Source organism: Actinomadura sp. 3N508 (assembly GCF_044326375.1).
Classification (GTDB): Bacteria; Actinomycetota; Actinomycetes; order Streptosporangiales; family Streptosporangiaceae; genus Spirillospora.
The window spans coordinates 1-409,619 of record NZ_JBIRAX010000010.1; the positions used below are offsets into that span (position 1 = coordinate 1).

Annotated in this window: 385 protein-coding genes, 9 tRNA genes, 1 other RNA gene, 7 pseudogenes and 2 riboswitches; of the genes and pseudogenes, 212 read left to right on the forward strand and 190 right to left on the reverse strand. The window is 70.4% G+C overall.

The genetic code is table 11. The features are described from left to right. Positions 1-117 precede the first annotated feature (117 nt). A tRNA-Leu gene (locus ACH34S_RS30265) sits at positions 118-200 on the reverse strand. 128 nt (positions 201-328) lie between these two features. Between ACH34S_RS30265 and ACH34S_RS30270 the strand changes: the two genes are divergently transcribed. The 7 genes from ACH34S_RS30270 to pknB are packed head-to-tail and all read left to right on the forward strand — an operon-like array spanning position 329 to position 9,498. Beyond that, a complete protein-coding gene (locus tag ACH34S_RS30270; protein WP_395956244.1) occupies positions 329-1,084 on the forward strand; it encodes an FhaA domain-containing protein in 756 nt (251 codons plus the stop codon). An 11-nt stretch (positions 1,085-1,095) separates the two neighbouring features. After that, complete coding sequence (locus ACH34S_RS30275; protein WP_395956245.1) at positions 1,096-1,599, forward strand: FHA domain-containing protein; 504 nt, start codon at positions 1,096-1,098, stop codon at positions 1,597-1,599. After that, positions 1,596-3,176 (forward strand): Stp1/IreP family PP2C-type Ser/Thr phosphatase, encoded by a 1,581-nt coding sequence (locus ACH34S_RS30280; protein WP_395956246.1) that lies wholly within the window; start codon positions 1,596-1,598, stop codon positions 3,174-3,176. The genes ACH34S_RS30275 and ACH34S_RS30280 overlap by 4 nt, the downstream gene beginning before the upstream one ends. Beyond that, positions 3,177-4,763, forward strand: coding sequence for an FtsW/RodA/SpoVE family cell cycle protein (locus ACH34S_RS30285; protein ID WP_395956247.1), 1,587 nt, complete (start codon positions 3,177-3,179; stop codon positions 4,761-4,763). Between the two features lie 10 nt (positions 4,764-4,773). Then, positions 4,774-6,267 (forward strand): peptidoglycan D,D-transpeptidase FtsI family protein, encoded by a 1,494-nt coding sequence (locus ACH34S_RS30290; RefSeq protein WP_395956249.1) that lies wholly within the window; start codon positions 4,774-4,776, stop codon positions 6,265-6,267. Next, positions 6,264-7,679 (forward strand): serine/threonine-protein kinase, encoded by a 1,416-nt coding sequence (locus tag ACH34S_RS30295; RefSeq protein ID WP_395956250.1) that lies wholly within the window; start codon positions 6,264-6,266, stop codon positions 7,677-7,679. Before ACH34S_RS30290 ends, ACH34S_RS30295 begins: the two co-directional genes overlap by 4 nt. 22 nt (positions 7,680-7,701) lie before the next feature. After that, entirely contained in the window at positions 7,702-9,498 is a 1,797-nt protein-coding gene (pknB, locus tag ACH34S_RS30300; protein ID WP_395956251.1) for a Stk1 family PASTA domain-containing Ser/Thr kinase, read from the forward strand. A 479-nt stretch (positions 9,499-9,977) separates the two neighbouring features. Here pknB and ACH34S_RS30305 read toward each other — a convergent pair whose 3' ends face one another. The 3 genes from ACH34S_RS30305 to ACH34S_RS30315 are packed head-to-tail and all read right to left on the reverse strand — an operon-like array spanning position 9,978 to position 11,569. Continuing rightward, the gene (locus ACH34S_RS30305; protein ID WP_395956252.1) at positions 9,978-10,169 is read right to left on the reverse strand and encodes a hypothetical protein; all 192 of its coding nucleotides are present in this window, start codon (positions 10,167-10,169) and stop codon (positions 9,978-9,980) included. A 10-nt stretch (positions 10,170-10,179) separates the two neighbouring features. Beyond that, complete coding sequence (locus ACH34S_RS30310; protein ID WP_395956253.1) at positions 10,180-10,812, reverse strand: class E sortase; 633 nt, start codon at positions 10,810-10,812, stop codon at positions 10,180-10,182. Positions 10,813-10,831: 19 nt separating this feature from the next. Next, on the reverse strand, positions 10,832-11,569 hold the full coding sequence (locus tag ACH34S_RS30315) for a DUF881 domain-containing protein (RefSeq protein ID WP_395956254.1): 738 nt from the start codon (positions 11,567-11,569) through the stop codon (positions 10,832-10,834). A gap of 81 nt (positions 11,570-11,650) precedes the next feature. Between ACH34S_RS30315 and ACH34S_RS30320 the strand changes: the two genes are divergently transcribed. Continuing rightward, positions 11,651-11,908, forward strand: coding sequence for a cell division protein CrgA (locus ACH34S_RS30320; protein WP_395956255.1), 258 nt, complete (start codon positions 11,651-11,653; stop codon positions 11,906-11,908). A 212-nt stretch (positions 11,909-12,120) separates the two neighbouring features. Here the strand turns inward: ACH34S_RS30320 and ACH34S_RS30325 are convergent, their stop codons facing one another. After that, positions 12,121-13,014 (reverse strand): rhomboid family intramembrane serine protease, encoded by an 894-nt coding sequence (locus tag ACH34S_RS30325; RefSeq protein WP_395956256.1) that lies wholly within the window; start codon positions 13,012-13,014, stop codon positions 12,121-12,123. A 46-nt stretch (positions 13,015-13,060) separates the two neighbouring features. Further along, positions 13,061-13,585: a peptidylprolyl isomerase gene (locus tag ACH34S_RS30330; protein WP_395956257.1), complete on the reverse strand. Its 525-nt coding sequence runs from the start codon at positions 13,583-13,585 to the stop codon at positions 13,061-13,063. Positions 13,586-13,748: 163 nt separating this feature from the next. Between ACH34S_RS30330 and ACH34S_RS30335 the strand changes: the two genes are divergently transcribed. Continuing rightward, positions 13,749-14,231, forward strand: a complete 483-nt coding sequence (locus ACH34S_RS30335) for a hypothetical protein (protein WP_395956258.1) — start codon at positions 13,749-13,751, stop codon at positions 14,229-14,231. Between the two features lie 168 nt (positions 14,232-14,399). Then, positions 14,400-15,209: an acyltransferase gene (locus ACH34S_RS30340; protein WP_395956259.1), complete on the forward strand. Its 810-nt coding sequence runs from the start codon at positions 14,400-14,402 to the stop codon at positions 15,207-15,209. 72 nt (positions 15,210-15,281) lie between these two features. Here ACH34S_RS30340 and ACH34S_RS30345 read toward each other — a convergent pair whose 3' ends face one another. Continuing rightward, positions 15,282-16,886, reverse strand: a complete 1,605-nt coding sequence (locus ACH34S_RS30345; protein ID WP_395956260.1) for a DEAD/DEAH box helicase — start codon at positions 16,884-16,886, stop codon at positions 15,282-15,284. 211 nt (positions 16,887-17,097) lie between these two features. Continuing rightward, positions 17,098-17,547 (reverse strand): rhodanese-like domain-containing protein, encoded by a 450-nt coding sequence (locus ACH34S_RS30350; RefSeq protein WP_395956261.1) that lies wholly within the window; start codon positions 17,545-17,547, stop codon positions 17,098-17,100. A 101-nt stretch (positions 17,548-17,648) separates the two neighbouring features. On the opposite strand from ACH34S_RS30350, the gene ACH34S_RS30355 reads away from it, so the two are divergent. After that, positions 17,649-18,641 carry a GlxA family transcriptional regulator gene (locus ACH34S_RS30355; protein WP_395956262.1) on the forward strand — a complete coding sequence of 331 codons (993 nt, stop codon included), beginning with the start codon at positions 17,649-17,651 and terminating at the stop codon, positions 18,639-18,641. On the opposite strand, the gene ACH34S_RS30360 is transcribed toward ACH34S_RS30355, so the two are convergent. Together ACH34S_RS30360 and ACH34S_RS30365 are read right to left on the reverse strand one after the other, a co-directional pair. After that, on the reverse strand, positions 18,635-19,087 hold the full coding sequence (locus ACH34S_RS30360; RefSeq protein WP_395956263.1) for a hypothetical protein: 453 nt from the start codon (positions 19,085-19,087) through the stop codon (positions 18,635-18,637). The genes ACH34S_RS30355 and ACH34S_RS30360 overlap by 7 nt on opposite strands. Positions 19,088-19,165: 78 nt before the next feature. Further along, positions 19,166-19,435, reverse strand: a complete 270-nt coding sequence (locus ACH34S_RS30365) for a hypothetical protein (protein ID WP_395956264.1) — start codon at positions 19,433-19,435, stop codon at positions 19,166-19,168. Between the two features lie 274 nt (positions 19,436-19,709). On the opposite strand from ACH34S_RS30365, the gene ACH34S_RS30370 reads away from it, so the two are divergent. The 6 genes and pseudogenes from ACH34S_RS30370 to ACH34S_RS30395 all read left to right on the forward strand — a co-directional run bounded on the left by ACH34S_RS30370 (position 19,710) and on the right by ACH34S_RS30395 (position 28,489). Next, the gene (locus tag ACH34S_RS30370; RefSeq protein ID WP_395956265.1) at positions 19,710-20,585 is read left to right on the forward strand and encodes a serine protease; all 876 of its coding nucleotides are present in this window, start codon (positions 19,710-19,712) and stop codon (positions 20,583-20,585) included. Positions 20,586-21,099: 514 nt separating this feature from the next. Continuing rightward, positions 21,100-22,515 carry a cytochrome ubiquinol oxidase subunit I gene (locus tag ACH34S_RS30375; RefSeq protein ID WP_395956267.1) on the forward strand — a complete coding sequence of 472 codons (1,416 nt, stop codon included), beginning with the start codon at positions 21,100-21,102 and terminating at the stop codon, positions 22,513-22,515. A gap of 12 nt (positions 22,516-22,527) precedes the next feature. Next, positions 22,528-23,526, forward strand: a pseudogene (gene cydB / locus ACH34S_RS30380) (cytochrome d ubiquinol oxidase subunit II); the annotation flags it as partial. Positions 23,527-23,849: 323 nt separating this feature from the next. Continuing rightward, positions 23,850-25,511 (forward strand): thiol reductant ABC exporter subunit CydD, encoded by a 1,662-nt coding sequence (gene cydD, locus ACH34S_RS30385; protein ID WP_395956268.1) that lies wholly within the window; start codon positions 23,850-23,852, stop codon positions 25,509-25,511. 469 nt (positions 25,512-25,980) lie between these two features. Continuing rightward, positions 25,981-27,741, forward strand: a complete 1,761-nt coding sequence (gene cydC / locus ACH34S_RS30390; protein ID WP_395956269.1) for a thiol reductant ABC exporter subunit CydC — start codon at positions 25,981-25,983, stop codon at positions 27,739-27,741. Between the two features lie 151 nt (positions 27,742-27,892). Continuing rightward, complete coding sequence (locus ACH34S_RS30395; RefSeq protein ID WP_395956270.1) at positions 27,893-28,489, forward strand: peptidoglycan-binding protein; 597 nt, start codon at positions 27,893-27,895, stop codon at positions 28,487-28,489. A gap of 807 nt (positions 28,490-29,296) precedes the next feature. On the opposite strand, the gene ACH34S_RS30400 is transcribed toward ACH34S_RS30395, so the two are convergent. Beyond that, a complete protein-coding gene (locus ACH34S_RS30400; protein ID WP_395956271.1) occupies positions 29,297-29,674 on the reverse strand; it encodes a VOC family protein in 378 nt (125 codons plus the stop codon). Between the two features lie 138 nt (positions 29,675-29,812). Between ACH34S_RS30400 and ACH34S_RS30405 the strand changes: the two genes are divergently transcribed. Next, complete coding sequence (locus tag ACH34S_RS30405) at positions 29,813-30,019, forward strand: hypothetical protein (RefSeq protein WP_395956272.1); 207 nt, start codon at positions 29,813-29,815, stop codon at positions 30,017-30,019. Positions 30,020-30,183: 164 nt separating this feature from the next. Here ACH34S_RS30405 and ACH34S_RS30410 read toward each other — a convergent pair whose 3' ends face one another. Then, on the reverse strand, positions 30,184-30,342 hold the full coding sequence (locus ACH34S_RS30410) for a hypothetical protein (protein WP_395956273.1): 159 nt from the start codon (positions 30,340-30,342) through the stop codon (positions 30,184-30,186). Between the two features lie 86 nt (positions 30,343-30,428). Between ACH34S_RS30410 and ACH34S_RS30415 the strand changes: the two genes are divergently transcribed. Next, entirely contained in the window at positions 30,429-30,800 is a 372-nt protein-coding gene (locus ACH34S_RS30415) for a hypothetical protein (protein ID WP_395956274.1), read from the forward strand. Between the two features lie 680 nt (positions 30,801-31,480). Here the strand turns inward: ACH34S_RS30415 and ACH34S_RS30420 are convergent. From ACH34S_RS30420 to ACH34S_RS30430, 3 genes are all read right to left on the reverse strand, one after another. Beyond that, positions 31,481-31,553: transfer RNA gene (locus tag ACH34S_RS30420), tRNA-Ala, on the reverse strand. A gap of 16 nt (positions 31,554-31,569) precedes the next feature. Continuing rightward, complete coding sequence (locus ACH34S_RS30425) at positions 31,570-32,286, reverse strand: HAD family hydrolase (RefSeq protein ID WP_395956275.1); 717 nt, start codon at positions 32,284-32,286, stop codon at positions 31,570-31,572. 89 nt (positions 32,287-32,375) lie between these two features. Continuing rightward, complete coding sequence (locus ACH34S_RS30430) at positions 32,376-32,495, reverse strand: DLW-39 family protein (protein WP_211342807.1); 120 nt, start codon at positions 32,493-32,495, stop codon at positions 32,376-32,378. A gap of 231 nt (positions 32,496-32,726) precedes the next feature. Between ACH34S_RS30430 and ACH34S_RS30435 the strand changes: the two genes are divergently transcribed. The 3 genes from ACH34S_RS30435 (at position 32,727) to ACH34S_RS30445 (ending at position 36,313) form a co-directional block, all read left to right on the forward strand. Then, positions 32,727-32,936 carry a hypothetical protein gene (locus ACH34S_RS30435; RefSeq protein ID WP_395956276.1) on the forward strand — a complete coding sequence of 70 codons (210 nt, stop codon included), beginning with the start codon at positions 32,727-32,729 and terminating at the stop codon, positions 32,934-32,936. A 605-nt stretch (positions 32,937-33,541) separates the two neighbouring features. Next, a complete protein-coding gene (locus ACH34S_RS30440; protein ID WP_395956277.1) occupies positions 33,542-34,339 on the forward strand; it encodes an SDR family NAD(P)-dependent oxidoreductase in 798 nt (265 codons plus the stop codon). A gap of 168 nt (positions 34,340-34,507) precedes the next feature. Next, positions 34,508-36,313, forward strand: coding sequence for a M64 family metallopeptidase (locus ACH34S_RS30445; protein ID WP_395956279.1), 1,806 nt, complete (start codon positions 34,508-34,510; stop codon positions 36,311-36,313). A gap of 1,059 nt (positions 36,314-37,372) precedes the next feature. Here ACH34S_RS30445 and ACH34S_RS30450 read toward each other — a convergent pair. The 3 genes from ACH34S_RS30450 to ACH34S_RS30460 form a co-directional block, all read right to left on the reverse strand. Beyond that, on the reverse strand, positions 37,373-38,302 hold the full coding sequence (locus ACH34S_RS30450; RefSeq protein WP_395956280.1) for a DMT family transporter: 930 nt from the start codon (positions 38,300-38,302) through the stop codon (positions 37,373-37,375). A 42-nt stretch (positions 38,303-38,344) separates the two neighbouring features. Next, positions 38,345-39,184: an AraC family transcriptional regulator gene (locus ACH34S_RS30455; protein ID WP_395956281.1), complete on the reverse strand. Its 840-nt coding sequence runs from the start codon at positions 39,182-39,184 to the stop codon at positions 38,345-38,347. Positions 39,185-40,002: 818 nt separating this feature from the next. Then, positions 40,003-40,236: a hypothetical protein gene (locus ACH34S_RS30460; RefSeq protein WP_395956282.1), complete on the reverse strand. Its 234-nt coding sequence runs from the start codon at positions 40,234-40,236 to the stop codon at positions 40,003-40,005. A 274-nt stretch (positions 40,237-40,510) separates the two neighbouring features. On the opposite strand from ACH34S_RS30460, the gene ACH34S_RS30465 reads away from it, so the two are divergent. The 3 genes from ACH34S_RS30465 to ACH34S_RS30475 all read left to right on the forward strand — a co-directional run bounded on the left by ACH34S_RS30465 (position 40,511) and on the right by ACH34S_RS30475 (position 45,111). Further along, positions 40,511-40,861, forward strand: coding sequence for a VOC family protein (locus tag ACH34S_RS30465; RefSeq protein ID WP_395956283.1), 351 nt, complete (start codon positions 40,511-40,513; stop codon positions 40,859-40,861). 1,588 nt (positions 40,862-42,449) lie between these two features. After that, the gene (locus ACH34S_RS30470) at positions 42,450-42,623 is read left to right on the forward strand and encodes a hypothetical protein (protein WP_395956285.1); all 174 of its coding nucleotides are present in this window, start codon (positions 42,450-42,452) and stop codon (positions 42,621-42,623) included. A 1,687-nt stretch (positions 42,624-44,310) separates the two neighbouring features. Next, entirely contained in the window at positions 44,311-45,111 is an 801-nt protein-coding gene (locus ACH34S_RS30475) for a tyrosine-type recombinase/integrase (RefSeq protein ID WP_395956286.1), read from the forward strand. 66 nt (positions 45,112-45,177) lie between these two features. Here ACH34S_RS30475 and ACH34S_RS30480 read toward each other — a convergent pair. From ACH34S_RS30480 to dnaA, 9 genes are all read right to left on the reverse strand, one after another. Then, positions 45,178-45,251, reverse strand: a tRNA-Ile gene (locus ACH34S_RS30480). Between the two features lie 67 nt (positions 45,252-45,318). After that, complete coding sequence (locus ACH34S_RS30485; RefSeq protein ID WP_395956288.1) at positions 45,319-46,743, reverse strand: DUF3566 domain-containing protein; 1,425 nt, start codon at positions 46,741-46,743, stop codon at positions 45,319-45,321. A gap of 69 nt (positions 46,744-46,812) precedes the next feature. Further along, complete coding sequence (gene gyrA, locus ACH34S_RS30490; protein WP_395956289.1) at positions 46,813-49,320, reverse strand: DNA gyrase subunit A; 2,508 nt, start codon at positions 49,318-49,320, stop codon at positions 46,813-46,815. Between the two features lie 462 nt (positions 49,321-49,782). Then, positions 49,783-51,720 carry a DNA topoisomerase (ATP-hydrolyzing) subunit B gene (gene gyrB / locus ACH34S_RS30495; protein ID WP_395956291.1) on the reverse strand — a complete coding sequence of 646 codons (1,938 nt, stop codon included), beginning with the start codon at positions 51,718-51,720 and terminating at the stop codon, positions 49,783-49,785. 499 nt (positions 51,721-52,219) lie between these two features. Then, positions 52,220-52,807: a DUF721 domain-containing protein gene (locus ACH34S_RS30500; protein WP_395956292.1), complete on the reverse strand. Its 588-nt coding sequence runs from the start codon at positions 52,805-52,807 to the stop codon at positions 52,220-52,222. Between the two features lie 18 nt (positions 52,808-52,825). Continuing rightward, positions 52,826-53,950 (reverse strand): DNA replication/repair protein RecF, encoded by a 1,125-nt coding sequence (gene recF, locus ACH34S_RS30505; RefSeq protein WP_395956293.1) that lies wholly within the window; start codon positions 53,948-53,950, stop codon positions 52,826-52,828. Between the two features lie 290 nt (positions 53,951-54,240). Continuing rightward, positions 54,241-55,161, reverse strand: coding sequence for a phosphogluconate dehydrogenase (NAD(+)-dependent, decarboxylating) (gene gnd / locus ACH34S_RS30510; protein WP_395956294.1), 921 nt, complete (start codon positions 55,159-55,161; stop codon positions 54,241-54,243). Positions 55,162-55,270: 109 nt separating this feature from the next. Beyond that, positions 55,271-56,413, reverse strand: a complete 1,143-nt coding sequence (gene dnaN / locus ACH34S_RS30515; RefSeq protein WP_132177952.1) for a DNA polymerase III subunit beta — start codon at positions 56,411-56,413, stop codon at positions 55,271-55,273. Between the two features lie 673 nt (positions 56,414-57,086). Beyond that, positions 57,087-59,420 carry a chromosomal replication initiator protein DnaA gene (gene dnaA, locus ACH34S_RS30520; RefSeq protein WP_395956296.1) on the reverse strand — a complete coding sequence of 778 codons (2,334 nt, stop codon included), beginning with the start codon at positions 59,418-59,420 and terminating at the stop codon, positions 57,087-57,089. A 582-nt stretch (positions 59,421-60,002) separates the two neighbouring features. On the opposite strand from dnaA, the gene rpmH reads away from it, so the two are divergent. From rpmH to ACH34S_RS30545, 5 genes are read left to right on the forward strand one after another with little or no spacing between them, the layout of a single operon-like run. Further along, on the forward strand, positions 60,003-60,140 hold the full coding sequence (gene rpmH / locus ACH34S_RS30525) for a 50S ribosomal protein L34 (RefSeq protein WP_132177956.1): 138 nt from the start codon (positions 60,003-60,005) through the stop codon (positions 60,138-60,140). 34 nt (positions 60,141-60,174) lie between these two features. Further along, positions 60,175-60,537 (forward strand): ribonuclease P protein component, encoded by a 363-nt coding sequence (rnpA, locus tag ACH34S_RS30530; protein ID WP_395956625.1) that lies wholly within the window; start codon positions 60,175-60,177, stop codon positions 60,535-60,537. 14 nt (positions 60,538-60,551) lie between these two features. After that, positions 60,552-60,953 carry a membrane protein insertion efficiency factor YidD gene (yidD, locus tag ACH34S_RS30535; RefSeq protein ID WP_395956297.1) on the forward strand — a complete coding sequence of 134 codons (402 nt, stop codon included), beginning with the start codon at positions 60,552-60,554 and terminating at the stop codon, positions 60,951-60,953. Beyond that, the gene (gene yidC / locus ACH34S_RS30540) at positions 60,946-61,977 is read left to right on the forward strand and encodes a membrane protein insertase YidC (protein WP_395956298.1); all 1,032 of its coding nucleotides are present in this window, start codon (positions 60,946-60,948) and stop codon (positions 61,975-61,977) included. The genes yidD and yidC overlap by 8 nt, the downstream gene beginning before the upstream one ends. Before the next feature lie 38 nt (positions 61,978-62,015). After that, the gene (locus ACH34S_RS30545; protein WP_395956299.1) at positions 62,016-62,501 is read left to right on the forward strand and encodes a protein jag; all 486 of its coding nucleotides are present in this window, start codon (positions 62,016-62,018) and stop codon (positions 62,499-62,501) included. 538 nt (positions 62,502-63,039) lie between these two features. On the opposite strand, the gene ACH34S_RS30550 is transcribed toward ACH34S_RS30545, so the two are convergent. Next, positions 63,040-63,504, reverse strand: coding sequence for a DUF6458 family protein (locus ACH34S_RS30550; protein ID WP_395956300.1), 465 nt, complete (start codon positions 63,502-63,504; stop codon positions 63,040-63,042). An 861-nt stretch (positions 63,505-64,365) separates the two neighbouring features. Between ACH34S_RS30550 and rsmG the strand changes: the two genes are divergently transcribed. The 4 genes from rsmG (at position 64,366) to ACH34S_RS30570 (ending at position 69,058) form a co-directional block, all read left to right on the forward strand. Then, positions 64,366-65,046 carry a 16S rRNA (guanine(527)-N(7))-methyltransferase RsmG gene (gene rsmG / locus ACH34S_RS30555; RefSeq protein WP_395956301.1) on the forward strand — a complete coding sequence of 227 codons (681 nt, stop codon included), beginning with the start codon at positions 64,366-64,368 and terminating at the stop codon, positions 65,044-65,046. Between the two features lie 284 nt (positions 65,047-65,330). Then, positions 65,331-66,209 carry a ParA family protein gene (locus tag ACH34S_RS30560; RefSeq protein WP_395956302.1) on the forward strand — a complete coding sequence of 293 codons (879 nt, stop codon included), beginning with the start codon at positions 65,331-65,333 and terminating at the stop codon, positions 66,207-66,209. Further along, positions 66,206-67,219 (forward strand): ParB/RepB/Spo0J family partition protein, encoded by a 1,014-nt coding sequence (locus ACH34S_RS30565; RefSeq protein ID WP_395956303.1) that lies wholly within the window; start codon positions 66,206-66,208, stop codon positions 67,217-67,219. Before ACH34S_RS30560 ends, ACH34S_RS30565 begins: the two co-directional genes overlap by 4 nt. A 1,551-nt stretch (positions 67,220-68,770) precedes the next feature. Then, positions 68,771-69,058 (forward strand): hypothetical protein, encoded by a 288-nt coding sequence (locus ACH34S_RS30570; RefSeq protein WP_395956304.1) that lies wholly within the window; start codon positions 68,771-68,773, stop codon positions 69,056-69,058. A 509-nt stretch (positions 69,059-69,567) separates the two neighbouring features. Here ACH34S_RS30570 and ACH34S_RS30575 read toward each other — a convergent pair. Next, the gene (locus ACH34S_RS30575; protein ID WP_395956305.1) at positions 69,568-70,509 is read right to left on the reverse strand and encodes a D-alanine--D-alanine ligase; all 942 of its coding nucleotides are present in this window, start codon (positions 70,507-70,509) and stop codon (positions 69,568-69,570) included. Between the two features lie 142 nt (positions 70,510-70,651). Then, positions 70,652-71,884 carry a PLP-dependent aminotransferase family protein gene (locus tag ACH34S_RS30580; RefSeq protein ID WP_395956626.1) on the reverse strand — a complete coding sequence of 411 codons (1,233 nt, stop codon included), beginning with the start codon at positions 71,882-71,884 and terminating at the stop codon, positions 70,652-70,654. A 759-nt stretch (positions 71,885-72,643) separates the two neighbouring features. On the opposite strand from ACH34S_RS30580, the gene ACH34S_RS30585 reads away from it, so the two are divergent. After that, positions 72,644-73,261 carry a GNAT family N-acetyltransferase gene (locus ACH34S_RS30585; RefSeq protein ID WP_395956306.1) on the forward strand — a complete coding sequence of 206 codons (618 nt, stop codon included), beginning with the start codon at positions 72,644-72,646 and terminating at the stop codon, positions 73,259-73,261. 137 nt (positions 73,262-73,398) lie between these two features. Here ACH34S_RS30585 and trxA read toward each other — a convergent pair whose 3' ends face one another. Both trxA and trxB read right to left on the reverse strand, forming a co-directional pair. Continuing rightward, positions 73,399-73,713, reverse strand: a complete 315-nt coding sequence (gene trxA / locus ACH34S_RS30590) for a thioredoxin (RefSeq protein WP_395956307.1) — start codon at positions 73,711-73,713, stop codon at positions 73,399-73,401. Positions 73,714-74,188: 475 nt separating this feature from the next. After that, a complete protein-coding gene (gene trxB, locus ACH34S_RS30595; protein WP_395956308.1) occupies positions 74,189-75,142 on the reverse strand; it encodes a thioredoxin-disulfide reductase in 954 nt (317 codons plus the stop codon). 609 nt (positions 75,143-75,751) lie between these two features. Between trxB and ACH34S_RS30600 the strand changes: the two genes are divergently transcribed. Beyond that, positions 75,752-76,324, forward strand: coding sequence for a dienelactone hydrolase family protein (locus ACH34S_RS30600; RefSeq protein WP_395956309.1), 573 nt, complete (start codon positions 75,752-75,754; stop codon positions 76,322-76,324). A 316-nt stretch (positions 76,325-76,640) separates the two neighbouring features. Here the strand turns inward: ACH34S_RS30600 and ACH34S_RS30605 are convergent, their stop codons facing one another. Next, complete coding sequence (locus ACH34S_RS30605; RefSeq protein WP_395956310.1) at positions 76,641-77,420, reverse strand: zf-HC2 domain-containing protein; 780 nt, start codon at positions 77,418-77,420, stop codon at positions 76,641-76,643. Beyond that, on the reverse strand, positions 77,417-78,040 hold the full coding sequence (sigM, locus tag ACH34S_RS30610) for an RNA polymerase sigma factor SigM (RefSeq protein WP_207936938.1): 624 nt from the start codon (positions 78,038-78,040) through the stop codon (positions 77,417-77,419). The genes ACH34S_RS30605 and sigM overlap by 4 nt, the downstream gene beginning before the upstream one ends. A gap of 405 nt (positions 78,041-78,445) precedes the next feature. Here sigM and ACH34S_RS30615 point away from each other — a divergent pair, with 405 nt between their 5' ends. After that, entirely contained in the window at positions 78,446-78,892 is a 447-nt protein-coding gene (locus ACH34S_RS30615) for a hypothetical protein (protein WP_395956311.1), read from the forward strand. A gap of 200 nt (positions 78,893-79,092) precedes the next feature. On the opposite strand, the gene ACH34S_RS30620 is transcribed toward ACH34S_RS30615, so the two are convergent. The 4 genes from ACH34S_RS30620 to ACH34S_RS30635 form a co-directional block, all read right to left on the reverse strand. Continuing rightward, positions 79,093-80,772: an AMP-binding protein gene (locus ACH34S_RS30620; RefSeq protein ID WP_395956312.1), complete on the reverse strand. Its 1,680-nt coding sequence runs from the start codon at positions 80,770-80,772 to the stop codon at positions 79,093-79,095. A 315-nt stretch (positions 80,773-81,087) separates the two neighbouring features. Further along, positions 81,088-82,782: a murein biosynthesis integral membrane protein MurJ gene (murJ, locus tag ACH34S_RS30625; RefSeq protein WP_395956313.1), complete on the reverse strand. Its 1,695-nt coding sequence runs from the start codon at positions 82,780-82,782 to the stop codon at positions 81,088-81,090. A 73-nt stretch (positions 82,783-82,855) separates the two neighbouring features. After that, a complete protein-coding gene (locus ACH34S_RS30630; protein WP_395956314.1) occupies positions 82,856-85,615 on the reverse strand; it encodes a DUF6049 family protein in 2,760 nt (919 codons plus the stop codon). A 230-nt stretch (positions 85,616-85,845) separates the two neighbouring features. Then, positions 85,846-86,379: an aminoacyl-tRNA deacylase gene (locus ACH34S_RS30635; protein ID WP_395956315.1), complete on the reverse strand. Its 534-nt coding sequence runs from the start codon at positions 86,377-86,379 to the stop codon at positions 85,846-85,848. 387 nt (positions 86,380-86,766) lie between these two features. Here ACH34S_RS30635 and ACH34S_RS30640 point away from each other — a divergent pair, with 387 nt between their 5' ends. Then, a complete protein-coding gene (locus tag ACH34S_RS30640) occupies positions 86,767-88,380 on the forward strand; it encodes a CCA tRNA nucleotidyltransferase (protein WP_395956316.1) in 1,614 nt (537 codons plus the stop codon). After that, a complete protein-coding gene (locus ACH34S_RS30645) occupies positions 88,380-89,693 on the forward strand; it encodes an adenosylmethionine--8-amino-7-oxononanoate transaminase (protein WP_395956317.1) in 1,314 nt (437 codons plus the stop codon). Before ACH34S_RS30640 ends, ACH34S_RS30645 begins: the two co-directional genes overlap by 1 nt. A 40-nt stretch (positions 89,694-89,733) precedes the next feature. On the opposite strand, the gene ACH34S_RS30650 is transcribed toward ACH34S_RS30645, so the two are convergent. The 4 genes from ACH34S_RS30650 to ACH34S_RS30665 all read right to left on the reverse strand — a co-directional run bounded on the left by ACH34S_RS30650 (position 89,734) and on the right by ACH34S_RS30665 (position 94,984). Continuing rightward, positions 89,734-91,047, reverse strand: coding sequence for an MFS transporter (locus ACH34S_RS30650; RefSeq protein WP_395956319.1), 1,314 nt, complete (start codon positions 91,045-91,047; stop codon positions 89,734-89,736). 43 nt (positions 91,048-91,090) lie between these two features. Further along, entirely contained in the window at positions 91,091-92,869 is a 1,779-nt protein-coding gene (locus ACH34S_RS30655) for an ABC transporter substrate-binding protein (RefSeq protein WP_395956320.1), read from the reverse strand. Positions 92,870-93,159: 290 nt separating this feature from the next. Beyond that, positions 93,160-94,239, reverse strand: a complete 1,080-nt coding sequence (locus ACH34S_RS30660; protein WP_395956321.1) for an inositol-3-phosphate synthase — start codon at positions 94,237-94,239, stop codon at positions 93,160-93,162. Between the two features lie 109 nt (positions 94,240-94,348). Next, entirely contained in the window at positions 94,349-94,984 is a 636-nt protein-coding gene (locus ACH34S_RS30665; protein WP_395956322.1) for a helix-turn-helix transcriptional regulator, read from the reverse strand. A 1,326-nt stretch (positions 94,985-96,310) separates the two neighbouring features. Here ACH34S_RS30665 and ACH34S_RS30670 point away from each other — a divergent pair. The 4 genes from ACH34S_RS30670 to ACH34S_RS30685 all read left to right on the forward strand — a co-directional run bounded on the left by ACH34S_RS30670 (position 96,311) and on the right by ACH34S_RS30685 (position 103,996). Next, the gene (locus ACH34S_RS30670; protein WP_395956323.1) at positions 96,311-96,490 is read left to right on the forward strand and encodes a hypothetical protein; all 180 of its coding nucleotides are present in this window, start codon (positions 96,311-96,313) and stop codon (positions 96,488-96,490) included. Positions 96,491-96,570: 80 nt separating this feature from the next. Beyond that, on the forward strand, positions 96,571-99,177 hold the full coding sequence (locus ACH34S_RS30675; protein WP_395956324.1) for a transglycosylase domain-containing protein: 2,607 nt from the start codon (positions 96,571-96,573) through the stop codon (positions 99,175-99,177). A gap of 439 nt (positions 99,178-99,616) precedes the next feature. Next, positions 99,617-102,148 (forward strand): transglycosylase domain-containing protein, encoded by a 2,532-nt coding sequence (locus tag ACH34S_RS30680; RefSeq protein ID WP_395956325.1) that lies wholly within the window; start codon positions 99,617-99,619, stop codon positions 102,146-102,148. A 357-nt stretch (positions 102,149-102,505) separates the two neighbouring features. Further along, positions 102,506-103,996, forward strand: coding sequence for a glycosyltransferase family 87 protein (locus ACH34S_RS30685; RefSeq protein WP_395956326.1), 1,491 nt, complete (start codon positions 102,506-102,508; stop codon positions 103,994-103,996). A 32-nt stretch (positions 103,997-104,028) separates the two neighbouring features. Here ACH34S_RS30685 and ACH34S_RS30690 read toward each other — a convergent pair whose 3' ends face one another. Both ACH34S_RS30690 and ACH34S_RS30695 read right to left on the reverse strand, forming a co-directional pair. Continuing rightward, the gene (locus tag ACH34S_RS30690; protein WP_395956327.1) at positions 104,029-104,973 is read right to left on the reverse strand and encodes a MerR family transcriptional regulator; all 945 of its coding nucleotides are present in this window, start codon (positions 104,971-104,973) and stop codon (positions 104,029-104,031) included. Between the two features lie 177 nt (positions 104,974-105,150). Beyond that, positions 105,151-105,645 (reverse strand): hypothetical protein, encoded by a 495-nt coding sequence (locus ACH34S_RS30695; RefSeq protein ID WP_395956328.1) that lies wholly within the window; start codon positions 105,643-105,645, stop codon positions 105,151-105,153. 353 nt (positions 105,646-105,998) lie between these two features. Here ACH34S_RS30695 and ACH34S_RS30700 point away from each other — a divergent pair, with 353 nt between their 5' ends. Further along, positions 105,999-106,466, forward strand: coding sequence for a barstar family protein (locus ACH34S_RS30700; protein ID WP_395956329.1), 468 nt, complete (start codon positions 105,999-106,001; stop codon positions 106,464-106,466). 175 nt (positions 106,467-106,641) lie between these two features. Here the strand turns inward: ACH34S_RS30700 and ACH34S_RS30705 are convergent, their stop codons facing one another. From ACH34S_RS30705 to ACH34S_RS30715, 3 genes are all read right to left on the reverse strand, one after another. Then, positions 106,642-107,031, reverse strand: a complete 390-nt coding sequence (locus ACH34S_RS30705; RefSeq protein ID WP_395956330.1) for a DUF4190 domain-containing protein — start codon at positions 107,029-107,031, stop codon at positions 106,642-106,644. Between the two features lie 244 nt (positions 107,032-107,275). Beyond that, on the reverse strand, positions 107,276-108,043 hold the full coding sequence (locus ACH34S_RS30710) for a deoxyribonuclease IV (RefSeq protein WP_395956331.1): 768 nt from the start codon (positions 108,041-108,043) through the stop codon (positions 107,276-107,278). A 375-nt stretch (positions 108,044-108,418) separates the two neighbouring features. Next, entirely contained in the window at positions 108,419-108,742 is a 324-nt protein-coding gene (locus ACH34S_RS30715) for a hypothetical protein (RefSeq protein WP_395956332.1), read from the reverse strand. A 220-nt stretch (positions 108,743-108,962) separates the two neighbouring features. Between ACH34S_RS30715 and ACH34S_RS30720 the strand changes: the two genes are divergently transcribed. From ACH34S_RS30720 to ACH34S_RS30745, 6 genes are all read left to right on the forward strand, one after another. Beyond that, the gene (locus tag ACH34S_RS30720) at positions 108,963-109,127 is read left to right on the forward strand and encodes a hypothetical protein (protein ID WP_395956333.1); all 165 of its coding nucleotides are present in this window, start codon (positions 108,963-108,965) and stop codon (positions 109,125-109,127) included. A gap of 295 nt (positions 109,128-109,422) precedes the next feature. Continuing rightward, positions 109,423-109,713: a 30S ribosomal protein S6 gene (gene rpsF, locus ACH34S_RS30725; protein ID WP_132177587.1), complete on the forward strand. Its 291-nt coding sequence runs from the start codon at positions 109,423-109,425 to the stop codon at positions 109,711-109,713. A 53-nt stretch (positions 109,714-109,766) separates the two neighbouring features. Further along, a complete protein-coding gene (locus tag ACH34S_RS30730; protein ID WP_395956334.1) occupies positions 109,767-110,342 on the forward strand; it encodes a single-stranded DNA-binding protein in 576 nt (191 codons plus the stop codon). 224 nt (positions 110,343-110,566) lie between these two features. Continuing rightward, positions 110,567-110,803 carry a 30S ribosomal protein S18 gene (gene rpsR / locus ACH34S_RS30735; protein WP_019631633.1) on the forward strand — a complete coding sequence of 79 codons (237 nt, stop codon included), beginning with the start codon at positions 110,567-110,569 and terminating at the stop codon, positions 110,801-110,803. Positions 110,804-110,819: 16 nt separating this feature from the next. Beyond that, the gene (rplI, locus tag ACH34S_RS30740) at positions 110,820-111,266 is read left to right on the forward strand and encodes a 50S ribosomal protein L9 (RefSeq protein ID WP_395956335.1); all 447 of its coding nucleotides are present in this window, start codon (positions 110,820-110,822) and stop codon (positions 111,264-111,266) included. Between the two features lie 185 nt (positions 111,267-111,451). Then, on the forward strand, positions 111,452-112,348 hold the full coding sequence (locus ACH34S_RS30745) for a peptidoglycan recognition family protein (RefSeq protein WP_395956336.1): 897 nt from the start codon (positions 111,452-111,454) through the stop codon (positions 112,346-112,348). Between the two features lie 308 nt (positions 112,349-112,656). Here the strand turns inward: ACH34S_RS30745 and ACH34S_RS30750 are convergent, their stop codons facing one another. Together ACH34S_RS30750 and ACH34S_RS30755 are read right to left on the reverse strand one after the other, a co-directional pair. Beyond that, positions 112,657-112,845: a hypothetical protein gene (locus ACH34S_RS30750; RefSeq protein WP_052357975.1), complete on the reverse strand. Its 189-nt coding sequence runs from the start codon at positions 112,843-112,845 to the stop codon at positions 112,657-112,659. Positions 112,846-112,907: 62 nt separating this feature from the next. After that, complete coding sequence (locus ACH34S_RS30755) at positions 112,908-114,233, reverse strand: MATE family efflux transporter (RefSeq protein WP_395956337.1); 1,326 nt, start codon at positions 114,231-114,233, stop codon at positions 112,908-112,910. Positions 114,234-114,562: 329 nt separating this feature from the next. Between ACH34S_RS30755 and dnaB the strand changes: the two genes are divergently transcribed. Continuing rightward, positions 114,563-117,184 (forward strand): replicative DNA helicase, encoded by a 2,622-nt coding sequence (gene dnaB / locus ACH34S_RS30760; RefSeq protein WP_395956338.1) that lies wholly within the window; start codon positions 114,563-114,565, stop codon positions 117,182-117,184. A 7-nt stretch (positions 117,185-117,191) separates the two neighbouring features. Here dnaB and ACH34S_RS30765 read toward each other — a convergent pair whose 3' ends face one another. After that, complete coding sequence (locus ACH34S_RS30765; RefSeq protein WP_395956339.1) at positions 117,192-118,046, reverse strand: ABC transporter permease; 855 nt, start codon at positions 118,044-118,046, stop codon at positions 117,192-117,194. After that, positions 118,043-119,131 carry an ATP-binding cassette domain-containing protein gene (locus ACH34S_RS30770; protein WP_395956340.1) on the reverse strand — a complete coding sequence of 363 codons (1,089 nt, stop codon included), beginning with the start codon at positions 119,129-119,131 and terminating at the stop codon, positions 118,043-118,045. Before ACH34S_RS30770 ends, ACH34S_RS30765 begins: the two co-directional genes overlap by 4 nt. Positions 119,132-119,204: 73 nt before the next feature. On the opposite strand from ACH34S_RS30770, the gene ACH34S_RS30775 reads away from it, so the two are divergent. Then, positions 119,205-119,822 (forward strand): TetR/AcrR family transcriptional regulator, encoded by a 618-nt coding sequence (locus ACH34S_RS30775; protein WP_395956341.1) that lies wholly within the window; start codon positions 119,205-119,207, stop codon positions 119,820-119,822. 10 nt (positions 119,823-119,832) lie between these two features. On the opposite strand, the gene ACH34S_RS30780 is transcribed toward ACH34S_RS30775, so the two are convergent. After that, entirely contained in the window at positions 119,833-120,192 is a 360-nt protein-coding gene (locus ACH34S_RS30780) for a hypothetical protein (protein ID WP_395956342.1), read from the reverse strand. Positions 120,193-120,265: 73 nt separating this feature from the next. Here ACH34S_RS30780 and ACH34S_RS30785 point away from each other — a divergent pair, with 73 nt between their 5' ends. From ACH34S_RS30785 to ACH34S_RS30795, 3 genes are all read left to right on the forward strand, one after another. Further along, positions 120,266-120,688, forward strand: a complete 423-nt coding sequence (locus ACH34S_RS30785) for an MmcQ/YjbR family DNA-binding protein (RefSeq protein ID WP_395956344.1) — start codon at positions 120,266-120,268, stop codon at positions 120,686-120,688. 152 nt (positions 120,689-120,840) lie between these two features. Then, positions 120,841-121,725, forward strand: a complete 885-nt coding sequence (locus tag ACH34S_RS30790) for an NAD(P)H-binding protein (RefSeq protein WP_395956345.1) — start codon at positions 120,841-120,843, stop codon at positions 121,723-121,725. A 115-nt stretch (positions 121,726-121,840) separates the two neighbouring features. Next, complete coding sequence (locus ACH34S_RS30795; protein ID WP_395956346.1) at positions 121,841-122,410, forward strand: SMI1/KNR4 family protein; 570 nt, start codon at positions 121,841-121,843, stop codon at positions 122,408-122,410. Between the two features lie 57 nt (positions 122,411-122,467). On the opposite strand, the gene ACH34S_RS30800 is transcribed toward ACH34S_RS30795, so the two are convergent. Beyond that, the gene (locus ACH34S_RS30800; protein WP_395956347.1) at positions 122,468-122,899 is read right to left on the reverse strand and encodes a hypothetical protein; all 432 of its coding nucleotides are present in this window, start codon (positions 122,897-122,899) and stop codon (positions 122,468-122,470) included. A 155-nt stretch (positions 122,900-123,054) separates the two neighbouring features. Here ACH34S_RS30800 and ACH34S_RS30805 point away from each other — a divergent pair, with 155 nt between their 5' ends. Further along, positions 123,055-124,608, forward strand: a complete 1,554-nt coding sequence (locus tag ACH34S_RS30805; protein WP_395956348.1) for an LCCL domain-containing protein — start codon at positions 123,055-123,057, stop codon at positions 124,606-124,608. A 52-nt stretch (positions 124,609-124,660) separates the two neighbouring features. Here ACH34S_RS30805 and ACH34S_RS30810 read toward each other — a convergent pair whose 3' ends face one another. Genes ACH34S_RS30810 through ACH34S_RS30820 form a run of 3 tightly spaced genes read right to left on the reverse strand, consistent with a single transcriptional unit; the run spans position 124,661 to position 125,871 of the window. Next, positions 124,661-124,834 carry a DUF397 domain-containing protein gene (locus ACH34S_RS30810; RefSeq protein ID WP_395956349.1) on the reverse strand — a complete coding sequence of 58 codons (174 nt, stop codon included), beginning with the start codon at positions 124,832-124,834 and terminating at the stop codon, positions 124,661-124,663. Between the two features lie 45 nt (positions 124,835-124,879). Next, the gene (locus tag ACH34S_RS30815; protein WP_395956350.1) at positions 124,880-125,068 is read right to left on the reverse strand and encodes a DUF397 domain-containing protein; all 189 of its coding nucleotides are present in this window, start codon (positions 125,066-125,068) and stop codon (positions 124,880-124,882) included. Continuing rightward, positions 125,056-125,871 carry a Scr1 family TA system antitoxin-like transcriptional regulator gene (locus ACH34S_RS30820; RefSeq protein ID WP_395956352.1) on the reverse strand — a complete coding sequence of 272 codons (816 nt, stop codon included), beginning with the start codon at positions 125,869-125,871 and terminating at the stop codon, positions 125,056-125,058. Before ACH34S_RS30820 ends, ACH34S_RS30815 begins: the two co-directional genes overlap by 13 nt. A 153-nt stretch (positions 125,872-126,024) precedes the next feature. On the opposite strand from ACH34S_RS30820, the gene ACH34S_RS30825 reads away from it, so the two are divergent. Genes ACH34S_RS30825 through ACH34S_RS30835 form a run of 3 tightly spaced genes read left to right on the forward strand, consistent with a single transcriptional unit; the run spans position 126,025 to position 126,967 of the window. After that, positions 126,025-126,414, forward strand: a complete 390-nt coding sequence (locus ACH34S_RS30825) for an ATP-binding protein (protein ID WP_395956353.1) — start codon at positions 126,025-126,027, stop codon at positions 126,412-126,414. Beyond that, positions 126,396-126,764: a hypothetical protein gene (locus tag ACH34S_RS30830; RefSeq protein ID WP_395956354.1), complete on the forward strand. Its 369-nt coding sequence runs from the start codon at positions 126,396-126,398 to the stop codon at positions 126,762-126,764. The genes ACH34S_RS30825 and ACH34S_RS30830 overlap by 19 nt, the downstream gene beginning before the upstream one ends. 5 nt (positions 126,765-126,769) lie before the next feature. Further along, complete coding sequence (locus ACH34S_RS30835) at positions 126,770-126,967, forward strand: hypothetical protein (protein WP_395956355.1); 198 nt, start codon at positions 126,770-126,772, stop codon at positions 126,965-126,967. Here the strand turns inward: ACH34S_RS30835 and ACH34S_RS30840 are convergent. Continuing rightward, positions 126,964-127,476 carry a GNAT family N-acetyltransferase gene (locus ACH34S_RS30840; protein ID WP_395956356.1) on the reverse strand — a complete coding sequence of 171 codons (513 nt, stop codon included), beginning with the start codon at positions 127,474-127,476 and terminating at the stop codon, positions 126,964-126,966. The two genes, ACH34S_RS30835 and ACH34S_RS30840, sit on opposite strands and share 4 nt — an antisense overlap. A gap of 317 nt (positions 127,477-127,793) precedes the next feature. On the opposite strand from ACH34S_RS30840, the gene ACH34S_RS30845 reads away from it, so the two are divergent. Then, positions 127,794-128,135: a hypothetical protein gene (locus tag ACH34S_RS30845; protein ID WP_395956357.1), complete on the forward strand. Its 342-nt coding sequence runs from the start codon at positions 127,794-127,796 to the stop codon at positions 128,133-128,135. A gap of 225 nt (positions 128,136-128,360) precedes the next feature. Beyond that, a complete protein-coding gene (locus ACH34S_RS30850; RefSeq protein ID WP_395956358.1) occupies positions 128,361-129,761 on the forward strand; it encodes a pentapeptide repeat-containing protein in 1,401 nt (466 codons plus the stop codon). A 34-nt stretch (positions 129,762-129,795) separates the two neighbouring features. Here ACH34S_RS30850 and ACH34S_RS30855 read toward each other — a convergent pair whose 3' ends face one another. Further along, complete coding sequence (locus tag ACH34S_RS30855; protein WP_395956359.1) at positions 129,796-130,572, reverse strand: alpha/beta fold hydrolase; 777 nt, start codon at positions 130,570-130,572, stop codon at positions 129,796-129,798. Positions 130,573-130,675: 103 nt separating this feature from the next. Between ACH34S_RS30855 and ACH34S_RS30860 the strand changes: the two genes are divergently transcribed. Then, complete coding sequence (locus ACH34S_RS30860; protein ID WP_395956360.1) at positions 130,676-131,530, forward strand: helix-turn-helix transcriptional regulator; 855 nt, start codon at positions 130,676-130,678, stop codon at positions 131,528-131,530. On the opposite strand, the gene ACH34S_RS30865 is transcribed toward ACH34S_RS30860, so the two are convergent. Beyond that, positions 131,493-132,659, reverse strand: coding sequence for a methyltransferase (locus tag ACH34S_RS30865; RefSeq protein WP_395956361.1), 1,167 nt, complete (start codon positions 132,657-132,659; stop codon positions 131,493-131,495). The genes ACH34S_RS30860 and ACH34S_RS30865 overlap by 38 nt on opposite strands. Before the next feature lie 81 nt (positions 132,660-132,740). Then, the gene (locus ACH34S_RS30870; protein WP_395956362.1) at positions 132,741-133,400 is read right to left on the reverse strand and encodes a DUF4097 family beta strand repeat-containing protein; all 660 of its coding nucleotides are present in this window, start codon (positions 133,398-133,400) and stop codon (positions 132,741-132,743) included. Between the two features lie 318 nt (positions 133,401-133,718). Here ACH34S_RS30870 and ACH34S_RS30875 point away from each other — a divergent pair, with 318 nt between their 5' ends. The 4 genes from ACH34S_RS30875 to dnaN (ACH34S_RS30890) all read left to right on the forward strand — a co-directional run bounded on the left by ACH34S_RS30875 (position 133,719) and on the right by dnaN (ACH34S_RS30890) (position 137,425). Continuing rightward, positions 133,719-134,096, forward strand: coding sequence for a YrdB family protein (locus tag ACH34S_RS30875; protein ID WP_395956363.1), 378 nt, complete (start codon positions 133,719-133,721; stop codon positions 134,094-134,096). A 65-nt stretch (positions 134,097-134,161) separates the two neighbouring features. Further along, positions 134,162-135,634, forward strand: a complete 1,473-nt coding sequence (locus tag ACH34S_RS30880; protein WP_395956364.1) for an AlkA N-terminal domain-containing protein — start codon at positions 134,162-134,164, stop codon at positions 135,632-135,634. A gap of 28 nt (positions 135,635-135,662) precedes the next feature. Continuing rightward, positions 135,663-136,175 carry a methylated-DNA--[protein]-cysteine S-methyltransferase gene (locus tag ACH34S_RS30885; RefSeq protein WP_395956365.1) on the forward strand — a complete coding sequence of 171 codons (513 nt, stop codon included), beginning with the start codon at positions 135,663-135,665 and terminating at the stop codon, positions 136,173-136,175. A 77-nt stretch (positions 136,176-136,252) separates the two neighbouring features. Next, positions 136,253-137,425: a DNA polymerase III subunit beta gene (gene dnaN / locus ACH34S_RS30890; RefSeq protein ID WP_395956366.1), complete on the forward strand. Its 1,173-nt coding sequence runs from the start codon at positions 136,253-136,255 to the stop codon at positions 137,423-137,425. A 394-nt stretch (positions 137,426-137,819) separates the two neighbouring features. Here the strand turns inward: dnaN (ACH34S_RS30890) and ACH34S_RS30895 are convergent, their stop codons facing one another. Beyond that, the gene (locus ACH34S_RS30895; protein ID WP_395956367.1) at positions 137,820-138,383 is read right to left on the reverse strand and encodes a helix-turn-helix domain-containing protein; all 564 of its coding nucleotides are present in this window, start codon (positions 138,381-138,383) and stop codon (positions 137,820-137,822) included. 168 nt (positions 138,384-138,551) lie between these two features. On the opposite strand from ACH34S_RS30895, the gene ACH34S_RS30900 reads away from it, so the two are divergent. After that, positions 138,552-139,217, forward strand: a complete 666-nt coding sequence (locus tag ACH34S_RS30900) for a B3/4 domain-containing protein (RefSeq protein WP_395956368.1) — start codon at positions 138,552-138,554, stop codon at positions 139,215-139,217. Continuing rightward, positions 139,217-140,107, forward strand: a complete 891-nt coding sequence (locus ACH34S_RS30905; protein ID WP_395956627.1) for an EamA family transporter — start codon at positions 139,217-139,219, stop codon at positions 140,105-140,107. The genes ACH34S_RS30900 and ACH34S_RS30905 overlap by 1 nt, the downstream gene beginning before the upstream one ends. Positions 140,108-140,174: 67 nt before the next feature. On the opposite strand, the gene ACH34S_RS30910 is transcribed toward ACH34S_RS30905, so the two are convergent. From ACH34S_RS30910 to ACH34S_RS30920, 3 genes are all read right to left on the reverse strand, one after another. Next, positions 140,175-140,259: transfer RNA gene (locus ACH34S_RS30910), tRNA-Ser, on the reverse strand. Between the two features lie 10 nt (positions 140,260-140,269). After that, positions 140,270-140,707 carry a tRNA adenosine(34) deaminase TadA gene (gene tadA, locus ACH34S_RS30915; RefSeq protein ID WP_395956628.1) on the reverse strand — a complete coding sequence of 146 codons (438 nt, stop codon included), beginning with the start codon at positions 140,705-140,707 and terminating at the stop codon, positions 140,270-140,272. 241 nt (positions 140,708-140,948) lie between these two features. After that, positions 140,949-141,386 (reverse strand): hypothetical protein, encoded by a 438-nt coding sequence (locus tag ACH34S_RS30920; RefSeq protein WP_395956369.1) that lies wholly within the window; start codon positions 141,384-141,386, stop codon positions 140,949-140,951. A 126-nt stretch (positions 141,387-141,512) separates the two neighbouring features. Here ACH34S_RS30920 and ACH34S_RS30925 point away from each other — a divergent pair, with 126 nt between their 5' ends. Next, complete coding sequence (locus ACH34S_RS30925) at positions 141,513-142,190, forward strand: Crp/Fnr family transcriptional regulator (RefSeq protein WP_395956370.1); 678 nt, start codon at positions 141,513-141,515, stop codon at positions 142,188-142,190. Positions 142,191-142,260: 70 nt separating this feature from the next. Here ACH34S_RS30925 and ACH34S_RS30930 read toward each other — a convergent pair whose 3' ends face one another. Then, positions 142,261-142,746, reverse strand: coding sequence for a tRNA adenosine deaminase-associated protein (locus ACH34S_RS30930; protein ID WP_395956371.1), 486 nt, complete (start codon positions 142,744-142,746; stop codon positions 142,261-142,263). A 172-nt stretch (positions 142,747-142,918) separates the two neighbouring features. After that, positions 142,919-143,422, reverse strand: coding sequence for a hypothetical protein (locus tag ACH34S_RS30935; RefSeq protein WP_395956372.1), 504 nt, complete (start codon positions 143,420-143,422; stop codon positions 142,919-142,921). 83 nt (positions 143,423-143,505) lie between these two features. Here ACH34S_RS30935 and upp point away from each other — a divergent pair, with 83 nt between their 5' ends. From upp to ACH34S_RS30970, 7 genes and pseudogenes are all read left to right on the forward strand, one after another. Continuing rightward, positions 143,506-144,144: a uracil phosphoribosyltransferase gene (gene upp, locus ACH34S_RS30940; RefSeq protein WP_395956373.1), complete on the forward strand. Its 639-nt coding sequence runs from the start codon at positions 143,506-143,508 to the stop codon at positions 144,142-144,144. A 299-nt stretch (positions 144,145-144,443) separates the two neighbouring features. Then, the gene (locus tag ACH34S_RS30945) at positions 144,444-144,704 is read left to right on the forward strand and encodes a hypothetical protein (RefSeq protein WP_395956374.1); all 261 of its coding nucleotides are present in this window, start codon (positions 144,444-144,446) and stop codon (positions 144,702-144,704) included. 93 nt (positions 144,705-144,797) lie between these two features. Further along, positions 144,798-144,956 carry a hypothetical protein gene (locus ACH34S_RS30950; RefSeq protein ID WP_395956375.1) on the forward strand — a complete coding sequence of 53 codons (159 nt, stop codon included), beginning with the start codon at positions 144,798-144,800 and terminating at the stop codon, positions 144,954-144,956. 10 nt (positions 144,957-144,966) lie between these two features. Further along, a pseudogene (locus tag ACH34S_RS30955) lies at positions 144,967-145,464 on the forward strand (PH domain-containing protein); the annotation flags it as partial. A 612-nt stretch (positions 145,465-146,076) separates the two neighbouring features. Beyond that, entirely contained in the window at positions 146,077-147,528 is a 1,452-nt protein-coding gene (locus ACH34S_RS30960) for a helix-turn-helix domain-containing protein (protein WP_395956377.1), read from the forward strand. A 147-nt stretch (positions 147,529-147,675) separates the two neighbouring features. Then, entirely contained in the window at positions 147,676-148,362 is a 687-nt protein-coding gene (locus ACH34S_RS30965; RefSeq protein ID WP_395956378.1) for a FadR/GntR family transcriptional regulator, read from the forward strand. A gap of 311 nt (positions 148,363-148,673) precedes the next feature. After that, entirely contained in the window at positions 148,674-149,936 is a 1,263-nt protein-coding gene (locus ACH34S_RS30970; RefSeq protein ID WP_395956379.1) for a CynX/NimT family MFS transporter, read from the forward strand. Here ACH34S_RS30970 and ACH34S_RS30975 read toward each other — a convergent pair whose 3' ends face one another. From ACH34S_RS30975 to ACH34S_RS30995, 5 genes are all read right to left on the reverse strand, one after another. Beyond that, positions 149,937-150,245: a type II toxin-antitoxin system VapB family antitoxin gene (locus ACH34S_RS30975; RefSeq protein ID WP_395956380.1), complete on the reverse strand. Its 309-nt coding sequence runs from the start codon at positions 150,243-150,245 to the stop codon at positions 149,937-149,939. A gap of 552 nt (positions 150,246-150,797) precedes the next feature. Next, positions 150,798-151,274, reverse strand: coding sequence for a hypothetical protein (locus ACH34S_RS30980; RefSeq protein ID WP_395956381.1), 477 nt, complete (start codon positions 151,272-151,274; stop codon positions 150,798-150,800). Positions 151,275-151,352: 78 nt separating this feature from the next. After that, a complete protein-coding gene (locus ACH34S_RS30985; RefSeq protein ID WP_395956382.1) occupies positions 151,353-151,697 on the reverse strand; it encodes a hypothetical protein in 345 nt (114 codons plus the stop codon). A gap of 1,392 nt (positions 151,698-153,089) precedes the next feature. Then, positions 153,090-153,177 (reverse strand) — tRNA-Ser (locus tag ACH34S_RS30990). A 10-nt stretch (positions 153,178-153,187) separates the two neighbouring features. After that, a complete protein-coding gene (locus ACH34S_RS30995) occupies positions 153,188-153,532 on the reverse strand; it encodes a DUF952 domain-containing protein (protein WP_395956383.1) in 345 nt (114 codons plus the stop codon). 58 nt (positions 153,533-153,590) lie between these two features. Between ACH34S_RS30995 and ffs the strand changes: the two genes are divergently transcribed. From ffs to ACH34S_RS31030, 7 genes and pseudogenes are all read left to right on the forward strand, one after another. Continuing rightward, an RNA gene (ffs, locus tag ACH34S_RS31000) (signal recognition particle sRNA small type) lies at positions 153,591-153,686 on the forward strand. 57 nt (positions 153,687-153,743) lie between these two features. Then, positions 153,744-155,825, forward strand: a complete 2,082-nt coding sequence (locus tag ACH34S_RS31005) for a DNA polymerase III subunit gamma and tau (RefSeq protein ID WP_395956384.1) — start codon at positions 153,744-153,746, stop codon at positions 155,823-155,825. Between the two features lie 288 nt (positions 155,826-156,113). Further along, positions 156,114-156,440, forward strand: a pseudogene (locus tag ACH34S_RS31010) (YbaB/EbfC family nucleoid-associated protein); the annotation flags it as partial. A 163-nt stretch (positions 156,441-156,603) separates the two neighbouring features. Continuing rightward, positions 156,604-157,203: a recombination mediator RecR gene (gene recR, locus ACH34S_RS31015; RefSeq protein WP_395956385.1), complete on the forward strand. Its 600-nt coding sequence runs from the start codon at positions 156,604-156,606 to the stop codon at positions 157,201-157,203. Beyond that, positions 157,196-157,753: a DUF5063 domain-containing protein gene (locus ACH34S_RS31020; RefSeq protein ID WP_132183268.1), complete on the forward strand. Its 558-nt coding sequence runs from the start codon at positions 157,196-157,198 to the stop codon at positions 157,751-157,753. Before recR ends, ACH34S_RS31020 begins: the two co-directional genes overlap by 8 nt. Positions 157,754-157,919: 166 nt before the next feature. Continuing rightward, the gene (locus ACH34S_RS31025; RefSeq protein WP_395956386.1) at positions 157,920-158,732 is read left to right on the forward strand and encodes a transporter substrate-binding domain-containing protein; all 813 of its coding nucleotides are present in this window, start codon (positions 157,920-157,922) and stop codon (positions 158,730-158,732) included. Positions 158,733-158,797: 65 nt separating this feature from the next. Continuing rightward, entirely contained in the window at positions 158,798-159,760 is a 963-nt protein-coding gene (locus ACH34S_RS31030) for a DUF5996 family protein (RefSeq protein ID WP_395956387.1), read from the forward strand. Positions 159,761-159,796: 36 nt separating this feature from the next. Here ACH34S_RS31030 and ACH34S_RS31035 read toward each other — a convergent pair whose 3' ends face one another. Next, positions 159,797-160,498 carry a hypothetical protein gene (locus ACH34S_RS31035; RefSeq protein ID WP_395956388.1) on the reverse strand — a complete coding sequence of 234 codons (702 nt, stop codon included), beginning with the start codon at positions 160,496-160,498 and terminating at the stop codon, positions 159,797-159,799. Continuing rightward, positions 160,495-161,259 carry an RNA polymerase sigma factor gene (locus ACH34S_RS31040; RefSeq protein WP_395956389.1) on the reverse strand — a complete coding sequence of 255 codons (765 nt, stop codon included), beginning with the start codon at positions 161,257-161,259 and terminating at the stop codon, positions 160,495-160,497. Before ACH34S_RS31040 ends, ACH34S_RS31035 begins: the two co-directional genes overlap by 4 nt. Positions 161,260-161,386: 127 nt before the next feature. Between ACH34S_RS31040 and ACH34S_RS31045 the strand changes: the two genes are divergently transcribed. From ACH34S_RS31045 to ACH34S_RS31055, 3 genes are all read left to right on the forward strand, one after another. Continuing rightward, positions 161,387-161,971 (forward strand): hypothetical protein, encoded by a 585-nt coding sequence (locus tag ACH34S_RS31045; protein WP_395956390.1) that lies wholly within the window; start codon positions 161,387-161,389, stop codon positions 161,969-161,971. After that, complete coding sequence (locus ACH34S_RS31050) at positions 161,968-164,193, forward strand: bifunctional polysaccharide deacetylase/glycosyltransferase family 2 protein (RefSeq protein ID WP_395956391.1); 2,226 nt, start codon at positions 161,968-161,970, stop codon at positions 164,191-164,193. The genes ACH34S_RS31045 and ACH34S_RS31050 overlap by 4 nt, the downstream gene beginning before the upstream one ends. 188 nt (positions 164,194-164,381) lie before the next feature. Next, positions 164,382-164,993: a TenA family protein gene (locus ACH34S_RS31055; protein WP_395956392.1), complete on the forward strand. Its 612-nt coding sequence runs from the start codon at positions 164,382-164,384 to the stop codon at positions 164,991-164,993. A gap of 40 nt (positions 164,994-165,033) precedes the next feature. Here ACH34S_RS31055 and ACH34S_RS31060 read toward each other — a convergent pair whose 3' ends face one another. After that, positions 165,034-166,221 (reverse strand): alkene reductase, encoded by a 1,188-nt coding sequence (locus ACH34S_RS31060; RefSeq protein ID WP_395956393.1) that lies wholly within the window; start codon positions 166,219-166,221, stop codon positions 165,034-165,036. 26 nt (positions 166,222-166,247) lie between these two features. Further along, positions 166,248-166,631, reverse strand: a complete 384-nt coding sequence (locus tag ACH34S_RS31065; RefSeq protein ID WP_395956394.1) for a RidA family protein — start codon at positions 166,629-166,631, stop codon at positions 166,248-166,250. 96 nt (positions 166,632-166,727) lie between these two features. On the opposite strand from ACH34S_RS31065, the gene ACH34S_RS31070 reads away from it, so the two are divergent. Then, a complete protein-coding gene (locus tag ACH34S_RS31070) occupies positions 166,728-167,165 on the forward strand; it encodes a MarR family winged helix-turn-helix transcriptional regulator (RefSeq protein WP_395956395.1) in 438 nt (145 codons plus the stop codon). A gap of 88 nt (positions 167,166-167,253) precedes the next feature. On the opposite strand, the gene ACH34S_RS31075 is transcribed toward ACH34S_RS31070, so the two are convergent. From ACH34S_RS31075 to ACH34S_RS31085, 3 genes are all read right to left on the reverse strand, one after another. Continuing rightward, positions 167,254-169,500 carry a heavy metal translocating P-type ATPase gene (locus ACH34S_RS31075; RefSeq protein WP_395956396.1) on the reverse strand — a complete coding sequence of 749 codons (2,247 nt, stop codon included), beginning with the start codon at positions 169,498-169,500 and terminating at the stop codon, positions 167,254-167,256. A 33-nt stretch (positions 169,501-169,533) separates the two neighbouring features. Next, positions 169,534-170,499 (reverse strand): hypothetical protein, encoded by a 966-nt coding sequence (locus ACH34S_RS31080; protein WP_395956397.1) that lies wholly within the window; start codon positions 170,497-170,499, stop codon positions 169,534-169,536. Positions 170,500-170,576: 77 nt separating this feature from the next. Beyond that, positions 170,577-170,783, reverse strand: coding sequence for a heavy-metal-associated domain-containing protein (locus tag ACH34S_RS31085; RefSeq protein WP_132173339.1), 207 nt, complete (start codon positions 170,781-170,783; stop codon positions 170,577-170,579). Between the two features lie 386 nt (positions 170,784-171,169). On the opposite strand from ACH34S_RS31085, the gene ACH34S_RS31090 reads away from it, so the two are divergent. Together ACH34S_RS31090 and ACH34S_RS31095 are read left to right on the forward strand one after the other, a co-directional pair. Next, complete coding sequence (locus tag ACH34S_RS31090) at positions 171,170-171,595, forward strand: VOC family protein (RefSeq protein WP_395956629.1); 426 nt, start codon at positions 171,170-171,172, stop codon at positions 171,593-171,595. A gap of 75 nt (positions 171,596-171,670) precedes the next feature. After that, positions 171,671-172,534, forward strand: a complete 864-nt coding sequence (locus ACH34S_RS31095) for an Fpg/Nei family DNA glycosylase (RefSeq protein WP_395956398.1) — start codon at positions 171,671-171,673, stop codon at positions 172,532-172,534. Positions 172,535-172,556: 22 nt separating this feature from the next. Here ACH34S_RS31095 and ACH34S_RS31100 read toward each other — a convergent pair whose 3' ends face one another. From ACH34S_RS31100 to ACH34S_RS31110, 3 genes are all read right to left on the reverse strand, one after another. Then, entirely contained in the window at positions 172,557-172,742 is a 186-nt protein-coding gene (locus ACH34S_RS31100; protein WP_395956400.1) for a DUF1737 domain-containing protein, read from the reverse strand. A gap of 39 nt (positions 172,743-172,781) precedes the next feature. After that, a complete protein-coding gene (locus ACH34S_RS31105; protein ID WP_395956402.1) occupies positions 172,782-173,099 on the reverse strand; it encodes a hypothetical protein in 318 nt (105 codons plus the stop codon). 155 nt (positions 173,100-173,254) lie between these two features. Further along, a complete protein-coding gene (locus tag ACH34S_RS31110) occupies positions 173,255-173,722 on the reverse strand; it encodes an SSI family serine proteinase inhibitor (RefSeq protein WP_395956403.1) in 468 nt (155 codons plus the stop codon). A gap of 46 nt (positions 173,723-173,768) precedes the next feature. Between ACH34S_RS31110 and ACH34S_RS31115 the strand changes: the two genes are divergently transcribed. The 4 genes from ACH34S_RS31115 (at position 173,769) to ACH34S_RS31130 (ending at position 178,787) form a co-directional block, all read left to right on the forward strand. Then, positions 173,769-174,104, forward strand: coding sequence for a rhodanese-like domain-containing protein (locus tag ACH34S_RS31115; RefSeq protein WP_395956630.1), 336 nt, complete (start codon positions 173,769-173,771; stop codon positions 174,102-174,104). A 124-nt stretch (positions 174,105-174,228) separates the two neighbouring features. Next, a riboswitch (TPP riboswitch) is annotated at positions 174,229-174,360 on the forward strand. Next, a complete protein-coding gene (locus ACH34S_RS31120) occupies positions 174,353-175,699 on the forward strand; it encodes a purine-cytosine permease family protein (protein ID WP_395956405.1) in 1,347 nt (448 codons plus the stop codon). Its footprint overlaps the riboswitch before it by 8 nt. 77 nt (positions 175,700-175,776) lie before the next feature. Continuing rightward, positions 175,777-177,819 carry a PAS domain-containing protein gene (locus ACH34S_RS31125; protein ID WP_395956407.1) on the forward strand — a complete coding sequence of 681 codons (2,043 nt, stop codon included), beginning with the start codon at positions 175,777-175,779 and terminating at the stop codon, positions 177,817-177,819. A gap of 422 nt (positions 177,820-178,241) precedes the next feature. Then, positions 178,242-178,787, forward strand: a complete 546-nt coding sequence (locus ACH34S_RS31130) for an ATP-binding protein (RefSeq protein WP_395956408.1) — start codon at positions 178,242-178,244, stop codon at positions 178,785-178,787. A 394-nt stretch (positions 178,788-179,181) separates the two neighbouring features. Here ACH34S_RS31130 and ACH34S_RS31135 read toward each other — a convergent pair whose 3' ends face one another. Beyond that, positions 179,182-180,387 carry an arginine deiminase gene (locus tag ACH34S_RS31135; RefSeq protein WP_395956409.1) on the reverse strand — a complete coding sequence of 402 codons (1,206 nt, stop codon included), beginning with the start codon at positions 180,385-180,387 and terminating at the stop codon, positions 179,182-179,184. A gap of 58 nt (positions 180,388-180,445) precedes the next feature. Between ACH34S_RS31135 and ACH34S_RS31140 the strand changes: the two genes are divergently transcribed. The 4 genes from ACH34S_RS31140 to ACH34S_RS31155 all read left to right on the forward strand — a co-directional run bounded on the left by ACH34S_RS31140 (position 180,446) and on the right by ACH34S_RS31155 (position 184,137). Then, positions 180,446-181,660 carry an MFS transporter gene (locus tag ACH34S_RS31140; protein WP_395956410.1) on the forward strand — a complete coding sequence of 405 codons (1,215 nt, stop codon included), beginning with the start codon at positions 180,446-180,448 and terminating at the stop codon, positions 181,658-181,660. 10 nt (positions 181,661-181,670) lie between these two features. After that, positions 181,671-181,838 (forward strand): hypothetical protein, encoded by a 168-nt coding sequence (locus ACH34S_RS31145; RefSeq protein WP_395956411.1) that lies wholly within the window; start codon positions 181,671-181,673, stop codon positions 181,836-181,838. A gap of 86 nt (positions 181,839-181,924) precedes the next feature. Continuing rightward, on the forward strand, positions 181,925-183,109 hold the full coding sequence (tuf, locus tag ACH34S_RS31150) for an elongation factor Tu (RefSeq protein ID WP_395956412.1): 1,185 nt from the start codon (positions 181,925-181,927) through the stop codon (positions 183,107-183,109). 134 nt (positions 183,110-183,243) lie between these two features. Further along, a complete protein-coding gene (locus tag ACH34S_RS31155) occupies positions 183,244-184,137 on the forward strand; it encodes an endonuclease/exonuclease/phosphatase family protein (RefSeq protein WP_395956413.1) in 894 nt (297 codons plus the stop codon). On the opposite strand, the gene ACH34S_RS31160 is transcribed toward ACH34S_RS31155, so the two are convergent. The 3 genes from ACH34S_RS31160 to ACH34S_RS31170 form a co-directional block, all read right to left on the reverse strand. Next, positions 184,134-185,696, reverse strand: coding sequence for a long-chain-fatty-acid--CoA ligase (locus ACH34S_RS31160; protein ID WP_395956414.1), 1,563 nt, complete (start codon positions 185,694-185,696; stop codon positions 184,134-184,136). The genes ACH34S_RS31155 and ACH34S_RS31160 overlap by 4 nt on opposite strands. A 78-nt stretch (positions 185,697-185,774) precedes the next feature. Continuing rightward, a complete protein-coding gene (locus ACH34S_RS31165; RefSeq protein WP_395956415.1) occupies positions 185,775-185,945 on the reverse strand; it encodes a hypothetical protein in 171 nt (56 codons plus the stop codon). A gap of 62 nt (positions 185,946-186,007) precedes the next feature. Then, complete coding sequence (locus tag ACH34S_RS31170; protein ID WP_395956416.1) at positions 186,008-186,715, reverse strand: hypothetical protein; 708 nt, start codon at positions 186,713-186,715, stop codon at positions 186,008-186,010. A 128-nt stretch (positions 186,716-186,843) separates the two neighbouring features. Here ACH34S_RS31170 and ACH34S_RS31175 point away from each other — a divergent pair, with 128 nt between their 5' ends. Further along, the gene (locus ACH34S_RS31175; RefSeq protein ID WP_395956631.1) at positions 186,844-187,554 is read left to right on the forward strand and encodes a winged helix-turn-helix domain-containing protein; all 711 of its coding nucleotides are present in this window, start codon (positions 186,844-186,846) and stop codon (positions 187,552-187,554) included. Further along, a complete protein-coding gene (locus ACH34S_RS31180) occupies positions 187,551-188,666 on the forward strand; it encodes a sensor histidine kinase (protein WP_395956418.1) in 1,116 nt (371 codons plus the stop codon). The genes ACH34S_RS31175 and ACH34S_RS31180 overlap by 4 nt, the downstream gene beginning before the upstream one ends. Positions 188,667-188,683: 17 nt before the next feature. Here ACH34S_RS31180 and ACH34S_RS31185 read toward each other — a convergent pair whose 3' ends face one another. Then, positions 188,684-190,516 carry an asparagine synthase-related protein gene (locus ACH34S_RS31185; protein ID WP_395956419.1) on the reverse strand — a complete coding sequence of 611 codons (1,833 nt, stop codon included), beginning with the start codon at positions 190,514-190,516 and terminating at the stop codon, positions 188,684-188,686. A 156-nt stretch (positions 190,517-190,672) separates the two neighbouring features. Then, positions 190,673-191,032 carry a hypothetical protein gene (locus ACH34S_RS31190; RefSeq protein WP_395956420.1) on the reverse strand — a complete coding sequence of 120 codons (360 nt, stop codon included), beginning with the start codon at positions 191,030-191,032 and terminating at the stop codon, positions 190,673-190,675. Between the two features lie 324 nt (positions 191,033-191,356). Here ACH34S_RS31190 and ACH34S_RS31195 point away from each other — a divergent pair, with 324 nt between their 5' ends. From ACH34S_RS31195 to mptB, 3 genes and pseudogenes are all read left to right on the forward strand, one after another. After that, positions 191,357-191,692 carry an STAS domain-containing protein gene (locus tag ACH34S_RS31195; RefSeq protein ID WP_395956421.1) on the forward strand — a complete coding sequence of 112 codons (336 nt, stop codon included), beginning with the start codon at positions 191,357-191,359 and terminating at the stop codon, positions 191,690-191,692. A gap of 196 nt (positions 191,693-191,888) precedes the next feature. After that, positions 191,889-192,629, forward strand: a complete 741-nt coding sequence (locus ACH34S_RS31200; RefSeq protein WP_395956422.1) for a glycosyltransferase family 2 protein — start codon at positions 191,889-191,891, stop codon at positions 192,627-192,629. 305 nt (positions 192,630-192,934) lie between these two features. Then, positions 192,935-193,348, forward strand: a pseudogene (gene mptB, locus ACH34S_RS31205) (polyprenol phosphomannose-dependent alpha 1,6 mannosyltransferase MptB); the annotation flags it as partial. Positions 193,349-194,012: 664 nt separating this feature from the next. Here the strand turns inward: mptB and ACH34S_RS31210 are convergent. Further along, the gene (locus tag ACH34S_RS31210; RefSeq protein WP_395956423.1) at positions 194,013-196,265 is read right to left on the reverse strand and encodes a hypothetical protein; all 2,253 of its coding nucleotides are present in this window, start codon (positions 196,263-196,265) and stop codon (positions 194,013-194,015) included. Between the two features lie 116 nt (positions 196,266-196,381). Between ACH34S_RS31210 and ACH34S_RS31215 the strand changes: the two are divergent. From ACH34S_RS31215 to ACH34S_RS31250, 8 genes and pseudogenes are all read left to right on the forward strand, one after another. Next, positions 196,382-197,635, forward strand: a pseudogene (locus ACH34S_RS31215) (RNA-guided endonuclease InsQ/TnpB family protein). 27 nt (positions 197,636-197,662) lie between these two features. Continuing rightward, a complete protein-coding gene (locus ACH34S_RS31220) occupies positions 197,663-199,039 on the forward strand; it encodes a glycosyltransferase 87 family protein (RefSeq protein WP_395956424.1) in 1,377 nt (458 codons plus the stop codon). Beyond that, positions 199,039-199,506 carry a DUF4446 family protein gene (locus ACH34S_RS31225; protein ID WP_395956632.1) on the forward strand — a complete coding sequence of 156 codons (468 nt, stop codon included), beginning with the start codon at positions 199,039-199,041 and terminating at the stop codon, positions 199,504-199,506. The genes ACH34S_RS31220 and ACH34S_RS31225 overlap by 1 nt, the downstream gene beginning before the upstream one ends. A gap of 142 nt (positions 199,507-199,648) precedes the next feature. Continuing rightward, on the forward strand, positions 199,649-200,581 hold the full coding sequence (pheA, locus tag ACH34S_RS31230) for a prephenate dehydratase (protein ID WP_395956425.1): 933 nt from the start codon (positions 199,649-199,651) through the stop codon (positions 200,579-200,581). A 114-nt stretch (positions 200,582-200,695) separates the two neighbouring features. Next, positions 200,696-202,318, forward strand: a complete 1,623-nt coding sequence (locus tag ACH34S_RS31235; protein WP_395956426.1) for a hypothetical protein — start codon at positions 200,696-200,698, stop codon at positions 202,316-202,318. A gap of 14 nt (positions 202,319-202,332) precedes the next feature. Continuing rightward, a complete protein-coding gene (locus tag ACH34S_RS31240) occupies positions 202,333-203,139 on the forward strand; it encodes a class I SAM-dependent methyltransferase (protein ID WP_395956427.1) in 807 nt (268 codons plus the stop codon). 67 nt (positions 203,140-203,206) lie between these two features. Next, positions 203,207-204,466 carry a serine--tRNA ligase gene (gene serS / locus ACH34S_RS31245; protein ID WP_395956428.1) on the forward strand — a complete coding sequence of 420 codons (1,260 nt, stop codon included), beginning with the start codon at positions 203,207-203,209 and terminating at the stop codon, positions 204,464-204,466. 62 nt (positions 204,467-204,528) lie between these two features. Continuing rightward, positions 204,529-205,341, forward strand: coding sequence for a Cof-type HAD-IIB family hydrolase (locus ACH34S_RS31250; protein ID WP_395956429.1), 813 nt, complete (start codon positions 204,529-204,531; stop codon positions 205,339-205,341). Positions 205,342-205,463: 122 nt separating this feature from the next. Here ACH34S_RS31250 and ACH34S_RS31255 read toward each other — a convergent pair whose 3' ends face one another. Together ACH34S_RS31255 and ACH34S_RS31260 are read right to left on the reverse strand one after the other, a co-directional pair. Continuing rightward, positions 205,464-206,003, reverse strand: coding sequence for a bacterial proteasome activator family protein (locus tag ACH34S_RS31255; RefSeq protein ID WP_395956430.1), 540 nt, complete (start codon positions 206,001-206,003; stop codon positions 205,464-205,466). A gap of 13 nt (positions 206,004-206,016) precedes the next feature. Further along, positions 206,017-206,973: an NAD(P)H-quinone oxidoreductase gene (locus tag ACH34S_RS31260; protein WP_395956431.1), complete on the reverse strand. Its 957-nt coding sequence runs from the start codon at positions 206,971-206,973 to the stop codon at positions 206,017-206,019. Between the two features lie 225 nt (positions 206,974-207,198). Between ACH34S_RS31260 and ACH34S_RS31265 the strand changes: the two genes are divergently transcribed. From ACH34S_RS31265 to ACH34S_RS31290, 6 genes are all read left to right on the forward strand, one after another. Continuing rightward, the gene (locus ACH34S_RS31265; RefSeq protein ID WP_395956432.1) at positions 207,199-209,379 is read left to right on the forward strand and encodes an AAA family ATPase; all 2,181 of its coding nucleotides are present in this window, start codon (positions 207,199-207,201) and stop codon (positions 209,377-209,379) included. A gap of 98 nt (positions 209,380-209,477) precedes the next feature. Then, the gene (locus ACH34S_RS31270) at positions 209,478-209,741 is read left to right on the forward strand and encodes a hypothetical protein (RefSeq protein WP_395956433.1); all 264 of its coding nucleotides are present in this window, start codon (positions 209,478-209,480) and stop codon (positions 209,739-209,741) included. Between the two features lie 11 nt (positions 209,742-209,752). Next, the gene (locus ACH34S_RS31275) at positions 209,753-210,169 is read left to right on the forward strand and encodes a signal peptidase I (RefSeq protein WP_395956434.1); all 417 of its coding nucleotides are present in this window, start codon (positions 209,753-209,755) and stop codon (positions 210,167-210,169) included. Positions 210,170-210,194: 25 nt separating this feature from the next. Continuing rightward, entirely contained in the window at positions 210,195-210,635 is a 441-nt protein-coding gene (locus tag ACH34S_RS31280; protein ID WP_395956435.1) for a hypothetical protein, read from the forward strand. Between the two features lie 60 nt (positions 210,636-210,695). Continuing rightward, positions 210,696-210,784: transfer RNA gene (locus tag ACH34S_RS31285), tRNA-Ser, on the forward strand. A 92-nt stretch (positions 210,785-210,876) separates the two neighbouring features. Continuing rightward, the gene (locus tag ACH34S_RS31290) at positions 210,877-211,044 is read left to right on the forward strand and encodes a hypothetical protein (protein WP_395956436.1); all 168 of its coding nucleotides are present in this window, start codon (positions 210,877-210,879) and stop codon (positions 211,042-211,044) included. A gap of 22 nt (positions 211,045-211,066) precedes the next feature. Here ACH34S_RS31290 and ACH34S_RS31295 read toward each other — a convergent pair whose 3' ends face one another. Beyond that, complete coding sequence (locus tag ACH34S_RS31295) at positions 211,067-211,804, reverse strand: M15 family metallopeptidase (protein WP_395956437.1); 738 nt, start codon at positions 211,802-211,804, stop codon at positions 211,067-211,069. Between the two features lie 164 nt (positions 211,805-211,968). On the opposite strand from ACH34S_RS31295, the gene ACH34S_RS31300 reads away from it, so the two are divergent. Further along, the gene (locus tag ACH34S_RS31300; protein WP_395956438.1) at positions 211,969-212,385 is read left to right on the forward strand and encodes a hypothetical protein; all 417 of its coding nucleotides are present in this window, start codon (positions 211,969-211,971) and stop codon (positions 212,383-212,385) included. Positions 212,386-212,409: 24 nt separating this feature from the next. On the opposite strand, the gene ACH34S_RS31305 is transcribed toward ACH34S_RS31300, so the two are convergent. After that, positions 212,410-212,871 (reverse strand): MarR family winged helix-turn-helix transcriptional regulator, encoded by a 462-nt coding sequence (locus tag ACH34S_RS31305; protein WP_395956439.1) that lies wholly within the window; start codon positions 212,869-212,871, stop codon positions 212,410-212,412. Positions 212,872-213,037: 166 nt separating this feature from the next. Between ACH34S_RS31305 and ACH34S_RS31310 the strand changes: the two genes are divergently transcribed. The 3 genes from ACH34S_RS31310 (at position 213,038) to ACH34S_RS31320 (ending at position 216,174) form a co-directional block, all read left to right on the forward strand. Further along, positions 213,038-214,048 carry a pirin family protein gene (locus tag ACH34S_RS31310; RefSeq protein WP_395956440.1) on the forward strand — a complete coding sequence of 337 codons (1,011 nt, stop codon included), beginning with the start codon at positions 213,038-213,040 and terminating at the stop codon, positions 214,046-214,048. 340 nt (positions 214,049-214,388) lie between these two features. Continuing rightward, a complete protein-coding gene (locus ACH34S_RS31315) occupies positions 214,389-215,582 on the forward strand; it encodes an ATP-binding protein (protein ID WP_395956441.1) in 1,194 nt (397 codons plus the stop codon). A gap of 325 nt (positions 215,583-215,907) precedes the next feature. After that, complete coding sequence (locus tag ACH34S_RS31320; protein WP_395956442.1) at positions 215,908-216,174, forward strand: hypothetical protein; 267 nt, start codon at positions 215,908-215,910, stop codon at positions 216,172-216,174. Here ACH34S_RS31320 and ACH34S_RS31325 read toward each other — a convergent pair. Together ACH34S_RS31325 and ACH34S_RS31330 are read right to left on the reverse strand one after the other, a co-directional pair. After that, positions 216,129-217,046, reverse strand: coding sequence for a MauE/DoxX family redox-associated membrane protein (locus tag ACH34S_RS31325; RefSeq protein WP_395956443.1), 918 nt, complete (start codon positions 217,044-217,046; stop codon positions 216,129-216,131). The genes ACH34S_RS31320 and ACH34S_RS31325 overlap by 46 nt on opposite strands. Continuing rightward, on the reverse strand, positions 217,040-218,182 hold the full coding sequence (locus ACH34S_RS31330) for a hypothetical protein (RefSeq protein WP_395956444.1): 1,143 nt from the start codon (positions 218,180-218,182) through the stop codon (positions 217,040-217,042). Before ACH34S_RS31330 ends, ACH34S_RS31325 begins: the two co-directional genes overlap by 7 nt. Positions 218,183-218,450: 268 nt before the next feature. On the opposite strand from ACH34S_RS31330, the gene ACH34S_RS31335 reads away from it, so the two are divergent. Both ACH34S_RS31335 and ACH34S_RS31340 read left to right on the forward strand, forming a co-directional pair. Continuing rightward, on the forward strand, positions 218,451-218,942 hold the full coding sequence (locus tag ACH34S_RS31335) for a SigE family RNA polymerase sigma factor (RefSeq protein ID WP_395956445.1): 492 nt from the start codon (positions 218,451-218,453) through the stop codon (positions 218,940-218,942). Between the two features lie 257 nt (positions 218,943-219,199). Further along, positions 219,200-220,813 carry an RNA polymerase sigma factor gene (locus ACH34S_RS31340; protein ID WP_395956446.1) on the forward strand — a complete coding sequence of 538 codons (1,614 nt, stop codon included), beginning with the start codon at positions 219,200-219,202 and terminating at the stop codon, positions 220,811-220,813. On the opposite strand, the gene ACH34S_RS31345 is transcribed toward ACH34S_RS31340, so the two are convergent. Next, positions 220,810-221,583: a MerR family transcriptional regulator gene (locus ACH34S_RS31345; RefSeq protein ID WP_395956447.1), complete on the reverse strand. Its 774-nt coding sequence runs from the start codon at positions 221,581-221,583 to the stop codon at positions 220,810-220,812. The genes ACH34S_RS31340 and ACH34S_RS31345 overlap by 4 nt on opposite strands. 67 nt (positions 221,584-221,650) lie before the next feature. Between ACH34S_RS31345 and ACH34S_RS31350 the strand changes: the two genes are divergently transcribed. Further along, positions 221,651-222,631, forward strand: a complete 981-nt coding sequence (locus ACH34S_RS31350; protein WP_395956448.1) for an adenylate/guanylate cyclase domain-containing protein — start codon at positions 221,651-221,653, stop codon at positions 222,629-222,631. A 17-nt stretch (positions 222,632-222,648) separates the two neighbouring features. Here ACH34S_RS31350 and ACH34S_RS31355 read toward each other — a convergent pair whose 3' ends face one another. Continuing rightward, positions 222,649-223,227, reverse strand: a complete 579-nt coding sequence (locus ACH34S_RS31355) for an XRE family transcriptional regulator (protein WP_395956449.1) — start codon at positions 223,225-223,227, stop codon at positions 222,649-222,651. 368 nt (positions 223,228-223,595) lie between these two features. Here ACH34S_RS31355 and ACH34S_RS31360 point away from each other — a divergent pair, with 368 nt between their 5' ends. Then, complete coding sequence (locus ACH34S_RS31360) at positions 223,596-224,060, forward strand: ATP-binding protein (RefSeq protein ID WP_395956450.1); 465 nt, start codon at positions 223,596-223,598, stop codon at positions 224,058-224,060. 16 nt (positions 224,061-224,076) lie between these two features. Here the strand turns inward: ACH34S_RS31360 and ACH34S_RS31365 are convergent, their stop codons facing one another. After that, positions 224,077-224,643, reverse strand: coding sequence for a CGNR zinc finger domain-containing protein (locus tag ACH34S_RS31365; RefSeq protein WP_395956451.1), 567 nt, complete (start codon positions 224,641-224,643; stop codon positions 224,077-224,079). 69 nt (positions 224,644-224,712) lie between these two features. Between ACH34S_RS31365 and ACH34S_RS31370 the strand changes: the two genes are divergently transcribed. The 14 genes from ACH34S_RS31370 to ACH34S_RS31435 all read left to right on the forward strand — a co-directional run bounded on the left by ACH34S_RS31370 (position 224,713) and on the right by ACH34S_RS31435 (position 239,035). Further along, complete coding sequence (locus ACH34S_RS31370) at positions 224,713-225,585, forward strand: alpha/beta fold hydrolase (RefSeq protein WP_395956452.1); 873 nt, start codon at positions 224,713-224,715, stop codon at positions 225,583-225,585. Between the two features lie 395 nt (positions 225,586-225,980). Further along, on the forward strand, positions 225,981-227,036 hold the full coding sequence (locus ACH34S_RS31375) for an ABC transporter substrate-binding protein (RefSeq protein ID WP_395956453.1): 1,056 nt from the start codon (positions 225,981-225,983) through the stop codon (positions 227,034-227,036). After that, a complete protein-coding gene (locus tag ACH34S_RS31380) occupies positions 227,033-228,646 on the forward strand; it encodes a sugar ABC transporter ATP-binding protein (RefSeq protein WP_395956454.1) in 1,614 nt (537 codons plus the stop codon). The genes ACH34S_RS31375 and ACH34S_RS31380 overlap by 4 nt, the downstream gene beginning before the upstream one ends. Continuing rightward, the gene (locus ACH34S_RS31385; RefSeq protein WP_395956455.1) at positions 228,639-229,631 is read left to right on the forward strand and encodes an ABC transporter permease; all 993 of its coding nucleotides are present in this window, start codon (positions 228,639-228,641) and stop codon (positions 229,629-229,631) included. Before ACH34S_RS31380 ends, ACH34S_RS31385 begins: the two co-directional genes overlap by 8 nt. After that, positions 229,631-230,593, forward strand: coding sequence for an ABC transporter permease (locus ACH34S_RS31390; RefSeq protein WP_395956456.1), 963 nt, complete (start codon positions 229,631-229,633; stop codon positions 230,591-230,593). The genes ACH34S_RS31385 and ACH34S_RS31390 overlap by 1 nt, the downstream gene beginning before the upstream one ends. Further along, complete coding sequence (locus ACH34S_RS31395) at positions 230,594-231,757, forward strand: M20 family metallopeptidase (RefSeq protein ID WP_395956457.1); 1,164 nt, start codon at positions 230,594-230,596, stop codon at positions 231,755-231,757. Next, positions 231,754-232,497, forward strand: coding sequence for an MBL fold metallo-hydrolase (locus tag ACH34S_RS31400; protein ID WP_395956458.1), 744 nt, complete (start codon positions 231,754-231,756; stop codon positions 232,495-232,497). Before ACH34S_RS31395 ends, ACH34S_RS31400 begins: the two co-directional genes overlap by 4 nt. After that, positions 232,494-233,513, forward strand: coding sequence for an IclR family transcriptional regulator (locus ACH34S_RS31405; RefSeq protein WP_395956459.1), 1,020 nt, complete (start codon positions 232,494-232,496; stop codon positions 233,511-233,513). Before ACH34S_RS31400 ends, ACH34S_RS31405 begins: the two co-directional genes overlap by 4 nt. After that, positions 233,510-234,733, forward strand: a complete 1,224-nt coding sequence (locus ACH34S_RS31410) for an alanine racemase (protein ID WP_395956460.1) — start codon at positions 233,510-233,512, stop codon at positions 234,731-234,733. Before ACH34S_RS31405 ends, ACH34S_RS31410 begins: the two co-directional genes overlap by 4 nt. Positions 234,734-234,809: 76 nt before the next feature. Next, entirely contained in the window at positions 234,810-235,451 is a 642-nt protein-coding gene (locus ACH34S_RS31415; protein ID WP_395956461.1) for a bifunctional 4-hydroxy-2-oxoglutarate aldolase/2-dehydro-3-deoxy-phosphogluconate aldolase, read from the forward strand. Further along, a complete protein-coding gene (locus ACH34S_RS31420) occupies positions 235,448-236,545 on the forward strand; it encodes a sugar kinase (protein ID WP_395956463.1) in 1,098 nt (365 codons plus the stop codon). Before ACH34S_RS31415 ends, ACH34S_RS31420 begins: the two co-directional genes overlap by 4 nt. A gap of 36 nt (positions 236,546-236,581) precedes the next feature. Next, the gene (locus ACH34S_RS31425; protein WP_395956464.1) at positions 236,582-236,965 is read left to right on the forward strand and encodes a RidA family protein; all 384 of its coding nucleotides are present in this window, start codon (positions 236,582-236,584) and stop codon (positions 236,963-236,965) included. Then, positions 236,965-238,152, forward strand: coding sequence for a hypothetical protein (locus ACH34S_RS31430; RefSeq protein ID WP_395956465.1), 1,188 nt, complete (start codon positions 236,965-236,967; stop codon positions 238,150-238,152). Before ACH34S_RS31425 ends, ACH34S_RS31430 begins: the two co-directional genes overlap by 1 nt. Before the next feature lie 49 nt (positions 238,153-238,201). Then, the gene (locus tag ACH34S_RS31435; protein WP_395956466.1) at positions 238,202-239,035 is read left to right on the forward strand and encodes an SAM-dependent methyltransferase; all 834 of its coding nucleotides are present in this window, start codon (positions 238,202-238,204) and stop codon (positions 239,033-239,035) included. A 20-nt stretch (positions 239,036-239,055) separates the two neighbouring features. On the opposite strand, the gene ACH34S_RS31440 is transcribed toward ACH34S_RS31435, so the two are convergent. Continuing rightward, positions 239,056-239,676, reverse strand: coding sequence for a hypothetical protein (locus tag ACH34S_RS31440; protein ID WP_395956467.1), 621 nt, complete (start codon positions 239,674-239,676; stop codon positions 239,056-239,058). A gap of 292 nt (positions 239,677-239,968) precedes the next feature. On the opposite strand from ACH34S_RS31440, the gene ACH34S_RS31445 reads away from it, so the two are divergent. Then, positions 239,969-240,517 carry an SUKH-4 family immunity protein gene (locus tag ACH34S_RS31445; RefSeq protein WP_395956468.1) on the forward strand — a complete coding sequence of 183 codons (549 nt, stop codon included), beginning with the start codon at positions 239,969-239,971 and terminating at the stop codon, positions 240,515-240,517. Positions 240,518-240,566: 49 nt separating this feature from the next. Here the strand turns inward: ACH34S_RS31445 and ACH34S_RS31450 are convergent, their stop codons facing one another. Next, a complete protein-coding gene (locus ACH34S_RS31450; protein WP_395956633.1) occupies positions 240,567-240,902 on the reverse strand; it encodes a winged helix-turn-helix transcriptional regulator in 336 nt (111 codons plus the stop codon). An 84-nt stretch (positions 240,903-240,986) separates the two neighbouring features. On the opposite strand from ACH34S_RS31450, the gene ACH34S_RS31455 reads away from it, so the two are divergent. After that, positions 240,987-241,808: an MBL fold metallo-hydrolase gene (locus ACH34S_RS31455; RefSeq protein WP_395956469.1), complete on the forward strand. Its 822-nt coding sequence runs from the start codon at positions 240,987-240,989 to the stop codon at positions 241,806-241,808. A 26-nt stretch (positions 241,809-241,834) separates the two neighbouring features. Then, on the forward strand, positions 241,835-242,716 hold the full coding sequence (locus ACH34S_RS31460; protein ID WP_395956470.1) for an alpha/beta hydrolase: 882 nt from the start codon (positions 241,835-241,837) through the stop codon (positions 242,714-242,716). A 119-nt stretch (positions 242,717-242,835) separates the two neighbouring features. Here ACH34S_RS31460 and ACH34S_RS31465 read toward each other — a convergent pair whose 3' ends face one another. Next, positions 242,836-243,414 carry a dihydrofolate reductase family protein gene (locus ACH34S_RS31465; protein WP_395956471.1) on the reverse strand — a complete coding sequence of 193 codons (579 nt, stop codon included), beginning with the start codon at positions 243,412-243,414 and terminating at the stop codon, positions 242,836-242,838. On the opposite strand from ACH34S_RS31465, the gene ACH34S_RS31470 reads away from it, so the two are divergent. Then, positions 243,413-243,967 (forward strand): DUF6985 domain-containing protein, encoded by a 555-nt coding sequence (locus ACH34S_RS31470; protein WP_395956472.1) that lies wholly within the window; start codon positions 243,413-243,415, stop codon positions 243,965-243,967. The two genes, ACH34S_RS31465 and ACH34S_RS31470, sit on opposite strands and share 2 nt — an antisense overlap. Positions 243,968-243,969: 2 nt before the next feature. Here the strand turns inward: ACH34S_RS31470 and ACH34S_RS31475 are convergent, their stop codons facing one another. The 6 genes and pseudogenes from ACH34S_RS31475 to ACH34S_RS31500 form a co-directional block, all read right to left on the reverse strand. Further along, positions 243,970-244,488, reverse strand: coding sequence for a hypothetical protein (locus ACH34S_RS31475; RefSeq protein WP_395956473.1), 519 nt, complete (start codon positions 244,486-244,488; stop codon positions 243,970-243,972). 20 nt (positions 244,489-244,508) lie between these two features. Further along, positions 244,509-245,174 carry a hypothetical protein gene (locus tag ACH34S_RS31480; protein ID WP_395956474.1) on the reverse strand — a complete coding sequence of 222 codons (666 nt, stop codon included), beginning with the start codon at positions 245,172-245,174 and terminating at the stop codon, positions 244,509-244,511. After that, on the reverse strand, positions 245,171-246,517 hold the full coding sequence (locus tag ACH34S_RS31485; RefSeq protein ID WP_395956634.1) for an McrB family protein: 1,347 nt from the start codon (positions 246,515-246,517) through the stop codon (positions 245,171-245,173). The genes ACH34S_RS31480 and ACH34S_RS31485 overlap by 4 nt, the downstream gene beginning before the upstream one ends. A 120-nt stretch (positions 246,518-246,637) precedes the next feature. Then, a pseudogene (locus ACH34S_RS31490) lies at positions 246,638-246,979 on the reverse strand (DUF4357 domain-containing protein); the annotation flags it as partial. A gap of 77 nt (positions 246,980-247,056) precedes the next feature. Then, the gene (thiL, locus tag ACH34S_RS31495) at positions 247,057-248,133 is read right to left on the reverse strand and encodes a thiamine-phosphate kinase (protein WP_395956475.1); all 1,077 of its coding nucleotides are present in this window, start codon (positions 248,131-248,133) and stop codon (positions 247,057-247,059) included. 56 nt (positions 248,134-248,189) lie between these two features. Then, complete coding sequence (locus tag ACH34S_RS31500; RefSeq protein ID WP_395956476.1) at positions 248,190-248,861, reverse strand: hypothetical protein; 672 nt, start codon at positions 248,859-248,861, stop codon at positions 248,190-248,192. A 158-nt stretch (positions 248,862-249,019) separates the two neighbouring features. Between ACH34S_RS31500 and ACH34S_RS31505 the strand changes: the two genes are divergently transcribed. Continuing rightward, positions 249,020-249,787, forward strand: coding sequence for a hypothetical protein (locus tag ACH34S_RS31505; protein ID WP_395956477.1), 768 nt, complete (start codon positions 249,020-249,022; stop codon positions 249,785-249,787). Continuing rightward, a complete protein-coding gene (locus ACH34S_RS31510) occupies positions 249,780-250,409 on the forward strand; it encodes a class I SAM-dependent methyltransferase (RefSeq protein WP_395956478.1) in 630 nt (209 codons plus the stop codon). Before ACH34S_RS31505 ends, ACH34S_RS31510 begins: the two co-directional genes overlap by 8 nt. An 18-nt stretch (positions 250,410-250,427) precedes the next feature. On the opposite strand, the gene ACH34S_RS31515 is transcribed toward ACH34S_RS31510, so the two are convergent. The 5 genes from ACH34S_RS31515 to ACH34S_RS31535 form a co-directional block, all read right to left on the reverse strand. Continuing rightward, positions 250,428-250,940 (reverse strand): HIT family protein, encoded by a 513-nt coding sequence (locus ACH34S_RS31515; protein WP_395956479.1) that lies wholly within the window; start codon positions 250,938-250,940, stop codon positions 250,428-250,430. A gap of 900 nt (positions 250,941-251,840) precedes the next feature. Next, positions 251,841-252,758: an intradiol ring-cleavage dioxygenase gene (locus tag ACH34S_RS31520; protein ID WP_395956481.1), complete on the reverse strand. Its 918-nt coding sequence runs from the start codon at positions 252,756-252,758 to the stop codon at positions 251,841-251,843. 130 nt (positions 252,759-252,888) lie between these two features. Beyond that, positions 252,889-253,080, reverse strand: coding sequence for a DUF397 domain-containing protein (locus tag ACH34S_RS31525; protein WP_395956635.1), 192 nt, complete (start codon positions 253,078-253,080; stop codon positions 252,889-252,891). Beyond that, positions 253,077-253,544 (reverse strand): PH domain-containing protein, encoded by a 468-nt coding sequence (locus ACH34S_RS31530; RefSeq protein ID WP_395956482.1) that lies wholly within the window; start codon positions 253,542-253,544, stop codon positions 253,077-253,079. The genes ACH34S_RS31525 and ACH34S_RS31530 overlap by 4 nt, the downstream gene beginning before the upstream one ends. 186 nt (positions 253,545-253,730) lie before the next feature. Next, positions 253,731-254,570: a helix-turn-helix transcriptional regulator gene (locus tag ACH34S_RS31535; protein WP_395956483.1), complete on the reverse strand. Its 840-nt coding sequence runs from the start codon at positions 254,568-254,570 to the stop codon at positions 253,731-253,733. 115 nt (positions 254,571-254,685) lie between these two features. Between ACH34S_RS31535 and ACH34S_RS31540 the strand changes: the two genes are divergently transcribed. The 6 genes from ACH34S_RS31540 to ACH34S_RS31565 all read left to right on the forward strand — a co-directional run bounded on the left by ACH34S_RS31540 (position 254,686) and on the right by ACH34S_RS31565 (position 259,853). Beyond that, positions 254,686-255,747 carry an aldo/keto reductase gene (locus tag ACH34S_RS31540; RefSeq protein WP_395956484.1) on the forward strand — a complete coding sequence of 354 codons (1,062 nt, stop codon included), beginning with the start codon at positions 254,686-254,688 and terminating at the stop codon, positions 255,745-255,747. A 381-nt stretch (positions 255,748-256,128) separates the two neighbouring features. Continuing rightward, on the forward strand, positions 256,129-256,302 hold the full coding sequence (locus ACH34S_RS31545) for a hypothetical protein (protein WP_395956485.1): 174 nt from the start codon (positions 256,129-256,131) through the stop codon (positions 256,300-256,302). Beyond that, positions 256,299-256,577, forward strand: a complete 279-nt coding sequence (locus tag ACH34S_RS31550) for a hypothetical protein (RefSeq protein ID WP_395956486.1) — start codon at positions 256,299-256,301, stop codon at positions 256,575-256,577. The genes ACH34S_RS31545 and ACH34S_RS31550 overlap by 4 nt, the downstream gene beginning before the upstream one ends. A gap of 181 nt (positions 256,578-256,758) precedes the next feature. Then, a complete protein-coding gene (locus tag ACH34S_RS31555; RefSeq protein ID WP_395956487.1) occupies positions 256,759-257,931 on the forward strand; it encodes a hypothetical protein in 1,173 nt (390 codons plus the stop codon). Positions 257,932-258,427: 496 nt separating this feature from the next. Then, complete coding sequence (locus tag ACH34S_RS31560; RefSeq protein WP_395956488.1) at positions 258,428-258,763, forward strand: hypothetical protein; 336 nt, start codon at positions 258,428-258,430, stop codon at positions 258,761-258,763. A 265-nt stretch (positions 258,764-259,028) separates the two neighbouring features. Then, complete coding sequence (locus ACH34S_RS31565) at positions 259,029-259,853, forward strand: hypothetical protein (protein ID WP_395956489.1); 825 nt, start codon at positions 259,029-259,031, stop codon at positions 259,851-259,853. Positions 259,854-260,246: 393 nt separating this feature from the next. Here the strand turns inward: ACH34S_RS31565 and ACH34S_RS31570 are convergent, their stop codons facing one another. Further along, positions 260,247-260,495 carry a GNAT family N-acetyltransferase gene (locus ACH34S_RS31570; protein WP_395956491.1) on the reverse strand — a complete coding sequence of 83 codons (249 nt, stop codon included), beginning with the start codon at positions 260,493-260,495 and terminating at the stop codon, positions 260,247-260,249. 184 nt (positions 260,496-260,679) lie between these two features. Here ACH34S_RS31570 and ACH34S_RS31575 point away from each other — a divergent pair. Next, positions 260,680-260,847, forward strand: a pseudogene (locus ACH34S_RS31575) (hypothetical protein); the annotation flags it as partial. Positions 260,848-260,998: 151 nt separating this feature from the next. On the opposite strand, the gene ACH34S_RS31580 reads toward ACH34S_RS31575, so the two are convergent. Together ACH34S_RS31580 and ACH34S_RS31585 are read right to left on the reverse strand one after the other, a co-directional pair. After that, positions 260,999-261,090, reverse strand: a tRNA-Ser gene (locus tag ACH34S_RS31580). Positions 261,091-261,245: 155 nt separating this feature from the next. After that, positions 261,246-261,674, reverse strand: a complete 429-nt coding sequence (locus ACH34S_RS31585) for a hypothetical protein (RefSeq protein ID WP_395956492.1) — start codon at positions 261,672-261,674, stop codon at positions 261,246-261,248. A gap of 189 nt (positions 261,675-261,863) precedes the next feature. Here ACH34S_RS31585 and ACH34S_RS31590 point away from each other — a divergent pair. After that, a tRNA-Arg gene (locus ACH34S_RS31590) sits at positions 261,864-261,936 on the forward strand. A gap of 161 nt (positions 261,937-262,097) precedes the next feature. On the opposite strand, the gene ACH34S_RS31595 is transcribed toward ACH34S_RS31590, so the two are convergent. The 5 genes from ACH34S_RS31595 to ACH34S_RS31615 form a co-directional block, all read right to left on the reverse strand. After that, positions 262,098-263,462: a sensor histidine kinase gene (locus tag ACH34S_RS31595; protein WP_395956493.1), complete on the reverse strand. Its 1,365-nt coding sequence runs from the start codon at positions 263,460-263,462 to the stop codon at positions 262,098-262,100. Next, on the reverse strand, positions 263,459-264,148 hold the full coding sequence (locus ACH34S_RS31600) for a response regulator transcription factor (RefSeq protein ID WP_395956494.1): 690 nt from the start codon (positions 264,146-264,148) through the stop codon (positions 263,459-263,461). Before ACH34S_RS31600 ends, ACH34S_RS31595 begins: the two co-directional genes overlap by 4 nt. 54 nt (positions 264,149-264,202) lie before the next feature. Further along, positions 264,203-264,700: a DUF5666 domain-containing protein gene (locus ACH34S_RS31605; protein WP_395956495.1), complete on the reverse strand. Its 498-nt coding sequence runs from the start codon at positions 264,698-264,700 to the stop codon at positions 264,203-264,205. Positions 264,701-264,790: 90 nt separating this feature from the next. Next, on the reverse strand, positions 264,791-266,638 hold the full coding sequence (gene recQ, locus ACH34S_RS31610; RefSeq protein WP_395956497.1) for a DNA helicase RecQ: 1,848 nt from the start codon (positions 266,636-266,638) through the stop codon (positions 264,791-264,793). 43 nt (positions 266,639-266,681) lie between these two features. Next, positions 266,682-267,443, reverse strand: coding sequence for an HAD family hydrolase (locus ACH34S_RS31615; RefSeq protein WP_395956498.1), 762 nt, complete (start codon positions 267,441-267,443; stop codon positions 266,682-266,684). A gap of 97 nt (positions 267,444-267,540) precedes the next feature. Between ACH34S_RS31615 and ACH34S_RS31620 the strand changes: the two genes are divergently transcribed. Together ACH34S_RS31620 and ACH34S_RS31625 are read left to right on the forward strand one after the other, a co-directional pair. After that, a complete protein-coding gene (locus ACH34S_RS31620) occupies positions 267,541-268,068 on the forward strand; it encodes a hypothetical protein (protein WP_395956499.1) in 528 nt (175 codons plus the stop codon). Positions 268,069-268,199: 131 nt separating this feature from the next. Then, positions 268,200-268,616 (forward strand): phage holin family protein, encoded by a 417-nt coding sequence (locus tag ACH34S_RS31625; protein WP_395956500.1) that lies wholly within the window; start codon positions 268,200-268,202, stop codon positions 268,614-268,616. Positions 268,617-268,619: 3 nt separating this feature from the next. Here ACH34S_RS31625 and ACH34S_RS31630 read toward each other — a convergent pair whose 3' ends face one another. From ACH34S_RS31630 to ACH34S_RS31645, 4 genes are all read right to left on the reverse strand, one after another. Further along, positions 268,620-271,649 carry a hypothetical protein gene (locus ACH34S_RS31630; RefSeq protein ID WP_395956501.1) on the reverse strand — a complete coding sequence of 1,010 codons (3,030 nt, stop codon included), beginning with the start codon at positions 271,647-271,649 and terminating at the stop codon, positions 268,620-268,622. A 32-nt stretch (positions 271,650-271,681) separates the two neighbouring features. After that, on the reverse strand, positions 271,682-272,806 hold the full coding sequence (locus ACH34S_RS31635) for a cation diffusion facilitator family transporter (protein WP_395956502.1): 1,125 nt from the start codon (positions 272,804-272,806) through the stop codon (positions 271,682-271,684). Between the two features lie 74 nt (positions 272,807-272,880). Beyond that, a complete protein-coding gene (locus ACH34S_RS31640; protein ID WP_395956503.1) occupies positions 272,881-273,894 on the reverse strand; it encodes a hemolysin family protein in 1,014 nt (337 codons plus the stop codon). Continuing rightward, positions 273,882-275,405 (reverse strand): hemolysin family protein, encoded by a 1,524-nt coding sequence (locus ACH34S_RS31645; RefSeq protein WP_395956504.1) that lies wholly within the window; start codon positions 275,403-275,405, stop codon positions 273,882-273,884. The genes ACH34S_RS31640 and ACH34S_RS31645 overlap by 13 nt, the downstream gene beginning before the upstream one ends. 340 nt (positions 275,406-275,745) lie before the next feature. On the opposite strand from ACH34S_RS31645, the gene ACH34S_RS31650 reads away from it, so the two are divergent. The 7 genes from ACH34S_RS31650 (at position 275,746) to ACH34S_RS31680 (ending at position 285,008) form a co-directional block, all read left to right on the forward strand. Beyond that, positions 275,746-277,020 (forward strand): hypothetical protein, encoded by a 1,275-nt coding sequence (locus tag ACH34S_RS31650; RefSeq protein ID WP_395956505.1) that lies wholly within the window; start codon positions 275,746-275,748, stop codon positions 277,018-277,020. Between the two features lie 551 nt (positions 277,021-277,571). Then, on the forward strand, positions 277,572-279,635 hold the full coding sequence (locus ACH34S_RS31655; RefSeq protein ID WP_395956636.1) for a tetratricopeptide repeat protein: 2,064 nt from the start codon (positions 277,572-277,574) through the stop codon (positions 279,633-279,635). Positions 279,636-279,637: 2 nt separating this feature from the next. Then, positions 279,638-280,633 (forward strand): protein phosphatase 2C domain-containing protein, encoded by a 996-nt coding sequence (locus tag ACH34S_RS31660; RefSeq protein WP_395956506.1) that lies wholly within the window; start codon positions 279,638-279,640, stop codon positions 280,631-280,633. Next, a complete protein-coding gene (locus tag ACH34S_RS31665; protein ID WP_395956507.1) occupies positions 280,630-281,961 on the forward strand; it encodes a VWA domain-containing protein in 1,332 nt (443 codons plus the stop codon). The genes ACH34S_RS31660 and ACH34S_RS31665 overlap by 4 nt, the downstream gene beginning before the upstream one ends. 4 nt (positions 281,962-281,965) lie before the next feature. Then, positions 281,966-282,607: an FHA domain-containing protein gene (locus ACH34S_RS31670; protein ID WP_395956508.1), complete on the forward strand. Its 642-nt coding sequence runs from the start codon at positions 281,966-281,968 to the stop codon at positions 282,605-282,607. A gap of 92 nt (positions 282,608-282,699) precedes the next feature. After that, the gene (locus tag ACH34S_RS31675) at positions 282,700-284,169 is read left to right on the forward strand and encodes a hypothetical protein (RefSeq protein WP_395956509.1); all 1,470 of its coding nucleotides are present in this window, start codon (positions 282,700-282,702) and stop codon (positions 284,167-284,169) included. An 11-nt stretch (positions 284,170-284,180) separates the two neighbouring features. Further along, positions 284,181-285,008 (forward strand): glutamate ABC transporter substrate-binding protein, encoded by an 828-nt coding sequence (locus tag ACH34S_RS31680; RefSeq protein ID WP_395956510.1) that lies wholly within the window; start codon positions 284,181-284,183, stop codon positions 285,006-285,008. A gap of 7 nt (positions 285,009-285,015) precedes the next feature. Here the strand turns inward: ACH34S_RS31680 and ACH34S_RS31685 are convergent, their stop codons facing one another. Further along, complete coding sequence (locus ACH34S_RS31685) at positions 285,016-285,372, reverse strand: STAS domain-containing protein (RefSeq protein ID WP_395956511.1); 357 nt, start codon at positions 285,370-285,372, stop codon at positions 285,016-285,018. 409 nt (positions 285,373-285,781) lie between these two features. On the opposite strand from ACH34S_RS31685, the gene ACH34S_RS31690 reads away from it, so the two are divergent. Further along, positions 285,782-286,453 (forward strand): lysophospholipid acyltransferase family protein, encoded by a 672-nt coding sequence (locus ACH34S_RS31690; protein WP_395956512.1) that lies wholly within the window; start codon positions 285,782-285,784, stop codon positions 286,451-286,453. A gap of 65 nt (positions 286,454-286,518) precedes the next feature. Continuing rightward, positions 286,519-287,211 (forward strand): hypothetical protein, encoded by a 693-nt coding sequence (locus ACH34S_RS31695; RefSeq protein ID WP_395956513.1) that lies wholly within the window; start codon positions 286,519-286,521, stop codon positions 287,209-287,211. Between the two features lie 17 nt (positions 287,212-287,228). On the opposite strand, the gene ACH34S_RS31700 is transcribed toward ACH34S_RS31695, so the two are convergent. Next, entirely contained in the window at positions 287,229-287,411 is a 183-nt protein-coding gene (locus ACH34S_RS31700) for a hypothetical protein (RefSeq protein ID WP_395956514.1), read from the reverse strand. Positions 287,412-287,871: 460 nt separating this feature from the next. On the opposite strand from ACH34S_RS31700, the gene ACH34S_RS31705 reads away from it, so the two are divergent. The 4 genes from ACH34S_RS31705 to hisC all read left to right on the forward strand — a co-directional run bounded on the left by ACH34S_RS31705 (position 287,872) and on the right by hisC (position 291,472). Then, complete coding sequence (locus ACH34S_RS31705; protein WP_395956515.1) at positions 287,872-289,227, forward strand: flotillin family protein; 1,356 nt, start codon at positions 287,872-287,874, stop codon at positions 289,225-289,227. A gap of 86 nt (positions 289,228-289,313) precedes the next feature. After that, a complete protein-coding gene (locus ACH34S_RS31710) occupies positions 289,314-290,003 on the forward strand; it encodes an NrtR DNA-binding winged helix domain-containing protein (protein WP_395956516.1) in 690 nt (229 codons plus the stop codon). Positions 290,004-290,053: 50 nt separating this feature from the next. Further along, positions 290,054-290,347 carry a DUF6401 family natural product biosynthesis protein gene (locus ACH34S_RS31715; RefSeq protein WP_132173029.1) on the forward strand — a complete coding sequence of 98 codons (294 nt, stop codon included), beginning with the start codon at positions 290,054-290,056 and terminating at the stop codon, positions 290,345-290,347. A 45-nt stretch (positions 290,348-290,392) separates the two neighbouring features. Next, on the forward strand, positions 290,393-291,472 hold the full coding sequence (hisC, locus tag ACH34S_RS31720) for a histidinol-phosphate transaminase (RefSeq protein ID WP_395956517.1): 1,080 nt from the start codon (positions 290,393-290,395) through the stop codon (positions 291,470-291,472). Positions 291,473-291,559: 87 nt separating this feature from the next. Here the strand turns inward: hisC and ACH34S_RS31725 are convergent, their stop codons facing one another. From ACH34S_RS31725 to purD, 5 genes are all read right to left on the reverse strand, one after another. Further along, positions 291,560-292,891: a transcriptional regulator gene (locus tag ACH34S_RS31725; RefSeq protein ID WP_132173025.1), complete on the reverse strand. Its 1,332-nt coding sequence runs from the start codon at positions 292,889-292,891 to the stop codon at positions 291,560-291,562. Positions 292,892-293,687: 796 nt separating this feature from the next. Then, positions 293,688-294,974 (reverse strand): UDP-N-acetylglucosamine 1-carboxyvinyltransferase, encoded by a 1,287-nt coding sequence (gene murA / locus ACH34S_RS31730; RefSeq protein ID WP_395956637.1) that lies wholly within the window; start codon positions 294,972-294,974, stop codon positions 293,688-293,690. A 298-nt stretch (positions 294,975-295,272) separates the two neighbouring features. Next, positions 295,273-296,091, reverse strand: coding sequence for an MOSC domain-containing protein (locus tag ACH34S_RS31735; protein WP_395956518.1), 819 nt, complete (start codon positions 296,089-296,091; stop codon positions 295,273-295,275). Positions 296,092-296,118: 27 nt separating this feature from the next. Beyond that, complete coding sequence (gene purB / locus ACH34S_RS31740) at positions 296,119-297,429, reverse strand: adenylosuccinate lyase (protein WP_395956519.1); 1,311 nt, start codon at positions 297,427-297,429, stop codon at positions 296,119-296,121. 52 nt (positions 297,430-297,481) lie between these two features. Continuing rightward, positions 297,482-298,735: a phosphoribosylamine--glycine ligase gene (gene purD / locus ACH34S_RS31745; RefSeq protein WP_395956520.1), complete on the reverse strand. Its 1,254-nt coding sequence runs from the start codon at positions 298,733-298,735 to the stop codon at positions 297,482-297,484. Positions 298,736-299,055: 320 nt separating this feature from the next. Here purD and ACH34S_RS31750 point away from each other — a divergent pair, with 320 nt between their 5' ends. Further along, entirely contained in the window at positions 299,056-300,141 is a 1,086-nt protein-coding gene (locus ACH34S_RS31750; protein WP_395956521.1) for a magnesium and cobalt transport protein CorA, read from the forward strand. Positions 300,142-300,358: 217 nt separating this feature from the next. On the opposite strand, the gene ACH34S_RS31755 is transcribed toward ACH34S_RS31750, so the two are convergent. Then, positions 300,359-300,790 carry a hypothetical protein gene (locus tag ACH34S_RS31755; protein WP_395956522.1) on the reverse strand — a complete coding sequence of 144 codons (432 nt, stop codon included), beginning with the start codon at positions 300,788-300,790 and terminating at the stop codon, positions 300,359-300,361. A gap of 530 nt (positions 300,791-301,320) precedes the next feature. Between ACH34S_RS31755 and ACH34S_RS31760 the strand changes: the two genes are divergently transcribed. Continuing rightward, positions 301,321-302,151, forward strand: coding sequence for a hypothetical protein (locus tag ACH34S_RS31760; protein WP_395956523.1), 831 nt, complete (start codon positions 301,321-301,323; stop codon positions 302,149-302,151). Then, positions 302,148-303,185: a glycoside hydrolase family 43 protein gene (locus ACH34S_RS31765; RefSeq protein ID WP_395956524.1), complete on the forward strand. Its 1,038-nt coding sequence runs from the start codon at positions 302,148-302,150 to the stop codon at positions 303,183-303,185. Before ACH34S_RS31760 ends, ACH34S_RS31765 begins: the two co-directional genes overlap by 4 nt. A 108-nt stretch (positions 303,186-303,293) precedes the next feature. Here the strand turns inward: ACH34S_RS31765 and ACH34S_RS31770 are convergent, their stop codons facing one another. The 3 genes from ACH34S_RS31770 to ACH34S_RS31780 all read right to left on the reverse strand — a co-directional run bounded on the left by ACH34S_RS31770 (position 303,294) and on the right by ACH34S_RS31780 (position 306,630). Next, positions 303,294-304,130 carry a glycerophosphodiester phosphodiesterase family protein gene (locus ACH34S_RS31770; protein ID WP_395956525.1) on the reverse strand — a complete coding sequence of 279 codons (837 nt, stop codon included), beginning with the start codon at positions 304,128-304,130 and terminating at the stop codon, positions 303,294-303,296. Position 304,131: 1 nt separating this feature from the next. After that, positions 304,132-305,415, reverse strand: coding sequence for an adenylosuccinate synthase (locus tag ACH34S_RS31775; RefSeq protein ID WP_395956526.1), 1,284 nt, complete (start codon positions 305,413-305,415; stop codon positions 304,132-304,134). A gap of 120 nt (positions 305,416-305,535) precedes the next feature. After that, a complete protein-coding gene (locus tag ACH34S_RS31780; RefSeq protein WP_395956527.1) occupies positions 305,536-306,630 on the reverse strand; it encodes a response regulator transcription factor in 1,095 nt (364 codons plus the stop codon). 58 nt (positions 306,631-306,688) lie between these two features. On the opposite strand from ACH34S_RS31780, the gene ACH34S_RS31785 reads away from it, so the two are divergent. Then, positions 306,689-308,185 carry an FAD/NAD(P)-binding protein gene (locus tag ACH34S_RS31785; protein WP_395956528.1) on the forward strand — a complete coding sequence of 499 codons (1,497 nt, stop codon included), beginning with the start codon at positions 306,689-306,691 and terminating at the stop codon, positions 308,183-308,185. Positions 308,186-308,191: 6 nt separating this feature from the next. Here the strand turns inward: ACH34S_RS31785 and ACH34S_RS31790 are convergent, their stop codons facing one another. The 5 genes from ACH34S_RS31790 to fbaA all read right to left on the reverse strand — a co-directional run bounded on the left by ACH34S_RS31790 (position 308,192) and on the right by fbaA (position 311,251). Continuing rightward, the gene (locus ACH34S_RS31790; protein ID WP_395956530.1) at positions 308,192-308,452 is read right to left on the reverse strand and encodes a hypothetical protein; all 261 of its coding nucleotides are present in this window, start codon (positions 308,450-308,452) and stop codon (positions 308,192-308,194) included. A gap of 121 nt (positions 308,453-308,573) precedes the next feature. Further along, positions 308,574-308,996 carry a DUF3151 domain-containing protein gene (locus ACH34S_RS31795; protein WP_395956638.1) on the reverse strand — a complete coding sequence of 141 codons (423 nt, stop codon included), beginning with the start codon at positions 308,994-308,996 and terminating at the stop codon, positions 308,574-308,576. A gap of 58 nt (positions 308,997-309,054) precedes the next feature. Then, complete coding sequence (locus ACH34S_RS31800; protein ID WP_395956531.1) at positions 309,055-309,564, reverse strand: GNAT family N-acetyltransferase; 510 nt, start codon at positions 309,562-309,564, stop codon at positions 309,055-309,057. A gap of 46 nt (positions 309,565-309,610) precedes the next feature. Further along, the gene (locus ACH34S_RS31805) at positions 309,611-310,060 is read right to left on the reverse strand and encodes a winged helix-turn-helix transcriptional regulator (protein WP_395956532.1); all 450 of its coding nucleotides are present in this window, start codon (positions 310,058-310,060) and stop codon (positions 309,611-309,613) included. Positions 310,061-310,228: 168 nt separating this feature from the next. Continuing rightward, positions 310,229-311,251 carry a class II fructose-bisphosphate aldolase gene (gene fbaA / locus ACH34S_RS31810; protein ID WP_395956533.1) on the reverse strand — a complete coding sequence of 341 codons (1,023 nt, stop codon included), beginning with the start codon at positions 311,249-311,251 and terminating at the stop codon, positions 310,229-310,231. A 240-nt stretch (positions 311,252-311,491) separates the two neighbouring features. Between fbaA and ACH34S_RS31815 the strand changes: the two genes are divergently transcribed. Together ACH34S_RS31815 and ACH34S_RS31820 are read left to right on the forward strand one after the other, a co-directional pair. Beyond that, positions 311,492-312,217, forward strand: a complete 726-nt coding sequence (locus ACH34S_RS31815; RefSeq protein ID WP_395956535.1) for a DedA family protein — start codon at positions 311,492-311,494, stop codon at positions 312,215-312,217. A gap of 111 nt (positions 312,218-312,328) precedes the next feature. Further along, positions 312,329-312,709: a RodZ domain-containing protein gene (locus ACH34S_RS31820; RefSeq protein ID WP_395956537.1), complete on the forward strand. Its 381-nt coding sequence runs from the start codon at positions 312,329-312,331 to the stop codon at positions 312,707-312,709. A gap of 60 nt (positions 312,710-312,769) precedes the next feature. Here ACH34S_RS31820 and pyrE read toward each other — a convergent pair whose 3' ends face one another. Then, on the reverse strand, positions 312,770-313,306 hold the full coding sequence (pyrE, locus tag ACH34S_RS31825; protein ID WP_395956538.1) for an orotate phosphoribosyltransferase: 537 nt from the start codon (positions 313,304-313,306) through the stop codon (positions 312,770-312,772). A gap of 37 nt (positions 313,307-313,343) precedes the next feature. Between pyrE and ACH34S_RS31830 the strand changes: the two genes are divergently transcribed. Continuing rightward, a complete protein-coding gene (locus ACH34S_RS31830) occupies positions 313,344-313,868 on the forward strand; it encodes a hypothetical protein (protein WP_395956539.1) in 525 nt (174 codons plus the stop codon). Between the two features lie 410 nt (positions 313,869-314,278). Here ACH34S_RS31830 and ACH34S_RS31835 read toward each other — a convergent pair whose 3' ends face one another. The 6 genes from ACH34S_RS31835 to ACH34S_RS31860 all read right to left on the reverse strand — a co-directional run bounded on the left by ACH34S_RS31835 (position 314,279) and on the right by ACH34S_RS31860 (position 321,572). Continuing rightward, positions 314,279-314,494: a hypothetical protein gene (locus tag ACH34S_RS31835; protein ID WP_395956540.1), complete on the reverse strand. Its 216-nt coding sequence runs from the start codon at positions 314,492-314,494 to the stop codon at positions 314,279-314,281. Positions 314,495-314,918: 424 nt separating this feature from the next. Beyond that, positions 314,919-315,566 (reverse strand): tol-pal system YbgF family protein, encoded by a 648-nt coding sequence (locus ACH34S_RS31840; RefSeq protein WP_395956541.1) that lies wholly within the window; start codon positions 315,564-315,566, stop codon positions 314,919-314,921. Between the two features lie 81 nt (positions 315,567-315,647). Continuing rightward, entirely contained in the window at positions 315,648-317,021 is a 1,374-nt protein-coding gene (locus ACH34S_RS31845) for an NYN domain-containing protein (RefSeq protein WP_395956542.1), read from the reverse strand. A gap of 250 nt (positions 317,022-317,271) precedes the next feature. Then, a complete protein-coding gene (locus tag ACH34S_RS31850) occupies positions 317,272-318,588 on the reverse strand; it encodes a sigma-70 family RNA polymerase sigma factor (protein WP_395956543.1) in 1,317 nt (438 codons plus the stop codon). A 279-nt stretch (positions 318,589-318,867) separates the two neighbouring features. Then, positions 318,868-320,469 (reverse strand): alkaline phosphatase D family protein, encoded by a 1,602-nt coding sequence (locus tag ACH34S_RS31855; protein WP_395956544.1) that lies wholly within the window; start codon positions 320,467-320,469, stop codon positions 318,868-318,870. A 113-nt stretch (positions 320,470-320,582) separates the two neighbouring features. Further along, positions 320,583-321,572 carry an SDR family oxidoreductase gene (locus ACH34S_RS31860; protein WP_395956545.1) on the reverse strand — a complete coding sequence of 330 codons (990 nt, stop codon included), beginning with the start codon at positions 321,570-321,572 and terminating at the stop codon, positions 320,583-320,585. A gap of 90 nt (positions 321,573-321,662) precedes the next feature. Here ACH34S_RS31860 and ACH34S_RS31865 point away from each other — a divergent pair, with 90 nt between their 5' ends. The 4 genes from ACH34S_RS31865 to ACH34S_RS31880 all read left to right on the forward strand — a co-directional run bounded on the left by ACH34S_RS31865 (position 321,663) and on the right by ACH34S_RS31880 (position 325,480). Next, entirely contained in the window at positions 321,663-322,373 is a 711-nt protein-coding gene (locus tag ACH34S_RS31865) for a hypothetical protein (protein WP_395956546.1), read from the forward strand. Between the two features lie 100 nt (positions 322,374-322,473). Further along, positions 322,474-323,895, forward strand: coding sequence for an MFS transporter (locus ACH34S_RS31870; RefSeq protein ID WP_395956547.1), 1,422 nt, complete (start codon positions 322,474-322,476; stop codon positions 323,893-323,895). A gap of 20 nt (positions 323,896-323,915) precedes the next feature. Then, positions 323,916-324,248 (forward strand): YciI family protein, encoded by a 333-nt coding sequence (locus ACH34S_RS31875; RefSeq protein ID WP_395956639.1) that lies wholly within the window; start codon positions 323,916-323,918, stop codon positions 324,246-324,248. Continuing rightward, a complete protein-coding gene (locus tag ACH34S_RS31880; RefSeq protein WP_395956548.1) occupies positions 324,245-325,480 on the forward strand; it encodes an RNA polymerase sigma factor in 1,236 nt (411 codons plus the stop codon). The genes ACH34S_RS31875 and ACH34S_RS31880 overlap by 4 nt, the downstream gene beginning before the upstream one ends. A gap of 15 nt (positions 325,481-325,495) precedes the next feature. On the opposite strand, the gene clpB is transcribed toward ACH34S_RS31880, so the two are convergent. The 5 genes from clpB to dnaK form a co-directional block, all read right to left on the reverse strand. After that, positions 325,496-328,093, reverse strand: a complete 2,598-nt coding sequence (gene clpB, locus ACH34S_RS31885) for an ATP-dependent chaperone ClpB (RefSeq protein WP_395956549.1) — start codon at positions 328,091-328,093, stop codon at positions 325,496-325,498. Positions 328,094-328,103: 10 nt separating this feature from the next. Beyond that, on the reverse strand, positions 328,104-328,550 hold the full coding sequence (locus tag ACH34S_RS31890) for a heat shock protein transcriptional repressor HspR (RefSeq protein ID WP_395956550.1): 447 nt from the start codon (positions 328,548-328,550) through the stop codon (positions 328,104-328,106). A 4-nt stretch (positions 328,551-328,554) separates the two neighbouring features. Continuing rightward, a complete protein-coding gene (dnaJ, locus tag ACH34S_RS31895; RefSeq protein ID WP_395956551.1) occupies positions 328,555-329,736 on the reverse strand; it encodes a molecular chaperone DnaJ in 1,182 nt (393 codons plus the stop codon). A gap of 132 nt (positions 329,737-329,868) precedes the next feature. After that, positions 329,869-330,561, reverse strand: coding sequence for a nucleotide exchange factor GrpE (gene grpE / locus ACH34S_RS31900; RefSeq protein WP_395956552.1), 693 nt, complete (start codon positions 330,559-330,561; stop codon positions 329,869-329,871). Then, a complete protein-coding gene (gene dnaK / locus ACH34S_RS31905) occupies positions 330,558-332,423 on the reverse strand; it encodes a molecular chaperone DnaK (protein ID WP_395956553.1) in 1,866 nt (621 codons plus the stop codon). Before dnaK ends, grpE begins: the two co-directional genes overlap by 4 nt. A gap of 376 nt (positions 332,424-332,799) precedes the next feature. Between dnaK and ACH34S_RS31910 the strand changes: the two genes are divergently transcribed. The 6 genes from ACH34S_RS31910 to ACH34S_RS31935 all read left to right on the forward strand — a co-directional run bounded on the left by ACH34S_RS31910 (position 332,800) and on the right by ACH34S_RS31935 (position 337,857). Then, positions 332,800-333,249, forward strand: a complete 450-nt coding sequence (locus ACH34S_RS31910; RefSeq protein ID WP_395956554.1) for a DoxX family protein — start codon at positions 332,800-332,802, stop codon at positions 333,247-333,249. A gap of 586 nt (positions 333,250-333,835) precedes the next feature. Continuing rightward, entirely contained in the window at positions 333,836-334,405 is a 570-nt protein-coding gene (locus ACH34S_RS31915) for a hypothetical protein (RefSeq protein WP_395956555.1), read from the forward strand. Beyond that, positions 334,406-335,056: a class F sortase gene (locus ACH34S_RS31920; RefSeq protein WP_395956556.1), complete on the forward strand. Its 651-nt coding sequence runs from the start codon at positions 334,406-334,408 to the stop codon at positions 335,054-335,056. 184 nt (positions 335,057-335,240) lie between these two features. After that, positions 335,241-335,774, forward strand: coding sequence for a hypothetical protein (locus ACH34S_RS31925; RefSeq protein ID WP_395956557.1), 534 nt, complete (start codon positions 335,241-335,243; stop codon positions 335,772-335,774). Positions 335,775-336,050: 276 nt separating this feature from the next. After that, the gene (locus ACH34S_RS31930; RefSeq protein WP_395956558.1) at positions 336,051-336,659 is read left to right on the forward strand and encodes an RNA polymerase sigma factor; all 609 of its coding nucleotides are present in this window, start codon (positions 336,051-336,053) and stop codon (positions 336,657-336,659) included. Continuing rightward, positions 336,652-337,857: a CU044_5270 family protein gene (locus ACH34S_RS31935; protein ID WP_395956559.1), complete on the forward strand. Its 1,206-nt coding sequence runs from the start codon at positions 336,652-336,654 to the stop codon at positions 337,855-337,857. The genes ACH34S_RS31930 and ACH34S_RS31935 overlap by 8 nt, the downstream gene beginning before the upstream one ends. 29 nt (positions 337,858-337,886) lie before the next feature. On the opposite strand, the gene ACH34S_RS31940 is transcribed toward ACH34S_RS31935, so the two are convergent. Then, complete coding sequence (locus tag ACH34S_RS31940) at positions 337,887-338,624, reverse strand: TetR/AcrR family transcriptional regulator (RefSeq protein WP_395956560.1); 738 nt, start codon at positions 338,622-338,624, stop codon at positions 337,887-337,889. A 118-nt stretch (positions 338,625-338,742) separates the two neighbouring features. Here ACH34S_RS31940 and ACH34S_RS31945 point away from each other — a divergent pair, with 118 nt between their 5' ends. Then, complete coding sequence (locus tag ACH34S_RS31945) at positions 338,743-340,248, forward strand: MFS transporter (protein ID WP_395956561.1); 1,506 nt, start codon at positions 338,743-338,745, stop codon at positions 340,246-340,248. Here ACH34S_RS31945 and ACH34S_RS31950 read toward each other — a convergent pair. Beyond that, positions 340,238-341,806, reverse strand: a complete 1,569-nt coding sequence (locus tag ACH34S_RS31950) for a 3-hydroxyacyl-CoA dehydrogenase (RefSeq protein WP_395956562.1) — start codon at positions 341,804-341,806, stop codon at positions 340,238-340,240. The genes ACH34S_RS31945 and ACH34S_RS31950 overlap by 11 nt on opposite strands. A 142-nt stretch (positions 341,807-341,948) precedes the next feature. On the opposite strand from ACH34S_RS31950, the gene ACH34S_RS31955 reads away from it, so the two are divergent. Then, complete coding sequence (locus ACH34S_RS31955) at positions 341,949-343,157, forward strand: acetyl-CoA C-acetyltransferase (RefSeq protein WP_395956563.1); 1,209 nt, start codon at positions 341,949-341,951, stop codon at positions 343,155-343,157. Between the two features lie 107 nt (positions 343,158-343,264). Here the strand turns inward: ACH34S_RS31955 and ACH34S_RS31960 are convergent, their stop codons facing one another. Next, on the reverse strand, positions 343,265-343,855 hold the full coding sequence (locus tag ACH34S_RS31960) for a TIGR03086 family metal-binding protein (protein WP_395956564.1): 591 nt from the start codon (positions 343,853-343,855) through the stop codon (positions 343,265-343,267). A gap of 178 nt (positions 343,856-344,033) precedes the next feature. Between ACH34S_RS31960 and ACH34S_RS31965 the strand changes: the two genes are divergently transcribed. Next, entirely contained in the window at positions 344,034-346,184 is a 2,151-nt protein-coding gene (locus ACH34S_RS31965) for a heterodisulfide reductase-related iron-sulfur binding cluster (RefSeq protein ID WP_395956565.1), read from the forward strand. A gap of 13 nt (positions 346,185-346,197) precedes the next feature. Here ACH34S_RS31965 and ACH34S_RS31970 read toward each other — a convergent pair whose 3' ends face one another. After that, positions 346,198-348,228: a BTAD domain-containing putative transcriptional regulator gene (locus ACH34S_RS31970; protein WP_395956566.1), complete on the reverse strand. Its 2,031-nt coding sequence runs from the start codon at positions 348,226-348,228 to the stop codon at positions 346,198-346,200. Positions 348,229-348,497: 269 nt separating this feature from the next. On the opposite strand from ACH34S_RS31970, the gene ACH34S_RS31975 reads away from it, so the two are divergent. Both ACH34S_RS31975 and ACH34S_RS31980 read left to right on the forward strand, forming a co-directional pair. After that, entirely contained in the window at positions 348,498-349,202 is a 705-nt protein-coding gene (locus ACH34S_RS31975) for a hypothetical protein (RefSeq protein ID WP_395956567.1), read from the forward strand. Between the two features lie 124 nt (positions 349,203-349,326). Then, positions 349,327-350,151 carry a ZIP family metal transporter gene (locus ACH34S_RS31980; RefSeq protein ID WP_395956568.1) on the forward strand — a complete coding sequence of 275 codons (825 nt, stop codon included), beginning with the start codon at positions 349,327-349,329 and terminating at the stop codon, positions 350,149-350,151. Between the two features lie 67 nt (positions 350,152-350,218). Here the strand turns inward: ACH34S_RS31980 and ACH34S_RS31985 are convergent, their stop codons facing one another. The 4 genes from ACH34S_RS31985 to dcd form a co-directional block, all read right to left on the reverse strand. Continuing rightward, positions 350,219-351,106, reverse strand: a complete 888-nt coding sequence (locus tag ACH34S_RS31985) for a glycine betaine ABC transporter substrate-binding protein (RefSeq protein ID WP_395956569.1) — start codon at positions 351,104-351,106, stop codon at positions 350,219-350,221. A 147-nt stretch (positions 351,107-351,253) separates the two neighbouring features. Then, the gene (locus ACH34S_RS31990) at positions 351,254-352,240 is read right to left on the reverse strand and encodes an ABC transporter permease (RefSeq protein WP_395956570.1); all 987 of its coding nucleotides are present in this window, start codon (positions 352,238-352,240) and stop codon (positions 351,254-351,256) included. Then, positions 352,224-353,474, reverse strand: coding sequence for a glycine betaine/L-proline ABC transporter ATP-binding protein (locus ACH34S_RS31995; protein ID WP_395956571.1), 1,251 nt, complete (start codon positions 353,472-353,474; stop codon positions 352,224-352,226). Before ACH34S_RS31995 ends, ACH34S_RS31990 begins: the two co-directional genes overlap by 17 nt. A gap of 174 nt (positions 353,475-353,648) precedes the next feature. Then, the gene (dcd, locus tag ACH34S_RS32000) at positions 353,649-354,224 is read right to left on the reverse strand and encodes a dCTP deaminase (protein WP_395956572.1); all 576 of its coding nucleotides are present in this window, start codon (positions 354,222-354,224) and stop codon (positions 353,649-353,651) included. Between the two features lie 79 nt (positions 354,225-354,303). On the opposite strand from dcd, the gene ACH34S_RS32005 reads away from it, so the two are divergent. Next, positions 354,304-354,377 (forward strand) — tRNA-Gly (locus tag ACH34S_RS32005). 111 nt (positions 354,378-354,488) lie between these two features. Further along, positions 354,489-354,836 (forward strand): hypothetical protein, encoded by a 348-nt coding sequence (locus tag ACH34S_RS32010; protein WP_395956573.1) that lies wholly within the window; start codon positions 354,489-354,491, stop codon positions 354,834-354,836. Between the two features lie 960 nt (positions 354,837-355,796). Here ACH34S_RS32010 and ACH34S_RS32015 read toward each other — a convergent pair. Continuing rightward, positions 355,797-356,579, reverse strand: coding sequence for a Clp protease N-terminal domain-containing protein (locus ACH34S_RS32015; protein WP_395956574.1), 783 nt, complete (start codon positions 356,577-356,579; stop codon positions 355,797-355,799). 39 nt (positions 356,580-356,618) lie between these two features. Then, the gene (locus ACH34S_RS32020; RefSeq protein ID WP_395956575.1) at positions 356,619-356,924 is read right to left on the reverse strand and encodes a hypothetical protein; all 306 of its coding nucleotides are present in this window, start codon (positions 356,922-356,924) and stop codon (positions 356,619-356,621) included. A gap of 229 nt (positions 356,925-357,153) precedes the next feature. Here ACH34S_RS32020 and ACH34S_RS32025 point away from each other — a divergent pair, with 229 nt between their 5' ends. Together ACH34S_RS32025 and ACH34S_RS32030 are read left to right on the forward strand one after the other, a co-directional pair. Further along, positions 357,154-357,477 (forward strand): hypothetical protein, encoded by a 324-nt coding sequence (locus tag ACH34S_RS32025; RefSeq protein ID WP_395956640.1) that lies wholly within the window; start codon positions 357,154-357,156, stop codon positions 357,475-357,477. Positions 357,478-357,513: 36 nt separating this feature from the next. Continuing rightward, a complete protein-coding gene (locus ACH34S_RS32030) occupies positions 357,514-358,263 on the forward strand; it encodes a hypothetical protein (protein ID WP_395956576.1) in 750 nt (249 codons plus the stop codon). On the opposite strand, the gene ACH34S_RS32035 is transcribed toward ACH34S_RS32030, so the two are convergent. Further along, entirely contained in the window at positions 358,264-359,052 is a 789-nt protein-coding gene (locus ACH34S_RS32035) for a helix-turn-helix domain-containing protein (RefSeq protein ID WP_395956577.1), read from the reverse strand. 80 nt (positions 359,053-359,132) lie between these two features. Between ACH34S_RS32035 and ACH34S_RS32040 the strand changes: the two genes are divergently transcribed. After that, positions 359,133-359,528 carry a nuclear transport factor 2 family protein gene (locus ACH34S_RS32040; protein ID WP_395956578.1) on the forward strand — a complete coding sequence of 132 codons (396 nt, stop codon included), beginning with the start codon at positions 359,133-359,135 and terminating at the stop codon, positions 359,526-359,528. Here ACH34S_RS32040 and ACH34S_RS32045 read toward each other — a convergent pair. After that, positions 359,525-360,235, reverse strand: coding sequence for a TetR/AcrR family transcriptional regulator (locus ACH34S_RS32045; RefSeq protein WP_395956579.1), 711 nt, complete (start codon positions 360,233-360,235; stop codon positions 359,525-359,527). The two genes, ACH34S_RS32040 and ACH34S_RS32045, sit on opposite strands and share 4 nt — an antisense overlap. A gap of 57 nt (positions 360,236-360,292) precedes the next feature. Here ACH34S_RS32045 and ACH34S_RS32050 point away from each other — a divergent pair, with 57 nt between their 5' ends. Both ACH34S_RS32050 and ACH34S_RS32055 read left to right on the forward strand, forming a co-directional pair. Then, positions 360,293-362,056: an ABC transporter ATP-binding protein gene (locus ACH34S_RS32050; RefSeq protein ID WP_395956580.1), complete on the forward strand. Its 1,764-nt coding sequence runs from the start codon at positions 360,293-360,295 to the stop codon at positions 362,054-362,056. Beyond that, entirely contained in the window at positions 362,056-363,759 is a 1,704-nt protein-coding gene (locus ACH34S_RS32055) for an ABC transporter ATP-binding protein (RefSeq protein WP_395956581.1), read from the forward strand. The genes ACH34S_RS32050 and ACH34S_RS32055 overlap by 1 nt, the downstream gene beginning before the upstream one ends. Here the strand turns inward: ACH34S_RS32055 and ACH34S_RS32060 are convergent. After that, positions 363,723-364,712 (reverse strand): TIGR01777 family oxidoreductase, encoded by a 990-nt coding sequence (locus tag ACH34S_RS32060; protein WP_395956582.1) that lies wholly within the window; start codon positions 364,710-364,712, stop codon positions 363,723-363,725. The two genes, ACH34S_RS32055 and ACH34S_RS32060, sit on opposite strands and share 37 nt — an antisense overlap. 377 nt (positions 364,713-365,089) lie before the next feature. Here ACH34S_RS32060 and ACH34S_RS32065 point away from each other — a divergent pair, with 377 nt between their 5' ends. Further along, positions 365,090-365,995: a helix-turn-helix domain-containing protein gene (locus ACH34S_RS32065; RefSeq protein WP_395956583.1), complete on the forward strand. Its 906-nt coding sequence runs from the start codon at positions 365,090-365,092 to the stop codon at positions 365,993-365,995. Positions 365,996-366,149: 154 nt separating this feature from the next. Beyond that, on the forward strand, positions 366,150-366,965 hold the full coding sequence (locus tag ACH34S_RS32070; RefSeq protein ID WP_395956584.1) for an SAM-dependent methyltransferase: 816 nt from the start codon (positions 366,150-366,152) through the stop codon (positions 366,963-366,965). Here ACH34S_RS32070 and ACH34S_RS32075 read toward each other — a convergent pair. From ACH34S_RS32075 to ACH34S_RS32105, 7 genes are all read right to left on the reverse strand, one after another. Then, positions 366,938-369,487, reverse strand: a complete 2,550-nt coding sequence (locus ACH34S_RS32075; RefSeq protein ID WP_395956585.1) for a CehA/McbA family metallohydrolase — start codon at positions 369,485-369,487, stop codon at positions 366,938-366,940. The genes ACH34S_RS32070 and ACH34S_RS32075 overlap by 28 nt on opposite strands. Then, a complete protein-coding gene (locus ACH34S_RS32080; protein ID WP_395956586.1) occupies positions 369,484-370,947 on the reverse strand; it encodes an APC family permease in 1,464 nt (487 codons plus the stop codon). Before ACH34S_RS32080 ends, ACH34S_RS32075 begins: the two co-directional genes overlap by 4 nt. A gap of 184 nt (positions 370,948-371,131) precedes the next feature. After that, on the reverse strand, positions 371,132-372,610 hold the full coding sequence (locus ACH34S_RS32085; protein ID WP_395956587.1) for a PucR family transcriptional regulator: 1,479 nt from the start codon (positions 372,608-372,610) through the stop codon (positions 371,132-371,134). 63 nt (positions 372,611-372,673) lie between these two features. Further along, on the reverse strand, positions 372,674-373,033 hold the full coding sequence (locus ACH34S_RS32090; protein ID WP_395956588.1) for a cupin domain-containing protein: 360 nt from the start codon (positions 373,031-373,033) through the stop codon (positions 372,674-372,676). Then, positions 373,030-374,679 (reverse strand): N,N-dimethylformamidase beta subunit family domain-containing protein, encoded by a 1,650-nt coding sequence (locus tag ACH34S_RS32095; RefSeq protein ID WP_395956589.1) that lies wholly within the window; start codon positions 374,677-374,679, stop codon positions 373,030-373,032. Before ACH34S_RS32095 ends, ACH34S_RS32090 begins: the two co-directional genes overlap by 4 nt. Before the next feature lie 7 nt (positions 374,680-374,686). Further along, positions 374,687-375,646, reverse strand: a complete 960-nt coding sequence (speB, locus tag ACH34S_RS32100; protein WP_395956590.1) for an agmatinase — start codon at positions 375,644-375,646, stop codon at positions 374,687-374,689. Beyond that, positions 375,643-377,091, reverse strand: coding sequence for an aminobutyraldehyde dehydrogenase (locus tag ACH34S_RS32105; RefSeq protein ID WP_395956591.1), 1,449 nt, complete (start codon positions 377,089-377,091; stop codon positions 375,643-375,645). The genes speB and ACH34S_RS32105 overlap by 4 nt, the downstream gene beginning before the upstream one ends. Positions 377,092-377,347: 256 nt before the next feature. On the opposite strand from ACH34S_RS32105, the gene ACH34S_RS32110 reads away from it, so the two are divergent. From ACH34S_RS32110 to ACH34S_RS32130, 5 genes are all read left to right on the forward strand, one after another. After that, positions 377,348-378,178 carry an SAM-dependent methyltransferase gene (locus ACH34S_RS32110; RefSeq protein ID WP_395956592.1) on the forward strand — a complete coding sequence of 277 codons (831 nt, stop codon included), beginning with the start codon at positions 377,348-377,350 and terminating at the stop codon, positions 378,176-378,178. Further along, entirely contained in the window at positions 378,175-378,393 is a 219-nt protein-coding gene (locus tag ACH34S_RS32115) for a DUF397 domain-containing protein (protein ID WP_395956593.1), read from the forward strand. The genes ACH34S_RS32110 and ACH34S_RS32115 overlap by 4 nt, the downstream gene beginning before the upstream one ends. Before the next feature lie 118 nt (positions 378,394-378,511). Next, positions 378,512-379,354 carry a helix-turn-helix domain-containing protein gene (locus ACH34S_RS32120; protein WP_395956594.1) on the forward strand — a complete coding sequence of 281 codons (843 nt, stop codon included), beginning with the start codon at positions 378,512-378,514 and terminating at the stop codon, positions 379,352-379,354. A gap of 49 nt (positions 379,355-379,403) precedes the next feature. Further along, positions 379,404-379,601: a DUF397 domain-containing protein gene (locus tag ACH34S_RS32125; RefSeq protein WP_395956595.1), complete on the forward strand. Its 198-nt coding sequence runs from the start codon at positions 379,404-379,406 to the stop codon at positions 379,599-379,601. A 612-nt stretch (positions 379,602-380,213) separates the two neighbouring features. Next, positions 380,214-380,978, forward strand: coding sequence for an ATP-binding protein (locus ACH34S_RS32130; RefSeq protein WP_395956596.1), 765 nt, complete (start codon positions 380,214-380,216; stop codon positions 380,976-380,978). A 65-nt stretch (positions 380,979-381,043) separates the two neighbouring features. Here the strand turns inward: ACH34S_RS32130 and ACH34S_RS32135 are convergent, their stop codons facing one another. After that, the gene (locus ACH34S_RS32135) at positions 381,044-382,003 is read right to left on the reverse strand and encodes a superoxide dismutase (protein ID WP_395956597.1); all 960 of its coding nucleotides are present in this window, start codon (positions 382,001-382,003) and stop codon (positions 381,044-381,046) included. A 122-nt stretch (positions 382,004-382,125) separates the two neighbouring features. Here ACH34S_RS32135 and ACH34S_RS32140 point away from each other — a divergent pair, with 122 nt between their 5' ends. Beyond that, complete coding sequence (locus ACH34S_RS32140; protein WP_395956598.1) at positions 382,126-382,680, forward strand: MarR family winged helix-turn-helix transcriptional regulator; 555 nt, start codon at positions 382,126-382,128, stop codon at positions 382,678-382,680. A 63-nt stretch (positions 382,681-382,743) separates the two neighbouring features. Here ACH34S_RS32140 and metE read toward each other — a convergent pair whose 3' ends face one another. The 8 genes from metE to ACH34S_RS32180 form a co-directional block, all read right to left on the reverse strand. Next, positions 382,744-385,005 carry a 5-methyltetrahydropteroyltriglutamate--homocysteine S-methyltransferase gene (gene metE, locus ACH34S_RS32145; RefSeq protein WP_395956599.1) on the reverse strand — a complete coding sequence of 754 codons (2,262 nt, stop codon included), beginning with the start codon at positions 385,003-385,005 and terminating at the stop codon, positions 382,744-382,746. Between the two features lie 101 nt (positions 385,006-385,106). Continuing rightward, positions 385,107-385,319: riboswitch (cobalamin riboswitch) on the reverse strand. After that, positions 385,318-385,830 carry a hypothetical protein gene (locus ACH34S_RS32150; protein ID WP_395956600.1) on the reverse strand — a complete coding sequence of 171 codons (513 nt, stop codon included), beginning with the start codon at positions 385,828-385,830 and terminating at the stop codon, positions 385,318-385,320. Its footprint overlaps the riboswitch before it by 2 nt. Before the next feature lie 118 nt (positions 385,831-385,948). Then, a complete protein-coding gene (locus tag ACH34S_RS32155; RefSeq protein WP_395956601.1) occupies positions 385,949-386,428 on the reverse strand; it encodes a hypothetical protein in 480 nt (159 codons plus the stop codon). After that, positions 386,425-386,622, reverse strand: coding sequence for a hypothetical protein (locus tag ACH34S_RS32160; protein WP_395956602.1), 198 nt, complete (start codon positions 386,620-386,622; stop codon positions 386,425-386,427). Before ACH34S_RS32160 ends, ACH34S_RS32155 begins: the two co-directional genes overlap by 4 nt. A 123-nt stretch (positions 386,623-386,745) precedes the next feature. Beyond that, positions 386,746-387,192, reverse strand: coding sequence for a hypothetical protein (locus tag ACH34S_RS32165; protein ID WP_395956603.1), 447 nt, complete (start codon positions 387,190-387,192; stop codon positions 386,746-386,748). A 134-nt stretch (positions 387,193-387,326) separates the two neighbouring features. After that, a complete protein-coding gene (locus tag ACH34S_RS32170) occupies positions 387,327-387,512 on the reverse strand; it encodes a DUF397 domain-containing protein (protein ID WP_395956604.1) in 186 nt (61 codons plus the stop codon). 33 nt (positions 387,513-387,545) lie between these two features. Beyond that, positions 387,546-387,731 carry a DUF397 domain-containing protein gene (locus tag ACH34S_RS32175; RefSeq protein WP_395956605.1) on the reverse strand — a complete coding sequence of 62 codons (186 nt, stop codon included), beginning with the start codon at positions 387,729-387,731 and terminating at the stop codon, positions 387,546-387,548. Continuing rightward, complete coding sequence (locus ACH34S_RS32180; RefSeq protein ID WP_395956606.1) at positions 387,722-388,540, reverse strand: helix-turn-helix domain-containing protein; 819 nt, start codon at positions 388,538-388,540, stop codon at positions 387,722-387,724. Before ACH34S_RS32180 ends, ACH34S_RS32175 begins: the two co-directional genes overlap by 10 nt. 148 nt (positions 388,541-388,688) lie before the next feature. Between ACH34S_RS32180 and ACH34S_RS32185 the strand changes: the two genes are divergently transcribed. Together ACH34S_RS32185 and ACH34S_RS32190 are read left to right on the forward strand one after the other, a co-directional pair. Further along, positions 388,689-389,087, forward strand: a complete 399-nt coding sequence (locus tag ACH34S_RS32185; RefSeq protein WP_395956607.1) for an ATP-binding protein — start codon at positions 388,689-388,691, stop codon at positions 389,085-389,087. Further along, a complete protein-coding gene (locus ACH34S_RS32190) occupies positions 389,066-389,443 on the forward strand; it encodes a hypothetical protein (RefSeq protein ID WP_395956608.1) in 378 nt (125 codons plus the stop codon). Before ACH34S_RS32185 ends, ACH34S_RS32190 begins: the two co-directional genes overlap by 22 nt. Positions 389,444-389,454: 11 nt before the next feature. Here ACH34S_RS32190 and ACH34S_RS32195 read toward each other — a convergent pair whose 3' ends face one another. From ACH34S_RS32195 to ACH34S_RS32215, 5 genes are all read right to left on the reverse strand, one after another. Beyond that, on the reverse strand, positions 389,455-389,712 hold the full coding sequence (locus ACH34S_RS32195; RefSeq protein WP_395956609.1) for a hypothetical protein: 258 nt from the start codon (positions 389,710-389,712) through the stop codon (positions 389,455-389,457). Beyond that, complete coding sequence (locus ACH34S_RS32200; protein WP_395956610.1) at positions 389,702-391,030, reverse strand: hypothetical protein; 1,329 nt, start codon at positions 391,028-391,030, stop codon at positions 389,702-389,704. The genes ACH34S_RS32195 and ACH34S_RS32200 overlap by 11 nt, the downstream gene beginning before the upstream one ends. Positions 391,031-391,103: 73 nt before the next feature. Further along, positions 391,104-392,090, reverse strand: a complete 987-nt coding sequence (locus tag ACH34S_RS32205) for an SRPBCC family protein (protein WP_395956611.1) — start codon at positions 392,088-392,090, stop codon at positions 391,104-391,106. A 135-nt stretch (positions 392,091-392,225) separates the two neighbouring features. Then, positions 392,226-393,059, reverse strand: coding sequence for a phosphoribosylaminoimidazolesuccinocarboxamide synthase (locus ACH34S_RS32210; RefSeq protein ID WP_395956612.1), 834 nt, complete (start codon positions 393,057-393,059; stop codon positions 392,226-392,228). 69 nt (positions 393,060-393,128) lie between these two features. Next, complete coding sequence (locus ACH34S_RS32215; protein WP_395956613.1) at positions 393,129-394,586, reverse strand: aminotransferase class I/II-fold pyridoxal phosphate-dependent enzyme; 1,458 nt, start codon at positions 394,584-394,586, stop codon at positions 393,129-393,131. 170 nt (positions 394,587-394,756) lie between these two features. Between ACH34S_RS32215 and ACH34S_RS32220 the strand changes: the two genes are divergently transcribed. Next, complete coding sequence (locus ACH34S_RS32220) at positions 394,757-395,113, forward strand: DUF3140 domain-containing protein (protein ID WP_395956614.1); 357 nt, start codon at positions 394,757-394,759, stop codon at positions 395,111-395,113. Between the two features lie 22 nt (positions 395,114-395,135). After that, positions 395,136-395,336 carry a hypothetical protein gene (locus tag ACH34S_RS32225; RefSeq protein WP_395956615.1) on the forward strand — a complete coding sequence of 67 codons (201 nt, stop codon included), beginning with the start codon at positions 395,136-395,138 and terminating at the stop codon, positions 395,334-395,336. Positions 395,337-395,417: 81 nt separating this feature from the next. Here ACH34S_RS32225 and ACH34S_RS32230 read toward each other — a convergent pair whose 3' ends face one another. The 3 genes from ACH34S_RS32230 to ACH34S_RS32240 all read right to left on the reverse strand — a co-directional run bounded on the left by ACH34S_RS32230 (position 395,418) and on the right by ACH34S_RS32240 (position 399,749). After that, the gene (locus ACH34S_RS32230; RefSeq protein WP_395956616.1) at positions 395,418-395,606 is read right to left on the reverse strand and encodes a hypothetical protein; all 189 of its coding nucleotides are present in this window, start codon (positions 395,604-395,606) and stop codon (positions 395,418-395,420) included. Between the two features lie 142 nt (positions 395,607-395,748). Continuing rightward, complete coding sequence (locus ACH34S_RS32235) at positions 395,749-396,636, reverse strand: arylamine N-acetyltransferase (protein ID WP_395956617.1); 888 nt, start codon at positions 396,634-396,636, stop codon at positions 395,749-395,751. Continuing rightward, positions 396,633-399,749, reverse strand: a complete 3,117-nt coding sequence (locus ACH34S_RS32240; RefSeq protein WP_395956618.1) for a BTAD domain-containing putative transcriptional regulator — start codon at positions 399,747-399,749, stop codon at positions 396,633-396,635. The genes ACH34S_RS32235 and ACH34S_RS32240 overlap by 4 nt, the downstream gene beginning before the upstream one ends. 148 nt (positions 399,750-399,897) lie before the next feature. Here ACH34S_RS32240 and ACH34S_RS32245 point away from each other — a divergent pair, with 148 nt between their 5' ends. Continuing rightward, positions 399,898-400,923: an NAD(P)-binding domain-containing protein gene (locus ACH34S_RS32245; RefSeq protein ID WP_395956619.1), complete on the forward strand. Its 1,026-nt coding sequence runs from the start codon at positions 399,898-399,900 to the stop codon at positions 400,921-400,923. On the opposite strand, the gene ACH34S_RS32250 is transcribed toward ACH34S_RS32245, so the two are convergent. Next, complete coding sequence (locus tag ACH34S_RS32250) at positions 400,901-402,400, reverse strand: sensor histidine kinase (protein WP_395956620.1); 1,500 nt, start codon at positions 402,398-402,400, stop codon at positions 400,901-400,903. The genes ACH34S_RS32245 and ACH34S_RS32250 overlap by 23 nt on opposite strands. Positions 402,401-402,523: 123 nt before the next feature. Between ACH34S_RS32250 and ACH34S_RS32255 the strand changes: the two genes are divergently transcribed. After that, a complete protein-coding gene (locus ACH34S_RS32255; RefSeq protein ID WP_395956621.1) occupies positions 402,524-403,360 on the forward strand; it encodes a DUF2332 domain-containing protein in 837 nt (278 codons plus the stop codon). A 41-nt stretch (positions 403,361-403,401) separates the two neighbouring features. Here the strand turns inward: ACH34S_RS32255 and ACH34S_RS32260 are convergent, their stop codons facing one another. After that, the gene (locus tag ACH34S_RS32260) at positions 403,402-404,220 is read right to left on the reverse strand and encodes a class I SAM-dependent methyltransferase (protein WP_395956622.1); all 819 of its coding nucleotides are present in this window, start codon (positions 404,218-404,220) and stop codon (positions 403,402-403,404) included. Positions 404,221-404,272: 52 nt separating this feature from the next. On the opposite strand from ACH34S_RS32260, the gene ACH34S_RS32265 reads away from it, so the two are divergent. Both ACH34S_RS32265 and ACH34S_RS32270 read left to right on the forward strand, forming a co-directional pair. Further along, the gene (locus ACH34S_RS32265) at positions 404,273-407,638 is read left to right on the forward strand and encodes an ATP-binding protein (RefSeq protein WP_395956623.1); all 3,366 of its coding nucleotides are present in this window, start codon (positions 404,273-404,275) and stop codon (positions 407,636-407,638) included. 356 nt (positions 407,639-407,994) lie between these two features. After that, complete coding sequence (locus ACH34S_RS32270; RefSeq protein WP_395956624.1) at positions 407,995-409,392, forward strand: FAD-binding oxidoreductase; 1,398 nt, start codon at positions 407,995-407,997, stop codon at positions 409,390-409,392. Positions 409,393-409,619 lie beyond the last annotated feature (227 nt).

A 409,619-nucleotide genomic window follows, 5' to 3' on the forward strand; every position in this document is an offset into this window, starting at 1 on the left:
AGGGGGGCGTGGGGGGCGGAGCCCCCCACATCGGGGGTCCGGGGGTCGCCCCCCGGGCAAAACGACGAAGGAGTGGCGCCCCGCGCTCTCCGCGGGCACACCACTCCCAACTCCGAGTGGGCGAGGAGGGATTTGAACCCTCACATCCTTTCGGACACACGGACCTGAACCGTGCGCGTCTGCCGTTCCGCCACCCGCCCAAGGGTGAGGACCCGGTTTCCGGGTGCCTGAAAAGGCTAGCACGCGGCCGGCAGTGGTTAGGTACCAGATACGGCAGGCGAACCTTCGCACCGATACGATCGTCTACCAGTGGGGAAGGGAGGTGCCCGTGGGCGTCATTCAGCGCTTCGAGCGACGGCTCGAGGGCATGGTCGAAGGGGCCTTCGCCCGTGCCTTCAAGTCCGAGCTGCAGCCGGTCGAGGTTGCCAGTGCTGTGCAGCGCGAGATGGACGATCGGGCGGCGATCGTGGCGCAGGGCAGGACGCTCGTTCCGAACGACTTCGTCGTCGAGATTTCTCAGCAGGACGGGCAGCGGCTCCAGGTGTACGCCGACAGCCTGAGCCAGGAGCTGGCGAACCTCGCGCGCGAGTACGCGAAGGAGCAGGGGTACTCCTTCGTGGGGCCGGTGCGCGTGCGGTTCGAGAACACCGCGAATCTCGCCACGGGCATGTTCCGCATCCAGTCCGGGGTGATCCGGGGGTCGACGGTGGAGGGCGGTGAGATCCGCCAGCCGGTGAGCGACGTCCCGCAGGGGGCGCGCGGGGGGGTGTTCGGGGGGCATCCGCGGCTGCTGGTGACGACGGCCGTCGAGGGGTCGGACACGACCCAGCGCACCTATGAGATCAATACGCCGGTGACCCTGCTGGGTCGCGGCACGGACTGCGACCTGCGCCTTGTCGATCCCGGAGTGTCCCGGCACCATGCCGAGATACGCGTAGAAGGTCCCGAAATCGCTCTCGTGGATCTAGGGTCGACCAACGGCTCGTTCGTGAACGGGCAGCCGATCCGGCGGGTCACGCTGGTCGACGGCTCCCGGGTGACGATGGGCCGGACCACTCTTGTGTTCCGCCGCGATAGGGAGTAACCCCGACTCCGATGTCCCCTTTCACCCTCACGCTGATCAAGCTGGCGTTCCTCGCGGTCCTCTGGCTGTTCGTCATCGCGGCCGTCGGCGTGATCAGGGCCGACCTGTTCGGCTCGAAGGCCGCGACGAGAGCGGCCCAACGCGCGTCCCAGCCGCGGCCTCCCCGGGAGCGGGAGCAGCGGCAGCCGAAGCCGCCGCGGCAGCCGCGCAGCGCCCAGCAGGGCGCCCCGACGAAGCTGGTGGTCGTGCAGGGCGAACGGGCCGGCACGGTCATCGACCTCACGGGGGTGCCCATCACCATCGGTCGGGCCAATGACGCCACACTCGTAGTGACCGACGACTACGCTTCGAGCCGGCATGCCCGACTTTATGCGCAGGACGGTCAGTGGATCGTGGAAGATCTCGGTTCGACCAATGGCACATATCTCGGACGCACGAAGGTGAGCCGGCCGATGCCGGTTCCGCCCGGCGTACCGGTCCGTATCGGCAAGACCGTGATCGAGCTGCGCAAATGACTCTGGGAATCCGCTACGCCGCGCGCTCCGACGTCGGCATGCTGCGCGAGGGCAACGAAGACTCGGCGTACGCGGGCGCGCACCTGCTCGCGGTCGCCGACGGGATGGGCGGGCACGTCGGCGGCGAGATCGCCAGCGCGGCGGCGATCGAGGCGCTGCGGGCGCTCGACAAGGACCTGCCCGCGACGGAGCTGCTGGCCGCGCTGGAGCACACGGTCCGGGCGGCGAACGACAACCTGCACCGCATCGTGGAGTCCGATCCGGCGCTGCAGGGCATGGGCACGACGCTGACGGCGATGCTGTGGGCGGGCAACCAGGTCGCGCTCGTCCATATCGGCGACTCCCGCGCCTACCTGCTGCGGGACGGCAGCCTCTTCCAGATCACGCACGACCACACGCTGGTCCAGTCGCTGGTGGACGAGGGCCGTATCAGCCCCGACGAGGCCGCGTCCCACCCCCAGCGTTCGCTGCTGCTGCGGGCGCTGGACGGGCGCGGCGAAGTCGACCCCGACCTGTCCCTCCGGGAGGCGCAGGTCGGCGACCGGTACCTGCTGTGCTCGGACGGCCTTTCGGGCGTCGTCACCGCCGAGACGATCTTCCAGGTGCTGACCGACGTGGACGACCCGGAGCAGGCCGTCCGGCAGCTCATCGACCTGGCGAACCGCGGCGGCGGCCCCGACAACATCACCTGCGTGGTCGCGGACGTCGTCAACCTGGAGCGCCAGCCGCCGACGGGCGGGCCGGGGCACGCGGTCGGCGCGGCGGCCAACGCCTCGCCGCCGGAGCCGCCGGGCGGGGGGCCGGGCGCGAACACGACCGCCGCCGACACGCCCGCCGGGCGGGCCGCGCAGCTCCGCGACACCAGGCCGCAGCCGCCGGTCGCCGTCGACGAGATGCCCCCGCCGCCGGCCCCCGCGCAGGCGCCGATGGGCGACCCGATGGGCGGTCCGCCGATGGCGGGCGGCGCGATGCAGCCGGCACCGGCGCGGGCGCGCCGGGGCGGCCTGCGCCGCTGGACGTGGCTCTTCGTCGTCGCGGGCGTGGTCGTCGTGTGCGTCGTGACGGGCGGGGTCGTGCTGGTGCAGCTCGTCCGGAGCGGCCACTACATCGGTGCGGAGAACGGCCAGGCCGTCCTGTACCGGGGGTCGCCGCAGCCGCTGCTGGGCATCAGCATGTCCCGCAAGGCGAACGTGCCGAACCTCCAGCCCATCATGATCGAAGACCTCCCCCAGGACCTCCAGCAGGAAGTGAAGGCCACCTACTCGGTCGACGGCCCCGACGAGTGGCAGCTGCTGGTCGACCGGGTCTGCAAGTACAGCCTCCTGGAGCAGGACGGCACCGTCATCGTCGTGCGCGGCCGCAGCCAGCAGAGCTGCAAGGAGGACGTGAAGCCCACGAACGTCCAGCTCACCACGCTGACCACGCCCGACGTCAAGGCGATCAAGGACGGCACGGTCAAGAACATCATCGGCCGGGCCGGCGCGCAGGCCCGGCTGAAGGAGATGACGGACCGCCGCGACAAGTGCGCCCAGGGCGGCGCCGGCAAGCCCGCCGGGTGTCCCGGAGGGAAGCCGTAGATGCAGTCGATCGGGGAGCAGATCAGGGCGCGGCTGCCGTACCAGCGGCGCAACGCGGCCTCGTTCGCGCTGCTGATCTTCGCGATGGTGCTGACGCTGTCGGCGTTCGCGGAGGTCGGCCTGGCCCGTGACGGCTACATCCCCGGCGGCCTGTTCGTCTACGGCGGCGGGCTCGCCGTGCTGGCGCTCGCCGCCTACTTCGCCCAGATGAAGTTCACCCCGTACGCCGACCCGCTGCTGCTGCCGCTGGCGGTGGCGCTGAACGGCGTCGGGCTCGCGATGATCTACCGGCTGGATCTGGACACCAGCGACGACCGCAAGGCCGCCGCGGCCGCGGGCAAGAAGATCCTGGCGGACGCCGCCGATGCGCCCAGCCAGCTGATGTGGTCGTTCGTCGGCATCGGCCTGTTCGTCGCCGCCGTCCTGATCATGCGGGACACCGACAAGCCCGACGCTCCGCTGTCGTTCACGCCGAAGACCGCGCAGCGCTACACGTACCTGATCGGCCTCAGCGCCGTCATCCTGCTGCTGCTGCCGATCGTCCCCGGCATCGGCGCGGAGATCAACGGCGCCCGGGTGTGGATCAACCTCGGCCCGTTCTCGGTGCAGCCGGGCGAGTTCGCCAAGCTGCTGCTCGTCGTGTTCTTCGCCGGCTACCTGGTGAACAAGCGGCAGGCGATGTCGCTGATCGGCAAGAAGATCGGCCCGCTGAGCGTGCCCCGGGCCCGCGACCTCGGCCCGATCATGGTGCTCTGGTTCTTCTCGCTCGGCGTCCTGTTCATCCAGAAGGACCTCGGTACCGCGCTGCTGTTCTTCGGCCTGTTCATCTCGATGCTGTACATCGCGACGCAGCGGGTGTCGTGGGTCGTGATCGGTGTCGGGCTGCTGGCGGCGGGCGTGTTCGTCGCGACGCTGCTGCCGTTCATGGGTCACGTGAACCAGCGCATCGACATCTGGCAGAACCCGAAGCCGTACTTCGACGGCGGCTGCCTGCTGGAGAGCGGCAAGGTCGTCCCCGTCAACCCCAACACCGAGATCTACAAGCGGTTCGACAAGCCGGGCGTGATCTCGCCGGGCTTCAGCGCGTGCGCCGAGCTCGGCGGGGAGTACTCCGACAGCGCGCAGCTGATGAAGGGCCTGTACGCGCTCGCGGAGGGCGACGTCCTCGGCACCGGGCTCGGGCAGGGCGAGCCGTGGCGGACGCCGCTGTCGTTCAGCGACTTCATCTTCGACTCGATCGGCGAGGAGCTCGGGCTGACCGGGCTGATGGCGCTGCTGCTGATCTACTCGCTGATCGTGCAGCGCGGGATGAAGACCGCGGTGGCGGCGCGCGACCCGTTCCTGAAACTGTTCGCGGGAGGTGTCTCGTTCGTCCTCGCGCTCCAGGTCTTCGTGATCGTCGGCGGCGTGACCAAGCTGATCCCGCTCACCGGCCTGACGACGCCGTTCCTGTCCCAGGGCGGCTCGTCGCTGATGGCCAACTGGATCCTGATCGCGATCCTGGTGCGGATGAGCCATGACGCGCGCAAGCCGGCCCCGCAGGCGATCCAGGACGAGGGCATGACCCAGATCGTGAGCACGAGGTGATTTCCGTCCCATGAATATGGACAAGCCGGTTCGACGGGTGGCGATCTTCGCCTTGCTGCTGTTCTTCGGGCTGATGGCGCAGGTCAACTATGTCCAGGGCAGCCAGGCGGAAGATCTGCGGACCGACTCCAACAACGCCCGGCAGTACGCCGACCCGCTCAAGTCGCCGCGCGGGCAGATCAGCGCGGGCGGCGAGGTCCTGGTGGCGTCGGAGAAGTTCAAGACCGACAGCGAGAAGTACTCCCGGGTCTACAAGGACGGCCCGATCTTCTCGCCGATCACCGGGGCCTTCACGACGAGCGGCACCGCCTCGCAGGTCGAGCGGGCCTACAACTCGCTGCTGGGCGGCAACGACAAGCGGATCACGCAGCAGCGCTGGTTCGACACGTTCATCGGCAAGAAGGCGGAGGGCGCGAACGTCGAGCTGACGATCGACCCGGACGCGCAGCGGACGGCGTACGCGCAGCTGAAGGCGAAGACGCAGCAGGGCCGCCGCGGCGGCGCCGTCGTGCTGGACATCAAGACCGGCGCGATCAAGGTGGCGGCGTCGTGGCCGTCCTACGACCCGAACGAGGTCGCGCCGCAGACGGGCGACAAGGGCGCGAAGCGGCTGGAGCAGCTGGAGAAGGGCAACGGCGTCATCCGGCCGCTGGTCGACAACGCGCTGAGCCAGACGTTCCCGCCGGGCTCGTCGTTCAAGACGGTCACGTCGGCGGTGGCGATGGAGCGGCTCAACCTCAGCATCTCCTCCAGCGTCCTCACCGGCCAGCTGATCCTGCCGGAGTCGGGGAAACCGCTGCCGAACTCGCACGACAGCGGCAGCTGCGCCGGCACCGCCCCGCTGAAGGGCGCGTTCGCCGAGTCGTGCAACACCTCGTTCGCGAAGATGGCGCTCGACATGGGCATCCAGCAGCTCCACGACGGCTCGGCGAAGTTCGGGTTCGGGGAGCGGATCAAGATGGAGCCGGACATGTTCTCGGCGGAGAGCGCGGTCCCGGTGTCGGTCACCGACTCCAAGGGCAAGACGGTCGAGACCGGCAAGGACGGGACGGCGCGCTCCGGCATCGGCCAGGAGAACGTGCGGGCCACGCCGCTGCAGATGGCGATGGTCGGCGCCGCGGTCGCTCACGACGGCAAGATCATGAACCCGTACGTGGTGCAGAAGGTGCGGGCCAAGGACCAGAGCGAGCTGTACAACGCCTCCCCGAAGGAGTTCGGGGAGGCGATGAGCGGCGACCACGCCGACCAGCTCGCCCAGATGATGCGGGCCGTGATCACGGAGGGCACCGCGAAGAACCTCCAGGGCATGCGGATCGCCGGTAAGACCGGTACCGCCGAGCAGGACCCGAGGTCCGGCATCCCGAACTCCCGCTGGTTCGTCGGGTTCAGCCCGATCGAGAACCCGCGCTACGCCTTCGCCGTGGTGACCGAGGGGTCCGGCGACGGCGCGACCAACGCCGGTCCGATCGCAGGGGCGATCATGGCCAAGGTCTTGAAGAAGTGAGCACGGGCCTCGTCCTGAACGGGCGGTACCGGCTGCTGGAGCGGCTGGCCGTCGGCGGGATGGGCGAGGTCTGGCGGGCGGACGACGAGGTGGCCCGGCATCCGGTCGCGGTGAAGCTGCTGCGCCGGGAGTTCGTGTCGGACCTGTCGGCGCGGACCCGGTTCGAGTCGGAGGCCCGGTTCGCGGCCGAGCTGCGGCATCCGGGGATCGCGCAGGCCTACGACTTCGGCGAGCAGAACGGCCGGACGTACCTGGTGATGGAGCTGGTGGCGGGCGAGCCGCTGGACGGGATCCTCGCGCGGGACGGCGGGCTGCCGCTGGAGGCCGTCCTCGACCTGCTGGTCCAGGCGGGGCGGGCGCTGACCGTCGCGCACCGGGCGGGGGTCGTGCACCGGGACGTCAAGCCCGCGAACCTGATGGTGTCGCCGGAGGGCGTCCTGAAGATCACCGACTTCGGGATCGCGCGGCAGCTGGCGGCGGCGTCGCAGACCGCGACCGGCATGGTCATGGGGACGGCGCACTACATCTCCCCGGAGCAGGCGCAGGGGCTGAAGCTGACGCCGTCCGCCGATCTTTACTCGCTGGGCGTGGTGGCCTACGAGTGCCTGACGGGGGCGCCGCCGTTCGACGGTTCCACGCCGGTGGAGGTCGCGCTGCGGCACGTCCGGGAGGCGCCGGCGGAGCTGCCGCCGCGGTTCCCGGCGGCGGCCCGCGACCTGATCATGGAGATGCTGGCGAAGCATCCCGCGGAGCGTCCGGTGGACGCGGCGACCGTCGCCGGCCGGGCCCTGGCGATCCGCACGGCGCTCAGCACGGGCCGCCCGCTCCCGGTGAACGCCGCCGCCCGTCCCCCGGCACGACCCGAGATTGTTACCCAATCGTCTGTTTTGTCTGGATTTGACGGGTCTGTGGCGGCGGATAACCTCACCAGGGGATCGGTGCGCGGGCACGAGCGCCCCGGCAGGCGCACGGCACGGACGTACACCTCCGCCGCGGCGGTGCTGCTGGTCGTCACGGCCATCGTGATCGGGTCCCTGTGGAAGGGCTTCGCCTTCGCCGCCTCCGGCGAGGACGAGCGGGACCCGCCCGGCGCCCCCGCCACACGGCCCGTCGGGGACGGCAGCGTCGACGTCCCAGGCGCCTCGCCGGGCGAGTCCGAGACGTACCGGGCCCGTGTCACACCCAGGCGGACTGTCCCGCAGGGGCCGCGGACGCATAGGATCCGTCCGTCAACGCCGGGGACCCGCCAGGCGTCCCCAACACAGAAGTCATCCATGAATCCGCACAGGGCGACGCGCACCGCCCCAGACCAAACACCGACACCGGCGGAGAGCGCCACGACTCCGTCAACTCCGAGCCCGGATCCCTCTCCCACACAGAGCGGGAAGCTAGGTTCGGAGGACAAGGTGTAGACGTACGAGGGAAAGTGCACATATGAGTCAACCTCGGCTGCTCGGCGGCCGCTACGAGCTCGATACGGTGATCGGGCGGGGCGGCATGGCCGAGGTCTACCGTGCCCGAGACCTGCGCCTAGACCGCGTCGTCGCGGTCAAGACCCTGCGGTCCGACCTGGCCCGCGACCCCACGTTCCAGGCCCGGTTCCGGCGCGAGGCCCAGTCGGCCGCGTCGCTGAACCACCCCTCGGTCATCGCCGTGTACGACACCGGCGAAGACATGATCGGCGACAACTCCATCCCGTACATCGTGATGGAGTACGTGGACGGCAGCACGCTGCGCGACCTGCTACGGGAGAACCGCGCGCTGCTGCCCGAGAAGGCGCTCGAGGTCACCGACGGGATCCTGCGCGCCCTCGACTACAGCCACCGCGGCGGGATCGTCCACCGCGACATCAAACCGGCCAACGTGATGCTGACCCGGCAGCACGAGGTCAAGGTCATGGACTTCGGCATCGCCCGCGCGATGGCCGACACCGCCGCCACGATGACGCAGACCGCGCAGGTCATCGGCACCGCGCAGTACCTGTCGCCGGAGCAGGCGCGCGGCGAGCGCGTCGACGCCCGCAGCGACATCTACTCGACGGGCTGCGTCCTGTACGAGCTGCTCACCGGCAAGCCGCCGTTCACCGGCGACTCCCCGGTCGCGATCGCGTACCAGCACGTCCGGGAGGAGCCGATCCCGCCGTCCGGGGTCGACCCGCAGATCCCGCAGTGGGCGGACGCGATCGTGCTGAAGGCCATGGCGAAGGAGCCAGACAACCGTTACCAGAACGCCACGGAGTTCCGGCAGGAGATCCAGCGCGTCCTGCAGGGGCAGCCGGTGGCGTCCACGGCCGCGTCCACCATGCTCATGGGCGGGCAGCCGCAGGGCACCCAGGTCATGGGCGGCTACCCGGGCGGCCCCCGCACCCAGGTGCGGCGCCCGCCGGACGATTACGGCCTCCCGCCCGCCCGCTACGACGACATGGACGACCGCGGCGGCGCCGGCAAGAAGGCCGCCCTGTGGATCGGGCTCGCCGTGCTGTTCATCGGCGGCGCCGCGCTCATCGGCTGGATGATGAGCGGCGGTGGCGGCGGGGCCGAGCAGGTCGCGATCCCGCAGAGCATCGTCAACACCAGCCAGAGCGACGCCACCGCCGAGCTCACCAAGCTCGGATTCCAGGTCGGCGAGCCGAAGCAGGAGTACAGCGACAAGATCGGGCGCGGCAACGTCATCAGCTCCGACCCGAAGCCCGGCACCCAGGCGGCCAAGGGCGCAACGATCACGTTGGTGGTCTCCAGGGGCAAGAAGCCGCCCTCGGAGGTCGAGATCCCGGACGTGACCGGCAAGCCCTACAGCTCGGCCAAGAGCCTCCTGGAGGAACAGGGGTTCGACGTCGAGAAGAAGGTGGAGTCGAGCGACTCCGTCCCACGCCTCGACGTCATCAGCACCGACCCGCCCGGCGGCTCGAAGGCGCCGAAGGGCTCGACGGTCACGGTCGTCGTCTCCAACGGCCCGGCGAACCTCAAGGTCCCGAACCTGTTCAACAGCAGCCAGCGCGCCGCCTGCGCCAAGCTGGAGGGCCTCGGCCTGCGCTGCAACGTGCAGAAGGGCCCGGCGCCGGTGGACAGGCCCGTCGCCCCCGGCTTCGTCTACGACCAGTCCCCGACCCCGGACGCGACAGTCGCCCCAGGTGACACCGTCACGATCCACGTGGCGCAGAAGCAGGCACCCCAGCCGACCCCGCCCAGCCAGAGCCCAGGCATCCCCTGGCCTCCCGGCGGGGACGGCTAGCCGGACGAACACCCATCAAGGGCCCTGAACCTCCCACAAGGGAAGGTTCAGGGCCCTTGATCTTTCTGAACCGGGGGACGCGGACGAACCGCGCTGACCTGGGGGTTCGGCGGGAGGCCCGGAAGATATGCGAGTGATCTGAAAATTTCGGTTGAAATCCGTAACGTCGCAAGGCCCCGTGACGAAGACCATATCGAGGGCTTCCGCCATTGCCCCCGAGTGGCGGAAGCCCTCTTGTTTGTTTGCATTGCTCTCCTCCTTCGGGCCTTGGCGGCCCTCCATCGTCGAGCAACGCGTGCGATCGCTGCATCGCTCCGGCTCGCCTGGCGGCTCGCTGCGCGATCAGGTTCTCGCAAGCTCGAACCTGCCTTCGGACGCGATCGCGACGGGTTTGGTTGTTGCGTGGTTGCGGTGCCGGTTGCGGTCGTTGCGTCCGGAGGTGCTGGTTCCGGCGGGGTGGGCTGCGGCCGTGCGGGTGGTCAGCGTCGGGGGGTTGGGGTGGCTGTTGGGGGTGGGCGGTCTACTACGCCCTGGTCGAACTGGACCTTGGGTTCTACCCACGGGAAGACCGCGTACCAGAAGATGGCGGCTATGGCGATGATCAAGCCCAGTGCCGTGGCGGTCTTGGTCTGCCATTCGCCCGGCAGGTGGCGCCAGATCCAGGCGTACACGGGGTGCCTCCTAGGTTCCGGCGGCGGGCTGGTTCACGCGAGGTAGCGCGGACGCCAGCTCGCCGAAGATGATCATTCGTTCGGCGGCGGAGTACTTGGGGTGGCAGGTGGTGAGGGTGATCAGCGGCTTGGTCGGCTTGCGCTTCGGGTGTTGGGGGACGGGCGCGGTCACCTCTGTCGCGGAGGGTTTCACTATGTCGCGGCCGGTGACCGTGTAGACGTACTGCTTGTCCCGGGTGTCTATGAGGATCTTGTCGCCGCGCTTCAGCTCGCCCAGGCGGTTGAACGGCGCGGAGTAGGTCGTCCGGTGGCCGGAGATCACGAAGTTGCCGATCTGGCCGGGGAGTGCGGTGCCGGGGTAGTGGCCGGGGCCCTTGCGGAGGTCCTTGCGCTCCACGCCCTCGATGATCACGAAGCGGTAGTCCGGGCCGAAGCGGGGGATGCGGATCATCGCCAGGCCCTTGCCGAGCTTTACGCGCTCGGTGGTGACCTTGCCCCAGTCCTTCAGGAGCTGGTCGCCGAGGCGGTTCTGTTGATCCTGGGTGTAGCGGCCGGTTCCCCACAGCGAGTACGTGACGAAGAGCATGAGGATCAGTCCGGCGGTGATGCACAGCTCGCCCATGCCACGGATGACCGTCCGCACCGAGCGTCCTCCTCCGGGGCTAGCCGCCTGTGGGCACCGTAGCGTGCTTCATGGTCACGTTGCCGGTGTAGGGCGGCAACGTGGCGCGTTCCACGGTCCGTACCGAGTAGCCGAGCCCGTACGCGTGGACGTACTTCCGGTAGATCGCGATCTCGCGGGACGCGCCGAGCGCCGCGTGGAGCCGTTCCGGGTCGCCGGTCGCGGTGATCCGGAACGGTGGGGAGTACACGACGCCCTGGAGGATCAGCGTATTGCCCACGCAGCGCACCGCGCTCGTCGAGATCACCCGCTGGTCCATTATCTGCATCCCGGTGGCGCCGCCGGCCCACAGCGCGTTGACGACGGCCTGCACGTCCGCCTGGTGGACGACGAGGTCGTCGGGACGGACGTCGCGGGGCATGTCGGCCGGCTGCGGGGCGTCGTCCAGAGAAACCTGGACGGCCGCGCCTGTGAGTGGGGTGAATCCTGCGCGGGACGCCAATTGGTCCGCTTCGGATTGGGCGTGTTTCACGCGGGCGTCGTGACGTCCGGCCTCCCGGGAGATACCGTCGACCTCGTGGCGGAGGCGCCGGTACTCGGCGCGCTCCTGACGGCTCCGGTGCTGCTCGGCGGCGATCAGCTCGGTGACACGGGTGCGGCCCTGCTCGCGCAGGCTCGTGCCGCGGGCCGTGCTCGCGCTCGCCGCGAACAGGGTTCCCGCGAGGAGCGTGAGAACTGGGATGATGCTTCCCCACGCTGGAAGCCGTACTCTGCACACCAGCGACTACGCTAACCGACAAAACACCCATGCGCGGTCCGGCGCTCCGGCCGCCGGACGCCCGAGGAGATCGAATCCACCGTGGCCAAGTCCAAAGTGCGCAAGAAGGCCGTTTACACGCCCCCGCAGAAGTCCAAGGCCCCGGAGGTCAGCCCGCGCTGGCTGGTGCCCACGATGGTCGGTCTGTGGCTCATCGGCCTGATCTGGATCGCGGTCTTCTACGTGACCGCCAGCACCGGCACCGACGTGCCGTACATGACCGACCTGCACAACTGGAATCTCGGCATCGGCTTCGCCGCGATCATCCTCGGCGTGATCCTGTCGACCAAGTGGCGCTGACCGTTAGTTATCCACAGGCCGGGCATCTCCCACCCCGGCTATCCCCAGGTTTTCCACAGCCGGACACCGGCCGCGCCGCGCCCTGAGGGGCCCGGTGCGGCTGGTGTCGGCCGTGTGCACGGTCGTGATTTGGTCGTTTTGGTAGAGTGGCACGTTCCAATGAGGTGGAAGTGCCCGGACGCCGCCGCCGGTGGGCCGCGGCGCCCGCGCCTTTAGGTCGCGGAGGTGAGATCCGCCGTCCTGACCAGGACCAGAACCGCCAGCAGGGCGAAGATGAGCACCGGCGCCGCGATGTGGATCACGCGCTGGCGCGCCGCCGGCGCGTAGGCGTAGGCGGCGGCGAGCGCCGCGCCGACCACGAGCCCGCCGATGTGCCCCTGCCAGGAGATGCTCGGCACCCCGAACGTGATCACCAGGTTGATCACCAGCAGGAACACGATCGGCCCGACCGGGCTGCCGAGCCGGCGGCCGATCACGAAGAACGCCCCGAAGAGGCCGAAGATCGCGCCCGACGCGCCGACGGCCGCGTCGTTCGGGGCACCGACCAGGTACAGCAGCACCGAGCCGCCCAGGCCCGACAGCACGTACAGGGCGAGGAAGCGCCACCGTCCGAGCACCTGCTCCAGGGAGGGGCCGACCGCCCACAGCGCCCACATGTTGAACAGGATGTGGGCGATGCCGAACGTCCCGCCGCGCTGGTGCAGGAACATCGTGGTGAACAGCCGGTACCACTCGCCCTCTGCGACGCCCCCGACGGTGCCGTCCGGCAGCACGGCGCGGCCGAGCATCATGAAATCCCACACGACTTGCCACGACGCCAGCTCGGCCAGGTAAGCCGCCAGGCACGCGCCGATGAGCGTGTAGGAGACGACCGGCACGGCCGACGAAGACCCCCGCGCGCCGAGCACCGTCCGCGCCTTGCGCATGCCACGGTTGCCCTCGGCGACGCACTCGACGCACTGATGCCCGACCGCCGCGTCCCGCATGCAATCGGGGCAGATGAAGCGGTCGCACCGGGTGCAGCGCACGTACGTCTCCCGCCCCGGATGCCGGTAGCAGGTCGGCACCGAGGTCTCGGGAGCGGGCGTCTGGTCGTCTGTGCTCATCTAGGGCTCCGTAGGGGCCGTTACCAGGTCTCACCCTATGGAACGACTAACGGCGTTCGATCGTCACCGACTTGAGCACGACGTCCTCGGTCGGGCGGTCGCCGCGTCCGGTCTCGACCTTGCCGATGCGGTCGACGACGTCCGTGCCCTCGATGACCTTGCCGAAGATGGTGTGCCGGCCGGTCAGGTGCTGGGTGTGCCCGACGCTGAGCGTGATGAAGAACTGCGAGCCGTTGGTGCCGGGCCCGGCGTTGGCCATCGCCAGCAGGTAGGGCTTGTTGAACTTCAGGTCGGGGTGGAACTCGTCCTTGAACTCGTAGCCGGGGCCGCCGGTGCCGGTGCCGAGCGGGTCGCCGCCCTGGATCATGAACTTGTCGATGATCCGGTGGAAGACGGTGCCGTCGTAGAGCGGCGCGTCCGACTTCTGGCCGGTCCGGGGATCGTGCCAGGTCCGGTTCCCCTCCGCCAGGTCGACGAAGTTCGCCACCGTCTCCGGCGCCTGCTCCGGGTACAGCTGGGCGACGATCGTGCCGAGCGAGGTGTTCAGCTTCGCGAAGATCTCGTTGGCCACTCTGGCCTCCTCCTCGTTGAGTGGGTTATGTGACGTCCGATGGCGTGGTCACGATCATGCCCGAATATGTCACGCTCGGTGACCTGATGGTCGCGTGTTCAGGGTTTACCCCCCGGTTCCTGGGAAGGCTGCACGACAGGACCTCGCAAACAGGGAGGTTAGCGTGTCCCTAATGATCAATATCCGCCGGAAGCCGCAGGAGGACGGTCTGACACGGTTCGGACGCGTCCAGGAGACGGCCCGCCAAGGCGCCGACATGTGCCGGCAGGGCGCGTCCTCGGCGGCCGAGCGGATCGTGCCCGTCGCGGGCGAGCGCGTCATGGTCGTCCGCGAATGGAGCGCACCGAGGCTCCGGCAGGCCGCCCGGTACGTGGAGACCGGGCTGGCCCCGCGGGTGAGCACGTTTCTGAGCGATGTGGCGCACCGGATGGAACCGCCGAAGCGGACCAGGCCGGGGCGCGGCGCGCTCATGGCGATGATGGGGGTGGTCGCCGCCGTCGGCGTGGCCGGCGCGGTCGCGACGCGGCGCGGCGTCATCCGCGACCTGACCAAGGGTTCCGGTGACCATGCGGGGGACGCCACGTCCGCCGACTCCATGACGGTCAGCGGCGCCGACGTCGACGGTCAGGTGAACTCGCCGCACTGATCCACCCCTCCGCTCTCTAGGGCGGATAGAGGGCCCGGTCATCCGTGACCGGGCCCTTCGCCGTGCGCGGGTCGTGTGCGCGGGTCGTTCGTTGCGTGCTTCGGTGGGTGGTGGTCCGTTGCGTCCCCTCTGTCCCCGGGGTTGCTACCAACCGGTACGGTGAACGCCATGTCGCGGAAACGCTCGATCCGGCAGGCGGTGGCGGACGGGGCCAGGCAGCGCGCCCGCCAGGGCGTTCACATCGCCCTGCACCGCGCGATGGAGTGGGTCCAGCGGCGCGGTGAGATCACCCCGCAGACGCCCGGCCGCCGCAGGTTCGCGTATCTGGGCGAGGGCGTGTGCATCGGCTTCCCGGTCGGCGCCGTCTACGGCGAGCCGTGGATCTCGATCGGCGACCACACGCTCGTCGGGACGCACGTCACCATCTCGGCGGGTTTCGTCCCCGGCCTCGACCTCGGCCCGGACGTCGTCGTCCGCATCGGCGGGAGCTGCTCGATCGGGCGCGGCACGCACATCGTCGGCCACCAGTCCATCGTCATCGGCGACGACGTGTTCACCGGCCCGAACGTCTACATCACCGACCAGAACCACTCCTACGGCGACCTGGACACGCCGATCGGGCGGCAGTGGCCGGAGAACAACCCCGTCGTGATCGGCGACGGCTGCTGGATCGGGACCGGCGCGATCATCCTGCCGGGCACCCGGCTGGGCCGGAACGTCGCGGTCGCGGGCGGCGCCGTCGTCCGGGGGGAGTTCCCCGACCATGCGGTGATCGGCGGCGTCCCGGCCAAGATCCTGCGCTCCCACGACGAGGAGAACGGCTGGCAGCCGCCGTTGCGTACCCCTCCGCTCATGTCGCTGGACGAGCTCGCGGCGCTGTCCGTGAACGGTCTTGAGGGTCTCCAGGTCCTTCAGGACAAGCTGCGGGAGGAGTCCGGCCAGCGCGATGACGGCGCCCTCCGGGAGGAAGCCGGCTGACGCTGGCGGGCGGGGCGGCACCGGCAAGCGAAGAGCCCCGCCTTGTGGGGCGGGGCTCCAGCGTGGTGCTTGTCAGTTGTAGCGCGCGGTGCGGCGGTCGGCGCTGTCGCGGCGGTCGGAGGTGTAGGAGCCGCCTCGGCGGTTCCCGTGCGAGCCGCCACCCGAGCGCGGACCGCCTCCGGTGCGCGGAGCGCCGCTCGTCCGGGGGCCGCCGCCGGTGCGGGGGCCGCCTCCGCGACGGTCGCCGCCGGGGTGCGAGCCGCGGTGCTCGCCGTCACGGGACTCGAACGAACCACCACGGGACTCGTAGGAGCCGCCGCGCGACTCGTACGAACCGCTGCGCGGCTCGAAGGAACCGCTGCGGCGGCGTCCGCCCTCGCGGTCGAAGGAGCGCGGGCCGCGTCCGCCGCGGCGTCCGCCCGGACGGCCCCGGCCACCGCCCTCGCCGCGGCGCGGGCGCTCGGGGATGATCGGCCCCTCGATCGGGATGCCGGACGGCGGCCGTGCCCCGGTCAGCTTGACGAGCTCGTCGTCGCCCATCGTCACCCGGACGCGGGGCGCTTCGATGCCCGCGCGGCGTGTCATCGCGGACGTCGCGCGCACCTGGTGCGGCAGCACGAGCGTCACGACGGTGCCGCGCTCACCGGCGCGGGCGGTACGGCCCGCGCGGTGCATGTAGTCCTTGTGGTCGGCGGGCGGGTCGACGTGCATGACGAGCGTCACGTCGTCCACGTGGATGCCGCGGGCGGCGACGTCGGTCGCGACGAGCACGCTGATCGAGCCCTCGCGGAACTCGGCGAGCGTGCGGGTGCGCAGCCCCTGGCTCTTGCCGCCGTGCAGGCCCGCCGCGCGGACGCCGACCTGGGCGAGCTGCTTGGCGAGCCGGTCGACGCCGTGCTTGGTGCGGGCGAACAGGATCGTCCGGCCCTCGCGGTTGGCGATCTCGGCGGTGATCGCGGACTTCTCCTTCGGCGCGACCAGGAGCAGGTGGTGGTCCATCGTGTCGACGGACTCGTCCACCGGGCCGATCGCGTGCGTCACCGGGTTGCTCAGGTACCGCCTGACCAGGACGTCCACGTCCTTGTCGAGGGTGGCGGAGAACAGCAGCCGCTGCCCGCCGAGCTTGGCGGCGTCGAGGATGTCGGTGACGTCGGGCAGGAAGCCCATGTCGGCCATGTGGTCGGCCTCGTCCAGCACGGCGATCTCGATGTCGGACAGGTCGCAGGCGCCCTGCCGCATCAGGTCCTTGAGCCGGCCGGGCGTGGCGACCAGGACCTCGACGCCGCGGCGCAGCGCGTCGATCTGCTTGAACATCGAGGTCTGGCCGATGACGGTCTTGAAGCGCAGCCCGAGGCCGCGGCCGAGCGGCTCCAGGTTCGTCTGGACCTGCTGGGCCAGCTCGCGGGTCGGGACGAGGATCAGCGCCAGCGGGCGCTTCGGCGCGGCCTTGCGGCCGGAGAGGCGGGCGAGCAGCGGCAGCCCGAAGGCCAGGGTCTTGCCGGAGCCGGTCTTGCCGCGTCCGAGGACGTCGTGTCCGGCCATGATGTCGGGAATCGCGGCGGCCTGGATCGGGAACGGCGCGTCGATGCCCTGACGGGCGAGGGAGCTCACCAGCGCGGCCGGGAGGCCGAGCTCGGCGAACGTGGGAACCCGCTCATCGCCCGCGCTTTCGGGCATGGACGGGTTCTGTGCAGCAGCAGCTGTGGTCACGCATTACCTTCCGAGAGGGGGGCACGTCTCGGGAGGCACCACGGTCCGCGTGGGCTGCAAGGACGAGCCTGACGCCATAGGGGCGTCGAAGAATGATTCCTAGAGTCTAACGTCGGCGGGGCACCTCGTTATGCCCCGCCTCTGCCGGAACATTCAAGCTCACTCGTCCGACGGGCTGTCAGCAGTCGCAGGAGACGGCCCTGATGGGCGCGGTGAGCGGGTCGGGCGCGCGGCGCGTGACGGTCCCCGGGACGGCCTCCACGGGGAACCCTTCGCGGGCCCAGTACTCGAATCCGCCGATCATCTCCTTGACCGGATAGCCGAGCTTCGCGAACTCCAGCGCGGCCCTCGTGGCGCCGTTGCAGGCGGGGCCCCAGCAGTAGACGACCACGGTCCTGCCGTCCGGGATCAGCGACGCGGCGCGTCCGGCGATCTCCGGGGTCGGCAGATGGAGCGCGCCGGGGATGTGCCCCTGCTGCCAGCTCTGCGTGCCGCGCGAATCGACGACCACGATCGTGTCACCGCCGATGTCGTCGGCGACGTCGGACACGTCCGTCTCGAACGACAGGCGGGCGGCGAAATGCCGGACGGCCTCCTCGCTGGACGCCGCAGACAGGAAGTCGATCATTTGACACTCCTTGAGCCGGAAATCGCGTACGGCCCCATCCTGCGCGGCGGTCACCCCGTCCCGGCAGTGGCCTGATCGCCGACTATCGCTAAGATTTCGCCATGGTGGCCCTCGCTCCGCCGGCTCGCCGGCACACGGTGTCGGTGCTGACGTTCGACGGGATGGCGCCGTTCGAGCTCGGCTCGGTCGTCGAGGTGTTCGGGCTGCCCCGTCCGGAGCTGGACGTCCCCTGGTACGACCTGCGGGTCTGCTCGCCGGAGCGCGGCCCGATCCGGGCGGTGGGCGGCTTCACGATGACCACCCAGCACGGCCTGGCGGAGTTCGCGGCCGCGGACACGGTGATCGTCGTCGCCGTCCCCGACGTCCGGGACGAGCCCCCGCCCGACGTCGTCGCGGCACTCCGGCACGCCCACACCCGCGGCGCCCGCGTCGTGTCGATCTGCTCGGGCGCGTTCGCCCTCGCCGCCACCGGCCTCCTGGACGGACGCGAGGCCACCACACACTGGCGATACGCCGACCTGCTGCGCCGCCGCTACCCGAAGGTGCGCGTGAACCCGGACGTCCTCTACGTGGACGGCGACGACGTCCTCACCGGGGCGGGCAGCGCCGCCGGGCTCGACATGTGCCTGCACCTCGTCCGCAAGGACCACGGCGCCCGGATCGCGAACGCGGTGGCGCGGCGGCTGGTCGTCCCGCCACACCGGGAGGGCGGCCAGGCGCAGTTCGTGGAGGCCGCCGTAACGCCTCCGGCGGACGACGACGCGGTCGCGCGCAGCATGGCGTGGGCACTCGCCCATCTCACGGAGCCGATAACTGTCGCGCGCCTGGCCCAGGAAGCGCACCTCGCGCCGCGCACCTACATCCGGCATTTCCGCCGGCAGACGGGGACGAGCCCGCTCCGCTGGGTCATCGCCCAGCGGATCATGGCGGCGCTGCCGCTGCTGGAGGAGGGCCGCACGCCGATCGAGGAGATCGGCGCGGCGGTCGGCTTCGAGAGCCCGGTGACGTTCCGGCACCATTTCGTCCGGGCGATGAAAACGTCACCGTCCGCCTACCGCCGCACCTTCCACGCGACGGCCGCCGCCGTTCAGTGATCGCCGTCCTGGGCGAGGTCGTCGAGCCCGGTGAGCAGGCGCGCGACGTCCAGCCCGGTGCTTAGGTAGTCGACGAAGACATGGTTGTTCAGCGCCCATTTCGACCGGCGGTACCGGACGAGGAACACCGCGTCGTCCGCTGAATACCCCATTCCGACGAGCCCCTGCGCGACGACGAGCCCCGACCGGTTATAACCCGAATGGCACCGGACGAGGACACGCTTCCCCTGCCGGAGCGCGTCAACGGCGGTGTCTGCCAGCCGGCACACGGCCTCCAGCTGCTCGGCCGTCAACGGAGCGTCGGGCATCTCGGCGCAGTGGTGCTCGACATTCGGCGGCGGCCCATGGCCGTCCTGCTGGTAGAGGCTGATGACGGTGTCGAACTGGTCCGTCACGACCGCCGGTATGCGTTCTCCGGACGCCGCGGCGTAATGGTGCCCGCCCATCCACAGACCAGGGACGATCTCATTCCACGGATGCTCCGCATCCGGCGGCCCCTTGCCCTTGACGCGCACCTTCCCGGATCACCCGCGCTGAACGGCGACCGGGGCCTGGCGGTCGATCTCGCGGCACAGCACGGTGACCATCTCGTCGAAGGCCGCGACGCCGTAACGCGAGTGGAGGCCGGGGTAGACGTTCTTACGCGCGGCTTCCCTGAGCATCCAGCTCAGATCGGAGTGCGCCACCTGGTGCCCGAGAGCCAGCCGGTCGTGCGCCTGCCGGGTCACCCGGAGCAGCTCCGGATGGGCCGCGGACTCAGAAAGGATCATGCGCGTCGCGTCCCTGAGGTCCATGCCGGGGAGTCTAACGATGCGATCATGAATCGGGAGATTCTGCGGATTGTCACCGCCGGGTGGGCATGTCCCTTTGCAATCCCTGCCGAGTTCACGGCGGTGTGCCAGATCAGACAAATCACCCCTTCCCGGACGCCGCGCCCATGGTTAGCATCACGCTGCCGGGACGTCCGCCCCCGGCGGGTTCTCCATGGCCGCCCGCCGCCTGTCCCGGCAGCTCCCTCGCCAGCGGCGCCCGCCCGCCGCACACGACCCTCCCGGAGGACCCCCCGCCATGCAAAGACGCATTCTCGGCGTACTCTCCGCCGCGCTCCTTACGCTCACAACCCTGATCGCCATGGCGTCCGTCTCGTACGCCGCCCCCCAGGCCGCCGCCCCCCAGGCCGCCGCCCCGCAGGCCGCCGCCCCGCAGGTCAAGGCCGCCGACTTCGCCGGCATCGTCGCCCTGAGCAACTGCTCGGGCTCGGTCGTCCGCACCCCCAACTCCGCCGACAGCGACCCGGCGATGGTGCTCACCAACGGCCACTGCCTGGAGACGGGCATGCCGTCCGCGGGCCAGGTGATCACGAACCGGGCGTCCAGCCGGACGTTCACCCTCCTGAACTCCAGCGGCGGGGACCTGGGCACCCTGCGCGCGACGTCCGTGCTGTACGGCACCATGACCGACACGGATGCCGCCCTGTACAAGCTCAGCAGCACCTACGCCCAGATCCAGCAGCAGTACAACACCCGCGCGCTGGAGATGGTCCTCCAGCGCCCGGCGTCCGGCGGCACGCTGCACGTCGTCTCCGGCTACTGGAAGCGCATCTACACGTGCCAGCTCGACGGGTTCGCCTACCGCGTCCGTGAGTCCGAGTGGACGTGGAAGGACTCGCTGCGTTACACGTCCCAGTGCAACGTCATCGGCGGCACCTCGGGCTCCCCGGCCATCGACGGCGCGTCCGGCAAGGTCATCGGCGTCAACAACACCATCAACGAGAGCGGCGGCCGCTGCACCCTGAACAACCCCTGCGAGGTCGACGAGCAGGGCAACGTCACCGTCCGCCGCCAGATCGGCTACGCCCAGCAGACCTACACGCTGGCCAACTGCATAGCCCCCGGAACCACCCTCGACTTCAACCGCTCAGGCTGCACCGTCCCCCGCGGCTAGCCCCAAGGCAAGACGCCTCGCATCTCTCCGCACCGAGAGCTGCGAGGCGTCTTCCTGTCTCACATGGCTCGGCCGTCTAACCAGCCTTGATCCGCCGCAGCTGCTGGGTATCGGGGACGGGCAACGCCTAGCCCCTGAGCTCATCGTCGTCCAAGAGGACGTCCACATCGGCGTCGACGTGCCAGTTGCCGGGAGCGGCGTCCTCGATGCGGGTCGCCAGGCGGCGCATGATGCGCTGATGCATCGTACGAGGCCGCGCGCTCCGGACGAGTTCTCCGTGGACGAGGGTGACACGCACCGGGAGGTTGTCGGGCAGCGCCTCGAATTCTGCGCGTGTCCAGGTGTCGCCGGAGGCAGCGGGAGGGTCAGCGCGTCCATGGGCCTCGGGCCAGCGTAGGCGCCTGCGGTGTGCTGTGAGGGAGTTAACGACGACCGATAGTACTACAGGCCGTAGTATGTCCCACAGGACGTAGTACTACAGCTTGTAGTAGATAGCCGGAAGGCGGCCCGGGGCATGGATACGGTCGATATCGCGCGGTGGCAGTTCGGGATCACCACCGTGTACCACTTCCTGTTCGTGCCGCTGACGATCGGGCTGTCCGCGCTGGTCGCGGGGCTGGAGACGGCCTGGGTCCGGACGGGGAAGACCGCCTACCTGCGCGCCACCAAGTTCTGGGGCAAGCTCTTCCTGATCAACTTCGCGATGGGGATCGTCACCGGCATCGTGCAGGAGTTCCAGTTCGGCATGAACTGGAGTGACTACTCCCGGTTCGTCGGCGATGTCTTCGGCGCGCCGCTCGCGATCGAGGGGCTGCTCGCGTTCTTCGTCGAGTCGACGTTCCTCGGGCTGTGGATCTTCGGCTGGGACAGGCTGCCGAAGAGGGTCCACCTGGCCTGCATCTGGCTGGTGGCCATCGGGACGCAACTGTCGGCGTTCTTCATCCTGTCCGCGAACTCCTGGATGCAGCACCCGGTCGGCTACCGGATCGACGAGGAGACCGGACGGGCCGTCCTCACCGACTTCTGGGCCGTCCTGACCAACCCGACGCATCTCGTCGCGTTCCCGCACACGATCACGGCGGCGTTCGTCACCGGCGGCATGTTCATGGCGGGCGTCAGCGCGTGGCATCTCGCGAGGCGGAAGAACGTGGAGGTGTTCCGGCCATCGCTGCGGCTGGCGCTGGCCGTCACGGCGGTGGCGTCGATCGGCGTCGCGATCAGCGGCGACCAGCAGGGCAAGGTCATGACCGAGCAGCAGCCCATGAAGATGGCCGCCGCCGAGGCGCTCTACGAGACCGAGCAGCCCGCCTCGTTCTCGGTCTTCACGCTCGGTACGCCGGACGGCGACGAGGAGGTCTTCGGGATCAAGGTGCCGCGCGTCCTGTCGTTCCTGGCCACCGGCACCTTCGACGGCGAGGTCAAGGGGATCAACGACCTCCAGGCGGCCGAGGAGGCACGGCACGGGCCCGGTGATTACCGGCCGTTCGTTCCCGCCATCTACTGGAACTTCCGGCTCATGGTCGGGGTCGGGATGGTCACCGCGCTCGTCTCCTTCGCCGGGCTGTGGCTGCTGCGGCGCGGGCGCCTGCCGTCCAACCGGTGGGTGTACCGGATCGGGATGCTGTCGCTGACGCTCCCGTTCATCGGCAACTCCGCCGGATGGATCTTCACCGAGATGGGACGTCAGCCCTGGTCGGTGTACGGCGTGATGAAGACGTCGGCCAGCGTGTCGCCGGGTGTGACGGCGTCGTCGATGCTCATCTCGGTCGCCTCGCTGACCGCGCTCTACGCCGTCCTCGCGGTGATCGAGGCCGGGCTGATGCTCAAGTACGCCAAGGCCGGACCGCCGTCCGAGGACGAGGCGCTGCCGCCACCTCCCGATGACGAATCCGACGACGAATCCGAGCGCTCGCTCGCGTTCGCCTACTGAGGGACGCCGATCATGGAACTCACCACCGTCTGGTTCATCATCATCGCCTTCCTGTGGACGAGCTACTTCTTCCTGGAGGGATTCGATTTCGGCGTCGGCATGCTGCTGCCCGTCCTGGGGCGGAACGACGTCGAGCGGCGCGTCGTCATCAACACCATCGGGCCCGTCTGGGACGCCAACGAGGTGTGGTTCATCGTCGCCGGCGCCGCCATGTTCGCCGCGTTCCCCGAGTGGTACGCGACGCTGTTCAGCGGCTTCTACCTGCCGCTTCTCGCCATCCTCCTGTCGCTGATCATCCGCGGGGTCGCGTTCGAGTACCGCGGCAAGCGGGACGACGCGCGGTGGCGGGCCCGCTGGGACAAGGCGATCTTCTGGGGCAGCCTCGTCCCCGCGTTCCTGTGGGGTGTGGCGTTCGCGAACATCGTCCGCGGCGTGCCGCTCGACGCCGACCACGAGTTCGTCGGGACGCTCGCCGACCTGCTCAACCCGTACGCGCTGCTCGGCGGGCTCACCACGATGATCCTGTTCGTCCTGCACGGGGCGGTGTTCCTGGCGCTGAAGACGTCCGGCGACATCCGGGTGCGGGCCCGTTTCATCGCGAGCGTCGCCGCGGTCGCGGCCATCGCCGCAGGCGGCAGCTTTCTGCTGATCACGCAGCTCGACCACGGCAAGCCGGTGACCTGGCTGACCGCCGGGGGCGCCGCGATCGGGCTGGCCGTCGCCGCCGTCGCCAACCGGAGGGGCCGCGAAGGGTGGGCGTTCATCGGCACCGGCACGGCCATCGTCCTCGCCGTCGCAACGCTGTTCACCTCGCTCTTCCCGGACGTCATGCCGTCCACCCTCAACGCAGCTGGGACCCTGACCACAGAGAACGCATCCTCGACGCCCTACACCCTCAAGATCATGACCTGGGTGGCGGCCGTGTTCACCCCGATCGTGATGATCTACCAGGGCTGGACGTACTGGGTCTTCCGCAAGCGCATCGGCCCGTCCCACATCCCACCGACGCCACGGACCGCCCGGAAACCGCCAAATCCGCAGGAACCACGCAACCAGCAGGAACCCGCGCACCCTGGGGGACCCCTGAACTCGGAGGAACCCCCGGACCCGCAGGGACAGCGAAGCCTGCAGGGACCGCTGAACCGGCAAGGGCCGCCCGGCCTGCAGGAACCGTCCAATCCGCAGGAGCCGCCCATACAGGAACCGCCGACCCGCCAGGGACCCCCGAGCCCGCAGGAACCGCTCAGCCAGCAGGGGCCTCCGAACCAGCAGGGGCCGTCCAACCCGCCGGACGTGCCGGACGTGCCGGACGTGCGGTCGGGTAGGTCGGCGCGATGAAGCCTCTTGATCCTCGGCTGCTCAAGCATGCTCGGACGACCCGTGCGTTTCTTGTCGCGTCCGTCGTGCTCGGTGCCGCTACCGCAGGGCTGATCATCGCGCAGGCGACGCTGCTCGCCGGGATGCTCACCCGCGCGTTCCTCGGCGACGCCACGCTCGGCGAGCTGCGCGCGCCGCTGTTGCTCCTGCTCGCCGTCGTCCTCGGACGGGCCCTCGTCGCATGGTTGCAGGAGGTCGCCGCGCACCGCTCGTCCGCCGCCGTGAAGTCGCAGCTGCGCGCCCGGCTGCTCGCGCACGCGCTGCGGCTCGGCCCGCGCTGGCTGTCCGGCGAGCGCAGCGGCGAGCTGGCCACCCTCGCCACCCGCGGGATCGACGCGCTGGACGACTACTTCTCCCGCTACCTGCCCCAGCTCGTCCTCTCGGTGATCGTCCCGGTGGCGGTGGGCGCGCGGATCCTGCTGGGCGACTGGCTGTCCGCCGTGACGATCGCCGTGACGCTGCCGCTCATCCCGGTCTTCGCGATCCTCGTCGGCCTCACCACGCAGCGGAAGATGGACCGGCAGTGGCGCACGCTCTCCGTCCTGTCCGCGCACTTCCTGGACGTCGTCGCCGGCCTCCCCACCCTCAAGATCTTCGGACGCGCCCGCGCCCAGGCGGACAAGATCCGCGAGGTCACCGACCGGCACCGCCGCGCCACGATGTCGACGCTCCGGATCGCGTTCCTGTCAGCGCTCGTCCTCGAACTCCTCTCGACGATCTCCGTCGCGCTCGTCGCCGTCTCCATCGGGCTCCGGCTGGTCGAGGGCGGGCTGGGCCTGGAGACGGCACTGCTCGTCCTGATCCTGGCGCCGGAGGCGTACCTGCCGCTGCGGCAGGTCGGCGCGCAGTACCACGCGAGCGTCGAGGGCCTCACCGCCGCCGGACGGATCTTCGAGGTCCTCGAAACTCCCGCCCCCGCCACGGGAACCCGCACCGAAGTCCCCGACCTGACCCGCGCCACGATCCGCTTGGACAACGTAACGGTCACCTACGACAGTCGTGAGGCCCCCGCCCTCGACGGGCTCTCCCTCACCGTCCACCCTGGCGAAACGGTCGCCCTCACCGGCCCGAGCGGGGCCGGGAAATCCACAGCGCTCGCCGTGCTGCTCGGCTTCGTCCGGCCCGACTCGGGCCGCGTCCTGGTCGACTGGGCCGACCTCGCCGACCTCGATCCGGACGCCTGGCGCGCCCGCATCGCATGGGTCCCGCAGCGCCCGCACCTGTTCACCGGGACGATCGCCGCCAACATCCGGCTGGGCCGTCCAGACGCGTCCGACGCCGACGTCCGCGCCGCCGCGCAGGCCGCGAACGCCCTGCCGTTTATCGACGCCCTCCCGGACGGACTCGACACGCGGCTCGGCGAGCAGGGCCTCGGCCTCTCCGCCGGACAACGCCAGCGCATCGCCCTCGCCCGCGCCTTCCTGCGCGACGCCCCGCTCCTCCTCCTGGACGAGCCGACCTCGAACCTCGACATGGAGAGCGAGGCGGCCGTGCTCGACGCCGTCCGCCGCCTCGCCGCGTCGCGCACCGTGATCCTGGTCGCCCACCGCCCCGCCCTGGCCGCCCTCGCCGACCGGACGATCCCCGTCCCCCTCCACCCAGAGCCGGTGACGACGTGACCCCCACCCACGGACGCCCAACACCCGCGACTCTTCACCCGGCCGTGGGCGCCCCCAGGCAACACATCCCCACTCGCCCACCGCTCGGCACCCTCCCCCAACCCGCCGGACGGCGAGGCAGTACGTCGTCCGGCGGGGTTGCCCAATGGCGGCGCATCCCCACGCTCGTCCAGCTCAACACCTCAGCCCGCCTAGGGCGTGTCTCGAAGTCGGTCTCACCCGCGTACAGGCGTCCGCCGCGGACGGCTCGGCGATGCCGACGCGGACCTGAGCGGACATCTTGTGGAGCGATGCGACGCTCGATCACGGCCGACCTCGAGCCCAAACCGCCAGGCGAGCTGCGCAACGAAACCGTGAGTCGCGCCCTGGCGCAGCCTGCGCACCTGGCCCGGACGGTGCGGCTATGGCTGCACGTTTCCACCCACCAGCGTCCGGCCAACGCAGAACTTCCAGCATTGGTGAGGGTGGCATGATCATTAGGCTGCTCGGTTTCGCCCGTCCCGCCCGGTGGCGGCTCGGGCTCGCCGTCCTGTTCGGCGTGCTGGCGCTGGGCAGCGGTGTCGGGCTCATGGCCACCTCGGCGTGGCTCATCTCGCGCGCCGCGCAGCATCCGCCGGTGCTGATGCTGATGGTCGCGATCGTCGCCGTCCGCGCCTTCGGGCTGGGACGCGGCGTGTTCCGCTACGTCGAACGCCTCATCGGCCACGACGCGACCTTCCGGATCCTCGCGGACCTGCGCGCCCGCGTGTACGAACGGCTGGAGCGGCTCGCGCCCGGCGGCCTCCCCGCCTTCCGCCGCGGCGACCTGCTCAACCGGCTCGTCGCGGACGTCGACGCCGTCCAGGACCTCTTCCTGCGCGTGCTCCTGCCCTGCACGGTCGCCGCTGTCGTTGGCGGCGCGTCCGTTGGTCTCGCCTGGGCGCTGCTTCCGTCGGCTGGGGCCGTCCTACTGTGCGCGCTTCTGCTCGCAGGCGTCGTCGCCCCCTGGCTTTCGGCCGCCATGGCGCGCCGCGCCGAACACCGCACGACCGACCTGCGCGCCGACCTCACCACCCACGTAGTGGACACCCTCCAGGGCGCACCCGAACTCATCGCCTACGGCGCCGCCCCTGGGCACCTCGCCACAGCACGCCAACTCGACCGCGACTTCACCCGCGCGTCGGCTCGTTCCGCCGCCACCGCTGGTCTGGGTGCGGCGATTTCCGCTCTCGCGGGCGGTCTGGCCGTCTGGGGCAGTCTCGCCGTCGGCGTCCCGGCCGTCCGCTCTGGGACGCTCGACGGGGTGCTTCTCGCAGTGGTCGTCCTACTGCCGTTGGCCGCTTTCGAGGTCGTCGCCGGGCTGCCGCTAGCCGCGCAATATCTGGAGCGTGTCCGCCGCTCTGCCTCGCGCATCTTCGCCGTCTTGGACACCCCTGAGCCAACACACGACCCAGCCACCGCCACACCGCTCCCTGCGGCGCCCTACACCCTCAGGGTCGAAAACCTCCGCGCCCGGTGGACGCCTAACGGCCCCTACGTCCTGGACGGCATTTCCCTAGACCTGGCCCCCGGCCGCCGTTGCGCAATCGTCGGCCCGAGTGGCTCAGGCAAGACGACACTCACCGCCGTCCTTCTCCGGTTCCTAGAGCCCACCACCGGCAGGACGACACTCAACGATGTAGACATGCGATCCCTCAGGGGCGACGACGTCCGCCGCATCATCGGCCTCTGCGCACAGGACGCCCACCTATTCGATTCGACCATCGGCGAGAACGTCCGCCTAGCGCGTCCCACCGCGACCGACACCGAGATCCGCGACGCCCTACGCCGCGCCCGCCTCCTCGACTGGATCGACGCGCTTCCCCAGGGACTCGACACGCGGGTCGGTGAGCACGGCGCGCAGGTGTCCGGCGGCCAGCGCCAGCGCATCGCCCTCGCCCGTGCACTCCTCGCCGACTTCCCGATCCTCCTGCTGGACGAGCCCGCCGAGCACCTCGACATCGCGACCGCCGACGCCCTCACCGCCGACCTGCTGACCGCCACCGAAGGCCGGACGACACTGCTCGTCACCCACCGCCTCACCGGCCTGGACGCCGTCGACGAGATCGTCGTCCTGGACGGCGGCCGCGTCACCGACCGCGGGACGCACGCCGACCTGGTGTCCCGCCCCGGCCTCTACCGGTCCCTGTGGCAGCGGGAGCACGCCGCTGCCACAGCCGCCACCGCCGCTGCCGGGCCAACGCCAATTTGAGTAAATTATGCGAGACCATGTAAACCCGTCCCGTTCTCTATTCGTCAGCAGGGGCTGCGCAAATAGTCCGGGATTACCGAGAACAATTCGCCACCGGTCGGCATCACACCGAAGTACAGGATCCAATCGACCGGAACGGGGGATTCCACAGATGAAGATCTTGCTACGCGTGGTGCTCGGCGTCGCGATGACACTGCTGGCGATCGGCGCCAGCTTCGGCGCGATGCGAACGGCCAACGCGGACGGCCCGAAGACCGATCCCGCGGTCGTCCGGGCCATCGAGTCGCAGCCGTGGGTGGAGCTCGGCCCCGGCGACAGCGACTACCGCATCGCGTCCGCCCGCTGCTACCTGGTGCAGTTCAAGTTCTACGACGACTGCACCCCGACGTCCGCCGGCGAGGGCTGGCCGGCGAACCTCGGACCGGCGCTGCAGAAGTACCAGAAGTCGCACGACCTGCCCCAGACGGGCAAGCTCGACATCGAGACCTGGAGCGCGCTCCGTGACGACGGCGGCGAGGTCGGTGCGGGTAGCGGCCTGACGGCCCAGGTCAAGGGCATCCAGTACGCGATGAGGGTCCTGCAGGACTCGGCGCTCGTCGTGGACGGCCAGTACGGCCCGTCAACGACCGCGGCGGTCAAGCGCTTCCAGGAGCGCAAGGAGATCGACGCCGACGGGATCTTCGGCGAGATCACCTTCCGCGCCGCCTTCGCCCAGGGTGCAGAGTCACAGCGCACCCCCGGCCGCTAAGGGCCCCAAACGGCGGCCGCCCCGCGTGCAGCGAGGCGGCCGCCTCACACATCCGACCGCGCGCCAACAGCTCGCCTGAAATCCGTTTTCCGGCAGAGTCTTTCACCCGAGGCCAGAGCCGGTCATCCCGGCTTCTGCCGCCATCTGATCGAACTTGGCGACCTCAGAGATCACCCCAGCAACACAATTTCCCCACCAGCGATCATCACCTCGAACTTTGTGATCAAATGCCAATCGAGATGACCACGGGTTCCCGAACCTCCTTGCAGATTGGGCCTACGTCCGTAGCGTCGCCCTGACGTAACCCCCCAGGAACCCCGACAGTGGAGGAATCATGCGAAGGCCCACATCATCCCTCGTCGCCAGCATCACCATTCTCATGGCAGCGTTCGTCATGCCCGGTAGCGCGTCCGCGCCGGCCTCAACAGTGGTCTGAAGGTCTGGGACCCCCCACAACTGCTACGACGGGGGAAGCGTGAAGATCAACAACAAATTCACCATCACCCCGCCCCAAAAAAAATCCGCCCGAGCGAATAGTCCGCAGAGACGGAGCCTGGCCCGTCGCCGCCGCACACGAAAACGTCCTCGGCCAAACCCGCTCCCGCTCGCCCACATGCCGGACGATTCGTCCACCATCGGCTAATGCCCGCACCGCATGGCAGACGCAGACAGAAAGCGTGACACCGCCGTCCACCCCGACCTGCGCCGTCGTGCGCAGCACACCGCAAGCGACGGCGCGAGGGTGGGGTGTGGCAAGGGCGAGCGCGGGGCGAGGGCGGCGGGATTTGGTAGCCTCCGCGTCTCTCGTCAGGCAGTTAGGTAGTCGGCCCGCCCTTCGTCGTCGAGCTCGAACGAGCCTTTGGGGATGATACAGAACTCGTTTCCGTCGGGATCGGCCATGACGAGGAAGCCGCCGGGGTCGTACTCGGTCAGCCGGCGTCCGCCCAGCGCCTCCACCGTGGCCTGTTCGGCAGCCGGATCGTCCGACTCCAGGTCCAGGTGAAGCCGGTTCTTTCCGGCTTTGGAGCCGTCCGTGCGCTGGAAGCCCATGCCGAACCCGTTTCTGCGCTCGAGCCATACATAAGGCCCGGAACGCGCGGCCACCGGCCGGTCCAGCAGTTTGCTCCAGAAGGCGGCCAGCCGATCCGGATCAGCGGAGTCGACGATCACGCTGTTGATGTCCATGCCTCCAAACTTGCCCAGCACGTGACCAACACACCAACGAAGGGACGCGCAGCCGACAGAACGTCCGCCCCCAAGGCATCGGCTTCCCACCTGGGCATGGTTTGTGGACGATGACCGCCGCTGGCTACCGTCCTGAACGTGAACGCCTTGAGCGCGGAGATGTGGTTCGTCTTCAGTGGTCTCTGCCTTGTCGCCGCCTGCCTGGCCTGGCTCCGCGCGCTTAACCTGCTGACCGGCCGCATCGTGCGGAGTGTTCCGCGCCGGGTGGCTGCACTGGCGGTGGTCCCCCTGACGTTGCCGGGCATGGTCGGACTCTGGTTCGCCGTCGGCACCCTCGCAGACTGACCGTCCAGCCTCGCGCTGGCCAAGCCGTCAACCGCCAGCACACCCCAGGACGACGACGAGTCCGACCGCATCATCGCGCCGATCGAAAGTTATGAGCCGGCATACGTCCGCCTGTGGATAACCAGGCTGGTCTGGTGCCTCCAGGGCGTCTCGGGTCGGTCCCCCTACCAGCGGTCCCACATGATGACGAATGCCGTCACGATCGAGCCCAAGGTGGCGACGTCGGCGATGCTGAGCAGCAGGTCGCGGAACCGTTGTGGCGCCGGGGCGTCCTCGTATTCGTAGTAAATGAGGAAGCGGGGTCGGGGTGATCGTCGGCGCATGTTCGTTCGACGGCCGACCCGCGGGCTGAGGTGTCAGCCGCGCCGAATGTGGCCACGATCAACCGACGGGCGGCTGGAGCCTAGGGGTGCTCTACCAGCTGATGCGGCCCTCGGTGGTGGCGCTGCCGACCTTCCGGTGGTGCGTTGATCTGGTCGGACGTGTCCGTCCAGTCATGATCGCCGTCAGCCTGTCGGCTGGCTCTACAGTGCGGTGCATGAGCGATGGGAAACCAGCTTCCGACTGGCGTTATCAGGAGTTGCAGCGACTCGGCGAACGAGAGCGTTCGATGGCGAAAGAGCTGCACGACGTTCGGGAGACCATCGCGCGAATCGTCAAGGAGCTTGCGCCACACCACGCCCCGAAGGACCGCATCAACGACGTGGTCATGGCGAGCGGCTACAGCCGAGCCCTGATCGAGGCGATGCGCGGTGGCGAGAACGTGTGGACGCGACTATGAAGCATCTGCGTCACGGTCGAGCTGCTCTGCCGCTGAGTTCTCGGATCGTTCGGCGGTAACTCCACGCCCTCGCGTGACCTGAGTTTCCTCCACTTGCGAGACGCTATGGGGCATTAAGACCGAGCGCCCGGGGCGACGGGGAGCGGCGGAAATGGACAGGCCTGATTACGTGCTCATGCTGGGACGCAGCCGACCGATCGCCCTGCTACAGGAGATCGAGCGTGATCAACCCACAGTGTGCTGCGAGCTTCTTGCCTTTGCGTCGTTCGACGCCGTCCGGCCGCTGCTCCGCGCCGATCGGGGAGAGGACACGTGGACGGCGTTCCTCCGCACTCGGCTGCTGCGGCTATGGCTGCATCCAACCGACGGATCCCCGACCATTGGGCGGCTTCGGCTCACCGTGGACGGGAACAGGGCGAGTTTCCGGTTCGCGGCCGGGCCGATGTATCGCTGGAGATTTCGCAGATGGGCCGCCAAGCGACGAGAGACCATGGGGCCTGTCTGATCGCCACCTCTGAGGCACCCGCATACCTCGCGGCGCTCGACCGGAGGGATGGGCTGGTGAACGTGTCGCTATACACACATATGACACATACAACAGGCACGGAAGCGGAAGAAGTGATCATGACAGCCGAGAGCCCAGGTCGGAATCTTGATACAGACCTGGGCTTTCTGGTGGGTGGAGCCTAGGGGATTCGAACCCCTGACACCCGGCTTGCAAAGCCGGTGCTCTACCAACTGAGCTAAGGCCCCTCGAGCGGGGACCAGCCTACCTGTGGTCGGCGGTCACCGTGTCATCGACGCTGGCCGGGAGGATCAGCCCGGGGAGGGCGGCGACGCTGGGGAGGATGTGGGTGGCGCCGGCGGCGAGCAGGCGGTCGCGATCATGGGCGCCGGTGAGGACGCCCGCGACGATGGACGCGCCGGATCGGCGGCCGGTGAGCATGTCGTTGGCGGTGTCGCCGCAGACGGCGATGTGGCGGACGTCGTCCACGCCGAGGCGGAGGGCGGCGGTGAGGACGAGGTCGGGCCACGGGCGGCCGCGGGGGACGTCCGCCGGGCAGAGGGTCAGGTCGACGCGGTCCCACCAGCCGAGGGTGTCGATGATGCGCGCCTGCGTGCTGCGGCCGAAGCCGGTGAGGAGGCAGACGCGAATTCCTGCGGTGCGGAGGCACAGAAGGGCGTCGTCGGCGCCGGGGACGGGCTCCAGGCCGCGACGGTCGACGAGGTCGTCGTAGGAGCGTTCGAACGCCAGGTTCGCCGCCTGGGCGCGGTCCTCGTCGAAGAGGGAACGGAAGATGTCGAGTTTCGGGCCGCCGCGCGATTCGTGGAACCGGGCCAGGGCACGGTCGTACGCCGCCGTGCCGGAGACGATCCCCAGAGTGGCGATCGCCTCGGCGAAGGCGGTGCGGACGGTGTCGCCGTCCGCGACAGTGGTCCCGGCGAGATCGAGGCAGGCGACGGTGATCGGGGCTGCTTCGTTCACGCCGGGGACCTTATCGCCTGCGTCGGTGAACACCTCTCATCCCCGCCCGCGCCGACCTTGGCTCCGCGGACGGGCGGGATGAGAAACGCTCAGTTGTCGGACGACGTGGCCTCGGTCCACAGGTCCAGCTCGGCACGGTCCTGCTGCAGCCGGCGCCAGACAGCAAAACCACCGAGTGCGACGACGGCCAGAATGAGCAGCTTCTTCACGGTGGGACCCCTTCACCTCGACTATTCAGTCAAACCCTGGGGGACCTCACATCAGCGACTGCTGCCCCCAGGCTCTCCGCAGCCTAGCAACCGTTCCCGGGCGATCCGCACCCCCTCACCGGTATCGGACCCGGCGTCCAAATCCTGGTGCGGATGCCCTCACCCCCGCGCCATCTCGCCGGGCCGCCCGGACCGCCGCATAATCCGGGGTGACGACCTTCGGGAGAGCCGATGGCAGAGGACGACTTCCGCCGCTGGGAACGCGAGTTCGATTCGGGCGCGCCGGACGACGAGCCGTCCGGGGCCCGGGGGCTGGTGCTGGCGGCCGGGATGACCGCGACGGGATGCGCCGCGATGATCGCGCTGGGCGAGGTCGTCATCGGCTCGGCCGGACTGGTGCTGTCGTCGGTCATCTTGCTGCTGTGGCGAATCGGCCTCTGACCCAACAACTCCGCCCCCGTGCACAAGTCCAGGCACCCTTCCCCACACACGCGGCCCCCAGCCACACACACCCGACCCACCCACACACACCCAGGCCACCCACCCGCCTGAGCCGCTCTCCACGAGCACAGTTGGCACAGCACCGGCTTTGCAAGCCGGGTGACCAGGGTTCGAATCCCCCATATAGGCCCTTCACCCGCACATCCGCACATCCGGCCCGTCCGTCCGCCCACAGATTCAGGCAGGCCCGCCTACAGATCCAGGGACCGCCCGGCCACACATATGGGCCGTGTCCCGCGTCTCAAGGCCACCCGCCCCGCGCACATGGGCCGTCCTCCCACCACATTCAGACCTGCCGCGCATCCGAGCCGCCCAATCGCACCTTGGGCTCGTCCGGCCGCACGTTCAGGCGGTCCGGCCGCGCAGCTCAGTAGCCCGTCCGCCCAGCTGGCCCGTTTGTCCGTGCATCTGCGCCGTCCGCCTGCGGATCGGCCCGGTCGCGGATCGCACGAGTGGTCGCCGTGGTGGTGCCCAGGGTGAGCATGGTGGCGGCTCAGGGATGTGACAAGGATGAGAAGTGTTCACCTATGCGGGATCATCGCGAGATGGAACTGCGCGGAGCGAACGTCCTACTGACCGGTGCCAGTGGCGGGATCGGGCGGGCGATCGCGGTGGCGCTGGCGGGGCGCGGTGCGCGGCTCGTCCTGACGGGGCGGCGGGTGGACGTCCTGGAACCGCTGGCCGAGCAACTCGGCGGCGACGCTCGGGCCATCGCCGCCGATCTGGCGGACCGCGCGGCGGCCGAGCGGTTGCTGGACGCGGCGGGCCCGGTGGACGTGCTCGTCGCGAACGCGGCGCTGCCTGCATCCGGGCTGCTGGCCGACTACTCGATCACCGACATCGACCGGGCGCTCGACGTGAACCTGCGGGCGCCGATCGTGATGGCGAAGCTCGCGAGCGCGCGGATGGCCGAGAGTGGCCGCGGTCATCTGGTGTTCGTGTCGTCGCTGTCCGGGAAGACGGCGTCCGGGAACGCGTCCCTCTATAACGCGACGAAGTTCGGTATGCGCGGGTTCGCTCTGGCGCTGCGCGAGGACCTGCGACCACACCACGTCGGCGTGTCGACGATCTTCCCGGGGTTCATCCGGGACGCGGGCATGTTCGCCGAAACCGGCGTCACGCTGCCGCGCGGCGTCGGCACCCGGTCGCCGGAGGACGTGGCGCGGGCGACCGTCCGGGCCATCGCGCGGAACGTCGCCGAGATCGACGTGGCGCCGCTCGGGCTGCGGCTCGGGGCCAGGATCGGCGGGCTCGCGCCCGTCCTGTCCGCGGCGGTGCAGCGGCGGGTGGGCGGGACGCGGGTGACGCGGGCCATGGCGGACGGACAGCGCGCAAAGCGGTAGCGACAAATCCGGATCTTCAGGCGATAATCCGGAAAAGTCCTGCTTGATCAGCGATCGGCGATCAACAGCCGGCGATCCACGGTCGCCGCGGTCAGCGGGATGTGTCGGGCGCAGCGACCCCCGGGCGGCCCTCGCCTGCCGCGTGCGCCGCCGCGAGGAGGTCTGCGCATGTGGACGGGTAGGACGACGGCGATCGGGGCGGCGGTCGTGACCGTCCTGTCCATGTCCGTGGCCACCGCGCGGGCTGCCGACCGGGCGGCCGACCCTGCGGACGCGACAGTGGTTCCGGTCCAGGTCACCGGTAACCCCGCCACCCGCTTCAACCTCGTGATACTCGGGGACGGTTACACGTCGACGGACATGCCCAAGTTCCGCGCCCACTACGCCGAGCACCTCAACGACCTGTGGACGATCGAGCCGTTCAAGTCGTATCGCAGCTACATCAACGTGTACGCGGTCGAGATCCCGTCCGGTGAGTCTGGGGTGAGCTGTGACCCGTCGCTGTCGTCCCCACGCCGCACCACTCCGCTGAGCATGGCGTTCTGGAGTGGCTGCAGGGAGGACGGCGTCCAGCGGCTTCTCGTCATGAACTCTGCGGCCGCCAAGACCTTCGCCGACCTCGTCCCAGGGACGACCCAAGCGAATCGGCAGATTCTCGCGCTCGCCAACAGCGACACCTACGGCGGTGCAGGCGGCGCCTATGCGACGGCCTCGGGCGGCAACGCGATGTCGGCTCTCATCGCACCGCACGAGCTCGGCCACTCGCTCGGTGGACTGCACGACGAGTACGACTACTACCAGCGGGGTGTTCCTGGCGGGACGTACAGCGGTCCGGAGCCCGACTCCCTCCACCACACGCTCATGACCGAGCAGGAGATGGAGGCGCAGAAGAAGAAATGGTGGCGGTGGCTCGGCGAACGAAGCGAGTCCGGAGGAACCATAGGACGGTACGAGGGCGGCATCTACTTCAGTAAGGGCGTGTGGAGGCCGAGCCAGCACTCGATGATGAAGACGCTGGGCTACTACTTCGACCAGGTGTCGCGCGAACGGATGACGCAGCAGATCTCAGCCAAGGTCAACCTCGTCCAAGCCCACACTCCAACGACCGTGCCAGTGGGGGATGACCGTGTGCTGTGGGTCGAGACGATGCATCCGTCCGGACACCAGCTGTCCGTCACATGGACGGTCGACGGTAAGACAGTGCAGAAGGGCCCCAATCTCGATCTGTCGCGGTTGCACCTGAAGGAGGGCACGCACACCGTCCAGGCGAGAGTCACCGACCCCACCGACTTCGTCCGTGACCCGGTCGTACGCTCATCGCCCGCACTCACCCAGGTGCGCACGTGGACGGTCGACACCGGTCTGACGACCCCGCCGGACAACATTCCTGTCGATTTCAGCTCGTCCACGCCGACCGACAAGCCTGTCGGGAGCGAATCGGTCGTGTATGCGGAGACGACCCATCCGGTGCAGAGCATCCCGACCGTCCGCTGGGAGCTGGACGGGCGCCGCGTACGCGGCGGCGACCGGGACATCGATCTCGCACGGTTCCGCTTGTCCAAGGGCACGCATCAGCTGGTCGCACGCGTCGGTTCCAAGAGCCGGACCTGGACGATCGACGCGCAGGGCCCAACAGTGAAGTACGAACTGTCGAAGGCGACGCACAGCCGGACCCGTCCAGGCCGCACACCCGAGTACGTCTTCGACGGACCGTTCACTATGCGCCTGACCGGCGCGGACGACCGCCCGGGTGTCGTGGTCTCCGAGTTCCGCGTCGACGGGGACGGCTGGTTCAACTACTTCGGCTGGCCGACCGACTCGTCCGCCCCCTGGCTGTTCACGGAGAACGGCACCGTCATCGACAGCCTCACCTACGGCAAGGTAGGCAAAGGCCGACACACCATCGAATACCGAGCCATCGACCCAGCCGGCAACATCGGCAAGCCAGGCAAGTTCATCGTCACCCTCCGCTGACCCCCACCAATTACCGAGGACGAACAGAGTCCACAATCTTCCGATCCACACCACTTCTCCGCGCTCCCACACCACTGCCAAGCACCTCGAGACCCAACCCCCCAACACCCCGGCCCCATCCCACCACCCAAGCGCCCAGCGCCTGACGCCCTAACACTCAGTGCCCGACACCTGACGCCCGGCGTCCAACGCCCGGCACTCGACGGCTAATGTGCGACGCTCCGGCACCAGACGCCCGATGTGTGGCACCCGACGCCCAACGCCTGATGGGCGACGCCCAGAACCCTGCACCGTGGCCATGCCCGACGCCCGATCAGCGGCACGACGCCCTGCGCGCCCGATGCCTAATCGGTAGCCCGCCGTCCGACGTCCGATGGGCGCAACCCGGCGCCCGACGCCCAGCAACCCGACATCCACCGCCCGACGCCCGGCGCGCCCGATGCGTACCCAGTGACCGGCAACCAACACATGACGCCCCGGCGGCGCCCAAGGTCCGGCACCCGATACCCGACGCCCGGTGACCGACACCCGAGGTCCGACGCCTCATGGGCGGCGCTCGGTGGCTCGCACCAGACGTCCAGCACCAGACGCCCGATGCTGGCACCCGATGGCCGAGCCTGACGCCCGATCGGCGAACCCGAGGTCCGACGCCTGGCGCGCCCAATGCTTGATGGGCCGGGCCCGACGCCCGACGGGCGCAGCCGACACCCGAAGCCGGCACCCGGCCCGCCCGACGCCTGATGACAGCACCCGACGTCCGGCGCCGACGTCCGGCACGCGGCACCCGATGCCCGACGCGGCAACCCGACGTCCAACGGCCCGACGTTCGGTGCCCAGCGCGCCCGACGCCTGATGGGCGACACCCAGCGCCTGACGTCCGCGGTCCGGTGCACCCGGTGGCGCGGTCGATGCGCCAGAGCGGGGGCGGCTGCTGATGTCGGTACGGCAGCGCTGACGCCAGTATGGGTGCCTTGGCACCGGTACCTGTGCATTGTGGGCGGCTGTGGATAACCAGGGACGGTCCTGGTCATGCTCGTTGCGCGCGCTCGTTCCGGCAGGTCAGCAGGCCGAGGTTTCTTCGGGCTCGACAACGGCGTCCCGGGCCGGAGGCTCGGCTTTGGTGGGCGCCGGGCTGCGAGGGGCGGCGGTCGCGAGGATGGAGCCGCCGAGGATCAGCGCGAAGGAGGCGATGATCGTCCCGCTGAGGGGCTCGCCGAGGAACACGACCCCGGCGACGACCGCGACGGCCGGGTTCACATAGGTGAACACCATGCCCCTGGACGTGCCGACCTCCCGGATCAGCTCGAAGAACACGATGAACGCCAGCGCCGTGCACAGCAGTCCGAGCCCGATGAGCGCGGCGAGGACGCGTCCGCTAGGCATCGAGTCCGGCCAGGTGGCGGCGGCCGGGCCGGTGTAGACGAGCGCGGCGACGGCCAGCGAGAACGCGGCCATCTGCAGGCTCGGCAGGTCCCGCATCCGCCGGGTCGCGATCATCGGGGCGATGGAGTAGCCGAGTGCCACCAGCATGACCTCGCCGATAGCCCATGTGCTGCCACCGCCGAGATGCGGTCCGGCGAGGACGCCGACGCCGGCCAGCCCGACCAGCAGCCCCGCCCAGCGCACCGGCCCGAGCCGCTCTCCATCACCGGTGAGCCTGGCCAGCACCACCCCGACGATCGGGACGGCGGCGATCAGCAGCCCGGTCATGGAGCTGGTCAGCCGGTTCTCGGCGTCCGAGAGCAGGGCCCAGGGTCCCAGGATCTCCACCGCCGTGAACACCAGGAGCGGGCGCCAATGCCGGCGGACCACGTCGAGCTGGCCCGCCCGGAGCGCCAGCGGCAGCAGGACGGCGGCGCCGAGGGCGGTCCTGGTGAATACGATCATCGGGACCGAGACGTCGTCCTCGACCGCCACCTTGATCATCAGATAGGGGATGCCCCACAAGACGCCCATCAGCGCGAACAACACCCAGCCACGGCGACTCAACGCGACCTCCGTTCCCGTCCGTCCGCCGACGAACGGACGAGTTCAGGATGCGGGACGGCGCGCCGCACTGTCTTGAACGCTGTTGCGGTACGCGCCAGGCGTGACGCCCACCACGCGCCGAAACCAGCGCGTGAGGTGCGCCTGGTCGGCGAACCCGACGAGCGTCGCGGCCTCCGCCGGGCGGTGTCCCGCGTCCAGCAGCGCACGGGCTCGGCTGACCCGGTGCTGGGCCAGCCACGCGTACGGCGGCATGCCCATGGCGTCACGGAAGGCGCGCAGCAGCTGGTACCGCGAGAGCTGCAGATCGCCCGCGACCTCGGCGAGTGTCGGCGGGGCGAGCATCTCGTCCGACAGGCGCGCCGCGACGACGCGGGCGATCCGGCCGACGTCGGTGCCGCGACGTCGCGGAGCCTCCTCCAGGTTCGGACCCGCATGCCGCCGGACGAGCGCGCCCAGCACTCCGAGCAGCCGGGACTCGCCCTCCAACTGGTCCTGTCCCAGACGCAGCGCGCGATGCGCGAGCCGCAACGCCTCGCCGAGCTGTGCATCGTCGATGATCGGCTCCCGGAAGTGCGGCCACGCGGGCTCCTCGTCCGAGTTCACCGCAGCGCCCAGCAACTCGGCACCCGGATACACGCACAGATAGGCGAACCCTTCCGGACGAGCCGGGCCGCCCGTGTGCGCCTCCCCCGGCTCGACCACGACGAGGCTCCCCGCCCCCGAGTAGACCTTCTCGCCCCGGTAACGCATCGTCTCCAGACCAGCGACGGTCACCCCGATGGCGTACTCGTCATGGATATGCGGCGCATAGTGCCGCCGTCCGATCCGCGCCGTCAGGAGGTCGAGCGGCGCGCCTTGAACCCCGTCAACGCGCGTCCACAACGTCCGATCCCCAGACCACCCCTCACCGGGGACCCCACTCCCAACAGCGCCACCACCTGGCCACACCTCTGCAATCCGCTCAGACCGAGGCACACTACGCCGTCCGACCGGCCCACCGACTAGTTGCTGAGCTCCGAGGCCACCCGGCTGCCCACGCCCAAGTTCACCCGACCGTCCAGACAAAGAATCCCCAGACCACCCAGCCCCAGCCACGACGGCCCCGTCAGGGCCATCCGGGCCATCCGGCCAGGTGTCAGCTAGGTCGTCGAACCGCATCTCAACAGCCCCCTGACAAACCGCCTTATCCGATCGCCCACGCACAAGCTCACCAGTCCGCCTGACGCCTGGCCACTGCTGCGCCAGCAAGAAGCCACATGCCGCGCAGACGGCGAAGCCCCAGGCTCGACCGGCACATCCTCCCAACGGTTACCTGGCCCGCTAGACCACACCTCGGCGTCCCACTCAGGCCGAGGAGTGTTTCCCCACTTGGAATGCGCGTTGGCCAGGTGCCGGACGCCGATACCCGCAGGCCGCTCACCCCCGGGGTCAACCGACGGCCCGAGCCGAGTAGCCGGGCGCGGCGCTGTGACTGCCGCCGCAAGCGGTTCTGGCACAGGCCCAGAATCCTCGTCGGATCGACAGGCGGCTTGTTGGTGGTCTGGCCTACGGAGATGGTGACGCGCACGAGTCGCGGGTAGATGGGCCGTTCGGAATCTACCTCGGCAGGCCGCTCGGGGAGGGGGGCGGTGGGCTGCTGATCGGTTGGCCGTTCTGTCTGAGGCTCGGTCTGCCGGGCGGGTCGGGCTCTCGTGAGGCGCTCAAGCGGAGAAGACGTGGCGGAGCCGCCACCGGTCGGCGTCACGGCCAAGCTCCGCGACGGCCACTCCCTCGGCCCCCGTGACCCGAACCCGATAGACCCGGCCCTCCTGGGCTGTGCCGTACGTTTTCAAGACCTCGTCCACGGCGTACCGCACCCCGCGCCATTCGTACGCGGTGAGCCGTCCTGCCAGGTCGTGCTCGGCGCGGACCGGCTCGTTCAACAAGTGCCCCATGCGGCGAGCGTAGCACGCATTCGAACTGATGTTCGCAGGTCGGGCGGGGGTTCCCATGCCGCGTGACGCCGTTGTCGGGCCATCGCACGGATGCGTGTCCCCACCCCGCCGGGCGTGGCGCAGCGCTCGACATCATCCGGACGTTGAACCGGGACGTGCGGTCCATACACAGGCCAACGAAGGACGCCGCCACCCTCATCCCGCGATCGGCGAGACCTTCTCGCGATTCGGCCCGTACCCGGGGGAAAGACCAGACGAGAACCGAGGGGGAGTCATGATCAACGGGGCGCACGTCATCATCTACAGCCGCGACGCCGAGGCGGACCGCGCATTCATCCGGGACGTCCTCGGATTTCCGGACGTCGACGCGGGGCATGGCTGGCTGATCTTCAAGCTGCCGCCGGCCGAACTCGCGGCGCATCCCACCGAGGGCGAGCCGCGGCACGAGTTCTACCTCATGTGTGACGACATCCAGACCACGCTCGAAGGGCTGGGTGCCCGCGGCGTCCAAGTCGACGTCCCCGTCACCGAGCAGAGCTGGGGGCTACTCGCCGCGATCAGGCTACCGAGCGGTGGAGAACTGCCGATCTACGAGCCTCGTCACCCCCTGGCGAAGGACCTCTAGGCGCTGTTATCCACAGGTTGGGGACAGCGTCTGCACACACCTCCCTCGTCGTGCCGACAGGCGCTCTGGAGCTCGCGTCCACAGGCAGATCCCCAGAACGGCCAGGCTTTCCACGGTCCTTGTGGCCCCACCACGCGCCACCCCTCCATCATCCACATGGCCGGGGCGTCATACACGGAATCCACAACCTGTGGATAACTATGGTTCACATCCTGGGTACGGACGCCGGGTGCCGCGTCCACCATTCTTCCCCAGCTCGTCCCCAACCAGTGGGACCACTTATCCACGTCGTGGATAAGCCGCTGACCAGCGACTAAGCCGGGTCCGGCGCGTCCTTGCCCACACCGCTTTCACACGCTGTGGACGAGCGGCCTCCCCAACCCCGTGTGCCCGGTGGACAACGTTGCCCACCGAGAATCCCCAACCACGTCCCCAACCACCGTCGCTCCAGTGCACTGGGGACAACCACCACCAGCACAACGCCCCGAACCGACCATGACCACGCATCCCACAAGCGGCCCCAAGGCGGCACCTTGGTCCCGACTCAGGAACCGGACGGTGGATAGTCCGATGCCTGGTGCCGGGCTCGACTGCCAGGCCGGTGGGACGGTGCAGGCCCCGTCCGCGAACGGCGACATTCGGCATGCAGTCCGGGCGTCCACACGAGAGATGGCGACTGCCCGGTGCGGTGGCCCGAGCTCGCCACCGCACCGGTTAGCAGGTATGGGAAGCCCAGCTGCTGGTCCGTGTGCGCGCCCGCGATTCATCAGATGGCCCAGCGTGCAGCGCTCGTTACTCCCACGGCAGGGGATCGGACGAGCGTGGCCGGACACCGTCCTCAGACGACGTCCGTCCCGTGGCCGGAGAGACCAGCTTCTCCAGATGAACGACGCCTTCCTACTCGCCTGGGCGCTGCAAGTCATTGACGAGCGAGGAAGGTCTCAGGGTGATGACGTTGGGCGTCTCCGCCCAATCTTCACGTGGACGGCTGCAGCCAACAGACTTGCGAACTGTCGGTGGTCGGCCGAGTTCAACGCCCGCATCGTCCGCCGTGTAGAACAGATCGATCCACGATCTCCACGTGCGGCACCCGGCGCGTTTCGATCTCGACGAACCGCGTTATCCACAGTCTGTGGAGAAAGCGCCGCGCGGCCCACATCCCGCAGACTGCATAAGCTCGCCGAGCTGCAACGCTTGCTTCCACAGCTCAGCCCAACCCAAATCCAGACTGTACTGATCGCACAGTGAGCTTTCTCGGACAGAGGGACAAGACCGATGGTGTGCTCAGCGAGCGGCATCGAGGATCTCTTCGCCGAAGCTACGGCGATCTTTCCGAGGCGAGCCGAAGGTGATCCGCGATAGTGGGGAACGTCCGCGCCCGGTACCGCTGGACTACACCCCGGACCTTCACGCAGTACGCGATCGCGGTCTACGACGTGCTGACGGATCTGTGGTGGTGCCGTGTCGGCGGAAGGCGCAACCCTTGAAAGCTCGGGGCGAGATCAGCGCCCCGAGCCCGCTCCAGGCTCAAGGCCCCACAGCACCAGAGCACACAACCGCCCCGATCAGCGGGCAGGAAGGGTGAACCATGTCCGACGCGCGCATGGGCGCGGCCCGGCTCGCCGTGTGCACCACGGCCAGCCTCGTCGCTGTCATCGCCTACAGCGCCACTGCCAGCGCCATGTGGTGGCTGTGGGCCATCTGGGCTCTGCTAGCCATCACGACGACCGCGGTCGGCGCCACGGCATACCGCGCAGGCTGACCCGACAGCCGACACACCGAGAACGGCCCGCCGCTGCAGGAGAAGGGCGGCGGCGGGCCGCTCGCGTGGAGCGGAGTCCCTCATGCCGCAGTAGCCGCGGACCGACGGGTCCTCGATCTTCGTTGGGGATGCGCCAGACACCGAGCGCTACGAGCAACGCACCGTCGATCGTGATCAGTTGGAGATGCAGAGAACCTGGTCGTCGACGGCGGCCACGACAGTCACTGGGACTGTTGCCAGAGACGCGATGACGGTCTTCCAATACATGCTGACCCGCAGCCTGGTCACGCCTTCTTCGGTGGCTGCTTGGCCTGGCGGCGGGGAACGGCGCAGTGCGGCTGCGGCAGGCCGTCCTTGTCGGACTGGTCGCCGGAGCCCCTGCAGCATGTCCGCGATGCGAGTCGAGTTGTGCGGGGCGACACAGCCCTGTGGATAAATGGTGTGGTCGTCCGCCTCGCCCTGTCCATGCGCTCGCCGGTGGCCGTCCTGGACGAGATCCTGCGGGCCCGCGCGGCAACGAAACGGAAGACGATTCCTTGATCGTCTTCCTGGGCTCTCCCATAGCGCCGGATTCTTCCAGCTCATCGTTGTTCGAGGGATGCCGACTACGTGGGCTGACCTTGGGGTGTGGGGGTGGGCCCAGGAGGACTTGAACCTCCGGCCTCATCCCTATCAGTTCGATCGGGACCGAGGTCGCTGGTTCGCCTCCCCACGCTGACCTCGTGTTGACGGCTGATCATGTGCGGCGGCGGCTGCTGCTGTTGCTGTCACGGCTGCTGTCACCTGCTACCCCCGGCTCTGTGGGGAAAGACGTGAGCCCCGCCATGGTTCAGCGGGGCTCACGCAAGCACCTAAAGGCGATGCCAGTCGCGGAAGATCTGGTAGATCAGCCGTGCCAGCGAAACCACGGCGCTAAAGACCCAGGGAGATCGCCACCCACGGTGCTTGTCTCTGGGTTTCTGTTCCAAGGACATAGTTCTTCTCTCCCAGCCCAAGAGAAGCCACTTGGTACCCGACTTGAGACCACGTGCCCTCCCGCCCAAGGAGGGTCTTGAGCTGGCAGTCAAGCAAGGGCTACGACGCGGCCCCGCCGGGTGTGTCTCGCTCCGGGGCTCTAGGGGAGCAAAGCTCCTGTCCTCGCCAGCTAGGCTACGCCAGCTTCTTCCGGGAAATGGCGTTACCGGCATCTTTCCCCACCTTCCTCCCCCCGGCCCCGACGAGCCCTGCACTGAGCGGCGGACGGGTTCTGTCAAGGGTGGCGAAGCCATCATGTAGTGACGCCCGAAGGGCGCCCTTGACAGGTTCCGGCCGTCGCCATCCTCGACGCATCGGGGTCGGGGGGAGCCCCGTGCGTTTCCAGCTCAGCTTGCAACGTCCCTGAACTGGCGGAGCTGGTCGCCAGCTCGGAGACGTAGGGCGGCGGCGCGACCCCGTGGCGGCCGGTCGGGGCGGGGCCGGCGGGCGTGGCGCGATGCGCGGCCCGGCGCGGCCGTCCGGTGACCGGCGCCCACGCCGCACGCTCCGGGCGGCTAGGCGCGGGGCCGCGCCAGCGGCCCAAGCGCCGCCGCCCCTTGAGGAGATCGTCCGGCCGTCCAAGCGGTGGAACACCTACAAGAAGTACGAGCAGACGGTTCGGCTGTACCTCAAGCTAGGTCTCGGCAATCAGCTGGTCGAACGGCTGCTGCGGGTGGCCAAGGTGCAGACGTTCCTCAACGAGCAGATCAAGGCCGGTCACTCGGTGGCCAAGGTGCACATCATGGGCATGGTCCTGGGCGCGGCGCTGACGCGCGCCATGCGGGAAGAGCTGATCACGATGAACGTCGCTCGTCTGACGACCTTTCCTCCGGCCCCGTCACGGAAGAACAAGCCATGGACGGCGGACGAGGCGCGGGCCTTCCTCACCGCTGCGCGGACCGAACCCCTCTACCCGGCCTTCGTGCTGCTGATGGTCTATGGCCTGCGGCGGGGTGAGGTCCTCGGCCTGGGCTGGGACGAGTTGGACTTGGACGAACTGTCCATGTCGGTGTGCTGGCAGTTGCAGCGCATCGACGGGAAGCTCACCCGGACCCCGGTGAAGACGGACGCCGGTGACCGTGGGCTTCCGGTCCTCCCGATCATCTACGAGGGGTTCATTGAGCTGGCCGAACGGCAGATGTTCGCCCAGCGCCGGGCTGGGGACTCCTGGCTGGAAACCGGCCTCGTCTTCACGACGCGGAACGGCGGGCCGATCGAACCTCGGAATCTCTCGCGAGCGTTCGAACGCATCTCCGAACGGGCGAATCTGCGTCGCATCCGGCTTCACGACCTGCGTCACCTGACGGCGACGCTCCTCAAGAAGCTGGGTGTTCCACCGAGAGACGCGGCCGCCATTCTCGGACACGCGAAGATCTCCACGACGCTGGAGATCTACACCGACAGCGACATGGAAGACCACAGGAAAGGACTCGCAAAGCTAGCCAAGGAGCTGTTCGGAGAAGCGGACGAGTAGCCGCGTTGCTGTCTCCACTGCTGTCAAGGGCCCCCGCCGAGATCTCGTCGGGGGCTCTGAACTGGGTGGGCCTAGGAGGACTTGAACCTCCGGCCTCATCCTTATCAGGGATGCGCTCTAACCGACTGAGCTATAGGCCCGGGTTGTGCCGCTGTTCTGGCGGCGCAACGTGAGGTTACCCCATCTGGAGGGGCAACCGGAAATCGATTACTCGGCCTCCTTGAGGGTCACTTCGACCCCGCCGACGAGGTCTGCGGCGAGGTTGTAGATGACGGAGCCGACCGTGGACAGAGCGGTGATGAGCAGGACGTTCAGGGCGCCCACCAGGACCGTGTAGCCGAAGACGCGGAAGAAGGAGAACCAGTTGCCGGCGTCGACGCTGCCGGTGGTCTCGCCCTGCTCCTTGGTGAGGCTGTTGATGGTGTCGCTGATGGCGTCGAACACGCCCAGGCCGGACAGGATCGTGTAGAGAACGATCACGGCGACGAGGAGGATGACGAAGCAGACCAGCGACATGACGAAGCTGAACTTCATCACCGACCACGGTTCGAGCCGGGCGAGTTGAAGCTGGGCCTTGCGCGCCGGTTTACCGCCCGTGGCGGGCTTGGACGGGCGTTTCACCGGCGCGGGCGACGTGGACGGGCGGTCCTTGAGGACGGTCCCCGCGAAGCTCGGACGCTTCGAGCGACCAGAGCCGGGCTTCCCAGACGGGCTAGAAGCAGCGGGCGTCCCGGACGGCCCCGACCCCTGACCCGAGCCGGAGCCCGGACTCGGGGTGGACGAGTTACCCGACGCCGGCGCGTTGAACGGCTGGTTCGGCTTCTCTGTACGTCCTGTGGAAACCGAACCGGACGGCTCAGCGGGCTTGGCCCAGCCCGCCGAGCCAGAGGCCGAACCCGATGCCGCGCTGCTGGACGCCGGACCCGGCTGCGGCGAGGCGGCAGGGCCGGACGTCGAGCCCGAAGGACGGGCGGACGACGGACGAGACGCTGATCCCGATGGGCCGGACGAGCGCCCAGAAGCCGATGCGGGCGGTGGGGTGCTGGGCCTCGGGACGGGGTCGATCATGGTCGGGGAATCGGCGGGCTTGTCGCTCTTGGGCGGCTCGGTGGTGTCCTCAACGGGGGCGATCTCCGGCGAGTCGGACTTGTCCGACGCTTCGGGCATCGGTACCTGGGGGACGTCGGTCCTGGTCTCGTCCGAGCGCGAGTCGATCTCGACGGTCGTCTCGTCCCGGCCGGGCTTGGAGGCCGCGGCGGACACCACCTTGCCCGACGCACCAGACCTGCCCGACGCACCAGACCTACTAGCCGCGGCAGACCTGCCCGACGTACCGGACCTGCCCGACGTACCGGACTTGCCCGACGTACCGGACTTGCCGGACTTGGCGTCCGAGCTGTTCGGGGCGTCCGGCTTGGCCGACACCTCGGACGTGCCCGGCTCGCTCGCGGCGCCGTCCGACTCGCCCGGGTTGTTCGGCTTTGCCGATGTGTCGGGCTTGGCCGTGCGGCCCGGCTTGGCTTCGGACTCGCCGGCGGCCTTCGCGCCGGGGTCGGCCCCGGGCGTCTCGCCGGAGCCGCCCGGCGCAGCCGCGCCGGGCCCGTCCTTGCTCTTGCCGGGCTCGGTGCTCACGTGTCCTCCTGGCCTAGCGGTCGGGCGACGAAGGCGACGAACGCGCGGGACGCGATGATGTCCCGTACGTCATTCACCGTCGTCGCCTCCCTCGGCGTCCTCTGAGTCCTCCATGGACTCTACGTTCCTCGCGATGGCCACCACGCTGTCCCCGTCCGCGAGGTTCATCAGGCGGACGCCCATGGTCTGCCTGCCGGACTGCTTGATCTCCGCGGCCGTGGTCCGGATGACTCCGCCATTGGAGGTCATCGCGAACACACCGTCTTCCGGGCCCACCATCAGGGCCCCTACCAACATCCCGCGGGATTGCACGATCTTAGCCGTGAGGACGCCCTTACCCCCACGACCTTGCAGCGGGTACTGGTCGACGGGCGTCCGCTTGGCGTATCCGCCCTCGGTCGCGACGAGGACGTCGTGGGCCGTGTCCTGCACGACCAGCATGTTGAGAACTTCCTGGTCCTCGTCGAAACGCATGCCGATGACGCCGGAGGTGGCGCGTCCCATCGGGCGCAGCGAGTCGTCGTCGGCGCGGAAGCGGATCGCCTGGGCGCCGGTGGACACCATCAGCAGGTCGTCGTCGGTCGAGACGAGCCGCGCGGCGATGACCTCGTCGTCATCGACCAGGTTGATCGCGATGATGCCGCCGGTGCGCGGCGAGTCGAAGTCGCCCAGCGCGGTCTTCTTGACGCGGCCCTTCTTCGTCCCGAGGACGAGGTAGGGCGCGACCTCGTAGTCGCGCAGGTCCATGACCTGGGCGATGTGCTCGTCCGGCTGGAACGCCAGCAGGTTCGCGACGTGCTGGCCGCGCGAGTCGCGTCCAGAATCGGGCAGTTCGTACGCCTTCGCCCGGTACACCCGCCCCTTGTTGGTGAAGAACAGGATCCAGTGGTGCGTCGTGGTGACGAAGAACTGGTCGACGATGTCGTCCTGCTTGAGCTGCGCGCCACGCACGCCCTTGCCGCCTCGCCGCTGCGCGCGGTACAGGTCGGTGCGGGTGCGCTTGGCGTAGCCGCCGCGGGTGATCGTGACGACGACGTCCTCTTCGGCGATGAGGTCCTCGTACGAGACGTCCCCGTCGAACGGGATGATCTGCGTGCGCCGCTCGTCGCCGAACTTCTCGACGATCGGGGCCAGCTCGTCGCTGACGATCTGACGCTGCCGCTCGGGCGAGGCCAGGATGTCGTTGTAGTCGGCGATCTCCGCCATCAGCTTGTCGTACTCGTCGGTGATCTGCTGCCGCTCCAGGGCGGCGAGCTTGCGCAGCTGCATGTCGAGGATCGCCTGCGCCTGGATCTCGTCGATCTCCAGCATCTGCATCAGGCCCCGCTGCGCCTCCGACGCCGACGGCGACCGGCGGATCAGCGCGATGACCTCGTCGATCCGGTCGAGGGCCTTCAGCAGTGCGCGCAGGATGTGGGCGCGCTCCTCGGCCTTGCGGAGCAGGAACCGGGTGCGGCGGACGATGACTTCCACCTGGTGCGAGACCCAGTGCCGCACGAACTGGTCGATGCGCAGGGTGCGCGGCACGCCGTCGACCAGCGCGAGCATGTTCGCGCCGAACGTCTCCTGCAGCTGCGTGTGCTTGTACAGGTTGTTCAGGACGACCTTGGCGACCGCGTCCCGCTTGAGGACGATCACCAGGCGCTGGCCCGTCCGGCCGGACGTCTCGTCGCGGACGTCGGCGATGCCGTCGAGCTTGCCCTCCTTCACCCCGTCGGCAATCTTGAGGGCGAGGTTGTCCGGGTTGACCTGGTACGGCAGCTCGGTGACGACGAGGCAGGTGCGGCCCTGGATCTCCTCGACCTCGACGACGGCGCGCATGGTGATGGAGCCGCGGCCGGTGCGGTAGGCGTCCTCGATGCCCTTGCGGCCGACGATCAGCCCGGCGGTCGGGAAGTCGGGGCCCTTGACCCGCTCGATCAGCGCTTCGAGAAGTTCCTCGTCGGACGTGCCGAAGTTGTCGAGGTACCACCTGACACCCTCGGCGACCTCCCGCAGGTTGTGCGGCGGGATGTTCGTCGCCATCCCCACCGCGATGCCGGCGGACCCGTTGACCAGCAGGTTCGGGTACCGCGACGGCAGGACGTCCGGCTCCTGCGAACGGCCGTCGTAGTTGGGGGAGAAGTCGACGGTCTCCTTGTCGATGTCGCGCAGCAGCTCCATCGCAAGGGGCGCCATGCGGCATTCGGTGTACCGCATGGCCGCGGCCGGGTCGTTGCCGCGCGAGCCGAAGTTGCCGTTACCGTCGACCAGCGGATACCGCATCGACCACGGCTGCGCGAGCCTGACCAGCGCGTCGTAGATGGCGGAGTCGCCGTGGGGGTGGTAGTTCCCCATGACGTCGCCGACGACGCGGGCGCACTTGAAGTAACCGCGGTCGGGGCGGTAGCCGCCGTCGTACATCGCGTACAGGACGCGGCGGTGCACGGGTTTGAGGCCGTCGCGGACCTCGGGCAGAGCACGCGCGACGATGACCGACATCGCGTAGTCGAGATAGCTCTTCTGCATCTCGACCTGGATGTCGACCGGTTCGATCCGTTCGCCCGGGTATCCGCTCTCGGTGGTCACGTCCGTCACTCTCAAGACCTCTTCTGCTCGTTGGGATGCAAGTACGGTCGGCTGCCGGAATCAGCCCGCGGACGCCTCAGCCGTCCGCCGCGCCCTTGCTCGCCTGGAAGGAGCCGCCCGGCCTGCGCCACCGGAAGCTCACCCGCCCAGGCGCACGCCACAGGACCCCCGCCCCGGACCAACCGGACCGCCGCGCCTATCGCCGTCGCCGCTGCCTCTGCCGCTGCCGTTGCCGCCGGATGCTCAATCCGAGGCGCCATGATCACGGCTGCCTGCGGAAAACCTGCCATCACACGACGGCGAGCCGGGCCAACGGGCCGGGAACCGGGGCCTGGACGGCGGGAACCGGAGCCAATGCGGCTGGTGGGGGCCGGGCCAGGGCGGCTGGGAGCGGGGCCGGCGGCCGTGGGGCCGTCGACCGGTGGGAGCTGGGCCATCAAGCCAATGGGAGCTCGGCATGGGCCGCCGTACTCAGATGTCAAGGAAGCGCACGTCCTTGGCGTTGCGCTGGATGAACTCGCGGCGGGGTTCGACCTCCTCGCCCATGAGCACGCTGAACAGCTCGTCCGCCTGGGCGGCGTCGTCGAGCTGCACCTGCAGCAGCACACGGTTGTCGGGGTCCATCGTGGTGTCCCACAGCTCGTTGGCGTTCATCTCGCCGAGGCCCTTGAAGCGCTGGACCAGGTCGCGGGGACGCGGGTCGCGCTTGCCGGCGGCGACCCCGGCCTCGATGATCGCGTCCCGCTCGGAGTCGGAGTAGGCGTAGTCGGCCTCCGAGCCGCGCGCGTCCCACTTGATCTTGTAGAGCGGGGGCTGGGACAGGTAGACGTGCCCGGCCTCGATCAGCGGCTTCATGAACCGGAACAGCAGCGTCAGCAGCAGCGTGTTGATGTGGTGGCCGTCGACGTCCGCGTCCGACATCAGGATGATCTTGTGATACCGGAGCTTGGTGATGTCGAACTCGTCATGCACGCCGGTGCCGAGCGCCGTGATGATCGCCTGCACCTCGTTGTTCTTCAGGATCTTGTCGATCCTGGCCTTCTCCACGTTCAGGATCTTGCCGCGGATCGGCAGGATCGCCTGGAAGTGCGGGTTGCGGCCGCCCTTCGCGGAGCCGCCCGCCGAGTCGCCCTCGACGATGTACAGCTCGGACTTGCCGGGGTCGGTGGACTGGCAGTCCGACAGCTTGCCGGGCAGGGACGTCGACTCCAGCAGGCTCTTGCGACGGGTCAGATCGCGCGCCTGCCGCGCCGCCACCCGGGCCCGCGCCGCCTGCGACGCCTTGTTGATGATCTCCTTGGCCTCGCCGGGGTTCTCCTCGAACCAGTCGCGCAGATGCTCGTTGCAGGTCTTCTGCACGAACGACTTGGCCTCGGTGTTGCCGAGCTTGGTCTTGGTCTGGCCCTCGAACTGCGGGTCGGCCAGCTTGATCGAGATGATCGCGGTGAGGCCCTCGCGGACGTCCTCGCCGGTGAGGTTGTCGTCCTTGTCGCGGAGCAGCCCCTTGTCGCGGGCGTACCGGTTGACGATCGTGGTCAGCGCCGCGCGGAACCCCTCCTCGTGGGTGCCGCCCTCCGCCGTGTTGATCGTGTTCGCGAACGTGTGGACGGACTCGGCGTAGGACGAGTTCCACTGCATGGCGATCTCGATCGACATGCCCTTGGTCTCGTCGCCGAAGTACACGACCGACTCGTGGGCGGCGTCCTTACGCGCGTTGATGTAGCGGACGAAGTCCTCGATGCCGCCCTCATAGTAATAGCGGACGACGCGCGGCTCCCCGTTCACGTGATCGGGACGCTCGTCCCGCAGCGTGATGGCGAGGCTGCGGTTGAGGAACGCCATCTCCTGGATGCGGCGGGAGAGGGTCTCGAAGTTCCACTCGGTGGTCTCGAAGATCTCCGGGTCCGGCCAGAACCTGATGAGGGTGCCGGTCTCGTCGGTCTCCTCACCCTGGCTGAGCTCGGTCTCAGGCCCCTGCCACGTGTACGACTGGCGCCACACATGGCCGTTCTGACGGACCTCGGCCTCCATCCGGGTGGACAGCGCGTTCACAACCGCCGAACCCACCCCGTGCAGGCCACCCGACACGGCATAGGACTTGCCGTCGAATTTGCCGCCCGCGTGCAAAGTGGTCAGCACCAGCTCAATGGCCGGCCGCTTCTCGACGGGATGCTCGCCAACGGGGATGCCGCGCCCGTTGTCGAGGACGCTCACCCCTCCGTCGGCCATCAACGTCACCACGATGTCGTCGGCGTAGCCGGCCAGGGCCTCGTCGACCGCGTTGTCCACGATCTCGTAGACGAGATGGTGCAGGCCACGCTCACCGGTCGAGCCGATGTACATGCCCGGGCGTTTGCGAACCGCCTCAAGCCCTTCAAGGACAGTGATCGAACTAGCGTCGTACGCCAAAGGAGATCCTCCTGCCGGGGATGTCTGCCGCTCCGCGCCCGCGGGAGGGCACGGTGTGCCCCGTAACACACATGACAGGGCGCCCTTGTGCTCTGTTCAACGTTCGGTCAGAGCTTTGGGCACCCCTTGGCGGCGCAGCATCCTGAACCGATTTCATTCTACCGGGTCATGCGACAGAAAGTGGCACTGCCGAGCGCTGTATGCGCGTGTGGCGGCCGAGCGGGCCTGGAGATGCATCCCCCCACAGGACCGGGGGTGTTCTCTGGCCTACGTGGCGCTCGCTGCTGAACTCAGCACCCCCGATCCCGAACACATGTTCCCACCACCCCCCGACAGTCCCCCTCACTCAAGCCCAGCAGCCACCCACCCGACACGGACCCGCTCCCCATACCTGGAGACGGTCACTCCCGCCCCTCGTCCAACATCACCACCACCCCACCCACATCCTCCAGCACACAGCACCCCCACCCGCGGGAGTGGGTGGGTGCATGGGTCGGGGTTAGCGGGTGCGCCAGGCGCCGGGGCGGCGGGGGGCGGTGGGGCCTACGACCTTTACCCGGCGGACGGTGCCGTGGCCGAGTTCCTCGTTCAGGCGCCGGACGAGGTTGGACGACAGCAAGCGAAGTTGGGTCGCCCAGGTCGTCGAGTCGGCCACGACGGTGAGTTCGCCGTCCTCGAAGCGTTCCGGGTGGGTGTGCTCGGCCAGCTCCGCGCCGACGATGCCGGCCCAGTTGCCGAAGACGCCGCCGACGGCGGCTCGTTGCTCCCAGCCACGGGACGCCATCAGGTCGCGGATCGCCGCGCCGAACAGTTTGGGGTCGCCGCCCCGCCCGGGATCGCGCACGCGGACGAGGCGTCCCGACCCCTTGCGCTTGCCGTTCTGCCCGGGCATGGTGCCGCGCTTAATCGCGTCCGCCTTCGCCTGGGCGAGGGCCTCACGGGCCAGTTCGATGCCCGACTTGGGCGGCGGGACGTCGGCGCCCGGCGCACCCGGCGCGCCGGACTCGGGGGACTCGGGGGACTCGGGGGACTCGGGGGACTCGGGGGACTCGGGGAAGTTGTGCACATCCTGTGGATCGTCGTTCACGCGCTCGCCCTTTCCCGGTCAGTCGCGGACGATCTGGCCGTCGGAGACGGTATACGAAGCCCCTGTCAGTTCGGCCGGGACATCGGCGGGGACGGCGGCCGTGATGAGGACCTGCTCGGCGGCCGCGACCGTCTCCGCCAGCCTGCTGCGACGCCCCGTGTCGAGCTCGGCGAACACGTCGTCCAGGATCAGGACGGGGTCGTCGCCGTCCGCCCTCAGCAGGTCGAACGCGGCGAGCCGCAGCCCGAGCGCGAACGACCACGACTCGCCGTGGCTGGCGTAGCCGCGCGCCGGGAGCTCCCCCAACTGCAGGACGAGCTCGTCCCGGTGCGGCCCAACGAGGCTCACTCCCCGGACCAGCTCCTGTTTGCGCGACTCGCCGACGGCCGCCAGCAGCTGGTCGGCGAGTTTTCCACGGTCTGTGGACAACTCGCCGTCCCCCAGCGAACTCTTGTAGTGCAGATCGGCCGCGTCGCTGCTCGGCGCGAGCGTCGCATAGGCGCGGACGACGAGCGGACGGAGCGCCTCTACGAGATCCAGCCGTGCCGCCAGGAGCTCGGCTCCGGTGCTGGCCAGATGCGAGTCCCAGACGTCGAGCGTCGCGAGCACCTCTGGGCCAGGTGAACGCCGGTGCGCGGCCGCTGACTTCAGTAGGGCGTTGCGTTGCTTGAGGACGCGGTCGTAGTCGGAACGGACACCGGCGAAGCGGGGAGCCCGGGCGGTGAGCAGCTCGTCCATGAAACGGCGGCGCTCCCCCGGGTCGCCCTTCACGAGCGAAAGGTCTTCTGGGGCGAACAGCACCGTGCGGAGCATCCCCAGGATCTCGCGGGGCCTGGGGACGGGGGACCGGTTGAGCCGCGCCCGGTTCGCCTTCCCGGGGTTGATCTCGAGTTCGATCAGCGCCTTGCGGTCGTCCTTCACCAGGCCTGCCCGCACGATCGCACGCGGCGCGCCATGCCGGACGAGCGGCGCGTCCGTCGCGGCCCGGTGGCTGCCGTGCGAGGCGACGTAACCGATGGCCTCGACCAGGTTCGTCTTGCCTTGCCCGTTCGGGCCCACGAACGCCGTAACCCCCGGTTCGAGCGCGACCTCGGCGGCCGGATACGAACGGAAGTCCTGCAAGGAGAGGTGGGCGACGTGCACGAGACACGAGCGTAGAGCCTTCGCCGCGACACCGGGCACGAGCCTGCCACCCATCCGCCGTAGCCGCGTCCACAGGCGCCGGAGCGTCGTGCGGGTAGCGGGAGGTGCTGGTCTGCGTTCTGGTGGGGTCGGCATGCGCACCTCCTTCGGGACGTTGCGGGGACATGCGAGCGCCCCGCAGGTTCGTCGTCTGCGGGGCGTTCTCAGCCCCCGCGGCCGACTCAGTTCAGGGTCGGGCATCGCGGGGGGAGCGCGGAACCGAAAGCGAAACTGTGGATAACTCTCCGGGCTCAGACGGGCGGGGGAGTCACGTCGGCGCCGGGGGAGTCGCCGGCGGTGGCGGTCTCGACGGTGTGGCCGCCGAACTGGTTGCGGAGGGCGGCGACGACGCGCATCGCCGGTGAGTCCTCCTGGCGGGAGGCGAAGCGGGCGAACAGGGAGGCGCTGATCGCGGGCAGCGGGACGGCGTGATCGACGGCGGCCTGGACCGTCCAGCGGCCCTCTCCGGAGTCGTTGGCGTAGCCGCGCAGGTCGTCCAGCTCCGGATCGTCGGCGAGGGCCCTGTTCAGCAGTTCCAGCAGCCAGGACCGGATGACCGTGCCCTCCTGCCAGCTCAGGAACGTCTCCGGGACCTTGGTCACGATGCCGCTGGCCTCGATGAGCTCGTAGCCTTCGCCGAAGGCCTGCATCATCGCGTACTCGATGCCGTTGTGGACCATCTTCACGAAGTGCCCTGCGCCGACCTCGCCGGAGTGGACGAATCCGTACTCGCCCTCTGGCTTGAGCGTCTCGAAGATGGGCATCAGGCGCTTCACGTTGTCGTCGTCCCCGCCGACCATGAGCGCGTAGCCGTTCTGCAGGCCCCACACGCCGCCGCTCACACCGCAGTCAACGAAGCCGATGCCGGCCGCAGCGAGCTGCTCACCGTGCTTCTGGTCGTCCACATAGTGTGAATTACCGCCGTCGACGACGATGTCGCCCGCTTGAAGAACTTCCCCCAGCTTGTGGATGGTGTCCTCGGTGGGCTTGCCTGCGGGCACCATCACCCACACGGCGCGCGGCGGGGACAGCCGTTCGACCAGTTCCTCCACCGAGCCGACGTCGCTGACGTCCGGATCGTGGTCATAGCCGACGACCGTGTGACCGCCCCGGCGCAGCCGCTCGGCCATGTTGCCGCCCATCTTGCCCAGGCCGATGATCCCAAGCTCCATGAAAACTCCCCTGTGCGTAGCTGTCCCTGATGTGCCCTGGGGCGAGCCTTTCATCCGGTTCGACTCGTCCGGTCCGACCGGCCGCCCTGTGGACGAAAGGCCCCCGGCCTCACCCGGACAGCCGGACGGGCATGATCAGGTAACGGTAGTTCGGGTTCTCGCCGTCCTGCGGGGGCTTGCCGGTGAGGACGGCCGGCTTCGTCGGGGTGGTGAAGGACAGCCGCGCGACGTCGGAGCCGATCGCGGAGAGCCCGTCGAGGAGGAACGCGGGGTTGAACGCGATGTCGATGTCCTCGCCCTCCAGGGACGCCTCCAGAGCCTCCACGGCCTGCGCCTCGTCCCCGGTCCCCGCCTCCAGGACGACCTCGCCCTGGCTGAACGAGAGCCGCACGGGGGTGTTGCGCTCGGCGACGAGGGAGACGCGCTTGACGGCCTCGATGAACTGGGCCGTCTGGATCTCGGCGAGGCCCGCGTACTCGCTGGGCAGCAGCGACCGGTACTTGACGAAGTCGCCGTCGAGGAGGCGGGACGTCGTCCGGCGGCCGCCGCCCTCGAAGCCGATCATGCCTTCGCCGGTGCCGCCCGTCCCGCCGAGCGCGATCGACACCTCAGCGCCCGCTGTGAGCGACTTGGCGGTGTCGGCGAGCGTCCTGGCCGGGACGAGCGCGACGGCGGAGAAGTCCGGGCGCTCCGGCTTCCAGTGCAGCTCGCGGACGGCCAGGCGGTAGCGGTCCGTGGACGCCAGCGTCACGGTCTCGCCCTCGATTTCCACACGGACGCCGGTCAGCATGGGGATCGTGTCGTCCTTGCCTGCGGCGATCGCCACCTGGCCGACGGCCGCGGCGAACTCGTCACTGCCCACCGACCCTGCGGCCGGTGGCATCTCCGGGAGGGTCGGGTAGTCCTCCACAGGCATGGTGAGAAGTGTGAACTTCGCGCTGCCACAGCGGAGCATCACCTTCGCGCCGTCCGTCGTCACCTCCACAGGGTGGGGAGGAAGGCTGCGCGAGATCTCGGCGAGGAGCCGCCCCGATACCAGGGCGGTGCCCGCCTCCTCCACATCGATGTCCGTGGAGACCTGGGCGGAGACCTCGTAGTCGAACGCGGACAGCTTCAGCCGGTCGCTGTTCTCCTCGCCTCCGGCGACGATGTGCATGCCCGCGAGGACCGGCACCGGCGGCCGGACGGGGAGCGTACGCGCGGTCCAGGCGACGGCGTCGGCTAGGGCGTCTCTGTCGATGCGGAACTTCAAGTGGACCCGCCTCCTGCAGGTGTCGGACAAGGGTGAGGTGATCCTGGCACGGCCGGGGCGCTCGGGTCGGGTTGTCCCCAGGCCCTGACTTGAGATGGATCTTTTCTTGAGTAGAGAAGTAGTGCAGTACCAGTAATAGGGGCCGTGGATAGTGTGGACAGACCGCGTCTGCCCAGGTGAGACCGCGTTTCTCTGTCCACCGGTGCTGTGCATGGGGAGTGGACGGCGCGGCGGCGCCTGGGGACGGCGAAATCGTCCCCACACGTCATCCTCATGTCATCCCCCGGTTTTCCACGAGTTCTCCACGGGTATGCCGTGGGTTTTGGCGCCCTGTGTACACCGGACGGGTGATCGCCGGGTTGGCCACAAGCCCGTCCCCAGCCTCTCCCCAGCTCCTCCCCAAGTCGTCCACGGGTTTTCCCCAGGACATGGTGGGCCGGTGCGGCGCGGATCCACATCCGTCCACCCTTCATCCTCAGGTTCTCCAACGGTTGCCCACCGGGTTATCCACGAAAATCCCCAGAGTTTTCCACAACTTGTGAGTAGCGACTCCGGTTCTCGGGCGAGACGTGCCTTTCGTCGCTTCCGTCTGGCCAGCGGGGTGTGGACGGGGCGGGCGCGGCCCGTCCACAAGCGTCGCGCAGGTCTGTCCACAGTGTGCACAAGGCACCGTTCAGCGCTTGCGGGCCTGGTGCTTGATGCGCCCGGTCAGCTCCGTGACCTGGTTGTAGATGGCGCGTCGCTCGGCCATCAGCGATCGGATCTTGCGCTCGGCGTGCATGACCGTGGTGTGGTCGCGGCCGCCGAACTGCTGGCCGATCTTGGGCAGGGACAGCTCCGTCAGCTCCCGGCACAGGTACATCGCGATCTGCCGGGCCGTGACGAGCATCCGGGAGCGGGACGGGCCGCAGAGGTCTTCGATCGTCGTCCCGAAATACTCCACCGTCTGCGCCATGATCATCGCGGCGGTGATCTCCGGGCCCGAGTCGTTCGGGATGAGGTCCTTCAGGACGATCTCGGCGAGCTTCATGTCCACCGACTGCCGGTTCAGGCTCGCGAACGCCGTCACCCGGATCAGCGCGCCCTCCAGCTCGCGGATGTTCGTCGCGATCTGCGAGGCGATGAACTCCAGCACGTCCGGCGGCGCGGCGAGGCCCTCCTGGCGCGCCTTCTTCTGCAGGATCGCGATCCGCGTCTCCAGCTCGGGCGGCTGCACGTCGGTCGTCAGCCCCCACTCGAACCGGTTGCGCAGCCGGTCCTCCAGCGTGACCAGTTCCTTGGGCGGACGGTCGCTGGAGATCACGATCTGCTTGCTGGCGTTGTGGAGCGTGTTGAACGTGTGGAAGAACTCCTCCTGCGTCTGCTCCTTGCCCTCAAGGAACTGGATGTCGTCGACGAGGAGGATGTCGACGTCCCGGTAGCGGCGGCGGAACCCGTCCGCCTTTCCGTCGCGGATCGAGTTGATGAAGTCGTTCGTGAACTCTTCAGAACTCACATACCGGACGCGCGCGCCATTAAAGAGGCTCTGCGCGTAATGCCCGATCGCATGAAGAAGGTGTGTCTTGCCCAGGCCGGAGTCGCCGTAGATGAACAACGGGTTGTACGCCTTGGCCGGCTGCTCGGCGACGGCGACGGCGGCCGCATGAGCGAACCTGTTGGACGAGCCGATGACGAACGTCTCGAACGTGTACTTGGGGTTCAGACGGGCGTGCTCGGACGCACCAGTCCCCGCGGTGCCCGCAGGCGCCGGACCACCGCCGCCGGGGCCTGGGCCAGGCGCGGGGCCAGGACCAGGGCCAGGGCCAGGGCCAGGGCCGTTGGGGCCGCGGGCGTCGGGGGCATCCTCGTCGCGGAACGAGCTCTCGCGGTAAGGCTCCTCGCCGCGATACTGCTCACCGCCACCACCGCCGTACTGCTCGGTGCCCACGCCACCGCCGTACTGGTCGCCGCTCGTGGGTGCGCCGCCGTACTGGTCGGCACCTCCGCCACCGCCGTATTGGTCGGTGCCAGCGCCGCCGTACTGCTCCGGCCCTCCGTACGGCTGCTCTCCGCCAGCAAACGACGATGGATCTCCACCCTGGAAGGTGTTCTCTGGGTGCCCGCCGAGCGATGGTTCGTTCCCGCCGTGTTGGGGTTCGCGCCCCTGCGGCTCTGCACGTCCGCCGCCGCCCGAACGCAGAGGGCCGAGCGTGCGATCGTTCAGATGCGAATGCGAGGGGCGGCCAGGAGGCTCCCCACTGAAACCCTCCGGCGCGCCATGCCCGGGATAACCGCCCTGCGTGCCTCGTCCATCGAACGGGCCTGGGCCGCGTCCACCTGGACCAGGACCCGGGCCCGCCCCGGCCGGCCCGTACCCGGGTGGGCGGGGAGCGGGCGGATAGTTTCCCCGCTCATCGTCCGGAGCCTGTGGATAACCTCCGGGCGCGTTGGGGTTGTGGGTAGCTCCCGACTGCGGCGACCGGTACCCCGGCTCGCCGCCATACGGCTGCTCAGAGTAGGAACGATCTGACGATTCGCTGTAGGGCTGGCCTGTGTGCGGGCGCTCCCGGTCCCTCTCACGCTCGCGATCCCTGTCGCGTTCGTCGTGGGGGCGGTCTGAGTAGGAGTCGCCATAGGAAGGGCCAGCGTCGTGCATGCCGAGCCCTGCCCCCGGCGCGGGGATCGGTGCACCAAGCGGCTCACCGCCCCCTGGCCTGGACGACGCGCCAGGACCGGGGCCCGGGCCTGGGCCGCCGCCGGGCATCGCGGGCGGCTCCGGCTGGACGGTCACCGCGACCCGGATTTCCCTGCCCAGCTCATGTGAAAGGGCCTGCGTGATGAGGTTGCGTAGGCGCGTTTCCAGCGCGTCCTTGGCGAACTCGTTCGGCGCGGCCAGCAGCGCCGTCCCCTCCACGAGCGCTAGGGGCCGGACCATCGGGAGCCATGCGCGGTAGCTAGGAGACAGATCGCTCTCGGCCAGTGCGGTGAGGGTGCGGGCCCAGACTGATCCGAGATCCTGGCCGTCCATGCGCAAGGTCCCCTCCCCCTCCGTTCGACGGAGTACCTGACTGCCCCGCCTGTCCCACGGGATGCGATCGGCCCCACAGGGCACGGCCGCGACGCGGAAGACTTACTCTCTCACGAGTTGTCCACAGAGTTGTCCACATGCTGTGCATAGGCATGGAGCACCCTGTGTAAAACCCGTCACGCGGGTTCTAGCGAGCGAGGTCGGGGAGCCTCCGGCCTGCACGGCGGGCCGGTCCGGGTGTGGTTCTCGAACGGGGGTGGTGTGAGGGGCAGAACACCGACATGGTTCGTCGAATTCATCGAGTCGAAAGAGCGTCGGTTCGCCCGGACGACCTTAACCGCTGCGGCCCACACCCGCAACAGGATCGGGCCCGCGACCCGGGCGTCATCGCTCCCGTTTGACCGGCTGCGCTGGAGCCCGTAACGTGCTGAGGTCGAGTCGCATCGACGGAGATGACGCGTGCCCGCCGGCAGCCCCTCCAGGCAGGCTCGGGTGGGCCCCCGCTGCGGGGGACCGGACGCGCCCCTCGATGCGAGTTGCCGAGCCCTTGCATACGAACCGACCGCAGCACTGGAGCCTCAAGTGAGCAAGCGTACTTTCCAGCCGAACAACCGTCGTCGCCACAAGAAGCACGGCTTCCGGCTGCGCATGCGCACGCGCGCGGGCCGCGCGATCCTGTCCAGCCGGCGCGGCAAGGGCCGCTCACGCATCGCGGTCTGATCCACCGCTCACTGTGCTGCCGTCCGGAAACCGGATGCGGCGGCGGGACGACTTCACGTTGGCCGTCCGGCGTGGTCGCCGCGCCGGACGGCCAACTGTCGTGGCCCACCTGCTTCAGCCGGCCGAGCCAGCCGACCAGGGCACGGGCCGCTCCGCCGCTCCGCCGCTGGTCGGGTTCATCGTGGCCCGCACCGTGGGGAACGCGGTCGTCCGCAACACCACGCGACGCCGCCTCCGCCATCTGATGCGCCCGCAACTTGACCGGCTCCCAGCGGGTAGCCTGCTCGTAGTGCGCGCCAACCCCTCGGCGGGGACGGCGCGTCCTGACGAACTGGCCGCAGATCTGGAGTCGGCGCTCGACCGGCTGCTGCGGCCCGCGTCCAAGGGGCGGAGATGAGGAGTCAGCAGGGGATGACCTTTCCCCCGCACCACCCGGCGGGGTCCCCGGGCCCCGTCGCTGGGCTGCTGATCCTTCTCGTCCGCGCCTACCGCCGCTTCTTGAGTCCCCTGCTCGGGCAGCAGTGCCGCTTCCACCCCAGTTGCAGCGCTTACGGCCTGGAGGCACTCCAGGTGCACGGGGCATTGCGCGGCACATGGCTCACGGCCCGCCGGATCGTGCGGTGCCAGCCCTTCCACCCCGGCGGTCACGACCCGGTGCCGCCGAAGAAGCCGTCCGAGAGGTGCTTCTCCGGGGGAACTGGGGGGACGTCCCCGACGTCCGCCCAGGAGCGATCCATGGCGGCTACCCCGGACCCCGGCCGCGAGGAGAGCGGCCCCGCCCTAGCAGAGCCCAAGGAGCAGCCCGGTGCTTGACTGGTTGTACGAGATCGTCGCTCAGCTCATCGTGTGGATTCACACGGGGCTGAGCACCGTCGTCCCCAAGGACAGTGGATGGGCCTGGGGCGGCTCGATCATCCTTCTCACCGTCCTGCTGCGCGTGATCCTTGTCCCTCTGTTCGTGAAGCAGATCCACGCTTCACGGAAGATGCAGGAACTGAACCCCAAGGTTCAGGCGCTGCGCAAGAAGTACAAGAACGACAAGCAGCGCCTCAACCAGGAGGTAATGAAGCTCTACCAGGAGAACGGCGCCAACCCGCTGTCGGGCTGCCTCCCCCTCCTGGTGCAGATGCCGATCTTCATCGGCCTCTTCCAGACGCTGAAGAAGGTCTCGGACGCCAAGCCCGGCGAGAGCGTCTTCTCCATGTCGGCCGACCTGGTGGCGAGCGCCCAGCACGCCAGCATCTTCGGCGCCCACATCCCGGACACCTTCCTCAACGCCTGGGGCTCGGACCCCAAGAGCTGGACCGCCATCATCATCACCGGCATCGCCGTGGTGATCAGCTCCTGCACGACGTTCTTCACCGTCCGGGCGAGCATGAAGCGCCAGCCCGTCACCGACGACGCCAACCCGATGATGCAGGCGCAGAAGATGATGGTCTTCCTCGCGCCGCTGTTCGGACTCTTCGGGCTCGGGTTCCCGCTCGGTGTCCTCATGTACTGGGTCACGTCCAACAGCTGGACGCTGGCGCAGCAGCACTACATCTACAAGAAGTACCCGCCGCCCGGTAAGGACGGCGAGCCCGCGACGACCACCACCGGCAAGTCCGGCACCGCCAAGTCCGGCACGAAGACCGGTGCCAAGACGGGCACGAAGACCGGCGCCAAGACCGGCGCGAAGGCTGCCGGCTCGAAGAACGGGCAGTCGTCGGCGAGCACGAAGGCCAAGCTGAGGAAGGACGCGGAGCCGGAGTCCGATGTGGACGACAAGCCGAAGGTCGTCCGCAACCAGCCGACCCGCAAGTCGCGCAGCAAGCGCAGTGGCACCCAGAAGCGCTAGTTTGATCCCCGAGTACGTGCCCGAGAAGGAGACCCCCGTTGAGCCAGACCGACACCACCGAGGTCGACGTTCAGGCACTCGAGCAAGAAGGCGAGATCGCCGCCGACTACATCGAGGGCCTGCTGGACATCGGTGACTATGACGGCGACATCGACATGGACGTCGAAGGCGAACGCGCGATCGTCGCCGTCGTCGGCGGTTCCCTGGACGAGCTGGTCGGCAAACGCGGCGAGGTCCTGGAGGCGTTGCAGGAGCTGACCCGCCTGGCCGTGCACCGCCAGACGGGCAACCGCACCCGGCTCATGCTCGACATCGGCGGCTACCGCGAGCGCCGCCGCGCCGAACTGACCAAGCTCGGCACCGATGTCGCCGACGAGGTCAAGCAGGCGGGCGAGCCGAAGCCGCTCGCCCCGATGACCCCGTTCGAGCGCAAGGTCGTCCACGACGCGGTCGCCGCCGCGGGCCTGCGCAGCGAATCCGAGGGCGAGGAACCCGACCGCTACGTCGTCGTCTACCCCGCCTGACGAAGACCAGGGTCAGCCCCGCTGACCGCCGGCCGCTCCCGGAGGACCTACCACCTTCGACCACCCGGCCGGATTGACCCGCTTGACCTCCTTTCACAGGGGACAAACCTAAGAACGAACGGCTCACCCCTTTTGCACGGCCCTGGTGCCCCCACCGCACCGGGGCCGTCCGCATATCTGCACCATGACCGGGACCTCATCCGCTCGCGCGGGAGGCTGGTCTGGGACAGGCGGAAGTTGGTGATCCGCCGTATCGCCAGGTCGGGCACGCAGGTGGCGTGCGTCCGGTGACTTGTGCCATGGCTGTGGGCCGAACGTGGTGACCAGCCCTCCGTCGAGGACGGCCTCGCAGCCTCGGGTCGATGTGGACGTAACGCTGTCATTCTCATGCCCTGCACGCGTGGGGGACGGCGCACGGCGGAATGTGGATAACTTCCGGACACAGGAGGACCTCGCGCCCTGGTCGGCGCGAGGTCCTCAGATGCCCGGCGTGCCACCGCCGCCCAAGCACACCGGGCGGGACCGGGCCGGCCCCGAATCAGCGGGTCGGTCGGCGCCACCTGCGCCGCGGCGGGACGGGCCGCGCGGTCGAGTCGACGATGGGCGGACTGTTCTCCTGGGCCGGATCTTGCGCGTGCGCCGGGTCCTGGGAGAAGGCCGGGTCCTGGGCGACGTGACCGCGCGGGGCTCTCTCGTCCGCCCGATGTTCGATCACACGTTCGACTCGCTCGCCCGGACGGCCGACGGGCGCGGGGTCCTCGATGATGTGCTCCTCGCGGACCACGGTGCCCGGCTCGTCCCCATAGGCGGGGTCCGCACCGACCACGCGGCCAGCCTGGCGGCGTGGCCGGGTGTACTTCATGGTGAAGCCCATGCTGATCAGCCCCACCAGGATGAGGATCCAGCCGACCAGGTGAATGTCAATGCCGCTGAGATCGACGCGGAGGGCGAACGCGAGGATCGCGCCCATGGCGATGAATGCGAGACTGACTCCGATTCCCATCTGTCGGGGGCTCCCTTCCGGGGGACATCGGGCGACAAAGCCAGCCCCTACCCGAGGAGCCCGAGATATGCAGCGGGTCATGTGGTTCTCGCTTTAACGCAAGGGTCGTCCAACCCTCCGGTCTCCGAACTCTTGGCAGAGACATTGCGCCGCGACTTTGCGCCGGGCCGGATGGCAGAAGGCACTGTGCTGCGCGTTGCAGGGGGACGTCGAGGTGAGGAACCGCCCAGAACGACCTCCAGGCTGACCCAGAGCCGGGTGCCGTGGAGCAGCCCGCCTTAGGTGACAGGCCCGGGCGGCGGCGGCAGTTCGATGTTCCCGAACGTGGCAGTCGTCCTCTGTGCAGGTTTTGAGGACCTCGCGCCGACCAGGGCGCGAGGTCCTCCTGTGTCGGGAAGTTATCCACATTCCACAGTCCGCCGTCTCGCCCGCGCACGGGGCATGAGAATGACACCGTCAGATCCACATTGAACCGAGGCTGCGAGGTCGTCCTCAACGGGGAGGGCTGGTCACCATCTTCGGCTCGCAGCCGTGGCACGAGGCACCGGGCGAATGGCCATCTGCGTGGGCGGCCTGGCCAGTCGTGTGCTGGCTGGCTGATCGGTCGGAACAGCGACCATGTCGGCTGTCTGGTGCGACCCGTTGCCGAGGCGGTCTCCGCCGACCTACGCAGAGAACGCCAAGGTCGGTTGCTGTCGGTGGTCGCGCCGCCATGCCGGTCCGGAGGTCGATCGCGTCCGGAGCGCGAGCGGTGGGCTGGCGGATAGGGGGTGGGGGTGGCGCCGGAATGTCGGGTTGAGGTGGTGCGCGAGGACGTTGCGCATGCACGGCTTCGTTGGTTTCTGTGGAACGATTCGTCTGGTGGGGATTGGACGTGAGGTCGTCTTCGGTGACGCGCTACCGGTCGCGGAGCGTTACGCGGCGTTCCTTGAGACGGCCGGGGTCGAGCGCGGGCTCATCGGTCCGCGCGAGGTCGACCGGCTCTGGGAGCGGCACTTGATCAACTGCGCGGTGGTCTCGGAGGTGATTCCGGCGGACGCGCAGGTCGTGGACGTCGGGTCCGGGGCGGGGCTGCCGGGCATCGTGCTGGCGATCGTCCGGCCCGATCTGCGGATCATCCTGTTGGAGCCGCTGCTGCGACGCACCGCGTTCCTGGACGAATGCGTCGAAATGCTCGACCTGAGCAACGTCGAGGTGCGGCGCGGACGGGCCGAGGACGTGGTCGGTGAGATCACGGTCGATGTGGCCACCGCACGTGCCGTCGCACCGCTCAAACGCCTCGTGACATGGGCGCTTCCGCTGCTGCGTCCGGGCGGCGAGTTGCTCGCGCTCAAGGGCGAACGGGCCGGGGCCGAGCTGGACGAGGCGGAGGTCGTCCTGAAGCGGCTCGGGGCGCGGAGCACGGAACTGCTTCAAGTCGGGCGCGGTATGGTCGATTCTCCGACAACACTCGTCCGCGTGGTCGCAGGCCGGGGCGAGGCCGTCGGGCGACGACAGCGCGCACCCCGGCGTGCTAAAGGGTCGAGGAAGAGGTCTTCATGAGCACGGGACCAGGACTTGGCAAGCCTGACCGCGCCGACGAATCCCCCGACGCACAGCCGTCCGGCCTGGGCGGACTCGGCGAGGAGGCCGCTCGCGCCGCGGCCACCGCCGGGACGTGGGGGGAGGCGGACCCGGGCGGCACGCCGGGGACCGCGCCCTCCGGACACGCAATGTGGGGTACCACGACGTCCGGAACCGCGGAGAACGTCGGCTATGTACCGACGAACGCCGGTGCGCAGCCGGCGGGTCCGCGCAAGGGACCAACTCAGGGGGAGTCAGAACTCGTGCGCGAGGCGCTCAAGGACGCCAAGGTTTCACATGAAACAACGGCCACCGCGGTCAAGCCGATGCCGGGCCGCCGGGGCAAGGAGTGGCCGCGGCCCGACAGTTGCCGCATCATCACCATCGCCAACCAGAAGGGCGGCGTCGGCAAGACCACCAGCTCGGTGAATCTCGCCGCGTCACTCGCCATGCATGGCGCCCAGGTCCTCGTGGTCGACCTCGACCCTCAGGGCAACGCCTCCACCGCCCTCGGTGTCGAGCACCATGCGGAGGTCCCGTCGATCTACGACGTGCTGATCGAGGACATGGCGCTCGCCGACATCGTCGTCCCCGCCCCTGAGATCCCCAACCTCTACTGCGCGCCCGCGACGCTCAACCTCGCCGGTGCCGAGATCGAGCTCGTGTCCAAGGTGGCGCGCGAGTCGCGGCTGCGGCGGGCGCTGGACGCCTACGACACCGACAAGTTCGACTACGTCCTGATCGATTGTCCGCCGTCCCTCGGCCTGCTCACCGTGAACGCCCTTGTCGGCGGGGACGAGCTGCTCATCCCCATCCAGTGCGAGTACTACGCGCTGGAGGGACTCGGGCAGCTGATCAGGACCGTCGATCTCGTCAAGGCGCACCTCAACCAGAAGCTGAAGGTGTCCACGATCCTGCTCACGATGTACGACGCCCGGACGCGGCTTGCCGCGCAGGTGGCCGAGGACGTCCGCAACCACTTCGGCGACGTCGTCCTCAACACCGTCATCCCCCGCAGCGTCCGGGTCTCCGAGGCCCCGAGCTACGGGCAGTCCGTCATGACCTATGACCCCGGTTCGAGCGGCGCGCTCGCCTACAGCGAGGCCGCCTCCGAAATGGCCCATGGAGGAACCGTCCAGTGAGCCAGCAGCGACGCGGCCTCGGCAAGGGACTCGGCGCCCTCATTCCCACCGCCCCGCCTCCGCCGACGTCCACCGAACCGGGCAGCGCGAGCGAGCCGGGGTTCCCGGGTGGGCCCGGCCCGTCCGGGACGACCGGCTCGAATGGCGTCGCCTCATCCGACTTCGGTCTGGAGCCGGTCGCGGGCGCGCATTTCGCCGAGCTTCCCGTCCGCTCCATCACCGCCAACCCGCGCCAGCCGCGCGACCATTTCGACGACGAGGCCCTGGAGGAACTGGCCGAGTCGATCCGCATCGTCGGGCTCCTGCAGCCGATCGTGGTGCGCAAGGCCCCGCTGGGCGAGCGCGACTATGAGCTCATCATGGGCGAGCGCCGGCTGCGGGCGTCCAAACTGGCCGGGCTGGATGTCATTCCGGCGATCGTCCGCGACACCGGCGACAACGAGCTGCTCCGTGACGCACTCATGGAGAACCTCCACCGCCAGCAACTCAACCCGCTGGAGGAGGCCGCCGCGTACCAGCAGCTGCTGCAGGACTTCGGCGCCACCCACGAGCAGCTCGCCGGACGCATCGGACGGTCACGCCCGCACATCACCAACACGCTCCGCCTGCTGAACCTGCCGCCGGCCGTCCAGCGCCGTGTCGCCGCGGGCGTCCTGTCGGCCGGACACGCGCGTGCTCTCCTCTCACTCGACAGCGTCGAGGCCCAGGAGCATCTGGCGCAGCGGATCGTGCAGGAGGGCCTCTCCGTCCGCGCCCTTGAAGAGCTCATCGCGCTCCGCGAGGTCGATGAGCCGAAGGCCCCGCGCCAGGGACGCCGCAACAAGCCCGTCGCCCCTGGACTCAAGGAGATCGCCGACCGCCTCTCCGACCGCTACGAGACCAAGGTCCGCGTCGACATGGGCCGCAACAAGGGCAAGATCGTGGTCGAGTTCGCCACCCTGGAGGACCTGGATCGCATCATCAAGTCCATGGCTCCCGACGATGACGGCGGCAGCGTCACCGACGTCTGACGTCCCCGCCTCCGAGCGCCCCGGCAACCCCCCGAGAAGGGCTCCCGGGGCGCTTTGCTTTCCGAAGCGCCGCCGACGTTTCCCGTGAAACATCGGCTCCCCAGCTCCCCCAGCTGCGCGCCGCCGCGACACCGCGAGAGCACGACCGCGCTATTCCGGACGGACCGGTGCCCAGCAGCACACGATCTCGAACCGCCTGGCCCAGATCACCGAGCACGCCCAGGCTCATGGCGATTGGCTGAGACTCCTCCCGACACTCAACGTCGACTATCGCCACGGCCGGTCGCACGCCGCCACGAAGGACTGCGCAGGGAGGGGCTCCCTCATCACGCACGATCCGGGACCCGACCGCGAAGGCCGGTAATACTGCGGCACCATCGCGGCGCCTGCCAACCAGGATCAGTACCAACTGCGACTGAGGCGGTCGGCGTCCCCGACCCAGTTGCTTACGCGCTGCGGCCCATGCTTCAGAGCGCGACATCCACCCGCGTCCCTGTCGGACGGCGCCGAGCTTGGGACGCCATACTGGGCAGTCGCCAACTCTCGTGTGGATGCACGGACTGCATGTCGGAAGCTCCGCTCGTGGATGGGGGTGTGGCTGTACCGCCGCACTGGCCTGGCGGTCGAGCCCGGCTTCAGGCATCGGACGTCCACCGTCCGGCTCTTGAGTCGAGGATCGGGGGTCCGTCCTTAGGCGCTGGTTTGATGCGTGGTCGTGGTCGTGGTCGGCTTGGCGGCCTTGTGTTCGTCGTGGTGTCCACAGTGCACGGGGCGAGGGTGATTCACGTGAAACCGTGGGCCGCCTGATGCTTGTGTACTCGCCCAATGGCCTCCCGTCTCGCGGTAGCGACCAGCGAATCCCTCGGTGCCGGGCGGGGGGACTGGGTTGGCGCATGGTCGTTGGCCGGTTTGGTGGCGTGGTGGTCGTCCACATTGCAACAGGCGACGCCCACTGGCACTCCCCTCGCGGTTCCGATCTCCGGCTTCTTCGGTCGCCGGTCGGGAACTGGGTTGATGCGTGGTCACGGGTGCTCGTGGTGGTGGTGGTCTTCAGTACACCGGCGACGGTGTTTCACGTGAAACCGTGCGCCGCTCTGATGCATGTGCGACCCGCCCAGCGGCACTCCCCTTCGTGGTAGCGATCTCCGGCCTTTCCGGTGCCGCGTGGGAGTGGTTGTCGATCCTCCCGGAGGGCGCAGCGGGCGCGTGTGAATAGGGGCGCTCGCCCTTCAGATGCCCGAGCGAACCGATGGGCGTCCTCCGTGCTGTGGCGGTTCGGTGTTGGCGCAGTCGGTCGGCGGGAGTCTTGGGTGTCGGATCGACCATGGGTGGTGGGGTGCTGCGGGGCGTGGAGCGTCCAGGAGTCCCCGGCGTTGGAGGAACCGGGCGTACGGGTGTTGTGGCGGAAGTCTGTGGTTGGCGCCGGATCTCCGGTAGTGGGGTGAGCGGCGGTCGGCGCGTCAGGTTGGCGTTGTCCGGACACTGGGCGCTTGGCGGCGACGTGTCGCGGTTGTGGATGTCGCGGACGTCCGGAGGACGGGGAGTCGGGAGTTGTCGCGGGGGCGAGGTCGTTGGTTTCCGGAACAGCATTGGCGGACCCTGTCGGCCGCCGCCGCCGCCACCGCCACTGTCGCGGTCGCCACCGCCACCGCCACCGTCGCGGTCGCCGCCGCCACCACCCCGGTCGCCACTGTCGTCATCGCCGTCGTCATCGTCGTCATCGTCATCGCCGTCGCCACCGCCGCTGTCGTCATCGCCGTCGCCACCGCCGCCACCGCCACCGTCATCGCCGCCATCGCCACCGCCACCGTCACCCGTCGCCGTCACCCGCCACCGTGACCGTGGTCGTGCTTGGCGGCAGGGAGGCGGTCGGGATGGTGGCCCTGGAGGGCACCGGCGGCGACCACGGTGGCCGGGCGTCTTGGGCGAGGCGTGCCTGCGGGGTGGTGACGCTCGTGTTTCCGTGTGTCGCGGTCCTCGTTGATGTCGCGTTCGGGGTATCGAGGAACTGTGAATTGGTGGTGGTGCGTCCAGGGAGTGCTCAGCGCCCGGCGTCGTCCGGCGTCGTCTGGTGCTCGGTGCGGGGGGCGCGTGCCGAGAGAGTGCCGGACATCCGTCACTGCTGGCTTGTGACCGCGACACTCGACGGTTCCGACGTCCGGACATCGGTGAGCCCCCGTGTCGCGGTTGGCGGGCGTCCGGTGTGGCTCGGCCTTCGGTGGATCGGATTCTTCGGAGCGCGACTGGGAGAGGGGGGCTCGGTGTTCGACGGGTGGCGTCGGTCGTTTGGTGAGCCGCGGGGGATTTGGTGGCGCTGCGTTGGGGACGGCTTGGGTCGGCGGTTGGGCTTAGGGGAAGTGGGCGAGGATCAGGTCTCGGCAGACTTCGCCTAGGTCCAGGCCGGCGACGCTGATGGCGCGTGGGAAGAGGCTGGTTTCCGTCATGCCGGGGGCCACGTTGACTTCGAGGAAATGGACTTCGCCGTCGGGGGAGACGATGAGGTCGGTGCGGGAGAGGTCGCGGAGGCCGAGGGCGCGGTGGGCGGTGACGGCAGCGGTGGTGGCGCGGGCGGTGGCGTCCGCGTCCAGGCGGGCCGGGGTGATGAATTCGGTGTCGCCGGCGTCGTAGCGGGCGGTGTAGTCGTAAAGGCCGCCGGGGGCGACGATCTCGACCGCGGGCATGGCGGTCGGGGTGCCGTCGCGCTCGACGACGCTGACGGAGATCTCGGTGCCGGCGACATAGCGCTCTACGAGGGCGGCGTCGCCGTAGGCGAAGCAGCCGACCATGGCGGCGGAGAGATCCGCGGCCTGGTGGACGACGGACGCGCCGAGCGCCGAGCCGCCTCGCGTGGGCTTGACGAACAGGGGGAGGCCGAGGCTGCGGATGATGTGGTCGAGGACGGACGAGGCGCCGAGGTCGTGGAAGACCTCTTTGGGGAGGGCGACGGAGTCCGGTGTGCGGAGGCCCGCCTGGCGGACGACGGCCTTGGCGGTCGGCTTGTCCCACGCGACCCGGCAGGCGTCCGGGCGGGCGCCGACGTAGCGGACGTCCAGGAGTTCGAGGACGTCCCGGATCGAGCCGTCCTCGCCCGCCGCGCCGTGCAGGACGGGGAACACGGCGTCCGGGGGATCGTCGGAGAGGGAGTCCAGGAGCGTCGCGTCCGCGTCGCGGAGTTCGACGGGGATGTCGAGGGCGCGCAGCGCCTCCGTGACGCGCCGGCCGGAGCGAAGCGAGACCTCACGCTCGTAGGAGAGTCCGCCAGCCAGGACGACGACATGCCCGAGTTCCACTGCTGCCCCTCTGGATGGTGCCGTGACGGCGGAACGTACCGGCTCCCCCGCCGGACGAGCTCCATGTGGTGCCGTCCGACGCGATCATGCCCTAGGCCCGGTGTCGAGGACCCGGCGACCCGGTGCGTTTCACGTGAAACATTCAGACGACGTCCGGCCCCGGCGTCTGAACGCCGGTGGAGCCGCCCGTGACCGCCCTGCCGAAAGTGTCGCGGAGGCGGACCTCCTGCTCCACCACCGCGGCGAGACGCCGGACGCCCTCGCGGATCCGGTGCGGCTCGGGGAAGCAGTAGGAGAGACGCATGTGGCGGTGGCCGGTTCCGTCGGCATAGAAGCCGGTGCCGGGGACGTAGGCGACGCGTTCGGCGATGGCGCGGGGTGCCATGGCCTTGGCGTCGAGGCCCTCGGGGAGCGTGAGCCAGACGAAGAAGCCGCCTGCGGGACGGGTCCAGGTGCAGCCGTCCGGCATGAGCTGTTCGAGGGATTCGAGCATCGCGTCTCGGCGTGCCCGGTAGAGCTCGCGGAAGTCCTTGATCTGCTCTCGCCACGGCTGGGTGGCGAGGTACTCGCGAACGGCGAGCTGCGAGAAGTTCGACGGGCAAAGGATCGCTGACTCGGCGGCCAGGACGAGCTTGGCCCGCACCGCATGCGGCGCGAGCACCCAGCCGACCCGGAGACCGGACGCGATCGTCTTGGAGAACGAGCCGAGGTAGATGACCCGCTGGGCGTCGTCGGCGCGGAGGGCGCGCATGGGCTCGTCCTCGAAGCCGAGGAGCCCGTACGGGTTGTCCTCGATGACCAGGACGTCGTACTCGGCGCAGATTTCGAGGATCTGCGCGCGGCGGGCGGTGGTGAGGGTGACTCCCGCGGGGTTCTGGAACGTCGGGACGGTGTAGAGGAACTTGACCCGGCGCCCCTGCGCCCGGAGGTTCGCGAGGGTCTCGCGGAGCGCGGCTGGAATGAGCCCCGCCTCGTCGAGCGGTACGTGGACAACGTCGGCCTGGTAGGCGGCGAACGTACCGAGCGCGCCGACGTAGGACGGGGCCTCGGCGAGGACGACGTCCCCCGGATCCACGAAGATCTTGGTGATGAGGTCGAGCGCCTGCTGGGCGCCGACCGTGACGACGATGTCGTCCGCGGACGCGTGGATGCCCTCCAGCGCCATCACGTCGCAGATGTGCTCACGGAGCTGTTCGTCGCCCTGCGCGGAGCCGTACTGCAGCACCTCGGCGCCCTTGCCCGCGACGAGGTCGCCGATCAGCCGGCCAACGGCGTCCAGCGGAAGTGCCGAGACGTACGGCGCCCCGCCCGCGAGCGAGACCACCTCGGGACGGGCGACCATCGCGAACAGAGCCCGGATCTCGGAGGGCACCATGCCGGCGGCACGGGCGGCGTAGCGATCGGTGTAGGCATCCGTGCGCGAGTGCTGTTCCACGTGGCACCTCCGAGGTGGACTGGCTTGCCTGCAAACTACGGCATCTGGCAGGGGCGCTTCCTGCGAACCCCTGGGCGAGGCGTCCGGATCGGGCGTCCCGCTTCGTCTGTGAGGGCGTGGCGTCGTCGTCTGGCTGGTCGGCTTCGGCTGTGCGGCTCGCATTGGGGAACAGACGTGGCGTTGCGAGCGATGATCCGATCGGAGAGGTCGTGCCGGTTCGCTGGAGCGTGTGTCGGTTGGGTGGGCGGTGCTGCGTCGTCGTCCGTGCGAATACAGGCATGTCTGTCGGCCGCTCCGGCGCGCACCGGCTGCGAGGGTGTGTCGCCTCGTTCGAGTGAGTGGCCATTGGGCTGCTCCTGTCCGCCTTGCCGGAGAGTTCCGCCACCCGATCGGCGCTTCGCTGTATTGGCCGTGGACGTGTGGCGTCCTGGTCGGCGTCCTGTCCGGATGGTCGTGCGACCTCCGTGTCGTCCGGGCGTCCCCCGTTCGCCGGCCGATGGGGGAGTGTGCAGGTCGGCCGGACGGCGGTTGGTGCGAAGGTGTGCCGAGCCGGGTATTGCTCCCCTGTCCGATACGATGCCCAAGGATCCCGGAATGTTGCCGGGAACTTCAGCGGAGCGGCGTTCCGCCCCGGAACCGACGGCCCGGCCAGAGGTTCCAGGTCGGCGGGGCGAGGATCGCAACAGGGGGTGCCGCCCAGTGTCGCGTCGTCTCGTCAACATCACGCTGGACAATCTGAACGATCTGCCGCACCGCTGTCGCGGCTGCGTGTTCTGGGAGCTGGACCCGGTGAGCCGGGACAGGGCGTTCGAGAGTGGCGATTCGGGCCTGGAGAAAGAGGCCTGGATCTCCTCGACGCTGCTGGAGTGGGGCAGCTGCGGCAAGATCGTGTACGTCGACAACGTGCCTGCGGGCTTCGTGCTGTACGCGCCGCCGCTGTACGTGCCGCGCTCGGTGGCGTTCCCGACGAGCCCGGTCAGCGCGGACGCGGTACTGCTGATGACCGCGCACATCCTCCCGGAGTTCGCGGGCGGTGGGCTCGGCCGGATGCTCGTCCAGGGCGTCGCGAAGGACCTCACCCGGCGGACGGTGAAGGCGATCGAGGCGTTCGGCGACCTGAAGGGTGAGGACGGCGGATGCATGGTGCCCGCCGACTACCTGCTGTCGGTCGGGTTCAAGACCGTCCGGCCGCATCACCGGTATCCGCGGCTGCGGCTGGAGTTGAAGTCGGCCCTGTCGTGGCGTGAGGACGTCGAGGTGGCGCTGGAACGACTCCTGGGGTCCATGACACCGGAGGGGGCACTACGCCCCGTCTGAGGCGTTCTGAGCCGGTTTATTCGTGTGGCCCGCACTCCTGACGAAGGAGGGCGGGCCACACGCTTTCGCGCTCGCCGCGGGAGACGACGAGGTCCAGAAACAGCGCAGCGCCGTCGGCTGAGTGCAGCGCAAGGCCGTCAGAGGAACTCGGCCAGGTCGCGCAGGAGGGCGGCCTTCGGCTTGGCGCCCATGATCTGCTTGACGACCTCACCGTCCTTGTAGATGTTCATCGTCGGGATCTGCAAGACGCCGTACTTCTGCGGCACCTTCGGGTTCTCGTCGATGTTGAGCTTGACGATCTCGATCTTGTCGCCGTGCTCCTTGAGGATCTCTTCGAGGATCGGTGCAACCATCCGGCACGGGCCGCACCACTCCGCCCAGAAGTCGACGAGGACGGGCTTCTCGTTCTTCAGCACCTCGGTCGCGAAGTCGGCGTCGGTCACGGCTTTCATGGTTCTCCTTCTCCTGTCGTGCGGGCGGCGGGGACACCCCCGCCCGATACTGCCGGACGAACGTGCCCGCCCAGCGAATTCATCAGCCGCCCGGCCTGTCGGGCCGGTCATCCAGCGTTCGGACCCTTGCTGCGATCCAGTTCGGGTGGCGGCACTCGTCGCGTGCTCCCCCATTCGGGCCGCCTGCCGGTCGGTGCCGCCGGCCGGTTGGCGTGCCCTGCCGGGTGGTGGGGCGTGTATCTCGGGCTCGGCCGCTCGCCTGGAGCGATCCCGGCCCCGGTCGGGGTGTTGCGCGTGCGGTGGATGGTCTGCCGACTGCCGTTTGTCCACTCGCTGTGGACAGCGCGCCGGCCTGGTGCTTGCCCGGGTCGTCGAACGCGGCCGTTCAGACACGGGCAGCACCTCAGCCAGCGAGGAACGACCGCGACCTGCGGCAGGAAGCAGCTAGTGGGACGTGGCGTGACGGAGGCGCGGTTCAGGCTTGCGGCACGGTGTCCGCGGCGTCCCGATCCTGCAGCCACCGCTCGGCGTCGATCGCGGCCGAGCAGCCGGTCCCTGCGGCGGTGATGGCCTGGCGGTAGATGTGGTCGACCACGTCACCGCAGGCGAACACGCCGGGAACCTTCGTCCTGGTGGACGGCGCGTCCACGAGCAGGTAGCCGTCGGTGTCGGTCTCGAGCTGCCCGGCGAACAGTTCGCTGCGCGGGTCGTGCCCGATCGCGATGAACAGCCCGGTGATCTCCAGCGAGGACGGCTCGCCGCTCTTGGTGCTGCGGACGGTGACGCTCGTGACCCGGTCGTCGCCGTGGATCGCGGTCACCTCGCTGTCCCAGAGGAACTTGATCTTCTCGTTGGCGAAGGCCCGGTCCTGCATGATCTTGGAGGCGCGGAGCTGGTCGCGGCGGTGGATCACGGTGACGGAGCGGGCGAACTTGGTCAGGAAGATCGCCTCCTCCATGGCGGTGTCGCCGCCGCCGACGACCGCGATGTCCTGCTCGCGGAAGAAGAAGCCGTCGCAGGTCGCGCACCAGGACACGCCGCGTCCGGAGAGGCGCTTCTCGTCCGGCAGACCCAGCTCGCGGTAGCCGGACCCGGTCGCCACGATCACGGTCCTGGCGAGGTAGGTCTCGTCACCGACCTTGACGACCTTCGGGTCGGCGGTGAGGTCGACCTCGGTGACGTCGTCGGTGATCAGCTCGGCGCCGAAGCGTTCGGCCTGCTTGCGTAGGTTGTCCATCAGGTCGGGGCCCATGATGCCGTCCGGGAACCCGGGGAAGTTCTCCACGTCGGTGGTGTTCATCAGCGCACCGCCGGCCGTCACCGACCCCTCGAACACCAGCGGCTTGAGGTCGCCGCGGGCCGCGTAGATGGCGGCCGTATAGCCCGCGGGGCCCGAGCCGATGATGATGACGTTACGGACGTCGCTCACTGTTCTGCCTCTCCTCATTGGCCGCCGTGCCGCGCGACCTGGCCTGCCAATCGCGTCAACCGATCCTAGGCCCCGAGGATTCCCGGCACGCCGCGGCCGACCCGCCCGCCCCACCGATCGCCCGGCCGGCGGTCGCCGCCTTGCCGACCCGCCCAGCGACTGGACGTCGTTTCGCGGATCATCTGGATCGGCTCGTATCCCCTCGATCGTCCAACAGAGCGGCTAGCGCCTGGCTTGTGGTCCGGAGGGAGCCCGCCCGCGCCTCGCTGTCAGTCCGGGGGCCGATCCGCATCTCATGGTCGGGGTCTAGGAACTGGTCCGCACCATGCTTGATCGTCCGGTTGCCGCTTGGCGCTTCGCAGATGGCCCGCGGGGCGGTCAGCGCATCACTTTGTTCGAGAGCCAGCCTCTGTATCTCGCTGATCGTCCGGCAGTGGGCTGGCGCCGGGAGTTGGCCTGGGCCTCGCTGATGGTCCGGAACTGGTTCCAACCACTGGCGTGCGGCTGCTCCGGGGTGGTCACAGTGGATCGTGCTACGCGCCGCGTGGTGCTCTCAGGCGCGAGTGACTGGGGCGTTGGGCGGTTCTTGGCAGTCGTAGGGTGTGGTGCATGGCGCGTGTTCTGCTTCTTCACTCGATGTACGGGCTGCGGCCCGCGGTTCTGCAGGCGGCGGGCAGGCTTCGCTCGGCGGGGCATGAGGTCCACGTTCCGGACCTGTACGACGGACGGGTCGTCGACGAGCCCGAGGCCGGCATCGAGATCAAGGAGGAGATCGGGCGGGACGAGCTGCTACGGCGCGCGGTGGCGGCCGCCGCTCCGCTGGTGGGAGACGGCGGTCTCGTCTACGCGGGGTTCTCGCTGGGCGGCTCTCTCGCGCAGAACCTGGCGTTCGGCGACGCCAAGGCGGGCGGGCTGCTGCTGATGCACGGGACGTCCGACATGGCGGATGACGCGTCCACCGAAATCCCGGTGCAGCTGCACGTCGCCGACCCGGACACCTGGGAGCCCGTCGACTGGCTGAACGCCTGGTACCTGCGGATGCAGAAGGCGGGCGCGGACGTGGAGGTCTTCCGCTACCGGGGCGTCGGGCACCTGTTCACCGACCCGGACCTGCCCGACTACGACGCCGAGGCCGCCGAACGGGCTTGGACGATCGCGCTGGAGTTCCTCGCGACCCTCTGATCCTCTGTCGCCCCGACTAACCCGTCGTCCCCGACTGACTCGCCGTTCCGTCTCGCCTGGCATCGTTCCGGCCTGGCTTGCCGTTCCGTCTGATCTGGCGTTCCGACTTGCTTGGCGTCCCGCGAAGCTTGGCGTTCCGCCTGACCTGGCGTTCCGCCTGGCCTTGCGTCACCTTGGCTTGGCGTCTTGCGGAGGCTGGCGTTCCGCCTGGGCTGGTGGGTCGGTGTCGGCGGGCTCTAGGCTTTGAGGTGGTGGATGGCGTGCAGGGGAAAGGCCATGGACGGTTGCCGGTGTCCATGGCCTTCGGGGATTGTGGTCAGGCGTTCTTTACCTTGTCCAGCACGTTCTGGTTCTGGGCTGAGCAGTCAGGGGCGACGACCCACACGTTCAGCTTGCCGGGCTTGTCGCCGGGAGTGGCGATGACGGTCGCCGGATTTCCCTCGTACCGGGCCTGGTCTACGAGGACGGGTTTCCGTTCGCCGACGAGGGCGAGGACGCAGCCGCGCAGCCGGGTGTCCGGTCCTTCGGGGGCGCTCAGCTTCTGGTTGGCCGCTGTGACCTGGCCGACCTGGGCGGCGAGCGTCCCGGCGCGGTAGTCGGTGCCGCTGCTGGAGACCGCGAAAGCGGGTGCGGGCGCCGCGTTCGGCGCCATGCCGTCGCTCTCCTTCTGGCTTCCGGTGATGCCGGTGCGTGCGTTGTCCTGCGGTGGGGCCGATGCCTGGCCCTGGTCGCCGCTGGTGTTGTCCAGGGCGACCGTCCCCACCGCCGCTCCGCCGCCGAGCACGATCACGGCCGCGGCGGCGGCCGACAGGATCCGCCAATGCCGCCTTCCGCGCCGCTCCTCCAGGCTCGCCACGGCCGTGGTGTTCAGCGACTCCGCGGCGATGGCGGTGTCGATGCGGTCGGCCAGTTCGGCGGGCATGGACGGCGCGGGAGCCTCCGCCAGGAGCCGGGACACGTCCGCAAGGTCGGCGGACAGGTCGCGGCAGTCGGCGCAGGTGTCGAGGTGCGCGCTGACGGAGGCGGCTTCGTCGTCTTCGAGCAGTCCTTCGGCCAGGTCGGCCAGGACGTCGTAGTCAAGGTGTGCGGGGTTCACTTTGGCATGCCACCTCCTTCCACACCTCCGACGTTTTTGCGTTCCCGTCGGTTCCGGTGATGGCCGAGAAGGGGGGCGAGCCTGGCGCGGCCGCGCGCGCAGCGGCTCTTGATCGTGCCGGGCGGGACCTCCATGACCTGCGCGGCGTCGTCGACGGAGTAGCCCATCATGTCGACGAGGACGAGCGCGGCACGCTGCTCGAACGGCAACTGCCCGAGCGCGCTGTGGACGTCGAGGGAAACGCCGTGCGCGTCCGTCGGGTCGGGCATCTTCGGCGCGACGGCGTCGAACGTGGCGTCGTCGCCCATCGGCGTCGCCGGGCGGACGGACTTGCGCCGGACGCGGTCCAGGCAGGCGTTCACGACGATGCGGTGCAGCCAGGTGGTGACGGCGGCGTCCCCGCGGAACCGGCCGGCGGCGCGGAACGCCGAAAGGCAGGCGTCCTGCAGCGCGTCCGCGGCCTCCTCAGGGTCGCCGAGCGTGCGCAGCGCTACGGCCCACATGCGGTCGCGGTGGCGGTGGACGAGTTCGGCGAAGGCGTGCGGGTCCCCCTGGGCATGGCGGGCGAGGAGCTCCTTGTCGGGCACCTCGTCGACGCGACGCATGCTCACCGACGTCATGAGCGACCGCTTTCTCGTTCGGGACGCCCGGATGGTGCCGGGTATCCGCGACCGGCTGCTGGGGTTGGCACCACAGGTTCCTGGGGGCGAAGGGACATCTGCTTACAGGCACGATACAGACATGCGCCGCTCCACGTCACAGCCCTTGTAGTCGCCACGGGACAGGTTCGCCCACCCAGTTCTGTAGACGGTGACCTCTCCGAGGTCACCCGGCCTCCTAGACGCCACGTCCACAGGAATCCATGGGCCGTTCGGAGGAGATGTGCGCTTTCAGCGCCGCTACTCCGCCACCGCCGTGCCAGACGGGAACGTCCGTTTGCGGAGGTCAGTTTGACTCTATGGTGACTATGCAGTCAGCATTTCTGTGGAACATGATCACGATCGAGTTGGACGGAAGGTGTTCACATGCGTACGCGTACGACGCGCGTTCTCACAGTCGCGGCCACGCTCACCCTGATCACGGGCTTAACAGCCTCCCCCGCGGCGGCGGCGGGGGATTGGGTCAAGGGCGGCATCAAGGCCAAACACTCCCGGACGGCCAACAGCAGGCACGCCGAAGGCCGAGCCTCGATGAAGATCTACTGGAACGGGACGAAGGTCGCCGTCAAGGGCACGGTGAAGAACACGTCCACCGACACGTACGCCTACATGCAGATTCGCTATCAGGTCTACATCGGTAAGAAATGGCGCTGGCACAGCCGCTCCAACCTGGGGAAGGTCACGCCGGCGCGCGGCACCGGACGGCTGTCGATCCACCGAGCCACCCACCCGACGCGGTCGGTGCAGATGCGGATCTGCGCGACGGGCCTGCCGGGCAGCGGGCTCGGCACCAAGTGCATGAACTGGGCCTGATCGTCAGGTTCTGGAGCCGGGGCGTCCCAATCGGGGCGTCCCGGCGCAGCGCTCAGCGGACGAATCCGCGAGTAACTCCAAGGCCGATGTGTCCCGAGAACGCATCTCCCGAGGGCGAACGCATCCCCAAAGGTCATGCGTACCCCCAAGAACGCGGGCAGCGCGTCTGGTGGGTGAGCGGCTAGGTCTTCGGGGGCGGGTTAGCCCGCTGAGCCGTGGACGGTGACTTCGCTGATCTCGGCGCGCAGTTGGCCGTCCGAGCCGCTGGAGAGCTTGGTGAACCAGAGCAGCACGTAGCGTGCGGTGCGCTGCCCGGGTACCGAGAACGACGTGGAGCCGGAGCCCGATGTCGTGACCGTCTGGACCTTCTGCATCGAGTTCGGGTCGGACGTGTCGCCGAGCTTCAGCTGGATCGTCGCGCCGGCGGACTCGGGGAGCTGGGCCCTGATCTCGCTGACCGTGACCTGCCGACCCATGTCGAGCAGCAGGCCGACGCCCTGCTTGAGGTTCCCGAACTCCGGCGAGGTGTAGTACGAGCTCCGCCACACGGTGCCGGCCTTGCCGTCGATGGCGAGGGCGCCCTTCTTCTTGCCCTCACCGCCGTCCTGGCCAACGGGGTCGAGGCCCTCCGCGCTGTCGACGGGGAGCTTTACGGCGGAGTCGGCCTTGGGCGTGGTGGACGTCTTCGGGTCCGCGGCGCGGTTGTTGCCGGAACCGTCGCCGGACAGTGCCCAGGCGCCGAGGCCGACGATGACGGTGAGCGCGGCCGCGGCGACGCCGAGGAGCGCGCGGTTGCCGCCCGGACGGCGGGGAGCGCCATGGCTTCCGTGTCCGCCGTGTCCGTGGGCGGGCGCCGTGCGGGTGGACGTGGACGCCGGCGGCATCTGGGCGTCGTGCCGGTTCCGCACCCTCGGCGGCGGGACGTGCGACGACGCCGGCTGCTCGCCCGCGGGCGAATGATGCGGCTGCGTGGGGCCAGGCGCCGAAGCCCTGGAACGGCGGCGGGACGTCCCGTGCGGCGCCTGCCGCGGCGGGGGCTGCGGCGTGGCCTGCTGGACGGGACGAGTAGGCGGCGCCGGCGGCTGGGGGTTGCCCAGACCGGCGAACAGCGGCAGCGGAGTGCGGGGCACGCCGCGCAGTGCCCTGGCCAGGTCGGCGGGGGACGCGAGCGGCTCGGCCTGCCCGATGCCGAGGCAGCGGCACACGATCGCGTCGATCGCGTGCGAGATCCCGGCCTGGACCTGGCGGGGCGCGTGCGGGACGCCTTCGCCGCCGGCGGTGGGCGCGGCGGGGAGGTCGGATCCGGCCTCGTCGCCGGGCCAGTGCGCGGTGAGGGCGGCGTACAGCATCCGGCCTAGGCCGCGGACGTCCTCGCCCGCGGGGTCGTCGGCGTACTTGTCGCCGAGGACGGCGTCGGTCGCGATGCCGAGGATCTTGACGGTGCCGCCGGTCGTCCAGACGAGGTCGCGGGGCGCGAGGCAGAGGTGCGCCAGCCCGGCGGCGTGCGCGGCGGCGATCGCCTCGGACGCCTCGTACAGCAGCGTCGCGGCGCGTCCGGGTTCGAGCGGCGCCTTGGCGAGCATCGCCTCCAGGGTCTCGCCGACGACCCATTCGCTGACGACGTAGGCGCTCTCGCCGCCGTCGTCGGCGTCGAAGACCTGGGTGAGCCGCGGGTCGGTCAGCCGGCTGGCGGCGCGGGCGGAGGTGACGACCTCGACGATCCGGGGGAACTCCGGGTCGAAGGTGCGGACGGCGACGGCCCGCGCGAGGATCTCGTCGATGGCCTTCCAGAGTGACGATCCACCCGAGTCGCTGATGCGCTTTTCGAGACGGTAGCGTCCGGCGAGACGGGTGCCGGGCTCGATGACTGACGTGCTCAAGGCAGCGTCCTGCACAGGTGGTCAGATCCCATGTTCGTGGCGTGGCAGCTTACGCCTCCGACCCTCCTCTTTGCGTTCCCCAGGGTGTCGCCCCGCAAGCCGTAGTCCCCCACATGGTAGTGGCTACTCCTTCCGGTGGCCCCCTTATCGCCGCGCGTCCTTTTTACTTTGTGTCTTTACTTTGCCTGGCCCACCCAGTGGGCGCACCGCCGTCGGCTTCAAGGGGGCCAGTCGAGGGGTTCGGTTGAGGGGTCCAGTTGAGGGCGTGGCGTCCGCGGGCTGCGGCGCGGGCGTCCGCGAGCCGCGGCGCAAGGGTCAGCGGCCGGGGAGTTTGCGGGCGAAGGTGGCGATCACGGCCTGGACCTCGTCCACCCGCATCAGCTTGGCGAAGACGAGGTACAGCAGGCCGCCACCGGCGGAGCCGACCGCCAGGGTGACCAGCGCGGGCAGCAGCGTGCCGCTGTCGCCGACCGCGTCCGCGACGGTGTGCGTGGCGTAGGCGAACCCGACCAGCGGCCAGATCGCGACGAGGAGCTTCAGATGCCCGCCGACGATGCGGCGGCCGTCGATGCCGCCGAGCTTGCGGCGCAGCACCAGCCAGCAGGTGAGGGCGCCGACCGTGTTCGCGACGGCGAAACCGGCCGCGATGCCGACCACGATCCACTTGACGCCGAGGACGCTGTAGGCCGTGAACGCCATGATGATGTTGGACGTGACGGACACGAGCCCGACCAGCGCTGGCGTCCGCGTGTCGCCGTGGGCGTAGAAGACCCGCAGCATCAGCTGGTAGGTGGAGAACGGCACGAGCGCGATCGCGAACATCTGCATGACGCGCGCGATGACCAGGGCGTCCTCGGACGAGGTGTTCCCGTGCGCGAACAGCACCGTCGTGATCTCCGGGCCGAGCACCAGCATCAGCGCCGCCGCCGGCATGATGATCACCGAGGAGAGCCGGAGCCCGCTGGAGAACGCGGCGCGCACGTCGGCGGTCTTGCCCTCCGCCGCGAACCGGCTCATCCGCGGCAGCAGCGCGGTGATCACCGAGACGCCGACGATCGCGTAGGGCAGCTGGAAGAGCTGGTAGGCGTTGAAGTACGGCGTGTAGCCGTAGCCCTCGCCGAGCCCCTCGTCGACGGCGAGGTTCCCGGCCCGGTTCGCGAGGGCGGTGACGACGGCGAACCCGGCCTGGGTCGCGACGACGTAGAGGAGCGTCCAGCCGGCCATCCGCCCGACCTCGCCGAGCTCGCCGCGCTGGAAGTCGAGGCGGGGCCGCCACCGGAACCCGACGCGGCGCAGCGACGGCCACAGCGCCAGCGTCTGCAGGACGATCCCGCCCGTGGTGCCGATGGACAGCAGCAGCAGCTGCCCGTCGGAGATGCTGGACGGGTCGACCCGTCCCGTCGTGATCGCCAGGAACGCGCCGCCGATCGCGATCACGACGAGGTTGTTCAGCACCGGCGCCCACATCGGCGCGGCGAAGCTGCCGCGCGTGTTGAGGATCGCCCCGGCGAACGCGCCGACGCCGTAGAAGAAGATCTGCGGCAGGAAGAACTGCGCGAAGAGGATGGCGACCCTGCGCTGGTCGCCGGTGTAGCTGCCCGCGAGGACGTCGATGAACAGCGGCGCGGCGAAGACCGCCGCGACGGTGAGCACGGCGAGGCCGATCACCGCGAGGGTGAACACGCGCTGCTCGTACCGCTCGCCGTAGGCGCGGTCGCGTTCCTTGGCGCGCACCAGCAGCGGGACGACGACGCTGGTCAGGATGCCGCCGAGCAGCAGGTCGTAGATCTGGTTCGGGATCGTGTTGGCGGTGTTGTAGGCGTTGGCGAGCAGTCCGGTGCCGAGCGCGGCGACGATGACCGCGGTGCGCAGGAAGCCGGTGATGCGGGACGCGAGCGTCCCCACCGCCATGATCGCGCCGGACCGCAGGATGCCGCCGGAGCCGCCGGACTCCCCGGAGCCGCCGTCCTTCCCGCCTGGGGTTTCGCCGGTGCCGGGGGTGGTGTCCACCACCGTCTCGGCGCCGCCGGGACCCAGCCCTCCGCCGGGGCCGCCGCCTAGCCTGCCGCCGGGGACGGGGATGTCAATCGCCGTCTCGGCTGCGACGTTCCCAGCGCCAGGCGGAATGTTCCCCGCCGGTCCCGGTCCCACCGGTCCCGGTCCCGCCGCCGTTGGCCGTCCCGTCGGGGGCCTGTTCGGATGTCCCGGCGGGTTCTGCGGTGGCTGAGGACTCTGCGCCCCCCGCCCCGGATAGCCCTGGCCCTGGTGCGGCGGGCCCTGGTGCGGGCCCTGGTGCGGGCCCTGTTGCGGGTTCTGGTGCGGCGGAGGGGGCTGGCCCGGGGGGTATCCCCTGCCCTGGGGATAGCCCTGCGCCGGGTGACCCTGGGTGCTGCCCTGCGACGGGTAGTGGCCCCGTCCCTCCGGCTGCGGATTGCGTGGGGTCGGATAGCCCTGCCCCTGGGGGTTGCCCTGTGCCGGGTAGCCCGGTGCTTGAGGAGTGCCCTGGCCCTGGGGGCGGTTCTGTGCCGGGTAGCCCTGGTTCTGGGAACCCGGATGCGGGGCTCGGGAACCCGGCGGCGGGACCTGAGGGCCCGGAGCCGGGGGCTGAGTATCCGGACGCGGGGCCTGAGAATCCGGAGCCGGACCCTGGGAACCCGGGGCCGGCGTACCCGTTCCCTTGTTGCGCCGTCCCCAGCGATCCCGTCTCGGTCGACCCGTCACCGGCTGCCTCCGCTTTCCGGCGGCGCCTTGCTCTGTTGGCCCGCACTCCGACGCCCACGAAGAGTACGGCAAGTCCGCCGCCGGTGATGAGCAGGGCGAGACGCCCATACCCGGTGGTCCGGACGGTGATGGTCTCGCCGTCCCCGAACGTCCGGCCGCCCGCGTCCGGGATCATCAGCTCCAGGCGCACATGGAAGTTGCCGTTCCCGGCCGCCTTCGCCGGAATCCAGCGCTGGGCCCGCTCCCCGGGCCTCAGGTTGATCACCGCCTCGTCGGGGTCGAGCGCCCCAAGCTGCAGCTTCGCGCGGCTCTCCGAAGTCGGGACCGCGACGAGGCGGACCTGGACGGACTGATCGTCCAGCCTGTTCTCGATGAGCACCGGCAGCTTGCCCGAACTGCCCCCCATCAGCACCCGTTTGTTCTTGGTGGTGACGATGCGGACCTTGTCCATGTCGTCGTCGAGTTCGCGCGCGAGCTCCCGGCGGGCCGCCTTGGCGCGGCCGGGCGTCGTCCGCCACGAGACCGACTGGAGGCGCAGCAGGGAACGCTCGTAGGAGATCGTGATCTTCCCGGTCATGATCGCCCGGAACCGCGCCGCCTGCTGGGCGATCTGCCGCGTCTGCCTGAGATGCGCGTCGCTGAGCTCGAATGCCTCGTAATCCTCCTTGTAGCCATTGAACAGCCGGCCCTGCGGCTTCGCGGACTCGATCTTGCTCAGCGGCACCTCGCGCAGCCAGGGCGCGTCCTTGGTGTAGGTCAGGAGTTTGTCGGCGAGGCCCGGTGCCGGGTTCCACTGCCGCTCCGGCGCGACGACGACGGTGCGCTGCAGGTTCGGCGTCTCCGCCGCGATCATCGCGGTCTCGGCGAGGAAGCGCTGCTCGGCCAGGGCGGCCCCGGCCGCGGTCGACGTCCCCTTGCTGACGATCTCGTTGAGCTTGTCGTCGTACAGGAGGGCCGTCCGCGTGCCCTCGCTCGTCTGGAGCGTCGTGGTGGCGTTCGGCGGCGTCCAGGTCGTCGCCGGGTCCTGGAACTGCGAGCTCCTCATCAGGAACGACCCGCCGTCCTTCAGGGCGTGCTTGGCGAACTGCCCGAGCGTGCCGGGGCCCGCGGCGCCGTACGCCGGCCACGCGATCTGCGCGTCCGCCGGACGTCCGAGGACCTTCGGCACGATGCCGGTGTTCCGCTCGTCGTAGGCGACACCGATGTCGCGCGGCGTCTTGTGCCGGACGAGCGCGATGACGTCCGGGTCGCCGTACGGGAGGGTGAAGTAAGGGTCGCCCTTCGAGGCGTTCTTCAACGCCGCCAGCCAGGTCGCCGCGGTCGCGCTCTTCTCCTTCTTGGCCGCCTTCCCGCCGAACGGGCGCACGGTGTACTCGCCGGACGCCATCTGCTGGACGTCGTCCAGCAGCGCCGGATCGATCGCCCAGGTGATCGGTGTCGTGCCCGCGCCGGCGGCGTTGACGAGCTTGCCGAGCCGCCCGTCGCGCGACATCTCCTTGGTGAGCTGGTCGTCGAAGAACGTCCGGTCGCTGGTGCGGTGCATCCGGTCGATCAGCGGCCAGACCCAGCTGATCGCCACCGGCTGGAACCGCCGGTCCTTCGGCATGAACGTCAGGAACGTCATCAGCCCGCCGACCACCTGCTGCGCGGAGTTCAGCACCTCGACGCCCACCGGATAGACGCCGGGCGTCGCGCCCGGGGCGCGCAGCTGCAGCGCCTTGGTGGTGGTCTTGAACGTCCAGGACTGCGTCTTGCCGGGCTGGACGATGCTCGTGAGCGGCAGCTGCTGCGGGGCGACGGCGGGCAGCAGGCCGGGATGGCCGGACGAGAACTGGTCGAGGTGGCTGCGGCTGGTGACGGGCTGCGGGCTGTAGCGCAGCCGCATGGTGAGCCCGGCGAGCTGGTCGTCGGTGCGGTTCCTGGCAAGCCCCGAGATCTCGATCCGCGAGTTCTCGCGTACCGGCTTCGGGTCGATCTTGGTGAGCGCGAGCCCCACCGGGGCCTTCTGCTGCGCCAGCGCGGGGGCCTGTCGTGCCTGCGCCGTGGCGGGGGAGGCCAGGGTGGCGGGTGCCGCCATCGCGAAGCAGGGCAGCAGAGCGGCCAGCGCGACCGCGCGCCTCATCCTCACGCCGTGCCCGACCCGGAGCCGCCCGGAACCGCGCCGCCGATCACGGAACCGGCCGCCTGGGGACGGCGGGCGTCGTTTTCCCGCACCACGGCCCCGATGGTAGTCCGCGATGCGGGCCCAACAGACCGTCCCGTCCACGTGTGGCGCGTATTCGGCCACTTGCCCGCCATCACCGCCCCACCAGAGCCCCCAAAGCCCCAACCAACGGTTGGGTGGGGGCTGGGTTAGGCGACTGGGTGGCGGGGGTCTTGAGGGGCGGCGGGTGTGAAGAGGTCGGCTGGTGTTGCCTGGCACAGGGCGTACAGGGTGCGGCCTCGGATGCCCAGTGCGGTCGACGCCTCGCCTGTCGCGGTGTAGACGACGTCGTCGGCGGGGAGGCCGTCCACGATGCGCTGGTCGATGAGGAGGGGCATGTCGTCCGGCAGCAGAAGGGGGCAGACGAGACCCGCCGCGTACTCGGTGGCGGCGTTGACGGCGTCCGCGTGGGCCGGACGGACGGTGTCCGCGCCGACCGAGCGCCGGACGGCGTCCACGGGCGGCCGCTCGCCCGCCGGGACGATCACTCCGGCCAGGAACGGGCGCCGTCCGTCCCGGCCGCCGTCGCAGGAGTAGACGCATGTCACCAGGCAGCGGTCCGCGGGCAGCCCGAGCGCCTTGGGGAGCTCGTCGGCATGGGCCAGCGCGACGGGCAGCCGGACGATCTCGTGCACGGCCTCCCCTTCGAGCAGCGCGCGGTGGATGGTGAGAGCGTCCTTCATGATCGGCTCCATCCCGCGGGGTTCTCTCCCCGCTCACCCCCGGAACTGGTTTCCCTGGCTCCCCGTGCGGTGCACTGTGCGAGGTAGCGGGGTGGTCCCACATACCCGAGACGTCCGGATTAACCCTGCGCGGGCATCGCGCAAACCTCCCGATGCGCCCCTGCCGCATGTGCGGCGGACCGTGGCCCTTGGGGATCCCGCTACCGTTGTCGTGCGGGAGGCTCACCGGCGGTCGCGCTGGCGTCATCGGGGTGCCCAGAACGTAACTCGGGGATCGCCGCATGTGAAGGGGTCTCGCCCCGCTTCGGTCCCGCAAGGACTCCGTGCCGCCCCCCGCTGATCGCCAGAAAGTCCTTTGTCAGCCCGTCAATCAAGGAAATACGCTCGATGGCCGTGCCCAACCAGAACGTGACCTCCGAGGCCTCGCGGCGCACCGCGATCGCCGAGCTGCTGCGCCGGATCGCGCCCGTCGCCGATGACCTCGGTGCCCTGTTCGCGGCGGCCGGTCACGAACTGGCGCTGGTCGGCGGTCCCGTCCGGGACGCGCTGCTGCGCCGTCCGACCAAGGACGTCGACCTCACCACCGACGCGCCGCCCGAGCGCACCCTGGAGATCATCCGCGGCTGGGCGGACGCGCACTGGACGATCGGCATCGAGTTCGGCACGGTCGGGCTCCGCAAGAACGGCGTCGAGCTGGAGATCACGACGTACCGCAGCGAGTCCTACGACCCGAAGTCGCGCAAGCCCGACGTGTCCTACGGGACGTCCCTCGTCGAAGACCTGCGCCGCCGCGACTTCGCCGTCAACGCGATGGCGGCGCGGCTGCCCGGACACGAGTTCGTCGACCCGTTCGGCGGCCTCGTCGACCTGCAGCGCAAGGTGCTGCGCACGCCCGGCCGCCCCGAGGACTCCTTCAGCGACGACCCGCTCCGCATGCTGCGCGCCGCCCGGTTCGCCTCGCAGCTCGGCTTCACGGTCGCGCCGGACGTCGTCCAGGCGATGAAGGACATGGCGGGCCGCATCGAGATCGTCTCCGCCGAGCGGGTCCGCGACGAGCTGTCCAAGCTGATCTGCGGCCGGTACCCGCGGCAGGGTCTCGCGCTGCTCGTCGACACGGGCCTCGCCGCGCAGGTCCTGCCCGAGCTGCCGAAGCTGCGGCTGGAGATCGACGAGCACCACCGGCACAAGGACGTCTACGAGCACTCGCTGATCGTCCTGGAGCAGGCCATCGCGCAGGAGAAGGAAGGACCCGACCTCGTCCTGCGCCTCGCCGCCCTCCTGCACGACATCGGCAAGCCCCGCACCCGCCGGTTCGAGCCGGGCGGACGGGTGTCGTTCCACCACCACGAGGTCGTCGGCGCGAAGATGACCCGCAAGCGGCTGACCGCGCTGCGGTACTCGAAGGACGTCATCGCGGACGTGTCCCGCCTGGTCGAGCTGCACCTGCGGTTCCACGGGTACGGCACCGGCGAGTGGACCGACTCGGCCGTCCGCCGCTACGTCCGCGACGCCGGGCCGCTGCTCACCCGCCTCCACAAGCTGACCCGCGCCGACTGCACGACCCGCAACAAGCGCAAGGCCGACCGGCTCCGCCGCACCTACGACGACCTCGAGGTCCGGATCGAGCGGCTGGCCGAGCAGGAGGAACTCGCCGCGATCCGCCCCGAGCTGGACGGCAACGAGATTCAGGACATCCTCGGCATCACCCCCGGGCCGCTCGTCGGCAAGGCATACCGGTTCCTCCTCGACGTCCGCCTGGACCGCGGCATGATCGGCAAGGACGCCGCCGCCGCCGAACTCCGCACCTGGGCAACCAGCCAAGGCATCCTCCCCGCCACCGAGCCCTCCGCACACACGCCGCAAACGCACGAACAACCCAAGGCCGACGAGCCCCAGGGAGCACCCGAGGACGCGGTCTACAAGGGCAGGGGACCCAGGACCGCTTCCCCCGAGGGTGGGGCTTCGAGGGGTGAGTCCTCTGAGGATCGGGGGCGGGGGTAATGGTCTCGTTGCAGCTTGGGCGGATGAGTCCGCAGGCGACCGAGCGGATGCTGGAGTTCGATCGTGAGCACATCTGGCATCCGTACGCGCCGATCCCCGCGTCCGCGCCGGTGCAGCCGGTGGTGTCGGCCGACGGGGTGCGGCTGACGCTCGCGGACGGCACCGAGCTGATCGACGGGATGTCGTCGTGGTGGGCGGCCGTGCACGGCTACAACCACCCGAAGCTGAACGCGGCCGTGACCGGGCAGCTCGGCAAGATGGCGCACGTGATGTTCGGCGGGCTCACCCATCCGCCGGCCGTGCGGCTCGCGGAGCGGCTCGTCGAGATCACGCCGGAGCCGCTGACGAAGGTGTTCTTCGCCGACTCCGGGTCGGTCGCGGTCGAGGTCGCGATCAAGATGGCGATGCAGTACTGGCGGTCGCAGGGACGGCCCGAGCGGCACCGGCTGCTGACCGTGCGCGGGGGCTACCACGGCGACACGTTCGGGGACATGGCCGTCTGCGACCCGGTGAACGGCATGCACCACCTCTTCAGCGACGTCCTCGCCCGGCACGTGTTCGCGCCGCCGCCACCGCTCGGCTACTCCGCCGATCCCGACGCCGAGTACCTGGACGGGCTGGCACGGCTGGCCGCCGAGCACGTGGACGAGCTCGCCGGGATCATCGTCGAGCCCGTCGTGCAGGGCGCGGGCGGCATGCGGTTCTACGCGCCCGAGTACCTGAGCGCGCTGCGGGACATCGCCGACGAGCACGGGCTGCTGCTCATCCTGGACGAGATCGCCACCGGGTTCGGCCGGACCGGTGAGCTGTGGGGCTGCGACCATGCCGAGGTCGTCCCGGACATCATGTGCCTCGGCAAGGCCCTCACCGGCGGCTACATGACCATGGCCGCCACCCTCTGCACCGACCGCGTCGCGCACGGGATCACGTCGGGGGAGGCGGGCGTCCTGATGCACGGGCCGACGTACATGGCCAACCCGCTGGCCGCCGCCGTCGCGTCCGCGTCCATCGACCTGCTGCTGGCGCGCGACTGGCATGACGAGGTCGACACCATCGAGGCGATCCTGGCGAGCGAACTGCGCGGCGCCGCCGATCTCCCTGGCGTGGCGGACGTCCGCGTGCTCGGCGCGATCGGGGTGGTGGAGGCGCGCGAGCCGGTGGACGTCCCGTCCGTCCAGGAGATCGCCATGGCGCACGGCGTCTGGCTTCGCCCGTTCGGCAAGCTGATCTACACGATGCCGCCGTACATCTGCACGGAGGACGAGGTCCAGCACATCGCCGACGCGCTCAACGCCATCACCGAGTCCCTATAGAGCGGGGTCCGCACCGAGAACGCGTACTCGTCGACACCCATCAGCGGAGGGCGTGGGCGGGGCTGCGGGTGGCGGCCGTTCGGTAGGCGACGGCGCCTGCGGCGTAGGCGGTGATGACGGCCAGGAGGGTGAGGGCTGAGCGTCCGTCCGAGGGCAGCCAGGTCGCGGCAGCGGCGGCCGCGGCGGCGAACATGGCGTTGAACAGCATGTCGTAGACGGCGAACACGCGGCCCCGGTAGGCGTCCTCGATCGTCTCCTGCAAGGTCGTGTCGACGCAGAGCTTGACGCCCTGGGACACGACGCCCAGGACGAACGCGGCCGCCGCCCAGGAGCGTTCGGCGAACGGCATGCCGAGGGCGAGGAGGCTCAGCGCGGCAGCGCCGAGCAGCCAGGCGGTCCATGCCTGCTTGCTGATCCGCCGCACCACCGGCGGTGTGATCAGCGCGGCGGCGAAGAATCCGGCGCCGGAGACCCCGAGCATGATCGCGAAGGTTTCCAGGCCCGCGTCCGGGTCGTCCGCGAATTGGTTCCGGCACAGCAGGAGCGTCATGATCAGGACGATCCCGTACAGGAATCGGTGGAAGGAGATCGCGCCGAGCGCCAGTGCCGCCTGCGGGCGGCGTGCGATGTGGCGCGCCCCATCGGCGAGGCCGCCGATCATCGTGCCGAGCGCTTCGCGGACCCGCGGCTCCGCCGGGGCGGGGTCGTCGCCGGGCAGGGCGTTCTCGGCGGGGTACGGGCCCAGCAGCTTCCTCGGCAGCGTCGTCGCGACCATCCCGGCGGCGAGGAACAGCCCGGCGGCCGTCACCAGGATCAGCGCCGTCCCGTCGTTTCCGGAGCCGAAGACGCGCCGGAGCAGGTAACCGGCGCCGCCGCCGAGGAACGCGACCACCGTCCCGGACGTGACCGAGAACGCGTTCGCCGTCACCAGATGGTCGCGCCGCACCACGTGCGGCAGCGCCGCCGACAGTGCCGCGAGGAAGAACCGGTTCACACCGAGGACGGCGAGCACGCCGATGAAGAAGATCGGGCCGTCCTGCCCGGCCGCCACCAGGCCCGCGACGGCCAGGACCATCAGGGCACGCAGGATCGGCGTCCACACCAGGATCTGCCGCCGCTGCCACCGGTCGATGAACACGCCGGCGAACGGCCCGAGCGCCGAGTACGGGAGGAGTGTCACGGCGAACGCCGCCGCCGCCTTGGCCGCGGTCGTCTGCCGCTCAGGCGAGAAGAACACGTACCCGGCGAGTGCCACCTGGAAGACGCCGTCGGTCAGCTGCGAGGCGATCCGCGTCCCGTAAAGCCGCCGGAAATCGCGTCCGCGCAGAATCTCTGGCAGTTCGGCAGCTTTCACCCGATCACTGTATTCATCGCCGCGGCTGCTCCGGGCGTACCGCCTAGCTCAGCCAGAGGCGGGTGTAGTCGTAGCCCATGGTGGTGGGGAGGAAGCGGGCGCCGTGGACGCGGGACGAGCGGAAGATCGTGTGGGCGCGGCTGAGGAGCGGGACGATCGCCGCGTCCGCCATGATCTGCCGGTCGGCCTGCTGCCAGTACCGGGCGGCGCGGGCCGGGTCGGGGGCGGTGAGTGCGGCGTCGATGAGGGTGTTGACCTGCGGGTTGTCATAGCCGCCGTAGTTGGTGGAGTTCTGCCCGTAGGCGCGTCCGTCGAACAGCGGCTGGATCATCGAGCGGCCGTTGTTGCCGTACCAGTCGGGCGTCCAGCCGGGGGCGGCGATGTCCCACTCGCCGGCGGCGGCCTTCGCGGGGGTGGCGATGGTGGCGGCGTAGAAGGAGCCGCCGGAGTCGGCGAGGAGTTCGGTCTTCACGCCGCAGGCGTCGAGGTTCCCCGCGATGGACTGGGCGATCAGCTTGTGGACGCTGTTGGTCCGGTACGGGAACTTGAGCGTGAGGGCGGGGTGGCCCGGCCGGCCGAGGAGTGCGCGGCATTTGGCCGGGTCGCCGGAATCGTCCGGTGTGGGGTAGTGGTCGGCGGGTGCGTAACCGGCGTTGCCGGGCGGGATCACCGTGTGCAGGGGCTTCGCCACCGAGGGACCGCCGACGATCTTGATGAGGGCGCTGCGGTCGATGGCGTACTCCAGGGCCTGGCGGACCTCCCGCCTGCCGAGCGCGCCGGAATTGCTCGGGCTCCGCGTGTTGAACACCAGGTAGGGGCTGTTGGACGGTGCCTCCCTGATCGCGAAGCGGGGGTCGTCACGCAGCCGCGGGATCGCGGACGTCGGGACGGGCTGATCCCATGCGAGGTCGGCGACGCCCTGCTCGATCTGCTGCTGGACGGCGTCCGGCGAGTCCTGCCCGAGGGTGATCCGGATCTTCTCCACGTGGCGTTCACGGAGCGGATCGGTGGACGGGCGCCATGCCGGGTTGCGGGTGAGCAGGTAGGTCATGCCCGGCTTGTACTCGGTGATCTGGTACGGGCCGTTCGAGATGGTGTGCTGCCGGAACTCCGGTCCGTCCGGGACAAAGCGGTCGTACTCCTGCGGCGCCGCGGCGGTGGACGGCAGCGCGAGCAGGTGAAGGAAGTCGCTGGCGGGGCGCTCTAACCTGAACACGAGGGTCTCGTCGTCCTTCGCGGTGACCCCGGCGAACCCGTGGTCGCGCTGGTAGGCGGCCATCGCGCCCGGGTCGCGCGGGTCGACGGCGGCGAAGCCGCGGCAGAAGTCGGCCATGCCCTGGAGCGTGGACGTGAAGTAGCCCTTCCCCCCGGACGGCGACGCCGGGTTGCACAGCCGCTCGAAGCCGCGGACGAAGTCGTGCGCCGTCACCGGCCGCGGCGGCGCCGTGTTCCACCGGACGTCGTCGCGCAGGCGGACGGTATAGGTGCGGCGATCCTTGCTGATGCCGCCGTTCTCGCGGGACGGTATGCGCGCGGCCACGTCGGGGCGCACGGGGATCGTCTCCTGGAAGTTGTTGGACGCTCGCGTCCCGAACAGCGTCCGCGCGAACGTCCGGACGAGCCCGTAGGCGCCCACGCTCGCGACGGACGCGGGGTCGAGGTGCTCGACGTCGGACGAGCCGACGATGCGCAGCGTGCCGCCGTCGCGGGGCTGCCCGTCCGCGGACGCGTCGTCACCGCCCCCGGCGCATCCGGTCAGCCCGACCACGAGCCCGGTCAGGCCCGCTAGCCCCGCCGTCACCTTGCCCATCTCGCGTGCCATGGCGTTCTCACCTCAAGACTCGGAACTTGGCGCGCAGTAACCGACGGTGTCACAGTAGAGCCAGACGGTGACAAAGGGCTGGTACATTACTCGTTTTCTCTAAAGAAGCTCTGCAGAAGCAGGGACGCCCTGGCAGTGAAAATCACTGCCAGGGCGTCCCCGGAGAATGCTGCGTAAATGGGCTCGGCGCGGGCTCGTTGTGCGGAGGAGAACTCCGGAACGCCGTTAAGGGCGACGCTCCAGGGCCCGTCCCGCGCGGTGACCCACGCGGCGAGTCACGTAGCGAGTGTTCAGCGGTCGATCTCGCCGCGGATGAACTGCTCGACGGCGTCGTGCGCCTGGTCGTCGTTGTACTGCTCGGGCGGCGACTTCATGAAGTAGGAGGACGCCGACAGGATCGGCCCGCCGATGCCCCGGTCCTTGGCGATCTTCGCGGCGCGCACCGCGTCGATGATCACGCCGGCGGAGTTCGGGGAGTCCCAGACCTCGAGCTTGTACTCCAGGTTGAGGGGGGTGTCGCCGAACGAGCGGCCCTCCAGCCGGACGTAGGCCCACTTGCGGTCGTCCAGCCACGGCACGTGGTCGGACGGGCCGATGTGCACGTCCGCCTTCGCCATCTCGTGCGGGATCTGCGACGTCACCGACTGCGTCTTGGAGATCTTCTTCGACTGGAGCCGCTTGCGCTCCAGCATGTTCATGAAGTCCATGTTGCCGCCGAAGTTGAGCTGGTAGGTGCGCAGCAGCTCGACACCGCGGTCCTCGAACAGCCGGGCCATGACGCGGTGCGTGATGGTCGCGCCGACCTGCGACTTGATGTCGTCGCCGACGATCGGGACGCCCGCGTCCGTGAACTTCTGGGCCCACTCGGGGTCGCTGGCGATGAACACCGGCAGCGCGTTCACGAACGCGACCTTGGCGTCGAGCGCGCACTGGGCGTAGAAGCGGTCGGCGTCCTCGGAGCCCACCGGCAGGTACGACACCAGGACGTCCACCCGCGCGTCCTTGAGCGCCTGGACGACGTCGACCGGCTCGGCGTCCGACTCCTCGACCATGTTCAGGTAGTACTCGCCGAGGCCGTCGAAGGTGTGGCCGCGCTGGACGGTCACGCCGGTCGGCGGGACGTCGGCGAACTTGATCGTGTTGTTCTCGCTGGCGTGGATGGCCTCGGACAGGTCCATCCCGACCTTCTTGGCGTCCACGTCGAACGCCGCCACGAACTCGACGTCGCCCACGTGGTACTCGCCGAACTGCACGTGCATGAGGCCGGGGACTCGCTGATCGGGGGCCGCGTCCTTATAGAACTCGACACCCTGGACGAGCGAAGAGGCGCAGTTACCCACACCCACGATGGCTACGCGCACCGAACCCATCCGGTAGCTCCTTCTCTCTTGCGGTTGCGATCCTCGCCCGCCGGAGGGCGGACGCCGCTTCCGTGCGGGGGACCTGAGGTGGGATTGACCCGTCCCAGGTGGGCCGCTGTCAGCGGCCCTTGTCCCGAGGCTTGTCGTATTTGCTTCCGTACTGTCTGGCTTGCTTTTCCTGCTCGGCCTGTTCCTGCTCGGCCCGCTCGCGCCCGATCAGCTCGTTGAGCCACCTGACCTCGCGTTCGACGGATTCCAGCCCGTGGTTCTGCAGCTCCAGGGTGTAGGAGTCGACCCGTTCGCGGGTCCGTGCCAGGGCGGCGCGGACGCTCTCCAGGCGCTCCTCCAGCCGGCTGCGGCGGCCTTCCAGGATCCGGAGCCGGACGTCGGCGCGGGTGTGCGAGAAGAAGGCGAAGTGCACGCCGAACCCCTCGTCCTCCCACGACGCCGGGCCGGCCTCGGTCAGGAGCTGCTGGAGGCGCTCCTTGCCGTCCGCGGTGAGCTTGTAGACGATCTTCGACCGGCGGCTCTGCAGGGCCAGCGCCGTGTTCGGCTCCTCCGGCCGGTCCTCGATGATCAGCCCGTTGGCGAGCAGCTGCTTGAGGCACGGGTAGAGGGACCCGTAGGAGAAGGCGCGGAACATGCCCAGCAGGGTGTTGAGCCGCTTGCGCAGCTCGTACCCGTGCATGGGGGACTCGTGCAGCAGACCGAGCACGGCGAGCTCCAGCACGCCCGCGCCCTTCCTGGCCGCCATCGTCCACCTCCGCAGAACCGGATGTCTCGAACCGATGTATCGAGTGGTTGTATCGAGTGAATGTATCGACTCGATACATCGACAAGATACGTAGTGCGGCCCGTCCTGGCAAGTGGGCTGCTGGGCTGCCGCCGGACGGGACGCGTCCGAGGCCGCCGCACACGCCCCCGTTGGACCACAAAAACGGAGAATTCTGGGTGTATGTGGTGGAAGTGTGTCAAAGTTGCGCATGGCACCAGCTGGCGATGTCCGGCGTCCACGGCCTCGGGGAGTAGCGCTCCGAGTGGCAGACAAACAAGGAGGATTCACCGGCCACCGCATCCGGCCGGGACGTTGACCAGCCAGAACGTGCCGTCGCACTGCACTCGCTCCCCCCGCTCACCAGCCCGCACAGTACGCTTCGGACGGCGCAAAGCCGCCCAGAGCCGGTGGGTGACCCCGGCCCTCGGCAGCTAACCGTTGTCCCCTGTTGATGAGGTCGCGTGAGTAATCCAAGCCAGCCCCGACCGGAACCCGGGTCGCAGAGGCCGGGCGGGCAGCAGAACCCCCGTCCCGGCGATTCCGGCGACCCCGGGCAGCCGGGCGTCCACCCTGAGTCCGCCGCGCCAGGCGCGGCCGGGACACCGGCTGGACCGCAGGACCCCCCTTCGAACTTCATGGGCGGCCCCTCCGTTCCCGGCGCCGCCGCCCCTCGGCCTTCCGGTCCTTCCGGTCTTTCCGGCTCCGGGACGCCGCCCGGCCATGGCATGCCCGGCGAGCCGGGCGCGCTCAGCGGAGGCGCCGCGTCCGCCGGCCCGAGCATGCCCGGCGGCCCCTCCCCGTTGAGTGACCCGGGCTTCCCCGGCTTGGGACCGTCCGCCGGATCCGGCACGCCTGGCGGGACGGGTGGCAGCGGTGCACCGTCGGGCGGATCGAGCTCGTACGGCGACTTCGGTTCGTCGAGCGGTATCGGGTCCGGTGATCCACTTGGTGGTTCGCGGACGTCCGGCGCCCCGAGCGGGTCCAGCGGGATGAGTGACCCGGGCGGGGCGACCGCGCCCGAAGGACTTGGCGGCTTTGGCGACGCGGGCATGCGAAGCGGCCCCGAGGCCCCCGGCGGGTCCGGGTGGCCAAGCGGCACTGGCGGCGCTGGCGGGCGCGGACCTTTGAGCGGGCCGGAGATGCCGGGCAGCAGGGCAAGCGGCCCTGGGACGCCTGGTGGAGGCGCCGCGCCCGGTGGGCCGAACGTGCCTGGTGGCATGGGCCCGTCCGGCGGCGGCTCCGCCGGGCCGGGCGCTCCGCTCAGGACTCCTATGGGCAACGCCATACCCAGCGGACGCGGCCCAGGTGGCCCTGCTCCGGGTGGCCCTGGTCCGGGTGGCCCTGGTCCGGGTGGGCCCGGTTCAGGTGGGCCTGGTCCGGGCGGACCCGCTTCAGGTGGGCCTGGTCCGGGTGGCCCTGGTCCGGGCGGCCCTGGTCCGGGCGGGCCTGGTCCGAGCGGGCCTGGTCCGAGCGGGCCCGGAATGAGTAGGCCTGGGATGGGTGGGCCTGGTGGGCCCAACACCCCTGGGGCCCCTGGTGGGCCTCGTACGCCTAACTCGTTTGGTATGGGCGGTGCGCCTCGGCCGGGCACCGGAGGCAGGCACGCGGCAGGTGCGGCCGGTGCCGGTGCCGGGATGGCCGGGTTCGGGACGGCTGGCAACGGCGTCCGGGACAAGCTCGGCGGGATCGGGAAGCTCGGGCAGGACCTCGGGTCCAAGGTCGCCGGGAGGTTCCGCGGCGGCGGGACGCGCGCGGCCCACCGCTCGGGCGGCCCCGCAGGGCCAGGCGGCCCCGGACGTCCAGGTGGCCCCGGCGGTCCAGGCGGGCCGGGAGGACCTGGTGGTCCCGGTGGCCCCGGACGGCCGCCCGGCTCGGGCAAGCAGAGCTTTATCGATCACCTGCGGTCGCGCGGGGAGGGGTGGCGCAAGTACATCCCGTCCTGGAAGGTCGTGGCAGGTGTCTGCGGCCTCGGGTTCGCCGCGTTCATCACGCTGATCTGGGTCGCGTACGCGAACACGCCGACGCCCGCGGAGCCGACCGTGGCGGGCGTCGAGGACCAGGCGTCGATCTTCTACTACACCGACGGCACCGAGATCGGCCGCATCGGCAAGAAGCGGCAGAGCGTCGAGCTGGCCAAGGTGCCGCCGACCGTCCAGGACGCGGTGCTCGCGGCGGAGAACCGCAGCTTCCGCACCGACCCCGGGTTCTCGGTCAAGGGCACGACGCGCGCGGTGTGGAAGAACCTGACCGGCGGGTCGGGCGGCGGGTCCACGATCACGCAGCAGCTGGCGAAGAACTACTACTCCGACCCGAACAACCGGACGATGAACCGGAAGTTCAAGGAGCTGTTCATCTCGCTGAAGCTCGAGGACAAGCACACCAAGGACGAGATCCTCAAGCTGTACCTGAACACCATCTACATGGGCCGCGACACCTACGGCATCCAGGCGGCGTCCCGCGAGTACTTCGGGACGGACGTGTGGAAGCTCAAGCCCGACCAGGCGGCGTTCCTCGGCGGCATCATCCAGAACCCGAACCGTGACCCGGGCGAGGAGGCCAACCGGGCCTGGGTGACGGCGCGGTACCACTACACGCTCGACGGCATGGTCAAGATGGGCAAGCTCACCCAGGCCGACGCCGACAAGTACAAGCAGCAGCTGCCCAAGATCAAAGAGGCGGGCACGGGCAACCAGCTCTACGGCGGTCAGCGCGGCTACATGCTGATGCGCGCCAAGAAGGAGCTGGCACGGCTCGGGATCGACGACAAGGAGCTGACCACCAAGGGCCTGCGCGTCTACACGACGTTCGACCGCAAGCGGATGGCGATGGCCAAGGAGGCGGCCGAGAAGACCGTCCCGCAGGTGGACCCGAAGAAGCTGGCGAAGAAGAAGATCCGCGTCGGGCTGGTGTCGGTGAACTCCGCGAACGGTGAGGTCATCGCGTTCTACGGCGGGCCCAGCTACCTGGACCAGGCGTTCGACAACGTCTGGCAGGGGTCGGCGCAGGCGGGGTCGGCGATGAAGCCGTACGTGCTGGCGACGGCGCTGAAGCAGAACTACAGCCTGAAGAGCATGGTGGAGGGCCGGTCGAAGATCCCGCTCAACGGTGAGGGCAACGTCGTGTCGCGGAACGATCCCAGCGCGGTGATGGTCCCGAACTCCCATCGGACGCCGCCGGCGGTCAACCTCGTCACGGCGACGGAGGAGTCGGTGAACACGGCGTTCCTCCAGCTGATGGGCAAGGTCGGCATCGAGGAGGTCATCGAGACCGAGACGGACGCCGGCATCGCACGCGACCTGCTGAAACCGCACGACTGCTGCCTGAACCTGGCGCTGGGCGTCAACAACATCCGGCCGATCGAGCAGGCCGCCGGGTACGCGGTGTTCGCCAACGGCGGCGTGTACCACCAGCCGCACGTGATCCGCCTGGTCAGGGCGACCGACAACAAGACGGTGCGGCTGAAGCCGAAGTACGAGAAGCGCCGCGTGTTCTCCTCGAAGGTCGCGGCGGACGCCACCTACGCGATGCGGCAGGTCGTCCTGAGCGGCACGGCGACGGCGGCGCGGCTGCCGGACGGGCGCCAGGCGGCCGGCAAGACCGGTACGACCGACCGGAACGTCTCGTCGTGGTTCGTCGGCTACGTGCCGCAGGTGTCGACCGCGGTGACGCTCTACAACGATTCGGTGGGGCCGGACAAGAAGAAGAAGTCGGTGATCCTGCCGGGGATCGGCGAGGTCGAGGGCGGTACGATCCCCGCCCGCATCTGGCAGTCCTACATGCGGAACGCGCTGCGCGGTGTGGAGGCCAAGCAGTTCCCGCCGCCGGTGTGGGGCGGGATCATCCAGCAGTGGGCGAAGCCGCCGGAGAAGAAGGACGACCGGCCGCCGTGGTGCAACAACCCGATCTTCCAGCACGACCCGCGCTGCCAGGGCAACGGCAACGGGAACGGCGGCGGTAACGGCAACGGCGGGGGCAACAAGCCGCCCTGCCAGTCGCCGATCCCCGACCCCAACTGCAACCCGGACCGGCCGCCGAGCTTCCCGCCGCCGGACTGGTGGTGCAACATGCACCAGGGCCACCCGGCCTGCCGGATCCGGGGAGGCGGCGGGCTCAACCAGCCGAACTCGGCGAGCCTCGCACCGCTGTACCCAGTGTCGAGGCCACCGGAATGAACCGGTGGGCCGTCCCGTCCGAACCGTTCCATGGAGGCGGTGATGTGACGTGAAGCATGTTCCCGAGTCACCGCACGCCAGGGGGCGTGACCGAGCGCGTCCGGATGCTCGGGGGGAGGCGAGGCTTTGCGCCTCGGCCCCCGCGGCTCCGGGGGCGCAGTACTCTCTGACGACGCACAGCCGTACCCCAGTTTGATGAGGTCGCGTGAGTAACCGAAGCCCATACGGACCGGAATTCGGAGATGGCCCCGACCGGAGGGCGACCCCCCGCTCCGGCGGCTCCGGCCCGCCCCCCGGTGCGCCGCGCGGTGGATCGTCCGGCACCCCCGGCCGGGTGCCGCGCCCCGGCGGCAGGTCGAGCGGGCGGAGCGGCGGGCCCGCGAGGATAGGCGGCGGAGGCGGAGGCGGCGGTGGTCGCCGCCGCGGTACGCCCTCATCGATGCGTTCGGGTCCGGGCGGCCGTCCCGGCCGGGCGGCCGGTGGCGCGGGCGGCGCGGCAGGTCCGGGCGCCCCGGGTGGACGCGGCGGTCCCGGCGGACGCGGCCCAGGCGGGCCGGGCGGCCCCGGTGGGCCGGGCGGTCCTGGCGGTCCTGGCGGAGGCGGCGGCTACGGCCGGCGCGGCGGCCCCGGGGACGGCGGAGACGACAGCTTCTGGGGCGACGCCGGCGGCTCCGGCGGCCGGCGCGAGGGCGTCGGCATCGGCGCCTTCTGGAAAGGCCGCGGCAAGCGCCAGGGCGGCGACGGCGACGGCACCGAACCGGAGAAGACCGGCTGGCGGCGGTACGTCCCGTCCTGGAAGGTCACGACCGCCGTCGTCAGCGTGCTGATCCTCGGCATGGCCACGCTCGTCATCGTCGCGTACATGAACACTCCGATCCCGACGGCGAAGCAGCAGGCCGCGCTCCGGCAGGAGTCGCTGATCACGTTCGCGGACGGCAAGCCGCTCGCCCGGATCGGCACCCACCGCGAGGACATCCCGCTCGACAAGGTTCCGAAGCACGTCCAGAACGCGATCCTCGCCGCGGAGGACCGCAACTTCTGGCACGAGCCGGGCATCTCCCCGACGGGCATCGCGGGCGCGATGTACCGGGCGGTCGCCGGTGGCGAGGTCGCCGGCGCCTCGACGATCACGCAGCAGATGGCGCGGAACTACTACGCCGGCCTCAGCCAGGACCGGACGGTCAGCCGCAAGCTCAAGGAGATCCTCATCTCGATCCGTCTCGGCAAGGAGATGGACAAGAAGCGGATCCTGGAGCTGTATGTCAACACCGTCGCGTTCGGGCGCCGCTCCTACGGCATCCAGGCCGCGTCCCGCGCCTACTTCCACAAGCCCGTCACCGAGATCGACGAGTCCCAGGCGGCGATGCTCGCCGCGCTGATCCAGCGTCCGGGATACTTCGCGACCTACGGCCCGGCGTCCAACCCGGCCAAGAAGGCGCTGATCGACCGCTGGAACTACGTTCTCGACGGCATGGTCGAGGAGGGCTGGCTCGACCAGACCAAGCGCGCCTCGGCGCAGTTCCCGCAGACGCAGGAGAACTGGAGCGACGTCCCGGACGACGAGAACACCGGCTACCTCCAGGACCGCGTCCTCGCGGAGCTGAAGATGCTCGGCATCGACGAGCAGATGCTGGAGACCGGCGGCCTGCGGATCAAGACGACGTTCAACCGGCAGCTGCAGGACTACACGAACAAGGTCGTCAAGCAGATCAAGAAGGAGAACGGGCTCGGCAGCGACATCCAGTTCGGGCTCGCCGCCGTCGACCCGAAGAACGGCGGGGTGGTCGCCGCCTACGGCGGTCCGGCCTACCGCCAGCAGCAGTTCGACAACTCCTTCCAGGGCAGGGTCCAGCCCGGGTCGTCGTTCAAGCCGATCGTGCTGGCCACCGCGCTCGACCAGGGCATCAGCCTGCAGACGACGATGGACGGCAGCTACAAGCGCACCATCAACGGCGCGACGTTCACCAACGACAGCAGGTCGGAGAACGGCGTCTACAACCTCAAGCAGATGACGGCGATGTCGATCAACACGTCGTACGTCGAGCTGGGGCAGAAGGTGCAGCTGACCAACGTCATCGAGATGGCCAAGAAGATGGGCGTCCCGGCGACCACCAAGGGCATGGACCCGACGTACACCTCGCTGCCGCTCGGCGTCATCGACACGACCCCCGTCACGATGGCGTCGGTGTACTCGACGTTCGCCGCCGGGGGCAAGCACCGGCCCGCGCACGTCATCTCCAAGATCACCACCAACACGGGCCACCCGGTCACGAACAAGAACGGCGACGTGCTGGAGAAGCTGCCCTGGGAGAAGCCCACGACGGTGTTCTCCGAGGGCGTCGCCGCCGACGCGACTTCGGCGATGCAGGCGGTCGTCACGTCCGGTACCGGTAAGCGCGCGAGCCTCGGCGCCCGTCCGGTGGCGGGCAAGACCGGTACGACGGACGAGAACAAGTCCGCGTGGTTCGTCGGCTACACGCCACAGCTGGTGACTTCGGCGGCGATGTGGCGGCAGGACAAGAAGGGGACCCGCAAGTCGCTGATCGGCGTCGGCAACTACAGCCAGGTCTACGGTGGTACGGTCCCGGCCGACCTGTTCAAGCGCTTCATGACTAAGGCGCTGGACGGCAAGGAGATCGCGCAGTTCCCGCCGCCGGTCAACGGCGGCGAGGTCGCCCCGTGGGCGAAGCCGAAGCCCGCCCCGACGACGACCGCGTCGCCGTCCCCGTCGGACCGGCCCACCTGCGAGCCGGGCCAGCCGACGCCGGGCTGCCAGCCGCCGACCTCGGGCCCGTCGTTCCCGACGACGCCGCCTCCGGGCGGGGTGCCCTGTAACGAGTACAACCTGCCGCTCGGCTGCAACCCGAACCTTCCGCCGGAAGGGGACAAGAGCTGGTGGTGCGAGAAGCCGGAGAACAGGAACCATCCCGCCTGCCGGCGGGAGGAACCGACTGAGCCGGGCGCCAACTAGCGCGCGGTCAGGCGAGGGCTGCCCGGCCTCTCGCTAGTGAACGGACGGAACGGCCCGGAGCCCGCAACGGCTCCGGGCCGTCCCATGTCCTGGGTTCGTGCGTCGGGTGGGTTGGTGGCGTGCGGGCGCGGGCGGGCGGGCGTGATGACCATCCGGGCCGTCCCGCGTCCTGGGTTCGCGGGTCGGGTGGACTGGTGGACGCGTGGACGGGCGCGGGTGGGAGGCCGAGCTGACCATCCGGGCCGTCGCATGTCCTGGGTTCGCGCGTCGGGTGGGCTGGCGGACGCGTGGTCGCGTGGATGCGCGGGCGGGCGCGGACGGGCGCGGACGGGCGCGATGACCAATAGTCTGCTCTCCATGGCGTCGTCTTCTGAAGGGCTCGGGATGCCCGCCGCCGGAACCGGCTACGACGAGGCGGACGGCCCCGGCGGCCGCGGCTCGGGCGGCTCGGGCGGGTCGGGTGGCCCACCCGGGCGGCTGGCGCGGCTCGCTCCCGTTCTCACCGGCCTCACCGCCTTCGTGTGCCTGCTCGGCTGGCTGCAGAAGCGGCCGTGCGCGTCGGCGAACTTCGACTTCATCAAGACGACGACGAACGCCTGCTACACCGACATCTATCCGCTCTACTACGTGCGCGGACTGAATGACGGCAAGCTCCCGTACTTCGACACGTTCACCGGCTCCGACATCAAGTACGTCGAATACCCGGTGCTGAGCGGCGGCTTCATGCAGCTCGCCGCGTGGCTCGTGAAGCCGTTCGGCCTGGACGGGCGCGGGATGGCCTTCTACAACGTCACCGTGCTGCTCCTCGCCGTCCTCGCGGTCGTCGCCGTCCTCGCCACCGCGTACGCGGCCGGACGGCGCTCGCTGCGGACCGGCCTGATGGTGGCGCTGTCCCCGGCCCTGCTGCTCACCGCGTACATCAACTGGGACCTGCTGGCGGTCGCGCTCACCGCGCTGGCCCTCGCCGCGTGGTCCGCGCGCCGCCCGGCCCTCGCGGGAACGATGCTCGGCCTCGCGATCGCCGCGAAGTTCTACCCGCTGCTCCTGCTCGGCCCGCTGGTGCTGCTGTGCGTCCGCGCCGGGCAATGGCGCGCGCTGGGACGCGTGCTCGCCGGAGCCACGGGCGCATGGCTGCTGGTCAACCTGCCCGTGATGCTCTTCGCGTGGGACGGCTGGAAGGAGTTCTACACCTTCAGCCAGAAACGCGGCGTCGACTGGGGCTCGATCTTCTTCTACCTCCAGGACCACGGGCTGGAGAAGGCGACGTCCGACACCGGCACCCTCAACCTCCTCGGCACGGGGACGTTCCTCGCCCTCGCCGCCTGCATCGCGGTCCTCGCGTTCACGGCGCCGCGCCGCCCGCGCCTGCCGCAGCTGATGTTCCTCGTCCTGGTCGCGTTCATGCTGCCGAACAAGGTCTGGTCGCCGCAGTACGTGCTGTGGCTGCTGCCGCTCGCCGTGCTGGCGCGTCCGAAGATCCCCGCGTTCGTGGTCTGGCAGGCCGGCGAGATCGCCTACTTCTTCGGCATCTGGTGGTACCTGCTGTCGGTGTCCGCGCAGACGCCGGGCGCGGACCTCTCCGACACGATGTCGGCGGTGCTCAGCTTCGACGCTCCGGCGGCCGGGATCAGCGAGGACGTCTACCACCTGGCGCTGCTCGCGCGGTTCGTGACCGTGCTGGCACTGGCGGCGCTGGTGGTGTGGGACATCCTGCGCCCGTCCGGGGACCTGGTGCGCGCGGACGGCGTGGACGACCCGGCGGGCGGTGTCCTCGACGGCGCACCGGACCTGATCTCGGTGGGACGCTGGCGCGGCGCCCGCCACACCAGCGTCCCGGTCCCGTCCTAGCCGTCCTGGCTGGTCTAGCCGTTGTAGACGTCCTAGCCGTCCTGGCCGTTCTGGTGGCGCAGGGCCTCGATGAACCACTCGAACAGCGGTGTCAGCGTAGGCGCGACGGGCCAGCCGTTGATCGTCGCGAGCAGCTGCCAGTACCGCTCGGCACGGCGGTCGGTGCCGATCTCCATGCGCGCCAGCAGGTCGCGCCTGAACTCGGCGTCGTCGGCGACCCCGGACGCGTCGGCGTAGGCGCCCGCCAGCTCGTCCACGACGGGACGGGCCGCGTCCGAATCCGGTGCGACGCCGTCCGCGATGGCCCGTTCGACCTTCTCCCGCGTCAGCTCGGCGAGCCGCGCCGGGTCGTCCGGGTACGAGCCACCAGAGATGTCGGCCGCCTGGGCCTCGGCCATCCGCCGCACCGACGCGCGGAAGCCGGGGTCGCCGACCAGCTCGGCGAGCTCCACCCACGCGTCGACCTGCTCGGGCTCGGGGTCGTCGGGCAGTTCCGGCAGGGCGGACCGCATCTTCGCCGCGAAGTCGGGGTTGAGGTCGAGCCCGGCGAACGACTCGTCGATGAAGTCGGTGATGATCCGGCGCCGTTCCTCGTCGGACAGCCGGGCGAGCTTGTGCATGAGTTCGATCTCCTCTGGAGTGGATCCGCGTTTCGCGACCGCCCGCAGCACGGCCCGGCGCAGCCGGAGCGTCCGGATCTGCACGTCCAGCGCCTCCGCGTGCGCCGCCGCGACGTCCCCGACGCCGATCTCGCGGTCCAGCAGCCGCCGGACCGTGCCGAGGTCGATGCCGAGGTCGCGCAGCGTCCGCACCAGGTCGAGGCGCGCGGCGGCCGCCGTGTCGTACAGCCGGTAGCCGGCCGCGGTACGGCCGGACGGCGGCACCACGCCCGCGTCGGAGTAGAACCGGATCGTCCGCACCGGAAGGCCGGTGCGGCGCGCCAGTTCCCCGATCGTGTACAGGGTTTCGCCGTCCATGCCGTCCACCATGAGGGCTCCAGTGACTAGAGACTCAACCCCGTCACCGTATGGATCCTGCCGGGCGGGGTGGGAGCCAAGGTGTGCGCTTCGTTTCCCGTGAAACCTGCCCGCGAGGTCGGCGTCCCGGAGGCCGATCCCCCGCGCGGTTCACCGACGGGACGGCCTGCGGCTCGGTCAGGCGCTGCGGGCGGGGTCTGCGATCGTGGGTTCGGTGCCTTCGCGGCGGGCACGGCGGGCGTCCTGGACGAACTCGCGGGAGAACATCGCCGAGAGGGTCGCGATGCCGCCCCGGTGGACGCGGATCTCACCGTGCCGGATCTCGCCGGTGATTCGGACGCGACGGCCTTCGCCGTCTTCGCCGGTCCAGTCCTTGACCCGGCCGCGGCCAGGGTAGCGCAGGTCCCAGTGGTCGATCCGGGCGTCCTGTGGGACGAGCAGCTTGACCATCGCATGGTCGAGGTCGACCTCGACGTCGATGTCGCCGTCCGGGATCTGCGGCGAGCGCAGGTCGAGGACGACCGAGCCGCGGCGGGCGCGCACCTCGAATCGGCGGTCGGCCGTCCAGTGGCCGAGCTTCTTGACGTTGCGGTAGTGGGCCTGGACGCGGGTCAGGGCATCGCTCTCATCGGCGGTCGTGGCGGTCGTGGCGGTCGTGGGCGTGGCGTTCATCTCTGTCTTCCTTTCGGAATCGGGCAACTGCCTCGCTTGGAGAGTAGCTCGTTAGATGAGTCTCTCCTATTTCGAGAGAATAGAAGACATGGGTGAAGACCGTCAAGCGTGGCCCGGGTGCTATCTCGATCGACGCAGGTCAGCGCGTCGATGAACGTCCGGCGGCGGACGCTGTGCGACGATCTCGGACGCGCACGGCGCCCGGCCACGGCCTGCCCGAGCGTCGGGACGTCGTGGCGGAAATCTGCCCATATCGGGGGGTTTCAAGGGCGCTGCCCGGGGATGATCGCGGCCGGCGGGGCGGGTCGCCCCGGTCCCGCGCACGCGGGACGCAGGAACTCCCAGGAGAGGACGTGGACGCGAACCAAGCACTGACAGAGCTGCTCGCGGGACGCATGGAGCCGGGCGTCTACCAGTGGCGGACGCCCCCGGTGCCGTCCGCGATCGGCGACACGAGCTGGGTCGAGCGCGCCGCGGAGGCCGGCTGGCGCGGATTCCATCTCGACGGCCGCCGAGCCCGCGACAGCGCCTCGTTCTTGTGGCTGTGCGCCGAGGTCTTCGAGCTGCCCGAAGGGCCAGCCGCCGACTGGGACGCGCTCGGCGACTCCCTGGCCGATCTTTCGTGGACCCCCGTGAAGCACGGCTACATGGTGCTGTACGAGTCGTGGGCCGAACTGGCCGACGCCGACCAGCCGGCGTTTCGCGCCGTCCTGGACATGTTCGCCAGGGTGGTGAAGGCCTGGCGGGACACCCCCACCCCCATGACCGTGCTGATGTCGAGCGTGGGTGTGGAAGTGGCAGGCGTCCCCCGCCTGGCCTGATAGATCATCCCCGTTGGGCTGGAGCAGCCCGTCCAAACCGGCAGGACACGCGTCCGAACTGGTTGAACGCGCGTCCGGACTGGCAAGACGCCTACCGGACCGGCTCGATGCTGTCGCGGCCTTGGCGAAACCCCCGTCCGGCCTTGGCGAGAGCGTCGTCTCGCCTGGACGGGCGTCAGTAGGTTGTCGTGCTGCCGGTCCCCACGAGCGCCGCCCACAGGCCGATGTAGAAGATCCAGAAGATGAGCCAGCCGACCGAGACGATGTAGCCGAGGATGAGCCCGGCGACAGCCATTCCGTGGCCGCCCTCGCCCGTCCGCTTCATCTGGCTCTGGGCGACGTGGCCGAAAATGATCGCGAGAACGGACGTCAGGCCGCACGCGAAGAAGCCGATGAGACCGCAGACCATCGACGCGGTGGCCATCCCGTTGGTGGGCCGGGCGACCGGTACGGGCGACCCTCCGTAGTAGTGGTGCTGGACGGACGCGGGCTGCTGCTGCTGGTACTGCTGGGCGTACGGGTCGTGCGATCCGTAACCGTAGGGGTCGTAAGGGGGCTGAGACATGTGGTTCCCGATCGGTTCGCGCGCCCGCCGCCGGAAGGTACGCGCGTGCGCTGAGGGCTGAGTTCCGAATTATGCCAGTGTGTGACCTTCGGAGCCTGTCGTGATGCCGGACTTTCGCGGTTTTAGATGCCGATCCCGGCCGTCGGGTTCCCCTGTCCGGCCGCGTCCTCGACGTTTCGCGCCGCGAATCCGGCACACCTCGTCTATGCCACCCCCGTCTCCGCCGCGATCGGCCGCCCTGCCGTCAGAGCTTTGAGCGCAGCCAGGAAATGTCGTCGGCCTGGCCTTCTGCCGGTGTTTCCACCACGACCGGTGCGTCCGCGGCCTTGACCACGGCCAGGATCAGTTCGGTGTCGATGGTGCCGCTGCCCAGGTTGGCGTGCCGGTCGGCACCCGAGCCGAAAGTGTCGCGGCTGTCGTTGCAGTGCACCAGATCGATGCGGCCGGTTATGGCCTTGATCCGGTCGACGGCGTCGATGAGTTCCTCCCCGGCGGCATGCGCGTGGCACGTGTCGAGGCAGAAACCGAGCTTGGACTCCAGCCCCGGAAGCCCGGACAGCACCTCCCACAGCCTGGAGATCCGGTCGAACTTGCGCGCCATGGCGTTGTCGCCGCCCGCGGTGTTCTCGATATAGACCGGAATCGGGCACTCGACCCTCTCGAACACCTTGCGCCAGTTCTCGAAACCCAGCTCGGGGTCGTCGTCCTTGAGCACGTGGCCGCCGTGCACGATCAGCGCCTTCGCGCCGATCGACGCCGCCGCCTCCAGTTGCTGCGTGAGGTTCTTGCGGCTCGGGATGCGGATCCTGTTGTTGGAGGTCGCCACGTTGATCGTGTAGGGAGCGTGCACGTAGACGTCCACCCCGGAGCCCGCCAGCGCCTCCACACCCTCCGGCAGGACGGGCTTCTTCCACCCCTGCGGATCGCCCAGGAAGAACTGGACGACGTCGGCGCCGATCGCGCGCGCGTTATCGAGCGGATTGGTCTGGTCGACGTGGGCTCCGATGCGCATGCCCAGAGCCTAGCCCCGCCCTACGACACCCGAAAAAACATCCCGAACCCCGATCCCCGAACCTCGATCCCCGAACCTCGATCCCCGAACCTCGATCCCCGAACCTCGATCCCCGAACCTCGATCCCCGAACCTCGATCCCCGAACCTCGATCCCCGAACCTCGATCCCCCGACCCGAATCCGGGCGCGGAACCCAGACGCGGAACCCGGGGTGGAACCCGGACCCGAATCCGGGCGCGAACCCCGGGCGCGGAACCCGGACCTGCCGAACTTCGGACCTGCCGGGCCCCAGGGCTGGCGAACTCCGGGGCTGGCGAACTCTGGACCTGCCGGGCCCCGGACTGCCGAACCCTGGGACTGCCGGGACTTGGTGCGTTAGAGGGAGAAGCCGCCGTTGCTCAGGGCGAAGGCGGTGCCCATGAATGAGGCCACCATGCCGATGACGTTCAGCCAGCGTTCGTTCGTCGTCGCGGAGATCATCTGGGAGTAGAGGGCGAGCGGCAGGCCGATCACCCCGGCGAGGGCCCCGGGGAAGTGGGTCGCCGGGATCCAGCCGAGGACGAGGGCGGCGAGTCCGATCGTGACGGCGGCGACGGAGAGCACAGCCTGGAGCCGGTGCGACTCGGGCTCGGTCCGCGCGGCGGCGGCGGACTGCGTGCCCGCGGTCTGCCGCTTCGCGCCTGCTGCCTCCTGTGGCATCGGGATCCTCCTCCAGGTCAGGTCTCCCGCGGCGGGGGCACGTGGTGCGCGCGGGACCGGACGGACCACGCCCATAGGGGTTCCCGGCACGGCCGGAGATCAACCGGCGAAGGCGGGCGGAAAATGTCGGCGGGAGGCGGTACGGTCGAACATGGATTCGAGAACACCGGCTCGATTCGGCCCCCGAGGGGAAGCGGGGGAGAGCAGGAGGTGCACCATCGTGACGAAAGCGGAGTTGGGGCTCATCGGTGACGCGGAGCTCGTGGAGGAGCTGTCGGTGCTGACGACCCAGACCGCCCGCATGCGCGCCCGGATGGCCGACATCATGGCGGAGCTGGAACGGCGGCGCTGCGCCAAGCCCGTTCAGCCGAGAGTGAGACGCTGACGCCCACCACCGCGTCCCCCGCCGGGCCCGGCGGGGGGGTGGGCCGTCCGCGCCGGCGGCCTCGCGTATGGCGCCGCCCGGTGCGCGCCGGCTCCCGGCGAGGGTGATCCCTTCGTTGTGCTGGCGTTCTGCTCCCGGAACCGGCTCGTACGCTGCCGACTGTTGGTAGCCTGTATCGGTCTCGCGGCGAGCGCGCCCGGCGATCCGGGTTCCGGCGCAGCCGCGGGAGACGCAACAGCCCTCCTGTCACGGAGAGACCGTGACCGCACCAGTCCAGAGGAGGTAGGGACACAGCATGCGTCGTTACGAACTCATGGCCATTCTCGACCCCGCCGTTGACGAGCGCACCGCTAACGCGGCGCTCGACCCGTTCCTGAAGGTCGTCAAGGACGGCGGCGGCAGCGTGGAGAAGGTCGACGTCTGGGGCCGCCGGCGCCTGGCGTACGACATCCAGAAGAAGTCCGAAGGCATCTACGCGGTGATCGACCTGTCGGCCGAGCCTGCCACGGTCAAGGAGCTCGACCGGCAGCTCAACCTGAGCGAGTCGATCCTCCGTACGAAGGTCATCCGTCCCGAGGTCCACTGAGCCAGGCGCCCCGCGTCAGGCCCCAGGCCCTCACAGCAGCCGGAGCGAGCCCCATGGCAGGCGACACCGTAATCACGATCGTCGGGAACCTCGTCGAGGACCCGAACCTGCGCTTCACCCCCAGCGGCCAGGCGGTCGCATCCTTCCGCATCGCCTCGACCCCGCGGTTCTTCGACCGCCAGGCGGGCGACTGGAAGGACGGTGAGGCGCTCTTCCTGACCTGCAACGTCTGGCGGCAGGCCGCCGAGAACTGCGCCGAGACCCTGCAGCGTGGCATGCGGGTGATCGTGCAGGGCCGCCTCAAGCAGCGGTCCTACGAGACCCGCGAGGGCGAGAAGCGCACCGTCTTCGAGATCGAGGTCGACGAGGTCGGCCCGTCGCTGCGCAACGCCACCGCAAAGGTCAACAAGACCCAGCGGCAGGGCGGCAGCGGCGGCGGCGGTTTCGGTGGCGGCGGCGGTGGCGGCCAGGGTGGCGGTGGCGGTTTCGGAGGCGGCGGCCAGGGTGGCGGCGGCTTCGGAGGCGGCGGCCAGCAGGGCGGGGGCGGTGCCCCGGCCGACGACCCTTGGGCCACCAGCGGCGGTGGCGGCGGGGGCGGCGGCGGGTACTCCGACGACCCGCCCTTCTAACCGCCGATCGCCAACTGCTCGGACCGTTCCGGCAGGCCGCCCGGCCTGCTCGTTCCGGCCGGTCGGCCGTATCAGCCGATCGACCGGAACACCGGAACGTCAGGGCCTTCGGAACAGCAGACCTTCGGGCTCCGGAGCGCAGCGCCGCGCTCCGGGCACGACCAGCAAGACCAATGACAACGTCCATTCCCGCGTGAGCGGGGCTCTCCCAAAGGAGCACCACGATGGCGAAGCCACCTCCCCGCAAGCCAAAGAAGAAGGTTTGCGTTTTCTGCCAGGAGAAGATCTCCTACGTCGACTACAAGGACACCGGGCTGCTGCGGAAGTTCATCTCCGACCGCGGCAAGATCCGCGCCCGGCGGGTGACCGGCAACTGCACTCAGCACCAGCGGGACGTCGCCACGGCGATCAAGAACGCCCGCGAGATGGCGCTGCTGCCGTACACCAGCACCGCGCGCTGAGGCAGGGGGTAAAACGATGAAGCTCATCCTGACCCAGCAGGTCTCCGGGCTCGGCGAGCCCGGTGACGTCATCGAGGTCCGCGACGGCTACGGCCGCAATTACCTCGTCCCCCGCGGGTTCGCCATCAGGTGGACCCGGGGCGCCGAGAAGGAGATCGAGTCGATCAAGAAGGCGCGTTCGGCTCGCGAGATCGCGACCGTCGAGCACGCCAAGGAGGTCGCCGGGCAGCTCAAGTCGCTGCGGGTGACGCTGCGCACCCGCACCGGCAGCGGCGGCCGCCTGTTCGGCGCCGTGACGGCAGCCGACATCGCCGAGGCGGTCCGCGCCGCCAACGGTCCCGACCTGGACCGCCGCCGCATCGAGATCGGGAACCCGATCAAGACGATCGGCACGCACCGCGTCAGCGTGCGCCTGCACAGCGACGTCAACGCCACGATCGACGTCGACGTCGTCGAGGCCTGACGCACGTCCCGGCGCACGTCCGCCGAAAGGCCACGTCAACGGCCCCCGCGTCCATCCGGGCGCGGGGGCCGTCGTGCTTCTCCGCGTTTCATGTGAAACGTCCGCGAACCGCCCTGGGCTGGTCTACTTGGAACAGTCCAACTACGTTCCGTAAGCAGGACCTTGCGGGATGAAGGGGGGCGGCCGTGAACGCATGTTCGGAGGAGGGCGCGGAGGTCGGCGAGGAGGCGCTCGGCGGGGAAGGTGATCGTTCGCGGGTGACGCGGCGTTCGCCGGTGACGCGACGCTCGCTCATCGGGGGCGTCGTGGGGGCCGGGCTGCTGGAGATGCTGTCCGCGGCGCCTTCCGTCCAGAATGAGGCCATGGCAGCCGATCTTTCCGCCGGGCGTACCGGGCCGGGATCCGCGGGGCCGGGCGAACGCCCCGGAGCTGAGGAAAGCGTGCTCTTCACGGCGGACGCCCCGCGCGTGTACACCCGCGCTCAATGGAACGCGCGTGCGCCGCGCCGTCCGGCCAAGATGACCGGCCGCCGTCCCGACCACATCGTCGTGCACCACACCGCCACGCCGAACTCCAGGGACCGTTCGCGCGCCCACGCGTTCGCCCTGTCCCGGCTCATCCAGGACATCCACATGGACCGGAACCGCTGGGACGACGCCGGTCAGCAGCTCACCATCAGTCGCGGCGGCTTCGTGATGGAGGGCCGGAACAGGAGCCTCAAAGCCATCCGGAACGGTGACCTGGCCATAGGCGCGCAGGTCCTGCACCACAACGAGCACACGATCGGGATCGAGAACGAGGGCACGTACATGACGAAGGCGGTCCCGCGCCGCCTGTGGAGTTCGCTGGTGGAGGTGTGCGCCTGGCTCTGCCGGTCGTACGACCTGGAACCGTCCAAGGCCATCGTCGGGCACCGCGACTACAACAAGACCGCCTGCCCCGGCGACGTTCTCTACGCCCGCCTGCCCGCCCTCCGCCGCGCCGTGACGAAGCGCCTCGACGGGGGTTCGGGGCCGCCCGACAACGCCACCGGAGACGAGGGCCTCCTGTCCGGCCTGCCGAACCTGGACGACCTGACCTGACCCGACCTGAGTCGCGCCGCCAGCGCCGACCGCCGCCAGCGCCGATCGTGCCGGCCGCCGACCGCGCCGCCCGCGTCGACCGTGCTGGCCGTGCCGACCGCCGACCGCGCCGCCCGTGCTGGCCGTGCCGACCGCCGACCGCGCCGCCCGTGCTGGCCGTGCCGACCGCCGACCGCGCCGCCCGTGCTGGCCGTGTCGCCCGTGCTGGCCGTGCCGCCCGCCGACCGCGTCGACCGTGCTGGCCGCCGACCGTGCTGGCCGTCGGGCGGTGGGCGCGGCTCGGCGTCGAGGTGATCGGGGGCGGGGCGTCAGGTTTCGGGGGTGGTGTAGCGCGTCCGGCGGCGGGCGATCTCGGGATCGATGCCCTCGACGAGCGACCAGATGCCCGCGACCCGCTCCACCAGGGTTTCGGGAGGCAACCCGGCCAGGCCCTCCGCTGCCAGGTCATCGATCGCCTGCGTCAGCCGGGCCATCCGCTCGCCGTGCGTGGAACACATGTTCGAATAGTAGCGAGTGTGATGGCCGTTGCGGGTGCGGTTCAAGAAATTCGCAGTCCCTGCTAGCGGACGGCGCCCGTGACCATCCAGCGGTCGCCGCGAGCGCGCAGGGCCAGCGTGAGCATCCGGGTCAGCATCCACAGGCCGATCGCCGCCCAGAGCCCGGTGAGTCCCGCGTCCACCCGGTAGAGGACGACCGCCACGGGCAGGAAGACGACCGTCGCGACAAACGTCGTCACCGCCAGGTACGCGCCGTCGCCCGCGCCGATCAGGATGCCGTCCAGGACGAACACCACGCCCGCGACCGGTTGCAGCACGGCCACGATCAGCAGCGAGGCGAGCAGCAGGTCCCGGACGTCGCCGTCCGACGTGAACAGGTCGGGCAGCCACGGCCGGACCGCGAGGATCGCCAGCCCGAAGACGACGCCGCAGACGACGCCCCACCACACCATCCGGCGCGTGACGGCCCGCGTCCCCGCCAGATCGGACGCGCCCAGGTAGCGCCCGGTGATCGCCTGCCCGGCGATCGCGATCGCGTCGAGGGCGAAGACCAGGAGCGTCCACACCTGGAATCCGACCTGGTAGGCGGCGATCTCCTCGTCGCCCATCCGCGCCGCGATCGACGTCCCGACGATCAGGACGATGCGCAGCGCCGCCGTCCGGACGAGAAGGCCGAAGCCCGCCGTCGCGGACGTCCGCAACCCGTCCATGTCCGGACGAACTGGAGCCCCATACCGCCGGGCCGCCCGCAGCACCACCACGACATAGACGGCCGCGCTGGCCGTCTGCGCGACGACGGTGCCCCACGCCGAACCCGCGATCCCCCACTCCAGGACGAGCACGAACACCACATTGAGCAGCAGGTTCAACGAGAACCCGCCGATCGCCACGATGAGCGGCGTCCGCGTGTCCTGGAGGCCGCGCAGCACGCCCGTCCCGGCCAGGACGATCAGCATTCCGGGGATCCCGAACAGGCTGACCCGAAGGTAGGTCTCGGCATACGGAGCGACATCCGGGGACGCGCCGAACGCCTCCACCACACTGGGAACCAGCGGCAAGCCGACCACGATCAGCGCCGCGCCGATGGCGAGCGCGAGCCACATCCCGTCGATGCCCTGCCGGACCGCCGCGCGCAGATCCCCGGCGCCGACCTGCCGTGCCACCCCGGCCGTCGTCCCGTAGGCGAGGAAGACGCACAGGTAGACCAGCGTGCTCAGGGCCTGACCGGCGACTCCGAGACCGCCCAGCGGCGCTGTGCCGAGATGCCCGACGATCGCCGTGTCCGACAGCAGGAAGAGGGGTTCGGCGACGAGCGCGCCGAAGGCCGGCACGGCGAGGCGCAGGATCTCGCGGTCGTGCGCGGACGCGAGCCGCCGGGGAGTGGACACCGCGTCGAGGCTACCAGCATGTAACTCACATAAAAACTTCACACCTTACATAGCGAACTTTCTTTCCCGCACACCCGGTGGATGACGTTTCCGCACTTCAGAACGCTACGACCGGCACCGTCCACGAAGAATCCACAAAGTTGTCCACAGGTCGTGCACAACGGAATCGGCGTGTCTGCACAGGCGGTCCACAGGTTTGTCCACAGGACGCTTTGCTCCCGGCCGCGTGCCCTCGCGAGAATGTCGGACGCTTCCGGTAGACGTGAGATGAACGGTCGGCGATGAGGCGGACGGGGCCGCCGTCGACCGGCGATGAAGGGGGTGCGACGGTGAGCGTGGCCGAGATTGGACCGTCCGAACCCGAGTTCGAACGCACCCCACCGCATGACATCTCCGCCGAGCAGGGCGTCCTCGGCGGAATGCTGCTCTCCCAGGACGCCATCGCAGAGGTCATCGAGCTCCTGCGCACGCCCGACTTCTACCGTCCGGCACACCAGATCGTCTACGACACCATCCTCAACCTCTACGGCCGTGGCGACCCCGCCGACGCCGTCACGGTCGCGGGCGAGCTCACCAAGAACGGCGAGATCGGCCGCATCGGCGGCGCCCCCTACCTGCACACCCTGATCTCCCTCGTGCCCACGGCGGCCAACGCCGGGTACTACGCCAAGATCGTCCACGAGCGGGCCATCCTGCGGCGGCTGGTCGAGACCGGCACCCGCATCGTCCAGATGGGCTACGCCGCCGATGGTGCGGACGCCGATGAGGTCCTCGACCGCGCCCAGGCCGAGGTCTTCGCCATCGCCGAGAAGCGCGCCGGCGAAGACTACGTCGCCCTCAGCGAGATCATGCCCGGTGCCCTGGACGAGATCGAGGCCATCGGCAGCCGCGGCGGCCAGATGGTCGGCTGCCCCACCGGCTTCGCCGACCTCGACGCCCTCACCAACGGCCTCCATGCAGGGCAGATGATCGTGGTCGCTGCAAGACCTGCCATGGGAAAGGCGACAAGTCTGGATACGCCCCTTCCTACCCCATTTGGGTGGACCACCATGGGTGAGGTATCCGTCGGCGACTACTTGATCGGAGCCGATGGCAAACCGACACGTGTCGTTGCCGCGACCGAGGTCATGCACGGCCGTCCCTGCTACGAGATCGAGTTCTCGGACGGCGAGGTGATTGTGGCCGACGCCCAGCACCAGTGGCGCACTACGACCCGCGCCAGCCGCCGTCAGGAGAGTGCGAAGAAGACGGCCTACTACTGGTCCGACGAGGCGATCAACCGAGTTCGGTGGGCGACCGCCGATGCCAACGAGCACCCCTCCAGGCTTGTCTCGCGTCGACAGGCGGTAGCCGAGGTCGGGGCGGAGTTCAGACACGCGCTGCACGCGGTCACCCGGCAACTGGGGCACCGCGGCGAGGCTGACACCAGCATCTCGAAGCGACAGCCCCGTTACGAATGCACGAGTCTCTACCGAGGACTGTTGCACCGAGCAGCGCGTCCGAAGAACTCTGCTACCACGGCGCGGCACCGGCCGATCAAGACGACCGAAGAAATCGCCGCGAGCGTACGTTGCGATGGCGACGATCGCCCGAACCATGCCGTTGAGGTGGCTGCTCCCTTCCAGCTTCCGGAGGCGGACCTTCCTATCGAGCCTTATCTGCTCGGGGCATGGCTCGGGGACGGGTGCAGCTGGGAGGGTGGCATAACGTGCTTCGACAAGGAGATTCTGGAGGAGATCGAAGCAGGTGGACAGCCCGTCAAGCGGGGCCTCACTCCGGGGCAGTTCGGTCTCCCGAGGCTCACTCGCAAGATCAAAGCAGCGGGTTTGTGGCGGAACAAGCACATCCCAGCTCCGTATTTGCGGGCGTCTGAGGAGCAGCGGCGGGCGTTGCTGGCGGGGTTGCTCGACACCGACGGATACGTGTCAGAGATCGGGCAGGTCCAGCTCGCGTTCGTCAACAAGCGGCTTGCCGAAGGCGCCCACGAGCTGATTCTCAGTCTTGGCTATCGCGCGACGATGACGACCAAGAAGGTCAAGGGGCGTTCGCCGGAGACGTCCACCTCCTACCGCATTGATTTCACGCCTGCGGAGACGGTGTTCCGGTTGCCGCGGAAGGCGGCGCGGCAGCGCGCGGTCGTCGATCCGAATGCGCGGGTGCGGTACATCGTGGACGTCCGGCCGGTCGAGAGCGTGCCGGTGCGGTGCGTCCAGGTCGACAATGCCGACCACATGTACCTGGCCGGACGGTCCTGCATCCCGACGCACAATTCCACCCTCGCGCTCGACTTCGCGCGGGCGGCTTCTATCAAGCATGGGTTGACGTCGGCGTTCTTCAGCCTGGAGATGGGGCGGAACGAGATCACGATGCGGCTGCTGTCGGCGGAGGCGCGGGTGGCGCTGCACGCGATGCGGTCCGGCACCATGCAGGACGAAGACTGGACGCGCCTCGCGCGCCGGATGAGCGAGGTCGCCGAGGCGCCGCTGTTCATCGACGATTCGCCGAACATGTCGATGATGGAGATCCGGGCCAAGTGCCGTCGGCTGAAGCAGCAGCACGACCTGCGCCTGGTGATCGTCGACTATCTGCAGCTGATGACGTCGGGGAAGCGCGTCGAGAGCCGCCAGGTCGAGGTGTCGGAGTTCTCCCGTTCGCTGAAGCTGCTGGCCAAGGAGCTGGGCGTTCCGGTCATCGCGCTGTCGCAGCTCAACCGAGGTCCCGAGCAGCGGACGGACAAGAAACCCATGGTGTCCGACCTGCGTGAATCGGGGTCGATCGAGCAGGACGCCGACATGGTGATCCTGCTGCATCGGGAGGACGCCTACGAGAAGGAGTCGCCACGGGCGGGCGAGGCCGACCTGATCGTGGCCAAGCACCGTAATGGCCCCACCGCCACCGTGACCGTCGCCTTCCAGGGCCACTACAGCCGCTTCGTCGATATGGCGCAATAGCCGCTGGTCAGCGTTGTTTGGCGTAGAGGTGGAGGGTGAGCGGGGCGCACACCGCGGTGAGTGTGGCGGTCGCCAGCAGCGTCCAGGCCAGTGATCCGCCGGTGCCGCCCGTGTCGTTCATGAGGTCCCTGGCCGTGGTCGCGGCGTGGCTGAGCGGGTTGACGTCCACGAAGGCGTGGAGCCAGCCGGGCATGGTCTCGGGTTCGACGAAGATGTTGCTGGCGAACGAGAGCGGCATGAGCACGATGTTGGCGATGCTGATGACGACGGCCGGGTCGCGCACGAGCAGCGCGACCGCCGCCCACAGCAGGGAGAGCGAGAGCCCGAAGGCGACGATCAGGGCCACTGCGGCGAGCACGCCCGGTGCGCCGCCGCCCGGCCGGTAGCCCATGGTCAGTCCGAGGCCCACCACGATGGCGGACGCGAAGAGGTAGCGGGCGGCGTCGCTGAGCAGGCCGCCGACCACGAACGCGCCGCGCCAGACCGGCAGGGAGCCGAAGCGTTCGAACGCTCCGGTCGTCACGTCCTGGGCGAGGCGGGCGCCGCCGTACATGGTGACGATGGCGATGCTCATGGTCAGCGTCCCCGGCAGGAGGACCTCAAGGTAGGCGCCGGGCGAGCCGCTGACGGCGCCGCCGAAGAGGTACGTGAACAGCACGGTGAAAAGGATCGGGATGGCCACCGAGTCCACGAGCTGCTTGGGGTCGTGCTTGATCTTGAGGAGGGCGCGGCGGAAGTAGGTCGCGGAGGCGGTGAGCGCCCCTGGGCGGCGGTGCGGGCGGGTGGCCGTGAGCAGGATGTCGATCTGGTCGGACTCCGTCCCGGCGGGGTGCGAGACGACGGTGGCGGCTGGGCTGCTCATGCGCTCATGTCCTCCCGCTCGGCGGCGGCGGCGCTGGCGGCCGTGGCGGTGGCGGTGGCCGTGGCGGTCAGGGCTAGGAAGGCTTCGTCCAGGGTGGGTTGGCCCAGGGTGACTTCTGCGACCGCTACCTGGGCGTCGGCCAGGCGGGTCATGGCGTGGCCGATCAGGCGGGCGACGTCCGTCGGGTCGGCCGGGGCGGGCAGCGGGACGGACAGGGTGAGGGAGTCGGCGCCGAGACGGACCGCCGAGCCGAGCTCATCCGGTGAATGGTGGCGGGTGGGGGCTGGAGGACGGGCCGTCCCGTCGAGGGCGGCCGTCAGTACCCGCTGCGCCCGCGGACGCTGATCGCCGTCGAGGAGCCGGACGTGCAGCGTGCCCGAGCCGACCCGGGATTTGAGCTGGGCGCTGGTGCCTTCGGCCACGACCCGGCCCCGGTCGATGACCGCGATGCGCTCGGCGAGCTGGTCGGCCTCTTCGAGGTACTGGGTGGTGAGCAGGACGGTGGTCCCCGCCGCGGCGATCCGGCGGACCAGTTCCCACACGCGGCCGCGGCTGCGCGGATCGAGTCCGGTGGTCGGCTCGTCCAGGAACAGCAGGTCGGGGGGCACGATCAGGCTGGCCGCGATGTCCAGGCGGCGGCGCATCCCGCCCGAGTAGCCGCCGACCGGGCGGGCGGCCGAGCCGGTCAGGTCGAAGGCGGTGAGCAGGTCGTCGGCGCGCTGCCGGCAGGCGGCACGGGACAGGCCGTGCAGGCGGCCGAGGACGGACAGGTTCTCGTATCCGGTCAGGTCCTCGTCCAGGGAGGCGAACTGGCCGGTCACCGCGACCCGGGCCCGGATCGCGTTCCGCTCGCGGATCACGTCGTGGCCGAGGACGCGGGCGGTGCCGTGGTCCGGCCGGGTCAGGGTGGCCAGGACGCGGATGGTCGTTGTCTTCCCCGCTCCATTCGAGCCGAGGAAGCCGAATACCTGGCCGCGCTGGACGGTGAGGTCGAGCCCGTCCAGCGCCCGGTTCTCGCCGTAGATCTTGACCAGGCCGTGCGCCTCGATCGCCGGGCTGTCTCCCACCGCGCTTTTCTTTGACATGCTGTAAGAGTTAGTCATCTCTTACAGCATGTCAAGGTTTCGGGGTGGCGGCCGGGCGGATATCGTCGTCGGGATGGGTGACACGCTCGATTCCGCCAAGGCGGCGCGGCCCCGGCGGTCCGACGCCCGGCGCAGCATCGACGCCATCCTCAACGCGGCCCGCATCGTGCTCGGCGAGCGGCTCGACGCGAGCATGGAAGAGATCGCCACCAGGGCGAACGTCACCCGCCAGACCGTCTACGCGCACTTCCCCTCGCGCGACGCCCTCATCGCCGCACTCATCGAGGGCGCGGCCGCCGAATACCTTGCCCTGCTCGACGACGCCGAACTCGACACCGCACCGCCCGCCGACGCGCTGGCCGCGTTCCTGGATGCCGGGTGGCGGTTCATCGGCCGCTATCCCCTGATCCTCAACCCCACGCTGACGGGGATTCCGCGTCCCAAGACCAACGACCCTCACGATGTCGTGCCGCCGCGGCTCGAACGGCTCATCCAGCGTGGCCAGCGTGCGGGCGACTTCGACCGGTCGGCCCCCGCCGGCTGGCTGGCCGCCGCCGTCATCGGACTCCAGCACGCCGCCGCGGCGGAGATCGCCGGCGGGCGCCTCACCGCGGATGAGGCTGCGGCCCTGTGCCTGCAAAGCACCCTGCGCCTCTGCGGCAGCGGCGGAACGTCCGCAAACCCCCGCTGACCGGCAGGCATTACGGGCGCCGCGCCCCTCCTCGGCGCCGGATCGTGCACCGCCGCACCGCCGCACCGCCGCACCGCCGCACCGCCGCACCGCCGCACCGCCGCACCGCCGCGCCGCCGCGCCGCCGGATCGCCCGCGCCGCCGGATCGCCCGCACCGCCGCGCCGCCGGATCGCCGCGCCGCCGGATCGCCGCGCCGCCGCGCCGCCGGATCGCCCGCGCCGCCGGATCGCCCGCACCGCCGCGCCGCCGGATCGCCCGCGCCGCCGGATCGCCCGCGCCGCCGGATCGCCGCGCCGCCGGATCGCCGCGCCGCCGGATCGCCGCGCCGCCGCGCTGTGGTGGCAGGCCCGTCCGCCGCGAGCCGTCACTCGGCGTCGCGCCAGGCATCGGCGTCGCGGGCCGGCGGGCGGTTTTGTCCGGAGGACGGCTTACGCTGCTGGTATGTCGGCTAGAACGCGCCGGGCCAGGGTCGAGGACGTCCATGAGCTGGCCCTGGGCATGCCTCACGTCACGGTCGAGCATGGGAAGGGCGAGAACCCCGTCTACCAGGTCGGCGGCAAGTCGTTCGTGTTCTTCCGCACTCCGCGTCCTGACGCGGTCGATCACGACACGGGCGAGCGCTACCCGGACGTGATCGTGTTCTGGGTCCCGTCCGAGTCCGACAAGCTTGCGCTGGTCCAGGACGAGGCGTCGCCGTTCTTCACCACGCCGCATTTCAACGGCCACCGGTCGGTGCTGCTGCGGGCGAGCCGGATCGGTGAGCTCACGCTGCAGGAGCTGACCGAGGTCGTCCAGGACGCCTGGCTGTCCCAAGCGTCGCGCCGCAGAGCAACGGCTTGGCTCGACGCCCACCCGGCCGAATAAGGCGAACGCGCCCATCACCCAACGGCTTCGCATGCCTTCGCGCAGATCAGCGGTCAGCCGCCAGGAGCGTGCCGGAGGCGTCGGCGATCAGGTGGAGTGTCGGTACCGGCTGGCAGGTTAGGGGGACCCGTACGGAAACAAGGGGGGGATCCATGACGATCGTAGTTACCACTCCGACCGGGCAGGTCGGGTCCCGCGTGGTCCGGTTGCTGCTGCAGGCCGGGGTCCGGCCGCGGGTGCTGGTCCGCGACCCGGCACGGCTGGACGCGGCCATCCGCGAGCGCGTCGACGTGAGGCGCGGCGACATGACCGACGCCGCGTTCGTCCGCGAGGCGACGTCGGGTGCGCGGACGGTCTTCTGGGTCGATCCGACACCGCACTCGTCCGAGGACCCGATCGAGACGTCCGACCGGACGGCCGACCCGCTGATCGAGGCGGCCCAGGCCGGGGACGTCGCACGGGTCGTCCTGCTGAGCAGCGTCGGCGCGGAGAAGCGCCACGGAGCCGGACATATCGACGGCCTCGCCCGGATCGAGGAGCGGCTGGACGCCACCGCCGCCGACACGCTGCACCTGCGCTGCGCCTACTTCTTCACCAACCTGTTCATGGACCTGGACGGCCTGGCCGCCGGGGTTCTGAGCACGCCGTTCCGTCCCGACGTGCCGATGGCGTGGGTCGACCCGCGCGACATCGGGGACGTCGTCGCCGCACGCCTGCTCAACGACGACTGGAAGGGCCACGAGGTCCAGGCCGTCCACGGGCCCGAAGACCTCAGCTTCCAGCAGGTCGCGGCCATTCTCAGCGAGGTGCTTGACCGCACGATCCGGGTCGAGGCCGTCGGCGAGGACGATCTCCGGGCGGCGCTGAGTTCGGCCGGGCTGAGTCCGAGCGCCGTGGACGGCATCGTCGGCATGTCCGCCGGGACACGCGACCTGGCCCCCGAGCAGCCCCGCGACGTGATCACCACGACGCCCACCCCGCTCGCGGCCTGGGCCTACGCCAACCTGCGCCCGGCCGTCCTCAAGGCGACGACCTAGCCCGCGCAGAGCGGATCATGGCGGGCGGCGACATCCGCCGCCCGTCGGTGCGCCTGTTGTGACGCTCGTCGGTGCGGCCTCGTAGGCTCACGGCCAGGTTGTCGAAGGGATCGCCGTGGAAGACCCGACGGGTATCGCAGCGCTGACCAAGATCCTGCCTTCGGATCTCGGTGCGGACGAGGAGATCGACTGGCCGGCGGCCGAGGCGCGATGGGGCACGCGGTTCCCGCGCGACTACATGGCCTTCATGTCCGTCTATGGCGCCGGTTCGTTCGGCGCCGCCGACGGGCGGGGTCATGGGGGCGTCATCCTCATGCCGTTGCCCAAGGAGAGCATCTATCTGGACGACGAGACCTTTGAGGAGGAGACGGAGAACGTCCGTGACACCTGGGAGATGCTGGGCGGCCAAGAAGGCCTCGACATCGACCCGAAGCACATCCTCGCCTGGGGTGTCACCTCGGGGCCCGACATCCTGTGCTGGCTGACCACCGACCCCGACCCCGACCAATGGCCCGTCCTGGTCTGCGGCCGGCACACCGACAAGGACTTCACGCTCTTCCCCTGCGGCATGGTCGAGTTCCTCCGCAGGCTGATCCTGGACGAGCACGACCCGTACCCACTCAGCATCGACCTGCGGAACATCTCCCTGCGCTACGTGCACAGGCTCGAACGACAGAAGCGTTAGTAGGCCGGGCCGCTTCGGGCGCTGTGGAGCGTCGCTGATCGCGCCGACGCCGACCGGTCACTCGACCTTCGTGTAGATGAGGTCGAAATCGTGTTCCCAGGTCTCGTTGTCGAGCGACTTCGCCCAGCTGGCCTGAATGGTGCGGCCGTCGTCGCTGATCGTCCCGGAGAATCGCTGGTCGAAGCCCGGCGCGTTCCGCCACATCTTCCACAGGCCGTCGGCGAACGTCATCTGGTAGACGCGCGACACGCCCCGCGAGTCGTAATACAGGACGGTGTAGGTGTCGGAGGAGTCGTCCCGGCTGATGAGCTGCACGGAGCTCGGGAAGGGCGGCGGCGACGGAGAGTGAATGCGCAGGAAGGCACCGCCCTCAAGCCATTCGCACGTGACCGCCGTCTCCTCCTCCCCGAACGCCGGAGCACGGATCGTCCATTCTCCGACCAGCGGCTCAAGCGGCTCCAATGCCGGATTCGGCGGCAGCGATGTCATGGCGTGCCCTCCATTTCCCGTCGCCGAGCCGCGGCCCGGCCCGGCTGGGGCTCCCACGCTACCGGGAGTTCGCCAGAGCATGATCGGGTTCTCCGGCGGCCTGTTCTAACGTGGGCGGTATCGGACGGTTCGCAGCGAGGTACGGAGGGTGGCGGATGATCAACTCGGGGCTGGTGCTGGCGGGACGGTACCGGCTGGTCCAGCCGCTAGGCGCGGGCGGCTTCGGAGAGGTCTGGCGGGGCTTGGACGAGCGCCTGGAGCGCGAGGTTGCCGTGAAGGTCCTGCTCGGCGCCGGTGCGGTGGACGCGCAGGCCAATCGGCTCTTCGAGCGCGAGGCCAAGATCGGCGCGAAGCTGGCGCATCCGGGGATCACCGTGGTGCACGACGTCGGGGTCGACTCCTCGTGCCGATTCGTGGTGATGGAGCTGCTCACCGGCCGCAACCTGGCTGCCGAGCTGGAGGCGACTCCCCAGGGGCTGGGGATCGCCGAGGTCGTGGAGTGGGGGGCACAGGTGGCGGACGCGCTGGCGGTGGCGCATGATGCCGGGATCGTGCACCGCGACATCAAACCGGCCAACCTGATGCTCCTGGACAACCGGCGCATCAAGGTCTGTGACTTCGGGATCGCCCGAGCCGCCGCCGCCACCTCCAGCGTGACCGCCCAGGGATACGCCTCCCTGGCCTACGCAGCCCCCGAGCAGCTCTCGAACGAGCCCGTGGACGGACGTGCGGACCTGTATTCGCTGGGCTGCACCCTCTACCACCTGTTGACCGGGAGGCCGCCGTTCACCGGGGACACCCCCGGCACGATTCTGGCGGGGCACCTGTCGAGGACGCCCGTCCCGCCGAGTCGGCTGCGCGCCGAGATCCCCTCCGCGTTGGAGGACGTCATCGTGGAGTTGCTGGCAAAGAGTCCCGCGCAGCGCCCGGACGATGCTACTGCGCTCGCCGACCGGCTGCGCACCACCTCATCGGGGCAGGGGCCGTCCACCGCGCGGACGCGGCGGCTGGTGACGGAGGACCCGCCATATTCGCAGACGGCGGAGCCCGTCTATCTCGGCCCTATGAGCTGGAGCGCCACAGCGTCGGCCTTCCGTGGCCGTGACTATGAAGTCTTCACTGTCGAGTTCCCGCCTGGGGGGAGCATCGATGCTGGAAGCGTTTGGGGTAACAAGACCTACACCGATGACTCCTCCATCGGCCTCGCCGCCGTCCACGCCGGAATCATCACCGTCCAACACGGAGGCCGCGTCACCTTCGAAATCCGCCCTGGGAAGGGGGCCTACGGCTCGGCAATAAGCAACGGCATCGAGTCCTCCTCCTGGGGAGACTGGCAAGGCAGCTTCGTATTTCCCGAGAACCATGTGAACGTGGGCGCGGGTCCGCAGGCGACAGGCCCGGTCTATGTCGGCCCTATGAGCTGGAGTGCCACGGCGTCGGCCTTCCGTGGCCGTGACTATGAAGTCTTCACTGTGGAGTTCCCGCCTGGGGGGAGCATCGATGCTGGAAGCGTTTGGGGTAACAAGACCTACACCGATGACTCCTCCATCGGCCTCGCCGCCGTCCACGCCGGAATCATCACCCTTCAACGCGGGGGCCTCGTCACCTTCGAGATCCGCCCTGGGAAACGGTTCTACGGCTCAGCAGAACGCAACGGCATCGAGTCATCTCGCTGGGGCCGCTGGCACGGCAGCTTCGTGTTCCACTGACGACCCGGTCGACCTGCGCCATCGTCCAAACGCCGGAAGGACTTTCCAGCGGTTACCGCTTGAGGCCCGCCATCAGGGCGCGGAAGGTGTCGGGGGTGATGAGGAGCTTGGGTCCGTGCGGGTCCTTGGAGTCTCGGACGCCGATGTCTCCGGACAAGCGGGCGAGTTCCACGCAGTGTGAGCCGTCCCCACCGGAACGGCTGGATTTTCTCCACGCGTTCGTCATTGCAGACTCCTGAGCCCTGGCCCGATGGGGCCAGGGCTTCGTAGGTTACCGCTTGAGATCCGCTATGAGAGCGCGGAAGTTGTCGGGGGTGAGCCGCAGGTCAGGGCCGTACGGATCCTTGGAGTCTCGAAGGCCTATGGCACTTCCAAGGTCGGCCAGTTCGATGCAGTGGTCTCCCTGCGAACTGCTGTAACTGCTTTTGCGCCACGCGGGGCGAGGGGTCATAGCTTCCATATCTCGTCTGCGATCTCCCTGATCAGCACCGCCGACAGTTCGGCCGGAAGCGCGTACGTGGATATGTCCGCGAACCGCTCGTGCAGTCGCTCGACGTCGGTCAGTCCGTCCAAGATCCTGCCGTACGGCTCGGAGACAGTGTAAGCGGTCCGAAGGTTGCCGGGCAGGGTCGCGAGAACGAACGCTCCCGAGTTGCCCGGATGCGGGGTGCCGTCTGGAATTACCTGGATGGACAGGCGCTGGGACACAGCGTCGGCGAGCCGGTGAAGCTGTTCGTACATCACTTGGGCAGGACCGACCCGCGAACGGAGGACTCGTTCCGGGAGGACGTAGTACAGCCTCGGTGGCGGCGGTTCGTCCCTGGTGAGGATGGACTGCCGGTCCATCCGGCCCTGAACAGCTTGCTCGTCGCCGTACAGAAGCACTTCGGCGTAGCTCGGCGTTTGCAGCAAGCCGTCGATCACGAGTGGTTGATAGGACCGCAAGGTCTCGGCCTGGGACTCGTACTCGGGCCACTGGGCGAAGTGTTCGGGGAACACGGCGGTGCGGCCGTCGAAGAGGCCGTCGTGGAGGTGGGAGAGGGCCTCGCGGGTGTTGAGGACGCGGTCGCACTCCTCGGCGAAGACGCGGTCGCAGCTGGCCTCGCCGCGCTCGATCTGCCCGATGGTGGACGCGGCGAACGGGATCTGGTCCGAGAGCTGGGCGAGGGAGAGTTCCGCGAGCTGGCGGTAGCGGCGGACCTCGGATCCGAACAGGTCGAGGGGGCCGCGCGAGGGGGTCAGGGTCTTCGGGCGTTGCGGCATGTCGTTCCTCCGATCGTCGATGACCGAACGATGAACACCGGTGAACGCTGAGTCGCGATTATGCCTGCGACCACGCGTTTTGCGTCTCCTCGAATCCTGCCGCAGGCAACGCTCTGTGACAGAGCAATCGCAGATTTCCCCGAGGTGATTCTTTTGTCTCCCGCTTTCGCTCCGGAGATTCCATCGCTCGTCCTCGAACCCGATGTCCAGGCGCCCCAGCTCGCGCGGCGGTTTCTCGCCGAGCTGTTCGCCGAGTGGGGTATCGAGGACGACTACATCGGCCGGCTCGTGGTGTGCGAGCTGGTCACGAACAGCTACAAGCACGCGAAGGGGCGGATCACCGTCCGGGTGTTCGTGGACGACGGCGACGGCCGGGTGGTCGTGGAGGTGGAGGACGGCGGCGACGGGCGGCCGGTGGTCAGGCCGGAGAGCCACACCGCGCTGGACGGTCGTGGGATGGCGCTCCTGGCGGACCTCGTGGACGGCTGGGGTGTCCGTCCGCTGGCCGGAGGCGGGAAGGTCACGTGGGCGAGACTTCGCTGACCGGATACGGCGTGCGCCGTCTCGTCCGTGACCGTTACCTGGTGTGGCGCACCGAGCGGAACCGTGACACCGCCATGCGGTACCTGGACGGGCTCGCGGCGGCGCTGGAGCGGCGCGGGTGGCGCTGCGTGCAGACCTACCGTCCGGTGGTCGTGGCGGTTCGTGTCCCGTTGCTCCGGGTGTACGGGGCGGACGTCGCCGTGACGTTGCGCGTCCTGGCGATGCCGGGGGGCGGGTGGGGCTTTCACGAGGCGCGGCAGGGGCGCGACGGGTTCCTGTGCCGGTGCGGGGACGACGTCGAACCGGCGGCGCGGATGATCGACCGGTTCCTCCGAGACCGGCCGATGTGAGGACGATGGACGAGGCCGTCGCGTTGCTGCTGATCCGGTCCCTTTTCGCCGGGTGGACGATCGTCCGGGACGAGTGCGGGGATTGGCGGGCGACCTGTTGTGTCGTGGTGTCGTCCGGTGACATTGGCGGGTTGCTTGAGGCGCTCGCCGCCGTCGACCCCGACGCGGCGCGGCGGGCCGTCTCGCTGTTGCGGGAGTGCTAGCGGGCGGGGCGTTCGAAGAGGAGTTCGCGGCCGTCTTCCTCGTCCCATTGCTCGCCGACTTCGGTGAAGCCGTGGCCTGCGATCGTGGCCAGGGACGCGGTGTTCTCCGGGCTGATCGACGCGCGGACCGTCCTGACGGACGGCTCGGACGCGGCGCGGTCGAGGAGGGCGGTGAGCATCGCCTTCGCGTAGCCACGGCGGCGGTGGGCGGGGTCGACGGAGTAGGCGATCTCGACCGTTCCGCTGGTGTTCGGGGCGCCGTGGAAGCCCGCGTGGCCGACGACGGCGCCTTCCGGTTCGGCGACGACGGCGCGGACGATCCAGCGCGCGTGTTCGGGTTCCCGGTCGAGCTGGCCGAGCCGGAATCGCCAGAGGAATTTGGCCTCGTCGGTGAGGAAATATTCGGTGAGCGGGATCCCGGCGGCGGCGCTCGCGCCCGCCAGGTCGTCGTCGAGCAACGCTTTCATGGCCGATTGCGGCAGCTCGACGAAACGGATGGCAGGCGGCATGGGCGGCTCCTCGGGTCGGGGGCCGTCCAGCTTAGGTCGTGCCTTCCGGCGGCGAGAAATGGATTTGGGTTCGGCTCGTCTCGAGTGTCGTTGGACATGGAAACGTCAGTGGGGTTGGACATCAGGCGTCAGTTGCTCGGACATGAGTCGTGGCAGTAACCGGTGGGCTCGCATGGCGAGCTGTCGCGTACTTTTCGGCGAGGTCGCTCCTGGTGTCCCGTGTGTGGTGGTCCTTGGTCGCGAGGGACTGGCGAGACGCTCGCGTAGGCATGACAATCCGGGCATGGTTACGCGACACGCAGGCGGGAGCCCTGCCGATGAGTGACTACGACGGTTGGACCATGGGCGAGATGCGCGACGGCACCCCCATCCGATGGAAAGTCCACCCCGAGCGCATCGACCGGCTTTCTGACCACCACCGGGCCATCCTCGAGGAGGAGGCCAGCGGCCGGGGGATGACGCTGATCGAGTACGCCGGCTGGGTGGGTCGGATGCCCAGGTCAGAACTGCACGTGTACCGCGACCGGGTCCGCTCGGGTGTCGGCGGGCCGCGCCTGGCCGAAGTGTATGACGCGTGGCTGTCCGCACGGGTCGCGGTGACGGAGAGGCAGACGTTGCAGCAAGGCTGGAACCCCGGAGAGCCGGACAGGTGGGTGTAGGGGACCCTCCGCAACAACTTGCGCGCTCGACCGCAGCGGCCGCCCTGCGGACTGCAGCACCTCCAAGATGTCCCGGTACGATCACCCCGATCGGCCCCGCCGCCTCCGCTGGCGCGGTCCGGTCTTCTCCTGAATGGATTTAGCGGCAGCCCTTGTGGGTGTTTCGGTGTCTCGTCCCGCCAAGGGTGCATGGACGTGCTCAACTGCCCGTGATACAGAGCGGATATGGGGCCGCCTTACCCGTTCAACACCGAGATCCACGTCAGCTCGGACTTACGGGCTCCGGAGCTGGTGAAGCTCGCCTACCGCCTGGGGCACGAGTGGCCGGGGCAGGCTCGGGCCACCGCTCCCGCCGACCGGCCCACCGCCGAAGCCGCGATCATCGGCCTGTACCGCTTGATCGGCGCGGCGGAGCCACGGCTGGTCTGGATCGACTCGCCCGCGGCCGCCTTCCCGGCGGACGGTGATCCTCGCCTGCCCTCGGAGGAGGCGATCGCGGAGGCGCATGGTGGACCGTCGCCGGGGGCGTTCCTCCTGAACGAGCTCGGTGGCCTTGTGCTCGGCGAGGATACGAGCCGAGGGCGGGGTCGACTGGGTGGGGAGCCTCGTTGGTGGCGGGCCAAAGCCCGTCGTCGGAAGCTGTGGGAGCAGCGCCTGTCCCTCTGGACGGATCTCGTCGGTTCCTGCGGCGGCTGGTGGCCGTTCGAGCGGGTGTGCGTGGTGCTGGAGCGGCCGACCGTAGTCCACATCGCGCCCTGGGGTGCGGACGGTCACGACGGCAAGCTGCTGCACCGGCGGGACGGACCGGCGATGCGCTACCGCGACGGGTGGTGCCTGTACGCCCTGCACGGGACGCTGGTCCAGGAGGACGCCGTCAAGGGCGAGCGATCCGGGACCGCCCCACCGGCCGGGCAGCGCACCGATCTCGCCAAGCTGATCGAGAGGAACGACGCCCTGGCCCTCGCCCGCCTCGTCGGCGGGGATTACCGGGGAGCCGACCTTCGCGGTGTCAGGTTTCCGCCCGGCACCGATCTCACCCGCGCCGACCTCAGCGGGGCCGATCTGCGCCACGCGGATCTGTCCGGCGCGTGCCCCGACGGCAACGGCCTGTATGTCGACTTCACCGACTCCACGTTCGCCGGAGCCGATCTGCGCGGCGCCGACCTCGGCCTCGTCCCCGACTTCAGCGGGGCGGACCTGAGCGACGCCAACCTTTCCGGACTGAACCTGGGTGGTGCGCCCGAGTGCGGCTTCTCGCAGTTCACCGATGCGAAACTCGTACGCACCACCCTCACCGGCAGCTATCTCCTGGGTGCGGGCTTCAAGGGCGCGGATCTGACCGGCGCGGATTTCACGGACGCCACCTTCTGGATCGGCATGGGGCCTGGCTCAATCGCCGACCAGAAATACCTGGCGGTGCACAACTTCGCCGGAGCCACCTGGGACAGCACCACGAGATGGCCCAACGATCGCGTCGCCGAGGTGTTCAGGCAGGTGTCCGATCCGGTCGACGACGTTACGTTCCGCGTGGGTGACAAGCCGCGGTTGCCCGTTGCCGACCCGCGCCCACCGGCCAAGCCGGACAACGTCGGTCAAGGTGACGTCTTCTTCGACTTCGGCCGCTAGTGCCATTGTTGGTACCGGGCGAGGTGCGACGGCGCTAGGGGCGGTCCAGGAAGTCTCGGACGAGTTTCGCGAAGTCGTCGGGGCGTTCCATCATCGTCACGTGGCCGGTTTCGAGTTCGGCGTACTCGGCGCCCGGGATGGCGCGGGCGAATTCGCGGTGGTTCTCGACGGGGATTAGCTGGTCGAGGGTGCAGCCGATGGCGAGGGTGGGGGCCTCGATGCGCGGGAGCAGGTCGCGGACGTCGAGGCGTTGGACGAGGTCGAGCTGGCGTAGGCGGGCGTCGGTCGGGCGCATGAAACCGTGCAGCTGCTCGGTGCCGTCGTGGCCGATCGCGTTGAGGAACCGGGGGCTGAAGGAAGTCAGCGTGCCCAGGCGTCCGAAGGCGACCGGGTCGCCGGCGAGGTCCAGCCAAGCGGTGATCAGCTGCCGGACGTACTCGTCGCCCAGATGGCTCAGGCCCGCGACCGGGACCAGCCGCCGGACGAGGTCCGGACGCAGCGCGGCGGCAGCGGCGGCCGTGGGCGCGCCGAGCGAGAAGCCGACCACGCCCGCCCGTCCGGCCCCGGAGTGTTCGATCACGGCGTTGACCTGGGCGGCGAGGGCCTCGATGGTCAGCGGTGCGCCGTCGTCCTCGGCGGGGTCGGAACCGGCGAGGTCGGGGAGGATCACGGTGTGGTCGGCGGCGAGCGCGCCGGACCAGCCGTCCCACATGGCCGAGCCGGGGCCCACGCCGTGGACCAGGACGACGGCGGGCCCGGAGCCCTCGGTGCGGTAGGTGATGCGGGCGTTTCCAACGGTCAGTTTCGTCATGCGTCCAACGCTGCCCGGGCGGGGCGGTGATGAGGAGCGGACCGCTTTGGCTAGGACAAGCGATCCCGGGCTGCGGTCCCGGACATGGCGGAACATGGACGGTATGGACATGAACCGCCGCGAACTCGCCGACTTCCTCCGCCGGTCGCGGGAACGGCTGCGCCCGCAGGAGGTCGGCCTGGCGTCCGGGCCGAGGCGCCGCACGCCGGGACTGCGGCGCGAGGAGGTGTCGCAGCTCGCGGGCATGTCCGCCGACTACTACATGCGGCTTGAGCAGGCGCGGAGCCCGCAGCCGTCGACGCAGATGCTCGGCGCGCTGGCGCGGGCGCTCCGGCTGTCGGAGGACGAGCGCGACCATCTGTACGTCCTGGCCGGGCATCGTCCGCCCGCGGGGCCGTTCGCGGGCGAGCACGTCCGGCCGGGGTTGCTGTACCTGCTCGATCGGCTGCGTGAGACGCCTGCGCAGATCGTCGGGGACCTTGGGGACGTGCTGGCGCAGAACGCGATGGCCGAGTCTCTGTTCGGGTGCGTGTGCACGGTGGAGGTCGGCGATCGGAACATCGTGTGGCGGTGGTTCACCGACCCGTTCGTCCGGGAGGCGTACCCGCCGGACGAGCACGACCACTACAGCCGCCAGCATGTCGCCGACCTGCGGGCGAGTGTGGCCCGGCGCGGCAACGACGCCGTCGCGGCGGCGCTCGTCCGGCGGCTGCACGATGCCAGCGAGGAGTTCGCGGCGCTCTGGAAGCGGCATGAGGTGGCCGTGCGCCGCACCAGCCGCATGAGGGTCCTGCACCCGGAGCTCGGGGCGATCGAGTTCGACGCGGAGACCCTGCTCACCCCGGCCGAAGATCAGCGGCTGGTCGTCTTCACGCCGCCGCCGGGGAGTCCAACGATCGAGGCCCTCGAACTGCTGCAGGTCATAGGGCCTGAGAGCGCGCACCGGAGCCATGTCTGAGGCGCCAGAGGGAGGTCGTCTCGGCGGCGCGGGCGGCGTGGAGGGGGTCGTCGGGGTCGGCGGCGCGCGGGTGCGTCGGCTTGGTGTCGAGCCGTCCGACGACCTCCAGGCCGGACGATCCGATCAGCGCGAGGAGATCGTCGCGGGTGCGGAGGCCGAGGAGTTCGGCCAGGTCGGAGAGGATCAGCCAGCCTTCGCCGCCGTCCGGTTCGAGGTGGTCGGCGAGGCCGTTGAGGAAGCCGTGCAGCATCCGGCCGCCCGGGTCGTAGACGGCGTGTTCGAGCGGTGAGCCGGGTTTCGCCGGGATCCAGGGCGGGTTGCAGATGATGAGCCCGGCTCGTCCTTCTGGGAACAGGTCGGCCTGGACGACGTCGACCTGATTGGCCACGTTCAGGCGGTTCAGGTTCTCCTGGGCGCAGGCAAGCGCGCGCGGGTCGTTGTCTGTGGCGACGACTCGTTCCATGCCGCGGCGGGCCAGGACGGCTGCCAGGACGCCTGTGCCTGTCCCGATGTCGAAGGCCGTTGTCGTTGCTGGGAGCGGCGCTTCGGCGACGAGGTCTACGTACTCTCCTCTGACCGGCGAGAACACTCCGTAGTGCGGATGTATCCGGTCATTGCCCAGCGCGGGAATGGGGACGCCCTTCTCGCGCCATTCATGGGCGCCGATCAGCCCGAGCAGTTCACGCAAGGACGCGATGTAGGGCTGGTCGTCCGGCCCGTACACCTGCGTGCAGGCGTCTTGGACGTCGGGCGCGCGGCGTAGCGGGATCACGTGTCCTGGGTCGAACGGTATGAGCAGCATGGCAAGCGTCCGCGCGCGCTGGGCACGGGCCTGGCGGTAGAGGTGGAAAGCCTGCGCCTGGGACGGTTCCGCCTTCTGCCGCTTGCGCTGTTTTGCCTTAGTCGGAGGACGGTCTATGCGGCGTGCCATCGCGTTGAGGAGCTGCCGCGCGTTCTGGAAGTCGCCGCGCCACAGCAGCGCGGTGCCCTCGCAGGCCAGCCGGTAGGCGTCGTCCGCGCGGGTCTCGTCGTCGGCGATCGTCACGCGGCGGGGCGGCGGGGCACCGCTCTCCGACCGCCAGCGGACGCGCTGGTCCCGGCCGTCCTCCCGCCAGGAGATCTCGTCCACGCACTCACGGTATCGCCGGGGACACGACACCTGGTCCCGCGAGGCCCCCGTCGATGCCCGCGGGGCCAGGTGCCGGGGAGGCTAGCCGCCGGATCGGACGTTGATGTCGCCGTTGTCGGTGGTCAGGTCGAGGCGGTGCGGGGCGGACGCGTCGTCGGGGATCCCGATCTTCCGGTCGCCGTTGTCGGTGCGCGCGGAGACGCGGTAGCGGCCCGGCGCGGGGACGGTCACGGTGACGCCGCCGTTGGACGTCACGGCGCGGATGTTCTGCGCTTTGACCAGGGCGAGGGTGATCTTCCCGTTGTCGGTGCGGGCGTCGACGCCGTCGCCCTTGAGACCGCGCCCCTCGATCTTTCCGTTGTCCGTCTTCGCCTTCACGGATCCGGTGACGTCGTCCAAGCGGATGGAGCCCGAATCGGTCGACACGTTCACCGCGCCTACTCTCGACAGCTTGATCGACCCGCTGTCCGTAACGCCGTCCACGGGGACGCGGCCAGGGAGGTCGATCGTGTAGCTCACCGAGCAGTTCTTGCCGCAGTCGCGGAGTTTCAGGACACCGTTCTCGACGCGGTGCGTCTGTCCGGTCGGTTTGCCCCCGCGGTATTCGACCTTCCGGCTCAGTGACGCCTTGGACGCGCCGCCGCGCAACGTCACGCTGCCCGAATCGATGTTGTCGAGTTGCACCGCCTTGATGTCGCCCTTGAGAGCGGCGTCGTCATCGAAGGTCGAAGCGAAGGCCATGCCGCACGCGCTCAGAGAGGTCGCGCCGACCGCGGCTAGAACGAGAACTGAAAGCTGGCGACGCACGGTTGCCTCCCGTTGACCCAAGGTCTGAATGCTGTTGAGCCTAGAAACGCGAGGGTCGAACAGCCTTCACGCCAGGGAGCGATCTTCCCTCTGGCTCCAGGTGCCTAGGGCCGGTCTCCGCCCTGCTACTGCCGGTGGACGGCGGCGCCCCCTGGCCAGGGCGCCGGGTCTCGCTGGGTTCTCGCCGGGTCTCGCTGGTCAGAGCGCCCCTCACTGCAAGGCGTCTCGCCCACGCCGGATACGCTGACCGGCGTGCGACTACCTGGGCCGATGCACGTCACGAACGAGGGTCTGGCGTTTCTGCTGGAGATGGCGACGATCGTCTGGCTCGTCTGGTGGGGGTTCGCAACCGGCGGAAACGTGCTCATCGGCATCATTCTCGGAATCGGTGCGCCGACCGCCGCGATGACGTTGTGGGGACTGTTCGCCGCGCCGAAGGCGCGTTACAAGGTCGCGCTCCCGTTCGTGCTGCTGGTGAAGGCTCTGGTGTTCGGTGCCGGGGCCCTTGCTCTCTACGGCGTTGACCGTCCCGCGTGGGCGGTCGCCTTCGCCGTGGTCGCGCTCCTCAACACCGCCTTGGCGACCGCCGACCGCGACGCCCGTTTCCACAGCGAGCCGCACCGCCTCTGAACCACCCGCACGTTGATGTCGGATTCTCGCTAGTGGACTGTCCTGACCTCGGCGATGCTGGGGGCATGCACGAGGACGCGGAAAGGTGCCTGCGAGCGGTCCAGGCCAAGGACGCCCGGTTCGACGGATGGTTCTTCATCGGGGTCGTCACCACCGGGATCTACTGCCGTCCTAGCTGCCCGGTCGTCGCCCCCAAGCCCGAGAACATGCGCTTCTACCCGAGCGCCGCCGCCGCGCAGCAGGCCGGATTCCGGGCCTGCAAGCGCTGCCGGCCCGACACCACCCCAGGCTCGCCGGAATGGAACCATCGCGCGGACGTCGTCGCCCGCGCGATGCGGCTCATCGCCGATGGCGTGGTCGACCGTGAAGGCGTCCCGGGTCTTGCACGGCGGCTCGGCTACAGCACACGCCAGATCGAACGCCAGCTCAACGCCGAATTGGGTGCGGGCCCACTCGCCCTGGCGCGGGCCCAGCGCGCTCAGACGGCACGGCTCCTCATCGAAACGACACCCCTCCCGATGGGTGATGTCGCGTTCGCCGCAGGGTTCGCCAGTATCCGGGCCTTCAACGAGACCGTCCGCGACGTGTTCGCCCTAACGCCGACCGCTCTGCGCGAGCGTGTCGCTAAGGGGCACCCACCGGCCGGCTCTGGCGCGCTGTCGTTGCGGCTGCCGTTCCGGGCGCCTCTCTGCCCGGACAACCTTTTCGGCCATCTCGCCGCTACCGCCGTCCCAGGCGTCGAGGAATGGCGGGACGGTGCGTACCGGCGCGCCATGCGGCTCCCCCGCGGGCACGGCATCGCGACCCTGCGCCCCCGGCCGGACCACATCGCCTGCACGCTCACCCTCAGCGACCTGCGCGACCTCACCATCGCGATCAGCCGCTGCCGCTGGATGCTCGACCTCGACGCCGACCCCGTCGCCGTGGACGACCTGCTCCGCACTGACCCCGTCCTGGCGCCGCTCGTCGACAAGGCTCCTGGACGGCGCGTCCCGCGAACGGTGGACGCCCCCGAATTCGCCGTGCGCGCCGTCCTGGGCCAGCAGGTCTCCACGGCCGCGGCCCGCACCCATGCAGGACGCCTAGTCACCGCCTACGGCGACCCCATAGCCGACCCAGGCGGGGGACTGACACACCTCTTCCCGACCCCGTCCGCCTTGGCGAAACTCGACCCGGAAGACCTCGCCTTCCCGAAAGCGCGCCGCACCACGCTCATGACCCTGGTCGACGCACTCGCGAGCGGTGAAATCGACCTCGGGGTTGGGAGCGACTGGGAGGAGGCCCGCGCGCGCTTGACCGTCCTCCCCGGTTTCGGCCCCTGGACGATCGAGTCGATCGCGATGCGCGCCCTAGGAGACCCGGACGCGTTCATCCCCACCGACCTGGGAATCCGCGCCGCCGCCAAGACACTCGACCTGCCCACGACGCCCGCGGCCCTGACACGACGTGCCGCGCAGTGGCGTCCGTGGCGCGCCTATGCCGTCCAATACCTGTGGGCTACAGGCGACCACGCCATCAACCTGCTTCCCGCATCCTGAGCCCTAGGAAGGAACCCAAGGAACCCATATGGAATCGACGACGCACGTCATCGTGGACAGTCCCGTAGGCCCGTTGACGTTGGTGGCTCTGGACGGTGCCCTGTCCGGCCTTTACATGGATTCGCAGCGGCATCGTCCGTTCCAGGAAACGTTCGGCGCACCCGGCGATCCCGACACCGAACCCTTCGCCACCGCCGCCGAGCAGCTCTCGGCCTACTTCGCCGGTGACCTGACCGAGTTCGACCTGCCGCTCAACCTCCAGGGCACCGAATTCCAGAAGCGCGTCTGGACGGCGCTCCAAGAGATCCCCTACGGCGAGACCACCACCTATGGGCAGCTCGCCGTCGAGCTGGGCAAACCGTCCGCGTCCCGTGCAGTCGGCCTTGCCAACGGACGCAATCCGGTGAGCGTCATCGTCCCCTGCCACCGCGTCGTCGGCTCCACCGGCGACCTCACCGGCTACGGCGGCGGCCTCGACCGCAAGCGCTACCTCCTCGACTTCGAACGCAAGACCAAGATCACGGAGGACGCCCTTTTCTGAATGTCGGTGGCCGGGGATACCGTGCGTGACACGGCCGGAAAGCGGCCCGTCCGGCAGTCGCGGAAAGGCAGGCGAAGGTGGAGTTCCGAGTCGACCGGCAGATACTCGCCGACGCCGTGGCCTGGGCGGCGCGGACGCTGCCGGCCCGCCCCGCGCTCCCCGTCCTCGCGGGCATGCTCATCGAGGTCACCGAGCAGGGCGAGCTGACCCTGGCCGGGTTCGACTACGAGGTGTCCGCCCGCGCCAGGGAGGACGCCGACGTCGCGGAGCCCGGCCGCGCCCTCGTCCCTGGGCGGCTCCTCGCCGACATCGTCCGCAACCTCCCCCCGCACCCCGTGGAGATCCACATGAAGGGCTCGGAGGTCGTCGTGCGGTGCGGCCCCGCCGAGTTCGGCCTGCAGACGCTCCCCGTCGAGGACTACCCCACCCTCCCCGAACCACCCGCCCGCGCCGGCACGCTCCCCGCCGACCTGTTCGCGACCGCCGTCGCCCAGGTCACCCCGGCCGCCGGACGCGACGACACGCTCCCGATGCTCACCGGCGTCCGGATCGACATCGAGGGCGACACGATGTGGCTCGCCTGCACCGACCGCTACCGCATCGCCGCCCGCGAGCTGACCTGGTCGCCCGCCGACCCCGGCTTCACCGCCGGTGTCGTCGTGCCCGCCCGCACCCTCGCCGACACGGCCAAGGCCATCAAGCGCGGCGCCGAGGTCGCCATCGACCTCGGCGGCGTCGCCGACACCCTCATCGGCGTGTCCGGCGGCGGCCGCAGCATGACCAGCCGCCTCCTGGACGACCAGTACATCAACTACAGATCCCGGCTCACCGGCACCTGGTCGTCCGTCGCCGAGATCCCCGTCGCGCCGTTCGTCGAGACCATCAAGCGCGCCGCCCTCGTCACCGAGCGCGGCACGCCCATCCGGCTGGCGTTCACCGCCGACGAGGTCCGCGTCCGCGCCGCCACCGGCGACTCCGCCCGCGCCAACGAGAGCCTCGCGGTCCGGCTCAGCGGCGACGACCTCGACATCGCCTTCGCGCCTCAGTACCTCCTCGACGGCCTCGCCGGGATCGACACCGAGTACGCCCGCCTCGAATGCGCGGGCCCCACCAAGGCCGCCCTCCTAACCGGAATCCCGGACAAGAAGGCCCCGTCCGACGACGAAAAAGACGCCTCGAAGGAGACCACCTCCGAAGAGACAGACACCGGCTACCGCTACTTGGCCATGCCCGTCCGCCTAACATCCTGACCCCCACCCTGGCCCCTGATCCCGGCCCCTGATCCCGGCTCACCAGCGCTGAACCGGGCGCCCCAGGGCCCCTGGATCCCCGAACTGATCACTGGCCCCGGTCACGAGGGCATGTCTCGAAGTGGGCCTCACTCACGCGCAGTCGCCCGCCCGTCCGGCCCGGCGACGCCGAGCGAGCCTGAGTGAGCATCTTGTGATGCGCTGCCGCGTTTGCCCGCGGCCTGAGTCAGGCGCGGGCCATCGGTGGAGCCCCGTGACGAGACGTTGAAGACACCCAACCCGGCCCGGTCACTCGGCCCAGCCTCGGCCTTGGTTACCGCTCCGGTCGCCGGCCCTCGCCTCGGTCGTCGCCCTCGGTCATTGGCGCTGGACGGGGTTCTGGAGGGCGGTGAGGTTAGAGGTCGAGGACGGCCAGGATGAAGTGGACCTCGTCGTCACTGGCGTTCCCGTAGGAGTGGGGCCGGTCGCCGACGAACACCGCGGCCGTGCCTTCCTCGACGAGGTCCGTCCGGCCGTCCACGCCAAGCGTCAGGGTGCCCTGCTGCACGAACACGATCTCCTTGGTGCCCGGCACATGCGGGTCGCTGTCCCGCGTCTCCCCGGGCTGGAGCTTCCAGTGCCACAGCTCCAGCGATGGCCGAGGGTCGCTGCCGGCGAGCAGCGTTCCCGTGCCGCCGTGCTCGCCCTCCCACAGCACCACGTGCCGTTCCGGCCGGAACAGCCGGACCGGCGGCTCCTCCTCGACCTGCACCAGCCGGGTCAACGGGACGCCGAGCGCGTCGGAGATGCGGATGAGCGTGCCGAGATTGGGGTTCCCGCGGCCCTGCTCCAGCCCGACCAGCACACCCTTGCTCACCCCGGCCCGTCCGGCGAGCTCGTCCAGGCTCCAGCCGTGCCCGGCCCGCAGCGCCCGCACGGTCCGCGCCACGGCCTCCCCGATGGCATCCTGCTCGCTCACTCGTCCGCCCTCCAGCCGCCGAACCCGTCCCCCAACGATCCCACCGCCGCAACGTCCGGCCACCAAGGATGACCGTCGGAGCCCGCACCGTTGAAAACGGGGTGGAGTGCTCGGTCGGTATGATGGTATCTCTGTATCATTAAAATGACCGCCGGGGAGGGGATTGGAATGCTGGATCGGGTTGTCGTGGACGACGCCGTGCGGGAACTGCGTCCCGACTTCGCCGTGCTCGTCCTGACCGCCGAAGGCCTGGCGAACGGGCCCAGCGATCAGGAGTCGGAGGGCTGGCTGGCCGAAGCGGCCGAAAAGGCCGACCCCGGCGACCCGCACGTCGAGGCCTGGCACGACGCGTACCGGGCGTTCGGCGCCAAGCCGAAGCGGACCCGCCCCTCGGTGGACGCGCTGCTCCGGCGGGCCGGCTCGCTCCCGTCCATCAACCGGGTCGTGGACGCCTACAACGCGGTGAGCGTGGAGTACGCGCTGCCCATCGGCGGCGAGGACCTCGACGCCTACCGAGGCGCGGCGCGGCTGGTGCGGGCCACCGGCGACGAGCCGTTCGACGTGATCGCGGACGGCGAGCCCGCCGTCGAGCACCCGGAGCCGGGCGAGGTCGTCTGGCGGGACGACGCGGGCGTGACCTGCCGCCGCTGGAACTGGCGGCAGTGCGTCCGCACGCGGCTGACCGAGACCACGAAGAACGGGTTCTTCCTGCTCGAACGCCTTGAGCCGTACCCGATCGAGAGGCTGGCGGAGGCGGGCGACCGGCTCACCGAGCGGCTCCGCGCGATCTCGCCGGACGTCCGGGTGGCGAGCAGGCTCATCGGCGGACCGTGATGGTCACCGTCCTCGCGCTGGGCGCCGCCCTCGCCTACGGCGTGGCCGACTTCCTCGGCGGCGCGGTCGCCCGGAAGTCGACCGCGTTGCGGGCCCTGACCTGGTGCGTTCCGGTCGGGCTGCTGATCGTCCTGGCGTCCGCGCTGCTCAGCGGCGGTAGCGCCGGGCCCGTGCCGATGACGTTGGGCTTCCTGGGCGGCCTCAGCGGCGGCGCCGGTCTGATCACCTTCTACCGGGCGCTCGCCCGCGGGCCGATGAGCGTCGTCGCCCCGGTGTCCGCGCTGGCCGCCGCGATCCTGCCGGTCGGCGTGGGCGTGCTGCGAGGCGAGCGCCTGGCCGCGTCCGTCGTCGCCGGTGTCCTGCTCTGCCTCATCGCGATCGGCCTGGTCAGCATGGAGACCGGCAGCACCACGACCGCGAGCCCCGACGCAGCGCCCAGCGCAGGCGGTTGGCGGCGCCTCCTGGATTCGGGCCCCTTCATGGCCGGGCTGTCCGGCACCCTCTTCGGGGTCTTCTTCGTCCTGCTGAAGGCCGCCGGGGACGGCACCGGCCTCTGGCCGATCGTCGGCGCGCGCGTCGGCACCCTCACCGTCATCGTGACCGCGCTGCTGGTCATGACCGTCCGCGGCGGCGGCCTCGGCCCCAAGGTGTCCGGACGGACGATGATCGGCCTAGCGCTCCTGTCCGGCACCCTCGACGCGAGTGCGAACGTGCTCTACTTCCTCGCCGCCCAGAAGGGGATGCTCAGCCTCGCCGCCATCCTCACGTCGCTCTACCCGGCGGTCACGGTTCTGCTGGCCAGGGTCGCCTACAGCGAGCGGCTCCGGGCCGTCCAGCGCGTCGGCATGGCGGTCGCCGTGGCGGGCGTGGCCCTGGTCACGGTCGGCTGAGGCCCGGTTCCCGGACGCCGCATGAGAAAGCCGCCGACCGGTACCGGATCGGCGGCTCACTGGCGAGCGGTGGTGGTGGGATTCGAACCCACGGAAGCTTGCACTTCACACGCTTTCGAGGCGTGCGCCCTCGTCCACTAGGCGACACCACCGCGGGAGAGCCTACCCGACTCTGCGGCGGGCGAAGAACTCGGTAAGGAGCGCGCCGCACTCGTCCGCCAGCACCTCCGCGATCACCTCCGGACGGTGGTTGAGGCGGCGGTCGCGGACCACGTCCCACAGCGATCCGACCGCGCCCGCCTTCGGGTCGACGGCCCCGTACACGACCCGGTCCAGCCGCGCCAGGACGGACGCTCCCGCGCACATCGTGCACGGCTCCAGCGTCACGACCAGCGTGCACCCCGACAGCCGCCACCCGCCGAGCGCCGCCGCCGCGTTCCGCATCGCGATGATCTCCGCGTGCCCGGTCGGGTCGGCGCTGCGCTCACGGTCGTTGTGCCCCGTCCCGACGACGGCGCCGGACGCGTCCAGGACGACGGCCCCGACCGGGATCTCCCCGTCCTCGAACGCCACCCGCGCCTCCCGCAACGCCAGCCGCATCGCCTCCACGAACCCGGCACCGACGTCCCCACCCGACCCGCCACCAGCCCCGGACGCGGCACCGGACGCGGCACCGGACGCGGCACCGGACGCGGCCGTCGAACCGGCCCCGCGCTCCGGGCCATCGACCGCAGCTTCGGGGCGACAAGGCTCAGCCTCAGGGCCGCTGACCTCAGCTTCAGGTCCGCCGGGCTCAGGCTTGTGGCCGCCGGGATCGGGCTCGGGGGTGGGGGGCGGCGGGTCAGTCACGGAGGCGGTCGAACTCTTCGCCGAAGCCGGCCTGTTCGGCGATCGTCAGCAGCGCGTCGCCGGGGATGGCGCGCTCGCCGAGGTCGCCGAGCTGCTTGGCGTCGAGGCCCAGGTCTTCGAGGAGGGCGGGGTCGCCGGCGGCGTCGCCGTCCGGGACCTCGCCGACGAGCTGCTGGAACAGCGAGCCGAGACCGTCCTCGCGGACGGTGGAGATGTAGGCGTGCGGCTCGTCCTCGCCGTCCAGCCGGACGACCGCGAACCAGTCGTCGTCCTGCTCGACCAGCAGGACGACGGGATCGCCGTAGGACTCGACGGCCGCCTCCCGCATCAGGTCGGCGATGTCGTCGACGTGCTCGGCCTCGGCGATCACGGCCTCCGCGCCGACCCAGCCCTGCGGGGTCCGCGCGAACACGGCGGCGAAATGGGACACGTTCTTATTGTGACCCACAGGGTTGCCCCGCTCACACCCCTAGCCACGAGGGTCACCGCTAAGGGTATTCGTACACTCAGCTACATGGGCTCAGCACAGTTTGATAAGGGTGATCCACTCCTTACCGTGAAGGAAACCCTCTGGCTGGAGGCCAATGGCCAGACGCTGCGCCGCTCGGCGGGGCACGTCTTCTTCGAAGAGGGCGAGGAGGTCGACTTCGTCCTGCTGATCCGCGAGGGCCATGTCATGGTCCGGGCGGGCAGGCCGAAGCGCATGATCGCCGTGCGCGGGCCGAACGAGGTCGTGGGGGAGATGACCGCGTTGCGCGGCGGTCCCCTGTCCGCGTCCGTCGCGGCGATCGGTGATGTGGAGGTGCTGCTGATCCCCGCCGCCCGATGGATCGAGTTCCTGCAAACCCATCCACGAGCCGCTATGGCCCAGCTGGCGGCCATGGACGCCCGGCTCGAACAGGCCACCCGCAAGATCGTCGAGTCGGAACTGGCCGTGGAGCGGCGGCTGGCGCTGGCCCTCGTCGACCTGCTGGAGAGCGGCCTAGGCCAGGACGGCGGCCGCGACGGCGAGCAGGGGATCGTGCTGCGGATCAGCCAGCAGGGCCTGGCGGAGTTCGCCGGTGTCTCGCTCGATTCCGTGAAGAAGACCGTCCGGACGCTTAAGAGCGCCTCGATCGTCGGCACGGGGCGACAGCAGATGATCATCCTCGACCGGGACGCGCTCCGCGAGATCGCCGCTGGTGAGCGAACGGCCTCGGCACGGCGGGAGCCGAACCGAGACGACCGGAGCTGACGTCCAGGACGGTCGTCCCCGGAAGGCGCCGCCGCGCGGCACGTGGGCTGCGGAGCCGGGGCGGTTGCGGTCAGGCTATGGCGTCGACGGCTCGTTCGAAGGCGAGGGCGAAGCCGATGCGGCCGGCGATGCTGAGCAGCATCTCGTCCGGGTAGAGCTCGAGGTCGCCGGAGATGGCGCCGAGCTCCATCTCGTCCAGCCCGAGATCGGCGAAGATCGACATGTCGCCGACGGGGAGGACCTGGTCGAGCTCCTCGTCCTCGGGGATCGGGATGTCCAGGTAGTCGAGGACCTGGCCGGCGAGCGGCCAGTCGACGGACGCCGTGACGTCCGACAGGAAGACCATGACGTCGTCGCCCAGCAGGCGGATCGCGACGAAGAAGTCGTCGCCGACCGACACCAGCCCGACCGTGCCACCGAGGCTCGGCTGCTGGCGCAGGGCGTGAATGAGCCCCGCGAGGTCCTCGGTCAACGCGACCGGGAGGATTTCGGCCTCCCAGCCCTCGTCTTCCCGGTACACCACGACGGCGAAGTCCGTCGCGTCCACATCCGTCATTTCCACCCCACCGGCGCGTCACTTGCCTGGGCATGGTCGCAGATGCGGCGCGCGCTCGTGCACCCGACCGCCAAACTGGCGCCGTACCCGCGCGTGAGAACCGGAGTCAGCACCACGCGGGCCGGTGCCCGGCCGCACGAATCTACCGCCTCGACGTCCCTGTTGATCAGCGTCAGTTGATCCGGAAGGTGCGGCGGCGCAGCGCCGCGTGGATCCGCGCGCGGCGGGACCGGTGCGGCGTCACCCGGCGGCGCAGCTCGCGGGCCTCCGCCAGTTCCCGCAGGAAGATCGCACGGCGACGCAGATGCTCGCGCACCTCTTCAGGGGAGATGTCGCCTTGCGGGCCGGGACGTGGCGGTACGTCCTGCTCCACTGTGACATCGGTCACCTGGACCGCGGACTCGGCCCCGTTCTCGGCGGTTTCGCCCGTCTCGGCGGTGGTCTCGGCGGTTGGGGCGGGAGCGGGATCGTCGGCGGCTTCGGGCGGAGGCGTCGCGACGGCCGATGGCGTTACGGGGGCGGCGGGCCGCGGCGCCGTGGCGTCCGGCCGGGGTGGCGCGACCTCTGGCGGGGGCGTCGCGACCTCGGAGGGAAGCGCCGCCGGCGCCGGCGGGCCGGACGCGGACTCCGACGTCCGCGCAGGCCCTCCGGGCTGCTGATCGCTTTCGCTGTTCATAACGCCATAGTGCCCAGCTCAACGGCGTCTATCCAGACTCGGTGCCCTCCGGCGGATCAGGCGAGGTGGACTACGGTGAGCGCATGCAGACCCTCGCCGTCGATCATCCCCTGGTCGCGCACAAGCTCACCACGCTTCGGGACGTCCGCACCGATTCACCCACATTTCGCCGGCTGGCCGACGAGCTGGTCACCCTGCTCGCCTACGAGGCGACCCGCGACGTGCGAGTCGCGGCGGCGACCGTGCAGACCCCGCTCGTGCCGGCCGAGGGCGTCCAGCTGGCGAGCCCGAAGCCGCTCGTCGTGCCGATCCTGCGCGCCGGGCTCGGGATGCTGGACGGCATGACCCGCCTGCTGCCCACCGCCGAGGTCGGCTTCCTCGGCATGATCCGGGACGAGGGCACCCTGCAGGCCCAGACGTACGCGACGCGGCTGCCCGACGACCTGTCCGGCCGGCAGTGCTACGTCCTCGACCCGATGCTCGCGACCGGCGGGACGCTCGCCGCCGCCATCCGGCTCCTCTTCGACCGGGGCGCCGACGACGTCACCGCGATCTGCCTGCTCGCCGCCCCGGAGGGCCTGACGTACCTGGAACAGGCGTTCGCCGACCTTTCGGCGCCGGTCCGGGTGGTGACGGCCGCGATCGACTCCCACCTCAACGAGCAGGGCTTCATCATGCCCGGCCTCGGCGACGCCGGAGACCGCCTCTACGGCGTCGTCTGACCGCTCGATCGAGGCGCCCGTCCGGTGCGTCCGCTCGGTGCGCCCGTCCGGTCCGTCCGGTCGGTGCGTTCGGGCGCTTGATCAGGGCGTTCGGGGTGCTTGATCAGGGGCATCCGGGGGGCGGTCAGGGCGGTCCGGGTGCTTGATCACGATCTGGCCGCGGTCATGATCACCAATGTTCGTTCCCGGTGGCAGAGGGTACGACAGCGCTACGGAACGCCATGTGCGTTCCCCTCCGCCGTCCCGGCACAGGGGGACCGTTACGGACCGGGCGGTGCGAGCGAGCTCGAGGACACGTGATGGCTCACCAAGGGGACGGGGACCTGCCGCGCTACGCCGCGATCGGGGAGCGGCTCGTCGAGGAGTTCGAAGGGGTGCACGGCGCCGAGACGGTGGACCGGTGCGTATCCGCCGCACGACACGGCGCCGAAGAGGTCACGGGGTCGGCGCCGCCCGATCTCGTGGAACGGATCGCGCGCCGGCACCTGGAGGTGCTCGCCACGGTCGCGGCGGAGAAGCGCCGCCGGACGCGGCGTTCGTCGCTCGACAACGCGCCATAACCTTCAACGCGCCATATAGCGCTTCCTTTGCCCGTGGTACGGGCTGTGCGAGACTTGTCCGGGGTTTGTGGGTCGATGCTCCGGGAGGCGCCCGTGCCCGCCAAGAAGTACATGACGTGGGTCGCCGTGGCCTTTGTGGCGTTCTACGTGATCAACCAGCCGGACGGTGCGGCCCAGTCGGTGGAGAACGTGGCCGGCGGCCTCGCCTCCGCCGCCGGTTCCCTGGCCACCTTCGTCAACGCGCTCGCCTGAGGCCGGTGTCATGAGACTCGTTACTCCCGGCGACTCCGCACCGGCCTCGGTCAACAAGTACCTGCTTCCGCACGAGAACCAGGTGATCACGGTGCGGCGGCATCCGGCCGTGCTGATGGTCCCGGTCGCGCTCGTCCTCGGCGGCCTGATCGTCGCGGGCGTGCTGAGCAACACCGTCACCGCCGCCATCACGTGGGTGTGGTGGGGCTGGCTGATCCTGCTGGGCTGGTTCGTCTGGCGCGTCGCGGAATGGTCCGTCGACTACTTCGTGATCACCAACCAGCGGATGCTGCTGACCACCGGCCTGATCACCCGCAAGGTCGCGATGATGCCGCTGGCCAAGGTCACCGACATGAGCTTCAAGCGGACGATCGCGGGCCGGATGCTCGGCTACGGGGAGTTCATCCTGGAGTCCGCCGGCCAGGACCAGGCGCTCACCAACGTGGACTACCTCCCCTACCCCGAGCAGCTCTACCTCGAAGTCTGCGAAATGATCTTCCCGAACAAGAACCCGGAGCCGGAGCCGCCGCTGCCCCCGCCCCCGCCGCCGCGGCGCCCCCGGGAACCGGTCGAGCCGGACGACGTCCCCGCCGGCTCGGGTCCGGACGAGCAGGCATAGCGCCGCGTGACCCTTCCCCAGACGACGGCCCGCCCCGGTCGCTTGACGCTTGCGCCCCCGCCCTCCCTGGCGATGCGGATGCGCAGGAGCGCGTCGCTGACGGACGGCCCGCTGACGGACGGCCCGCTGACGGACGGGACGCTGACGGACGGGACGCTGACGGACGGCCCGCTGACGGCCGGCCGGCCGGTTGGCGGCGCGCCAATGGACGGCGGGGCGATGGCCTGTGAGCGCGGTCGGATGGACAATATCGGCGGTTTTAGCGATCTTTTCGGGAGGGTCGGATACCGTCCGAGGGTGACGGGCGCCGCCGTCGCCGGGGCACGCACCGGCGGGAACCGGCGCGCCACGGGGGTTCTGCCGCGTGCGCACCGCGGCCCGGCGGGCCCGACCAGGGGAGCTCTTCTCTTGCCGCTTCATTACTCTCGATGTGCGATAACCCGCAATGTGCAATCATGTCGGCACCCCAGCCGCCTGTTTACTTCCGCTAAGTGAGTCCACATGCCGGGTCCAGGCAACGTCGGCGAACGTGTCCGCAACCTGCGGCTGACCAGACGCTTGTCGCAGGCACAGCTCGCCGGTCACGACCTTTCCGACAGCTACATCTCATTGATCGAATCGGGCAAGCGCACCCCGACGCCGACCGTCCTGCGAATGCTGGCCGAGCGACTCGGCTGCACGCCCGAGTACCTCGCCGAGGGCGTCGAGCCTGAGCAGCGCGCTCACCTCGAAGTACGGGAGCGCCATGCCCACCTGGCGCTGCTGCGCGGCGACCCCGTCACCGCGGAGGCCGGCTTCGAGGAGGTGATCGCGCGCAGCGACGATCCCGACCTCACCTCCCGCGCCCGCTGGGGCCGCGCCCGCGCCCTGGAGGAGCTGGGTCGCGCCGACGACGCGATCGCCCTCTTCGAGGAGCTGCGCGAACAGGCCGAGCGGGACCCCGGACGCGCCAGCTGGCTGCCGCCCGTCATCGCGCTCGCGCGCTGCTACCACGCCGTCGGCGACCTGGGCCAGGCCATCGCGCTCGGCGAGCGGGCCGTCGAACGGCTGAACCAGCTCGGGCTCGGTGTTGGCGAGGAGTACACGGAGGTCGGACGCATTCTGCTGCTCGCCTACGTGGATCGCTCCGATCCCGCGCGCGCGCACGAGCTCGGACGGCGGCTGCTGAACCCCAAGAGCGCGGCGGACGACCCGGCAAGCGTCCACTACCAGCGGGCCAGCATGCGCGCGCTCGAAGAAGGGACGATCGGCGACTCGCTGTACTTCGCCGACCAGGCCCTGGCCGCCCGTGGCGACACCGGTCCGGCGCAGTCTCACGCACGCCTCTCCCTTGCGGCGGCCAAGGCGCTGCTCAGGGGCGTCATGCCTTTCTCGGCCGTCACCCAGCCAGACACTACGCCCGCTGACGCCGGTACCGGTGAATACGGATTCGAACGTCCGCGCCCCGAGGGCTCCCCGGAGGCGGCGCAGGAGGCGCTGCGCCTTCTGGAGGGGACGGCCGACCTCAACGGAGACGAGTCCACCGAGAGCACCATCGCCAAAGCGCGCGCGCTCGTGCTGGTCGGTGACCTGGACGACGCCATAGCCACCCTGGAACAGTTCCTCGACACGGGCATGGCGCTGGCCGCTCCGGAGAACCCACATGCCATGACCCCGCCTGGGGCCGACCATGCCGCACGGACGCAGAAGACCGTTCTCGCCCGTCTCGTCTTGGCCCGTGCACGCGTCGCGCAGGGAGACCCGGCGGCCGCCCAGGTTGTGCTGCGTGCCGCGTCCGAACAGCTGGCGACGCTGTCCGCCGGACGTCCGGCCGCCCACCTGTACCGCGAACTCGGCGAACTGCACGAACTCGTCCAGGACTCCGAGAACGCCGCGATCGCCTACCGCCGCGCCCTGGAGGCCGCTGGCCTGACCGCATCCCGGTCGACGTCCAGCGCCGGAGCCCGCGTCTGACCGAGCCCGACCGCCCACCGGTGCCCTGCCGGTGCCCAATACGCATGTGCCGCCTGGCGCCGCCCCCTTGGCGGGGGGCGGAATAAAGCTGGTGTGCAGGGTGTCCTATCATCGAAACGTAGGATGACTGGATTACCGGAGGTAAGGGTGACTCTGCGGACGGCTCGGCGGTCGTCACTCGTCGATCAGGTGATCGACCAGCTCAGGGACGAGATCGCCGGGGGCGGGTGGCCGGTGGGTGAGAAGATCCCGCCGGAGCCGGTGCTGTCCGAGACCCTGGGCGTGGGCCGCAATACCGTCCGCGAAGCCGTGCGTGCGCTCACCCATGCGGGACTCCTTGAGAGCCGACAGGGCGACGGCACGTACGTGCGGGCCACGAGCGAGCTGTCCGGTGCCGTCCGGCGGCGGCTGGAGACGGCGGAACTCGTCGAGACCCTCGAAGTGCGGCGCGGACTGGAAGTCGAGGCGGCCCGGCTCGCCGCCACGCGCCGCACCGACGCCGACATCGCCGCCATCGCGGTCGCTCTCGCGCGCCGGGACGCGGCATGGGCGGCGGGCGATCACTCCACCTTCGTCGAGGCGGACCTCACATTCCATACCGCCGTCGTCGAGGCCACCCACAATCGCGTCCTGACGGACCTGTACCGCGACTTCAGCGCCGCGCTCCGGGCGAGCATCGGCGCTGCGGGGACCCTCCTCGAACACGAGGACGTCCCGCACGGCCCCATCGCCGCCGCGATCGAGGCCGGCGACGCGGAGGCGGCGACGCGGGCCACGCACGCGTGTCTGGACCAGATCCTGGCATCGACCGGCCGTCCCGAGCCCGTCGGCTAGCCGCCACCCTCCGCCCCACCCGCAGCCGATCGGACAGTGGAACCGGCCGGTTGTCCAGGGACGCACAACAACCTGAGCCGGGGCGGACAACGGGCCCGATCGGTCACTCGCGGCAACTCGGCCGCCCGGACCGGTCGGCCAACAGGGGGCCTGGTCGCTCCCAGCGGTCCGTCTGGCGTGCGCCAGCCGGACCGCACCAACGAAACCAACCGGCCGCCTCCGGGCCTGGCCGTGCAAGCGAAACCGTAAGTACCCGGTAGCTCGCGCGCCCTGTGTGACGCGTGTGCCTACCTGCGCATGACGAGGACGAGATGAGAACCCACCTGCCCCGCGTCACGGCCACCTGGTCGCTCATCGGCCTGGTGCTGCTGACGATCAACCTGCGTGCCGCCATCACCGGGATCACACCGGTGCTCGGCGAGCTGCGCGAGGTGTTCGGCCTGTCCGGCACCGAGGTCGGCGTCCTCACCACGCTTCCGGTGCTCAGCCTGGGCATCTTCGCCTCCGTCGCCCCCATGGTGGCGCGGCTGCTCGGTACCGAGATCGCCATCGCCGGCTCGCTCATCATGATCACGCTGGGGATCCTGCTGCGCGTGGTCGAGTCGCCGGTCTCGCTGTTCGTTGGAACGATCCTGGCGGGGGCGGGGATCGCGATGGGCAACGTCCTCATGCCGGCCGTCATCAAGCGCGCGTTCCCGTCCCGCGTCGGGTCGCTCACCGGCCTGGCGATGATGCTCATGGCCGCCAGCGGGGCCATCGCCGCCGGGCTCGCGGTGCCGCTGGACGAGACGGGCGGCTGGCGGCTCGCCCTCGCCATCTGGGCCGTCCCGTCGGTGATCGCGCTGCTCGTGTGGGGACCGCTCGCCGTCCGCGGCCGTCGCACCCCGCCCGCCCCCTCCACCCCGGCTGCGGCTGGGGCCGCGGCGGACGGTTCGCTGCTGCGCTCCCCGGTGGCCTGGTACGTCGCGGTCTTCATGGGCCTGGCGTCGCTGATGTTCTACGTCCTGATGTCGTGGCTGCCGGAGATCATGCGGGACGCCGGGTTCGCGCCCGCGGCCGCCGGGATGATGGTGTCCGCCATGATGATCGCCGGCATACCGCTGGGCTTCCTCATCCCGGTGTTCGCCGCTCGGCTCCGCGATCAGCGTCCGCTCGTCGCGGCCGTCGCGATCACCATGGTCGGGGGGCTCGGCGGCCTGCTGCTGGTGCCGTCCGCCGGGTGGATCTGGGTCCTCGTGCTCGGCCTCGGCACCGGAAGCGCGTTCCCGCTCGCCTACACGCTGCTCAACCTGCGCGCACCGAACCCTTCGGTCGCTGCGGGCCTGTCGGGGATGGCGCAGACCGGCGGATATCTCCTCGCCGGTTTCGGGCCGCTCGCGGTCGGCGTCCTGCACGATGCGACGGGCGGCTGGAACGTTCCGCTCGTCCTCCTGCTCGTCCTCGTGGTGCCGGAGGTGCTGTTCGGGCTGCTGGCGGCGCGTCCGGGGTTCGTCCGTCCGGCCCGTACACCGGCCGTCGCTGCACTTCCGGCTCGTCCGGAGGTGACCGCGCGGGAGCCGGTCCGCGTCCGCTGATCAGCTCATGTCGACGGCGTCGAGATCCAGGACACGGGCGTGCAGGACGAGCCGCTGGTGCAGCGCGGCCCGCAGTGCCCGGTGCAGGCCGTCCTCCAGGTAGAGCTCGCCCTGCCACTGGACGACGTGCGGGAACAGGTCCCCGTAGAACGTGGAGTCCTTCGACAGGAGCGACTGCAGGTCCATCTCGCGCTTGGTGCTCACGAGCTGGTCGAGGCGGACCTGGCGAGGCGGGATCTTGGCCCAGTCCCTGGACGAGAAACCGTGGTCGGGATAGGGCCGTCCATCACCCACCGCCTTGAAGATCACCCTCCGAGTCTACGGCGTCGCCCTGACCCGGAGAAGGCGACTCAACAACATGAGTCACTCCACTTGCCACTACTGGTAAACGGTTACCCCGCAGCTCAACACCATCGTTAGTAATTACCTTCAACCGGACATCTCATTTACCAACGGCCAACCCCACTCCCCACGTCACCACACTGACCAAGACCGGCCGCCTCACCTAGCCAGCGCACACCAAACGACCGCCATCCGACCGACCCATGGCCATACGCGGGTCCGCAGCCACGAGCACTGTCCGACCGTGACGGCCGGACAGTGCGGACGACGCTGACGCGCATGGCGCAGAGGGCGTTCTCAGCCTTGCCTAAGACGCAAACTGAGACCCTCCTCAAGGCCGGAGCGGGGCCAAGGCACGGCGCAGCCGGTCGCGCAGCTCCGCCGTAGGCACGCGCTGCTACCCACACCGACCCGCCCACCCCCTTGCATGTCGCGACGTGCGGCAGAAGAGGCTCACGTGAGCGGTTGCGCGCCTCCGTTGCCGCCCGACGGTGTTCGCCGAGGTCAGACGGTTCCTGATCAGTCGGTTACCGACCCGCGGATGATCCCTCGCTCGGCGAAGCTGGTGGCGACTTGATCGAAGATCAAGGCGGCCCGTTCTGCCGTCCAAGCCTCGGACAGGACCGCTTCCTCTACCTGCGGGTCATAGGCCTGGAGCCCCGTCCCCGCCTGGACGATCTCGCAAGCGCGGCGAATCCGTTCGGCAATGCGCCTCGCCGCGTCTCCGTCACTCCAGTAGGGCACGGAGATCGACCACTCACCTGAGAAACAGCTCACTTGGATGGCTGTCGGCTCGTGGTCGATCTCCCAACTCGGGGGATTCTCCAGCACCGATACCTCGCCCAGAAGCTCCCGCATCCCGGCGACCACCTGGTCCCAGTTCGGCGGCCGAGCAGGGATTTCGGTGGCGTCTGCCTGCTCCTCCTCAAGGGCCTCCAAGGCCTCTTCCCATGACTGGCCGGGCTCCCGCTTGAGGAAATAGATGTCGTAGCTCACTCGGGCAAATTTAGACGAGTCGGGTCCCTCTGCAACCTCATCATCGAGAAGGCCCCGGCCCACGGAGGCGGCTGCGAGTTAGATCGGCCCCCACGGCCGTGGCTCGTCGTACCAGACCTGGTGGTACTTGATGTCGATCGAGATCGCCATGATGTGGGACCTGTCGTTCAGAATCAATGTCGACAGCAGCGCAAGGTCGACGCCGCGCAGTTCGTGATGTGCGCCATCGGGCCGGTGCGGCTGGGTGTACCGCTCCTCTTGCCGGCCCGCTGGGGTGAGCGGGCGAGAACTCACGCGGATTACGAGTCCCGCACCTGCCGAAATCCCTGCCACCGCACGAGACGGCGACGGGTCGTTCAAATTCCAGCCCCTGCAACCTTTGGGAAGCGAGTTCCAGCCCAGGTTCTGGAGCGTGCGCAGCATGTTCGCGCACGAGTTGCTGTCAGCGCTGTAGTAGCGAGTGACGGTACGAACACACTTCGCCGACTCATAAGCGGGGAGGAGGAAGCCCTCGTCCCGCGTGTAGCAACCATCGTCAACGGACGTGGCGACCGTTCTACCGATCTCCCTTTCGATCCGTTCGAATTCCGCGTCGATGGCGGGGATTGCGAGTGCCCGCCCCCGCGGTGGCCTGCCGCGAGGTGACGATCGCGGGGAGGTCGGGCCGTTCGGGGATCACGAAATCGCACGCCGCCACGAACCCGACCAGGCCCATCACCACACCAAAACAGCCCAGTTCACCCCGCGTGATTCGGAACATGCCCGAATCATCGCAACGGGCGAAAGCCCGCCGCGCTGCGACAGCGCGTCCGACCCCGTCCAAGATCGGCCACCGCCGCCACCATCATCCAGCACTGCTGCCACCAAGCCCTCCGGCCCGCAGAGGCCAGGGGACACGAGCCCCTGCCTAGAAGCGCGGCGCATACGTCCGGCGCTGCCCACAAGGAACCAGACGCCTTGGCCGCCCTGCTCCTCTGCATAGGCGCCCGCCGACGATGCCATCAAAGACTTCGCCCCGCGTCGCCCTCCTGGTCGAGGCCAGCAGCGCAGTCTGGCAGCCAGCAGGAAGCGCGCTCGAACGGAGAAACGAGTGTGCCCGGACTTGTCCCTGGCTCGTAAAACTGGCCGCGACCGCCCAGCACCCGCGCAGCGGCGGCAGCAAGCCCAATCGAACCAGGGCGACGAGTGTGCTCGGCTGGCCCGCCCGGCGCCCGCGCGGCGGCGCAGCGGCTGGTAGAAGTGCGCTCAAGCTGGGGCGGCGAGCGTGCCCGATCTTGCCCGCCCGGCTTGCGGGAGCCGGGAACCGGCCGCACGGCACCCAGCGGCGCAGCGGCTGGTAGGAGGCGCGCTCGAGCTTGGGGCGGCGAGTGTGTCCGACTTTGCCCGCCTGGCTTGCGGAGTGGGGCGGGTCACCCGGCGCCCGTGCAGCGGCGCGGCGGCTGGTGGACAGTGCGTTCGAATCGAGGTGACGAGTGTGTCCGACCTTGTCGGCCTGGCTTGCGGAGTTGGGTGGGTCGCTCGGCGCCCGTGCAGTGGTGCGGCGGCTGGTGGGAAGTGTGTTCGAATCGAGGTGACGAGTGTGCTCGGCCCTGTCCGCCTGGCTTGCGGAGCCTGGCGCGGCTGCGTGGCGCACAGTGGCGCAGCGGTGGGTGGGAGGTGCGTGTGTTCGACCTTGGCCGCTGGCTCGTAGAACCGGGTGGGTCGCCCGGCGCTCGCGTGGCGGTGCGAGGGCGCGGGCTTGGGAGGGGCTGCGGGGTTGGGCAGCAGTGAGGGCGGCACCCTTGGTGGGTGTCGCCCTCTGCGTGTTCTGCCTGCTGGCGGAGGATGCGAGATTCGAACTCGCGAGCGCTTGCACGCAACACGCTTTCCAAGCGTGCGCCCTAGGCCACTAGGCGAATCCTCCGCGGGAAAGCCTACCGGGTCTCGGGCAGTGACCGGACATCTATTACTGCCGACACTGGGATCGGGCCGTGGACGTGTGGGAATAGGTCATCGTCGACTTGCTCGTACCGGACGGGGGCGTCCAGCTCGGACGTGTTGATGACCAGGAGCACCAGGTCTGAGCGCGGGACGGCGGTGTAGAAGCGGTCGAGGACGCCGTGCACCTGTGCCATGTCGGACGAGCAGTGGATGAAGCCCTCTTCGTCGAGGGTCCTGCCGAGCGTCGACATGGTGTACGACACTCCCGTGTGGCGGGCGGCGTCCCAGTGGGTGCGTTCGGCGATGTGCAAGAGCGTGTCGTGTGTCGGGGCCGGCATGCGGCGCAGACTACGTGTGAAGCGTGGCGATCCTGTGCGTGGGATGCCATAGACTGAGGACGACCCCTCGCACGGCGTCACCCTGTGAACCTCCCCAGGGCCGGAAGGCAGCAAGGATAAGCAGGCTCTGGCGGGTGTGCGGGGGGTCCCTTGGTTTGACGGCGACACTGCACATCCGACGCTCTGCTTCTCGAGGGAGGGCGGACCCCCGATGAGTCTGGCTCTGTACCGCAAGTACCGGCCAGCGACGTTCGCCGAGCTGAAAGGGCAGGAGCACGTCGCCGAGCCCCTGCAGCAGGCGCTGCGCAACGGCCGGATCAACCACGCGTACCTGTTCAGCGGCCCGCGCGGGTGCGGTAAGACCTCCAGCGCCCGGATCCTGGCCCGCTCGCTGAACTGCGAGCAGGGGCCCACGCCCGATCCGTGCGGCGAGTGCGACTCGTGTGTGGCGCTCGGCCCGGCGGGGACGGGCCACATCGATGTGATCGAGATCGACGCGGCGTCCCACGGTGGCGTTGATGATGCCCGCGACCTGCGAGAACGGGCGTTCTTCGCCCCGGTCTCGGCGCGCTTCAAGGTGTACATCATCGACGAGGCGCACATGGTCACGCGGGAGGGCTTCAACGCGCTGCTGAAGCTCGTCGAGGAGCCGCCGCCGCACCTGAAGTTCGTGTTCGCGACCACCGAGCCGGAGAAGGTCATCGGCACGATCCGGTCCCGGACGCACCATTACCCGTTCCGGCTGATCCCGCCGGGCGTCCTGCAGGAGCTTGTGGAGGAGATCCTGCAGGCGGAGGACGTGCCGTACGAGCCGTCCGCGCTGCCGCTGGCCGTCCGGGCGGGTGCCGGGTCGGCCCGCGACACCCTGTCGATCCTCGACCAGCTGCTTGCCGGGTCGGGCGAGAAGGGCATCACCTACGCGGGGGCCGTCTCGCTGCTCGGCTACACCGACTCGGCGCTGCTGGACGAGGTCATCGGCGCGTTCGCGGCCCATGACGGCGCCGCCGTCTTCGCCGCGATCGACCGGGTGATCGAGAGCGGCCAGGATCCGCGCCGCTTCACCGCCGACCTGCTGGAACGCTTCCGCGACCTGGTCATCCTGTCGAACGTCCCAGAGGCGGGCGGCTCCGGGCTGCTGAACGTCCCGCCGGATGAGCTGGAGGACATGCGGCGCCAGGCGTCGTCGCTGGGGCCGGGGGAACTGACCCGCGCCGCCGACCTCCTGCACACCGGGCTGACCGAGATGCGCGGTGCCACGTCGCCGCGGCTGCTGCTTGAGCTGATCTGCGCTCGCATCCTCCTTCCTGCGGCCTACGAGGACGAACCCTCGATGTTCGCTCGTATCGACCGTCTGGAACGCCAGGCCGCTCAAGGCGGATTCGGTGGTGGTCAGGGCGGTGGCGGCGCGGCGACGCAGGCGTTCACGCCGCCTCCCGTTCAGGAGGCGCCCGCTCAGAGCGGGGCGGGTGGTTCTCAGGTGCGTGGGGAGCAGTCATCACACAAGGGTGGCGCTCCTGCCGAAGCGGCGCCGGCAGAACCTGAACCTGTGGATAACCATCGGGGCGCGCCACGGGGTGGGGCGGCCGAAGGGGCGTCGGGGGCTTCCGCCGAAGGCGCTTCGGCGCCCTCGCCGTCTCCGGCTCCGGCTCCGCGTCCGCCGGCTCCGGCTCCGCGAACCGCGCAGGCTGCTGCGCCGGCCGGGCAGGTCGGCGGGGCGGACTTCTCGGCCGTCCAGCGGCACTGGCCGGACGTCGTCGAAGCCGTCAAGCAGAAGAGCCGTGCCACCTGGATGGTCATCATGTCCGGGGTGCAGCCGGTGTCGCTCGACGGCAAGGTTCTCACCCTCGGGTTCGACGCCGAAGGGCGCCGTCTGGGGTTCGTCAACGGCGGCCGCGACGCCGTCCTCCGCGAGGTCTTCAAGGAACGGATGGGCGTCGACTGGCGGATCGAGACCATCGTCGGCGGAGCGCCGGCGGGGTCCCCGCCCGGACGATCAGGCCCTAGCGGGGGGTTCGGTGCCGCGGCCACACCGAACCCGGCACCTTCGCCGCGGCCGCCCGTCCAGCAGCCTGCCCAGCCGGCCGCGCCGAGGGCCGACCAGGCCCAGGAGCCACCGCCTCCGCCGCCGGACGAGCCTCCGCCGCCGCCCGAGCCCCCGCCGATGGACGAGAGCGACGAGGTCGACCCGGAAGGCGACGCGGACGCCGACGGCGCCGAGGCCGAGATGAACGGGATGGCGCTCCTGCAGCGCGAGCTCGGCGGCCAGATCATCCGGGAGATCGACAACTCGTGACCCGGCTCCGGCTCGTGACCCGGCTCCGGCGCGAGTGGTGATCATTGCTGCGTGGATGACGTCCGGCTGTTCTCGGCCGGCCGGAAGCTGATCAACGCCTGCGATCCGGGAACGCGGGCGCGCCAGCGGGTGGGGCGGGATCGGCACACCCGGTGGGCGCTCTTACCGCATCCTGGTGCGAACCCGTAGTCTCGGGGGACGGACGTCCGGTGGCTGGCGGAGCGCCAGGAGATGGTCCTCACTGGGGGCCGGAGAGGGAGGTGCACCGTGGAATCCGGTGGTTTGAACATGCAAGAACTGCTCCAGCAGGCGCAGGCCATGCAGGCGCAGCTCTTCAGCGCGCAGCGCGAGCTCGCGGAGGCCGAGGTGACGGGGAGCGCCGGGGGCGGGCTCGTCACCGCGACGGTCAACGGGCAGGGCGAGATCACGGGGCTGACGATCGACCCGAAGGCCGTCGACACCGACGACCCGGCGGACACCGCGGAGACCATCGCCGACCTCGTCTTGGCCGCGATCCGCGACGCCGGACGCGAGGTGCAGGAGCTGCAGCAGGAGAAGATGGGGCCGCTCGCCCAGGGGCTCGGCGGCGGGGGCGGCATTCCCGGCCTCGGTGGCGGAGCCGGCGGCGGGTTGCCCGGCGGGTTCCCCGGCCTCGGCGGTTCCGGCGGCCAAGGCGGCCAAGGCGACCCAGGTGGGCCAGGCGGTTCTGGAGGTTCCGGCGGCTGAGCCTGCGGCGGTATCTGACGGCATATAGGACGCAGCAGAAAGGAGGGGTCCGTTGTACGAAGGGGTGGTTCAGAACCTCATCGACGAGCTGGGCAGGCTGCCCGGCGTCGGCCCCAAGAGCGCGCAGCGGATCGCCTTCCACCTTCTCGCCGCCGACCCCGCCGACGTGGAACGTCTCGGCAAGGCGCTCAAGGAGGTCAAGGACAAGGTCCGCTTCTGCAAGACGTGCGGGAACGTCGCGGAAGAAGAGGAATGCCGGATCTGCCGGGACGCGCGCCGCGACCCGCACGTGATCTGCGTCGTGGAGGAGTCCAAGGACGTCGTCGCGATCGAGAAGACCCGCGAGTTCCGGGGGCGCTACCACGTGCTCGGCGGCGCGATCAGCCCGATCGAGGGCGTCGGACCGGACGACCTGCGCATCCGTGAGCTGATGCAGCGTCTCGCGGACGGGGCGGTGACCGAGCTGATCCTCGCCACCGACCCCAACCTGGAGGGCGAGGCGACGGCGACGTATCTCGCCCGGCTCGTCAAGTCCATGGGCCTCACCGTCACCCGTCTGGCCAGCGGCCTGCCGGTGGGTGGCGACCTCGAGTACGCCGACGAGGTGACGCTGGGCCGCGCATTCGAAGGACGGAGGCTGCTCGATGTCTGACACCAACAGCCCGCAGGACTGGAACGCCCTCGCCGAGCGCGTGGCGTGCCATGTCGACAACTATCTGAACGGACTGGAAGCCGTGGCCCGCGGTGACGGCGGGGTTCATACCGTCCCGCTGCTCCTTCTCGAGGTGTCGCAGGTCATCCTGGCGGGCGCGCAGCTCGGTGCCAGCGCGGACGTGATCCTCCCGGACAACTGGGAGCCGGAGATCGGCGACGACCCCGATCTCGACGCCGTCCGGCAGGGCCTGTCCGAGCGGCTGAGCGTCATGGACGAGTACGTCGAGGTCTTCGACCCGTACAAGGACACCGAGCCCACGTCCTACCGACTGTCGGACGACCTGGTCGACGTCGCCAGTGACCTTGTCCACGGGCTGCGTCACTACAACCAGGACCGTCCGCTGGAAGCCCTCTGGTGGTGGCAGTACTCCTACTTCAACCACTGGGGCAACCACGCCGGCGCGGCTCTGCGCGCCCTGCACGCCTTCGTGGCGAACTCGCGTCTCGACGTCGCTCCCGAAGTCGCCACGGTGCCCACGGCCCCATAACCCCCGGGCGCCTGGCCCGCCCTGGCGCCCGCCCTGGCCCCCGTACTGGTCCGAATGCGGTCAGGGTGTGGTCTGGATGATCATTCCTTGGGACGTTGGTCGCGGGACCCCTCCCGCGAGGGCGGGTGGATGCTCGAAGTGGCGTGCCGAGGGTTGGGGGCTGCGGATGCGGCGACGGCTGGGGCTGGTCGCGGTGGGGCTGGTGGGTTGTCTTGCGGTGAGCGGGTGTGCGGGCGGTGAAGAGGCGTCCATCCTCGGGAAGGCGACGCTGGTCGCGGGGGTGCGGCCGGACCTGCCGGGGATCGGGTTCAGGCAGGCGGACGGACGGTTCGAGGGCCTGGACGTCGACGTGTCGCGCTACCTGGCCGACCGGATGGGGAAGAAGGTCCGGTTCGCCCCGGCGCTCGCGGCCGATCGGGAGGGGCTGCTGCGGGACGGGAAGGTCGACATGGTGCTGACCTTCTGGCTCGAACCGGAATGGGCGCAGCGGCTCGCGTTCGCCGGGCCGTACCTGCTGTCGTACCAGGACATCCTCGTCCGGAAGAGCGAGCGCGGGGTGCGCGGCGTGCGCGACCTGGAAGGACGCAGGATTTGCGCCGTCACCGGGTCGGGCGCCGCGGAGGCGGTGACGCGGGAGCGGCAGGTGGCGGCGGTGCCGGTGGCGGCGCGGTCCTACAACGAGTGCCTGACGATGCTCGGGGACGGCCGGATCGACGCGATCACGACCAACGACACGATCCTCGCCGGGCTGAAAACGCGGCGCGGTGACGCGTTCCGGCTGCTGAACGCCAGGTTCGGCGAGCGGCGGACGGGCATCGCGATCCGCAAGGGCGACCCCGACGGCTGCGAGGCGCTCAACAGGGCCATCACCCAGATGTACCAGGACGGGACGATGGCCAAGCTCATGGCGAAGTGGTTCGGCACGTCCGGGCTGGACCTGTCGGACGTCGAGGTCCCGCAGTTCGAGGGCTGCCTTTGACGCGCTCCCCGGATTCGGGCGGACGTGTACGGGAATGATCACGTTCGGCTGAAGGAGGGGTGGCCATGGAGCAGGGCGGGGACGGGTGGCCTCGGTTGCGGGTCGACGACTGGACCGACACGCGCGACACGCTGCACATGTGGACGCAGATCGTCGGGAAGGTCCGGCTCGTGAACGCGCCGCTGGTGAATCACTGGTGGCAGGTGACGCTGTACGTAAGCCCGCGCGGTCTCACGACGTCGGCGATCCCGCACCGGGACGGGGTGTTCGACATCGAGTTCGACTTCGTCGAGCACCGGCTGAGCATGCGGGCCAGCGACGGCGGGACGGGCGGGTTCGCGCTGGGGCCGATGCCGGTCTCGGAGTTCTACGACCGGACGATGCGCGCCCTCGCCGACCTCGGGATCGAGACGGCCATCCAGGGACGTCCGAACGAGGTCGACCCGTCGATCCCGTTCGCGGAGGACGATCGGCACGCCTCGTACGACGCGGCTGCGGCGCAGCTGTTCTGGCGCCAGCTGCTCCAGGCGGCGCGGGTGATGGGCGAGTTCCGGTCCCGTTTCATCGGCAAGGTCAGTCCGGTGCACTTCTTCTGGGGCGCGATGGACCTTGCCTGCACGCGGTTCTCAGGGCGGGAAGCGCCCCGGCATCCGGGTGGTGCCCCCAACTGCGGTGACTGGGTCATGGAGGAGGGGTACTCCCAGGAGCTCAGCAGTTGCGGCTTCTGGCCGGGCGGCGGCGACGAGGGCGCTTTCTACGCTTACGCCTATCCCGAGCCAGAAGGATTCGCCGACCGTCCTGTGGGGCCGTCTGGCGCGTTCTACAGCCGGGAGAACGGGCAGTTCCTGTTGCCCTACGAGGCCGTGTGCGCCGCGCCCAACCCTGACCAGGCGTTGCTCGAATTCCTGCAAGGGACCTATGAGGCGGCGGCCGATCTGGCCGGATGGGACAGGTCCGCGCTGGAAGCGGACCCGGCTCGGTGGGCGCACAAGGCGCGCGTCCGCGAACCCCACACGTTCGTCACCTGACGAGCGCGGCGCCCCAGGGGCGCGTTCCGTCGAGGGTCAGTTCCGTTGGTTCGCGCCGGATTCGGTGCTTGTGCTGGGCGACGTGCCTGATTCCGGGTAGGTGGACGGTGGAGCGCCGGTGCCCTGGGCCCCGCCGTTCGTCGTGGCGTTGCCCGAATCGGTGTCGGCCCTGGTCGGGGTGTTGCCGTTGTTGTCGCCGGGCCCGCGCGGGGGCGTCGGGGTGTGCCGCGGCGGGTCCGGCTTGGTGTCCTTGGTCTTCCGCTGCTGGCCGGGCGCGTCGCTCGACTTGCCGCGCTGCTTCCCCTTGCCTTGCGTGGACGTCGCCGGCGGGCCCGTGGACGGCGCGGGCGCCGTGGACTTGGGGGGATTCCGCTCGCCGTCGGTGTCCTTGCGGTGGTCCTGCGTCGGGCTTTGCGAGGGCGCCGGGTCACGGCCGGGGAGCTGCCCGGTGATCGTGGCGTAGGCGGCCCCTCCGGTCAGGATGAGCGAGCCGCCCACGACGGCCAGGACCTTGATCGTCAGGAAGCGGCGCAGGGCGGCCGCCCTGGACCGGGACGCGGGGCGCGGTGCGGCCATGAAGGCGGCGACGGCGGCGTCCTCGCCCGCGAGTTCCTCCGGACGGCCCGGCGCGGCGGCCGCGGCGAGGAGGGCGTGCAGCCGGGCATGGTCGTACGCGCCGTCGAGGAGGCGTTCGGCGGCCCGCTTGTCGAGGTATCCGGCCTGGTGATGGTCGCTCATGTCACCCCTTCAGCGCCGGTACCACCGCTTTTGTCACTCTGGGCGAAGGGACGAGTGCCGGATTGCGCGTCCGCGACGCCCGAATCGGCGCCCGGATCGGTGGCGGGATCGGCGGCAGGATGCGCGCCTGGCGCGCCCGCGCCCGCGCCCGCGCCCGGGTCTGCGGCTGCGGTGTCCGGGTCCGCGGCCGCGGTGTCCGGTTCGGCGGGGGCCAGGCGCTCGGCGAGGCGGCGCAGGCCGCGGTAGGCGGCGGTCCGCACGGCGCCGGGACGCTTGCCGAGGACCTTTCCGGCGGACTTGGCGTCCAGCCCGACGACGACGCGCAGCAGCACCGCCTCGGCCTGGTCGCGCGGGAGTTCGGAGATCAGCCGGAGGGCGCCCTGGGTGGCGATGCCGTCCAGCGCGTCCAGCTCGGTGTCGACGTCGGCGGCCATCGCGACCAGTTCCTCGACCGGGAGGTCGGAGCCGGGCCGCCGTGACTTGCGGCGCAGGTGGTCCAGCGCCCGGTGCCGGGTGATCGTCGCGGTCCAGCCGCGGAAGCCGTCGAGGTCGCCGCGGAAGGTGGCGAGGTCTCTGGAGATCTGCAGCCAGGCCTCCGACGTCACGTCTTCCGCGTCGGGACCGACGAGCGCGCCGGCGAACCGGATCAGCCGCGGCTGGACGTCCCGGTAGAGCATGCGAAAGGACTCCTCGTCGCCGTCCTGCGCCGCCCGCAGTGCACGGCCGAGTTCCTCCTCGTCGGCCCGATCCACCCGCGTCATTGTGCAGGGATTCTGACAGGCGTGTGACATGTACGCCGGTGTTCGGCGCTGAAGCAGTGAACGTCCGGGCCGGCACGGCGCCCGGGCGTTCGCCCCCCTCACGACGTGTGACGAAATGTGGACGGAAATGATCCGCGACCCCATATCCGGCGGTGCCCGCCATCGCCGGGACAGACTGGTCGTCACGGGCATCCCGCCGGTCGGTCCGCCCGAGGCCGAAACGCTCATCGAACCGGCCACCTGGATCGAGACGGAGTCCGAGCCCGGGACGGAGGCCGAGTACGGTGCGGAGACCGGGCTCGGTGCGGAGACCGCGGCCGCGCCGGTGTTCGTCGACTCGACCGGCGGGCGCGCGCGGCTCGGACGGCGCCTCGGGCTCGTCGCGGGTTCGGTGCTCATCGTGTTCCTGGGCGCGCTCGGCATCGGCATGGCGACCGGCCCTGACGTGCCGTTCACGCCGTGGAAGGAGCCGTCCGGCCGGCCGAGCGTGGAGCTGAGCCGTCCGGCCGGGCCGACGGAGGAGCCGGGCGACCGGCGCGCCGGCGGGCCCGGGGCCGGCGGGCGTGGCGCGGGCACGACCCCCGCGCCGCCCGGATCCTCCGCCGCCGCCCCGCCGTCATCGGCGCGGCCGGCGCCGCCCGCGTCCACGAGCCGTCCGGGCAAGTCGCAGGCGAGCCCGCCCGCGTGGGGACGCAAGAAGAAGAGCAATTGATCACGCGCCGCAGCGAACCCCGGGGGCACTGGGTCCTGCTGATGCTCGGCGGGCTCGTCCTGACCGTGCTTCTGCTGCTGGACGGTTTCGCCAACGGCATCGTCGGCGAGGCGCCCCGGGAGGAGGCGCCCGCCCCGGGAGCGGGCACCGGGACCGTTCCGGGCACGGTCGCCTCCGGCGGGCCGGTCGTCAACCTCGCGGACGGCGTCCCGCGCAGCCGCCGCATGCCCCCGAAGACGATCGCGCTGACCTTCGACGACGGGCCCGACCCGGTCTGGACGCCGCGCCTGCTGGACGTCCTGCGCCGCCACAACGCGCACGCCACGTTCTTCACGGTCGGCGCCCGCGTGGCCGAGAACCCTGGCCTGACGCGCCGGATCCTGCGCGAGAACCACGAGATCGGATCGCACACCTACACGCACGTCGATCTCGCCACCGTCCCGGCATGGCGGGCGGGCCTGGAGCTCGACCTCACGCAGCGCGCGCTGGCGGGGGCGGCGGGCGTGCACACGCGGCTGATGCGGATGCCGTACTCGTCCCGTCCGGACGGGCTGACCGGGCCGGAGTGGCGAGCGGCGCGGCGGGCGGGCGAGGACGGGTACATCGTCGTCCTCACCGACCGCGACACCGAGGACTGGGCGCGCCCCGGCACGGCGAAGATCGTCGAGGCGGCGCTGGCCGGAGAGCGGCGCGGCGAGGGGGCCGTGGTGATGCTGCACGACTCCGGCGGCGACCGGGCCGGCACCGTCGCGGCCGTCGAGCAGATCATCCAGCGGCTCCAGCCGCAGGGATACCGCTTCACCACGCTCACGGAGGCGCTGAACATGCCCTCCGCGGTCGTCGCGGTGCCCGCGGGCGAGAAGGCCGTGGGCTGGACGCTCGTCGCCGCGCAGCGCTCCGCGTCCGCCCTCACCGGGACGATGGGCGTGCTGTTCGCGGTGGCCGGGATCGCGTACGTGCTGCGGCTCGTGGCGCTGCTGCTGTTCGCGCACGTCCACATGCGGCGCGTCCGTGGCCTGTCGCGCCGCGGCCGGCACGCCGCCGCCCTCGACCCCGACGGCCCCGGCGGGCACATGGCGCCCATCCCGGACGACGACCTGCCCCCCGACCCGTTCCCGCCCGTCTCCGTGATCGTCCCGGCGTTCAACGAGGAGGCGAACATCGCGGCCACGGTCGCCTCGCTCCTCGACACCGACTATCCGGGCACCGTCGAGGTCATCGTCGTGGACGACGGCTCCACCGACCGCACACCGCTGATCGTCGAGTCGATCGCGCTGCCGACCGTCCACCTGATCCGCAAGCCCAACGGCGGCAAGCCGAGCGCGCTCAACGTGGGCATCGGCGTCGCCCGGGCCGAGATCCTCGTGCTGGTGGACGGCGACACCGTCTTCCAGCGCGACACCGTCCGCCATCTCGTCGCGCCGTTCGCCGACGCGCGGGTCGGGGCGGTCAGCGGCAACACCAAGGTCGCCAACCGGGGCGGCATCCTCGGCCGCTGGCAGCACATCGAGTACGTGATCGGGTTCAACCTCGACCGGCGGATGTTCGACGTCCTGCAGTGCATGCCGACCGTCCCCGGCGCGATCGGGGCGTTCCGCCGGTCGGTACTGGGGCGGCTGGGCGGCGTCCCGGGCGACACCCTCGCCGAGGACACCGACCTCACCATGGCGATCTGCCGCACCGGGCTGCGCGTCGTCTACGAGGAGAAGGCCCTGGCCTGGACGGAGGCGCCGGCCACGCTGCGGCAGCTGTGGCGGCAGCGCTACCGCTGGTGCTACGGCACGATGCAGGCGATGTGGAAGCACCGCCGCTCCGTCATCGAAAGCGGCGGCTCGGGACGGTTCGGCCGCCGCTGCCTCCCCTACCTGACGCTGTTCCAGATCGTGCTGCCGCTGTTCGCGCCCGCGATCGACCTGTTCGCGCTGTTCGGCCTGCTGTTCCTCGACCCGGCCGTGCCCGTCCTCACCTGGCTGGTCTTCGTCGCCGCGCAGGCCGCCGCCGGCGCCTACGCGCTCTGGCTGGACGGCGAACGGATCCGCCCGCTCTGGACCCTGCCGCTCCAGCAGTTCGTCTACCGGCAGCTGATGTACCTGGTCGTCCTGCAGTCCGTGGCGACCGCGCTGCTGGGGGCGCGGCTGGGCTGGCACACCGTCCGCCGGACGGGCACGTTCACGGATGTGCGAAGCCGGGAACAATCCCGGGGTCCCATCGGTTACACATGACAGCCGGTGTGCCTGGTGTCCCCGGGCCTCACCTTTTGCCTTCACGGAATACCGTCCGGCTGGAGCCGTGTTGTGCCTTTCGCCGAGAGGCGACCCCACACACCGGCGCAAGATCAGAGCCCCGCCGGGTCGCTCGACCCGGCGGGGTCTGATCATTTCCGGACCTCGGGGGATGCGAGACTGCGGCCATGAGTCTCGCGGCGCATCTGGAGGAGCTCGGCCGTCCGCTGGTGGACGAGCAGCTCAAGCACCCCACCGTTGAGGGCATCGCCCAAGGAACCCTGGACGAGGCGATATTCCGCTCCTGGCTGGAGCAGGACTACCTCTTCCTCCACGACTACGTCCGCGTGTTCTCCCGCCTCGCCTGGCAGGCCCCCGCCGCCCATCTCGGCGACCTCGTCGACCTCGCCCATGCGACGTTCCACGACGAACTCGACCTGCACCGCTCCCTCTCCGAGCCCTTCGCCGCCGACCTGGACGGCGCCCAGAAGGGCCCGGCCTGCGCCGCGTACACGTCGTTCCTCCTGGACAGCGCCGCCACCTACGCCAACGGCCTCGCCGCCCTCTACCCCTGCATGTGGGGATATTCCACGCTCGGCCGCCGCCTCGCCGAGAACCCGCCGTCCGACCCCCGCTACCGCCGCTGGGTCGACACCTACGCCGACCCCGGCTTCGCCGAGCTGACCGCCCGCATCGCCCAGATGATCAACGAATCCGGCGCCGACGCCGAAACCGCCGAACGCTACTTCCTAGAAGGCATGCACCACGAACTCGCCTTCTGGGACGTTCCCTGCTCCTAGCGTTTCATCGCTCCGGCTCGACTGGCGGCTCGCTGCGCGATCAGGTTCTCGCTTCGCTCGTGTCATCGCCCCCGGCCTCGCCTTCGGACGCGATCGCAGGCGTTCGGGTTGTGGCGTGGTTGCGGTGGTGGCTGGGGTGGGTGTGGGCGTCCTGGTGCGGTGGGTAGTCGGTGTAGCCCTTGGCGCCGCCTTTGTGGAGGAGGCTGCGGATGTGTGGGGTCAGGTCGGCGTCTGCGGCGAAGCGGGCGGGTAGGTCCGGGTTCGCTACGAAGAGGCGGCCGAAGGAGAAGACGTCGGCCAGGCCCGCGGCAAGTGCCTTTTCGGCGGCTTGCCGGGAGGTCGGCTCGGGGCCGTTGTAGTTTCCGATCAGGGTGCCCGACCAGCGGGGACGCAGGTCGGCCAGGGCCTCGTAGGCGCCGCGCTCGATGATGTGCAGGTAGGCGAGGCCGAGCGGGTCGAGGGAGTCCACGAGGGCGCGGTAGGTGCCCTTCGGGTCCTGTTCGGCGATCTCGTTCTCGGGGTTGTCCGGGGAGATTCGCAGGGCGACGCGTCCGGGGCCGATCTCGGCGGCCACGGCGGTCACGACGTCCAGCGCGAAGCGGAGCCGCCCGGCGCGCGAGCCGCCGTAGCGATCGGTGCGGTGGTTGGTGTTCTCGGCGAGGAACTGCTGGATGAGGTAACCGTTCGCGCCGTGCACCTCCACCCCGTCGAACCCGGCCCGGATCGCGTTGCGGGCGGCGGCCGCGAAATCGGTGACCGTCTCCTCCACCTCGGCCGTCGTCATCGGGCGCGGCGTCACATGCGGGACGCGGCCTTCAACGCTGTGGATCGTCTCCGACTCGATCCGGACGGCCGAGGGGGCGACGGGCGTCGCGCGGCCCGGCAGGGTGAGCGGGTGCGACATGCGGCCGACATGCCAGAGCTGGGCGAAGATCGTCCCGCCGGCGGCGTGCACGGCCTCGGTGACCGCGCGCCACCCGGCGACCTGCGCGTCCGTCGTGAGGCCGGGGACGCCGGGCTCGCCCTTGCCGAGCGCGGCCGGCCAGATCCCCTCGCTGACGATCAGCCCGGCCGTCGCGCGCTGCGCGTAGTACTCGGCGGTCAGCGGGTTCGGGACGCCGGTCGCGTCGTCCGCCCGGTTGCGCGTCATCGGCGCCATCGCGATCCGGTTGCGGAGCGTCAGATGCGGCCCCTCGTAGGGGAGCAGCAGGGGGCTGGTCATCGTCATGCCTCTCTCATCGTCCGGTCGGGTGCTCAGCGGGCGAGGGCCGTGGCCTCGATCTCGATGCGCCAGTCGGGCTGCGCCAGCGACGACACTTCGAGGAGGGTGTCGGCCGGGTAGGGCTCCTTGAGGAACTCCTCGCGGAGCCGGATGACGTCGTCGAGGTCGGCCGCCATGTCACGGACGAAGATCCCGATCTTGACGACGTCGCCGAGGTCGGCGCCCGCCTCCGCCAGCACCCGCTGGATGTTCCGGAACGCCTGGCGCCCCTGTTCCAGGAAGCCGCCGGGGACCGTACGCCCGGTCTCGTCGATGCCCGCCTGGCCGGAGACGTGGATGAACCCGCCCGCCCGGATGGCCTGGGAGATCCGGTACGGCTCGTACCAGTCGGGGGACGTGGCGATGCGCTCGATCATGATGCCTCCAAGGTTTGCATGTACATGCATGCTTTGTAGGTACATGCAGATATTGGCACTGCATGTATGCTGCCGTCAAGCGAAGGGAGCGCGAACATGGGCGCGATCACCGAGGACGGTCTGCTCTGGGACGGCATCGTCACCCTGCACGGACGGGTCGAGCATCAGCTGGCCAAGGCGCTGCAGCGACGGCACGGGATCGGCCTGTCGGAGTACCGGGCGCTGTGCCGGCTGTCCCGCGCCGAGGACGGCGAGCTGCGGATGCAGGAGCTCGCCGACCTGATCGGCCTCAACCAGAGCTCCGTCAGCCGCCTCGTCGCGCGGCTGGAGAGCGCCGGCCTCACCCGCCGCACCATGTGCCCCAAGGACCGCCGCGGCGTCTACACCGTCATCACCGACGAGGGACGGGCCGTCCAGGACGAGGCCGCCCCCACCTACACCGAGACCCTCACCGAGGCCCTGGACGCGGCCGCCGGCGAACCGTCCCTCGCGCCCGTGCTCACCGCGCTGCGCCGCATGCCCGAACCGGCCTGACCGCGCCGAACCATGACCGGGGTTCGCGCAACGGGCAACGTCCGTGTGATCCCCGGTGGAGATCACACGGACGTCGGGCCCCAGCGGTTCAGAGCGCCTTGAAGCGGCGCAGCCGGAGGCTGTTGCTGACCACGAAGACCGACGAGAACGCCATCGCGCCACCCGCGATCATCGGGACCAGCAGCCCGGACGCCGCCAGCGGCAGCGCCATCACGTTGTAGGCGAACGCCCAGAACAGGTTCCCCTTGATCGTGCCGAGCGTGCGGCGGGACAGCCGGATCGCGTCCGCCGCGGCCCGCAGGTCCCCCCGGACGAGGGTCAGGTCGGACGCCTCGATCGCCACGTCCGTGCCGGTGCCCATCGCGAGGCCCAGGTCGGCCTGCGCGAGCGCGGCGGCGTCGTTGACGCCGTCCCCGACCATCGCGACCGTCCGGCCCTCGGACTGGAGGCGCTTGACCACGTCCACCTTGTCCTGCGGCAGGACTTCGGCGATGACCTCGTCGATCCCGACCGCGTCCGCGACCGTCCGGGCCACGGTCTCGTTGTCGCCCGTCAGCAGGACGGGACGCAGCCCGAGCGCCCGCAGCCGGTCGACCGCCTCCCGCGAGGTCGGCTTGACCTGGTCCGCGACGGTGATGACCGCGCGGGCCTCGCCGTCCCAGCCGACCGCGACGGCCGTGTGGCCGAGCGCCTGCGCGTCCGCCATGGCCTTTTCGAGGTCGGGCGTGAGGTGCTGCGACCATTCGGCGAGGAGCTGCGGACGGCCCGCGAGCACGCCGTGCCCGTCCACCATTCCCTGGACGCCCAGGCCCTCGACGTTCGCGAAGTCCTCGACCGTGCCGAGTTCCCCGACGCGTTCCACGGCGCCCTTGGCGATGGCCTGCGCGATGGGGTGCTCGGACGCGTTCTCCAGCGCCCCCGCGAGCCGCAGGACGTCGGCCTCGTCCACGCCGCCGGCGGTGACGACGTCGACCAGGGCCATCCGGCCGGTGGTGACGGTGCCCGTCTTGTCCAGGACGACCGTGTCGATCTTCCGGGTGGACTCCAGCACCTCCGGGCCCTTGATCAGGATGCCGAGCTGCGCGCCGCGGCCCGTCCCGACCATGAGGGCGGTCGGGGTGGCGAGGCCGAGGGCGCACGGGCAGGCGATGATCAGCACGGCGACGGCGGCGGTGAAGGCTCCGGCGATGGGCTCGCCGGTGCCGAGCCAGAACCCGAGCGTGCCGAGCGCGAGCGCGATCACGATCGGGACGAACACCCCGGAGATCCGGTCGGCGAGCCGCTGGACCTGCGCCTTGCCCGTCTGCGCGTCCTCCACGAGCCGCGCCATCTGCGCGAGCTGGGTGTCGGAGCCGATCCGCGTCGCGCGGACCAGCAGGCGGCCGCCCGCGTTCACGGTCGCGCCGACGACGGTGTCGCCCGGACCGACCTCGACCGGGACCGACTCGCCGGTCAGCATGGACGCGTCCACCGCGGACGAGCCCTCCTCGACCGTCCCGTCCGTGGCGATCTTCTCGCCGGGACGGACGACGAACACGTCCCCCACGGTCAGGCGGTCGACCGGCACCCGCTCCTCGCGGCCGTCCCGGACGACCGAGACCTCCTTCGCGCCCAGTTCGAGCAGGGCGCGCAGGGCGGCCCCGGCGCGGCGCTTGGACCGCGTCTCGAAGTAGCGGCCGGCCAGGATGAACATGATCACGCCGGACGCGGCCTCGAGGTAGATGTTCATCGACCCGTCCGACCGGGTCATCGAGAACTCGAAGCCGTGCTTGATGCCCAGCTCACCGGCGGTGCCGAAGAACAGCGCCCACAGCGACCACGCGAACGCGGCCAGCGTGCCGAGCGAGATCAGCGTGTCCATGGTGGCCGCGCCGTGCCGGAGGTTGGTGTAGGCGGCCTTGTGGAACGGCCAGCCCGCGTACACGACGACCGGGGCCGCCAGCGTCAGCGACAGCCACTGCCACGCCTCGAACTGCAGCGCCGGGATCATCGCCATCGCGATGACCGGGACCGACAGGACGATCGCGGTGAGGAGCCGCTGCCGCAGGGGCCGGAGGCCGTCGTCCGGCTCCGGCGCGTCCGCGCCGCCGGCCCCCTCGGGCTTCGGCGGGGCCGGGAGCTCCGCGGTGTAGCCGGCCTTCGCGACCGTGGCGATCAGCTCGTCCGTGGACACCCCCTCGGCGTATTCGACCTTCGCCTTCTCGGTGGCGTAGTTGACCGTCGCGGTCACGCCTTCCAGCTTGTTGAGCTTGCGCTCGATGCGGTTGGCGCACGATGCGCACGTCATCCCGCCGATCGCCAGCTCGACCTGCCCGGACGCGGTGTCCGTGCTCATCGTCGCTCCTCCTCCGCGCTCTTCGTCGATCGGTCAGTGGGTGTGGGGCGTGTCGTCGTGACCGCCGCCCGTCTCCTGGACGGGCACCTGCGCGTTCCCTGCGTGCACGGTGAACTCCGCCGTCCGGACCTTGCCGGCGTGCTTGAAGTCCAGGTAGAGACGGTAGGCGCCGGAGCTCGGGGCCTCGGCGAAGAACGTGATGCCGGGGCCCGGCTTCGTCTCGCCGTCGCCCGGCTCCCCGTCCGGGTGGACGTGCAGGTAGGCGAGGTCGCCCTGGCGCAGCGCCACCAGGTGGCCGTACGCCTCCAGGTAGGGCTCCAGGTCGGTGACCGGCTTGCCGTCCTTGCTCACCGAGAGGGTGAGTTCGGTGGACTTGCCGGGAGTGAGGCCGCCGGACAGCGTCACCTCGTAGCCGTCCACCTTCGCGACGCGCTCGGGCTTCGGCAGCGGCGTCGTGCGCAGGTCGCCCTGGACGAACACGTCGGTGCCGAGCGTGAGCTGCCGCTTCGCGCCGTCCGGCTGGACGTCGGTGAAGAACCGGTACACGCCGGACTTCGGAATCGTGACCGACACCGTCCAGACACCGCCGCCCGCCTCGGACGGGTGCAGGTGCTGGAACCCCGACAGGTCACGGCTCGCGACGATCAGGTGCAGCCGCTTGCCGTGCAGGGGCTTGAACCCGGTGACGGGCTTGCCGTCGGGGCCGTTGATGGTGAACCGGAAGTCGGTCCGCTTGCCGGGGGTCAGCGTCGTCCTGCGCGGGACGAGCGTGTAGCCGTCCTCGGAGACCTGCAGCCCGCCGGGCGTGTGCGACGCCGTGGCACCGCCCTCGCCGCCGTGCCCGCCGGTGCTCTTGCCGCCGCCGTGGCCGCCGCCGTCGTGGGACGCGGTCTCGGCCGAGGCGCCCACGGGCCCGACGACCTTGCCGACCCCGGCGGCGCCGCCGAAGACGACCGCCAGCCCGGTGACGTAGGCTCCCAGCTTGATCGCGCTGTTCATTACGATCACTCCACTCGGTGCCCGAAGGCACGGAACTCGGGGGGCGTCCCCCGCCGTGGAGCGGGGGTGCGCGCCCGTTACTGCTTCAGTGCGTAACCAGCCTCTTCGACGGCGCTCTTGACCAGGGCGTCGTCGATCGGCGCGTCGCTCGTCACGGTGACCCGGCCGGTCGGCAGGTCGACCTCGACGCCGGTCACACCGGGGATCTCCTCGACCTCCTCGGTGACCGAGCTGACGCAGTGGCCGCAGGTCATCCCGGTGACGGTGTAGGTGGCGGTGCTCATCTGGCTACTCCCTCTCCCAGTACCCCCAGGGGGTATCTCGTGGCCCTCATGCTGCCATAACGGCTCAGCCATGGCAACCCGTACCCCCTAGGGGTTATTTCGAGATCCAGGTCACATGCCCGCCGAGTCCGGTCATGAGGCGCCTCGGGGCGGTTACCGGCGGGTTGTTACGCGGAAGTTATCCACACCCTCGGTGACGGCACGTCCGCACTCTCGTCCGGTGGTTTGGGGGGATTCACTGAGGTATCGACCCTGTAAACGTCGCGCGTCCCGCCGCATCGGGAGTTGTGCACAGGCTTTTCCACAGGCTTCCACAGCCCTGTGGACACCGGCGGCGCCCGCCTCGCGGCGCCTCCCGTCCCTAAGCTCTGGGCATGACCATTCGGATGGACAACGTCGCCCTCGTCGTCGACGACCTGGAAGCGGCCATCGCGTTCTTCACCGAGCTCGGCATGGAGCTGGAAGGCAGGGCCCTGAACGAGGGCCTGGTCGTGGACCAGACCGTCGGGATGGACGGCGTCCGGTGCGAGATCGCGATGATGCGGATCCCGGACGGTCCCGGCAGGCTGGAACTCACCAGATACCTCACCCCCGAGGCGTCCCCGCCGGAGCCGCCGAACACGCCGCCCAACACGCTGGGCCTGCACCGCGTCATGTTCCAGGTCGAGGACATCGACGGCACCGTCGCCCGCCTCCGCCCCCACGGCGCCGAACTCGTCGGTGAGATGGCGCAGTACGAGGACCTGTACCGTCTCTGCTACCTCCGCGGCCCCGCCGGCGCCATCGTCGCCCTTGCCGAACAGATCGGCTGACCGGATACCTTGCATATGCAGGGGGTATGCGACCTGCGCTCGTGAGGCCCGCCGGGCGGAAGGATCGATGCGGACATGCCTGAGCTACCCGAGGTGGAGGCGCTGGCGGGGTTCCTGCGGGAACGCGTCGTCGGACACGTCGTCGCGCGCGTGGACGTGCTCGCCATCTCCGCGCTGAAGACCTACGACCCGCCGGTGCAGTCGCTGGGCGGGCTGACCGTCACCGGCGCGGCCCGGCACGGCAAGTTCCTCGACCTGGACGTCGACGGCCTGCACCTGGTGATCCATCTGGCCCGCGCGGGCTGGCTGCGCTGGCGCGACGAGATCCCGGCCAGGCCCGTCCGGCCCGGTGGCAAGAACCCGCTGGCCATGCGCGTCCATCTGGACGACGGCTCCGGCTTCGACCTCACGGAGGCCGGGACGAAGAAGGGCCTCGCCGTCTATGTCGTCCGGGATGCCGCGGAGGTCCCGGGTGTCGCATCGCTCGGGCCCGACCCGCTGGACGACGCGTTCACCCCCGCGGCGCTCGGCGCGATCCTCGACGGCAAGCGGACCCAGATCAAGGGCCTGCTGCGCGACCAGAAGGTGATCGCCGGGATCGGCAACGCCTACTCCGACGAGGTGCTGCACGTCGCGAAGATGTCCCCCTTCAAGATCGCCGCCTCGCTGACCGAGGACGACGTCGCGACCTTGCACGACGCCATCGTCACCACGCTGCGCGACGCCGTGGAGCGCTCGCGCGGGCTGGAGGCGCAGGACCTCAAGGGCGAGAAGAAGACCGGGCTGCGCGTGCACGGCAAGACCGGCCAGAAATGCCCGGTGTGCGGCGACACGATCCGCGAGGTCTCGTTCGCGGACTCGTCGCTCCAGTACTGCCCGACCTGCCAGACGGGCGGCAAGCCGCTGGCCGACCGCCGGATGTCCCGCCTCCTCAAATAGCCGGGCACCGGCCAGGGCGGTGCTACGGCTGTCCGCGCCAGAGCAACGCCTGGGCGACGATGACGTGCTCGCCGTTGAAGGTGACCGCGGGGCCCTCGTGCAGCTCGTAGCCGAGGTCGATCGCTTCGCTCACACGCTTGCAGAATGCGGCGTCGTCCGGGCCGGTGATGACTCGGTAGATGGGCAGTCCGTCCGGGGGTGTGCTCATAAGGACAAGGATCTCAGCCGGTGCCGCTGACGCTCTCGCCTAGACGGGCGATGTGGCCGGGCGGCCGCGCGGGACGACCAGGGCGCCGGCGATCGCGGTGGGGATGGCGACGAGCAGCGTCCAGCCGGTGCGCTGGATGCGGGCCTGGTCGCAGGCTCCGTGGATCGCGGTCCGTTCCGTGTCCTTCAGGGGGATTTCGAGGGTCTCCTTGCCGCTCCTGGCGCTGAGGACGGACGAGCACGTCACCGTCGGGGCCTGCTCGATCGTCGCGTGGGGGGTCACGGTGATCGAGGCGTTCAGGAGGTAGAGGACGGCGATGGCGCCCGCGGCGGCGAGGGCCAGCGCGATGTAGTTCATGAGCCGCATGGTGAATCCGCGAGCCGATCTTCAAAAAAGGCGGCCCCGCCCGGCTGGCGGGCGAGGCCGATGGGTCGTGTGGGCTGTGGGTGTCGTATGGGGTGTGGGGTAGGGAGCGTGGTTGTCTGGACGGAGCCGAAACGGGGACGGCTCGGTCAGCGGACCTTGGGTACGGGGCCGAAGAGCGGGCCGACCTTCTCCCAGCGGTCCAGCTGGCAGCCGTCGTCACGGGAGAACTCGGCGTCGATCTTCTTTCCCTGCCAGGTGCCCTTGACCGTGGCGAGCTCGGGGCCGCCGTAGATCATGGTGCACATCTGGTCCTTGGGGACGGGTTTGAAGGGGTCCTGGCCCTTGGCCTTGGCGAGGGCCGCGCAGGCGTCGGCGACCTTGGGATGGTCACCGCCGGGCGGTTCGCACTTCAGGGTCCAGGTCTTGGCGGGTGCCTCCTTGGAGGCCTTGACATTGATGGTGAGGGAGTCCGCCGGCGGGCCGGAGGGCTGCACGGACGTCGTGCCCGAAGGCTGGTCGGCGGGGGTCCCCTTGGCCTGTTCGTCGCCGCAGGCGGCCAGGGACAGGACCATGGCCAGTCCGGGCGACGCGAAAAGGAGCGTCCGATACCGCATGCGTGATTCGACGCAGGGGTGCTTCGCGCGGTTCCATGGGGGTGTGATGAATTTCGGGGACGACGTGCCGGCGGTGGGAGCCGCCGACGTCCCGCAGGACGGCTACCTGCTGGACGTCCGGGAACAGGACGAATGGGACGCGGGCCACGCGCCCACGGCCGTCCACATTCCCATGGGGCAGCTGGGTGATCGTGCCGGAGAGGTCCCACGCGACCGGGAGGTCTACGTGATCTGCCGGTCCGGGTCGCGGTCCGCGCAGGTGACCGGGGCGCTCAACCAGGCGGGCTGGCTGGCCAGGAACGTCGACGGCGGGATGAAGAGCTGGGTCGAGGCGGGCCGCCCGATGGAGGGCGGCGGCGACGGGGCCCCCTACGTGGCCTGAAGCTACGTGGCCTGAAGCGGCCCGGCCGGATGTGGCCGCAGACGGGGCGCCGCGCATGATCGGTTGCCTTCGGGGTGATCTACGCCCTTTTGGGGGAAGTCGGGCGGTTGTACGATCGGGCCCGACCGATGACCGCGGGAGCTCGGGCCGCACCGCAGAGGTGTAAGCCGGGCTGAGAGGGCGGCCTTAGAGGCGTCGCCGACCGCATGAACCTGTCCGGGTAATGCCGGCGTAGGGAGTGTGAGTCCGTGACGTCCGATGTTGATGCGCGTGATGGTGCTGCGCGTCCTAACAATGAGGCTCCGTTCACGCTCGACGAGCCCGCGCCCAGGGTGCTGGGCTTCTGGGACCAGAGCGCCTTCTGGGCGAACCTCGGGGTCAGCCTTCTGGCCTTCTCCGGTGCCTACACCGTCCTGGCGCCGGACGCCGACGGCCGGCCCACCCTGTCGATCATGGCGGGCATCGCGGCGATGGCCGTTGGAACGATCCTCGGCGGGCTGATGCTGGGCCTCGCGGCGGTGCCCGGCGCGCGCACCGGGCAGCCCGCGATGGTGCTGCTCCGCGGCCTGTTCGGCGCGCGGCTGTCGTACGCGCCGACCGTGCTGAACGTCGCGCAGCTCATCGGCTGGGGGACGTTCGAGCTGATCGTCATCGCGGACGCGGCCCGCGAACTCTGGGACGGCGTGCCGCGCTGGGGCTACGTCGTCGCCGCCGGAGCGATCACGACGGTGCTGACCATCTGGCCGCTCGGCTCCGTGCGGATCCTGCGCCGTTACGTCACGGTCGCCGTGGGGATAGCGCTGGTCTACTTCTACGTCCAGCTCCTCCGCGAGCCGCTGCCCGACCTGACGCAGGGTTCGTGGGGCGGCTTCTGGCTCGGGGCGGACGCGGCGCTGGCGGTGTCGATCTCCTGGGTCCCGGTCGCCGCCGACTACACCCGCCATTCCCGGACGGAACGGGCCGCGTTCGGCGCCGCCGCCGTCGGATACTCGGTCACGCAGATCGTCGCCTATGTCCTCGGCCTGCTGGCGCTGGCGCTCGTCGCGGGCGACTCGACCAAGGTCTTCGACCCGTTCCTGAACGTCACGCTCGGCGTCGTGTTCTTCGCGGTCTTCGTGCTGCGCGAGGCGGACCAGTCGTTCGCCGACACCTACTCGACGGCCGTGTCGATCCAGAACCTCGTCCCGCGCGCCGACCGCCGCGTGCTGAGCGTCGCGCTCGGGGTGATCATCACGGTGCTCGCGCTGGCGCTGGACATCGGCGACTACGCGGGGTTCCTGTCGCTGATCGGCTCGGTGTTCGTGCCGATGCTCGGCGTGCTGGCCGCCGACTTCTTCCTCGGCCGCCGCCGGGGCAGCGGCTGGGACGCCTCGCGGACGGCGCCGTCCCGCTGGGGCATGATCGCCGCCTGGGCGGTCGGGTTCGTCGTGTACCAGCTCATCAACCCCGGCACCGTCAGCCGGTGGGCGGGCTTCTGGCAGGACGTCCAGGGCGCGCTGCACTTCGAGACGCAGAGCTGGATGAGCGCCTCGCTGCTGTCGTTCCTGGTCGCCGGGGGCGCCGCGCTCCTCATCGGCAGGCTTACCAAACGGTAAGGCTCCCGTTCGACCGGCGGGGCTGTGGCAACTTTCGGCGTAAGTTACCCCGCGCCGGACAGGAGTCCGGTGGCACGATGACAGGCGTGCATCACCACGTCCATGACCCGATCGCGCGGGCGGTCATCGAGAGCGCCGCCGACGCGATAGTGGCCGTTGACCAGCGGCATCGGGTCACGGTGTGGAACCCGGCCGCCGAGCGCATGTTCGGCTGGAGCGCCGCGGAGATGGTCGGGCGGGTGCCGCCGATCGTCCCGCACGAGCTGAAGGCCGAGCACAACGCCGTCCAGGAGCGGCTCCTCACCCGCCGCGCCGCCGACTCGCCGGACCTCGCCGAAGGCGAAGGCGAAAGCGAGGGCGAGGGCGGGCAGATCTCGATCGCGACCCGCCGGTTCCACCGGGACGGCCGCCTCATCGACGTCCGGATCGACACGAGCCTGCTGAAGGACCCGTCCGGCACCCTGCTCGGCTGGGTCGGCGTGTACCACCCGGTCGACGAGGACGAGATCGTCCAGCACCACATCACCGAGCGGGCGCGGCTCGTCCGCCGGCTGAACGACATCGTCGCCGACCTGAACGCCGAGCTGGACCTCGCCGTCGTGCTCGACCGGATCACCGCCGCGCTGATCGAGCTGACCGGCGCGGACGCGGGCGGCTTCGTGCGGATCGAGGGCGACCGGCTGCGGCTGGTGAACATGTCCGGGCTGCCCGAGCACATGCGCGGCACGTCCGCCGACCTGCGGACGAGCCTGGTCGGGGAGCTGCTGCGGTCGGGCAAGACGGTCAAGCTCGCGACGGGCGAGCAGCGCCTCGGGGACCTGATCTGGTCCGAGCTTTCCGGGCTGCACACGATCGCGCTGGGCCTGTCCTACTTGCAGAACCGGCCTTACGGCGCGCTCTACGCGCTGTTCTCCGGGCACAAGGTCGGGCACATCGAGCTGGAGCTGCTGGAGCTGCTCGCCGGGCACGCGGGCGTCGCGGTCGGCAACGCCGTCGCGTACGCGGAGGTCGTCCGGCAGCGGGCGCACGAGCGTGCCGTGATCGACTCCAGCGCGGACGGGATCGCGGTGCTCGACCACAACCTCGTCGTCCGGCAGTGGAACCCCGCCGCGCACACCCTCACCGGCATCGCGCCGGAGCACGCGCTCGGGCGGCCGCTGCCGTTCGGCATGCCCGCGCTCGGCGAGATGCTGACGTACCGGCTGGAGTCCGGGACGTGGCTGAACGTGCTCGCCGCCGAGATCGAGGAGACCGGCGAGCTCGTCGTCGACTTCCGCGACGTGTCGGAGGCGAAGGCGCTGGAGGAGGCCAAGGACCTGTTCCTCGCCACCACCAGCCACGAGCTGCGCACCCCGATCACGGTCGTGCAGGGCTTCGCCTCCACGCTGGTCAACCGGTGGGACGAGCTGCCCGACACCGACCGGCGCGCCGCCGTCGCCACCATCGCCGAACGCGCCCAGTCGCTGGGGCGGCTCGTCGAGCACCTGCTGCTCGGCTCGCGCGCGGGCGCCGACGAGCTGACCGTGACGATCGAGTCGTTCGACCTGACGCGGGTGCTGGAGGGTGTCGTCGGCGGGTTCCGGTCGCTGTCGCCGCTGCACCGCGTCGAGCTGGAGATCGAGCCCGGGCTGCCGTCCTGCCGCGGGGACGCGATGGCGACCGACATCGTCCTCGGGCAGCTGCTGGAGAACGCGTTCAAGTACTCCCCGGACGGCGGGACGGTCAGCGTCCGGGCCGTCCGCGAGGGCGGCGCCATCGTGGTGACCGTGGCCGACGAGGGCATCGGCATCCCGGCGGGCGACCATGAGCGGATCTTCGAGCGGTTCGTCCAGGGGGACGCCGGGGACCGGCGGCGGTTCGGCGGCATCGGGCTCGGCCTCTACATCGTCAAACGCCTGACCGAGGCGCAGGGCGGAACGATCTCCGCGCATCCGGCCTCGCACGGCAAAAGTGAGGGATCTCACATAGGTCCGGCGCAGCGGGACGAGGCCCTCCGATCGGACGGTTTGGCACCCCGTCCGAACGTAGTTCTGCAGGCCACAGAAGGCCATGGACCCGCAGGTGGCGCGCATGCCGGTAACGGAACGTGCATGCGGCTCGTGCTCCGCGCGGCGCCCTGACCCGCCGCCGGGGCCTAGTGTCAACGTGTCGCGTCAGTGACCGGGGAGGCCGTCCTGTGACTACTCAGCGTAATCAAATCCGAACCGTCGCGCCACGATAGGACAGCCGTGACCAGGGCATTCATGTGGTCTCGACGGTCGTCGCGGCCGCTTTCCTGCGGGAAAGTGCGGCGTCCACGGGGTGTGACGGACGAAACGAGCGGCCGAGGAGTAAATCCACCGTTGGCTGGATAGATCCTTGGATGGTTGCCGTTCGTGACGGGATTCCGATGCGGGGGTGATCACCGTGACCGGATGGCCGGTGACTCGTTGTGCAGGTGGCGAATGAACCGTTCGGGTTTCCGGTCCCGACCAACAGGGCATTTCGGTCGTACTGGAAGAGCGGTGACGGGACTCATCCGAGTACACGAAACCACGGGGAGGTGAGGGCGTCGAGCGTCGTACTGCTCCCACATGCACCGTCCAGCGTCGCGGTCGCCCGGAGGCGCCTCAGCTCGGAGCTGGTCGACTCGGGCGTTTACGAATCCGTCGTGGACGACGCCAGCGTCATCGTCAGCGAGCTTCTCAGCAACGCCCTCCGCCATGCACGTCCGCTGCCGTCCGGCCAGGTCAGGGTCTGCTGGCTGCGCCGCGGCGACGTCCTCGAACTCGAGGTCAGCGACGGCGGCGCCATGACCGAGCCGCGCCGCGGCCCCGGCACCCTGTCCTCGCTCGGCGGGCGCGGCCTCGGCATCGTCGAGGCGCTCTCCGAAGGCTGGGGCGTCCGCCACGAGGACGGCTCCACCACGGTCTGGGCCGTCCTGCGGGCGCCGAAATCATCCAGCGGGCAGAACGGGCGGGCCGCCCCCGCGGGCGAGCACGCCGCCGTCCCAGACCTCGCCGACTTCCCAGATCTCATGGACGAACCGGACGATCTACGCGACGGACGTCGAAACGGGACCGCTGCGAGCAGGGCATACCCGGCTTAACCCGGACCCCGTCTAGAGAATCCCGCGCCGACCTTGTAATGTCCTCCCCAAGCTCGGGCGTTGTCGTGCCCCCGTCGACATCGCCCGAGCTGTATTCGTTTTTTTGTATTTCTCTCCTCCTTCGGCCCTGGCGGGCCTCCATCGTCGAGAAACACGGGCGATCGCTGGCATCGCTCCGGCTCGCCTGGCGGCTCGCTGCGCGATCAGGTTCTCGCAAGCTCGAACCTGCCTTCGGACGCGATCGCAAGCATTTAGGTTGTTGCGTGGTTGCTGTGCGGGCTGGGGTTGTTGCGTCCGGTGGTTGCTCATTGCGCGTCGGGGGGTGCGCGGTGCGCGCGTCTGATGGGTTGCTCAATGCGCGTGTGTGTTTTGGTCGCTTCGCGACCCATCTTGGTTAGGTGGGTGGGGGGTCTCTGAGGATTGGGCAGGACATGCAGCGGGGGCCGCCTCTGCCGGTGCCCAGTTCGCTGCCGGTGATTCTTATGACCTCTATGCCGGACGCCTCTAGCTGGGCGTTCGTTTCTATGTTGCGTTCGTAGGCGACGCATAGGCGGGGGGCCACGGCGAGGGTGTTGTTGCCGTCGTCCCACTGTTCGCGTTCTGCGGTTACCGGGTCCAGGCCGGTGTCGATCACCTTTAGGCGGTCCAGGCCCATCGCTTCGGCGGCAGCCTCTAGGAAGGGGCGCGGCTCGCTTACGCGGAGGTCGCCGTTGTTGAGGGTGACCGTGTGGGCGGTCAGGGAGTGGGCGACCGGCGGGTACATGACGACGGTGTCCACGTCGACCATCGTGCAGACCGTGTCCAGGTGCATGGTGGCGCGCTCCTGGGCGATGGGGACGGCTAGAACTGTGTTTGCCAGTCCTGCTCCTATGACCTGGCGGGCTAGGCGTTCTACGCCTGCGGGGGTTGTTCGTTCGCCGGTTCCTACGGCGATCACGCCTGGAGTTAGGAGGAGGACGTCTCCGCCCTCTAGGTGTTCTAGGGACGGGGTGTACACCGGGTCTACGTCTGCGAAGCGTGGGTGGTGGGCGTAGATCAGGCCCGTCAGTGCGGACTCGCGGCGGCGGGCCTCCATGGCGAGGCTGGTCACCGCCGGGCGGTCGCCGATCCATGTGCTGTTGTCGCGGGTGAACAGCAGGCCGGGGAGCGGGTCGACGATGAAGTCCAGGCGGTTCATCAGGCGGTAGACGAGGCCGTGGCCCGCCTTGAGCTCCTCGTGGGCCAGGCCCGCGATCAGCGTGTGCGCGAGGTTCTCGGGGTCGAGGTCGCGCAGGTACTCCTCGACGACGCGGCGGAGCTGGTCGCCCAGGCGGAGGTCGACGATGGCGTCCGCGATGGCCTGCTCGCGGGCGGGCCCGTACTCCAGGGCGTCCTGCAGAAGCTCCGTGACGTACAGGACCTCCACGCCGCGTGAGCGGAGGGCCTCGGCGAACGCGTCGTGCTCTTCCTGGGCCCTGCCGACCCAGGGGATCGCGTCGAACAGGAGCTTGTCGCTGTTGCGTGGGGTGAGCCGCTTCAGTTCCGCGCCGGGACGGTGCAGGAGGACGGTCCGGAGCCGTCCGACCTCGCTGGTTACCCGATGCTCGTTCGCTACCGTCACACTCTGCAGTCTAGGTGGCCTGGATCTTCTGTCATTCTGCTGTGCCACCATGCGGAGGGTGATCGGCCGATCGGCGCTGCCGCTGCACCTCACGTCGGCGACGTTGCTGCGGGTGTCCGCCGAAGGGGTCGCCACGGCACTGGTCCTGACCGTGCAGGCACGCACTGGGGACGCTGCCAGCGCCGGGTATCTCCAGACCGCGATGACGTTGCCGTATGTGCTCAGCGGGCCGTTGCTCGGGATCGTCGTGGACAGGGTCGCCCGGCCGCGTGGTGTCGCCGTCGCTCTTGCGGCCGGGTACGCCGTCGCGACCGGGCTGCTGCTGGGGATGGCGGGGCGGTCGCCGCTTGTGCTCGCGTTGCTTGTGGCGGCGGTGGTCGGGTGTACCGAGCCGGTGGTTGTCGCGTTGACGAGTTTGCTGCCGCGGTTCGTGCCGCCGGGGCGGCTTTCGCGGGCCTATGGGCTTGAGGCGTCCAGCTACAACCTGGCGGGCATCGCGGGGCCGGGGCTGGCTGCTGGGCTCGCGGCCGTGGCAGGTGGGGAGTACGCCGGGGTCGCGATTGTCGTCGCTGGGGTTCTCGGGTTGTTGACGCTTCCGTTGTTGCCGTTTCCCGGGCCGGCCGCTGATTCGAAGTCCGAGGTGAGCGGCGGGTTCTCGATGATCGCGGGCGGGTTGGTGGTGCTGGTCCGGGGGCGGGTTCTGCGGGCGCTGACGGCTGCCACGACGCTTGCGTGGATGGGGTTCGGTGGGGTCGCGGTAACTGCGGTGCTGCTCGCCGAGCACATGGGCGCGTCTCCGAGTGCGGGTGGGCGGCTGCTCGTTGCCATGGCGGTTGGGTCGCTGGTCGGTTCGCTCGCGTCCAGCCGGTGGCTGACGCCCAAGCACGCGGAGCCGGTCATGCTCGTCGGGCTCGTCGCGTTCGGGGGCTCGCTCGCCTCGCTTGCCGTCACGCCGTCGGTGGCGTGGGCTACTGGTGCCTGTGTGGTCGCGGGCATTTGTGAAGGGCCGGTTTTTGCGGCGACTTTGATGCTCCGGCAGCGGGAAGCGCCGGCAGGTCGGCTCGGCCAGGTCAACACGACGGCCGGGAGCCTCAAGATCGGCGCTTCGGCGGTGGGTGCGGCGCTGACGGCGGCCTCCGCCGACGCCATCGGGGCCGTGGGGCTCGTGCTGGCCATTGCCGGGTTCCAGTTCGCGGGGGCGGGCGTGGGGTTTGTCCTGTTGCGTGTTTCCGCAGGTGGAAAATCTGTCGACGTGGCGGGTTCCGGCTCTTAATCTTCGAAGCATGTTCCTGGCAGTCGGCACCCCGACGCTCGCGGCCCTTGGCCTGCTGAGCGCGGTGTCGGCTGCCTTCTCGGCAGCGGACGCGGTCGTCGTCGTCGACGGCGCGCGCTTTGCCTGTGGGGGGACGACCCCCCACGCCCCCCGGTTCGCTGCGCTCAGGCGAAGCTGACCCCTCTCCGTCCCACCCTCCGGAGAACCAGCGGAGGGGGGTGGCCCAAGCGGGTTCTCACCGGATCCACCAGTGAGGACAGGACAATGGCCAAGCAGCTTTACGAGCGCGACAAGCCGCACGTGAACATCGGCACGATGGGGCACGTCGACCACGGCAAGACGACGCTGACCGCGGCGATCACGAAGGTGCTCGCCGAGCGCGGGATGGCGTCCGCCGTGCCGTTCGACCGGATCGACCGGGCCCCCGAGGAGCGCGACCGCGGGATCACCATCAACGTCTCGCACGTCCACTACACCACCGCGACCAGGCACTACGCCCATGTCGACCTTCCGGGGCACGCCGACTACGTGAAGAACATGATCACGGGGGCGGCGCAGGTGGACGGGGCCGTGCTCGTCGTGTCCGCGCAGGACGGGGCGATGCCGCAGACGCGGGAGCACATCGTCCTGGCCCGGCAGGTCGGGGTCGGGCACGTGGTCGTCGCGCTCAACAAGGCCGACATGGTCGAGGACACCGAGCTGCTCGACCTGGTCGAGCTGGAGGTCAGGGAGCTGCTGTCGGAGTACGGGTTCCCCGGGGACGAGATACCCGTCGTCCGGGTGTCCGGGCTGCGGGCGCTGGAGGGCGACCCGTACTGGACGGCCCGGATCGTCGACCTGCTCGACGCGATCGACGCGTACGTGCCGGTGCCGGAGCGGGTGCTCGACAAGCCGTTCCTGATGCCGGTCGAGGGCGTCCTGACGATCACCGGGCGCGGCACCGTCGTGACCGGTGTCGTGGCGCAGGGCATCCTGCGTGCCGGTGACGCCGTCGAGGTCGTTGGTCTCGGGGAGTCGTTCCGCACCGTCGCGACCGGGCTGGAGTCGTTCGGGCGGGCGATGGAGCACGCCGAGGCGGGCGACGACACCGCGATGCTGCTGCGCGGCGTCCGGCGGGACCAGGTCCGGCGCGGCCAGGTCGTCAGCGTGCCGGGCGCGATCCGGCCGCACCGGCGGTTCCGGGCGGAGGTGCGGGTCCTGACGGCGGGCGAGGGCGGCCGGAGCAGGCCGTTCTTCCACGGCTACCGGCCCCAGTTCCACTTCCGGACGACCGACGTCGTCGGCGGCGTCGACCTCGGCGGCGACGGCCGCATGGCGATGCCGGGCGACTCGGTCGAGATGACCGTGGACCTCGGCAGTCCCGTCGCGATGACCGAGGGCCTCGGCTTCGCCATCCGCGAGGGCAACCGGACGGTCGGCGCGGGCACGGTCACCGGACTGCTCGACTAGCGGCGCTCCAGGGGCCCGGCGGGAGTTCTCGCCGGGCCCTTCGGGGTGGTTCGGCGGGAATCGCTGGCGAAAGCCGATCTTGTTGTGGTGGGATTCGGGCATCGTCCCCGGCTGACCCCCCACCTGGAGCACGTGTGCGATCCCCCCGCGCCCTGATTCCCCTTCTCTCGATCTGCGCCGCCGGCGCGGTCGTCGCCGCCGCCTTGACCGGCGCGAGCATCGAGGGCCTGCAGGGCGATGGCGGTTCTTCGCCCGCCGCCCATGCCGACGGCGCGGCGCCGCCACCGGAGGAGGCCACGATCAATGCCGTGACCTGGAACGTTTGCGGGGGTGTGGAGCCCGGGTGCCCGCTCGGGGCCGATCCGGGCGCGCTCGGCGAGCAGATCTCGCAGCGGATGAAGGGCACCGAGGTCGGCGGGCGGACGGTAGCGGCGAACGCCGTGCTGCTGCAGGAGGTCTGCGAAGGGCATGTGCGGGCCTTCAAGAAGGCTGACTCCCGGTGGGCCTGGGCGTTCGGCGCTTCGTCCGGGGCGCCGTCCTGCGCTCAGGGGCAGGGGCGGCTCGGTGTCGCCATCGGTACTGCGACTCCGCTTGCGGGAGTGGAACGTACCGAACTTCCAGCGCCTGCTGGACGTGCGCCCGTCGCCCTGTGCGGAGAGGTCACGGCCTGGACCACCCGGGTGTGCGTGACGCAGCTCAGCCCGTCGGAGGACGCGGCATGGCGACGCAAGCAGGCCACCGCCCTCGCCGCCCTTGCGGGAAGCGGGCGGGTCCTGTTCGGTGGCGATCTCGGTGCCGCGCCGGAGAGCCCGGCGTTCGATCCGCTGTATCGGACGTATGAGGAATGCGACCAGTCCGGTGAGTCGCGTGCCGGTGCCATGACCCGCCAGGACTGGACGGGTGCCGCCGTGGAGAAGACCGATTACCTCTTCATCAGCCGGACCGCCGCCGTTTCGTGCAGCGTCCCGGCCGAGCGGGTGAAGGCGTCCGACCACCGGCCCCTGTCGGCGGTGGTCCGCTACCCCTAGTGGACCTGGCGCTCCTGGCCCTCCCAGTACGGGGCGCGGAGCTCGCGTTTGAGGATCTTCCCGGTCGGGTTGCGGGGGATGGCCTCGCGGCGCTCGACCGTTGTGGGGCACTTGAAGTGCGCCAGGCGGTCGCGGCAGTAGTCGATGATGTCCTTGTCGGTGATGTCGGACGTGGCGACGATGATCGCCCTGGGGGTCTCGCCCCACTTGGCGTCCGGGACGCCGATCACCGCGCAGTCGCTGATGTCGGGATGGCCCATCAGGACGTTCTCCACCTCGGCGGGATAGATGTTCTCGCCACCCGAGATGATCATGTCCTTGACGCGGTCGTGGATGTAGAGGTAACCGTCCTCGTCCAGGTAGCCGGCGTCGCCCGTGCGGAACCAGTTGTCGTCGGACAGCGCGGCCGCCGTCGCCTCGGGCTTGCGCCAGTAGCCCTTCATGTTCTGCGGCGTCCGGCAGAGGATCTCGCCGACCTGGCCCGCGGGCAGCTCCTCCTGCGTCGCCGGGTCGACGATCTTGAGGGTGCAGCCGGGGTTGGGCAGGCCCGCGCTGCGCAGCCGGTGGGCGTTCGGGCCGTCCGGGTCGTGGTCGGCGGCGGGCAGCATCACGATCGCGCCGGTGACCTCCGTCAGGCCGTACACCTGCATGAACTCGGTGGCCGGGAGCATCCGCATCGCGCCGCGCAGCACGTCCTCGCTGATCGGCGACGCGCCGTACAGCATGAGCCGGAGGCTGGACATGTCGCAGGCGGTGACGTCCGGGATCAGCGGCATGAACTGCAGCAGGACCGGGACGAGGAAGATGTGCGTGACCCGGTTCCGCTCGATGCCCTGCGCGATCAGCGTCGGGTCGGGCTCGCGGACGATCACGCCGGGGATGCCGTTGTGGATCGCGGAGAGCGCGAGCATGTTGCCCGCCACGTGGTACATCGGCATCGCGACCATCAGCACGGACGTCTCGTCGACGTTCCACGTCTCGTTGGTCGTGGTCAGCGCGGCGAAGTAGTTGTCGTGCGTCAGCATCACGCCCTTGGGCAGGCCCGTGGTGCCCGACGAGTACAGCTGGCAGAACACGTCCGAGGTGTCGGCGACATGGGCCGGCTCCGGCGGGGCGTCGGGCGCCGCGTCGATCCAGGCGGCGTAGTCCTGGTAGGGGTGGTCCGAGCCGCCGATGACCAGGAGGTGGGTCGTGTGCTCCAGCCTGTCGGCGATCGCGTCCAGGACGGGGAGGAAGTCGGCGCCGACGACGAAGACCTTCGCCTGCGCGTCGTTGACGATGTAGGCGACCTCGTCCGGCGCCAGCCGGTAGTTCACCGGGACCTGGACGGCGCCGATCCGCGGCGCGCCGAAGAGCTGCTCGACGTATTCGAGCGAGTTCTTGTCGAGGATCGCGACCCGGTCGCCGGGCCCGGCGCCGGCGGCGGCGAGCGCGGCGGCGACCCGGTCGGCGCGCCGGTCGAAGTCGCCGTAGGTGATCTCGGTGTCGCCCGCGATGTAGGCGACACGGTCCGGATGCGAGCGTGCCCGCTCGCGCAGCGTCTCCGTCAGACCCGGCACGGTAGGTCCCTTCGCCGATGACCGCCTGGTTGTCCCGGCATCATGCGGTCACCGGTGAGGGCGCGGCAAGGGGCGCCGCTAACGGTTCTTGGACATCTTGGACACGGCGGTCACGGCGAGGACCACCAGGACGGCGACGAAGCCGATGAAGAAGAAGAACTTCAGCATCGACAGGATCGCGCCGATGGCGGTCATCGCCAGCCATATCGCGAGGATGACACCGATGACGGTGAGGATCGTCTTACCCATGGCCCCACCGTATTCGCTCGCCCGGGGAAGGTCATCACCCTCGGGGACGACCCTGGACGGCCTCAGCCCCCGCCGTACGGCGGAGCGCCACCCTGAGACCCTGCCGGGGGCGGTCCCTGACCCGGACCGGGGGCGGGCGGAGCCTGGTACGGCTGCGCCGGGGCCTGGTGCGGGGGCACCGGGGGCTGGTAGGGCGGTGCCGGAGGCTGGTACTGCGAGGCCGGAGGCTGTATCGGCTGGCCCGGCATCGGCTGGCCGGGGACGCCGGGTTGGCCGAATTGCCCGCCTGGAGTTTGGCCGAACGGCGGGCCTGACGGGCGGCGTGGGGCGAGGCTGCTCGCGACCATCACGACCCGCAGCCCACCGACCGCCCCGGCCACCAGCGGCGCAAGCAGGTCCCAGGGGTCGAAGTGCGGCTTCAGCACCTCGATGACGTAGTCGCCGGAGGCCCCTCCGTGGGTGAAGGTGTAGAGGAGCAGGCCCGCCCGGATGCCGACGAAGAGGGCGACGAGCCCGGCGACCGCCGCGACGATCGGCGCGACCGGACCGCGCGGGCGGGTGAGCATGAGCCCGACCGCCGTGAAGAGGCCGACGAGGACGCACTGCAACGCGTAGTAGGCGGTGGAGTGCCGGATATGCACCAGAAAGTCCGTCTGGTAGACGGCGGCGAACGTCATGATCGTGCCGATGGCGGTCGCGACCGCGCCGCCGACGAGGATCAGGGCGATCGTCCCGCCGGCGGGGGTGGCGGTGCGGGTGGGGGCGGGCATCGGGCCATTAAAGCGAGGATCATCCCGTGATGCGACATAGGCGACGCGTGTCGTGATCAGTTCCTTACAGGGTGATGACGTGCGAACGGGAACGGCTTTGGCGGCCGTAGCGTGAGGACGTGAACTCCGTGTCCCATGCCGGCCGCGTCCTGGTGGTCGACGACGATCCGACCGTGGCGGAGGTCGTCGCCCGCTACCTGGCCCGCGACGGCCATGACGTGGTCTGCGTCGCGGACGGCCCGGCAGCGCTGCGCCGGGCCAGGTCGCTGGACGACCCGCCGGACCTCGTCGTCCTCGACCTGATGCTGCCCGGGATGGGCGGCCTGGAGGTGTGCCGGCGGCTCCGCGAGACCTCCGCCGTCCCGATCGTGATGCTGACCGCGCTCGGCTCGGAGGCCGACCGGCTCGTCGGGCTGGAGACCGGCGCGGACGACTACGTGACCAAGCCGTTCAGCCCGCGCGAGCTGGCCCTGCGGGTCCGGTCCGTGCTGCGGCGGGCGCGGGGATCGGTGGTCCCGGCCGGGCCTTCCGGCCCGCTGCACGACGGTGACCTGATCGTGGACGTCAGCGCGCACGAGGCCGGGCTGCGCGGCGAGCGCCTGTCGCTGACGTCCCGCGAGTTCGACCTGCTGGCGTTCCTGCTGCGCCATCCCCGGCAGGCGTTCACCCGCGAGGAGCTCCTCGAACAGGTCTGGGACTGGACGTTCGGGGACTCCTCCACCGTCACCGTCCACGTCCGGCGGCTCCGCGAGAAGATCGAGGACGATCCGACCACGCCCCGCCGCATCGTCACCGTCTGGGGCGTCGGCTACCGCTACGAACCGGTGGACGCGTCATGATCCCGTTCTGGGCGCTGGTGGAGGTGTTCGTCTACGCGGCCCTCGCGGCGCTCGCCGTCGCGGGTGTCGCGCTCGTTGTCCTGTACGCGCTGCGCAGCCGGTCGATCGCCGTGCAGCTGATCGTGGTGGGCGCGGCGACCGTGCTGGCGACCGTCTCCGGCATCCTCCTGATCTCGTTCCTGATGCTGATCAACGACCATGACCGGTCGGTCGTCCTGGTGGTGGTGATGTCCGCCGGGGTCGTCGCGCTGGGCGTGTCGGTCCTGCTCGGGCGCCGCCTCGTGGCCGCGAACCGGACGCTGGTGGAGGCCGTCCGCGCCGACCGGTTCCGGCCGCCGTCCGGGCCGCTGCCCGCCGAGCTGGCCGAGCTGTCGCGCGAGCTGGACGCCGCCTACGCGCGGCTCGCCGCGTCCCACGAGCGGGAACAGGCGCTGGAGGCCAGCCGCCGCGAGCTGGTCGCCTGGGTGAGCCACGACCTGCGCACCCCGCTCGCCGGGCTGCGTGCGATGGCCGAGGCGCTGGAGGACGAGGTCGTCGCCGACCAGGACACCGTCCAGCGCTACCACGAGCGCATCCGCGTCGAGGTGGAGCGGCTCGCCGAGATGGTGGACGACCTGTTCGAGCTGTCCCGCATCCACGCCGGGGCGCTGCGCCTGTCCCGGCAGCGGGTCGGCCTGGCGGACCTGGTCGCCGAGGCGGTCGCGGGCGCGGAGGCGCTGGCGCGGGCGAAGGGCGTCCGACTGCACGGCGACGTCCGCGAGGGGCTGCCCGTCCAGGTGGACGCGGGCGAGCTGGGCCGGGCGCTGCGCAACCTCGTCGTCAACGCGATCAGGCACACGCCGAGCGACGGCGCCGTCGAGGTCACCGGCGAGGTGCGCGGCGGCGAGGCCAGGGTGACGGTCGCGGACGCCTGCGGCGGCATCCCCGAGGACGACCTGCCGCGCGTGTTCGACGTCGCGTTCCGCGGCGAGGCGGCCCGGACGCCGGGCGGCGGCGCGGGGCTCGGGCTCGCCATCGCCCGCGGCATCGTCGAGGCCCACGCCGGTGAGATCGGCGTCGCCAACGAGGGGCCCGGCTGCCGCTTCGAGGTCCGGTTGCCGCTGACGGTCTGACCGCCGGACCGCCTGAATCAGGCCGCGGGGATCGGGATCCTCACCGGGGACAGCTTCGGGACGGGCTCACGCCACGCGCCCGACAGCAGCACGCTGAGCGTGTAGGCGTGCCAGATCTGCTTGGAGTAGCGGCGGCTGGTCGTGTCGGCCAGCACGTCCGCCATCGCCTGCCGGTCGACGAGCTCGAACAGGGCCGCGGGGCCGTCCATGATCTGCTCGGTGAAGATCCGGCGGAACGCCTCGTCGCCGGACAGCCGCCAGTTGAACGACGCCGTCCGGCCCCGTGCGGGGAGCGCGGCGCGGGTCCGCCACGCCCGGCGGCCGGCGAGCAGCGGGCGCCGCCGTTCCCGGTCGAACCGCCACCGCTTGCCCTCCGGCGGGATGCGCACGAGCGCGGGCGCCAGCTCCCGCAGCAGCAGGAAGAACGGCTCCTCGCTGCGCCGCCACGACGCGGGCAGGGACAGCACGTCGCGGATGACCCGGTTGTCGAAGAACGGGTGGTAGTACGGCGAGTTCATCAGGACCGCGCTGTGCGAGCCGACGATCCAGCGTCCAGTCCGGTAGTACAGGTACAGCTTGTCCAGGACGTCGAAGCCGTCCCGCTCCGCCCTGCCGGCCCAGCGGGCGTGCTCGGCGGCGGCGAGCGCGTTCGCCTCCGGCGTCATGATCGGCTCCGCCGCGCGGAAGATCAGCCGGACCCGGGCGAGCAGCCCCTCGGCGCTGATGTCGTCCTGGTCGTACAGGAAGCCGCCGCGGAACGTCTCCCCGCCCGACCCGGACGTCTGCGGCACGAGGCTGTACGGGCGGAAGGAGTTCACCCGCTCGTACGCCGAGTTCATGCCCTCGCACATGCGGACGATGTGATGGGCGCGCACGAACGGATGCTGGACGGCCACGGTGTCGCGGCTCGGCTCCGGGACCGTCAGCCGCACCTCGTGCTGGATGCCGAGCGCCGCCGCGACCCGGCCGCCGAGGATCACGTCGGGGTCGTCCGCGAACCCGTGCGTGGACGCGCTGAACCGCACCCCCGCCGCCGCCAGCGCCGCCGCCATCAGCCTGCTGTCCCGGCCGCCGGACAGCGCCAGCGTCACCGGCTCGCGGTGCCGCCCCAGCGGCGCCGCCGCGGCGATGAGCGACTCCGCGAGCGGCTGCACGGCCCTCGCGCGGCCCGCCGTGTCGCGGGGCGCCGGGCCCGTCCGCGGCACCGGCAGCCTGCGGATCACGGTCGGCTCGCCCGGCACCGCCTCGAACACGGTCGCGGCGGGAAGGGCCGTGACGCCGCGGAACGGGGTGTCGTCGTTGGTCAGGAACCCGTGCCGGACGATCGGATGCAGCGCCTCCACCGCCAGGTCGACCGGCGGGGCGGCCAGCCCCGTCTCCAGCGCCCGCGCCACCAGATGGACGAGCAGCGCACGGCTCCCGGCGATCCGCACCCCCCGCGTCTCGGTGTGGTAGACGGGGCAGACCCGCGCGATCGCGGTCGCGGCGGTGACGCCGCCTTCACCGGCCCGGAAGGCGGCGAAGACGCCGCCCAGCTCGGCGGTGACGTCGCCGAGGTCGTCCTTGGTGAGCAGGGCGTCCGCGTCGTGCTCGGGGTCGGTGAGGTAGCCGCAGTAGCCGAGGACGCGGCCGGGCCTCGCGGTGAAGATCCCGGGCAGCAGCTCGTAGTCGGGCTCGTTGGACCAGCCGAGCAGCGCCGCGCCGCCGCCGGGCGCGGTCCAGGAGTCGGCCGACACCACGTCGCCGGGAACGGGGAACGCCGCGCCGATGGCGCGGTTCGCGGCCTCGAACAGCAGCGGCGCCAGCCGTTCACGGTCACGGCGGGCGGATAAGGCGAGATAGACGCGCACGAGCACTCCCCACGCGGGCGGGACCCCACGACATCCGGTCCCCTCACCCGGCGGGACGAACTCCGGACGGCGCTCGCGCGTACGTTCGGTGAACAAACAGTGATTTCCATGACACAGAGTGATGCGACGGTTGCGCCCACCGGTCGAGCGTCGCGCCTACTGGTCGAGCGTCTCCGCCATCGCGCGGAACGTCGGGCACGGCCACCGCGACATGCAGGCGCGGCACCGCCGGATGGGGCTGCCGGGATCGCTGGTGATGCCCCCGGCCTCCTGCGGCCGGTGCAGTTCGAGCAGCCGGACGCCGAGGTCGGCGAACGCGATGACCTCCTCGCGGGCGCCGGACAGGAAGGCGATGTCCTCGCGGGACAGGCGCGTCTTGATGGGGACGAAGCCGCCCTTGTTCACGAGCCGGCTCAGATACTGGGTGGACGAGCGCCACGAGCTGGACTTCGCCGAGCGCGCCCGGATCGTCTCCAGGCGTTCGCGCAGCCGGGTCTCTCTCGGATCCGCCTTCATCGCGCGGCGTACCCCCTCACGCGTGTGCCCCTGCCGCTGTTGCACCCGTCCAGCCTCCCCTAATCCCGGGCTCCGCGGGACGGGAACCGCAGAGTTCGCCCGGACCCGCGCTCAGGCCCGCCGCGCCGCGCGCCGTGACGCGCGCCACGACGCGCTCCCGGCCGCTGTGGAACGTGCCTCTGCCCTGGTCAGGGGCGAAATCACAACATCACGGTGCGTAGTTCTCAAAGGGTACGGGACCGTCCGAGCGGCGACACGCCCGCCCCGCAGGGGACTTGGCGAACTGTCTGGCCCGCGGGCCGTTCCCGAGATAGTGTGCCGGACGTGGAGCTAAACGTCTCGACCGCGTCTCAGGAGGGTCACGCCGTCGTCACGGCGACCGGTGAACTCGACCTCTACACCGCGCCCAGGCTGCAGGCGGCCCTCGCGGGCCTCCTGCGCGAGCAGGTCGACCGCATCGTGGTCGACCTCAGCGGCGTCGAGTTCTGCGACTCGACCGGCATGAACGTGCTGCTCGCCGCCATGAAGCGGCTCAAGGAGCAGGGCGGCGAGCTCGAACTCGCGGCCCCGCGCCCGGCCGTCAGGCGCATCCTGCAGGTCACCGGGCTCGACACCGTCTTCACCGTGAACGACGCGGCACCCGCCATGGACGCCGGCTGAACCGTCCCGCAACCGCCCGCACTCGACACGCACCCCGCCCACTCACCCGCCGACCCCGCTCACTCGCACGGCCTCCCCTGGCCGGTCGTCCCTCCGGTTAACGCCGGGGGGCGTCCGTCATGCCCGGGGGTAACGGGTTGAATCGTTCCCCGCCGCGCCACCCGCCGTACCGCCAACCCCGACTACGATCGCCGATATGCAGGACCTAGCGGTGATCATCCCGGCCAAGGACGAAGCCGACCGCATCGCGGCCACCGTCAAGGCCGCGCACGAACTCCCCGGCGCGGGCCTCGTCGTCGTGGTCGACGACGGCTCGTCCGACGGCACCGGGCGCGCCGCCCGCGAGGCGGGGGCGCGGGTCGTCCGGCACACCCGCAACCGCGGCAAGGGCGCCGCGATGGAGAGCGGCGCCGAGGCCGTCCGGCTGCTCGACGACGGCCGCGACCAGCCCCGCCACCTGCTCTTCCTGGACGCCGACCTCGCCGGCACCGCCCGCGAGGCCGCCCCGCTCGCCGAACCCGTCCTGGCCGGCGACGCCGACATGACCATCGCCGTGTTCACCACCACCGTGAAGCTCGGCGGGCACGGGTTCGTCGTCCGGCTGTCCCGCGACGGGATCCGCCGCGCCACCGGCTGGGAGGCCACCGCGCCGCTCAACGGGCAGCGCTGCCTGACCCGCGCCGCGTTCGACGCCGCGCTGCCGCTCGCCGCCGGGTTCGGCGTCGAGACCGCGCTCACCATCGACCTGCTCCGCCAGGGCTTCCGCGTCAGGGAGGTCGAGGTCCCGCTCGCGCACCGCGCCACCGGCACCGACTGGCGCGCCCAGCTGCACCGCGCCCGCCAGTTCCGGGACGTGGCCAGGGCGCTCGCCGTCCGCGACCCGGCGGCCGCCACCGTGACGCGACGCCTGACCGGCCTGCGCGGCAGCCGCCCGTGACCCGACTCGGAACCAGCGGGCTGGGCCGGACCGGGCTCGGCGGTATCGGGCTCAGCCTGGCGTGCTTCCTCACCACCGCCCTGCTGGGCCCGTCGGTGTTCCAGCCCGCGCTCGGCGGGCGGCCCGCCCACCCGCCGTACTCGCTGGACGTGAACGCCTCGCCGTACCTGGTGATCGGCCTCGTCGTGGCCGGTGTCGTCGCGGGCGCGGCCGGGCTCGCCATGTGCTTCGTCGCCGTCCGGCGCGGCTGGAAGGTCGGGGCCCGGCCGCTGGTGATCGCCGGGCTGCTCGCGGCCGTCGCGTTCATGGTCATGCCGCCGGTCGGGTCCACCGACCACCTCAACTACGCCTCCTACGGGCGGATGGCGGCGACCGGGCACGACCCGTACGCCACCCGCGCCGTCGACCTGCCGGGGGACCCCGTCGCCGGGGCGCCGGAGGAATGGCGCACCACGCCCTCGGTGTACGGGCCGATCGCGACGGGCGAGCAGGCGTTCGCCGCCTGGGTCGGCAGCGGGTCGGTGCGGCTGACCGTGTTCGTCCTGTCGGTCGTGAACACGCTCGCGTTCGCGATCACCGCGCTGATCCTCTACCGGACGTCCAGGACCGAAGACCGGCGGCTCCGCACGGCCCTGCTGTGGACCTGCAACCCGCTCGTGCTGTTCCACCTGGTCTCGGGCGCGCACAACGACGTCCTCGCGATCGCGCCGATGGTCGCCGCGCTCGCCGTCTTCAGCGGGCGGGAACGTCCCGGCTGGATGCGGGCGCTCGGCGCGGGCGTTCTCGCGGGCGCGGGCGCGGCGATCAAGGTTCCGGCGGCGCTCGTCGGCGCCGGCCCCGCCTGGGCGCTGCTCCGCGAGGCCTGGACGGAACGCCGCTGGCGGCCGATCGGCGGCCTCGCCGCGCTGTTCGGCGGCGCCGGGGCCGTCACCGCTATCTCCTACGCACTCGCCGGTCCGCACGCCCTCGACCAGGTGCGGGAGGCGAGCGACATGGTCTCGTTCGCCACGCCCTGGCATCTCGTCGACGAGTTCCTCGGACGCGGCTCCCAGCGCACGATCATCAAGACCGGCGCCGTGCTGGTCGGGCTCGCGCTGTTCGTGCTGCTCGTCCGCGCCCTGCCCAAGGACGACACCCCAGGGGCGCCGCTCTCGCGGGACGCGGAGAACCGCCGGGTCGCGGCGGCGTTCGTCCTCGCGTGGCTCCTAGCCGCCCCCTACGCGCTGCCCTGGTACGACGGGTTCGGCTGGGCGGTGCTGGCGCTGCTGCCCTGGACGCGGGTCGACTGGATCCTCCTCGCCCACACCACCGCGCTCAGCCTCGCCTACCTCCCGGCCCGCGCGCCCGCCCGCATCAAGCTCCCCGACGACCTGTCCTGGCTGTTCACCGTCGTTCGGCCGACTGTTGTTCCGTGGACTCTGCTGCTGATCCTGACGGCGCTGGTGGTTCAGAGTCTTCGTTCCACAGGTCGATCTCCAGCGACCGGACGCCCGCGGCGAGCATCAGCGGAGTCGACAGGCTGAACGCCACCGACAGGATCACCACGCCCGAGTCGTTCACCAGCATCCCGATCACGCCGACCGTCAGCGCGCACAGCAGCGCGGGACGCATCGTCACGCTGTGCTCGTACGCGCGCTGTAGCAGCGACACCCGCCACCGCGTGGGCCGCGCCAGCACGAAGAACAGGAACCCGATCGCGGCGGCGAGCGGCAGCGTGAACGGCCAGTACCCGAGGCTGTTCAGCATCGCGTTGAACTTCCGGACGACCACGCCCCACGCGTCGCCGTTCGCGAGGTCCTGCCAGAACCGGCCGAGGTGCGTCGGGTTCGCGCTCCTGGAGTTCAGGTACGAGATGAACAGCACCAGCGCCGCGCCGGCCAGGCAGAACAGCGCGAGCTTGAGCGGCGAGACGCGGCGTCCGGTCACCATCAGGCCGAGCATCGCGAACGCCGGGACCATCGCCAGCACGCCGCCGAAGTCGCTGCCCCACGCCGGGAGCCCGTCCACGGCGACCGCGAACGCGCCGATCGCCGCGACGATGCCGAGCGCGAGCGTCTTGCGTCCCGCGCGCAGCGGGTACTCCGTCAGCCACGCCGCCGTCAGGATCGACGCGACGGCGAACAGCGAGAACGCCTGGTTGCCGAAGCCGTAGAACCGCCCGGCGACCAGCGCCGTGTAGCCCATCAGCGTGTTCAGCTGGAGGTTCGAGCCGGTCATCACGTCCAGCGCCAGGACGAGCGCCGTCACCAGCGTGATCACCAGCCCGGGCGCGAACGCGGACCGCCGCCACGGACCGGCGAGCGCCACCCCCGTCAGCAGTCCCGCGAAGCCGAGCACGGTGCAGATCAGGATGGCCGTCGCGTTCTCGGCCCGCCACCACGGCAGCAGCCCCGCGAGGAACGACGCGCCGGTCGCCGCGCCGCCGAGCAGCGCGATCACGCGGGTGCCGCCGAGGATCCGCGCCCGCGAAGCGCGGTCGCCGCCGAGCCGCCGCAGCGCGATCGCCGCGATCCCGTACAGGACGAGCTGCGTCGCGAACAGCACCCAGTAGAACGACGTCTGGACGGCGCGGATGGCCTGCGCGGCGACGTCCTCGTCCTCCAGCGCCTCGACCCGCTCCTGCGTCGGCACCGACGACGGCTGCGACCGCCACACCGACCCGACGGCCTCCTTCGGCTGCCGCAGCCCGAGCGTCTTCAACGTCGTGGCGGTCAGGTCGGTGAGCGTGACGAGCCCGTCCTGCCGGGTGGCGCTGGACGTCATGTACCCGGGCCTGTACTGCCCGCCGCTTCCCTTGGTCTGGGCGATGGCGACGCGCAGGTGCGGGTCGACGCTCACGTCGGACAGCCCGGCGAGCAGCACCGTCGTCCCGTCCGGGATCCCGGTCATGACCTGCCCGACCCGCCGGTCGGCGGCGGCCGCGGCGGCGGCGCGCCTGCGCTCCGTCAGCGGCTCCTGCTCGCCCTCGATGTCGACGCCCGCGTCGATGTAGGCGCGGAACAGGTCGTCGACGTCGACCGCGGCGAGCGGGCAGCGCGCCCAGTCGGCGGCGGTCACCCGGTCGGGCGTGGTGACGTAGCGGTCCACCCGCCCGCCGCCGTTCCCGACCCCGAACACCGCGCCGGGCCCGACCGCCATCGTGCATCCGCCCGCCGTCTGGACGGCGTCGCCGAGCAGCCCGATCTGGGCGTGGTAGTTCGTGTCGGCGTTGTCGCTCTTGATCGCCGGCCAGCCGGGCGCGACGGCCCCGCCCGCGGGCGGCGGGCCCGTGGGGGAGGGCTGGCCGGGCAGGATCGGCGCGGCCGGCAGCGCGCAGTTCCCGTTCGGCAGCCGCGACCGCTGCCCCGCCGACAGCGTCAGCCAGCCGTCCGTCGGGCACGTGTTCACCCGCGTCGTCCGCACGCTGAGCCCCGCGGCCGACCCTCCGGCGGTCAGCCCCCAGAGCGCAGGCGTCTTCTCCCGGTCGATGTCGCTCCACATCAACCCGGGAACGCCGATGACGACGACCCGCCCCGCCACCTCGGCGTGCGCGGTGGCCGCGTTCGGCGCGCCGGTCAACGAGCCGAAGGCCAACCCGGTAGACGCCATGACCAGGACGGCGAGAAACGTAACGATCTTGGTCCCCCGGAGCGTCATCACACGTCCCTGACGGCGGACGTCCATGCCTTCCGACCTGGGAGCAAGCGCGAGACCGTGGCGTCGATTCGAACAAGAGCGCGATCCTGAGCCGGAGGATCGGCAGAATATGAGCCATGGCGCGGCAGGTGAAGCGGGCGTTCAAGTACCGCTTCTATCCCACGGCCGAGCAGGCGGCAGAGCTGTCGCGCACGTTCGGCTGTATTCGGCTGGTCTACAACAGGGCGTTGGAAGAACGCACTCGTGCTTGGCGTACCGAACAGCGCCGCGTCACCTACACGCAGACGTCGGCTTGGCTCACCCTCTGGAAACGCGAACCGGAGCTGGGGTTCTTGTCCGAGGTGTCCAGTGTTCCGTTGCAGCAGGCGTTGCGGCACCTGCATGCGGGGTTCGCCGCGTTCTTCGTGGGGCGCGCGAAGTATCCGCGTTTCAAATCGCGCAAGAGATCCCGAAAAAGCGCGGAGTACACCCGATCGGCGTTCCGCTGGAGGGACGGCGAACTCACGTTGGCCAAGATCTCCAAGCCATTGGACGTTCGCTGGTCGAGACCTCTTCCCGAGGGCGTAGATCCGTCCACCGTCACCGTCAGCCAGGACTCGGCCGGGCGCTGGTTCGTGTCCCTGCTGTGTGAGCAAACGATCCCCCGTCTTGCGCCGTCTCCGCATCAGGTCGGCGTCGACGCCGGAATCACGTCGCTGGTGACTCTGTCGACCGGGGAGAAAATTCCCAATCCACGGCACGAGCGCCGTGACCGGAAGCGCCTTGCGAAGGCACAGCGGGACATGTCCCGCAAGCAGAGGGGCTCGAAGAACCGAGGGAAGGCCCGGCGGCGTGTGGCGCGCATCCACGCGCGGATCGCCGACCGTCGCCGTGACCACCTGCACAAGCTGTCGACTCGGCTCGTCCGTGAGAACCAAACGGTCGTGCTCGAAGACCTGAGCGTCCGCAATATGGTTCGCAACAGGGGTCTGGCCCGCGCCATCAGTGATGCGGCCTGGCGGTAGTTGCGAACGATGCTGGAGTACAAAGCGGACTGGTACGGCCGCGAGCTCATCGTGATCGACCGGTGGTTCCCCTCCTCCAAGCTCTGCCGGATGTGCGGGACCACCATCGAATCCCAGCCTCTCCACGTGAGGGAGTGGGAATGCGGCTGCGGCGCGGTCCACGACCGCGACGTCAACGCGGCCCGCAATATCCTGGCCGCCGGGCTGGCGGTTTCGGCCTGTGGAGCCGGTGTCAGACCTCAACGGGAGTCCTCCCGGACGGGGCGATCGGCGACGAAGCAGGAAACTCAGCGGGCGACCGCTGGATTCCCCCGCCTTCAGGCGGGTGGAGGAAGTCAAGGCGCTCAGGCTACAAGAGCGCTGTGACCGCTCAGTGGCCATATCCTGCGGGCTGTGGACGGTCCCAAGGCGCATGTGGTCGGTGAGGCGGATGCCGGGAGCACCCACGCCCGCGAACCGACCGGGGGCCGGACGGCCGAGCCCGCACCCGCCCCCGCGCACCGGAGGACGGCGCAGGATCTCCTGATCCTGCTGGCGGGGGTCGTCGTCGCGGTCGTCGCGGTGTCCCCGATCGTCACCCGGTGGCTCGGCAACGAGCCCGATCAGCGGCTCGTCGACCTGGAGGTCTACCGGGACGGCGGGCGGGCCATCCTGCGCGGCGCCCCGCTGTACGACGTCCTCACGCAGCCGCCGCAGCTCCTGCCGTTCACCTATCCGCCGTTCTCGGCCGTGCTCGCCGTGCCGTTCACCGTCATCTCCTGGCGGGCCGCGCAGCTCGTCTGGACGGGCCTGATCTGCGTCGCCCTGGTGATCTCCGTCTGCTACGCGTTCCGCGACCTGCTCCGCCGCGCGGGACGCTGGGCGCCGCTCGCCGCGGGCGTCCTGGTCGGGGCGATGGCGTGGCTGGACCCCGTCCGCGACCAGTTCCGGTTCGGGCAGGTCGGGCTGTTCCTGCTCGCCATGTGCCTGGCCGACTGCTGCGCCCGCACGCCCCGCTGGCCGCGCGGTCTGCTCGTCGGCCTCGCGCTGGCGATCAAGCTGGTTCCTGGCGTCTTCCTCATCTACTTCCTGCTCACCGGACGGCGGGAGGCGTTCGGGAACGCGCTGTTCACGGCGGTCGCGGCCAGTCTCGGCGCGTTCGCGCTGCTGCCGTCCGACTCGGCCGACTACTGGTTCGGGGCCCTGCTGCAGGGCGGCGACCGGACGGGCGCCGTCGACGGCACCACCAACCAGGCCGTCCACGGGATCGTCGCGCGGATGCTGGACGAGGGCCCCGCCCGCACGCTCCTGTGGCTGCTCCTCGCGGCGATCGTCGCGTGGTACGGCTTCAGATGGGCGCGCCGCGCGTCCGAAGCGGCCGATATCAACGATGGACCGGATTCGTACAGCCTGGTCCTCGCGGCGGTCGCGATCGTGGGGCTGCTGTCGGTCGTCCTGTCCCCGGTGGGGTGGATCCACCACCTTGTGTGGATGATCGCGGTATTCGGCGCTTTGGCCGGTGATGGCCGAGACACGCGAAGATGTCTTTTGGCATTCGGGCTCTGGCTGCTGTTCCTGTTCCCGATCCCCTGGTGGGGACGGGCGCTGATCGGCCCGGAACACTCCGCCGTCTCGGTTTTCACGGGCCAGGTCATCCGTGACGTGTTCGGCATCGCGGCGCTCGCGTCGATCATCATCCTCGGAACCTGGCTGGTGGAACGGGTCGAACCGCGGGTCAAGCGCGAAGATCCTTCGCGCCGGGAGGCCGGGGTGGGTACGCTCAGCCCGTGATGCTTGTCGCGGTGGCCGTCGCGGGCCTGGTCGCCGGGGTTGCGGGGCTGTCCATCGCCGTGGTCGCCCACAACCGGGTGAACCAGGTCGTCGACGAGTGCCAGGAAATGCTCCGGCGCCAGCTCCAGGTGGCCAGTGGGTCGGTGGACGAACGCGCGCTGCGCGACCTCGCCATCGTCCACTACGACGCCCTCAAGGAGATGTCGGGACACCGGTCCTTCTCGCTCGCCCTGCTCGACGCGGTCGGCGACGGGATCGTCATCAGCTCGATCAACGGCCGCACCGAGACGCGGACCTACGCCAAGGCCATCCAGGGCGGGCACCCGGTCGAGATGCTCTCCCCCGAGGAGAACCAGGCCCTCCGCGCGGCCCGCCTGGGCAAGGGCCCCATCGTGACGATGGACGACCCCCTGCCCGACTTCGGCAACGGCAACGGCGACCGCAAGGCCCCCACCGCCCGCGCCTGACCCCCTTACGACCCGGCGCGTGCCCCTACGGCCCGGCGCTTGACGGACGGGTTTGACCGGCCGCCCAGTAGACTCGGTCTTCTACCTCGCATGCCCGCGAGGCGCATCCCGCCCACCAGGAACGCACGCATCGGGAGTACCCGTGACCGCAGACAACAGGCCAGCGCGCTACGCCTACCTGGGTCCGCAGGGCACGTTTACCGAGGCCGCGCTGCTGACCCTGCCCGGCGCCGCCGAAGCCGAGCATCTCCCGCTCGCGACCGTCCCGGCCGTCCTGGACGCCCTCCGCCGTGGCGAGGCCGACACCGCCGTCGTCGCGCTGGAGAACTCCGTCGAGGGTTCCGTACCGACCACGCTGGACGAGCTCGCCACCGGCGACCCGCTCCACATCGTCGGCGAGATCCACCTGCCGGTTTCGTTCGCGCTGCTCGTCCGGCCCGGCACGGAACTCGGCGACATCAAGACCGTCGCGTCCCACCCGATCGCGCAGCCGCAGTGCCGCCGCTGGCTGCTCGGCAACGTCCCGGACGCCGAATGGCGCGCCGCGACGTCCAACGCGGAGGCCGCCCAGCACGTCGCCGACGGCCACTATGACGCCGCCCTCGCCGGCTCCTTCGCCGCCGCCCGCTACGGCCTGTCGATCCTCGCCGAGGACATCCACGACATCGCCGACGCCGTCACCCGCTTCGTCGTCCTGCACCGCCCCTGCCCGCCGCCCGCGCCCACCGGCAAGGACAAGACGACCATCGTCGCGTTCATCGGCGAAGACCACCCCGGCGCCCTGCTGGAGATCCTCACCGAGTTCTCCGTCCGCGGCATCAACCTGACCCTGATCCAGTCGCGCCCCACCGGCACCGGCCTCGGCTCCTACCTGTTCTGGATGGACTTCGAGGGCCACGTCGCCGACGCCCGTGTCGGCGAGGCCCTGATGGGCCTGCGCCGCGTCTGCGCGGACGTCCGCTTCGTCGGCTCCTACGCCCGCGCCGACCAGGTCCGCCCCGAGATCCGCCGCGGCACCCACGACAACGACTTCACCGAAGCCGCCGCCTGGGTCGAATCCATCCGCACCGGCTGACCTCGACCGGCGCCGCGGCCCCGACCGCGACCGAACCGTGATCACTCCAGGCCAACCGCCTGTGGATCTTGGACGTCTCCATTGCACAGTTTTCAGTGGAGAGGTCACCTTGCCGTGCGTCGATATTCGGCTCTGCTCGCGACGGCTGCGCTCGCAGCTTCGGTTCTGCTCGTCCCGAACGCCGCTCACGCGGACGTGAAGGACGCCTTCCTGACGGTCGACTTCGACCAGCTGGCCAGGGACAGGGTGGCCAAGCTCAGCTTGAGGGCCAAGTCGGTCAGTGGGGTCACGAGCGTCCGGGGGTTCATGCGCTATCAGGAACTCACCGCTGAGCCCTACGCCTCCTTCGACCTCACGCGGACGGAGGGGACGGACAACGACGGCGTCTGGCAGGCCGAGTACCGTCCCGACATCAAGATCCGGCCCGGCTACACCTACGTCGACGTGGTGGTCACCACAGCGGATGGCCTGACGCGGACACTGCGGCGCCTGATGGACGACTGCTACACGACCACGATCAGCGGTTTCACCAGCGCGCCGAGCGTCATCGACGCCGATCACCCGGACGTGACCATGAGCGGCCGGGTCCTCGTCCAGAAGGTTCGTGAGGACGCTCCCGAACCCGTGGCGGGCGGGACGGTCAGGACCGCGTCGGACGTCGAGACGACGACGGGCGGCGACGGCTCGTTCACGGTGAAGACCAGCGGTGTGCCGTACGCGAGCATCACCGTTCCCCGGCAGATGCAGCTCTGCCCGGCCTACAAGAGCGCCTCCCTCATCGTGAACAAGCAGGCCACGGAGATCACCGCGCAGATAAAGCCGGCGTCGACGGTGGCGCCGTACACGCGGATGGCCGTCGACGGCAAGGTCCTCCGGTACGGGGCCGCCGGGCTCGTACCCGCGGCCAACGCACAGGTCCAGGTCGAGGTGCCCAGCGCGTTGATGGATCTTGGAGGCAGCATCGGCACCTCGGTGCGGACCGCCGCGGACGGAACCTTCCACACCTACTTCACGGCCGCGCGGGAGGCGGGGAAGTCCGGCACGGTGACCGCACGGGTTCTGGACGAGGGATTCTACGTCGGCAGCCAGACGAGCGTCGGATCGCTGAACATCCGGAACATCTCCGAGATCACCGGCTTCGACGCCTTCCCCGAACCCCACGCCTACGGCGACTCCCTCAGCGTGCACGGGACGCTTCTGGTCAAGCCGGACTTCACCAACGTCAGCGACCTGCCGGTGGTCCTCGAGTTCTCGCCGGACGGCAAGGCGTGGACGACCGTCCAGAGCCAGACGATGTCCCGTCCGGGGAACTTCTACTTCAACACCCCCACACCCGTGAACAAGGACGGGTACTGGCGCGCCCGGTACGCGGGCAGCGAGCTCAACACGCCGGCCGTCGCCCCGGCCGACTACATCGACGTGAAGTACCGGACGCAGTGGTACGACTTCAACGCCTCGCCCGAGCCGGTGAAGAAGGGCGGGACGATCACGGTCAAGGGGCTGCTCTACCGCTTCCGGGACGTGGCGGGACCGGGCCCGAACGCGCCCGTGTACGTCTACTTCAAGCGCTCGGGCTCGACGACGTGGACGCAGATGGCCGCCACGACGACCGACAGCAGCGGGTGGTTCCGGAAGACGTTCAAGGCGTCCGCGGACGGTTACTGGATGGCGTCCTACAAGGGCAGCAGCAGTTACTACCCGTCGGACACGCCGGCGGACTACGTCGACGTGCGCTGACGTACGCTGCGTGGGTGGCCAAGGACTTCGATCTTTACGAGCGGGAACTGTGGGCCGGGCGGGCGTCCGCGTACGAGCGGGGGTTCGCCCGGCTCACCCGTCACATGGTCGGGCCGCTGCTGGACGCCGCGGGCGTGGTGGACGGGACGCGGTTCCTCGACGTCGGGACCGGCCCCGGGTTCGTGTCGCAGGGGGCCGCGGAGCGCGGCGCCGTGGTGTCGGCGATGGACGCCGATCCCGGCATGGCGGACATGGCGCGCCGGAACGTGCCAGGGCTGGACGTGCACGTCGCCGTCCTGCCGGAGGTGCCGTTCCCGGACGGGACGTTCGACGCCGTCGCCGGGAACTTCGTCATCAACCACGTGGGCACGCCCGACAAGGCGATCGGCGAGTTGCGGCGCGTTCTGCGGCCGGGCGGGCGGCTGGCGCTGACCTGCTGGCTGATGCCGGGCAGCGGCGCGCTCGGGGTCGTCCGGGAGGCGATCGAGGAGGCGGGCGTGCCGTGGCCGGACGACGTCCCGGAGTCGCCGTTCATGAAGTACGGCGAGCCCTCCGCGTTCCGGCGGCTGGTGGTGTCGGCCGGGATCGGTGAGGTCGCGGTCGAAGAGGTGACGTGGGAGCACGTCGTCGATCCCGAGGAGTGGTGGGCGACGGGCGCGCTGTCCAGGGTCGGGAGCAACGGCTACGTCGTCGGGCGGCAGGACGCCGAGACCGTGACGCGGATCAAGGCGGCGTACGACGAGATCGTCTCGGGCTTCGCGGTCGCGGACGGGCAGGTCGCGCTGCCCGCGCACGCGCTGCTGGCCAGCGGCGTCCGCTGACACGGGGTTATCCACAACCGGCGATACTCGTGCGCGCCGGAGGGGTTCGGCCGGTAGCCTCGGGTCTGTGATCGACCTGCGAGCTCTTCGAGAAGATCCGGAGCGGCTGCGCGTTTCGCAGCGCGCCCGCGGTGAGGATGACGGCGTCGTCGGCCGGCTGCTCGACCTGGACGGGCGGCGCCGCACGGCGCTGACGTCGTTCGAGCGGCTGCGGGCGGAGCAGAAGAGTTTCGGCAAGTCGGTGTCCAAGGCGCAGGGCGACGAGCGGCAGCAGCTGCTGAGCCGCGCGAAGGAGCTGGCGCAGCAGGTCAAGGAGGCCGAGGCGGAGGCCGACCGGCTCGGCGAGGAACTCGACGCGCTGCTGAAGGGCGTCCCCAACCTGATCGAGGAAGGCGCCCCGCCCGGCGGCGAGCAGGACTTCGTGGTTCTGGAGCACGTCGGCGAGCCGACCAAGTTCGACTTCGAGCCGAAAGACCATCTGGAGCTCGGCGAGAGCCTCGGCGCCATCGACATGGAGCGCGGCGCGAAGGTGTCCGGCGCCCGGTTCTACTACCTGACGGGCGTCGGCGCGCGGCTGCAGTACGCGCTGCTCAACCTGGCGATCGAGCAGGCGGTCGCGTCCGGGTTCGTGCCGATGTACCCGCCGGTGCTGGTGAAGCCGGAGGCGATGGAGGGCACCGGGTTCCTCGGCGCGCACGCGGCGGAGGTGTACCAGCTTCCGCAGGACGAGCTGTACCTGGTCGGGACGTCCGAGGTGCCGCTCGCCGCGTACCACATGAACGAGATCATCGACGCGCTGCCGCGGCGGTACGCGGCGTGGTCGTCCTGCTTCCGCCGCGAGGCCGGTTCCTACGGGAAGGACACGCGCGGCATCATCCGCGTCCACCAGTTCGACAAGGTGGAGATGTTCTCCTACTGCGACCCGAGCGATGCCCATGCCGAGCATCTGCGGCTGCTGGAGTGGGAGAAGGAGATGCTCGCCAAGGTCGAGATCCCGTATCGGGTGATCGACGTGGCGGCGGGCGATCTCGGGTCCAGCGCGGCGCGCAAGTACGACTGTGAGGGGTGGGTGCCGTCGCAGAACACCTACCGGGAGGTCACGTCCACGTCGAACTGCACCGAGTTCCAGGCGCGGCGCCTGGCCGTGCGGTTCAAGGACGGCGACGGCCGCAGCCGCCCGGTCGCCACGCTGAACGGGACGCTGGCGACGACCCGCTGGATGGTCGCGATCCTGGAGAACCACCAGCAGGCGGACGGGTCCGTCCGCGTGCCGGAGGCGCTGCAGAAGTTCCTCGGGCTCGACGTGCTGGAACCCGTCAAACGCTAAGGCGCCGGGAAGCACGTCCGACATGTCGCCTAGGGTGGGGCTGACCTGCCCTGGAAGGTGCCATGACCCAAGCCTCGCCACGCATGATCGCCACCGATCTGGACGGGACGATCGTGCGCTCCGACGGGACGCTCTCCGACCGGACCGTCGCCGCCCTGGCCCGCGTCGAACAGGCCGGGGCGGCGCTCGTGATGGTGACCGGGCGCCCGCCGCGCTGGATGACGGAGGTCGCCGCCGCCGTCCAACATCACGGCGTCGCGATCTGCGCGAACGGCGCCGTCGTGTACGACCTGCACACCGACACCGTCCTCAGCACGTCGGAGATGCCGCCCGAGGTGCTCGCCGAGACGATCGCGCGGCTGCGCGCCCTCGTGCCCGAACTCCGGTTCGCCGTGGAGTATCCGACCGGGTTCGTCTTCGAGGACAACTACATGCTGGAGCGCTGGGACGCCGAGGCCCTCGGCGGGCGCCCGGTCGCCGCCGACCGGCTCGCCGACCGCAGCGCCACCAAACTGCTCGCGTTCCGCGCCGACGCCGACGCCGACGAGCTCACGGAGAAGGCCGTGGCCGCCGTCGGCGACCTCGTGACGGTGACGAACTCGTCCGGGCGCGGGCTGCTGGAGATGAGCGCGCACGGCGTCACCAAGGCGAGCGCGCTGGCCGCGCTGTGCGCCGAGCAGGGCATCGCGTCCGGCGACGTCGTCGCGTTCGGCGACCAGCTGAACGACCTGCCGATGCTCACCTGGGCGGGCACCTCGTACGCGGTCGCGAACGCGCACTCGCTCGTGCTGGCCGCCGTCACGCACAAGACGTCCAGCAACGACGACGACGGCGTCGCGGAGGTCCTGGAACGCCTCTTCCCCGTCGATAACTAGAACGTTCCGGCGCGGTCGTGGCATGAGAGTGGCATGAGAACGGCCGCCTCCGCGTGGGCTTCGCGAGGGGACCTCGCGAGCCCGGTGCGGGAGGCGGCCGGTTTCGTTCGCGGCCCGGCTGCCTACAGGTAGGGGCCGGACGAGTGGGTGCCGGGCTGGTCGTCATCCGCGCCCGGGGGCATCATTCCGGCGGGGAGGGCGCGCCGCATCTGCTCGAGCTGGGCGCGGGCCGCCATCTGCTGGGCGAACAGCGTCGTCTGGATGCCATGGAACAGGCCCTCCAGCCAGCCGACGAGCTGCGCCTGCGCGATCCGCAGCTCCGCCTCGCTCGGGACCGTTCCCTCCGTGAACGGCAGCGACAGCCGCTCCAGCTCCTCGACCAGCTCGGGCGCGAGACCGTCCTCCAGCTCCTTGATGGACGACTTGTGGATCTCCCGCAGCCGGGCCCGGCTCGCCTCGTCCAGCGGGGCGGCCTTGACCTCGTCCAGGAGCTGCCGGATCATCCCGCCGATCCGCATCACCTTCGCGGGCTGCTCGACCATGTCGGTGATCGACTTGCCCTCGGAGTCGCCCTCGCCCGAGCCCTCGACGGTGATGCCGTTCGGCCCGACCACGAGCACCTGCGGTTCCTGTTCAGACTGCTTCTTGGAAGGCTCGCTCATAATCCCCTCATCCTCACACGGTCAGCAGGATCTTGCCGACGTGACCGCTCTCTTCGAGCAGCCGGTGCGCGCTCGCCGCGTCCGGCATCGGGATCCGCCGGTCGACGACCGGCCGGATCGCGCCCGACTCCAGCAGCGGCCACACATGCTTCCGGACGCCGGCCACGATGTCAGCCTTCTCCTCGATCGGACGGGCCCGCAGCGTGGTCGCGTGCACCAGGGCGCGCTTGCGCAGCAGCTTGCCGATGTCCAGCTCCGCCTTCGCGCCGCCCTGCAGCCCGATGACCATGAGCCGGCCGCCGGTGGCGAGCGCGTCCACGTTCCTGGCCAGGTACTTCGCGCCGATCAGGTCGAGGATGACGTCGTACGGGCCGGCGCCGGCGAAGTCGTCCTCGCGGTAGTTCACGGTGACGTCCGCGCCGAGCTCCCGGCAGCGGGCCGCCTTCTCGGCGCTGCCCACGGTCGTGACCACCCGCGCGCCGCGCGCCTTGGCGAGCTGGATCGCGAGGGTCCCGATGCCGCTGCCGCCGCCGTGGACGAGCAGGGTCTCCCCGTCGCGGAGCCCGGCGAGCTGGAACACGTTCGACCACACCGTGCAGGCGACTTCGGGGAGCCCGGCCGCGTCCACGAGGTCCACGCCGCGCGGTACGGGCAGGACCTGCGACGCGTCCACCGCGACGCGTTCGGCGTATCCGCCGCCGCCGAGCAGCGCGCACACCTCGTCGCCCGGCGCCAGGCCGGACACGCCAGCGCCCAGCTCGGCCACCCGTCCCGACACTTCCAGGCCCGGATACGGCGGGGCGCCCTCCGGCGGCGGGTAGAAGCCCATACGCTGCATGACGTCGGCGCGGTTGACCGCGCTCGCCGCCACGTCGATCAGGACCTCGCCCGGCTTCGGCGCCGGATCGGGGACCCGCGTCCACTCCAGGACGTCGGCGTCCCCCGGCTCGCGGATCACGATCGCATGCATACCGGCAACGCTACCGGGACCAGCCCGGCGAACTGTCCGGGATCGGATGCCGATGGACGGTGCCGGACGTGGCCGGACGCGCCACCGCGGGGCCCTCCCCGCGCGGCGCAAATGTCGATCTCCACGGTGGATGCGTGGTATTGGCACACGGGTATCCTGCGTGGGGGCCATTTTGCCCACCCGCACCGTGTTGATCATAAGAGGCGTGCCCGAGGGGGATGAACGGTGGCAAGGAACGAGCACGACGGGCGTTCCCTTGAGGAGCGGCTGGCCTCTCTGGACGCGATGAGCGGGGATCAGACCGGGAAGCTGCCGGCCCCACCCCCTCCGCCGGGCCCCGAAGGCGCCGAGAGCGGCGAGAGCGGGGAGAGCGGTGGGCAGGCCGCGCAGCAGCCGCCCGCCGAGCAGGAGAACGTGCCGCCGCCGCCGGACGAGACCGCTCAGTCCTTCCCCCCGCTCCCGCCCCCGATCGAGCAGCACGACCCCAACGCCAACCCCTGGCTCGCCGCGCCGCCGCCCACGTTCCAGCAGCCCCCCGAGAGCCTCCCGCCCGAGAACTTCGGCCCGCCGCAGCCCCCGCCCTACGACGGCGGCCAGGCGCAGCAGCCGTTCGACGCGGGAATGCTGCCGCCGTACTCCGCTCCGGGCGCCTACCAGGGCTACGACCAGCCCCAGCCTCCGCAGCCTCCGCAGCCCCCGCAGCCCCCGCAGCCCCCGCAGCCCCCGCAGCCCCCACAGCCCCCACAGGGCGCGCCGGAGCCGCCGTACCCGCCGCAGCAGCCGCAGTACGACGCCAACGGCAACTCCGCGCCTCCCCTCGAACAGCTGCCGCCGTACCCGTCCGACCAGTTCGCCCCGCAGGACCCCGCGGCGACCGCCCAGGCGTACCAGCCGATCGACCCCGCGACCGGCCGCCCCTACCCGCAGGACACCGACGGCTCCGGCCGGCCGTACGTCCCGTACGACCTCCAGACCGGCCAGGCCCTGGACCCCGCCACCGGCCAGCCGTACGCCCAGCAGATCGACCAGCCGTACGCCCAGCAGGTCGACCCGAACACCGGCCAGCCGTACGCCCCCCAGTTCGACCCCAACACCGGGCAGCCCTACCAGCAGTTCGATCCGAACACCGGCCAGCCGTACCAGCAGTTCGACCCGAATACCGGGCAGCCTTACGCCCCCCAGTTCGATCCGAACACGGGCCAGCCTTACGCGCAGGATCCGAACGCGGCCGGTCAGCAGTACCCGCCGGTCGACCCCAACACCGGGCAGCCGTACGCCCAGCAGGTCGACCCGAACACCGGCCAGTACACCCCTCAGTTCGACCCCAACACGGGCCAGCCGTACCAGCCGTACCAGCAGGTCGACCCGAACACGGGGCAGCCGTACCAGCAGGTCGACCCGAACACCGGGCAGCCGCTGCAGGGTTACGGCTATCCGCCGCAGCAGCAGATGCCGCAGGATCCGCAGAACGCCGACAGCCTCAGCTCCGAGAACCTGCTCGGCGAGCGCCGCATCGCGCCGTCGTCGGGCTGGCGCCGGGCCGTCTACAAGGCGACCGCGGGCAACATCCATCCGGGGGAGTCGCAGGGCGATCTGCGCCGCAAGGACCTCATCGCGCGGGCGCGCACCCAGGTGGCGGGCGGGCATCACCGCGTCGCCGTCATGTCGCTGAAGGGCGGCGTCGGCAAGACGACCACCACGACCGGGCTCGGCTCGATGCTCGGGTCGCTGCGCGGCGACACCGTGATCGCGGTGGACGCCAACCCCGACCGCGGGACGCTGTCGGACAAGGTCCGCCTCGAGACGGCCGCGACGGTCCGCGACCTGCTCAACAACCGGGACCGGATCCACCGGTACGCCGACGTCCGGGCGTTTACCTCGCAGAACAACGCGCGGCTCGAGGTGCTGGCGTCCGACCGCGACCCCGCGGTCAGCGAGGCGTTCAGCGCCGACGACTACGCCGCCGTGGCCGTCGTCCTGGAGCAGTACTACTCGATCTGCATCACCGACTGCGGGACCGGGCTGCTGCACTCCGCGATGGCGGGTGTGCTCAGCCTCGCCGACCAGCTCGTCCTGGTCAGCTCCCCGTCGGTGGACGGCGCCCGTTCCGCCAGCGCGACGCTGGACTGGCTGGAGGCGCACGACCACGGGCACCTCGTCCGCAACGGCGTCGTCGTGCTGTCGATGGTCCGCAACCGGACCCGCAGCCAGGTCGATCTGGACAAGCTCCAGGCGCATTTCGAGAGCCGCTGCCGCGCCGTCGTCCGGATCCCGTACGACGACCACCTGGAGGAGGGCGCGGAGGTGGAGCTGGAGCAGCTCGCTCCGGCGACGCGCGAGGCGTACCTGACCCTCGCGGCAGTGGTCGGCGACGGTTTCGCCTACCAGCGGCCCGCCCAGCCTTGACCGGCGGTCCGGCGGCGGTGTGCGAGGTCTGCGGCGCGCCTCTGAACCGGCGTAAGCCGGCCGGCCGCGAGGTCTGGAACTGCGACGGGTGCGACGCCATGTACGTCCGGCAGGCGGACGGTGCGCTGCTGCGGCGCCCGTTCCCGCCCGCTGACGAACGCTGGGCGGCCGCGTCCAAGGCCTCCGGTAAGCCGGGTGTGGAGCACGCCGTGGGGTACGCGGACACGCTGTGCGGGATCGGGCGCGACGCCGTCAGCGTGTTGCGCCATTTCTGGTCGGCCGGCCACCCCCGCGCCTGCGCCGAGTGCCGGACGGTGGCGGACGGGCGCGTCGCCCGCTGGCCCGCAGAGCCCCGGCGCTAGGGTCCCTGCCTGTGGACGGCGTGTACGTGGGAAAGGCGGGCCCGGACGCCGCCGGGGACAGCGGCTGGCTGCTCGGCCATTTCAAACCGCCGGGCGACCTGCGCCACAGCGACGAGGTCGAGATCAAATGGGGCGTGCACCCGAAGGGCGAGCGGCGCGCCCGGTGGACGAGCGGCGAGAAGCGCACCGCCCTTCTCGTGCTGATCAGCGGCCGGTTCCGGCTGGAGTTTCCGGAGGGCGACGTCGTCCTGGCCGAGCAGGGTGACTATGTGGTGTGGGGACGCGGCGTCGATCATTCGTGGTGCGCGGAGGAGGAGTCGGTCGTGATGACCGTCCGCTGGCCGTCCATCCCCGGCTACGCCGTCCGTCCCGCGGACCGTGAAGGCGACGCGGCCGGCGATGGCGAGGACGGCGCCGTGGAACCGTGAGCGCGCGGGAGGCGTCCCACCGTCCATGATCGGTGGAAGGCGGCTGCCGCTCGCCGCCGCGGTGCTGGCGCTGTGCGTGGGCTGCTCGTCGTCCGGTGGGGAGATCGTCTGCGGGCCGTGCCAGTGGCCCGTGATGGTCACCGTTTCGGGTCTCGACCGGCTGACGGTGGAGGGCGTGCGCATGCAGATCTGTGTCGAGGGGCAACCGTGCGTCGACTTCCGTGTCACGCGGCGTACGGGGACGGAGTACTTCTCGTGCGGCTCGGTGGCGTGTTCGCTGCTCGACACCGGCGCGTTCCAGGTCATGCTTCCGCAGCGGGAGGCGCGGGCGGTCGCCGACCGGCCGGTGCGGGTCACGGCGTCGACCAGGCAGGGGCAGCGGGAGGGCACGGCGACCATGCCGTTCGTGTCCGACAAGGGGCCCTGCGGGTGCGACTACTCCCACGCCGCCGTCGCGCTGGTGTGAACCCGCCTTATGCGGTCGAGGTCAGGGGCCTGTGCCCGCTATCGTGGGCGTTGGTCATCTGGAGAGTTCGCATAGTGGACTAGTGCAGGCGCCTTGAAAGCGCCCAGGGCTGGGGACAGTCCTCGTGGGTTCGAATCCCACACTCTCCGCCTGGAAGCCCGGACCGCCTGGAAGCCCGGAATGGGGAACACGCCGGAATCGCGGCCGGCTCGGTCGTATATCATCCGTTACCCTCGTCGGCATGTCTGAAGCGCCCCAAGATCCGGCAGGAACCACCCACCAGTTTCAGAGCTTCGCCAACCAGGCACCGACCCCGAAGTCCGGCCCGAACCTCGCGCTCATCGGCGGTGTCGCCGCCGTGGTGGCGCTCGTCGCGATCATCGCGGTCGCCGTCCTGATGCTGGGCTGACGCCCGTCCGCACGACCTGACCTCAGCGGCCCGACTTCGAGAAGTGCTGGTAGTCCTTGGCGCCGCTCCATTCGCCGCCCCAGCCCCAGCCGATCGAGTCGAACGCGTCGACGACCTTGTCTCCGGCGTGGATGACGCCCGGGTCGTCGTTCCGGCGGTTCTTGTACTTCTCGCAGTCCGGGTGGGCGATGTGCCCGTCGGCGTAGACGTAGGGGTTCTGGCACGGGTTGATGTCGATCGCGAGGCCGTACGCGTGCTGGGAGAACGAGCTCGACCCGGTCGCCGGACGGCAGTTGAACGCCGAGGTGTTGTTGGCCTCGATCGACTGGAAGTCGCTGCCCTTGTACTTGTCGACCGGCTCCATGCGCTCGATCGGGTAGCGCATGTCGTACAGCTTCTCGAACACCGTGACCAGGTCTTTGGCCTCTCCGGCGTTGACGACGAGCCGCCCGCCGGGGTGCGGCTTGTCGTCCATGCCCCAGTAGGTCATCTCGATCATCCGCAGGCCGGACGGCGGCACGGGGCAGCCACGGCGCCACGAGTGCGGCAGGTCTCCGGCGGTGACCTTCCCGATCTTCGCCTGGAACCCGGCCGGTGACGCGGGCTGCGAGGGCGCCGTGCCCGACACGGTGGGCCGCGTCGTGGGCGGGGACGTCTCGTCCGAGCCGCCGGAGTCGCGGCCACAACCGGCCGCGGCGGGCGTCGCCGTGAGCAGCGCGGCGAGCAGGGCGGCGCTATGAATAGGCCATCTACCTGGCATCTTTCCAGCATGGCACGTTCGCGTGGCCTGCGCGCGGCACCCCGGGTTCGCTACGGTGCGTTTGACGGCACGCCCGCCGGAAAGGGGCCGGGACGGACGGGCCGTGAACCTCATCCGTCCGCCGGGCATGTCGTCCGGTGGTGTCCGGCCCCAGGGGAGCCGGGATGGCGGAACCTCAGGAGAGGGACCTCCCAAGCCTAGAAGACGAGATCTTCGGCGTGGCGCAGGACGTGGAGGCCGAGAAGGCGGTGCCCGCACGGCTGGAGCCGGACCGGGCCCAGCTCTTCGCGGAGCGTGCCCGCGCCTTCCTCGGCCGCGACGTGAAGTCGCTGGCGTCGGGGTTCGGCGCGTTCCTGCTCGTGGACGCCGTGATGATGTACGCGCCGCTGATGACGAGCCGCCGCCCGAGCCTGCTGCCGCAGTTCGTCACGCTGCTCGTGCTGGCGTTCGGGCTCGGTGGCCTGCTGGTGTGGAAGGTCGGCGGCCGCTGGCGGACGTTCGGCCACGGCATGATGCTCGCCTGGGTGTTCCTGACCTTGGTCTCGGTGGGCTTCCTCACCGGCGTCACCGTCCCGCTGTAGAACCCGGGGCGGGGGTGCGGGCGGTCAGTTCGAGGGGCCGAGGCGCTTGAGGACCATGGCGAAGGCGCGTCCGACGGCTTCGAGGTCCTGAGGCTCGATCACGTCGATGAAGTAGGTCCGGACGGTCTCGACATGGTCGCGGGCGGCGCGCTCCAGCGCGGCGAAGCCCTTGTCGGTCAGCTGCGCGTAGACGCCGCGCTTGTCGTTGGGGCAGCTGTCCCGCTTGACCAGGCCCTTCGACTCCAGGCGGGAGCAGGTGTGCGACAGCCGGCTGCGGGACTGGCTGGCGTTGTCGGCGAGCTCCGCCATGCGCAGCTGCCGCTCCGGCGCCTCGGACAGCCGGACGAGGATCTCGTACTCCGACACCGACAGTCCGTGCCGGGACTTCAGATCGCGGTCCATGATCTCGGTGAGCCGGACGCTGCCGTCCACGAATGCCCGCCAATCGCGCTGCTGGGCGGCGTCGAGCCAGCGTGGTTCGGTCATGGTGGCGAGTATAGAACACAGGTTGAAGCTTCAACTAACGTGCACTATCTTCACGTTAGCAGCAGGCCCGGGCATCCGCCCAGGGGAATAGTTGAAGCATCAACTATGTTCCGCGGATGTGCGCCGCCCGACCGCGGACGGGGCACCCGAACGATCGGAGGACCCCATGCCCGCCGTCATGGCCGACCCGCTGACCCTGCCCCGCCTGCCGCTCCTGCCGGAGGCCGGGACCGGCTGGCGCCGCGTCGCGAAGATCGTGACCGCTGCGCACCATACGGAGGGCGAAGGCTTCCAGGTCAGGCGCCCGTTCCCGGGCATCGACCTGTCTCTGGCCGACCCGTTCCTGCTCCTCGACCACATGGGCGCCATCGAGTACGCGCCCGGCGAGGCACTGGGCACACCGTGGCACCCGCATCGCGGTTTCGAGACCGTCACCTACATCATCGACGGCGCCTTCCAGCACCAGGACACCACCGGCGGCGGTGGCCTCATCGCCGACGGCGCCACGCAGTGGATGACCGCCGCGTCCGGGATCCAGCACATCGAGCAGCCGCCGCCCGAGCTCGTCGCCAAGGGCGGGCTGTTCCACGGCGTCCAGCTCTGGGTCAACCTGCCGCGCGCCCAGAAGTGGGTCCCGCCGCGCTACCAGGACATCGAGGCGCGGGACGTGAAGCTGCTCGCCGCCGACGACGGCTCGTCCCTCGTCCGCGTCATCGCCGGGTCGCTCGCCGGACACGACGGCCCCGGCGTCACCTACACGCCGATCAACTACCTGCACGCGACCGTCGCGCCGGGCGCGCGGCTGGCGCTTCCGTGGCCGCGCGACTTCAACGCGCTGGTGTACGTCCTGTCCGGGCGCGGGACGGCAGGCGTCGAAGAGGCCGCGCTGGACGAGGGGCAGCTCGCGGTCTTCGCTGGCTCGCACCACAAGGGCACGGAGGACGGGCTCGTCGTCCGGGCCGCCGACGTCCAGCCCGCGGGCAGCGCGAACGGGTGGGAGATCCTCATCCTCGGCGGCCTCCCGATCCGGGAGCCGATCGCGCGCTACGGGCCGTTCGTGATGAACACCCGCGAGGAGATCATCCAGGCGTTCGAGGACTTCCAGGCCGGACGCATGGGGACCATCCCGGCGGAAAAGGTGCCGCACCGGTCGGCGGCCGACGAGCCCCTGGCCTGACGGCGCCGCGGACCCGCGCCGAATAGGTTGCCGGAGTTCCCGGGGTTCGGGTGACGGGGGAGGACGCATGCGCTAGTGTGTTCGAATAGTCGAACAGAGGTTCGACGCACTCGTTCGAACACGCGCTCGCCCAGGAGGCGTCATGGCGGCGACCGTAGCCCCGAGGCAGGGCCTGCACCCCGGTCCGGTCTCGGGGGCGCCCGCGGCCCGCGACGCCGAGCGGGACGGGAGTCCGGAGGCGCGCTGCGCGCGGCGGCGCCGGGCGGAGCACGCGACACGCCGTAGCGGTTTCTACGCAAATCTACGGCCGCAGCTATATCGCCTCATAGAGTCCGAGAGCGTGGACCCCGTGCGCAATCCCTATGCCCCCGGCGCCGGGCAGCGCCCCCCGGAGCTGGCCGGCCGCGACCGTGAGCTCAAGCAGTTCGAGGTGGTGCTCGAACGGGTCGCCCGCGGCCGGCCCGAGCGCAGCATGATCGTCACCGGGCTGCGCGGGGTGGGCAAGACCGTGCTGCTCAACGCGTTCCGCTCGATGGCGATCCAGCGCCTCTGGGGGACCGGGAAGATCGAGGCGCGGCCCGACCAGTCGATCCGGCGGCCGGTCGCGTCCGCGCTGCACCGGGCCGTCCGGGAGCTGGCGCCCCGGCACCGCGCCCCCGACCGCATCGAAGACTTCCTCGGCGTGCTCAAGGCGTTCGCGCAGTCGGAGCCCGAGCCGTCCGGTAAGAGCAAGGCGCGGGCGCACCGCTGGCAGCCCGGCATCGACGTGCCCGCCACCCGCGGCCGCGCCGACTCCGGTGACCTGGAGATCGACCTCACCGAGCTGTTCGTCGACGCCGCGTCCGTCGCGACCGACGTCGGCGCCGGGATCGCCCTGTTCGTCGACGAGATGCAGGACATCCCCGCCGACGACGTGTCCGCCCTGTGCGCCGCGTGCCACGAGCTGTCGCAGGTGGGCGGCCCGCTGATCGTGGTCGGCGCCGGGCTGCCGCACCTGCCCGCCGTCCTGTCGGCCAGCAAGTCCTACTCCGAGCGGCTGTTCCGCTACGCCCGCATCGACCGGCTCGACCGCGAGTCCGCCGACCACGCCCTGCTGGCCCCCGCCGAGCGGGAGCAGGTCACCTTCACCCAGGACGCGCTCGACGCGCTGTACGGCGCCGCCGACGGCTACCCGTACTTCGTCCAGGCGTACGCGAAGGTCGTCTGGGACGTCGCGCCCGACAGCCCGATCACCGCCGACGACATCAAGGTCGCCGCGCCGGAGGCGGAGAGCGAGCTCGCGGTCGGCTTCTTCGGCAGCCGCTACGAGCGCGCCACCCCGGCCGAGCGCGACTACATGCGCGCCATGGCGATGCTCGGCGACGACCCGGTGGCCACGGCCTCGGTCGCCGACGAGCTCGGCCGCAAGCCGTCCAGCCTGTCGCCCGCCCGCGACGGGCTCATCAAGAAGGGCCTCATCTACAGCGCCGAACGCGGCATGGTCGCGTTCACCGTGCCGCACTTCGGCCAGTTCCTCCGTGCCCAACCCGCCTGACGTTCGCAGCTCGCCCTGACGTTCCCAAGCTCGCCACGACTCGACCGGACGCTTCGGCCGCATATCGCTCTCTAGCGAAAAGGCTAGAGAGCGATAGAAAGCGGCATGGGGCCGTGACGTCCGATGAATATTCGGCTCTCTAGTGGCCGCCGTAGAAAGCCGTAGATTCTGCTCGCATGCCCTCTCGTTCTCTCTATTAATATCTATGGTTTTTCGTAGAAAGCTCTAGAGAGAAGAAGAGCGGCCGCGCCGGAGCATGCGCGGAGCCGGCTGGGTAGGACCGTGCATGCCATGCGTCCGGACATGACCTGACATTGGAGGGAACATGGGACACGGTGACCGGTTCCGCGGCCAGGACCCGGACAACGAGTTCGCCTACGACGACGAGTCGTCCATGCAGCAGGACCAGGGCGGGCGGCCACCCGTCCAGGACGACGGCTACCTCTACGGGCCGGACGAGACCCCGGCCGCCATGGGTGGCGGCATGCGCTCCCGCGCCCCCGACGACGACGAAATGCCCGGCCGTCAGGAAGACGAGTTCGGAACCTACGAGGACGCCCCACCCGACGACGACACCGAATCCACCTGGTGACCCGGCGACCCCGCGAAGCCGCCGCCGTCCCCGTCCTCGGCCCCGTCCGGGGGCGGGTCCGCCGGGACGAGGGCTGAGCGGACGGTTCTGTCGCGTTCGGCGGTGGAGACGGCGAACACGATCTCCACGTCCCGCTCGTGCACCCGGGCCGGGAAGACCACGAAGCGCCAGCAGCCCTCGCGCCACACGTCCAGCGGGACCGCGCTCGCCACGACGTTCTCGTGCTCCACCCATGCGGGGCTGTCGTAGAGCGTCGCGTACGTTTCCTCGATCGGGCTGCGCCGCCGCTCGCACGGCATCGCCGCGCGGCCCGTGCCGTGCGCCAGCCTGCGCCGCTCCACCACCGCCGACAGTTCCGGGGAGAGCGCCGCGAACAGCGCCAGCTCCACCGCGAGCACCAGCCCGACCTGCGCCTGGACGTCCAGCAGCACGTCCAGCCCGGGGAGCGGGGCGCCGAGCGCCGCGACCGCGGCCGCGGTGAACAGCGCCGCCCGCAGCACGCTGCGCCGATCCACCTTCCGGGCGCTCAGCCCGCCGAAGCAGCCGCACCCGGCGTCCGGGCGGCGGACCCGCAGCTCGCCGACCACCCAGGTCGCGGCGGCGAACGCCACCGTCGTCGCGAGCCGCACCCCCATATGCGACGTCACCAGCAGCGCCAGCCCGAGCACGCCCTCGGCGATCCCGAGCCCGACCGCCATCCCCCGGCTGCCGCGCAGCGCCGTCAGCCGCGCGAGCCCGGCCGGCACCGGCACGCCGTGGACATGGTGGGACGCGTGCCCCGCCGTCTCCCGGACCGTCAGCTTCGCCAGGCACGCCGCGAGCAGCACGGCCGCCAGCAGCAGAACCTGCGTGTTCTGGAACGCGGTCACCATGACGCCGTCCTCCCCGGCATCGGGGACGGCGCGCCGGGACGGACGGCGGCGGTGAAGCAGCCCGTCTCCAGGTCGCCGCCGAGCCCTGCGAACGCGGCGGGTGTCAGCTCCACGATCCGGCCGCGCGGTGATGCGCCGCAGTCCACGCAGCGGTCGCAGAAGCGGGCCGCCGTGCACCCGCACTCCACGATCGGCAGCGGGGCGGCCCGCCCGCCGCACTCGTTGTGGACGACGACGTCGCTGCCGAGCGACAGGTACGGGAACGCGACGCAGCCGGACGGGGTGGCCGCGCATCCCCCGGCGTCCCCCTCGGAGTCGACCGCCGGGTAGGCCACCCCGTCCGCCGCGCCCGCCCCGCCCGCTCCCCGGTCACCGGCTCCGCGGCCGTCCAGGTTCGGGGTGGTCACGGGCGGGTCTTCCAGGCCGCCGAACCAGGTCGCGGTGCCGCGGAGCACGCCGGGCACCGGGGCCGTGGCCGCCGGCGCGGCGAGGTCGTCCGCCCGGTAGCCCGGCTGCGACGTGCCCGGAACCACCGCACGGGGGCCGTCCGGGGACCGGATGCAGATCACGTCGATCAGGTATCCGGGCTCCAGCCGCGGATGCCGGACCAGGACCCGTTCGAGGGCGCGCGGCGGGATCACCACGCGGGTCCGGCCCCGGTGCGGGCCCATGTCCACGTCCACGGCGTCCCGGCCGCACGCCAGGATCGTGCCGCTGACCCGGCCGATGTCGACCCAGATCCGGTCGGCGACGGAGGCGCCCCGGGGCGCCCTCTCGCGGACGGTCCCGGGCGCCCCGCCGAGGACTCCGGCCCCGCCGAGGACTCCGGCCCCGCCGGCTGCGAAGCCGGCGTCCTTCGGCCGGACGACCACGGCGCGGCCCGGACGGAGCGCGGCGAGGCCCCCGTGCCCGCCGTGCCAGACCGGGGTGGACTCGCCCATCGCGAAGCGGGTCTCACCGCCGGCCGTCGCCAGCACCAGCAGGTGCGGGCTGGCGTCGAGCACGATGCCCGTCACCGCGTCCAGCGGGCGTTGCGCGCGTTCCGCGCGTTCCGGCAGACCCTCGCCTTCGGACGTCCCGAGGACGGACGCGCGGAGCCGGCGGCGGCTCGCTCCACGGCGTTGGGGTGGCGGCATCGCGGCACTCCGGCATCGAATCATCACACTGGGCCACTGGTGTTAGGGCGGTGAGTCAAGAGTCACGCGCGGTGACTCCTGCTGTCGACGGATTTGTCGCGATAAGTCAGCCGGTGGAGGACGTTTGATTTACCCGGGATGAAGATTATCCACTGGTTGACCCGGATAAGTATTTCGGGTAGGTCCGAAATTACGATCGGCGTGCGATCGTCGACCATACCGAGAGTTCGCCGTGGCGGCGGCTCGCAACCCCTGGTCCGGTGGTGACGTGAACGGGACACGGCACGAGGAGTTCCGCGAGTACGTGGCGGAGCGCGGGAACGTGCTGCTCCGCGCCGCCACCCAGCTGACCAGCGACCGCACCGAGGCCGAGGATCTCCTCCAGTCCGCGCTCACCAAGACCTACCTCGCCTGGGACCGCATCGAGAACCCCGCCGCCGTCGACGGCTACGTCCGCCGGGCCATGGTCAACACGCAGATCTCGTGGTGGCGGCGCCGGAAGCTGGACGTGTACCCGACCGACCGGCTCCCCGACCGTCCCGTCGACGACCACACCGGACGCAGCGAGCTGCGCGACGCGCTCGGCCGTGCCCTCGGCCGCCTGCCCGAACGGCAGCGCCTGGCCGTCATGCTCCGCTACTACGAGGACATGTCCGAGCGGGAGATCGCCGAAGCGCTCGGCGTCAGCGTCGGCACGGTCAAGTCCACCGTGTCCCGGGGCATGTCCAAGCTCCGCACCCTCATGGCGGAGCCGTCGTAGGACAGACGGGCTCGCCCGCTGACTCGATTCTGACGCCGAGTCATTGGTAGCGTGATCACGGAGAGAAGCGGCATCTCACCGCGCAGTCACCTTAATGGTGATTTCGGTGCATCATGTGGTGCGGATGGGGGTCACGGGTGTATGCAAGGTGGGCTGAATGTCCGGACGATCCCGATGGGGACGGACGCCTCATGCCGGTTCCGGGAGCGTGAATGCCCAGGATGTCCCCCTCCGTGCACACGGCTGACCGAACGCTGGTGAAGGGACTGAACGACGGTGACGAGGCCGCGCTCGCCGCGCTCTATGACGAGTACGGTGAGCGCGTTTATGACTACGCCCTGTCAATGTCGGGTGATGAGAAAGTCGCGGCGGACATCGTCCACGACACCTTCATCGACGCCGGGCGCCGCGCCCCCCGGATGCGCGACCACCTGCAGCTGAGCTCCTGGCTGTACGGGGCGGCCCGGCGCCGCTGCATCCGGCGCGGCCGGGCCAGGAACCTCTACTGGGACCGCGACACCGACTTCGCCGAGATCCCGTTCCTCGACCGCGGCGAGCCGGACGACCCCGTCCCCGACTGGCCGCCCCTCGACGAGCTGCACGGGCTCCTGCGCGCCTGCCTCGCCCGCCTGGCGCCCGTCGAGCAGGAGGTCATGCTGCTGGCCTACCGGCACGGGCTGCGTCCCGCCCGGCTCGGCGCGACGCTCGGCATGTCCTCGCGCCGCGCCGCCCTGCGGATGCGCAGATCGCGGGCGGACCTCGAAGCCGGGCTGCAGAAGGAGATCCACCGCGCCAACCGCGCCTGCGCCGCCGCGGCCTCCCCTGCCCAGGAGCCGTCAGAGGCCGCGGGTGCTCCGGACGAACGTGACCAGGCGCGCCCGACGGCGGTCGCCGTCCTCGCGGCCCGCAAGAACGAGCCGTCGGCCCCACCGAACCCGGCACCACCCGTCCAACCGGAGCCCGGGGCGCCCGGCCCGCAGCCGCGCACGAAGTCGCTGTGGCAGATCCTGCACCGGCGTGCCGACACCGCCCCGGTCGATCCGTCCACGGAACGGCATGCGGCGGGCTGTCCCGCGTGCCTCCGCCGCGGCCGGGTGTCCGCGATCGCGCTGCTCAAGCGGGCCCCCGCCCCGGTGCTGCCCGCGGCGCTCCGGCACCGCGTCATGCACACCGCCACCGACCCGGAACTCGCGGGCTACCGGGCCGACATCGCCGCCCGGGGCGGCGCCCTCACGCCGTCGGGCCTGCCGAGCCAGCCGGACGTGCCGTCGCCGTTCACGCGCCGCTGGCTGGTCACCGGCGGCGGGATGGCGAGCGCGCTGGCCGCCGCATTCGCCGGCATGTTCGTCATGGGTCCCGGAATCGACGGCAGCGCGCTGAACTGGCCGCCGTTCGACACGCATCCGCAGCCGTCGATCACGCACGAGTCGCCGACGGAGTCGGGCCACGGGCCGCCGCCGTCCCATGGCGGCCCCGGCGGGGCCGGCGGGGGCGGCCAGGCGCCCCTCCGCCCGCAGACGGAGGAGAAGGAGCCGGAGGGCTCGGCGCGCCCGTCGCCGCCGTCGTCCGACGCGCCCGAGCCGCGCGGGGTCCTCGTCGTCCCGGCGAAGGTCGAGCTCTACGGCACGAAGACCGCCCAGGTCAGCCTTACCGCCAAGAGCGGCCCCGTGTCGTGGACGGCGAACACGTCGACCGGCCAGCTCGTCCTGTCCAAGACGCAGGGCACCATGCCCAAGGGCGGCACGGCCCACCTGACGCTCACGCTGCGCACGACCATCATCGGGCTCCCCGGGCAGGGCACCGTCACCTTCACCGACTCCAACGGCATCCCGCACCCGGTGACGGTCGTCTGGGGTGCCACCCTCCTCTAGCCGGGGGTCTGGCCGAGCTGGTCCCTGACCGTTTCGAGGTGCTCGCCGAGCGCCGCCTGGACGCGGGTCTCCATCGCCCGCGCGATGAACGGGTCGACGACCATCTTCACCAGCGGCCGCATCCGGCGGACCACCGCGGCGACCTCGCCGTCCGGGACGGGACGCTCCTCCAGCCGGTCGAACACGTGCTCCCGGACGAGCCCGACGAAACGGTCCGCGATCACGTCGCAGTCGGCGCGGATCTGCTCGGCGATGTCGAGCACCGAGTCGAGCGGGACGCCCGCCGCGACCAGTTCGGCGCCGACGTGCAGCAGCCGCGGGCTCGGCACGCGGTACTGGGCGCCGTCCGGTTCGATGAGCCCGATCTCGACGGTCCGGTCGCGGAGCCGGGCGGTCTCGGCCTCGTCCAGGCCCGCGCCGAAGATCGCGACGAGCTCGTCGTAGCCGACGGTGCCGGGGATCTCGTCCGACCACGGGTCGGTGAGCACCTTCTCCAGCCCGAGGACCTCGCCGACGTCCTTGCCGGTCTCCCAGGCGGTCAGCAGCTCCTTGATGACGGCGAAGGTGTAGCCGCGGCCGAGGAGCTGGCCGATCAGGCGGAGCCGGGCGAGATGCGCGTCGTCGTACAGGCCGACCCGGCCTTCGAGCCGGGGCGGCGGCAGCAGGCCCCGGTCCTGGTAGGCGCGGATGTTGCGCACGGTGCTTCCGGCCTGCCGCGCCAGCTCGTCGATTCGGTACTCGGGCATGTCCCGTCCGCCGGACTCGTCCATCTTGACCGCCGTGATCCTACTCCGGCACCATTGTTACATTGATCAATGACACATAGGAGCATGGGCCATGGCGGACGACATCGAGGAGACGCTCCTCGGCGGCCCTCTTCGCTACACGCGCAAGGAGGTCGAGGCGCTCGCCGGCGTCCCCGACGACTACGCGCGCCGCATCTGGCAGGCGCTCGGCTTCCCGACCCCGCCCGACGACGAGGTCGCCTTCACCGACGGCGACGTCGCCGCGCTCCGCGAGATCAAGGACCTCCTCGGCAGCGATCTGGTCGACGAGGACATGGTCCTCCAGCTCGCCCGCGCCGTCGGCCAGACCATGGGACGCCTGGCGAGCTGGCTGGGCGACGTGTGGTTGCAGCGCCTCGGCGAGCTGCCGTCCGACGAACCTCTGACACCCGACCTGGTCGCCGCCGCCCTCGCCGCGACCGAGGAACTCCGCCCGGCGTTCGAGCGCCTCCTCCTCCACGGCTGGCGCCGCCAGCTCACCGCCGCCGGGATGCGCGCCGCCGCCACGACGGCCAGCGCCCAGGCCGACCCGGCCGCCGGTATCGCGCACCTCGCCACGGGTTTCGCGGACGTCGTCTCCTTCACCCGCCTGAGCCGCCGCCTGGACGGCGACGCCCTGGCCGCCTTCATCGAGCGCTTCGAGGTCACGACGGCCGAGATCGTCGCCGAGCAGGGCGGCCGCATCGTCAAGACCCTCGGCGACGAGGTCCTGTTCGTCGCGTCCGACCCCCGCTCCGCCGCCGAGATCGGCCTGCGCATCGCGGAGCGCTTCAACGAGGACCCGGATTTCCCAAAGGTCCGCGTGGGCCTCGCCTATGGCGAAGTGATCCAGCGCCTAGGCGACGTCTTCGGCACCCCGGTGAACCTGGCCGCCCGCCTGACGTCCACCGCCTACCCGGGGACCGTCCTCATCGACACGGCCCTGGCCTCCGCCCTCCCACCCGACGCCTTCGACACGACCTCACTCCGCCCCCGCCCCCTCCAGGGCCTGGGCCGAGTCCGCCCCACCGTCCTACGCCGCCCCGCGCACTGAAGTGGGGAAAGGTTCCGCTAGCGGGGAGTGAATTCTGTGATTGGGCGGCCGGTGTTCCAGAGTTCGGTGACGTGGTAGGCGAAACGGTCGTAGAGGCCGTCGTCCTGGTGGCGCTTCAGGTGGAGCATCGGGGAGTCGTGGCCGACCAGGTGTGCCAGGTGCGGGGTCACGAGCATCTCGTCGTCGAAGATGAAGACGCTCATGGCGATGTGGTCGTCGCCGTGGCGGGCCTCGACGCCCGGCACGTCCGCGATCTTGGAAAGCTCGTCGAGGGTGATCTTTATCCGGGTGCCGACGGTGAGCGGCACGGCCTCGAGCTGCTCGCGGCGCCGCGTGACCTCGCTGTCGGGGTCTCCGACCAGGAACCGCACGTGGCAGCCGCTTTCGGCCTTGCGGCGCAGGACGGTCCGCAGGTTGGGGATCTCCAGCCACAGGAAGTAGTTCGTGTAGCCGGCGAAGGTCAGATCCTTGGTCGCCGCTCCGATGAGGCGACGCCAGACGGACTTGGGGCAGGCGGAGCGGTAGGGGTACACCGCCGCGATCTCGCGGTCCGGTCCCGTTTTCACGTTCTTGCGGATGGCGTCAGGCCACAACATGCCCTCATCAACTCCCAAGGCCTCCGAAGCTGCCCAGCGGTGACGCGGGTGCGGTGTGCGATCTTCTTCGGCTACCCACCGGGCCACAGTCTTGACGTCCACTTGACATGCTTCGGCGAGTTCCTGCTCTGTCAGTCTCGCACTGGTCATGGCCTGTCGTAGCGCATCGTTCGGCACACCTGCACCCCCCTCGGCTGGACGGCTCGGACGTCCTCGACGCTAACTCGAAGACGTCCTGGACGTCCTGGGAACGCAGTTCAGGCGTCCGGCGCCACGTGCGCATCCTCGTTGCCTCACGACACCACGAGCTCCGGACGCGGCGACCGCCGCGCCGGCCGAGCGTTGACCGGAAGGTGGCTCCGCGGCCCATGGCGCATCGGAGGGGCGAGCCGTTGGGCGAGGACGCCGTGCCCGATGCCGGGCTGGGCCTGAGGTGCATGGCCGCGCGGACGGTGCCGGGGCGGGTCCGGACGCTGGTGGATCTGCGCCTGGTCTCGTGGGGGCTGGACGTGCTGTGCGACGACGTGACGCTGATCGCCAGCGAGCTGGTGACGAACGCGATCCGGCACACGCCCGAGCAGGAGATCCGGGTGCGGTTCACGCGCGAGGCGGACGGGGTGCTGCTGGCGGTGTGGGATGCCTCGGACGTCCTGCCGATGCGCAAACGGACGGCGGAGGCGATCGCCGGAGACATGTCCCCGGACGCTTCGGCGTTGGAGATGGGGCACGACGGCGGTCGAGGGCTTCCGATCGTGGAGATGTTGTCGTCCGAGTGCGGGGTGACCGTGACGGATCCCGAGGGGAAATGGGTCTGGGCGCGCGTGACCGCGTGACGTGTGGGTGCGCCGGTCAGGCGGGCTTGTGGCGGTGGTAGTGGCGGGATACGCGGGTGCGGTTGCCGCAGCGGGCGGGTGAGCACCAGCGGCGGCGGGGGTGGGCGGGGAGGAACAGCATCACGCAGTCGTCCGCCTCGCACTGGCGGATCCTGCTGACCGCCGGGTCGGTCAGCAGTGCGGCGGCTTCTTCGGCCAGCCACGTCGTCACCTGGGCTCCGGGTGGGCCGGGGCGGTTGCGTTCCGCGGTGAGGGCGGAGCCGTTCCAGTGCAGTTCCGTGGTGGCGGGGGCGGTGCGCTGGGCTTCGTTGAGGGCTTTCAGGTCATGCGCGGGTGGGCGTGCGCCTTGGCGGGCGTGCTCGATCAGGCGGGACGTGTGCTCGCGGAGCCGGTGGACGGCGGTCAGGTCCGGGGCGGTCAGGCGGACGTTCGCCAGGTCGGGAGCCTGCGGGTGCCGGGTGGCCTGGAGGTTCAGCCAGGTGTGCAGGTCGTCGACGGTGGCCAGGTGGTCGCCCGCGGTGGTGCGGGTGTTCACCAGGTCCAGGGCCGGTGGTTCGCCGATCAAGGGGCCGAGGTCGCTCATCTGGCTAACGGTACATCAGTTGAATGATGCATTAGGCTAATGGATCGTCTCTGGAGAAAGGCGTTAGTCATGGTTCCTCTGGTTGTTCACCGGCGGCTTGATGTGGACGGTGTGCGGGTCTTCTATCGCGAGTCCGTTCCCGAGCGGGGCGATGCGCCCGTCATGCTGTTGCTGCACGGGTTTCCGTCCGCGTCGCACCAGTTCCGGCGGCTCATCGACGCTCTTGGCGGGCGGTACCGGCTGATCGCGCCCGACTATCCCGGCTTCGGGCACACGGAGGTACCGGACGGGTTCGCGTACTCGTTCGACCGGCTCGCCGATGTCGTCGAAGGGTTCGTGCGAGGGCTCGGGCTTGGGCGCTTCGTGATGTACGTCTTCGACTTCGGGGCGCCGGTCGGGTTCCGGCTCGCGGAGCGGCATCCGGAGTGGATCGCCGGGCTGATCGTCCAGAACGGGAACGCCTATGAGGAGGGCCTTTCGGAGGCTGCCCGGGACTTCATCGCGCTGCGGCCGGAGGTGGAGGGCGCGGAGAAGGCGGTTCGTGAGCTGCTCACCTTGTCCGGGACGCGCGGGCAGTACGAGACCGGTGTCGCCGAGCCCGAGCTGATCGCGCCCGACGGGTGGACGCTCGATCAGCACTTCCTCGACCTGCCCGGACGCAAGGAAGCGCAGGTCGCCCTCGCGTTCGACTACCGCTCCAACCTCGAACGCTACGGCGCCTGGCAGGCATGGCTGCGCGAGCACACGCCACCGGCGCTCATCGTGTGGGGGGCGGGAGACCCGTTCTTCCCGGAGCCGGGCGCTCGTGCCTACCTGCGCGAGCTCCCGGACGCCGAGCTCCATCTCCTCGACACGGGCCACTTCGCCCTCGAAGAGCGGCTGCCGCAGATCGCCCCGCTCATCGCCGACTTCGTCGACCGCACCTGGACGCCCGGCGCGTGATCTTGACCGGCGGGAGTTGGGGCGTTGGTGGGGCGGTGGCGGGCGCGGGTGGGTTTCGGACAGGGGGCGCGGGGTCGATCCAGGCGAGCGGTTCGGTAACGTTGCAGGTCAGAGGGTAGTTTTGCAGTGCAAAATCATATGTTGCAAAACTGGCGCGAGGCTTGACTCAGCCCATAACCTCCGGGCTACCGGCACGGAAATCCGGTATTTGGCTCTCTGGGGGCTTGGTGAGGTCCGATGCACGATCTGCTCGGCCGCACCCCTCCCGTGAGGTGCCTGGGGCGCCGTCCGCCACCCTCCGGGACGGGCGCCGACCGCGTGAACGTCCCCTTCCGACGCCGCGCCCAGATCGCCGGGACCGCCCGGTTCCGGAATCGTCACGAGGAGTACCCCCCATGATCGGTAGATTCACGCGCGCCGTCGTGACCGTCACGGCGCTCGGCACGCTGGCCGCGACGGCCGCGTGCGGTGTCGACTCCGGCGACTCGTCCGGCGACGACAAGTCCGGTGGCAAGTCCAAGGCCCTGAAGGTCGGCTGGTCGACCATCTACCTGACGCCGTCGTGGATGCAGCAGACCGACAAGATGATCAAGGATGATGTCGCGAAGCTGAAGGGCGAGGGCAAGGTCGCCGACTACAAGGTGTTCAACGCCAACGGCGACACCTCGCAGCAGATCGCCCAGATCCGCGCGATGATCCAGCAGAAGTACGACGTGATCCTCGTGGACGCCGGGTCGTCCACGGCGCTGAACCCGGTCGTGGAGCAGGCCGTCGGCGCCGGGATCACGGTCGTGAACTTCGACAGCCTGGTCACCTCCGAGAAGGTCGTGCGCGTCGGCACCGACCAGAAGGAGTGGGGCCGGATGATGGGCCAGTGGCTCGGTGAGAAGCTCGGCGGCAAGGGCAAGATCATCGCCTTCAACGGGCCCGCGGGCGTCGCGGTCAGCGAGGAGCGCTGGCAGGGCGCCGAGGAGGCGCTGAAGAAGTTCCCGGGCATCAAGGTCGCCGCGAACGTCCACAGCGAGTACAACCTGGCGCCGGCGGCGCAGGCGTTCGCTTCGGCGTACTCCGCGAACCCGGACATCGACGGTGTGTTCTCGCAGGGTGGCGCGCTGTCGGCGGCGGCCCTCCAGACGCTGATCAAGCAGAAGAAGAAGCTCGTCCCGATCACCGGTGAGAACTACAACGGGTTCCTGAAGCTGTGGCAGCAGCACAGCAAGGACGGGTTCTCCTCGCTGTCCACGGCGCAGCCCAACTACCTGGGCGTCATCGCGCTGCGGGCGGCCGTGGCCAAGGCGGGCGGCGCCTCGGTGCCGAACCAGATCATGGTCCCGCTGCCCAAGATCACCGATGAGAACCTGGCGCAGTACGTCAAGCCGGACCAGCCGGACGACTCCTACCCGATCCAGGAGCTGCCGCAGCCCGAGATCGACAAGCTGATCGGGAAGTGACGGTGGCGCTTCTGGCCGTCGAGCAGGTCTCGAAGTCGTTCGCGGGCAACCGGGTCCTCGATCGGGTGAGCTTCGACGTCCGGGCGGGCGAGGTGCTCGCGCTGGTCGGCGAGAACGGGGCGGGGAAGAGCACCGTCCTGGGGCTGGTCACCGGGTTGCTCGCGCCCGACTCCGGGCGGATCTCCTACGACGGCGAGCCGCTGCGGTCCTGGTCGCCGCACCGCGCCCGCGAGGTCGGGATCGGCTCGGTGCACCAGGAGCTCAGCCTCAACCCGCACCAGACCGTCGCGGAGAACGTGTTCCTCGGGCAGTGGCCGGCGCGGCGCGGGCTGATCCTGCGCCGCGACCTCGCCCGGCGGGCGCGGCCGCTGCTGGAGCGGGTCGGGCTGGACGTCGATCCGCTCACCCGGGCCGGGCGGCTGCCGCTCGGGCAGCAGCAGCTCGTCGAGCTGGCCAAGGCGCTCGCTTCGCAGCCGCGGCTGCTGATCCTGGACGAGGCCACCTCCGCGCTGGACGACGACCAGGTCAGAAGCGTCTTCGCGGTCGTGGACGAGCTGCGCGCGGCCGGCTCGTCCGTGATCATCGTCAGCCATCGGATGGGCGAGCTGTTCGCGATCTCCGACCGGCTGACCGTGCTCAAGGACGGCGAGGTCATGGCGACCCGCGAGCGCGCGGAGACCGACCATGACGACATCGTCCGGCTGATGATCGGGCGGGAACTGTCCGACCTGTTCCCGCCCAAGGCCGGGGAGAGCGCGGCGGACCTGGCCCCCGAAGGGGACGAGATCGCCGCGATCCCGACCGAGAAGGAGATCGCCTCCGAGAAGGCGGCCGTCGCGGAGGACGCGGGGCCCGTCTCCGGCGGGGAGACGGTGTTGCGGGTGCGCGGGCTGTCCGTGCCGGGTGCCTGCGACGGCGTCGACCTCGATCTGGAGGCCGGCCGGATCATCGGGCTCGGCGGGCTCCAGGGGCAAGGACAGCGGGCCGTGCTGCGGGCGCTGTTCGGGCTCGTCAAGCACGCGGGGAGGATCGAGCTGGACGGGCGTCCGGCCCGGCTCGCCTCCCCGCGTGAGGCCATCCGGAACCGGATCGCCTACGTCCCGGAAGACCGGAAGGTCGAGGGGCTGCATGTGGCGCAGACCGTCCGCGCCAACCTGGCGCTCACCAACCTCGACGTGGTGACGCCGGGGCGGCGGCTGCTCACCGTCGACCGCGGTGCGGAGGCGGCGCTCGTCGACGACCTCGTCGAGCGGATGCGGATCAGGGTGACCGGTCCCGAGCAGGAGGCCCGCAGGCTGTCGGGCGGCAACCAGCAGAAGGTCGCGCTGGCCCGCTGGCTGCCGTCCAAGCCGCGGATCCTGCTGCTCGCGGAGCCGACCCGCGGCATCGACGTCGGCACCAAACGCGAGATCTACCATCTGCTCCGCCGGCTCGCCGACAGCGGCGTGGCGGTGCTGATCACTTCTGGGGACACCATGGAACTGGTCGGCCTGTGCGACGAGGTCGCCGTGATGTACGAGGGCGCCGTCGTCGATCGGCTGGCGGGGGACGCCCTCACCGAGGAACGGCTCGTCCGCGCCTCCGTCACCGGGACGGTGGCCGATGACTGAGCAGTCCGTGCCCGCGGGGCGAGTGGCACCGGGCGGCCCCGGCGCCGGGCGGTTCGGCTCGTTCCTGCGGCGGAACCTCGACGTCACCGGGCTGCTCGCGCTGCTGGTGATCCTGCTGGCCGTCTACAGCCAGTACGACTCCGAGCTGTTCACCCCGTCGTCGATCACGATCCTGTCCGCGCAGTTCCTGCCGCTGATCCTGGCGGCGATGGGGCAGAGCACCGTGATGCTGGCGGGCGGCATCGACCTGTCGCTGGGGTCCGTGCTGGCCCTCGCGATGGCGGTGTTCGCCGTCCGCGCGGAGGACGGTGTGGTGCTCGCCGCCCTGCTGGCGCTGGGGGCGGCCGTGGCGACCGGCGCGACGAACGGCGTGCTCGTCGCGTATGCGGGGCTGCCGCCGATCATCGTGACGCTGGCGGCGTCGTTCCTCTGGGGCGGCGTCACGCTGGTGGTGCTGCCGCAGCCGGGTGGGAGCGTTCCGGCCGGGCTGGTCGACGCCTACAACAACGGCTGGGGCGGGATCGCGCTGCCGTTCGTGGTGGTCGGGGTCGTCCTGCTGCTGTGGAAGACGGTCCGCACCACGAAGTTCGGGCTCTCGCTCTACGCGGTCGGCGGCAACGAGCACGGCGCGTACGCCAGCGGAATCGGCACCCGGAGAGTGAAGATCGGCGCCTACGGCCTGGCCGGGGTGTTCGTCGGCCTTGCCGGAATCGGACTCGCCATCCAAACCGGGTCCGGCGATGCGACGATCGGGACCCCTTACACGTTGAACTCCATAGCCGCCTCGGTGCTCGCCGGGGTCAGCTTCTTCGGCGGCGTGGGGCAGATGCGCGCCACCGTGCTGGCCGCGCTGCTCATCGGGCTGCTGACCAACCTGCTGCTGTTCACCGGACTGTCGCCCTTCTACCAACTGATCATGCAAGGGGCGGTGCTCATCGTGGCGATCGCCGTGAAGACGTTCGCGACCCGCGAGAGGACGGACTGATGACCGCGCTACCGCGCACCGCCGCCGCCTCGTTGCCCCGGACGCTGAAAGAGAACCGCGCCGTATGGGCGTTCGGCGTGCTGGTCCTGACGTGGCTCGCCGCGATCCTCTTCGCGAAGGGCTTCGACAGCGTCGCCAGCTTCCGGTACCTGGTGCAGACGGCCGCGTTCCTCGGCATCGTCGGGGTCGGGCAGACCCTCGTGGTCATGATGAGCGGCATCGACCTGTCGGTGTCTGGCGTCGTCGCGCTGTCGGCCGTGGTGTGCGCGCAGGTCGCGGCCGGGTCGGGCGGGACGGCGGGCATCGCCGTCGCGCTCGTCGCGAGCGTCCTGGTCGGGCTCGCCAACGCGGCCGGGGTGACCTGGCTGCGGGTGCCGCCGATGGTGATGACGCTGGCCACCGGCACGATCGTCGCCGGGGCGCTGCTCGTCTACACCGACGGGTCGCCGAAGTCGGCGAAGGTGGCGCTGCTGGGATCGCTCGCCAACGACCGCGTTCTCGGGATCCCGCTCGCGTTCGTCCTGTGGATCGGCATCACCGCGGCCGCCGCCTGGCTGCTGCACGCCTCCCGCATCGGACGGTACATCTTCGCGCTCGGCAACGGCGAGCGGGCCTCGCGGGCGTCCGGCGTGCCGCTGGCCCGGACCGCGTTCATCGCCTACGGGCTGTGCGCGCTGCTCGCCGGGGTGGCCGGGCTGGTGCTGCTCGGGTTCACCTCCACCAGCTCGCTGACCATGGGCAACCCGTACCAGCTGCTGTCGATCGCGTCGGTCGTGCTCGGCGGGACGTCCATTCTCGGCGGGCGCGGGCACGTGCTCGGCACCGTCGCCGGGGCGCTGCTGCTGACGCTGCTCACGGCGCTGCTGGCGTCGTGGAACATGTCCGAGGGCGTCCGGCAGATCGTCCTGGGCCTGCTCATCATCGGGCTGCTGCTCGCCTACGCGAGGGAACGGCGGTCATAGATGACGCGATCGGGGGAGCTGCTCAAGGATCTGGTGGGAATCGCCAGCGTCAACCCGCGGGGCGGGCCCGTCGGAGCAGGGGCCAAGCCCGACCTGGGGGAGGCCGCGGTCGCCGGATACGTCCGGAACTGGCTGGCGGCACGGGGAGTGCGGGCCGAGCTGCGGGAGGTCCTGCCGGGACGGCCCAACGTCGTCGCCACCGTGCCGGGACGCGACCCGCGCTTCGTGCTGCTGGAGTCGCACCTCGACACCGTCGAGACCGGCGGCATGACCGTCGACCCGTTCGCCGGGACGATCCGCGACGGCCGCCTCTACGGGCGCGGCGCGTGCGACGCGAAGGGGCCGCTGGCCGCGTTCATGCTGGCCACGGCCGAGCTCGCGGCGAACGGCCCGCCGCCGTTCGGGGTCGTGCTCGCCGGGGTCATGGACGAGGAGCACGCGTACCAAGGTGTTCTCGGCCTGATCTCCGATCTTGAGGGCGCGGACGTGACGGGCGCGATCGTCGGGGAGCCGACCGATCTCGTCGCCGCCGTCGCGCACAAGGGGTGCGTGCGCTACACCGTCCGGACGCTCGGGGTGGCCGGGCACAGCTCGCGGCCGGACGAGGCCGTCAACGCGGTCACCCTCATGTCCCGCGTCATCGACCACCTCGACCGCGCCGCGCCGGGCGTCCCGCCGCACCCGCTGCTGGGGCCCGCGACCCGAACCGTCACGCGGGTCCGGGGCGGGGAGGGGCCGAACACCGTCCCCGGGCGCTGCGAGATCGACATCGACCGCCGCACCCTCCCCGGCGAGGACCCCATCGACGTGTGGCGCAAGGACAGGGAGGAGCTGACCGCGCTGATCCCCGGCCGGATCGAGGTCGACGAGCCCTTCACCGTCGACTACGCGCTCGACACCCCCGCCGCGAGCCCGGTCCCGGCCGCGCTGTGCGGCGCGCTGGCGGCGGCGGGACGGGACGCGTCCGTCCACGGGATGCCGTTCGGCACCGACGCCAGCAAGCTCGCCCGCGCGGGCATCCCGTCGGTCGTGTTCGGCCCCGGCTCGGTGGCGGACGCGCACTCGGCCGACGAGTCCGTGGCCCTGGACGACGTCGACCTGGCCGCGCGCCTCGTCGTCGAGACCGTCCGGTCGATGAGCATCGGCGGGGGGCGGCACGGGTGAGGCTGACGCAGCACATCGACCTGGCCGGCAGCGGCGCGGCCGGGTTCGACCTCACCGATCCGCTGGACTGCCACGTCTACCTGGTGCGCGGCCCGCGGGGCGCGGCGCTGATCGACGCGGGCGCCGGGGCGTCCGCCGGGCTGCTCGCGCGGCGGCTCGCCACGGCCGCCGGGCCGGAGGGCGAGCGGCATCTGCTGCTGACGCACGGGCACGCCGACCACGCGGGCGGCGCCGCGGAGCTGGCCGAACGGGTGCCGGGGCTCGCCGTCCGGGCCGGGTCCCCGGCGGACGCGTGGATCGCGGCCGGCGCGGAGGAGTTGCTCAGCGTCGATCGCGGGAAGGCGTCCGGTGTGTACCCCGTGGACTACACGTTCGCGGCGTGCCGGGCGGTGCGCCCCATCGCGGACGGGGAACAGATCGACCTCGGCGGCGGGGTCGTCCTGACCGCCCTCGCCACGCCGGGGCACGCCGACGGCCACACCTGCTACCTGCTGGACGCGCCAGAGGGGCGGGCGCTGTTCTCCGGCGACTGCGTCTTCACCGGCGGGCGCATCTCCCTGCAGAACCTGCACGACGCGCGCGTCCCCGAGTACGCCGCCAGCCTGGAACGCCTCGCCGCGCTGGACGTCGACATGCTGCTCCCCGGCCACCACGAGATCTCCCTGGCCCGCGGCGCCCGCCACCTGGCGTCCGCCCGCGACGCCCTCACCCGCGGACTGCTTCCGGAGAGCACCACATGAGCCAAGACACGGGCGTTGAAGGAACGCGGCCCGCGAAGCCGGCGGGGCAGGCGGCGTCGCAGCCGTCCGCGCGGAACCAGTCGTCGTCGCTGCGGCGCGCGCTCGCCGTGCTCGACCATGTCCGCGACCACGCCGACACCCGCGGCGTGTCGCTCACCCGGATCGCCGAAGACCTCGGCATCAGCAAGAGCACCGTGCTGCGGCTCGCCGGGCCGCTCCTCGACGGCGACCTGCTCACCCGCGACCGCGAGACGGGCTGGTTCCGGCTCGGGCACGGCGCGCTGCGGCTCGGCCAGGCGTACCTGTCGTCGCTGGACATGCGGTCCGTCGCCGCCGACCCGCTGCGCCGGTTGCAGCACGTCGTCGGCGAGACCTGCCATCTCGTCGTGTACGACGCGCCGGACGTCGTCTACATCGACAAGGTGGAGAACGAGCACAACGTCCGGATGGCGTCGCGGGTCGGGATGCGGATGCCCGCCTACCGCACCGCCGTCGGCAAGGCCATCCTCGCCTGGCTGGGGGAGGACGACGTCCAGGACGTCATCGACGCGGGCATGCCGCCGCGCACCGAGCGGACCATCACCGACCCGGCCCGGCTGGCCGCCGAGCTGGAGCGGGTCCGGATGTCGGGGTACGCGGTGGACGACCGGGAGAACGAGCCCGAGGTCCGCTGCGTCGCCGCGCCGATCTTCGACCACACCGACCGGGCCGTCGGGGCGCTGAGCGTGTCGGGGCTGACGTCCCGGATGACGCCGGCGCGGGTCCGGGAGGTCGGGCCGATGGTGGAGCGGGCGGCGCTGGACGTCTCCCGCGTGCTCGGCTCGTCCCGCCCCCGCCGCCGGGCGAACCGGCTGGACATCCGTTCCGAGATCCGCCCTGAAGGCCGTCCCGACATCCGTTCCGAGTTCCGTCCCGAGAGCCGTTCCGAAGGTCGTTCCGATAGCCGGTTGGAGAGTCGTTCCGAAAGCCGAGCCGATCGCGGTACCGAGAACCATGGAGGAGGGAATCTGCCGTGACCAGCCTGACCATCCCCGCCGAGCACGTCGATTGGCGGACGAAGGGTTTCTTGCAGCCGGGCGCGCCCGTCGCGTTCGAGGAGTTCGCCGCCGCTCGCCACCAGCTGTTCGGTGGCCCGTTCACCTGGCCGGTCATGGTGGCACGGGAGTCGGCGCTCAAGCACAACATCTCCGCGCTGGCCTCGTTCTGCGCCGCGCACGACCTGGCGTTCGCGCCGCACGGCAAGACGACCATGGCCCCGACGCTGTTCCAGGCGCAGCTCGACGCGGGCGCCTGGGGCATCACCGCCGCGACCGCGAACCAGGTCCTCGCCTGCCGGGAGTTCGGCGTCCCGCGGATCCTGCTGGCCAACGAGCTCCTCGACCCGACCGCGCTGCGCTGGCTCGGCGACGAGATCGGCCGCGGCATGGAGTTCCTGCTGTACGCCGACTCCCTTGAAGGCGTCGCGGCGATCTCCGCGGCGGCCGGGGAGCGGCCGTTCCAGGTGCTCGTCGAGTTCGGCCACCGGGGCGGGCGGACCGGCTGCCGCACCGTCGAGGAGCTGACCTCGGTCGCCCGCGCGGTGACCGCCGCGCCCGGCACCGAGCTCGCCGGGGTCGCCGGATACGAGGGCGGGCTGCCGGACGTCCCCGCCGCAGGCGCCTACCTCGGCCTGCTCCGCGACGCCACCGCCGAGCTGTCCAAGGCCGGGCTGCTCCCCCGCGACGTCATCGTCACCGCGGGCGGCAGCGCCTACTTCGACCAGGTCGCCGAGCAGCTGTCCGGGGCGTGGCTGCCCGGGCACGAGCTGACCGTCATCCTGCGCAGCGGCGCCTACGTGTCCCACGACGACGGCATCTATACGCAGCGGACGCCGTTCACCCGCATCCCCGGCTCGCTGGACGCCGCGCTGGAGATCTGGGCGCAGGTCACCTCCGTCCCCGAACCCGGGCTCGCGATCGTCGGGCTGGGCAAGCGGGAGGCGCCCTACGACGCCGGGCTGCCGGTTCCGCTGCGGCTGCGCAGGCGGGACGGGTCCGTTCACCCGGCGGGCGGGCTGCGCGTCACCGACACCAACGACCACCACGCCTACGTGGTGGTCGACGGTCCTCCGCCGCGTCCCGGCGACCTGCTGTGCTTCGGCATCTCGCACCCCTGCACGGCCTTCGACAAGTGGCAGGTCATCCCGGTCGTCGACGACGACGAGACGGTGACCGACCTGATCCGCACCTACTTCTGACCCGGCCTTCCCCCGCCGGCCCTGACACGGCCCTTCTGACACGTCCCACCCGACATACGGACTTGAGAGGACCATCATGATCCCCCGCTTGGCGCCGGGCTGCGCGCTGACGTCGACCGGAGTCGTCGCGGTCGTGCGCGGCACCCGCGCCGGCCGCGTCGCCGACGTCCTGGACACCCTCGCCGACGCCGGCGTCCGCTGCCTGGAGATCACCCTCAACACGCCGGGCGCGCTCGCCGAGCTGCGCGCGGCGCGGGACCGGCTGCCCGGGGACGTCGAGCTCGGCGCCGGGACGGTGCGCACCGCCGCGGACGCGTCCGCGGCGGCCGACGCCGGCGCGTCCTTCCTCGTCGCGCCCGACACCAGCGCGGAGGTCGCCGAGACCGCGGGCGAGCGCGGCATCGCCTACTTCCCGGGCGCGCTGACCCCCGGCGAGGTCGCCCGCGCCTGGGAGCTCGGCGCCACCGCCGTCAAGGTGTTCCCGGCGAACGCGCTCGGCCCGCGCTACCTGCGCGATCTCGCCGAACCGTTCCGCGACATCCCGCTGCTGCCGACCGGCGGGATCGGTCCGGACACCGCCGGCGGGTACATCGAGGCGGGCGCCGTCGCGGTCGGCTCGGGCGGCTCCCTCATCGGCGACGCCCTCGACGGCGGCTCCCTGACCGATCTGTCGGACCGCGCCGGACGGCTCCTCGCCGCCGTGGAGGCCGCCCGATGACCACGGCGGAGCAGCGAATGCCGGACGGGTCGCACGGATCGCACGGGCCGCACGGATCGCCGGACGGTTCGTCGTCGGAACATCCGGGGGCGTCCTCGCGAGGGCGCCGCCCGGAGCCGGAAGCGGGCCTCGACCTCGTCACCTTCGGGGAGACCATGGCGCGGCTGGAGAACCCCGTCGTCGGGCCGATGCGCCATGCGCGCACCCTCGACCTCGGTGTCGGCGGCGCCGAGTCGAACACGGCGATCGGGCTGTGCCGCCTCGGCGGGACAGCCGCCTGGTTCGGCCGCGTCGGCGACGACGAGTTCGGCCGCCTGATCACCAACGTTCTGGCGGGGGAGGGCGTCCAGCTCGGGCACACGGTTGTGGACCGGTCCGCACCGACCGCGCTGCTGTTCAAGGAGCGCCGGTCGGGGACGCTCACGCGCGTCCAGTACTACCGCACGGGCAGCGCCGGCTCGCAGCTGCGCCCCTCCGACGTCCCGCACGATCTGATCCGTTCGGCGCGCGTCCTGCACGTCACCGGGATCACCGCCGCCATCAGCGCGACCGCCCGGCAGGCCCTCGACGACGCCGTGGAGACCGCGCGGGACGCGGGCGTCCCCGTCTCGCTCGACCTCAACTACCGGCAGGCCCTGTGGACGCCCGCCGAAGCCGGCGAATGCCTGCGCAACCTCACCAAACGCGCCGACCTCGTCTTCGCCACAGAGCAGGAGGCCCGGCTGGTCGTGCCCGCCGGAGAGTCCGCCGCAGAAGGGGACGACCTGGCCGGGCTCGCCGAGTCGCTCGCCGCCCTCGGCCCCCGGGACGTCCTCATCAAGCGCGGCGCCGCGGGCGTCGTCGCGCTGTGCGAGGGGCGGCTGCACGTCCAGCCCGCGCACACCGTGCCGGTCATCGACCCGGTCGGCGCGGGCGACGCGTTCGCCGCCGGATACCTCGCCGAGTTCGTCCGGGGACGTCCGGTCGGCGAGCGCCTCGAAACGGCCACGGCCGCCGGCGCGTACGCCGTCGCCGCCCGCGGCGACTGGGAGGGCCTCCCGAGCCGCGCGGAGCTGGACCTGCTGAAATCAGCCGAAGACACCGTCACCCGCTAATCCCCCAACCCGCTGATTCACTAAGGAGAGACAGATATGGGCAAGCGCGAAATCCGGAGCTCGGCCGCGCCCGCGCCGCTCGGCACGTACTCGCAGGCCCTGGTCGCCGGCGACTTCCTCTACACCTCCGGCATGGGCCCGATCCACCCGGAGACCGGCGAGGTCGTCGGCACCGACGTCGCCGAGCAGACCCGGCAGGTCCTCGCGAACCTGTCCGCGATCCTCGCCGAGCACGGCCTGGGCCTGGACGACGTCGTGAAGTCGACCGTCCACCTCCAGGACCTGCACCGCGATTTCCCCGCCTACGACAAGGTGTACCGGGAGCATTTCAACGAGCCGTACCCGGTGCGGACCACCGTCGGGTCCGACCTGATGAACATCCTCGTGGAAATCGATTTCGTCGCCTACAAGCAGAGCTGATGGACTCTTCGCTCTACGTCCTGGTGGAGGATCTGCGCGGCGGTGTCGACGCCGCGCAGATCCTCTCCCATGGCGTCTCGTCCATTACGATCGGCGCCGCCTACCACCGCGCACGCGACGTGACCCCCCACGGGCGCACCCGCGTGACGCTGCGGCACGACGGAATCCATTTCCCGCCCGGCGACCTTTTCGACGGGCTCCGCCTCGTGCCGCCCGTCCAGCGGAACGCCGACCGGGAACCCCTGCGCGCCCTCCGCGAACAGGCCCGTGAGCTGGACGTTCCGCTGCACGGCTGGGGCGTGTTCCTGCACAACACCACCCTCGGCCTCGCCTTTCCGGACGTCACGCAGGAGAACTGCTTCGGCGACCGTGCCGCGCCCGCCGACCTGTGCCCGTCCAACCCGGACGTTCGCGCATACGCCGTCGCGCTTGGCCGCGCCATCGCCCGCCAGGGAATGGACTCGGTCGTCACCGAGTCCCTGCATTTCGGGACGTTCGGGCACGGCTATCACCACGAACGCTCCTTCGTCGACCTAGGCCCGGCCGCCGAATTCGCGCTCGGCCTGTGCTTCTGCGCGCACTGCCAGGCCCGCATTCCCGCCGCCGAAAAGGCGCGGGAAGCCGCATCCCGCCTGGCCGCCTCCGTCCTTGACGGCGGCCCGCCCGCCGGCGAGATCCCCGCCGCCCTTGAGGAGTACGCCCGCGCCCGCACGCCCATCGTCACGTCCCTGGCCGCCGAGGTCGCCGAGGCCGTGGCGGGCGAAGGGTCGGCCCTCACGTTCCTCGACCTGACCGGCGCCGTGAAGGGCTACGCCGACGGACGTCCCACGGGAGCCCCGGCCGCCGGCTCCGCCTGGCAGATCGGCGTGGACCCGGCGGCCGTGAGCGAGGTCGTCCCGTCCTACGCGATCCTCTGCTACGCCCACGACGAGGCCCGCATAGCCGAGGACGTCGCCGCCTACCGGACGGCGCTCGGCCCGGCGACCACGCTCCGCGCCGTCCTGCGCCCCGGCCTCCCGGACACGGCGTCGGCCGAGCACCTCGCGGCCAAGGTCGAGATGGCGCGCGCGTCGGGCGCGGACACCGTGGACTACTACCAATATGGCCTGGTCCCAGTACCAATTCTCGCCCGCATCCCCCGCAGGGCGACCGATCTTGGACATGAGGCCCCCGCCCACCGGACGTGAGGTTACGGTGAGCCCCGGACAAGAGGACATCTCGGTACGGGAGCGCTGCGTGACCATCGACGAAATCCCGGACGACATCCCGACCTCCGCACGCGTCTACGGCTGGTATCTCGGCGGCAAGGACAACTACGAGGTCGACCGGCAGTTCGCGATCGAGCACCTGCCCGAATTCCCCGAGGGCCTGGACGTCACCAGGGCGAACCGGCTGTTCCTCTACCGCGCCGTCCGCTACCTCGTCCAGGACGCGGGGATCAAGCAGTTCATCGACATGGGCTGCGGGCTGCCGACCGACGACAACGTCCACCAGGTCGCGCAGCGCTTCGCGCCGGACGCCCGCGTCGTCTACGTCGACATCGACCCGATCGTCCTCATCCACGCCCGCGCCCTGCTCGCCGGCGACGGCTCCACGACCGTCATCACCGCCGACATGCGCGACCAGGACACGATCCTGAACCACGAGGACACGCGCCGCCTCATCGACTTCAACGAGCCGGTCGCGGTGCTGTTCCTGTCCGTCGGCCACCACCTGCCCGACGCCGACGACCCACGCCGCATCCTGAGCACCATCCTCGACCGCGCCGTCTCCGGCAGCCACCTGGCGTTCTCCCAGGCCGTCACCGAGAACGCCGCCCGCGGCGCCGACCTTCAGGCCCGCATGACCGGCGCCGGAATCCCCTGGCAGACCCGTAGCCGTGCCGAGGTCGACGCCCTCATGGACGGTCTCGTCCCCGTCGACCCGGGCCTCGTCGACGTCGAAGACTGGCGCCCCGACCCCGGTCAGCCGCCGCTGGCGCCCGCCCCTGTCGAGATCGCGCATTTCCTGGGCGCGTCCAAACTCAGCCGCGACATCCGCGAGTACGGCGGCGTCCTCCGCAAGCCATAGCCAGCCTGCGGCGGTGCGTCTCATTCTTCCGGTTCGCTCGTCAACTCGCGGAGGAACTCCTCGGCGCCATCGGGGGCCGACAGCAGTTCGTCCAGCAGTTCGTAGGCGACGAGTTCGGCCCGCAGTTGCGGCATACCGTCACGTGCCAGCCGCTCGCGCAATTGCCGATGCGCCGATTCCAGCAGCACCGCTTCCGGCGCACTGGCGGTTTCGCGCGCGGCCTCGACGGCGACGGCCCCGGCGCCAGAATCGCCGGAAATCGACTTCTCTTCGGGTCGGATGCCGTCGCCGTCCCCCTTCGTATCCGGATCATTCCCGGCATCCGTTTTCCGGTCGCCGCTCTTCTGGCCGCGCGCCGCGACGGCGAGCGAGACGATGGCGACGGCGTTTCTCAATTCCCGCGAGCCGAGCAGTTGGCGCAGGCTTTCGGCGGAGTCGGCCAGCGCCCGCAGGATGACGGGCAGTTCGCCGATCAGGGCCGTCAACGCGAACCCGCCGGGCTCGGCCCCGGGCCGGGGGAACAGCCCGGCGCGGGCCCGCCCGCCGGCCGCGTACGCCTCCCCCACCTCGGTGGCGAAGTCGGCCTCGTTCGGGGTGACCCGTGTCGCGATCTTCATCGTCCAGCCCGCGACAACGTCCATCCGAGTTCCTTTCGACGTACGGGGCCGGCCCCATCCGGCCGGACGTCTTCGAGCCCGAATCATGCCACGCGCTTTCCGTCCTCCAACGAGGCCATCTCTTTGAGGATGGGACGCAACTCATCCACAAATCGGACCGTAAACGAAGCGCCACCAGAAAAGACCCGGACACACCCATCGTCGGCGACCAAAAGAGAATTCAGAGGGCGCGCTGAAACAGCCGGTTCCGGCCATCGATTTCGACGGTTCGCTCACCACTGCGGCGATTGTGATCAGACCTGGGTAGCCTCGGGACGTGCCTGTTGGTGATCTCCCACTCCCGCCGACGTTCGAAGCGTTGACCTCCTGGGCCGGTGCCGGGCGGGTGGTGCGGGCGGCCGAGTCCGACGTGGCGGACTGGCGGCTTCCCGGACCGCAGAAGGCGGCTCTGGTCTCCTGCGGCATACCGCTGATCGATGATCTGGTGGACGCCGTGTCGTTCTACGCGGAGCCGGCGATGTACCGGCTGGCACGCATGGGCGACGAAGCGTCCGCCTTGGGATGGGCGTACAGCGCCGCGTCAGACAGCGGAGAGGTACTGGAAGCAGGGGTTCCGGACGGCGGCGCGAGGTTCGTCAACTCGACGATCAACCACTGGCTGTGCTCGCTGCACCTGGTCGGCAGCCGGCTCACCAGCTCAACCGTGATCGGCCGCTGGGACGAAGACGAACAGACCGAAGCAGAGGCACTCGCAGAGCTAGCCGACCTGGTCGAACAGATCAGGCTTCTCGACCCGCCCGCCATCGGGGACGGCGACCACGAGACTCGATTCTGGCCCGCAGTGCTGGACCGATGGCTCTTCTAATCGACCCAGGGATGACGAATGACCGACCCCGTCCCCACGGTCCCCGAACTCAACTGTCGAGTGTGACGCCAGGGTGCTCCAGCGCCCAGGCGCAGATGGCGGACAGCGGCTGCTGCAAGGTTTCGCCGAGCGTGGTCAGGGCGTACTCGACATGCTGCGGGGCGGTGTCTTTGAGCACCCGTCGCTCGACCAGCCCGTCACCTTCCATGTTCCGCAGGGTCTCGGTCAAGACCTTCTGCGAGATGCCGGGGAGCCTGCGGCGCAGTTCGGTATGCCGCTGCGGCCCGGCGAGCAGCGCATAAATCAGCAGGATCCGCCACTTGGCGGCCAATCGCTCCAGCGCCTGCCGGGTCGCGCAGCTTTCTTCCAGGACGTCGGGTATCACCGGTGTCAAGCTGGTCTCCCGTGTGGAGGGGCACCTCCAGGTGCCTTCTGGCCGGTTCAAGATCAAATCACGTACTGTCCGGTCATGACAGAGCTTAGGGTCCACACGTACACGGCGGCAGAGCCTGGGATCTTCGTCAACAGCTATCTGCTGGAGACGGCGGACGGTGTGGTCCTCGTCGATGCCGGGTTGCTGGTGTCCGATGCACGGGCACTGGCCGCGCGGGTCGCGGCGTTGCACAAGCCACTGGTGGCGGCGTTCGTGACGCATCCCCACCCGGATCACTTCAACGGGCTGCCCTACGCGGTCGGCGACGACGTGCCGGTCTATGCGACGGCATCGGTCGCCAAGGTGATCGAGGAGACCGCGGTCGCCAAGCGGGAGCAGTGGCAGCCCACCTACGGCGACGAGTGGCCGGACCGGTTCCGGGTGCCGGACCATCTACTCGACGGCGGCGGCACCGTCGACATCGCCGGACTGCGAGTCCAGGTGCACGACGTCGGAGCCGCTGAGAGCCATGCCGACTCCTACCTCCTCGTCGAGGCCGGCGAGAAGCGGAACGCCTTCATCGGCGACCTGGCCTTCGACGGCGTGCACTCCTACACGGCGGACGGGCATTCCGGTGCGTGGCTGGAGACCCTCGACCGGCTGGTGGACGAGCTGGCCGGGGTGCCGCTGTATCCGGGACACGGCGCACCCTGCGACCTCGGCCTGCTGACCCGGCAGCGGCAGTACCTGCTCATGTATCGCGAGGCGGTGGGACGGCTGGCGGCCGGTGCACCGAGCCTGAGCGAGCCGCAGAAGCTGGAGCTGACCCAGACCATGACCCGTTACCTGCCGGAGGCGCCCCTGAACTGGCTGGTCGGCCTGGGCGCGGACGCCGTCGCCGCCGAGCTCGCCGCATGATCGACGATCGACGCCCGGGAGGGCCCATGACCGCTGCCAAGGCCGAGCGAATCACCTTCGGCAGCGAAGGCGTCGAGCTGGTGGGCGGGCTTCGGTTCCCGGACACCGGCGATCCGCGACCCGCCGTCGTGCTCACCGGCCCCTTCACCGGGGTGAAGGAGCAGGTCGTCGGCACCTACGCCGAGCTGCTCGCTCAGGCCGGGCTCGTCACGCTCGCCTTCGACCACCGGGGCTTCGGGGAAAGCGGCGGACGCCGCCAGCACGAGGACGGTCAGGGAAAGCTGGCCGACCTCAGGGCCGCGGTCGGTGTGCTGGCCGGCCGGCCCGAGGTGCGTCCGGCCCAGATCGGAGTGGTCGGTGTCTGCCTCGGCGGCGGCTACGCGATGCGGGCCGCCGCCACGGACTCCCGCGTGAAGGCCGTGGTAGGAATCGCGGGGGCCTACAACAGCCCGGCCCGGTTCGCCCAGGCCATGGGTATCGACGCCTACCGGTCCGCCCTGGGCGGCTTCCTGGACCGGTACGACGAGTACATGCCCGCGGTGGCGCCCGATGACGGCGAGGCCGCGATGGCGGGCGATGAGCCGTACGCCTACTACGGCACCGCCCGCTCCGCCTCGCCGTACTGGCGCAACGAAGTCACCAGGGGATCGCTCCACTCCCTGATGACCTTCGACGCTCTCGGCGCGGCGAGCCTCCTGGCCGCCACGCCGCTGCTGATCGTCCACGGAAGGACCGACGCCTACTGCTCACCCGAGCTGGCTCGGGAGCTCTACGAACGCAAGCCGGGCGACAAGGAGATCCTCTGGCTGGACGCCGACCAGCACATCGACCTCTACGACAGAGAACCGCACGTCAGCCAGGCCGCCCAGGCGACCGCCGACTTCCTCCACCGGCACCTCGGCGCCTGACGGCCGGGAACCTCGTCGCCGAGCTCACCGGCGCCGGCCTCGACCTGACCGATTCCTCGCTAGGCAATCCCGCAGATTGGGCATGGCCGATCCGGGCCCGCGCCTCCCCCCGCACGTGATCAGGCGTGCAGGGTGGGCCGGTAGATGAGCTCCTGGACGCGGCCGTCGAGCGTCCGGGTCTCGATCAGTTCGAGGTCGAAGTCGGCCGCGTCCTCGAAGACCGGGTCCAGCCCGCTCTGACCGGTGATCACGGGAAAGAGCGTCACCTGGACCCGGTCGACCAGGCCCGCGGCCATCAGCGCCCGGTTCATCGCGAGGCTGCCGTGCGAGCGCAGCGGCACCCCGGACTCCTCCTTGAGCCGGGCGACGACGTCGACGGCGTCGCCCCGCTCAAGGGTCGCGTCCGGCCAGCCGGCGGTCGTGTCCAGGGTGCTCGACACCACCGTCGCCGGAAGGCCGACCATCCGCGTGACCCACGGGTCGCGCACGTCGGACCCCTCGGTGCCGGCGGCCAGCATCTGCGTGAACGCCCGGTAGGTGTTGGCTCCGAAGACCATCCGCTGCTCCTCGCTGTACAGCGCGAGGCGGTGATCGAGGAGTTCGGGGCCTTGCTTGCCCCAGTAGCCGGTCCAGTTGCCGCCCGCGGCGCCGAAGCCGTCGAGGCTGGAAAAGACGTCGAAGGTGTAGGTGACGGTCATGACAGACTCCTCGGCTATGCGGATCCCCGGGCTCGGCCGGCTCGTCGAAGACACCGGACTGGGTTGGTACCAGAGTGAACCTGTCCCTGTAGCGGTGTTGGGTAACGCGCCATGTCGCTTCATCGTTGACGGCTATGCCGATGACGCTGCGCCAGAGGAGTTCCACGCCGCGATCCAGACGTTCCTGGCACTGGACGCGTCAGCGTTGACCGCGGCCACGCCATCGATCTTCGCCTACTACCGCGATATCACGGACGACGTCCTGGCCTCCGGTGACGACGACTGGTACGTCGAGATCGCAGGTCCGGACGACGTCCTCGACCATGTCCGGTTGGGGAACGAGCCGATGGTCACCCGAGACCTGGGCGGCGACGATCATGTCTATGTCTCGCTTGAGTGCGAATGCGACTGGGAGGAGGAGCACGGCCTCCAGATCGTGTTCCGGGACGGCCGCACGGTGACCAAGGTCGGCCCCTACGACGGTCACCTGACCAACTCGTCCGCCTGGGCTGACGACTCCCTCGACGGAATCGTGTACCACCATCCGCGTTGACGTCACACGCCGGCTGTCCGGGGCATGAGCCGGTCGGCAAGGGCCCTGACCTCGGCGAGCAGGCCGGGCGGCGGCTGGTCCAGGTCGAGGGTGTGCTGGTGGATGGTGATCCCGGTGTGCCGGACGCGATGGGCGGCGTGCGGAGCGTTGCCCTTCGCGTAGATGAGGTGGCCGTCCGGGAGCCGGAGGGCGGTGCAGTAGGCGAGCATCTGGTACAGGTCGGCGTCGGGGAAACCCTCGGGCTTCTCGGCCTTGTACTTGGCGTCGGCGACAGCCTGCGGGGTTCCGGCATCGGTGTAGTGGACGAAGTCGGGCACGATCCGGATCGCGCTGTCCACGTCCAGGTGATGGGAAGCCTGGAGCACGCAGCGGCCGCTGCTCGCGCTGAGCGCCTCGCGTAGGGCGACCGTGACGAAGTCCTCGAAGACGCGCGCCATCTCGAGCAGGAAGCCGCTAACGACGGTGTCTCCGGGCCGATGCTCGACGGACGCGCCGCGCAGCACGAGCTCGGCGAGCCGCACCGCAGGCTGATACCGGACGTTCAACCGCGTGGGCGCCACACCGGTGGCTCGTGGCCCCGTCCGATCGGGGTGACGTCGGCCAGCCGGACGCGCAACCTCAGCAGCCTGCCGCGCAGGTCCCTCGAAAGGCCCGGCAGGCGCAGGAGCCGATCGGTGGCGGTCCGCAGCAGCCGGTTCTCGGCGATGTCCGTCGTGTACTCGTCGTGGACGATCTCGACGGCCGGGAACTCGCCGTGATGCCGCCGGATCTGGTCGGCCTCGCGTAGCCGCCCGCGCATGACCAGCGACGTCTCCTCGGTCGTCCGATACCCCTGGAGAAGCCCCTGCCGGAGCGCGCGGTCGGCCTGCCGCTCGAACAGGCGGGCGAGGGCGGGCAGGAGTTCGGGTTCCGCGTCGAGGGACACGTCGTCGTCCCGCCAGCCCTTGGCGCCGAGCGCGTAGCCGAGCAGGAACAGCAACCGGCGGATCGGCACCTTCGGCGCGATCCGGATCGTGAGGGACTCGCCGCCGGGCCCGGTCACGGTCGCGACTCCGACCTTGCCCGCGGCCTTCAGCCGCCACCGTCCCGGAACATGGGGATCCGGCGCGGCCTCGACCGTACGGGACGCGGCCACGGCCCGGCCGAGCGCCCCGGACAGGGGCAGCGACAGCGCCGCCCCGTGCTCGGTGAGCGCGACGTCCGTCATGCCGGAGGCGGCGCGATCGCGTCGCGCAGGGACGCCAGCCCGTACTGCTGCTCGATCTTCACGTCCTCCCCGTAGTGGTACTCCTCCAGCAGCGGGAGGATCTTGGTGCGCCAGGTGCGCTCCAGCCCGCCGTCCCGGTAAACGCCCGGCTTCATCAGGTAGGACGGCCCGACCTGGAAATCGGGGTCGGAGATGCGGCGGTTCAGCTCGTCCAGCAGGTCGGCGGGCTCGGGGTCGCGCCCCTTCGCGGCGAGCCAGCGGCGCAGCATGCCCTTGGTCGGCTCGGCGCGCGGGGCCAGCTCGACGAACGCGAACCGGCGGCGCATCGCCGCGTCCACCAGCGCGATCGACCGGTCGGCGGTGTTCATGGTGCCGATGACGAACAGGTTCGGCGGCAGCGCGAAGTCGTCGCCGGAGTAGGTCAGCCGCACCGACCGGTTGCGGTACTCCAGCAGGAAGTACAGCTCGCCGAACACCTTCGCCAGGTTGGCCCGGTTGATCTCGTCGATGATCAGGAAATGCGGGACGTGCCGGTTGCCCTCGCCGGAGGCGAGATCGGCGAGCTCGCGCAGCGGCCCCGCCGTCAGCCGGAACGCGACCTGCCGGGTCTCCGGATCTTCCTGCGGCCGGAACCCCTCGAAGAAGTCCTCGTAGGCGTAGGACGGGTGGAACTGCACCAGCTTGACCTGCTCGGGCCCGCCGCCGAGGAACTCCGCCAGCTTCTGCGCGAGGTAGGTCTTCCCGGTGCCGGGCGGCCCGTAGAAGATGAGCTGCCGCTCGTCCCACAGCAGATCGCGCACCTCCCGCAACCACCTCGCATCATGAACGAGCAACTCCTCCGCAAGCCCTTCACCAGGCTCAGGCAGCGCCAGTTCCCGCCGTGCGGCCAGGGCGCTGACCGCGCTTCCCACGGCGTCCTGCGCCTCATCCGCGAGTTCCTCATCGGTCAGGCCGAGCCCGTCGATGATGGCCTGGACGGACGTGAGGTCGGCGACGTCCCGCTGGATCGAGAGCTTCTGCTGGACCTCCTCGGGAAGCTCTCCGAGAAGGTATCCCGCGTTCTGCCATTCCACCGGACGTCGGAGGTCCCACAGGCCGGACTTCGCCCTGGTCTGTGAGACGGGGCCGGTGATCTTACCGACGTGAAGCCTTCCCTCGAAGATCGTGCACACACCATCGTCCGGCTTCATCCGGGATAGGAAGATGTAGAGCTCATCGACCAGTCGTCGCCTCGCGTTGTACGACATGGTCTCGTGGGCTTCTTCCACCAAGCCGCGCAGCGCGTCCTTGCTCATGCCCTGGTCGAGGCCGCCCCCCTCGGCCCACGCCGCAGCCAGAGCCACGGTTCCTTCCGGTAGCCAAGACTCCTCGAAGAAATCGGCGTGCACGTGTGTTGAGCGGACGAGCCAGGTGCGCCGCCGACCCCATCCCTCCTGTGCGAGGTAGTCTCCGAGTGGGTGACCCTCTGAGCTCTTCCAGTCCTCCAGACCGTTGGAACTGCGGCCGAGCAGGATCTCCGCAGCGGCGGATGAGGAGTTGCAGGTAATGTCCCTGGCCGCCTCTAGATGGTCGGGCCACTTCGTTGAATTCACCAGCGCACCTTCACTCAGCAGTTGCTCGCGAGTTCGGTGTGAAGACGGGGTGTGCAGGTGAAAAGACGGGGCTGGGTCACGGCGCGCCGGAGAACCTGCGAGTACCTGGAATTTCAGGCTCCCGTTCTGGCCCACCTCGTCCAGCAGCCGTCCGTGTGCCAGGGGGCCGCCGTTGGGGAGGCGGAGTTGGAACTCGGGGTACTCGTCGGCCATCGGACTCCCTCGTCCTATGGGTCGGCGGCGGGCGGCGCGGTCAACCTAACACCGGGCTCCGACAGCGACGAGCCGGGTCAGGTGGCGTGGCGCCAGGGGTTTCCGGGGAGGTCGCCTTCCTGGCCGTCCGCGCGCCTCAGCCGTACCTCGCGTTCTTCGGTCGCGTGGCCGATGTCGAAGAACTGGAGGCCCGCGTCCGCGAAGACCTTGGAGAGCCGCGACGCTTCGTCTTCCGCGACGGTGAAGACCAGCTGGAAGTCGACCGAGTCGCCCAGGATGACCGAGGTCAGGTCGCCATCGGTCAGCCGCGCGACCTCGGCCACCACACCGTCGACGGGGAGTGCGCCCTCCTCGACCACGAAGCCGACGCCACTCGCCGCCGCCAGCGACTGGACACCGGCCTTCAGCCCGTCGGAGGTGTCCTGGCAACTCGTCACCACGCCGCTCGTGCTCAGGCAACGCCCTTGCCGGACGAGCGCCTGCGGCCGCCGCCATGCGGAGATCAGCGCCTCTTCCTTGGCCCGGGTGAGTTTCGCCCCCGTGCCGGTGCCAACGCCGCCGAAATAGCGCTGGGCGGATGCCGCCAGCCCTGTCGGGCCGGTTACGCAGAGGCGGTCTCCCGCGCGGGCGCCGGTGCGCAGCAGTGATCCGCCTCGCTCGACGATGCCCACGGCGGACGCGGACAGGATGATCCGTTCCGCGCTGCCGATATCGCCGCCGACGTTGGGCGCGCCCACCTGCCGGCACGCGTCGCGGATCCCTTCCATGAGGGTCGTGAAGTCTTCGTCCGGCAGTGACCGTGGATAGCGGACGACCGTCAGGAGCGCGATCGGGAGCGCGCCCATGGCGGCGATATCGCTGAGGTTGGCCATCGCCAGGTAATAGCCGATGTCGTAATTCGACAGGTGGCCGAGCTCGTACAGCTGGAACTTCGGCCCGCGGACGTAGTCCGATCCCATGACGATCTCCATGGGGCCGTCGATTCCGAAGACCGCGCAGTCGTCTTGGGCGTCGGCGCCCGCGAGCAGTTCGGCGCGGGCTCCGCCCTGCAGCCGCTGCGACCATCCTGACTGCCCGCCGAACATTGGCGCGATGATGTCGGCCAGCCGCGTCGGCTCGTCGGAGGCGGTGCCGAAGCTCTGTGTGGAACCCATCCGATCCTCAAATTTCCGCGGGGTGTCAATGGCCTGAGGCTGCGGGGGCCAACGCCCTAAGGCAGCGAAAGCCTCCAGTGTGCGGTTTCTTTCAGCGTCGCTACCAGAACGTCTTTCCGGACGACGACCGCGTAATCCCACTCCGGGTCTTCGATGCCCAGGAGCCGCCCTGCCACTGATCGGAGATATTGCCGAGGCCTTGCCTGCACCGCAGCGTACACCCGGTGTTCGGCGGCGTCCCCGCAATAGAAATACGGGAGATCGTCATGCCCGAACTGTTCTAGATCGGCGAGACCGCGCAGGCTGGTGGGCGCCAGGCCGTCCCGCATCATAAGGGCGTTGACCTGGTCGAACGGCAGGGGAAGTAAGTGGATATGGGCGTGCGTGACGCATGCGGACCCGTCCATCCGCATTGTGGAGCCATGCTCAAGAAATACGGGCTCGCCGAAACTTGCCGCGTATGGGGGAACTATCTGTTTGAGTGCCGTTGTCACCTCTTCGGAGTGCTCGCACATCACCGCACCGAAGCTGACATAGTGGGCATTGGACACCAGGAGAAGATGCCCCCGGGTCAGCGGCGACATATCCGCGAGTAGCGCGAGGGTGCTGCCGTGTCCGATGATCCTTCCCGGCGGAGATCCTTCGTAGATGCGCTGGAAGGCGACGTCCTCGGCCCCGGCGAGCTCCTGGCAGAAGTCGGACCCGACGCAATAGGCTCGTTCGGCCACGGATCACCTCGACCGCAATTCGGACTGGCTTGTTCGCCTCTTTTGACGGACCGATATATGGCTCAAGCGAAGTCGGCAGCCTTATTGTTACTCATTCCGGGTATGGTTTGGCAAGCCCATGGCGAGATTGCGATGTGCCGAGCGGGGATGAGCCACAGATGAAGGTGTCGGCGGCGCGTGCCATAGACCGCTTAATCGTGCTGGCCGCGACGGTCACACTTGCCGGCAGGCAGTACGGCTTCCCGTCGGACGAGTTGTGGCGAGACGTCGAAATCGAATACTCGTACGCCATGGTCGCCCTGATTCTGGTCGCCGGCTTCTTCGGTGTCGTGGCCCCCTCCGAGTCGTGGTCCCAGCGGCTCCACGTCGAGCGGCGGCTGGCCATGCGCAGGCATGTCCTCACCGCGTTCGGGCAACTGGTCGAGGTTTGCGCGGCCGTCACACCCACGATCGCGGTGAGCGATCCGGGGTTGCATATCTGGCAACGCAAGCGCAATTACCGGCATCCGCTGCGCGGTGAGCTCACCCGGGTGGCCACATACCGTCTCGGCGCGTCCCCGGCGACTCGCAGGATTCGTCCGACGCTGGGTGTCGGCGTTGTGGGACTATGCTGGAAGCTCGATCAGGAAGTCAGCGTTGATGTGGCGAGCCTTGCCCGAGACCTGGTCGACGAGGACGCATTCACCTCATTCCGGGCACAAAACGGCATTGACGCCGTGATGGGGTTCAGCTGGGAGGAGTTCCAGCGTTACCGCCATCGTGGCGCGGTATTCGCCACCCCCATCAGAAACGGTCGTTCCAGGTTCGTGGGCTGCGTCAGCTTCGACGTCTCGCATGGCCATGATGCCCTCGATGTGCAGCGCATCTGGCATATCCTCAATTCGTTGAGCTTCGTGGTCGGGGAGGATGGGTTCGAAAATGTCTGAGGTGCGCGAGATCACCCGCGAGACGTGTGCCTGCTATGACGCCAATGCGAACTCTTATGGCGAAGCCTCCGAAGATTACGGCCGTTTTCCGGGCCTGCGTGCGGAGGTCGTCGAGTTCGCGCGGCTCGCACCTCGCCCCCTCCCCGTCCTGGACCTCGGATGCGGCGGCGGCCGGGACGCCCGGCTCCTGGCATCGCTCGGCCGCACGGTGGTCGCGGGTGACTATGCCGCGTCCATTCTCGAATGGGCACGCGGCCGGTCCCGGGAAGAGCGCCGCGCGCCCGGCTTCCTGCGGCTGAACGCCCTGGCGCTCCCGCTCCGGGACGCGTCGATCGCCGGAGTGTGGGCCTCGGGGAGCCTGCTCCACATCCCGTCGGCCAGGATGGAACGCGCCCTGGCCGAGATCCACCGCGTCCTGACCCCCGGGGGCATCGCGGCGATCAGCATGCGGATCGGGGACGGCGAGGGCTGGAAGAACGGCGGATCGCTGGACGGGCGGCGCTGGTTCACATTCGTCGATCCGGACACGTTCGCGGTTTGCCTGGAGGCGGCGGGTTTCGCCGAGGTCCGGATCCGCTTCGCCGGCCGTCCGGGCTGGTTCATCGCGGTCGGCACGCGGTAGCCCCGGAGGTGGCCCGCCCTATTGCCAGGCGTCCGGGTCGGAGTTGGGCGCGGCCTTGCGAATGCCCCCGCGGGGGTCATCGACATCGCCATGATGCCGGGGGATCAGGTGGATATGCAGATGATCGATGCTCCGCCCGGCCGCCTTGCCGTCGTTGATACCGATCGTGTACGCCTCGGGAAAGTACTTCTCGTCGATGAGATCCCGTGCCTCGCGCATCAAGGTATAGGCGCTGAGGACTTCGTGGCCGTCCAGCTCGAAGAACGAGACGACATGCCTTCTGGGCACTATCTCGACATGCCCGGGATTGGCGGGAAAGTTGTCGAAGCGCGCATAGAATAACTCGTTCTCGCAGAGAATCCTGTTGAGCGACCGGTCATTCGGTTGGCAGAAGATGCAGCCGGGAGCGCTTCCAGCGGGCGGAGATTGGGGCCCGCTACTCTCCCCTTGCCCACGGCGCCGAAGGAGGATATCGATCAGGAGCCGGAGTCTCTGGCCTCGTCCTCGGCTCGACATATGCCCGATGAGCATCGTATTTCGAATCTCCCCCGTCGCCCAAACGTGTGGGTCTGCGGAAAATGACGATCAAGCGCGGACCGGGTACGCGCGGTCATGACTTCGCAGATGGTAGCGGCTGGCTTCGCCGTGCGAAGGCGAATGGTCACAGGAGTCATCGCTGCCACGGTAGATCTTCACGGTTGGCTACGTCACAAATGTCGTATCCGCCCACTAGTACACGTTACGACTCTGACGTTTCAGACTGCAAGGTTTCCGCTTCGCGAGAATGAGCCGCTTTCCCAGTATCTGCCCGGTCACAGCCGGTCGGCACGACCCCTGTCCCACATGGTCAGCGACACGGAAGGACTGCCACGACTCACCGAATCGGGGGCCGCCGGGGTGGCCGACACTAAACGATCAATGCGTCCCGGCCCCGTCCGGACCCCGGACTCTCTAGCCGACGCGCGCTGCGCACCCACGAGAAGGTCTCAGCGCATATCCGCGGGGCCCTCAAGCTCGGCGCCCTGGCCCCAAAGCCCGCTGGTCAGAGCGCCCGCCCCGCCGCACGAGCAGGCCCAGGCGGCTCGGGACGGGCGTGCTCACAGCACCTCCAGGGATGCCCCGCGACCAGATGCGGCCGAGCTCGAGCGCGCCGCCTTCATCAGGGACGCCAAGAAGAACGCGATTGCCGCCGAGGCGCCCCGGGCGCGAGCGACGCAGGATGAGCCCCCAGCCCCCCGGTGTGGACGACAGCGCCGACCACGAGCTTGGTGATGGTGTCGCGTTCGGCGTCGTGGTGCAGCCGCTGGACGTCCACGCCCGATGAGGTGGTGGCCACGCCGGCAGCGTGGTCCGGCCGGTCGGAGCCGGTAGGAGTGAGGACCCGGATGCCGGGTGGCCCGGCGGGCGATTGCTCCAGGTGGACGGTGCGAGTCAGCTTCCGCCGAAGACGGGCCAGCCCCCGGTGGGTTCGGTCCGGGTGTCGACACCGACGGTGAGCGAGACGGTGTAGCCGCCGCTGACGTCGCCGGTCACGGTGGCCAGCTGGCGCGCGCCCCCGTCCTCCTTGAAGATGCCGTCGTTGTCGAGGCTGACCTCCGCCATGCTCTTGACGGACTGCTGGTAGCCCGGCTGCGCGTACGCCTTGTCGCAGGCGTCCTTCGGTAGGGCGATCTGGGAGATCGCGATCGTCTTCGTGGCGTCGGCTATGTCGGCCCTGGTGGAGTAGACCTCGAAATGGATGTGCGGCCAGCGCCCGGGATAGCAGCCGGGGAAGGTGCTGGTGAACCGCACTTTCCCGGCGGCGTCGGCGACCTGCACGCCGCGTAGGTAGTTCTCGTTCTTGATGCTTTCGGTGTACATGGAGTACGCCCCGTCGCGGTCGCAGTGCCAGACGTAGACGGCTGCTCCTGCGAACGGCGCGGCTTTCTTCGCCAGATCGGAGATCGTCAGTTCCAGCGTCATCGGCACACCATCAGCGGTGCCGCTAGCCGTACCGAAACTGGACCTGATGTCGCTGCGGACGATTCCGCTCTGCTCCAGGACGTCCGGCCCATTGGACCCGTCGCCCGGGTAGGGACCGGCCATCTCGTCCGGGATCTCGCCTGACGAGACACCCGCCGACGCCGAACCAGACGACGAACCGGAAGCGGGACGGGAAGACGAACCGGACGCGGAACCGTCTCCGCCGCCGCAGGCCGCGAGGCCGAGTCCGACCGCCCCAAGACCGAGCAGTCCCAGCATCCGCCGTCGTCCCAGAAGGGTCCCGAGATCGAAGCCGAGCCCTTGGTCGACGATCTCCTCATCAGGACGAACAAGAGCGCGACCCTCGAACTGACGGAACTCATCCATGAAAACGCAGCCTAGAGGCCCGTTGACCTGCGGCGAGTTGTTGCTTTCCACCCGTCCATGACAACAACTCGCCGCTAGTCAACAAGGCGAACACGCGCGGGCTCGGCCCGGTCACGGCGCCGCGGGCAGGTCAACGCAGCGGGTGTGCGGCGGCGGTGGACTGGATGGCCGTCCGTAGGGCCGCACGGGTCAGCAGGAGGACGGGCCCGTCCGAGTCCTTGCTGTCCCGCACCGCCACCACACCGGCCACGTCCGCCAGCTCGACACACTCAGCACCGTTGGAACCGCTGTGGGTGCTCTTGCGCCACTTGGCGTTCGTCAGGCGCGGAGTTCGGTCAGGCGTGCGTAGAGCGTCGCGAGGCCGGGTGGGGTGTAGGGCGGGGGCGTGGTGTGGCGCTCGCCGTTGGCCGGAGGCGCGAACATTCCCACCGGGTAGAAGAAGACCCGGCGTTCGGCGTCGGGCGTGCGTAGGTACACCTCCCAGTAGCGGAGCGACGCGTGCAGGGTGATCTCGGTGATGTCGTCCCAGGCGTAGTGCCAGCGGCGCCATGCGCCCACGATCGTGATGCCCTGGTCGTCGACGATCGCTCGGCCGCGCAGCGCGGCGACGGCCGTCACGAGGGACGCGGTGAGGACGGCCAGAAGGATGATCGCGCCGAGTGTCTGCAGGTACGGCAGACCTCGGAGCAGGGCTCGTCCGAGCAGGCCGGTGCTCACGGCAAGGAACACCACCAGTGCGGTCATGATCGACAGATAGCGGTAACAGCGCACGGTCCGACGTTCCATGCGGCAGTTGTCTAGCAGACTCGGGGGCCGGTCATACGAAGCCCCGTCCAGAACTACCGGACGGCTGGCGCGTAACGCCCTCGTCCCCGAAGAGTCAGTCGCCGATCTGTGCCAACAGGGCGGCGTCCGCGATGTCGATTCTCTTGCGACCTGCTCGGGACGGCTGCCGAACGAGGCCGCGCGGGGTTATGCGGTCTGCAATGTGTGCGGTTCGCTTGTGAGGGTGTCGAGGGCGGCTTGCGAGGCCGGGTCGGCGGCTCGGTAGACGACGAGCCGCTGGTGCGGGTCCTGCAGCGGGGCGAGCACTTCGAACTCGACGGTCAGTGGCCCCGCCTTCGGGTGCTGCAGGCGCTTGTGCCCCCGCCCGTTCACCCTGACGTCGCGCCGCGCCCACAGCCGGACGAACTCCTCGCTGCCCGAGGTCAGCGCCGCGACCAGGTCGCTGAGCGCGCCGTCGTCTGGGTGGGCGGCGCACGCGGCGCGCAGGTCGGCGATGCCCTCGCGGATTATCTGTTCACGGTCACGGTAGAAGCCGCGCATCGCTGGGTGGACGATGCACAGCCACATCGCGTTGCGCTGCCCGTCCGGCAGTTCACCGAAGTCGAGCATCAACGCGGCCATCTCGCGGTTCCAGGCGAGGATGTCGAAGCGGTGGTCGAGCAGCATCGCGGGCAGCGGAGACAGGTCGTCGACCAGCCGCGCGAGCGAGCCCGCCGCCCGGCCGGAGCCGACCGGCCTGCTCGCGGGCCGCTGCCCGGCCAGATCGAACAGGTAGCCGCGCTCGTCGTCGCTCAGCCGCAGCGCGCAGGCGAGCGCGTCCAGCACGCTCGGGGAAGGGCGCAGGCCCCGGCCCTGCTCCAGGCGGACCACATAGTCGACGCTGACGCCGGCGAGCTCGGCGACCTCCTCGCGGCGCAGGCCAGGGGTGCGCCGGGGCCGCTCGGACGCGGGCAGCCCGACATCGGACGGAGCGAGACGTTCCCGTCGGGCACGTAAGAACGCCGCCAGTTCCCGGGTGGTGTCCATCGCCTCGATCCTACGACCGTGGGTGGGAGAGCCCGTCCCAGGAAGAGCTTTCCCTGGCCGCCATCCCACGGCTCCCGCAGCCTGGACACGGCACCACCACACTGAGGAGAACACCGTGGAACTCGACACCTACCGGCTGCTGGGACGCTCCGGCCTGCGCGTCTCACCGCTGTCGCTCGGGACGATGACGTTCGGGACCGACTGGGGCTGGGGCGCCGACAAGGACGAGGCGCGCCGCATCTTCGACGCCTACGTCGACCGGGGCGGCAACTTCATCGACACCGCCAGCCAGTACACCGGCGGCACGGCCGAGCGCCTGCTCGGCGAATTCGCCCGCGCCAGGCGGGAACGCCTCGTGCTGGCCACGAAGTACAGCATGAACAGGCGTCCGGACGACCCGAACTCGGGCGGCAACCACCGCAAGAGCCTGGTCGCCTCGGTCGAGGAAAGCCTGCGCCGCCTGGACACCGACTTCATCGACCTTCTCTACGTGCACGTCTGGGACGGCACGACCCCGGTCGAGGAGGTGCTGCGGGGACTGGACGACCTCGTCCGGGCGGGCAAGGTCCTGTACCTCGGCATCTCCGACACCCCGGCCTGGCAGATCTCCCGCATGCAGACGATCAGCGACCTGCGCGGCTGGGCACCGCTGATCGCCCTCCAGGTCGAATACAGCCTCATCGAGCGGACCACCGAACGCGACCTCATCCCCATGGCGCGCGAGCTGGGCTTGGGCGTCGTCCCTTGGTCGCCGTTGGCGAGCGGTGTGCTGACCGGCAAGTACACCCGCGCCGACCTGGCCCACGATGGCGGCACGGACAATCCCGAAGGAACGCGCAGGAACGTCGCGGCCGCCAACGGGTCGCTGACCGAGCGCGGCCTGGACATCGCCGACGTGGTGCGGGACGTCGCCGCCGAGATGGAACGGACACCCTCCCAGGTAGCGCTCGCCTGGACACTGCTTAACCCGGCGGTCACTGCGCCGATCGTCGGCGCCCGCACGCTCGGCCAGCTCGACGACAACCTCGGCGCGCTGGACGTCCACTTCACCGACGGCCACCTCGCCGACCTGGACAAGGCCAGCACGATCGACCTCGGCTTCCCCCACGAGTTCCTGGCCCGCCCCATGCCCCGCCGCGTCATCTTCGGCGACACCCGCATCGAAAACCACGCATGAGACCCACCGCGATCACGCCGCCGCCGCGAGACCGAAACGCCCACGCCGAGAGCGCCCACCCTCGACGGAGGCCCTGGAAGGTGGCGGCGGATCGCCTCCATGACCTGCGACGCCAGACGTCACCCGACGCTTGGGACCGGCCACCATAGCCGCCTCGCTCTGCGGGCTGAGCTGCGATCGTGCCTCGCGGCCGTAGGCGGCTCGGTACTTTCGTACGAGGCAGACTAGGCCTGCCGGTCCGAGTACCGAGCGCCTACCGCTGATGCGCTGACGACGAAGCGTCTGGGACGACGCGCGGTTCCCCGTCGACCTGGCCGCCACGATTCGCAACGCAGGGCTCGTCCCTCTCGAAGCCCTGAACCCGGCTCTGGGCTGGGACTGATGGTGCCGCTGCCGATGGTGCGGATGGGCTCGCGGTCCTCGCTGGCGGCGGCGGCGTTCGGGACGATGGCGGCCTGCTCCGGCAACGGCGGTGAGTCACTTGATCTGAGCGGCGTCAAGGCGTACGACCTGCTCACCAAAGAGCAACTAACCGCCTTCGGGCTGGACATGTGAGCAGCCGGTCTCACAGCAAGGGCAGCTCCAACTGCGTATGGAAATCGCTCATCGACCGCTTCGGCGGTGGCTACGGGCTCTCTGTCGTCCTCACGGCGCACCGTCCGAACGACTTCGTCCGGGACAAGGGCGAGAAGACCGAACCGATCGCCGGGTTCGAAGCCGCCGAGTTCGGTGACGGCATCAGCATCGCGACGGGCCCGGACAAGAGCGTGATCACTGTCGACCCCGCCAACCAGATCAAGATTCCGGTCCGGGAAGGGCGCAAGCGGTAATGGACAACCTGCGACAGGAGCCATAGAGCGGGAGGCCATGGGAGTTGGCGGCGGAGCTTGTCCAAACCCGGCCGGTCCTCGGTCAAATGAGGCCGCATCTGGCCTGAACGTGGGCCTCCTCGCGTGCGGCGAATCGTGTGAATGTGCTCCTGACTCTAATCTCCCACTCTGGAGTTACCCCGTGGTAAAGATCAAGCTGCTGGCGCACGCCCTGCTGCTTCCGCTCGTGGCCGGATCGGCGTTCATGAACACGGCCGTCAGACCGGCCACGGCGGCCGAGGATCCCAAGGCGGGCGATGCTTGTACGGCCGCCGACCTGGGCAAGAGACATCCGTTCATCAAGAGCGCGGTGACCGATCCCACCATCACCCATTTCAAGGGGTACTACATCACCGACGGCTCGACCGGCACCCAGACCGTCACCATGAGCACCCAGACCGTGGTCACGGTCGACGTTGGCGGCACCACCCAGATCAGCAGCGGGTTCAGCATCGGAGCCCTGTTCAAGGTCGAAGCGTTCGTCAACCGCACGGTGCGAAAGTCCACGGCCACCACCAACGCCCAGTCCCAGACCATCACCTGGAACTTCCTCAAACCCGGCTACTACGGCCTCTACCAGGGGACGAGCAAGGTCACCGGCGTCTACGGCAGCCTCAACTGCGGCCGCGTCGACCTGGGCGGCGGCCGGTTCGCCACCCGGTGGGTCGAGCGTCCCGGGGGCACCTACACGACCTTCTCCACCATCGAGGAGGGGGCCGTCCGATGCGAGGACAAGGTGCCCGCCGGCAGCATTATGAGCAAGGCCCAGAAGGTCCTGGGCTGCACCGGCGCCCCGGCACCGGCGCCCCAGCCGCCACCCGCCCCGGTGACCGGCCACGCCCCGGCGCCCGCGGCACTCCCACCGGGTTTCACCTGCTTGGCGGGCTACTACCGCATCGCCACCCCTGATCGTCTGCTGTTCTGGTGGAACGCCGACGGCACCTCCGAGTTCCGGCTGCACGCCTGGGCGAAGTCCAACAGGGTGCAATGGCAGGTCTGCCAGGGACCGACGACCAACGGCATGGTCGAGCACGTCTTCCTCACCCGCCAGAGCAAGAAGTGCCTGACCTTGAAGGCCGCGGACGCGCCCACGGAGAACGCCCTGTTCGTCGAGGATGAATGCCGAACCGTCGACGATGGCCAGCGCTTCTACGTCTACCAGGACGTGCCTGGCACGAACCTAGTCGGCCTGCAGAACAAGATGAGCGGCTTCATGATCGGCCAGGAACGCATAACCGACAACGAAACCATGCGCCAATACAGCACGGGCAGACCAGACGGCACAGGAACCTACGTCCTGGAGCCGATCCCGTAGAAACAGCCGATACTTCCCGAACTCACGGTGAGATCGGCAAAATGCAACTGAAGACCTCCAGGAGTCAAGGGGTTCCGCATGACAGAATGCGGAACCCCTGACAGTTGGCGGAAGCTGACCCTGACCTTGGCGAAGGCGCAGGCGTGGCATCGGGGAGGTCAGGGCAGTCCAGATTGGCGTGGTCCCGATCTGAGAGACACCGCAGGTGTCCACGCAGAATATTGTTGCGCTGGTGAACCGGGCATCCACCCGATCGCGGTCGCCGCCGCGCTCGCTTCCTGTTACGAACCCTCGCCGTACAGAATAAGAACGCTGGACGGCCGTGCGGCCGAAAGAAGTAGAATATCGCAACGAAGAAGCTGAGGCGTACTGAGAAAATGGAAGTTGATCGAAATGTCCAGAAGCGAAACGGGAAGTGGGTGGGCTCCTGTGGCGCTTGATGGCAAGGCCAGCCGCTTGTTCGCCCGTGGAGCACAAGTTTGCTACCAAACGAAGAGTGTGGACGACCTTGATTGACAACAGGACAACCTGGTTCGGCATTCGTTGCGTATTCCGAGATTCGATCACCGGCACCTATGAGGAGCGAATCACCCTCTGGGAGGCGAAGGATTTCGACGATGCAATATCCATGGCAGAGTCTGAGGCGCTTGAATATGCGAGCATATTTGATGGCGTTTCATTTGCTGGCCTGACCCAGGCCTACCTTGTAGGGGATGCTCCGGGTCACGGGAGTGAAGTTTTCTCTCTTATCCGAGAGAGTGATTTGAATCAGGAGGATTATATAGCTCGATTTTTCGACACTGGAGATGAGCGTCAACGTCATGCTGATTGAGATCGTTGTTTGACCGGTGGAGCGTAACGCTCACGTATTCGCAATGCACCCTGCCAGTGCCTCATGCAAGCTAGAGGGGACGTGGACAGGCAGGGGCGGGGGGCGTACGCCGTCGCTTTGCTGACCGAGGCCTCGTGGGTGAGTTCGGCGTCCGGGCGCCAGGAGGGGTGCAGCTCCCCATCCGAGGTGTAGGCGACCACGAGTTCGAAGCAGCGTCCGAGCTGGTGCAGGCGGTCGAATCGGCGCATGAACCGCGAGCTGGCCGGTGTCCTGCACCGGCTCCCCACACCACCTCGACCAGCTTGCCGCCAACGGCCTGCGGGAGGTCGCGTTCGGGATCGAATCGGGCGGCAAACGAATGCTGGCCCACATCGACAAACGCATCACCCCCGCCATGGTCCGCTCGGTGGTGCGGCGACTCACCGAACGCGGCATCGCCGACAAGGGCTATTTCATCCTCGGCCTGCCCATCGAGACCCGCGCCGAACCCGCCCACACCGTTCCGCAGGGCAGCACCGAACGTTCGCGCCAACGACCACGAGAGAGGGCTGCGATGCCCACCGAAACGATCTTCCCCGAGTACAACCGGTTCCTCATCGGCCCGCCCGGCTGCATGCCAGGCTCAGCCGACCCACCCGCAGCCAACGGGTTGGCCGAGGCTGCGCGCGACCCCGCCGGAGCCGCCCTGATCGACACCGGCGTGAAAGACGATCCCATCACCGTCACCGCCGAACTAGCCGACCGGCAGCCCGCCGTCGACGCCGAAGCGTGGGAGGACATCGTCGTCATCGGGATCGACTGGACCGGCGGCCCCATGCAGGTCGTCGGCGCCGACGACACCGTGGCGCCATCGCTGATGACGTTCACCCCCGACCTGCCACCAGGCCGGATGATGATCCTCGTCGCTGCGCGGAACCGCGACTACGGAGAAGCACGCGGCGACGACGAGCCCACCGAGGAATACCTGCTCATCGCGTGGCCTGGGGATGAACCGGACCAGGCGATCAAACAGGAGAGCCTCCACGGGGCGGACATCCGCCAGGACCGTCAGGAGCAGGACGCCCTGGTCGCCGAAGGCAAGGGACCCTGAGTGCCCCTTCCTCACCCGGGAACGTCGCGAATCGCAGAGCACGCGAACCCGCGATAGGTCGATTCAGAAGCCCTGATCGACCGCAGCGAGGTCGAGGAGCGACCCGTCTGAGCCAGCATCTCGTAGGCGGCCTCCTCGGCGTCCGTCGACAGCTCTGGATTAGGAACGGGCGCTCAGTGGCCGTGTCCGCGGTCGCGGCGGCACTTAAGACTGAATAGGGCGGCATCCGCGTGAACGCATCCAGCGAATGGACCGGCACCTTCATGGCGATCGAGCACGAACGCCCCGCGACCTCCGCGCGCCGCCGTCCCGACTTCTACCTGGGTTGCCATCCCTATCGGGCGCAGAACGCCAATCGTCGTCCTCAAGAAGGGAGTGCACCACCGAGTCCCGTCAGGCTCCGCGCAGGCGAAGGTGGCCGCGGATCCGCCCCTCCTCGATCATGTCGAGCTTGGTCATCAGCCGCGCCGACATGGCATTGTCGGGGCTGCGAGCGCCCCATAGCCGATGCAAAACGAGGTCTTCGGAACCGAGCTGGAGCAGCAGCCGCACCGTTTCAGCGCCGAGGCCCTTGCCCCACCGGTCGGCGCGCAAAGCGAACCCGAGCTGAGCACTCGACTGGCCTGGATGCTGGGCATCCACGGCTAGGCGCGCAAAAGCCGATCACCTCGCCGCCGGTCGCCGACTCCACCATGAGGATGGCTCGGCGCTACGGCCGGAATGGATCTCCCAGCGTTTCGACGCCCTGATCGAGCGCTACAACACCGTTCGTAGGCGGCGTTCCGAGGATGGCTGGCCCGTCGACCGCATCGCTCGACGTCATCGGATCAGCACACGGACGGTGAAGGTCGCCATCGACAGCGGCCCACTGCGACCCATCCGGTTCCACGATCTCCGGCACGGAGCGGCGACGCTCGGCCTGCTCGGCAAGGTCGACATGAAGGTGATCAGCGCGACGCTCGGGCACTCGCGATCGTCATTCACGGCCGACACCTACACCTCGGTCCTGCCCGAGGTGGCCAAGGCCGCGGCCGAAGCGGTGGCCGCCGTGGTGCCGCTGCGACGTGATGGCCACACCATGGCCACACCAGACACCGAAAACGCCCCCGCCGAGAGTGCTCACCCTCAACGGAGGCGCTGGAAAGTGGCGGAGGATCGGGGATTTGAACCCCGGATGGGCTTGCACCCAAACCGCATTAGCAGTGCGGCGCCATAGACCGGACTAGGCGAATCCTCCAGTAGCCGTCAGGCCCAGACAGGTTACCGGTTCGGCGCGCCAACCGGCAAAGTCTGGCCCGTGGGTCCCAGCAGCATAGTCGGAGTCGACGGCGCTGCGCGAAGATGGCGGGTCGGCGTTCCGCTCCCGAGGCCGCGGGAGCGGATCGCCGACGGTCAGCCCAGCCGGAAGGCGCTGTACCCGCAGGCGTCGGCCAAGTCGTTGCCGTGCTGCTGCATGGCGGCGGTGTCCGGCATTCCGGCGGACATGTCGCCGGAGCTGAGCTTGCGCAGCAACTCGGCCGTCTTGTCGAGGTCGCCCGCGAACGCGGTGGCGGCGGTCTCGACGTCGCCGCCGGCGTTCTGCCCCTCGGCGCGCACCTTGGCCGCCGTGTCGGAGAACTTCTGGGCCGTCGACGAGGCGCCGCTGGGCGACGTCATCGACGAGCTACCGGTGGTGAAGGACCGGAGCTCCTTCTCGATGTTCTTGCACGCGGTCGTCTTCTTGCCGCCGGCGATGGCGTCGACCGCGCCACAGCCCGTGGAACCGAGCAACAGGCCACCGACGGCGAGAACGCCGACGAGCTTGGTGGCGGACATGCGCATGTGGATTCTCCTTCAGGGGGGTATGGGCATCGGGACGAGCGCGACCTCGCGCGTCACTCCCGTCACAGACACCACTTTGGCGTAACAAGGGCACTAGGGGTTCCGTGACTCAAGTCACGCTCGCGCAACGATGTGCCGGCCAATCGATTCGCGGTCAGGTCGGCGGAGCCGGTACAGTTGGCCCGGCAAGCACCCGTAGCTCAACGGATAGAGCATCTGACTACGGATCAGAAGGTTAGGGGTTCGAATCCCTTCGGGTGCGCACATTTTGTAGGCCCTCTCCGGTCCCGGAGGGGGCCTACGTCGTGCCGGACGGCTGTGGGCGAAGTCGCTGGTGGCCGTGCATTTCGGGCATTTGCTGCTGGGGCTGCGGCGGCGTGGCGATCGGTCGGGTTCGTGTGGCTCTGACCTTCTGATCCGTAGTCAGATGCTTTGGCCCTTGGTCTCGCGGGGGGCTTGCGAGGCGAAGGTTACGCGGACGGTTGTTCCCCTGGACGGTTCTGAGAAGAGTTCGGCTCGGCCGCCGTGGGCGGCGGCTATGGCGGCGACGATGGGGAGGCCCAGGCCGGCTCCGGGGGAGTTCTGGTCGGTGCGGTGGAAGCGTTCGAAGGCGCGGGCGGCGGCGTCGGGGGGCATGCCAGGGCCCTGGTCTGTTACCTCGATCAGTCCTGGCGCTACGTGGATCGTCGCGGGTGTTCCGGGGGGTGTGTGGGTTCGGACGTTGGCCAGGAGGTTGGCCAGGACCTGGCGAAGGCGGGGTTCGTCGACGGTCGCGATCAGAGAGTCGGGGGCGTCCAGGGTCAGGGGATGGTCGGGGGCGGACGCCGTGGCGTCTGCTATGGCGTCGCGGGCCAAGGAAACCAGGTCTGTCGGGGTTGGGTTCAGGGAAGCCTCGCGGTCTAGGCGGGCTAGCTCCAGGAGGTCGGTGACCAGTTTGTTCATGCGGCTCGCCTCGTCCTCGATGCGGCGCATGGCGTCGGGGAGCTCGTCCGGGCCGAGAGCGCCGTGCCGGTACAGCTCCGCGTAGCCCTGGATGGTCGTCAGCGGGGTGCGCAGCTCGTGCGAGGCGTCGGCGGCGAACTCGCGGACGCGGGCCTCGGAGCGGCTCCGGGCCCAGAACGCCTGCTCGATCCGCTCCAGCATCACGTTGATCGCGGCGGCGAGCCGGGCGGTCTCGGTGCGGCTGGACGAACCTGGCATGCGGGCGCGCAGGTCGCCGGCGGCGGTGATGGCGTGCGCGGTGGCGGCCATCCGGTCTAGCGGGAGGAGGCCGCGGCCGATCAGCCGGCGGCCGAGCACGATCAGGGCGGCGAGGAGGAGCGACGCCGTGGCGATCTCGGACAGGACGAGGTTGCGCACCGCCGAGTGGATCTCGTCGAGCGGGGACGCGACGACGACGATGCCGTTCCGCCAGGGGCGTGCGACGGCGCGCAGGCCGGGGAGGGAGAAGGGTTCTAGCGTGCGGGCGCGGTTTGCGAGTTCTTTCTGGCCGAGCTTCTCGACTTCGGCTACTGCGCGAGTGGGAGACGGCTGGTCGCCGCTGAGGACGTTCACCCGTCCCGCCGGGCCGACGGCCAGCACGACGAAGCGGGCCGGAGCGACGCCCTGTTCGGGGAGGCCGGGGCGCAGGAGGCGGGGGACGGCGCGGTCGCGGGTGGCCTGGAGCTGCTCGTCCACCCGGTGCATCAGGTAGCCGCGCAGGACGAGCGCGCTGACCAGGCCCATGATCGCCAGCCCGGTGAAGGTGACGGCGAGCAGGCCGGTGAGCAGCCGGGCGTTGAGCGTCATGGCCGCAGCGCGTAGCCCACGCCGCGCTGGGTGTGGATGAGCGGCGTGCCGAGCGGGTCGAGCTTGCGGCGCAGGTAGCTGATGTAGGTCTCGACGACCTGCGGGTTCCCGTGGTCCCAGCCCCAGACGCCCGCGAGGAGTTGTGTTCGCGACAGCACCATGCCCGCGTTCCGCATCAGGTAGGCGAGGAGGCGGAACTCGGTCGGTGAGAGATCCACGTCGACGCCGCCGCGGCGGACGCGCCAGTGTGCCTCGTCTAGTTCCAGGTCTGCGACGCGTAGTACGTCGGTGTTCGGGGGTTCAGTGGGGGGTGGGGTCGTGCGGCGTAGGACGGCTCGTACGCGGGCTATCAGGGCCTCGATCGAGAACGGCTTGGTGACGTAGTCGTCGCCGCCGAGCGTCAGGCCGGTGACCGTGTCGGACGGGGTGTCCCGCGCCGTCAGGAAGATCACCGGGACCTGGTCGCCGGACGCGCGGAGCCGCCGGCACACCTCGAAGCCGTCGAGATCGGGCAGCATGACGTCCAGGAGGATCAGGTCGGGACGTTCCTCGCCCGCTGTGCGCAGCGCCTCCTCGCCGGTGTCCGCGGTGACGGTCGCGAAGCCGTGGAAGCGCAACGCGACGTCGATCAGATCGCGGATGTTGGCCTCGTCCTCCACGACGAGCACCCGCCGGTTCTCGCTCATCGGCTCCCGCAGATCGTGCCGTATGCCCTGGTCGTGGCTCCGACCGTACCCGCCCTAGCGGGGCTTCGGGACGTGGACCAGCCGTGCGTTGCGGGTGTCGCCAGACCGTTCGCCCACCACGAGGACCTGGTCGCCGGACGCGAGCGCCTTGAGCGTCGACTTCTCGGCGTTCTTGCGGACGCGGGTGTTCGCGTTGGCCGTCCACGTCCAGGAGACGCCGTCGTCGCTGCGGACGGTGACGGTAGTGGCTGAGACGGCGGTGATCTTGCCGCGCTGCCATGTTGCGAGGTGGAAGCCGTCCTTGCGGCGGACGGTGGCCTCGCCGTGGACGCCGCGGAAGGGGCGGGCGTGGCGGTGGGGGTGCTGCCGCTTGCCCGGGTGGCCCTTGCGGTCGTGCCACTTGCCTCGGGGGCCGTCGCCGGGGTGTGCCGTCGTCTTTTTGGGGGACGGGGACGGGTCGGCGGCGGACGCCGGGACGGCCAGGTAGAGGCCGAGCCCGAGGACACCGGCGGCGCCTACTCCGGCCGCGATCGTCTTTCGGTTGGTTCGCATGCCGCCCATCTAAGCGGTCGTGACTGGTAGAAGTCTGTGCCGAATTCTGGGAGAAGCCTGGGAATCTCCGTCTTTGTTGGGGTGTGGGTGCTAGTCGGAACTGGTGAGGGTTTCCAGGACCTGGGTGCCGTACTTGGCTAGCTTGTTCTCGCCTACGCCGTTGATGCGGCCCAGCTCGGTGAGGGTGGTGGGGACGGCGGTCGCGATCTCGCGGAGGGTCGCGTCGTGGAAGATGACGTAGGCGGGGACGCCCTGCTCCTTCGCGGTGGCGGCGCGCCAGGCGCGGAGGCGCTCGAAGAATGGCATCGCCTCGGCGGGGAGTTCGACCGGGGCCTTGCGTTCCTTGGCCGTCTTGGCGGCCTTGGTGGCGGGGCGTTCCGGTTCGCGGCGCATCATGACCTTGCGCTCGCCGCGCAGGACCTCGGAGCTCGCGTCGGTCTGGAGCAGGGTGCCGTGGTTGCTCTCGACCGCGATGAGGCCCTGGGCGAGGAGCTGGCGGACGACGCCGCGCCATTCGGTCTCGCGGAGTTCGGTGCCGACGCCGAAGGGCTTGAGGGAGTCGTGGTCGAACTGGATGACCTTCGCGCTCTTCTTGCCGAGCAGGATGTCGATGATGTGCCCGGCGCCGAACTTCTGGCGGCGTTCGCGGTCGAGCCGGACGATGACGGAGAGGACTTTCTGCGCGGGGACGGTGGCGTCCCACGATTCGGGTGGGGTGAGGCACGTGTCGCAGTTGCCGCAGGGGTCGGCGGGCTGGCCGAAGTAGTTCAGCAGCTGGACGCGGCGGCATTCGACGGTCTCGCAGAGGGCGAGCATGGAGTCGAGGTGGGTGGCCTGGCGGCGGCGGAACGCGGCGTCGCCCTCGCCGCCGTCGATCATCTTGCGGAGGTTGACGACGTCTTGCAGGCCGTAGGCGAGCCAGGCGGTGGACGGGAGGCCGTCGCGTCCGGCGCGGCCGGTCTCCTGGTAGTAGCCCTCGACCGACTTGGGCAGGTCGAGGTGGGCGACGAAACGGACGTCGGGCTTGTCGATGCCCATGCCGAACGCGATCGTCGCGACGATGACCAGGCCGTCTTCGCGGAGGAAGCGCGACTGGTTGGCGGCTCGGGTCTGCGCGTCCAGGCCCGCGTGGTACGGGAGGGCTTCGATGCCGTTCTCGGTGAGGAACGCGGCGTGCTTCTCGACGGAGTTGCGTGAGAGGCAGTAGACGATGCCCGCGTCGCCCTTGTGCTCGGTCTGGAGGAGGCGCAGGAGCTGGCGCTTCGCGTCGGTCTTGGGTTCGATCCTGTATTGGATGTTGGGGCGGTCGAAGCTGGCGACGAAGTGGCGGGCTTGCTCGAGCTGGAGGCGGGACGCGATCTCGTTGCGGGTGGCCTCGGTGGCGGTGGCGGTGAGGGCGATGCGCGGGACGTTCGGCCAGCGTTCGTGCAGGCCGGACAGCATCAGGTAGTCGGGACGGAAGTCGTGCCCCCACTGCGACACGCAGTGCGCCTCGTCGATCGCGAACAGGGACACGTTGGCGCGGTCGAGGAGGTCGACGGTCGCGGGGAGGCGGAGGCGCTCGGGCGCCAGGTAGAGCAGGTCGAGCTCGCCAGCGACGAACTGCGCCTCGACGACCCGCCGCTCGTCGAGGTCTTGCGTGGAGTTGAGGAATCCGGCCTGGACGCCGAGCGTGCGGAGGGCGTCCACCTGGTCTTGCATGAGGGCGATGAGCGGGGAGATGACGATCCCGGTGCCCTTCCGGACGAGCGCCGGGATCTGGTAGCACAGCGACTTCCCGCCGCCCGTCGGCATGAGGACGAGCGCGTCGCCGCCGGCGACCACATGCTCGATGATCTCCCGTTGGCCGTCCCGGAACGCGTCGTACCCGAACACGCGCCGCAGGACGGCGAGGCTCTCCGTGGTCTCGGGGGTCTCCGGGCTCTCGGGGGAAGTCATCGGCCCATACTATGAGCCGCCTCCGGCACCGTCCCGGGAAAGCTCAGCTGTGGATAACCTCCGCCAGCTCGGGGGTGATTTCGTCGAGGTTGTCCGCTACGTGGGCCGCCAGGGCGAGTGCGTCGGCGGACGGCGGGTTGTCCGGGCGGGGGATCGCGATCACCGTCATCTCGGCGGCGTGGGCCGAGCGGAGGCCGTTGGTCGAGTCCTCGATCGCTATGCACGAACCGGCGGGCACCTCTAGTTGCGCGGCCACGGTCAGGTATCCGTCCGGCGCGGGCTTGCCCTGGTCGACCTCCTCGGTGGACACGGTGGCGCGGAACAGGCCGACCACCCCGATCTGTCCGAGCACCATGTCGATGAGGGCGCGCGGCGAGGAACTGGACAGCCCGAGCGGACGGTACTCCGCCATCCGCCGGACCGCGGACTCCGCTCCCGGCAGCAGCGGAAGCTCGTCCTCGTAGCGCTGGGACATCCGGTCGACGACCTCGTAGGCGACCTCATCGGCCGTGACCCCGTCGACGAGCTCGTCCGCGATGTAGGCGGCCCATTCCACGGTGCTCATGCCCATGAGGCGTTCTTGGGTGTCGGCCCGCCAGCGTCCTCCGCGCTCGGCGACGTACGCGCGCCGCACCTCCTCCCACACCGGCTCGGAGTCGATGAGGACGCCGTCCAGGTCGAACACGATGGCCTGCGCGGGCATGGTCATCTCCTCCGCGGTCTTTCCGGTGCGCGTCGTCGCGATCACTACCCGATGCGGCGGGACGGAACCGCCGTACTGGAACGGACTAACCCTGTCTGACATGGATCAATCCGGGCGAATGCGACATGATCCAGACTCGGTCTGGCATGGTGGAGTCTCTTCCGCCCCCATCCGGAGTCAACACAGAGGAGAGCTGCCCATGGTGTTCCTCGGTTTCCTGCTGGTCGCGGCCGCCATCGCCGTCGTCGTCGGGGTCGTCCTCGACAACACCGAACCCGCGAACCTGATCGTCTTCGGCCAGACCGTGCCCGGTGTGAACGAGCAATGGCAGGTCTTCTTCGCCGGCGCGGGCCTGGCCGTCATCTTCTTCGCGGGCATGATGCTGACCTTCCTCGGCGCGGGCAGGCGCGTCCGGACGCGCCGCGATCTGCGCGACCTCCGCGAGGAGCACGAGGAGTCGCTGACCACCCTGGAGATGGAGAAGCGGCGGCTGCAGCGGGAGCTCGCGCGCGTCCGGCAGAACCCCGGTGCCGGACAGGCCGCGGCACGTCCGGCCGCGGCGCGTCCGGCCGGTCCGGGCGGCCAGCCCGCCGGCCAGCCGGTCGGGCAGCCGGGCGGGCACCGGCGGACCGCGCGGCGGGAACCGGCCCCGGCCGGCCCCGGGACCCATGTCGCCGGACGGTCACAGATCCCGGCCACCTCCCCGTTCTTCGACCGACAGGACTGACCTCGTCCCGCCGATCCCCGGCGGGTGTCCGATGGTGCCGGACGGGTCGTTCTGGATGATGAGCGAAGCGTCCGGGCGGATCGCCGCGCAGAGGGATGACGGGCCTGGTCCGCGCCGGTGAGGATCGTATTGTGCGGATTCTTCTCAAGGTGGGCATCACCGCGGTCGCCCTGTGGGTCGCCACGGTGCTGATCGACGGCATCTCGGTCGGCGGCGAATCGGACGGCCGCCGCGCCCTCACGCTCGTCGCCGTGGCCGCCATCTTCGGCCTGGTCAACACCTTCATCAAACCGGTCATCAAGACGCTCGGCTGCGCCTTCTACGTCCTCACGCTCGGCCTCATCGGCCTGGTGGTGAACGCCCTGCTGCTCTGGCTCACCAGCGAGCTGGCAGGGGAACTCGACCTGCCCTTCCACGTGACCGGCTTCTGGCCGGCGTTCTGGGGCGCGATCGTCGTCGGCGTGGCCGGCTGGCTGCTTCACCTCGTCGTCCCCGAGAAGGACGACGACAGGAGGAAGAACGACAAGAAGGACAGGAAGAAGGACTGATTCTCAGCGGGCGTCCACGAGATGTGGGGCGGCGCTCGCGGCGCGCTCGAAGGGACCGGCCTCCAGCCTCCCGGCGGGCGCGTCCGCGTATTCGCGGTATTCCGGGGGATGGACGCCCGGCGCGCTCACCAGGATCCAGCGGCGGGTCCGGACGGCGCCGATGAGGAACTCCGCGTCGGTGAGCGCCCCGGCGTCCGCGACGATCAACGCGTCGAACTCCTCGTCGCGGGCGGTGAGACCGACCCCGGTCGGCGTCCCGACGACGAGGTCGGCGGTGCGGAGCAGGACCTCGCCCTCGGCGGTCCGCCGGCCGTCGGTGTAGGCGGTGAGCTGCTCGATCCGGGCCATCGCGCGGCGCTGGTGCGCCGGGACGGCCTCCGGGTTGTCGGCGGGATCCGAGCCGCAGATCTCCAGGACGTTCTGCCGCGACCGCTCCTCCGTCCGCGCCGCCGTCTCCAGATCGGCGTCCCGGGCTGACATCTCCTCGGCGGCCGCGGCGATGTGGCGGTCGAGCGCCGCCTCCGTGTCCGCCGCCCGGGACGCGGCGGTCTCCGCCTCCGACCGGGCCCGCCGCGCCGCAGCCAGGGCCTCCTCGCGGGCCGTCCGGGCGGCGGTCACCCGCTGCTCGATGGCCTGCGCGGCCTGCTGCGCGACGTGCGCGCGCCGGCCCTCCTGGTTCGCCTTCTCGACCGCCGCCGTCGCGAGCCGCGCCTGCTCCTGGTGCTCGCGGCCCGCGGTCTCCCGCTCGGTCGCGAGCCAGGCCAGCTCCGTCCCCAGCCGTTCCTGCGCCTCCTGCGCCTGCTGGAGCCGCGCCCCGCCCTCCGACACGAACGACGCCAGCCCGCGCCGCACCCGCTCCGCGTGCTCCGCCGCGTCCTTGGCCTCCCGCGCCCGCTTCACCGCCTCATCGGCCTCGCGCGTCCGGGCCCTGACCTCGTCGCGGAGGCTCCGCAGCTCCGACGGCGGCGACGCGACGTGCAGCCGCTGCCCGAGCGTCATCTTCCGGCGTATCGCCGACAGCGCCGACTCCGCCGAAACCAGGCGGTAGTAGGCGGCGTGGCCCTCGGCTGCGGCGTCCGCGTCGGCGGCCGTCAGGCGGTGCGCTTCCTCGGCCGCCCCTGGGAGCGCCTCCCGGGCCCTTGCCAGTTCGTCGGTCAACGATGCCTCTGCCTGGCGTGCGCCTTGCAATTCCGCCTGTGCGGTCTTGGCGCGCTCGTCGAGCTGGACGCAGCGTGCGTAGGACGCGTCGGCCGTCCGGGTCACCGCGTTCGCCTCGGCAGCGGCCTCTTCGGCGATCGTCCGCAGCCGCTCCGCCTCCGCGCGGGGACCGGCCAGCTCCGCCTCCGCCTCCTCCTGGACGGCGGTCAGCCGCTCCGCCTCGCCCTCCGCCGCGACCGCGGCCCGCTCCGCGTCCTCCGCCGCGTGCCGCGACTCCTCGATCGTGGCGGTCAGCGTCGCGCGCTCCGCGTCCAGCGCCTCACGGCGCCGCAGGTTCCCGGCCTGGACGGCCTGCAGCGCCGCCGCGTCCCGCGGCCACTGCTCCAGCCACATCAGCCCGCGGCGCAGCAGGCGCGTCTCGGTCTCCCACGACAGCCGCCACGCCTCCCCCACCGGCCGCAACGCCGCCGACCGCACCCGCGTCTCCGGCGCGGACGGCCCTTCCGCCGGGACGACGGGCTCCCCTGCGGGCACGGCGGGCAGCGCCTCGACCCGGGTCACTCCCGCCGCTCCGGCGTCGCTTGTCCCGGTCTCCGTCTCGGACTCGGACTCGGGCGCGGGGTCGGATTGGGGCTCGTGCTCGTGCTCGGGGCGGCCGGTCAGGGGCTTGAACTCGACCGTTCCATTGGATCCGTGCTCCCGCGCCGGTGGCGGCGGCGATTCGGGGACGTCGGCGTCGTCCACCGGCGGCAGGGCCTGCGTCTCCACCGAGCGGGCCTCCGCCGTCGCCGGCTGCGTCTCGATCATCAGGGAGAACACCTCGGGGTCGTCCTCCAAGCGCCGCAGCAGCTCGGCGGCCCGCTCCGGCGTGGGCGCGACCAGCAGGGCCCGGCCGTCGGCCGCCGCCAGCTCCTTGACGCTCTCGTGGACGATCTCGTCCCCGTTCTCCGCCTCGATGAGCCGGAGCGGCTCGGCCCTCTCCTCCAGCGATCCCGGCGCGACGAGGAACCGGGCCAGGACGTCCCAGTCGCCCGTGACGCGCTCTTCGCGCAATGCCCGCAGGGCCGCGATATGCGGCGTCCAGCCGACCGGCGGAACGTCCTCGGGCACCTCCTTCAGGCGCGCGTCGAGCTGCTCGTAGAACGCGGTCAGCGGCCCGTAGACGTCTTCGACCAGGTCGCGTCCGCCCCAGCCGTCTTCGGGGAGCTTCGTCCCGAGCTGGGGCGTGGCTCCGATCACCGGCAACGGCATCGTGCCGAATCCGGCCCTGGGGTCAAGCATCGCCTCGTCGTCCATGTCTGCGACTGCGGGCTCTTCGGCGTCCGCGGCGGCGTCGTCGTCGGAGACGGTCGGCATATCGGGCGCCGTGCCCGCGCCGGTGACGGTCTCGGGCTCCGGCTCCGGCTCCTCGACGGCTTCCGGCTCGGCGCCGGTCGCGTCTTCGCTTTCGACGTTGTCGTCAGCGGTTACGTCGTCGACGATCGGCTGGTCGGGGGCCGTGCTCGTGTCAGCGGCCGTTTCGTCGAGCTGCTCCGCGTCGGTGACCTCGGGCAGCGGTTCCCCGGCGGCTTCCGGTTCGGTGACGGGTGCGGGTTCGTCTGCCGGCTGGACGGTGTCGTCCGCCGGTTCGGTGCCGGTGGGCGTCTCGTCTTCGGGGGCAGCCTCGTCCGAGGCGTCCGGGGCGTCCGGGTGGGACGGGTCGTCGGGCAGGGGGAATGTGACGGTCGGGATTTCGGATTCGGGGACATAGACGGGCGTGGGCTGCCCGTGATCGGCGGTCTCGAGGCGCTCGTCCTCGGGCCCGCTGCTTCCTGGAGGCTGCTTCACCAACGTCATCCCGTCCCAGATCGACCGCCCGGGGCGTATTTTCCCCATCTGCCCGCGACTAACGTCTCACAGGTGAGCGGCTATCGGTGCCCCGCGAGCACGGCGTGATGATCTTCACCGTCGCGCGGCTGCGGGTCCGGATGGACGAGGGCGCCCGACAGGCGGGGCAGCGCGTGCAGCAGGCTGTGCTCGGCGTCGACCGCGATCTGGTGGGCGCGGATGACCGTGGCGGCGGGGTCGACGACCACGTCGCATTCGGCGCGCAGGCGGTGGCCGATCCAGCGGAGCCGGACGTCGCCCACCCCCAGGACGCCGGGCGTCGAGGAGAGCGCGGCCTCGGCGCGGTCGACCAGGTCGGGGTCGACGGCGTCCATGAGACGGCGCCAGACCTCGCGTGCCGTCTGCCACAGGACGGTCAGGATCGCGAAGGTGATCAGCAACCCGACCACGGGATCGGCCCACGGCGCGCCCAGCGCGACACCGCCGGCGCCCAGCAGGACGGCGAGGGACGCGAAGCCGTCCGTGCGGGCGTGCAGGCCGTCCGCGACCAGGGCGGCTGAGCCGATCCGGCGGCCGACGCGCATGCGGTACCGGGCGACCAGCTCGTTGCCCACGAACCCGACGAGCGCGGCGCCCGCCACGGCGGCCACGTGATCCACAGGCTGTGGATGGGCGAGGCGCTGGACGGCCGCGTACCCGGCGGCGGTCGCGGACGCCGCGATGGCGAGCACGATGATCACCCCGGCGAGGTCCTCGGCGCGCCCGTACCCGTAGGTGTAGCGGCGGTTCGGCGGGCGCCTGCCGAGGACGAACGCGATGCCCAGCGGGACGGCGGTGAGCGCGTCGGCGGCGTTGTGCAGCGTGTCGCCGAGTAGCGCCACCGACCCGGTGAACACGACCACCACCGCCTGGAGGACGGTGGTCGCGCCCAGCCCGGCGAGGGAGATCCAGAGTGCGCGCATGCCCTGCGCGCTCGCCTCCATCGCGGAGTCCACCTTGTCGCCCGCCTCGTGCGAATGCGGCCTCAGCACATGAAGCAACCGCCCCGCGAACGCCCGCCCAAGCCGGTGGCCGCCACCATGCCCACGGCTGTGCCCATGCCCATGGCCGTGTCCGTGGCCATGCCCATGCCCGTGCTCGTGGCCTTGAGCGCTGGCCTGCCGGTGGGGATCGCCCTGCGGGGTGTTCGGGACGTGGGTGCTCATAGCTCCACGATGACCCGAAAACCCCGTTGCAGCATCCCGACAACTGCGCTGTTGTCGCAGGTACGCGGCCTGTGTCAGTGCGGGTTGGTGGCCAGTAGCTCCGCCAGGAGGTCGTCCAGGGTGACGATGCCGGCGAACTCGTCCGCGTCGTTGACGACGGCGAGCTGGGCGCGGGCGCGGCGCATGCGGCTGACCGCGTCCAGGATCGTCGTCTCCGCCGTGAGGACGGGCGCCGGGTGGGCCAGCTCGCCCGCCCGCCGGTCGCCGCCGGGCTCGGTGATGGCGGCCCGGACGTGGACGATGCCCGTCATCGCGCCGTCCTCGTCGCGGACCAGGAGCCGGTTGTGGCCGCTGGCGGTCGCGGTCCGCCGGATCTGCGCGGCGGTCGCGTCCGCGCCGATCGTGGTGACGGACGTGGCGGGCACGACGAGCCGCCCGACGGTGGCCTCCCGGGCGGAGATCGCGCGGCGGAGCAGCTCGTGGTCGCGCCGCCCGATCAGGCCGAGGCGGCGGGACTCGCCGACCAGGTGGATGAGCCGGGCCGGGTCGGTGTGCGGGTCGAGCTCGTCCTTCGGCGTGACGCCGATGAGCCGCAGCAGCGTGTTGGTCGCCGCGTTCAGCGCCGACAGGATCGGCCTGGAAACCTTCGCGAACGCGCGGAACGGCAGCGCGAGGATCAGCGCCGAGCGTTCCGGGTGCGCGATCGCCCACGACTTCGGCGCCATCTCCCCGATGACCATGTGCAGGAACGTGATGACGGCGAGCGCGCAGCCGAGCGCGATGGCCTTCGCCCCCGCCTCCGGGACGCCGAGCGCGTGCAGCGGTGGTTCGAGGAAGTGCTCGAACGCGGGCTCGGTCACGATCGCGAGGCCCAGCGAACACATCGTGATGCCGAACTGCGCGCCCGCGAGCATCAGCGACAGCTCCCGGACGCCCGCGACGGCGGCGACCGCGGGGCGGCTGCCCTTCGCGGCGGCGCGCTCCAGCTGCGGCCGGTTGGCGGCGACGAGCGCGAACTCGGCCGCCACGAAGAACCCGTTCCCGACCAGCAGCAGGACGGTGATCAGCAGGGTGGTCAGCGGGTCCATGACGCCTCCACCGTGCCGCCCTCGGAGGCCGCCTCGGAGGCCGCCTCGGAGGCCGCCTCGGAGGCCGCCTCGGAGGCCGCCTCGGAGGAGGCCGCTCCAGCGGCCGTTTCGGTGGCTGGGGCCGGGACCTCGCAGGGCGGGTCGGAGACCTCCGGACGTTCCGCCGTGCCGGAAGCCGAATCAGCCGAAGCCGGAGCCGAATCCGACGCCGCTGCCACCGTCCGGAGCTGGATCTTCTCGGCGACGCGGCGGGCCACGCTGACGACCTCCAGCTCGACCGGGCCGCCGGCCACGTCGAGGGTGAGGCGGTCGCCGGGGCATGGCAGGCGGCGCAGCTCCGCCATGACGAGCCCGCCGAGCGTGTCGTAGGCGTCGCCCTCGGGCAGGTCGAGGCCGGTGAGGCGGACGACCTCGTCGATGCGCATGCTCGCGTCGACGAGCCACGAACCGTCGGGGCCGGACGTCGGGGCGTCCTCGCGGCGGTCGGTCTCGTCGGCGATCTCCCCGACGAGCTCCTCGGCGACGTCCTCGAAGGTGAGGATGCCGGCGAGGCCGCCGTACTCGTCCACGACGCAGGCGAACTCCTCGCCCGCGTCGCGCATGTGCTCGATGACCCCGTACAGCGGCTGGCTGCCGGGCACGAGCAGCGCCTGCCGGGTGACCTGCCCGACCGGGGTGGACGGGTCGAGCCCGTCATCGGCGACCTCGCGGACTCCCGCGACGCCGATGACGTCGTCCACCTCCTGCCCGTAGACGGGGTACGCGCTGTGCCCGGTCTCGCGGATCAGCGCGACGAGGTCGGAGAGGGGCGCGGTGGCGGGCAGGGTCCGGACGTGCGGGCGCGGCACCATGACCTCGTCCGCCGTGAGGTCGCCGAACGACACGGCCCGCTCCAGCAGCCCGGACAGGTCGGCGGGCAGATGCCCGGAGATGTGCGACTTGCCGATGATGTCGCCGAGCTCTTCGAGCGTCGCGCCGCTGTGCAGCTCATCGACGGGCTCGACGCCGACGGCGCGCAGCAGGCGGTTCGCCGAGCGGTCGAACAGCCGGATCAGCGGCCCGGCCACCGTCAGGTACACGAGCGTGGACGCGGCCAGCGCGCGCGCCAGCGACTCGGCGCGCGCGAGCGCGAGGTTCTTGGGGAACAGCTCGCCGAGCAGCATCTGGATGAGCGTCGCCAGGACGAACCCGGTGGCGAGCGCGATCGCGCCGGTCGCGCCCTCGGGCACGCCCGCGACCTCCAGCGTCGGACGGATCAGCTCGGCGAGCGCGGGTTTGGCGATGAATCCGACGACCAGGGTCGTCATCGTGATGCCGAGCTGCGCGCCCGACAGCATGAACGACAGCCTGCCGATGACCTTGACCGCGCGCCGGGCGGAGGTGTCACCGCGCTCGGCGGCCTGGTCGAGCGCCGCACGGTCGGCGGCGACGAAGGCGAATTCCTGGGCGACGAAGTATCCGGTTGCGGCGGTCAGCAGGACCACCGCGAGCACTCCCAGCACCGCGCTCACAGCACGGCACCGGGTCTATCACTGGGGTCCGACACCGCGGACTCACCACTCCTCTCATACAGGACTATCTGTCGTAACGTCACCCCGGACACCGAGGTTCCCGAAGCACAGGGTACGACCCGCGAGGTCACCGGCCTACGGACCGGAGGGACACGTCCGCGGCGGCCCCCGGCGGCGGGCGCGGGCCGTGCCGCGGGCGGGTATCGCGCGCCGCCGATCATCTGGGGCAGAATGGCGCTTGTCTCGTTCAGTGTCACGGATCACACTTGTATGAGAGGGTACGTCCGATACTGGGCAGGTCCGTGCTCCCAGACCGCCTTGTCCGGGCATGCTCAGGGGGATGGTTGGAGCGATCGCGGGGCTGACGTTGGAGCAGAGCGGGGCCGGGGCTGCCGCGCCCATGAGCCGTGAAGGCGTCGACCATGCCCTGCGGAGGCTTCGCGACGAACGCGACCGCATCTCCACCTCGCTTTTCGACCTCGACGGGCACGAGGGCAGCCGCCTTCTCGAAGGTGCCCGGCTCACCGGCGAGACCTGGCGGCGCTGGGAGGACGCGAAGACCAGGATGACGACGCTGTGGGCATTGTTCGACGCCTACCAGCGCGTCCTGGACACCGCCTCTGAGCTGCGCGGACGCTCGTCCCGTCCGGACGCGGCGACGCTCGTCGAGCTGACCGGGCTGCTCGCGGGCCGGTCGGTCGAACTCCCCGACGGCGAGATCCCGCTGCAGGACCGCACGCTCCTCGGGCCGCAGGAACAGCGCGTGACGCTGGACGAGGCCGTCGAGATGATGTCCGCCGCCTACGACTTCGTCGCGCGCGAGATCGCCGCCGCCGACGCCGCCTGGACGGCGCTGCTCCTCCCCCTCGAAGAGGTCGAGGAGAGCTGGCGGGACACGGCGCGGCTGGCGCACACCCTCGACGGCACCCGCCATCCCGAGCTGGACCGCGTCGGCCGCGAGCTGACCGCGCTGGGCCGCGTCGTCCGCTGCGATCCGCTGTCGCTCGTCCGGGACGGGCGTCCCGACACGGGGCGGCTCGACCGCGTCCGCGCCGTGCTGACGTCGCTGGGCGACGAGCTGACCGGTGTCGCCCGGATGCGCGACGACTACGCGGAGCTCGTCGCGCGGGTCACGGCGTCCATCGAGGAGGTCGAGAGCACCGAGCGGCGCGCCTGCGAGGCCCACGCGACCGCGCTCGTGAAGATCCAGTCGCCGAACCTGCCGGAGCCGGCCCGGGGGCTCGGCATCGCGCTCCGCGACCGGCTCGCCGCGCTGGAGCGGCTCCGCGAGGCCGGCCGCTGGGTCGAGCTGGCCGGACGGTTCGCCGAGCTCGAACGCGCCGCCACCGAGGCGCTGGAGCGAGCCCGCGGTGACCTGCGTCTCAGCGCCGGTCTGCTCGACCGGCGGGGCGAGCTGCGCGGGCGCCTGGAGGCGTACCGGGCCAAGGCCGCACGGCTCGGCGTCGTCGAGGACGAGCAGCTCACCGAGCTGTACGGGGAGGCCCGCGACATGCTCTGGACGGCGCCCTGCGACCTGCGGAGGGCCACCACGGTGCTCGCGGAGTACCAGCGGGCGGTCAGGGCGTGCGAAAGCGAGACGGGGACCCGCCGATGAACCGATGCTCCCAGCCCGGCTGCACCGGCGAAGTGGAGGCCGACGGCTTCTGCGACGTCTGCGGCATGGCCCCACCCTCACAACCCGTCCCGCCCATGACCCCGCCCCCTGCCCATGTCGCGTCGCCCGTTCCACCTCCGCAGCCTGCGCAAACTGTGCGAGGAGCGGTGTCGCGGCCTGGGCATGGGGCGGCTCCAGCACCCGGCGGGCGCGGGCCGGGTGCGGCGGCGGCCGGGGTGACGAGGCAGCAGACGCCGCCGGTGGCGCCTCCGACGACAAGGCAGCCGAGCGGCCCCGCGCCGAGCGGTTCCGCGCCGTCCGCGCCGTCCGCGCCGTCTGTTCCCTCCGCGCCAAACCGGTCCGTTCCGTCCGCGCCCAATCGGTCTGTGCCGTCAGCGCCCAACCGGTCCGCGCCCAGCGGGCGGTCGGGGCCGAGCGCGGCGTCGAGCGGCGGTTCGGCGAGCAGCGGGTCGCGGACGCTCGGGTCCGGCCGGACGGCCTCGCGCGGCGGATCGCGCGGGACGGGGTCCGGCGGGTCCGCGCGGCGCGGGATGCTCGGGGCCGGGCTGGTCGACGTGCCGCCCGTCCCGGCCCGCGACCCGGCTTCGGCGATCATGGAGAAGCCGGAGGTCCCGGAGAACCGGCGCTACTGCAGCCGGTGCGACGAGAAGGTCGGCCGCAGCCGGGACGGGCGTCCGGGCCGCACGGAGGGGTTCTGCGCGAACTGCGGGCATCCGTTCTCGTTCACGCCGAAGCTCCGCGCGGGGGAGCTGATCGGCGGGCAGTACGAGGTGCTCGGCTGCCTGGCGCACGGCGGGCTCGGCTGGGTGTATCTGGCCCGCGACCACAATGTCAGCGAGCGGTGGGTCGTCCTGAAGGGGCTGCTCGACACCGGCGACGCCGACTCGCTGGCCGCCGCGACGGCCGAGCGGGCGTTCCTGGCCGAGGTCGAGCACCCGAACATCGTCAAGATCTACAACTTCGTCCGGCACGACGACTCCGGCTACATCGTGATGGAGTACGTCGGCGGCCGGTCGCTGAAGGACATCCTGCTCAGCGCCCGCCGCGAGCACGGCGACGCGACGTCGCTGCCGCTCGGCCAGGTCATCGCCTACGGGCTCGAGGTGCTGAGCGCGCTCGGCTACCTGCACGGCGTCGGGCTGCTGTACTGCGACTTCAAGCCGGACAACGCCATCCAGTCGGAGGAGCAGCTCAAGCTGATCGACCTCGGCGGCGTCCGGCGGGCGTTCGACGCCGAGAGCCCGATCTTCGGGACGCCCGGCTACCAGGCCCCGGAGATCGGCTCGCGCGGCCCGTCGATCACGTCCGACCTCTACACGGTGGGCCGGACGCTCGCCGTGCTCAGCTTCCCGTTCCGCGGCTACACGGGACGGCATCTGCGCAGCCTGCCGCCCCGCGAGGAGGTGCCGCTGTTCCAGCGGCACGAGTCCTACCACCGGCTGCTGCGCCGCGCCACGCACCCGGACCCGGCCCGCCGGTTCCAGAGCGCCGCCGAGATGGCCGAGCAGCTCACCGGCGTCCTGCGGGAGGTCTTGTCGGCCGAGGACGGGCGCCCGCGTCCGGCCCCCTCGCCGCTGTTCGGGCCCGAGCAGCACACGGCCGGTACCGAAATCGTCGGCGGCCTCGGGCCGGGTGGCGGCGGCGTAGGCGGTGGCTCCGGTTCGACGGCCGCGCCGATCCTCGCCCCGCTGGAGCCGGGCGCCGCGGCGGCCGCGCTGCCCGTCCCGCTGGTGTCCGCCTCCGATCCGGCGGCCGCGTTCCTCGCCGGGCTCACCGCCCGCGACCCGGGCGACCTGGCGGCGGCGCTCAGCGCGGCGCCGGTGGGGTCCCGGGAGGTCAGGCTGGCGCTGGTCCGGGTCCGGATCGAGCTGGGCGACCTGGCCGGCGCCCACCGGCTCCTCGACGAGCTCGCGGCCCAGGACCCGGACGACTGGCGCGTCGACTGGTACCGCGGTGTCCGCGCCCTCGCAGACGGGCGCGGCCGGGACGCGTCGGCCGTCTTCAACGACCTGTACGACCTCGCGCCCGGCGAGCAGGCGCCCAAGCTGGCGCTCGCGTTCTGCTACGAGCTGATGGGCGTGCTCCCGCAGGCCGACCGCTTCTACGAGATCGTCTGGCGCACCGACCCGACCCACGTGAGCGCCGCGTTCGGCCTGGCCCGCACCCGGCTCGCGACCGGTGACCGGGCCGCCGCCGAACGCGTCCTGGACTCGGTGCCCCGCGTCTCCAGCCACTACCTCGCCGCGCAGCTCGCGGCGGTGGCCGTCGCGGTCCGCGGCCGGGGTCCGGCCGACCTGAACGCCCCGACGCTGATCGAGGCGGGGCGGCGGCTCGCGTCCCTCCGGCTCGACACCGAGCGCGCCGCCGCGTTCGCCGCCGAGGTGCTGGAGGCCGCGCTGTCCTGGGTCCGCACCGGGCGGACGCTCCCGGCCGGGGTGCGGCAGCCGATCCTCGGGACCGGGCTGGACGAGCCGTCCCTGCGCGTGAAGCTGGAGCAGACGTACCGCGTCCTCGCGAAGCTCGCCGACGGCGCGGAACACCGGCATGTGATGGTCAGGCGGGCGAACGCCGTGCGCCCGAGGACCCTGTTCTGACGATGGACGCGGACCAGCACACCCGAACCCGTACCGGCCTCTGCCGCGATTGCGGCGAACCCGTCCGGCAGCGCGACCGCTTCTGCGAAGGGTGCGGCCGCCCCGACCCGACGAACCCGGCCCATACGTGCACCGACTGCGGGAACGGCGCCATCGGGACGGACGGCTACTGCGACCAGTGCGGTTTCCGCCGGCCCGGCGAGCGAGACCACGTCGAGGCCGAGCTGGGCGGATTCGCGGCGGCGGTGAGCGACCTCGGGCTGAGGCGCCGCCGCAACGAGGACGCGTTCACGCTCGCCCCGCTGCCCGCCGGGGCATGCGCGGTCGTGTGCGACGGCGTCGCGACGGCGCCGGGCTCGGCGGAGGCGTCGCGGCTTGCGGCGGAGGCGGCGGCGTCCGTCCTGGCCGGACGGATCTCGGTGGGCATGGACCCGGAGGCCGCCACGCGCGCGGCGGCGGACCGCGCGGCCGAGGTCGTCGCGGACCTCACCGAGACCCCCGACGATCCGGACGGCGCACCCGCCTGCACCTTCGCGTCCGCCATCGTGGACGACGCGGGCATCACCGCTGGATGGGTTGGGGACAGCCGCGTCTACTGGCTGGCGTCCAGCGGCTCGTTCGTCCTGACGCGCGACGACTCCTGGGCCGCGCAGATGATCGAAAGCGGGGAGATGAGCGCGGCCGACGCCTGGGCCGACCGCCGCGCGCACCTGCTGACGGCCTGGCTCGGCGCGGACGCGGGCGTCGTCAAACCGCAGGTCGCGGCGTTCCGGCCCGAAGGCCCCGGGATGGTCCTGATCTGCAGCGACGGCCTGTGGAACCACCTCCCGGAAGCGGCGGACCTCGCAGCCGTGGCCCTCCACGGCGACGACCGGCCCCTCGACGCGGCGCGGCGGCTGCTGCGGGCGGCGCTCGACGCGGGCGGGCACGACAACGTCACGGCGGCGCTGATCGCCTGGCCACCGTCATTGTCGGCGAGCAGGGAGCCGGGCAGATGAGCGACGCCGTTCCCGAGTTCACGATCCGGGTGGACCAGAACGCCTACCTCCCGGCCGGTGGACGCGAGATGCACGCGATCGTGACCGTCGAGGCGCGCTCGTCCAGGGACGGCACCGGCGGCGACGACCAGGGCGGCCGCGCGCCCGCCGCCGAGATCATCCTCATCGACACCTCGGGCTCGATGTCGTACCGGGGCAAGATGGCCGCGGCGAAACGGGCGGCGCGGGCGGCGGTGAACGTGCTGCGCGACGGCGTCCACTTCGCCGTCGTCGCGGGCGCGAACCGGCCGCGGATGATCTACCCGCAGGGGGAGCGGCTCGTCGCGGCGGACGAGACGTCCCGGCGGAACGCGGTGCAGGCCGTCCAGCGGCTGGAGGCGGCCGGCGGGACGGCGATCGGGTCCTGGCTGCGCCTCGCCGAACGCCTGTTCACCGGCTACGACGGTGCCGACGAAGGGGCCGTCAAGCACGCCATCCTGCTGACCGACGGCAAGAACCAGCACGAGTCCGCCGCGGAGCTTGACGCCGCCCTGGCCGCCTGCTCGGGCCGCTTCCTCTGCGACGCGCGCGGCGTCGGCACCGACTGGGACGTCGCCGAACTCCGCAAGATCACCTCGGCGCTGCTGGGCGGGTTCCTCGACGTCCCCGACCCGGCCGACCTGGAGGCCGACTTCCTGGCGATGACCCGCACCGCGATGAGCAAGGAGATCGCGGACGTGTCGCTGCGCGTGTGGACGCCGAAGCAGGCGCGGCTCCGGTTCGTCAAGCAGATGGTCCCGGCCGTGGAGGATCTCACCGGCCGCCGGGTCGAGTCCGGGACGCAGACGGGCGACTACCCGCTCGGCGCGTGGGGCGAGGAGAACCGCGAGTACCACCTGTGCGTCGAGATCGGCGAGCCCGGCGAGGTGGGACGGCAGATGCGGGCCGCGTGGGTGAAGCTCCTCGCGGGCGACGGCGTGCTCGCGTCCGGGAACGTCCTCGCCGAGTGGACCGACGACGAGGCCCGCTCGACGCGGATCAGCGGGCGCGTCGCGCACCACACCGGCCAGTCCGAGCTCGCCGACGCCATCCGGCAGGGCCTGGAGGCGCGCCGGGCGGGCGACGAGGAGACCGCCACGTCCCGGCTCGGCCGCGCCGTGGTGCTGGCCCGCGAGGTCGGCAACGAGCAGATCTCCGACCTGCTGGACCGGGTGGTGGACGTCGTCGACCAGGCGAGCGGCACCGTGCGGCTGAAGCGGGAGGTGTCCAAGGCGGACGAGATGTCGCTCGACACCCGCTCCGTCCGGACGGTCCGCACCCGGCACGGCGGCGAGCAGGGGGGAGGCTGAGACCATGCCGGAACCCCAGCCGGCTCCACAGTGCCCGCACTGCGGCACGCCCCGCTCCGGCCGCTTCTGCGAGGTCGACGGGTACGACTTCGACACCGGCTCGCTCCACACCGCCCAGCTCGCCGCCATCCGCACCGCGGAGGCCATCCGCGCCGCGGTCGGCGACAGTACCCCTGGCCGTCCCCAGGTCCCGGCGCAGCGCAGCGCCAGCGGCGGCCCGCACGCCCCCGCCTCCCCCGGCTCGGTGGCGCTGATCACCGCAGACCGCGCCTACTTCGACTCCGTAGTCGCGCTGATGGGGCCTGACGCGTCCGCGCTGACGTTCCCGCCGTACTGCCCCGAGCGCCGTGTCCCGCTGACCGGCGAGCAGGTCCGGATCGGGCGGCGCAGCGCGTCCCGCGGGATCGAGCCGGAGATCGATCTGAGCGGCCCGCCCGAGGACCCCGGCGTCTCGCACCTGCACGCCGTCCTGCTCGCCCGGCCCGGCGGCTCCTGGTCCCTGGTCGATCCCGGGTCGACGAACGGCACCACGCTGAACGGCGGGACGGACCCGATCGGGGTCAACGTGCCGGTCCCGGTCACCGCCGGCGACCGCATCCATGTCGGCGCGTGGACGACCATCACGCTCCAGGAAGGCCCGCCATGACGATGACTCCGCCCCACAGATCATCGGTCCGGCCAGGCCCTCCCGCGCCCCGTCCACCCGCGCCACGGCCGCCCGCGCCATCGCCGCTGCCCGTGCCGCCCCTGCCGACCGACTCGGGTCCACCGGCGCGCAAGGGCCGCCTGGCGACGTTCGTCCGCGGACGGTGGCTCAGGACGATCCCCGGCCGTATCGGCACGCACGTCGCCCTGTGCCTGGCCGCGATCCTCGTGCTGCTGGTGGTCATGAACGTCGCGATCGGGAACGCGCGCGACTCCGTCCAGACGATCGGGCACGACGCGGGCCCGCAGGTCGTCACGACCAGCACGCTGTACTTCGCGCTCAGCGACATGGACGCGCAGATCTCCAACATCCTGCTCATCGGCCGCGAGCACGGCCTCGGCATCGGCTACGACGAGTCCCTCCGCCTCTACGAGCAGCGCCGCGCGGAGGCCGACGCCGCCGCCGTGATGGCCGCGCAGCTCGCCGGACGCGACCCGGCCCTGCGCCGCACCGTCCAGGAGGTCCTCGACGGCCTCGGCAAGTACGAGCGCCTCGTCGGGCAGGCCATGAAGCTGGACGAGCAGGCCGCCCACGCGCCGGGCCAGCTCCCGCCGGACGTCATCGACGCCTACCGCCAGGCGACCGACCTGATGAGGACGCAGCTCCTGCCCAAGGCGTACAACATCACGCTCGACACGGGCGCGCACGTCCGGCAGTCGTACGAGACGAAACGCTCGGCGGTGCTCGCGGGCCGCACCTGGGTCGCCGTCACCGGACTGATCGTCCTGCTGTTCCTGGCCGCGACGCAGCTCTACCTGACGCGGACGTTCCGCCGCGTCCTCAACCCGGCGCTGGTCCTCGCGACGCTCGCCGCGCTCGCCCTCACCTGCGCCGGCGCGGCCCTCCTGACGACGCAGGCCGGGCACATGGAGAAGGCCAAGGAGGACGGCTTCGACTCGATCCTGCAGTTGTGGAGGGCCCGAGCGATCAGCCACAGCGCGTTCGCCGACGAGAGCCGCTACCTCCTCGACCCCGGCCGCGCCGACACCTACGAGCAGACCTACCTCGACAAGTCGCTGTCGGTCATCTACCCCGACATCGGCGACAAGCCCGTGAACCTGGAGAACTACTACGCGGGCCTGGAACAGAAGCTCGGCCCTTACAAGCCCGGCCAGAAGGACGTCCCGTTCCTCGGCTTCTTCGGGGACGAGGCACGCCGCATGGAGCACGGCCGCGAGGCGGACGCGCTGAAGAAGACGCTCGACGCGTACCGGACCGTCCAGCGCAACGACGCGCAGATGCGGCGGCTCGCGGCGGCCGGGAACCGGGCGGGCGCCATCGAGATGCGGATGGGGCGCACGTCCGGCGCGATCCGCGACTTCGGCGCCTACGACAAGGCGCTGAGCGAGCTGACGGCCGTCCACCAGGACGTCTTCGACAGGGAGATCGAGGACGCGGACGGCGGCCTGCGCGGCTGGAAGGCGATCCCGGCGGGCGGCGCCGCCGTCATCGCCCTGCTGATCTTCGCGGGGGTCCGTCCCCGGCTGGCCGAGTTCCGCTGAAGGAGACGAACATGCACCCCACCCCCCGCTCCGCCGCGACCGCCGCGGCGCTGGCCGCCGTCGCCGGGCTTTCGGGCTGCGGCCTGGGCGGCTCGGAGAAGGAGAGCATGTCCCACAAGGAGTCCCTGGTCATCGGCGTGAAGGAGGACCAGCCGGCGCTCGGCGTCAAGCGCCCGGACGGGACCTACGAGGGCTTCGACGTCGACGTCGCCACCTACATCGCGGGCCGGCTGGGCATCCCGAAGAACCGCCTGACGTTCAAGACGACGAACTCCTCCGTCCGCGAGGAGGCCCTCGCCAAGGGCACCGTCGACATGATCGTCGCGACGTACTCGATCACCGCGAAGCGCAAGATGAAGGTCACCTTCGGCGGCCCGTACTACGTCGCCCACCAGGACACCTTCGTCCGCGCCGACGCCGCCGCGATCAACGACGTGCGGGACCTGAAGGGCAAGCGGATCTGCGAGGTGACCGGCTCGAACTCCTGGCGCCGCGTCATCGAGGAGCGCAAGGTCGCCGCGCAGCCGGTCACCGTGAACACCTACGGCGCCTGCATGGACGCCCTCGCCGCGGGCCGCCTCGACGCCGTCTCCACCGACGACCTGATCCTCGCCGGGTTCGCCGCCGGCCGCCCCGGACGGATGATCAACGCGCCGTTCACCGACGAGAAGTACGGCGTCGGCCTCAAGAAGGGCGACCTGAAGGGGTGCGAGGAGGTCAACCGCGCCATCACCCGCATGTACCAGGACGGCACGGCCCAGCGCCTGCTGGACAAGTGGTTCGGCAAGTCGGGCCTCAAGCTGAACACCAGCGTCCCCCAGTTCGAGGGGTGCAGCTGAGGCCGGGTCAGGATCGGGTGGTCTTCGATGGGAGCGTGCTCAACGCCTCGCGGAGCGTGTCGTAGATCGGGATGAACTTGTCGATCCCGGTGATGTGGAAGACCCGCTGGACGCGCGGCGGCAGCGCCACCAGCGCGACGACCGAGCCGTGCTCGGCGGCGCGGCGGTTGGCGGCGACGATCGCGTTCAGGCCCGTCGAGTCGCAGAACGTGACCTCGCGCATGTCGACGACCATGGGCTCACCGGAGTCCACGACCTCGAACAGCGCCTCCTCGAAGCGCGTGCGGGATACCACGTCGATGTCCCCGTGCACACGTACGAGGGTGCAGCGGTCGTCGCGCATCAGGTTGATGTCGAAGTCCATGGTCACCTCACGCCCCACTCCGGCGGTACCCGGCCATCTCAGGTGACTCCTCAGGATTGCGCACCCGTGCCCGCAATCCAAGCTCTTCCCGGGAAAAGGACCAGGTCGTCCGGTGGCGCCCCGGACCGTAACACGGCCGGACGGCACCCCCGGTACCCGCTCTAGACACTACCCGACGGGACCTTCCGGAGCGTCCCGCCGCGTCCCGGGACATCCGGGAAACGTCACAATAACTTACTCAAGCGAAACTTACTACATAGTAAGGAATGGCGGATAAGGCCCTGTGCGGCATGCTTGACCTGCGGATGGGCAATTCCTGGCCGGGCACGCACGTTGAAAGCAGGGCGCTGACTCGGGGACGGATCGGCGCAGACGTTACAGTGGCGGTGGGAGAATTCAGGAGGGCCGGGTGTTCTACACGTTCATGACGCGCGTCGTGCGTCCGATCCTCTGGCTGCTTTTCCGCCCCCGCGTCGTCGGCGGCGAGAACGTGCCGAGCTACGGGCCGCTGATCGTGGCGAGCAACCACCTGTCGTTCATCGACAGCTTCATCATCCCCCTCGCCGTCCCCCGCCCCGTCACCTACATCGCCAAGGCCGCCTACTTCGAGGGCGGCGGGCTCAAGAAGGGCTTCGTCCGCTGGTTCCTCACGAACCTCGGGCACGTGCCCGTCCGGCGCGGCGCCCGCCGCGCCGCCATGGGCGCGCTGGAGCAGGCCGCCGAGGTGCTGGAGAACGCCGGCGCGTTCGCGATCTACCCGGAGGGCACCCGCTCCCCGGACGGACGGCTCTACCGCGGCCGCACCGGCATCGGCTGGCTCGTCCTGGAGTCAGGCGCCCGCGTGCTGCCCGTCGCGCTGGAGGGCACCGAGAAGATCCAGCCGATCGGCGCGTCCCTGCCGCGCGTGTTCGGCCCGCGCCCCACCGTCCGCATCGGTCCGCCGATGGACTTCTCCCACTACCGCGACCTGGCGCCCGCCAAGGCACGCCGCGCCATCGCCGACGAGATCGTCGAGACGATCCAGAAGATGTCCGGCCAGGAGTACGCCGCCGAGTACAACGATCGCGCCGAGCAAGGCTGACCCGATTCGTCCCGAAGGCGTGTCGTCCGCGGCGACTCGCCCCTTCTGCGCTTAGGGTCGCCGCCATGGCGCACAGGCTCCTCCCGATCGCGCTGCTGTCGACGGCCGCAGCGGTCACCGCGTGCAGCGGCGGCGGCGAACGCGCTCGTCCCGTCCACGGCACCGCCCCCGCCGAGATCGCGGGCGTCGGCTACACCTCCGCCGAACTCGCCCAGGCGCTCCTCATCCACGTCCCCGGCTACCGCCGCGCGGGCGAGCCCGACTCGGGCGAGTACGGGTCGCTCAAGGCCGTCCAGAACGCCGCCAGGCTGCAGCGCGACACCGTCCTCGACAAGCCCCGCTGCGGGACGGCCGGCCCCGGCGGTGCCGTCGCCCCCGACGTCCCCGCCGCCCTCGTCACCTTCGCCAAGAAGGGCATGACCGTCACCGAGACGCTGATGGGCATGCCCGCCGCCGACGCCGAGAAGCAGGTCAACGCCCGCGTCCCCGCCGACTGCCTGACCTTCCGCACCAAGGTCGGCACCCACCGCGCCACGCACCGCGTCGTCGAGACCCCGAAGGGCGAGATCGGCGAGGGCTCCCGCACCGTGGGCGTGGCCACCACGACCGGCACCACCGGCACCCGCACCTGGTACGTCGTCTTCCGCGGCCGCCACTACCTGGCCACGATCACCCTCCACGGCCCCACAGCCACAAGAGCCGAAGCCGAACGCCTAGCCCAAGCCTCCCGCAGACAAGCCGCCAAGATCCTGCCGTAGTCCATTGGGGGGTGCGATTACCCCCCGAACGCTGGCGCCACGTACACCGTGCGCGGCGGGTGATACTCGACCACGACGACGATCGTTCCGACGCCGATCTCGTCACGCGGATCGACGGGATGCGCGTAGAACGCCTCGACCCCGCCGCGGACCGGGATCATCACCTCCCCGACCGTCCCGGGAGCGACCCTGCCGGTCACCCGGCCCTCCTTACCGATCAACGACACTCCCTGGTCCGACCCGCCCGGAGCCGCTCTCCGCGCAACGTAAAGCGAACGCTATCCGGAACCCCCGCCACATGCACCGCGAGGGCACCCGTCCGACACTGGCCCCGCCGGTTGAACTGCGACCCGGCAGGTTGAACCTCAGCCGACGGTTGCGGGCAGGCACGCGGAGCGAGCGCCAGCGAGCGCAGCGGGCATGCCCGGCGCGCCGCGTCCCCGCAGCGCAGGGAGCGCCAGCGACCGGAGCGAGGAGACCCGTGCCGCGCAGCCGGGGGGCTCGGGGGGTCGCCCCCCCCGATAGAGAGGGGTCTCTGGGGAGTTGTCCCACAATGGCCGTGTCCAGGGCGAACCGAACGATCGTCCGTTGCGTCTACTGGAAAACGCGGGCGTGCCTGATCACGGGGGCCGGCCGCGCACAACCGAAGAGGAGGCCGTCATGCCCGTGCTCGTGGTGGCGATCGCAGCCGTCGTCGCCCTCATTGTTCTGATCATCTTGTTCAAGCTGGTCTGGCGGGTCGCGGAGCCGAACGAGGCGCTGATCATCTCGGGGCTCGGTGCACGGTCCAAGCCGATCGACGGTGTGGACAGCCTCGGGTTCAAGATCGTGACGGGCAAGGGGACCGCCGTCATGCCGGGGTTCCAGACGTCCCGGCGGCTGCGCCTGGACAGCCGGGCATCCAACCTCGAAGTGAACTGCGTGACGCAGCAGGGCATCCCGGTCAAGGTCCGCGGCGTGGTCATCTACAAGGTCGGCGACGACTTCGTCTCGATCGCCAACGCGGCGCGCCGGTTCCTGGAGCAGCAGAAGTCGATGGACGGCGCCATCCACGAGCTGTTCACCGGGCACCTCCGCTCGATCATCGGCAACCTCACCGTCGAGGACCTCATCCTCAACCGGGAGCGGCTCACCTCGGAGACCCGCGGGTCGGCCGCCGACGAGATGAGCAAGCTCGGCCTGATCGTGGACTCGCTGCAGATACAGGAGATCGACGACGAGACCGGCTACATCCGCAACCTCGGGCGGCCGCACGCGGCCCGGGTCGCCGCCGCCGCCCGGATCGCCGAGGCCGAGCGCAACCAGGAGGCGACCGTCCGGGAGCAGGAGACCGAGCGGGAGAACGCGGCGGTCATCCGCGACACCAATATCAAGAAGGCCGAGTACGACGGCCAGGTGAAGCAGGCCGAGCAGCAGGCCCGCCAGGAGGTCATCACCAGGGAGACCCGCAACGCCGAGCTGGAGGCCGAGCGGACCGAGAAGCGGCTGGAGAGCGAGATCCGCAAGCCCGCGGACGCCCGCGCGTACGAGCAGGTCAAGCTGGCCGAGGCGGAGCGCGAGGAGCGCATCGCGCAGGCCCAGGCCGCGGCGACCGAGATCCAGCTGCGGGCGCAGCGGGAGGCGGAGGCGACCCGGCTGCGCGGTGAGGCCGAAGCCCACGCGACGCGCCAGAAGGGTCTCGCGGAGGCGGAGGCGATCAAGGCGCGGGCGGAGGCGCTGGCCAAGAACACCGACGCCGTCATCGCGCAGCAGCTCGCCGAGCAGTGGCCGCAGATCGTCGAGGCGGGCGCGGGCGTGTTCGGCAACGTCGACAACATGATCGTGCTGAACGGCGCCCAGGGCATCGAGGACATGCTCGCCAAGGCGCTCACGCTCGGCGGCACCGGACTCGGCGTGGCCCGCCAGCTCCTCGGCAACCTGAACGTCCCCGACGGCAATCCGCAGAACGGTCACGCCCCGGTCGTCCCCGCGACGGTGCCGGTCGAGGCCCCCCAGGAGAAGAACGACGACGAGTGACGTCGCGCGTTCCGTGAAAGGCCCGGCCTCGGGCCGGGCCTTCTCATTTCCATCGGGGGATCCGGAGGCCCCAATAGACTTCCGGCATGTCCGTCCCGCGGCTCGCCGTCTCCGTCGATCTCGTCGTGCTCACCGTGCGGGAGCAGCGGCTGTGCGCCCTGCGGTGGCGGCGTGACAGGGATCCCTACCTCGGCGCGTGGTCGCTGCCAGGCGGGTTCATCCAGCTTGACGAGGATCTTCCTGCGGCGGCGTCGCGGTTGATGGCCGAGCGGGCCGGCCTGGCGGACGTTCGCATCCATCTTGAGCAGCTGGCCACCTACGGGTATCCCGACCGTGACCCTCGGCAGCGGGTAGTGAGCGTCGCGTATCTGGGGCTGGCGCCTGATCTGCCCGCTTCGAGCCGTGCGCAGGTGCTGTGGACGGCCGTGGACGATCTCGTCCACCAGGACAGGGCCGCCTTCGACCACCGGCGGATCCTGTGCGACGGGATGGAGCGGGCGCGGGCGAAGCTGGAGTACACGTCGCTGGCCGCCGCGTTCTGCCCTCCGGAATTTACCGTCGCCGAGCTGCGCCGCGTCTACGAGATCGTCTGGGGCACCAGCCTCGACCCCCGCAACTTCCACCGGAAGGTCACCGGCGCCGACCGATTCCTCATCCCCACCGAGCAGACGACGACCCGCGACGGCGGCCGTCCCGCCCGGCTTTACCGGCGCGGCGACGCCGAGCAGCTGCGCCCGCCGATGCTCCGGCCCCGGGGCCGCGATCTTGGTGCCTGAGCTGGGGTGATGTCGCGGGCATCGGGGGAAGGTTGCTATTTTCGCTGGCTATGAACGGTGAGTCGTCCGAAATGCTCAGCCTGCTCGTGCGGGACATCGGGGACGCCGGTGTCGCCGAGATGGCCGGGTCGCCGGGACTGGCGGCGGCCGTCGATCAGCATGTGGCGGGCCTGCGGGAGGAACTCGGCGCGCCGGGCGAGCCGCCCGGCGAGGACGAGCTGATGGGCTACCTGCATGATTTCGCCGAGGACGCGTTCAACCGCGGCTGGTGGCCGGACGATACCCGCGACTGGGAGTTCGTCCGGATTGTGGCGGTCTGCTGGATGATGCGGGACGCTGCGTAGGCTGGGGATCATCACCCCTGAGCATCTGCAAACTGGAGGACAACGGTGTCCGAGGCAACCACTCCGCGCTTCCGCTCCGTCCTCGACCGGTTCGTGGCCTACAAGCCCGGCAAGGTCGTGGTGTCGCCCGAGGGCCGCTCGTTCAAGCTGTCGTCGAACGAGTCGCCGCACGGCCCGCTCCCGTCGGTCGTGGACGCGATCGGCGAGGCGGCGCGGAACGTCAACCGGTACCCGGACAACAACGCGACCGCGCTGACCGAGGAGATCGCGAAGTTCTGCGGCGTCCCCGCCGACCATGTGGCGGTCGGCTGCGGCTCGGTGGGCATGACGCAGATGCTTCTGGAGGCCGTCGCCGAGCCGGGCGCGGAGGTCGTGTACGCGTGGCGGTCGTTCGAGGCCTACCCGCTGCTGGTGTCGCTGTCGGGCGCGACGGCCGTGCAGGTGCCGCTGCGGGACGAGGCGCACGACCTGACCGCGATGGCCGCCGCGATCACCAGCCGGACGCGGCTGATCTTCCTGTGCAACCCGAACAACCCGACGGGCACGATCGTCCGGAAGGCCGAGATCGAGGCGTTCCTGGACCGCGTCCCGTCCGACTGCCTGGTCGTGCTGGACGAGGCGTACCGCGAGTACGTCCGCGACGACGGCGTCCCCGACGGCCTCACCCTCTACGGCGACCGCCCGAACCTCGCGATCCTGCGGACGTTCTCCAAGGCCTACGGGCTCGCCGGGCTCCGTATCGGCTTCCTCGTCGCGCACCCGCTGGTGGCCGGGGCGATCCGCAAGACGTTCCTGCCGTTCAGCGTGAACTCGGTCGCGCAGGCCGCGGGCATCGCGTCCCTGGCGGCCACTGACGAGCTGCTGGAGCGCGTCGAGGGGACGGTGAAGGAGCGCGACCGCGTCCGGGACGCGCTGATCGCCGACGGCTGGACGGTCCCGCAGACCGAGGCCAACTTCGTCTGGCTGCGCCTCGGCCCCCGGACGATGGAGTTCTCCGAGGCCTGCGACGCGCAGGGGATCAGCGTCCGGCCGTTCGCCGGGGAGGGCGCCCGCGTCTCGATCGGATCGCCCGAGGAGAACGACGCGTTCCTCGCGGTCGCCAAGTCCTTCCCGCACCGCAACTGAACGTCGGCACCTGAGCGCGGGCATCTGAGCGGTTGACAGGCCCCCGGACGCGCGTGTCGCGTCCGGGGGCCTGCCGCGTCGCCCTCGTCAGCTTGTCTTGGCCGTGGGGCCGAGCTTCTCGACGATCAGGCGGTAGAGCTGGCGCGGACGGCCGGGCTGCGGCGTCCGGTTCGGCGGCAGCGGCCAGGCGAGGCCCTCTTCGACCAGGGTGCGCAGGAGGCGGCGGGCGGTGCGCGGGGTGACGCCGAGCATCTTGCCGGCGTTCTCCGCGTCGACGATCAGCGGCTGCTCCTGGTCGCCGAGCTTGTCGGCCAGGCGCGCGAGGATCTCCAGCCCCTTGGGCTTGGCCTGCGGCTGCGTGCGCGGCGGGGTGCGGGGCGCCGGGACGAGGGCCCGGCCGTCGCGGTCCAGGGCGAAGCCCTGGGCGCGCTGGGAGCTCTGGGAGCGGGCGAGGGCGGCGCGGGCGTGGTTCTCGGCCTCGTGGGCGGTGCGGCCCATGCCGATGCCGACCTCGATGGCGAGGCCGAGCTCCTCGCGGACCCGTTCGACGAACGGAGGCGTGCGGAAGCCCTCGGTGGACGCGGTGACGGAGCCGCGGGTCGCGATGACGAGGTAACTGTGATCGTCCAGCGGCCACACGGACGCGTTCATCCGGTGCGCCTCCTGGAGGAGGACGCGGTGGAGGGCGAGTTTCAGCTCGTCACGCCAGTAGCGCGGGGTGACGCGGCGGGGCGTCTCGCGGAGGGTCGGGACGTCCACCAGCACGACGACGAGCTGGGACTCCTCCAGGCGGTGGTGCGCGCCGAGCAGCGCGGCGGTCTGCAGGGAGCTGCGGATCGCGGCCCCGGTGGGACGGACGCGAATGGTCGGGACGCCCGCCATCTCCATCCGTTCCGCGGTGGCGTGCACGCAGGTCATCGCGACGGTCGTCGCGCCGCGCCGCCACAGCCGCTCGTGGAACGCGGCGAGCGTGCCGGGCCCGGCGGCCTCCTCGCGCAGGTGGACCTGCTCGGTGCCGAGGCTGATCTCGGAGTACGCCTCCTCGACCTCGGCCCGGCCGAGCACGTCGATGCTCACCCTGGACGGGTCGAAGCGCTCGTCGAGGGAGGCCCGCAGTAATGCGCCCTGGAGCGCGGCGCCGTTCAGCGGGACGTAGGTGGCGGGCATGGTGAGCACGCCCGCTTTTCGTGCGAAGTCGTAGGGGACGGGACTTGCGAACAAGCACACGTCCACGCCCGATCCCAGCCGCACGACCTTGTCGGCGGCCTCCTGCTCGTCTCGGTAGGCGGCGGCCACCAGCCGGCTTGGTACCGGCGTGGGGCCGTGGCCCATCAGCATGACCCTTTCGACCAGGTCATGGGGGCCCACGACGCCGATCGTGAGGTCGGGGGTGACCGACCCCGTTCGTGCGGCCGTCATCGATGATCGCTCGCTTCCGGTCCATCCTCTCGGCGGGGGTCCGGCCCCGACCACGCGTTCGCGCACGCTCCGCCCAACCGTTGACTCATGGCATGTAGCCCCTGCCTTCTGACCCAGCACCGCTTGGCCGTCCCTCCAGCCCCACCCACCACCGTTAGGCGGAGGGGCCCTTGAGGGCAGATCGGGTCAGGGCACCGTTGTGTGACGCTCAGACCCGAAATCGAATCAAGAGTGCTGCGAAAAAGTAACCTACGCGACCCCCTAGTCAGTAATTTGTCACCATTCGGCCAGTCATGATCCTGCATCTTGGGTCGTCCGAAGTCGAAAAACAAGACCCGAAATCAGCCGCGGACGACCCTTCTGGCGCTGTTGCGCACTGTGAAGACCCGCAAGGCGCCGGTTTGGTTTACGCGGGGCCGAAACCCGTCCGTCCCGATGCCGACCGGGCCGGAAAGACGAGTGATCCGTTACGGCCGGGCCGATCAGCGGGGTCGGTGATTTTCTACCGCGTTACGGCCCGTCCGAACAGGACCGTTCCACCTTGCCTCTTCCCAGCTCAGTGAGACGCGAACCGGCGGGCCTGGGAGATGTTCCAACCGCGATACGTGATCAGATGATCACGCGCTGCTGAACAATTTCCCGGCCCGCCGTTACACGATCCGTCAGGTGCTACTCCCGAGTTGGTCAGGACGGGGCCACATTCGGCCGATTCGCCGTCCCGCGCCCAGAAGCGCCTCGGGCGCACGGCCGCCGGGGGCCGCCATGCCCGCCCCGGACCGCCGCGCCCGCCCGGCGGCTAGTCGGCCTCGCGGACGATCTCGGCGCCGAGCTGGGACAGGCGCTCGGCGGTGTGCGCGTGGCCGCGGTCGAGGTAGTAGGCGGCGGTGATCGTCGTCTCGCCCTCGGCGGCGAGCCCGGCGAGGACGAGGGCGCTGCCGCAGCGCAGGTCATGGGCCTCGACCTCGGCGCCGCGCAGGCCGCGCGGGCCGTTCACCTTGGCGCGGTTGCCGTCCACCTCGATGTCGGCGCCCATCTTGCCGAGCTCGTCGGCCAGCTTGAACCGGCCGTCGAAGATCCGCTCGTAGATGTAGGACGGCCCCTCGGCGAGGCAGGACAGCGCCATCATCGGCGACTGCAGGTCGGTGGCGAAGCCCGGGTACTCGTCGGTGATGACGTTGATCGGGCGGAGCGTCCGGTCGCGGCGGACCTGCAGCACCGCGCCCTGCTGGTGGAACTCCACGCCCATCTGCTCCAGCTTGTCGGCCGCGACGCCGAGGTGCTCCAGCGAGGCGCCGACCAGGTTCAGCTCGCCGCCGGTGATCGCGGCGGCCATCACGAACACGCCCGCGTCGATCCGGTCGGGCATCACGGTGTGCTCGACGGCGGTCAGCTCGTCCACGCCCTCGACGGTGACGAACCCGGTGCCGCCGCCGCTGATCTTGGCGCCCATCGCCTGGAGGATCGCGATGTTGTCGAGCACCTCGGGCTCCAGCGCCGCGTTCTTGATCAGCGTGGTGCCGCGGGCCAGCGCCGCCGCCATGATCAGGTTCTCGGTGCCGGTGTGCGAGGGGGTGTCGCAGTAGAGCGTCCCGCCGCGCAGGTCGCCGGCCTTGATGTGGATGATGCCGTCGCCGTTGTCGGCCACGTGCTCGGTGACCGTGGCGCCCATCCGCTTGAAGCCGTTGTAGTGGAAGTCGAGGTTGCGGCTCCCGAGGTTGCAGCCGCCGACGCCCTCGATGACCGCCTCGCCGAGCCGGTGCAGCAGCGCCGGGACGAACAGGAACGAGCCGCGGAACCGGGACGCGATGTCGGCGGGCAGCACCGGGCTGCTCAGCGACGACGCGTCGATCACCAGCGTGCGCTCGGTCTCGTGCAGCTCGGCCTTCGCCCCCACGGCCCGCGCGAGCTCCACGGCGCGCCGGACGTCCTCGATGATCGGGACGTTGCGCAGGACGGTGCGGCCCTTGGAGGCCATCAGCGAGGCGCCGATCATCGGCAGTACGGCGTTCTTGGCGCCCTGGACGAATACGGTGCCGTGCAGCCGCTGCCCACCGCGCACGCGATAACGAACCTCGTGGCCCATGCTCATGCCGCCTTACTCCTTCTCGGTGCGGATAGTGCCTGCAAGTGGGAGCACGAGGGCCGAGCGCGCCGAACGGTCCCCCCTCTGCGCCAACGCGACCCCAGTAAACCATCGGGCCGGATGTGTCGTGCCCGGCCCTGCCTCGTCGGCGTCAGGTGAACACTTTCCTCCTCGGCCGGCCCGCGTAGCTCATCCCGTTGTGCCCCGGCCGGAGGAAAGTGTTCAGTCTGTCCCTTGGGATGCCGACGAGGCTGGGAAAGTTCAGTCTTCCCCGATCGCGACGAAGCAAAAGCCGTGATCAGACTGGTGGAACGCCGGCGGTCTCCAGGTCGTCGACGGATTCCAGGACCTCGACCGGGTCGCCGAGGGTGAGGGTGCCGAGACGGCGGGGCACGCAGTTCTGGCCGAACTGGATACCGCGGTCACGGGTGCGGTAGGTGGCGAGCGTCCGCAGCGGCTCGCGGCCTCGCTCGCCGGTCTCCTGGTCGGTGGTGGTGACGAGGCAGCGGCTGCACGGCCGGACGGCCTCGATGACCGTCTCGCCGATGCGCAGCAGCCGCGCGCCGTCCTCGCCGAACGCGCCGAGCCCCTCGATGACCAGGCTCGGACGGAACCGGTTCATGGGGAGCGGCTCGTCCAGGCGCGCGTTGAGGTCGGCGAGGGACTCGGCGGAGATGAGCAGCAGCGGGTAGCCGTCGGCGAACATGACCTCGCCGCCGCCATGGCGGGTCGGCCGGTGCCCGGTGAAGCGCACCAGCCTGCACTCGTGGCCGAGGACGGAGGCGAACCATGCCGCCGCCTCCTCGCCCTGGTCGACGCCCTGGCATTCCTTCCGGTGGACGGTCACGTCCAGGACTTCGCCACTCTCCAGCGCCTTGATGGCGAGCGGCGAGGCGGCGCCCGGCGCATTCACCGTGAGGATCTCGCCGTCGAAGGACGGACGCAGCAGCGCCATCCCCGCCAGATCCCGCTGGGACAGGAAACGGCCCTCGGGCGTGACGAGCATGAACTCACGATCGAACGGCAGGCCCCTGGTGCACAGTTCCGCGGTGCGCAGCGCGGTTCCGCCGCCGCCCTTGAGCGGGTAGGCGTTCAGTTCGACGAGCGTCGCCGTCAAGGTCCCTCCCGGTGGGGCTGGGGTCGGTCAGCGGAGCGCGGCCACGCGCCGGAAGACGGGGGCGAGGCGCTCGACGAAACGTTCGGGGCGGCACACCTCGTCCAGGCGCGCCTCGTCCAGCTTCAGGCCCGCCTGGGCGGCGTGCCTGCGCAGCGTCTCGCGGAACGGGACGCCGGTCTCCCACGTCTCCATCGCGGCCCGCTGGACGAGCGGGTACGCCTCGTCGTCGCGCGACATCCCGGCCTCGACCAGCTCAAGCAGGACGGTCGAGGTGTAGATGAGCCCGCCGGTCGATTCGAGGTTCGCCTTCATCCGCGCCTCGTCCACGACGAGTCCGGACATGAGGCGGTTCGTCAGGTTCAGCATGTAGTCGAGGGCGATGGACGCGTCCGGCAGCGCGATCCGCTCCGTGGACGAGTGCGAGATGTCCCGCTCGTGCCACAGCGGGATGCCCTCCAGGACCGGGACGACCTGCGCCCGCACGATCCGCGCCATCCCGGCGAGCCGCTCGGAGATGATCGGGTTCTTCTTGTGCGGCATCGCCGACGAGCCCTTCTGGCCCTTCCCGAACGGCTCCCACAGCTCGCGGACCTCGGTGCGCTGCCCGTGCCGCACCTCCAGCGCGATCGCCTCGCACACCGTCGCCATGATCGCCAGCGTCGACACCCACTCGCCGATGCCGTCGCGCATGACGACCTGCGTCGACACGTCCGCGGACCGGAGGCCGAGCTTGCGCGAGACGTGCAGCTCGACGGCCGGGTCGATGTTGGAGTACGTCCCGACCGCGCCGGAGATCGCCATCACCCCGACGGCCTCGCGGGCGCGCCGCAGCCGGTCGCGGGAGCGGGCCATGGCGAACGCGAAGTCGGCGACGCGGTGGCCCCACACGTCGGGCTCGCCGTGGATGCCGTGCGTGCGCCCGACCCGCAGCGTCCTCATGTGCCCGACCGCGTGGTCGCGCAGGGTCACGACGAGCTTGTCGGCCTTGTCGAGCAGGATGTCGGTCGCCTCGACGAGCTGCAGCGCCAGCGCCGTGTCCAGCAGGTCGGACGACGTCATCCCGAAGTGGACGTACCGGGCCGCCTCGCGCGGCTCGGTGTTGTCCGCCCACGCCGACAGGAACGCGATCACGTCGTGCTGCGTGACCGCCTCGATCGCGTGCACCGCCTCGGGCGTCGGCGGCGGCGCGTTCCGGACCGGCTCGACCACCTCCGGCGGGATCGTGCCGGCCTCGGCGTGGGCCTCGACCACCAGGGTCTCGACCCGGCACCACAGCTCGTACTTGTGCGCGTCACTCCAGACGCGTCCCATTTCCGGAAGCGTGTACCGTTCGATCACCCGATGATTGTCCCAGGCCGGCGGGCCCGCCGCTCGCCCGGGTCGCGGGGTTTCAGGCCCTGGTCTGGATCGCCTTGAGCGCGATGTCCGAGCGGTGGTGCGAGCCGCGCAGGCTGATCTTCGAGACCGCCTCGTAGGCGGCGCCGCGGGCCGCGCCCAGGTCGGCGCCGGTACCGACCACGTTGAGGACCCGCCCGCCGGACGCGACGAGCCGCCCGTCCGCGTCGAGCTTCGTGCCCGCGTGCAGCACGTACGCGCCCTCGACCGCGGCGGCCTCGTCCAGGCCGGCGATCTCGTCGCCCTTCACCGGCGCTTCCGGATACCCCTCGGCCGCCACCACGACCGTGACCGCCGCGCCCGGATACCACTCGGGCCGGAACGCCGGGTCGAGGCCGCCGATCGCGCACGCCTGCAGCAGCTTCCCGATCGGGGTCGCCAGCCTGTCCAGGACGACCTGCGTCTCCGGATCGCCGAACCGCGCGTTGAACTCCACCACCTGGACGCCCTTCGACGTCAGCGACAACCCCGCGTACAGCACGCCCACGTACGGGGTCTCGCGGCGGCGCAGCTCGTCCACGGCGGGCTGGACGACCCGCGCCATGACCTCCTCCACGAGTTCCGGCGGCGCCCACGGAAGCGGCGTGTACGCGCCCATCCCGCCCGTGTTGGGGCCCTCGTCGCCGTCGTAGGCGCGCTTGAAGTCCTGCGCGGGCAGCAGCGGGACGGCGTGCTCCCCGTCGCACAGCGCGAACAGGGAGACCTCGGGACCGTCCAGAAACTCTTCGATGACCACGCGCTCACACCCGGCGGCATGGCGCGACGCGGCCGCGCGGTCCCCGGTGACGACGACGCCCTTGCCCGCCGCGAGCCCGTCGTCCTTCACCACGTAGGGCGGGCCGAACGCGTCGAGCGCCTCCTCCACCTGCGTGGACGTGTCGCACACCCGCGAGTCGGCGGTCGGCACGCCCGCCTCCGCCATGATCTCCTTCGCGAACGCCTTGGACGCCTCGATCCGCGCCGCGGCCCGATCCGGCCCGAAACAGGGGATCGCGGCCCTCCGCAGGGCGTCGCCGACGCCCGCCACCAGCACCGCCTCCGGCCCGACCACCACCAGATCGACCCGCAGCCGCTCCGCCAGCTCCGTCACCGCAGTCGGATCGGCCGGATCGAGCTGATGGTTGTCCGCGATCGCGGCCGTGCCCGGATTGCCCGGGGCGCAGTGGAGGGCGGTGACGACGGGGTCGCGGTGCAGGGCGCGGGCGAGCGCATGCTCGCGGCCACCCGATCCAAGGACGAGTACTCGCACGCCACGTGAGCCTACTTGCACGGGTTGAGGCCGCCGTCACACCGGGGCTTGTGAACCTCGCGGACACGGGCGGCGTCCTAAATGTCGGCTGGTAGGCTTCCACAGGCTTTACCGCATGCCGTGAGACGGGTGAAAGGAGGTGGTCGGGATGAGTCCTGGTGATCCTTGCAGTTCGCCGGAAAACCCTCACAGTCCGGGCAGGACTGTCCGACCGTCCGCCTTCATCCGGCGTCCGGCCACCGTTCCCGCGCGCTCCCCTCGCTGACCGGCCTGGGTCGAGCGCGCCAGCGCGCGTGTGGCCGGCGGGTTAGGAGCACCTCATGGCCATGACACGTGTCCGGCCGGGCCGCGCACTGTTCAAGACCCGCGGCCGCCCCACCGGCGTCCAGGCACCGCACCGCGGCTCCGCCGTCATCGACTGGGCCGCCTACATCGACGGGCACCGCGCCTCCACCGACACCGTCGCCGACGCCGTCCGCCTCATCCGCGACGGCCGCCTCACCGCCGACGGCGACAGCGCCGGCTTCGTCTGGGTCGGCCTGCACGAGCCGTCCGCCACCGAACTCACCGACCTCGCCGAGGTCTTCGGGCTGCACCCGCTCGCCGTCGAGGACGCCATCAACGCCCACCAGCGGCCCAAGCTGGAGCGCTACGACGACGTCCACTTCGTCGTCATGAAGACCGTCGGCTACGTCTCCACCGGCCCCGGTAGCGCCGAGGTCGTCGAGACCGGCGAGATCATGATCTTCTGCGGGCCCGACTTCGTCGTCACCGTCCGGCACGGCAAGCACGGCGCGCTCGGCCCCGTCCGCCGCGACCTGGAGAAGGACCCGGCCCGCCTCGCGCTCGGCCCCGCCGCCGTCCTGCACGCCGTCGCCGACCGCGTCGTGGACGGCTACGTCGGCGTCGCCGAAGCCGTCATGGAGGACATCGACGAGGTCGAAGAGGCCGTCTTCTCCCCCGAGCGCACCGACGAGTCCCGCCGCATCTACCGCCTCAAGCGCGAGGTCATCCAGCTCAAGCGCGCCGTCGGGCCGCTGGCCGGACCGCTGCGCCACCTGTCGGGACGCCGCTTCGTCCCCGCCGAGATCAAGGAGTACCTGCGCGACGTCGAGGACCACCTCACCCGCGTCCGCGAGCAGGTCGAGGCCTACGACGAGCTCCTCAACCCGATCCTGCAGGCCCACATGACCCAGGTCACCGTCGCCGACAACCGCGACATGCGGAAGATCTCCGCCTGGGGCGCCATCTTCATGGTCCCCACCGCCATAGCGGGGATCTACGGGATGAACTTCGACTTCATGCCCGAAACCCAGTGGCGCTTCGGCTACCCCATGATCCTCGCCGTGATCGCAACGGCCTGTCTCAGCCTCTACAGAGGCTTCCGCCGAAACGGCTGGTTGTAGCTCATCGGGGGGCGCCCCCCATGCCCCCGGCTGCGCGGCACGAGTCTTTCTCGCTCCGGTTGTCGGCGCTCACCGCGGAGTTCAGGTCATGCCGGAGGTTCTGGCCATCCCGCGCGCCCGCTCATCAGCCCCGACACCCGCTCATCAGCCCGACAACGGAGAGCTCCCTTGACCGCCCGGGCGGTCAAGGGAGCGAGCCCCGGACGCGGGCCTGCGCTCAGCCGTTGCCGTAGGCGCCGAACTCCGTCAAGTGACCGGCGCCCTCACAGTTGCCTCCGAACCTCCAGTAGCCGGGGCCCTGCTTCGGGCCGTAGCGCGTGCTGCCGTCGCTGCAGGTGGTGTAGGCGCCGTACTGGCCCGAGTGGATGCGCACGTTGGCGCTCCAGGACATGTTGTCGTGCCAGACACTGTCGTAGGTGTAGCCCTTCAGGACGATGCGCTTGGAGGCGCTCTGGCCCATCAGGGACTTCATGCCGGGCAGGGTCTGGCGGTCCTTGAGAACCTTGGTCGTGCCCTGGGTGGCGGCGGGCTCGGGCTTGGCGGTCGCCGTGGCGGCGGCGCCGGCCTGGGCGCCCATGGCGCTCACGGCCAGCAGGCCGGCGGCGGCGGTGGCCAGCACGGCGCCGGCTGCTTTCGCGGTGGTGTGCATGGTTCTCCCATCCGTCTCGCTGCTTCTGGCGGCGAGACTCATGTGTTCGGTTGCCTTGTTCTTGTGGTGTTCCTGTGGTGCGGGGCGGGCCTGCTCACGGTCGGTGACCGTCGCCGCGCGACGGCGGCCGACCGGTGCCCTGAGAAGAGGAAAACCCGCTGGTGAGGGTGTCCAACAGGGCGTCGGACGGGCTCGTCCGCCTTCGTCCGGGCCGTGGCTGGGCTCGGACGGCGGGCGACCACAATCGGACACGTACAGTCACTGCTCGGACACTCTCAGCCACGATCGGGGGATAATCGGCGTCAGGACAGCGGAGAACCCAACCGCGGAGGTCTGGCGTGACGATCAGTGATGATCCAGAAGCCTTCCGGGCCGTACGACGGTCCGAGTTGGACTCGGTGACGTGCGGTGAGGAACTGGCGAGGCTGCTGGCCGAGCAGTACGCGCGGGCCGATGTGTCCCTGCGGGAGCTGGAGCTACGGTCGGACAGGGCGGGCGGGACCCGGCTGGCGCGGGCCACCTGTTCGGACATGCTGGCCGGACGCAGGTTCCCCAAGAAGGCGGTGATGTTGGCGTTCCTGCGGGGATGTCAGGTCCCCGAGGAGCAACTCGCCGACTGGGCGCGGGCATGGGAACGGGTGAGAATCGCCCAGCTTCCCACCGCGCAGGTCATAGCTGCGCAACCGGCCAGCGCAGAGCCGGGCGGGCCCGTCCTCGAGAACTCGCCCGGCGAGGTTGAGGGCGGCAGCGCGATCGCCGGCCAGACCACGCTGCCCATCAAGGGCAAGCCCGTCCGCGGGCGGAAACCTGCTCGGCGTCGCATCGGATACGTTGCCGGGCTGATCGCCGCCACTGGCCTTGCCACCACCATCGGCCTTCTGACCTTCGCCGATCCAGGCTCCCCTCCCCGACACCTGACCGACGACGGTCGCGCGTTCGGTAGGGGCGGGTCGAGCCGATTCATCGTGGCCGTCGATCCCGCTCATACGGTGATAAGGCTGACTCGCCGTCTGGACGCCATGATCGCGGGGCAGACCGCCACCATCACCGTGAACGGGGCCTTGGCCGCGGTGTGGCAACCCCTGGACGGGGGACCTCGGGGCTGGAAGGACCAGAGCGTCGTCCTCCCCTCCGTGCTGACCGTGGGGCGCCGCCAGCTCACGATCACCAACACGTTCGTGTCCTCGGAATTGGACTTCAACGAGTTCACCTACTTCGTCGAGCAGAAGGTCGACGGCGACTGGTCCCGGGCCGACACCGTCAATGTCGGCACAGAGCACCCGGAGAGTGAGGCCGCACATCACTACCGCATCACCAACCAGTCCTGGGTGGGAGCGCGCGACCTCGACTACCTGAGATGAAGCTCATCAGACCACGGTCCGCGCTCGTGCCCGGTGCACCCGGCGCGGCGCGCGGACGGCATGGTGTGACCCGATCTTCTGGACGTACCGTGCTGCTGATCTGCACGCTGGCAACGGTCATGGCGCAGGTGGACCCGGTCCTCGCGGCGGCCGCGGCGCGTCCCAGGATCGTCATCGCCACCGATTTCCCGGACCCGGACGTGATCCAGGCCGGGTCGACCGTCTTCGCCTACTCCACCAGCAGTTCGGCGGGCACGGTTCCGGTCGCCACTGCGCCATCCGCCTCCGGACCGTGGACCATGCGCGGGGACGCCCTGCTCACCCGGCCTTCCTGGGCGACGGGGGAAGGCGGTTTCTGGGCGCCGGACGTCTCCCGGCGCGCGGACGGCCGATTCCTCATGTACTTCACCGCCCCGAGCGCCGCGACCACGCCCACGCGCATGTGCATCGGCGCCGCGCTCTCGTCCGGACCACTCGGCCCGTTCCGGCCCATAGGCAACGGCCCTCTCGTCTGCGACCCGAGCGAGGGCGGGGACATCGACCCGGCGAGCTTCGTCGACACCGGCGGAAAGAGATACCTGCTCTACAAGAACGACGGGAACGCGCTGAACAACGGCACCCCGTCGATCATCTGGCTGCAGGAGGTGCAGGCCGACGGGATCACCTTCGTCGGCCCCCGCAAGGAACTGATCCGCAACGATCGCGCCGACGAGCGTGGCGTGATCGAAGCGCCTGTGCTGATCAAGCGTCCCACGCGGTACGTGCTCCTCTACTCGGGCGGTCCATACTGCAGCGACGCATACTTCACCGGCTACGCCGTGTCCCCTTCGCTCGCGGAACCCTTCAGCAAGTCCGGCCGGCCGCTGATGACCACCGAAACCTTCGACGGCGCGGTGCGGGGCCCCGGCGGCGCCGACGTGCTCGGCGAGCGCGTCTTCTTTCACGGCTGGGTAGGGGAGTGCGCTGGAAACGGAGCACGCTGGACCTACACGGCCGACCTCGGCTGGACGAACGACCACCCCGTCCTGCGATGAATCCGACCGGACGCTCGATCAGGATCAAGGCCATCAGCTCTGTGACACCGGGAAGGACCCGGCCGTCAGGGTGCAGAGCAGTGGCTCTTCGGCGGCGTGACGCGCGTGCTAGGTGGCGAGAAGTCGGCGGAGGACGTCGGGGTAGTCGGTGACTATTGCGTCTACGCCGTACTTGGTGAAGCGGGTCATGTCTTCGGGGGTGTTTACCGTCCAGACGATGACCGGGAGTCCTGCGGCGTGGGCCTGGTCCACCAGGGCGGGCGTTGTCAGGACGTGTTCTGGGGAGACGGCTGTGGCGCCGATTGTCGTGGCGGCGGTGACCGGGTCGGTTGGGGGGAGGCCCGCCAGCCATTTCGTGTTCTCGGTGAGGGTCTTGCGTTCGTAGAGGGCTACTCGGCCGAACCCCGGGTGTCGGTCTCGGGCCCTTGTCAGGACGCGCCAGTCGAAGGCCAGGAGGCGGGTTCGGGCTGTTAGGTCGTGGGTTTCTAGGACGGCCACCGTGGCGTTGAGGAGGTCGTCGATCTCGGTCAGGGGCCAGGTGGGGTCGGTTTTTAGTTCTACCGAAAGGGTTATGGGTGCTGGGGCCAGGAGGTCGCAGGCCTCGGTGAGGGTGGGGATTTTCGCGCCGGGGACCGGGGTTTGCGTGAAGCGGTCGTGGCGGCGTGTGCCTGCGTCGATGGTGCGGAGTTGGGCGAGGGTCAGGTCGCGGATCTTCTTGCCTACGTAGGGGTAGGCCGGGTCGTTCTCGGTGGCCGGGGCCGTGTCGGTGAGGTTGGCCGGGGAGAGGGTCTGGTCGTGGTTGAGGACGACCACGCCGTCGGCTGAGAGGCCCACGTCCAGCTCTATGGCGTCCACGCCGAGGTCCAGGGCGTGGACGAAGCCGGGGAGGGTGTTCTCCGGGCGAAGGCCGCGGGCGCCTCGGTGGCCGTGGTTCTCGACGGGCACGTCAGACGAGGGGGCGGAGGGCGAGCGTCTGGTCTCGGCCGGGGCCGACGCCGATCGCGGAGATGCGGCAGCCGGACATCTCCTCCAGCGCGCGGACGTACGCCTGCGCGTTCTTCGGGAGGTCGTCGAAGGTCTTGGCGCCGCTGATGTCCTCGCGCCAGCCGTCCAGGTACTCAAGGACGGGCTTGGCGTGGTGGAAATCGGTCTGCGTCGTGGGCAGCTCGTCCACGCGGACGCCGTCGATCTCGTAGGCGACGCACACCGGGACGCGCTCAAGACCGGACAGGACGTCCAGCTTCGTGAGGAAGTAGTCGGTGATGCCGTTGACGCGGGTCGCGTAGCGGGCGATGACGGCGTCGAACCAGCCGCAGCGGCGGTCGCGGCCGGTGGTGACGCCGTACTCGCCGCCGGTCTTGCGCAGGTACTCGCCCTGCTCGTCCAGCAGCTCGGTGGGGAAGGGGCCGGAACCGACGCGGGTCGTGTACGCCTTGATGATGCCGATCACGCGGCTGATCTTGGTGGGGCCGATGCCGGAGCCCGCGCACGCGCCGCCCGCCGTCGGGCTGGACGACGTCACGAACGGGTACGTGCCGTGGTCGAGGTCGAGCAGCGTGCCCTGGGCGCCTTCCAGCAGGACGACCTTGTCGTCGTCGAGCGCCTTGTTGAGGACGAGCGTCGTGTCGGCGACGAACGGCTTGAGCCGCTCGCCGTACTCCACGTACTCCTGCACGATCGGGCCGGTCTCGATGCGGCGCCGGTTGTAGACCTTCGTCAGGACCTGGTTCTTCTCGCGCAGCGCCAGGTCGAGCTTCTGGGTGAGGATGTTCGGGTCGAACAGGTCCTGCACCCGGACGCCCATCCGGTTGATCTTGTCGGCGTAGGTGGGGCCGATGCCGCGTCCGGTGGTGCCGATCCGGGCCTTGCCCAGGTAGCGCTCGGTGACCTTGTCGAGGGCCCGGTGGTGGGGCATGATCAGGTGCGCGTTCGCCGAGATCAGCAGGCGTTCGCAGCTCACCCCGCGGGCGCGCAGGCCGTCGATCTCCTGGAGCAGCACGGCCGGGTCGATGACCACGCCGTTGCCGATCACCGGGACGACGTCGGGCGACAGCACCCCGGACGGCAGCAGGTGCAGCGCGTAGCTCTGGTCGCCGATGACGACGGTGTGCCCGGCGTTGTTGCCACCCTGGTAGCGGACGACGTAGTCGACGTCCCCGCCGAGCAGGTCCGTGGCCTTGCCCTTGCCCTCATCTCCCCACTGGGCCCCGACAAGAACGATGGCAGGCATGCCACATTTCCTTCCCACGACGAAGGCCCCGGTCGCCGCAAGCGCGCGAAGGGGCCTCTTGCGATCAAAGCGTACCCGCACCTGGACGGCAAGAAAACCGGAGGCGAACGTCGGGGCCGGTCAGGGGGCCGTGCGGCGGGGCCAGTAGTTCTCCGCGAACAGGCGGGCGACCAGCTCGCCGCGGCTGGAGACGCGCGTCTTGGCGAACACGGCCTTGATGTGGTCGCGGACGGTGTGCGGGGAGATGACCAGCTCGACGGCGATGTCGCCGGTGGCCAGGCCGCGCGCGATGAGCTGGGTGATCTCCAGCTCGCGGGCGGACAGCCCGTACGCGTCCGCGATGATCGGCGCCATGTCGGATCCGGCGGCGGGCTGGACGACCACGGCGGTGGGACCGGGCGTGCCGTCCGGGCCATCTGTGCAGGAGGCGTGGCAGACCAGCCATTGGCCGTCGCGGGTGCGGATCCGGATGCGGGCTGCTCCGCGGTCGTGCTCGGCGGCGACGGCGCGGGCTTGCGCGGCCGTCCCGATGAGCCAGACCGGCAGGGGCGGGCCAACCGGGGATGGGGTCGTCGGGCCTTGCGGGAGCCGGGCGAGGTGGTGGCGTGCCTCGGCGTTGATCGAGATGGGTGTTCCGGACGGGTCGAACAGGATCAGCCCCGGGTTCTGCTCCTGTGGCGCCGCAGGGGACGCTACTGGCTGGACGAGCTCCCGCAGCCGTTCTGCCAGGGGCGCTGACAAGGCCGCGACTAGGGAGATCTCGGCCGGCCCGAACGGGGCGCGGCCCTTCTCGCGGAAGAGGCTGACGACGCCCCAGGGCCGATCGCCGGTGCGCAGGACGGCGCGCAACTCGTCCCCCACGCCTTGGCGGCCTAGGAGTTTGCGGTACTGGGCGCTGCGCGCGGGCAGGCCGCCGGTGCTGGCCGCGAGCCCGGCGGCGGGGACCGCGGCGCGGGCCAGCTCGCGGTACGGGATCACGGTCTCCTCCAGGAGCGCGCACTCCCAGTAGGCGAAGCAGTCCTCGCCGCGTCCGAGGTTCTCGACGTGCATCGGCGCGGTGATCAGCCCGGTCTCCGGGTCGGTCGCCGACCAGGCGGCGGCCTGGAAGTCGACGAGGCGCCGGAGCCGGGTGGACGCGCTGCCGAACAGGTCGGACGCGGTTCGCGCGTGCGCCGCCCGGTCGAGGAGCGCGCGCCTTTCCCGCTGGTCGATCACGGATTTCAGTCTGCCCGGTGTGTTGCGCGGCCCGTACCCCCCACTTGGGGGATTCGGGGTGGGCGACGTCCCCGAGATGGAGGGGTGGGACGGGCGCTGCGGGGCGGCGAGGCTCGGTGGCATGGAGATCGCGATCATCGGGGCGGGCGCCGCGGCCGTCGGGCTGCTGGACGCTCTGGACCCCGCGACGGTGACGTCCGTGACCGTGTTCGACCCCGCGCCGGTGCCCTGGCGCGGCCGTCCCTACCAGGACGATCTGGACTCCGTCCTGGTCAACGCCCCGCCGGAGATCATGTCCATCCGGTTCGGGGACCGGGATCACTACGCGGGCTGGCTCCGCGAGCACGACGCGTCGGCCGGAGCCTATGCGGATGAGCGGCTCGGGCGTCCGATCCCGCCGCGCGCCGTCTACGGCCGGTACCTCGAAGACACGGCGGAGGCCGCGGTCGCCCGATTCGACCGGACGGCGGTGATCCAGGCGGCTGTGACCGGGGTGTTCATGGGCGAGCGCCTGGCCGTGCAGACCGCGGACGGACGGCTGCACACCGCCGATCAGGTCGTCGTGTGCGTCGGCGGCGGTACGCCCCTCGACCACTACGGGCTGGCGGGGGCGCCCGGGTTCGTCCCCGACCCCTACCCGCTGGCACGCACCCTCGCCGACATCCCGCCCGGACGGGACGTCGCCGTCATCGGCGGCGGACTGACCGCCGTCGACATCGTGGCGTCGCTGGCCGCGCGCGGGCACACCGGCAGGATCAGCCTGGTATCGCGAAGCGGGACGCTGCCCTACGTCTGGCAGCGTCCGGCCGAAACGGGCATCCGCCACCTGACGCCAGATCGCCTGCGATCACTCGGCGGCTCCGTGCCGTTGGCGGTGCTGGCCAGGCTGATCCGCAGCGAGCTGGCGGAACGCGGCGAGAGCTGGGACGACCTCGCCGCCTGGATCACCGCGACGGCGAACCGGCGCCCGGCCGAGGCACTGCGGGAACAACTCGCCCTGGTGGACGATCCCCACCTCGGACGGCGGATCCTGCAAGAGGCGGCCCACACCGCCGGGGCCGTCGCATGGCGGCTGCTGCGGGCGGCCGACCGGGAACTGCTCCGCACCCGCCACTACCGGACGATCACAGGCCTCGCCTCGCCGATGGTGCCCGGCAACGCCGCCGTCCTCCTGGAGCTGTTCGACGCGGGGACGCTGGAATCGCTCTCCGGGATCGAGAAGATCGAGCCCGGCGACGCGTTCCGGATCGTGCACGCGGCGGGCCAGCGCACCGCCGATGTCGTGATCAACGCGGTGAACCCGCCGCCGCACGCGATCCCCCGGGCGGCGGAACGGCTCGTCTCGTCCCTGCTCGGCCAGGGCGCGGCCCAGCATCCGGACGGCGGCCTCGTCACCGACCCCGGCACGGGCAGGATCGTCGTCGGCGGCCGTCCCGATCCCCGGCTGCACGTGGTCGGCGACCTGGCCGGCGGCGGCCCGTTCCTCGTGTCCGGCATCCCCGGCGTGGCCGCCCAGGCGCATCGGACGTCCCTGTCCATCGGCAGGGAAAGGTGACAACGATCAGGCGTTGCCGCCCCAGTGGGGACCGGCGTATCGGGCGAGGGCCATCTCGATCTCACTTCGGGGGCCCTTGAGGCGGCGGACGGGCACGACGACGATCCAGCCGGTCCTCTGCTCCAGATAACACGGCGGAGTTGGTGGTCCGCGCGGCTCCGGCCGGTGGGGCGCCAGCGGCCACACGCAGATCGACCATCCGGCGTCGGCGCGGCGGACCAAGACCAGGCTGGCCACCGCCAACCCGCCGATGCCGAGTGCGAGCAATAGGCGGGGTTAAGCGGACGGACACGGTCATAGGACACACAACGTTGCCGGATCACGACCGCCGCCGACCGTCGGGTCCGCGTGGCGATGGCTTGGTGGTGCGCGCGTGACCGGCCCTGGGTCAGGTGGTGGTGAGGGTGTTGGCGGCGGTTTCGCTGCTGTCGCGGAGGAACGTCCGGCAGCGTTCGGCCTCGTCGTCCTCGCCGATGGCGGCGGCGGCGCGGCCGAGGGCGTGCAGGGCGCGGAGGAAGCCGCGGTTGGCCTCGTGCTCCCACGGGATGGGGCCCTGGCCCCGCCAGCCGGCGCGGCGGAGCTGGTCGAGGCCGCGGTGGTAGCCGGTGCGGGCGAACGCGTAGGAGTCGATGACGCTGCCGTTCGCGAAGGCGCGGTCGGCCAGCTCTGCCCAGGCGCCCGGATGGTCGGGGTGGCGCGCGGCGACTTCGAACGGGTCGACGCCGTTCTCCAGGGCCGTGCGGGCCTCGATGTTGTCCGGCAGTTCGGTCGGAGGCGGGCCGCCGAGCAGGTTCTGGGTCATGCGGGTCATCGTAAGCAGGCCTGTCATGCCGGTATCAACCCAGGGGGCCCGACGATGTCCGCGCAGGCTAGGCGGGCATCGGCAGCGGGAGCAGGAAACGCGCGGCACCGCCGTCCCTGGTCGGGTGCGCCGCGGGCCAGCCGTGCCGGATGAAGAGGATGCCGCCCCGGTTGGTGAGGGTGACGTCCGCGCCGAACTCGCTGATGCCGCGGCGTTCGGCCAGCTCGGCGAGGCGGGCGACCAGCGCGCTGCCGACGCCGTGCCGCTGCCACGGGTCGGTGACGAGCACGGCGACGTCGGCGCACCAGGGGCGCTTGGGGAGGCGGACGTACTCGGCGCTGCCGATGATCTCGTCGCCGTCCAGCGCGACCAGGGCCTCGCGGTCCCAGTGGTCGAGCGCGTCCAGCAGGCGCAGGTAGTGGTCGGGGATGTACGGGGTGCCCGAGAAGAAGCGGGTGTAGAGGCTGGTGGTGGACAGCCGATCCGACATCCGCCGGACGCCGTCGCGGTCGGCGACGCCGTACGGGCGCACCAGGACACGGCAGCCCCCGGTGCCATGCTCCTTAAGTAGCTTCATGAAACTCATTGGACCGCAAAAGGTTTCGTGAAGCAACTGATAAAGGTCAGGCGGCCGGGCCCGGTTGGGGTTCGACGTCGCCCGGGCCCAGGATCGCGCCGCAGGTGTCGCAGGTGAACCGCGGGGTCAGCGTGCCGCCACAGCCGCGATGGCCGATGATCAGCGGTGGCCCGTCGGGGGCGTAGTGCCGGTCGCCCCACATCATCAGCGTCATCATGGCGGGCCAGAGCTCGACGCCCTTGCGGGTGAGGCGGTACTCGTACCGCTCCGGCCGCTCCTGGTACGGGACGCGGCGCATGATGCCCTCGTCGCACAGCCGGGCGAGCCGGTTGGCCAAGACGTTGCGCGCGACGCCGAGCTCGTCCTGGAAGTCGTCGAAGCGGCGCACGCCATGGAAGGCGCTGCGGATCACCAGCAGCGTCCAGCGGTCGCCCACGATCTCCAGCGACCGCGCGATCGAGCAGTTCTGTGACTCGTAAGTGCGGGGTAGTGCCACACCTCCGACACTACCCAAGTTTCGTCAAACAACGCGCGCCGTCCAGCCGGACGGCACCTTCCGGAACCGCCGCCTGACCTGGACGATCTCCACCACCACGCCCGCACTGCGCCGCCGTCACGCTCGCCGCATCGCCGCCCCTGCGGCGAGCGTGACGGACCTGCCGCGCTACTTCAGCTTCTGGCCCGCGGACTGGAGGCTCTCGCACGCCTCCACAACCCGCGTGGCCATCGCGGACTCGGCCGCCTTGCCCCAGGAGCGCGGGTCGTACTGCTTCTTGTTGCCGACCTCGCCGTCGACCTTCAGCACGCCGTCGTAGTTGCGGAGCATGTGGTCGGCCACCGGGCGGGTGAACGCGTACTGGGTGTCGGTGTCGATGTTCATCTTGATGACGCCGTACGACACCGCCTCGCGGATCTCCTCCAGCGTGGAGCCGGAGCCGCCGTGGAACACCAGGTCGAACGGCTTGTCCTTGCCGTGCTTGGCGGCCACCGCGTCCTGGATCTCCTTGAGTACCTCGGGACGCAGCTTCACCGCGCCCGGCTTGTACACGCCGTGCACGTTCCCGAACGTCGCCGCGAGGATGTAGCGGCCCTTCTCGCCCACACCGACGGCCTCGGCGGTCGCGAGCGCGTCGCCGGGCGTCGTGTACAGCTTCTCGTTGATCTCGTTGGCGACGCCGTCCTCCTCGCCGCCGACGACGCCGATCTCCATCTCCATGATGATCCGCGCCTTGGCGCACTCGTCGAGGAGCTCGGCCGCGATCTGCAGGTTCTCGTGCAGCTCGACCGCCGATCCGTCCCACATGTGCGACTGGAACAGCGGCTCCTCGCCGCGCGCCACCCGCTCCTGCGAGATCTTGATCAGCGGACGCATGAAGCCGTCCAGCTTGTCCTTCGGGCAGTGGTCGGTGTGCAGGGCGATGTTCACCGGGTACTTGGCGGCCACGACCCGGGCGTACTCGGCGAGCGCGCTCGCGCCGACGACCATGTCCTTCACGGTGGAGCCGGACAGGTACTCGGCCCCTCCGGTCGACACCTGCACGATCCCGTCGCTCTCGGCCTCCGCGAAGCCGCGCAGCGCGGCGTTCAGCGTCTGGCTGGACGTCACGTTGATCGCGGGGAAGGCGAAGCCGTCCCGCTTCGCTCGGTCGAGCATCTCCGCGTAGGTCTCGGGCGTTGCGATGGGCATTGGTCAGCGTCCTTTCATACGCAGTGAACGTCGTCGTCCGGCCGGTCGCCAGAGTCATCGCCGGCGCGGCGTCGCCGGATCGGGACGTTCAGATGTGCCGCCGGGCGTCCAGCGGGCGGTAGCACCCGGACGTCCGCATACCCAAGCACGAGCCAAGGTCACGCGCTTTTCCGGGTCGGGCATGCCGTCCACGCTCAGTATCCCGCCTAATCGGAGCGTGTGGAAAGGTACGCTCGCCGTGTGGATCTCTCGACCCTTCCCCTCGACATCACCGAGTGGCTGCACCCGCAAGCGTGGCTCCAGCTGTTCGGCACGTTCGCGACGATCGGCGTGCTCGTCATCATCTTCGCGGAGACCGGACTGCTGTTCGGCTGCATCCTGCCGGGTGACTCGCTGCTGTTCACGGCGGGGATCCTCACGGCGGTCTCGACCATCAACGGCGAGGAGTTCCAGAAGCTGTCGCTGCCCGTGCTGCTCGTCGGCGGCCCGATCGCGGCGATCGCCGGCGCCCAGCTCGGCCACTTCCTCGGTGCCCGGTATGGCCGAAAACTCTTTGATCGTCCCGACTCCAGAATCTTCAAGCAGGAGTGGGTGGAGAAGGCCGAGCACTACTTCGTGCGTTTCGGTCCGGCCAGAGCCGTGGTTCTGGCCAGGTTCATCCCCATCGTCCGGACGTTCCTGAACCCGCTCGCCGGGATGCTCGGCATGAGCGCCCGCCAGTTCTTCATCTGGAACTGCGTCGGCGCCATCGTCTGGACGGACGGCCTGTTCCTACTCGGTCACTTCCTCGGTTCCGAGGTCCCGCACGTCGACCGATACATCCTGCCGGGTGTCGCGGTGATCCTTGTGCTGTCGGTCATCCCGATCGTCCGAGAGGTCCTGAAAGGCCGCAAAGCGGACCAGGGTCCAAATAAGAATGACCCCGAAGAGTCACGTCCGTCGCTCAGCGGTGACAGTTATCGCTAACCTCCCCATGTGGGACGTCACCGGTCGGACCCTAGGGGTCTCGCGCGCATACTGATCGCGGCTGTCGCCGTGATGGCCGCCTTGGCCCTTCTCGTCGGCGGAGGCCTGGCTTTGGTCAATGCGCTCTCCGGCGAACCTGAACAGAAGGGCCCGTCGTCGAGTGCGAGCCGCCCTGCCGCCGAAGACACCGAGGACACCGAGAGCGGTGAACCGTCCCCGGAGACCGCGAACTCGCCGGCGGTCGCGCTGCCGCTGGTGATCCGCGTGACCGGCCCGGCGACCTTCGTGGTGGTGCGGGTCGCCGACACCGGCGGCAAGGTCCTCACCCAGGGCACCCTCAACCAGGGTGAGACGCGCAACTACCGGGAGACGCCGCTGCAGGTCGTCGCGCAGAACGGCGGCGCGCTGCAGGTCGTCATCCACGGCAAGGTGCAGCCGCAGAAGCCGGACGGCCGCCGCGCCGAATGGTTCGTCAAAGCCCGCCGCGGTTAGGCCGGGGTCCGGGTCGTTCGACGCGGCCGGTCGATGTGATCGGTCGACGCGGTCGGGCGGTCAGTTCAGGCCCAGGTCGGTGACGTCGTAGGGGTGGCGGTAGGTGAGCCCCTCCTCGGCGATGCGCCCGGCGGCGCCGCGCTCCAGGATCGTCGCGACCGCCACGACCTCCGCGCCCGCCTCGCGCAGCGCCTCCACCGCGGTGAGGACGGACCCGCCCGTCGTCGAGGTGTCCTCGACGGCGAGGACCCTGCGGCCCGCCACGTCCGGGCCCTCGATGCGGCGCTGCAGCCCGTGCGCCTTGCCCGCCTTCCGCACGACGAACGCGTCCAGCGTCCGGCCGCGGGCCGCCGCCGCGTGCAGCATCGCGGTCGCCACCGGGTCGGCGCCGAGCGTGAGGCCGCCGACGGCGTCGTAGTCCAGGTCGGCGGTCTCGTCCAGCATGACCCGCCCCACCAGCGGCGCGGCGGACCCGTCCAGCGTCACCCGCCGCAGGTCCACGTACCAGGACGCCCGCTTCCCCGAGGACAGCACGAAGTCGCCGTGCACCACGGCCTTGCCCTTGATCTGCCGCAGCAGCTCATCACGATCGCTCACGTGAAGAACCCTATTGCCGCCGTGTACGGTGCCCGGCATGACGCCGGGAACGCTGGTCCTGCTGCACGAGCCGAACTCCTCCGCCGCCGCCTGGGGCGATCTGCCGGAGATGCTCCGCTCGTACGGCCTGGACGTGATCGCTCCGGACGTCCCCGACGACACCGGCCCCCGCTACATCGCCCGCGTCTCGCTCACCATCAGCGCGACCGGCCCCGTCCCGCCGCTCGCGCTGGCCGCGCACGGCGCCGCCGGACCGCTCCTGCCCGGCATCGCCCTCGCGCAGCGCGCGGCACACCGTCCGATCGCCGGATACGTTTTCATCGACGCCGACCTGCCCCGCCCGCTGCGCCACGACCACGAGTCGCCGCAGAATGACGTCCCCATGCCCCCAGATTGGCCGGAGGCGCCCTGCGGCTACCTCCGGACCCACGCGGACCGCTCCGCCTCCTCCGGCCACGACCAGGCCATCAGAGAGGCTCGCCTCCGCGGCTGGCCGGTCACCGAACACGAGCCCCCGGCCGCGGTGGCCCAGTCGCTGAGCGAGCTCCTCATGGAGCTGTGAGAGGGAGCGTGCCGCACCCCTTGCCTCGCAAATGTCGGGCAAGGCCGATGTCGTTAAGGGGCTGTGCGGTGTGGTGAGTATCGGCGTGTGCATCGACGCCGTTCCCACGGCTCGTCGCCTCTTCGCCCTGTTGCTTAGTGCGTGCCACCGTGGAACGGCCACGTTTCGGCACGGGAATCGGGTGACGCGCCCGGGGCCGGTGAACGGACAGAGCGGTGGTGGGATCTATGGCCACGCTTCTGTCACGTCGCGAGCACCGGCCCGGGGCGCGCCCCGCTGACCTCCGGCAACGCCGGTAGGTGGGGATTGTCGTGCTTGACCGCTAGGGCGGCCACGGGCACGGCAGGCTGGGAACTGCGTGAGGCCTGCCGTGCCGAGGGGATCCGAAGACCGCCCAGGGTGCCGGCCGGTCAGCCGGCGCTGTTGCCGACGCCCGGCTGGATGTTCGGCTGGATGTTCTGCTGCACGATGGGCTGCACGTTCGCCTGGACGTTCGGCGCGACCACGGGGACCACCACGGGCGCGACCTGGGGGGCCACGATGACGTCGGCGAGCGCGGCCGAGGAGGCCAGCGTGGGCGCGGCGAACGCGGCGCCCACGACGAGGGTCTTGGCGGTCAAGGACATGAACTTCACAGTTCCTCCGGGGGGATGGGTCGGTACCGCTTTTGCGGTGACCGAGAGAAATCATGTCATCACCATCCGCAGCAGACAATCGCTTTGAGTTACGAATTGATGACTCACAGTCCAAAAAACTACGCTGTGTATATGTAAGCTTGCAATGTAGTCAATGAGGCGAAGTGATCCTTGCGGCTCGGTTCATGGGGATTGGTCCCGCGGCGAGAGTGAACGCACGCCCCGTCTCGGGGACCTTTCGAGCGTTGACCGAGCCGCCGATCACGGGGCGGCGCCGGCGGCGGCCGCACGTCCTGATGTAGGCGGGGCGCCGCAGCGGCACGCCACAGACCGGCGTGGTCACAACTGATCCGCGCCGGGACGTGAGGGTCGACCGGCTCGGTTCAGGGATTCCAGGGGGCGTCCCCCTGGGCAGCTAGGCGTTCTTCAGGAGGTCGTCCAGGAGGGCGTCGTAGTCGTCTTCGCCGCGGCCCAGGTCGATGCGGGCGCGGTAGCGGAGGCGGAGGAGGGCTTCGAGGCTGTCCTCGGCGATGGCGACGTCGTCGGGGCCCGGGGTGAGGGAGTCGGCCTCGGGGGCGGGGGGTTCGTCGGGGCCGCCGCCGATGCCGGTGCCCACGGCGCGGTCGCGCAGGGCGAGGATGACGTCGGCGCCGCTGGTGGCCCATTCGTGGGCGCCGGTCGCGTCGCCCTGGGCGTAGAGGACCTCGGCCACGGTGCGGTAGACCTCGGGGTCGCGCGGGCGGTCGGCGCGGATCTGCTCCACCAGGGTGCGCGCCTCGTCGGCGCGGCCCAGCTCGAACAGGGCGTCGGCGAGGTAGGCGCGCGGGTCGCCGTAGGTCTCGCCGCCGTCGTCCATGGCTCTGCGGTACAGCTCGGCGGCCTTGGCGTGGTCGCCCGCGTGCTGCCACTGCTCTCCGGCGCGCAGCAGCACGTTGGCGCGTGACACCCCGCCGGACACCGACTCGGCCAGCTCGGACAGCCGGCGGGCCGCCGAGATGTGATCGCCGGTGCGCAGGGTGTCGAACTCCAGGTCGTCGAGGTCGTCTTCCGTCACGTGCGTCACGCTTCAACGCTACCCGCCGTCGCGCGACCGAAGCGGGCGAATCGATGATGATCGTGCGAATAACGGGGCGTAGGTGTCAGCTCACCTGCGAGAACGCTCCAGCGCGTCCCAGAATCCGCGGCGCAGCGCGTGCCGGACCTCGTCGTGCAGGAGGAAGTCGATCGGGAGCGAGGAGCCTTGCAGGAGGCGGGCCTCCAGGTCGGACGGCATCCGCGGTTTGCGGGCGAGGACGGCCTCCAGCCACAGCGCGGGCGCGTCCCTGGCGACGGACTCGCCGAAGTCCTGGCCTTCCTGGTGCGCGGCCTTGACGGCGTCGGCCAGCGTCGGGGTGCTCTGCTGCACGGGGACGGGCGAGATCTGCTGCGGGCCGGTGTAGGGGCCGTGCGGGCGGCTCTCCGGCTGCATCGTCTGCGGCGGCGGGGGCGGGGACGGCGCCGGGATCGGCGACGAGCTGTACTGCGGGCTCGGGCCGGGCGGCTGCGCGGGCGGCGCGGCCGGAGCCGGGGCGGGCGGCGACTGCGTCGAGGACGGGCCGGACGCCGATGTCGGGGCCGGGGTCGGCTGGAGCGGGAGGTGCTGGCCGCCGGTGCTGTAGGGCGACCCGCCCGTGGCGCCGCCCGGCAGCGGCATCGGGCCGGTGGTCATGCCGGGGCCGCCGGTCGTTCCCGGGCTGCTCATCCCGGTGCCGCCGATCCCGCTCCCCATCCCGCCGCCGCCCATGGCCGGGCCGAGGTCGCGGACGGGCGGGCCGGCCGACGCCGGCGGCTGCCCGGAGATCGGGGACGCGGGCGGCGGGCCGTTGTGCGCGGCCGGCTGGAGGTGGCCGAGGCTGCCGCCGTGACCGTTGGCGCCGTGCCCATTGGACAGCGGCCCTGTGCTGAGCGGGGAACCGAGCGAGGAGCCGGACGTCCCGTCCATACCGGCGAGGAGGTTGACGTAGGGCCGCAGGTGGCCGGCGCCGATCTCGATGAGGTCGTCGCATTCCTGCCGCAGCACCCGGGAGATCGTCCAGTTGCCGTCGACGGCGACGTGCACGACGGTGACGCGGATGCCGAGGTCCTGCGCGTCGGCGACGACCTGGGCGAGGTCTTCGTCGCCGGTGACCAGGACGGCGTCGGTGAGCGCGCCGTTGCGGGCGAGGGTCATCAGGTCGCGGTGGATCTCGGTGTCGACGCCCTCGCGGCGGCCCGGCCGGATCCGGCCGAGGCGGAGTTTGAGGCCGGGCAGGTCGGCGAGCGCGTCGTGCTCGGGGGAGCGGCGGCCCTCGACGGTCGCCTCGTACCAGTAGCAGCGCAGCAGCGGCATGCCGGTGCGTTCCCTGGCGAGGTTGCCGAGGAGCTGGAGGAGCCCGCCGAAGTCCCACGAGACGGTTTCGCGGTGGCGGGTGCCGTGCACCGCCATGGAGCCGTCGGCCAGCAGGTAGCCGGCGTCTACGAACAGCGCGCAGCGATCCATGCGACACCGCCCTTCCTCAACACGGGACTTCACGGCATGCCCATCCGGCTCAGTGTCCCGGGTCGCCTATAGCGTAGTGAAGCGGGTCAACCCGGTAGGCCAATACGGCGATTCGCCACTCTTTCATGGCAAGCCGCTGGTTGGCGACTCCCCGGTAACAAGAATCGGGAGCCGCGGCGGACGCTACCAGCCGTTCGGGCCCGCCCCCGCGCTTCCTCATGATCTTTACGGGAACGGGCAGGTCACGGCTTCAGTCCCGGGGTTCCCGCGACCCGGGCTTCAACCGCCCATGGCGACCGCCCATGTTCGTGACCTGGTGCGGGACCTTGTTGCGGACATGCCGCGGCGTGGCATTCGGGCCCCGGAACGGGACACCGCGCGGCGTGTCCGCCTTGACCCGTACGCGGATATCGCTGTCAGGCCCTGAGAGGCGCACCTTGACATCGATCAGAAGACCTCCGGGCCGGCCGCTCGGAGGGTGGTGGCGGGGCGGCTGCGGCCACGGGCGCTCGGACGCCTTCTCCGCCGGTGCCTTCCACGGTGGTCGCGGTGCGGGATCCGGCGCGACGGGCCGGAGCGCCGGGGGCATCGCGGCGGGCGGTGTGGCGGGCGGGGCGGCGGGATCGGAGGCGGCGCGCGGTGGGGGCGGTGCGGGCGCGGGCCGGATCGGCTCCTCGCCGGACACCAGCATCAGCGCCAGGACGAGGATCGTCGCGGCGGCCACCCCACCGCCCGCGAGCGCCTGCTGCTGCCGCTTCGGGATGCGTTGGAACCGCAGCACCGTCCCAGCCTTGGACGCGAGGTAGGCGGACGCCGCCGCGCCCAGGACGAGCGGGCCGAGCACGTCGCGCAGCGCCCGGTTGACGTGCACCAGTTCCGCGTGGATGCCCTTGCAGCGCTTGCAGCCGTCCAGATGCAGCTTCACCTTGCGGGACTCGCGGTCGGCCAGCCCGCCGCGCACGTACGGGCCGAGGTTCTCCAGGGCGGGACGGCACGCGTCGTCGGCGGCGACGGCGTCCAGGTGCATCTGCAGGTAGGCGCGGCGCAGGCCCTCGCGGGCGCGGTAGGCGAGCGCGGCGGCGCCGTTCGCGGTGAGGCCGAGCAGCGGGGCGACGTCGGCGGGCTTGGCGCGCTCGACCTCGGTGTGCCAGAGCACCGTCCGCCAGCGGCCGGGCAGCGACCGGAACGCGCGGGCGATCATCGAGCGCTCCAGCTCCGCGACGGCCGGGTCGTCGAACGGGACGCCGGAGTCGAAGCTCTCGATCGTGTCGGTGTGCTGGACGCGCCGGTCGGCGCGCCGCCGATCGTAGAAGGACCGGCGGACGGCGGTGAGCAGGTACGGGCGGAACCCGCCGTCGGGCCCGCCGCCGGTCTTGAGGACCTTGAGGACCTTGGTGAAGGCGTCCTGGACGAGGTCGTCGGCGGCGTCCCGTCCGGCGAGGTGGTGGGCGAGGCCGCGCGCGGCGGCGACGTGCCGCTCGTAGAGGGGGCCGTAGGCGGCGACGTCACCGGCCCGGACCCGGTCGATCAGCTCCGCGTCGCCCGGCTCGTCGCTCGTCTCTTCCATGTTTGCTCATTGTGACGACTTGGCCACGAGTTGTCGCCCAATTTGGCCACAGTCGGAGTTCTTTACCTGAGTCCGCGTCATGGCGGGGGCGCCGCGCCGTGGGAGAGGCGTGGGCGGTACCGGGGCGGGCCGTCCATGCGGGGTGCGTTCGTTCCGGCGAGGGGGTGGAACGAACGCACCCCGGCGCACCGCAGACCAGAGCGGGCGCGCTTCCCCGCGTCATGCGCGCCCGCTCGCCTGCCTTGCGCCGGTGCCTATGTGGCCGGTGCCTATGTGTCGTCAACCGGTGATGTCGGCGCGGCCCATCTCGTTGAGGGTGCCGCCGTCCCTCGGGGTCTCCCAGCGCACCTCGCACTTGCGTCCTGACAGGTGGACGGTGGCGATCGCGTTGTCGAACCACGGTCCTTCCGTCATCCGCCACCGGAGCGGCGGGACGGGCACCTTCGACAGCTTGGCCAACGCGCGGAACGGTCCGCCGGACGCCCGCGAGCACGCGATGCGGTTGGCCCAGCGGAACTTGCCGATCAGCGGGTTCCGCAGCGGCGAGCAGACGATCTGCGAGATCTTCGACTGCGTGCCGGGCTCGGTGACCCGCGCCAGGTAGGAGTAGTGGATGTCGCCGGACAGGAACGAGATGCTCGCCGGGGCGGGCCCGCGCTCGCCGCGCCCGACGGCGACGACGTCGGCGGCCACGTCGCGGAACGAGCGCTCGAACGCCGCCCAGTGCTCCAGGTCGGCGGCCTGCCGGATCTTCTCGCCGAGCCTGCCCCCGGCCTTGCCCCAGGCGCCGCCCGCCATGGCCTCGTTCCACGACTCGGCGTGGTGGATCGCCATGGGCAGCAGGTAGGGCAGGGAGCTCGCGATGAGCAGATGATCCATGCCGCCCTGGCACTGCTCGTCCAGCCAGCGGAACTCGTCGTCGTCGAGCATGCCGCGGCGGTCGGCGGTGAGGAGGCGGGAGCAGCGGCTGTCCACGACGATCAGGCGGGTGGCGCCCCAGTCGTGGGCGTAGCTCCAGCGCGTGCTGGCGGGTTCCTTGTCGGCCTTCTCTGCGAACTCGTCCAGGACGGTGCCCGCGTCGCCGGTGTCGTCGGAGGCCGTCCGCACCGCCTTGTACACGGGGTCGGACGCGCGGTCCTCAGGCGAGATGTTCCCGAGGTGCTGGTAGATCCAGTACGACCCGATGCCGCCGGTGATGCGGTTCTTCCACCAGGGCTGCGACCACATCTCCTGGCGCCACGCGTAGGAGGTGTTCCAGTCGTCGCGGATGTCGTGGTCGTCGAAGATGGTGAACGTCGGGACGGTGGACAGCAGCCACCGCACCTCCGGGTCGTCGTGCCAGGCCAGCTTGTACAGGTGGGTGTAGTCCTCGAAGTCGGCGGCCTCGTCGGCGGGCGGGTCGCCGGGCGCGCGGCGCCCGCTGATGAACTCGCGCATGGCGTCGCTGAGCTCGTCGGCGTAGACCTGGTCGCCGACCATGAGCAGGATGTCCGGCCAGGTCACCGCGTCGCCGCCGCTGCTGAGCCGGCGGGCGAGGGCGGCGAGCGCGTCGTGGCCGAACTGCTCGACCGTGCCCGGTGACCGGCGGCAGGAACCGAACGAGATGCGCAGCTCGCCGTCCGGGTCGAGCGTCCTGATCTGGGACGGCGGGAGCTGCGCGCCCTCCGCGCCCTCCTCCGGCCAGACGGTCTCCCCGTCGGCGACGACCTCGTAGGGGATCCGCGCGCCCGGCGCGAGCCCCTCGATCTCGACGAGCGCGTAGTGGTGGCCGTGCGCGGTGAACGTGCGGGCGCCCGCGTCCACGCCGTGGTCGCGGTTGACGACCCGGACCTCGCATGGACGGTCGGTCTCCACCCAGATCGTCGCGGTGTGGTGACTCACGTGCCGGAGGTGGGGGCCGATTACCAAAGCGGTCATATCACGTCTCTCTAGCGGACCGAGGGGCGTCGCGTCCACTGAAGCGGCGACCCCGCACTCTCCGTTCAGCGGCCCGTTCAGCTGCGCAGCACCTTGGCTTCGGTTTCTGGATCCAGGCCGACGACCGGGCGGTCCGGGCGTTGTGGGGCTCGTCCGCCTATCGACTGGAGCCATTCCCACGTGTCGGTCACGGTTTCCTGGACGGGACGGCAACGCAGGCCTGTGGAGAGGGCCTTGTCGACGTTGCCCTGGTGCAGGGTGTCGTAATCCTCGCCGGGCGGGATCCAGATCGGGAGGTCCATCCAGGGTTCGATGCCCGCTTTGAGGATCGTCTCTGGGGGCGTCCAGACGAGTTCGGCGTTGGAGCCCGTGGTCTCCCTGCACGCTTCTAGGAGTTCGCGCATTGTGGTGTGGCCTGGTGGGCTTACCAGGTCGAAGGGGCCGCCTAGTTCTTGTTCTATGGCGTCCAGGGTCCAAGCGGCCAGGTCTCGGACGTCGATGTACTGCAAACCGGCGTCGCGCGGGCCTGGCGCCAGTACCTTGCCGCCCTGCGCGATCCGGTTCAGCCACCAGGGCAGGCGTCCGATGTTCTCGTACGGGCCGAGGATGAGCCCTGCGCGTACCAGTAGTGCTCGGTCGCCGAACACGTCCACGGCCGCCAGTTCTGCTCCGCGCTTGGCGGTGGCGTAGTCGACGTCGTCGCCGTCGTCTGGGGACGCCTCCACGACAGGGGCGTTCTCGCCGAGCGCGTCGGGTTCGGGGTACACGTAGACAGAGCGGCTGGAGATGTAGACGTAGCGTCCGACGCGCTCGCCCAGGAGGCGTGCCGTGTCGCGCACGACGGACGGGGCCGCGGACCAGGTGTCGACGACCGCGTCCCACTCCTCGTCTGTGGCGAGTGCCTTGAGACCGTCCTTGGTCGTGCGGTCGCCGTGCAACGACGCGACTCCCTGGGGCGGGTCATGGCGTCCCCTGTGGAAGACGGTCACGTCCCAGCCGCGCGCAAGAGCGCCTTCGGTGATGGCGCGTCCTACGAACTCCGTCCCGCCGAGCATCAGAATCCTCATAGGACGACTCTGCCCGCCGTACGTTCTGTACGGAACACCGCACCGCTCACAGCAGAACCGAACGTCCGGGAAGGCCGCTAGCGTCGGGGTGTGACTGAGTCATTCGACATTGTCGGAGACCTCCCTGACGCGCTCGCCGACCGCCGGGCCGCCTGGACGTACATCCGGGGCTTCGCCGCGACCTGGCATACGCCGCTGACCCCGGACGACGGCACACCCGAAGCGGAGCTGGCGGCGGCCGAGGAGAACCTCGGGTTCCGGCTGCCCGCCGCCGTCCGCGAGGCGTACGCGCTCTTCGGACGCCGCCGCGCCATGCACAGCAACCATGACCAGCTGCTGAGCCCCGCCGAGTTCTACGTCGACGACCGCAAGGAGGCCCTGGTCTTCCGCCACGAGAACCAGGGCGCCGCGTCGTGGGGAATCCTCCTCAGTGACCTCGACCAACCGGACCCGCCCGTCCGCATCCGCCCGGACCTGGCGGACAAGGACGCGGAACGCTGGGAAGGCTGGCTGGACTCCTTCTCCGTGTCCTGCATCGAGATCATCCTGTCCGAGTCGCTCCAGGCCCAGGACTCGCTCTGCGACCACGGCGACAACGAGGACGACGACGAGCTGCGGCGGCGCTTCACCCGCCTCCCCTTCCCCGCCTATCCCGCAGGCGAGGAGGGGCAGAACTTCTACGCGGGTCCGGGCCTGCTCATCTGCGACGGCGGGGGCGACTGGCTGTCCGTCCGGGCCCAGGACGAGGAGACCCTCGACAGGTTCCGCGACGACTTCCCCGCCGACTGGCTGAACGGCTAGGCGGGGCCGGCGCGCCGCCTTCCCGGAAATTCTTTCCGCCGCTGTCGAAATCGGGCGGGCCCGATGGTCGACAGGGGGAGACGTGATTCCGGGAGGGACGATGGCCGACGACGGCTTGGATCCGCGCAGGTGGGCGGCGCTGGCGCTGCTCTGCGCGGCGAACTTCATGGTGATCCTCGACGCGCACATCGTGCTGCTCGCGCTGCCGTCGATCGAGCGGGATCTCGGGTTGTCCGCCGGCGGCGCGCAGTGGGTGCTGAGCGCCTACCTGCTCGGCTTCGGGGGCCTCATGCTGCTCGGCGGCCGCGCGGCCGACCTGATGGGCGGGCGCCGGACGTTCCTCGCCGGGACGACCCTGTTCCTGGTGTCGTCCCTGCTGTGCGGGTTCGCCTGGACGGGCGGCGTCCTGATCGGCGCGCGGGTCGCGCAGGGGATCTCGGCCGCGCTGATGGCGCCGAGCGCGCTGGCGCTGGTCACCGTGATGTTCGCGGCGGGCCCCGAACGCAACAGGGCGCTGGCGATCTGGTCGAGCGTCGGCGGGTTCGGGGCCACGGCGGCGCTGCTGGTCGGCGGGACGCTGACCGGCGCGCTCGGCTGGCCCTGGGTGTTCTACCTCAACGTGCCGGTCGCGGCGCTGCTGCTCGGCCTCGGGCCCGTCCTGCTGAGCGAGGGCCGGGCGGCCGGGGCGGCGGCGCGGGCGTACGACCCGGCGGGCGCGCTGACGGTCACGCTTGCGGTGTCGGCGGCGGTGTACGGGGTCGTCCGGGCGCCGGAGAGCGGGTGGACGAGCGCAACCACGCTGGGCGCGTTGGGAGTCGCCGTTGTGGCGGGTGCGCTCTTCGTGCGGATCGAGTCGAGGTCGGCGGCGCCGCTCGTCCCGCTCCAGATCTTCCGGTCGCGGCGGCTGACCGGCGGGAACCTGGTGATGCTGCTGACCGGGGCGGGCGCGTTCGGGACGTCGTTCGCCGTGTCGCAGTACGCGCAAGGGATCCTCGACTATTCGCCGCTGAAGTTCGGGCTGGCCACGGCCTTGCTGCCCGTGATGGCCGTCGTGGGGTCGTATGCGGCGCAGGCGGCGATCGGGCGGGTGGACGTCCGTCCGGTGGCCATGACCGGCATGGCGTTCATGGCGGCGGGCTGCCTCGCACTGGGCCAGGTCTCGGAAGGCAGCGGCTACGTGTCGGGCCTGCTGCCGGGGCTGATCCTGTTCGGGCTGGGCCTCGGGTCGGCGGCGGTGTCGGCGGCCGTGGCGGCGCTGTCCGGGGCGGACGAGCGGGACTCCGGGCTCGCGTCCGGGCTCAACACGGCGGCGTTCCAGCTCGGCGGCGCGCTCGGCGTGGCCGTCGCGTCCACCGTCCTGGTCTCGCGGACGGGCGCCGTGCCGGGGTTCCGCGCCGCGTTCGACACCTCCGCCGGGATCGCGCTGGCCGGCGTCGTGATCGCCGGCCTGCTGCTCGCACGGCCGCCGCTCCGGCGACGAGTTCCGGAGCCGGCGGAAGTCACCATGTCGAAGAAGTCGTAGGAGGAGAGCACGTGCGGTACATGATGCTGATCTGCGGCGTAGAGAACGACGAGATGCCCGCGGACGAGTTCGCCAGGCTGCAGGCCGACACCGAGGAATGGATCAGGGAGATGGACGGGCGCCGTGTGCGCCTGGTCGGCAACCGGCTCCACCCCACCGACACCGCCACGACCGTCCGGACGCGCGGCGGCGAGACGCTCCTATCGGACGGCCCGTTCGCCGAGACCAAGGAGCAGATCCTCGGGTTCGACCTGATCGACTGCGCCGACCTGGAGGAGGCGCTGGAGATCGCGTCCAGGCACCCGTGCGCCGGGACCGGGGCCATCGAGGTCCGGCCGCTCTGGGAGGAGTGACGGGACGCGTCGAAGGAGCGGTCGCGGCGGCCTTCCACGAGGAGTGGGGACGGGTCGTCGCGACCCTCATCCGCATGACCGGCGACTGGGACCTCGCGGAGGAGGCGGCCCAGGAGGCGTTCGCGCGCGCCCTGGAACGGTGGCCGGACGACGGCGTCCCGCACCGTCCGGGCGCCTGGCTGACGACCACCGCCCGCAACCACGCGCTGACCCGCATGCGGCGCGGCCGCACCGAGAACGCCAAGCTCAGGGAGTTGAGCACGATGACCGGCCCGCACGAACCGCCGGTACCGCCCGACCCGAGCGGTGTCGCCGACGACCGGCTCCGGCTGGTCTTCACGTGCTGCCATCCGGCGCTGCCGATCGAGGCGCGGGTGGCGCTCACGCTGCGCACGCTGCTCGGACTCACCACCGGCGAGATCGCGCGGGCGTTCCTGGTCGCCGAGCCCGCGATGGCGCAGCGGCTCGTCCGGGCGAAACGCAAGATCCGCGACGCGCGCATCCCGTACCGCGTGCCGCCCGCCCATCTGCTCCCCGAACGCACGACGTCCGTCCTCGGAGTCGTCTACCTGCTGTTCAACGAGGGCTACGCGGCGACGGAGGGCCCCGACCCGATGCGGGTCGACCTGTGCGCGGAGGCGATCCGGCTCGGCCGCGTCCTGCACGTGCTGATGCCCGACGAGCCGGAGGCCACCGGCCTGCTCGCCCTCCTGCTCCTCCAGCACTCCCGCCGGGACGCCCGCCAGGACGCGGCGGGCGACCTCGTCCCGCTCGAAGACCAGGACCGCGACCGCTGGGACCACACCGCGATCACCGAAGGCACCGCCCTCCTGGACGACGCCCTGCGCCGCGGCGAACCCGGCCCCTACCAGGTGCAGGCCGCCATCGCCGCCTGCCACGCGACCGCCCGCACGGCCGCGGACACCGACTGGCCGCAGATCGCCGCCCTGTACGGGCGGCTGATCGAGCTGACCCCGAGCCCGGTCGTCCGGCTGAACCGGGCCGTCGCCGTCGCCATGGCCGACGGCCCGGAGGCGGGCCTGGCGCTCGTCCACGACCTGGCCGATGACCTGGACGGCTACCACCTGCTCCCCGCCACCCGAGCCGACCTGCTCCGCCGCCTGGACCGCCGCGAGGAGGCCGCCGCCGCCTACCGCGAAGCCCTGACCCTGGCCCGAACCACCCCGGACCGCCGCTACCTCACCCACCGCCTCAACACCCTCCCCCGCTGACGCGCGGGCGGGACGCTACTTGTTGAGGGTCAGGCCGCGGGTGGGGTGGACGGTCAGGCGGTCGGCGGGTTCGTCCAGGTCGACCGTCACCTCGTCGCCGTCGAGGACCTCGCCGGAGAGGAGCTCGCGGGCGAGCTGGTCGCCGATCGACGTCTGGACGAGGCGCCGCAGCGGGCGCGCCCCGTACAGCGGGTCGTAGCCGGTCAGGGCCAGCCATTCGCGGGCCGCCGGGGTGACGTTCAGCGTGAGCTGGCGGTCGGCGAGGCGGTCGGCGAGCTTGTCGACCTGGAGGTCGACGATGCGGGTCAGCTCCTTCGTGGAGAGCGCGTCGAAGAGGATGACGTCGTCGAGACGGTTGAGGAACTCCGGCTTGAAGGAGTTGCGGACGGCGTTCCAGACCGCTTCCTTCTTCGCGCCGTTCTCCAGCGTCGGGTCGACCAGGAACTGCGAGCCGATGTTGGACGTGAGGATCAGGATCGCGTTGCGGAAGTCGACCGTGCGGCCCTGGCCGTCGGTGAGGCGCCCGTCGTCCAGGACCTGGAGGAGGACGTCGAACACCTCGGGGTGCGCCTTCTCCACCTCGTCCAGCAGGACGGCCGAGTACGGGCGGCGCCGGACGGCCTCGGTGAGCTGCCCGCCCTCCTCGTAGCCGACGTAGCCGGGCGGCGCGCCGACGAGCCGGGCGACGCTGTGCTTCTCGGAGTACTCGCTCATGTCGATGCGGGTCATCGCGCGCTCGTCGTCGAAGAGGAATTCGGCGAGTGCCTTCGCCAGTTCTGTTTTTCCAACGCCGGTCGGGCCGAGGAACAGGAACGAGCCGGTCGGGCGGTCGGGGTCGGAGATGCCGGCGCGGGCGCGGCGGACGGCGTCCGACACGGTGCGGACGGCGGTCTCCTGGCCGATGAGGCGCTTGCCGAGCTCGTCCTCCATGCGCAGGAGCTTGGCGGTCTCGCCTTCGAGGAGGCGCCCGGCGGGGATGCCCGTCCAGGACGCGACCACGTCGGCGACGTCGTCCGGGCCGACCTCCTCCTTGACCATCGCGTCGCGGTTGTCGGCGGCCTCGTCGGCCTCTTCTAGCTGCTTCTCCAGCGCCGGGATCTCGCCGTAGGTGAGGCGGGCGGATGTTTCGAGATCGCCGTCGCGCTGGGCGCGTTCGGCCTCGCCGCGCAGCTGGTCGATCCGCTCCTTGATCTCGCCGACGCGGTTCAGGCCCGCCTTCTCCTTGTCCCAGCGGGCCATGAGGCCGGTGAGGTGCTCCTGCTTGTCGGCCAGGTCGGCGCGGAGCCTTTCGAGGCGCTGCCTGGACGCCTCGTCCGTCTCCTTGGAGAGGTTCATCTCCTCCATCTTGAGGCGGTCGACGGTGCGCTGGAGTTCGTCGATCTCCACCGGGCGCGAGTCGATCTCCATGCGGAGGCGTGAGGCCGCCTCGTCCACCAGGTCGATCGCCTTGTCGGGGAGGTAGCGGGAGGTGATGTAGCGGTCGGAGAGCGTGGCGGCCGAGACGAGCGCCGAGTCGTTGATCTGGACCTTGTGGTGCGCCTCGTAGCGGCCCTTGAGGCCGCGCAGGATCGCGATCGTGTCCTCGACGGTGGGCTCGCCGACCATGACCTGCTGGAAGCGGCGCTCCAGGGCGGCGTCCTTCTCGATGCGCTCGCGGTACTCGTCGAGGGTCGTCGCGCCGATCATGCGCAGTTCGCCGCGAGCCAGCATCGGCTTGAGCATGTTGCCCGCGTCCATCGCGCCCTCGGCCGCGCCCGCGCCGACCACGGTGTGCAGCTCGTCGATGAACGTGACGACCTGCCCCTCGCTCTGCCTGATCTCGTTGAGGACGGCCTTCAGCCGCTCCTCGAACTCGCCGCGGTATTTCGCGCCCGCGACCATCGCGCTGAGATCGAGGGAGATGAGCTTCTTGCCGCGCAGCGACTCGGGCACGTCGCCCGCGATGATCCGCTGCGCGAGGCCCTCCACGACGGCGGTCTTGCCGACGCCGGGCTCGCCGATCAGCACCGGGTTGTTCTTCGTCCGGCGGGACAGCACCTGGACGACGCGGCGGATCTCCGGGTCGCGGCCGATGACGGGGTCGAGGCGGCCGTCGCGCGCGGCGGCGGTCAGGTCGACGCCGTACTTCTCCAGCGACTGGTACGTGCCCTCCGGGTTCTCGCTGGTCACGCGGGCGTGGCCGCGGACCTTCTCGAACGCGTCCAGCAGGGCTTGGGGCGTGGCGCCGAATTCTTTGAGCAGGCCCGCGGCGGGGCCGCCGTCCGTGGCGAGGCCGACGAGGAGGTGTTCCGTCGAGACGTAGTCGTCCTCGAGCTGCTTCGCCCGGTTCGCCGCCGTGTTGATCGAGCGCTGGAGCTGGCCCGAGAGGCGCGGGGTCGAGACCGTCGAGCCCTGCGCCTTCGGCATCGCGGCGAGCTGCTCCTCGACCCGGCTCCTGATCGTCTTCCAGTCGGCGCCGACGGCCTCCAGCAGCGGCACCGCGGTGCCGTCGGTCAGCACGATCAGCGCGGCCAGCAGGTGCTGCGGCTCCACCTCGGGATGTCCCTCGGCCGCGGCCCGCCGGACCGCGACCGACACCGCCTCCTGGCTCTTCTGCGTGAGCTTGTAGTCCACCCCGGTCCCCCTATTCCCGGTTGCGCTCGTGCCAGACGACGACGCTGGTGTGCCTGATCGGCACCAGGTCGGCGCCGGGAGTGCCCTCCGGTTCACCGTGCCGGCGCTGCTGCGCCAGCCGCGCCGCGACGGCACGGGTCGATTCGAGTTCGTTGGCGAGCTCGTCCAGCGCGGCGTGCGCCTTCGCGAGCTCCTCGCGGAGCCGCACGTTGTCGCGCTGCAGCTCCAGGATGTGCTTGATGCCGGACAGGTTGATGCCCTCCTCCTGGGAGAGCCGCTGGATCTCGCGGAGCATCACGATGTCGCGCATCGAGTAGCGGCGCCCGCGGCCCGCCGTACGGCCGGGGGACACCAGGCCCATCCGGTCGTAGGTGCGCAGCGTCTGCGGATGCAGCCCGGACAGCTGGGCCGCCACCGAGATCACATAGACCGGCGTGTCGTCGCCAAAGGGGTTCATGGCTTCACTCCTGCCTGGCCTGCTGGACGAGGTCCGCACGCAGATCGTCGCCCGAGCCCGACTCGCGCAGCCGGACGAGGGCCTCCCGTGCCTGGTCGTCGAGCTTCTGCGGCACCTGGACGTCGACGGTGACGAGCAGGTCGCCCTTCGTGCCGTCCCGCCGGGTCGCGCCGCGGCCCTTCACGCGGAACTTGCGGCCGTTCGGGGTGCCCTCCGGCAGCTTCAGCGTGACCGGCTGCCCCTGGAACGTCGGCACCCGGATCTCCGCGCCGAGCGCCGCCTCCGGGAACGTCACCGGGACGGTCAGCGTCAGGTTGTCGCCGCTGCGGCCGAACACCGGGTGCGGCCGAACCTTGATGTTGACGTAGAGGTCGCCGTGCGGGCCGCCGTTCTCGCCCGGGGCGCCCTTGCCCTTGAGCCGGATCTTCTGGCCGTCGGCGACGCCCGCCGGGATGCGGGCCTGGATCGTGCGGGTGCCGGTCGCGCGGCCGCTGCCGTGGCAGATGGGGCACGGGTCGTCGACGACGAGGCCCCGGCCGTGGCACTCCTTGCACGGCTCCTGGAACCCGAAGCTGCCGAGGTTGCGGGTCTCGTGCCCGGTGCCCTCGCAGTTCGGGCACACCCGCGGGACGGTGCCCGCCTTCGCGCCCGTGCCGCGGCAGCCGTTGCACGCCGCCTCGCTGGTCAGCTTGATCGGGACGGTGACGCCGTTCATCGCGCGCCCGAACGAGAGCGTGACCTCGGTCTCGACGTCCGCGCCGCGGCGGGCGCGCCGCGTGCCCGTGCCGGTGGTGCGGGTGCCGCCGCTCCGGCCGAACAGGCCGCCGAACAGGTCGCCGATGCGCTCGCCCGCGCCGCCGGTCTGCGTCCCGGTGCCGCCGCCGCTGCCCTGCCCGAACAGGTCACCGAGGTCGAACGGGAACCCGCCGCCCTGCTGGCCGCGGAAACCGCCCGGCATCGACCGGACCGCGTCGTACTCCTTGCGGCGCTTGTCGTCGGACAGGACGTCGTAGGCCTCGGAGACCTCCTTGAAGCGGTCCTCGGCGTCGGTGTCGCCCTTGTTGGCGTCCGGGTGGTACTTGCGGGCCAGCTTCCGGTACGACTTCTTGATCTCCTCCTGAGAGGCCGTCTTCGCGACACCGAGGACCTTGTAGTAGTCCTTCTCCAGGTAGTCCTTGGTGCTCACGGCGCCCCGCTCTCTGCTATCGCCACTTGCCACATGTCTTCACGCGACCCCGCGGGGCCCGCCCCGGACGGGACGGGCCCGCGGTTCCCGCTGGGGAGACGATCCCCCGGAACCCCGGCGAAGGCCAGGGGCTCATTCGTCGTTGTCACCCGAGTCGGCCTTGTCCGCCTCGGCCGTGTTCTCGGCCTCGGTGCTCTCGGCGTCCTCGGCCTCGGACGGCTTCCCGTCCTCGGCGTTCGGGTCGGGCTCGGCCACCGCCACGCGCGCGGGCCGCAGGATCCGCTCGCCGATGCGGTACCCGGGCTGGAGGACGTCCACGACGCTCTCCTCGGTCACCTCCGACGAGTACGAATGCATGAGCGCCTCGTGGACGACCGGGTCGAAGGGCTCGCCCTTCTCGCCGTAGCGTTCCAGGCCGAGCTTGCCCGTGATCGCCTCCAGGCTCTCCGCGACGGACTTGAACCCGCCGGTGAGCTCGTCGTGGTCACGGGCGCGGCCGATGTCGTCCAGCACCGGGAACAGCTCGGACAGCACCTGCCCGAGCGCCTGCTCCCGGACCGCGACCCGGTCGCGCTCGACGCGCTTGCGGTAGTTGTCGTACTCGGCCTTCAGCCGCTGGAGGTCTGCGAGACGCTCCGCCAGCTGGGTCTTGAGCGAGGAGAGCTCCTCGCCGGTGACCGTGGCGCCCCCGTTGGCCGGGGCCTCCGGGGCCGGCGACGACTCCGCCGCCTGCTCCCGGAGCTTCCCCGTTTCGGGATCGATGCGCCGCTTGTCGCGGATCACCGGGCCCTCCTTCTCCTCGCCCTCATCGGGAGAGGTCGTCACGAAGCATCACCCTTCGGCTTGTCCTCGTCCACGATCTCGGCGTCGACGACCTCGTCGTCCTGCGGCTCACCGCCCTGGGCGTCGGCCGTCGGGCCGTGGTCGTCGGCGCCGGCCTGCGCGCCCTCGGGGTTCTGCGCGTACATGGCCGCGCCCATCTTCTGGCTGACCTGGGCGAGCTTCTCGGCGCTGCTCTTGATCGCCTCGACGTCGGTGCCCTCCAGCGCCTTCTTCACCTCGGCGACCGCCTCGGTGACCTCGCCCTTCAGCTCCGCGGGGACCTTCTCGTCGTTCTCCCGCAGGAACTTCTCGGTCGAGTAGGCAAGGGTGTCGGCCTGGTTGCGGACCTCGGCCTCCTCCTTGCGCCTGCGGTCCTCCTCGGCGTACTCCTCGGCCTCGCGGACCATCTTCTCGATGTCGTCCTTGGGCAGCGCGCTGCCACCGGTGATGACCATCGACTGCTCGCGCCCGGTGCCCTGGTCCTTCGCGCTGACGTTCACGATGCCGTTGGCGTCGATGTCGAAGGTGACCTCGATCTGCGGGACGCCGCGCGGCGCCGGCGGCAGGCCGGTGAGCTGGAAGGTGCCGAGCTTCTTGTTCCGCGCCGCGATCTCGCGCTCGCCCTGGTAGACCTGGATCTCCACGGACGGCTGGTTGTCGTCGGCGGTGGTGAACGTCTCGGACCGCTTGGTCGGGATCGTCGTGTTCCGCTCGATGATCTTGGTGAAGATGCCGCCCTTGGTCTCGATGCCGAGGCTCAGCGGGGTCACGTCCAGCAGCAGGACGTCCTTGACCTCGCCCTTCAGCACACCGGCCTGGAGGCTGGCGCCGATCGCGACGACCTCGTCCGGGTTGACGCCCTTGTTCGGCTCCTTGCCGCCGGTCAGCTCCTTGACCAGCTCCGACACCGCGGGCATGCGGGTCGAGCCGCCGACCAGGACGACCTGGTGGATGCCGTCGACCGAGATGTTCGCGTCCTTCAGCACCTGCTGGAACGGCGCCCTCGTCCGCTCGAGCAGGTCGGAGGTCATCCGCTGGAACTCGGAGCGGCTGAGCTTCTCGTCCAGGTGCAGCGGGCCCTCGCTGGACGCGGTGATGTAGGGCAGGTTGATCTGCGTCTCGGTGGAGCTGGACAGCTCGATCTTCGCCTTCTCCGCGGCCTCGCGCAGCCGCTGGAGCGCCATCTTGTCCTTGGCCAGGTCGACGCCGTTGGCGTTCTTGAACCGCTCCACCAGCCAGTCGACGACCTTCTGGTCCCAGTCGTCGCCGCCCAGGTGGTTGTCACCGCTGGTGGCCTTCACCTCGACGACGCCGTCGCCGACCTCCAGCAGGGACACGTCGAACGTGCCGCCGCCGAGGTCGAAGACCAGGATCGTCGCCTCGTTCTCCTTCTCCAGGTGGTAGGCCAGCGCGGCCGAGGTCGGCTCGTTGATGATCCGCAGGACGTTCAGCCCCGCGATCTGCCCGGCCTCCTTCGTGGCCTGCCGCTGGTGGTCGGAGAAGTACGCGGGCACGGTGATGACCGCGTCGGTGACCGTCTCGCCGAGGTAGGACTCCGCGTCCCGCTTCAGCTTCTGCAGCACGAACGCGCTGATCTGCTGCGGGGTGAAGTCCTTGTCGTCGATCTTGGTCTTCCAGTCGGTGCCCATCTCGCGCTTGACCGAGCGGATCGTCCGGTCCACGTTGGTCACGGCCTGGCGCTTGGCGACCTCGCCGACCAGGACTTCGCCGTTCTTCGCGAAGGCGACGACGGACGGCGTGGTCCGCGACCCCTCCGCGTTCGCGATGACGGTGGGCTCCCCGCCCTCCAGGATCGCGACGACCGAGTTGGTCGTCCCGAGGTCGATGCCGACCGCACGTGCCATGTTCTCGTCCTCCGTCGTATCCGGTGATATCGCGCCCCGGTCGCCCCAGGGTGCGGCCGGTCTGCTTGCTGTCGGCCAGCGTGCCTGGACGGCCCAGCCTTGTCAAATCACTTGAGTCGCCCAGACTCAACTTTGCTGACGACCTCTCCAACACTACGTCTGAGTGCCCTATTCCGGTTCCCGATCCACCTTCATTGGCCCAGAGATCGGCGCCAGGGAGGAGGCCGCCGTCCGCTCCATCCCCCGCCGGAGGGACGCCCTCTCCTCCGCGCCGGTCATCGACCGCTCGTGACCTGCGAACTCGGCCTGGAATGGATCATTGGAGCGTGCTAACCTCCGCGCCTAGTTCAGATTTGAACAAAGTCAGGAGCGCGCAATGAACCCCGCGACCCGAGTCCCCTATCTCTCCGACGTCGGCCTGCTCATCGGACGTGTCGCCCTGGGCGTCGTGTTCGTCGCGCACGGCTGGCAGAAGATCAACGACCTGGGCCACGGCGCCGTGGTCAAGATGTTCGAGGGCATGGACGTCCCGGTGGCGTCACTGTCCGCCTACTACTCGACCTGGGTCGAGTTCATCGCCGGCCTCGCGCTCATCGTGGGCGCCGCCGTACCGATCGCGGGCCTGCTCCTCGCGATCGACATGGCCGGGGCCTTCTGGTTCGTCCACAAGGGCAACGGCGTCTTCGTCGCCGAGAACGGCTACGAGCTCGTCCTCGCCCTGGGCGGCGCCGCGATCCTGCTCGCCTTCGCGGGCGCGGGCCGCTTCTCCGTCGACGGCCTCATCTTCAGCCGCACCGAGTCCAGGGAATCCCAGACCGCGGCGTGACCGTCCACCCCACGACCCGGGGGCGGAGCGGGGGCGGGCGGAACATCCGCCCGCCCCCGCACCGGAAGACGAAATGCGGCCGACCGCATCCACATCTGGCAAACCCTGAACCCCGGCATCTTCCTGATCTTCCTGGTGGAGGGGTGTATGCGTGATCCGGTGGATTTGGGCGGGCCTGTGTTGATCGTCACAGTGTCCGTGCGGCGGGAGTTGACGTCGCGCATCAAGAGCGGCGAGCGGTGACTCCGCTCCCCTTCATTTGAGGGCCCTCGACGTGTGTGCGGGGGCCTTTCGCTTGGTCTTCTGCACCGGCCGAGCCCGTGGCTCCGAACGGCTGCGCGTTAGACGCTCGAACCGCCGTCCAGGTTCTCACGTTGGCCCGATAAGGACGAAACCGTCCCTGATCAGGTGCGTTGCATGACAAACACCGATATGATCACGCCTCGTTGTCAACACCCTGACTTCTGCCCGCGGCTACGGGAGTGTCGCGGATGAGGTGCGAATGCTGCGCCGAACAGGGCGGCCATCACACATCGCGCCTTCGGCCGCAAGACGAACAAGCAAGCCCTCCAAGAGGAGTAGACACATGAACCTGACCCGATTTGCGGCCGCCGGTGCCGCGGCCACGGCCCTGGTACTGGGTACGGCGGGCGCCGTCCAGGCGGCGGAGCAGCCCCAGATCAACGTCAGCCCCCGCGTGTTCACCCCGGGCCAGGCCATCACGATCACGATCACCGAGTGCACGAAGAAGCCGACCATCAACGCCGCGGAGGCCATTCGCGTCTTCACCGCCGTCCCGGCGTTCACCGGGACGCCGGGCGAGACGTGGAAGGCCACCCAGGCCACCCGGTCCAGCCTCGTCCCCGGGAAGACCTACACCGTCAACCTGACCTGCACGGTCGGCGAGCAGACCGTCAAGGGCTCCATCACCGTCAACCCGGGCAAGAAGCCCTCGCCGAAGCCGACCGCCACCAACCCCACGTCGCAGCCGACCACGCCGGTGCCGGTCCCCAGCGGGCCGATCAACACCGGTGACGGCAGCACCCAGGGCGGCTCCGGCACGACGCTGCTGGCCGGCGGCGCCGCCGTCGCGCTGGCCGGAGCCGGCATGGGCGCGCTCGCGCTGCGTCGCCGGGCCGGGCGGGAGAATTCCTGAGTGGCGGACCGCACTACCGTCTCCGCCGGTCGCCGCGCCATGGGCGCGGCGGCCGGCGCGCTGCTCATAGGACTCCTGCTGGGCTCCTGCGGCGGCGAGGACTCACCGCCGACCACGGCGAGCGGCAGCAGCGGGAGTACCGCACCGGCCACGCCCGCAGCCACCCCGGCAGGGGACGCGAAGCCGATGCCCAAGTCGCCACCGAAGACGATCAGCATCGCCAAGCTCGGTGTCTCCGCCCCGGTGTCCCAGCTGGGGCTGCGTCCGGACGGACGCATCGAGGAGCCGCCGCTCAGCCGTCCCAACCTGACCGGCTGGTACAAGCTCGGCCCCACCCCGGGAGAGAACGGCCCGTCGGTGATCCTCGGCCACGTGGACGCCAACAAGAAGCAGGCCGTCTTCTACCGGCTCAAGGAGCTGACGGAGGGCGACCAGATCCAGGTCACCCGTCAGGACGGGACCACCGCGACGTTCGCGGTGACCTCCAAGCAGGACGTGGACAAGAACGCCTTCCCGCACAAGAAGGTGTTCGCCGAAGCCCTCGACTACTCGTCCCTGCGCCTGGTCACCTGCGGTGGCGCGTTCGACAGCTCGACCGGTCACTACAAGAGCAACCTCATCGTCTACGCCAAGCTGGTGCAGAGCGCCTGACCTGAGCGTGCGACCACCACGGCCGTCCTTCCTTCTGGAGGGACGGCCGTTCTGGTGCCGGCCGCTTCCCGCGGCGATCTAGGCCCGCCGAACCTCGATCCCAATCTTGTCATTGACAAGATGGACCTCGATGACGCAATCTAGACAGTGTCAGGATGCAGCCCGGTCCAGGAGGTCGGATCCCATGGAAGACTTCGTCAACGCACTCGGCGTGGAGTTCATCGTCCTCGTCATCGCCGCACCCGCACTGCGCCTGCTCGGCGCCCTGGGCGTCCGCCGCTTCGCCGACTGGCCGGCCTGCGCCGCCCACGCGATGGCGGCCATGCTCGTCCTCACCGGCATCGTGCGCTTCGTGCCGGACAGCGTGGCGTCCATGCCCAGCGCTCAGGAACTCGCCCGCATGGTGCCGCCGTTCGTGCCGTTCCCCCTGGCCATGGTCTACCTGACCGGCGTCCTGGAACTGCTCATCGCCGTCGGGCTCGTCATGACCCGCACCCGCTGGAGCGCCGCCGTCGGCCTGGCCGTCATGCTGCCGCTCCTGCTCCCGGCCAACATCTACGCGGCCCTCAACGACATCCCCCTCAACGGCGCCGAGGCGACGCCGCTGTGGCTCCGGATCCCCCAGCAGGTCGCCTTCATCGCCATCGCGGTGTGGGTGGCCAGATCCGCCGACTCCACCGGCGCGCGCCGCCTGCTCAGACTTCCCCAATACCGCTGAATCGATGTCGCCTCAGCAGGCAGGTGGCCCCTCTCGGAGGGGCCACCTGTTTCGCTTGATGCCTTTCTCTTACACGGGGCCGATCTCTTACACGGGGCCGAAGTGGACGTGGGACGCCCGACGAAGAGGATGAGCGCGTCGGAGCGCAGCGAGCTGAGGTTGATCGCGGCCACCGGTCCCTGCGCCGCCGAATCGAGATCTTCGCCGTCGTGAAAGTGGTCGAGGGGTTCGGGTGATACGTGGGTGACCGCCGTTCGTGTTACGGAAAGGCAGCGCATGACTGGGGAGCCCCTTACCGCGGACCCGCCGATGGGGCGGGTGGACGACAGCGCCGTTCTGCGGTCGTCCCTCCGCGAGCCCGAGCGGTTCGGTGAGATCTTCGATGCGTACTTCGCGGAGATCCATGGGTACGCCGCCCGGCGGCTCGGGCCGGACGCGGCGGCCGATGTCGCGTCGCAGACGTTTCTGGAGGCGTTCCGGGGGCGGGGCCGGTACGACGCGTCCCGGGCGGCCGTCCGGACGTGGCTGTACGGGATCGCGACCAACGTGATCGGCAAGCATCGGCGGGCCGAGGTGCGCGGGTTGCGGGCGCGGGAGCGGCTGGGGGGCGTGCCGGACGCCGGCCACGCGGAGCGGGTCGACGAGCAGGTCAGCGCCCAGGGGCTGCGGGGGCGCCTCGCGGGGGCCATCGCCGGGTTGTCGGGCGGTGACCGGGACGTGCTGCTGCTCGTGGCGCTCGCCGACCTCAGCCACCAGGAGGTGGCCGCCGCGCTGGACATCCCCTACGGGACGGTCGGCTCGCGGCTCAACCGGGCTCGCAGGAAGGTGCGCGAAGCGCTCGGCGGGACGAATCCGATGCGTGATCTGGAGGATGGGCATGGATGAGCTGCGGGTCGTCGAGCGGGCGTACGGGGAGCCCGCCCCGCCGACGATGGAGGAGACGGCCGAGGCCAGGGCCCGGATGTTCGGGGAGGCGCCGCGGCGGCGCGCCCGGTTCGGGTGGCGGGTCAAGGCGGCCGGAGTCGGGGTGGTGGCCGTGGGCGCTGCCGCCGCGGTCGCGGTCGCGGCCGTGGGGGCCGGCGATCCGGCCGGGGGCGGTGGCGTCGCGCGGGTCGGCCCGGAGGTGGACCTCGGGAAGGCGGCCGTTCTCGTCGCGGCGGAGAATGCGGCGAAGCAGGAGATCGGCAAGTACTGGTTCTCTGATGACGTCAGCGGCCAGTCGTACGTGGTGCCGGCCAGGACGGGCGCTTATGTGATCGTCGGTGCGCACACGGAGGCCTTCCGGTGGGCCGGCGCGGAGCCCAAGTCGGCGACGGGCAGTGCGTGGCGCATGATTCCGGCCCGGCCGCAGACGCCGGCGGACGCGGCGGCGTGGAGGAAGGCCGGGTCCCCGGTGAAGATCAGGGCGTGGTCGGGCGACAAATGGCTGACCCTGAACACGGTGGAGAAGATGGGGTGGGAGACCGACCATTCCGACCCTTCGGGCGGTGGGACGTGGTACGCCCGGATGACCACCGAGGAACTGCAGAATCTGCCGACCGATCCGAAGAAACTCGCCGAGAAGTTCCTCACCGATGAGGCCCTGCAATGGCGTGCGGTGGGAGTGCCGTCGCCTGAGAAACTGAAGGAGTTGGAGAAGGAGCGCGGGCCGCTTCCCAAGCACGAGTTCGACTCCTTCGCGAAGCTCGGCGCGGTCGGCGGGCTCATCGCCAACTCGCCGGTTCCGCCGAAGGTGCGGGCCGGGCTGATGCGCGCGGCGGCCGACGTGCCCGGTGTGGCGGCGATCGGCGAGGTCAAGGACCCGCTCGGCCGCACGGGCGTGGCGCTGGCGTCCGCCAGCAGGACCGTCGAGGTCACCGGCGAGTCCGGCACGCCGCGCGAGCGGCAGGGGACCTATCAGGCCCGCAAGGAGCTCGTGTTCGACAAGGAGACGGGTGAGGTGCTCGCCTCGCAGTACGTGCTGACCAAGCCCGGCGGCCCCTACAAGGACCGCCGGCCCGGGTTCGTCATCGACTACATGGCCGTCCGCGATATGGGGTGGACGGACACCAAGCCCAAGCCGCCCATTGAGCTGCCCTTCTGATCAGGGTGTCTTTCGGCCCTCCGCCCGGTTTATGGGGCGGGGGGCCTTCGGGCTTCCAGGCCGTCGAGGAGGCAGGCGAGGCCGAACTCGAAGCGGCCTTCGAGGATGTCGCCGGTCTCGTTCGTCCAGACGTCGCGGATGTGGGCCGAGACGGCGGGGCGGTCGTCGCCGATGCGGGCCAGGTGGGGGCCGAGGATCTCGACCCAGTCGGTCGCGGTGACACCGGCCTGGTTGCGCTGCCAGCTCGCCTCGCTCCCGGCGGCGCCGATGACGTAGTCGACCACCAGCGACCAGGCGTATTCGAGGTCGAAACCGGTGAAGCCGGCGGCGCCGAACGCGACGAGGGCCTCGTCCAGGACGCGGGTGGCGTTCGGGCCGATCATGGGACGGCTGCCGAAGAGCGTGACCGTCCACGGGTGCCGGTGGATCATCGCGCGGTAGCTGTGCGCGTAGGCGGTGGCGGACGCGCGCCAGCCGTTCGTCCTGTTCGCGCCGTTCGTGCCGTGCGGTGGTGGGGCGGTCACCTCGCCCATGACGCGGTCCAGGGCGAGCTCCAGCAGCTCGTCCTTGTTCGCGACGTGCCAGTAGACCGAGGTGGCGCCGGAGTTCAGGCGGGTGCCGAGCCGCCGCATGCTGAGCCCGGCCAGGCCCTCGGCGTCGAGGAGTTCTATGGCCGCGTCGACGATCTGGTCGCGGCTGAGCGTCGGCTGGTCGCGCCGCGGTCGTTCCGGACGCGTCCAGACGGACACCGGTGCGTTCTCCGCCATCGCCTGCCCCTCGTCATCGATTCGTCTCGTACATAGTACCGGGGGTTGAACGGTGTACGAGTCTCGTCGTACAGTGTGCGAGAAAACTCGAACAGTGTACGAGTGGTGGGAGTGGATGATGACGCAGCCTGAACCGCATCCGCGGCGGTGGCAGATCCTCGCGGTGCTGTGCCTCAGCTTGTTCGTGGTCGTGGTCGACAACACGATCCTCAACGTGGCGATCCCGTCCCTGCTCAGGGACATGGACGCCACCACCTCCGACGTCCAGTGGGTGATCGACGCCTACTCGCTCGTCTTCGCCGGGCTGCTGATCACCGCGGGCAGCCTCGGCGACCGGCACGGGCGGCGCCGCGCGATGCTGATCGGCTTCGCGGTCTTCGGCGCCGGCTCCTTGCTGGCCGCGTTCGCGCAGGACCCGGCGCAGCTCGTCGCGATGCGCGGGCTGATGGGCGTGGGCGCCGCGTTCCTCATGCCGGGGACGCTGTCGATCATGGCGCAGGTGTTCGGGCCGGACGAGCGCACCAAGGCGTTCGCCATCTGGGGCGCGACGTCCATGATCGGGATCGCCGTCGGGCCCACGCTGGGCGGGCTCCTGCTGGAGCACTTCTGGTGGGGGTCGGTGTTCCTGGTGAACGTCCCGATCACGATCGTCGCGGTGGTCGGGCTGCTTGTGCTGGTTCCCGAGTCGCGCGGCCCTCGGCGGCGGCCGGACGTGCCGGGCGCCGTCCTGTCCACGGCCGGGATGGCGACGCTGGTGTGGGCCGTCATCTCCGGGCCGGAGCACGGCTGGACCGGGGTCCGGACGCTCGGGGGCTTTGCCGCCGCCGTCGTCGCGCTCGGGCTGTTCGTGCGGTGGCAGCACCGCAACCCGGAGCCGATGCTCGACCTGCGCCTGCTGCGCCGCCGCGACTTCTCCGGTGCCGCCGTGATGATCGCGATGTTCTCGTTCGCGCTGGCCGGGGTGCTGTTCGCGCTGACGCAGCTCCTCCAACTCGGGTACGGCTACGGGCCGCTCCAGGCCGGGCTGGCGGTGCTGCCGGTCGCCGTCTCCGCCGCGGTCGGGAACGGGCTGGGGGCGTCGATGGAGGCGCGGTTCGGGGCTCGTCCGGCGCTCGTGGGCGGGTTCGTCGCCCTCGCGGCCGGGTTCGGCGCGATCGGGCTCACCGGGCCGGATGACGGATATATGGCCCTGTCGGTGGGGCTCGTCGTTCTCGGGTTCGGGGCCGGGCTCGGGACGCCGGCCGCCTACAGCACGTTGATGGCGGCCGTGCCCCGTGAAGAGGCCGGTGTCGGGTCCGCGGTGAACGATGCCGGGCAGGAGCTCGGCAGCGCGCTCGGTGTCGCTGTTCTGGGCAGCATCATTTCTGCCGCCTATGCCGGAGCCCTGCCGGACGGCGCGCCGGAGGCTGCGCGGGATTCGCTCGGTGGGGCCGTCGCGTCGGGTGACCCTGGCCTTGCGGACGCTGCTCGGGACGCGTTCGCGCACGCCGTGTCGGTCGGGTCGTTCGCCGCCGGGGGCGCGACCTTGTGCGCGGCGATCTTTGCCGCGTTCGTCCTGCGCCGGCTTCCGGGCTCCCCGGTCGCCGTCGAGCGCGCGGCGGAGACCGAGACCGTCAAGGTGTGAGGTCGGACGGGACGGTGCCGGTCTCGGTCAGCGGGAGCCCGAGCGCCGCCCGTTCGGCCAGCCAGCCGCTCGGGCGGTACCGCGGGTCGCCGGTCGCGGCGTGCAGGCCGCGCAGGATGTCCAGGACGCGGGCCGTCCCGGTGTGCTCGCCCCACTCCAGCGGCCCGCGCGGATATCCGAGCCCGAGCTTCACGGCCGTGTCGATGTCGCCGGGACTGGCCAGCCGCTGCTCCGCGATACCGCAGCCCACGTTGACGATCGAGGCCAGGAGGCGTTGGGCGACGGGGGCAGGCGCATCCCTGACGACGCTGACAGGGCGTCCTGTGGCGAGGAGGGCGGCCAGACCGGCTCGTCCAGCCTCCTTGCCGACGCCAGGGTGGACGGCCAAGGAGAGACGCGTGAAGAAGCCGCCGAACGGGTCGATTCCCAGGGTGCGCTCTAGGGGAAGGTTCTCGGCTGTGGCTGCGGTGATGGTGCTCTGGCCGAAGGGGGCGACGAACACCACGGCCTGGCTGGACGGTTCGTCCCCTGCCTCGACCTCCACTCCCGCCGTCGAAAGCAGCGCGCCCAGCTCTTCCCGGACGTCGCCGTGTACCCAGACAGGGCGCGCTTCTGCTGCGGGTGCTTTCGCTTCGGGCGGCTCTTGCTTCGCGCCATCTACGTACTTGTAGAAACCCTCGCCCGTCTTGCGGCCGTACAGGCCAGCCTCCAGCCGGGCCCGCGCGATCCTGGACGGACGCAACCGCGGCTCTGTGTAGAACCCCGTCCAGATGGACTCCATCACTGGCTGCGACACGTCCATGCCTGTGAGGTCCAGCAGCTCGCAGGGGCCCATCTTCAGGCCGAGGACGTCCCGCGCTATGCGGTCGATGTCCGCGGGCTGGGCGGCGCCCTCCGACAGGATCTGCAGAGCCTCCGTCACCAGTCCGCGCCCAGCGTGGTTGACGAGGAAGCCGGGCGCGTCTGGCGCGAGCACCGGTTCGTGACCGAGACGCCTTACGAGATCTGTGAGCGCGCCGGGAATCCATTCGGCCGTCCTAGCGCCCGGGATCACCTCGACCAGCCGCATCAGCGGGACCGGATTGAAGAAATGCAGCCCGGCCAGCCGGGACGGATCGTCCAGCGCGGCGCCGATCGCCGTCACCGGCAGCGAGCTGGTGTTGGTCACGAAGACCGTGTGCTCCGGGCAGACCTTCTCCAGGGCGGTGAACAGCTCCCGCTTCGTCGCCATGTCCTCCCGGACGGCCTCCACCACGAGATCGCAGTCCTGGAACGGCGTGAGCGGCTCGCCGACCGGACGCAGCCGCGCCTTCGCCCGCTCCGCCTCGTCCGCCGCCATGCGTCCCTTGCTCACGAGCTTGTCGAACATGCCACCGATGTGCTCGACCGCGCCGGTCACGGCCTCCAGCCGGACGTCGGCCAGCTCCACCGTCAGCCCTCCGGCCGCGGCGAGCTGCGCGATCCCGCGTCCCATCGCCCCCGCGCCGATCACCCGGACCGTCGTCACCCGCCGCGCCCACTGCTCCACCGTCGCCGCCTCCTCGCTCGTCCGCTCCACGCTCCCCGCCTCCCGTGCATTCAACCTCTCGCCAGGCGGAAGCCCGGCCGCGGCCCTCCCGATCCAGGGACGTAATCTGCGAAGTGCCTGAAAACGGCGCGGTGCCTGAAGCGGTGCCTGAAGACGACGCGAGGAGCCCACCATGCGCGACGCGGTGATCTGCGAGCCGCTGCGTACCCCGATCGGCCGGTTCGGCGGGGTGCTGAAGACCGTCCCGCCCGCCGAACTCGCCGCGACCGTGATCCGCACGCTCGTCGAGCGCACCGGCCTGCCGGGCGACGCGATCGACGAGGTGATCCTCGGGCACTGCTACCCGACCTCCGACGCCCCCGCCATCGGACGCGTCGCCGCGCTCGACGCCGGCCTTCCCGTCGAGGTCGGCGGCGTGCAGCTCGACCGGCGGTGCGGGTCGGGGCTCCAGGCCGTCGTCAACGCGGCCATGCAGATCCAGACCGGCGCCAGCGATGTGATCATCGCGGGCGGCGTGGAGAGCATGAGCAACGCGCCGTTCTACACGACTCAGGCCCGCTGGGGGATCCGCGGGCCGTCCCTCGAACTGCACGACGGGCTCGCGCAGGGCCGCGTCACCGCGGGCGGCGCCAACTATCCGGTGCCGGGCGGGATGCTGGAGACGGCCGAGAACCTCCGCCGCGAGTACGGCATCGGACGCGAGGAGCAGGACGAGCTCGCCGTCCGCTCCCACCAGCGCGCCGTCGCCGCGCAGCGGTCCGGGGTGTTCGCGGAGGAGATCGTGCCGGTGACCGTCCGGTCGCGGAAGGGCGACGCGGTCGTCGACACCGACGAGCACCCGCGCCCCGACACGACGGTCGAGTCGCTGGCGAAGCTGCGTCCCGTCCTCGGCAAGGCCGACGACCAGGCGACCGTCACCGCGGGCAACGCCAGCGGCCAGAACGACGCGGCCGCCGCCTGCGTCGTGACCACGCCCGAGCGGGCCGCCGAGCTGGGGCTGCGCCCGCTCGTCAAGCTCGTCTCGTGGGCGCGCGCGGGCGTGCCGCCGCGCACGATGGGCATCGGGCCCGTCCCCGCCACCGCCAAGGCTCTGGAGCGTGCCGGTCTCACCCTGTCCGGCGTCGACCTCATCGAGCTGAACGAGGCGTTCGCCGCGCAGGTCCTCGCCGTCACCCGCGAATGGGGCCTCAAGGACGCCGACTGGGACCGCGTCAACGTCAACGGCTCCGGCATCTCCCTCGGCCACCCCGTCGGCGCGACCGGCGCCCGCATCCTCGCGACGCTCGCCCGCGAGATGCACCGCCGCGAGGCCCGCTACGGCCTCGAGACGATGTGCATCGGCGGCGGGCAGGGCCTGGCCGCGATCTTCGAGCGCGTCTGACGTCGCCGCGAAGGCGCGCCGAGCGAGTGGCTCGGGGCTCGGACTCGGACTCGGCATGGTGGCCTCGCCGCCGCCGCCGCGCACGGCGACACGGCGGCACGGCACGGCTACGGAGCCTTCCAGTCCGGGCGGCGGCCCGTGAGAGCGATGAGGCGGTCGATGGGGGACGCGTCGTCGGGGACGTCGACGGCGGGGCCGAAGAGGCCCTCGACGCCCTGCCCGCCGCTCTGCTCGACGGTCGGCGCGACGAACGCGAGGCAGGCCTCGATCTCCGCGTCGGCCGGGTCGTAGGGCTGGCCGCTGGCGCGGGCGACGTCCCAGCCGTGCACGACCAGCTCGTTCATCGCCACATGGCCCGCCTCCGCGCCGGACAGGTCGAGGCCACCTGCCTGCGTCATGCCCTGCCAGGCTTCCGGCGAGCGCCAGGCGGCGGCGAGCGCGTCGAGCCGCTCGGGGATGCGGGCCCGCCAGTCCGGGGGCAGGTTGGAGGCGTCCGAGGACGGCGGCCGCGACGGGCCGTCCGGGAACTCCTTGCGCGCGGCCCAGGTGAACGCCAGGGACAGCCCGTTCACATGGTCGAGCAGCGTGCCGAGCGACATGTCCGCGGGAGTCGGCGCGGTGAGCTGGTAGTCGCGGACGCCCGCGAGCAGTCCGGTCATCCGGTGCGCGGCGGCCGTGAGGTCGAGCATCGATGTCATCTGGTCTCCTCATCTGGACGGTTCTCGCCCCCGTGGTATGGACTCGGGAACCGCTCAAGACTCATCGGCGCGCGGGAACGATTAAGCTACTACCGAGTAGTGTTCGGGACCCGGCTGATGCGCGGTCCGGCGCGAGTTCTACGCTGACTGCCATCGCCGTACCCAGGAGGACGGAACAGTGTTCTGGATCACGTTGGTCATCGGGCTCGCCGGAACGGCGGTCGCGCTGGCGCTCGCCGGACGGCGGGTGCTGTTCCTCTATGCCATCGCCAAGAGCGGCCAGCCCGACCCCGAGCGTGTCCTGCGGGTCAAGCGCGAACCGAAGGCCGACGTCCAGGACCAGGTCACCGAGGTCTTCGGCCAGCGCAAGCTGCTGAAATGGACGCTCGCGGGCGCCGCGCACTTCGCCGTGATGTGGGCGTTCTTCCTGCTCGCCACGGTGTACCTGGAGGCGGCGGTCCAGCTGCTGTTCGGGCTGGACGCGCACATCCCCGGCCTGCAGACGTGGGGGCCGATCGGATTCGTCCAGGACACCATCGCCCTGGCCGCCCTCGCCGGCCTGATCGTGTTCACCGCGATCCGGGTCAAGAACTCGCCGAAGCGGATCGGCCGCGAGTCCCGCTTCTCCGGCTCGCACCTGTCCGGCGCGTGGATCACGCTGTTCATGATCTTCAACGTGATCTGGACGATGTTCTTCTTCCGCGGCGTCGAGGTGGCGCGTGACAACTTCGGCTACGGCAAGGCCGCCTACTTCTCCCATCTGACCGGGAAGCTGTTCGACGGGATCGGCGACGACACCCTCCACGTGCTGGAGTCGGCCGGGCTGCTGGCCCACATCGGCGTCGCGCTGGTGTTCCTGGTCTTCGTCGTCCACTCCAAGCACCTGCACATCTTCCTGGCGCCGCTGAACGTCATGTTCAAGCGCCGCCCGGACGGCCTCGGCGCCGCGCAGCCGATGATGTCCGGCGGCAAGCCGCTCGACTTCGAGGAGGCCGACCCCGACGAGGACGTCTTCGGCCGCGGCAAGATCGAGGACTTCACCTGGAAGGGCTTCCTCGACATGGCGACCTGCACCGAGTGCGGCCGCTGCCAGTCGCAGTGCCCCGCCTGGAACACCGGCAAGCCGCTGTCGCCGAAGATGCTCGTCCTTGAGCTGCGCGACCACGCGCTCGCCAAGGCGCCCTACTTCACCGCGTCGGAGGAGGCCCGGGAGAAGTTCACCGACGAGCAGAAGCTCGCCATGGAGGTGGACAAGGCGCTGGTCGGCGACGACGGCGTCATCCACCCCGACGTCCTGTGGTCCTGCACCAACTGCGGCGCCTGCGTCGAGCAGTGCCCGGTCGACATCGAGCACATCGACCACATCCTGGACATGCGCCGCTTCCAGGTCATGATCGAGTCGTCGTTCCCGTCCGAGGCCGGCGTCATGCTGAAGAACCTGGAGAACAAGGGCAACCCGTGGGGGATGTCCGAGATGAAGCGCCTCGAATGGATCGAGGAGCTCGACTTCGAGGTCGAGGTCGTCGACGAGAAGGTCTCCGAAGACACCGAGTACCTGTTCTGGGTCGGCTGCGCCGGAGCGCTCGAAGACCGCGCGAAGAAGACCACCAAGGCCGTCGCGGAGCTGCTGCACATCGCGGGCGTGAAGTTCGCCGTCCTCGGCCCGATGGAGGCTTGCACGGGCGACCCGGCGCGGCGCCTCGGCATGGAGTTCGTCTTCCAGATGCTCGCGCAGCAGAACGTCGAGACGCTGAACGACGCGGGCGCCAAGAAGATCGTCGCGACGTGCCCGCACTGCTTCAACACCCTCGCCAACGAGTACCCGCAGCTCGGCGGGAACTACGAGGTCGTCCACCACACGCAGCTGCTGGCGCACCTGGTCGAGTCGGGCAAGCTCACCCCGGTCACCCCGATCGAGGAGAACATCACCTACCACGACCCCTGCTTCCTCGGCCGCCACAACAAGGTCTACAAGCAGCCCCGCGACATCATGGCGACCGTCCCGGGCATCAAGACGCAGGAGATGCACCGGCACAAGGACCGCGGCTTCTGCTGCGGCGCCGGCGGCGCGCGGATGTGGATGGAAGAGCGCATCGGCAAGCGCATCAACACCGAGCGCGTGGACGAGGCGCTGGAGACCAACCCCGACACCGTCTCCACCGCGTGCCCGTTCTGCCTGGTCATGCTCGGCGACGCCATCAACGAAAAGAAGAACTCGGGCGATGCGAAGGAAACCCTCGAAGTCGTCGACGTGTCCCAGCTCCTGATCCGCTCCATCAAGGGCGAGGCCACCCCGCCCGAGGAGAAGGAGCCCGTCGCCGCCGAGTAGCGCGGCGGGGCTCTCAGACCCCGGCGGCGGGCGCCGCCGGGGTACCGAGCTCCTCGGGCGCGGCGGCGGCGTTCGTGGCCGGCGGGACGGCGATCAGCGTCTCGCGGAGGGCGTGCACCGTCTGGAACGGCATGATCTGGCGGTGGACGAGGTCGTCGACGGTGGCGAGCGGGCCCTGCGCCGTCCGGGACAGCACGATCAGCTTCGCATGGGACGGCCCCAGGCCCGGCAGCGCGGCGAGCACGTGCTCGGGCGCCGCGTTGACGTCGATCAGGCCCCCGTCGTCGAAGGTGCGGGCCAGGTCGGGACGCCCGATCCGGAGAAGGCGCGCCACCGCCGGGTGATGCGCCACCAGGGAACGCGCCTGCTCCCTGCGGACCCGCTGCTCGATCATCGGGACGGCCATCACCGCGGCCGCGCGCTCGCCGTCGTCCGGCGGCGGCGACCACGGCTCCGCCGTCAGGACCACGAGGTGGACGGCACCGCCCAGCATCGTGGCCAGCAGCGAGAACATCATCGGGACGTCCCACCAGGTCGTCTGGTCGACGTCCGTGGCCAGGGCGCTGCCGAAGAAGAGAACCGTCAGGCCGAGCTGGACGGCCGACGCCACCGCGAGCCACCAGCTTTGGCGACGGGCCGCGAAGTAGGCGAGCAAGGCCCACGTCGCGAGCCCGAGGCTGAGCGGCGGGATCAACGCCAGGAGGAGCCGTAACGGCCACGCAAGCCGCTTCCTCTTGACGGGAGCCGGCCATGACCCCCAAGCGGCGGGCGCCGCCGAGTACCCGGCCGGGCCGTTGCCGAAGGCGGGCCCGCCGGAGAAGGCCGGACCGTCGTAGGCGGGCCAGGCCGGGGCCGGTGCCGGCGCGGCGGTCGCCGCCGGGTAGGCGAGGAGCATCCCAGCCGGAACATTGGGCACGGGATCGGGGCTGGGGCGCGGGTCGGGAGGAGCGAACCCGGCCGGGACAGGCGGCGACGACGACCTCGCAGCCGCCGTCACCGTCTCGGCCGCATAGCCCGCAGGACGCCCGTCGCCCGGCACCTCGGGCGCCGCACGCTGCGGCTCGGCCGCGGCAGGCTGCGCTTCGGGCACGGCACGCTGCGGTTCAGACGCGGCACGCTGCGCCTCGGCCGCTGAACGATTCGCCTCAGACGCGGAGCGATTCGCCTCGGCCGTTGAACCATTCGCCTCGGACACCTCGCTGGGGCCGGGCGGCGGCGGCGCCAGGGACGGGTCGGAGCGCAGGATGCCCACGTGCAGGCTCTGGAGCCGTTCGCCGGGCTCGGAGCCGAACTCCTCCCCGAAGAAGGCGCGCGCGTCCCGGTAGGCGGCCAGGGCCTCCGCCTGCCTGCCGCTCCGGTAGAGGGCGAGCATCAGCAGGTAGCGGAAGCCCTCCCGGAGCGGGAACTCGGCCACCAGCCGGATCAGCTCGGGCACCAGCCGCGCGTGCTCCCGCAGGTCCAGCCCGATCTCGGCGGACGCCTCCAGCGCGGCGGCCCGCTCCTCCTCCAGCCGGTCCCGGGCGGCGGTGAAGAAGCCGCCGTTCAGGCCGGCGAGTGCCGGGCCGCGCCACAGGTCCAGCGCGTCGCGCAGCAGCGCCCCGGCCCGCGCGGCGTCGCCCGTGGCCCGCACGGCGAGGGCCTCCTTCACGCGGTCGCGGAAGACGTCGGCGTCCAGCCCTCCGTGCGGGACGTGCAAGGCGTATCCCGCGCCGGACAGCGTCAGCAGCCGGCCCGGGGAGCGCGGTGAGCGGCCGGGCTCCAGCACGCGGCGCAATCCGGCCACATATTTCTGGACGACGTTCGCGCCATTGTCGGGCGGCTCGTCGCCCCACACCGCGTCCACGATCGCGGCGGTCGGCACGGGCCGGTTCGGGGTCAGCAGCAGCACGGCGAGCACGGCCTGCTGCTTGCCGGGGCCGAGGTCGAGCGGCTGTCCGTCCTGCCAGGCGGCGGTACGGCCCAGGATTTCAAAGCGCGGTGACACTTCCTCGCCCGGCAGCGTGATCACCCCCCAACGCGCCCCGTCCAGTGGCCCCGCCGTCATTCCGCAGTCGTGGCGCAGTGACGGCAGCATAGCGACAGTGATTCCGCACCGGTATCCGACAGCCTTTTCCCGGACATCGGGTGTTACCACCGATAAAGAAGTGAAAGGGGACTTGAGTGCTTCAATACCGACGGCGGCCGGGCGGGCCGGACGGCGGATTCGGCGGTCGACCGGACCGCCCGAGCCGCCCGGGCCAAGGGCGCGGCGGTCGGCCCGGCGGTCGGCTCGGCGGTCGGCCCGCGCTGGCATCGGGGGCCGGCCTCGCACTCGTGCTCGCGTTCACCACGGCGTGTGGACCGCTCGCCGGAGACGAGACCGGCACAGCGCAGACGAAGGCGTCGTCCTCCACGGCCGCGAAACCCGCCGCGACCGCGATACCGAACGGGGTGGAGAAGCTGCCGACCGCGGAGATCCTGAACCGCGCCCGCCAGGCGACGGGGTCGGCGCGGTTCCTGCGGGTGCGCGCGCAGGCCGAGGAGGACGGCGAGCGGTACAAGATCGACTTCCGTTACGCGGGGAAGACGAAGGCGACCGGATGGTTCTCGCAGGACGCCCAGCGGGTCGAGATAACCAGAATCGGGAAGGTCGTCTACCTCTCCGGAAACTGGGCGTTCTGGGTGTCGGCCGGCGGCAAGTCCGCGGCGCAGGAGTTCGCCGGCAAGCACGTCAAATCGACCGTCAAGAACCCTGATTTCAAGGAAATCGCGATTTTCGCCGACAGGTCGGCCCTGCTCACCGAGGCGCTGAAGGCCATGCACGGCTGGGAGAAGGGCGAGGAGGGCAAGGTCGGCACCATTCCGACGACCGTGCTGACCGCCTCCACCGGCGACAGGCTCCACGTCGCGACGCAAGGCCGGCCCTATGTGCTGCTGCTGGACGGCGGGCCGGGAAACAGCATCGAATACCTCGGCTACGAGCAGCCGGTGACCATCAAGGCACCGCCCGCCGGAAGCGTGGTGGATCTGCCGAATTGATCCCGCGCCCCCGTCCTGTCCGCGGCTCCCGTTCCCGGCGCCGGGGCGGGGGTTGCGGTGCTGGGGCGGGGGTTGCGGTGCTGGGGCGGGGTTGCGGTGCGGGCGTGGCTGGTAAGACCCAGGAATGGCCGTGCTCGTGTCCGTCCTCGCGTTCGCGATGACGCTCGCCGGGGGGCTCGCGGCGATGCGGGTGCACGACCATCGGCATCTCGTCCTCGGGCTCGCGGGCGGGCTGATGCTCGGCGTCGTCGCCTTCGATCTCGTGCCCGAGTCGCTGGAGATGGCGGGGCAGAGCCTGCTCGGCGTCCCCACGCCCATGATCGGCTTCGCGGCCGGGTTCCTGCTGCTGCACGTCGTGGAGCAGGCGGTGGCGATCCACCGGGCGCACGAGGACGAGTACGCGCCGCACGTCCACGCCCATGCTCATGCCCATGGCCATGCGCACGCGGGCGGGGGCGCCTCGGGCGGGTCGGCGGGGTTGCTCGCCGCGTCCGCGCTCGTCGCGCACAGCCTGGTGGACGGCCTCAGCATCGGCCTCGGCTTCCAGTCCGGGACGGAGGTGGGGATCTTCGTCGCGCTGGCCGTGGTCACCCACGACTTCGCGGACGGCTTCAACACCTTCACCGCCGCCTCCCTGTACCGGGGCGGCTCCCCGGGGCCGCAGGGAGCCGCCCCTCCCCAGGGGACTCGCACCGACCGCCGTCCGGCCGTGGCGCTGTTGCTCGCGGACGCGGTCGCGCCGATCGTGGGCGCGGCCGTGGGGACTCTCGTGTCCCTGCCGGACGCCGTCCTCGCGCCATATCTGGGGTTCTTCGCCGGCGTCCTGCTCTACCTCTCCGCCGCCGAGATCCTGCCGGAGGCGCACAGCGTCCACCCGCGCGTGCTGACGCTCTGCGCCACCGGACTCGGCCTGGCGGCCGTTCTCTTCACCGTCGGCCTCGCCCACTGACCCGCGTACCCGCAAAGGCAGAGGGCCGTCCGGAGATCCGGACGGCCCTCTGCCTCAACGACATTCGTCAGCCCGTCATGGACTTCGCGAACGCGGGGTTGCTCTGCAGCCACTCGTTCACGGCCTCGTCGGGCTTGCCCTTGTACTTGTTCTCCATCAGGTCTTCGAGGGAGCCGAGCTGCTTGTCGTCCATCCGGAACTTCTTCAGCCAGGCGGTGACGTCCGGCTGGTCCTTGCTGAAGTCCTTACGGGCGACCGTGTAGATCCCGTCCGGCTTGCCCATGGCGCCCTTCGGGTCCTTCAGGTCGCGGATGGGGAACTTCGTGTACGCCCAGTGGGGCCTCCACAGCGTGACGACGATGTCCTTCTTCGCGTCGATGGCCTTCTTCAGCTCGGTGAGCATGGCCGCCGTCGAGGACGTCGTGACCTTGTACTCGTCCTTCAGCCCGTACGCGGGGAGCATCTCCTCCTGCGACACCCGGTACAGGCCGGAGCTCTTCTCGATGCCGACGATCTTGCCGCCGTACTGGCCGCCCTTGCCCTTGAGGTCGTCCAGCGTCTGCAGCGGCGAGTAATTCGGCACCGCGATCGTCAGCGGCGCCGAGTCGTACCAGGCGCTGATCTTCTCCAGCTTGTCGCCGTACTGCTTCCAGTAGTCCTCGTGGGTGCCGGGCAGCCAGCTGTCGACGAACAGGTCGACGTCCCCCTTGGACATGCCCGCGTAGAGCGGCCCCGTGTCGAGGTTCTTGACCTCGACGGTGTAGCCCTTGTCGGTCAGGAGCTTCTTCCAGAGCGCGGTGGCAGCCTCGCCTTCGGCCCAGCCGGAGACCATGCCGATGGTGATGTTCTTGTCCTTCTCGCCGCCGGAGCCGGAGTCGTCGCCGCACGCGGCGGCGCTCAACCCCAGTGTCAGCGTCATCGCCGCGACCGTCAGGCCCTTGAGTTTGAAGCGCATTCCCGTCCTTTCGTTGCTTGCCGATGGGAGATCAGGGGGAGCGGGCTCCTCGGCCGGCCGTCCTGCGGGTCCTGCGCCGCGTCCTGCGGGACGGACGCGGGCCGCGTCAGGAGGCGCGCGGCCACGGGGAGCGAGGCCGCCCGGGAGCTAGGAACCGGCTGAGGAATCGGCCGCCGATCCCGCCGTATCGATCTGACCGGCGGTTCCGGCCATCACCGGCGCGCCGCGACCGGCCGCGCCGCGACCGGTGGCGGCCCTGCCGCGCGCGAACAGCGCCCGCAGCATGCCGGGGCCCCCGCTCAAGGCGCCGGTGAGACGGTCCAGGTAGATGGCCAGCACGACCACCGCGATCCCGCCCTCGAAGCCCTTCGCGACGTCCACCCGGTTGATGCCCTCCAGCACCTCGCCGCCGAGCCCGCCCGCGCCGACCATGCCCGCGATGACGACCATCGACAGCGACAGCATGATCAGCTGGTTGATCCCGGCCATGATGGACGGCATCGCCAGCGGGATCTGGATCCGGGTCAGGATCCGGTTCGGCGGCGTGCCGAACGCCTCGCCCGCCTCGACCATCTCCGGGTCGACGCCGCGGATGCCGAGCTCCGTCAGCCGCACCCCCGGCGGCATCGCGAAGATCACCGTCGCGACCACGCCGGGCACCGAGCCGATGCTGAAGAAGAAGATCGCCGGGATCAGGTAGACGAACGCCGGCATCGTCTGCATGAAGTCCAGGACGGGCCGGACGATCCGGCTCACCATGTCACTGCGCGCCGCCGCGATCCCGATCGGCACCGCCAGCACCGTCGACACCAACGCCGACACGATCACCAGGGCCAGCGAGTCCATGGCCGGCTCCCACAGCTCCATGCTGTCGATCAGCAGGAAGCCCAGGATCGTGAACACGCCGAGCTTCCAGCCGCTGATCGCCAGCGCCAGCACGGCCAGGACCAGCGTCAGCCCCAGCGGCGGCAGCAGGTTCAGCGCGTCCGTCAGCCCGTCGACGGACGACTCGATCGCCGACCCGATCCCGTCGAACAGCCACGAGAGGTTGTCGGTGCACCAGGTCACCAGGCTGTCGAACCATTCGCCGACCGGCACCCGGGGCAGCTTCACCGCGTTACTCGTCAACGCCACTGCCCTCCTTCATCAGCGCCGGCTGCGGGTCCTCGACGACGGGCTCCACGGTCGAATTGATCGCGCCGAGCGCCGCCAGCAGCGTCACCCGCGGGATCACGCCGACGAGCGTCCCGTCCGCGTCCGCGACGGGCACCGGAAGATCGCTCTCCGCGCACCGGAGGAACAGATCCGCCACCGGCGTGTCCGGCGCGACGGGCTCCGGGTCCTCCGGGTCGATCAGCCCGTCCAGGCTCTGCACGTTGTCCTGGACCGCGTCCGCGATCACCGTGGCGCGCACCCGCCCGACCAGCCGCCGATCGCGCCCGATCACGAACGCCGCCGAGGTCTGGTGCTCGCGCATCGTCCGCAGCGCCGTCCGCGGCCCCGTCGTCGCCAGCACCGTGACCAGCGGCTTCTCCATCACCGAGGACGCCGTCAACACTTTGGTACGGTCCACATCCGCGACGAACTGCGCCACATAGTCATTGGCCGGATCGGTCAGGATCTCCTCGGCCGTGCCGATCTGGACGATCCGGCCCTCCCGCATCACCGCGATGCGGTCACCGATGCGCATGGCCTCGTTCAGATCGTGCGTGATGAAGACGATCGTCTTGCCGAACCGCGCCTGCAGATCCAGCAGCAGATCCTGGACTTCCCTGCGGATCAGCGGGTCCAGGGCGCTGAACGCCTCGTCCATCAAAATGATGTCTGTCCCCGACGCGAGCGCCCGCGCGAGCCCGACCCGCTGCTTCATACCGCCCGACAACTCGCCGGGACGCATGTTCTCCCAGCCCTCCAGACCCACCAGCCCGAGGAACTCGCGCGCCGTCTTCTCGCGCATTTCCTTCGGCACGCCGCGCACCTCGAGCCCGTACGCCGCGTTCGCGAGAACCGTCCGATGCGGGAACAGCGCGAAGTGCTGGAAGACCATGCTGACCTTGTTCTGCCGAAGCGCCCGCAGCGCCTTCGGAGACAGCTTCGCGATGTCCTGACCGTCGATCTCGACGCGTCCGGACGTGACCTCCAGCAGCCCGTTCAGCGTCCGGATCAGGGTCGATTTGCCCGACCCCGACAGGCCCATGACCACGAATATCTCGCCCTGCCGGACCTCGAACGTGGCGTCCACCACCGCCGGTGTGACCCCGAGCTCCCGGACCGCCGCCGGCTCTGCGCCCGCCTTGAGTTTCCGCTGTGCCTCGGCCGACTTACGGCCGAAGAGCTTGGTGACGCTTTCTGCGCGGAGTACTGACACGATCTCCTTCCGGGTTCCCGCGGCGCCGCGCGGAAACGGGTCGTCCTGGTGTGTCCGACCTCAGCCAATGCGGCTGTCAACCGGACATGCATCCCATGCGTCGCCCGAAACTACCCGTTTGAAGAACATGTTTCATCTTTTGGGGTGCCTCATCACGTTCAGGTCACGATCGAACTACACCTTCGTCCGGTGGAAGTTCAGGTACGACCGCGACGGCGTCGGCCCCCGCTGATCCTGATACCGCGACCCGTACCGCGCGGACCCGTACGGGTACTCCGCCGGCGAACTCGTCCTGAACAGGCACATCTGCCCGATCTTCATCCCCGGCCACAGCTTGATCGGCAGCGTCGCCACGTTCGACAGCTCCAGCGTCACATGCCCGGAGAACCCAGGGTCGATCCACCCCGCCGTAGAGTGCGTCAGCAGCCCCAGCCTGCCCAAACTGGACTTCCCCTCCAGCCTCGCCGCGAGATCATCGGGCAACCCGAACACCTCGTACGTCGAGGCCAGCACGAACTCCCCGGGATGCAGCACGAACGCCTCCTCGGCGTCCACCACCACCATCCGCGTCAGATCCGGCTGCTCGACCGCCGGATCGATGTGCGGGTACTTGTGGTTCTCGAACACCCGGAAGTACCGGTCCAGCCTCACATCCACACTGGACGGCTGGACCATCCCCGGCTCGTACGGGTCGATCTTCACCCGCCCGGACTCGAGCTCGGCCCTGATGTCACGATCGCTGAGCAGCACCCCGAAACGCTATCCCAAGACCACGCCCCACCCGACTTCCGGTACAGTATCCACAGCATGGCGCCCACGAGCGCCACACGCGGGTGTAGTTCAATGGCAGAACTTCAGCTTCCCAAGCTGACAGCGCGGGTTCGATTCCCGTCACCCGCTCCAAACCCAAAGGCCCGAGCAGTGGCCTACTGAGGCGGTCTTGCCGGTTACGCGCGTTGACTCGGCCATGGACGCGCGGTGATGCGTCCGCCGCCCCGCCCAGGTCGGTGACCGGTGGAGGTAGTCGATCCTCTATCGGGAGACCTCGCTCTTTCGACGGTTCACGACGGCGAGAATCGGCTTATGGGAGATGCCGATGCCACAGCGGGTCTTGAGAAGGACCAGCGCGTGAGGGTACGCATACGCAGCCATCAGGTCTGGGGCTTCCTTGTGGAGATCCTTGGGCATGAGGGCTTGGGCGCGTCCATAGACGGTCTTGATATCGCAGGCTGGTCACCAGTGAACGGACGCGATGACTACCCAGTTGGTGCGGAGCTTGACGCGGTGATCTTGCATATATGGCATGCGCGTCCTTATGTCTTCCTCATGATCCCCGACGATGCCGATCCCAGCCCACGCTGACGGCGTGCAACCAATGCGGAACGGACGACCCCGGTCTTGGTGGGCGGAGCCGCCCGTTCGCTGATTAGGGGGTGGCTGCTTGTCTTCTTGGTCACTCCACCCTGCTGAGAACCTAGTCAGGAGCGTGCCCGTTGTGGCGGACGATCACGGGTGTGAACGGTCGTAGGCGGGGTTGGAGGTATGCAAGGGCAGGTCAGCGATTTCCCTGGTCACGCCGCGTCCCTGATCAAGGCCGCGAAGGACGGGCGCTGGCCCTCTTGAAAGCACGGGCCACCATCTCCTGTACCTGACGCCACAGGCCGCGATGGTTTGATGGGTCTACGCCCTCGGCTTGGAAGACGGCCTCTGCGAACGAGTCCACGGTCGTTGGTGGTGAAGCGCGAAGGGCGGCCTGGTCTGTCGGGTCGAGACAAAACCCGAGACGAACGCACAGGTCAAGGAGTAGGAAGTCGACCTCTTCAGAGGTGAGCTTGGGAGTATCCATGTCCGGTTACCACCAGTTCGGATGAGGGTCATTATCGTCGGTGACAGTAATAAGAGCTCTTACAGGGTGCTGGGGTGGGCGGGGAGCCAGTTGGGGTGTGCTGCTTTCAGTGCGTTTCTGGTTACGGTGTCGGACGTGAAAACGTCTCCGCGCGGACGGCGACTGATGTATCGGTGTGCGTAGAGAACGTCATCGGGGAATTCATCGTCGTGGACGCGGCTGCCCTAGTCTGGGCGTCCGGGTCGGCTTCTTGGAGTCGGCTCATGCGTACGACCGGTTCAGGATGCCCGTTCCACTCGTGCGTGATCACATAGAGTTGTGCGATCGCGTATTCGGCATCGGTCTCGGGGTATCGCTTGGACTTCGGGAGGGTGTGAAAGCGAATCCATCGGTCCTGACATGCGGAGTGCATCTGGACGTCCCTGGCGGAGTCGGCCATTGCCGTTCCCACAGTGCCGAGAGCGCCCTGAGGTCGTTTATGTCGATTGTCCCATGTCGGCTCCGTGGTGATGATGGAGGAGGCCGACGAGCTTGTCCACCTCCGCTTGGAGGTGCATGATCAAGTTGAGGGTGGTGGCGAGGTGGGACTTGGCCGTTTGCTCGTCGAGGTCGCCTAGAGCACGTGGCAGTAGGGCCTTCTCCTCCTCCCTGATGCCGGAGGCCTGCTCGTAATCCTGGGCGTCGATGGCGTTCGCTTTGGCGCGTCGCACTGCGGCAAGTTGTGTCGTGATCGCAGTCAACTCGGCGGGGAGTGTCGCCGGAGGGGTGCTTGTGAGCATTTCACCTCCGGCATTTTCGAGGCATCCGTAGCATGTTCGGGATCTGGCCTGCGTTCGCGCAGTTCGGACGCGTTCGGCGCTGACTCCCTGGGCCGCGAGCACCTCGGCGGCGAGTCCGCCCTCCGCCAACAGGCCCAGCAGCACGTGATCCGTCCCGATCCTGCTGGGCCCCGCAGTGGGGTTCTCCTGTAGGGCAAGGTTCAGTGCCCTGCGCGCCGCCTCAGACAGCGGCACCTCCCCTGCGGCCGGCTGGTGGCCGAGCCCCAGTCGCTGCTCGATCGCACGCTGAATCATCACAGGTTGGACGAGCATTTCGCGCAGGATCACCCTGGCCATGCCCCGCCCATTGCCAGCGACCAAGCTGACCAGCAGATGCCCTGTGTCCGCAACACCGTGGCCTAGGGCGGCGGCATGTGTGGGTGCGGACTCCACGACGTGACGTGCGGCAGGTGTGTACGGGCTGATTTCTTCATCGCTCATGCCGACACGATCTCCCAAGTCCAACGAAACTCCCAGGGATTAGTGAGTTAGGGCGACGATCTCATCTATGGTCGTGAGCGGGATCATCAGCGCGGCGTCCCACGTCTCGTCATCTTGGCCGATCAGCATCGTTGCCTGCTCGCCTCCGGCGACCGACCAGAAGACCGGCGAGCCTGCACAGATGCCCACTTGCAGGGACCGTCGCTCTTCCCAGATGGCTTCCCGGATACCGCTCAGCCGGGACAAGTCCGCTAGCGATGCCCAGATATGTACTTCCCACGTTTCGGCCTGCAGCATCAGCAATGGCGCTGGATCGGCGTCCACATCTATTGTCGCTCTGATCACCCGGAGATGGTCGCACAGGCGGGCCTTCCCGGCGCCCTTCTCAGGTCCGGGTTGAGCTTGTAGGTAGGCGTACTCGGCGGGACTTAGTAGGTGGGGCTCATGTGCCGTCGGGCGGACATGGACAGTATTGGGGCGTGGTCCGACAACCCTCTGGTGACATCACCTGCCTGCTCGTATTCGCATCGTTGGTGCTGCCCGCCGCGCGCTTTGTGAGCGTGGTGACGCCCTGCTGCGTGAATCGGGCCGCGGCGTCGCGTTCTTCACTTGGCTGGAAGCGTTCGCCGACCATGTGGGGAAGAGGCGGATGCCGGCCTTCGCCGGTGATGGTGGTGACCGGCGCACCGCGTTGTTCGAGGGCTGGCATGCGTCGCTGATCGTTGGTGTGGAGATGTTACTTTCCAAAGGTCAGCGGGCGGGCGCCGTCCGGGCGGAGCTTGTTGTTGGTGAGGTGTTGGAGCTGGCGAGTGTGGTCGCCGTTGCAGAGTCTGATGTCGATCGGGTGCGACGATTTCTCGCACGGCCTCAGCGGACCGGCTGCGCCCGGCTGGACTGATCGACGGGGCGGGAGTGGCGGTGGTTTGATCTGCGTGTGACGGACTGGAGTGGGTTGCAGGATGCGGAAGGTTCGGCTGATTCGATCCCTCGTCTCCTTGAGCGGCTCACTCCGGGCGCTTCGGATCTGTGGGAGCGGCTGTGGGCGCGGTTGTGCCCGCAGGGCGCTGTGTTTCCGGCCAGCCTGGCGGCTCTGCCGTATCTGAGTGATCTCGCGGGCCGCTGGGGGCCCGAGGAGAGAGTGGAAGCGTTGCTGCTGGTGGGCGCGATCTTGGGGTCCGAGGAGCAGTACCACCAGGTGTTCGACGTCCGGGAACGGTATTCGGCGCAGATCTCGGTGCTGCGGGGTTTGATCGATGACTCGCTTCGGGCGCAGGCGGGCTCAGAGGACTCCGGTAACTATGTTTACCTGCTTCAGGCGTTGATGGCCTTTGAAGGGGTCGATGTTTGGGATTCGCATCTGGAGAACCTGGCCTCTGAGGAGTATGAGGTCAGTTGTCCTTCTTGTGGGGTTGATCTGTTCCTTGTGCTGAGTGATCCTGAGTACTTTGCCACTCATCAGGATTATGCCATTAAGGATGATGTTATTAGTGCGCCTTTGCGGCCGGGTGATCCTGGCGAGCTTGGTGGAGCGCCGGGCCTGCTTTATCGCTTCGCTGTCCGGGACGAGTTTTATGTTGTTGGTCGCCAGTTGTTGTATTTGTTCGGGTCGGCTGGCTGTTCGCAGTGTGGGGCGGGGTTCTCGGTTGCCGAACGGGTTGCTGCTGCTTTTGGTCGCGGCTCCTAGTTATGCGGGGTCGTCGAAATGCAGGCTGGTGAAGTAGGTGGCGGTTTCGGTGTCGGCCGGGTAGTAGGACTCGATCGCCACCTCGTCCAGGGTGATGTCCATCGGGGTGCCGAAGGTGGTGATGGTCGAGAAGAGCCGCAGCTCCCGGCCCTGGAAGCGGATGATCATTGGGATCAGGACGTCGGATTCGGCGGGGCGGTTCGGGGCGTCCTCGGGGGTCGGGCCCAGCAGGTCCTCGTAGAGGGCGGTGAGTTCGGGGTCGGGGGCGGTGGCCAGCTGGCGGGTGACGCGGGAGCGGAACAGCGTGCGGACGTCGGCCAGGTTGACGACCAGGGGAGCCAGCCCGCGCGGGTCCAGGCCCAGGCGGATGAGGTTCACGGGGGGTTCCAGGAGGTCAGGGGCGACGCCTGCGAGGAACGGGTCCAGGGCACGGTTGGTCATCACGATGTTCCAGTGGCGGTCGAAGACCAGCGCCGGGAAGGGCTCGTGGGCGTGGAGCACCCTTGCGATCGCGTCCCTGGCGGCTGAGAGCGCGCCGTCCTCCAGCGGACGTTCGGGGTAGCGCGGGGCGAAGCCGGCGGCCAGCAGGAGGCGGTTGCGATCACGCAACGGGACGTCGAGCTGGTCGGCGAGGCGGAGGACCATGTCGGCGCTCGGGTTGGACTTGCCGGTCTCGACCAGGCTGACGTGGCGGGCCGAGACATCGGCGGCGATCGCTAGGTCCAGCTGGCTGAGGCGCCGATGGTGGCGCCATTGCCGCAGCAACTCCCCGACTGTGTGCACGAGCATCCAGGTTACTCATCTTGGCGGGGGACGCCATGAAGTGGGAGTTCATCGACACGCGTTGTGTTGGCGGAAAGACTGCAGTCATGAGCGAAGAGAACAAGAGCATCGTGCAAAAGGCGATGGCGGACTTGCTCCGGACGGGCGACGTCGATGCGCTCGGGACGGTGCTGAGCGACGAATTCGTCCATCACCGGCCGGATTCGTCAACCGCCAAGGAGGAATGGCTTGGCAGGGTGCGCGCGGCGTGGGGCCATATTGCCGACATGCAGGTCGATGTCCTTCAGATACTGGCGGACGGCGATTACGTGGTGCTGCGCACGCGGCGCCGGCTTCCCGGTGGAGGGCCGGAGGTCGTGATCGTCGATACCTGGCGGTTCGACGGTGGGCTGATCGCCGAGGCGTGGGAGGTCATCGAGCCGGTGGCTCAGGCGGCCGCCAATCTGAGGTGGTGGGCAACCGCTGAGCCCACGATGAATTAGGCCCGGTTCGCCCGGGCCTCGTTCAGCAGGCCGTCGACCATGATTTGGAGGACCCGGGGGTAGAGGTCGAGGGAAGCGCGTGACGGCCATTCGTCGCCTATGGCGGCCAGGTGCGGGTATCGGGACGGATCCAGAGTGCGGAGGCTGAATTCGCTGCCGACGGTCCCGGCCCGCACGGTATGCGCGCGGACCAGGATTTCGCCCACGGTGTAATACCAGATGCTGCGGAAAAGGTCGACGGCCTGCAGGCGTGTACATCCGTGATCGACCGCGCCGCCGACGATGGTCTCGACGAACCACAGCGCCGAATCGCCCAGGCGGGCGAGGAAACCGTCGGCCGTGAGGACTTCCGCGCCCCAGGGCCAGTTGGCCAGGGCGCCGTGGATCGTCGTCCACGCGACGATGATCCGGTCTCGCGGGTCGGCGGGCAGGTCGGGGCGCGCGACCTGGTCGACGTGCTCGTTGACGAGCTGGACGATCAGGTCGTCCTTGTCCCGGACGTGGTGGTACAGGGTGGTCGCCCCGACGCCGGTCTCGGCGGCGAGGCGGCGGATGGTCAGGGCCTCCCAGCCGTCGCGGTCGATGAGCCGGCGGGCGGCGGCCAGGATCTGGGCGCGGGACGTCGCCGGCGGTCTCCCGGTCCGGCCGGTCGGGGCGGGGCCGCCGGATGACGCGGCGGGCGGCCGTGGGCGTTTCTGTGCTGGCACCGTCCCATCATGCCCGGGGGGCTTCGGCCTCCGGGTTTCGTGCTGTACTTTAGGAACATGTTCCGAAAGTCGAGCATGGCGGGGGCGCTGCGTCCCCATGCATGGAGCTTCGCGGCCGTGGTGGTCCTCCAGGTGATCGGGGCCGTCGCCGGGCTGGCGCCGCTGCTCGCGGTCGTCGAGCTCGGGCGCACGCTGCTGGATCCCGGCCCGATCGACGATGGGCATGTCTGGACGGTCGTCATCGCGGGCGCCGCCGGCCTGTTCGTCCGGCTGCTGTTCACGGCCGCGTCGTCCGGCATCGGGCATGTCCTGGACGGCCAGGTGCAGCTCACCTTCCGGCGCCGGCTGGCGACGAGCCTCGGGCGCGTTCCCATCGGCTGGTTCTCCCGGCGCCGGACGGGTGAGCTGGCGAAGGTCGTCGGGGAGGACGTGGCCGCCGTCCACCCGTTCATCGCCCACACCCCGGGCGAGCTGGTCGCCGCGTTCGTCGTGCCGCTGGTGTCGCTGGTCTACCTGTTCACCGTCGACTGGCGGCTCACGCTCATCACGCTGATACCGGTGGTGCTGGCGGTGGCGCTCGTCCCGCTGATGATGACGCCGGCCCGGATGCGCGAGCAGAAGGAGTTCGACGCGGCCATGGGACGGATCTCCAGCTCGGCCGTGGAGTTCGTCCAGGGCATCGCGGTGGTCAAGGCGTTCGGCGGGTCGGGGCGCGCGCATCGACGCTTCCGCACGGCGGTGGACGAGTTCGTCGCGACGTTCTACCGGTGGGTGCGCGGCCTGTCCCCGATCGCCGCCGGGATGCAGCTGGCGCTGTCGCCGCCGTTCGTACTGCTGGTGGTGCTGATCGGCGGCGCGGCGCTGGTCACGAGCGGCGGCCTGGCCCCGGCCGATCTGCTGCCCTTCCTCCTGCTGGGGCTCGGCCTGACCGCTCCGGTGGCCGCCCTCGGCCACGGCTTCGACGAGATGCAGGCCGCCCGTCGCGCCGTTGGCCGCATCCGGGACGTGCTCGCAGTCGAGCCCCTGCCAGAGCCCGCGAATCCGGTCGAACCCCAAGGACACCGGGTGGAGTTGCGTGATGTCCGGTTCGGCTACGACGAAGGCCAGGAGGTGCTGCGCGGGATCGATCTCGTCCTCGAACCGGGGACGACGACCGCGATCGTCGGGCCGTCGGGGAGCGGGAAGTCGACGCTGGTCCAGCTCCTGCCGCGGTTCTTCGACCCGGCCCACGGCTCGGTCGTGCTGGGCGGCGCCGACCTGCGCGAGATCGCCGCCCGGGACCTCTACCGGACGGTCTCGTTCGTCTTCCAGGACGTCCGCCTCCTGCGCGCGTCCGTCGCGGACAACATCGCGCTGGCCGTGCCGGACGCCGGTCACGACGACGTGGTCCGCGCCGCGCGGCTGGCGAACGTCCATGACCGGATCCTGGAGCTGCCGCGCGGCTACGACACGGTGATCGGCGACGAGGCCGGGCTGTCGGGCGGTGAGGCGCAGCGGATCTCGATCGCCCGCGCGCTGCTCGCGGACGCGCCCGTCCTGATCCTGGACGAGGCGACCGCGTTCGCCGACCCGCAGACCGAGCAGGCGGTGCGGCGGGCCCTGGCGACGCTGGACGGCGACGGCGTCCGCCACCGGACGGTCCTGGTCATCGCCCATCGCCTGGAAACGATCGCCGACGCCGACACGGTCGTGATGCTCCGGGACGGCCGGATCGTCGAGCGCGGCACGCCGTCCGAACTGCTCGCACAGGACGGCGAGTTCGCCGCGTTCTGGCGCCGCTCCGGCGACGAGGCCAAGGTTCTGCAAGGAGACGTGTCCTGATGATTCCCATGCTGCTCCGCGTCCTGGGCCACGAGTACGCCGGGCCGGTGCGCCGCACCGTGGCCCTGATGACGGCGACCGCCGTGGTGGAGGGGTTGTCGTACGCGCTGCTGGTCCCAGTGCTGAGAGCTCTGTTCGGGGACACGCCCGAGGACGCCTGGCCGTGGCTGATCGCCTTCGGAACGGCGGTCGCCGTCTACGCGGTGCTGCGCTACGCCAGCGACCTGTCCGGTTTCCGTGTTGGGACGACGCTGCTGCGCGGCATGTACCACCGGCTCGGCGACCATCTGGCCCGGCTGCCGATCGGCTGGTACGGCGCGGGTCGGGTCGGGCAGGTGTCCGTCCTGGCCAGCCGGGGTGTGCTGGACGCGATGGCCGTGATCGCCCACCTGCTGGCGCCCTACATCTCCGCGTGCGTCACGCCGCTGACGATCGTCCTGGTGATGCTCGCCTTCAACTGGCAGATGGGGCTGGCGGCGCTGGCCGCCGTCCCGGTCGTCGCGGCCATCCAGCGCTGGACGGGACGCTCCATGGCCGCCGCCGACGCCGAGCGCGCCGAACGCGACCACGAGGCCACCGGACGGGTCATCGAGTTCCTCCAGGCCCAGCCGGTGCTGCGCGCCGGAGGCCGCACCACCGAACGCTTCCGGCTGCTGGACGACTCGCTCCGCGACCTGCAGCGCGCGTCCCGCCGTACCGCCCTTTCGGCGGTGCCCGGCGTGGTGGGCCTGACGCTCACGGTGCAGGCGATGTTCACCGTCCTGCTGGCCCTGGGCGCCTACCTCGCGCTCGGCGGCGACATCGGCGCGGCGGAGGTGCTGACCATCCTGGTGCTGGCCGCCCGCTGCGCCGACCCGCTGCTGTCGCTGTCGGACATCGGCGGCAAGCTCCGTGGCGCCCGCGCCGAGCTGGCCAGGCTGGACGCGGTGCTGAGCACCGAACCGCTCCCCGAACCCCGCGAACCGATCCGCCCGGAACGGCACGACCTGGAATTCGACTCCGTCACCTTCCGGCACGGCGACCGCACCGTGTTCGATGACGTGTCGCTGTCCATTCCGGCGGGCTCGCGGCTGGCCGTCGTCGGGCCGTCCGGCGCGGGCAAAAGCACCTTGCTGCAATTGCTGGCCCGGTTCTACGACGTCGACGCGGGCGCGGTACGCATCGGAGGCGTGGACGTTCGCGCCATCGACACCGAGACGCTCATGAGCCAGATATCCATCGTGTTCCAGGACGTCTATCTCTTCGACGGCACCATCGAGGAGAACGTGCGTCTCGGCCGTCCCGGCGCGAGTGACGCCGAGGTGCGGGCGGCGGCGACCGCGGCGCGGCTGGACGAGGTCATCGAGCGGCTGCCCGGCGGATGGGCGGCGAGCGTCGGCGAGGGCGGCGCGCTGCTGTCGGGCGGCGAGCGCCAGCGCGTCTCGATCGCGCGGGCGCTGCTCAAGGACGCGCCCATTGTGCTGCTGGACGAGGTCACCTCGGCGCTCGACCCGGTGAACGAGGCGGCCGTCCACGAGGGCATCGAACGTCTCATGGCGGGCCGGACGGTGGTCATGGTGGCCCACCGGATGCGCACCGTTCAACGCGCCGACCACATCGTCTTCCTGGACGGCGGGCGGATCGTCGAAAAGGGCGACCACGACGAGCTGATTCGCCGCAGCGGCCGTTACGCCGACTTCTGGAACATCTCCCTGACCCCTTGAATGGAAGAGGTGCGGCTAGCGCGCACCCGGCGGGCCAGGTCGGCGGCGGCCTCCGGCCAATGCGGATGGTCGAAGGTGAATCCGGCGTCGAGCAGGCGGCCTGGGACGACGCGGCGGCTCTTCAGCAGGAGTTCGGTGTCGGAACGGATGGCGAGCGCCCCGATCTCCGCCATCCAGGCCGTCGCGGGCAGGCCCACGGGGACACCCCATGCGGCGCGCAGCGCGCGCATGAACGCGCGCTGCGGCAGCGGGCCGGGAGCCGCGAGGTTCACCGGGCCGGCGATGTCGTCCCGCTCGGCCAGGAACTCGATCGCGCGGATGAAGTCGCGGTCGTGGATCCAGGACACGTACTGCGCGCCGCCCGCGACCGGGCCGCCGAGCCCGAGCCGCGCGAGCCACAGCAGCACGTCGAAGACGCCGCCGCGATCGGGGCTCATCACCATGGCGCTGCGCAGCGCGACCTTGCGCGTGGCGGGCGTCTCGGCCCGCTCCTGCTCCCGTTCCCAGGCTTTGGCGATCTCGACGCTGTAGGCCCAGTAGCGCGGGACGCCGGGTTCGGCGCCGCCGATCACGCCGGTCGCCTCGTCGTTGGGGGCGTCGAAACGGTGCGCGTAAATGGTGGCGGTGCTCATCTGCAGCCACACCCGGGGCGGGCGCGCGGCGGACGCGATCGCCTCGCCCACGACCCGGGCGGAATTCACGCGCGAATCCATCATGGCCTGCAGATTGTCCGGGGTGTAGCGGCAGCTGACGCTGCGTCCGGCCAGGTTGATCACCAGGTCGCTGCCGTCGATCGCGTCCGCCCAGGGGCCGAGCGTCTCGCCGTCCCAATGGAGCTCGCGGTCGCGCCGCGGCGTCCTCGTCAGGACCACGACGTCATGGCCCGCGGCGGTCAGGGCCCGGTCGAGGATCGTGCCCACTTGCCCGGTGCCACCGGGAATCACTGTCTTCATCGGGACGAGCCTAACCCAGATTGTTGAACGTGTTCAAACAACGAGAGCACGCTCACAACCGCACCCCGGCCGTCACCATTTGAAATTTGTCGGAGGAAGAATGACCTGGCCATCTGGTCAGAACGCGCGGAAAAGCGCATGATGAGAAGCATCTGGCCGGGCCGTGGCCCCCGTGCGGCCCGGCCACCGCCTTGCCCGAACCCGCCTGCCCGAACCCCCGCCGAGCTCGAAACCCGGCTCCCAGACTCCCCGGCGACGCCCCGAGCTTCGGCGCATTCACCGAACGCGAAGACGCTTATCTCACGGCTCATCAGTACTAGTGTCGACATCACAGTATGCAATCGAGACGTGCCGTTGAGTGGCGCGCGGGAGTGGAAGTGAAAGCACTTCGACCGGACGGCGACCCGGAGCCGATTCGCCGCGTGCCCGGACAGAGCGGGCCCACGGTGCTGCGCATCCTGCTCGGCGGGCAGCTCCGGCGGCTGCGCGAGAGCAGGGGCATCTCGCCCAAGGACGCCGGTGAGGCCATCCGCGCGTCCGCGTCCAAGATCAGCCGGCTGGAGCTCGGGCGCGTCGGGTTCAAGAAGCGCGACGTCGCCGACCTGCTCACCCTGTACGGCGTGATCGCGCAGGAGGAGCGCGAGCCCCTCCTCGAACTCGCCGAGGGGGCCAACCGGCCCGGCTGGTGGCAGAGCTACAGCGACATCCTGCCGCCCTGGTTCGAGGTCTACATCGGGCTGGAGGAGGCGGCGTCCGCGCTGCGCGTCCACGAGACGCGGTTCGTCCCCGAGCTGCTGCAGACCGAGGAGTACGCCCGCGCCGCGCTCGAGCTCGGCCACCCGATGGCGTCCGCGACCGAACTCGAACGACGGGTCAACGTGCTGATGCGGCGCCAGCGGATCCTCCGCCGCGCCGAGCCTCCGCTGCTGTGGGTGCTGGTGGACGAGGCCGCACTGCGCCGTCCCATCGTCGACCGGGACGTGATGCGCGCCCAGCTCGTCGCGCTGCTCGACGCGGTCCGCATGCACGACGTCACCCTCCAGATCGTGCCCCCGGCGCGCAGCGCGATGGCGGCGATGTCGGGCCCGTTCACGCTGCTGCGGTTCGCCGAGCCGAGCCTGCCGGACGTCGTGTACATGGAGCAGCTCACCAGCGCGCTCTACCTGGACAAGGCCGCCGACCTGTCCGTCTACAAGCGGCACCTCGACCGGCTGTCGGTCAACGCGTCCCCGCCCGCCGCCACCGCCGACCTGCTGACGGCTCTGCTCGACGGAATGCGATAAGCGTCCCGGTGAACGCCCGTGCCCCGTCGCAATTTTTCGTGCCGGACGATCTGATTGCAGATTTCCGACCGTCCGGCCAGAATGAACGAGCCCGCCCCGGCATGCCATGGAAACGTGGACCCCGAACCGCCGCAACCTCGTGGGAGGCGAAGCCGTGACCGGTGATGCGTACGCGCCCGGCCAGGAGCCGGAGATCCAGATCGACACCAGCGTCGCGCACCCGGCACGGGTGTGGGACTACTGGCTCGGCGGGAAGGACCACTACCCCGCCGACATCGAGGTGGGCGACCAGCTGGAGGAGACGATCCCCGAGGTCGTGCTGTGGGCGCGCGCCGACCGCGAGTTCCTCGGCCGCGTCGTCCGCCATGTGATCGGCGAGGGCGTGCGGCAGTTCCTCGACATCGGCACGGGCATCCCGACCAGGGACAACACCCACCAGGTCGCGCAGCGCCTCGCCCCCGAGAGCCGGGTCGTGTACGTCGACAACGATCCCGTCGTGCTCGCGCACGCGCGGGCGCTGCTGAACAGCTCGTCCGAGGGCGCCACCGACTTCATCGACGCCAACCTGCACGACCCCGACACGATCCTGAGCGAGGCCGCCCGCACGCTCGACTTCACCAAGCCGGTGCTGGTCACGCTGCTCGGCATTCTGGAATTCAGCGTCACCGACGAGGCGTACACGATCGTGAACCGGGTGCTGGAGCCGTTCCCGTCCGGCTCGCACCTGGCGATCGCCTGCCCCAGCAACGAGGCCAACACCGAGGCGATGGACGAGGTCGCCCGGAGATGGAACGCCAGCGGCGCCACCCCGATCATCATGCGCAGCGCCGACGGTCTCAAGCGGTTCTTCGAGCACCTGGAACTGCTGGAGCCGGGCCTGGTGCCGCTGCCCCAGTGGCGTCCCGACCCCGGCACCCTCTACGCCGACCGCGCCATGGACTTCTACTGCGCCGTGGGCCGAAAGCCCTGACCCCTTAGGCGTTCGCGGATCGTCTGCCGAGCCTCGGCTAGGGGTTCGAGGAGGAAGCGGTCGTGGTCGGGGGAGCCGTGGCGGTGGTCGACCGGGCCGGGCCAGGCGGTTCTCGCGCGCGTCCGGACGTGCTCCTCGACACCGTCGATGAGCTGCAACATCTCGGTGAGGACGGCCTCGTCCGTACGCTCGTAGGCGTCGCCGGGCGCGACGTACACCGGCGACGTGTGCGCCATGATCGGACGTTCCCAGACGTCCTTGTGCCGGGCCACGCCCTCCCCCGGCCCGTAGCAGCGGGCGGCGATCCAGGACGGCTCGTCCACGGCGAGGTCGAATTCGACGGAACCGTTCTGGGTCGCCGAGTCCCAGCGCCGTGACTCGGCCACGGAGCCGTTGACGACGATCTCCAGCCGGCCGACCGGGAAGATCGAGTGGAACTCCGCCGTGCCGCGCACGGACGGGGCTCCGGTGAGCACGGCGCCCGGCGCTTCGCCGTTGACCGACAGGCGCAGGTGCGGGCCGCTCGTCACGACCGTGTCGCCGGACCGGACGGCGGCGCACCAGTCCCAGTAGTCCATGGCCTGCGGATCGGGGACGCGGGCGTAGGTGCGGACGAGGCCGATCGGGACCTCGCTGGTCATCTTGTCCGTGCCGCCGACCAGCGTCAGGCGGTATCCGGCGTTGAGATACCGGTAGTACTGCTCGATGTTGTAGTCGTCGTAGGCGATCATCTCGACGCCGTCCAGCCGGCCGGTGGCGATCAGGGCCGCGGCCTCGCCGTTCGGGACGGGGAAGTGCGCGAGGACGACCGTCCCGCCCTGGGCGTGGCACTCGTCCGCCCAGCGGGCCAGGGTCGTCTCCAGGCCGCCGCCGAGATCGGACTCCTCGGCGCCGCCGGTGCACCACGGGCGGACGGGCGTCCGCAGGCCGAGCAGGTTGATGTGCCCGAGCATCGCGGTCCGGTTCTCCTGGCCGGCGAACACGTGCGTCGTCCCGTCGGCGGACGTGTGCGGGTGGCCGGTGAAGTCCTCGGTGTTGGTGTAGAGGTGGCCCCACTGGCTCATCAGCAGGTTCGTCACGCGCACGCCCTCGCCGCGCGCCTCCAGCTCGGCGCCGTGCGTGGACACGAAATGGACGTGGGTGTCGCCCGCGACGTACCCGTCCGCCTCCGGGTCGTGGAAGCGCCTGAGGCGCAGTTCGAGCGTCCGCTGCCCGGGTTCGATCGTCAGTTCCTCGCGCAGCGGCACGTAGTCGAAGCCCCGCGCGGCCTCCACGATGACCGGGCCGTGGGGGAGCCAGCCCTCGAACTCGCCGTCGACGTAGGCGTAGGTCCGCTGGCCGAGCCGGACGTCGCCGCCGATGTCGAGGTTCCAGGTGTTGCCGTCGGAGTTGATGTGCGTGTGGTGCCCGTAGGGCGCGAGCGGGACGCCGTCCGGGGTGTGGAAATGCAGGCGGCAGGGGAGGGGCTCGCCGGTCGCGTCGTCCACGACGGTGCCCCTGATCCAGGCCTGTCCGGCTTCGGGGAGGCGCCATTCGGTGCCGTCGGCGGTGACGATCCGGCCCGCGCCGAGGAGAGCGCCCCAGGTAAAGGTGGACGTCTCGGTGCCGCCGACGCTGAGGGACACGATCGCGGACGGTGTCGCCGCCACCTTGACGTAGCCCGTGCGCGGGCTCGTCGCGCCGCCCCAGCCGGGCGGGCTGGACATGCTGCCGTCGTCGACCGTCCGGTAGACGTAGGTGGCGGTTCCGCGGTCGACGGTCACCGCGAAGTCCTCGCCCACCGTGACGTCCTCGCCGACCGGGCCGGCGCCGTCCGCGAGCGTGAAGATCAGGTCGCGGGAGACCGTCCGGCCGAACGGGTCCTCGGCCAGGCGGCTCAGCGTGACGGCGCCGATCAGCACCGCGGGCCCGGCGGAGGCGATCTCGATCGCGGCGACCCGGCGGTCCGGGTGCGGGTTGTGCCACGGCCACAGGTAGAACCGGTACGGCAGGACGTAGGGGGAGCGGGCCTGCGGGTCGTCGATGTCCACGAACCGTGCGCCCGCCGCGTCGAACCGGCCGCAGGTGCGGTGCATCAGCCGATGCTGCGCGTCGGGCAGCGCGAGGAACGGGGTCTGGCCCCAGTCGAGCGGGATCGGACGGCCGCTCCACAGCCGCGGCGTCGGCCCGATCTCGAACCGCCGCCGGACGGGTACCGTCTCCGCGCCGCCGTCCGCGTACCGGACGGTGTACCGGGCCGCCGCCGAACCGACTGGCGCCCCCTCGAACAGGTCCGGCTCCTCCAGGGCGTGGGCGAACAGGATCCAGTTGCAGTCGTCATCGACACGGATCTCGGTTTCGCCGGTCACGCGCACGAGGGACGGGCCGTCGATGTCGTCGCCGAACCGGAACGGCAGGCCGTAGAGGCTCCGCTCGCCGGTGAACGACGCGTCGACGTCGTCCAGCAGGGTGAGCGGAGCGTTCCACGATGCCGTCAGGTCCAGGGCCCGGTACCCGCGGTCCCAGAAATGGGGACTGGTCATGGGTGCGCGGCCGGGGTGGTGGTGCTCTCCGGCTCGTAGATCTTCTCCGCGAGCACCGCGTACTGGCCGGGGTCGCGGGAGCGCAGCGACATGGCCGAGGCGATACCCACGGCGAAGGCGATCACGCACGAGCCCAGCAGGATCGCGTTGGTCACGGTGCCCGCGCCGGTCAGCAGCGAGATGTTGGACACCACCAGGACGATGACCACGCAGAGCAGGACGAGGGCCAGGCCGGGGGCGATCAGGGTGCGCCACAGCCCGTCCGGGACCCTGTTCCGGCGGAGGTAGACGATCACGGCGAGGCAGCACAGCGCCCACAGCGTGATGATCCCGAGGAAGCCGATCGAGCTGCCCCACAGCAGGAGCCCGAGGTAGGGGTCGAGGTCGAACACGGCCCAGGCGGCGACGACGACCGTCGCCAGCACCGTCTGCGCGACGCCCGCCAGGTACGGGGAGCGGGTGCGCGGGTGGGTGCGGCCGAAGGGGGTGGGCATCAGCCGCTCCCGGCCGAGCGCGAACAGGTACCGGTTCGCCGCGTTGTGCAGCGCGAGCAGCGCCGCGAACGCGCTGGTCAGCAGCAGGATCTCCATCACGGCGACGATGCTCTCCGGCGTGTACCGGTCGAACACCCCGGTGACGAGGGTCTCGGTGTTCTGCTCGGCCGCCGCGCCGATGCCGCCCGCGCCGATCGCCTGGACGATCGTCCAGGTGATGAACGCGTAGAAGATCGCGATGAACGCGACCGCGATGTAGGTCGCGCGCCGCACCGTCCGGACGCCGCCGCGCGCCTCCTCGCTGAAGATCGCGGTGGACTCGAACCCCATGAACGCGCCGAACACCAGCCCGAACATCGCCGCGTTGGAGGTGTTGAAAACCGTCCCGGGGGAGAATGAGGTGTACGTCGTGTCGCCCGACCCGCCCTTCGCGAGGACGTACAGCGCCATCACCACGAGCACCGCGACCTCGAGGATGAGGAGCACGGCGAGGACCTTGGCGCTGGTGTGGATCCCGAGGAAGCCGAGCCACGCGACCAGCGCCACCCCGACGAGCGCGAACACCCACCACGGCACGTCCAGGTCGGTGTACTTCTCGAACGTCCCGGCGGCGTAGAGGCCGAGCGCCCCGTAGGTGCTGATCTGCAGCGCGTTGTAGGCGAGCAGCGCCAGCGTCGCCGCGCCCGCGCCGAGCGGGCGGCCGAGCCCGCGGGTGATCGTCGCGTAGAACGCCCCGGCGTTGCGGACGTACTTGCTCATCGTCATGAACCCGGACGCGAACAGCGCCATCACGACGCCCGCCACGAGGTAGCCGCCCGGGACGGCCGCGCCGCCCTTCAGGAAGTGCAGCGGCGCCACGGCGACGATCAGGGTCAGCGGCGCCAGCGCGGCGAGGACCGTGAAGACGAGGTCCTTGGTGTCCATCGCGTTCGCGGCCAGCCGGCCGGGACCCGCGCCCGGTGCCACGCGGTCGCCGCCTGGTGAGCCTGATGAGCCTGGTGAGGTTGTCGACATGGTCATCCGCCTCCGGAGTTCCCCGGGCTCTCTGGGCCCGATGCGGTCACGCTATGCAGCCGTTCCGGGCCGCAGAAGTGGACGATCAGCCCCACCGAGGCGCCTCTGTTGTACGCATCACCCCTGGACAGGCCCCTCACCGGGCCCGGGTGCGCCAGCGGAGCGCGAACCACAGCTCCATGCGCGTGTCGGGGTCGTTCAGGTCGAGGTCGAGCAGCCGGGAGACCTGCCGCAGCCGGTGCCGGACGGTGTTGCGGTGCACGCCGAGGTCGGTGGCCGTCCGGTCCCAGTTGCCGTGGTGCGCCAGCCAGCTCCGCAGCGTGCCGAGCAGCTCCCCGGCCGAGCCGGACGCGGCGGCGGCGTCCAGCGGGCCGAGGAGCCGTTCGGCGTACCGGGCGGCCTGCGCGGAGTCGAGGAGCGCCATCACGCCGTGCGGTTCGGCGCCCGCGACCACGCAGCCGCCGCCGATGCGCGCCGCGTCGAGCGCGGCACCGGCCTCGCCCCACGCCGGATCGAGGTCGTCGGCGGGGTGCGGGCGGCTGATCCCGGCGAGGTGACCGGCGTCGTCCAGGAGACGGCACAGGTCATCGACCGGTTCGTCGCCGGGGACGATCGCGGCGAAGGAGCCGCCGTCCTGCTCCACGAACGGGGTGCCGAGCACCGCCGACAGCCGCTGCGCGATCGTCTCGCGGGAGCCGGGCGGCTCGGTGAGCAGGCCGCGGACGACCCGCCACGGCGCGTCCTCGGCGAGGTCGAGCGGCCCGGCGAGCGCGCGGGGGAGCGTCGGGAGCCGCAGCAGCCCGGCCACGGCGGCGGCGCCGAGCGCCTCCGGCGAGCCCGCCGCCGACGGCGCGGTGAACAGCAGCGACAGCGCCGACGCCGCGACGCCGACCACGCCCCGGTCGGCGACGCTGAACGGGCCGCGCCGCGCGACGGCCATCGCGTACCCGGTCGGCGCGGGCCCGAGGAGCCGCTGGATCTCGACGTGCTCGCCGTCTGCGGCGACGAGCGCCGCGCTCATCGGCGACGGGCTCGCGCAGGCCCGCTCCAGCGCCGCGGTCACCTCCGCGTCGCGCCGGACCCGCCCGGCGGACCAGGCCCGGTCCCGGTTGCGGTCCATGACGAGGACCCAGCCGCCGAGCAGCTCGGCCAGCCGCTCCACGACGGCGCGCAGCGGTCCGGGCCCGGCGGCCGCCTTGATCAGCACGGCCTGGCCGTCGGACAGGTGCTTCAGGTCACGGGTCTCGGCACGGACCAGCTCGGCGTGCAGCAGCTCGACGATCGACGCGAACGGCACATGCGGCGGCACCTCCAGGAGCGCCATGCCGTGGACGTCGCAGGCGGCGACGAGTTCCGGCGGGACGGCGTCGAAGACCGGCGTCACCCCGAACCCGAGCGCCACGACCCCCGCCGCGGCGAGCCGCCGCACGTACTCGTCGCTCTCGGCCGGACGGAACCCGGTGCCGGCGAGCAGCAGCAACTCCCCGCCGCGCAGGAACGGCGACGGGTCGGCCAGCTCGCTCACGTGGACCCAGCGCACCCACCGGCCGGCCGGATCGGTGGCACCCAGCGGCCGCAGCGGCAGCCGGTCCACGAAAAGCCGAAGGGGAACCACGGGGCAACCGTAATGGTGGGACGGTTATGGCAAAGTAACAGCGGGTTCACCGGCGCACAGCGCTTATCGGCGCACGGCGACGAAAATCTTACTCGTGGGCTCGACCGTCACCCAGTCCCCCGCGAATCCCTGCGGGATGAAGAAGGCGTCACCGGCACCGAATTCCGCGCGGCCGCCGTCGAGGTCGACGACGGCGACGCGGCCGTTCAGGATCACGCAGATCTCGTCGTACGGCCACGGGTCGATGCGCACGGCACCCGGCTCGCCCGTCCAGTATCCGCCCGAGTAGTCCCTGGCAGGGCCGCCGTAGGCGAGGTATTCGGTCTCTTTCCACTCGGCCGAGAGGACCTCGTAGTCCTCGATGGGCGGCACCGTGGCGACGCCGGTCTCCGGCGACAGCCGGACGATATCGGTGATTTTCATGGCTCGTCCCTAGCGGGGCCCGTGAGGAATCGGTCGAGGACGTTGCGGACGATCCGGTCGACGAACCGATCCCCCACATGGAGCGCGTACGGCCATTCCGTCGAACCGCCGTTGAACACCTCTCCGCGCCCGCGCGTGAACGCCGCGATCATCCCGGCGCCGCGCATTTCGCCTTCATGAACATAATCGGGGAGATCGTCGCCCAGCTCCCGGTTGTAGGCGTACACCTCCTCCTCGGGACCGCCGATGGGCCACCGCCCGCCGAACCGGTCCTCCTCGCCCCGGACCGCCGGGGTCATCGCGAGGATCTCCAGGGTCTCGGGCGCGCCGTCCTCGAACGTCGGGTACGGCAGGCCCCTGCGGAAGGTGTACTCGACCGAGTCGACCTCGAACGCCGCCAGGAAGGTCGGGGCCGCGCCGAGCTGGTCGCCGTAGTACAGGTCGGTCCCCTCGAACGCCCAGTGGTGCGGGCGGTAGACGACGAACCCGCCCGACGAGCGCGGCGTCGCGACCCCGTACCGGGTGTAGACGCCGCCGAGCCCGTTCAGCCCGACGGTCGCGGCGCCCGGCCGTCCCACCGACTTGGCCTCCCACATCGTCGTCGCCGTGCGCGGCGACCGCGCGGTGTCGGGGTCGAGGGACGGCAGCCGGTAGCAGTACTGCGTCGTCAGGTCGTCGCTCAGCCGGACCTGCCACTGATAGTTGCCGCCGAACCTGGCGAAGCCTCCGCCGCCGTCCACGAAACGGTCGACGGCGTCGCGCATCTCCCAGCTCCAGTACTCGTCGTGCCCCACCACGATCACGCAGCGGTAGCCGTCGAGGACGGACTCGTCCACATGCAGGTCATGCTGGGTGAGGTAGTCGAGCTCGTAGCCGTTCCGCTCCGCCCACAGCACGAACAGCCGCTCGTACGACGCCCAGAACGCGTCGCCGTGGTGGCGGCTGTAGCCGTTCAGCCGCGCCCATTCGTAGGACGCGTAGCGCGGCACGCCGCCGATCGGCAGCGTGAGGTGGTTCGCCTCGCGCGGCGCCCCCTCCGGCTTGCGGATCATCCCGCGCGCGATCGGCCGCTGCGTGGACGACAGCGGGCTCCCGGCGTCCTCGCGCGGATCGTCGCCGAGCCCCCGGTAGTGGTTGGCGCCGCCCCAGTCGTTGTACGCCAGCATCGTGCCCGTGGCGAGGACGAGCGCCGCCTTCGGACGCCGTCCCGGAGCGGCCTTCACCACGAAGAAGTGCTCGCGTTCCCACAGCTCGCCGTCGCTGCGCACCGCCCGGACGGTCACGACGTAGAACCCGGGACGCCAGCCGTCCGGAATCTCCAGCCTGAGCCCGGCGGGCCAGCCGCAGCCCTGCGCGTAGGCGTCCGCGGGCGCCTCGAACCGTCCGGCCGTGAGGCCGTCCTGCCGCCACACGACCTCCGGGTTCAGCCCGTCGCGGGTGATCTCCATCGTGAACGACGGGACGCTCGCGCTCAGATGGAAGGCGACCGTCTCGCCGGGAAAGTAGGAGAACCGGCCGGTGTAGCACCACACCTCTTCGGCGTCCGGATCCGCGTACGCCGTCTCCGACGGCCACCCGCGCGGCGACCACGCGAACGCGGGCTTGGCGGTGTGCACGTCGGCTTCTGTCCGCGCGCTGCCTTCCATCTGGGCCTCACTCCCCCTTGGTCCGGTGCCCGACGGCGAGCACGCTCAGCAGCTCGTACCCGACGTGAGCTGCGGCGATACCGGTGATCTCGGCATGGTCGTAGGCAGGTGCGACCTCCACGAGGTCCGCGCCGACCAGGTTCGCCCCGGCCAGCCCGCGCAGCGTGCCGAGCAGCTCCCGGCTCGTCAGCCCGCCCGCCTCCGGGGTGCCGGTGCCGGGCGCGTGCGCCGGGTCCAGCACGTCGATGTCGACCGACACGTACACGGGACGGTCGCCGAGCCGCGCCCGCATCCGCTCGACGGCGGCGGCGATCCCGCCGGTCTCGTAGTCGTCGGCGCGGAGGACCTGGAACCCGAGCACGCCGTCGTCAGCCAGGTCCTCCCGCGAGTAAAGCGGCCCCCGGATCCCGATGTGCATGCAGTGCTCCGGGTCCAGCAGCCCCTCCTCGGAAGCCCTCCGGAACGGCGTGCCGTGCGTGTACGGGGCACCGAAATAGGTGTCCCAGGTGTCGAGGTGCGCGTCGAAGTGCAGGACGGCGATCGGGCCGTGGTCGCGGTGCAGGGAGCGGAGCAGCGGCAGCGCGATCGTGTGGTCGCCGCCGATGCTCAGGAGCTTCGCGCCGTCCGCGCGCAGCTCGTCCGACCGCCGCTCGATCGTGCGGATCGCGTCCTCGATGTCGAACGGGTTCACGCCGATGTCGCCCGCGTCCGCGACCTGCTGCACGCCGAACGGCTCCACGTCGAGCGGCGGATGGTAGGGCCGCAGCAGCTTCGACGACGCCCGCACGTGCCCCGGCCCGAACCGCGCCCCCGGCCGGTAGGAGACACCGGTGTCGAACGGCACCCCGACGATCGCCACGTCCACGTGATCGACCTGGTCGGTGCGCGGCAGCCGCGCGAACGTGGCGGGCTCCCCGTACCGGGGCACCCGCGTGGCGTCCACCGGCCCGACGTTCTGTTCGGTCATCGGGGGTCCTCGCCGAGCGCGGACATGACGTGCTTCACCCGCGTGTACTCCTCCACCGAGTAGAGCGAGAGATCGTTGCCGTAGCCCGACTGCTTGACGCCGCCGTGCGGCATCTCGTGGACGGGCGGCAGGTGGCAGTTGAGCCCGACGTGCCCGGCGTCGATCGCGGCGGACAGCCGCAGCGCCCGCGCGTGGTCGCGCGTCCACACGCTGGACACCAGCCCGTACGGCGAGTCGTTCGCCTGCCGGAGCGCGTCGGCCTCGTCGCTGAACGTCTGCACGGTGACGACCGGCCCGAAGATCTCGGTGCGGCTCAGCTCGTCGGACGCGCCGACGCCGTCCACGACGGCCGGCCGGTAGAAGTACCCGGGGCCGACCGGCTCGCCGCCGGCCAGCACCTTCGCGTGCGACGGCGCCCGCTCGACCAGCCCGCCGACATGGGCGAGCTGATCCGGGTTGTTGAGCGGCGGAATGTAGAGGGCGCCGTCGTCGGTCTCGTCCGGCGAGAACCCGATCGTGCGCACCCGCCGGACGAGGGCGTCCACGAAAGCGTCGTGCGCCTCCGCCGCGACGATCACCCGGGTCCCGGCCGTGCAGTCCTGCCCGGCGTTGAAGTAGCCCGCGAACCCGACGCCGTCGGCCGCCGCCTCGATGTCGGCGTCGCCGAACACCAGCACGGGCGCGTTGCCGCCGAGCTCCAGATGGGCGCGCTTGACGGTGCCGGCCGCGGACCGGGCGACGGCACGTCCCGCCGCCGTGCTCCCGGTGATCGACACCATCGCCGGTACCGGATGCGCGGCCAGCGCGGCGCCCGTGTCCCGGTCGCCGCACACCACGTTGAACACCCCGGGCGGCAGGATCTCCGCGAACAGCCCGGCCAGGTACAGGGCGCTGGCGGGCGTCGTGTCGGACGGCTTCAGCACCACCGTGTTCCCCGCCGCCAGCGCCGGGCCGAACTTCCAGACCGCCATCATCGCCGGGTAGTTCCACGGCGCGATCGCCCCGACGACCCCGACCGGCTCCCGCCGGATGGACGAGGTGTGCCCGCGCACGTACTCCGCCGTCGCCTTGCCTTCGAGCATCCGGGCCGCCCCCGCGAAGAACCGGAGCTGGTCGACGATCGGCACGATCTCCTCGCGCATGGTCAGCGCCGGGGGCTTGCCGGTGTCGCGGCACTCGACCGCGATCAGCTCGTCGGCGTGCCGTTCGATGGCGTCCGCCATGCGGAGCAGGTGCGTCATCCGCTCGCCGGGCGTCGTCCGCCGCCACGTGGCGAACGCCCGCGCCGCCGCGGCGCAGGCGCGGTCGACGTCGTCCGCGCCCGAACGCGGCGCCGTGGCGTAGACCTCGCCGGTCACCGGGTCGACGATCTCCATCCGCCCCCCGCCGGAAGACGTGGTGAACTCGCCGTCGATGAAGTTCCGCAGGTCGGTCTCGCCGCTCATCGCGCCCCCTCGTGCCGCCCGTCGCCCTGTTGGCCGGCTCACCTTGCTCAGCTCACATTTGGTCAGCTCACACGCCCGCCGGGACGCTCCGCCGCCATGCTAGGAACCTGCCCAGCCGTCGCTCGCCGTGCGAATGGACCCGCCGGGCCGGGCCGGTTGTGCGTTTCGTCCCTCACCTGGCCGTAACGATCACCCGGGCGGGGGAAGCTGCTTCATAATTCGTGCATCACAAATCGTGGCAATGGAGGCGAATCAGGTGGGCGAGACCGAGCAGGCTCCTCCCGGGGTGGACACCACCGTTCCGAGCCCGGCCCGCATCTACGACTACATCCTCGGCGGCACGACGAACTACGAGGTCGACCGGCAGGCCGCGGAGAAGGTCCGCCAGGCCATGCCGGACATGGTGGACACCGCCTGGGCCAACCGCGGGTTCCTGCAACGCGCGGTGCGGTGGCTCGCCGAGCAGGGCGTCCGGCAGTTCATCGACGTCGGCGCCGGGCTGCCGACCGGGAACAACACGCATGACGCGGCGCAGAGAGTCGCGCCCGACGCGCGGATCCTGTACGCCGACTTCGACCCGATCGTCGAGTTGTACGCGAAGGAGCTGCTGAAGGACGTCCCCGGCACGGCGTGCATCACGGCCGACTTCCGCGAACCGGACAGCGTGCTCGAACATCCGGAGACCCGGTCGATGATCGACTTCACGGAGCCGGTGGCGCTGCTCCTGGTGACCGTGACCCATTTCGTGTCGGACGAGGCCGACCCGTGGGGCCTCATCCGGCAGTACATGGACCGGCTGGTGCCGGGCAGCTACCTCGCCCTGTCCGCCGTCACCAGCGACCGGCAGATGGAGGGCGCGGTCGACGACCTGAAGAAGGTGTTCGCCAAGTCGGCGTCCGGTGGCGCCTACCCCCGTCCCCGCGCCGAGATCGCGCGCTTCTTCACCGGGCTCGACATCGTCCCGCCGTACGAGGGCGCGCCGGCGGAGGTCTGCTACTTCGGCGAATGGGGCGCCGAGGACCCCGTGGCGGCCGACAGCGAGGGCTCACGCTGGGGATACTGTGCGGTGGCGAGGAAGCCGGCATGAGCGGGAAGCCGACCGTCGAAGAGCTGGGCATCGATCCGGACGCCCTCGACTGGAAGCGCTCCGGCACCGACGAGGGCGCGATCGAGGTCGCGTTCGCCGGCGAATGGACGCTCCTGCGCACGTCCGGGCAGCTCATCTCGGTGTTCGACGAGAACGAATGGGCGTGCTTCCTCGACGGCGTGAAGAAGGGCGAGTTCGACAACGCGGCGTCCTGACCCGGTACGCCCGGATCGGGGGATCGATCCGGGTATGCCGATTTGGCGCAGAATCTGTGATTCACAAATTCGGAAGGCGTATGCTGATGGCGGTCGTCTGTCAAGGGAGGTGGTTCCGTTGAACGAGGCTTACGGGGCCACCATCGCCAAGCGGGGCCTGGCACGCCGTCTGAGGGACCTGCGCGTCGAGGCGGGATACACGGCCAACCAGGTGTGCGACCGGCTGAACTGGGGCCGCGGCAAGGTCGGCCGGTTCGAGGCCAACACCTGGGTGCGGCCCGAGCTCAGCGACATCCGCGACCTGGCCCGCATCTACGCCGGCAGCGACCTCGACGAGCTGGAGGAACTCGCCACGAAGGCCCGGCAGCGGGCCTGGTGGCGCGACTACCCGGACGTGTTCGACAACGAGTTCCCCGGCTACGAGGGCGACGCGTCCAGCATCCGGGTCATCATGCCGCTGGTCCTGCCGGGCCTGCTGCAGACGCTGCCGTACATGCAGGCCCTGCTGTCGTCCGGGACGAAGTCGGCCGAGTGGCGCGAGCAGGCGCTGCGGGCACGGCTGCGGCGCCAGCAGATCCTGGACCGCACGGACGGCACGGCCCCGCAGCTCATCGCCCTGATCACCGAGGCGTCCCTGATGTACGAGTGGGGCGAGGCCGGCGACCGCCGCGCCCAGCTCCGCCACCTGCTGACCGCGTCCGCGCGCCCGAACGTCGAGCTGCGGCTGCTCCGCCTGTCGGACGGCCTGCATCCCGGCATGTCGACGCTGGTCAACATCTTCCGTTTCCCCGGGGACGAGCCGCCCGTCGTCTTCCTGGAGAACGACGCCGACATCCAGGAGATCGACACCCCGAGCAAAGTGGAGGCCTATGACCGGATCTTCGAGCAGATCCGCGCGGCGGCGCTGAGCACCGCCGACACCGCGGAACACCTGGAGAAACTCATCGCGACGCTGGAGTGACTCCGGAGGACCTAGCTCTGGAGTAAGACCTATCTGGAGATGAAGCGAGATGGACCTCTCTCAGGCACGGTGGTTCAAGGCCACCGCGAGCGCGAGCAGCAACGGGGGCTGCGTCGAGGTCGCCGACCTCGGAACGGCCACCGGGCTGCGGGACAGCAAGACGCCGGAGGCCGGGGCGCACGTCGTCCCCCGGCCGGTGTTCGCCTCCTTCCTGGACGACGTCCGGGCCGGCCACTACGACCGCTGACCTGCCGATGCCCCCGAGCGAGAAGGACCGATCACCGGCCACGCGGCACGGACGCGCGGATGAGCGGCGCGACCGTGTGACGGAGAGCAGCGCGGCGGAGAGCGGCATGGCGGGAAGCGGCGTGGCGGACGTGCTACGGAGAGCGGCACGGACGAACGGCGTGGACGTGCGGCGGAGAGCAGCGCACGAACCGACCACTGACCAGGTGATTCTCGCGTAGGGAACCGCACTCGGCGGAGACCGCGGACCCGGCTCCGGGGCGGAGGCCGGGCCGCACACCAGATCCCCCAGGGCTGCACCCCTGGGGGATCTGCATGTGTGCGGCCCTCTCTCAGGCGCCGTCCACGCTACAGCGCGCGGGCCAATCCGTCCCATGACCGCCGGTACACGCATCCCTCCCCCCGAAGAGACGTGTTCTGTACGGCTTTGGGGCGTATCGGTGAACGTCTCATTTGCAGATCGAGAACCTTGGTCGTGTAGCGGGTTTCGGCCCCCTGGATGTGCGAAGCTTGGATCTGTGATTCACACATAGCGAGTCGCGAACCCTGAGGGTTCATGTCGCGAATGTCTGAATCGCACTGATGGCTCCGCGATACTCGGAGAGTGGGCGTGATGACGAAGACCGCGGCCGCGTGCGGGATTCCCTGGAGGCTGGAGGACTTCGGCTGTGCCGTCCTCCCCCTGCCGGGCGACGACTCCATCGCAGCCGTGGCACGATCCCAGGTCAAGGGGTTGCTGCCCACACTGGGGCTGGCCGTCCAGGACGTCCACGACCTCGCGATCATGGTCAGCGAGCTGGCGACCAACGTCCTGCAGCACGCCACGTCCGGCGACGGGTCGCCCGGCGCCGAACTCTGGGTCTACCAGCGCAGCGACGAGCGCGGCCGCGACGAGCTGGTCATCAAGGCCTTCGACACGCTCCGGCACTGGCGCCGCCGCCGCGAGGCACCCGGTGACATGCACGAGCACGGCCGCGGGCTGGAGATCATCCGGATTCTGGCGGACGGCCGGTGGGGGCATCATCCGTCCAGGTCCCGGCTGAGCTCCCCCGCGGTCCGCGGCAAGGCCACCTGGTTCGCGCTGCCCGTCACCCGCACCGTGCACGCCCGCCGCCACGCCCGGAAGGTCGAGGAGCCGCACGCGATGCGGACCCTGGAGAGGCTCCTCGTCCAGCGCGGCGTCGACCGTTTCCAGCGCAGGGACGAGCTCGGCGTCAGCGTGCTCACCGGTCCCGGCGACCTGACGGTGTGGTGCGAGACCGCGACGTTCCGCTGGTGCGCGCGCTCCGGCGAGACCGGAAAGCTCCCCGTCTCCGACATCACGGAGGTGTGCGAGCAGGTCGTCCGGCTCTACGAGGCTCTGGACGACCGGGGTTAGGAGGGGGTCGGGTGGCCTGACCGTGGATGGAGAGCGACGGTCAGGCCATACGACAGGACCTTCGCTCAGGGCCGGGGGATGGCGACGGCGTGGTAGGAGACGTGCGGGGTCGGCTCCGTGCTGAAGAACTGGATGTTGGGCAGGTACAGCCGGGAGCCGAACTCGGCGATGGTCGTCGGCAGGTCGAACCGGCTGTCGGTCACCCGCCGGACGACGCGGCCCTCGGTGCCCGCCGCGTTCAGCCGCAGGACGGCCACGGTGTCGAGCCGGTTCTGCACCGCGTACAGCGTCCGGCCGTGCAGGAGCAGCCCGTCGCCGTCCGGCAGTGACTCGCCGTGCAGATCCACGCGGCGGGTGATCCCGGACGCCGGGTCGACGCGGAACAGCCCGCCGGTGTTCGACTGCACGACGAGCAGGCCCCGCCCGTCCGGGGTCGGCGTGACGCCGTTGGCGTTGAACGCGGCGCCGTCGGGCCCGGTCTGGTAGACGAGGTCGCCCTTCAGCGGGATCCGGACCGCCTCGGCGGGCAGCTCGCCGCCGTGCAGCGGCAGCTTGTAGAGCACCGGATCGAAGGAGTCGGTGAACCAGGCCGCCCCCTGGGTGAGGATGACGTCGTTGACGAACGTCGCCCCGGTGGCCAGCCGGTAGGAGGCGAGCACCCGCCCGGTCCGGACGTCGATGACCCGCGCGTCACCGCCCGTGCCGCCCGCCACGAACAGCCGTCCGTGCGCGTCCGTCTTCATCCCGAGGGCCTGCCCACCGCCCCCGCGGCTGATGACCGCGCCGCGCCCGGTGCGCAGGTCGGCACGGTAGACGGACCCGTCGGCCATGGACCCGACGTAGGCGAACGGACCGGGCCCGGTAGCGATGCCCTCGGGCTGGAACCCGTCCGGCAACCGAATCGTGGTCGGGAAGGAATGGACGGCCGCCTGAGCAGGAGCGGCTTGGATCGGGACGGCATGGATCGGGGCGGCTTGGGCTTGGGCAGGGTTACCCACCAAGGCGGCCAGGACGAGCGGAAGCACGAGCACAGCAGAGATTCGTGGACGACGCACAGGTAACCTCTCAACACTGAAATGTTCAACGCTGAAGACCGTACGCCAGTGGTACCTTGGCGTCAAACAGTTCAACGTTGAGAGGATTCGGTATGAAGGGGGAGCGGGAACAGGATCAGGATCAGGATCGTGACGCGGTCGACCGCATCGTGGAGCAGTGGGCCAGCGCCCGCCCGGACCTGGACGCGTCCCCCATGCGGGTTCTCGGCCGCCTGTCCCGGGTGACCCGGATCGTCGAGCGTGAACTCAAGGCGCTCTTCAGCGAGTTCGGCCTGGAGAGGGGCGAGTTCGACGTCCTGGCCACCCTCCGGCGCGGCGGCACGCCGGGCGGCATGACCGCCGGCATGCTGGCCCGCTCCTCGATGGTGACCTCGGGCGCCGTCACGAACCGGCTCGACCGGCTCGTCGCCAAGGGCTACATCACGCGCGACATCGACCCGGCCAACCGCCGTTCCGTCATCGTCGCCCTCACCCCCGCGGGCCGCGACCTCATCGACCGCGCCGTCGCCGCCCACCTAGAAAACGAACGGCGCATCCTCGCCGCACTCGACCCGCACCAGCAGGACGACCTGGCCGCGACCCTGCGCACCCTGCTCCTAAGCCTCGGCGACGAGGAAGCCACGCCCCGCACGCTCGGCGACCCCTGAGCCTGTGATCAGCATCAGATCGGCCCCGGGACGTCCGACATCCCGGGGCCGGCCTGCCTGTGATCAGCCGCTCGCACCGGCCACATCGGCACGGACCCGCCGCGCCGCCGTGACCAGATTCCGCAGCGACGCCTCCGTCTCCGGATAGGCCCGGGTCTTCAGCCCGCAATCCGGATTGACCCACAACCGTCCAGGCTCGACGGCCCGCAGCGCCCGCCGCAGGTTCTCCTCGATCTCATCGGCGCCGGGGACGCGCGGCGAATGGATGTCGTAGACCCCAGGCCCGATCCCGTTCTCGTACCCGCCGTCACGCAGATCGGCGACGAGCTCCATGTGCGAGCGCGCGGCCTCGACGCTGGTCACGTCGGCGTCCAGCGCCCGGATCGTGCCGATGATCTCGCCGAACTCGGAGTAGCACATGTGCGTGTGGATCTGCGTCGTGTCGGCGACGCCCGAGGTCGCGAGGTGGAACGCGCCGACGGCCCACTCCATGTAGTCCGGACGTCCGGCCTCCCGCAGCGGCAGCAGTTCGCGCAGCGCGGGCTCGTCCACCTGGATGACGCGGATCCCGGCCGCCTCCAGGTCGGCGATCTCGTCCCGCAGCGCGAGCGCGAGCTGCCGGGCGGTGTCGGCGAGCGGCTGGTCGTCCCGCACGAACGACCAGGCCAGCATGGTGACGGGCCCGGTCAGCATGCCCTTGACGGGCTTGCTGGTGAGCGACTGCGCGTACGTCGCCCACTCGACCGTCATCGGCCGCGGCCGCGCCACGTCGCTGTGCAGGATCGGCGGCCGGACGTACCGCGACCCGTACGACTGCACCCACCCGTACTGGGTGGCGGCGTACCCGTCGAGCTGCTCGGCGAAGTACTGCACCATGTCGTTGCGCTCGGGCTCGCCGTGGACGAGAACGTCCAGGCCGAGGTCCTCCTGCAGCGCGATGACGCGGGCGATCTCGTCCTTCATGGTCCGCGTGTAAACGTCGGCGGTGACGCGTCCGGCGCGATAGTCGGCGCGGGCCCGGCGGATCTCGGGGGTCTGCGGGAACGAGCCGACCGTCGTCGTCGCCAGCGCGGGCAGCCCGAGCTCGTCCCGCTGCACGGCGAACCGAACATCCCGATCACCACGCCTGGCCGCCCCGTCGCCCAGGGCTTCGAGCCGCTCCCGAACGCCACGATCGACCTTCGCAGGGGGCGCCGACTCCTCGACCGGGGCCGGAACATCTTCCCTCAGCGTCCGCCCGATCGCGACGACCTCCTCGACCTTCTGCCGCGCGAACGCCAGCCGCTCCCGAACGCCCGGATCCAGCGCGGTCTCGGCGTCCAGATCGATCGGCACGTGCAGCAGCGAGCAGGAGGTGCTCACCACAACCTGATCGACGAGCCCGAGCAGAGCCGCGCAGGTGGCCTTCGCCCGCCGCTGGTCGGCACGCCACACGTTCCGGCCGTCCACGACGCCCGCGACAAGCGTCTTGCGCGGTAGCCCACCCACCGACGCGAGAACGTCGAGGTTGTCGGGCCCGGCCACGAAGTCCAGCCCGACCGCCTCGACGCGGCTCCCGGCCAGGGCGCGCAGCGCGTCCGCACCGATCGTGCCGAAGTACGTGGCGACCATCAGCCGCGGCCTGCTCGTCAGCCGCCCCAGCCGCGCGTACGCGCGAGCGAGCGCCGCGATCTCCTCCTCGCTGCGATCGGCGACGAGCACGGGCTCGTCCAGCTGAACCCACTCGGCCCCCGACCCGGCGAGCCGCTCCAGCACCTCGGCGTAAACGTCGACGAGCCCGTCGAGAAGATCGAGCGTCCGGAAGTCGCGGGGCGCCCCCTCCGCGGGCTTGGCGAGCAGCAGATAGCTGAGCGGCCCGACGAGCACCGGCCGAGTCTCGATCCCGAGCGCCTTGGCCTCCCGGTACTCGACCAGCGGCTTGGCGGCGGAGCCGTCCGCCAGCCGGAACCGCGTGTCCGGCCCCAGCTCGGGGACGATGTAGTGGTAGTTCGTGTCGAACCACTTCGTCATTTCCAGCGGCGGGACGTCCTGCACACCGCGCGCCATCGCGAAGTACCGGTCGAACCCCTTCAGCCGGCGGTACCGGTCGGGGACGGCGTCGACCAGCACACTCGTGTCGAGCACCTGGTCATAGAAGGAGAAGGTGTTGGACGGGATCGCGTCCAGACCGGCGTCGCGCAGGCTGGTCCATACAGCCGCACGCAGCTCTGCGCCCTGCGCGTTGAGGGCGTCGGCGTCGATGCGTCCGGCCCAGAAGTCCTCGGTGGCGAACTTCAGCTCCCGGCGCGGCCCGATTCGGGGGTATCCGAGGATCGTCGTGTTCATGGCGGCTTCCCTCGCTCTGCCATAGGCGGACGCGCGGGGAGGTGCGCACGACGGAACGTACGCCGCAGACCTTCCCGCGAGGCCGCAGATCACCGCGCACCGGCCGGCGCGCGGGCGGAGGCAGGTCTTCGGACTCGTGGGCACCGCTTCCCGGAAGAAGCGTCCTACTGGCCATCGCTTCCCAGGCCATGCGGCCCAGTGCGTGATGACGGCGGTCGTTCCCACTCACCGCTGCGGGGCAGTCCCGGATTCGCACCGGGTTCCCTCTTACGACACTCGGAAAAACCGAGTGAACCATCCGCAATCCGGAGTCTACCGGCGGCCTAGCGCCTCACGAAGAATCCGAACCGCCTTCGGCCCAACCCCATGCATGGCCAGCAGCTCGGCATCGCTCAGATCAGCAACCTGCCTGAGCGAGGTGATACCGCCCCCGACCAGCGCCCGAGTGGCAGGCCCACCAATGCCCTTCGGCAAATCACCGACCTCACCTGGCCTGGCAGAACCCCCAGCAGCCACCCGAGCCGCCAACCCCTCCGGCGCCTGCGAAAGCCAGGCAAGCCGAACCCAGTGATTGAGCTGCTGCCCATTGATGTCCCCGATCGGCACACGCACACCGCCGCGGCCCAACGCCTCCGCCGAAGGATGCGCGGCAAGAACATCCTCCACATCAGACGCAGGAAGCCGGAGCTCCACCAGCTTGTCCTTGCCCATCGACGCGAACGGCTTCTCGCCCACGGTGAATACGACGCTCCCCGAGTCGGTGGCTTGCTCGACGGTCTCGGGATACGAGAGGGCGGTCTTACGAAGCTGAGCAAGAGTCGTCATGGCCCCAACCTAAATGGGCGCCCGCTGCGTCATCGATGAGCGCACAGGGCGCCTCCTCGACCGCTAGACACTTCGCACAGGTCGTCCTCTGAGGAATTGTCGAGACCTGTGGATCAAGTCAACGTGGCTGCTTTGGCTGATTCAGTCGGCGGTTTGCCGTGTTGCGGACACGGCGGGTTCGTCCCTGCTCAGCGAGCAGGCTGAGGGCGTGGTGCGAGGTGATGAACTGTGACGACGAGGCCGTGCGCTGGAACCAGTCGGAAGCTGTGGTGAGGTCTTGGGCGGTCCATGGTTCGTCTAGCGCGATCGTTCTGAGCAGCGTCCACTCGTGCAGACGGCGGGTGAGGAAGGGGCGGTCTGTGATCGCTGTGGCGAGGGCCTGGGCCCAGGTGGTGAATGCCGGGTCGGTGAGCAGCTGGGCTGCGCGGCGTCCCAGGTGGTGGTTGACCGCTGACTCGGCCATCGTCTCGTCCTGGTCGCGTAGAACGGTGGTCACCAGCTGGATCTCGTCCGTTTCGGTGACTTCTTCCAGGAGTTTGAGGTAGCGGCGGTAGCGGAGGTGCTCGTCGGGCTCCTGGTCGATGTGCGGGTCGGTCATGCCGCGATCCCGTCCGGCCGCTCGACGAGCTTGCCGTTCTTGAACTGCGCGCCGGAACGGACGAGGACGACCAGGCGACGGCCCCGCTCGTTCCGCTCCTCGGCGAACCGGGCGACGTAGGCGTCGACCTCGGCTTGCAGGGCTTCGGTGAGCATCGGGTGTGCCTTCCCGACCGACGTTGGCGCGTCGGTCACGCTTGAGACGAGTCGTGATCATCGGGAAGGTACACCCCCTCCCGCAGATCCACAGGTCTCAAGCAGTGCTCCGCCCGCGTCCGGCGGCACATCAGATGGCACGAAGACGCGTGGGTGGACGGCTCAGAGGGTGAGTCGGCGCCGTCGGATGCGCCACATGCTCTTGGTGTGCCTGCATTCGCTGCGTGCTCGGCAGGTTCCTTCGCTGATCATGGCCTTTCGGAGGGCACGTGAGGCGTTGGGGTGGTGCGCGATTGTCTCGCGGTCCATGAAGTGGCTGGTCCCGGCCTTGGCCGTCTCAAATGGAGGTATGTGGAGTAGGGCCGTCTCCGGTGCGCTCGGGTGGTGCAGCGCTATCCGGCGGACGTAGTTGTCCTCGTCGTGGGCCAGTAGTTCAAGCGCGTCCGGCGGAGCATGCGGGTTCAGGCCCGTCCAGACGCGTACGGGGCGAATCTCGTCGGCGGCGAGGATCCGGAGACGATCTGCGGGTGTGGTCGGGTCTCTTGCTTCCAGGACCCTGCGGTATCCAGCGAGTTGCTCAGCGCGCGATCGCAGCACCCGTTCGACCATGGATCCATGATCCCAGAGCCGAGACCAACCGATCAGCTCAGCTTATGAGGCGGTGAAGCGCGCTGCTGGATTGCGGCTTGGGACGTGGGGCGCCTGAGTGGTCAAATAAACGCGCTCTCCGCCGACAATTATAGTTAGAGGTGCTTAAGCGTTTCGGCCAAGTGGCGGAAGTCGGTGTGGTTCAGGGTGAGTTTGGGGCCATTGGGGTTCTTGCTGTCGCGGATGGCGATCACGTTGCTCACGGAGGCAAGTTCCACGCAGTCACCGCCGTTCTCGGCGCTCTTGCTTTCCTTGCGCCACACGGTGTGGTTCGGGTTCATTTCTCGCCCTCAGTCCTGTCAACCATCTTGCTCCTAGAGGTTCTTGAGGGCCTGAGTGAGGTGGCGGAAATTTTCGTGGCTCAGCGTGAGTTTGGTGCCCTTGGGATCCTTGCTGTCTCGAATGGCCACAGTCCCAGGAACGCTGGCTACCTCTACGCAAGCGCCGCCATTTTCGCCGCTCTTCGTAGCCTTGCGCCAAGGGGCTTTGCTCAGGTCCATTTGGTTTCTATCACCTTTCTTATCAGCTCCCGTGACATGGTCGCCGGGAGGGCCTTGCTTCCCAATGTCCTTAGAGCTTGAGCGAGCCCAGTGAGATCGTTCTCGTCTTCGGTCGTGATGCCGCGTACGGTCGTCTCAAGATACGCCACCTCGCTCCGATCGTTCATTGTCGCGAGAATGAATGCCCCACCGGTCGCAGCAGGAACACCGTCATCGTGCACCACGACTTGGATCGTTACGTTTGGTAGTTCGCTCATCACTAGTAGGTGCTCTAGCTGTTCCCTCATGATCTCTCGCGAGCCGGTGAGGGTCGTAAGCGCGTTCTCGCTGAGGAAAGCGAACAGGGTGGTGGGGGCTGGGACGTCGCGCGTGAGGATCTCTTGGCGGGCCATGCGTGCCGCTACCTTGTCGTCGGTCCTTAGGAAGGCGCGAGCGTAGCGCTCTTTCTGGAGAAGACCGGGGACGATGGTGTGCTCCCACCAGGTCAGTACGTTGGCCTCGGCTTCTACTTCGGGCCAGTCGAACCAGGTCGGGACGCCCAGGCGTCCGTCGTCCTTGGCGAGGTCGTCGTAGAGGTTGAGCAGGACGCCGCCTGCCCTGAGCTCCGGGTCCATGATCTCGACGAATTCGCGTTTGCACCGCTTCTTCCCACTCTCGACCTGCGAGACGAACGATGCGGTCTTGCCTGTGCGCTGTCCGACGCGAGCCTGACTCAACCCAGCGCGTTCCCTGTATCGCCTGAACTGGCGACCGAAAGCCGCTAGCGCCGGTGACGTCATTGCACGTCGTCGGGGGGATGCCATGATCATCACTCCTCAACCGGCCGGAACCGCTCGTAACCGAGAAGACAAGATCGCAGACGAGATGTTGTGTCTTTTCTAAGGTTAATCATGACTCTCCGTTGATGGGTGGCTTACTGAGAGAAATGTGAAGCCAACGCGTTCGAGGGGCGTGATCATGACTGCAGGGGCTTTTGCGCCGGGGAGGTCGGGGCTGGTTCTGGAGCCGACGGATCGGGCGCCCGCCAAGGCGCGGTGCTATGTCGCCGAGCGGTTCCGTGAACTGGGGTGCGGCGACGACTACGTCGCGCGGACCGTGGTTACGAAACTAGTTACAAATTCGTACAAGCACGTCGGATTCGGGCAGATCGTGGTTCGGGTTTTCCTGGACAAGCGTGACGGTCTGGTCGTCATCGAGGTTCAGGACGACGGGGTGGGGCTGCCCGTTGTCCGGGACGCGGACAACGACGCTACGTGCGGGCGGGGGCTGCTGCTGATGGTGCGGCTCGTCCACGACTGGGGTGTCCGGGCGCTCGGCGAGAAGGGGAAGGTCGTATGGGCTCGTTGCGGCCGCTGAACGTCCGGGCGGAGCGGTACGTGCTGCGGTGGCGGACGCGTCTGGGGCGGCGGACGGCCGTTCGCTACCTCGATCTGCTGGACGGAGCCGTCACGTCCAAGGGCTACAGGTGCGTCAAGCTCTACCAGGTCGAGGAGGTCCCCACCTGGCCGCCGCTGCTGTGGGTCTTCGCCTTCAGCCCGAGCGACCACGTCAAGGTCGTGGTGCGGGTGCGCGCTACGCCGGGTGGCGCGTGGGGCTACTACGAGGCGGGGCGTGGGAGGTGCGGTTACCTCTCGGGGTGCGGTGACCTTGAGCATGCCGCCGGGCAGGTGGACGCGATTCTCAGGCACCGCATGTTCCCTGCCACCTGGTAGGCGGCCGGGAATTAGGGCTCGTCGGGGTCCAGTATCGCTGCGATGGCGTAGTGGACTTCGATGTCGCGGTAGGTGGTGTTCTCCTGGACCTTGTCCGGCAGGTTGGTGCGGTCGCTGCCGGACGCGGAGTCGTCGCTGGCGTTTCCGGTGAATGTGACCGAGCTTTCTGGGGCCACGTGGAAGCGGAGTTCGTCGGCTTTCACTTTGGCTGTGAAGAGGATGTCGGCCGTTCGGCGGAGTTCCGCGTCCGGGAGGCCGTCATGACTCATGGTCGGTGGGCTCCTTTTCCGGTGAGCTGGGTTGCTGGGAGAACATCCGGAGCAGGGCTCGGCCTAGGTCTCGTATGGACTCTTCGGTGCCGTGCAGGGCGGACTGGAGATCTGCGCCCTCTTGGTCGTCGGAGTTGGATTCCTGTGCGTCGTTGTCTTCTCCGGTGTCCTTGACAGCGGCGTCGCTTGCGCTTTCGGCGGCCTTGTCGGTGGTCTCCGCTGCCTGGCCGGCGGCCTCGCCGGTGCTCTTGGTCGCTTCGCCTGCGCCTTTGCCCACGCCTTCGGCTGCGCGCCCGGCACCTTCGGCTGCGCGCCCGGTGCCCTCGCCTACGTCTTGGACGGCGTCGCCTGTGCCTTTGCCTACGTCTTGGACGGCTTCGCCTGTGCCTTCGCCGACGTTTTCGACCGCCTCGCCTGTGCCTTTGCCGACGTCTTGGACGGCTCCGCCTGTGCCTTCGCCGACGTTTTCGACCGCCTCGCCTGTGCCTTTGCCTACGTCTTGGACGGCTTCGCCTGTGCCTTCGCCGACGTTTTCGACCGCCTCGCCTGTGCCTTTGCCGACGTCTTGGACGGCTCCGCCTGTGCCTTCGCCGACGTCCTTGACCGCGTCGCCTGTGCCTTCGCCGACGTTTTCGACCGCCTCGCCTGCGCCTTTGCCCACGTCTTGGACGGCATCGCCTGCGCCTCGGCCTACGTCTTGGACGGCTCCGCCTGCGCCCTCGCCGACGCTTTCTACTGCGCCTCCTGCGCCTCGGCCTACGTCTTGGACTGCCCCGCCTGTGCCTTCGCCGACGCTTTCGACCGCGCTGCCTGCGCCCTTGCCCACATCTTCGACGGCGCCCTTCGCGCCCTTGCCGACCTCGCCGACCGCGGTGCCTGCTCCGGAGCCGATTTCGCTGGCCGCCGCCTCAACGCCGCGTCCGATGTGCTGGAGGATCTCCGGGTTGCGGTCGAGCGTGGTCAGGACCCGGTCGACGATGACGGCCACGTTGTCGAGCCGGACTTCCAGGTGTGCCTGGGCCTCGACCCCCTTGATGTCCAGCTTGACCCTGCCGAGGAACACGTCCGCGCCGACGTTCAGCTTGAGCAGGTCGAGGACCTGGGCGACGAGCGAGACGTGCGCGTCAAGGTTCTCGACCTCGAAGGAGATCTCGTCCACCTTGAGCAGCGGAACGTCGAGGTAGACGTCCGGTCCTTCGCTGGGTTGCGGCCGCTTGTCCGGACGGACGGCTGTGCCGGTCAGTTCGTCTTCCCGGCTGTCGGCGGATGCGTTCCGCTCGCGTTCTGGGTCCGTGGTGCCGGACGCGTCTTCGCCCATCGTTCCCCCCGATATTCGGTCCGCCCCGTCGCTTGACCTTCCGTACCCGCGGACGTGGGACCATTCCTTCCGTTCAGCCCTGGCGTTCGTTCGACGGGGTCTCGTCGTGCTCGCGGTCCTGGGCCTCTTGCTCCTCAGGGGCCTCGTCGCGGTCCTGGCTCTCCTGATCCTTGCCGGTCTCCTCGCGGCTTTGGGCCTCCTGCTCCTCCTTGAGGGCCTCCTCGTGGGTCTTCACCACCTCGCCGTCGCGGATCTCGCCGCGCCAGCCCTCGACCTCGTCCTGCTCCAGGAGCGTCTGCGTCATCATGTGGCGCTTGATGTGCTTGAAGTCCAGCCGGAGGCGGCGCCCCTGGGCGCGCCACAGGTTCGCGGTCTTCTCGAAGAATCCGTCCGGGTGGTATTCGGCGACCAGCAGGACCCGCGTCAGGGTGGGCGCCACCTCGTGGAAGGTCACGGCGCCGTCGACATATCCGCGGGGGCCCTTGGACGTCCAGACGATCCGCTCGTCGGGCACCTGTTCGGTGATCGTGGATTCCCAGGTGCGGTGGGACCAGAGGATCTGGGCCCGCCAGTTGAGCTTCTCGTCGGACTCCTGCTCGACGCTCTCCACCTTCTTGGTGAAGCTCGGATAGTCGGTGAACCGCGTCCACTGGTCGTACGCGACGCGCCGCGGCAGCCCCACGTCGAACTGTTCGACGATGTTGGTCACCTTCATCTTTCCTGCGCCGCCGCCCTTGCCGCCGCCGCCCTTGGCGGCGCCCACGGCCTCCTTCGCCTTCTCCTTCGCTCCGGCCACGCCCGCGCCGAGGCCCGCCTTCAACGGGGATTTGCCCTTGACGAGCTTCTCCACGCCGGCGGCGGCCGCCTTCTTGCCGGCGCCCTTGCCGTCCGCGGCTTCGTTCAGCTGGTGGGTCAGTCCCTCGATCTTGCCGCTGGCCTTCTCCAGCGACCGGGTCATCAGGATCTGGGCGAGCTCGCGGCCGGCATCCTTGAGCTGTTCGACGGGGCGGCTCAGGTCCATTTCGCCGTTGCCGCGTTCTCCGTTGCCTGTCTCCGGCATGGTCACCACTTCGCTTCGTCATAGCCTCTGTCTCGGACGACATAGCCGAGAAAACCGAGACAAAACGACTAGAAACGCCGCTGAGCAGCGAAAACGAAAGATCTACCATCCGGGGACCCGGCGGTGGCGGCGGGGTCAGGGTGCCCAGCGGGTGCCGGTCAGGCGTTCGTAGACCTCTACGTAGCGGGCTCGGATGGCGTCCACGACTTCCTGCGGGATGGCGGGGCCGGGCGGGGTGCGGTCCCAGTCGAGGTTGCTGCTCCAGTCGCGGACGTACTGCTTGTCGAGGGAGTGCTGCGGGCCGCCCGGCTGCCACTGGTCGGCTGGCCAGAAGCGGGACGAGTCGGGCGTCAGGACCTCGTCGCCCAGGGTCAGGGTTCCGTCGGCGGCCCGTCCGAACTCCAGTTTCGTGTCGGCGATGATGATGCCGCGTTCGGCGGCCAGGGACGCGCCGCGCTTGTAGATCTCTAGGGTGACGTGCTTCAGGTGGGCGGCGGTCTCGTCGCCTATCTCGGTGACGACGTCGTCGTAGGTGATGAACTCGTCGTGTCCCTCGGTGGCCTTCGTGGTGGGGGTGAAGATCGGCTCGGGGAGTTTCGCGCCTTCGACCAGGCCGGGCGGGAGCGGGAGGCCGGAGACGGCGCCGCTCTTCTCGTACTCCTTCAGGCCCAGGCCGGTCAGGTAGCCGCGGGCGATCCACTCGACGGGGAGCATGGTCAGGCGGCGGCAGCGGACGGCGCGGCCCTCCCACTCGTCGGGCACGTTCGTCGCGGAGATGATGTGGTTCGGGATGATGTCGGCCAGCTGCTCGAACCACCAGAGGGAGAGCCGGGTCAGGATCTTTCCCTTGTCGGGGATCAGCGTCGGCAGGACGACGTCGTACACGCTCACCCGGTCGGACGCGACGAGGATCAGGTCGTCCCCGTCCGCGTAGACGTCCCTGACCTTGCCCGAGTGGACCAACTCCATGACGCTCCTCAACTCGTCGTCCGCCGAAAAGGGAGTCTGGCATAGGGGTCGGGCGGGGGCGTCGTCCGGTCAGTGCTCTATGAAGACCCTGACTGTTTTGACGGTGGAGTCCGCTGCGTCTGGGACGACCATTCCGGCGTCTACGCCGCTGCGCAAGTAGTCCATGACGGGCGCTGTGATGCGCTCGCCTGGCAGGACGACCGGGATGCCCGGCGGGTACGGGGTGAGCATCTCCGCGCAGATCCGGCCGATGGCTTCGCCTGCGGAGACCTGTTCGGCGGGGCCGAAGAACGCGTCGCGGGGGAGGACGACCAGTTCGAGGCGCAGGTCCTCGGGTCCGGGGACGTGGACCTCCGGGGCGGGCTCGATGTGCCTCCGGAGGTCGTGCAGGGCGCTCAGCAGGGGGGCGACGGTCTCCTCGCTGTCGGCGAAGGTCAACTGGGCGCTGATGCGGCGGTGGTCGGCCAGATGCAGGTTGATGTGGTGGTGCGAGCGGAGCCAGTCGGCGGCCCGGTAGCCGGTGGTCTCCAAGGCGGCTATGTCGATGACGACCGGGAGCGGGTCTAGGTCGTGGGCCAGGGCGGGGCCGGTGAACTCGTCCCGGCCCTGGACGGTGAAGCCCGGGATGGCGGATATCTCATCGCGGACGCGGGCGGCCAGATCGAGAGTCTTCTGCAGCAGGTCGTGGCCCTGTTCGACCATCTGGCGGCGCCATCCGTCCAGGCCCGCGTAGAGCAACACGGATGGGCTGGTGGTTCCCAGGAGGTCTTCCCGGGCCTTCAGGACCGAGGGATCGACCAGGCTTCCCTGCTGGTGGAACACCGAGCCCTGCTCCAGCCCGGCGCCCATCTTGTGGACGCTCGTCACGCACACGTCGGCCCCGGCGTCCATCGCCCAGGTCGGCAGGTCGGGGTGGAAGGGGAGGTGCGCGCCCCATGCCTCGTCCACGATCAGCGGTTTGCCGCGCTCGTGGCAGGCGGCGGCGATGGCGGCCAGGTCGGCGCATGTGCCGTACGGGGTGGGGCTGGTGACCAGGGCGCCTCGGGCGTCGGGGTGCTCGTCGAGGCGGGCCGCGAACGACTCGGCGGAGGGTGGATGTGCCAGCCGGCGGGACGCGTCCCATTGGGGCTCCACCCAGATCGGGCGGACGCCGGACAGGATCAGGCCCGAGACCACTGATTTGTGCGCGTCCCGTCCCACCAGGAGCTTCTCCCCGGGGCCTGCGACCGACAGCATCGCGCTCTTCACCGAGAGGCTGCTGCCGCAGGTGGAGAAGAACGTGCGCTCGGCGTGGACGGCGTCCGCCATCAGTTCCTGCGCCCGCTCCAGCACCCCTTGGCTGGACGTGCGGTCGTCCAAGCCGGAGATCGCGAGGAGGTCGGAGCGGAACACCGCGTCGCCCAGCACCGCCAGGACGCGCGGGTCCGCGCTCCGGCCCTGTTTGTGGCCGGGTGGGGTGAACGGGACTTGGCCTTCGCGGTGGTACGCGGCCAGGGCATCGAGGACGGGGGCCTGCGAATGGTCCATGTCTGGCGTCTTCCCGGGCCGATCCTGATCTAACGGCGTCCGCGGGCCGGGGGCGGGGCGTGAATGAGGCGGGGCGTGAATGAGGCGGGGCGTCAATGGGGCGGGGGCGTGAATGGGGCGGCGGGTGTCGGGTAGGGCGGGGGACGGAACGGGCAACAGGGAGTAATCCAATGAACGATCGCATACCGGCCGAGGCTGAGCTGGCCTGGGAGGACTTCCACCGGCTCGTCAACATGACCTCCGACGAGCTGCGCATCTGGCTGATGACGGACGCGTCGGGCGAGGAGGCGTTCCCGCCCGGCCCGAGCCCGGGAGTGTCCGAACTCGGCTCCCGTGTGGTGGACGTCCTGCGCAAGCGGAAGGTCGACCTCACCGAGAGCGACGCCGACGTGATGCAGCAGGTCGTGGACTTCGTGGAAGACCGGCTGGAGAACCGTCCGCCGGACGCGGAACGGGACGATGAGTGGCGGCACGCGCTCATGACCGTCGGGCATGACCCGCTGCGTCCCGAACCGTCCAGCGCCTAGATCCGCCCGGCCCGAAGGAGGGATGAGCATGCCCAACCCGCAGCAACCCGAGATCCGGCGGTCGGGGCGGACTTCGGTGACGAACGAGCCCGCGCCGGAGGCCACCGACCCGAAGAAGACGCGGGCCAAGGGCCACGCGCACGGCACCGACAAGGGGAACAAGGGAGGCGGCGAAGGCGGCGGGACCCCGCCCGACCAGCAGCCGCCGCACCCGGCCGGCTAGGAGCAGTGGCGTCGAGACCGTCCCGGGGCCGGTTGCCGGCCCCGGGACGGTTCTCGATGGGTGCTACGGGGTCATTGGGTGCTACGGGTTCTCGGTCGGTGGGAGGTATCCGTCGTCCTCGCCGCCCGGGGCGTCGGCCTCGGCGTTCGGCGGGTCGGTGGGACCGGGGGTGTGCTCCTCCGCGAGGTCGGGGTCGTCCTCCTGGGGCGCGCCGGCCTCGGCGCGTCGGTCGGCGAGCGGCCGGTCCTCGTCGTTCTTGTGATCGCTCATCAGCCCTCCAGCTTGCGGATATGCGCCGGGCCCGTCCGGTGTCCGGCCGGGCCCGCGCAGGTCCGATGCCTTGGGCGGTACCCCGAGGAAAGGCTTCAAGTCTCGATCGGCCGGCTTCTCGGCCAGACCGCAGACCTCTCCCCTAGCCCTCCGCCTTGGTGACGTTGCGCTGGAATTCGATCAGGCGCGTCGCGTCCTCGGGCTCCAGGACGATCTCGAAATCCTCCGCGAGCGTCTCGGGCAGCTGTTCCGGGGTGAGCGTGCGGGTCTCGGTGGGGGCGCCGGGGCGGTTGATGGTGAGTTTCGTGCCGTCCAGGACGCGGTGTGCGTCGGCGCTGAACTTCTGCGTGAACGGGCGGGTCGTGAACGGTGAGTGCGGGCTCGCCGAGACGAAGAAGTTGCCCACCTCGAAATCGACACGGAACTGCTCGTTCATGGTGAAGGTGTGGCGCACGACCCAGCCGTCCGGCCCACGCTGGTGGAGTTCCCAGCCGACCGTGTTCGGCGTCCAGGCGGTGACGGTCCGGCCCTTGTGGAGGCGGAAGCCCCAGCCGTCCTGGTCGGCCTCCTCGCCGTCGCGCAGCCGCAGCGGTTCCAGCGGACCGGCGCCGAAGCCCACGTCGCACAGCCAGGCGGGCTCCTCGCGCGGCTGGCCCGGCGGGCGGACGTGCAGCAGCGCGTGCGTGGCGGGCAGCAGCTTGCGGGCGCCGAGCGTGACCCGTCCGGCCAGGGCGGTGACCTCGTAGCCGAGCCGTTCCAGCACCGCCGCGAACAGGCGGTTGTGCTCGTAGCAGTAGCCGCCGCGGGACCGTCCGACCAGCTTCGCCTGGACGGCGTCCAGCGACAGGTCCACCGGCCGCCCCAGCATGATCTCCAGGTTCTCGAACGGGATGGACGTGGTGTGCGCGCGGTGCAGGGCGCGCAGCGTGTCGCCGGTCGGGGCCAGGTCGCCGTCGTGGCCGACCCGCTTCAGGTAGGCGGGCAGGTCGAGGGCGTCGCCCTGCCAGCCGTATCCGAGATCCTCGCTCATGCTCTGCCCTGCTTCCCCTCGCCATGGAACGTGCCCGTTTGTTGGGTAACGCCGGACGCGTCCCGGATCCTCCCGATCCGCTCGGTGATGCGGTCGACGTCGCGGCGTTCGGCGGCGGGCAGCGGCGCCCCGGCGGCCTCGCGGAGCGCGGCGGCCTCTGCCAGCAGCTCGGACGCCGCCGCGTGGTCGCCCGCGAGGGAGCGGGCCCCGGCGAGCCCTTCGAGGGCGAGCGCGACCGCGCGCGGGTCGCCGACGGCGCGGGCCCCGGCGAGGCCCTCGGTGTGCAGGGCGAGCGCGGTCCCGGCGTCGCCGCGCTCCTCCGCGATGAAGCCGAGCTGGGCGTGCGCGAACGCGATCCCGGCCGTCCCGCCGATGTCGCGCAGCCAGCCGAGCGAGGCGCGCAGGTGGGCCTCGGCGGCGTCGAGGTCGCCGCGCGCCCTGGCGACGAGGCCGAGCCCGGTCTCGGCGAACTCCTGCGCGGAGCGCGCCGCGTGCCGTCCGGCCAGGTCAAGCGCGCGTTCGTGCAGGTCGCGGGCCTGGTCGAGGTCGCCGGTGAGGAGCGCGACGCGGCCGAGACCGGACAGCCGGTAGGAGACCTCGGGCCACATCCGCAGCTCTTCGGCGGCGTGGAGGGCGGCGCGGTGGCGGCGGGCGACCGCGCCGTGGTCGCCGATGATCTCGGCGTGGCGGGCCAGGGCGTCGGACGCCTCCAGCCGTCCCCACGGGTCGCCGAGCTCGTCGAAGATCGCCATGCTGGTCTCGGCGTCCTGGTACGCCGCCGCGAGCCGGCCGTGTCCCAGGGCGAACCTGGCGCGGGTGGTGAGCGCGGCGGCCGTGAACCATCGGTCGCCGTGGGCGCGGAACACGGAGACGGCGCGCTCTACGCGTTCTTCGTTCGCGGCCAGGTCGCCGTAGGCCCAGTGGACGTGGCTGAGGAACCATTCCGCCTTGGCTTGCGCGAACTCGTCCTTCTGGGGGGTGGCCAGGGCGGTCTGGCGGAGTTGTTCCGAATCCTTGGTCTCGCCGGAGAGCATGGTGAACGCGGCCAGCCACACGGCGGTCTCGGCTGAGGGCGTGGCGGGTGGCTGCGATGCCGTCTCGAAGGCGTTGCGGGCCTCGCCGAAGCGGCCACGCAGGAACCAGTACCAGCCCAGGGCGTTCGCCAGCCGGACGGTGACGGCGGCGTCGCCGTGTTTCAGCGCGGTGGTGAGGTTGGCGGCCTCGCGGTCTAGAACGTCCAGCCATTCGGGCTGTTCAGGGCCGCGCAGGCGCTCGGCGGCGCGTTCGGTGAGGGTGGTGTAGTAGCGGGCGTGGCGGTGGCGGAACTCGTCCTCCTCGCCTGCTTCTTGCAGCCGCTCCAGGGCGTAGGCGGCCACCGATTCCAGGAGGCGGTAGCGGCCGTCGTCCTCGGCGCGGGTGAGGAGTGAGCGGTCGACGAGCCTTGCCAGTGCGGTGGCGTCTGTGTCGCAGACCGTTTCGGCCGCGTCGAGGGTGCAGCCGCCCGCGTGGACGACCAGCCGCCGCAGGGTGACCTGCTCGGGGGCGGTCAGCAGCTCCCAGCTCCAGTCGATCATCGCGCGGAGCGTCCGCTGCCGGGCCGGGCCGCCGTGCCGGGCGTCCGCGAGGACGCGGAAGCGGTCGTCGAGGCGGGCGGCCAGCTCCCGCACGCCGAGCGCGCGGACGCGGGTCGCGGCCAGTTCGAGCGCGAGCGGCAGCCCGTCGAGGCGCCGGCAGATCGACGCGACCCACGGCGCGGACGCCTCGTCCAGCGTGAACCCCGGCGCCGCGGCCGCCGCCCGCGCGACGAACAGCCGCACCGCGCTCGACCTCAGCAGCGCGTCCGGCGCCGTCTCGCGGCCGGGCAGATCCAGTGGCGGGACGATCTGCAGCCGCTCCCCGGGCAGCCCCAGCGGTTCCCGGGACGTGGCGAGGATCCGCAGGCCCGGCGCCCCGGCCAGCAGGCGTCCGGCCAGCTCGGCGGCGGGTTCGATGAGGTGCTCGCAGTTGTCCAGGACCAGCAGCGACCGGCGGACCGCCAGGGCCCGGGTGAGCCGCTCGGCCGGGCCGTCGCCGCCCTCGTCCCACAGCCCGAGGACGCGCGCCACCGGCTCGGCGACGTCCGCCGCCGTCTCGGCCTGCTCGGCGGCCAGCTCGACCATCCACACGCCGTCCGGGTGGTCGGCCGCGGAGCGCGCGGCCGTCTCCAGCGCGAGCCGCGTCTTGCCGACGCCGCCGGGGCCGGTCAACGTCACCAGCCGGTCGGAGATGAGGTGCGCGCGGGCCCGCTCCACCGCGTCGCCGCGCCCGATCAGCTCCCCGATGGCGGCCGGCAGCCTCGACGTCGTGCGGGGCCGCCCCGCTTCCGATGGTTCCTGCTCCAGCATCGACAGGTAGAGCGCCGACAGCTCCGGGCTCGGGTCGACGCCCAGCTCGCCGGCCAGCCGTTCCCGCAGGTCGTGGTAGGCGGCGAGGGCCTCGCTCCCGCGTCCGGCACGGTAGAGGGCGCGCAGGTGCGCGGCGCGGAGCCGCTCCCGGAGCGGATGCCGGGCGACCTCCGCCGCCAGCTCCGCGCCCAGCGCGGCGTGTTCGCCCAGCTCAAGCCGGGCTTCGGCGTGCTCCTCCAGCGCGACCAGCCGCCGCTCCTCCAGCTCGGTCGCGGCGGTGGCGATGGTGCTGTTCAGCCTCTGGTCGAGGCCGTCGAACGCGGGGCCGCGCCACAGTGCCAGCGCCTCTCCCAGAAGGCGGGACCTGGTCAGCGGGTCGGTCGTCTCGCCTGCCTGGACGGTGAGGGTCGCGAAGCGTCCGGCGTCCACGGCGTCTGGGAGCACGTCGATCAGGTAGCCGGGCGGGCGGGCGACGAGCAGTGCTCGCGCACCCGGTTCCGCATCGTCCAGGACGCGACGCAGCTGCGAGACGCGGGCCTGCAGCGTGCCGGACGGGTTACGCGGCGGACGGTCGCCCCACAGCGCGTCCACCAGCCGATCGGCCGACACCGGGCGCCCGGGTTCGGTCAGCAGCATCGCCAGCAGCGTCCGGACCTTCGGCTCCGGGACGTGCACGGCGGACCCGTCATCCGTCCACGCGATGAGCGGACCCAGCACCCCGAAACGCACGACGTCCAGCGTACGCACCCGCGACGGGACGGCTACGCCCCAGCTAAAGGGCGGCTACAGGGCGGCTACGGGACCGCTACGGGACCGCCCGAAGCATTTCCGTAGCGCCGCCGGTGAGGCTCGACCCATCACTCAGAGGAGGATTCAAATGGCGAAATCACCTGTGACGGTCATCGGCCTGGGGCCCATGGGCGCGGCCATGGCCGCGACGTTCCTCGGCAACGGGCACCCGACCACGGTGTGGAACAGGACGGCGGCCAAGGCGGAGCCGCTCGTGGCCAAGGGCGCGACCCTCGCCGCGACGTCCGCCGACGCGCTCGCCGCGTCCGAACTGATCGTCATCAGCCAGACCGACTACCCCGCGATGTACGACTCCCTCGACTCGCCCGACTCGCCCGACTCGCTCGGCTCGCCCGACTCGCCCGACTCGCTCGGCTCGCCCGACTCGCCCGACTCGCTCGGCTCGCCCGACTCGCTCAGCTCGCTCGGCTCGCCCGACTCGCCCGGCTCGCCCGGCTCCGCTGCGGGCGAGGTGCTCAAGGGGCGTGCCCTGGTCAACCTCAGTTCCGGCAGCCCGGACGAGTTGCGCCGCGCCGGGGAATGGGCGACCCGGCATGGTGCGGACCTGCTGACCGGCGGGGTCATGTCGCCGCCGCAGGGCATCGGCAAGCCGGGTGCGTACATCTTCTACAGCGGCGAGGAGGCGACCCTCGACCGGCATCGCGAAACGCTGACCGAGCTGGGCGACGCGACCTTCGTGGGCTCAGACCTCGGGTTGTCGTCGCTCTACTACCAGGCGCAGCTGTACCTGTTCTGGTCGACGCTGACCGCCTACATGCATTCGGTGGCGCTGCTGGGCACGGCGGGTGTGTCGGCGGAGCAGTTCCGCCCGTTCGCCGCCGCGACGGTGGGGGATCTGGCGTCGGACGGCCCGATGGGCTTCCTGAAGATCATCACCGAGACGATCGACGCCGGCGTCCACCCGGGCGACGACCACACCATGAGGATGCAGGCCGTCGGCGCCGACCACATCGTGGCGGCCGCCCGCGAAGCGGGAATCGACACGGCCGGGCCGCTCGCGCTCAGGGACCTGTTCTGGCGCACCGTCGACGCCGGTCACGGATCGGATGGCCTGTCCAGCGTCATCGAGGTCATCCGCCGCCGTCGTCCTTAGAGCTGTCTCTAGGGTCTTCCGTGGGGCCCTCGTTGGCGCCGTCGTTGGGGGCGTTCTGGGGGTCCTCTTTGGGGGCGTCCTTAGGGGCGTCCTTGAGGAGGAGGGGGAGGCGTAGGACGAAGCGGGCGCCGGCCGGGCTGTCGTCGATGCGCAGGGTGCCGCCGTAGACCTCGGCGATCTCGCGCGCGATGGGCAGCCCGAGCCCGGTGCCGTCCGGGTCCCGGGTCCGGGACTCGCGGAGCCTCGCGAACCGCTCGAACACCCGCTCCCGCGACTCGTCCGGGACGCCGTCGCCGTCGTCCAGCACCTCGAGGACGGCGTCGCCCCCGTCCCGCTCCACCGTGACCTGGATGCCGTCCACGGCGTGCCGTTCGGCGTTGCTCAGCAGGTTGCCGAGCACCCGCGCCAGCCGCACCGGGTTCGCCTGGACGGTCACGTCCGGCTCCAGGTCGGTGGTGATCGGGATGCGAGGCGGGCGGCGCTCGACCTCCCGGCGGGCGAGGCCGGCGAGGTCGATCCGCTCGATCGGGACCGGGGCGCGGGAGTCGAGCCGGGCCAGCTCCAGCAGGTCGACGACCATGTTGTTCAGGCGCCGCGTGTCGCCGAGCGCCGACACGACCATCGGTTGCCAGTCGTAGTCGTCCGGCTCGTCCAGCGCGGACTCCAGCTGGGTCTGCAACGCGGCGAGCGGGTTGCGCAGATCGTGCGACGCGTCCGAGACGAACCGGCGTTCCCGCTCCGTCGCCTCCTGCAGCCGTTCGAGCGTCGCGTTGACGGTCTCGGCGAGCGCCTGGAGCCGGACGCCGCCCGTCTTCGGGACCGGCACCCGGTGGCCGAGGCCCTGCTTGCTGAACTCCGCCATCTCCGCGCGGATCTCGTCGACCGGGACGAACACCCGCCCGATCGTGTGCCACGTCCACCAGGCGATCAGCGCGAGCAGCGCCACCATGACCAGCGCGAGGGACGCCGGGAACAGCCACACGTGCAGCAGCGTCGGCAGCGGCGTCGCGGCGATGACCGTGACGCCCGGCCCCCACGGCGACGTCCGCAACCGCGTTCCGAATATCCAGACGCAGCCCTCCAGGAAGTCGGGGCAGGAGGCGCGGTCGATGATCATCTTGTCGTTCAGCACGTCGTCGGCCGCCAGCGGCGGGCGCCCGCTCAGGCCGACGCTCTCCGCCACGACCACCCCGTCCGGGCCGAGCACCTGCACCAGCGACGTCTCGTCCGGCTCGGTGTCGAGGACGTCCTCGTAGCGGCCGCGGACGATGTCGGTCACGACCCGCTCGACCGTCCGCTCGGACTTCCGCCACACCTTGCTCTCCGCCCACTCCCGGGCGAGCACCATGAGCAGCACGAACACCAGGCCGAGGATCAGCGTCGACACCGCCACGGTGGTGAGCGTCGCGCGTCCCCGCGCCGAGAAGAACAGCCGCCTGTGCCACCGGCGGACCGTCCCCCACCTCTCCGTCGCCACAGCCGATCCCCCGAATCCCGAACGGCCGGACACTAACAGTAACAACTCACCCACTCAGCGTAGATCATGGTGATCGTCGGCCGCCGATCCGGGGTATTCGCCCGAATCGCTAGACTCGCCGGAATGCCGAAGCCGCCGACCGCACGGAGCCGCAGCAGGGCCAGGGCCCGCACGACGGGGCACTGCGCGGTGCTGTATCCGGCCATCGCCGAGGCGGCCCACCGGGCGGGCGCTGATGCGGTCGGGCTGATCGACGTCGGCTGTTCGGCGGGGTTCAACCTCAACGTCGACCGCGTCGGCATCACCTACAGCAAGCGTGATGGGCAGCCACTGGTATCTGTGGGCGACGCGTCCTCGCCTGTTCAGATGTCGTGTTCGCTTGTGAGCGACGGGCCTGTTCCGGCGCGGGCGCTGCCCGAGGTCGTCGCCCGGATCGGCGTCGACCGCGATCCGATCGACGTCACCGACCCGGACGAGGTCCGCTGGCTCCGCACCTGCCTACCCTCGGTCCCCGACTCGGACTCGGACTCGGACTCGGTCCCGGACAGGGATCAGCCGGACCAGATCGCCAGGTTCGACGCAGAGGTGGCGTTGGTGGCGAAGGCTCCTCCACTGCTGCTGCAAGGGGACGTCCTCGACCTGCTGCCCGACGCCTTCGCCCGCGTCCCCGCCGACGCCCTGCCCGTCGTCACCACGACCTGGTCACTGTCGCGCTACCCGCTTGAAACCCGCCTGCGCTTCCTGCACCGCCTCGACGAAGCGGCGACCGAGCGGACGGTAGCGTGGGTGTCGGTGGAAGGCGTCGGGGTCGCGCCGGGGATGCCGACCTTCGGTGATCGGCGCGCGTCCGGGCACAGCATCATCGGGCTGGCGCTGTTCGACCACTCGTCCCTGCGCGCCGAGGGCCTTGGCCGATGCTGGTCCAGGGGCCGCATGCTGTCCTGGCTGGCAGGCTCCTAACGCCCTGCGGTCCTGGTTCCGCTTACCGCCCTTTACGCCCTCTACTGCCCTCTAATGCCCCTTACTGCCCATGCTCTGGCGGTGAGTCGGATGGAGCCGTCCGGGGCGGCAGGGAGGCGGGTGCGGAGCAGGTCGCGCAGGTCGCGGCGGTGCTCCTCGGTCAGCGACATCGCGTACGCGGGTGCCGGGCCTTGGCCGCCCAGGAACGGCCGCCAGTAGTCGTCGAAGCCGGTGAACACCGTCGGCACCTCGATCGGCTCGACGGTGATCTCGTCCAGCCCGGCGTCCGTCCACAGGCGGTGGAGGCGTTCGGGGCGGCACAGCGGGAAGCGACGGCCTTCGTCGAGTTCGGTGGCGGCGGCCGGGTCGAGCGTGATGGCGGCGTCCCAGAAGTGCCGGATCATCGCCATGCCCTCGGCGTAGTCCCAGACGTAGGCGGCGACCGTGCCGCCCTCCGTGGCGACCCGGCCGAACTCGGCCACGGCCAGGTGCGGCTCCGGGACGAAGTTGAGCGCCAGACCGCTCACCACGGCGTCGAACCGGCGGCGGTGGCCGGGCGTCGGCAACGGCGGCGGCAACGGCAGCGAACGGGCGTCCGCGAGCCGGAAACTCGCACGTGGATCGGTGACCTGAGCGCGGGCGCGGGAGAGGAATCCTTCGGACGTGTCCACCCCGATGACCTGGGCGGGGTCCGTCAAAGCCAAGATCGTTGCCGTCAACGCTCCGGTGCCGCAGCCGACGTCCAGCCAGCGCTTGCCGGCGGGCACGTCCAGCCGGCGGAGGAACGGGTCCGCGACCCGGCGGCTCCACCGGCCCACGTAGTCCTCGTAGGCGTCTCCGGCAGCCCACACGTCGCCCATGGCGTGCCGACGATACAGCTAATCTGAGGAGGTTTCGGGAGGCGGGCTTGCCATGCTGTACGCGTCTCTGCTGGGGGATCAGGTAATCGGCGACGACGAGTCGGGTGTGCGGTCGCGTTCACCGCGCACGGTCGGACTCGTCGCGTATCTGGCCGCCCATGCGGGGGCGCCGCAGACCAGGCAGCGCATCGCGGGGATCTTCTGGCCCGACTCCACGGACGCGCAGGCGCTCACCAACCTGCGCCGCGAGCTGCATCACCTTCGGCGTGTCCTCGGCCAGGAGCCGTCGCTGGTGGTCACGTCCCGGGATCTGTGCTGGCGAGACAGCGGGACATGCCGCGTCGACCTGCGCGTCTTCGCCGCCGAGTGCGAGGGCGCTCGGGCGGCGCTGGCCAAGGGAGACGGGGAAGCGGCCGCCGATCACGCGTGCCGGGCCATCGCCGAATACAAAGGTGACCTCCTGCCCGGCGTGCATGACGACTGGGTGCTGGACGCCAGATCGGAGCTTGAGCGCCGGTGCGTGGAGATGTGCGATCTGGTCGCGACGGCGTCCGCCGGAACGGGCGACCTGGCGAGGGCCGTCGACGCCGCCCGCCGCCGGATCCGGCTGCAGCCGCTGGAGGAGGTCGGCTACCGCGTCCTGATCCAGTTGCAGGCCGACCTGGGCGATCGGGCGGGCGCCATCAGCACCTACCACCACTGCGCCTCGGTGCTGGAGCGCGAGCTGGGCGTCGTCCCGGACCCGGCGACCCGGCGCGCATTCCAGCGCCTGATGGCGGGCGCGGGCGCCGATGTGGCCGCCGCGGGCGCCGCCGAGGGCGGGACGGCGGCGGACGCGGCGGTCGTCGCCGTGCCGGACGCGGGCCGGTCCGGTGTCGCCGTGGCCCGGCTCGTCGGGCGGTCGCGGGAGCTCGACGTGCTGCGCGACCTGTGGCGTACGGCCATGGCGGGCCGTCCCGGCTGCACGCTGGTCCGGGGTGCCGCCGGAGTCGGGAAGACCCGCCTGGTGACGGAGTTCGCCGAGCTGGCCCGGCGGCAGGGCGCGGTGGTCGCGTCCAGCCAGTGCTTCGGATCGTCCGGACGGCTGGCGCTCGCCCCGGTCGCGGACTGGCTGCGCACCCCGGCCGCACGATCCGCCACCGCGACCCTCGACGAGACGTGGCGCGCCGAAGTCGACCGCCTCGTCCCGGTCAAGGGCCACAGGACGCGGACGCGGAGTGGCGGGAGCACCGGGACGCGGAGCGCCGAATCGCGGAGCGCCGAATCCCGGAGTGCTGGATCGCGGAGTGCTGGGTCGCGGAGCGTTGGCGCCGGGGCGTGGGGCGCCGAACCGTGGGGCGTTGCTGCTGGGGGTGCGGAACCGTGGGGCGGCGGAGTGAGGCCCGTGGCGGATGCCTGGCAACGGCCCCGCTTCTTCGAGGGGCTGGCGCGGGCGCTGATCGCCGTCGGCCAGCCCATGGTGCTCGTCCTGGACAACATGCAGTGGTGCGACCAGGACACTCTCGCGTTCCTGACGTTCTACCTGGGCCTGGCGGGCGATACCCCGGTGATGATCGCCGGAACGCTGCGCGACGAGGGTCTCGGGGACGGCCCGGAGCTCGCCGACTGGACCGTCCGGATGCGGACCGCCGGACTCCTCACCGACCTCACCCTCGACCCGCTGGAAGCCGAAGGCACGGCGGGCCTCGCCGAGGCGATCACCGGACGCCGCCTTCCCGAGGCGGACGCGAACCTGCTCCACGCGACGACCGGCGGCTTCCCGCTCTACGTGGTGGAGACCCTCCGCGGCGGCGCCTCCCCGGACGGGGCGGGCGCAGGCGCGGGCGCGGCTGCCGGGGCGGGCGCGGCTGCGGGTGTGGCCGAGGCGGGAGTCGGGGTCGGGGTCGGTGACCTCACCTCGGTCCTGCGCAACCGGCTGGACCGGGCGTCCGCCCCCGCCCGCGAGATCGCCGGGCTGGCCGCCGCAGTCGGGACCGACTTCGCCCTCGACCTGCTCACCGAGGCCAGCGACCTGGACGCCGGAGTCGTGGTCGAGGCGGTCGACGAGCTGTGGCGCCACCGGATCATGCGCGAATTCCGGGGCGGCTACGACTTCTCCCACGACCTGCTGCGGGACGCGGCGTACGCGGGGGTCACGCCGCCGAAGCGATGGCTGCTGCACCGCCGGATCGCGCAGGGCCTGGAACTGCTGCACGCCGACGACACCGACGCGGTATCGGCGCAGCTCGCCGAGCAGTACGCGCGCGGCGGGCGTCCCGACCGCGCGCTGGCCTACTACCGGCGGGCCGCCGAGGTCGCGGGCGGGCTGTTCGCGCACACCGAGTCGATCCGGCTGCTGCGGGAGGCGCTGGCGATCGTCCGCGCTCTGCCTGAGGGCCGCGCCAGGGACGGCAAGGAACTCGAGATCCTCAAGGCCATGGCGGCGCCGCTCAACGCCAGGTACGGCTACTCGTCCCCGCACCTGCGGGAGACGACCGAGCGTGCCGTCGCGCTGGCCGAGTCGCTCGGCGACGACGAATCGCTGCTGGACGGCCTGGTCGTGCTCTGGACGTCCCGGTTCGTCCAAGGCCGGATCACCGAGGGGTATCGGGCCGCGGTCCAGGCGCTCAACAGCGCGGACCCCGACTCCGAGGCGAGCGGCCCCGCCCACTTCGCCGTCGGCGGAGGGGCCCTGAGCCTCGGCAATCCCGCCGACGGCCTGCGCCACCTGGAACTCGCCGCCACGCTGACACGCGGCGCGTTCATGCTGAGCGTCGGGACCCGTCCGGACGTCCACGGAACGGCCTGGGCGGCCCACGCCCACTGGCTCCTCGGCCACGACGAGGAGGCGCTGGCCAGCTGCACCGGCGCGATCAAGCAGGCCCGGACGACCGGGCACCCCTACGTCCTGGCCGTGGCCCTCGCCTACGGAAGCGTCACCCACCAGATGCGCCGCGACATGCCCGAGCTGAAGAAAACCGTCAGCGAGCTGCGCGAACTGTGCGGCCGCTACGACTTCGCCTACTACCGGGAATGGGGCCTGGTCCTGGACGGATGGCACCGCGGCGGCCCGCTGGGCGTGAACCTCGCCCGCGAGGGCATCGCGAACCTTCGTGCTCAGGGGGCGTTCGCCCGCATGCCCTACTGGCTGTCGCTGCTCGCCGACCTGCTGGCCCGCGAAGACCGTCCGGACGCGGCCCGCGCGACGCTCGACGCCGCGCTCTCCGCCGCGCAGTCCCATGACGATGTCTGGTGGCTGCCCGAGGTGATGCGGATGCGCGCCGCGTACGACCAAAGCGGACCGGCCGTCGCACGGTTGCGTTCCGCCGCGCGGACGGCGGCCGGCCACGGCAGCATCGCGCTCCTCCACCGCTGCGAACACGACCTACGCCTTCGCGGAGCCGCCCCGGACGTCCACGACGCCGACCCGGGCGTTTAAGGCGCCGACCCGGGGCGTTTGCGACGTCGACCCGGGCGTTTAGGCGTTTAGGCGTCGAGCCGGGCGTTTAGGCGTCGAGTCTGGCGTTTAGGGTTTCGCCCCTGGGGTTCGGGGCTTCGGGCCGGGCGTTCGGAGCGTCGGGCCGGGCGTTCAGGGCGGGGAGCCGGGCGTTCGGGGTGTCGAGCCTGGTGTTCAGGGTGTCGTGCCTGGTGTTGAGGGTCTCGAGGCCGGGCGTTCGGGGTTTGAGCCTGGCGTTCCGGCCTTTTGCCTGAAACGGCCGCGTCTGGGCGAACGCTTCGCGAACGCCCGTGTTCCTAACGTCGCTCCAATCGAGCACGTATCCAAGGGGGAGCCTCATGAGCACGGCAACAGAAAAAACCTCGTACGACGAGCTAGCCGGCGTCCTGCACGGCGAACTGATCAGACCGGGGGATCCCGAGTACGACACGGCCCGCGCCGTCTACAACGCCATGATCGACAGGCGTCCGGCCGCCATCGTCCGCTGCCGGGACGTCGTCGACGTCATCTCCTGCGTCCGGTTCGGCCGCGCGAACGGCGTCGAGCTCGCCATCAGGGGCGGCGGGCACAACGCGGGCGGCCTCGGGGTATGGGACGACGCGCTGGTCATCGACCTGTCGCTGCTGCGCGGCACCACGGTGGACCCCGCCGCGCGCACCGTCCGCGTCGACGCCGGATGCACCTGGCAGGACGTCGACCACGCGACCGTCGGATTCGGCATGGCCACCCCGTCCGGCTTCCTCGGGTCGACGGGTGTCGGCGGGCTGACGCTGGGCGGTGGCATCGGCTACCTGTCCCGCCGGTTCGGCCTCACCGTCGACAACCTGATCTCCGCCGACGTCGTCCTCGCCGACGGGACGTTCGTGAAGGCGAGCGAGACGTCCCACAGCGACCTGTTCTGGGCGCTGCGCGGCGGCGGTGGCAACTACGGCGTCGTCACCTCGTTCACCTTCCGCTGCCACGCCATCGGTGAGCGCGGCGTCATCATCGGCGGCCCGGTGCTGTACGACCTCGCCGACACCGCCGACGTGATGCGCTGGTACCGGGAGCTGCTGCCCTCGCTGCCGGAGGAGCTGAGCGGCTGGCTCGGGATCATGGCCGTCCCGCCGGCCCCGCCGTTCCCCGAGGCGCTCTGGGGCCGCAAGGTCTGCGGGATCGTCTGGTGCTACACCGGACCGCACGACAAGGCCGACGAGGTGCTCGAACCGGTCAAGACCTTCGGCCCGCCGCTGCTGGAGGGCTTGCACGAGATGCCGTTCAACGTCCTGCAGGGCGCGTTCGACGGCCTCTACCCGGCCGGTCTCCAATGGTACTGGAAGGCGGACTTCTTCAACGAGATCTCCGACACCGCCATCGACATCCACTGCAAGTACGGCGAACAGCTGCCGACCGGCCACTCCACCATGCACCTCTACCCCATCGACGGCGCCGCAGCCCGCGTCCCCGCCGACGCCACCGCCTTCGCCCACCGCGACGGCGGCTGGGCGGGGGTCATCGTCGGCGTCGACCCGGACCCGGCCAATTCCATCCTCGTCACGAAATGGGCTCAGGACTACTGGGAGGCACTGCACCCCACGTCCGCCGGAGGCGCCTACATCAACTTCATGATGAGCGAGGGGAATGAGCGTGTCCGGGCGTCCTATCGCGGCAACTACGCTCGCCTGGTCGCCATCAAGAATCACTACGACCCGGAGAACCTTTTCCACATCAACCAGAACATCCAGCCGACGCCGTAGCCGCCACGGGCCCACCCTGATCCTACGGTGGGTGGGCCCGCTGGCAGTAGTCGCCGGGAATGGCGAAGCTGGGGCCGTCATTCCATTTTCTGTGTTCTGGGTTCTAGGGTTCGGGGTGGGGTGGCGCTGCGTACGGGGCCGCCCCTCCAAAGTCAAGGGCGCCTTCGGCGTCGCTTCGCGATGGGACTCCGTCCCACCCTTGACTTCGGAGCCTCTACGGCCCCTAG

What these genes read in the sequence shown, in the direction of transcription:
- metE (WP_395956599.1), bottom strand. Translation starts at nt 385,005, where the DNA reads ATGAACACGACGATCCTCGGATACCCCCGAATCGGGCCGCGCCGGGAG.
- ACH34S_RS31830 (WP_395956539.1), top strand. Translation starts at nt 313,344, where the DNA reads ATGACGCCGGGAACGCTGGTCCTGCTGCACGAGCCGAACTCCTCCGCC.
- rpsR (WP_019631633.1), top strand. Translation starts at nt 110,567, where the DNA reads ATGGCGAAGCCACCTCCCCGCAAGCCAAAGAAGAAGGTTTGCGTTTTC.
- ACH34S_RS32040 (WP_395956578.1), top strand. Translation starts at nt 359,133, where the DNA reads ATGAGCGAAGAGAACAAGAGCATCGTGCAAAAGGCGATGGCGGACTTG.
- ACH34S_RS31165 (WP_395956415.1), bottom strand. Translation starts at nt 185,945, where the DNA reads ATGGGTAAGACGATCCTCACCGTCATCGGTGTCATCCTCGCGATATGG.
- ACH34S_RS31760 (WP_395956523.1), top strand. Translation starts at nt 301,321, where the DNA reads ATGCTGGCCGGACGCAGGTTCCCCAAGAAGGCGGTGATGTTGGCGTTC.
- ACH34S_RS30465 (WP_395956283.1), top strand. Translation starts at nt 40,511, where the DNA reads ATGATCAACGGGGCGCACGTCATCATCTACAGCCGCGACGCCGAGGCG.
- ACH34S_RS32220 (WP_395956614.1), top strand. Translation starts at nt 394,757, where the DNA reads ATGAACGATCGCATACCGGCCGAGGCTGAGCTGGCCTGGGAGGACTTC.
- sigM (WP_207936938.1), bottom strand. Translation starts at nt 78,040, where the DNA reads ATGACGTCGGTGAGCATGCGTCGCGTCGACGAGGTGCCCGACAAGGAG.
- ACH34S_RS31845 (WP_395956542.1), bottom strand. Translation starts at nt 317,021, where the DNA reads ATGGATCGCTGCGCGCTGTTCGTAGACGCCGGCTACCTGCTGGCCGAC.
- ACH34S_RS31105 (WP_395956402.1), bottom strand. Translation starts at nt 173,099, where the DNA reads ATGAACTACATCGCGCTGGCCCTCGCCGCCGCGGGCGCCATCGCCGTC.
- ACH34S_RS32235 (WP_395956617.1), bottom strand. Translation starts at nt 396,636, where the DNA reads ATGAGCGAGGATCTCGGATACGGCTGGCAGGGCGACGCCCTCGACCTG.
- speB (WP_395956590.1), bottom strand. Translation starts at nt 375,646, where the DNA reads ATGACCGAACAGAACGTCGGGCCGGTGGACGCCACGCGGGTGCCCCGG.
- ACH34S_RS30905 (WP_395956627.1), top strand. Translation starts at nt 139,217, where the DNA reads ATGGTCACCGTCCTCGCGCTGGGCGCCGCCCTCGCCTACGGCGTGGCC.
- ACH34S_RS32075 (WP_395956585.1), bottom strand. Translation starts at nt 369,487, where the DNA reads ATGACCAGTCCCCATTTCTGGGACCGCGGGTACCGGGCCCTGGACCTG.
- ACH34S_RS32230 (WP_395956616.1), bottom strand. Translation starts at nt 395,606, where the DNA reads ATGAGCGATCACAAGAACGACGAGGACCGGCCGCTCGCCGACCGACGC.
- ACH34S_RS30945 (WP_395956374.1), top strand. Translation starts at nt 144,444, where the DNA reads ATGGCTCACCAAGGGGACGGGGACCTGCCGCGCTACGCCGCGATCGGG.
- ACH34S_RS31660 (WP_395956506.1), top strand. Translation starts at nt 279,638, where the DNA reads ATGGACGCGGACCAGCACACCCGAACCCGTACCGGCCTCTGCCGCGAT.
- ACH34S_RS32055 (WP_395956581.1), top strand. Translation starts at nt 362,056, where the DNA reads ATGATTCCCATGCTGCTCCGCGTCCTGGGCCACGAGTACGCCGGGCCG.
- ACH34S_RS30715 (WP_395956332.1), bottom strand. Translation starts at nt 108,742, where the DNA reads ATGCCACAGGAGGCAGCAGGCGCGAAGCGGCAGACCGCGGGCACGCAG.
- ACH34S_RS31515 (WP_395956479.1), bottom strand. Translation starts at nt 250,940, where the DNA reads ATGCTCATCGGGCATATGTCGAGCCGAGGACGAGGCCAGAGACTCCGG.
- ACH34S_RS31935 (WP_395956559.1), top strand. Translation starts at nt 336,652, where the DNA reads ATGGATGAGCTGCGGGTCGTCGAGCGGGCGTACGGGGAGCCCGCCCCG.
- pknB (WP_395956251.1), top strand. Translation starts at nt 7,702, where the DNA reads ATGAGTCAACCTCGGCTGCTCGGCGGCCGCTACGAGCTCGATACGGTG.
- ACH34S_RS31025 (WP_395956386.1), top strand. Translation starts at nt 157,920, where the DNA reads ATGCGGCGACGGCTGGGGCTGGTCGCGGTGGGGCTGGTGGGTTGTCTT.
- ACH34S_RS31290 (WP_395956436.1), top strand. Translation starts at nt 210,877, where the DNA reads ATGTCTGAAGCGCCCCAAGATCCGGCAGGAACCACCCACCAGTTTCAG.
- ACH34S_RS30855 (WP_395956359.1), bottom strand. Translation starts at nt 130,572, where the DNA reads ATGACGAAACTGACCGTTGGAAACGCCCGCATCACCTACCGCACCGAG.
- ACH34S_RS32210 (WP_395956612.1), bottom strand. Translation starts at nt 393,059, where the DNA reads ATGGAGTTGGTCCACTCGGGCAAGGTCAGGGACGTCTACGCGGACGGG.
- ACH34S_RS31415 (WP_395956461.1), top strand. Translation starts at nt 234,810, where the DNA reads ATGATCCCCCGCTTGGCGCCGGGCTGCGCGCTGACGTCGACCGGAGTC.
- ACH34S_RS32090 (WP_395956588.1), bottom strand. Translation starts at nt 373,033, where the DNA reads ATGAAAATCACCGATATCGTCCGGCTGTCGCCGGAGACCGGCGTCGCC.
- ACH34S_RS31915 (WP_395956555.1), top strand. Translation starts at nt 333,836, where the DNA reads ATGAACCTGACCCGATTTGCGGCCGCCGGTGCCGCGGCCACGGCCCTG.
- ACH34S_RS31605 (WP_395956495.1), bottom strand. Translation starts at nt 264,700, where the DNA reads ATGCGAACCAACCGAAAGACGATCGCGGCCGGAGTAGGCGCCGCCGGT.
- ACH34S_RS31080 (WP_395956397.1), bottom strand. Translation starts at nt 170,499, where the DNA reads ATGAACAGCGCGATCAAGCTGGGAGCCTACGTCACCGGGCTGGCGGTC.
- ACH34S_RS30695 (WP_395956328.1), bottom strand. Translation starts at nt 105,645, where the DNA reads ATGAACGCCACGCCCACGACCGCCACGACCGCCACGACCGCCGATGAG.
- ACH34S_RS32095 (WP_395956589.1), bottom strand. Translation starts at nt 374,679, where the DNA reads ATGGAAGGCAGCGCGCGGACAGAAGCCGACGTGCACACCGCCAAGCCC.
- ACH34S_RS30660 (WP_395956321.1), bottom strand. Translation starts at nt 94,239, where the DNA reads ATGGGTTCGGTGCGCGTAGCCATCGTGGGTGTGGGTAACTGCGCCTCT.
- rpsF (WP_132177587.1), top strand. Translation starts at nt 109,423, where the DNA reads ATGCGTCGTTACGAACTCATGGCCATTCTCGACCCCGCCGTTGACGAG.
- ACH34S_RS31300 (WP_395956438.1), top strand. Translation starts at nt 211,969, where the DNA reads ATGGCGGAACCTCAGGAGAGGGACCTCCCAAGCCTAGAAGACGAGATC.
- ACH34S_RS31635 (WP_395956502.1), bottom strand. Translation starts at nt 272,806, where the DNA reads ATGAGCACCCACGTCCCGAACACCCCGCAGGGCGATCCCCACCGGCAG.
- ACH34S_RS31055 (WP_395956392.1), top strand. Translation starts at nt 164,382, where the DNA reads ATGAGTCTCGCGGCGCATCTGGAGGAGCTCGGCCGTCCGCTGGTGGAC.
- ACH34S_RS30440 (WP_395956277.1), top strand. Translation starts at nt 33,542, where the DNA reads ATGGAACTGCGCGGAGCGAACGTCCTACTGACCGGTGCCAGTGGCGGG.
- ACH34S_RS31670 (WP_395956508.1), top strand. Translation starts at nt 281,966, where the DNA reads ATGCCGGAACCCCAGCCGGCTCCACAGTGCCCGCACTGCGGCACGCCC.
- ACH34S_RS32155 (WP_395956601.1), bottom strand. Translation starts at nt 386,428, where the DNA reads ATGACCGACCCGCACATCGACCAGGAGCCCGACGAGCACCTCCGCTAC.
- ACH34S_RS30360 (WP_395956263.1), bottom strand. Translation starts at nt 19,087, where the DNA reads ATGGGCGGGCACCATTACGCCGCGGCGTCCGGAGAACGCATACCGGCG.
- ACH34S_RS30805 (WP_395956348.1), top strand. Translation starts at nt 123,055, where the DNA reads ATGATCAACTCGGGGCTGGTGCTGGCGGGACGGTACCGGCTGGTCCAG.
- ACH34S_RS31365 (WP_395956451.1), bottom strand. Translation starts at nt 224,643, where the DNA reads ATGAGCGACCTCGGCCCCTTGATCGGCGAACCACCGGCCCTGGACCTG.
- ACH34S_RS31510 (WP_395956478.1), top strand. Translation starts at nt 249,780, where the DNA reads ATGTCTGAGGTGCGCGAGATCACCCGCGAGACGTGTGCCTGCTATGAC.
- ACH34S_RS31005 (WP_395956384.1), top strand. Translation starts at nt 153,744, where the DNA reads ATGAGTCTGGCTCTGTACCGCAAGTACCGGCCAGCGACGTTCGCCGAG.
- rplI (WP_395956335.1), top strand. Translation starts at nt 110,820, where the DNA reads ATGAAGCTCATCCTGACCCAGCAGGTCTCCGGGCTCGGCGAGCCCGGT.
- ACH34S_RS30325 (WP_395956256.1), bottom strand. Translation starts at nt 13,014, where the DNA reads ATGAGCACAGACGACCAGACGCCCGCTCCCGAGACCTCGGTGCCGACC.
- ACH34S_RS31040 (WP_395956389.1), bottom strand. Translation starts at nt 161,259, where the DNA reads ATGACGCGGGTGGATCGGGCCGACGAGGAGGAACTCGGCCGTGCACTG.
- ACH34S_RS31070 (WP_395956395.1), top strand. Translation starts at nt 166,728, where the DNA reads ATGGGCGCGATCACCGAGGACGGTCTGCTCTGGGACGGCATCGTCACC.
- ACH34S_RS30970 (WP_395956379.1), top strand. Translation starts at nt 148,674, where the DNA reads ATGAGAACCCACCTGCCCCGCGTCACGGCCACCTGGTCGCTCATCGGC.
- ACH34S_RS30355 (WP_395956262.1), top strand. Translation starts at nt 17,649, where the DNA reads ATGGTGGCCCTCGCTCCGCCGGCTCGCCGGCACACGGTGTCGGTGCTG.
- ACH34S_RS31695 (WP_395956513.1), top strand. Translation starts at nt 286,519, where the DNA reads ATGGCGCACAGGCTCCTCCCGATCGCGCTGCTGTCGACGGCCGCAGCG.
- trxA (WP_395956307.1), bottom strand. Translation starts at nt 73,713, where the DNA reads ATGAAAGCCGTGACCGACGCCGACTTCGCGACCGAGGTGCTGAAGAAC.
- ACH34S_RS30775 (WP_395956341.1), top strand. Translation starts at nt 119,205, where the DNA reads ATGGGTGACACGCTCGATTCCGCCAAGGCGGCGCGGCCCCGGCGGTCC.
- ACH34S_RS30435 (WP_395956276.1), top strand. Translation starts at nt 32,727, where the DNA reads ATGGCAGAGGACGACTTCCGCCGCTGGGAACGCGAGTTCGATTCGGGC.
- ACH34S_RS30615 (WP_395956311.1), top strand. Translation starts at nt 78,446, where the DNA reads ATGCGTACGCGTACGACGCGCGTTCTCACAGTCGCGGCCACGCTCACC.
- ACH34S_RS31345 (WP_395956447.1), bottom strand. Translation starts at nt 221,583, where the DNA reads ATGGACGAGTCCGGCGGACGGGACATGCCCGAGTACCGAATCGACGAG.
- ACH34S_RS31505 (WP_395956477.1), top strand. Translation starts at nt 249,020, where the DNA reads ATGAAGGTGTCGGCGGCGCGTGCCATAGACCGCTTAATCGTGCTGGCC.
- ACH34S_RS32015 (WP_395956574.1), bottom strand. Translation starts at nt 356,579, where the DNA reads ATGAGCGATGAAGAAATCAGCCCGTACACACCTGCCGCACGTCACGTC.
- ACH34S_RS31200 (WP_395956422.1), top strand. Translation starts at nt 191,889, where the DNA reads ATGCAGGACCTAGCGGTGATCATCCCGGCCAAGGACGAAGCCGACCGC.
- ACH34S_RS30985 (WP_395956382.1), bottom strand. Translation starts at nt 151,697, where the DNA reads ATGCTGCGCACGCTCCAGAACCTGGGCTGGAACTCGCTTCCCAAAGGT.
- ACH34S_RS30635 (WP_395956315.1), bottom strand. Translation starts at nt 86,379, where the DNA reads ATGAAGGACGCTCTCACCATCCACCGCGCGCTGCTCGAAGGGGAGGCC.
- ACH34S_RS31980 (WP_395956568.1), top strand. Translation starts at nt 349,327, where the DNA reads ATGGCCGTGCTCGTGTCCGTCCTCGCGTTCGCGATGACGCTCGCCGGG.
- fbaA (WP_395956533.1), bottom strand. Translation starts at nt 311,251, where the DNA reads ATGCCCATCGCAACGCCCGAGACCTACGCGGAGATGCTCGACCGAGCG.
- murA (WP_395956637.1), bottom strand. Translation starts at nt 294,974, where the DNA reads ATGGGCCACGAGGTTCGTTATCGCGTGCGCGGTGGGCAGCGGCTGCAC.
- ACH34S_RS32035 (WP_395956577.1), bottom strand. Translation starts at nt 359,052, where the DNA reads ATGCTCGTGCACACAGTCGGGGAGTTGCTGCGGCAATGGCGCCACCAT.
- ACH34S_RS31960 (WP_395956564.1), bottom strand. Translation starts at nt 343,855, where the DNA reads ATGACATCGATGCTCGACCTCACGGCCGCCGCGCACCGGATGACCGGA.
- ACH34S_RS32115 (WP_395956593.1), top strand. Translation starts at nt 378,175, where the DNA reads ATGAGCGGGAAGCCGACCGTCGAAGAGCTGGGCATCGATCCGGACGCC.
- ACH34S_RS31930 (WP_395956558.1), top strand. Translation starts at nt 336,051, where the DNA reads ATGACTGGGGAGCCCCTTACCGCGGACCCGCCGATGGGGCGGGTGGAC.
- ACH34S_RS32125 (WP_395956595.1), top strand. Translation starts at nt 379,404, where the DNA reads ATGGACCTCTCTCAGGCACGGTGGTTCAAGGCCACCGCGAGCGCGAGC.
- ACH34S_RS31955 (WP_395956563.1), top strand. Translation starts at nt 341,949, where the DNA reads ATGCGCGACGCGGTGATCTGCGAGCCGCTGCGTACCCCGATCGGCCGG.
- ACH34S_RS32260 (WP_395956622.1), bottom strand. Translation starts at nt 404,220, where the DNA reads ATGGGCGACGTGTGGGCTGCCGGAGACGCCTACGAGGACTACGTGGGC.
- ACH34S_RS32140 (WP_395956598.1), top strand. Translation starts at nt 382,126, where the DNA reads ATGAAGGGGGAGCGGGAACAGGATCAGGATCAGGATCGTGACGCGGTC.
- ACH34S_RS30770 (WP_395956340.1), bottom strand. Translation starts at nt 119,131, where the DNA reads ATGTCAAAGAAAAGCGCGGTGGGAGACAGCCCGGCGATCGAGGCGCAC.
- ACH34S_RS30880 (WP_395956364.1), top strand. Translation starts at nt 134,162, where the DNA reads ATGCACGAGGACGCGGAAAGGTGCCTGCGAGCGGTCCAGGCCAAGGAC.
- ACH34S_RS31085 (WP_132173339.1), bottom strand. Translation starts at nt 170,783, where the DNA reads ATGAGCACCGCCACCTACACCGTCACCGGGATGACCTGCGGCCACTGC.
- ACH34S_RS31115 (WP_395956630.1), top strand. Translation starts at nt 173,769, where the DNA reads ATGAATTTCGGGGACGACGTGCCGGCGGTGGGAGCCGCCGACGTCCCG.
- ACH34S_RS31320 (WP_395956442.1), top strand. Translation starts at nt 215,908, where the DNA reads ATGGGACACGGTGACCGGTTCCGCGGCCAGGACCCGGACAACGAGTTC.
- ACH34S_RS31875 (WP_395956639.1), top strand. Translation starts at nt 323,916, where the DNA reads ATGATGCTGATCTGCGGCGTAGAGAACGACGAGATGCCCGCGGACGAG.
- ACH34S_RS30820 (WP_395956352.1), bottom strand. Translation starts at nt 125,871, where the DNA reads ATGCCGCAACGCCCGAAGACCCTGACCCCCTCGCGCGGCCCCCTCGAC.
- ACH34S_RS31280 (WP_395956435.1), top strand. Translation starts at nt 210,195, where the DNA reads ATGATCGGTGGAAGGCGGCTGCCGCTCGCCGCCGCGGTGCTGGCGCTG.
- ACH34S_RS30370 (WP_395956265.1), top strand. Translation starts at nt 19,710, where the DNA reads ATGCAAAGACGCATTCTCGGCGTACTCTCCGCCGCGCTCCTTACGCTC.
- ACH34S_RS32205 (WP_395956611.1), bottom strand. Translation starts at nt 392,090, where the DNA reads ATGCCGGAGACAGGCAACGGAGAACGCGGCAACGGCGAAATGGACCTG.
- ACH34S_RS30410 (WP_395956273.1), bottom strand. Translation starts at nt 30,342, where the DNA reads ATGCGCCGACGATCACCCCGACCCCGCTTCCTCATTTACTACGAATAC.
- ACH34S_RS32185 (WP_395956607.1), top strand. Translation starts at nt 388,689, where the DNA reads ATGACTGCAGGGGCTTTTGCGCCGGGGAGGTCGGGGCTGGTTCTGGAG.
- ACH34S_RS31110 (WP_395956403.1), bottom strand. Translation starts at nt 173,722, where the DNA reads ATGCGGTATCGGACGCTCCTTTTCGCGTCGCCCGGACTGGCCATGGTC.
- ACH34S_RS31755 (WP_395956522.1), bottom strand. Translation starts at nt 300,790, where the DNA reads ATGCACACCACCGCGAAAGCAGCCGGCGCCGTGCTGGCCACCGCCGCC.
- ACH34S_RS30460 (WP_395956282.1), bottom strand. Translation starts at nt 40,236, where the DNA reads ATGGGGCACTTGTTGAACGAGCCGGTCCGCGCCGAGCACGACCTGGCA.
- ACH34S_RS31685 (WP_395956511.1), bottom strand. Translation starts at nt 285,372, where the DNA reads ATGGACTTCGACATCAACCTGATGCGCGACGACCGCTGCACCCTCGTA.
- ACH34S_RS31060 (WP_395956393.1), bottom strand. Translation starts at nt 166,221, where the DNA reads ATGACGATGACCAGCCCCCTGCTGCTCCCCTACGAGGGGCCGCATCTG.
- ACH34S_RS31750 (WP_395956521.1), top strand. Translation starts at nt 299,056, where the DNA reads ATGGCCATGACACGTGTCCGGCCGGGCCGCGCACTGTTCAAGACCCGC.
- ACH34S_RS32050 (WP_395956580.1), top strand. Translation starts at nt 360,293, where the DNA reads ATGTTCCGAAAGTCGAGCATGGCGGGGGCGCTGCGTCCCCATGCATGG.
- ACH34S_RS31630 (WP_395956501.1), bottom strand. Translation starts at nt 271,649, where the DNA reads ATGGGGAAAATACGCCCCGGGCGGTCGATCTGGGACGGGATGACGTTG.
- ACH34S_RS31970 (WP_395956566.1), bottom strand. Translation starts at nt 348,228, where the DNA reads ATGACGGCGGGGCCACTGGACGGGGCGCGTTGGGGGGTGATCACGCTG.
- ACH34S_RS31775 (WP_395956526.1), bottom strand. Translation starts at nt 305,415, where the DNA reads ATGCCTGCCATCGTTCTTGTCGGGGCCCAGTGGGGAGATGAGGGCAAG.
- ACH34S_RS31385 (WP_395956455.1), top strand. Translation starts at nt 228,639, where the DNA reads ATGACTGAGCAGTCCGTGCCCGCGGGGCGAGTGGCACCGGGCGGCCCC.
- ACH34S_RS31355 (WP_395956449.1), bottom strand. Translation starts at nt 223,227, where the DNA reads ATGTTGTGGCCTGACGCCATCCGCAAGAACGTGAAAACGGGACCGGAC.
- ACH34S_RS30815 (WP_395956350.1), bottom strand. Translation starts at nt 125,068, where the DNA reads ATGGAAGCTATGACCCCTCGCCCCGCGTGGCGCAAAAGCAGTTACAGC.
- ACH34S_RS30275 (WP_395956245.1), top strand. Translation starts at nt 1,096, where the DNA reads ATGTCCCCTTTCACCCTCACGCTGATCAAGCTGGCGTTCCTCGCGGTC.
- ACH34S_RS31190 (WP_395956420.1), bottom strand. Translation starts at nt 191,032, where the DNA reads ATGAAGGCGGATCCGAGAGAGACCCGGCTGCGCGAACGCCTGGAGACG.
- ACH34S_RS32195 (WP_395956609.1), bottom strand. Translation starts at nt 389,712, where the DNA reads ATGAGTCATGACGGCCTCCCGGACGCGGAACTCCGCCGAACGGCCGAC.
- ACH34S_RS31460 (WP_395956470.1), top strand. Translation starts at nt 241,835, where the DNA reads ATGACCGCTGCCAAGGCCGAGCGAATCACCTTCGGCAGCGAAGGCGTC.
- ACH34S_RS30810 (WP_395956349.1), bottom strand. Translation starts at nt 124,834, where the DNA reads ATGACGAACGCGTGGAGAAAATCCAGCCGTTCCGGTGGGGACGGCTCA.
- ACH34S_RS31030 (WP_395956387.1), top strand. Translation starts at nt 158,798, where the DNA reads ATGGAGCAGGGCGGGGACGGGTGGCCTCGGTTGCGGGTCGACGACTGG.
- ACH34S_RS32270 (WP_395956624.1), top strand. Translation starts at nt 407,995, where the DNA reads ATGAGCACGGCAACAGAAAAAACCTCGTACGACGAGCTAGCCGGCGTC.
- ACH34S_RS31725 (WP_132173025.1), bottom strand. Translation starts at nt 292,891, where the DNA reads ATGACGGCCGCACGAACGGGGTCGGTCACCCCCGACCTCACGATCGGC.
- ACH34S_RS31585 (WP_395956492.1), bottom strand. Translation starts at nt 261,674, where the DNA reads ATGCGCATGTCCGCCACCAAGCTCGTCGGCGTTCTCGCCGTCGGTGGC.
- ACH34S_RS30675 (WP_395956324.1), top strand. Translation starts at nt 96,571, where the DNA reads ATGGGCGGTGCGCCTCGGCCGGGCACCGGAGGCAGGCACGCGGCAGGT.
- ACH34S_RS30340 (WP_395956259.1), top strand. Translation starts at nt 14,400, where the DNA reads ATGTCGCGGAAACGCTCGATCCGGCAGGCGGTGGCGGACGGGGCCAGG.
- ACH34S_RS31375 (WP_395956453.1), top strand. Translation starts at nt 225,981, where the DNA reads ATGATCGGTAGATTCACGCGCGCCGTCGTGACCGTCACGGCGCTCGGC.
- ACH34S_RS30765 (WP_395956339.1), bottom strand. Translation starts at nt 118,046, where the DNA reads ATGAGCAGCCCAGCCGCCACCGTCGTCTCGCACCCCGCCGGGACGGAG.
- ACH34S_RS30840 (WP_395956356.1), bottom strand. Translation starts at nt 127,476, where the DNA reads ATGCCGCCTGCCATCCGTTTCGTCGAGCTGCCGCAATCGGCCATGAAA.
- ACH34S_RS30550 (WP_395956300.1), bottom strand. Translation starts at nt 63,504, where the DNA reads ATGGGAATCGGAGTCAGTCTCGCATTCATCGCCATGGGCGCGATCCTC.
- ACH34S_RS31350 (WP_395956448.1), top strand. Translation starts at nt 221,651, where the DNA reads ATGGCGGACGACATCGAGGAGACGCTCCTCGGCGGCCCTCTTCGCTAC.
- ACH34S_RS31665 (WP_395956507.1), top strand. Translation starts at nt 280,630, where the DNA reads ATGAGCGACGCCGTTCCCGAGTTCACGATCCGGGTGGACCAGAACGCC.
- ACH34S_RS30750 (WP_052357975.1), bottom strand. Translation starts at nt 112,845, where the DNA reads ATGTGTTCCACGCACGGCGAGCGGATGGCCCGGCTGACGCAGGCGATC.
- ACH34S_RS31420 (WP_395956463.1), top strand. Translation starts at nt 235,448, where the DNA reads ATGACCACGGCGGAGCAGCGAATGCCGGACGGGTCGCACGGATCGCAC.
- ACH34S_RS31065 (WP_395956394.1), bottom strand. Translation starts at nt 166,631, where the DNA reads ATGATCGAGCGCATCGCCACGTCCCCCGACTGGTACGAGCCGTACCGG.
- ACH34S_RS31425 (WP_395956464.1), top strand. Translation starts at nt 236,582, where the DNA reads ATGGGCAAGCGCGAAATCCGGAGCTCGGCCGCGCCCGCGCCGCTCGGC.
- ACH34S_RS31210 (WP_395956423.1), bottom strand. Translation starts at nt 196,265, where the DNA reads ATGACGCTCCGGGGGACCAAGATCGTTACGTTTCTCGCCGTCCTGGTC.
- ACH34S_RS31310 (WP_395956440.1), top strand. Translation starts at nt 213,038, where the DNA reads ATGCCCGCCGTCATGGCCGACCCGCTGACCCTGCCCCGCCTGCCGCTC.
- ACH34S_RS32150 (WP_395956600.1), bottom strand. Translation starts at nt 385,830, where the DNA reads ATGACGACTCTTGCTCAGCTTCGTAAGACCGCCCTCTCGTATCCCGAG.
- ACH34S_RS31850 (WP_395956543.1), bottom strand. Translation starts at nt 318,588, where the DNA reads ATGGAAGAGACGAGCGACGAGCCGGGCGACGCGGAGCTGATCGACCGG.
- ACH34S_RS30690 (WP_395956327.1), bottom strand. Translation starts at nt 104,973, where the DNA reads ATGGACGGCGAAACCCTGTACACGATCGGGGAACTGGCGCGCCGCACC.
- ACH34S_RS32180 (WP_395956606.1), bottom strand. Translation starts at nt 388,540, where the DNA reads ATGATCATGGCATCCCCCCGACGACGTGCAATGACGTCACCGGCGCTA.
- ACH34S_RS32130 (WP_395956596.1), top strand. Translation starts at nt 380,214, where the DNA reads ATGACGAAGACCGCGGCCGCGTGCGGGATTCCCTGGAGGCTGGAGGAC.
- ACH34S_RS30395 (WP_395956270.1), top strand. Translation starts at nt 27,893, where the DNA reads ATGAAGATCTTGCTACGCGTGGTGCTCGGCGTCGCGATGACACTGCTG.
- ACH34S_RS31595 (WP_395956493.1), bottom strand. Translation starts at nt 263,462, where the DNA reads ATGACGCTCAACGCCCGGCTGCTCACCGGCCTGCTCGCCGTCACCTTC.
- ACH34S_RS32225 (WP_395956615.1), top strand. Translation starts at nt 395,136, where the DNA reads ATGAGCATGCCCAACCCGCAGCAACCCGAGATCCGGCGGTCGGGGCGG.
- ACH34S_RS30400 (WP_395956271.1), bottom strand. Translation starts at nt 29,674, where the DNA reads ATGGACATCAACAGCGTGATCGTCGACTCCGCTGATCCGGATCGGCTG.
- ACH34S_RS31255 (WP_395956430.1), bottom strand. Translation starts at nt 206,003, where the DNA reads ATGAGCGAGCCTTCCAAGAAGCAGTCTGAACAGGAACCGCAGGTGCTC.
- ACH34S_RS31940 (WP_395956560.1), bottom strand. Translation starts at nt 338,624, where the DNA reads ATGGCGGAGAACGCACCGGTGTCCGTCTGGACGCGTCCGGAACGACCG.
- ACH34S_RS30365 (WP_395956264.1), bottom strand. Translation starts at nt 19,435, where the DNA reads ATGGACCTCAGGGACGCGACGCGCATGATCCTTTCTGAGTCCGCGGCC.
- ACH34S_RS30645 (WP_395956317.1), top strand. Translation starts at nt 88,380, where the DNA reads ATGGTCTCGTTGCAGCTTGGGCGGATGAGTCCGCAGGCGACCGAGCGG.
- cydD (WP_395956268.1), top strand. Translation starts at nt 23,850, where the DNA reads ATGAAGCCTCTTGATCCTCGGCTGCTCAAGCATGCTCGGACGACCCGT.
- ACH34S_RS31800 (WP_395956531.1), bottom strand. Translation starts at nt 309,564, where the DNA reads ATGAAGCTACTTAAGGAGCATGGCACCGGGGGCTGCCGTGTCCTGGTG.
- ACH34S_RS32175 (WP_395956605.1), bottom strand. Translation starts at nt 387,731, where the DNA reads ATGGACCTGAGCAAAGCCCCTTGGCGCAAGGCTACGAAGAGCGGCGAA.
- ACH34S_RS30885 (WP_395956365.1), top strand. Translation starts at nt 135,663, where the DNA reads ATGGAATCGACGACGCACGTCATCGTGGACAGTCCCGTAGGCCCGTTG.
- ACH34S_RS32200 (WP_395956610.1), bottom strand. Translation starts at nt 391,030, where the DNA reads ATGGGCGAAGACGCGTCCGGCACCACGGACCCAGAACGCGAGCGGAAC.
- ACH34S_RS31075 (WP_395956396.1), bottom strand. Translation starts at nt 169,500, where the DNA reads ATGAGCACGGACACCGCGTCCGGGCAGGTCGAGCTGGCGATCGGCGGG.
- ACH34S_RS31370 (WP_395956452.1), top strand. Translation starts at nt 224,713, where the DNA reads ATGGTTCCTCTGGTTGTTCACCGGCGGCTTGATGTGGACGGTGTGCGG.
- ACH34S_RS31440 (WP_395956467.1), bottom strand. Translation starts at nt 239,676, where the DNA reads ATGGACGTTGTCGCGGGCTGGACGATGAAGATCGCGACACGGGTCACC.
- dnaK (WP_395956553.1), bottom strand. Translation starts at nt 332,423, where the DNA reads ATGGCACGTGCGGTCGGCATCGACCTCGGGACGACCAACTCGGTCGTC.
- ACH34S_RS31125 (WP_395956407.1), top strand. Translation starts at nt 175,777, where the DNA reads ATGACAGGCGTGCATCACCACGTCCATGACCCGATCGCGCGGGCGGTC.
- ACH34S_RS31390 (WP_395956456.1), top strand. Translation starts at nt 229,631, where the DNA reads ATGACCGCGCTACCGCGCACCGCCGCCGCCTCGTTGCCCCGGACGCTG.
- ACH34S_RS31395 (WP_395956457.1), top strand. Translation starts at nt 230,594, where the DNA reads ATGACGCGATCGGGGGAGCTGCTCAAGGATCTGGTGGGAATCGCCAGC.
- ACH34S_RS30960 (WP_395956377.1), top strand. Translation starts at nt 146,077, where the DNA reads ATGCCGGGTCCAGGCAACGTCGGCGAACGTGTCCGCAACCTGCGGCTG.
- ACH34S_RS31710 (WP_395956516.1), top strand. Translation starts at nt 289,314, where the DNA reads ATGTCCGTCCCGCGGCTCGCCGTCTCCGTCGATCTCGTCGTGCTCACC.
- ACH34S_RS30710 (WP_395956331.1), bottom strand. Translation starts at nt 108,043, where the DNA reads ATGCGCATCGGAGCCCACGTCGACCAGACCAATCCGCTCGATAACGCG.
- ACH34S_RS31945 (WP_395956561.1), top strand. Translation starts at nt 338,743, where the DNA reads ATGACGCAGCCTGAACCGCATCCGCGGCGGTGGCAGATCCTCGCGGTG.
- ACH34S_RS30445 (WP_395956279.1), top strand. Translation starts at nt 34,508, where the DNA reads ATGTGGACGGGTAGGACGACGGCGATCGGGGCGGCGGTCGTGACCGTC.
- thiL (WP_395956475.1), bottom strand. Translation starts at nt 248,133, where the DNA reads ATGGGTTCCACACAGAGCTTCGGCACCGCCTCCGACGAGCCGACGCGG.
- recQ (WP_395956497.1), bottom strand. Translation starts at nt 266,638, where the DNA reads ATGACTTCCCCCGAGAGCCCGGAGACCCCCGAGACCACGGAGAGCCTC.
- ACH34S_RS32245 (WP_395956619.1), top strand. Translation starts at nt 399,898, where the DNA reads ATGGCGAAATCACCTGTGACGGTCATCGGCCTGGGGCCCATGGGCGCG.
- ACH34S_RS31360 (WP_395956450.1), top strand. Translation starts at nt 223,596, where the DNA reads ATGGCGCATCGGAGGGGCGAGCCGTTGGGCGAGGACGCCGTGCCCGAT.
- ACH34S_RS31020 (WP_132183268.1), top strand. Translation starts at nt 157,196, where the DNA reads ATGTCTGACACCAACAGCCCGCAGGACTGGAACGCCCTCGCCGAGCGC.
- ACH34S_RS30790 (WP_395956345.1), top strand. Translation starts at nt 120,841, where the DNA reads ATGACGATCGTAGTTACCACTCCGACCGGGCAGGTCGGGTCCCGCGTG.
- ACH34S_RS31715 (WP_132173029.1), top strand. Translation starts at nt 290,054, where the DNA reads ATGAACGGTGAGTCGTCCGAAATGCTCAGCCTGCTCGTGCGGGACATC.
- ACH34S_RS31330 (WP_395956444.1), bottom strand. Translation starts at nt 218,182, where the DNA reads ATGCCGCCACCCCAACGCCGTGGAGCGAGCCGCCGCCGGCTCCGCGCG.
- ACH34S_RS31095 (WP_395956398.1), top strand. Translation starts at nt 171,671, where the DNA reads ATGCCTGAGCTACCCGAGGTGGAGGCGCTGGCGGGGTTCCTGCGGGAA.
- ACH34S_RS31870 (WP_395956547.1), top strand. Translation starts at nt 322,474, where the DNA reads ATGGCCGACGACGGCTTGGATCCGCGCAGGTGGGCGGCGCTGGCGCTG.
- ACH34S_RS30350 (WP_395956261.1), bottom strand. Translation starts at nt 17,547, where the DNA reads ATGATCGACTTCCTGTCTGCGGCGTCCAGCGAGGAGGCCGTCCGGCAT.
- ACH34S_RS31180 (WP_395956418.1), top strand. Translation starts at nt 187,551, where the DNA reads ATGATCCCGTTCTGGGCGCTGGTGGAGGTGTTCGTCTACGCGGCCCTC.
- ACH34S_RS30705 (WP_395956330.1), bottom strand. Translation starts at nt 107,031, where the DNA reads ATGTCTCAGCCCCCTTACGACCCCTACGGTTACGGATCGCACGACCCG.
- ACH34S_RS30375 (WP_395956267.1), top strand. Translation starts at nt 21,100, where the DNA reads ATGGATACGGTCGATATCGCGCGGTGGCAGTTCGGGATCACCACCGTG.
- gnd (WP_395956294.1), bottom strand. Translation starts at nt 55,161, where the DNA reads ATGGAGCTTGGGATCATCGGCCTGGGCAAGATGGGCGGCAACATGGCC.
- ACH34S_RS30785 (WP_395956344.1), top strand. Translation starts at nt 120,266, where the DNA reads ATGTCGGCTAGAACGCGCCGGGCCAGGGTCGAGGACGTCCATGAGCTG.
- ACH34S_RS31045 (WP_395956390.1), top strand. Translation starts at nt 161,387, where the DNA reads ATGATCCGCGACCCCATATCCGGCGGTGCCCGCCATCGCCGGGACAGA.
- ACH34S_RS31530 (WP_395956482.1), bottom strand. Translation starts at nt 253,544, where the DNA reads ATGGAACGTCGGACCGTGCGCTGTTACCGCTATCTGTCGATCATGACC.
- dnaA (WP_395956296.1), bottom strand. Translation starts at nt 59,420, where the DNA reads ATGGACGGCCAGGATCTCGGATCAGTCTGGGCCCGCACCCTCACCGCA.
- ACH34S_RS31305 (WP_395956439.1), bottom strand. Translation starts at nt 212,871, where the DNA reads ATGACCGAACCACGCTGGCTCGACGCCGCCCAGCAGCGCGATTGGCGG.
- ACH34S_RS32215 (WP_395956613.1), bottom strand. Translation starts at nt 394,586, where the DNA reads ATGGACCATTCGCAGGCCCCCGTCCTCGATGCCCTGGCCGCGTACCAC.
- ACH34S_RS30345 (WP_395956260.1), bottom strand. Translation starts at nt 16,886, where the DNA reads ATGCCCGAAAGCGCGGGCGATGAGCGGGTTCCCACGTTCGCCGAGCTC.
- ACH34S_RS30850 (WP_395956358.1), top strand. Translation starts at nt 128,361, where the DNA reads ATGGGGCCGCCTTACCCGTTCAACACCGAGATCCACGTCAGCTCGGAC.
- ACH34S_RS31640 (WP_395956503.1), bottom strand. Translation starts at nt 273,894, where the DNA reads ATGGACCCGCTGACCACCCTGCTGATCACCGTCCTGCTGCTGGTCGGG.
- ACH34S_RS30845 (WP_395956357.1), top strand. Translation starts at nt 127,794, where the DNA reads ATGAGTGACTACGACGGTTGGACCATGGGCGAGATGCGCGACGGCACC.
- ACH34S_RS31680 (WP_395956510.1), top strand. Translation starts at nt 284,181, where the DNA reads ATGCACCCCACCCCCCGCTCCGCCGCGACCGCCGCGGCGCTGGCCGCC.
- ACH34S_RS31520 (WP_395956481.1), bottom strand. Translation starts at nt 252,758, where the DNA reads ATGGATGAGTTCCGTCAGTTCGAGGGTCGCGCTCTTGTTCGTCCTGAT.
- ACH34S_RS31985 (WP_395956569.1), bottom strand. Translation starts at nt 351,106, where the DNA reads ATGCGCTTCAAACTCAAGGGCCTGACGGTCGCGGCGATGACGCTGACA.
- ACH34S_RS30580 (WP_395956626.1), bottom strand. Translation starts at nt 71,884, where the DNA reads ATGGTGCCCTCCGAGATCCGGGCTCTGTTCGCGATGGTCGCCCGTCCC.
- ACH34S_RS31535 (WP_395956483.1), bottom strand. Translation starts at nt 254,570, where the DNA reads ATGGACACCACCCGGGAACTGGCGGCGTTCTTACGTGCCCGACGGGAA.
- ACH34S_RS31835 (WP_395956540.1), bottom strand. Translation starts at nt 314,494, where the DNA reads ATGTCCTTGACCGCCAAGACCCTCGTCGTGGGCGCCGCGTTCGCCGCG.
- ACH34S_RS31650 (WP_395956505.1), top strand. Translation starts at nt 275,746, where the DNA reads ATGGTTGGAGCGATCGCGGGGCTGACGTTGGAGCAGAGCGGGGCCGGG.
- ACH34S_RS31430 (WP_395956465.1), top strand. Translation starts at nt 236,965, where the DNA reads ATGGACTCTTCGCTCTACGTCCTGGTGGAGGATCTGCGCGGCGGTGTC.
- ACH34S_RS30860 (WP_395956360.1), top strand. Translation starts at nt 130,676, where the DNA reads ATGGACATGAACCGCCGCGAACTCGCCGACTTCCTCCGCCGGTCGCGG.
- ACH34S_RS30630 (WP_395956314.1), bottom strand. Translation starts at nt 85,615, where the DNA reads ATGAGGCGCGCGGTCGCGCTGGCCGCTCTGCTGCCCTGCTTCGCGATG.
- ACH34S_RS31090 (WP_395956629.1), top strand. Translation starts at nt 171,170, where the DNA reads ATGGACAACGTCGCCCTCGTCGTCGACGACCTGGAAGCGGCCATCGCG.
- ACH34S_RS30995 (WP_395956383.1), bottom strand. Translation starts at nt 153,532, where the DNA reads ATGCCGGCCCCGACACACGACACGCTCTTGCACATCGCCGAACGCACC.
- ACH34S_RS30285 (WP_395956247.1), top strand. Translation starts at nt 3,177, where the DNA reads ATGCAGTCGATCGGGGAGCAGATCAGGGCGCGGCTGCCGTACCAGCGG.
- ACH34S_RS32265 (WP_395956623.1), top strand. Translation starts at nt 404,273, where the DNA reads ATGCTGTACGCGTCTCTGCTGGGGGATCAGGTAATCGGCGACGACGAG.
- yidD (WP_395956297.1), top strand. Translation starts at nt 60,552, where the DNA reads ATGACCTTTCCCCCGCACCACCCGGCGGGGTCCCCGGGCCCCGTCGCT.
- ACH34S_RS31620 (WP_395956499.1), top strand. Translation starts at nt 267,541, where the DNA reads ATGGTGTTCCTCGGTTTCCTGCTGGTCGCGGCCGCCATCGCCGTCGTC.
- ACH34S_RS31325 (WP_395956443.1), bottom strand. Translation starts at nt 217,046, where the DNA reads ATGGTGACCGCGTTCCAGAACACGCAGGTTCTGCTGCTGGCGGCCGTG.
- ACH34S_RS30655 (WP_395956320.1), bottom strand. Translation starts at nt 92,869, where the DNA reads ATGGCACGCGAGATGGGCAAGGTGACGGCGGGGCTAGCGGGCCTGACC.
- ACH34S_RS32170 (WP_395956604.1), bottom strand. Translation starts at nt 387,512, where the DNA reads ATGAACCCGAACCACACCGTGTGGCGCAAGGAAAGCAAGAGCGCCGAG.
- ACH34S_RS32060 (WP_395956582.1), bottom strand. Translation starts at nt 364,712, where the DNA reads ATGAAGACAGTGATTCCCGGTGGCACCGGGCAAGTGGGCACGATCCTC.
- ACH34S_RS31705 (WP_395956515.1), top strand. Translation starts at nt 287,872, where the DNA reads ATGCCCGTGCTCGTGGTGGCGATCGCAGCCGTCGTCGCCCTCATTGTT.
- ACH34S_RS30600 (WP_395956309.1), top strand. Translation starts at nt 75,752, where the DNA reads ATGGCGCGTGTTCTGCTTCTTCACTCGATGTACGGGCTGCGGCCCGCG.
- cydC (WP_395956269.1), top strand. Translation starts at nt 25,981, where the DNA reads ATGATCATTAGGCTGCTCGGTTTCGCCCGTCCCGCCCGGTGGCGGCTC.
- ACH34S_RS31260 (WP_395956431.1), bottom strand. Translation starts at nt 206,973, where the DNA reads ATGCATGCGATCGTGATCCGCGAGCCGGGGGACGCCGACGTCCTGGAG.
- ACH34S_RS30680 (WP_395956325.1), top strand. Translation starts at nt 99,617, where the DNA reads ATGCGTTCGGGTCCGGGCGGCCGTCCCGGCCGGGCGGCCGGTGGCGCG.
- ACH34S_RS31545 (WP_395956485.1), top strand. Translation starts at nt 256,129, where the DNA reads ATGGTGCCGCTGCCGATGGTGCGGATGGGCTCGCGGTCCTCGCTGGCG.
- ACH34S_RS30800 (WP_395956347.1), bottom strand. Translation starts at nt 122,899, where the DNA reads ATGACATCGCTGCCGCCGAATCCGGCATTGGAGCCGCTTGAGCCGCTG.
- ACH34S_RS32190 (WP_395956608.1), top strand. Translation starts at nt 389,066, where the DNA reads ATGGGCTCGTTGCGGCCGCTGAACGTCCGGGCGGAGCGGTACGTGCTG.
- ACH34S_RS31035 (WP_395956388.1), bottom strand. Translation starts at nt 160,498, where the DNA reads ATGAGCGACCATCACCAGGCCGGATACCTCGACAAGCGGGCCGCCGAA.
- ACH34S_RS31600 (WP_395956494.1), bottom strand. Translation starts at nt 264,148, where the DNA reads ATGAGCGAGAACCGGCGGGTGCTCGTCGTGGAGGACGAGGCCAACATC.
- ACH34S_RS31655 (WP_395956636.1), top strand. Translation starts at nt 277,572, where the DNA reads ATGCTCGGGGCCGGGCTGGTCGACGTGCCGCCCGTCCCGGCCCGCGAC.
- ACH34S_RS31100 (WP_395956400.1), bottom strand. Translation starts at nt 172,742, where the DNA reads ATGAGCACACCCCCGGACGGACTGCCCATCTACCGAGTCATCACCGGC.
- ACH34S_RS30930 (WP_395956371.1), bottom strand. Translation starts at nt 142,746, where the DNA reads ATGACGGATGTGGACGCGACGGACTTCGCCGTCGTGGTGTACCGGGAA.
- ACH34S_RS31910 (WP_395956554.1), top strand. Translation starts at nt 332,800, where the DNA reads ATGAACCCCGCGACCCGAGTCCCCTATCTCTCCGACGTCGGCCTGCTC.
- ACH34S_RS31480 (WP_395956474.1), bottom strand. Translation starts at nt 245,174, where the DNA reads ATGACGGACGTCGCGCTCACCGAGCACGGGGCGGCGCTGTCGCTGCCC.
- ACH34S_RS30640 (WP_395956316.1), top strand. Translation starts at nt 86,767, where the DNA reads ATGGCCGTGCCCAACCAGAACGTGACCTCCGAGGCCTCGCGGCGCACC.
- ACH34S_RS31765 (WP_395956524.1), top strand. Translation starts at nt 302,148, where the DNA reads ATGAAGCTCATCAGACCACGGTCCGCGCTCGTGCCCGGTGCACCCGGC.
- ACH34S_RS30665 (WP_395956322.1), bottom strand. Translation starts at nt 94,984, where the DNA reads ATGGCGGCCAGGAAGGGCGCGGGCGTGCTGGAGCTCGCCGTGCTCGGT.
- ACH34S_RS30280 (WP_395956246.1), top strand. Translation starts at nt 1,596, where the DNA reads ATGACTCTGGGAATCCGCTACGCCGCGCGCTCCGACGTCGGCATGCTG.
- tuf (WP_395956412.1), top strand. Translation starts at nt 181,925, where the DNA reads ATGGCCAAGCAGCTTTACGAGCGCGACAAGCCGCACGTGAACATCGGC.
- ACH34S_RS32255 (WP_395956621.1), top strand. Translation starts at nt 402,524, where the DNA reads ATGCCGAAGCCGCCGACCGCACGGAGCCGCAGCAGGGCCAGGGCCCGC.
- rnpA (WP_395956625.1), top strand. Translation starts at nt 60,175, where the DNA reads ATGCGGCGGCGGGACGACTTCACGTTGGCCGTCCGGCGTGGTCGCCGC.
- ACH34S_RS31250 (WP_395956429.1), top strand. Translation starts at nt 204,529, where the DNA reads ATGACCCAAGCCTCGCCACGCATGATCGCCACCGATCTGGACGGGACG.
- ACH34S_RS31405 (WP_395956459.1), top strand. Translation starts at nt 232,494, where the DNA reads ATGAGCCAAGACACGGGCGTTGAAGGAACGCGGCCCGCGAAGCCGGCG.
- ACH34S_RS31795 (WP_395956638.1), bottom strand. Translation starts at nt 308,996, where the DNA reads ATGACCCGCATGACCCAGAACCTGCTCGGCGGCCCGCCTCCGACCGAA.
- ACH34S_RS31455 (WP_395956469.1), top strand. Translation starts at nt 240,987, where the DNA reads ATGACAGAGCTTAGGGTCCACACGTACACGGCGGCAGAGCCTGGGATC.
- ACH34S_RS31890 (WP_395956550.1), bottom strand. Translation starts at nt 328,550, where the DNA reads ATGAACCCCTTTGGCGACGACACGCCGGTCTATGTGATCTCGGTGGCG.
- ACH34S_RS31465 (WP_395956471.1), bottom strand. Translation starts at nt 243,414, where the DNA reads ATGACCGTCACCTACACCTTCGACGTCTTTTCCAGCCTCGACGGCTTC.
- ACH34S_RS32105 (WP_395956591.1), bottom strand. Translation starts at nt 377,091, where the DNA reads ATGAGCGGCGAGACCGACCTGCGGAACTTCATCGACGGCGAGTTCACC.
- ACH34S_RS30870 (WP_395956362.1), bottom strand. Translation starts at nt 133,400, where the DNA reads ATGGCCTTCGCTTCGACCTTCGATGACGACGCCGCTCTCAAGGGCGAC.
- ACH34S_RS31860 (WP_395956545.1), bottom strand. Translation starts at nt 321,572, where the DNA reads ATGAGGATTCTGATGCTCGGCGGGACGGAGTTCGTAGGACGCGCCATC.
- tadA (WP_395956628.1), bottom strand. Translation starts at nt 140,707, where the DNA reads ATGCGGCTGGCGTTGCGGGAGGCGCGGGTGGCGTTCGAGGACGGGGAG.
- ACH34S_RS30290 (WP_395956249.1), top strand. Translation starts at nt 4,774, where the DNA reads ATGAATATGGACAAGCCGGTTCGACGGGTGGCGATCTTCGCCTTGCTG.
- ACH34S_RS30935 (WP_395956372.1), bottom strand. Translation starts at nt 143,422, where the DNA reads ATGAACAGCGAAAGCGATCAGCAGCCCGGAGGGCCTGCGCGGACGTCG.
- ACH34S_RS30900 (WP_395956368.1), top strand. Translation starts at nt 138,552, where the DNA reads ATGCTGGATCGGGTTGTCGTGGACGACGCCGTGCGGGAACTGCGTCCC.
- ACH34S_RS30685 (WP_395956326.1), top strand. Translation starts at nt 102,506, where the DNA reads ATGGCGTCGTCTTCTGAAGGGCTCGGGATGCCCGCCGCCGGAACCGGC.
- ACH34S_RS31270 (WP_395956433.1), top strand. Translation starts at nt 209,478, where the DNA reads ATGTACGTCCGGCAGGCGGACGGTGCGCTGCTGCGGCGCCCGTTCCCG.
- upp (WP_395956373.1), top strand. Translation starts at nt 143,506, where the DNA reads ATGCAGACCCTCGCCGTCGATCATCCCCTGGTCGCGCACAAGCTCACC.
- ACH34S_RS31145 (WP_395956411.1), top strand. Translation starts at nt 181,671, where the DNA reads ATGTTCCTGGCAGTCGGCACCCCGACGCTCGCGGCCCTTGGCCTGCTG.
- ACH34S_RS31925 (WP_395956557.1), top strand. Translation starts at nt 335,241, where the DNA reads ATGGAAGACTTCGTCAACGCACTCGGCGTGGAGTTCATCGTCCTCGTC.
- ACH34S_RS30835 (WP_395956355.1), top strand. Translation starts at nt 126,770, where the DNA reads ATGGACGAGGCCGTCGCGTTGCTGCTGATCCGGTCCCTTTTCGCCGGG.
- ACH34S_RS30730 (WP_395956334.1), top strand. Translation starts at nt 109,767, where the DNA reads ATGGCAGGCGACACCGTAATCACGATCGTCGGGAACCTCGTCGAGGAC.
- ACH34S_RS31295 (WP_395956437.1), bottom strand. Translation starts at nt 211,804, where the DNA reads ATGCCAGGTAGATGGCCTATTCATAGCGCCGCCCTGCTCGCCGCGCTG.
- ACH34S_RS31615 (WP_395956498.1), bottom strand. Translation starts at nt 267,443, where the DNA reads ATGTCAGACAGGGTTAGTCCGTTCCAGTACGGCGGTTCCGTCCCGCCG.
- ACH34S_RS31470 (WP_395956472.1), top strand. Translation starts at nt 243,413, where the DNA reads ATGACAGACTCCTCGGCTATGCGGATCCCCGGGCTCGGCCGGCTCGTC.
- ACH34S_RS32165 (WP_395956603.1), bottom strand. Translation starts at nt 387,192, where the DNA reads ATGGTCGAACGGGTGCTGCGATCGCGCGCTGAGCAACTCGCTGGATAC.
- ACH34S_RS31170 (WP_395956416.1), bottom strand. Translation starts at nt 186,715, where the DNA reads ATGCCCGCCCCCACCCGCACCGCCACCCCCGCCGGCGGGACGATCGCC.
- ACH34S_RS31225 (WP_395956632.1), top strand. Translation starts at nt 199,039, where the DNA reads ATGCTTGTCGCGGTGGCCGTCGCGGGCCTGGTCGCCGGGGTTGCGGGG.
- ACH34S_RS30470 (WP_395956285.1), top strand. Translation starts at nt 42,450, where the DNA reads ATGTCCGACGCGCGCATGGGCGCGGCCCGGCTCGCCGTGTGCACCACG.